Genomic DNA, 453,978 nt, shown 5'->3' on the forward strand with positions numbered 1-453,978 from the left:
CAAACGCCACGCGCCAGATGGCAAACCCGTCCATGACGTGAATTTTCGGGTCGCGCGGCGGCCGCCGCATAATATTTTTCTCACCGGCTTCAAACGCCAGACCAAACGACAGCGTGGCGGAGGTGGCCATGTTCATCCACAGGATCAGCACCGGCGTCAGCGGCAGCACGTTGCCTGCCAGCAGCGCGATCACGATCAGTAAACCCTGCGCAAGGTTGGTCGGCATGACAAAAAGAATGGTTTTCTTCAGGTTGTCATACACCCGGCGCCCCTCGCGGACCGCGCTGGCGATGGTGGCGAAGTTGTCGTCGGTCAACACCATATCGGCGGCTTCCTTGGTGACTTCGGTTCCCTTGATCCCCATCGCCACGCCGACGTCAGCCTGCTTCAGCGCCGGGGCATCGTTCACCCCGTCTCCGGTCATGCCGACAATCTCTTTCTTGCTCTGCAGAGCCTGCACCAGACGGAACTTATCTTCCGGGCTGGTGCGGGCGAAGATATCGAACTGCTGCGCGGCGACGCTCAGCTGCGCGTCGTCCATCACCTCCAGCTCGCGCCCGGTGATGGCGTTACCCGCATTGCCAATCCCCAACATTTTGCCGATGCTCATCGCCGTTTGCGGATGGTCGCCGGTGATCATCTTCACGCGAATCCCGGCCTGCAGGCAGTCGGCAATCGCCGTGATCGCTTCCGGACGTGGCGGATCCATCATCCCGGCAACCCCTAATAAAATGACCCCCTGCTGCAGATCCTGATGGGTCAGCTCGGTCTGGCCTGCGGCAGCTGGCTTCCAGGCCGCGGCCACCATGCGCAGCCCCTCCCGGGCGTACTCTTCAATTTTGCTTTCCCAGTACGGGAGATCCAGCGGCTGCAGTCCGTTGTCGCTCTGCTGATACTGGCACAGGCGGAACAGAACGTCAGGCGCGCCGGTGACCAGCACCACCTCCTCTTCGCCCAGCCGGTAAAGCGTCGACATGTATTTATATTGCGAATCAAAAGGAATTTTACTACGCAGCTCGCTGGGCTGCGGCGGCAGGGTTATCTTCGCCGCCAGCACCTTCAATGCCCCCTCGGTGGGGCCGCCGGTAATTTTCCACAGCCCGCCTTCCTCTTTGATAAGCTGGCTGTCGTTACACAGATCGATGGTGCGCAGATAGCGCTCAAGAAGCGATCCTGGCGCCACGGCGATCGGCGTCGGGTCGTCGATGGCATGGATTTTACCGACCGGCTCATAGCTGTCCCCTTCCACCCGATAGACGCTGTCCGCGGTGATCACCGCCTTCACCGTCATTTCGTTCATGGTCAGGGTCCCGGTTTTATCCGAGCAGATAACGGTCATCGCACCGAGGGTTTCCACCGTCGGCAGCTTGCGGATAATCGCTTTCTGACGGGCCATCGCCTGCACGCCAAGCGACAGAATAATGGAGATAATCGCCGGCAACCCTTCCGGGACCGACGCCACCGCGAGGCTAATTAACGACAGCATCAGTTCGGAGACCGGCATATCGCGGAACAGCAGGCTAAAGACGAACAGCGCCGCCATCATCACCAGAATGAGGATAAAAATGGCTTTGCCCAGCTTATCCATCTGCACCAGCAGCGGCGTGCGATGTTTCTCAATGCCCGCCATCATCTGGTTGATGTGGCCCAGCTCGGTATCGCCGCCGGTGGCCACCACGATCCCTTTCCCCGCCCCTGAGCTGACGGTGGTCCCGGAAAACACCAGGTTGCTGCGATCGCCGAGCGGCAAATCACCGCTTAGCGGCTCGGTGGTTTTTTCCACCACCGTCGACTCGCCGGTGAGGATTGCCTCTTCCACCCGCAGGTTGTGCGCCTCAATCACCCGTAAATCGGCGGGGATTCGGTCGCCGGCGCGGATCACCACGATATCGCCGGGTACCAGCGAGGTGGTGGGGATGGTTTCATGGTTGCCCTGGCGGATCACCACCGCCTCGCTGGAGAGCATATTACGGATACTCTGCAGCGATTTTTCCGCATTACTCTCCTGAATGAAGCCGATCAGCGCATTGACCACCGCCACCGCGAGGATCACTGACATGTCGATCCAGTGGCCCATTACCGCCTTGAGCAGCGCCGCCGCCAGCAGGACGTAGATCAGCACATCGTTAAAATGCACAATAAAACGCAGCCAGGCGGGTTTACCCGGCTTCTGCGGCAGGGCGTTTTCGCCATACTGCTGCAGGCGCGTGGCCGCCTCTGTTCCGCTAATCCCGTCCGGCGAACTCTGCACGCTGGCGAGCGTCTCCTCGACGGAGCGCTGATAGTAGGGCGCCCCCGGTTTATCTGTATTCATACTCTCTCCCTCGATTTATGAAGCGGAAGTCAGGACGACATCCCGCCGTCATCAGCGCACAACGAAAACCGGTACATGGGCATAGCGCACGATATTGGCCGCTTCCGAGCCCAGCAGGTGAGTCTGGATCCCCGGATTGCGTGAACCGACAATCACTACGTCCGCTTTTAGCTCATCGGCCAGGGCGATCACTTGATCGCGAACATTGCCACTGCGCACATAAAGATGGCTGGCGTCTTCCGCCAGGCCATTTTTTTTGACCAGCTCGGTCAGTTTTTCCTTAGCGGTAGTAATCAAATGGTCTTCCATCTTTCGGGCATCAGAGATAAATCCACGCGTTAACACCGGAGAGAATGCCGGAATGACATGGACAAGATGAATTTGCCCGGCAGAATGTTGGGCAAGGAATTTTGCATGAGAGAGCGCTTTGTCGGCCAGGCCTGCATCAAAAACGTCAACGGGAACAACGATATTTTTATACATGAGATAATCCTTTTATTACCAATACAATGCGTAGTGATGAATAACCCTATACTTGGGGAGGAACGAAATCTCAACAACAGAAGCGGCGAGCAGAATAGATGTTATTAAACGTAGCACAGGAAAATTAACATTAGAAAATGACGGATTAATAGACTGAAAAATATTATAAAAAGCTCTTATCACCTGCGAATCTCCTGCCCTTTCCCCAACGATGTCGCCAACGCTCGGGGTATTCACTTTTTTAACACTTCACCTTTTCTCCGACTATGCTGATTACAAGCAGGAGTGCCGCTCCGAATGTCCAGTGGTCACAGCGAGGGCCGAATTAAATGACATTTGCGGTTCGGGTGGGTGTTAAGGGAGAAAATCATGTTTGGTTATAGCCTGTTACGTCTGGGATTCTTTGTCGCGTTGGCCATTGTCGCCTGCACGCTGGTGGGACTATTCACCTATCTGGTTGTCGCCGCCCTCGCCGAATAAGCGTGCGCCGCGTAATAAAAATGTAAAATAAATCCTGAATCTGAGGGGAATACTGTGAACCGTTATTTTTCTCTCATCCCGGTTGTTATTTTATTGGCAACCGCTTGCGATCAGAAATCGCCGTCCGTCGAGTCCGCCCCGCGCATGGTCAAGGTGGCGCAGGTGACCGCCGTGGGCAATACCCAGCAGCGAACGTTTCCGGCACGTATCGAGTCTGGCGACTCCACCGAGCTGTCGTTTAAGCGGGGGGGCCAGGTGGAATCGCTGGATATTCGCCAGGGGGCGACCGTCGCCCAGGGACAAACGCTGGCGCGCCTGAATGCCCGCGAGGCCCAACAGCGGGTCAATGAGCGACAAACGGCGGCCACCCTCGCCCAGCGTCAGTTCGACCGCTTCCAGACCCTGGCGGGACGTCAGGCCATCTCCCAGGCGGAAATGGACGTGCAGCGCGCCAATCGCGATGCCGCCAACGCGGCCTTAAAAATCGCCCGTGAAGAGCTGGCGCAAATGAGCCTCACCGCGCCCTTCGGCGGGATTGCCGCCGGCGTGCATATCCGCAACCATCAGGTGGTCGCCGCCGGCCAGCCGGTGATCACCCTGACGCGGACCGACCTGCTGGATGTAGTCTTCAGCATTCCCGAAAATCTTTTCACCTCCCTGGATATCCGTAATACCGCCTACCGTCCCGTCGTCAGGATCAATACCCTGCCGGGCCGCGAATTTACGGCGGAATACAAAGAGCATACCGGCAGCAGCGATAACAGCACCCTCACCTGGCAGATCATTTTAACCATGCCGCGGCCGGATGATTTTCCCACCGTCGGCGGGGTTAGCGGCACCGTGACGGTCAACCTCGGCAATTTACCGGCCAGCGCCGGAAGGGAAACCCTCGTGGTGCCAGTGGAGGCGGTGTTTAACCCGGATAACCGGCCGAAGAATGAACCCATCGTCTGGGTGGTGAAAGGCGACAATGCGCATCGGTTTCTTGAAGAGCGCAAAGTCACCGTCGGCGAGGTGACCTCGCAGGGAGTGACCATCACCGACGGTCTCCACGCGGGTGAGCAGGTGGTCGCGGCGGGCGTGAGCGAGCTGCATGCCGGGCAGCCGGTGCGGATCTGGACGCGTGAACGAGGATTATAAATGGACATTTCCCGTCAGTTTATTAATAACCCGACCCGCGTCTGGTTAGCCATCCTGCTGCTGGGGGTGGGGGGGCTGTTCGCCCTGCTCAATATCGGCCGTCTGGAAGATCCTGCCTTCACCATTAAAACGGCGGTGATCGTCACCCACTACCCTGGCGCGTCCGCTCAGCAGGTGGAGGAGGAGGTGACCCTGCCGCTGGAAAATGCGATTCAGCAGCTTCCCTCACTGGATAACGTCAGCTCCATCTCCTCAAATGGCTTATCGCAAATTACGGTGAATATCGCTTCGCAGTACCATTCCAGCGAGCTGCCGCAAATCTGGGATGAGCTACGTCGCCGCGTCGGTGACGCCAGCCGACTTTTCCCGCCTGGCGTCGTGACCCCCTTCGTCAATGACGACTTTGGCGATGTGTTTGGCTTTTTCTTCGCCATCTCGGGCGACAGTTTTACCAACCCCGAACTGGTGCGCTATGCCGAACAGCTGCGTCGGGAGCTGGTGCTGGTTCCTGGGGTCGGTAAAGTCGCTATCGGCGGCGTCATTCCGCAACAGATCAATGTTGATATCTCGCTGGCGAAGATGGCGGCGCGCGGGATCACGCTCAACCAGCTCGCCGCTATCCTGACCCGGCTCAACGTGGTGTCCAGCGCCGGAGAGATCCGCGTTGGCAGCGAATCGATCCGCCTTCACCCCACCGGGGAGTTTCAGAGCATCGATGAGCTGGGGGATCTGCTGGTCAGCCCTCACGGCGCCAGCGCCACCACCCGACTGCGGGATATTGCCACACTGTCGCGCGGGCTGACCGACTCGCCGTCCAGTATCTATCATGCCAACGGCCGCCAGGCGGTGACCATGGGGGTCTCTTTTATTCCTGGCGTCAACGTCATTGACGTCGGGCACGCCCTTGAAGCCCGCCTCCAGCAGATGGCCGCCGACAAACCGGCGGGGATCGACATTGCCATTTTTTACGATCAAGCGGCAGAGGTCGCCCACTCGGTCAATGGCTTTATTACCAACTTCCTGATGGCCCTGGCGATCGTGGTCGGCGTGCTGTTGGTGTTCATGGGGGTGCGCAGCGGGATCATTATCGCCCTGTCGCTGGCGCTCAACGTTCTCGGCACCCTGCTTATCATGTATATCTGGGGGATAGAGTTACAGCGGATCTCCCTCGGGGCGCTGATCATCGCCCTGAGTATGCTGGTGGACAATGCCATCGTTATTGTCGAAGGGGTGCTGATCGCCCGCCAGCAAGGTTCGCCGCTGCTGGGCGCCATTAACTATGTGATCCGCCGCTCCGCCCTGCCGCTGCTCGGCGCCACGATCATCGCCATCCTCGCCTTCGCGCCGATTGGCCTCTCGCAGGACTCCACCGGGGAGTATTGCAAATCCCTGTTCCAGGTGCTGCTGATCTCGCTGATGCTAAGCTGGTTCTCCGCCCTGACCATCACGCCGGTACTCATTAAGTGGTGGTTGTTTAAACACGCCCCGTCGGCCGCCGCGTCGGCGGAAAAAGCCGATCCATACCGCGGCCGCTTTTATCGCGGCTATCAGCAGACGCTGCGAATACTGCTGCAGCAAAAGACCGTGACCCTGGTGCTGATGGGCGCCCTGCTGGCCGCGGCTATCTGGGGCTTCACCTTCGTTCGGCAGAATTTCTTTCCGTCATCGAATACGCCCATTTTCTTTGTCGACCTGTGGCTCCCCTACGGTACCGATATTAACGCCACCGAGCAGATGACCCGCGATATTGAGCGGTCGATCGCCGGCCAGCCGGGGGTAGTCACCACCGTCGCCACCATTGGCCAGGGCAGTATGCGTTTTATTCTTACCTACAGCGGCCAGCGGCAGTACAGCAACTACGCGCAAATTATGGTGCGGATGGACGACCAGCGCGGCATCGCCCCCGTCACCCGCCACGTGGAAGCCTGGATCGCCAGAAACTACCCGCAGGTGAACGCCAGCACTAAACGCATTATGTTCGGCCCCTCCGGGGATAGCGCAATTGAAGTGCGCATTAAGGGCCCTGACCCGGATACGCTGCGCGCGCTGGCCAGTCAGGTGAGCGATATTCTCGCCGAAGATCCGGCCACCGACAGCGTGCGTAACGACTGGCAGAACCGCAGCAAGGTGATCCGCCCGCAGTACTCCCCGGCGCTGGGGCGCGAGCTGGGGGTGGATAAACAGGACATTGATCATGCGCTGGAGATGAATTTCTCCGGCAGTCGCGCCGGGTTATATCGCGAGGGCGCCGATCTGCTGCCGGTGATCGTCCGGCCGCCGGCAACGGAGCGACAGGATGCCAACCACCTGAATAACGTGCTGGTCTGGAGCCAGAGCCGCCAGCAGTATATCCCGTTGAGTAACGTCATCCATGGCTTCTCACTGGAGTGGGAAGATCCATTGATTCTCCGCCGGGATCGCACCCGGGTGCTGACGGTCCAGACCGACCCCAGTCCGCCAAGCGGCCAAACCTCGGGTGATATTCTCGCCCGGGTGAAACCACGCATTGACGCATTGACGCTGCCGCATGGCTACCGTATCGAATGGGGCGGCGATGCGGAGAATTCCAGTGAGGCGCAGCAAGGGCTGTTCACGACCCTACCGCTTGGCTATCTGGTGATGTTTATCATTACGGTGCTGATGTTCAGTTCGCTAAAAAACGCCGTCGCCATCTGGCTGACCGTGCCGCTGGCGCTGATCGGCGTCACGCCCGGCTTTTTGCTGACCGGCATTCCCTTCGGCTTTATGGCCTTAATCGGCCTTCTCAGCCTCAGCGGCATGCTGATCCGCAACGGCATTGTGCTGGTGGAAGAGATAGAGCAACAAAAACAAGAGAAAGATCAACGACAAGCGATCATTGATGCGGCAACATCCCGTCTGCGGCCAATCCTGCTGACCGCCTTCACCACCGTGCTTGGCCTTGCCCCGCTGCTGCGCGATGTTTTTTTCCAGAGTATGGCGGTGGTGATTATGTTCGGTCTGGCCTTCGCCACCGTGCTGACGCTGCTGGTTCTGCCGGTGATTTACGCCTGCTTTCACCATAAGGATATGACGCCTCAACGATGAACAGTACCGGTCTGAGCATTATTAAGACACTCGGCTGTATGACAGCGGTGACTTTTTTCACCATCTATAACACCTGGGATCGCTTTGATTATGACTATCACTGGATCCTCGGGCTGCTGACCTTCGTCTCGACCATCGCCACGCCGCTGTTTTTTGTGGTAGCCGGCTATCTTGACGCGCAGACGCGCCACGACGCCAACTGGCAAATTGGCAAAATCAAAAGCGTGGTGATCGTCTTTCTGTTTTGGATGACGGTCTATTATGTCTGGGAGCCTTATCAGCGCGGCTACCTGATCCAGCCCTGGTTTATTTTCGCCCTGATCGTCATCTATACCTTCCATCCCCTGATTGCCTGGCTCAGTCAGCGGCGCGGCCTGTTTTTCACCGTGGTCCTGACGCTGCTGTGCTGCTCTTATGGTTACGACCTGCTCTCAGTGCTCTATCCGGAAAGACATCTTTTCAGCCTGGCGCCGCAGTATCGTCTGTGGACATGGCTACTTTTTTATTTAACCGGGCAGTTGTTTAACGATCCGCGAGTCACGGAGTGGATACGCGACCCGCGGGTCATTAAAGGGTCGATTATCGCCCTGCCCTTTGTCTATTTATTTACCTGGTTTTATGAGCGCCACTTTTTCTTCGCGCTGTTTAAAGCCGATCGCAATGCGTTCATTCTGACGGGGTCGCAGATTTATATTCTGATCGTCCTGCTGGTGATCGCCGCTAACGCCGTGCAGTTTAAAAAGAACCGCGAACTGAAGGAGGCGGTACTGGCGACGGTTAGCAAAGCGATGACCGGGGTCTATATTCTGCACTACTCCGTTTTTCACCTGCTGGTGATGCTGATCCCTATACACTCGTTAGCCACCAAGCTGGGAGTGATTGCGCTAACGTTTGTCCTGTCGGTGCTCATTTCCCTTGCCGCGCTCTCCAGTACGCTGCTCAAGAAGGTGATAACCCTGTAACCGACAACGCGGCGATTTAGCGGAAGCTCCACTGAATGCTGATCACAAACACGCTGGGAATAATGATGCCACTCTCAAGAGCGAAATAGTCGGTAAAGTTGTACTGGATAGCATGGTAAATATAGGGTGAAAAGCCGATCCCGGTGGCATCCTTAAAATCTTTATAGGAGCCATGATCGCCGCAATGCTCGAAGGCGTCGAAGAAGAATTCGCCGGTATAGCCGTAAACGCCTTTGAAGGTCCATCCGCTGCCGTTGTGGTACCAGTCTCTTCTCACGCCCAGCGCCAGGCAGCGATCGTCGAAGCTATTATTCATAGTGCCAATCAGCAGACTGTATTTCGAGTCTTCTGAGAATTTACGTTCCACTGAGAAAAAGTGGTTTTCGAAATTCTCAGTATATTGCCCATGGTTATTGGTCAAATGGTAAACATAGGAACCGGTATTCATCGAATAGAGGTTAATCTCTTTCGCCTGCGCGAGAGTCGCTAACCCGGCAAGGAGCATTACGGTTCTACCGCGCATTTTCCCTCCTCAGTCTTCAAGGCCTGTCCATGGACAGATAGCTTCTGCCATATTTATCCGTCGGGACAAGGGGAAAAGCCCGAGAGGGAAATGGGGGAAAGATAACGATGCCGAACCGCCACATCGGTATTAAAAAGCGTAGCACACCCCTTATCCGCCAACAAACTGAGCAAACCGACAACGAAATGACCGATGTGTTTCCCTTTACCTAATTGTGCAAAAAAAAGACAAAACCTCACCTGCTTTTCGTTATGATTAGCGTCCGACGCGGAAGAAAGCCACCTGTCGACGACAGAGTTGCTGTGTACCCCTTCCTGCGTCGGCGCTATTTCATCCAGCACGCCGGTCAAAACATCACCTTCTCATTATCGTCAGCCTCTTCCCGCCAGTTTTACAAAGGTATCTTGCACAAACCGGATTTTATGTACAAGTAATGCAAACAACAAAATTCTTTAAAATCAATCAATTAATACAAAATACAAAAATAAGTCGTTCCGTTGTACATATAGTCCTGAAAAAAGTTGTACATAGCAGAATCACCGTCTATAGTTTTGGAGTGTTAACTGCTTGTTGCGCAACGAAGCGGGGATGTTTAACGGTGGCGCGGCAAGTCAGGCGGTGGTTCCTGGTTTTGCATTTCCTGTTCGTGACTTAGCGCGTACCAATGGTACGTAGCGACTTTTATTGTCAGTTTGCGTTATACGTGGGAGAGTTCGAGCTATGCATATTAAAAATACCATTCCAGCAGAGTTTGTCTTCAATTCGGCCCTGATGAAGAATATTGAAAATACGCTCATTAAGCAGCACAGAACGATAAATAATGAGCGGATGATTACGGAAATCCAGCATCGCCTGCAAACGGAAAGTAATGAAATACTTTCCGACCTCTATTTGCAGGCGCTGGATATGCTGTCCAGCAAACCTCATCATTAATTAACCCCGCGGAGCTGGCAGCAGGCTCACCCCCGCGGTGCCGGCACGCCTGGGTCTCTATCGGCTAACTGAGGCAAATAAAATGTCACACCATAATACCTGCTATCGTACTGAACATTACGATCTGTGGTTTGATAATCGTTTTCTTCTCTACGGGATGTCGCTGATCCTGAATAGTCTGCCGGCATCTTACTTTCGCAAAAAACATGTTTTCTTTACCAGCGACAATTATTTCGCAGTACTGCAGCACAACTATAACCGTCGGGATACGTTATTTATTCTGTTAACCGAAGGCAACGATCTTAATTTTCTGAGTGAACTGCCTATGCTGCGCTTACCGGCCAATTCAACGCCGGAAGAGTTAAAGATATTTCTGCACCAGCCCACCCGCTACTATAAAACCCACCCGGCGCCGGGCGCCTCGGTGCAGTTTACCGAGCGGGAAAAGAAAGTGATTCAACTTATCAGCAATGGCGAAGCGGTCGCCAGCATTGGCCGGTCGCTGAATCTGCATATTAAAACCATTTATCAGATCCGGCTGAATCTGATTAAAAAGCTCGGCTGTAGCGGTAGGACCGATTTTTTTAATATCAGCCGCAGCGAAACCTTTAAATCCTGGAGCCAGATCCACCTGTAACCCGGCGCGTTAGCCCCGGTCTGCTTTGCGGATCGGGGCGATTAATTATTACCGTGAAAATGGATGCTGAAGCCCTGCTCTTGCCAGTGGCTGAGCAGCTCTTCCTGCAGAGGGGTGGCAGCGCGTCCGGTCCAGACGAAGATATGCTGGCCGGGAAACAGCTCGGGCCGCGGCGACTCCAGCGGTTCGGCGAGGACGTTGACGTGCCAGCCACGCTGGGAAAGACGCCATGCTTCCAGCCACAGACGGGTCCTGTCCTCATTGCTCCAGCCCACCAGCAGCGTCTCCCTGCCGTTCTTCTTACGCGCTTCGGCAAGAAACAGCGCCACGCAGTCAATCAACAGACCATCCAGCATACTGCTAATCACCAGCGAGGTATTCTGATCGAGCTTCAGACGCTGACGTACCGGCACTAACAGGCTATCGATGAGCGTGTCGACGGGGTGTTGATGGCTTAGCGCCATTAATTTGGCACGGATTCTGGCAGGCTGCATATAACGCAGAATGGACATCATCTCTTCCTGAAGATGCGCGGATTCGTCGCGCGCCGCCGGCAGGTTATCCTCCAGCAGCGCTTTAACTTTCCCTACTGATACACCACGCTCTATCCAGCGCTTGATCTCTTCAATGCGCAGGATATCTTCTTCATCAAATTGTCGATGCCCGCCTTCGCTACGCTGCGGCTTCAGTAGCCCGTAACGACGCTGCCAGGCGCGCAGGGTGACCGGATTGATTCCGCAACGTTCGGCGACTTCACCGATACTGTAAAACGCCATAGCAGCCTCACATCAACCTGATACTTTAATACCTAAACTAACGAATTCAGGCATCCTGTACAACTCTATTTTCTTGTACAGATAAAGATATCAGGTTGTGGCTCACAGCGCTTGGGAAAAAGATGAAAAAATAATTAGCTGATTTCGAGATGGATCATTTTTTCTCTGGCCAGGCGACGGCAGGCAAGCCCCCCAGGCGCGCGCTGGCGAACAAATTCCCCTGAAACTGTGAAATACCGGCTGATTCCAGCCACATCCACTCTTCAGCGCGCTCAACGCCGACGGCTGAGACCGCAATCTCCAGTGAAAAACAGCATTTGATAATCGCCTGTACAATCGACTGGCGCGGCCCATCCTGGTGGATATTGCGGATCAGCTCATGGTCGATTTTAATTCTGTCGGGCTGGTATTGCGCCAGCAGTGACAGCCCCGCAAACCCGGCGCCGAAGTGATCGATGGCGAGATTGATGCCCGCCCCCTTTAGCTTTCGCACCGCATCGGTAAAATCATCCATCCGCGAAATCACTTCCCGCTCGGTAAACTCGACAATAATCTGCTCAGGAATAAGATCATTACGCTGAATTTGATCGAGCAGGAAACCCACCGCGTTCGGCGCTTTAACCAGCGTCATCGGTAGTAGATTAATACTTAACGCCTTATTACGTAAGCCTAATTTCCCTGCCAGCGACAGCGCCACCCGTTTACTGTGCAGATCGGCGAGATAAATGTCGTCCCCGGAAAGCCCGGCAAAATAGGCGCCAGGCGACTGGCCGTCCGGTGCGCGTAACAGCGCTTCCCACGAAATAATTTCGCAGGCGAAAGGGTCGACGATCGGCTGGAAGGCAAAGGACCAGCTTTCCTTATTATCAATTATCGGGGTATCAGGATAGAAAGTATTCTGATCGGGGATGAATACCCAGCTGTCAGCGGAAGGAATCTCAAAATAGTTCGCTTTTTCCGTTGATTCGACGAAGGTGCGGAAAAATTGCAGTGCCCGGTCGTCATAGGTGAGCTGATATTTTGAGGTCCCGCGGTCCATCACCGTCTGCAGCACTTCCTCGCGATCATGTTCGCGTAAATCAAACAGTTCCATGCCGACATTACCGAAACGGCGGGACGGCGCATAGTCGCACAGAAGCTCCACCAGGTTATAGTGGCGGGGATCGCGGCAAATATGCTGATAAATATCCCGAACCTTTTCTTCAGGCCCCTCAATGAGTTGAAAAAAATGCGTCCCGTTAAAAAGTAAAATACCGGTGACGTCCGCCTGCCCATTTCTTTCGTTTGCCCTGGCGACCATGGCCTCGATCGATTTGAATGAGACATTGTCGCAGATATGGCTGCGATAAATGATGGTGGTTAGCATAGTGATTCCAGATGGGAGGGTAAGCATTCACAGTAGCAGTTATCAGGCTAATCGTCTTGTAAAACTAGGTTTTGTCTTAACAAAAAAGATACACTAAAAATCCCTTTTTTGTGCAAGGCTTTTTCATTTTTCTTTTCTTGTACAACATGCAACGCTAAACCCTACCTTCACAAGCCAGAAACACACTAAACATAAAAAATTAACCGATTATAAATCAAAATGTTAACACGTTTTGAATCATTTCTGTGCAACTTTGTGTGTACAGGTTAGTAAATATTGTATAAGTTTAATGGCAGTTAACAGATGAATGAAATGAAAGGAGCACATATGCAGCAGAATGGTTACATTCCAGATACAGCGAACGCAATTGCCCAGTATTTCAACAAAGCATCGTTACCTTCCCAGCAGGAAACGCTGGGTCAGATTGTGATGGATATTCTCAACGAAGGGCGTCATCTCAACCGCAAAGCGCTGTGCACCAAACTGTTGAGCCGCCTCGACCGCGCCCGTGCCCCCGAGGAAGAGAGTCACTATCAGACCTTAATTGGTCTGCTGTTTGCCGGTCAGGAATAACGTCATCGATCGTCGCCTGTTGCACCGCAGTAGCAGATGAGGGGCGATCGCATCCACAAACCTGCTGCTGACCTGAATGCCCGTTCGCAGGTTCAGGGAGAGAGTGGCATGCAGAGAGACGGTTATGAATAGCAGTGAAACTGAGGAAATCACCGATGAGATCATCGGCGAGGCGGTGCTCGCGCTTCTGAAAACGAATCGCCCGATTACCACCCCGACCCTGCTGGTTCGACTTCGGTTGATGCAGGCGACAGAGTCAGACCGACAGCGAAGAAAGGTCATCGCTGCTGTGATCGAAGAAATTTGCGCGAAGCTTGCCCGTCAGCGCAAGCAAGCGCCTTTGCAGGTAAAGAAAATCAATGGCCGTTGGGAAACCCGAGGTTCGCCGACACAAAGCGCCATGGCGCTGGAAGGTAAAAAGATCCACTGAGTCTCCCAACCATGGTGAATAACACAGAGTGAGAATGTGATGAGACAGACTATGCATCAGCAACCCGATATTTACGCAGGACTGCAGGACACCGCGCTCTCCGACTATTTCCGTAACGCCGGTGATAAGCTGGTTGATGAGTCCGCCGTGATGTCGCTGGCCATCAACAGTATTCTCCAGTCCGAGGGTCACCTGAACAATAAGGCCATTATTTTATGGTTGATTCAGGCGCTGGAAAGCACCGATGACGTGGTGACCGCAGACGTGATCCGTAAAACGCTGGAGATTGTCGTCGGCTACACCATGGACGATATCTAAAGCCATCACGCTTCAGGTCTACCAGGGCAACACCTTCCCTACAGAGCCTGTCCGCTCTGATCAAAAAAACCTCGCTCACGCGAGGTTTTTTCTTTTACCGCCTGACGGATCAGTGAGCGTTGACGACCACCCACATCGGTCCCTGCCCGACCGCATAGCGGCCTTTCTCCTGCAGCAGCCCCTGCTCGCCGGTAATTTCGTACACCGCGATATGGTGCGACTTCTGCCCGGCGGCAATCAGATACTTACCGCTGTGATCGAGATTGAAGCCGCGCGGCTGGGTCTCGGTCGGCTGATAGCCTTCCACCGCCAGCACGCTACCATCTTCCGACACGCTGAACACCGTGATGATGCTGGCGGTACGATCGCAGGCGTACAAATGACGCCCGTCCGGAGTGATATGAATATCCGCCGCCCAGCGCACGCCGGTGAAATCAGGCGGCATCATATCCAGAGTTTGTACACATTCGATGTTGCCATTCGGGTCTTTCAGCTCCCAAACGTCAATTGAGCTGTTCAGCTCATTGACGCAGTAACCATACTGCTGGTTCGGATGGAACACCATGTGGCGCGGACCCGCCCCCTCGACGGTGGTGACTTCCGCTGGCTCCTGGGCGGAGAGGAAACCATCTTCGCTGAGGGTAAACAGGCAGATGCGATCCTGCTTCAGCGCCGGCACCCACAGGGTACGGTTGTCCGGGGAGATATTGGCCGAGTGGCAGCCTTCCAGCCCTTCCACCACGGTGATAGTTTCACCCGGCAGGCCATCCTGCAGCGGGGTCACGCTGACGCAGCCCTGATTGTAGGAGGCGCTGAAGACAAAGCGGCCATGATGATCGGTAGAAATGTGGGTCGGGCTGCCCGGCAGCGCCGCTTCCCCCGCAAAGGTCAACGCCCCGTTATCCGGCGTGATGCGATAAGCTAACACGCGAAACTCCGGACGAACGCCAACGTACAGATACTCCTTATTGGGACTGACCACCATCGGCTGGACCTGACCCGGGGCATCAACCACCTGCACCAGCGTCAGTTTGCCGTCCGCTTCAAGACTCCAGACGTGGATTTGTTGGCTTTCCGGGCTGGCGGTATAAACGGTTTGTTTCATGACTACTCCTTCCCTCACTGCACGTGGATTTTTCATTTTCAGGATAACAGCACCCTGAAAATTATAAGACATCCGCCCATGATACTCGCATCGCCGACCGAATTACCGACGGAAGGCGGCACAAAGGGCATACAGACATTCACGGCAGATGTGGAAAAATTGGTCCTGACGCCACGGCGGTGTACCATCATGGCCAGGTACTTTTCAACATCAACCGGAAATAACACATGACAACACGCGTGATTGCCCTGGATTTAGACGGCACCCTGCTTACCAGCAAAAAAACCATCCTGCCCGCTTCGCTGGAAGCGCTGGCCCGCGCCAGAGAGGCGGGCTACCAGGTGATCGTCGTTACCGGACGTCATCACGTCGCTATTCATCCTTTTTATCAGGCACTGGCCCTCGATACACCTGCAATTTGTTGTAATGGCACTTATTTGTATGATTATCACGCAAAAAAGGTTTTGGCGGCCGATCCTATGTCGGTGGAACACGCGGTAAGCCTCACCGCCATGCTCGCCGAACAGCAGATCCACGGTCTGGCCTATGTGGATGACGCGATGCTTTACGAACAGCCCACCGGGCATGTGATCCGCACCCGCAACTGGGCGCAGGCGCTACCGGAGGATCAGCGCCCGGTCTTCAGCCAGGTCGACTCGCTGGCGCAGGCGGTCCGCGAGGTCAAAGCGGTATGGAAATTCGCCCTCACCGACGATGACATTCCCCGTCTGCAGCGCTTTGCGCAGGAGGTCGGCGAGACGCTGGGCCTGGCGTGCGAATGGTCGTGGCACGACCAGGTGGATATTGCCCGCGCCGGCAACAGCAAAGGCAAACGCCTGGCGCAGTGGGTCGCTGACCAGGGGCTGTCGATGCAGAATGTGGTGGCCTTCGGCGATAACTACAACGATCTGAGTATGCTGGAAGCAGCAGGTACCGGGGTGGCGATGGGCAATGCGGTGGACGAGGTCAAAGCCCGCGCCAACGTGGTCATCGGGGACAATGAGTCCGCCAGCATCGCCGAGTTTATCTACCGTCAGCTGCTGTGATCAGGCGGCGATCGACACGCTTTTGATCTGGGCAAACACCTGCTGGCCTGGCGCTATCGCCAGGTCATCCCGCGCCCACGGGCTGATTCGAGCCCACAGAGGATGGCCGCTCACCCTGAGCTGAACCTCGATCTGTCCGTTGACCTCCAGACACTGAACCACCTCGGCGCGCAAGATGTTGCGGATGCTGGTGGCGGACGGTTGGGCCAGCACCAGCGAAACATCCGACGCCTGAATGCGGATCCGCGCGGTATCACCTGCGGGACGTTCGAGCCGGTTGACCCACAGCATTTGATCCCCCAGCGTCAGCGCGGTCATCGCGTACTGCGGATGCTGCGCGGCGATGGTGGCGCTGAGGATCGTACTCTGCTGTTCCGCCGGCAACCAGGGGTGCATCACGCTGCTGCTCCAGACCTCCTCCAGCGGACCGAAAGCCTTCACCTTACCGGCCTCCAGCACCAGCACGCGATCGGCCAGATGCTGGATCTCGTCCAGCGAGTGGCTGACGTAAAGCATCGGAATATGGATCTCCTGTGCCAGTCGCTGCAAATAGGGCAACAGTTCGCGTTTGCGCGGAATATCCAGCGAGGCCAGCGGCTCGTCCAGCAGCAGCAGCTCCGGCGCGGTCAGCAAAGCGCGGCCGATGGCTACACGCTGCTTTTCGCCGCCGGATAACCGGCCAGGCAGGCGATCCAGCAAGGGAGCGATCCCCAGCAGCTCCACCAGCTTATCGAACTGGCTGACCATGGATTTCGCCATGCCGTACTGTAGATTGCCGCGCACTTTATAGTGGGGAAACAGGCGCGCATCCTGAAAGACATAGCCGATCCGCCGCTGCTCCGGCGCCAGGTAGATACGCTGCGCGGTGTCGTTCAGCACCCTGCCGTTGAGCACGATCCGCCCCGCCTGCGGCCGGGTCAGGCCGCTGATAGCGTTGATCAACGACGTTTTCCCGGCGCCGGAGACGCCAAAGATGGCGGTGATCCCGCTGCTGGGCAGCGTTTCACGGATCTGCAGACAGTGGCTGCCGAGGGTCTGGGTAAAGTCCAGCTCCAGCATCATTATCCTCCTATGCGCTGGCGGCTCACGCGGGCCAGCCATTCTGATATCAAGAGCGAGACCAGCGCCAGGCCGATAGCGATGAGGCACAGACGAGCCGCCGCCCCCTCCCCGCCCGGAGTCTGGATCAGGGTGTACATCGCCGAAGGCAGGGTACGCGTTTCGCCGGGAATATTGGAGACGAAGGTGATGGTCGCGCCAAATTCCCCTAACGAGCGGGCGAAGGCCAGCACCGTGCCAACAATAATTCCCGGCAGAGTCAGCGGCAGCGTAATGGTGCAAAATACCCGCCAGCGGCTGGCCCCGAGGGTTCTCGCCGCCTGCTCCAGTTTGATGTCCACCCCCTCCAGCGCCAGGCGGATGGCGCGCACCATCAGCGGGAAAGACATCACCGCCGCCGCCAGCACCGCCCCGCGCCAGCTGAAGGCAAAGCTGATGCCGAACCAGTCATACAGCCAGCTGCCAATAAACCCGCGCCGCCCCATGGCCACCAGCAGCAGATATCCCACCACCACCGGCGGCAGCACCAGCGGCAGATGGAGAAGGCTGTCGAGCAGCGCCTTGCCGGGGAAGGTGCGCCTGACCAGCAGCCAGGAAAAAAAGATGCCAAAGGGCAGGCTCAAGGCCACCGCCAGGGAGGAGACTTTCAGGCTCAGCAGCACCGCCTGCCATTCGGGTTCGCTCAGAAACATCAGCGGGTGGTAAATCCGTAACGTTGGAAAATCGCGGACGCTTCAGGCCCTTTCAGGTAGTCATAGAAAGCGCTCACGGCCGCATTGCGGTGGCCATCGACAATCGCCAGCGGGTATTCGACTTTCTGATGCGACGCCTCCGGGAAGGTGCCCACCACTTTCACCCCTTTGCTGGCCACGGCATCCGATCCGTAGACGATGCCCAACGGCGCTTCGCTACGCTCCACCAGCGCCAGCGCGCCGCGCACGTCTTCCGCCGGCGCAAGCTTCGGCGACAGGGTCTCCCAGGCGCCCAGTTTCTGCAGCGCTTCTTTGGCGTAGATCCCTGCCGGAACGTGCTGCGGATCGCCCACCGCCAGACGGCCCCCTTTCAGCAGGCTGGTCCAGTCGGTTTTCTCATTAATGGTAATTGCACCCTGCGCGCTGGCTTTCGGCGCCACCACCACCAGGCTGTTGCCAAGCAGGGTGGCGCGGGTCGCCGGATCGATGGCCTTTTTGTCAGCCGCGTAGTCCATCCACTTTTGATCGGCGGAGATAAACAGATCCGCCGGGGCGCCTGCTTCAATCTGCCGCGCCAGCGTCGACGACGAGGCAAACGACGAGACGACCTCGACGTTTTTCTCTTTCTTATACGCCTGGGCGATATCCTGCATCGCGTTGGTTAACGATGCGGCGGCGAAAACGGTCACTTTCCCCTCTGCCGCCAGCGCCTGACCCGCGACGCACAGCGTGAGTGATACCCCGATAACCCCGCGTAACCAAGAACCTGCCATCTGAATCTCCTGTCAATGCGTTATGTATTCGACAATATAACGATATGCAGAGCATTTTTATAGTGACACAGGACAATAAAACGAAGGGAAATGATACAGGAGGGAAATAGCACAGCGCCCGGTTAAACCGGGCGCCGGGAAATCAATGATTTTGCTGGCTGCGATCTTTGTGGCCTACGCCGGAGAAGAGGTTGAACACTTCGCCAAGACCGTAAATCAATCCCAGGATGACCGCCATCACCACCGGTACCATGATGACCGCAAAAACCAGACTTTTCAAAAGCTCTAACATGGTTCACTCCAGATAGTATGATTTGCTGATTGTAACGGTTTCAGCCGAAAAAACACGCCCCATTTGTGCGGTGGGTAATGACAAAACCGCGCACAGAGGTTTTGCAACTGGGTGACTATCGGTCACAATACGCTTTTTTGTCAGGAAACGATTATGCAGGCTGAAATTCTTCTCACCCTTAAGCTACAGCAGCGCCTGTTTGCCGACCCCCGGCGGATCGCCCTGCTCAAACAGATTGACCAGACCGGCTCGATAAGCCAGGGGGCGAAGCACGCGGGCATCAGCTATAAAAGCGCGTGGGATGCCATCAACGAGATGAACCAGCTCAGCGAACAGCCGCTGGTGGATCGCGCCACCGGCGGCAAAGGCGGCGGCGGCGCGGTGCTGACCCGCTACGGGCAGCGTCTGATCCAACTGTACGATCTGCTGGCGCAGATCCAGCAGAAAGCGTTTGATGTGCTCAGCGATGACGACGCCCTGCCACTGGACAGCCTGCTGGCGGCCATCTCGCGCTTTTCCCTGCAGACCAGCGCCCGCAACCAGTGGTTCGGCACCATTACCGGCCGCGATCGCCAGCAGGTGCAGCAGCACGTTGAGGTGCTGCTGGCCGACGGTCAGACCCGCCTGAACGTCGCCATTACCGCCCAGAGCGCTGAAAAGCTGGGGCTCGATGAGGGCCAGGAGGTGCTGGTTCTGTTGAAAGCGCCCTGGGTCGGCATCACCCTCGACCCGGCGGTGGCCCGCCAGGCCGAAAACCAGCTGTCGGGTCGTATCAGCCATATCGAATGCGGCTCCGGGCAGTGCGAAGTGCTGATGACCCTCGCGGACGGCCAGACCCTGTGCGCCACTCTGCCACAGGCGCAGACGTCTGGCCTGACGGAAGGGACGGAGGCGATCGCTTACTTCAACGCCGATCGCATCATTCTCGCTACGTTATGCTGACCCCATTGACATTGCGCGCCTGAAGTCGTATCCCTGATGCACATCGCTGCAAAAAATGGGATACATCATGTCATCATTGCAAATTTCGCAAGGCACGTTTCGCCTGAGCGATACAAAAACCTTAAAAATAGACCACCTGAGCGTGGCGGCGGGTGAAAGCTGGGCGTTCGTCGGCAGCAACGGCAGCGGCAAATCCGCCCTCGCGCGAGCCCTGGCCGGTGACCTGACCCTGCTCAGCGGTCAGCGCGAAAGCCACTTCTCCCGCGTAACACGTCTCTCCTTCGAACAGCTGCAGAAGCTGGTCAGCGACGAGTGGCAGCGCAATAACACCGACCTGCTCAGCCCCGGAGAAGAAGATACCGGCCGCACCACTGCGGAGATTATTCAGGACGAGGTGAAAGATCCTGCCCGCTGCGCGCAGCTTGCCGAACAGTTTGCCATCAGCGCCCTGTTGGACCGCCGCTTTAAGTATCTGTCCACTGGCGAAACGCGTAAGACCCTGCTGTGCCAGGCCCTGATGAGCGATCCGCAACTGCTGATCCTCGACGAGCCTTTCGACGGCCTCGACGTCAACTCCCGCCAGCAGTTGGCCGCGCTGCTGGCCGACCTGCATCGCGCCGGCCTCACCCTGGTGCTGGTGCTCAACCGCTTCGATGAGATCCCGGAGTTTGTGCAATACGCCGGCGTGCTGGCTGATTGCCTCCTCAGCGAGACCGGCGAGAAGCGCGCTCTTCTGCAGCAGGCGCTGGTCGCTCAGCTGGCGCACAGTGAAAAACTGGACGGCATCACCCTACCGGAGCCAGATGTACCACCAGCCCGTCATGCGCTGGCAGACTCGGCGCCGCGTATCGTGCTCAATGACGGCGTGGTCTCCTACAACGATCGTCCGGTCATCAACCATCTCTCATGGACCGTGAGCCCGGGCGAACACTGGCAGATCGTCGGCCCCAACGGCGCCGGTAAATCCACGCTGCTGAGCCTTATCACCGGCGATCATCCGCAGGGCTACAGCAACGATCTCACCCTCTTTGGCCGCCGCCGCGGCAGCGGCGAGACCATCTGGGATATTAAAAAGCATATCGGCTACGTCAGCAGCAGCCTGCATCTGGACTACCGGGTCAGCACCAACGTCCGCAACGTTATTCTGTCGGGCTATTTTGACTCGATCGGCATTTATCAGGCGGTGTCCGATAAACAGCATAAGCTGGTGCAGCAATGGCTGGATATTCTCGGCATCGATAAGCGCACCGCCGACGCGCCGTTTCACAGCCTGTCGTGGGGCCAGCAGCGGCTGGCGCTTATCGTTCGCGCGCTGGTCAAGCATCCAACCCTGCTGATCCTCGATGAACCTCTGCAGGGGCTGGATCCCCTCAATCGCCAGCTGGTACGCCGCTTTGTCGACGTCCTGATTGGCGAAGGCGCCACGCAGCTGCTGTTTGTCTCGCACCATGCGGAAGATGCCCCGGACTGTATTACCCATCGCCTGGCATTCGTTCCCAGTGGAGACGGTTACACTTATCAGCTCGGCCCCGTGGCCTGACGCCTCCTGCCGGGGATCGAAAGATCCCTGGTATTTTTCAGAAAAATAGCGCCAACCTAATATAACCAATTGTATATAAAACAAAATAAATTAAATGATGTCGTTTCACCCTCAAGTGTAAACGATTCCACTAACTTGTTCTGTGTCACACTTTTCACTTCTTTGATATGCTATCTTCCTCATACACGATAAGCCGAATGGAGCGAATCATGAAAGTTCTGGTTACAGGTGGTAGCGGTTACATTGGAAGTCATACCTGCGTTCAACTGCTGCTGCAGGGGCATGAGGTGGTGATCCTCGACAATCTCTGCAACAGCAAGCGCAGCGTACTGCCGGTGATTGAGCGTCTCGGCGGCAAAAAAGCCACCTTTATTGAAGGCGATATTCGTAATGAAGCGCTGATGACCGAGATCCTCCACGACCACGCCATTGAAGCGGTGATCCACTTCGCCGGGCTGAAGGCCGTCGGGGAGTCCGTCGCCAAACCGCTGGAATATTACGACAATAACGTCACCGGCACACTGAAATTAGTCTCCGCCATGCGCGCCGCGGGCGTGAAGAACTTCATCTTTAGCTCCTCCGCCACCGTCTACGGCGACCAGCCGAAAATCCCGTATGTCGAAAGCTTCCCGACTGGCACCCCGCAAAGCCCCTACGGTAAAAGCAAACTGATGGTGGAGCAGATCCTGACCGACCTGCAGAAAGCCCAGCCGGAGTGGAGCATTGCCCTGCTGCGCTACTTCAACCCGGTCGGCGCCCATCCGTCGGGCGACATGGGTGAAGACCCGCAGGGGATCCCGAATAACCTGATGCCCTACATCGCCCAGGTCGCCGTTGGCCGTCGCGAATCGCTGGCCGTGTTTGGTAACGACTACCCGACCGAAGATGGCACCGGCGTGCGCGATTATATCCACGTGATGGACCTCGCCGACGGTCACGTCGCGGCCATGGAAAAACTGGCTGACAAAGCCGGGGTCCATATCTACAACCTTGGCGCCGGCGTCGGCAGCAGCGTGCTCGACGTGGTCAATGCTTTCAGCAAGGCCTGCGGCAAACCGATTAACTACCATTTCGCGCCGCGCCGCGATGGCGACCTCCCGGCCTACTGGGCGGATGCCGCCAAGGCCGACCGCGAGCTGAACTGGCGCGTGACACGCAACCTGGACGAAATGGCGCAGGACACCTGGCACTGGCAGTCCCGCCATCCGCAGGGTTATCCAGACTAAGGAACCTTCATGAGCGTATTTAACCCCGTTGACCATCCGCATCGTCGTTATAACCCGTTAACCGGGCAGTGGATTCTGGTTTCTCCGCATCGCGCCAAGCGCCCCTGGCAGGGGGCGCAGGAAACGCCGGCAAAACAGACCTTGCCGGCCCACGATCCGGACTGTTTCCTGTGCCCGGGCAACACCCGGGTCACCGGCGACACCAACCCGAATTACACCGGTACCTACGTGTTTACCAACGACTTTGCGGCCCTGATGACCGACACCCCGGACGCCCCGGAGAGTGACGATCCGCTGATGCGCTGCCAGAGCGCGCGCGGCACCAGTCGGGTGATCTGCTTCTCGCCAGACCACAGCAAAACGCTGCCGGAGCTGAGCCTTGAAGCGCTGGAAGGCGTGGTTAAAGCGTGGCAGGAACAGAGCGCGGACCTCGGGAAAAGCTATCCGTGGGTACAGGTCTTTGAAAATAAAGGGGCAGCGATGGGCTGCTCCAACCCGCACCCGCACGGTCAGGTGTGGGCCAACAGCTTCCTGCCCAATGAAGCGGAACGGGAAGACCGTCTGCAGAAAGAATATTACGCCAGCCAGGGCCAGCCAATGCTGCTGGACTATGCCCGGCGCGAACTGGCCGACGGCAGCCGCACCGTGGTCGACACCGAGCACTGGCTGGCGGTCGTGCCCTACTGGGCCGCGTGGCCGTTTGAAACGCTGCTGCTGCCGAAAGCGCCCGTGCAGCGTATTACCGATCTCACCGACGCCCAGCGCAGCGATCTGGCGCTGGCGTTGAAAAAGCTGACCAGCCGTTACGACAACCTGTTCCAGTGCTCATTCCCCTACTCCATGGGCTGGCACGGCGCGCCGTTTAACGACGAAAACCATAACCACTGGCAGCTCCACGCCCACTTTTATCCGCCGCTGCTGCGATCCGCGACGGTCCGCAAGTTTATGGTTGGCTACGAAATGCTGGCCGAAACGCAGCGCGATCTGACCGCCGAGCAAGCTGCTGAACGACTGCGCGCCGTCAGCGACGTCCATTTTCGTGAATCCGGAGTGTAATGATGAGTCTGAAAGAGAAAACCCAAACCCTGTTTGCTGAGGCCTTCGGTTACCCGGCCAGCCATGTCATTCAGGCGCCAGGCCGCGTCAACCTGATCGGCGAGCATACCGATTACAACGACGGCTTTGTGCTGCCCTGCGCTATCGACTACCAGACGGTGATCAGCTGTGCGCCGCGCGACGATCGTACCGTGCGGGTGATTGCCGCCGATTACGACAATCAGAGCGATGAATTCTCTCTCGACGCGCCGATTATCAGCCACGACACCCAGCAGTGGTCGAACTATGTCCGCGGCGTGGTGAAGCATCTGCAGCAGCGGAACAGCCACTTCGGCGGCGCGGATCTGGTGATCAGCGGCAATGTGCCGCAGGGTGCGGGGTTAAGCTCCTCAGCCTCGCTGGAAGTCGCCGTCGGCACCGTGTTCCAGCAGCTGTATCATCTGCCGCTGGATGGCGCGCAAATCGCCCTCAACGGCCAGGAGGCGGAAAACCAGTTCGTCGGCTGCAACTGCGGCATCATGGATCAGCTGATTTCGGCGCTGGGCAAAAAAGACCATGCGCTGCTGATCGACTGCCGTTCTCTGGGCACCAAAGCCGTCTCGATGCCGAAAGGCGTGGCGGTGGTCATCATCAACAGCAACTTTAAGCGCACCCTCGTCGGCAGCGAGTACAACACCCGTCGTGAACAGTGCGAGACCGGCGCGCGCTTCTTCCAGCAGCCCGCTCTGCGCGATGTCACCCTTCAGCAATTCAACGCCGTCGCCCATGAGCTGGATCCGGTCGTCGCGAAGCGGGTACGCCATGTGCTGACGGAGAATGCCCGCACCGTGGAAGCCGCCAGCGCCCTCGAAAAAGGCGACCTGAAGCGGATGGGCGAGCTGATGGCCGAATCCCACGCCTCGATGCGCGATGATTTCGAGATCACCGTCCCGCAGATCGACACCCTGGTGGAGATCGTCAAGGCGACAATCGGCGATAAAGGCGGCGTGCGCATGACCGGCGGCGGCTTTGGCGGCTGCGTGGTAGCGCTGGTCCCGGAAGATCTGGTCGATACCGTGCAGCAGGCCGTTGCCAACGAGTATGAAGCGAAAACCGGAATTAAAGAGACGTTCTATGTCTGCAAACCGTCACAGGGGGCTGGCCAATGGTAACGCAAACCACCGCGCTGGCGCCGGACGGCCAGCCATGGCAGCAGGTAACCCTGCGCAATAAGGCGGGGATGACCGTCACCGTGGCGGACTGGGGCGCGACGCTGCTCAGCGCCGAGGTGCCGCTGGCCGATGGCAACCTGCGCCGCCCGCTGCTGGGCTGCGCCAGGCTGGAAGACTATACCCGCCAGGCCGCGTTTCTTGGCGCCTCGGTAGGCCGCTACGCCAACCGCATCGGCAATAGCCGCTTCCCGCTTGACGGCCAGCTCGTCAACGTTACGCCTTCAAACGACGCGGGCCACCAGCTCCACGGCGGCCCCGAAGGGTTTGATAAGCGCCGCTGGCGCATTGTCCGCGCCGACGAGCAGGAAGTGCTGTTCGCTCTGACCTCACCCGATGGCGATCAAGGCTTCCCCGGCACGCTGCAGGCCACCGCGCACTATCGTCTGACCGACGATAACCGCATCGCGATTACCTATCGCGCCACCGTGGACCAACCCTGCCCGGTGAACATGACCAATCACGTCTATTTCAACCTCGACGGTGACCAGGGCGACGTGCGCCAGCACCAGTTGCAGATCCTCGCCCAGAGGTATCTGCCGGTGGAAAGCGACGGTATCCCGGGTGGTGAACTCAAAGATGTTGCTAACACCAGCTTTGATTTCCGCCAGCCGAAAACCATCGCCGCCGACTTCCTCGCCGACGCCGATCAGCAAAAGGTGAAGGGATACGATCATGCCTTCCTGCTGGACGCCGGAGGCGACGCCAGCCAGCCTGCGGCGCAGGTCTGGTCGCAGGACGGTAAGCTGCAGATGACGGTCTATACCTCCGCTCCGGCGCTGCAGTTTTACTCCGGCAACTATCTCGGCGGCACCCCGTCGCAGACGACAGAGCCCTACGCCGACTGGCAGGGGCTGGCGCTGGAAAGCGAATTCCTCCCGGATTCGCCGAATCATCCGGAATGGCCGCAGCCGGACTGTGTGTTACGTCCGGGCCAGGAGTACGTCAGCCTGACGGAATATCAGTTTATCGCCCGATAATCGCCAGCGCCCTCCGCCGGGGGCGCTGCTTTTCGTCCCCGCCCTCCTCTCTGGCGCCTCTTTTTTCAGCAACCTGCTCTATTTTCCGTCACCAAAGGGCAAAAAAATAACCTGTGTTTTACAAGCACCTTACACTGAGCCACTATTTTCGCTATGGTTAGGGATAAGCATTGCCGTGAGCCAAATCACGGCAATATAATGAGAATAGTTATCAATCAATAACACATACACCAACATATTCAGCGCACCGTTCGCGGCGCGAGGGATGGCGTGTAGAGAGGAGTAAGAGAATGGCTGTAACTAAGCTGGTACTGGTTCGTCATGGCGAAAGCCAGTGGAACAACGAAAACCGCTTCACCGGTTGGTACGACGTTGATCTGTCCGAGAAAGGCGTTAGCGAAGCGAAAGCGGCAGGTAAACTGCTGAAGGCTGAAGGCTTCAGCTTTGATTTTGCTTATACCTCCGTGCTGAAACGTGCCATCCATACCCTGTGGAACGTACTGGACGAACTGGATCAGGCCTGGCTGCCGGTTGAGAAATCCTGGAAGCTGAACGAGCGTCATTACGGCGCGCTGCAGGGCCTGAACAAAGCGGAAACCGCTGAGAAATACGGTGACGAGCAGGTTAAACAGTGGCGTCGCGGCTTCGCTGTCACTCCGCCGGAGCTGACCAAAGACGACGAGCGCTACCCGGGCCACGATCCGCGCTATGCAAAACTGACCGACGCCGAACTGCCGACCACTGAAAGCCTGGCGCTGACCATCGACCGAGTCGTGCCTTACTGGAACGAAACCATTCTGCCGCGCCTGAAAAGCGGTGAGCGCGTGATCATCGCCGCTCACGGTAACTCCCTGCGCGCGCTGGTGAAATACCTCGACAACATGGGCGAAGACGAGATCCTCGAACTGAACATCCCGACCGGCGTACCGCTGGTGTATGAGTTCGATGAAAACTTCAAGCCGATCAAACATTACTATCTGGGCAATGCGGAAGAGATCGCGGCGAAAGCGGCTGCCGTCGCCAACCAGGGTAAAGCGAAGTAATTTCCCCCGGTCAAAACAAAAAAGCGTGGAAATCTCCACGCTTTTTTTTATGACCTGCGCTAACGCAGAGTAGCTTAGCCGCGACGGGTTTTCACTGCTTCCGCCAGCTGACGCAGGATCGTGTCGGTATCCTCCCAGCCGATGCAGGCGTCGGTGACGCTCTTGCCGTAGGTCAGCGGTTCACCGCTCTCGAGGCTCTGGTTGCCTTCCACCAGATGGCTTTCAATCATCACGCCCATAATGGCGCGCTCGCCGCCGGCAATCTGCTGGCATACGTCGGCGCCCACTTCCATCTGCTTCTTGAACTGCTTGCTGGAGTTGGCATGGCTGAAGTCGATCATCACCTGGGCCGGCAGGCCCGCTTTCGCCAGGCCGATCTTCACATCCGCCACGTGCTTCGCGCTGTAGTTCGGCTCTTTGCCGCCGCGCAGAATAATATGGCAGTCGCCGTTGCCGCTGGTATTAACGATAGCGGAGTGGCCCCACTTGGTGACCGACAGGAAACAGTGCGGCGCGCCGGCGGCGTTAATCGCGTCGATAGCCACCTTGATGGTGCCATCGGTACCATTCTTAAAGCCCACCGGGCAGGAGAGCCCCGAGGCGAGCTCGCGGTGAACCTGAGATTCGGTGGTACGCGCCCCAATGGCGCCCCAGCTCATCAGATCGGCAACATACTGCGGGGTGATCATATCGAGGAATTCCCCCGCCGCCGGCAGACCGCTGTCGTTAATGTCCAGCAGCAGTTTGCGCGCAATGCGCAACCCGTCGTTGATGCGGAAGCTGTTATCCATATGGGGATCGTTGATAAGCCCTTTCCAGCCGACGGTGGTGCGCGGTTTCTCAAAATAGACGCGCATGACGATCTCGAGCTCGCCCTTCAACGCCTCGCGCAGGGTCAGCAGACGGGAAGCGTACTCTTTCGCCGCCGCCGGGTCGTGAATAGAACAAGGCCCAATCACCACCAGCAGGCGGTCATCATCGCCTTTGAGGATCTGGTGGATCGCTTTGCGAGCATGTGCAACGGTGTTTGCAGCATTTTCGGTAGCAGGGAATTTTTCCAGGAGCGCAACGGGAGGTAATAATTCGTTGATCTCTTTAATGCGTAAATCGTCGTTCTGATAATTCATCTTCTTTCCAGCGTTGCCATACTTATTCAATGAAATGCAATCCCTCCAATCTATCTCTTCGCTGAAATAGTGTAAACGTGATTTTACAGTAGTGATGGAATAATCCTGGAAATAGGCAAAAATACGCCATAAAGTAGCGAAAGCAGGCTCATGAACTACAATATTTAACTGTTAAAGCTAATTAAGTCTTACGTTTCAGGATTATATAGTGACACTGCGATCGTCTGCGGAGTCTTAAACCATAGCGAGTCAGATCCCTGGCACACTTACCGCTGGAGGCGTTTTTTACCGCTTCCCGACCCAACAGGAGTATCCGATGAATATGAAAAAACTGACGACCCTTTTGCTCACCGCCACCTTAAGTCTTGCCAGCGGCGCGGCCCTGGCGGCAGACACCGGCGCCCAGTCCAACAATGGCCAGGCCAACTCTTCCGCTGATGCCGGCCAGGTGGCGCCGGATGCCCGTGAAAACGTGGCGCCGAATAACGTGGATAATAGCCAAATTAACTCTGGCTCTGGCGGCACCATGCTTCATCCTGACGGCTCGACGATGAGCCAGGACAATATGTCGAGCGATGAGGTACATAAAAACTCGATGTGTAAAGACGGCCGCTGTCCGGATACCGGTAAGAAACTGGACAACGGCGACAGCATGAACCATGACAACAGCAAAACCGACGGCACCACCCAGTAATTGATGCGGTGAGTGCAAACAGAGAAAAGGCGAGCTGGGCTCGCCTTTTCTCTGTTTGTTATCGTTCTCTGTTTATGCTGTCATAGCGTGATAATGATAACTATCAAGGGACGACACCATGGCGCATTCGCATTCGCACTCCCCTGCCCAGGCTCCGGATAACGGCAACGCTCGCCGGCTACTTTGGGCGTTCATCGTCACCGCCGGTTTTATGCTGATAGAAGCCATCGGCGGCGCGATCTCCGGCTCGCTGGCCCTGCTGGCGGATGCCGGCCATATGCTCACCGACTCCGCCGCCCTGCTGTTTGCGCTGCTGGCGGTTCGCTTCGCCAGCCGTCCCCCGAACGCCCGCCATACTTTTGGCTGGCTGCGTTTGACCACCCTGGCGGCGTTTCTCAATGCCATTGCTCTGGTGGTGATCACCATGCTGATTGTCTGGGAGGCCATTCAGCGCTTCCAGCATCCGCAGCCGGTTGCCGGGGTGACGATGATGGTCATTGCAGTCGCCGGTCTGCTAGCCAACGTGCTGGCGTTTTGGATCCTACATCGTGGCAGCGAAGAGCGGAATCTCAACGTGCGCGCCGCGGCGCTACACGTGCTCGGCGATCTGCTGGGTTCGGTTGGGGCGATTGTGGCCGCCGTGGTGATCCTCACCACTGGCTGGACGCCTGTCGATCCGATCCTTTCCGTGCTGGTTTCCTGCCTGGTGCTACGTAGCGCATGGCGGCTGCTGAAGGAGAGTCTGAATGAGCTGCTGGAAGGCGCACCGCGTTCGCTGGATGTAGCGGCCCTACAGCGGGATATCCGCCGCTCTATCCCGGAGGTGCGCGATGTTCACCACGTTCACGTCTGGCTGGTGGGGGAAAAACCGGTGATGACGCTGCATGTGCAGGTGGTCCCGCCGCACGATCATGATGCGTTACTCAACCGCATCCTGCATTTCCTGGAACATAAATATGAAATTGAGCATGCCACGGTGCAGATGGAGTACCAGCCCTGCAGCGGCCCGGAGTGCCATCTCAACACGATGCACGCCGGGCACGATCATCACCACCATCATTAGCCAGAAAACGCGTGAGAACCTCGCTCACGCGCGCTGTTTATCCACATTCGGCTGCCGTTCAGCGCAATGAACGTCAGCAAGAGATATTCCAGCGACATAGCATAGACGCCCTGACGGGCAAAAATCACCACGCTTATGACGTTGACGATGACCCACAGCAGCCAGTTCTCAACGTATTTGCGGGTCATTAAGATCATCGCCACTACCGACAGCACCGTCATACAGGAGTCCCAGAACGGGAAGGCATCCGGCTGCAGTTCCGGCATCGTGACCTGCAAACCAAGCGCTTGCATCAGGCTGACCGCGATTCGCGTCAGGAAGGCAAAAAACGGATTGATAAACAGGGTCAGCAAGCCGATCGCCACCACGCAGGCCGCCAGCCAGCCCAGGGCTTTACTGCGTGGTAGCCAGCGGATCTGCAGCTCGGCCACATGATTGCTGCTTTGCCGCGACCAGGCATACCAGCCGTAAACGTTAGCGGCAAAGAAGAACAGCTGCAGCAACAGGCTGGCGTACAGCTGGATCTGAAAGAAGATGATGGCGAACAGCGTGACGTTGACCAGACCGAATGCATAATTGCTGATCTTCTCCAGGCTCGCCAGCCAGATACACAGCAGCCCGGCGATGGTCCCCACGGCCTCTATCCAGGAGAGATCGTACCCCCCGGCGCCGATGGGTATATGTACTAAAATATTCTGCGTGCTAAAAAAATCCATTTCATCCCCTCAGCGTCTTGCGACGCGACAATACGTTATCCCCGTAGTGTAGCCGCAAAATCCAGCATCCGGTTAAGGGGAATTAATGCGCCGGTCCGCAGCGCTTCGTCGACGTGGATTTCATGTTCAGCGCCGCCCTGCTCGAGCCCCTCGGCAATGGCTTTCAGGCCGTTCATCGCCATCCACGGACAATGCGCGCAGCTGCGGCAGGTCGCCCCTTCACCAGCGGTGGGCGCTTCCAGCAGCGTTTTCTCCGGCACCGCCTGCTGCATTTTATAAAAGATACCGCGATCGGTCGCCACGATCAGCTGGCGCTGGGGCAGGCTTTTCGCCGCCGCGATCAGCTGACTGGTGGAACCTACGGCATCGGCCATCTCGACGATTGCCTGCGGCGACTCGGGATGGACCAGTACAGCAGCTTCAGGATAGAGGGCCTTCATACGCGTCAGTGCCTGGGTTTTAAACTCATCGTGCACGATGCACGCCCCCTGCCAGCAGATCACGTCTGCGCCGGTCTGACGCTGGACATAGCGGCCAAGATGGCGGTCCGGCGCCCAGAGGATCTTTTGACCAAGACTATCCAGATGGTCAATGAGTTCCACGGCGATGCTGGAGGTCACCACCCAGTCGGCGCGAGCCTTCACCGCGGCGGACGTATTGGCATAGACTACCACGGTGCGATCGGGATGGGCGTCGCAGAAGGCGTTGAATTCCTCAATCGGACAGCCCAGATCCAGCGAACACTCGGCGTTCAGGGTCGGCATCAGAATGGTCTTTTCCGGGCTAAGGATTTTGGCGGTTTCCCCCATAAAACGCACCCCGGCGACCAGCAGCGTGGAGGCCGAATGGCGGGCGCCAAAGCGCGCCATCTCCAGCGAGTCGGCTATACAGCCGCCGGTCTCTTCCGCCAGTTGTTGAATTTCAGGATCGGTGTAGTAATGCGCCACCATCACGGCATCGCGCTCGCGCAGCAGACGCTTGATTTTCTCGCGGTAAAACTGCTTTTCGTCGACGGTCAGCGGCTGCGGTTTCGGTGGGAAGGGATAAATCGCCGTTTCAGGATCAAACATTACGCTCATCATGCAATCTCGTTTTACTGGCTTAACTCTAAGACCGTCACTATGGCCTGTCTGCGCCTTAACACGGTCATGGTGTTTTATATGCTAAACAAGATAGCGGATTACGAGCAAAAAGTCGTGATGAATTTTGTACATGAGCACCTATTCCCCGGGGACGATGCTACGCATCTTCCCGGGCTACCGGTTCGTGCCTTATGGCGTCACGGTAAGCGGCGGCAGGGGGTCATGCTGAAGTAGGATTGTGGAGAATGACGCATAGCAAAAAGGCGCCTTTAGGGCGCCTTTTTACATTGGTGGGTCGTGCAGGATTCGAACCTGCGACCAATTGATTAAAAGTCAACTGCTCTACCAACTGAGCTAACGACCCCTTGCGGGATTTTGCTACTGTAATCATTCAGGATGGTGGGTCGTGCAGGATTCGAACCTGCGACCAATTGATTAAAAGTCAACTGCTCTACCAACTGAGCTAACGACCCGCTCTGGTACTACCTGAATAATTTCACTCGACACCAATATTAAAATTGGTGGGTCGTGCAGGATTCGAACCTGCGACCAATTGATTAAAAGTCAACTGCTCTACCAACTGAGCTAACGACCCGAGTGGTGGGTGATGACGGGATCGAACCGCCGACCCCCTCCTTGTAAGGGAGGTGCTCTCCCAGCTGAGCTAATCACCCGAAACTGCGCTGGATACTACTGATACTGCCTCCACCGACCCCATCATTATAATGGTGGGTCGTGCAGGATTCGAACCTGCGACCAATTGATTAAAAGTCAACTGCTCTACCAACTGAGCTAACGACCCGGTGGTGGGTGATGACGGGATCGAACCGCCGACCCCCTCCTTGTAAGGGAGGTGCTCTCCCAGCTGAGCTAATCACCCGATACTACGCTGGATACTGCTAATTGGTGGGTCGTGCAGGATGACTCGGCTTTGCCTCGCCCTATGGGCCGTTGCTGTCGCAACGTTATCCTTCACGTTTTACTATCGCGTTCCACCAGAACGATTGGTGGGTCGTGCAGGATTCGAACCTGCGACCAATTGATTAAAAGTCAACTGCTCTACCAACTGAGCTAACGACCCACTCTGGCGTCGCTTTGGGCTTGTTTGATATCCCTTGGCAACGGCGGCATATATTACTGATTTCAGAATTCAGCGCAACTAAAATTTCGATAAAGATCACTTAACTGCTGGCGATTCAGGCGACAAGACCAGAAATGACGCGATTTCTGGTCATGCCGTAATCAACCAAGGGCATTAAGTCGTTTTTGCGCTTGTTTCGCACCGTCGGTGCCGGGGAATTTGTTGATCACCTGCTGGTAAACCGCTTTCGCTTTCGCGGTATCACCTTTGTCCTGCATGATCACGCCGACCTTAAACATGGCGTCTGGCGCTTTTGGCGATTTCGGGTAGTTCTTCACCACCGAGGCGAAGTAAAACGCCGCATCGTCTTTTTTCCCCTTATTGTAGTTCAACTGTCCGAGCCAATAGTTGGCGTTCGGCTGATAAGTCGAATCCGGGTACTTTTTAACGAAGTTCTGGAACGCCGCCATGGCGTCATCCTGGCGTGAAGCATCCTTCACCAGGGCAATGGCCGCATTGTAATCGGTGTTCGCATCGCCGGTCATCGCCGGAGCGCCTGAAGAGGCCGCTGGCGCTGCGCTGGTAGCAGCCGCGCTCTGATCGCCGGAAGACGACGTCTGGGCGCCAGCCGCTGCTGCGCCACCCCCGCTCGTCAGCCCGTCAATCTGCAGCAGAATCTGCTTTTGACGCTCAACGATCTGATTCAGCTGATACTGGTTCTCCTGGATCTGACCACGGAGAGAATCAATGTCAGTCTGGTTATCAGAGAGTTGTTGCTGGAGTTGGGTTAAAAGCTGGCTGTGAGCATTGGAAATACGCTCAAGTTGAGTGACACGGTCTTCGACCGAGCCTGAGCCGACACTACTGATTGGCGCCTGAGCAAAAGCGGCCCAGGGGGCCGCTATGCCAACCAGTAACGACAGACTCAATAAATGATGTCTGAAGTTACTGCTCATGCAATTCTCTTAGTAAACCAGTACGGCGCGACGGTTTTTGGCATATGCCGCTTCGTCATGACCCAGTACTGCTGGTTTTTCTTTACCGTAAGAAACGATGGAGATCTGATCGGCAGAAACACCTTTGCCCTGCAGATACATCTTAACGGCGTTAGCACGACGCTCACCCAGCGCGATGTTGTATTCCGGCGTACCGCGCTCATCCGCGTGACCTTCTACAGTCACTTTGTAGGACGGGTTGCTGCGCAGGAAGTTAGCGTGCGCGTCCAGCATGGCAGCGAAGTCAGAACGGATATCGTACTTGTCCAGATCGAAGTAAACGATGTTGTTCTGCTGCAGCTGCTGCATCTGCAGACGAGCTTGCTCTTCAGAAGACATGTTGCCGCCGTTACCGTTAGCGTCCATACCAGTGCCGGCACCCAGCATGCCTTCACCGCTCTGGTCGTTGCTGGCGTTCTTGTTAGAAGAACATGCCGCGATTGCCATAACCGGCAGAGCGATCATCAGCCCTTTCAGCACTTTGTTCAGTTGCATTTCTTTGATTCCTTTAATAATCAATTATTTATTATCACAGATACGGCGACCAGGCAGGTGATTTTACCTGTCCATCAGTTGCCGGAAGACGCGCTTTGAAACGCCCATCTGTAGAAACCAGATTCAGCACGGATCCCATCCCCTGAGAAGAGCTGTAGATTACCATAGTGCCGTTAGGTGCCAGACTTGGCGTTTCGTCTAAAAACGTTGATGACAGAACCTGTACACCACCCGCTTCCAGATCTTGTTTGGCAATGTGCTGCTGGCCGCCGGCCGAGCTGACCATTACCATCGTTTTACCATCCGCGCTCACGTCAGCGTCCTGGTTCTGCGAACCTTCCCAGGTGATACGCTGCGGCGTGCCGCCATTAATATTGACTTTATACACCTGCGGACGACCTGCCTGATCAGAGGTGAAGGCCAGGTTCTGGCTGTCCGGGAACCAGCTTGGTTCGGTGTTGTTGCTGCGACCGTTGGTCACCTGACGAATCTGACCCGAGCCCAGATCCATCACGTACAGGTTCAGGCTACCGGTTTTCGACAGCGCGAAAGCCAGTTTAGAGCCATCCGGCGAGAACGCCGGCGCGCCGTTGTGCTGCGGGAAGGAGGCAATCTGACGCACTGCGCCGTTCGCCAGGGTCTGCACCACCAGCGCAGAACGACCGCTTTCGAAGGTTACGTAAGCCAGTTTTGAACCGTCCGGAGACCAGGCCGGGGACATCAGCGGCTGGGAGGAGCGGTGAACCACGAACTGGTTGTAGCCATCATAATCGGAGACACGCAGCTCATACGGGAACTGACCGCCGTTGGTCTGCACCACGTAGGCGATACGGGTACGGAAGGCGCCTTTAATACCAGTCAGCTTTTCAAATACCGCATCGCTGGCAGTGTGCGCTGCATAGCGCAGGTACTGCTTAGTGACTTTGAAAGAGCCTTGCGCCAGCGTTGTGCCCGGCGCACCGCCGGTATCCACCAGCTGATACGCGACCTGATAAGAACCATCCGGGTTTGACGTCACCTGACCGACGACCACGGCGTCAATACCCAGCGCAGACCAGGCTGCAGGCTGCACTTCCTGGGGACTGGTCGGCTGCTGCGGCAGACGCGAGCGATCCAGCGGGTTGAATTTACCGCTGTTGCGCAGGTCAGCTGCCACGATACCGCCAACATCTTCCGGCGCAGCGCCCTGGCCGGCCCACTGGAACGGTACCACCCCGATGGGGCGCGCCGAGTCCACCCCCTGGGTGATCTCGATACGTACTTCTGCGTGCAGCACCGCCGCCCACAGCATTAAAAAACCAAATGCTACTCGTAATGCCTGCTTCATCATATCTCCCTTATCCGGGCGGAAAGCCCACGATAATTTAGCAGAATGTTAACAAACTCAAATACACAAAACTACCAAAACCCATGACCGCCCTATTTTCTTTCCCCCCGCTAACGCGGGGAGAAAAAGCGCTTAAGGTTTGAAGTCCAGTGGCGCATTTTTGAACGTTTCATAAACAGCCTGCGACGGCGGTTTAGGGAATTTGCTCATCCGACTGGTAGCCGCCAGCATTTGCTGGCAGAAAGCCGGATCGCCGCCTTCCGATTTCACACTCAACAACGTTCCATCCTGAGCCAGGTTTACGCGCAACGTACATACTTTACCCTTGTACGTATCCCAGTCATAGAGATGTCCTTTAATCGCGGCCTGCACCTGCGAAATATAGCTGGCAATCTCCGCCTGAGATGCACCGCCCTGCCCCGGTTTACTTCCTTTAGCAGGTGAAGAGCCACCTGTGCTACCGCTGGTGCTACCTTTCGGCGCATTCTTACCAGAGCTCAGATCGCCGAGCAGGTCGTCAACGCCGTCCGCTTCTTTCGCTGCAGCCGCTTTCTTCGCTGCCGCGGCTTTTGCTGCTGCCGCTTTGGCCGCTTTATCAGCCGCCGCCTTCTCAGCAGCTGCCGCTTTGGCTGCCGCTGCTTTTTCAGCTGCGGCGGCTTTCTCGGCGGCGGCCTTCTCCGCGGCCGCTTTTTGCGCGGCCGCTTTCTCAGCTGCTTTTTCGGCGGCTTTTTCTGCAGCCGCTTTTTCAGCCGCTGCCTGTTTAGCCGCTTCCTGCTGGGCCTTCTTCTCCGCTTCCTGTTGCGCTTTTTTCGCCGCTGCCGCTTCTGCTTTCTTCTGCGCCTCTGCCGCGGCTTTCGCCGCTTCTGCTTCCGCCTGTTTCTTCGCATCGGCCGCTGCTTTCGCGGCGGCGGCTTCGGCCTGTTTCTTCGCGTCAGCAGCCGCTTTCGCTGCCGCCAGTTCAGCCGCTTTCGCCTGGGCATCCGCCTTCGCTTTCGCCTCGGCGGCCGCTTTGGCCGCTGCTTCCTGCGCTTCTTTAGCCTGCGCATCCGCTTTGGCTTTCGCCGCCGCGGCAGCCTTGGCTGCGGCTTCCTCAGCCTGCTTCTGTTGTTCCTTCGCTTCTTTCGCCGCTTCCTGCGCCTGCAGCCGCTCCTGTTCGAGCTGTTTCAGCCGTTCCTGTTCCGCCGCCTGCTTCTCACGTAACTCTTCCGCCTGCTGCTGCGCCTGTTTTTCGCGCTGTTCAGCGGCGCGACGTGCGCTGGCCTGCTGCTGTTGCTGACGGTTATAGTTATTTACCACCGCCCCCGGATCGACCATGACGGCATCAATCGACGATCCCCCGCCGCCGCCGGCAGAGGCATCCAGATGCTCGTCAAACGAACTCCAGATCAGCAGCGCGATCAGTATGATGTGCAGCGCGACTGAAATGATGATCGCTCGTTTAAGCTTGTCGTTTTGTTCGGTTGCCTTTGACACTATCGGTTCCCAAAAACTGTTCGCCTGTACCCGCGATGCGCACCGACGGCGAGCGATACTCGCCGCCGAACGCCGCGCGGACGCACCTACCTGAAGCGATTAAATAGGTTTGGTCATCAAGCCGACCGATTTAACCCCTGCACTATGCAACAGGTTCAGCGCTTTAATAATTTCATCGTAAGGGACGTCTTTCGCACCGCCGATCAGGAATACCGTTTTCTCATTGGCTTCAAGACGACGCTTCGCTTCGGCAATCACCTGCTCCGGCGGCAGCTGGGACAGCGTCTCCTGCCCCACTTTCACGCTGTACTGCCCTACCCCGGAGACTTCCACAATCACCGGCGGATCGTCATTGCTTTTCACCGCTTGCGATTCCGTGGCGTCCGGCAGATCGACTTCCACGCTCTGCGTAATGATCGGCGCCGTTGCCATAAAGATCAGCAACAGCACCAGCAGGACATCCAGCAGCGGAACGATGTTGATCTCGGACTTCAGTTCGCGACGTCCGCGTCCACGTGCTCTGGCCATGGCTTACCCCTTATTGCTTTCGCTGGTGGTAAAAGCCTGACGGTGCAGAATGGCGGTGAACTCTTCCATAAAGTTGTCGTAATTCAGTTCAAGCTTGTTCACGCGCTGGTTCAGGCGGTTATACGCCATGACCGCCGGGATAGCAGCGAACAGACCGATCGCAGTGGCGATCAGCGCTTCGGCGATACCCGGCGCCACCATCTGCAGGGTGGCCTGCTTCACCGCGCCAAGAGCGATAAAGGCGTGCATGATCCCCCAAACGGTACCGAACAGACCGATATACGGGCTGATGGAGCCTACGGTGCCGAGGAACGGAATATGGGTCTCCAGCGTTTCCAGCTCGCGGTTCATCGAAATACGCATCGCGCGCGATGCCCCTTCGACGATCGCCTCCGGCGCATGGCTGTTGGCCCGATGCAAGCGCGCAAACTCTTTGAAGCCGCTGTAGAAGATCTGCTCCGAACCGGTCAGATTATCGCGACGCCCCTGGCTTTCCTGATACAAACGGGACAGTTCAATCCCGGACCAGAATTTGTCCTCGAACGCTTCAGCTTCGCGCGCGGCCGAGTTAAGGATACGCGTTCTCTGAATAATGATAGCCCAGGAAGCGATAGAAAAACCAATCAAAATCAACATGATAAGTTTAACCAGAAGGCTCGCCTTCAGGAACAAATCAAGGATATTCATGTCAGTCACTGCTTAAACTCCGCGACAATAGACTTGGGAAGCGCACGTGGCTTCATTAAGAGTGGATCAACGCACACAATGAGAACCTCAGCTTCGTTTAACACTGTATTCTCGGCGTTGACGATTCGCTGCGTGAAAACCAAAGAGGTGCCGCGCATCGAGGTAATTTCCGTCTGGACTTCGAGCATGTCGTCGAGTCTGGCGGGGGCAAAATACTCCAGCGTCATTTTGCGAACCACGAAGGCAACGCGTTCAGCCAACAGAACCTGTTGACTAAAGTGATGGTGGCGCAGCATCTCTGTGCGTGCTCTTTCATAAAAAGCGACGTAACTGGCGTGGTAAACCACACCACCGGCGTCGGTATCTTCGTAGTAGACCCGAACCGGCCATCGAAACAGCGTTGTATTCACTTTACATCCCGGTAATGCAAAAAAAGGTTAGAGCTTTCAAACTTCGCTACTATACGCGCGGGAAAGGTGGTTTGGAATGGGGGAAAGTAAACGGGGCGTAAATTTTTATGGGCTTATGCAAGCCCATAGCATTAACAGAGATCTCTTATTCAAAAGAAGAAAAAGAAGAGACCTAAAGCGAGCACGATATCAGCGATAAGCGGACAAAAAATCCCCTGCCAGTGAACGGCACGCGGGCGGAAGCCCACGCCGTGAATAACGCCGCTGCAAACTGCCCACATCAGCAAGAAACCATGCCAGATTTCCAGCTCGCTGGTCTTCGCGGCAAAGCGCGACGGATCCCAGAAGATGCAGCCTGCCAGCAGCAGCGCCATCAATAAGGAAAGCGCCCGGAGCGGGCGCTTGTCCATTATCGCGTACAGAGTAGCGATAAATTTCATCAGATTTCTTCTTTCTTCCCGGCTTTGGTGGCTTCCACGTGCTCAAGCGCCAGCGCGGTAATCACCCCAAAGGCACAGGCAAGAAGCGTTCCCAAAATCCATGCGAAGTACCACATATATAGCTCCTTACCTTAGTACAGCGAGTGGGTGTTCTTTTCGATGTCTTCGCGCGTGATGCGGCCAAACATTTTCCAGTAACACCAGCTGGTGTAGCCCAGAATGATCGGCACGAAGACAATCGCCACGTAGGTCATCAGATTCAGCGTCCGCTGGCTGGAGGTCGCGTCCCACATCGTCAGGCTGGCGTTCAGCATAGTGCTGGACGGCATGATGAACGGGAACATCGCAATACCGGCAGTCAGAATGATGCAGGCCAGGGTCAGCGAGGAGAACAGGAATGCCCAGGCGCCTTTATCCGCTTTGGTCGAAACGACGGTCAGCAGCGGCAGCACCACGCCCAGGGCAGGGATCGCCCACAGCGCTGGCATATTGTTAAAGTTCACCATCCACGCGCCAGCTTCACGCACCACTTCTTTGGTCAGCGGATTAGACGGGCCGGTATGGTCAATCACCGATTTCACCACATAGCCGTCGATACCGTAGTAGACCCACACGCCCGCCAGCGCGAAGCAGACCAGCGTCACCAGCGCCGCCACCGTGGAGACGGTGCGGGTGCGCAGGTGCAGTTCGCCTACGGTACGCATCTGCAGGTAGGTCGCGCCCTGGGTCAGGATCATCGCCACGCTGACGATACCGGCCAGCAGACCAAACGGGTTCAGCAGCTGGAAGAAATTACCGGTATAGAAGAGACGCAGGTATTCGTCGACATGGAACGGCACGCCCTGCAGCAGGTTGCCGAAGGCCACGCCAATCACCAGCGGCGGCACGAAGCTGCCGATGAAGATGCCCCAGTCCCACATGTTGCGCCAGCGGGTGTCCTCGATCTTGGAACGGTAGTCGAAACCGACCGGACGGAAGAACAACGAGGCCAGCACCAGAATCATCGCCACATAGAAACCGGAGAACGCCGCGGCGTAGACCATCGGCCAGGCAGCGAACAGCGCGCCGCCGGCGGTGATCAGCCACACCTGGTTACCGTCCCAGTGCGGGGCGATGGCGTTGATCATAATCCGACGCTCGGTATCGTTACGGCCGAGGAAGCGGGTGAGCATGCCCACCCCCATGTCGAACCCGTCGGCGACGGCGAAGCCAATCAGCAGGATGCCAATCAGCAGCCACCAGATAAAACGCAATACTTCATAATCGATCATTTGACGACTCCTGTCTTAGCGTGCCGACTGAATAGCCGCAGAGGACTGTTCAAAGTGATAGCGGCCGGTTTTCAGGCTGCTAGGTCCTTTGCGGGCAAACTTGAACATCAGGAACAGTTCAGCCACCAGGAACAGCGTGTACAGGCCGCAGATCAGCAACATAGAGAAGATCAGATCGCCCGCGGTCAGCGACGAGTTGGCCACCGCCGTCGGCAGGACTTCACCAATCGCCCACGGCTGACGGCCGTATTCGGCAACAAACCAGCCTGACTCCACGGCAATCCACGGCAGCGGCAAGCCATAGAACGCGGCGCGCAGCAGCCATTTTTTCTCGCCGATACGGTTACGGATCACGCTCCAGAAGGAGGCGCCGATAATCAACAGCATCAGGATGCCGCACGCCACCATGATACGGAAGGCGAAGTACAGCGGTGCGACGCTTGGAATAGAGTCTTTGGTCGCTTTGGCGATCTGCTCTTCCGTGGCGTCAGCGACGTTCGGGGTATAGCGTTTCAGCAGCAGACCATAGCCAAGATCTTTCTTCACGTTATTGAACTGGTCGCGAACGGCCTGGTCGGTGGAACCGGCGCGCAGTTGCTCCAGCAGCGCATAGGCCTTCATGCCGTTACGGATACGCTCTTCGTGCTGAACCATCAGATCCTTCAGACCGATAACCGGCTTATCCACCGAGCGGGTGGCAATGATGCCCAGCGCGTAAGGGATCTGGATGGCGAAGTGGTTGGTTTGCGCATTCTGATCGGGAATACCAAACAGGGTAAAGGCCGCCGGCGCAGGCTGGGTTTCCCACTCTGCTTCGATAGCCGCCAGTTTGGTTTTCTGCACGTCGCCCATTTCGTAACCAGATTCGTCACCCAGCACAATAACGGAGAGGATCGCTGCCATACCGAAGCTGGCTGCGATGGCAAAGGAGCGCTTAGCAAAGGCAAAGTCACGGCCTTTCAGCATGTACCAGGAGCTGATAGCCAGGATGAACATCGCACCGGTGACATAGCCCGACGCCACGGTGTGAACAAATTTCACCTGAGCAACCGGGTTGAGCACCAGTTCGGAGAAGCTAACCATCTCCATACGCATGGTTTCAAAGTTGAAGTCCGATGCGATAGGGTTCTGCATCCAGCCGTTTGCGACGAGGATCCACAGCGCGGAGAGGTTGGAGCCCAGTGCGACCAGCCAGGTGACGGCCATGTGCTGAACTTTACCCAGACGATCCCAACCGAAGAAGAACAGACCTACAAAGGTGGATTCGAGGAAGAAGGCCATCAGACCTTCAATGGCCAGCGGCGCACCGAAGATATCCCCCACGTAGTGTGAGTAATACGACCAGTTAGTCCCGAACTGGAACTCCATGGTCAGACCGGTCGCCACACCCAGCGCGAAGTTGATACCAAACAACTTGCCCCAGAATTTGGTCATATCTTTATAAATCTGTTTGCCGGAAAGGACGTAGACCGTTTCCATGATGGCCAGCAGGAACGCCATACCGAGCGTCAGTGGCACAAACAGGAAGTGGTACATCGCGGTCAAGGCAAACTGTAAGCGCGACAGTTCGACTATATCTAACATCATGACTCCTTGCTCATCGCATGAAGACTCCGAAAATGAACCGAGAAGCTCTGGCTCATACGCATGCCCCAATACAAATTTTTATTTGTCGCCCGCCCGGAGCGGGTTTCAACCGAAAGTGAAACCACGCCAGGACAAGGTTACAAATACGTTAACGAAAAACCCAATTGATTCCCCAATATATTACGCCGCAATAACCTTACAATAAATATGTTTTTATTGTTCCAGTTTTACATTTTTCGACGGTGATCAATATATAGCGAAGATGGCCAGTTTAGGCCAATTTGACTTGAGACAATTTAACGTTTTTTGAAGGATTTTTCCAAGCATTAAGTATTGATATAAATCAATTTTTACTCTACGTGTTAATTATGTAGCCCAATAAAGAATATTGGTAAACTTAATGTTAATACCGTGTTTAAAGTATACTTTGATTGGTTACTAAAAAGGGAGAGATGAGAATCATAGGTAATATTATTTAACGCCGCAGGAAAAAAAAGAAAAAAAAGAGCCGATCCGATTAATGCTAGACCGCTCACAGTATTTTTTCCTGTTTTCTTATCCCCTCCCCCACTCTTTTTTTAGTGTCTGTTTTGCTTCCCTCCGGTACGGCCAGGGCATATTTTCCTTTCCGACAACCGCACGTCGAGAATATTTATGAAATAATTCTTAAAATCAATATGATAGATAAGGTTTTCGCCAAACGCGGGGTTTGCTGGCTCAGCGGCTTTCGGGAGAAGCGGATAACGGCCAAAAAAAGGCCACCTGACGGTGGCCAACCATGTCGAAATCGGACAGATTTCTGCTTGCGGACAAGCAGAGAGGGTTTACTTGATGATCGCTTTCAGCGCTTCGCCGATATCGGCCAGGCTGCGAACGGTTTTCACACCGGCTGCTTCCAGGGCTGCGAATTTCTCATCAGCAGTACCTTTACCGCCAGCGATGATGGCGCCCGCATGGCCCATACGCTTGCCTTTCGGCGCGGTCACGCCCGCGATGTAGCCGACAACCGGCTTGGTCACGTGCTCTTTGATGTAGGCAGCCGCTTCTTCTTCCGCGCTGCCGCCGATCTCACCGATCATGACGATAGCTTCGGTCTGCGGGTCTTCCTGGAACAGCTTCAGGATATCGATGAAGTTAGAGCCCGGGATCGGGTCGCCGCCGATACCGACGCAGGTAGACTGGCCGAAGCCGTAGTCGGTGGTTTGCTTAACCGCTTCATAGGTCAGGGTACCGGAACGGGAAACGATGCCCACTTTACCCGGCTTGTGAATGTGACCCGGCATGATGCCGATTTTGCATTCGCCCGGGGTGATCACGCCTGGGCAGTTCGGGCCGATCATGCGCACGCCCGCTTCGTCCAGTTTCACTTTCACGGTCAGCATATCCAGGGTCGGGATACCTTCGGTGATGGTGATGATAAGCTTAATGCCCGCGTCAATCGCTTCCAGAATGGAATCTTTGCAGAACGGCGCCGGAACGTAGATCACGGTCGCGGTAGCGCCGGTCGCTTCAACGGCTTCGCGCACGGTGTTGAACACCGGCAGGCCCAGGTGCGTGGTGCCGCCTTTGCCTGGCGTCACGCCGCCAACCATTTGCGTACCGTAAGCGATCGCTTGTTCAGAGTGGAAGGTCCCCTGGCTACCGGTGAAGCCCTGGCAGATAACCTTGGTATCTTTATTAATTAAAACTGACATTATTTCCCCTCCACTGCGGCAACAACCTGCTGTGCTGCGTCCGTCAGACTTTTCGCTGCAATAATATTCAGGCCGCTGTCAGCCAGTTTTTTCGCGCCCAGTTCGGCGTTGTTACCTTCCAGACGAACCACCACCGGAACGTTAACCCCAACTTCCGCTACCGCACCGATGATACCGTCAGCGATCAGGTCGCAGCGTACGATACCGCCGAAGATGTTAACCAGAACCGCTTTCACGTTGTCATCAGAGAGGATGATTTTGAACGCTTCGGTGACGCGCTCTTTGGTGGCGCCGCCGCCCACGTCGAGGAAGTTAGCCGGTTCGCCGCCGTGCAGTTTAACGATGTCCATGGTACCCATCGCCAGGCCCGCGCCGTTAACCATGCAACCAATGTTGCCGTCCAGCGCGACGTAGTTCAGTTCCCACTGCGCAGCCTGCGCTTCACGCGGATCTTCCTGAGACTGGTCGCGCATTTCGCGCAGATCCGGCTGGCGGAACAGCGCGTTGCCGTCAGCGCCCAGTTTGCCGTCCAGGCAGATCAGGTCGCCCTGCTTGGTGATCACCAGCGGGTTAATTTCGATCAGCGCGAGGTCGCGCTCCAGGAAAATGGTCGCCAGGCCCATGAAAATCTTAGTGAACTGCTGAACCTGCTTACCTTCCAGGCCCAGTTTGAACGCCAGTTCACGGCCCTGGTAAGGCATCGGGCCCGCCAGCGGATCGATGGCGATCTTGTGGATCAGGTGCGGAGTCTCTTCCGCCACTTTTTCGATTTCCACGCCGCCTTCAGTAGAGGCCATGAACACCACGCGACGGGAACTACGGTCAACGACCGCGCCCAGGTACAGCTCTTTGTCAATATCGGTCGCCGCTTCAACCAGGATCTGGTTAACCGGCTGGCCGTTCGCATCTGTTTGATAGGTCACCAGACGTTTGCCCAGCCAGTGCTCGGCAAATGCGCGGATCTCTTCTTTGCTCTTTACCACTTTCACACCGCCCGCTTTGCCGCGGCCACCAGCGTGAACCTGACATTTCACTACCCACGGACCCGCGCCGATTTTTGAAGCGGCTTCTTCTGCTTCACGCGGAGTAGTACAGGCATAACCCACCGGCGCCGGTAAGCCATAGCGGGCAAAAAGTTGTTTTGCCTGATATTCATGTAAGTTCATGTGTTCAGTCCATCCTTCAGGGTGTAATTATCTTTAAACCTGTAGGCCTGATAACGGCGCTAACGCGTGTTATCCGGCCTACGGTAGGTAATACGCTTGCTGACTACACGTCCAGCAGCAGACGGGTCGGATCTTCCAGCAGCTCTTTAATCGCCACCAGGAAGCCTACCGACTCACGTCCGTCGATCAGACGGTGGTCGTAGGAGAGCGCCAGGTACATCATCGGCAGGATCTCTACCTTGCCATTCACCGCCATCGGGCGGTCTTTAATGGCATGCATACCCAGGATGGCGCTCTGCGGTGGGTTGATGATCGGCGTGGACATCAGGGAGCCGAACACGCCGCCGTTGGTAATGGTGAAGTTACCGCCGGTCAGGTCATCTACGGTCAGCTTGCCGTCGCGGCCTTTCACTGCCAGCTCTTTAATATTCTTTTCGATATCCGCCATGCCCAGCAGGTCGACGTCACGCAGAACCGGGGTGACCAGGCCGCGCGGGGTGGATACGGCCATGCTGACGTCGAAGTAGTTGTGGTACACCACGTCGTCGCCATCGATGGAGGCGTTCACTTCCGGATAGCGTTTCAGCGCTTCCACTACCGCTTTCACGTAGAAGGACATAAAGCCCAGACGGATGCCGTGACGTTTTTCGAACGCCTCACCGTACTGCTTACGCAGATCCATGATGGGCTTCATGTTGACTTCGTTGAACGTGGTCAGCATGGCGGTGGAGTTTTTCGCTTCCAGCAGACGCTCGGCCACGCGTTTACGCAGGCGGGTCATCGGGACGCGTTTTTCAGAACGATTGCCCAGCTGCGGCGCCGGCGCGACTGCCGCGGCGGTGGCTGGCGCTTTGGCTTCTGCCGGCGCCGGGGCTTTCGCCAGATGTTTCTCAACATCTTCGCGGGTCAGACGGCCGCCGACGCCAGTGCCTTTGATGGCCGCTGCGTCGAGGTTGTGTTCAGCCAGCAGACGACGGATCGCCGGGCTCAGCGCGTCGTTGTTCTGCTCTTCCAGAGAAGCCTGCTGACGCTGCGCCGGCGTGGACGCCTTCGCATCGGCTTTTTCGCTGCTTTCTTTACCTGCGCTGTTACCTTCGCGCAGGCGGCCAAGGATCTGGCGAGACAGGACGGTAGCGCCCTCGTCTTCCAGCACTGCATCCAGAATGCCGTCCGCTGATGCCGGTACTTCCAGTACCACTTTGTCAGTTTCGATTTCGACCAGGACTTCGTCACGGACGACCGCGTCGCCCGGTTTTTTGTGCCAGGTGGCGACGGTTGCGTCAGCTACGGACTCAGGCAGGTCGGGAACCAGAATATCTACGCTACTCATTGTGTATCCTTTAATTAATCGACGTTCAGCGCGTCATTGACCAGATCTTGTTGCTGTTTCTGGTGAACGGACATATACCCTACCGCCGGAGAGGCGGAGGCCGGGCGGCCTGCATAACGCAGAGAGGCCCCAAACGGAATCACTTCACGGAAGTGATGCTGGCTGCAGTACCATGCGCCCTGGTTGAGCGGCTCTTCCTGGCACCAGACAAAATCATGCACGTGCGCATACGCTTTCAGCGCTTCCTGCACCGCCTGATGCGGGAACGGATAGAGCTGCTCGATACGAACGATAGCGACATCTTTTTGCTCGTTTTTGCGGCGCTGTTCCAGCAGGTCGTAGTAAACCTTACCAGAGCACAGCACAACGCGCTTCACAGCCTGCGGATCAAGTTGATCGATTTCACCGATGGCCGGCAGGAAAGTGCCGTTCGCCAGCTCATCCATGCTGGAGACTGCCAGCGGATGACGCAGCAGCGACTTCGGCGACATCACCACCAGCGGACGACGCATACCGCGCAGCGCCTGACGACGCAGCATGTGGTACACCTGCGCCGGTGTGGACGGTACGCAGACCTGCATGTTCTGCTCAGCGCACAGCTGCAGATAACGCTCCAGACGCGCGGAGGAGTGCTCCGGACCCTGGCCTTCATAGCCGTGCGGCAGGAGCATCACCAGGCCGCACATCCGGCCCCACTTCTGCTCACCGGAGGAGATGAACTGGTCGATCACCACCTGAGCGCCGTTGGCGAAGTCGCCAAACTGCGCTTCCCAGATGGTCAGGGTGCGCGGCTCAGCGGTGGCGTAACCATATTCAAACGCCAGTACGGCTTCTTCAGACAGCACCGAGTCCCAAACGCGGAACTGGCCCTGACCGTTATGGACATGCTGCAGCGGGGTGTAAGTTGAACCATTGGTCTGGTTATGGATCACCGCATGACGATGGAAGAAGGTGCCGCGACCGGAGTCTTCCCCGGACAGACGCACCGGAATACCTTCGTCAACCAGCGTGGCGTAGGCCAGGTTTTCGGCGCCGCCCCAGTCGAACAGCTTCTCACCTGCCGCCATCGCCTGGCGGTCGGCGTAAATTTTCGCTACGCGGGACTGCATTTCGATACCTTCCGGCACCGTGCTGATGCGTTTCGCCAGCTCCTGCAGACGCTTCGGCTCCACTTTATCCGGATAGCTCTCGTCCCACTCATGATTGAGGTACGGCGACCAGGTAAAGGAGTGCATGTTCATCGGACGCCATTCCTGCACCACGCATTCGCCGGCATCCAGCGCATCGCGGTAGAGGTTAACCTGCTCGGTCGCGTCTTCCAGAGTCGCCACCTTCTCCTGCTCCAGCTTGTCAGCATAGATTTTGCGCGGGGTCGGGTGCTTTTTGATCTTCTGATACATCAGCGGCTGAGTTGCGCTCGGCTCATCGGCTTCGTTATGGCCGTGACGGCGGTAGCACACCAGATCGATGAAGACATCGCGTTTGAAGGTATTGCGGAAATCCAGCGCCAGACGAGTGACGAACGCGACCGCTTCCGGATCGTCGGCATTGACGTGGAAAATCGGCGCCTGCACCATTTTACCGATGTCGGTGCAATACGGGGTCGAACGCGCATCCAGCGGGTTAGAGGTCGTGAAGCCCACCTGGTTGTTGATAACGATGCGCACGGTACCGCCCACTTCGTAACCGCGGGCTTTCGACATGTTCAGGGTTTCCTGAACCACGCCCTGACCGGTGACGGCGGCGTCGCCGTGGATAGTGATCGGCAGAACCTTGTTGCTGCTCGGCTCGTCCAGACGATCCAGACGGGCGCGTACGGAACCGATAACCACCGGGCTGACGATCTCGAGGTGCGACGGGTTAAACGCCAGCGCCAGGTGCACCAGACCGCCTTCGGTTTCCATATCGGATGAGAAGCCCATGTGGTACTTCACATCGCCGGTACCGAGATGTTCTTTATGTTTGCCGGCGAACTCGTCGAACAGATCCTGCGGTTTTTTACCCAGCACGTTGACCAGCACGTTGAGACGACCGCGGTGCGCCATGCCCAGCACCACTTCGCGGGTGCCGCTCTTGCCCGCATGGCGGATCATCTCTTTGAGCATCGGGATCAAGGCATCGCCACCCTCCAGCGAGAAGCGTTTCGCCCCCGGGAATTTGGCGCCAAGGTAGCGCTCCAGGCCTTCCGCGGCGGTCAGTTCGCTGAGGAAGCGTTTTTTCTCTTCCGCGGTAAAGCTCGCTTTGCCAGCTACCGATTCAATGCGCTGCTGGATCCAGCGTTTTTCTTCGGTAGAGGTGATATGCATGTATTCCGCGCCGATGGAGCCGCAGTAGGTTTGCTTGAGGGCAGCAATCAGCTCGCCCAGCTTCATCGTATCTTTACCGATGGCAAATGAACCTACGTTATAGCTTTCCTGGAAATCGGCCTCGGTCAGATCGTGGTAGGCCGGATCGAGATCCGCCACTCTCTCTTGCTTCCACAGCCCCAGCGGATCGAGATTCGCATGCTGGTGGCCACGGAAACGGTATGCGTTGATGAGCTGCAGGACTTTAACCTGCTTCACATTGGTGTCTGGGTCGGAAATCGAAGAAGTGTAACGTGAGGCATCCTTCGCCAGTCGACGGAAATAATCACGCGTTTTGGAATGAAATTGATCCGGTTTAACTCCGGTGCCAGGTAACTGCTGGAACATTGAACGCCAGTTGGCGTCAACAGAGTCAGGATCGGTTAAGAAGTCTTCATAGAGCTGTTCTATCCAGCTCTGGTTCGAACCAGAGAGGTAAGAAGAGTCCAGCCAGGCTTTCATTGCGCCGTTCTGCATCGTGATCCCTTAAGCATTCATATGCTTATTTCGCCGTAGAAACTACCACGCACACCGAGTGCACGTGCCGGGGTTCACTTGTTGCGGACGAGTTGTGGTTTCTATCCGCTAAGGAACCTTTAAAAACTGTCTAACTATCAGGGGCAGTTTTTAGAGGTTTCCTGCTATATCTATTGCCTGATGGCGCTTCGCTTATCAGGCCTACAAGATACGATCCTGTAGGCCGGATAAGACGTTTACGTCGCCATCCGGCAACGAAAACAACTTACGCGCTGCGCTGCAGCAGCATCGACTTAATATGGCCGATGGCGCGCGTCGGGTTCAGCCCCTTCGGACACACACTGACGCAGTTCATAATGCTGTGACAGCGGAATACGCTGAAAGCATCGCTCAGGCCGTCCAGACGCTCGCTGGTTTCGGTATCGCGACTGTCGATCAGGAAGCGATACGCGGCCAACAGGCCAGCCGGGCCAATGAACTTATCCGGGTTCCACCAGAACGACGGGCACGAGGTCGAACAACATGCGCAGAGAATACACTCGTACAGACCATCGAGTTTCTCACGCTGCTCAGGCATCTGCAGATGCTCGCGAGCCGGAGGATTTTGCCCATTATTCAACAAGTAAGGCTTAATCTTCTCATATTGTGCATAGAATTGCCCCATGTCCACCACCAAATCACGGATAACCGGTAATCCTGGCAGCGGACGGATAACAATCTTCTTGCCCGGCTGATTCAGCGCGGAGATCGGCGTGATGCACGCCAGACCGTTTTTCCCGTTCATATTCAGGCCATCGGAACCACAAACCCCTTCACGGCAGGAGCGGCGGAACGACAGCGACGGATCTTTTTCTTTCAGCTGGATCAGCGCATCCAGCAGCATCATGTCACGACCTTCTTCCGCTTCGAGGGTGTAATCCTGCATGTGCGGAGCGTCATCAACATCCGGGTTATAGCGATAAATTGAAAACTCGAGTTTCATTTTCCTGTCTCCGCATTAGTAAGTACGAATCTTCGGCGGGAATGCCGGACGCAGTTTCGGTTCCATGTTGACGCTACGACGCGTCATGGATTCCGACTCTGGCAGATACAGGGAATGGCACAGCCAGTTTTCATCATCACGATCCGGGAAGTCGAAGCGGCTGTGGGCGCCACGGCTCTCGGTACGGAAGTTAGCGGATACGGCGGTCGCGTACGCGGTTTCCATCAGGTTATCCAGCTCCAGGCACTCAACGCGCTGGGTGTTGAACTCGCTGGAGGTATCGTCGAGACGGGCGTTTTTCAGGCGCTCGCGGATCACTTTCAGCTGTTCCAGACCTTTGTGCATCGCATCGCCTTCGCGGAACACCGAGAAGTTATGCTGCATACATTCCTGCAGCGCTTTGCGGATCGCCACCGGATCTTCACCGGAACGGGTGTTGTTCCAGCGGTTGAGGCGGTCCAGCGAGCCTTCGATATCGGATTCGCTGGCGTCGCGCAGCGTGCCCTGCTCGGCGATGGATTCCTGCAGATGCAGGCCCGCCGCGCGGCCGAAGACCACCAGGTCGAGCAGCGAGTTGCCGCCAAGACGGTTAGCGCCGTGGACCGATACGCAGGCGATTTCGCCTACCGCGAACAGGCCCGGGATCACCACGTCTTCGCCCTTCTCATTGACGGTCAGCGCCTGGCCGGTCACTTTGGTCGGAATACCGCCCATCATGTAGTGGCAGGTTGGGATAACCGGGATCGGCTCTTTCACCGGATCGACGTGAGCAAAGGTACGGGACAGCTCGAGGATACCCGGCAGACGAGATTCCAGAACCTCTTTACCCAGGTGATCCAGCTTCAATTTCGCGTGCGGGCCCCACGGGCCATCGCAGCCGCGACCTTCGCGGATTTCGATCATGATGGAACGCGCCACCACGTCACGACCCGCCAGGTCTTTGGCGTTCGGGGCATAACGCTCCATAAAGCGTTCGCCGTGTTTATTGAGCAGATAACCGCCTTCGCCGCGGCAACCTTCGGTGACCAGAACCCCTGCCCCGGCGATGCCGGTCGGGTGGAACTGCCACATTTCCATATCCTGCACCGGCACGCCGGCACGAATGGCCATCCCGACGCCGTCACCGGTGTTGATGTGGGCGTTGGTGGTGGACTGATAGATACGGCCTGCGCCGCCGGTAGCCAGCACGGTGGCGCGGGCTTTAAAGTAGACCACTTCGCCGGTCTCGATGCACAGGGCAGTACAACCCACCACCGCGCCGTCCTGGTTTTTCACCAGATCGAGGGCATACCATTCGGAGAAAATAGTGGTGTGGTTTTTGAGGTTCTGCTGGTACAGGGTGTGCAGCAGGGCGTGGCCGGTACGGTCAGCCGCCGCCGCGGTGCGCGCCGCCTGCTCGCCGCCGAAGTTCTTCGACTGGCCGCCGAACGGGCGCTGATAAATACGGCCGTCGTCAAGACGGGAGAACGGCAGGCCCATGTGCTCCAGCTCGAGAATCGCTTCCGGGCCGGTCTTACACATATATTCGATGGCGTCCTGGTCACCGATATAGTCCGACCCTTTTACGGTGTCGTACATATGCCATTCCCAGTTATCTTCATGGGAGTTACCGAGCGCGACGGTGATACCCCCCTGCGCTGACACGGTATGGGAACGGGTCGGGAAGACTTTAGAGAGCAGCGCACAGGTCTGTCCGCTCTGGGAAATTTGCAGCGCCGCGCGCATACCTGCGCCGCCGGCACCGATGACAACAGCATCAAACTCTCTGACTGGCAATTTCATTACACACCCCACACCACAACAAATCCATAAAGAACGTAAGCCACCAGCGCCACAACGATAGCCAGCTGCAGAACCAGGCGCAGAGCCAGTGGTTTAACGTAGTCCGTTAACACCTGCCACATCCCGATCCAGGCATGGATAAGAATGGAAACGAGAGCCAGCAGAGTGAAGACTTTAGTGAAGCCGGAGGCAAAGAATCCGGTCCACACTTCCCATGAGATCTCACCGGTGGTAGCGAAGAAGCCAACCATGTAGATGATGTAGAGGGTCAGAACGATGGCGGTAGCACGGACCAGAATAAAGTCATGTACGCCGTTGCGTCCCAGTGCTGAGGCGTTGCTTACCATACGAGGACTCCTGCGAGAAGTGAAAGCACGACAGTAATAACAAAAGAAATCTTGGCGGAACGTTTCCCTGCTTCGAGGGTTTCGTCCAGGTAACCAAAGTCCATCATCAGATGGCGGATACCGACAACGACGTGATAGGCCAGCGCGGTGAGAATGCCCCACATGATGAACTTCACAAAGAAGCTATCCATGATCGAGGCCGCCGTCAGAAAACCTTCAGGGGAGGAGAGGCTGGTGCCCAGCAGCCAAAGCAGAATTCCGACCGCCACGAAGGTGATGACACCGGAAACGCGATGGAGAATGGACGCTATCGCCGTGATTGGGAACCGTATCGTTTGTAGATCCAGATTGACAGGTCTTTGTTTTTTCACATTTCTTACCATGAATAACGCCCACATGCTGTTCTTATTGTTTCCTTCCTCCGGTCTGCTTGCGGGTCAGACAGCGTCCTTTCTATAACCAGAAGTCATGTTAAAACGTCTTTTCAGGCATTAAAACATCACTAAACAACGCTGGGTGGCTCGGGATTGCAGGGTGTTCCGGAGACCTGGCCGCAGTATAGGCCGTTCACAAAATCATTACAATTAACCTACATATAGTTTGTTGGGTTTTCTCCGGAACAGTGATCAAGGTCACGATAACAACATTTTTTTAATTTTTAATCACCTGATTTGACAAATATTAAACATTCTTGTTACAACCATTACCAGTTAAATGCAATAATGCTCAAAAGTTATGGGGTCACTCTTTCACCTGAGAATAAGTTATGTAACAGTGTGTCAGTATTGACCGATGTAATCAGGACAGTTATTAGTGGTATACAGGTTTTAATATTCGGACTGCTAAAACGCTGATTTGCTGTTGTTTCACCGCAGCCCTGAAGAACGTGCCATCAAGCGCCGTTGCTCTGTACCCTGCCCTTTTCGCTGACGCAGAGCTGTGTGCAACATAACAAACTGGTAACGTATACGGGCGCGGGCCGAAAGCAAATCCACCACCCGGCAGTCTTAAGCAATAAAGGCGCTAAGGAGACCATAAATGTCTGATGCTAAAGCAAAAATCACCCTGGGTGGTGACACTGCTATTGAACTGGATGTGCTAAAAGGCACGCTCGGTCAGGATGTTATTGATATTCGTAGTCTTGGTTCAAAAGGCGTATTTACCTTTGACCCAGGTTTCACATCTACCGCTTCCTGTGAATCTAAAATTACGTTTATCGATGGTGACGAGGGGATCCTGCTGCACCGCGGCTTCCCGATCGACCAGTTAGCGACCGAATCAAACTATCTTGAAGTTTGTTACATTCTGCTGAACGGTGAAAAACCAACCCAGGCCGAATATGACGAATTCAAAACCACCGTGACCCGTCACACCATGATCCATGAGCAGATCACCCGTCTGTTCCATGCGTTCCGTCGCGATTCTCACCCGATGGCCGTTATGTGCGGGATCACCGGCGCCCTGGCGGCGTTCTATCACGACTCCCTCGACGTGAATAACCCGCGTCACCGTGAAATCGCCGCCTATCGCCTGCTGTCCAAAATGCCGACCATGGCAGCTATGTGTTACAAGTATTCTATCGGCCAGCCGTTTGTTTATCCGCGCAACGACCTCTCCTACGCCGGCAACTTCCTGCGCATGATGTTCGCCACGCCGTGCGAAGAGTACGAAGTCAATCCGGTGCTCGAGCGCGCCATGGACCGTATTCTGATCCTGCACGCCGATCACGAGCAGAACGCCTCGACCTCGACGGTACGTACCGCGGGCTCTTCCGGCGCTAACCCGTTCGCCTGTATCGCAGCCGGCATCGCCTCTCTGTGGGGACCGGCGCACGGCGGCGCCAACGAAGCGGCGCTGAAAATGCTGGAAGAGATCAGCTCCGTTGAACACATTCCGGAATTTGTTCGTCGTGCGAAAGACAAGAATGACTCTTTCCGCCTGATGGGCTTCGGCCATCGTGTTTACAAAAACTACGACCCGCGCGCCACCGTAATGCGTGAAACCTGCCATGAAGTGCTGAAAGAGCTGGGCACCAAAGACGACCTGCTGCAGGTGGCCATGGAGCTGGAGCATATCGCGCTGAACGACCCGTACTTCATCGAGAAGAAGCTCTACCCGAACGTCGACTTCTACTCCGGTATCATCCTGAAAGCGATGGGTATTCCGTCCTCCATGTTTACCGTTATCTTCGCCATGGCGCGTACCGTGGGCTGGATTGCGCACTGGAACGAAATGCACAGCGACGGCATGAAGATCGCCCGTCCGCGTCAGCTGTACACCGGCTACGCCAAACGCGACTTCCAGTCCGACATCAAGCGTTAATCTCGCTGTCCGGATGATAAAAACGCGCCTGCTGGCGCGTTTTTTATGCCTGACGATGAAGCCTGGCGCTGACACTGCCTGGCTGCCGGCTTAATGCTGGCAGTGCGGGCACCAGTAAAACGGCCGCGATGAGAGCATGGTCTTCTCAATCACGCCCCCGCAGCGCTCGCACTTTTCCCCATCGCGATGGAAGACCTTAAAGCGGAACAGCGAACCGTGGTGCTTGTTGTTATCGGGCTGGCCGCGAGTGCGATAAGAAAGCCGCGGGATATCGAGTAGCGCGTGCGCCAGCGCATCCAGCTGTGTTTCATTAAGCTCCGAGGCCTTATGCCCCCCGGTCAGCCCCACCTGCCAGAGGATTTCCACCCGCAGATAGTTACCCAGACCGGCAAGAAAAGCCTGATCCAGCAGCAGGCCGGAAAACTGACGATTGCGGAATTTGGCCGACAGCAGTCGCGCTTTCACCTGCTCCGCGGTTAACGTCATATCCAGCACGTCCGGACCGACGCGCAGCAAGAACGGATGGTTGGCCTCCTGCTCCGCCGTGAGCATCTCAATGTCCGACGCGCTGTAGAGCAAAATCGCCTTGCTGGCCGTCTGTAGCCTGACGCGCAGCACCCGGTTAGAGGCAGGCTGTTCGCCGGTCTCAACCACGCGCCAGACGCCGTACAGCTGATTATGGCTGTACAGGGTCAGGCCGCCGGAGAAGCGGGTCAGCAGGGCTTTGCCCCGGGTATCGATATGGGTAACCCGCTGACCAATCAGTTCGGTTTGATAGGGTTGCAACCGGGGAAAAGCGAACCAGACGTCGGTTAAGGGTTCGTCTTTGATTGCTGCCTCCAGTGTATCCGCCGCGCGGCGGATCTCCGGACCTTCCGGCATACTTTCATCCTTCTGTTAGTGGGTGGCGCCGCCGCCCAGTTTACTATCCACCGGCTGGTGCAGGGCTACGGCTATGGCCGTCTCCAGCGCTTCCCGCACGGTGGCGGTCGCCATACTCGGCTCGCCGGGATGGGCCGCCGCCTGCGCCGGTAGCCAGGGAATATGGATAAACCCGCCCCTCACCTCATTCTGTCCCTGCAGCTTGTGCAGCAGACCGTACATGACGTGATTGCAGACGAAGGTGCCGGCGGTTTGCGACACCGAGGCCGGGATCCCGCGATCGCGCAGCGCGCTGACGATCGCTTTGATCGGCAAGGTGCTGAACCACGCGGCCGGCCCGCCGTCGACGATCGGCGTGTCGATGGGTTGCTGGCCTTTGTTATCGGGGATACGCGCATCATCGACGTTAATCGCCACACGTTCGACGCTGATATCGACCCGGCCGCCGGCCTGTCCCACCGCGATAACCAGCTTCGGCTGCAGGTCTTCAATCGCCGCGTCCAGCGCCGACAGCGCCTCGCCAAACACGCAGGGAAGCTGCCTGGCAATCACCGGCTGACCAGCAATCATTGTACCGTCAAGCTGCTGCACCACTTCCCAGGAAGGGTTCACCGTCTCGCCGTCAAAGGGTTCAAAACCGGTGAGTAATACGCCCGCCATCGTCTTCTCCTTCGCGGTCCTTCAGATTGTCATATCTCAGCCTCTGGCTGAGCGCTGACCATAATATGGCGCCCGGCGAACGCCGCCCGCAAACGGCGGGCAAATTCGAGGGCATGCGGACCATCGCCATGCAGACATACCGTCTGCGCCACCACGTTCGCCCATTCGCCGCTGACGCTACGCACCCGGTGGTGTTGCACCATTTCGAGGGTTTGCGCCAGGGCCTGCTCTTCGCTGTCAATCAGCGCGCCAGGCTCGGTGCGCGGCACCAGGCTGCCGTCGGCCAGATAACCGCGATCGGCAAACACCTCCTGACGCGTCGTCAAGCCATAGCGTTGCCCGGCGCGGATCAGTTCGCTGCCCGCCAGACCCACCAGCACCAGCTGCGGGTTAACATCGCGGACCGCGCGGGCGATCGCGTCGGCCAGCGGCGGCGATTTGGCCGCCTGGTTGTAGAGCATGCCGTGCGGCTTTACGTGCTGCAACTCGCCGCCCTGAGCCTGAACGATCGCCGCCAGAGCGCCAATCTGATACAGCGTCTGGGCATAGACCGTTTCCGGCGGCAGATCCATCGCCGTGCGGCCAAAATTTTCCCGGTCGGGATATCCCGGATGGGCGCCCACCGCCACGCCGTACTTCAGCGCCTCGCGCACGCTCTGCACCATCAGCCCGGCGTCGCCGGCGTGAAAACCACAGGCGATATTCGCCGACGACACCAGCTGGAGCAGCGCGCTATCGTTCGCCCCGCCTTCCCCGAGATCGGCATTGAGATCAATCATCATCGTGAAGTCTCCAGGCCAGTTGTTCAAGATAACGCTGACGATCGGCCCGCGCCTTCAGCGCCTCCTCCAGCGAGCAGGCCACGAAATGGATCGGCTGCCCGAGCGGGATCTGCGCCAGCTGGTACATATCGGCATCGATGATGCAGGCGATCCGCGGATAGCCGCCGGTGGTTTGCGCGTCGTTCATCAGCACAATGGGCTGGCCGTTGTGCGGCACCTGCACCACGCCCGGCAGCAGGCCGTGCGACAGCATTTCGCGATCGGTGGTGCGTTTCAGCGGCTGCCCCTGCAGGCGGTACCCCATGCGGTTACTCTGCGGACTGAGCTTCCAGGGGGCGCGCCAGAATGACGCCTGCGAGGCCGCGTCAAATTCGTGGTACTCCGGCCCGGGCAGCGCACGAATGCGGTTGCCCAGCGGCAACTGCTTGACGCCGCGCGGGGTGGTGAAGCGGCGGGCGGCTTTCCCAAGCTTCAGCTTGTCGCCGTCCTGCAGGCGGCGTCCTTCCAGACCGCCAATCCCCGCCTTGAGATCCGTGCAGCGCGAGCCAAGGACCTCGGGTACCGCAATCCCGCCCGCCACCGCCAGATAGCTGCGAATGCCATGCTGCGGCGTTTTCAGCACCAGGCGCTGCCCGGGCCGGTAGGCGGTGCGCCAGCCCACCCAGACCGCTTTACCGTCCAGCGTCGCTTCGCAGGCGGCGCCGGTCAGCGCAAACCAGCCGCTGCGGGCAAATTCGATCTCCACCTGGCCGAGGGTAATCTCCAGCCCGGCGGCATTCGCCTCGTTGCCAACCAGCAGATTGGCAATCACCAGCGAGGGATAATCCAGAGCGCCGCAGCGGCTGATGCCAGACTGGCGCAGGCCTTCTCGTCCACCGTCCTGTACCGAGGTGTACAGGCCGGCGCGGATCAGAGTCAACATACCCCCTCCTTTTGCGGCACAAAGCGAATTTTATCGCCCACGCGCAGCAGCGCAGGCTCCTTCCGCGACGGGTCGAACAGCGTTAGCGAGGTCCGCCCCAGCAGCTGCCAGCCGCCGGGCGTCGCCAGCGGATAGATCCCGGTTTGCGCGCCGCCGATACCCACCGACCCGGCCGGGACGTGCACGCGCGGTTCGGCGCGACGCGGCGTCGCCAGCGCAGCTGGCAACCCGCCCAGGTAGGGAAATCCCGGCTGAAAACCAATAAACCAGACCAGATACTCCACCGAGGCGTGCAGCTCCACGACCTGCTTTTCACTGAGGCCGCTGTGCTGCGCCACCCCCCCGAGATCCGGTCCGGCCTCGCCGCCGTAGACGACCGGAATGGTCAGCGAGCGCGACTCCGGCTCGATCGCGAGGCTCTCCTCCCACCAGCGCTGCAGACGGTCTATCGCCTCCCACGCCACCTCCTGCGGGCGGCGGAGCACCACAGTGATATTGTTCATGCCGGGAATGGCGTCAATCACTTCCTCATGGTTCGCCAGACGCTGGGCTAAGCCCCAGATCCGCTGCTGGCTCTCAAGGGTGACCGGCGGCTCCAGCTCCAGCACGACGGCCGTTTCTCCTAACAGATAACAACGCGCTCGCTGCACTTTTCTCTCTCCCGTCAGGCAGGGTTGGGAATATCAATAAAGGTGACGTCCAGGTCAGTGGTTTCCGTCAGCCATTCGCTGAGGGCGCGAATACCGCCCCGCTCGGTGGCGTGGTGGCCGGCGGCATAAAAATGCAGGCCCTGCTCGCGGGCGGAATGGATGGTTTGTTCCGACACCTCGCCGGTGATAAACGCGTCCACGCCAAAGCGCGCCGCGGCGTCGATAAAGCTCTGGCCGCCGCCGGTACACCAGGCGACGCGGCTGACGGTGTCCGGCCCGGTATCGCCGCACCACAGCGGCTTACGCCCCAGCCGCGCTTCAATCCATGAGGCCAGTTCAAGGCCGGAAACCGGCATCGACAGTTCGCCCCAGGGCACCAGCGGTTCGATTTCCCCCAGCACGTTAATCCCCAGCAGATGCGCCAGTTGCGCGTTATTGCCCAGCTCGGGATGGGCATCCAGCGGCAGGTGCCAGCCGTAGAGATTGATATCATTGGCCAGCAGGGTTTTCAGGCGCCGGCGCTTCATACCGCGGATCACTGGCGATTCGTTTTTCCAGAAATAGCCGTGATGGACAATCACCGCATCCGCCTGAAGACGAACGGCCTCATCCAGCAGCGCCTGGCTGGCCGTCACTCCGGTGACGATCTTGTGCACCGTGTCGCGCCCTTCCACCTGCAGACCGTTAGGGGCGAAGTCACTGATGGCTGCACTATTGAGCTTGTCGTTTATCAGTTGTTCCAGTTCGCTATTTTTCATCGCCACTCCAGCAGATAATCAGGGTATACAAAGGCATAACATAACCAGATCCATTCGGGTCGTCGATAGTCCGCCTCCGACACTGACGATGACTTTTTACCGAATAGCGCAATTTGTCTATTCACCCCGCCGCGCATTCGTGTATATTTATGCACTAATAAAGCATATTAAATAATCAGAAAGCCCCTTAAGCCATGAATATGACTAATTAAACGCTATTCATGCAGAACGATCGACTTTCGCTTTAGGCCAGGAAACACACTTCTCATGAAGACAACATCATCGCAACCGCGGGCGATTTACTACGTCGTGGCGCTGCAAATCTGGGAATATTTTAGCTTCTACGGCATGCGCGCCCTGCTGATCCTCTATCTCACCAATCAGCTCAAATATGATGATAACCACGCTTACGCCCTGTTCAGCGCCTACTGTTCGCTGGTCTATGTGACGCCGATCCTCGGCGGCTATCTGGCCGATAAGCTGTTAGGCAACCGGATGGCGGTCATGCTCGGCGCGCTGCTGATGGCCATTGGCCATCTGGTGCTCGGGGCCAGCGAAACCGCCCCGGCCTTCCTCTACCTGTCGCTGGCGATCATCGTCTGCGGCTACGGGTTGTTTAAATCCAACGTCAGCTGTCTGCTGGGCGAACTGTACGAACCCGCCGATCCGCGTCGCGATGGCGGCTTCTCGCTGATGTATGCCGCGGGCAATATCGGCTCGATCATCGCGCCCATCGCCTGCGGCTACGTTCAGGAGGAGTATAGCTGGGCGATGGGCTTTGCCCTGGCGGCCATCGGCATGGTGGCGGGACTGGTGATTTTCCTCTGCGGCAACCGTCATTTCCAGCATACCGCCGGCGTGAACCGCCAGGCGCTGTGCGCCCGCCGCTTCCTGCTGCCGAACTGGGGCTGGCTGCTGGTGCTGCTGGTCATCGCGCCGCTGCTGATTGCCGTGCTGTTCTGGCAGGAGTGGTCGGTGTATGCCCTGATCGTGGCCACGGCCATTGGCCTCGCGGTGCTGGCGCGGATCTACCTGCGTGCCGAGACCGATAAACAGCGCAAGGATCTGCGCCTGATCGTCGTCCTGACCGCCTTCAGCCTGCTGTTCTGGGCCTTCGCCCAACAGGGCGGCAGCTCCATCAGCCTGTATATTGACCGCTTCGTTAACCGCCATATCATGAGCTACGAAGTCCCTACCGCTATGTTCCAGTCGATCAACGCCTTTGCGGTGATGCTCTGCGGCATGGTGCTGGCGTGGCTGGTGAAAGAGAGCGTCGGCGGTAACCGCACCGTGCGCATCTGGGGGAAATTTGCCCTCGGTCTGGGCCTGATGAGCGCCGGGTTCTGCATTTTGACCCTCAGCGCCCGCTGGTCGGCGGCCTATGGCCAGTCGTCCATGCCGCTGATGGTGCTGGGGCTGGCGGTGATGGGTTTTGCCGAACTGTTTATCGACCCGGTCGCGATGTCGCAAATCACCCGCATTGAGATCCCGGGGGTGACCGGGGTGCTGACCGGCATCTATATGCTGCTCTCCGGGGCCATCGCCAACTATCTGGCCGGCGTTATCGCCGACCAGACCTCGCAGGCGTCATTCGACGTCGCCGGGGCGGTGAACTATTCCATTGACGCCTACATCAACGTCTTCAGCCAGATCACCTGGGGCGCGCTGGCCTGCGTCGGCGTAGTGCTGGTTATCTGGCTGTATCACTCGCTGAAGGTCAGGACCCGCCGTCTGGCGGTGGAATAATCCCCTTTCTGGCGGCCTCCCAGGCCGCCAGCGTCTCCTGTCGCGCCTGCTTGTGATCGACTATCGGGCGCGGATAATCCAGCGTCACCCCCTGTTTATCCGCCCACACCCACGGCTGATGCAGCGCCTTCTCCGGCACCTTTGCCAGCTCCGGCAGCCAGCGACGCATAAACACCCCCTGCTTATCAAACTTCTCGCCCTGGGTAGTGGGATTAAATATGCGGAAATAGGGCGCGGCGTCGGTGCCCGTCGAAGCCGCCCATTGCCAGCCGCCGTTGTTCGCCGCCAGGTCGCCGTCAATCAGCTGGCTCATGAAATAGCGCTCCCCTGCCCGCCAGTCGAGGCGCAGATCTTTGGTCAGGAAGCTGGCGACAATCATGCGCAACCGGTTATGCATCCAGCCGGTGGCGTTAAGCTGGCGCATGGCGGCATCGACTATCGGAAAGCCGGTCTCCCCGCGCTGCCAGGCCTGCAGGGCGCCATCCTCTTCGCGCCAGGCGACCTTATCGGTCCAGGCGACAAACGGCCGACCTTTACAGAGTTTCGGATAGTAGACCATCAGATGGCGGTAAAACTCGCGCCAGATCAGCTCATTAAGCCAGGTGGCGCCTGCCCCGCCATCCAGTGCGGCGGGGTGTTCCGTCAGCAGCCGATGCAGGCACTGGCGCGGCGACAGCACCCCGATGGCCAGGCAGGGCGACAGGCGACTGGTCCCTTCCACGGCCGGGAAGTCGCGCTGCCCCTCATAATCCGCCGCCGGTTGCTGACAAAACGCGCGCAGCCGCGCCAGCGCCGTTTTTTCATCCGCGGCAAACAGCAGCCCATCGAACGGCGTTTGCGGATAGTTAAGCTCCGGCACCGGCGGCGCCAGGCGAGCGGGCGCCTGGCGCGGCTTTGGCGCGGCCACGCACGCCGGCAATCCTTCCCGCAGCCGGCGAATAAACGCGTTCTTAAACGGGGTGAAGACTTTATACATTTCGCCGCCGCCGGTCAGTACGCTGCCGGGCGGCAACAGGACGCTGTCGTCAAATCCCTGGCAAATCACTTCGCTCAAGGAGCTCTCAACGGCGGCATCGCGCTGGCGTTCATTGAATTCGTACTGATAGTTGTAGAACAGGTGACTGACCTGGTGCTGCTGGCAGAAATGGGCCAGCCGCTCGACGCTGGCGCTAAAATCGTCCGCCTCTTCTACCCACAGCGGTATGCCCCGCTCCGCCAGCGCGGCGTGCAGACTGCGCAAATGGCTGGCGATAAAAGCGGCCTGCCGCGGGGCCAGGTGATGTTCGCGCCACTGCCCCGGGGTGGCAATATACAGCGCCAGCACCTGCGCCTGCGGATCGCGGCAGGCGGCGGCCAGCGCCAGGTTATCGTGAATGCGTAAATCCGTGCGTAACCAGACCAGATGGGTGGCCATATCACTCCTCACTCTCCGTCAGCAAAACTCATCTTATGATCTAAGCCGGCAAAAATAGCGCGCCCAGGCAAAATAAGCACCTGCCAATTCCGCTGCGGCGCCTGAAAACGAGTGTAGACAAGCGACGAAAAAAAACCGCCGGGGGCAACCGGCGGTTAGTGGTTTTCCTCGCAGCAGGGCGAATTAGTAGAAGTCGTGCGCGGCTTTTTCCGCCTGCGCCATCCACACCGGCTGCTCGCTGGTTTTCGACCATACACGGTGCAGCCAGCTGTAATAGCGGGCGCGATCCTTCCAGAACAGCATCACCGGCAGCGCCGCGACGCCAGCCACGACGGCGAAAGCACGACGCAGCAAAATAATATGAGCAGGATAAGCTTTGTACAACGCCATCATTTCTCTCCCCTTTGTCAGGCCGGCAAGCAGCGCCGGAAAATTAATCATGTTTGTCTGAGCAAAATAATACCGCTCTGGTTGTAATTTTACTACTCATCCGACCACTAAAAAGCACGTATTTATACTTAATTTACATTCTCCACGTAAATTAGTTACAAAAAAGTTAAATTAATACTAACCATTAGTTAATTTATGCCTTTGTCATTTTTATACTTTTTTTACACCGCGCCCGCGGATTTTTGCGAAATCTTTGCGCCGTAATTTCTATTCTCCTGGTAAATCAAAAACACACCCGGAGGTGGATTGTGACTGCAGGCGTACTCACTGGCGTTGGGCTGGTGTTCCTGTTACTGGCTTATCTGGTTTATGCCTTGATACATGCGGAGGCATTCTGATGGCTGCCCAGGGATTTTTATTATTAGCCAGCTATCTGCTGGTATTGCTGGTGCTGGCGCGCCCGCTGGGGATGTGTCTGGCAAGAATGGTGAATGACATCCCGCTTCCCGGCCTGGCCGGGGTCGAGCGCGTCCTGTGGCGCGTGGCCGGGATCCGCGCCGAAGAGATGGGCTGGCTGCAGTATTTGCTGGCGCTCCTGCTGTTCAACGCCCTCGGCGGCCTGGCGCTGTTTGCCCTGCTGATGCTGCAGGGCGTGCTGCCGTTTAACCCGCAGCACCTGCCGGGGCTGACGTGGGATCTGGCGCTCAACACCGCGGTCAGCTTTGTCAGCAATACGAACTGGCAGGCCTACGCCGGCGAAAGCACCATGAGCTATCTCAGCCAGATGGTGGGGCTGACGGTGCAGAATTTCCTCTCCGCCGCTACCGGCATCGCCGTGGTCTTCGCCCTGACCCGCGCCTTCGCCCGGCAGAAAATGTCCACCCTCGGCAATGCCTGGGTCGACCTGACGCGCATTACCCTGTGGCTGCTGCTGCCGCTCTCTCTGCTGGTGGCCCTGTTCTTTATTCAGCAGGGCGTGCCGCAGAACCTGCAGGCCTACCAGCCCTTTACCACCCTCGAAGGGGCGCACCAGCTGCTGCCGATGGGGCCCGTCGCCTCACAGGAAGCGATTAAGCTGCTGGGCACCAACGGCGGCGGTTTCTTTAACGCCAACTCCGCCCATCCGTTTGAAAACCCGACGGCGCTGACCAATCTCGTGCAGATGCTGGCCATCTTCCTGATCCCGGCGGCGCTGTGCTTCGCCTTCGGCGAGGTGGTGAGCGATCGCCGCCAGGGGCGCGCCATCCTGTGGGCGATGACGCTGATCTTTATCCTCTGCGTCGCCGTGGTGATGTGGGCGGAAACCCGCGGCAACCCGCACCTGATGACGCTGGGCGCCGACAGCAGCCTGAATATGGAAGGTAAAGAGAGCCGCTTCGGTATTCTCGCCAGCAGTCTGTTCGCGGTGATCACCACCGCCGCCTCCTGCGGCGCGGTCAACGCCATGCATGACTCCTTCACCGCGCTGGGCGGGATGGTGCCGATGTGGCTGATGCAGATTGGCGAAGTGGTGTTCGGCGGCGTCGGCTCGGGTCTCTATGGCATGCTGCTGTTCGTTATGCTGGCGGTGTTTATCGCCGGCCTGATGGTCGGCCGCACCCCGGAGTACCTCGGAAAGAAAATCGATGTCCGGGAAATGAAAATGATCGCCCTGGCCATTCTGGTCACCCCGACGCTGGTGCTGCTCGGCACGGCGCTGGCGATGATGACCGAGGCCGGCCGCGCCGGGATGTTCAACCCCGGACCGCACGGCTTTAGCGAAGTGCTGTACGCCGTCACTTCGGCGGCCAATAACAACGGCAGCGCCTTCGCCGGCCTGGGCGCGGCGACGCCATTCTGGAACCTGCTGCTGGCGTTCTGCATGCTGGCTGGACGCTTCGCCGTCATCATTCCGGTGATGGCTATCGCCGGCTCGCTGGTGGCGAAGAAAATTCAACCGGCCAGCCCCGGCACCCTGGCCACCCACGACGCCCTGTTTATCGGTCTGCTGATCGGCACCGTGCTGCTGGTTGGCGCCCTGACCTTTATTCCTGCGCTGGCGCTTGGCCCGCTGGCCGAACACTTTTCCTTACTTTGAGCGATGCGGAGCACCCTGTTATGAGTCGCAAACAATTAGCCCTGCTGGAGCCGACGCTGGTGCGCCAGGCGCTGCTGGATGCCGTGAAAAAACTCAGCCCGATGGTGCAGTGGCGCAATCCGGTGATGTTTATCGTCTGGGTGGGCAGCCTGTTAACCACTCTGCTGGCCATCGCCATGGCTGACGGCGCCCTGACCGGCAGCGCCACTTTTACCGCCGCCATCAGTATCTGGCTATGGTTTACCGTGCTGTTCGCCAACTTTGCCGAAGCGATGGCGGAAGGCCGCAGCAAAGCCCAGGCCAATAGCCTGAAAGGGGTGAAAAAAACGGCCTTCGCCCGTAAGCTGCGCGCCCCGCAGCATGACGCGACGGTCGACCACGTGCCGGCGGAAGACCTGCGCAAAGGCGACGTGGTGCTGGTGGAAGCAGGGGATATTATCCCCTGCGATGGTGAAGTCATCGAAGGCGGCGCCTCGGTGGATGAAAGCGCCATTACCGGCGAGTCTGCTCCGGTGATCCGCGAATCCGGCGGTGATTTCGCCTCGGTGACCGGCGGGACGCGCATCCTCTCCGACTGGCTGGTGATCCGTTGCAGCGTTAACCCGGGAGAAACCTTCCTCGACCGGATGATCGCCATGGTGGAAGGCGCCCAGCGCCGTAAAACGCCGAACGAAATCGCCCTGACGATCCTGCTGATCGCCCTGACGCTGGTGTTCCTGCTGGCCACCGCCACCATCTGGCCATTCTCGGCGTGGAGCGGCAATGCGGTCAGCGTCACCGTACTGGTGGCGCTGCTGGTGTGCCTGATCCCGACCACCATCGGCGGTCTGCTGTCGGCCATCGGCGTCGCCGGGATGAGCCGTATGCTGGGCGCCAACGTGATCGCCACCAGCGGCCGCGCGGTGGAAGCGGCAGGCGACGTTGATGTGCTGTTGCTGGATAAAACCGGGACCATTACGCTCGGCAACCGCCAGGCCTCCGCTTTCCTGCCGGCGCGCGGTGTGGAAGAGCGAACCCTCGCCGATGCCGCCCAGCTCTCCTCGCTGGCGGACGAAACCCCTGAAGGACGCAGCATCGTGGTGCTGGCGAAACAGCGCTTTAACCTGCGCGAACGCGATCTGCAGTCGCTGCACGCCACCTTTGTCCCCTTTACCGCGCAAACGCGGATGAGCGGCATCAATATCGATCAGCGCATGATCCGCAAAGGGTCGGTGGACGCCATTCGCCGCCACGTAGAGGCCAACGGTGGCCACTTCCCTGCCGATGTCGAGAAGCAGGTGGAAGAGGTCGCCCGCCAGGGGGCCACGCCGCTGGTGGTCGCCGAAGGGGAAAAGGTGCTGGGGATTATTTCACTCAAAGATATCGTCAAAGGCGGCATCAAAGAACGTTTCGCCCAGCTGCGCAAAATGGGCATTAAAACGGTGATGATCACCGGCGATAACCGCCTGACCGCTGCGGCGATCGCCGCCGAGGCCGGCGTCGACGATTTCCTCGCCGAAGCGACGCCGGAAGCCAAGCTGGCGCTGATCCGCCAGTATCAGTCGGAAGGTCGGCTGGTGGCGATGACCGGCGACGGCACCAACGACGCGCCCGCGCTGGCTCAGGCCGACGTGGCGGTAGCCATGAACTCAGGCACCCAGGCGGCGAAAGAGGCGGGCAACATGGTCGATCTGGATTCCAACCCCACCAAGCTGATTGAGGTGGTCCATATCGGCAAACAGATGCTGATGACGCGCGGCTCGCTGACCACCTTCAGTATTGCCAACGACGTGGCGAAATATTTCGCCATTATTCCGGCGGCGTTTGCCGCGGTCTATCCCCAGCTGGCCATGCTGAACGTGATGGGCCTGCATTCGCCATCGTCGGCGATCCTCAGCGCCGTTATCTTCAACGCGCTGATCATCGTCTTCCTGATCCCGCTGGCCCTGAAAGGGGTGAGCTATCGCCCGCTCTCCGCCTCGGCGATGCTGCGCCGCAATCTGTGGATCTACGGCCTCGGCGGTCTGCTGGTGCCTTTTATCGGTATTAAAGCCATCGACCTGCTGCTGACCCTGAGCGGTCTGGTGTGAGGAACAAACTATGTCATTGATTCGTCCAGCACTTGTGCTATTTATTCTGTTAACCCTGCTCACCGGCGGCGTTTATCCTCTGCTGACCACCAGCCTGGGGCAGTGGTGGTTTAACTCACAGGCCAACGGCTCGCTGATCCGCATGAACGGCGAGGTGCGCGGCTCGGCGCTGATTGGCCAGAACTTTACCGCCGCAGGCTATTTCCAGGGTCGCCCGTCAGCCACCGCGGAGACAGCGGATAACCCGATGGCCTCTGGCGGCAGCAACCTCGCCGCCAGCAACCCGGCGCTGGATAAGGCGGTGAGCGAGCGGGTGCAGGCCTTGCGCGCCGCAAACCCGGATGCCGACCCGCGTGTGCCGGTCGAACTGGTCACCACCTCGGCGAGCGGTCTCGATAACAACCTGACCCCGGCCGCCGCGCTGTGGCAGGCGCCGCGGGTGGCCAAAGCGCGCCAGCTGAGCGTCGACCAGGTGACCGCGCTGGTTAACCAGGCCACACAAAAGCCGCTGCTGAGCTTCCTTGGCCAGCCGGTGGTCAATATACTGCAACTCAATATGGCGCTGGATGCCCTGAAGGATAAGTAAATGAGTGACGAGCCGCTGCGTCCGGACCCTGACCGCCTGCTGCAGCACACCGCCGCCCCGCATCGCGGCAAACTAAAAGTGTTCTTCGGCGCCTGCGCCGGGGTGGGGAAAACCTGGGCGATGCTGGCGGAAGCGCAGCGGCTCCGGGCGCAGGGGTTGGATATTCTGATTGGCGTGGCGGAGACCCACGGCCGGAAAGAGACCGCCGCGATGCTGCAGGGCCTGAGCACCCTGCCGCCTCGGCGGCTCGCCCACCGCGGGCGCTACGTGTATGAGTTCGATCTCGACGCCGCCCTCGCCCGCCGTCCGGCGCTGATTCTGGTGGATGAGCTGGCGCACAGTAATGCCCCCGGCTCCCGCCATCCAAAGCGCTGGCAGGATGTGGACGAACTGCTGGAGGCCGGGATTGACGTCTTCACCACCGTTAACGTCCAGCATCTGGAAAGTCTGAATGACGTCGTCAGCGGGATCACCGGCGTGCAGGTGCGAGAGACCGTCCCCGATCCCTTCTTTGACGCCGCGGACGACGTGGTGCTGGTGGATCTGCCCCCTGACGATCTGCGCCAGCGGCTCAATGAGGGCAAAGTCTATATCGGCGGCCAGGCCGAGCGCGCTATCGAGAACTTTTTCCGCAAAGGGAACCTGATTGCGCTGCGTGAACTGGCCCTGCGCCGCACCGCCGATCGCGTCGATGAGCAGATGCGCGCCTGGCGCGACCGCCAGGGCCAGGAGAAAGTCTGGCACACCCGCGACGCGATCCTGCTCTGTATCGGGCACAACACCGGCAGCGAAAAGCTGGTGCGTACCGCCGCCCGCCTCGCCGCCCGTCTGGGCAGCGTCTGGCATGCGGTGTATGTCGAAACGCCTTCCCTGCACCGCCTGCCGGAAGCCCGGCGACGGGCCATCCTCGCCGCGCTGCGTCTGGCCCAGGAGCTGGGCGCCGAAACCGCCACCCTCTCCGACCCGTCAGAAGAGAAAGCGGTTCTCCATTACGCCCGCGAACACAACCTTGGGAAAATTGTCATCGGCCGCCAGAGCAAGCGCCGCTGGTGGGATCGTAGCGGTTTTGCCGACCGTCTGGCTCGCCACGCGCCGGACCTCGATCTGGTGGTCATCGCTCTGGATGAAAAGCCCTTCCCCCTTCAGGCGCGCGCCAGCGACAGCCGTCCGGCGCTGGAGAAATGGCGGCTACAGCTGCAGGGCTGCGCGATGGCGGTGGCGCTATGCGCCATCATTACCCTGGTGGCCATGCAGTGGCTGATGGCCTTCGAAGCCGCCAACCTGGTGATGCTCTATCTGCTGGGGGTGGTGATCATCGCTCTGCTCTACGGCCGCTGGCCGTCGGTCCTGGCGACGGTGATCAACGTTATCAGCTTCGATCTCTTTTTTGTCGCCCCGCGCGGCACGCTGGCGGTGTCCGATGTCCAGTATCTGCTCACCTTCGGCGTGATGCTCACCGTGGGCCTGCTTATCGGTAACCTCACCGCCGGCGTGCGCTACCAGGCGCGGGTGGCGCGCTACCGTGAGCGGCGTACCCGCCATCTGTATGAGATGTCCAAAGCGCTGGCGGTGGGTCGTAGCCAGCAGGATATCGCCACCACCAGCGAGCGGTTTATCGCCTCCACCTTTCAGGCCCGCAGCCAGCTGCTGCTCCCGGACGCCCAGGGGAAACTGCTGCCCTTAACCCACCAGCCCGGGCTGACGCCGTGGGATGACGCCATCGCCCGCTGGAGCTTTGATAAGGGTCAACCCGCCGGCGCCGGCACCGATACCCTGCCCGGCGTGCCGTATCAGATCCTGCCCCTGAAGAGCGCCGCCCGCACCTGGGGCCTGCTGGTGGTGGAGCCGGCGAATCTGCGCCAGCTGATGATCCCGGAGCAACAGCGGCTGCTGGAGACCTTCACCCTGTTGGTGGCCAGCGCCCTGGAGCGTCTCACCCTGACCGCCAGCGAAGAGCAGGCCCGACTGACCAGCGAGCGCGAAAGCCTGCGTAACTCGCTGCTCGCCGCCCTGTCGCACGATCTGCGTACCCCGCTGACCGTGCTGTTTGGCCAGGCGGAAATCCTGACCCTCGATCTGGCCAGCGAGGGCTCGAAGCATGCCCCGCAGGCCAACGAAATCCGCCAGCATGTGCTCAACACCACCCGGCTGGTGAACAACCTGCTGGATATGGCGCGGATCCAGTCCGGCGGCTTTAACCTCCACAAGGAGTGGCTGACGCTGGAGGAGGTGGTCGGCAGCGCGCTGCGCATGCTCGAACCGAGCCTCGGCGGCCAGCACGTTCAACTGGATTTACCCGATCCGCTGCAGCTGGTGCATGTTGACGGGCCGCTGTTCGAGCGGGTGCTGATCAATCTGCTGGAGAATGCCCATAAGTATGCCGGCGCCCGGGCGGACATCGGTATTCGCGCCGAAGCGGACGCCCGGCAGCTGTCGCTGGAGGTATGGGATAATGGTCCAGGGATCCCGGCGGGCCAGGAACAGGCTATCTTTGATAAATTCGCCCGCGGCAACAAAGAATCGGCGATCCCCGGCGTCGGGCTGGGCCTTGCCATCTGTCAGGCCATCGTCGACGTCCACGGCGGGACCATCTCCGCCAGCAACCGGCCAGAGGGCGGCGCCTCATTCCGTGTTACACTGCCGGGAGAAACGCCCCCTGAACTGGAAGAGCTATCTGAGGAATTGTGATTAACGTTCTGATTATCGAAGACGAACACGCTATCCGTCGCTTTCTGCGCACCGCGCTGGAAGCCGACGGCATGCGCGTATTTGAAGCGGAAACCCTGCAGCGCGGGCTGATCGAAGCCGCCACCCGTAAGCCCGACCTCGCGATCCTCGATCTCGGCCTGCCGGATGGTGACGGCATTGATTTTATTCGCGACCTGCGCCAGTGGAGTCAGATGCCGATTATCGTCCTGTCAGCGCGTAGCGAAGAGCATGACAAAATTGCCGCCCTGGATGCCGGCGCCGATGACTACTTAAGTAAACCCTTTGGCATCGGCGAGCTGCAGGCCCGCCTGCGCGTCGCGCTGCGTCGCCACGGCGCGGCGCAGGCCGACGAGCCGGTGGTGCGCTTCGCCGACCTGGAGGTCAATATCCCCGCCCGCCGCATCCTGCGCGGCAGCGAAGAGATCCACCTGACGCCCATCGAGTTTCGCCTGCTGGCGGCGCTATTGAATAATCCCGGCAAAGTGCTTACCCAGCGCCAGCTGCTGAATCAAGTGTGGGGACCTAACGCCGTGGAGCACAGCCATTATCTGCGGATCTATATGGGTCACCTGCGGCAAAAGCTGGAGGCCGATCCGGCGCGCCCTCAGCATCTGCTGACCGAAACCGGGATTGGCTATCGCTTTATGCCCTGAGCCCCGCCTCTGCAGTACCAGAGGCTGGTGATTTTCAGCCCTTCAGAGAGTAGCAGGAAGCCTGCCAGGATCGCTAAATGCCTGACGCCGGCGGCCTGAATCAGCCACAGACCCAAAGAAAGCGAAGGCTGCATAAACACCAGCCTGAGCGGCGCCTGCCCCCAGGCCAGCCACAGCCCATAGCGGCTCTGACGGAAAAAGAGGATCATCGACAACGGGATGCTGATAATCAGCAGCACATTTAGCGGATAGAGCCAGACCGCCGCAGAGCCCCAGGTGTGCAGCAGCTGGAGATAAGCCAGCAGGTCGTCGTAAAAAGGGAGTCGGCGGTGGGCAATATTCCACCATAAGAATTGCAGGACGAAAAAGAGATCCATCCACGCCCAGAACAAAAACAGGGACTTCCGTTGTATTTTCATCGCTATCCTTGCGAAAAAAATCAGGCCCGCAAGGGGCCTGATGATCGTGCGCCGTTAAGCGTTCTTCAGCACTTCACTGACAATCTCTACCGCTTCTTTTTCAATCAGCTTGCGATGTTCTTCGCCGAGGAAGCTTTCGCAGTAGATCTTGTAGGCGTCTTCGGTGCCTGACGGGCGTGCCGCAAACCAGCCGTTGTCGGTCATCACTTTCAGGCCGCCAATCGCCGCCCCGTTGCCCGGCGCCGCGGTCAGACGAGCGGTGATCGGATCCCCCGCCAGGGTGTCAGCGCTGACCATTTCCGGTGACAGCTTAGACAGCGCCGCTTTCTGCGCGGAGGTCGCGGAAGCCTGCAGACGGTTGTAGCTCGGCGCGCCGAAGCGTTCCGCCAGCTCGTTATAGTGCTCCTGCGGGTTTTTCCCGGTCACTGCGGTGATTTCCGCCGCCAGCAGGCACATGATGATGCCGTCTTTATCGGTGGACCACGGCGTGCCGTCGAAGCGCAGGAAGGAGGCCCCGGCGCTCTCTTCGCCGCCGAAGCCGAAGCTGCCGTCGAACAGGCCGTCAACGAACCACTTAAAGCCCACCGGCACTTCCACCAGCTTGCGGCCCAGATCGTTCACCACGCGGTCAATCATCGCCGAGGAGACCAGGGTTTTACCGACCGCCACCTCTTTGCCCCACTGCGGACGATGCTGGAACAGGTAGTTAATCGCCACCGCCAGGTAGTGGTTCGGATTCATCAGCCCGGCAGGGGTGACAATCCCGTGACGGTCGTAATCCGGGTCATTGGCAAATGCCAGATCGAACTTATCGCGCAGCGCCAGCAGGCCCGCCATCGCACATTCCGAGGAACAGTCCATGCGGATGGCGCCGTCTTTATCGAGGTGCATAAAGCGGAAGGTCTGGTCCACCTGGTCGTTCACAATGGTCAGATTGAGCTTGTAGTGCTCGCCAATGCGCTTCCAGTATTCGATACCGGACCCGCCCAGCGGATCGACGCCCAGCGTCAGGCCCGCTTTCTGGATCGCCGCCATGTCGACGATGTCCGCCAGGCCTTCAATGAACGGCTGCACCAGATCCTGCTCTTTGACGTGGCCGGAAGCCAGCGCCGCGTCCAGAGAAATGCGTTTCACACCCTGCAGGCCAGCGGCCAGCAGTTCGTTGGCACGGTTTTCCACCACTTTGGTGACGTTGGTATCAGCCGGACCGCCGTTTGGCGGGTTGTACTTGATACCGCCATCTTCCGGCGGGTTGTGTGACGGGGTGATCACAATGCCGTCCGCCAGCGGACCGCCTTTTTTGTTATGCACCAGAATCGCGTTGGAGACCGCCGGCGTCGGGGTGAAGCCGTTGTTTTCCTGAACGATAACGTCAACGCCGTTGGCGGTTAACACTTCCAGCACCGAAATAAACGCCGGCTCGGACAGGGCGTGGGTATCTTTACCGACATAGCACGGACCGGTGATCCCGTTCTTCGCACGATCTTCCGCAATAGCCTGGGCGATGGCCAGGATATGCGGTTCGTTGAAGTTGTGACGCGCCGCGCTGCCGCGATGGCCGGAGGTGCCGAATTTGACCGCATGCTCCGCATTACCGACTTCAGGCTTCAGCACGTAGTACTGAGCAGTCAGTTGGGCGACGTTAATCAAATCACTCTGTTGCGCAGGCTGCCCCGCACGTTTATCGATTGCCATTGCCTGATCCTTCTGGTGCAAATGTTAAAAAGCTAGATCGTGCCGCAAACCTTTTCAATCAGCTCCGCAGGGAACTGCATCGACTGCATGATGTGCTCAATCATGCTGCATTTACGGCCGGTATTGGTATTGGTGATCACCCACCACGGTGTACCAGGAACCTGTTTCGGTTTGGTCTGATTACCGCTTTTCAGCAGCGTACGCGCATCTTCCGCGAAGTAAACGCGCGTGCGGCCGTGCAGAGACTCAGTGGCCTCGGCAAATGCTTTACTGTCCAGGGAATAGAGGGTGGTCAACACCAGCATAAAACGGTTCACCGCGCGCTTCTGCTCGGCGTATTCATCAGATAACAGCATCTCGCGCATGGCGCGGACTTTATCTTTCACCGGGTTAGCGGGTTTCACCTCAGCGGCAGGCGTGGGCGCCAGCGTCGGCGCGGCTTTGCTGACCGGTGTAGCCGGTTGGGAAACGGCGGAAAATTTCAGCATACGCCGTAAAATGTCGGATGCGCTCTCGCCGATATGCAGAGTGTGGCTGGCAATATAGCGGTAGAGTTCATCATCAACTTCAATTGTTTTCATCTTAATCCAGTGCGATATCTTTTCTGAATACAAATCGTTGGGATTATAAGTACAAATCCCAACCGCGGATAGCGTCAAACCAGGATGGCGGTAAAACTCAGAAAACTTCTGGGTCTTGCAGCCGGATGGCAGAATGTCCAACATAATACCCTAACCCGACGGAGCGAAAAAAAGAACTTTGCCATGAAATTAAATAGCCGAGCGCAATCTGCACAGAATCCGCACAACCACTCCCCGATCGTGCTGGTCCATGGTCTGTTTGGCAGCCTGGACAACCTGGGCATCCTCGCCCGCGACCTGATCGCCGACCACGATATTCTGCAGGTCGATATGCGCAACCACGGTTTGTCGCCGCGGTCGCCAGAGATGACCTACCCCGCGATGGCGCAGGATCTGCTCGACACGCTCGACGCGCATCAGATCGAACGGGCCACCTTTATCGGCCATTCGATGGGCGGCAAAGCGGTGATGGCGTTGACCGCCCTGGCCCCGGAGCGCATCAGCGGTCTGGTGGCTATTGATATCGCGCCGGTGGATTATCACGTTCGCCGCCATGATGAGATCTTCGCCGCTATTCGCGCCGTCAGCGTATCCGCCGCCAGCACTCGCCAGCAGGCGGCGCAGGTGATGCGCGAGCATCTGCAGGAAGAGGGCGTGATTCAGTTCCTGCTGAAATCTTTCGTCGACGGCGACTGGCGCTTCAACGTCCCGGTGCTGTGGGACCAGTACCCGCATATCGTCGGCTGGGAAACCATCCCGGCCTGGCCGCACCCAACGCAGTTTATTCCCGGCGGCAACTCCCCCTATGTGACCGACGCCTACCGCGACCCGCTGCTGGCCCAGTTCCCGCAGGCTCGGGCCCACGTCATCGCCGGCGCCGGCCACTGGGTTCATGCCGAGAAACCCGAGGCGGTGTTGCGCGCGATCCGCCGCTATCTGACGAGCATAGCCGCCTGATTGGCTAAAATATGCCCGACCGCGCCGCAGAATGCCCGCGGTCGTTGGCGCAGCCGTTCGCCTGATGTATGATGGCGCGCTATCTGCGCCGGCTAGAGCCCGGCAGCTTGTTTCCCCGAAGTCACTCAGAATCATGGCAAAAGAACAAACGGACCGTACGACATTAGATTTGTTCGCAAACGAGCGTCGCCCGGGAAGACCGAAAACCAATCCGCTGTCGCGCGATGAACAACTGCGCATCAACAAACGTAATCAGCTGAAACGCGATAAAGTGCGCGGGCTGAAGCGCGTGGAGCTAAAGCTCAACGCCGACGCGGTCGATGCGCTTAACGAACTGGCGGAAGCGCGTAATATGAGCCGCAGCGATCTCATTGAAGAGATGCTGATGACGCAATTAACCGCCCTGCGCAGCCAGGGAAAACTCTAACTTTCCGCGAAAAATCCGCATTCATGTAGCAGAGTGTGCAGTCGGGCGTGATTGCTGTTTCCGCGCCCTTGCCTGTTCTGCTATGATTGCCGTTATCTGTGGGCATCGCGTCCCTACCACATCATTTAAGTTTCAAGAGGTTATTTTACTCATGGCAATCATCGGCATCTTTTTTGGCAGCGACACCGGCAACACCGAAAATATTGCAAAAATGATTCAAAAGCAGCTTGGTAAAGATGTTGCTGATGTTCACGACATTGCCAAAAGCAGCAAAGAAGATCTGGAAGCCCACGACATCCTGCTGCTCGGCATCCCGACCTGGTACTACGGTGAAGCGCAGTGTGACTGGGACGACTTCTTCCCGACGCTGGAAGAGATCGACTTTAACGGCAAACTGGTGGCGCTGTTCGGCTGCGGCGACCAGGAAGACTACGCCGAGTACTTCTGCGATGCGCTGGGCACCATCCGCGACATCATTGAGCCACGCGGCGCGACCATCGTTGGCCACTGGCCGACTGCCGGCTATCACTTCGAGGCCTCTAAAGGCCTGGCGGATGACGACCACTTCGTCGGCCTCGCCATTGATGAAGACCGCCAGCCGGAGCTGACCAACGAGCGCGTTGAGAAGTGGGTGAAGCAGGTGGCCGAAGAGCTGCACCTCGAAGAAATCAAAAACGCCTGATGATTAAGCGGCGCAATCATTGAGTTGCGTCGCATTAATAGACAAAAGCAATCAAACTAATAGCTACAAGTTTTTAACTTTTAATCACATATCTGTACAATGTCCTCTGATTCTACGAGGCACGTGACGCAGTTTGTAGCTGGTGCCTCGTTTTTGACAGCAAACCAGGCCCGATACTTGCAGTTTTCATTTACCAGTGGCAGTTCTATAATGAGACGCATTACGTCGGGTTAATTTCTGTATGACTTCCGTTGAAGGAAGTAGATCGTTTAGCAACAGGACAGATTCCGCATGACTGACAACAATACCGCATTAAAGAAGGCTGGCCTGAAAGTCACACTTCCTCGACTGAAAATCCTTGAAGTGCTGCAGGAACCGGATAACCATCATGTCAGTGCGGAAGACTTATATAAACGCCTGATCGACATGGGCGAAGAGATTGGTCTGGCGACCGTTTACCGCGTCCTCAACCAGTTTGATGACGCCGGTATCGTGACTCGTCATAATTTTGAAGGCGGTAAATCCGTTTTCGAACTGACTCAGCAGCATCACCACGATCACCTGATCTGCCTCGACTGCGGCAAAGTGATCGAATTCAGTGATGACTCTATCGAAGCGCGCCAGCGTGAAATCGCGTCCCGTCACGGCATCCGCCTGACCAACCACAGTTTGTATCTGTACGGTCACTGTGCGGAAGGTGATTGCCGCGAGGACGAACACGCCCACGACGCGGTGGAAAAGTAATTCCCCGCTTCGCCTGCTCTGAAAAGCCAACCTGCCGGTTGGCTTTTTTATGGGCGCTTCTGCCGCGCTTCCCGCTCACGTCCCGGCGGCGCCCCTCGCGAGTCCCCGCTTTGTCCGGAGAGTTGATATGGAACTTCGCCAGCTACGCTATTTTACGCGCATTGTTGAAACCGGCAGCATGGGCCGCGCCGCGCTCGATCTGAATATCGGCGTCTCGGCGCTCAGCCAGCAGATCGCGCGTCTGGAAAATGAGCTGGCCATTCGCCTCCTGCAGCGGACCTCCCGCGGCGTGACGCCCACCAGCGCGGGCCTCGCTTTCTACTCACAGGCGCAGCTGGCGCTGCGTCATGCCGATGATGCCATCCTCGCCGCCCGCGAGGCGCGGCTGTCGGGCCACGTCAGCGTCGGCATGGCCCCCAGTACCGCCTCCGTTCTTGGCGTTCCGTTCATCAACGCGATGCGCGAGAGCTACCCCGACGTCCGCCTGCACCTGGTGGAAAGCCTCTCCGGGAATCTGGAGCGAATGATCAACACCCGCCAGCTGGATTTAGCCATCGTCTTCCAGCAGGAGAAGATCCTGCGCTGGAGCGCCAGACCGGTGCTCGAAGAGCGCCTGTTCCTGATTGGCACCCATGCGCTGTTGGCCTCGCTGCCGGATGACCCTGTTTCCCCTGACCAGCTCACCACCCTGCCGCTGATTATGCCAAGCCAGGGCCACGGCCTGCGCGGCAGGCTGGAGGCGGTTTGCCAGCAGCACAACCTCAGCGTTGAGGTGGTGGCGGACATTGACGGTCTGGCCCTGCTGATGCAGGCCGTGCGCAGCGGGCTGGGCGCTACCCTGCAGCCCGGGGCCGCCATTTCCCATCTCGACCATCAGGCGCTGAGGGTGATCGGCATCGCTAATCCGGTCCTCAGCCGTCCCAACTTTCTGGTCAGCCTGTCGGATGATGAGCTCACCCCGGCAGGCCTTGCGGCAAGGGTAATACTGAGCAAAGTCATGCGCCAGCTGGTGGAGTCCGATCGCTGGCCAGGTGCTACCCTTTACGTTAACTAAACCCCTCTTTAGCGCTACGCCATAGCGCCCTGCCGCCGTTACCGCCTACATTCCCATTACAAATTTAACAATGAATTAAATTACAAGGGAACCGATAATGGTGGATGTACTGGTCATTGGCGGCGGCAATGCCGCGCTATGCGCCGCCTTAACCGCCCGGGAAGCCGGCGCCTCGGTGCTGCTGCTGGAGGCGGCGCCGCGGGAGTGGCGAGGCGGCAACTCGCAGCACACGCGTAACCTGCGCTGTATGCACGATGCGCCACAGGACGTGCTGGTCGACAGCTACCCGGAAGAGGAGTACTGGCAGGATCTGCTGCGCGTCACCGAAGGGAACACCAACGAAGCGCTGGCCCGGCTGGTGATCCGCACCTCATCCCAGTGCCGGGACTGGATGCGCCAGCACGGGGTTAACTTTCAGCCGCCGCTCTCCGGCGCCCTGCACGTGGCCCGCACCAACGCCTTTTTTATGGGCGGCGGCAAAGCGCTGGTCAATGCCTATTACCGCAGCGCAGAGCAGATGGGGGTTCAGATCCGCTACAACACGCCGGTGCAGGCCCTGGAGCTGCGCAACGGTGAATTTGTCGCCGCGCTGGCGGGCGAGGAACGGATTGTCGCGAAAAGCTGCGTTCTCGCCGCCGGCGGATTTGAATCCAACCGCGAGTGGCTGCGCGAGGCCTGGGGGCAAAATGACCGCGGCGAATGGCCCGCCGATAACTTTCTCATCCGCGGCACGCGCTTCAACCAGGGGGTGCTGCTCAAGTTTATGATCGACGCCGGGGCCGATATCATCGGCGATCCTTCTCAGTCCCACTGCGTCGCCATTGACGCCCGGGCGCCGCTCTATGACGGCGGGATCTGCACCCGTGTCGACTGCGTTTCGCTGGGGGTGGTGGTCAACCGCGATGCCGTGCGCTTTTATGATGAAGGGGAAGATTTCTGGCCTAAACGCTACGCCATCTGGGGCCGACTGGTCGCCCACCAGCCCGGACAGATCGGCTACTCGATCATCGACAGCAAAGCCATCGGCCACTTTATGCCCCCGGTCTTTCCCGGCGCTCAGGCCAATACCATCGCGGAACTGGCCCGCCAGCTGGGGCTTGACGGCGAACGCTTAGCGCAAACCATCGCCGACTATAATGCCGCCTGCGCGCCGGGCCAGTTCGATCACACCCGCCTGGATAACTGCGCGACCTCTGGCCTCACCCCGGCGAAAACTCACTGGGCGCGCCCCATCGATACGCCGCCTTACTACGGCTACGCCATGCGTCCGGGGATCACCTTCACCTACCTCGGGCTCTACGTCGACGACACCGCCGCCGTCCATTTCGCCGGTCAACCCAGCCGTAATCTGTTCGTCGCCGGGGAAATGATGGCTGGCAACGTGCTGGGCAAGGGCTACACCGCCGGCGTTGGGATGTCGATCGGCACCACCTTCGGCCGTATCGCCGGCCAGCAAGCCGCCCGGGCGGCGCAGCAGGAGAAACACCATGAAGTCGCTTGAAAAGCTGATCATTGACGCGCAGATCATCACCGAACCGGAAGCGGAAGTCGAACGGGTGATGCAGGTGTGTAACGCCTGCCGCTACTGCGAAGGGTTTTGCGCCGTCTTCCCGGCGATGACCCAGCGCCTGGCCTTTGGCAAGGCGGATATCAACTATCTGGCTAACCTGTGCCATAACTGCGGCGCTTGCCTGCACGCCTGCCAGTACGCGCCACCGCACGAGTTTGCCATTAACGTGCCGAAGGCGATGGCCGAAGTCCGGCTCGAGACCTATCAACACTACGCCCAGCCCGTCGCCTTTGGCAGCCTGTACCGCCGGGCCGGCATGACCACCGTGCTGGCGCTGGTCGGCGGCCTGATTATCTTTCTGCTGCTGGCGATGGGGCTCAAAGGCTCGCTGCTTCATCCGCCGCTGGCAGGCGACTTCTACCAGATATTCCCCCATAACCTGCTGGCGTGGATGTTTGGCTCGGTCTTTGTGCTGGCGATTGGCTTACTGATGACCGGGGTGATCCGCTTCTGGCGCGAGATCTCCCCTGGCCAGCCGCAACCGATTGATATCGCAAAGGCATCCCATGATGCGCTGACGCTGAAATATCTCGACGGCGGGCACGGGAAAGGCTGCAACGAAGCCGATGACGCCTTCACCCTGCTGCGCCGCCGATTCCACCACTGCACCTTCTACGGTTTTATGCTCTGCTTCGCCGCCACCGTGGTGGCCACGGGCTATCACTATATCGCCGGCCGGGAAGCCCCCTACCCGTTCTTCAGCCTGCCGGTGCTGCTCGGCACCCTCGGCGGCATCGGCCTGCTGGTCGGCCCGGCGGGCCTGCTGTGGCTGAACCTGCGCCGCTCGCCGCTGCACGGCGACGCGCGGCAGAAGCCGATGGATCGCGGATTTATTCTGCTGCTGCTGCTGACCAGCTTCACTGGCCTGGCGCTGCTGGCGGGGCGGGATACCTCGTGGATGGGCATCCTGCTCGCCATCCACCTCGGGGTAGTGATGGCCCTGTTCTTAACCCTGCCGTATGGAAAATTCGCCCACGGATTTTATCGCTGTGCGGCGTTACTCAAGTGGGCGATTGAGAAACGCCGCGGAAAACAGGTGGGCGTCGCCGGCGACTGACCTACCCCCTCTGCACCCGATAACAACAAGATAAAGACAATGGAGAGCACCCCCTATGACCCAACAACCCACCCGCGCCGGCACCGTCGGCGCTATCCTCCGCGTGACCAGCGGTAATTTTCTCGAACAGTTCGACTTCTTCCTGTTTGGCTTTTACGCCACCTATATCGCCCGCACCTTCTTTCCGGCGGAGAGCGAGTTCGCGGCGCTGATGCTCACCTTTGCGGTATTTGGCTCGGGCTTCCTGATGCGTCCCATCGGCGCGGTGGTGCTCGGCGCCTATATCGACAGAATCGGTCGCCGCAAAGGGCTGATGGTCACCCTGGCGATCATGGGCTGCGGGACGCTACTCATCGCCCTGGTCCCTGGCTATCAGACTATCGGCGTGCTGGCGCCGATCCTCGTGTTAGTGGGCCGTCTGCTGCAGGGGTTCTCGGCGGGCGTCGAGCTTGGCGGAGTGTCGGTCTATCTCTCTGAAATCGCCACGCCGGGCAATAAAGGCTTCTATACCAGCTGGCAGTCCGCCAGCCAGCAGGTGGCTATCATCATGGCGGCGCTGATCGGCTATGCGCTGAACGCCACGCTGGAACATGAGGAGATCGCCGCCTGGGGCTGGCGCATCCCCTTCTTTATTGGCTGCCTGATCATTCCGCTGATTTTCGTGCTGCGCCGCTCACTGCAGGAAACCGAGGAATTCCTGCAGCGTAAACATCGCCCGGATACCAAAGAGATCCTGACCACCATCGCCAGGAACTGGCGCATTATTACCGCGGGGACCCTGCTGGTGGCGATGACCACCACCACGTTTTACTTTATTACCGTCTATACGCCAACCTACGGCAGAGCGGTGTTGCACCTCAGCGCCCGCGACAGCCTGCTGGTAACCATGCTGGTGGGCATCTCCAACTTTATCTGGTTGCCGATTGGCGGAGCCATCTCTGACCGGATCGGTCGTCGCCCGGTGCTGATGGGAATTACCGTGCTGGCGCTGCTCACCACCTGGCCGGTGATGCACTGGCTCACCGCCGCGCCGGATTTCACCCGCATGACGCTGGTCCTGCTGTGGTTCTCATTCTTCTTTGGCATGTATAACGGCGCGATGGTGGCGGCGCTCACCGAAGTGATGCCGGTTTACGTCCGCACCGTGGGCTTTTCGCTTGCCTTCAGCCTCGCCACCGCCATCTTCGGCGGCCTGACGCCGGCTATCTCCACTGCCCTGGTCGAGCTTACCGGCGATAAAAGCGCGCCGGGATGGTGGCTAATGTGCGCTGCGCTGTGCGGGTTCATCGCCACCGCGCTGCTGTTTGTGCGCCTGAGTCGCGGCTATCAGCCGGCGGAGAGTCAGCGCTAAAAAAGCAAACGGGCGGAGATATGCTCCGCCCGTTTGCCGCTGCCGTCTGGCTTAATGGGTCGAATTATTGCTGCGGATCTCTTTCCAGATCTGGTCGCAGCGCGCTTTTACCGCCTGATCGTTGCCGGTGCGGGTAGCCTGGATACACTGTTGGTAATCCAGCACCCGGACGCTCTCCTGGTTAGCAAACTGCTGGTGCTGTTTATCCTCTTTCAGGACATTCAGTACGCTCTGGCAGGCTTCAATCTTGTCCGGATTGCCTTCCGCCGTATTAATACAGGCGCTATAGGCATCTTTCAGTTTGGTGTCTTCTTTCGGGGCCGGGGACGTGGTGCAGGCCACCAGAGCCGATGCCATTATGGCAATAAGCAGCATTTTTTTCATAGTCGTTCTCCCAGAGGTGCGGCAGGCTCACGCCCGCCGCGCAGGCATCAGAAAATGGTGAACGGGGCGATAACCATGAACTTCACGTCGCGCTCATCCTGGAAGATGTTGCCGTAGCCGCCGCTCCAGCTCGGAATATCGGAATGGTTGTCGTACTGGGTAAAGTGCAGTTTAAACAGCGTGCCCTTCGCCCGGCCTTCCTGCACGGTATACATAGCATCGAGGCTATAGGCCGACTCTTTCAGGCGATAGTCAGGGTCATAGTACGCATCCGGAGAAGCCATTTTGCCAGGCTTCGCATCCCAGGCGTACACATAAGACGCGCCAAACGCCCAGCCCGGCATATCCCAGTTTTTCATGTCATACATCGCGCCGAAGAAGACTGCTTTTTCACCGTTGGCGTTGAAGTCGGAGCGGTTATCCCACCAGATATCGAGACGACCGTTGGAGGAGGCGTAGGTCGGGGTCATACGCTGCAGGAAGTAGCCCTGCTGGCCATCGGCCTTCACCCAGGTCCCTTCCAGACGCAGATCCAGCACATCCGCTACTTTATAGCCAAAGGTTAACGCCTGCAGCCATGCGGTGCCGTCATAGATGTCGTTGACCCCGCCGTTGCTGACCTTATCGCGAGTGCCGTAGAACTGGTAGCTAGTGCTCAACGGCGCGCCGGCGACGTCAAATTTGTAGCTGGCTTTAGCAAAGTACTGATCGATATAGCCCTGAGCCTGACCAAATGCCGCCTCCAGCACCAGGTCGTTTTTGAAATCATATTTGGCGCCGATGGAGTGAAGATAATCAACTTTGGTCTTCTTATCGTTCTGATAGAAATCATCCATTTCGATATGCCATGGCGCTTTATACTCGTTCGTCCACATGTAGGAAAAACTTAACGCGCCCGCGGTGCCATAGTCGAAGTTGGCCCCGGCTTCCGCCCCCTGATAGGTCCCCGGCATGAAGCTCCAGTGCGGCGCCAGCAGGGTCTGACCGGTTGGCTGGATGTAGCCCGCGCGCGCCCACGCCGGACCGTATTTGAATTTCGCGGCGGCTTTATACAGGCTGATGCCGCTCTTATCGCCGGAGTAGTCTTCGTCATAGGCTTTGTTGCGCGACGAGAAGGCGATTTCGTTCGGGTGGCCGCTGTCGCCGTTCTCCGCCATTTCAATCGCGGTAAACGCCGCAATATCAAGGCCAAACATATCGGCGGCATAGCCGGACTGGAAGTCCAGGTTGGCGTTCCAGGTGGAGTGGGAAAGGTTGGTTTTGTATTTGTCGCCGTCGGTCACATCTTTACGGTCACGCTCACGCTGCCAGTAATAGATACCGCCGGTTAAAGTAGAATCATCGATAAAGCCTGCTGCGCTGGCCTGCGGAATCACAACCCAGCCCGACATCGCGGTGACGGCGGCAATAGCCAGCGCCAGCGTACTACGTTTGCCACTAAACGTACGCATGTGCATATCCTCTTTGACGTTTTAAAAGGCGAAGACCAGGGGTCATTCGCTAAAAAAATAAATAAAACTGAAAAATGTGGGGCGGCGAAAAAGGCCGCGAAACCACTGTAGATAGACTATTTTTCGTGACGCGAATTATCAATGTTTTTCGTGAGGCAAAGCTTAAGATTATGACAAAGCGCACATAATTTATGTCGTTTTGTTACAGTCTTATCTCTGATGATTTTGTCATGGAAGTCATTGCTAAATCAGGGAAAAACTCGAAGACTGAAAGCGATTACATTGGTTTTTTATATGAGACAGGAAACATGAGAAGCGTTGTTTATTTCCGGAGCGAAACAGAATTAATTCGCTTCGCGAAAATTAAAAGAGTAATTGGCTGATTCTGAAACAAAAAAAAGCGCCGCAGAGAGCGGCGCTTTGACGGTAGGGAAAATGTTATTCGCCCGCTTTCGCCCAGGTATCGCGCAGACCGACGGTGCGGTTAAACACCAGACTGGTTGCGGTTGCATAGCGGCTGTCGAGGCAGAAGTAACCTTCACGCTCAAACTGGTAAGCTTTACCGGCTTCCGCCTGCGCCAGGCTCGGCTCCGCGTAACCCTGTTTGATCACCAGCGATTCCGGATTGATCACCGCGAGGAAATCCTCCGCTGCGCCCGGGTTTGGTACGCTGAACAGGCGATCGTAGAGACGGATCTCTACCGGCAGCGCATGCGCCGCGCTCACCCAGTGGATTACGCCTTTGACCTTGCGGCCGTCAGCCGGATCTTTGCTCAGGGTGTCGGCATCGTAGGTGCAGAAGATAGTAGTGATATTGCCTTCGGCATCTTTCTCCACGCGTTCCGCTTTGATGACGTAGGCGTTGCGCAGACGTACTTCTTTGCCCAGCACCAGACGCTTGTACTGCTTGTTGGCTTCTTCACGGAAGTCCGCGCGGTCGATCCAGATTTCCGCGCTGAACGGCACTTCGCGGCTGCCCATCTCCGGCTTGTTCGGATGGTTCGGCATCGCCACCATTTCGCTTTCGCCCTGCGGATAGTTCTCAATAACCAGTTTCACCGGATCGATCACCGCCATCGCGCGCGGCGCGTTTTCATTGAGATCTTCGCGAATGCAGGACTCCAGCGACGCCATCTCAATGGTGTTGTCCTGCTTGGTCACGCCGATACGCTTGCAGAATTCGCGGATGGATTCGGCGGTGTAGCCGCGACGACGCAGACCGGAGATGGTCGGCATCCGCGGATCGTCCCAGCCTTCCACGTGCTTCTCAGTCACCAGCTGGTTCAGCTTACGCTTGGACATCACGGTGTATTCGAGATTCAGGCGCGAGAATTCGTACTGGCGCGGGTGCACCGGGATGCTGATGTTGTCCAGCACCCAGTCGTACAGACGACGGTTGTCCTGGAACTCCAGGGTACACAGCGAGTGGGTAATGCCTTCCAGCGCATCGCTGATGCAGTGGGTGAAGTCGTACATCGGGTAGATGCACCACTTGTTGCCGGTCTGATGATGCTCAGCGAACTTAATGCGGTACAGCACCGGATCGCGCATCACGATGAACGGCGACGCCATATCGATCTTCGCGCGCAGGCAGGCCTTGCCCTCTTCGAAGCCGCCGCTGCGCATTTTTTCGAACAGCGCCAGGTTTTCTTCCACGCTGCGGTCGCGATACGGGCTGTTTTTACCCGGCGCTTTCAGGGTGCCGCGGTATTCGCGGATCTCATCAGGAGAGAGTTCATCAACGTAGGCCAGGCCTTTGTTGATCAGCTCAACCGCATACTGATGCAGCTGATCAAAGTAATCAGACGAGTAGCAAACGTCCCCGGACCAGTGGAAACCTAACCACTGCACGTCGTTTTTAATCGACTCCACGTATTCGATATCTTCTTTCACCGGGTTGGTGTCATCGAAACGCAGGTTGCATTGGCCCTGATAATCCTGGGCGATGCCGAAGTTCAGGCAGATGGATTTCGCATGGCCAATGTGCAGATAACCGTTCGGCTCCGGCGGGAAGCGGGTGTGAACGGTGGTGTGCTTACCGGTAGCCAGATCTTCATCAATGATCTGACGGATAAAGTTAGTCGGGCGGGCTTCTGCCTCACTCATCACGGGTTCCTCAAAGCGTAAACAACGTATAACGGCACATGATCTTACAAGCAGGGCGTAGTGACAACTATTAGTTACGTAAAATAGGTATCAGAAGAGGATTATGGGGCCGATTGCTGGAAAAAAAAGCGGCGAAGGTTTCCCTTCGCCGCTGAGGCATAAACTCGACTCAGGAGCCTTACTTGCCTTTAATCTCATACAGCGGCGTCTGGCCGGCTACGACCTTACCGCTCGCCAGTATCACCAGCGCGCTGTAGTCATCGCTATTGCTGCAGACTACCGGGCTAATCATCGAGCGCGCGTTGGCGTTGAGGAAGTCCAGATCCATTTCCAGAATCGGCTCGCCCGCCTTCACGTCCGTGCCCTCTTCAACCAGACGTTTGAAGCCCTTGCCTTCCAGCGCCACGGTGTCGATACCCATGTGGACGACGATTTCCGCACCGTTGTTGGTTTCGAGGCAGAACGCATGGTTAGTGTTGAAAATTTTCACCACGGTACCGGCGGCCGGGGCCACCACGATGTTGCTGGTCGGTTTCACCGCGATACCGTCGCCGACGGCTTTGCTGGCGAAGGCTTCGTCCGGCACCTGCTCGAGGGCCACCACGTCACCGGTAATCGGCGAAACCAGCGACTCAACGGTCTTCGCGTTCGCTACCGCCTGCGGTTTAGCCGCTGGCGCTGCGGTGGCGACGTTGCCAGCCGGTGCGGTTGCCGCTGCCGCTACCGGGCCGCGGGTAACCACTTTTTTCATCTCATCGCCGATAGACTCTGCCTTCGCGCCGACGATAACCTGGATGGTTTGCTTATTCAGCTTCACCACCCCGGATGCGCCGAGACGTTTACAGGCGGCGTCGTTCACTTTCGCCGAATCGCCCACGGTCAGACGCAGACGGGTAATACAGGCGTCAATCGCTTTCAGGTTGTCCGTTCCGCCCACCGCGGCGATATAGCTGGTCGCCAGCTGGGTCAGGCCTTCTTCAGTGTTGCTGTTGGCTTCTTCCGTTACCACGTCAGCGGCTTTGTCTTCACGACCCGGTGTTTTCAGGTTGAACATGCGGATCACCGCGCTGAACAGCAGGAAGTAGACGAAGAAGAAGACCACGCCCATCACCAGCAGCATCCAGACGTTTTTGCTGGCGGCCGGCAGGCTGTACATCAGCACGTAGTCAATGGCGCCGGCGGAGAAGGAGAAGCCCGCATGAATGCCCAGCGCCGTTGCGATGAACAGACTGATACCGGTCAGTACCGCGTGCAGGAGGTACAGCAGCGGAGCCAGGAACATGAACAGGAATTCCAGCGGCTCGGTTACCCCGGTCAGGAACGCGGTGATGGCAACAGACAACAGCATACCGCCCACCATTGGACGACGCGCTTTCGGAGCGGCCAGATACATCGCCAGCGCCGCGCCCGGCAGACCAAACATCATGATTGGGAAGAAGCCGGACATGAACATCCCCGCGGTGCCGTCGCCGGCGTAGAAGCGGTTGATGTCGCCGTGGAACACGGCGCCTGCGGCGTTAGTAAACTCACCAATCTGGAACCAGGCGATGGTGTTCAGCACCTGATGCAGGCCGGTCGGGATCAGCAGACGGTTGATAAAACCGAAGATACCGGAACCCAATGCCCCTGCGGAAACGATCCACTCGCCGCCCGCATGGATAGCGTGCTGCACCGGCGGCCAGACGTAGCCGAAGATCGCCGCGAGAATCAGACAGAAGAAGCCGGTGGCGATCGGCACGAAGCGTTTGCCGCCGAAGAAGCTCAGGAAGTCCGGCAGCTTGATGCCGGCCCAGCGGTTGTACACCGCCCCTGCTACCAGACCGGTAATGATACCGGCCAGTACGCCCATGTTAATTTCCGGATTGATGGTGACCATCGCTTTGGTCATCACGAAATAACCTACTGCCCCGGCCAGCGCCGCAGAACCGGCGTTATCCTTGGACCAGCTTGACGCCACACCGATAGCAAAGATCAGCGCCAGGTTGTCGAAGATAGCCCCACCCGCTTGCGCGATGAAGGGTACATTCAACAGGTCTGGTTGCCCGAAACGCAGCAGCAATGCTGCGACCGGCAGCACTGCGATAGGGAGCTGTAACGCCCTACCCAGCCGCTGAAAGAAACCTAAAATATTCATCTTATTCCCCCTATGAGACCCCGATGAGGCTCATTTTCAAAGCCACTTTTTTATTGTGTAACAAGGTCGGTTTTATCACTTACCGGCAAAGTGTGTGAAAAATTAATTCGTATCGCAAATTAAACGGGTATTTTTTGTGATAATTATCACCAAATATCGTATTCCCCCCTCCCTTACACTGGCTAACATCGAAAACTTATTTTATCATTCAAAAAATCAACACGGATTGACCCCGGTCGGCGCAGTTGCTGCAATACTCTCCTCAGAGTGCTGGCGCCAATCCGCCAGAATCTACTTTAACTATAGAGGTGAAGAATGAGACTGATCCCCCTGGTAACCGCTGAGCAGGTCGGTAAATGGGCTGCCCGCCATATCGTTAACCGCATTAATGCATTTAAACCAACCGCGGACCGTCCGTTCGTCCTGGGACTGCCGACCGGCGGCACCCCACTCACCGCCTACAAGGCGCTGGTTGAAATGCATAAAGCAGGCCAGGTTAGCTTCAAACACGTCGTCACCTTCAACATGGATGAATACGTTGGCCTGCCGAAAGAGCATCCGGAAAGCTATCATAGCTTCATGCACCGTAATTTCTTTGACCACGTTGATATTCCGGCAGAAAATATCAACTTGCTGAATGGTAACGCGCCGGACATCGATGCGGAATGCCGTCGCTATGAAGAAAAAATTCGTTCCTACGGTAAAATCCACCTGTTCATGGGCGGCGTGGGCAACGATGGTCACATCGCGTTTAACGAACCGGCCTCCTCTTTGGCGTCTCGTACCCGTATTAAGACCCTGACCCATGAAACCCGCGTGGCGAACTCCCGCTTCTTCGACGGCGACGTGGATCTGGTGCCGAAATATGCGCTAACCGTCGGCGTGGGCACCCTGCTGGACGCAGAAGAGGTAATGATTCTGGTGCTGGGCCATCAGAAAGCGCTGGCGCTGCAGGCGGCGGTAGAAGGTAACGTCAACCACATGTGGACCATTACCTGTCTGCAGCTGCATCCGAAGGCGGTGATCGTCTGTGACGAACCGTCTACCATGGAGCTGAAAGTGAAGACACTGAAATATTTCAACGAATTAGAAGCTGAAAATATTAAAGGTCTGTAATGTAGTCGTGTCCCGCGATTTGCGCGGGACCATCTTTTTCTTTGTATGCATCATCATGCCGGCGGCAAACGAACGTACCCGGGCCTGATGAGGCGTATATACCGGGGGTCGTAATGTATGCATTAACCCAGGGCCGGGTTTATACCGGTCATGAAATTCTTGATGACCATGCGGTTGTTATCGCTAATGGCCTTATCGAACGTCTTTGTCCGCTGGCAGATTTGCCGTCTGACATCGAGCAGCGCTCAGTCAACGGCGCCATCCTCGCCCCCGGTTTTATCGACGTCCAGCTCAACGGCTGCGGCGGCGTACAGTTTAACGACAGCCCTGACGCGGTCACTGTCGACACGCTGGAGATCATGCAGAAGGCCAACGAACGCTCAGGCTGCACCAGCTTCCTGCCGACGCTGATTACCTCCAGCGACGATCTGATGAAGCAAGGCGTGCGCGTGATGCGCGAATACCTGCAAAAGCACCCGAACCAGGCGCTGGGTCTGCATCTTGAAGGACCGTGGCTGAATATCGTCAAGAAAGGCACCCACAACCCGGACTATGTGCGTAAACCGGACGCGGCGCTGGTCGATTTCCTGTGCGACAACGCCGATGTGATCACCAAAGTAACCCTCGCCCCTGAGCGCGTTGAGCCGGAAGTGATCCGCAAACTGGTCGCCGCCGGGATCGTCGTCTCCGCGGGCCACTCCAACGCCACGCTGAAAGAGGCGAAAGTGGGCTTCCGCGCAGGCATTACCTTCGCCACCCACCTGTATAATGCAATGCCGTACATTACTGGCCGCGAACCGGGTCTGGCCGGGGCGATTTTTGACGAGCCGGATGTCTACTGCGGTATTATTGTCGACGGGATGCACGTCGATTACGCCAACGTGCGCAACGCCAAGCGCCTGAAAGGCGACAAACTGTGCCTGGTCACCGACGCCACCGCGCCGGCGGGGGCGAATATTGACCAGTTCATTTTTGCCGGGAAAACAATATACTACCGCAACGGGCTGTGCGTAGATGAAAACGGCACCCTCAGCGGATCTTCCCTGACCATGATTGAAGGGGTGCGTAATCTGGTTGAGCATTGCGGTGTGGCGCTGGACGAAGTATTGCGCATGGCGACGCTCTATCCCGCGCGCGCCATTGGTGTGGACAAGCAGCTCGGCAGTATTGCGCCGGGTATGGTCGCTAACCTGACCGCCTTTACACGCGATTATAAAATCACCAAGACCATCGTTAATGGTAACGAGGTCGTCACTGAGTAAGTAAAAGTATGACAGCAGGCGGACAAGCTCAAATTGGTAACGTTGACCTCGTAAAACAACTGAACAGCGCGGCCGTGTACCGCCTGATTGACCAGCATGGGCCTATCTCGCGCATTCAGATCGCGGAACAAAGCCAGCTTGCCCCTGCCAGCGTGACCAAAATCACGCGTCAGCTTATTGAGCGCGGCCTGATCAAAGAAGTCGATCAGCAGGCCTCCACCGGGGGGCGCCGCGCCATCTCCATCATTGCGGAGACGCGCAACTTCAACGCCATTGGCGTGCGCCTTGGCCGCTATGACGCCACTCTCACCCTCTATGATTTAAGCAGCAAGACCCTGGAAGAGGAGCATTTCCCGCTGCCCGAGCGCACCCAGGAAACGCTGGAACACGCCCTGCTGAATATCATCGCCACTTTTATTGAAAACTGTCAGCGCAAAATTCGCGAGCTGATCGCCATCTCGGTGATCCTGCCGGGGCTGGTGGATCCGGAAAGCGGGGTGATCCGCTATATGCCGCACATTGCGGTGGAAAACTGGGGCCTGGTCGGGGCGCTGGAAAAACGCTTCAACGTTACCTGCTTTGTCGGACACGATATCCGCAGCCTGGCGCTGGCCGAGCACTATTTTGGCGCAAGCCAGGATTGCGAAGACTCCATTCTGGTGCGCGTGCACCGCGGCACCGGGGCAGGGATCATCTCCAACGGACGCATTTTTATCGGCCGTAACGGCAACGTCGGCGAAATCGGCCATATTCAGGTCGACCCGCTGGGCGAGCGCTGCCACTGCGGCAACTTTGGCTGTCTGGAGACCGTCGCAGCTAATGCCGCCATCGAACATCGCGTTCGCCACCTGCTGGAGCAGGGCTATCAGAGCCGTCTGACCCTCGATGACTGCACCATCAAAACCATCTGCAAAGCGGCCAACAAAGGCGATGCCCTGGCCTGCGAAGTGGTCGAGTACGTAGGGCGTCACCTCGGAAAAACGATCGCCATCGCCATCAACCTGTTCAATCCACAAAAAATCGTCATCGCCGGCGAAATTGTGGAAGCCGAGAAAGTGCTGCTCCCGGCCATTGAGGGCTGCATTAACGCCCAGGCGCTGAAGGCGTTTCGTAAGAACCTGCCTGTGGTGCGCTCCACCCTCGATCATCGCTCAGCGATTGGCGCCTTCGCGCTGGTCAAACGCGCCATGCTCAATGGCACGCTGCTGCAGCGCTTGCTTGAGAGCTAACCGCCCCCCTTTATTGATAAGCGCGTCGCTCTGTCGTTGGCGGGCATCGCCCGTCAGAGGTGTGAAACCTCATCAATGACGCGTATAGTTTCGTCTTTGATAATGATTCTGGACCCACCATGACCATTCAAAACATAATTTGTGATATTGACGGTGTGCTGATGCACGATAACGTCGCCGTTCCCGGCGCTGCCGAGTTTATCAAGCGCATCCTCGAGAAAGGCATGCCGCTGGTGATGCTGACCAACTACCCGTCGCAAACCGGCCAGGATCTGGCGAACCGTTTCGCCACCGCCGGGATTGAGGTTCCGGATAGCGCCTTCTACACCTCGGCGATGGCGACGGCCGATTTTCTGCGCCGCCAGGAAGGTAAGAAAGCCTATGTGGTGGGTGAAGGGGCGCTGATCCACGAGCTGTACAAAGCCGGCTTTACCATTACCGACGTCAACCCGGATTTTGTCATCGTCGGGGAAACCCGCTCCTTTAACTGGGAGATGATGCATAAGGCGGCCTTCTTTGTCGCCAATGGCGCCCGCTTCATTGCCACTAACCCGGATACTCACGGTCGCGGCTTCTACCCGGCCTGCGGCGCCCTGTGCGCCGGGATCGAGAAGATCTCCGGCCGTAAGCCGTTTTACGTCGGTAAACCCAGCCCGTGGATCATCCGCTCAGCGCTGAACAAAATGCAGGCCCACTCCGAACAGACGGTGATTGTCGGCGACAATCTGCGTACCGACATTCTGGCTGGCTTCCAGGCGGGGCTGGAGACCATTTTGGTGCTCTCCGGAGTCTCGACCCTCGACGACATCGACAGCATGCCGTTCCGCCCGTCGTGGATCTACCCCTCCGTCGCGGAAATCGATATTTTCTAATGTCAGCCACGTCTCAGGACGTGGTTGTTCATTTTTGACGCCTGCCAAAAGTACCATATCTAATAAAAACGGCTTAAAATTGCGTATTCTTCAATGAAGCCGTTCAAAAGATACTCTTTTTTTACTATTCAACAATCGCAGTTGCGTTTTTTCTTTTTCCAGCCGTAAAACCCTTGCGCCTGCTCCCCCTTTACGGCATTTTCTTAAGCACGCACTCAGGCTTCGCCACGAGACGAAGCCAGCACAACATCAAACACGACAGGGTAATGGAGAAGGCTATGTGTTCTATTTTTGGCGTACTGGATATTAAAACTGACGCAGGTGAGCTGCGTAAAAAGGCGCTGGAGCTTTCCCGCCTGATGCGCCATCGCGGTCCGGACTGGTCTGGCGTGTATGCCAGCGACAAAGCGATTCTGGCGCACGAGCGCCTGTCGATTGTCGATGTCAACGCCGGCGCTCAGCCGCTGTACAACGCCGAAAAAACCCATGCGCTGGCCGTTAACGGCGAAATCTACAACCATCAGGCGCTGCGCGCGGAATATGGCGACCGCTATCATTTCCAGACCGGCTCCGACTGCGAAGTGATCCTCGCGCTGTATCAGGAAAAAGGCCCGGCGTTCCTCGACGACCTGCAGGGGATGTTCGCCTTCGCCCTGTACGACAGCGAAAAAGACGCGTACTTAATTGGCCGCGACCATATCGGCATTATTCCGCTGTATATGGGCCATGACGAACACGGCAACTTCTATGTCGCTTCCGAAATGAAAGCCCTGGTGCCGGTGTGCCGCACCATTAAAGAGTTCCCGGCGGGGAGCTACCTGTGGAGCAAAGACGGTGAAATTCGCCAGTACTATCAGCGCGACTGGTTCGATTACGACGCGGTAAAAGACAACGTTACCGATAAGAACGAGCTGCGCCAGGCGCTGGAAGAGTCGGTGAAAAGCCATCTGATGTCCGACGTCCCCTACGGCGTGCTGCTCTCCGGCGGCCTTGATTCTTCGGTCATCTCCGCCATCACCAAGAAATTTGCCGCCCGTCGCGTCGAAGATCAGGAGCGTAGCGAAGCCTGGTGGCCGCAGCTGCACTCCTTCGCGGTCGGTCTGGAAGGCTCTCCTGACCTGAAAGCGGCGCAGGAAGTGGCTAACCACCTCGGCACCGTGCACCATGAAATTCACTTTACCGTCCAGGAAGGGCTGGATGCGATCCGCGACGTTATCTATCACATCGAAACCTACGATGTGACCACTATTCGCGCTTCGACGCCGATGTACCTGATGTCGCGGAAAATTAAAGCCATGGGCATCAAAATGGTGCTTTCCGGCGAAGGCTCGGACGAAGTGTTCGGCGGCTACCTCTACTTCCATAAGGCGCCGAACGCCAAAGAACTGCACGAAGAGACGGTACGTAAGCTGCAGGCGCTGCATATGTTTGACTGCGCCCGCGCCAACAAAGCGATGTCCGCCTGGGGCGTGGAAGCCCGCGTGCCGTTCCTTGACAAGAAGTTCCTCGACGTGGCGATGCGCATCAACCCGCAGGATAAGATGTGCGGCAACGGCAAAATGGAAAAACACGTGCTGCGCGAATGCTTTGAATCCTATCTGCCGGCCAGCGTTGCCTGGCGGCAGAAAGAGCAGTTCTCTGACGGCGTCGGCTACAGCTGGATCGATACGCTGAAAGAAGTGGCCGCGAAACAGATCAGCGACCAGCAGCTGGAAACCGCAAGCTTCCGCTTCCCGTACAACACGCCGACCTCCAAAGAAGGCTATCTGTACCGCGAGATCTTCGAAGAGCTGTTCCCGCTGCCAAGCGCGGCGGAGTGTGTCCCTGGCGGTCCGTCGGTGGCCTGCTCTTCTGCTAAAGCCATTGAGTGGGATGAAGCATTCAAAACCATGAACGATCCGTCAGGCCGCGCGGTAGGCGTCCACCAGTCGGCCTATAAATAAGCCCTGACAGGCGTTGATACGCGAAACGGACCCTCCGGGGTCCGTTTTCTTTTTGCGGGAATTATGCCGCTGAAAAACGATAAATAACCAATAATTGCCGATTATTGCAGCGAGCTGTTCGCAACCTAACCAAACAGTCACATTACAACGATTTTCCTTGAAAAAGAGGTTGACGCTCGCAGGCCCAATACGCATAATGCGCCCCGCAACGCCGATAAGGTTACGCGAAAAAAAGATGGCTACGTAGCTCAGCTGGTTAGAGCACATCACTCATAATGATGGGGTCACAGGTTCGAATCCCGTCGTAGCCACCATCTTTTTTTGCGGGAGTGGCGAAATTGGTAGACGCACCAGATTTAGGTTCTGGCGCCGCAAGGTGTGCGAGTTCAAGTCTCGCCTCCCGCACCATTCACCAGTCAGCGTTGTACGGATGGGGTATCGCCAAGCGGTAAGGCACCGGTTTTTGATACCGGCATTCCCTGGTTCGAATCCAGGTACCCCAGCCATATTTCTTCGATATTTGCGGGTCACCGCGACGGTATTGGGGTATCGCCAAGCGGTAAGGCACCGGTTTTTGATACCGGCATTCCCTGGTTCGAATCCAGGTACCCCAGCCATCGAAGAAACAGTAAGACAATTTGGCTACGTAGCTCAGCTGGTTAGAGCACATCACTCATAATGATGGGGTCACAGGTTCGAATCCCGTCGTAGCCACCATATTCGGGACGTATCGATACACATCGATAAATCCGCAAACAATTTGTTGGGGTATCGCCAAGCGGTAAGGCACCGGATTCTGATTCCGGCATTCCGAGGTTCGAATCCTCGTACCCCAGCCAAATTAAAAAGTCGTTCAGCAATGAACGCACTGTTGCTCTTAAACCGTGATAATGACGGTCAGGCGCAACAGACAATTGGGGTATCGCCAAGCGGTAAGGCACCGGATTCTGATTCCGGCATTCCGAGGTTCGAATCCTCGTACCCCAGCCACTTAAATGCAAAAAAGCCCACCTCGGTGGGCTTTTTTGCTATTGGCGTATAGCCATCCTGGCGCGTCACTGACTGCCGGGCAGGCGCTTTCCACTACGCCCCCGCCCGGGAAGCCGGAGTTACAAGCCTAACGCATACTTCAGCGCCTGACGCTTCAGCACCCCGGCGCGTTCGGCCGCCATCAGGCCAATATTACGCAGCATCCGCACCGGCGCCAGGTCATTGCTGAATCCGGCGTAAAACAGATCCATCCCCGACTGCATAATAAAATTATCCGCCCGCCGCCGCGCCTGGTAGCGCTTGAGCACCGGCAGGCTGGCCCACTCTTCGCCTCGGCCGCGCGCTTGCGCCAGGATCTCCAGCAGGGCGTCGACATCGCGATAGCCAAGGTTAACCCCCTGCCCCGCCAGCGGATGAATGGTGTGCGCCGCATCGCCCACCAGCGCCAGACCGGGCTGAACATACTGCAGCGCATGACGCCGGGTGAGCGGGAAGGCGCCGGCCGCCCGCGGCGTCACCCGTCCGAGACGCGCCGGGAAATGGCGGGCGATCTCCTGCTGAAGCTGGGGCATGGACATGCCCTGTAGCTGACGGATCCGCGCCGGGGCGTCATACCACACCAGCGAGGCCCAGTTGTCGAACAGCGGCAGGAAGGCGCGCGGTCCGCTGGGGGTAAACTGCTGCCAGGTGCTGTCGCCGGGATCGTCGGCGCATTCGACGCTGATCAGCATACAGGACTGCTGATATTGCCAGGCATGCACGCCGATGCCGGCCATCTCCCGCACCTGAGAGCTGGCGCCGTCGGCGCCGATAACCAGCCGGGCGTGGATCGTCTCCCCCTCGCGTAAACGCAGCGCCGTCTGCGCCTCGCCGCGCTGCATCGCCTCCAGTTCGCCGCCAACGCGGAGGGTAACCCCTTCGTGCGCCGCCAGCGCTTGCCACAGGCCCCACTGCAGGACCTTGTTCTCAACCATATAGCCCAGCTCTGGCAGCTTGAGCTCTGCGGCGTCAAAGGCGACGTGCGCGCTCTCCCACTCCCAGGTCTCCAGACGACGGTAAGCGTGGACGCGCATCGCCCGCACGGCATCCCAGACGTCAAGGCTTTTCAGCAGGCCGACCGAGGCCGCGCTGATCGCCGAGATCCGCACATCCGGGGCGGATGCCGGATCGAAAGCCGGGGGCGCCGTTTTCTCAAGCACCGTCACGGTAAATCCCTGTTGCGCCAGCCCTAACGCCAGGGCGCCGCCGACCATGCCGCCGCCCACGATGGCGACATCTGTTGCGTGAATTGTCATGGCTATTATCCTTAAAGCAGAATCCGTTAAGTTTACCGGATTTTTCGCCCTCTTGCGGTGATAACGCTCGCACTGGTCAGGGGGCGACCAAAGCATTACAATACGCGCCCTGGAATGCGAAATTCACCCTGTATATATCCCCGCGTTTTGGATATCTATTACTGAGCATGAGCAAGTCAATGACAAAAAAACTCCATATTAAAACCTGGGGCTGTCAGATGAACGAGTATGATTCATCAAAGATGGCCGATCTGCTGGATGCGACACATGGGTATCAACTGACCGAAGTGGCGGAAGAAGCAGATGTGCTGTTGCTCAATACCTGCTCAATTCGTGAGAAGGCCCAGGAAAAAGTTTTCCATCAGCTTGGACGCTGGAAGCTGCTGAAAGAGAAGAACCCGGACCTGATTATTGGCGTTGGCGGCTGCGTGGCCTCCCAGGAAGGCGACCATATTCGTCAGCGCGCGCACTATGTCGATATTATTTTCGGGCCGCAAACCCTGCACCGCCTGCCGGAGATGATTAACTCTGTGCGCGGCAACCGCAGCCCGGTGGTTGATATCAGCTTCCCGGAAATTGAAAAATTCGATCGCCTGCCAGAACCGCGCGCCGAAGGCCCGACCGCCTTTGTCTCGATTATGGAAGGCTGCAACAAATACTGCACCTACTGCGTGGTGCCCTACACCCGCGGTGAAGAAGTCAGCCGCCCGTGCGACGATATCCTGTTTGAAATCGCCCAACTGGCGGCGCAGGGCGTGCGTGAAGTCAACCTGCTGGGCCAGAACGTGAACGCCTGGCGCGGTGAGAACTACGACGGCACCACCGGCAGCTTTGCCGATCTGCTGCGCCTGGTGGCCGCTATCGACGGCATCGACCGCATTCGCTTCACCACCAGCCATCCGATCGAATTTACCGACGACATCATCGACGTCTATCGCGATACGCCGGAGCTGGTGAGCTTCCTGCACTTGCCGGTGCAGAGCGGTTCCGACCGCGTGCTGAACCTGATGGGACGGACCCATACCGCGCTGGAGTATAAAGCGATTATTCGTAAGCTGCGTGAAGCGCGTCCGGATATTCAGATAAGCTCAGACTTTATCGTCGGCTTCCCCGGCGAAACCACGGAAGATTTCGAAAAGACGATGAAGCTTATCGCCGACGTCAATTTCGATATGAGCTACAGCTTTATCTTCTCCGCCCGTCCGGGCACCCCGGCGGCCGATATGGTCGACGACGTGCCGGATGCAGACAAGAAACAGCGTCTGTATATTCTGCAGGAGCGCATCAACCAGCAGGCGATGGCCTGGAGCCGTCGCATGCTCGGCACGGTACAGCGCATCCTGGTGGAAGGCACATCGCGCAAGAACATCATGGAGCTCTCCGGGCGTACGGAGAACAACCGGGTGGTCAATTTCGAAGGCACCCCGGACCTCGTCGGCAAGTTTGTCGATGTCGAAATCGTCGATGTTTACACCAACTCGCTGCGCGGCAAAATCGTGCGCACCGAAGCGGAGATGGGTCTGCGTATCGCTGAATCCCCCGAATCAGTGATTGCCCGCACCCGTAAAGAGAACGATCTTGGCGTGGGTATCTATCAGCCGTGATCCCTTCAGGCCTGTCGGTTCCGGCAGGCCTTGTAATTCCTCTCTCCGTCCCTATATCTACAGCAATGCTTGCGCCATTTTCCTGTGACGTAAATAATTTCCTGATTAGCCGGCCACGCGCCGCGTCCGGCCACCTGCGTAAAGAGGAACAGTTTGAACATAGACACTCGTGAAATTACCCTGGAGCCAGCGGATAACGCACGCCTGTTAGCCCTGTGCGGCCCGTTTGACGACAACATCAAACAGCTGGAGCGTCGGTTAGGCATTGAGATCAACCGCCGTGACAATCACTTTAAGCTGACCGGACGCGCCCTTTGCGTACACGCCGCCGCCGATATTCTGCGCAGCCTGTATGTCGACACGGCGCCGATGCGCGGTCAGATTCAGGATATTGAACCAGAGCAGATCCATCTGGCGATCAAAGAGGCGCGCGTGCTTGAGCAAAGCGCCGAGAGCGTGCCGGAGTACGGAAAAGCCGTCAATATCAAGACCAAGCGCGGGGTGATCAAACCGCGTACGCCGAACCAGGCGCAGTACATCGCCAATATCCTCGATCACGACATCACCTTCGGCGTGGGTCCGGCGGGTACCGGGAAAACCTATCTGGCGGTGGCGGCGGCGGTTGATGCGCTGGAGCGTCAGGAGATCCGCCGCATTCTGCTGACCCGTCCGGCCGTCGAAGCGGGTGAAAAGCTCGGCTTCCTGCCCGGCGATCTGAGCCAGAAGGTCGACCCGTATCTGCGCCCGCTGTACGACGCGCTGTTCGAGATGCTCGGCTTTGAGAAGGTGGAAAAGCTGATTGAGCGTAACGTCATCGAAGTGGCCCCGCTGGCCTATATGCGCGGACGGACGCTGAATGACGCCTTTATCATTCTTGATGAAAGCCAGAACACCACCATCGAGCAGATGAAAATGTTCCTGACCCGCATCGGCTTTAACTCCAAGGCGGTGATCACCGGCGATATCACGCAGATTGACCTGCCGCGCAGCACCAAATCCGGTCTGCGCCACGCCATCGAAGTGCTGGCGGAAGTCGATGAGATCAGCTTTAACTTCTTCCATAGCGAAGACGTGGTCCGCCATCCGGTGGTCGCCCGCATCGTGAACGCCTATGAGGCATGGGAAGCCGCAGACCAGAAACGTAAAGCAGAACTGGCCGCCGAGCGCAAACGCGAAGCCCAGGAACAGGAGCAAAAATGAGTCAGGTGATCCTCGATTTACAGCTGGCCTGCGAAGAGACCAGCGGCCTGCCGGACGAAGCCCTTTTTCAACGCTGGGTCGACGCCGTCATTCCGCCGTTTCAGGAGGAGTCAGAGTTAACGATTCGTCTGGTCGACGTTGCAGAAAGCCATGAGCTGAACCTGACCTATCGCGGCAAGGATAAGCCGACCAACGTCCTCTCTTTCCCGTTTGAAGCGCCGCCGGGGATTGAAATGCCGCTGCTCGGCGATCTGATCATTTGCCGTCAGGTGGTGGAGCAGGAAGCCAGCGAGCAAGGTAAACCGCTGGAGGCGCACTGGGCGCATATGGTGGTGCACGGCAGCCTGCATCTGCTGGGCTACGATCACATCGAAGATGACGAAGCGGAAGAGATGGAAGGCCTCGAAACAGAGATAATGCTTGCTCTGGGCTATGAGGACCCGTACATTTCCGAGAAGATTGCTGAATAGCCCCCTGCCGGATCGTGGCGCTTGCGCCTCATCCGGCCGCTGTTCATGCATTTTACCCGCCTGAACGTCAGGCAACCCATGCCGTCCGGCGCTGAGTTTACGCGCGACGAGCGACATTAAATCAACATGAGAACCCAAACGACGCCATGAGCGACGACAATTCACACAGTAGTGACACAGTAAACAGCAAAAAGGGATTTTTCTCCCTGTTACTCAGCCAGCTCTTTCACGGGGAACCGAAAAACCGCGATGAACTGCTGGCGCTGATCCGTGATTCCGGGCAGAACGACCTTATCGATGAAGATACTCGTGACATGCTCGAAGGGGTAATGGATATCGCCGACCAGCGGGTCCGCGACATTATGATCCCCCGTTCACAAATGATTACCCTGAAACGCAATCAGACGCTGGACGAGTGCCTCGATGTCATCATCGAATCCGCTCACTCGCGCTTCCCGGTCATCAGTGAAGATAAAGATCACATCGAAGGGATTCTGATGGCCAAGGATCTGCTGCCGTTTATGCGCAGCGACGCCGAAGCCTTCAGCATGGAAAAAGTGTTACGGCCGGCGGTTGTCGTTCCGGAAAGCAAGCGGGTCGACCGCATGCTGAAAGAGTTTCGCTCACAGCGCTACCATATGGCGATCGTTATTGACGAATTCGGCGGCGTCTCCGGTCTGGTGACCATCGAGGATATCCTTGAGCTCATCGTCGGGGAAATTGAAGACGAGTACGACGAAGAAGAAGATATCGATTTCCGCCAGCTGAGCCGCCATACCTGGACGGTACGCGCCCTGGCCTCCATCGAAGACTTCAACGACGCCTTCGACACGCACTTCAGCGATGAAGAAGTGGATACCATTGGCGGGCTGGTAATGCAGGCCTTTGGCCACCTGCCGGCTCGCGGCGAATCTATCGACATTGATGGTTACCAATTCAAGGTAGCAATGGCAGATAGTCGTCGTATCATTCAGGTGCATGTTAAGCTGCCGGATGATGCTCCCCAGCCGAAGCTGGAAGAGTAAGCGGCGGCGCTGAAGGTCACGGCCAGCCGGGAGACAGACCGTGGCGATACTCGGTTGTCCCCTCCCCCGGCTGGCAAACAGCATAGCCTGTGGCAACAGGCGTTAATTTACGGGACGATTAGCCTAAATGGTATTTGCCTCTCTTCTTGAACGCCAGCGCGTACGTCTGCTGCTGGCGCTGCTATTCGGAGCCAGCGGAACGCTGGCTTTTTCACCTTACGACTTCTGGCCCACAGCGATTATTTCACTGGTCGGTCTGCAGGCGTTAACCCTCAACCGCCGCCCGCTGCAAAGCGCCGGCATCGGCTATTTCTGGGGACTTGGCCTGTTCGGCACGGGAATCAACTGGGTTTATGTCAGTATCGCGCAGTTTGGCGGTATGCCGGGTCCGGTTAACGTCTTCCTCGTCGTTTTGCTGGCGGCCTATCTGTCGCTCTACACCGGCCTGTTTGCCGGCCTGCTCGCCCGGCTTTGGCCCAAAACCAGCTGGCTACGGATGGCGATCGCCGCCCCCGTCGTCTGGCAGATCACCGAGTTCCTGCGCGGTTGGGTGCTGACCGGCTTTCCGTGGCTGCAGTTCGGCTATAGCCAGATCGACGGCCCGCTGAAAGGCCTGGCGCCGGTGATGGGTGTTGAGGCGATCAACTTCCTGCTGATGATGGTTAGCGGCCTGCTGGCTCTGGCCCTCGTGCAGCGCAACGGGAAGGCGCTGGTGATCGCCGCGGTGCTGTTTGCCCTGCCTTTCCCGCTGCGCTATATCCAGTGGTATCAGCTGCTGCCGGAGCGCGCGACGCAGGTCTCGCTGGTGCAAGGCGATATCCCACAGGCCATGAAGTGGGACGAGAAACAGCTGGTTAATACCCTGAAAACCTACCTGGCGCTGACCCAGCCGCATATCGGCCACTCACAGCTGATTATCTGGCCTGAATCGGCGATCCCGGATCTGGAGATCAACCAGCAGCAGTTCCTCAGCATGATGGACGATCTGCTGCGCGCAAAAGACAGCTCGCTGATCACCGGCATCGTCGACGCGCGTCTTAATAAGCAGAATCGCTACGACACCTACAACACCATCATTACCCTCGGCAAAGATAACCCGTACCGCTACGACTCGACCAACCGCTACAACAAGAACCATCTGGTGCCGTTCGGCGAGTTTGTACCGCTGGAGTCGATTCTGCGTCCGCTGGCGCCATTCTTCGACCTGCCGATGTCCTCCTTCAGCCGCGGTCCCTACGTGCAGCCGCAGCTGATGGCGCATAACCTGAAGCTGACCGCGGCCATCTGCTACGAGATCATCCTCGGGGAACAGGTGCGGGATAACTTCCGTCCGGATACCGACTTCCTGCTGACCATCTCTAACGACGCCTGGTTCGGCAAGTCCATCGGCCCGTGGCAACACTTCCAGATGGCGCGGATGCGCGCCCTGGAGCTGGCCCGCCCCCTGCTGCGCAGTACCAACAACGGCATTACCGCCGTGATCGGCCCGCGCGGCGAGATCCAGAAGATGATCCCGCAGTTTACCCGTGAGGTGTTGACCACCACCGTGACGCCCACCAGCGGCATGACCCCTTACGCTCGCACTGGCAACTGGCCGCTGTGGGCGCTGACGGCGCTGCTCGGCTTCGGTGCGCTGCTGATGAGCCTGCGTCAGCGTCGCCGATAAGTTCTCTACCGGCGACGCCCGTCGCCGGCTTTTTTCTTCCCGTCATTTGCCACCCTGGCACAGTCATTGCTTTATTTAATCGGGTAGCGCCGTCCTCCGGCCCAGTGCAACCGGGTTGCACCATAAACGATCGGTGGTCGCGCTATTTTGGTGCAATGGAAGATATTTGCCTCCCATTGGTGCGGAGCGCTTCGCAAAAATAAACAATAAAGCAGCAAAATATTTACATTAAGCCAAACTAAATGCTAACAAACACATACAAATGCGGCACGTGGATGCGTGCCCCTAATAACAACACACACAATCACAATGGGTATCAATAGCGTCGGTGACGCTGCGGATAAGGAGTTGGATATGCAATTACGTAAACTGGCCACGGCAATGCTGGTAATGGGAATGACCGCTGGTCTGGCGCAGGCGGAAGATGCTGCCCCGGCGGCTGGCCAGAGCACTCTGGATAAGATCGCGAAAAATGGCGTTATCGTTGTCGGCCATCGCGAATCTTCCGTCCCTTTCTCTTACTACGATAACCAACAGAAGGTTGTGGGTTACTCTCAGGACTACTCCAACGCCATCGTCGATGCCATCAAGAAAAAACTGAACAAACCCGATCTGCAGGTCAAACTGATCCCGGTCACCTCGCAGAATCGTATTCCGCTGCTGCAGAATGGCACCTTTGATTTCGAGTGCGGCTCTACCACCAACAACCTCGAGCGCCAGAAACAGGCGGCCTTCTCCGATACTATCTTCGTCGTCGGCACCCGTCTGCTGGTGAAGAAAGGCGGCCCGATCAAAGATTTCCCGGACCTGAAGGATAAAGCGGTCGTCGTCACCTCCGGGACCACCTCTGAGATCCTGCTGCATAAGCTGAACGATGAGAAAAAAATGAATATGCGCATCATCAGCGCCAAAGATCATGGCGACTCTTTCCGTACTCTGGAAAGCGGACGCGCGGTGGCCTTTATGATGGATGACGCTTTGCTGGCCGGCGAACGCGCCAAGGCGAAGAAACCGGATAACTGGGAAATCGTCGGCACCGCGCAGTCGAAAGAAGCCTATGGCTGCATGCTGCGTAAGGACGATCCGACCTTCAAGGCATTGGTCGATGAAACCGTTGCCCAGGCCCAGACCTCTGGCGAAGCGGCGAAGTGGTTCGACAAATGGTTCAAAAACCCGATTCCGCCAAAAAATCTTAACCTGAACTTCGAGCTGTCGGACGACATGAAAGCGCTGTTCAAATCACCTAATGACAAAGCACTGAACTAATTATAACAACCAGGGGCGGGATATCCTGCCCTCCCGATGATTGTCACAGCACGGACAGACTATACGGCGGCTGGTCGTTCCCCAGCCGCCGCGAATACCGAAACAAGCTGGACAACCGTCTTCGAGGGTAGCAATGGCTACCCTTTTTTTTCCAGGAGTCATGTATGTCAATAGACTGGAACTGGGGGATATTCCTGCAACAGGCCCCCTTCGGCAACACTACCTACCTGGGCTGGCTGTGGAGCGGTTTTCAGATCACCGTCGCCCTCTCCATCTCGGCCTGGATCATCGCTTTTCTCGTCGGCTCGCTGTTCGGCATTTTACGCACGGTCCCCAATCGCTTCCTCTCGGGCATTGGCACCTGCTATGTCGAACTGTTTCGCAACGTGCCGCTGATCGTGCAGTTCTTTACCTGGTACCTGGTGGTGCCGGAATTCCTGCCGGAAAATATCGGCATGTGGTTTAAATCGGAGCTGGACCCAAACATTCAGTTCTTTGTCTCCTCCATGCTGTGCCTGGGGCTGTTTACCGCCGCTCGCGTCTGCGAGCAGGTACGCGCCGCTATCCAGTCGCTGCCGCGCGGGCAAAAGAACGCCGGTCTGGCGATGGGGTTGACCCTGCCGCAAACCTACCGCTACGTGCTGCTGCCGAACGCCTATCGCGTTATCGTGCCGCCGATGACCTCGGAGATGATGAACCTGGTGAAAAACTCGGCCATCGCCTCCACCATCGGTCTGGCCGATATGGCCGCGCAGGCGGGCAAACTGCTGGACTACTCCGCTCATGCCTGGGAGTCTTTTACCGCCATCACCCTGGCCTATGTTTTCATCAACGCGGTGATTATGCTGATTATGTATGTGGTCGAGCGTAAGGTTCGCCTGCCTGGCAATATGGGAGGCAAATAATGTACGATTTTGACTGGAGTTCGATCGTTCCCTCCATGCCCTACCTGCTGGCAGGGCTGGTGATCACCCTGAAGATTACGGTGATCGCCATCGTGGTCGGCATCGTCTGGGGCACCCTGCTGGCGGTCATGCGCCTGTCCAGCTTTCTGCCGCTGGCCTGGTTTGCTAAATCCTACGTTAACGTGTTCCGTTCTATCCCGCTGGTGATGGTTCTGCTGTGGTTCTACCTGATTGTCCCGGGCTTCCTGCAGAACGTGCTGGGACTGTCGCCGAAAACGGATATTCGCCTGATCTCGGCGATGGTGGCCTTTTCGATGTTCGAGGCCGCCTACTATTCAGAGATTATCCGCGCCGGTATCCAGAGCATCTCCCGCGGCCAGTCAAGCGCCGCGCTGGCGCTGGGAATGACCCACTGGCAGTCGATGCGGCTGGTGATCCTGCCGCAGGCCTTCCGCGCCATGGTGCCGCTGCTGTTAACCCAGGGGATCGTCTTGTTCCAGGATACCTCGCTGGTGTATGTATTGAGCCTCGCCGACTTCTTCCGTACCGCCTCCACGATTGGCGAGCGTGACGGGACCCAGGTCGAAATGATCCTGTTCGCGGGCGGCGTCTATTTTGTGATTAGCCTCAGCGCCTCGCTGTTGGTCAGCTGGTTGAAGAAAAGGACTGTGTAATGATTACCCTGAAAAACGTTTCAAAATGGTATGGTCACTTTCAGGTGCTGACCGATTGCTCCACGGAAGTGAAAAAAGGCGAAGTCGTGGTGGTCTGCGGGCCGTCAGGCTCCGGTAAATCCACGCTGATTAAAACCGTAAACGGCCTTGAGCCGGTGCAGCAGGGGCAGATTATCGTCGATGGCACCGTGGTTAACGATAAAAAGACCAATCTTGCCAAACTGCGCTCGCACGTCGGAATGGTGTTTCAGCATTTTGAACTGTTCCCGCACCTGTCGATTATCGACAACCTGACGCTGGCGCAGGTTAAGGTTCTCAATCGTGACAAAGCGTCGTCGCGCAAGAAGGGTCTCAAGCTGCTGGAGCGCGTTGGCCTGGCGGCGCACGCGGAAAAATATCCGGCGCAGCTCTCCGGTGGCCAGCAGCAGCGCGTGGCCATTGCCCGAGCCCTGTGTATGGACCCGATCGCTATGCTGTTTGATGAGCCCACCTCAGCGCTCGACCCGGAGATGATCAACGAGGTACTGGACGTCATGGTGGAACTGGCCAACGAAGGGATGACGATGATGGTGGTTACCCACGAAATGGGCTTCGCCCGCAAGGTGGCCAACCGGGTGATCTTTATGGATGAAGGAAAGATAGTCGAAGATGCCGATAAAGAGGCCTTCTTCGCCAATCCACAATCCGATCGCGCTAAAGATTTCCTCGCCAAAATTCTGCATTAATCGTTATTCGCTGCGCATACCACCCGGTATGCGCAGTTTATCTTTCCCGCCATATTATTCGCCAATATTATTTGTGCGCGCCATTACCGCCAATATCATTTACATAATAAATACATTTCAGCGAGACAAGCTGAACTTATTTATTAAATCGATCAATTCATAAAAAAATCACTAATGAATTCGTGGACCGGTATTTCCACCACCGCTAGCATATAACGCCTCGTAACAGGTTCGTCGCATGATTATGGTATTGATTAAATATAATATTCTTGCCTGACCTTGCCTGCGCCGAAATAAAGGCCATCAATCATTTTGCCAGAGGTAATGGTATTGATGCGTCGCCGAACCAATGAAACAAATGGATATTGCTTCATGTTAATTCGATCTCGCTCGCTCACCGGGCTGCTGTTTATAACGCTGGCTGGCGCCTCTGCCGTCAGTGCTGCGCAATTGACCACCTCAGCTCATCAGACCGAGCAGGATAAAGCTCGCCAGGAGGCGCTGACCCCGCAGCAACAGGAGTTTCAGTCCTCACAACAGCGCGGGGCGCCGCAGGGTATCCACTTTCCTGTGGAAGCACATTGCAGATTAATCAATAAAGTCGACATCGATTCCGATAACCAGGCGCTCACCCGGAAATTACTGGCGAAAACCGCGCAGCAGGCACAGGGCCGCTGTCTGGGTAGCGAGGGTATACGCCTGCTGGCGTATAGGCTTCAAAACGAACTGATCGTGCAAGGCTATATCACCTCTCTGATTGATGTTCCCTCCCAGTCGCTGGAGCAAGGCATCCTCCGGCTGACACTGAAGTATGGCAAAGTGGGCGCTATCGACTATGCCGGCGGATCAGACATCACCCGTCTGTGGAATTCACTGCCCCTGTCTCCCGGCGCTATCCTGCGTTTAAGCGACCTTGAGCAGGGTATGGCCAATCTGCAGCGCCTGCCGGGTTCTACGGCGCACATGAAACTGCTGCCTGGCCAGCGCGAGGGGGAAAGCGATCTTCAGATCGCCCGCAGCCTGGAGAAAAAATGGCAGCTTGGCGCCTGGCTTGACGACGCCGGCAGCAAAGCCAGCGGCCGCTATCAGGCCGGTGGCGCCCTCTATCTCTATGATCTGACCACTCTTAACGACATTCTGTATATTTCCGGCGGGGGCGATATTGAATTCAACCAACACAATGACGGCAACCATAACGGTAGCCTGTACTACTCCATCCCCTTTGGCTACTGGTCACTAAGCGCCTACGGGGCATATAGCCAGTATCGCCAGCAGTTCAACGGCAACTGGTCAACGATGGATTATAAGAGCAAGAATCGTTACTACAGCGCCACGCTGAGCCGACTGCTCTCCCATACCCGCCAGCAAAAAACCACCGCCGACCTGCGAATTGCCAAGAGCACCTCGCACTATTACTTCGGCGGCAGCGAACTGCAGGTCATGCGCAAGCAAACGCCATCATGGGAGCTTACCCTCAACCATCAGCACTATTTTAATAAAAAAATCGTCGACGCCAGCATTGGCATCCAGCGCAGCCTGCCGTGGCTCAGCTCAACGGCAACGCCGGAGGAGAAAGCCGGGATGTACAGCCCGCTGTCGCGGATCGTCCATGCGAACCTGCAGGCGATGATGAAATTTGACGCGGCTGGCGACGCATTTACCTGGGCGCCCCGATTGAGCGCGCAGTTCAGCCCGGACCCACTCTCCTCGGATAATAAATTCAATATTGGCAGCCGCTGGACCGTGCGCGGGTTCGACGGGGAAAACAGCCTGTCCGGCAATCAGGGATGGTACTGGCGCAATGATTTTATCTGGGATATCCCGACGCCTGACCGCCAATTTTATTTTGGTGTAGATATAGGTCGTATAACAGGAAACGAGCAAAACCAGAGGGGAAAAACGCTTTCTGGCGCAGTAAGCGGTATTCGTGGCTCGCTGCTCGCCACGCAGTATGACTTTTTCATGAGTACCCCTTTAATCAAACCCGTTCGTTTCCATAGCGATGCTCTTAACCTGGGCTTCTCATTACAATGGAGGTATTAACTTCAAAAATAACAAAAAACATAAGGCTTAAATTTCTTAACCACTCTTAATTAAAGGAATAAATATGATGTTCAAATTTAATTTAACTTATGTCGCACTCGCGGCAGCCCTTAGCTCATCGTTTGTCTATGCCGACCCAAACACATGGACGCACTCATCAGGCACAACCGTTGTTGATATTGAAAAACCTAACGCGGCTGGCGTATCTCACAATATGTACCGTGATTTTAACGTCGGCAGCAACGGGGTGATTTTGAACAACAGCGGCGACGATCTTACCCATGACAAATTTGGCAATATTGCCAGGAATAATAATTTAACCAACGGCAGCGCATCCGTTATTCTCAATGAAGTGACCTCAAATAAGTCCAGTTCCCTCAACGGATTTATAGAAGTCGCGGGTCAAAAAGCCGATGTTATTATCGCTAACCCGAACGGTATCTCCTGCTCAGGCTGCAGCTTCATTAATACCAATTCAGCAGTATTAACGACCGGGCAGGTGAAACTTAACGATAACGGAGGGATCGGGTCCTATACCGTCAGTAAAGGCAAGATCACTATCGGCAACAAAGGTATGGATGCCTCGAACAACTATGCCCTGCTGCTGGCGGAAACCATTGCTATCAATGGCTCGCTCAGCGCTGCCAACACCTCATTAGGCGCGGGAAGCTTTACCTTTGATAACACGACAGGACAGATGACTTCCGCAGGTAAAACCCCAAGCTTATTGCAGATGCTATTTCCTGAATACAGTATCGACATCAGCAGTCTTGGCGGAATTAAAGCCAATAGCATCAGTATGATGGGTAACGATTATGGTTTGGGCGTGCGCAATAAAGGCAGTATTGTTTCTAACAGCATGTTGTCGATGGTCAGCAGCGGAGAATTGGTCAACGAAGGTTCGATCACCGGCAATGGTATGCTCACGCAGATCGTTTCGGCGGGGAACTTTAATAACTCGGGTAGCATATCAACAACCAGTGCGACTGCAATTAATAGCTTACAGGCCCTGACTAACAACGGGACTATCACAGGCACCAGGCAGCTGGTGGTTAACGCCTCGGGAAATCTGGAAAATAACGGCACCATCTCAAGCAAAACGGCGTTAAGCGTAACCACTAACGGCAATTTGAAAACTTCCTACGGTTCCAATCTGCTTTCAGACAACCAATTAGTGGTAGGCGCCCTCGGGAATATCGATAACGGCGGTTCTACTCGTGCAAAAAACACTACTGTCTCTTTTAGCGGCAGCTCGCTCAATGTGACGGGAAACATCCACGGAACCGAAACCCTCACCATTCAATCGATTAAAGACAAAGAGATTTCGTCTGGCGCGATCGGCAGCTCAGGGACCATCAAAGGAGGTAATATCGCCATCAAGACAAAGGGGAATGTCATATTAAATAAAGGTAGCCAACTTCTTGTCACAGATAACCTAACGGCAGAGAGTAAGAGTTTTAATAATAAAGGCGGTACCATTCGTGGCGATAATGCAGTCATGAACTTTACCCACAGTGGCATACAAAATAGCGGAGAAATTATTGGCGGGACTATCAACATCAGCACTAAATCAGATTTTCTTAATGAATGGCTGATTCAATCTTTTGGCGATATGACCATTGACACCAACAATAATGGCAATATTATCAATCGTGGTCTTATCCACGCTGACGGAACCATGACGTTAAATGCCAAAAAGATTGTTAATGGCGGTTATAAATGCGGATTTCTGGGTCTGATGACCTGTGAAAAAGGAACGCTCAGCGGCAATAAATTGGTCGTGAACGCTTATCATAACTACGCGAGCGAAATCGGTGGAAGTCAGTACTTTAAATCGACAGAAATTAACACGCTCAAGTAAGTGTTAAACAACTAAAATGACATCTACTGCTGGCGTCGACTGCACCAGCAGTAGATTCCCGGGCTAAGCGTTTACTCATTATGGCTCAAAGGGCCGCCTTTGGAACTGGTCGTGACCGCATTTTGGGCAACGCGGCAGTACGTCAGGCGTATACACCGGAAGATGATAATGGCATTTCTCACACACCAGGTTACCCAACCCCACCACTTCGCCGCTGTGATAGACACCGTGATGGTTGAGATCCTGAAACACCTCGCGCCATTCAAGCTGAGTTTTATCGGTAATATCCGCCAGTTCCTGCCAGAGACTCTCTTTGATCACCCGCATAAAGACGCTGTCAGTCAGCTCGTCCTGACTCTCTTCATAACTGAGGGCGAACTCTTCCAGATCGCGTCGAACAGCGCGGATCACATTGTTGATTTCGCTCTGCGTTAACTCGCCGGACTGGCTAATCTTGACCCTGGCCTGCTCCACCAGCGCATCAATATCACGTTCTCCATTGCGTAACCGCTCGCTGAGCGTCGACACCAGCTCTCGGTAGAACTGAGCAACCTTGTTCATCTTTTCGCCTCCGGTGTGGTTAACTTCTTCTTATGATAGCCGTTATCTGCGGATAGCTCTGCCAGCCAAGCCACAGAGTCGCGAAATATTCTCCACCGCTTTCCTCTCTGTAAATGTGTGAAAGGCTGTTTTGACGTTAGCGTTTGGGCTATGCTATGCCGATCTGAAATAACACATCCATTGGCTACATTTTGTAGCTGTATTGAAAACAGGACCACTGGCTGCCATGCAAGAGCAATACCGCCCGGAAGAGATAGAATCGAAAGTCCAGCTTCACTGGGACGAAAATCGTACATTTGAAGTAACTGAAGACGAGAGCAAAGAGAAGTATTACTGCCTGTCGATGCTTCCTTATCCTTCTGGTCGACTACACATGGGTCACGTGCGTAACTACACCATCGGCGACGTGATTGCCCGCTATCAGCGCATGCTGGGTAAAAACGTCCTGCAGCCAATTGGCTGGGATGCGTTCGGTCTGCCGGCGGAAGGGGCGGCGGTAAAAAACAACACCGCGCCAGCGCCGTGGACCTACGACAACATCGCCTACATGAAAAACCAGCTCAAAATGCTGGGCTTCGGCTATGACTGGAGCCGCGAGCTGGCAACCTGCACCCCGGAATACTACCGCTGGGAGCAGAAGTTCTTCACTGAGCTGTATAAAAAAGGCCTGGTGTACAAAAAAACCTCCGCAGTGAACTGGTGCCCGAACGACCAGACCGTGCTGGCCAACGAGCAGGTTATCGACGGCTGCTGCTGGCGCTGCGACACCAAAGTCGAGCGTAAAGAGATCCCGCAGTGGTTTATTAAAATCACCGCCTACGCCGATGAGCTGCTGAACGATCTGGATAAGCTGGACCACTGGCCGGACACCGTGAAGACCATGCAGCGCAACTGGATCGGCCGTTCTGAAGGGGTGGAAATCTCCTTTGACGTCAATAACTACGCCGACAAGCTGACCGTCTATACCACCCGCCCGGACACCTTTATGGGCTGTACCTACCTGGCGGTCGCTGCGGGTCACCCGCTGGCGCAGCAGGCTGCGGCGAACAATCCGGCGCTGGCCACCTTCATCGACGAATGCCGCAACACCAAAGTGGCGGAAGCCGACATGGCGACGATGGAGAAAAAAGGCGTCGATACCGGCTTTAAAGCTATCCACCCGCTGACCGGTGAAGAAATTCCGGTATGGGCGGCTAACTTTGTGCTGATGGAGTACGGCACCGGCGCGGTGATGGCCGTTCCGGGCCACGACCAGCGCGACTACGAGTTCGCCAGCAAATACGGGCTGAACATCAAGCCGGTGATCCTCGCCGCCGACGGCTCCGAGCCGGATCTTTCCCAGCAGGCGCTGACCGAGAAAGGCGTCCTGTTTAACTCCGGCGAATTCAGCGGCCTCGATTATGAAGCGGGCTTCAACGCTATTGCTGACAAACTGGCTGCCATGGGCGTAGGTGAGCGTAAAATTAACTACCGCCTGCGTGACTGGGGCGTATCCCGTCAGCGCTACTGGGGCGCGCCGATCCCGATGGTTACCCTGGAAGACGGCACCGTGCTGCCGACCCCGGAAGATCAGCTGCCGGTGATCCTGCCGGAAGACGTAGTCATGGACGGTATCACCAGCCCGATCAAAGCCGATCCTGAATGGGCCAAAACCACGGTTAACGGCCAGCCGGCGCTGCGCGAAACCGACACCTTTGACACCTTTATGGAATCCTCCTGGTACTATGCGCGCTACACCTGCCCGCAGTATCAGGAAGGGATGCTGGATTCGCAAGCGGCCAACTACTGGCTGCCGGTCGATATCTACATCGGCGGCATCGAACACGCGATCATGCACCTGCTCTACTTCCGCTTCTTCCACAAGCTGATGCGCGACGCGGGGATGGTCAACTCCGATGAGCCGGCGAAACAGCTGCTGTGCCAGGGCATGGTGCTGGCTGACGCCTTCTACTACGTAGGCGAAAACGGCGAACGTAACTGGGTCTCCCCGGTTGACGCCATCGTCGAACGTGACGAAAAAGGCCGCATCGTGAAAGCGAAAGACGCGGCGGGTCACGAGCTGGTTTACACCGGCATGAGCAAGATGTCCAAGTCGAAAAACAACGGCATCGATCCGCAGGTCATGGTTGAGCGCTACGGCGCGGATACTGTCCGTCTGTTCATGATGTTCGCATCCCCGGCGGATATGACCCTCGAGTGGCAGGAATCTGGCGTCGAAGGGGCGAACCGCTTCCTGAAACGCGTCTGGAAGCTGGTCTACGAACACACCACCAAAGGGGACGTTGCGGCCCTGAACGTGGCGGCGCTGAGTGAAGATCAGAAAGCGCTGCGTCGCGATATCCACAAAACTATCGCCAAAGTGACCGATGACATCGGCCGTCGTCAGACCTTCAACACCGCCATCGCGGCGATCATGGAGCTGATGAACAAGCTGGCGAAAGCGCCGCAAGAAGATGAGCAGGATCGCGCCCTGATGCAGGAAGCCCTGCTGGCGGTAGTGCGTATGCTCAACCCGTTCACCCCGCACGTCAGCTTCACCCTGTGGCGTGAGCTGAACGGCGAAGGTGATATCGACAACGCGCCGTGGCCGGTGGCGGATGAAAGCGCGATGGTGGAAGACAGCACCCTCGTCGTCGTCCAGGTCAACGGCAAAGTTCGTGGTAAAATTACCGTTGCGGTAGACGCAACTGAAGAGCAGGTCCGCGAGCGCGCCGGCCAGGAGCATCTGGTGGCGAAGTATCTCGACGGCAAAACCGTGCGTAAAGTGATTTACGTCCCGGGTAAACTGCTCAATCTGGTCGTTGGCTAAGCGCGGGAGGAAGCGTGCGATATCTGGTAACAATGTTGTTATCTCTGGCGGTGCTTGCCACCGCCGGCTGTGGCTGGCATCTGCGTAGCACTACCAAGGTGCCCACCACCATGAAAACCATGATTTTCCAGTCGAGCGATCCGAATGGCCCATTAAGCCGCGCGGTGCGCAATCAGCTGCGTCTTAACGGCGTGGAACTGATCGACGCCAGCACGCTGCGTAAAGATGTCCCTTCTCTGCGCCTCGATGGTTCGTCGATTCAGAAAGATACGGCCTCGGTGTTCCAGGACGGTCGTACGGCGGAATATCAGATGGTCATGACCGTCCATGCCAGCGTTCTGATCCCGGGTCACGATATCTATCCGATAACCACTAAGGTCTATCGTTCGTTCTTTGATAACCCGCAGGCGGCGTTAGCCAAAGACGCCGAGCAGGATATGATTATCCAGGAAATGTACGATAAAGCGGCGGAACAGCTGATTCGTAAACTACCAAGCGTTCAGGTAGCGGATGTTGAAGCCACCCAGCAGGAAGAAAAACCGGTCGCGGGCAGCACCGCGCCGGCGTCCTCGGGTAACCGCGTCTCCACCACGCTGGGTCAATGATGATTCGGTTGTACCCGGAACAGCTCCGCGCGCAGCTCACTGAAGGGCTGCGCGCGGCCTATCTGCTGCTTGGCAACGATCCTTTGCTATTGCAGGAAAGCCAGGACGCTATTCGCGAAGCCGCTGCCGCACAAGGCTTTACCGAACACCATACCTTTTCTATCGACAACAGCACCGACTGGCAGGCGCTTTTCGCCTTAAGCCAGGCGATGAGCCTGTTTGCCAGCCGGCAAACCCTGTTGCTAATCCTGCCAGAGAATGGCCCCAACGCGGCGATCAACGAACAGCTGGCGACGCTGGTCGGTCTGCTGCACGACGACCTGCTGCTGATAGTTCGCGGTAGTAAGTTGACCAAAGCCCAGGAGAATGCCGCGTGGCTCACCGCGCTGGCGCAGCGCGCCGTCCAGGTCAGCTGCCAGACGCCGGAATACGCGCAGCTGCCGCGCTGGCTTGCCGCCCGGGCCAAACAACATCAGCTGCAGCTCGACGACGCGGCCAGCCAGCTGCTGTGCTACTGTTACGAAGGCAATCTGCTGGCGCTGGCGCAGGCGCTGGAGCGTCTGGCGCTACTCTGGCCGGACGGTAAGCTGACGCTGCCCCGCGTTGAGCAGGCGGTGAACGATGCCGCGCACTTTACCCCTTACCATTGGGTCGATGCCCTACTGGCAGGCAAAAGTAAGCGCGTGCTGCATGTCCTGCAGCAGCTCCGTCTTGAAGGCTGCGAGCCGGCGATCCTGCTGCGTACGCTACAGCGGGAGCTGCTGCTGCTGGTGACCCTCAAGCGCCAGTCGGCACAGACGCCGCTGCGTTCGCTGTTTGATAAACATCGGGTCTGGCAAAACCGCCGTCAGCTGCTCAGCGACGCCCTCGCCCGACTGAGCGGCGAACAGCTTCGCCAGGCGGTGACTCTTCTGACCCGCGCGGAACTGACCTTTAAACAGGATTACGGGTACGACGTCTGGCCCGAACTGGAAAGTCTTTCGTTGTTGCTCTGCCACAAAGCCCTGGCGGACGTTTTTATTGATGGTTGATATGACTCACTTACAGGCAATCTATGGCGGCACCTTCGATCCGGTGCATTATGGTCACCTCAAGCCGGTCGAGATCCTGGCGAATCAGATTGGCCTGAGCAAGGTCATCATCATGCCTAATAACGTCCCGCCGCACCGTCCACAACCGGAAGCCACCAGCGCCCAGCGCGTGCACATGCTGAAGCTGGCGATTGCCGATAAGCCGCTGTTCACGCTCGATGAACGCGAACTGCAGCGCGATACCCCCTCCTGGACGGCGCAAACGCTGCAGGAGTGGCGCCAGGAGCAGGGGCCGCACAAGCCGCTGGCGTTTATCATTGGCCAGGATTCGCTGCTCACCTTTCCCACCTGGCACCGCTATGAAACCATCCTCGACAATGTCCACCTGATTGTCTGCCGCCGGCCGGGTTACCCACTGACCATGGCCCATGAGGCCGATCAGCGCTGGCTGGATCGCCATTTAACCCACGATGTGGAATCTCTGCATCGCCGCCCTTCCGGCGTGATCTACCTGGCTGAGACACCGTGGTTCGATATTTCGGCGACGATCATTCGCCAGCGCCTCGAGCGCGGCGAGTCCTGCGCCGAGATGCTGCCGGCCGCGGTGCTGGACTACATCCGCGAGCAGGGTCTCTATTGCTGACCCCGCGCTGGGCCTGACGCGAAAAAAGCGCTATGGTAACGCCACCTCTCCATCGCCCGTCAGAGCCTGTTCATGAAATTATGGTTAGTTCGCCATGGCGAAACCGAAGCCAACGTTGCCGGATTATACAGCGGCCATGCCCCAACGCCCCTGACGCCGCGAGGCGTCGCTCAGGCGCGAGCGCTCGGCGAACGGCTGCGCGCGGTGCCTTTCGATAAAGTCTTCTGTAGCGAGCTGGCGCGGACCGGGACAACGGCCGATCTGCTGCTTGGCGATCGCGCTATCCCGCGCGAATGCCATGCCGCGCTCAATGAGATGTTTTTCGGCGACTGGGAGATGCGTCATCATCGCGACCTTCAACGAGAAGATGCGCAAAACTATGCCGCGTGGTGTGCTGACTGGCAGCACGCGGCCCCCACTAACGGCGAAAGCTTTCAGCGTTTTGCCCGCCGCGTCAGCGAGTTTATCCCCACGCTGACCGACTGCCGCCATCTTGACCATCTGCTGATCGTCGGCCATCAGGGCGTTCTGAGCCTGCTGACCGCCCTGCTGTTGCAGATGCCCGCCGCGGCGATGTGGCACTTTCCGATAGCCCATGGCGCCTGGAGCCTGCTCGAAATCCGCGACGATTTCACCACCCTGCGGGTATTAAATAGCCAGGCCGTCTGGCAGTCGGAAGAAGAATTCCCGCCGAACCATTGACAGGCCAGAGCAGGCTGCTATTCTCCGCTGCCAGGCAGCATCCGCCAAAGCCGCTTTGCAGAAAATTGTTTTACAAAAATGGCGATGCAATCCTCGGCGAGGGATGGGATGATACCCCGCCGCGAACGCCTGCCGACAGACATTTCACCCGACTTTTTCATCAGTTCAGGTATACTGTCAGGCTCTTTATGATTATCAATCTTCACGCACCCAGGGGGAACACTTGCAGGGTAAAGCACTCCAGGATTTTGTTATCGACAAAATTGATGACCTGAAAGGTCAGGACATCGTTGCCATTGATGTACATGGCAAATCCAGCATCACCGATTGCATGATTATCTGCACCGGCACCTCCACGCGTCATGTGATGTCCATCGCCGACCACGTGGTTCAGGAATCCCGCGCCGCCGGCATGCTGCCGCTGGGCGTTGAAGGGGAAGCCGCCGCCGACTGGATCGTCGTCGACCTCGGCGACGTGATGGTTCACGTCATGCAGGAAGAGAGCCGTCGTTTGTACGAGCTGGAAAAACTCTGGAGTTAATGCGTGAAGTTGCAGCTGGTGGCCGTTGGCACCAAAATGCCGGACTGGGTACAGACCGGCTTTAGCGAGTATCTGCGCCGTTTTCCCAAAGATATGCCGTTCGAACTGGTGGAGATCCCAGCCGGTAAGCGCGGCAAGAACGCTGATATCAAGCGCATCCTCGAAAAAGAGGGCGAGATGATGTTAGCCGCTGCCGGTAAAAACCGCATCGTGACCCTGGATATTCCGGGTAAACCATGGGATACGCCGCAGCTGGCGCGCGAACTGGAACGCTGGAAACAGGACGGGCGCGACGTCAGTTTGCTGGTCGGCGGCCCGGAAGGCCTCTCTCCAGCCTGTAAAGCAGCGGCGGAACAGAGTTGGTCGCTCTCCACCCTCACCTTACCTCACCCGCTGGTGCGCGTACTGGTGGCCGAGAGCCTGTATCGGGCGTGGAGCATTACCACCAACCATCCGTACCACCGTGAGTAATGATGATCAGGGTAGACTGAGCAGCGAATGAAATTACAGAATTCTTTCCGCGACTATACGGCTGAATCCTCGCTGTTCGTGCGCCGGGCGCTGGTCGCTTTTTTGGGGATTTTGCTGCTTACCGGCGTTCTGATCGCCAACCTGTACAATGTGCAAATCGTTCGCTTCGACGACTATCAGACGCGTTCGAACGAAAACCGCATCAAGCTGGTGCCGATCCCGCCGAGCCGCGGCATTATTTACGATCGTAACGGCACTCCGCTGGCGCTTAACCGCACCATTTATCAGCTGGAGATGATGCCGGAGAAAGTCGATAACGTGCAGCAAACGCTGGATGCGCTGCGCGACGTCGTCGATTTAACCGACGATGATATCGCCGGCTTCAAAAAGGAGCGCGCCCGCTCCCATCGCTTTACCTCGATTCCGGTAAAGGTCAACCTCAGCGAAGTGCAGGTGGCCCGCTTTGCCGTCAACCAGTACCGCTTTCCCGGCGTGGAAGTCAAAGGCTACAAGCGCCGTTACTATCCCTATAACTCGGCGCTGACGCACGTCATCGGCTACGTTTCGAAAATTAACGATAAAGACGTCGACCGCCTCGATAAAGAGGGCAAACTGGCCAACTACGCCTCGACCCACGACATCGGTAAGCTGGGTATTGAGCGTTATTACGAGGACGTCCTGCACGGTCAGACCGGCTACGAAGAGGTTGAAGTGAACAACCGCGGCCGCGTGATTCGTCAGCTCAAAGAGGTGCCGCCGCAGGCCGGACGCGACATCTACCTCACCCTTGACCTCAAGCTGCAGCAGTATATCGAAACGCTGCTGGCTGGTAGCCGCGCCGCAGTGGTGGTCACCGACCCGCGTACCGGCGCCATTCTGGCGCTGGTTTCGACGCCGAGCTACGACCCGAACCTGTTCGTCGACGGCATCTCCAGTAAAGATTACTCCGGCCTGCTCAACGATCCGAACACGCCGCTGGTCAACCGTGCGACGCAAGGGGTCTATCCGCCGGCATCGACGGTCAAACCGTACGTCGCCGTCTCGGCGCTGAGCGCCGGGGTGATCACCCGCAATACCAGCCTGTTTGACCCGGGCTGGTGGCAGCTGCCCGGCTCGGAAAAACGCTATCGTGACTGGAAAAAATGGGGCCACGGCCACCTGAACGTCACCAAAGCGCTTGAGGAGTCCGCGGATACCTATTTCTATCAGGTCGCCTATGACATGGGCATCGATCGCCTCGCGGAGTGGATGAGCAAGTTCGGCTACGGCCACTATACCGGTATCGACCTCGCCGAAGAGCGCTCGGGCAACATGCCGACCCGCGAATGGAAGCTCAAACGCTTTAAGAAACCCTGGTACCAGGGGGACACTATTCCGGTGGGCATCGGCCAGGGTTACTGGACTGCCACGCCGATCCAGATGAACAAAGCGCTGATGATCCTGATTAACGACGGGGTGGTGAAAGTGCCGCACCTGCTGCAAAGCACCGTGGAAGACGGCAAGCCCGTTCCGTGGGTCCAGCCTCATGAGCCGCCGGTAGGCGACATTCATTCCGGCTACTGGGAAATCGCCAAAGACGGCATGTTCGGCGTGGCCAACCGCGGCAACGGCACCGCGCACAAGTATTTCGCCAGCGCGCCGTATAAAATCGCGGCCAAGTCCGGTACCGCCCAGGTGTTTGGCCTGAAGGCCAACGAAACCTATAACGCGCACCGAATCTCTGAGCGTCTGCGTGACCATAAACTGATGACGGCGTTTGCGCCTTATAACAACCCGCAGGTTGCCGTGGCGATGATCCTGGAAAACGGCGGTGCCGGCCCGGCGGTCGGTACGATTATGCGCCAAATCCTCGATCACATCATGCTGGGCGATAACAACACCACGCTACCAAGCGAAAACCCGGCGGTGACCGCAGGGGAGGATCAATAATGACGGATAATCCGAACAAAAAATCGCTGTGGGATAAGATCCATCTTGACCCCACCATGGTGCTGATCCTGCTGGCGCTGCTGACCTACAGCGCGCTGGTTATCTGGAGCGCCAGCGGTCAGGACGTCGGCATGATGGAGCGTAAAATCGGCCAGATCGCCATGGGCGTGGTGATCATGATCGTCATGGCGCAGATCCCGCCGCGGGTCTATGAAGGCTGGGCGCCCTACCTCTATATTTTCTGTATTATTCTGCTGGTGGCCGTCGACGCCTTCGGCGCCATCTCCAAAGGGGCGCAGCGCTGGCTGGATCTCGGTATCGTCCGCTTTCAGCCGTCGGAGATTGCAAAAATTGCCGTGCCGCTGATGGTGGCGCGCTTTATTAACCGCGACGTCTGCCCCCCTTCGCTGAAGAACACCGGTATTGCCCTGGTGCTGATCTTTCTGCCGACGCTGCTGGTGGCGGCGCAGCCTGACCTCGGGACCTCGATTCTGATCGCCCTCTCCGGTCTGTTTGTGCTGTTCCTCTCCGGCCTCAGCTGGCGACTGATCGGCATTGCGGTGGTGCTGGTCGCCGCCTTTATCCCGATTTTGTGGTTCTTCCTGATGCACGACTATCAGCGCCAGCGCGTGATGATGCTGCTCGATCCGGAAACCGACCCGCTGGGCGCGGGGTATCATATTATTCAGTCTAAAATTGCCATTGGCTCTGGCGGTCTGCGCGGCAAAGGCTGGCTGCACGGCACCCAGTCGCAGCTGGAGTTCCTGCCGGAACGCCATACCGACTTTATCTTCGCCGTTCTCGCCGAAGAGCTGGGCCTGATTGGCGTGCTGATCCTGCTGGCGCTCTATATTCTGCTGATCATGCGCGGACTGTGGATCGCCGCCCAGGCGCAGACCACCTTTGGCCGGGTCATGGCCGGTGGTTTAATGTTGATTTTATTCGTTTATGTCTTCGTAAATATTGGTATGGTGAGTGGTATTTTACCGGTGGTGGGCGTACCGTTGCCGCTGGTGAGCTACGGGGGCTCCGCCCTGATCGTATTGATGGCCGGGTTTGGTATCGTGATGTCGATCCATACCCACAGAAAAATGTTGTCGAAAAGCGTTTAAAGGGGTTCGCAATGCGTAAGCAATGGCTGGGGATCTGCATAGCAGCGGGGCTGCTGGCGGCATGTTCGAGTGATGACGTGCAACAAAAGACGGTCAGTACTCCACAGCCGGCCGTCTGTAATGGCCCGACGGTTGAGATCAGCGGCGCCGATCCGCAGTATGAAACGCCGAACGCGACGGCGAATCAGGATTATGAGCGCGACGGTAAGCGCTACAAAATCGTCCAGGATCCGGCAAACTTTACTCAGGCCGGTTTCGCGGCGATCTATGACGCGGAACCCAACAGCAACCTGACCGCCAGCGGTGAAACCTTCGACCCGACGCAGTTGACCGCGGCGCACCCGACGCTGCCGATCCCGAGCTATGCGCGGATCACCAACCTCGCCAACGGGCGCATGATCGTCGTGCGGATTAACGATCGCGGTCCCTACGGCAACGATCGGGTTATCTCGCTCTCGCGCGCGTCCGCCGACCGCCTGAACACCTCGAACAACACCAAAGTGCGTATCGACCCCATCATCGTCGCGCCTGACGGTTCGCTTTCCGGCCCGGGAATGGCTTGTACCACCGTCGCCAAACAGACTTACGCTCTGCCCGCCCGTCCGAATCTGGACGGCGGTGACGCTGCTGGCATGAACCAGCCTGCGCCAACTGACGTTCGCCCGATCAGCAACAGCACGCTGAAGCCGGAAGATAGCGTTGGCGCTCCGGTGAACAGCGGCGGTTTCCTCGGCGCCCCGACGCCGCTGAACAGCGGCGTGCTGGAGAGCAGCGAACCCGCGGCCGCCACCGCGACCGCACCTGCCGCCGGCGCCACGCCAGCAGCGCCGGTGACCGCCCCCGGCTCCATCCAGGGTAGCGTCGCGCCCGCAGCGGCCGCAGCCGCCGGCGCCGTTGCCGCTTCCTCTTCCGCCACCTCCAGCGCCAGCGGTAACTTTGTCGTCCAGGTGGGCGCAGTGAGCGACCAGGCGCGGGCGCAGCAGTATCAGCAGCGTCTGAGCCAGCAGTTCTCTGTGCCAGGCCGCGTCATGCAAAACGGCGCGGTGTGGCGTATTCAGCTGGGACCATTTGCCGACAAGGCGCAGGCCAGCGCCGTTCAGCAGCGCCTGCAAAGCGAAGCGCAGCTGCAGTCCTTTATTACTCGCGCCAACTAAAGGCCGCGGGCAGCCCGTTCACCTTGCGCATGTAAAAGTCATTAACAAACTCATGCGCAATGTCGGATGCTGGCCCGCAGAGCATTTGCTATAGTAAGGCACTTTTTTTAACTCCATCACGGATGCCGTTGTTCTGACCATGAAGACCTCTTTCACCGCTCGTTTACTCATCACGGCGCTCTCCGTTGCAGCGCTCTCCTCCGCTGCCCGCGCCGATGACCTGAATATCAAAACGATGATCCCAGGCGCCCCGCAGATTGACGCCGAATCCTGGATCCTTATCGATTACAATTCTGGCAAGGTGCTGGCTGAAAACAACGCCGACTCCCGCCGCGACCCGGCCAGTCTGACCAAAATGATGACCAGCTATGTTATTGGTCAGGCGATGAAAGCGGGCAAATTCAAAGAGTCCGATCTGGTCACCGTCGGCAACGACGCCTGGGCCACCGGCAACCCGGTATTCAAAGGCTCTTCCCTGATGTTCCTCAAACCGGGGATGCAGGTGCCGGTTTCCCAGCTGATCCGCGGTATCAACCTGCAGTCCGGTAACGATGCCTGCGTGGCGATGGCCGACTATGTCGCCGGCAGCCAGGATGCCTTCGTCAGCCTGATGAACAACTACGTCAACGCCCTCGGCCTGAAAAACACCCATTTCCAGACCGTTCACGGCCTCGACGCTGACGGCCAGTACAGCTCGGCGCGCGACATGGCGCTGATTGGCCAGGCGCTGATCCGCGATGTGCCGAACGAATACTCGATCTATCGTGAGAAAGAGTTCACTTTCAACGGCATCCGCCAGCTGAACCGTAATGGCCTGCTGTGGGATAACAGCCTGAACGTCGACGGCATCAAAACCGGCCACACCGACAAAGCAGGCTACAACCTCGTCGCTTCCGCCACCGAAGGCCAGATGCGTCTGATCTCGGCGGTAATGGGCGGCCGGACGTTCAAAGGGCGTGAGTCGGAAAGCAAAAAACTACTGACCTGGGGCTTCCGCTTCTTCGAAACCGTCAACCCGATTAAAGCCGGCAAAGAGTTTGCATCCGAACCAGCCTGGTTCGGCGACAGCGATCGCGCTTCGCTGGGGGTGGATAAAGACGTCTACCTGACCATCCCGCGCGGCCGGATGAAAGATCTGAAAGCCAGCTACGTGCTGAATAACACTGAGCTGCATGCCCCGCTGCAGAAAAACCAGGTCGTCGGCACCATTAACTTCCAGCTGGATGGTAAAACCATTGACCAGCGCCCGCTGGTGGTGCTGCAGGAAATTCCGGAAGGTAATTTCTTCGGTAAAATTATTGATTACATTAAATTAATGTTCCACCACTGGTTTGGTTAAAAATCGAACGCTTGAAAGTGTGATTTCCATCCCCATATACTATTCATCCAAGTAACCTGATAACTCCCGCCCTTGGTGGGAGTTATTATTTTGTCGTAACACCGGAGCTGACATGAAAACCAAACTTAACGAACTGCTTGAATTCCCTACGCCATTTACTTACAAAGTAATGGGGCAGGCGTTGCCTGAGCTGGTTGATCAGGTGGTGGAAGTGGTACAGCGCCATGCGCCTGGTGATTACTCGCCGTCAGTAAAACCGAGCAGCAAAGGTAACTACCACTCGGTCTCCATCACCATCAACGCCACCCACATTGAACAAGTGGAAACGCTGTACGAAGAGTTAGGCAATATCGATATCGTTCGGATGGTGCTGTAACCCTTTCCCTGACCCGGCCGCCGTGCCGGGTCTTCTCATTCCCTTTCACACGGCTGTGATATACTCCCCGACCTGAATTCTCTCTTCCCGGCGGAGATGTTGTTTTGCAGCACAATAAAATTCTAATCCGGCAGCTTGGCCTGCAACCTTACGAACCCGTCTCGCAGGCGATGCATGAATTTACCGACGCCCGTGATGAAGATACCCTCGATGAGATCTGGCTGGTAGAACATCACCCGGTCTTCACCCAGGGTCAGGCCGGCAAAGCGGAACACCTGCTGGTGCCCGGTGATATTCCGGTGATCCAAAGCGATCGCGGCGGCCAGGTAACCTATCACGGCCCGGGACAGCAGGTAATGTACGTCCTGTTGAACCTCAAGCGCCGCAAGCTGGGGGTGCGTGAACTGGTGACGCTGCTGGAGCAAACGGTCGTCAATACCCTTACCGAATATGGGATTGAGTCGCACCCCCGCGCCGATGCCCCTGGCGTCTACGTCGGCGATCGCAAAATCTGCTCTCTGGGATTGCGGATCCGTAAAGGCTGCTCTTTCCACGGCCTGGCGCTCAATATCGCGATGGATCTGACGCCGTTTCTGCGTATCAACCCCTGCGGCTATGCCGGTATGGAGATGACGCAAATGCGTCAGTGGCTACCGGAAGCCACCCCGGAGACTGTCGCTCCGCGGCTGGTCGCCAATCTGCTGGCGCTGTTGAACCATCCCCCGCACGAATACCTGCCTCAGGGTTAAGCGGCAGATCAGCGCCCCGCTTACGGCGGGGGGCTGAACAAGTAACACATTATTTTTGCAATCAATTGTCACGCACGGCAACGCCGCGGGCCGCTATACTTGGCCTATCATTCCCAACCGGACTCATCGCGTGCCAGAGAATACGCCGCCGTCAGAATCTCCTGACAGACAGGACGAACGTTACGACCGTCAGATGTTTCGCATCCTGCGTAATATTGACCTCAATCTGTTGACCATCTTCGAAGCCGTGTATGTACACAAAGGTATCGTCAATGCCGCGAAGATACTCAATATCACGCCGTCGGCCATTAGCCAGTCAATTAACAAACTGCGGGCGCTGTTCCCCGATCCGCTGTTTATCCGCAAAGGCCAGGGCGTGACGCCCACCGCCTATGCCACCCACCTTCACCAGTACATCAGCCGCGGTATGGAGGCTTTCCTTAGCGCGCTGGATATCACCGGCAGCCCGGACCAGCAGCGGGTGATCACTATCGCCACTACGCCAGCCATGGGGGCGCTGCTGATGCCTTGCCTGGCCAGCGCGCTGAAGCCGGCCTTTCCGCAGATCCTGCTGCACAACATCGCCCTTACCGACGCCGCGCGGCAGCTCGACCAGCGCCAGGTGGATCTGTTAATCGACACCCATCTGCACAGCGGTCAGGCGCTAAGCCATCACGTGCTGTATCAGGATCGGGTGCAGATGTACTGCCGCGCTGGGCATCCTGCGCTGGACGGTCCACAAGATGAATCCGCCCTCGCGCAATACGAGTTTGCGCTGCTGCTGCCTGAAGGCCAGCGCTACCCTACGCTGCATCGTCGACTGCAGGAGGAGATGGGCGAGCGCCGCTGCGGTTTCAGCACCTTCAACCTGCTGACCCAGGCGGCAATGATCGCCGAGAGCGATATGCTGGGGCTAACCACCGAGCGCCTGTTCGCCATGGTATCCCGTCTCTGGCCGCTGCAAACCCTGGATGTTCCCTCCCTGCGGGAAGAACAGATTGATGTTGCGCTGCATTTCAATAAGCAGAGCGGGAAAGAGCCATTGCTGAAAGAGATCATTGAGACCGTGATCCAGGCGTTTAAGGCGTAGCGCACGGAAGGGAAAAGGATAAAACAACAACTATTTTACAATTTGCCGGGCAGGCAGGCTGCTTTCTGCCCCTTTTCAATGGTATACTGCCTGCTCTTGATTCAAAAATAGTTGATAATTGCAACATTTCATTGAATTAATTCGCTTTCCTTCGTGACTCGCAACTGGAACACGCACGCTATGAGTAAACCCATTGTGATGGAACGCGGTGTTAAGTACCGCGACGCCGATAAAATGGCCCTTATCCCGGTGAAGAACGTGGCAACTGAGCGTGAAGCTCTGCTCAGAAAACCGGAATGGATGAAAATCAAACTTCCGGCAGACTCGTCCCGTATCCAGGGAATCAAAGCAGCGATGCGTAAGAACGGCCTGCACTCCGTATGCGAAGAGGCCTCCTGCCCGAACCTTGCAGAATGCTTCAACCACGGTACCGCGACCTTTATGATCCTCGGTGCGATCTGTACCCGCCGTTGCCCATTCTGCGACGTCGCGCATGGCCGCCCGGTCGCGCCAGATGCGAACGAGCCACAGAAGCTGGCGCAAACTATCGCCGATATGGGGCTGCGCTACGTGGTGGTCACCTCGGTGGACCGTGACGACCTGCGCGATGGCGGCGCACAGCATTTTGCCGACTGCATCAGCGCCATTCGCGAGAAAAACCCGACGATTAAAATCGAAACGCTGGTCCCGGATTTCCGCGGCCGCATGGATCGCGCCCTGGAGATTCTGACGGTGACCCCGCCGGACGTCTTCAACCACAACCTCGAAAACGTACCGCGCCTCTATCGTCAGGTGCGTCCGGGCGCGGATTACAACTGGTCGCTGAAGCTGCTGGAGCGTTTTAAAGAAGCGCACCCGGAGATCCCGACAAAATCCGGCCTGATGGTGGGCTTGGGCGAAACCAACGACGAGATCATCGAAGTTATGCGCGACCTGCGCCGTCATGGCGTCACCATGCTGACGTTAGGCCAGTATCTGCAGCCGAGCCGTCACCACCTGCCAGTGCAGCGTTACGTTAGCCCGGAAGAGTTTGAAGAGATGAAAGCAGAAGCCATGGCGATGGGCTTCACCCACGCCGCCTGCGGCCCCTTCGTTCGCTCTTCCTATCATGCCGACCTGCAGGCTAAAGGGATGGAAGTTAAATAACCTGCCGCTTCTCCCGCTGCGTCACTTCCCGGCGCAGCGGCGCTCTCCGCTTCGCCTTCCCGTAACAATTAGTTGCATCTTTCCTGAGCGGCGTCGATAAAAACGACAAAGGCCGCAACGTAAACGTCGCGGCCTCTTCGCCGAACCTTCCGCATCCCGCCAGGGGACGCAGCCGGAGAATTACTCTTTATGAGAGAGCTTCTGCGCCGGTACTTCGTCTTCAGCGGTGGTTTTCTTCGCGCTATCGTCATCTTCGTTCATGGCCTTTTTAAAGCCCTTGATAGCCGAACCCAGGTCGCCGCCCAGCGTACGTAATTTCTTGGTACCAAACACTAAGATAATCAGTGCTGCAACTACCAGCAGTTTGGTAATACTAATCTCACCCATAGCTAACCTTCTTCTCTATACAAGCTGCGAATACGCCATCATACACGTATTTATCCGTCATATTGTAATCCACCTGTGCGCGGGCCGCGTGATTCAGCCCGAGGCCTCCCCTCCGGGAGTGAGCGCTGGGGTGTCCGTCCTGACGTGCACAGCGAATTATTGGGATAAACAATACGGGTATTTGGCGCGCGGACACAATAGCAATCTGTAACAAGGTGAATCAAGCCTTGTTTAAAAAAACGTCACAATAATTGCGGTGGCGCAAACCGTCGGTTCTGCAGCACCGGCAAACGCTCGCGAACCCGCGTAAGGTAGTCTGCGGAAATATCGGCATAGATCAGCTGCGGCTCGCTCCCCGCGCCCGCCACGGTGGTCCCCAGCGGATCGATGATGCGGCTCTGCCCGATGTTACGCGTCCCGCATTCGCCTGCCGCCACGACGTAGCAGGTCGTGTCCAGCGCGCGCGCCGCCAGCAGCGTCGCCCAGTGATGCTCTTTTTGCGGCCCTTTCACCCATGCGGTGGGCAGCACCAGCAGCTGCGCACCGTTCAGCGCCAGCGACAGCGCCAGTTCCGGAAAACGCAGATCGTAACAGGTCATCAGGCCAACGCGAAATCCCGCCACGTCAATCACCGGGGGAATTTGCCTGCCGGGATCCACCCGCCGGGACTCCTGCATTGCGAAGGCGTCGTATAAATGAAGTTTGTGATAATGGGCAATGATTTTCCCTTCACGCAATACCACCAGCGTGTTGGTTGCTCTTCCCTCCCCCGACGGCACATGCAGCGTCAGGATCGTCGTCAGGCCGTTACGCGCGCTCTCGGCCAGCAGCAGCTGCAAAAACGCCCCATCCAGCGTTTGGGCCGATTTTACCGACAGATCCGGGTCGTTGTCATCACGTGCCAGCAACGCCTCCGGCAGCACCAGCAGCGCCGCCCCTTCACGCGCCGCCTGCTGCATCATCGCCACACAAGTGTGCGCATTCGTCTGCCATACTGGCGTGACGATAAACTGCCCTGCCGCTACCCGCATGTTTTTCTCCCGTCAGGTTATGAATAGCCAATTGCGCCCGTTGCGCGCTACACTTGACACTCTCTTACATCAAATAGCAGGAAACGACCGTGTTTCAACTTCTTTGCGCCGTTTTTATTGGCGGCGGCACCGGCAGCGTTTTGCGCTGGTGGCTCGGCATGAAGCTTAATCCTGTGCACCATGCTATCCCTATTGGAACGCTGACCGCCAACCTGTTAGGCGCCTTTGTGATCGGCGCCGGGCTGGCGTGGTTTAATCGACTGACCGGCATTGACCCGATGTGGAAGCTACTGATCACCACGGGTTTCTGCGGCGGGTTGACCACCTTTTCCACCTTCTCTGCGGAAGTGGTGTTTCTTCTGCAGCAGGGGCGAGTGAGCTGGGCGCTCCTCAACGTTGCGGTGAACTTGCTGGGTTCGTTTGCCATGACGGCTGTCGCCTTCTGGCTCTTCTCGCAGGCCGCCAGCCGCTAAAGGCGTAATCAACAGGCAAAAAAAAACCCGCTGTTTAGCGGGTTTTTATATTCTACTGACGCGTTGCTTACAGAGCGATTACGTTTGCAGCAGAAGGGCCTTTGGCACCGTTAGTGATTTCGAACTCTACGCGCTGACCTTCAGCCAGAGTTTTGAAACCGTTGGACTGGATTGCAGAGAAGTGTACGAATACATCTTTGCTGCCATCTTCCGGAGTAATGAAACCGAATCCTTTGGACTCATTAAACCACTTAACGTTACCTTTAATCTTAGACATCAAAATTACCTTTATATGAAAAATCGACACTAATGCTGTGTCGGGTATCAGTACACCAATTGTGGTACCTTTTGTCCAGTGCAACTTTGCTAAAAAGTGATAAAAGTCGCTATCTTTTTTAGTGGGTAACGCTTTAGTCCTTGTTTTTCCACAAGACGCGTCACTTATCTCATTTATTGCTAAGACTTAGCGAATTAAAACTGTATGCGAGCCCAGGCGAAGTAAACGTTACCGTTATTGTAGGTGCCGGGAATGTAGGTCATCTGGAACGTTGCCGGACCGTAACCTATTGACGCTAATGGCAAGATCACCGGAATCGGAATGTAGTTCCAGTTATCGCGCGCCGTCACCCCAAGGGTATAGCCGAGACCGAGGCGGAAGTTCTGATCCGTCAGCGGGCGCCAGGTTTTCTCCCAGCCGTAGCCGCCAATGGGCTCCCACTTATTGAAAGAGTCTTTAAACGCCATCAGGTACAGACCGTGCCAGTTCCCTTTCTCATCCCAGCGGGAGACGCCGAAACCGGCCCCCCACGGACGTTCGTTATACTTATCCGTCTTTTCCTTATCGTAGGCAAAGCGCGCGTGCCAGGTGATGGCTGGAACGTACAGATCATAGTGCTCTGGCTCGTTCCAGGTCTGCGCAACGTTATTACTTAAGGTATGGTAACCTTCGCTAAGGGTCGATGAAAACGACGCGCTGGCGTTTCCGGACACCAATAACCATCCTAAAAAACCAAGAGAAAACAATGAAAAACGACGTAACATCAACACTTTTCTATTACCACTTTCATTTAAAAGCCACCTAAAATAGCAAAGATAGTCTCAATACAGGTTGAACGAAATAAGGCAAACTCCTGATTTTCTCCCGCTGACCATCAGAACCACTTAACTATCCATCTGGTGATTATATCCAGGCGTAACGGGGACGCGTAGTTCTTGTCGCTTTATTGATTTGCATCAGCGAGTTTCGTCCGTTTTTTCGGCACATTCGCACATTAAAATTTGGTGTGACGCTTTTTCACTACATATTCTTTGGGCTTAGGGGTAATAAATGCTGACGTTTATTGAGATCCTGATCGGGATCGTGGTCATTGTGGGCGTCGCCCGCTATATCATCAAAGGCTACTCGGCCACCGGGGTGCTGTTCGTCGGGGGCTTAATCTTATTGATCGTCAGCGCCCTGCTGGGACATAAAGTCTTACCAGGCAATACCGCGGGCACCGGTTACTCCGCCACTGACATTATTGAATACATTAAGATTCTCCTCATGAGCCGTGGCGGCGATCTGGGTATGATGATCATGATGCTGTGCGGCTTTGCCACTTATATGACTCATATTGGCGCCAATGATATGGTGGTGAAATTAGCCTCAAAGCCATTGCGCTATATCAATTCGCCCTATCTGCTGATGATTGCCGCCTACTTTGTCGCCTGCCTGATGTCACTGGCCGTCTCCTCCGCGACCGGCCTCGGCGTGCTGCTGATGGCGACCCTGTTCCCGGTGATGGTAAACGTCGGTATCAGCCGCGGGGCGGCGGCGGCCATCTGCGCCTCGCCGGCGGCGATTATCCTTTCGCCCACCTCGGGCGACGTCGTGCTGGCGGCCAAAGCGGCCGAAATGCCGCTGATCGACTTTGCCTTTAAGACCACGCTGCCGATCTCCATCGCCGCTATCATCTGCATGGCGATCGCCCACTTCTTCTGGCAGCGCTACCTGGATAAAAAAGAGAACATTTCCCACGAAATGCTCGACGTCAACGAGATCACCACCAACGCTCCGGCGCTGTACGCCATCCTGCCGTTTACGCCTATTATTGGCGTGCTGATCTTCGATGGCAAATGGGGACCGGAACTGCACATTATTACCATCCTCGTCGGCTGCATGCTGCTGGCGGCGATCCTCGAATTCCTGCGCGGGTTCAACACCAAAAACGTCTTCAGCGGACTGGAAGTCGCCTACCGCGGGATGGCTGACGCCTTCGCCGGCGTGGTGATGCTGCTGGTCGCCGCCGGCGTTTTTGCTCAGGGATTAAGCACCATCGGCTTCATCAATGGTCTGATCTCCATCGCTACCTCCTTCGGCTCGGCCAGTATTATTCTGATGCTGGTGCTGGTGATCCTGACCATGCTGGCGGCGATGACCACCGGCTCCGGCAATGCCCCGTTCTACGCCTTTGTCGAGATGATCCCCAAGCTGGCGCACTCCTCCGGCATCAATCCGGCCTATCTGTCGATCCCGATGCTGCAGGCTTCAAACCTTGGCCGCACAATATCGCCAGTCTCTGGCGTGGTGGTGGCCGTCGCCGGGATGGCGAAGATTTCCCCGTTCGAAGTGGTCAAACGCACCACGGTGCCGGTGATGGTTGGCCTGCTGGTGGTGATCGTCGCGACCGAGATCCTCGTCCCCGGCAGCGCGGTCCACTAATGGTCTAACCACGTGAAAAGGCGCCAGCAGGCGCCTTTTTTATGCTTTAATAACCCCCCGTTATCTTTTGCCATCCACAATCAGGAATAAACATGTTCAGGAAGGAATTCGCCGCGCTTGCCCTTGTGCTTACCGCCACTCAGGCCGGCGCTGAACCGCTCACCGCGACGCGATACGCTGATTTTGACCGCTATGTCCTGGCCCTCTCCTGGCAAACCGGATTCTGTCAGAGCATGTATGACCGTAACCGCAACGAACCGGAAGAGTGTCGCCTGCAGCAGGAAACCGCGAATAAAGCCGATTTTCTGACCGTGCATGGCCTGTGGCCCGGGCTGCCAAAGTCCATTGCCGCGCGCGGAGTGGATGAACGACGCTGGATGCGCTACGGCTGCGCCACGCGCCCGGTGCCCGACATGCCGGAGGTGAAAGCGAACCGAAAATGTCAGGCGGCGGAGACCGGGTTGTCGCTGGAGATGGCCAACAAACTGAATAGCGTGATGCCGGGCGCGGGCGGCGCCTCCTGCCTCGAACGTTACGAATACGCCAAACATGGCGTCTGCTTCGGCTTCGATCCCGACAGCTATTTTGGCGCCATGGTGCGCCTGAATGGAGAAATTAAGCGCAGCCCGGTAGGCGATTTCCTTGCCAAACACTATGGCCAAACCGTTAGCCGCGCCGACTTCGACGCCGCTGTGGCCCGCGCCTGGGGTCCGCAGAGCGTGAAGGCGTTTAAATTAACCTGTAACGGTAATCCGGCCTATTTGACCGAGATGCAAATCTCGCTCAACGCCGCGACCATCAATGCCCCGCTGGCCACTTCCGCCTTTTTGCCTCAGCCTCACCCAGGTAACTGCGGCGCGCAGTTTATCCTCGATAAGGTTGGCCACTAGCGCGACGCGGCGTGCTGACCAGAAAACGTCGTTCGCCGGGGGTCGTTGCGCGCTGATTGTGCGTTTCATCACTTCAAACTGCCGGCAACTCTCAGTATGATGGGAGAACCTTAACCCTTGCCTTTTTCGGCGAGGGTTTTCTTTTACGGACAGGTTCCTGGATAACATGGAGTATGCAATGACCAGACCCGCAATCATCATTAACGAACTGGATGCCGAACGTATCGACAGGCTGCTGGAGCAGCCAGCTTTCGCCAGCTCGCCGGTTGCCGATGCCCTGAACGACGAGCTCGACCGCGCGCAAATGCTGGCGCCAGAAGCGATGCCGCACGATGTCGTCACCATGAACAGTACGGTTAAATTCCGCGATTTAACCAGCGGCGAAGAGCGCGTGCGGACGCTGGTGTTTCCGTCGCAGGTGACCGACAGCGCCAGCCAGCTCTCGGTCCTCGCGCCGGTGGGCGCCGCTCTGCTCGGCCTCAAGGTCGGCAGCACCATTCACTGGGAGCTGCCGGGCGGGGCGTCGACGCACCTGGAAGTGCTGGCGCTGCTGTACCAGCCGGAAGCCGCTGGCGAATTCCACCGCTAATCTCCGCTGCCTGAGGCGTATCGCGCTTTATTCAGAGGATGTCCACACATCCTCTTTCTGCTGTCTTGCCCCCCGCTAACCTTTTTTTACGCTTTGCGCCTGCCTGACTGACAGTTTTGCGACCTGAATGACACAATATCCGCATATAATATGTTGATATAGACGCAAACGAACAAGGAGGATTGCATATGTATAAGACTATCATTATGCCGGTTGATGTCTTTGAGATGGCGCTGAGCGATAAAGCCGTCCGGCACGCGGAGTTTCTGGCCCAGCAGGACGGGGTGATCCATCTGCTCCACGTATTACCCGGTTCAGCGAGCTTCACCATGAGCCGGTTTACCGCCGACCTGCGGCGTTTTGAGGAGCATCTGCAGCATGAGGCGGAAACCCGCCTGCAGACCATGGTCAGCCATTTCAGCATTGACCCCTCACGTATCAAGCTGCATGTGCGTTTCGGCAGCGTGCGCGACATGGTCAACGAACTGGCCAGTGAAATAAACGCCGACGTGGTGGTGATTGGCTCACGCAATCCCTCCATCAGTACCCACCTGCTGGGATCCAACGCCTCGAGCGTCATCCGTCATGCCCATATCCCGGTGATGGTCGTCAGGTAAGGGTGAAGAAAAAGAGCATAAAAAAAGAGGCTACCCCAGGGTAGCCTCTTGGTTATGCAGGTCTATTGTCTGACTTGTTATGCGGTTTTCGTGCGGATCAGGTAGTCAAAGGCGCTCAGCGACGCTTTCGCCCCCTCCCCTGCCGCGATAATAATCTGCTTGTACGGCACAGTGGTGCAGTCACCGGCGGCGAATACGCCTTTGACGTTGGTTTCGCACTTCGCATCGATGACGATCTCACCCATACGGTTACGCTCAACCGCGCCTTCCAGCCAGGTGGTGTTAGGCAGCAGGCCGATCTGCACGAAAATACCCGCCAGCGCGACATGATGCTCATCGCCGCTCACCCGGTCACGGTACTGCAGACCGGTGACCTTACTGCCGTCGCCTTTCACTTCCGTAGTCTGCGCATTGAGAATGATATCGACATTCTTCAGACTGCGGACTTTATCCTGCAGCACCTGGTCGGCCTTCATCTCCGGTGCGAATTCCAGCAGGGTCACGTGCTCCACGACGCCCGCCAGGTCGATAGCCGCTTCCACGCCGGAGTTACCGCCGCCAATTACCGCCACGCGTTTGCCCTTAAACAGCGGACCGTCGCAGTGTGGGCAGTAGGTTACGCCCTTGGTGCGATACTGATCTTCGCCAGGCACGTTCATATTGCGCCATTTCGCCCCGGTGGCAATGATGACGCTGCGCGCCTTCAGCACCGCGCCGGAGGCGGTTTCGATCTGGTGCAGGCCGCCCTCTGTCGCCGCCGGCGTCAGTTTGGTCGCGCTCTGGGAGTCGATCACATCGACGTTATAGTCGCTAACGTGCGCTTTCAGGGCCCCGGCCAGCTTCTGGCCTTCGGTTTTCGGCACCGAAATGTAGTTTTCGATATCCACGGTATCCAGCACCTGGCCGCCGAAGCGTTCGCCCATCAGGCCGGTACGAATCCCTTTACGCGCAGAGTAAACCGCGGCCGCCGCGCCGGACGGGCCGGAACCGACGATCAGCACATCGTAAGCGTCACGCTGATTCAGCTCTTCCGCTGCGCGTTTTTCCGCACCGGTATCCACTTTGGCGACGATTTCCGTCAGCGTCATCCGTCCCTGACCAAACTCCTGGCCGTTCATGAACACCGCCGGCACGCCCATCACGTTGCGCTCGGTGATCTCATTCTGGAACGTCCCGCCGTCAATCGCCGTATGTTTGATACGCGGGTTGAGCACCGCCATCAGGTTCAGCGCCTGGACTACGTCCGGGCAGTTATGGCAGGAGAGCGAGTAGTAGGTTTCAAACTCAAAGTCGCCATCGATATCGCGGATCTGCTCCAGCAGAGACTGGGCCTCTTTCGACGGATGACCGCCGGTCCACAGCAGCGCCAGCACCAGCGAGGTAAACTCGTGGCCCAGCGGGGAGCCCGCAAAGCGTGGGCCCTGGTCGGAACCTGGGTTAGTAATCAGGAACGATGGCTTGCGTACCGCCAGCGTGTTGTCTTCTTTAAAGGTGACTTTGTCTGACAGTTCAGCAATTTCAGCCAGCAGTTCCCTGATTTCTGCCGATTTAGCGCTGTCATCCAGCGTGGCAATCAGCTCAACAGGCTTAGTCAGCTTCTCAAGATAGGCCTTGAGCTGGGTTTTCATGTTGGTGTCGAGCATTGTTATCTCCTGGGCTTAAAACATCATCATGCAAGCGGCCTTGTCAGGCTGCCTGAATGCGCTTGCATCATGATGTTGGAATAAAATGGGCGCCAAAGCGCCCTGATAATCTACGCAATTTCCTGAGCATTTCGCGCCAGAGCAAGGCGGCTAGCCTGACAATCCCCGGGAGCTTACACCTGTAAGTGATCGGGGTGAGCAGGCAACGCCAACGCCGCTATAGCGTGAAAGGCGACGGAAATTTAGATTTTACCGACCAGGTCCAGAGATGGAGCCAGCGTCGCTTCGCCTTCTTTCCATTTCGCCGGGCACACTTCGCCTGGGTGGGAAGCAACATACTGCGCCGCTTTGATTTTACGCAGCAGGTCAGACGCATCACGGCCGATACCTTCAGCGGTAACTTCGATTGCCTGGATGATACCCTGCGGGTCAACCACGAAGGTGGCGCGGTCAGCCAGACCTTCATCTTCACGCATGTTGTCGAAGTTACGGGTCAGGGCGCCAGTCGGGTCGCCAATCATCGCGTATTTGATTTTCGCGATGGTTTCAGAGCTGCTGTGCCACGCTTTGTGGGTGAAGTGGGTATCGGTAGAAACAGAGTAAACGTCTACGCCCAGCTTCTGCAGTTCTTCGTAATGGTCAGCCACGTCGCCCAGTTCGGTCGGGCAGACGAAGGTGAAGTCAGCCGGATAGAAGAAGAAGACGCTCCAGCGGCCTTCGGTGTCTTTCTCGGTGACTTCGATGAATTCACCATTTTTGAATGCCTGGTTTTTGAACGGTTTGATTTTGGTGTTAATTAAGGACATCTATACTTCCTCCGTGTTTTCGTTGAGGTCTAAGTTAACGAATTTTTCCTGACCCGACCAATGCGTTTACATTATCGAATCAATAAGCGTTATCTAACAACCGGAACAAGACAACTTTGTGAACCTGGCGACGCGTTCAGCGCTGTTCGCTGTTTTTCGCATCATTTGCCGCGACAAAAGTAAAAAGGCCACCTTTTCAGGCGGCCCCGTTACCTGAAATACCCGAAGGTAGGTTCAGCGCCAGTCAGACTGGCTATGTGTTGCGCTCTACATTACCTTAATGTAACAGCATCCAGGATTACATCACCCACGCCAGGAAAGGGCAATCCGTCGTTCTGCTGATCCTGCCTATAACTGTAATAGGTTTGGCAATCTTTCTTCCTTTCCTGCTGATTTTACAAGGAATACTCATGTTAAAACGTCTGCTGTTGCTCAGCCTTTTGCCTTTTTGCAGCTATGCGGAAGAACTACCCGCCCCGGTAAAAGCTATTGAAAAACAAGGCATTACTATCATCAAACCCTTTGACGCGCCGGGGGGAATGAAAGGCTGGCTGGGTAAATACCAGGATATGGGCGTCGCCATCTACCTCACGCCAGACGGCAAACATGCCATTTCCGGCTATATGTATGACGAGAACGGCAACAACCTCAGCGAGCAGTTGTTTCAAAAAGAGCTCTACACGCCGGCGGGACAAGAGATGTGGAAGAAGATGGCCAGCGCCCACTGGCTGCAGGATGGCAACAAAGACGCCCCCATCGTGCTATATGTCTTTGCCGATCCCTTCTGCCCTTACTGCAAACAGTTCTGGCAGCAGTCCCGTCCCTGGGTGGACGCCGGTAAAGTGCAGATCCGCACCCTGCTGGTGGGCGTGATCAAGCCGGAGAGCCCGGTCACTGCCGCAGCGATTCTCGCCAGTAAAGATCCGGCGAAAACCTGGCACGATTACGAGCAATCGAACGGCAAAATGGCCCTGACGATACCGAAGGCTATCCCGCCCGAGAAAATGAAAATGCTCAACGTCAATCAGCAGCTGATGGACGATCTGGGGGCCAACGTCACGCCAGCCATTTATTATATGAATAAGGACAATATGCTGCAGCAGGTGGTCGGCCTGCCGGATAAAGAGAAGCTACAAATTATGATGGGTGAAAAGAAATAATCTTATTGTGGAGTGGCGCCAGACAACAACCACCGCTGGCGCCGCTATCGACAATAAGATATATTAAGCAAAGCTTAATATTACTGGCCAAAAATAAATTCACACCACGCATATTAAGCCATTCAACATTCTTATTATGAATATTTCAATTCGCACTGATAATACACAGGACTGCATTAATGGCAAATCTTTACGACCTGAAAAAGTTCGATTTAAACCTATTGGTTATTTTTGAGTGTATATATCAACATTTAAGCATCAGCAAAGCGGCGGCGACGTTATTTATCACCCCGTCGGCGGTGAGTCAGTCATTGCAGCGTCTGCGCCAACAATTAAATGATCCGCTATTTGTTCGGGTCGGGAAAGGCATGACGCCCACCACCGCCTCCGTCAATCTTCATTATCATCTGCAACAAAACCTTGAACAACTGGAAAAAACAATCAATCTCAATAAACGCACCGAACTGCGAAAGCGTATTGTGATATATGGCCCGCCGCTGTTCTGTTCAGTAAACAGCCATTTTATGATTAACCAGCTCTGTCATCAGGCTAATTTACAGATTGAGCACCATAACCTGACCACCACGGAATCGGCGGAGGAGTTGCTGGCGTATCGCCAGGCGGATCTGGTATTCACCCGAATGCCCATCAACAACCGCGCTACTATTTGTCAGCCCTATAAGACGGTGCAGACGCTGGCGTTGTGCCGGAGGGACCATCCGCGGCGTGAGGAACTCACATCGGTTGAAGCGCTGGCGCAGGAGTTTTTTACCCACTTCATCACCAACGATCCCGTGATTCAGCGCGTTCAGCAGAGCAGCATGCCGTGGCTGAACCCGAACAATATCGCCTTTCGCAGTGACTCGTTTATGACCATTCTTAATATGATCAGTAAAACCGACTTAATTGGCTTCGTTCCTTCCTATTTATTTGATTTTATTTCACCCACTATGCAGCTTCACGTCATTAATATAGACAATCTCTTCCCGGATATCACAATATACATTAACCACCATCATTCATCTTCGCAGAATCATTTCTTATCTGAATTAATCAGCATTCTAATGGATGATAGAGTAGCATCACAACCACAAATTAATAACAATGGATAACATATCCACTATTTACCCCACATTGTCCGAATAAAAAAACGACCATTAAACTCCCGGCCCTCATCGTTTATACTGACCAAATGGGAATATCTCGTATTAAAGGATTAATGGTCATGTCGTTTATTAAATATCCCTTACCGGAGTCGGTGCTGCAGGCGACGGAACAGCGGATCCAATGGGTTCTGGATAATTTTTCACGCGTTTGCGTCTCTTTCTCTGGCGGAAAAGACTCCACCGTTATGCTGCATTTAACCGCGCAGGCAGCTCGGTTACAGGGCAAGAAAATCAGCGTACTGTTTATTGACTGGGAAGCACAGTTCTCTTGCACCATCGCCCACTGTGAAAAACTGCGCGCCCTGTATCAGGATGTCATCGACACCTTTTACTGGGTCGCCCTGCCGCTCACGACCCAAAATGCCCTGACGCAGTATAAGCCGCAATGGCAATGCTGGGAGCCCGGAGCCCGCTGGGTCCGCCAGCCGCCGCCAGGGGCGATCGCCCACCCGGATTATTTCCCCTTCTACCAACCCGGAATGAGCTTTGAGGCTTTCGTCAGCCATTTTGCCGAGTGGTTTTCCCAGCGGCGGCCCGCCGCCGTGCTGGTGGGCATTCGGGCTGATGAGTCGCTGAATCGCTTTATGACCATCTCTTCCCAGCGCAAACAACGCTTCGCTGACGATAAACCGTGGACCACCTCGGCGCCGGGGGGACACGCCTGGTACATCTACCCGCTCTATGACTGGAAAACCGCCGATATCTGGACCTGGTTTGCCAGAAGCGGCCAGCCCTATAACCCGCTGTACGATCTGATGTATCAGGCCGGGGTGCCGCTGCGCTACATGCGCATCTGCGAACCCTTCGGTCCGGAGCAGCGCCAGGGGCTGTGGCTGTACCATGTGCTGGAGCCGGAACGCTGGGCCGCGATGTGTCAGCGGGTCAGCGGCGCGCACAGCGGCGGCGTCTATGCCGGGCATGACAATCAGTTCTACGGTCACCGAAAAATCGACAAACCCGACCATTTGACATGGAAAAGCTATGCTCTTTTCCTGCTCGACAGCATGCCGGAAACCACCGCCGAGCACTATCGCAATAAAATCGCCGTCTACCTGCGCTGGTATCAGAAAAAAGGGATGGAAGATATTCCCGACACCCAGCCCGGGGACATTGGCACAAAGGATATCCCCTCCTGGCGACGAGTCTGCAAAGTGCTGCTCAATAACGACTACTGGTGCCGTCAGCTCTCGTTCAGTCCGACCAAAAGCAGTCACTATCAGCGCTACCGAAAACGTATGGAAAAACATCGTCAACAATGGGGGATATTATGCAACAACAACTAACGCAGGCGCTGGACGCTTTCCTGCAAACGCTGGATGATGAAGCGCGCATCGAGGCTATCAACGCGTTTCGCCAGGTGCTCCACCAGCGCAGCCCCTTCCGCTCCCAGCCGGTTGACTGCGTGCTGTGGGTCAAACAGGAGCAAGTCGCCCCCAATGACTACAATCCGAACAACGTGGCGCCGCCGGAAAAACGTCTGCTGCAGACCTCGCTGGAAGCCGATGGCTTTACCCAGCCGGTGGTGGTCATCCGCCAGGGTCCGCAGGCGTATACCATTGTCGATGGTTTTCACCGTCATGAACTGGCCTGCAGCAAAGCGTCATTGAAAAATGCCCTGCATGGCTATCTGCCGGTGACCTGTCTGCCGAATGAAACCGCCTCCCGCGATGGGCTGATGGCGGCAACCATACGCCACAACCGGGCGCGGGGACGTCACCAAATCCACGCCATGTCGGAGATTGTGCGCGAGCTGACCCGGCTCGGCTGGACACCGCAAAAGATCGGCAAAGAGTTGGGGATGGATGCCGATGAGGTACTGCGTCTGAAGCAAATCAGCGGCCTGACGGAAATGTTCGCCGGCCGCCAGTTCTCTCAGGCATGGACCATTAAATAACTATAGCTGGCACAAACGCGCCGCCGCGGCCAGCAGGGTCTCCGGTTGTTTAGCGAAGCACAAACGGATCAGCTTGTGCGGGAACGGGTCGGCGCAGAAGACGGAGAGCGGGATCGCCGCCACCCCAACCTCTGTCGTCAGCCAGCGGCAGAAGCTCACGTCGTCAAGATCGGAGAGGGCGCTGTAGTCCGCCAGCAGGAAGTAGGTGCCCTCACAGGGCAGGAGTTCCAGCCGGCTGGGGCGCAGCGCCTCAATAAACAGATCGCGGCGTTCACGATAAAACGCCGGCAGCTCGAGATAGTGCTCTGGCGCCTCGCGCAGCATATCGGCGATCGCCAGCTGCGCCGGGGTATTCACCGAGAAGGTCAGATACTGATGAACCTTACGCAACTCCGCGCTGATGGCCGCCGGGGCCACGCAGTAGCCAACCTTCCAGCCGGTCATATGAAAGGTTTTGCCAAACGAAGAGACTGCCACCGCCCGCTCGCGCAGCTGCGGATGCGCCAGCACGCTGGCGTGGCCGTCTTCGGCAAAGTTGATATGCTCATAGACCTCGTCGCTGAGAACATAGATCTCACGTTCGGCTATCGCCTGCCACAGGGCGGCAAAATCCTCGCGTTGCCAGACCGTGGCCGAGGGGTTGTGCGGGGTATTGAGGATCACCAGCCGGGTTTTGTCGCTCAGCGTCGCGGCAAACTGCTGCCAGTCGACGCGAAAATGCGGCGGCTGGAGCGCAATACGGTGTAATTCGCCGCCGGCCAGCGCCACCGCGGGGGCATAGCTGTCGTAGCTGGGATCGAAACAGACCACCTCATCCCCACGGCGCACCAGGGCGGTGATCGCCGCGTACAGGGCCTCCGTCGCCCCGGCGGTGACCGTGATATCGCTGTTGACGTCGGGTCGATATCCATACCGCTCCGCCGTCTTGTCAGCGATCGCCTCGCGCAGCGCCGGCACGCCGGTCATCGGGGCATACTGGTTCGCCCCCTGCGCCACGTGGTACGCCAGACGCTCCTGAAGATAGCGCGGGCCGTCAAAATCGGGAAAGCCCTGAGACAGGTTGATGGCCTGATGCTGCTGGGCCAGGGCGCTCATCTGGGTAAAAATGGTGGTGCCAAGTGACGGGAGTTTACTCTCTGGAATCAACGGGTTATTACTCATTCTTGTTTTACCGATTGTAATGCTGTTGTTGAAGCCACTATAACACGATGTTAATATTTGGCAATCAAGACGCTTAGACGTCTAAATGCTAATGTTATTCCACGCTACGCCCACTCTGGAGAAACCATGATCCGCGCCATCGTGACCGACATCGAAGGCACTACCAGCGATATCCGCTTCGTGCATAACGTGCTGTTCCCCTACGCCCGCGAACGACTGGCCGGCTTTGTGACCGCTCAACAGCACGCTGAGCCGGTGAGAACGATTCTCGACAACTTGCGCCGAGAGACAGACTCCCCCGCCGCCAGCACCGCCGACCTGATTGCTACCCTCTTCGCCTTTATGGACGAAGACCGTAAATCCACTGCGCTGAAGGCACTCCAGGGGATCATCTGGCGCGATGGCTACCTCAACGGCGACTTTACCGGCCATCTCTACCCGGACGTGCTGCCGGCGCTGGAGAAGTGGAAAGCACAGGGCATTGATTTGTATGTATATTCTTCTGGCTCCGTGGCAGCGCAGAAATTGTTATTTGGCTACAGCGATGAAGGTGATATTACTCATCTGTTTACGGGCTATTTCGATACCCTGGTAGGCGCTAAACGCGAAGCGCAGTCCTACCGCAACATTGCTGAACACCTGGGCCACGCCCCCGGGGCCATCCTGTTCCTGTCGGATATCCATCAGGAACTCGACGCCGCCGAAGCCGCGGGGTTGCGCACTGTCCAGTTGGTACGCGGCGATCGCGACCCGGCAAGCCACCACCCTCAGGTTCAGCGTTTTGACGACATTCATCCGGAGCAGATCCCAGCATGAGCGCATTAACCCTATTTTCTGTGACCGATCCGCAAACGCCGGTCTGGCACAGCACCGACGCCAAAGCGATTCAGGAGCAGCTTAACGCCAAAGGCGTCCGTTTCGAACGCTGGCAGGCCGACCGCGACCTCGGCGCAGACCCCAGCGCAGAAACGGTGATTGCCGCCTATCAGCATGCGATTGACAAACTGGTCGCCGAAAAGGGCTATCAGAGCTGGGACGTCATCAGCCTGCGCGCCGATAACCCGCAGAAAGAGGCGCTGCGGGAAAAATTCCTGAATGAGCACACCCATGGCGAAGACGAGGTCAGGTTTTTTGTCGAGGGCGCCGGTCTGTTCTGCCTGCACATTGGCGACGAGGTGTTCCAGGTGCTGTGCGAAAAGAACGATCTGATTTCGGTTCCCGCCCACACTCCGCACTGGTTTGATATGGGATCAGAACCGAACTTCACCGCCATTCGCATTTTTGATAACCCGGAAGGCTGGATCGCCCAGTTTACCGGCGACGATATCGCCAGCGCCTACCCACGGCTGGCGTAACGTCGTCCTGTCATCCATTACCGCCTGGTCAGGAGCCTTAAACTGCCTGGACCGCGCTTTCCCGGAGGCGGCGCATACTGCGCCTTCTCCGGGCTACCCGCCCCGCCGCCGGCGATCCTCCCACGCTTAAACCGCAATAAACTTCGGCGGGTCAAAGGCGGTGATCGGCGGCAGTTCCTCTCGCCACGGGGCGATTTCCACCCAACAACTCTGGGCGCTACAGCCCTGCCCCAGGCGCGAACTGCCGCGATCCGCGGTTAACACGTTGGGATTACCGTGCTTATCGAGGGTTCCTTTTTCATTCGGATCCAGAGGGTCATACCAGGCGCCGGTGGACATCTGTACCACCCCCGGCAAAATCTGTTCACTCAAATGCACGCCCGCCAGAATCGCCCCGCGGTCGTTATACACCTTCACCACGCTGCCTTCGTGGATGTCTCTTGCCTGCGCGTCCCGCGGATGCATCCACAGCGGCTCGCGTCCCTGAATTTTCGTCGCCCGACTGACGCTGCCGTGATCATACTGGCTGTGCAGGCGGGCGCGTGGCTGACTGGAGAGCAGATGAAGCGGCCAGCGCGCCGCCTCCAGTCGTTGCCGGGCAGCCTCTTCCTCATCCCACCAGGGATGGCCAGGGCATTCGCGATAGCCAAACCCGGCGACGGTAGAGGAAAAGAGTTCAATCTTGCCGGAGGGCGTGGAAAGCGGATAGCGCTGCGGATCGGCGCGAAAATCGGCGAGAAAGACCTGCGGCCGCTCCGGCGCACTGTATTCCAGCACCCCTTGCTGCCAGAAATCCTCGAACGAGGGCAGCGCAATGCCCTCCTCCTGCGCCCGCGGCCTTGACTCCTCATAGAGATGGCGCAGCCACTGCCCGGCGTCCCGCCCCTCGCTGAACAGTTCGCCGAAGCCCAGCCGCCCGGCAAGATCGAGGAAAATAGCGTAATCATCACGCGCCTCGCCCACCGGCGGGATCTGCGCGCTCATGGCAATCATAAATCCGTCATGACCGCCGCTGCCGATATCCTCTCGCTCCAGCGAGGTGGTAGCCGGCAGGACGATGTCAGAGAATTTGGCCTGCGCGGTCCAGTACTGCTCATGCACCACCACCGTCTCCGGACGGCGCCAGGCCTCGCACAGTCGGTTAATATCCTGGTGATGGTGAAACGCATTGCCTCCCGCCCAGTAGACCAGACGGATGTCGGGATAATGCAGCAGCTGACCGTCGAACTCATAGGCTTCTCCCGGGTGCAGCAGCATATCGGACAGCCGCGCCACCGGGATAACGCTGTCCACCGCATTTTCGCCGGCGGGCAAGCGCGGGCCGGAAAACGCTTTTCGCACCGCCCCCGCCAGGTTGGTACAGGCATAGCCAAACCCGAGGCCGCCGCCCGGCGTGCCGATCTGTCCCAGCAGCGCGGTCAGGGCCACCGTCGCCCAGTAGGCCTGCTCCCCCTGACGGGCGCGCTGGATGGACCAGGAGATATTCACCATCGTCCGGTGGCGGGCCATCTCCCGCGCCAGCTCGGCGATGCGCTGGGCGTCAAGGCCGGTAATTGCCGCCGCCCACGCCGGTGTTTTCGCTATGCCGTCATGCTCGCCCAACAGATACGCGCGGTAAGGGGCAAACCCGACGGTATGGCTGGCGATAAACGCCTGGTCGTAGAGGGACTCAGCGATCAGCACATAGCTCAGCGCCAGCAGCAGTGCGGTATCGGTGCCCGGCCGAATGGCCAGCCACTCGGCGTCGGGCACCGCGCTGAGGTCATTGCGCACCGGACTGATATTAATAAACCGCGTGCCGTTGGCCTGCATCTTATCCAGCCAGTACGGCAACATATGGTCATTGGCGCCGCCGCCGTTGACCTGGGCATTGCGCAGCGGCAGGCCGCCAATCGCGACAAACAGCTGACACTCCCGCGCCAGCTCGGAAAAATGGGTATGCTGACGATGCAGCGGGCTCAGCGGCCCAAGGATATGCGGCAGAATACGCTCGCCCGCGGCGCTGCTATAGGTATTGGTGCTGGCGGTATACCCGCCAAAGCCCTTAAGAAAACGGTGCAGCTGGCTCTGCGCATGGTGAAAGCGCCCGGCGCTGGCCCAGCCGTAGGAGCCGCCGTAAATCGCCTCATTGCCGCAGCGCGCCTTGACCGAGCGCAGCTCGCGAGCCACCAGGTCCAGGGCCACCTCCCAGCTGACTTCGACAAAGGGCTCCTTGCCTCGCCCTTCTCGTGACGCCGGCCCGTGCTGCAGATAGCCGGCGCGTACCGCCGGGCGACGAATGCGCGTTTGGCTGGTCACCGCGTCGGGGAGCGACTGACCGATGCGTGAAGGGTTTTTATCCCAGGGCACCGGCTTAACCGCCACGATCTCGCCCTCGCGGCTCTCCACCTGCCAGGTTCCCCAGTGCATCACCGTATAATTATGCTGTTTCTTCATAGCGCCCGCGTTCTTCTCAGCCTCAGGTTCGTTAAAATAAAGCGGGGAAATGCGGTAATATTGCTTACCCGGCCAGACATTGCGCTGCTAAAAAAAGCTTTAGCCCGCGCAATCTTCTCTTTTTCTCTGTAGATGCCGTATTTCCCATACACTCATAATAAACAGAAAATTGTCTTTATCTGCTAAATAAACACGGAATAAGCCAAAAATAAAACCACAAAATAAAAAGGCCTATCCGCCATCATGAAATATTTTCAGGTTCTTCATGACAAAATAAACTTTTTCTCTGGCGTTTCCGCGATATAACATTGCCGGCATAACTTAGACTTATTTTGTATTTGAGGTGGCGAGGTGCTTCTTGTCATGCTACCGGTCCGCAACCACCTTCATCACAGGATCATAATAACAATGTCGCAGAAGAGAAAATTATTGCCTGCCGCGCTGGGACTGCTTTCCCTTGCCTCGCTGAGCGTCACTGCCGCTGATACCCTCTCCTTACAGGGAAAAACCATTGGCGTTGCCGTAGTAGGCACCCAGCATTTCTGGGATCGCGAAGCTTTTAAAGGCGCGACAGAGGAAGTGGAGAAACTGGGAGGCAAAGTCATTGGCGTCGATGGCGGCCGGGATAATCAGGTTCATGCCAATAATCACGATATTTTACTGTCACGCAAGGTGGATGCGGTAATTAGTATTCTCGGCGACAGCGCCGTCGAACCCAAATTTAAAGCATTACGTGATGCTGGTATCCCGGTATTCACCGTGGATCATGTTTCACAATATTCGGTCAATAATACCACCTCCGATAACTACACTCTGGGCTCCACCATCGGTCGCTACATGGCGGACGAATTAGGTGGTAAAGGCAACGTCGCTGTATTTAATGCGTTCTCCAGCGCGCTGCGTATTTGCGGAATTCGTTACGATCAGTGGAAATATGTCCTTAAGGATTACCCGGATATTCATATTATCCAGCCCGAGCTCGCGGAACAGTTCGCCAACTCGCCGGAAGACGCGCGGAAGAAAACCCTCGAATTACTCAGCCAGTATCCGAAAGGCAAACTGGACGCCATCCATGTCGCCTGCTGGGATCAACCGGCCATCGGTATCGTCCAGGCGCTGGAAGAGACCGGCCGTGATAAGGACGTGAAAGTGACGGCCATCGACGCCGGTCCGGAAACGCTGGAGATCATGGCGGAGCCCGGCAGCCCCTTCGTGGCTAACGTCGCGCAGCAGCCGCATCTGATCGGCCAGACCTCCGCCGACAATGTGGCCCGCTACTTTGCCGGTCAGAAACTGCCGGTGCAAACCTTTATCCCGGTGATACCGGTGAAAGGTCCGCAGGAAGCGAAAGCGGTGTATAAACAGTTGGGATACGGCGAACTGCAGTGATAAATCAACACCCTGGCGGGGAGCGCCCCGCCGCGGGTCTGGTCATGGACCAGATCGGCAAACGTTTTGCCAGCGTAATGGCGCTTAATGCGGTTACCCTGCGCCTCAATCCGGGGGAGATTCATGGCCTGATTGGCGAGAACGGCGCCGGTAAATCGACGCTGATCAAGATCCTCGCCGGCGTTTATCAGGCCGACAGCGGCAGCGCGACCCTCGACGGTCGCCCGCTGCCCCTCGGCAACCCGGCAGCCATCGAAGCCGCCGGCATCCGCGTTATCCACCAGGAGCTCAACCTGATCCCGCACTTTACCGTCGCGGAATCGGTGTTTCTGGGCCAGGAGTATCGCACCCGCTGGGGGGCGCTGGATCGCCGACGGATGAAGGCCGCCACGGCGCAATTTTTCCAGCAAAACTGGCAGTTGGCGATCGACCCCGAACGTCTGGTGCGAGACCTGAGCCTGGCCGAGCGCAAGCTGGTGCAGATTGCCCGCGCGCTGATCGACGGCGCGGCGCGGCTGGTGGTGTTCGACGAGCCCACCGCCCCCCTCGAGGCCCAGGAGGCCAGTCTGGTCACCTCCGCCATCCTGCGCCTGCGCGACCAGGGCATTGCCATTCTGTATATTTCCCACTATCTCAATGAGATAGCCAGCCTCTGCGACCGTGGCACTGTGCTGCGCAACGGGGAAGTGGTCGGTTATCCCGACCGCGACCTGCTGCAGAATACCGAGGCGCTGATCGCCATGATGGTCGGCCGGGAAATCGACCAGCTGTATACTCCGCGCCAGCGCCCGGCGGCAGACAACGGGGAGGCTCCGCTGCTCTCGGTGCGCCAGCTGAGCGACGGACGGCAGCTGCAGGATCTCTCTTTTGATATTCACCCGGGGGAGATCGTCGGCGTCGCCGGCCTGCTCGGCGCCGGGCGCGATGTGCTGGTGGACTTACTCTACGGCTTGCGTCCGGCGGAGCGCGGCACTATCCATCTCGACGGCCTGCCGCGACGAATCCGTACGCCAAAGCAGGCGATCCGCGCCGGAATGGCGCTGGTCCCGCGCGATCGCCGCCATCAGGGGCTGATCCTGTCCTTCACCACCGCCGACAATATTAATCTCGCCTCGCTGCCGGAGACCGCCACCTTTGGCTGGGAGCGGCGGGGGATCGCCGAGAGGAAAGCGCGCGACTGGATAGAACAGCTGGCGATCCGCCCGGGTCGCCCGGCGCTGCCGGTACGCTACATGAGCGGCGGCAACCAGCAAAAAGCGATCCTCGCCCGCTGGCTCGGCACCGATGCCCGGCTGTTTATTCTCGATGAACCCACCCTCGGGGTTGATATCGGCGCCCGCCGCGATATTTATCAACGTACGCGCCAGCTGGCCGATAAAGGACGGGCGGTGCTGGTCTCCTCCAGCGACGCCACCGAACTGCTCGGACTATGCGACCGGATCCTCGTCCTCTGGCGCGGCGCGCTGGCGGCCAATCTGCCCACCCGCGGGCTGACCCTCGACGCCCTGCTGGTGGCGATCAACGGCGGACAGGAGCCTTCACCATGAATACCGCTATCCAGCGTCGCGGCCGTCCGGGCCTGGCGACGCTTGTTGAAAAATTCCCCCTGATCCTGTTTCTGGCGCTGCTGGTGTGGCTGAGCGTGCAGTCGCCCTACTTCCTCAGCTGGCAAAATATCAGCCTGATGCTGGTCCAGAGCGTTCCGCTGGCGATCCTCTGTTTCGGCCTGGTCTGCGTCATCGCCGTTGGCGGAGATGACGTGGTCTCCGGCGGCATCGACCTCTCCCTGCCGGCGACGGCGGTGCTCGGCGTCGCGCTGCTCAGCCTCGGGCTGGCCGAATGGCACACGCCGTATCTCCTGCTGCTGGCGCTGCTGGCGGCGGTTTGCCTGCTCTGCGGGGCGATCAACGGCTTCCTGGTGCTGGCGGCCGGCCTGCCGCCGCTGCTGGCTACCCTCTCGACCTCCGTGGCGTTTACCGGCCTGACGGACCTGCTGACCGGCCAGCGGCGCATCGCGGTCAGCGATCCGCTGATGGTCGCCTTTCGCGATAACAGCCTCCTCGGCCTGCCCTGGCCGCTGGTCTATCTGCTGGGGGTATTTATCCTGTTCCAGTTCCTGCTCCATCACTCCCGCTTCGGTCAGCATGTGCAGGCGGTGGGCGGCAATCGCGATATGGCGCAAATGAGCGGCCTGAACGTGCGCCGCTTAACCCTGCAGGTCTGGCTGTTAGCCGGCATCGCCGCCGGGCTGGCTATTCTGCCGCTGCTCAGCCAGGGCTCCGGCAGCTCCAGCGGAACGGCCACGCCGCTGCTGCTGGAAACCGTGCTCGCGACCTTTATCGGCGCCGCCTTCTCCCGCCGTCGGGTAGTCACCATCTGGGGCACGCTGCTGGGGGCGATTCTGGTTAACGCCCTCTCTAACGGACTCGGCCTGCTGGGGGTCAATATCTTCTGGATGGGCGCCATTAAAGGCGGCCTGATCCTGGTGGTACTGGCGGCCTCGGCGGTCAGACACAAAGGAGGCGAGGCATGAGCCAAATCACTCTGAAAACCCCAGCTCCTGCGGAACAGACGGCCAGCAGCCCGCTGGCCTGGCTGTCGCGGGCCGGATTCGGCATCATCACCCTGCTGGCCATCGCCCTGTTCGGCTGGGCGAATCCAGTATTTTTAACCGTGGATAACTGGGCCAACCTGCTGCAGGGCAGCGCGATCCTGCTGATTGTGGCGATGGCGATGACCCTGATTGTCAGCGCCGGGGCGATTGACCTGTCGGTGGGCGTCGCGCTCGATTTCGGCGCCGCCTTCGCCCTCGTCGCCCTGAAAACCTGGCATCTGCCGTGGCAGGCGGCGGTGGGCTGCGCCCTGCTCGGCGGGGTGCTGATTGGCCTGCTCAATGCCTTTCTGATCCTCATCTGCCGGATCCGCCCCTTCCTCGCCACCCTCGGCACCTGGTTTATCGCCAGCAGCGCCGAACGTATCTATACCGATGGCGGCGGCGCGATAGCCTATCGGCGAATGGCTCCCGAGTATCACGACCTGGCGGTGGGTAACCTTGGCGGGATCCCCACGCCGGTAGCGATCGTGCTGGCGCTGTGGCTGGCGGCCTGGCTGGTCACCGAGCGCACCCTGTGGGGCAAATATATCCGCGCCATCGGTCAGAACAGCGAAGCGGCGCGCATCGCCGGGATCCGCGATCGCCTGACCATGCTCGGCGTGCTGGTGGCCGCCTCAGCCCTCTGCGCCGTCGGCGGGGTGATCCTCTCCGCCAACCTGCGGCAATTTACCCCGCTGGCCGGGCAGTCTTACCTGATGGACGCCATTGCGGCGGTGTTTATCGGTACCGCCTTTAACCGTCTGGGCCGGGTTAGCATCGCCGGCACCCTCGGCGGCGTGCTGTTCCTCGCCATTATTGATAATGGTCTGAACCTGATGGGCCTCAATTATCTGGTGAAGGACGCGCTGGTCGGCGTGATTCTGGTGGTGGCCCTCGCCCTATCCTTCTGGCAGGCGCGTCTGCGCCAAACGCATCGCTAAACGGGAGAACGATGGCAACCTTTGACGCCGTATTTGTCGGCCTGACTATTCTGGATATCGCCGGGCGCCCGGTGGTGGCGATCCCGCCGCGCGGTGGCGTCGCTTTTATTGAGCAAATTCGCCTCAACCCCGCCGGCACCGCTGCGGGGGCTAATATTAACGCCGCGAAGCTCGGGATCCGCACCGCGGCGGTGGCCTGCCTGGGCGAAGATGAAAAGGCCGACTTTATCCTCGCCAGCTATGCCCGGCTGGGCATTGACTGCTCGCTTATCCAGCGCACCGCGCTGAAGGAGACCTCGGCGACGATCCTGCCGATTCGCCCCAACGGCGAACGTCCGGCCCTGCACTGCCGGGGCGCGTCTGACGCCCTGTTCGTCAGTGAAGCGGAATTTGACGCCGTCCTTGACTGTCGCTTCCTGCATCACGGCGGGAGCGGACTGCTGGCGGCAATGGACCAGGGACAGAGCGCACGGCTGCTGCAGGCGGCCAAAGCGCGTGGAATCACCACCAGCTTTGACCTTATCGCGCCGAATGAACACACCCTGGAACTGCTGCGGCCCCTGCTGCCGTCGGTGGATTATTTTATGCCTTCGCTGGAGGAAGCCGCCTTTCTCTCCGGGGAGACGCAGCCGGAGGCCATCGCCCGCTTCTTCTTTGCGCTGGGCGTGGGCACCTGCATTCTGAAAGACGGCGAGAACGGCTCCTGGCTTATCGGCCGCGATGGCGCGCTGGAGCATATTGCGCCGTGGCCCGTCGAGGCGGTGGATACCACCGGCTGCGGCGACAGCTACTGCGGCGGGTTTATTGCCGCGATGGCGCGCGGGCTCAGCGTGAAAGCGGCGTGCGACGTCGCCTCGGCGGTGGCCGCGCTGGTGGCGACCGGGATGGGCTCGGATGCCGGGGTGGTAGACTGGGAACAGACCCAGGCTTTTATGGCGGCCCATCGCCCCTGACGTTGGACCCACGCCGCTGCAGGACGCGGCGGCGCAAGCGGCTTAACGCCACTGGTACAGCAGCGGCTCCCCGGCGACATAGCGCTGAAGATCGGCAGCGATCATCGCCGTGTGTTTGGCGATACTCTCCCGGGTGGCCCCGGCGATATGCGGCGTGATAATCACGTTATCGAACTCGGTGACAAAAGGGTGATCGCGCCACAGCGGTTCGCGATGATACACGTCCAGCGCCGCGCCGCCCAACGGGCCGTGACGCAGAGCCTCAATCAGAGCCGCTTCGTCGACCACCGCCGCGCGGGAGGTATTGATCAGCAGCGCGCCAGGCTTCATGCTGTTTAGCAGCGCCGCATTCACCAGCCCGTCGCTGTGCGGCCCGCTGCTCAGATGCAGGCTGACGATATCCGCCTCACGGAACAGCGCCTGCAGGGTGGTTTTCTGTAGCCCTGGCTCATTGATATCCTCTGCGGCGACGAACGGATCCACCACCCGCACCGCCATACCGAACGCCCGGGCGATACGCGCCACCCGGCGGCCAATGTTGCCATACCCCACCAGGCCCAGCGTTTTATTGCGCAGTTCACTGCCCTTAAACACTTCATAGGGGCTTTCCGGACTCACGTCCCAGACCACATCCCGGCGCAGCCCCTGCTGGGTGGCGGCGGCGGCATTGTCAGCCTGCGTGAATTCCCCCCGCTTCAGCGCCGCATGGGATTGCGGAATATGGCGCGCCAGGCTGAGCATCAGGCCAAGCGTCAGCTCCGCGGCGGCATCGGCATTGCGCCCCGGGGTGTAGAGTACCCGGATGCCGCGCGCCTGCGCGGCCTGGGTATCAATATTCACCGGATTCGCGCGGGTACAGGCGATAACCTGCAGGCGCGGACAGGCGGCCATCACCGCATCCGTCACCTCATCATAGCTGGTCACCAGCACCTCAGCGTCGTGGGCCAGCTCAATCAGCTGACCGGCGCTGAGTTTCGGTTTGCCCAGCGCCCACCCCTCCACCAGCAGCTCGCCCAGCTGGTGGAAGGCGCTAAGGTCGCCAGCATGCTCGGCGGTAAAAACGATTTTCATGGTTGTACTTCCTGAGAAAGACGTTGAAGAGCGGCCTGCCTGGCCTGCCATACCGGCAGCATCTGCTCACGCAGCAGGCGATAAACGGGATACAGCGCCGCGTAGCGGGCATGCGCCTGAGGGCGCGGCTGATAGCGGGTCTGCGCCAGCGGAGGCGTCTCGGCCAGCGCCGCGACGCTGCGGGCCGCCAGAATCGCCGCACCGCGCGCGCTTAGTTCATTAAAGGCGCTGGAGACCACCGTGCGCCCGGTACAGTCGGCGATAATCTGCAGCCAGGTGGCCGAGGCTGCGCCGCCGCCGGTCAGATACAGCTCGCCGCCCTGGGGATAACCCTGCAGCGCATCGACAATGGCGAAGGCCAGGCCTTCAAACACCGCGCGCTGTAGTTCGGCGCGGGTGGTATGCGGGCTAATGCCGATAAAGCCGGCCCGCGCGTCAGGGCTGTAAAACGGCGCGCGTTCGCCATTGAGATACGGCTGCCAGAAGACGCCGCCGCTGCCTGGCTCCACCTCCGCGATCGCCTGCTCCAGCCGACCCAGATCGGCGTCCAGCGAAATATGCTGCTGCAGCCAGTCAATGTTTGGCGTACCGGCCTGCATCGGAAACAGCGAGATCACCTGCCCGGCTTCGGTGTGAGTGACGAAGCGCGTCGCCTCGTTCACCGTCTGCGGACCGCGGCAAACGATTCCGGTACAGCAGGTGGTGCCGAGGATCGTGTAGATATCCCCTTCGTTGACCGCGCCGCAGCCCAGCGCGGCGCTACAGACATCCAGCGCCCCGGCGGCCACTGGCGTCGCGGCGGGCAGTCCGGTCAGCGCCGCCACCGCGTCGCTCAGCGTACCGGCCGGAGCGTCCGGGGCCAGCAGAGGGGGAAACAGCGGCAGCAGTTCGTCCAGCCCCATCTCGTTCATCACCACCGAGGACCAGCTGCCGCTCTGCTGATTGAGTAATGAGCTGCTGGCGTCCGTCAGCTCCAGCGCCGCCACGCCGGTCAGGCGAAAGCGGATCCAGTCCTTGGCGAAAAACAGATAGCGCGCGGCCGCCAGCCGCTCCGGCTGATACTGTTTCAGCCAGTACAGCTGCAGGCTGGTATTGCAGGGCTGCAGGTGGGTGCCGGTATCGGCGAAATAGCGGCGGTCAAAACCGGGCCGGCGCAGCAGTTCGCTCATCAGCTCGTGGCTGCGGGTATCGCTCCACAGGATCCCCGGCCCCACCGGTTCGCCCTGCGCATCGCTGAGCCAGACCCCCTCCCCTTGCCCGGCGAGGCCGATGGCCCGCAGCCGCCCCTCCTGCAGCGCCGGGTGGCGGGCAATCTGGCGCAGAATAGCCAGCACCGAATGCCACAGCTGGGTCATATCCTGTTCCGCGTAGCCATTGGCCGACAGGCGGGGGGAGGTGTTTTCCGCAGCGCTGGCGCGCGCGGTGAAATGCTGATCAAACAGCACCGCTTTCACCCGGGAGGTGCCGATATCGATACCAAGATAAAAATCCATACCTGCTCCGGTTCAGGGCTCGTAGCGGCGGCGCATCAGCTCGCACTCGAACAGGAACTCCAGCCCCTCCAGTTGCCGGCGGGCCTCCTGAATATCTTTCCCCCAGCAGGTCAGGCCATGTCCGCGCAGCAGAAAGCCGTAACGCAGCGGGCGGGTTTGCGCATAATCGGCAATCCGCGCCGCCAGGGCGTCAATATCCTGATCGTTATCGAAGATGGCGACCGGAACGGTATCGAGATGGCTGTGCTGCCCGCTGAGGGTTTTCTGCATTTCATACCCCTGCAGCGCCAGCGTGTCGCTTTTTTCGATGCGCGACAGCACGGTGGCATTGACGGTATGCACATGCAGCACCACGTTGGCCTCTGGGAACAGGCGGTAGACCAGGGTGTGCAGGCCGGTCTCCGCCGACGGTTTCCGTCCGGAAGGGGCCTGATTGGTGGCGATCTCCACCTGCAGAAAATCCTCGGTCGTCAGGCTGCCTTTATCGCGGCCCGACTCGCTTAGCCAGCACCAGGTATCATCCTGACGCACCGACATATTGCCGCCGGTCGCCGGCGCCCAGCCTTTCGCGCCGATCCAATGACAGGTGGTGACCAGTTGCGCGAGTCTTTCTTGCCACATAGCAGTTCCTTAGGTTAGCGATGATTTGTTTAGCCGTCTAAATGGCTATTTATCCGATACTAACACCGCTAACCGGAGGGAACAATATTTCAGGAAACACACATAAGACAAATGGTTATATCATAAATGCATATTAAATAACCTTTATTCACAGCAATTTAACCAACCGCAGTGAATCCGCTACGATCCCCTGCTGCCTGGCGCCACAACGCTGGCGGATTGTGCTGGCTGAAATTCTCCTTCTGCGCCAGGCATGCCGTCGCCGCCCTCCTCTGCCCCGGACTGGTGCAAAACATGGCAGGGTGCACACTAAAATGGCATTACTCCTCCTGAACCCCTCAATAACCGTGCACATTGCACACTATGCGCTATTCCTCATGCCCGGTTTTTCCTGGCACATCTCTTGCTACTTCCGGCTATCACCGCCCATCTAACCCAGCCAGAGGTTCCAGGATGTCAAACAGCAATGATTTTCCCCTCGTCGAAGCGCCCACCGCCGGACGCAAAGGCGTATTTTCCATCGCCATGGTGTTATTCAGCTTTACCTTTTTCACCGGCACGATGTTTGCCGGCGGCAAACTCGGCGTCTCCTTTTCCATCGTTAATCTGCTGTGGATAGCCGTCATCGGCAACGCCTTGCTGGCTCTCTATGCCGCATCGCTGGGCTGGATTGCCGCGCGCAGCGGCCTGAATACGGTGCTGATGGGCCGGTTCTGCTTCGGGGAGATCGGCAGCAAGCTGGCCGATTTTATCCTTGGCTTTGCCGAGCTGGGCTGGTACGCCTGGGGGACCGCCACGGTCGCTATCTCGCTGGTGAAGATCCTCGCCCTGCCCGAGGCGCTGACCCAGCCGCTGATGGTGCTGTTTGGCATTCTGTTCTGCGTCACCGCGCTGGTGGGCTACAAGGGGCTGGACGCGCTGTCGCGCCTGTCGGTGCCGCTGATGTTCGTGCTGCTGGTGGTCTCCATGTATCTGGCGCTGCACCACGCCGGCGGCTGGCAGGCGATGACCCGCATTGCGCCGAGCGACACCATGACCTGGTCGGCGGCCATCACCATGGTCTTTGGCACTTTCGCCAGCGGCGCCACCCAGGCGACAAACTGGACCCGGCTGGCCAACTCCAGCCGGACCGCCATTCTCGCCAGCATGGGCAGCTTCCTCATCGGCAACGGGCTGATGATCGTCGCCGGCGCCTGGTGCGCCATCGTTTATCAACAGGCCGATATCGTCGAAGTGCTGATCCTGCAGGGGCTATCAGTCGCCGCGGTGATCATGCTGTGTCTCAACCTGCTGACCATCCAGGGCCCCACCATCTATAACGTCTCCGCCGCCGCCTGCCATCTGCTGCGCAGCGAACGCCGCCGCACGCTGACCCTCGCCGCCGCCGGGGTGGGCATTGTGCTGGCCATTGGCGGAATGTACGAAATGCTGATCCCGTTCCTTGTGCTGCTGGGCAGCATTATCCCGCCCATCGGCGGGGTGATTCTCGCCGACTACTGGTTCGCCCGCGGCGGGCGCTATCCCCTGCTGCAGAACGCCTGCCTGCCGCGTTTTAACTGGCCGGGACTCGGCGCCTACGCCGCCGGCGCGGTGGTGGCTTATCTGTCACCGTGGATCGCGCCGCTGGTGGGGATCACCGTCTCCGCGCTGGTCTATATCGCCCTGACCATGGTCAGCAAACGTCAGCCTGCCGCCGTCGCGGAGCAAGAGCCATGAGCCTGACGGTCAGCGAACTGCTGGCCCTTGAGGGACTCTCCGCCCTGCGTTTGCGGGCGGGAAAGCAAGGGCTGCAGCGGGCGGTACGCTGGTACTACGTGGCGGAAAATGAGCATATCGCCGAGTGGATCATGGGCGGCGAGCTGGTCTTTATCACCGGCATCAACCATCCCCGGGATGAAGCCAACCTGATCCAGCTGCTGATGGAGGGCAAACAGCGCGGCATCGCCGGGATGGTGATCCTCACCGGCGAGGCCTATATCCACGCCATTCCCGCCACGCTGATCGCCCTCGCCGACGAGCTGGGCATTCCGCTGATCGAGCAGCCCTACCTGCTGAAGATGGTGATTGTCACCGAGCGGGTCGGCACCGCGCTGGTCCGCAGCGAAAACGCCCTGCAGTCGCAGCGCGACATCCTGATGCAGCTGGTCACCGGCGACTATCCGGACCTGCAGATGCTTCACCAGCGCGCCCTCCACCAGCAGCTCGATTTTACCCGCCCGCTGCGGCTGGCGGCGCTGCGCCTGGAGGGGCTGTCCCGCCTGTTTCGCCAGTTCCCGCCCGAACAGGCCGAAGCCTGGCTGCAGCAGGCCCACCGCAGCGTGCGCCAGCAGCTGCAGCAGCAGCTCAACCAGCAGGGCAACCCCTTCCCGCTTCTGGAACGCAGCAACATGTTCCTTTTCCTGTTGCCGGATGAGGAGGGGGAAGACTTTCAGCAGAAAAAGTGGCTGCAGCAGTGGCTGCAGACGCTGGCGGAGGGGGAAGAGCGTTTGTCACTGCTCTGCGGCCTCTCGGCACCGGTCAGGCAGCTGCAGGGCTACCCGCGGGCGTTGTCGCAGGCGCGCCAGGCGCTGGATCTGTGCGAAACCCTGCGGCCGACCCAGCGCATCAGCGACTATCAGCAGTTGGGGTTTATCAAACTGCTGTCCGCGGTCAGCGACCCGGCGCTGCTCAACGATTTTATGCACGACACCCTGGGCTGCCTGATCGAGCCGGGCCGTAAAGCGCCGTGGCTGCTGCTGGAGACCCTCGAGACGCTGCTGCAGGAGAACGGCAACGTTGTGCGAGCCGCCGACCGGCTGGGTCTCCATCGCAACACCCTGCATCAGCGCATCCAGCGTATTGAAAAACTGACCGGCTACCCGGTCAGCCACCCTCAGTTTCATCTCAACGCCTCGGTCGCGCTGGTGATCTGGCGTTTATCGCAAAACCATTTACAGGACCAACCATGAAAATTGTTAACGCCCGCCTGCGCCGCCAGGAGGCGCTGTTTACCCTTGAGCTGCAGGACGGCATCATTCGCGGCATGACCGCCCAAACCGCGATGCGGACCGCCGACACCGGGGATATCGACGCCCAGGGTCGGCTGGCGATCCCGCCCTTCGTCGAGCCGCATATCCATCTTGACGCCACCCTAACCGCGGGCGAGCCGGAGTGGAACCGCAGCGGCACCCTGTTTGAAGGCATCACCCGCTGGAGCCAGCGCAAAGCGAGCATTACCCCGGAGGACACCCGCCAGCGGGCGCTGAAAACCATCGGCATGCTGCGCGATTTTGGCGTTCAGCACGTCCGGACCCATGTGGATGTCACCGACCCGTCGCTGGCGGCCCTGCAGGCGCTGCTGGCGGTGAAACAAGAGGCCGCCGATCTCATCGATCTGCAGATTGTCGCCTTTCCGCAGGAGGGGATCGAATCGTATCCCAACGGCCGGGAGCTGATGACGCGCGCCATCGAGATGGGCGCCGACGTGGTGGGCGGCATTCCGCACTATGAGAATACCCGCGACAAAGGGGTCAGCTCGGTGATGTTTTTGATGGACCTCGCCCAGCGCTACGGCCGCCTGGTGGATGTCCACTGCGATGAAATCGACGATCCGCAGTCGCGTTTCCTCGAAGTGCTGGCGGAAGAGGCCCGGGTGCGCGGTATGGGGGCGCAGGTCACCGCCAGCCACACCTGCGCGATGGGCTCTTATGACAACGCCTACTGTTCGAAGCTGTTTCGCCTGCTGAAAGCCTCGGGGATCAACTTTATCTCCTGCCCGACCGAAAGCATTCATCTGCAGGGCCGGTTTGACAGCTGGCCGAAACGGCGCGGCGTCACCCGGGTGGCGGAGCTGGATCGCGCCGGCATCAACGTCTGCTTTGCTCAGGACTCGATTCAGGATCCGTGGTATCCGCTGGGGAATGGCAATATCCTGCGCATTCTGGATGCCGGACTGCACATCTGCCATATGCTCGGCTATGACGATCTGCAGCGCTGTCTCGACTTCGTCACCGACAACAGCGCCCGGGCGCTTTGTCTGGGCGATAACTACGGCCTCGCCGAAGGCCGCCCGGCTAACCTGTTGATCCTCGATGCGGAAAACGACTACGAGGCCGTCCGCCGCCAGGCGCGGGTGCTGACCTCCATTCGCCACGGCAAGGTGATTTTGCAGCGTGAGGTGGAGCACATCCGCTATCCGGCATAAGGCGCAAGGCGCTGCGCGTCGGCGCCTTTCTGTGATACCTTTTCAGGCAGTGTGCGTGACCGACGCCCGTCCGGGCGTCGGCTTCCTGGAAAACAGACGGCGCGAAACGACGATGAGCGATAAAAAATGGATTAAGGCCGAGGACGTGGCCAGACTGGCCGGGGTCTCGCGCTCGGCGGTCTCCCGCACCTTCACCCCCGGCGCCTCGGTGTCGGAGAAGACCCGGCAGAAGGTGCTGAACGCCGCGGAAGCTCTGGGCTATCAGGTGAATATCATCGCCCGGACGATGATCACCGGCAGCAGTAATTTTATCGGCATCGTCACCGCCGGTTTCGACAACCCGTTTCGCAGCAAACTGCTGGCGCCGCTGGTCCATCAGCTGGCGCTCAACGGCTTTATGCCGCTGCTGATGAACGCTGACGATCCGCAGCAGCTCGCCCCTTCGCTTAAGCAGCTGCTGAGCTACCACGTCGCCGGGGTGATCATCACTTCCGGCGCGCCGCCGCTGTCGCTGGCGGAAGAGTATCTGGCGCGCAAGATCCCCGTCACCCTGATCAACCGTCATGCGGATCTCGCCGGCTGCGACCGGGTGTGCAGCGATAACGCCCAGGGGGCGAAGCTGGTGGCGGGCTTGTTCAGTCGTCGAGGCTGGCGGCAGGTTGGCTTTATAGGCGAAAATCGCGAGAACTTCAGCACCCGCCAGCGTTATGACGCTTTCATCGCGCAGACGTCGGGCATGACGGTGACCAGCCGCTTCTGCGACGGCGGCGGCTATCAGGCTGGCTACCAGGCTGCCAGAGAATTCGTTGCTGAAAACCCCGGGGTGCAAGCGCTGTTTTGCGCTACCGATATGCTGGCGCTGGGCGCCCAGGACGGCCTGCGGGACGCCGCTGCCCCGCTGCCGGCCATCGTCGGCTTTGACGATATCCCGCAGGCGGACTGGCAACCCTACCAGCTTACCACCGTTCAGCAGAATACCGCCCTGCTGGCCCACCACGCGGTGGATCTGTTAATGACGCGGATCGCCCGCTTCAGCCTGCCCTCGCGCCATCGCGAAGTGCCGGTGAAATTAATTATTCGTCAAAGTGCGAAATGAAAAAATCATTTTATGCTGGAGCGATCACAGAATCTTCTGCGAAACCCGGCCACACTCATTCGGCCCTTCGGGGCTGTTTTTTTCACGTAAAATGCACACGTGTGCAAAATAGGGAGTCAATATGCAATCTCAGGAATCAGAAGCGCTACAGGCCCGCTACCGCCTGGCCTGCGAGCTGGCGAAAGCAGGGGCTGAGCTGGCGTTTGAATACTATCAGCAACGCGAAGCGCTGACCGTCGACCATAAAGGCGACGACCTGCAGGACGTGGTCAGCGTGGCCGATAAGCGGGTGGAGGCCTTTGTGAAACAGCGTATTCAGAGCGCGTTTCCGGAGGATGGCTTTCTCGGCGAAGAGAGCGGCGCCCGCCTGCCCGACGCGCAAGTGCTGTGGGTGGTCGACCCCATCGATGGCACCAGCTGTTTCCTCAACGGCCTGCACACCTGGTGCCTGTCGCTGGCGATCGTCGCCGACGGCGAACCGGTCATCGGCGTGGTCTACGACCCCAACCATCGCGAGCTGTTTCACGCCCTGCGGGGTCATGGCGCCTGGCTCAATGACGCCCCGATCCGTCCGCACCCCGCGGCGACGGTCAGGGAGGGAGTGATGGGCGTCGGCACCTCGCATCGCGTCACCCCGGCGGACTTTCTGCCGTTTCTGCAGGCGCTGCTCAGCGACGGGGGCATGTTTATCCGCAACGGCTCCGGCGCGCTGATGAGCGCCTGGGCGGCGGCAGGCCGGTTGATTGGCTACTACGAGCCGCACATGAACCCGTGGGACGCCCTGCCGGGGCTGGTGCTGATGCGCGAAGCGGGCGGCGCCAGCAACGATTTTCTGGCGCAGGAGGGGATCCAGCGCGGCAACCCGCTGCTGCTGGCCAGCTCAACGCTCTACCCGCAGCTGAAAAAGATGATCCCACAACCATTACATTAACCCTTACGGGTCAGGCTATTTCTGATTATGTACTCTACACAGTAACGATAACTTCATTCACGGACGAACCACATCAATCAGTCAGGCCTCCGACCTGCGGAGAACCACCTATGTCTGGAATTATCGCTTTTTTCCGGGCGTCGCCGCCGAAAGCGGGCGCCGCGTTTGATGAACAGCGTTTTCGCCGGGTGCGCTGGCAAACCTTTATCGCCATGACCCTGGCCTACGTCACCTTTTACGTCTGCCGGTTATCCTTCACCGTCGCCAAAAGCGCGCTGGTGGAGTTGGGGATCACCCCGACGGAGCTCGGCATGATCGGCTCCACTCTGTTCTTCAGCTACGCCATCGGCAAGCTGGTCAATGGCTTTATCGCCGATCACGCCAACGTGGTGCGCTATATGAGCCTCGGTTTATTGCTCAGCGCCGGGATGAACCTGATGATGGGGATGACCACCAACGCCCTGCTGCTGGCCATCTTCTGGGGGATCAACGGCTGGGCGCAGTCGATGGGCGTCGGCCCCTGCGCGGTCTCGCTGGCGCGCTGGTACGGCGTTAAAGAGCGCGGCACCTTCTATGGCATCTGGTCGACGGCACATAATATCGGCGAGGCCGTCACCTATATGGTGATCGCCGCGGTGATCGCCGGGTTTGGCTGGCAGATGGGCTACCTGTCCACCGCCGCGCTCGGCGCCGCAGGCGTGGTGCTGCTGGTGCTGTTCATGCACGATTCGCCGCAGAGCAGCGGCTTCCCGTCCATCAACGTCATCCGCGATGAACCGCAGGAGGAGGTCGAAGCCCGCGGCTCTGTGTTTAAAAACCAGCTGCTGGCGCTGCGCAACCCGGCGCTGTGGACCCTCGCCCTCGCCTCCGCCTTTATGTACATCGACCGCTACGCCGTTAACTCCTGGGGGATCTTCTTCCTCGAGCAGGATAAAGCCTATTCCACGCTGGAGGCATCCGGGATTATCGGCGTCAACGCCATCGCCGGCATCGCCGGGACCATCATTGCCGGCATGCTCTCCGACCGCTTTTTCCCGCGCAACCGCAGCGTGATGGCCGGGTTTATCAGCCTGCTGAACACCGCCGGCTTCGCCCTGATGCTCTGGTCGCCGCACAATTATTACACTGATATTCTGGCGATGATTATCTTCGGGGCCACCATTGGCGCTCTGACCTGCTTCCTCGGCGGGCTGATCGCCGTCGATATCTCCTCGCGCAAAGCGGCGGGGGCCGCGCTCGGCACCATCGGCATCGCCAGCTACGCCGGCGCCGGCCTGGGCGAGTTTCTCACCGGGATCATTATTGATAAAACAGCTATCCTTGAGAACGGCAAAACGCTGTATGATTTCAGCACGTTGGCGCTGTTCTGGGTGGGTACCGGTCTGGGTTCCGCGCTACTCTGTTTTACCACTGCCGCCATCGTCGCCCGGCGCCATGCCGTCGAACGGCAGACCTCGTTCTCCTCATAACCGATTAACGAATTAAGGAAGAAGATATGATGCCTGCAAGACATCAGGGGCTGTTACGCCTGTTTATCGCCTGCGCGCTGCCGCTGCTGGCGCTGCAATCAGCCGCCGCCGCAGACTGGCAGCTGGAGAAAGTGGTGGAGCTTAGCCGCCACGGCATTCGTCCGCCGACGGCCGGCAACCGGGAAGCCATCGAGGCCGCCACCGGACGCCCATGGACCGAGTGGACCACCCATGACGGCGAGCTCACCGGTCATGGCTATGCCGCCGTGGTCAACAAAGGGCGTGAGGAAGGCCAGCACTATCGCCAGCTTGGCCTGCTGCAGGCGGGATGCCCGACGGCGGAGTCGATTTACGTGCGCGCCAGCCCGCTGCAGCGGACGCGGGCGACCGCCCAGGCGCTGGTGGATGGCGCCTTCCCCGGCTGTGGCGTCGCTATCCATTACGTCAACGGGGATGCCGATCCGCTGTTTCAGACCGACAAGTTCGCCGCCACGCAAACCGACCCCGCCCGCCAGCTAGCGGCGGTGAAAGAGAAGGCCGGGGATCTGGCGCAGCGTCGGCAGGCGCTGGCGCCGACTATCCAGCTATTGAAACAGGCGGTTTGCCAGGCCGATAAGCCCTGCCCGATCTTCGATACCCCATGGCAGGTCGAGCAGAGCAAAAGCGGGAAGACCACTATTAGCGGACTGAGCGTGATGGCCAATATGGTGGAAACGCTGCGTCTCGGCTGGAGTGAAAACCTGCCTCTCAGCCAGCTGGCGTGGGGCAAGATCGCCCAGGCCAGTCAGATCACGGCCCTGCTGCCGCTGTTAACGGAAAACTACGATCTGAGTAACGACGTGCTGTATACCGCGCAAAAACGCGGGTCGGTGCTGCTCAACGCCATGCTCGACGGCGTCAAACCAGAGGCGAGACCGAACGTACGCTGGCTGCTGCTGGTGGCGCATGACACCAACATCGCCATGGTGCGCACGCTGATGAACTTTAGCTGGCAGCTGCCGGGCTACAGCCGGGGGAATATCCCGCCGGGCAGTAGCCTGGTGCTGGAGCGCTGGCGCGACGCGAAGAGCGGGGAACGCTATCTGCGGGTCTATTTCCAGGCGCAAGGCCTCGACGACCTGCGTCGTCTGCAGACGCCGGACGCGCAGCACCCGATGCTGCGTCAGGAGTGGCGTCAGCCGGGCTGCCGTCAGACCGACGTCGGTACGCTGTGCCCCTTCCAGGCGGCCATCACCGCGCTGGGTCAGCGTATCGATCGGCCCTCCGCCCCGACGGTAGCGATGGTCCTGCCGTAGCGGCGTTTGCCGGGCCCGGGAAAGCCGTTTTTTCCAGGCCCGGCACGGAGTCCGTTATCCGTTATCCGGCGCAAACGCCCCGGCGGAGACCTGCGCCGGGGTGACCACCCCGCTGTCCAGCACCCAGCCGCTTATCAGCCCAGCAGGCGTGACATCGAACGCCGGATTGTACACGGCGGCCCCGGTCGGCGCCCACTGTACCGCGCCAAAGCTGCCCGCCACTCCGGTCACTTCGGCCGCGGCGCGCTGCTCAATGGGAATGGCCGCCCCGTTCGGGCAATGGCGGTCGAGGGTCGTCTGCGGCGCAGCGACGTAAAACGGGATCTGGTGGTAATGGGCCAATACCGCCAGGGAATAGGTGCCGATTTTATTCGCCACGTCGCCGTTGGCGGCGATGCGGTCGGCGCCGACCCACACCGCATCCACCTTCCCTTGCGCCATCAGGCTGGCGGCCATTGAATCGGCGATCAGCTGATAGGGCACGCCCAGCTCGCCCAGCTCCCAGGCGGTTAAACGACCGCCCTGCAGCAGCGGCCGGGTTTCATCGACCCACACGCTGGCCACTTTTCCCTGCTGATGCGCCAGCGCAATGACCCCCAGGGCGGTACCTACCCCGGCGGTCGCCAGGCCACCGGTGTTGCAGTGGGTCAGCAATCGACTGTCGGGCTTCACCAGCGCACTGCCCGCCTCAGCGATGCGGTCGCACAGCTGTTTATCTTCTTCGACCAGACGCAAGGCTTCCGCTTCCAGCGCCTGCGGATAATCCTCCCGGGCCAGCGCCTGCTTCATGCGATCCAGATTATTCATCAGGTTGACCGCCGTCGGCCGCGCCGCGCGCAGCGTCTCCAGCGCCTGCTGGAGTTCATCCCGGCTCAGGCCGCGCTGGGCCAGCAGGGCCAGCAGCAGGCTGGCGGACAGGCCAATCAACGGCGCGCCGCGCACCCGCAGGGCGTGAATATGGTCCACCAGCAGCGCAACGTTATCCGCCGCCAGCCAGCGTTTTTCCTGCGGCAAGGCCTGCTGGTCGAGAATAAAAAGCTGATTTTCACTCACCCGCAGGCTGGTGGTCTGTAATGTCTGCATGTCGTTAAATCCCTGTTGCGTTGTTGTATCACATTGTGTCAGGATGGAATCCAGAAGTATAGACGTCTGAACGGCTTAATCAGAATTCGAGGATCGAGGCAATGTCGCAATACCATACCTTCACCGCCCATGACGCCGTGGCTTACGCGCAGCAGTTCGCCGGCATCGACAACCCATCTGAGCTGGTCAGCGCGCAGGAAGTGGGCGATGGCAACCTCAATCTGGTGTTTAAAGTGTTCGATCGCCAGGGCGTCAGCCGGGCGATCGTCAAACAGGCCCTGCCCTACGTGCGCTGCGTCGGCGAATCCTGGCCGCTGACCCTCGACCGCGCCCGTCTCGAAGCGCAGACCCTGGTCGCCCACTATCAGCACAGCCCGCAGCACACGGTAAAAATCCATCACTTTGATCCCGAGCTGGCGGTGATGGTGATGGAAGATCTTTCCGACCACCGCATCTGGCGCGGGGAGCTTATCGCTAACGTCTACTACCCTCAGGCGGCCCGCCAGCTTGGCGACTATCTGGCGCAGGTGCTGTTTCACACCAGCGATTTCTATCTTCATCCCCACGAGAAAAAAGCGCAGGTAGCGCAGTTTATTAACCCGGCGATGTGCGAGATCACCGAGGATCTGTTCTTTAACGACCCGTATCAGATCCACGAGCGCAATAACTACCCGGCGGAGCTGGAGGCCGATGTCGCCGCCCTGCGCGACGACGCCCAGCTTAAGCTGGCGGTGGCGGCGCTGAAGCACCGTTTCTTTGCCCATGCGGAAGCGCTGCTGCACGGCGATATCCACAGCGGGTCGATCTTCGTTGCCGAAGGCAGCCTGAAGGCCATCGACGCCGAGTTCGGCTACTTCGGCCCCATCGGCTTCGATATCGGCACCGCCATCGGCAACCTGCTGCTGAACTACTGCGGCCTGCCGGGCCAGCTCGGCATTCGCGATGCCGCCGCCGCGCGCGAGCAGCGGCTGAACGACATCCACCAACTGTGGACCACCTTTGCCGAGCGCTTCCAGGCGCTGGCGGCGGAGAAAACCCGCGAGGCGGCGCTGGCTTACCCCGGCTATGCCTCCGCCTTTCTGAAAAAGGTGTGGGCGGACGCGGTCGGCTTCTGCGGCAGCGAACTGATCCGCCGCAGCGTCGGACTGTCGCACGTCGCGGATATCGACACTATCCAGGACGACGCCATGCGTCATGAGTGCCTGCGCCACGCCATTACCCTCGGCAGAGCGCTGATCGTGCTGGCCGAGCGTATCGACAGCGTCGACGAGCTGCTGGCGCGGGTGCGCCAGTACAGCTGAGTGCGGCCTGTTTTCCCTCACCCCGGCCCTCTCCCACAGGGAGAGGGAGCAAGCCCTAAAAAAGTGCAATTTTCTGGGATTGCCCGGCGGCGCTGCGCTTGCGCGGGCCTACAGATAACCGCATAACGGTTTGATGTTGCAGTCTTTCGTAGGCCGGGTAAGGCGAAAGCCGCCACCCGGCAGAAATGCGGGCACAATTTTGCGTTGACCTTGCCCTCACCCCAGATACTCAATCACCGACAGCCCGCCGTTGTAATCGGTGCTGTAGATAATTCCCTGGGCATCGACAAACACATCGCAGGACTGAATTACCCGCGGGCGGCCGGGACGGGTATCCATCATTCTCTCAGGAGCAGCCGGCACCAGCGCCCCGGTCTCCACCGGGCGATAAGGATTAGAAATGTCGTACGCCCGCACGCCGGCATTCTGATACGTGGCGAAGATAAGCGTTGAGCTGACAAAGCTCCCCGGCCGGTTCTCATGCAGATTGTGCGGGCCAAAATGCGCCCCTTTCGCCACATAGTCGATTTCATCCGGCTGTGGGAAAGTCGAGATACTCACCGGGTTCGCCGGCTCGCGGATATCAAACAGCCAGATCAGCTTCTCGCCGTCCTCCTGGTTGTCGAGCACCGCTTCATCCAGCACCACCAGCAGATCGCGATCCGGCAGCGGCAGCGCGGTATGCGTTCCGCCGCCGAACGGCGGGCTCCAGTTGCGATGGCTAATCAGCGTCGGCTGGGTTCTGTCTTTGACGTCCAGCAGCGTCAGGCCGCCGTCGCGCCAGCTGCCGTAGGCGGTATCCCCGGCAATAATGGCGTGGTGCAGCGCATAGCGTTTGCCCTGCGGCCAGTCCGGTGTTTCGCCGCCTGCCTGGTGCATCCCCGGCAGCCACCAGCGCCCGGCAACCTGCGGTTTACGCGGATCGGCCAGATCGATGGTCAGGAAGATGTAGTCGGTAAAACCGTCGATAAGCGCGGACACGTACGCCCAGCGGCCGCCGACGTACCAGATGCGGTGAATACCGATGCCATTAAGCGACAGAAAGCCAATTTCACGCGGCTTATCCGGCGTGGAGATATCAAACACGCGCAGCCCGGCGCTCCAGCCTTTGTCCTGCACATCGCTGACTGTGTCACCCACCGATCGGGTGTAGTACACCTTCTCATCAGCAAAACGGGCGTCGGCAAACAGGTCCCGGGCGTTGATCACCAGCAGCAGATCGTCATGCGCCTGGAGGTGCACGTTCCAGGTGCCCGAGGGCGCGGCAATATAGTTGACCGTAGTGGGCCGGGTCGGATCGCGAACATCGACCACGGAAAAACCCTGCGACACCATATGGCCGATATAGGCGAATCCGCGGTGCACCATCAGTTGCACGCCGTCCGGACGACCGCCCTGGTCGCTATGGCCAATCAGCCGCATATTGCGGCTGTATTCGGGGGAAGGTAATGCTGACATAGTGGATTCCTTACGCCCGGTGGCGCTACGCTTACCGGGCCTACGGGTGCAGTTGGTGTTCCCCCTCTCCCTGCGGGAGAGGGCCGGGGTGAGGGCACCAGACCGCCCCACCGCCATCCGGCTTCGTTTTATTTGTTTTTCGCTTCCAGCGTCGCGAACCACGGGGCGATAAAGTCTTCCGTCTGGCCCCAGCCCGGAATGATTTTCCCCAGCGAGGCCACGTTCACCGCCCCCGGCTGGGCCGCCAGCAGCGCCTGCGGGATAGCCGCCGCCTTGAAGTCGTAGGTGGCTGGCGTCGGCTCGCCGGCAATCTTATTAGCGATCAGCCGCACGTTGGTCGCGCCGATAAGCTTCGGATCCACCGCCACGCTCACTTTCCACGGGCTGCCAGCTTCGCGCATCAGCTGCAGATCCTGGTTGGAAATATCAATGCTGTAGAGTTTGATCTCGGTGCGGCCGTTCTCTTTCAGCGCTTTATAGGCCCCCTGGCTAAAGGCATCCCAGGTGCCCCAGATAGCGTCGATTTTCCCTTTCGGATACTTGGCGAGGATCGCCCCCACCTTGTTAGCGGTGTCGCCCTGCACATCGGATGAAACGGCGCCGATCGACTCCAGCTCTTTAATTCCCGGATTTTGCTTCAGCAGTGTCTGGTAAGCCGCCTGACGGCGCTCCATCGGCGGGAAGCCCGCCACCCACAGCTTGACGATGTTGGCCTTGCCGTTGAAGTCTTTCACCAGCTGGCCAAAGGAGAGCTCGGTCAGTGAGGCGTCATCCTGCTGGCTGACCGTCACTCCCGGGATCTCACCGCTCACTGCAGTATCGAACACCGCCACTTTAATCCCGGCGTCCACCGCCTTCTTCACCAGGGCCGTCGAATAGGGGTCACGCCCCTGGGAGAGAATAATGCCGTCATATTTCTGGCTGATCGCCTGGTTGACGAAGTCCTGGAACTTGGCGTCATCGCCGTTGCTCAGGAAGGTGCTGATTTTGAAACCGAGCTTTTTGCCTTCCTGCAGCGCCCCGGCGACAAACTGGGTGGTGTTATCGTCAGACCCCAGGTTGCGGATCACGGCAATGCGGATCGGGCCGTTGTGTTCGGCAATGGCCGCCGGCACCGGCGTCGGGGCGGTGGCCAGCGCCGCCGTCGACTGCAGCAGACCCAGCGTAATGAGAGAGAGTGCGATCTTTTTCATGCGGTTTACCCTGTAAAATGTTAAGTACGGCGCTGAAAATAGGTCAGTGCCAGCGCGCCAGCCAGTACCAGCCCTTTAATAATGTCCATCGCGTAATACGGCACCGAGAGCATCACCAGGCCGTTGGAGAGCACGCCGAGGATCACCGCCCCCACCAGCGTCCCCAGGGCGTTCGGTTTCCCGGAACCGGCCAGCGAAAAGCCGATCCAGGCCGCCGCCACCGCGTCCATCAGATAGCCGCCGCCGGCATTAACCTGCGAGGATCCGATGCGCGAGGCCAGCAGAATGCCGCCCAGCCCGGCCAGCAGCGAAGCAATCACATACGCCGCCACTTTATAACGCGTGATCCGCAGGCCGGAGAGCCGCGCCGCCTCCGGGTTGCCGCCGATGGCGTACATCCGCCGGCCGTGGGTGGTGAACGACAGCGCCAGCTGGGCGACCAGCGTTACCACCAGCATGATGATGACGATAGTCGGCACCTGGCCCAGCGCGCCAAACGCCGCCGGGATGGTGCCTTCCGCCATCTCGCCGCTCGGCAGCACCATGTTTTCGGTAATCGACCCGCCGTAGCTGTAGGTCATCGCCACCCCCTGAATCACAAACAGGCTGGCGAGGGTGGCGAGCATGTCGGGGATGCGCAGCACCACGATCAGAAAGGCGTTAAACAGCCCTACCAGAGTGCAGAGCACGAGGGTGATCAGGATTGCTTCGGTGGTCCCCAGGCCATGCCAGACGAACAGGGAGATCACCAGAGCGTTGGCCAGCGATGCCGTCGATCCGACGGACAGATCGAAGCCGCCGATGGTGAGGGAAATCGACACCCCAATGGCAATCACCGTCACGATGGCAATCGAGCGCAGAATGTTGATGATGTTGAACGGGTCAAGGAAATTGTCCGAGGCGAGGCCAAAGACCGCCACCAGCAGCACCACGGTCAGCAACATGCCCCACTTATAGAGAAAATCAAAAAATCGCTGACGGCCCGATACCGTCGCGTTCACTGCCAGGGCCTTGCTCACGCTGCCGCTCCTCCGGTTGAATAATAAAGCAGTGTCTCTTCCCGGGCTTCCGCGCCGGGGATCTCCGCCACGATCCGTCCGTCCCACAGTACGCAGATGCGGTCGCATAAACCGACCAGCTCGGCGAATTCACCCGAGGCATAAATCACCCCTTTGCCTTCCCGCGCCAGACCATCGATCAGCATGAACAGATCGGTTTTCGCTTTCACATCGACCCCTTTGGTCGGTTCGTCAAAAATCAAAACATTGGCATGACTGCGCAGCCATTTGCCAATGGCCACCTTCTGCTGATTGCCGCCGGAAAGACGGCGCAGCGCCTGACCGGGACCGGTGGCGCGCACGCCGAGGCGGGCAATCACCTCCTCCGCCCAGCGCCAGGCCTGCCGATGGCCGAACAGGCTCCAGCGCGAAAAGTGGTTATCGGCGCTGACCGCCAGGTTCATCGCGATCGGCTCTTCGATGAAAATGCCCTCTTTGCGCCGCTCCTCCGGGACCAGCGCCAGGCCGCGCCCTACCGAATCGGCCGGATCGCGCGGCCGCCACGGCTGGCCGTTCAGCTCGCCGCGCTGTACCCGGCTTTTGCTGGCGCCGAACAGCGCTTTGCACAGCTCAGTTTTGCCCGCGCCGGCCAGCCCAGCGATACCAAGAATTTCCCCCTTGCGCAGGCGCAGCGAGATATCCTGCAGCAGCGCCTCATCGTGCAGCCCTTCTACCTGCAGCAGCACTTCTTCACCGTGCGGCGGTCGCGGCGGCGGGAAGATATCGCTCAGCTCGTGGCCCAGCATCTTTTCGACAATCTGTTCTCCGCTCAGCGGCGCCATCGGGCCGCTCTCAATCAACCGCCCGTCACGCAGCACCGTCAGGGTGTCGCAGATCGCCTTCAGCTCGTGAATACGGTGCGAAATAAACACCACCCCGATCCCCTGCTGCTGCAGACGGCGCACCACCGCAAACAGGCGTTCGCTTTCATGCTGATCCAGCGGCGCGGTGGGTTCATCCAGAATCAAAAAGCGGCAATGGTGCGACAGGGCGCGGGCCAGCAGGATCTGCTGTTTTTCAGCAAGGGTGCAGCTATCAATAGAGCGCCTGACGTCCAGCGCCACGTCCAGCTGCGCCAGCGCCTCGCGCGCCAGCTGCCGAACCCGCGCCCAGCGGAAGGTCGTCCCCGGATCAGCCAGCCTGTCCAGCATGATGTTTTCGGCAATGCTCAGGCCCGGCACCAGCGCCACGTCCACCTCCTGCTGCACCAGGTGGATCCCCAGCTGTTTGGCATCCCGCGGCGAACGAATGGTGACCGGCTGGTTGTTGATCGTCACCTCGCCTTCATAGTGGGCGTGGGTGCCGCACAACACGGCCATCAGCGTCGACTTACCCGCGCCGTTGGCGCCGGTCAGGGCATGCACCGACCCGCCATAAAGGGTGAAGGCCACCTTGTTCAGCGCCTGAAAGCCGGAGAAGGCCAGGCTAATGTTATGCATCTCAAGGCGATTCGCGCTCATCACTGCTCCCGTGCGGCAATTAATCTTCTGATTTAACGAATTTTTCATAGCCGCCGCTGGCTGACAACTGCGTAAAAAGCATAAGATACAACGAAATAATATTAGCCATCTGGATGTCCAGACATAACATCAGGTTAGCCCAACACCAATAAGGACAGCACCCATGAGCAACAGCGATATCCGCGTCGTGCCCGGCCCGGCCAACTATTTCTCCCATTCTGGCAGCCTTGAGCGGCTGAGCGATTTTTTTAACGCCGACCAGTTGTCGCGGGCGGTGTGGGTCTATGGCGAGCGCGCCCTGGCCGGCGCCGAGCCTTTTCTGCCGGCGGCCTTCCACTTGCCGGAAGCGAAAAAGATCCGCTTTACCGGCCACTGCAGCGAACGCGACGTGGCGGGGCTGGTGCAGGCCTCAGGTGACGATCGAGCGGTAGTGATTGGCGTCGGCGGCGGCGCGCTGCTCGACAGCGCAAAAGTGCTGGCCCGCCGCCTGGGGGTTCCGCTGGTGGCCATCCCGACCATCGCCGCCACCTGCGCGGCGTGGACGCCGCTGTCGGTGTGGTACAGCGACGCCGGACAGGCGCTGAATTTTGAGATGTTCGATGACGCGAATTTCCTGGTGCTGGTCGAGCCGCGCATCATTCTCAACGCCCCGGCGGAGTACCTGCTGGCGGGCATTGGCGACACCTTAGCCAAATGGTATGAGGCCGTGGTACTGGCGCCGCAGCCGGAGGCTCTGCCGCTCACCGTGCGGCTGGGGATTAACGGCGCGCTGGCGATCCGCGACGTGCTGCTGGACAGCAGCGAAACGGCGCTGGCGGACCAGCGCCGCGGCGAGCTGACCCAGGCGTTTCGCGATGTGGTGGATGCAGTTATCGCCGGCGGCGGGATGGTTGGCGGGCTGGGGGAACGCTACACCCGGGTCGCCGCCGCCCATGCGGTGCACAACGGGCTGACGGTGCTGCCGCAGACGGATAAATTCCTCCATGGCACCAAGGTGGCCTACGGCATTCTGGTGCAAAGCGCCCTGCTCGGTCAGGATGAGGTATTGGCGCAGCTGGTGCAGGCCTGGCAGCGCTTTAACCTGCCGGCGACGCTGGCGGCGCTGGAGGTTGATATCAATAACCGCGCAGAGCTTGACCGGGTCATTGCCCATACCCTGCGCCCGGGCGAGTCGATTCATTATTTACCGGTGACCTTAACCCCTGGGGTTCTGCTCGCGGCGTTTGAGAAGGTGGAATACTTCAGCCGTTAATCACCCCGACCGTCTATACCTAATGATGATGCTCACCACTCTCGCAACGAGGTCATCATGCAGATCGATTTAACAGGTAAGAAGGCGCTGGTTACCGGCGCCAGCCGTGGATTGGGGCGCGCTATCGCGCTGTCGCTGGCGCGCGCAGGCGCCGATGTGGTTATAACGTATGAAAAATCGGCCGATAAAGCCCAGGCGGTCGCCGAGGAAATAAAGGCGCTGGGTAGGCACGGTGAAGCGGTGCAGGCCGACAGCGCCAGCGCGCAGGCGATACAGGATGCTGTGACCCATGCGGCGCGGTCCCTCGGCGGGCTGGATATTCTGGTCAACAACGCCGGGATCGCGCGCGGCGGCCCGCTGGAGTCCATGACGCTGGCGGACATTGACGCGCTTATTAACGTCAATATTCGTGGGGTGGTTATCGCTATCCAGGAGGCGCTGGTGCATATGTCCGACGGCGGCCGCATCATCAACATCGGCAGCTGTCTGGCTAACCGCGTGGCGCAGCCGGGCATCGCGGTTTACTCAATGACCAAGTCCGCTCTCAACTCCCTGACCCGCGGCCTGGCGCGCGATTTAGGCCCCCGCGGTATCACCGTTAACCTCGTCCATCCCGGTCCGACCAACAGCGATATGAACCCGGAAGACGGCGAGCAGGCCGATGCTCAGCGTCAACTTATTGCGTTAGGCCACTACGGCCAGCCGGAAGACATCGCCGCGGCGGTCACCTTCCTCGCCAGCCCGGCCGCCGGGCAGATCTCCGGCACCGGTCTCGATGTGGACGGTGGTTTGAACGCCTGATCGCACATTTCCTGCAAGCCTCTGTCGTCCGGCAGAGGCCTTCCCGAGCACCCTCGACGGTTCCCGTTTTGCCGCTTTCTCCCGGTTTTTCTCCGCTCTACAGTAACCCATTAGAAATTCGGAATTTATCTAATAGTCTTATTATTTCCTTATATTCTGTGTGGGCGTACAGTGGAGGTACGGATGAAGATTGTCTGGTCAAAAATAGCAGAGAAGCAATTTTCTAAAATCGATACGCGATATCATAACCGCATTAAATTCAGGCTGGAGAAGATGGATGATAAAACATCACCTGTCGCGGATATCAAGAAATTATCTTCTCCCGAAAACCACTACAGGTTGCGATTAGGTGATTACAGGGTCATTTACACCTTCGGAGACCCGCCGGGTGATACCTGTTACGTAGTGGCGGTAAAACGCCGGACAACCACCACCTACCTTCATGAGGAGCATACGGAATATGACTATTCAGTTCATCAAGGATGAAGAAGGAAAAAAACAGTATGTTGTCATTCCCTACGGTGAATATTTTCGCATGCGTTTAGCCATGCTTGAGTATGATGACGATGATGAAAACGACTGGGAAGACATCCCTTACGAATCAGATATCTACGATAACGTAGGTTTACCGGGTGAAGTGTGCGACATCATGCATAGCGAGAACGTCAGCCTGCAGGCCGCGTGGCGTATCCTGCGTGGGTTATCCCAGCAGGAGGTGGCCGACAAACTGGGCATCAGCCAGTCCGCCGTGTCACAGCTGGAAGCGCTGGACTCCCGGCCGCAGAAGCGCACCCGCGAAAAGCTGGCGGCGCTCTACGGCTGTAAGCAGGAGCAGATCAGCCTCTATCTGCCGAAAGAGGGTTAACAGCACTTTGCCCCGCCCTTGCCGCCGTAGCGAGCGTCCTGGCGTTCGCGGAAAAATTCTTCCCAGGTCATTGGCGTCTGATCCGGATGGTTGACGCGCATGTGCTCGACGTAGTTGTCGTAATCCGGCACGCCGATCATCATTTTGGCGGCCTGGCCCAGGTACTTACCTGCTTTGGAAAGGGTGTCAAACATAAGTCATTTCTCTTTTGTTTCCCTCACCCCGAGCCTCTGCCAAAGGGAGAGGGAGGATCAGAAAGACAGGCCGGGTAAGGCGAAGCCGCCACCCGGCACACAGGTTAATGCGCCCCTTTCGCCTGGGTCACCATCGCGTCCAGGTTTTCAGGCATTGGCTCATAGGGTGTCTCTTTCGCCGTCGGTTTATTCTCCTTCAGCGCCGCCAGCGCGGTTTTAATCGAGAACAGCGCCAGCACCACCACCACGATCATAAAGAAGATGGTCAGCCCGGCATCGAGACGGTTGTTAAACACCAGCTGCGACAGCTGCGACTCGGTGTACTGCGCCGGAATTTTGCCGCTGTCGATCATCGCCTGGAACTTGTTGGCAATCGCCAGGAAGCCCACTTTATTGTCCGGGCTGAAGGCTTTCTGCCAGCCGGCGGTGAGGGTACAGATCAGCAGCCAGGCCGTCGGCACCAGCGCCACCCACGCATAGCGCTGACGTTTCATCTTGAACAGCACCACTGCGCAGAGCATCAGCGCCATCCCCGCCAGCATCTGGTTGGCGATACCGAACAGCGGCCACAGGGTGTTAATACCGCCCAGCGGATCGACCACCCCCTGATGCAGGAAGTAGCCCCACGCCAGCACGCACAGCGCCGTCGCCAGCAGATTAGCCGGTAACGAATCAGTACGCTTCAGGTTCGGGGAGATCACACCCAGCAGATCCTGCAGCATAAAGCGCGCCGCACGGGTGCCGGCATCCACCGCCGTCAGGATAAACAGCGCTTCAAACAGAATGGCAAAGTGGTACCAGAACGAGACGTCCATCAGCCCGCCCAGCGCGCCGTGGAGAATGTAGGCCATGCCCACCGCCAGCGTAGGCGCCCCGCCGGCGCGGGAGATGATGGACTGCTCGCCCACCTCATTAGCGATATGCGTCAACGTTTCCGGGGTAATCGCAAAGCCCCAACCGCTCACCACCTGCGCCGCCGACGCCACCACATCGGTGGTTCCCGCCGGCGCCAGCACCGCCATCGGGCTGTTCATCGCGAAGTAGACGCCCGGGTCAATGATACAGGCGGCGACCAGCGCCATAATCGCCACGAAGGATTCCATCAGCATGCCGCCGTAGCCGATAAAGCAGGCCTGATTTTCATTCGCCAGCATCTTCGGCGTGGTACCGGAGGCAATCAGGGCGTGGAAGCCCGACACCGCGCCGCAAGCGATAGTGATAAACAGGAACGGGAACAGGTTGCCAGTCCATACCGGGCCAGTACCGTCAATAAATTTGGTCAGCGCCGGCATGGTCAGGGTCGGACGCATAATCAGAATGCCGATCGCCAGACCGACGATAGTGCCGATTTTGAGGAAGGTGGAGAGGTAGTCGCGCGGGGCCAGCAGCAGCCAGACCGGCAGCACCGCGGCGACAAAGCCATAGCCCACCAGCATCCAGGTGAGCTGGACGCCGGTAAAGTCAAAGAACGGCGCCCAGGTCGGGCTTTCCGCTACCCAGCCGCCGGAGATAATGGCGAACACCAGGAATATCAGGCCAATCACCGACACTTCGCCAATGCGCCCCGGGCGCAGATAGCGAATATAGATCCCCATAAACAGCGCCAGCGGAATGGTAAAGGCCACGGTATAGGTTCCCCACGGGCTGTGGGTCAGCGCTTTCACCACAATCATCGCCAGCACCGCGAGGATGATCACCATGATCATAAAGGTCGCCACCAGGGCAATCACCCCGGCGGTCGCCCCCATCTCCTCTTTCACCAGTTCGCCCAGCGAACGGCCGTCGCGACGGGTGGAAACGAACAGCACCATAAAGTCCTGCACCGCCCCGGCCAGCACCACGCCGGCGAGGATCCAGATCATCCCCGGCAGATAGCCCATCTGCGCGGCAAGCACGGGGCCCACCAGCGGCCCCGCGCCGGCGATGGCGGCAAAATGGTGTCCGAACAGCACTTTTTTGTCAGTCGGGACATAGTCGAGGCCATCGTTATGCCGCACCGCGGGCGTCATGCGCGTCGAATCGACGCCGAGCACGGTTTTGGCGATATACAGGCCGTAAAAACGATACGCGATCAGATAAACGCAGACTGCCGCGACGACAATCCACAGCGCGTTGATCTGCTCACCCCGGTTTAAAGCAATGTAGCCGAGGGCAAAGGCTCCGATCACGGAGAGCAGTGCCCAGATAAGGTATTTCCCTGAATTATTCATTGTTGTGGTCCACCGGTAGGGTAATCAGGATGTTACATTTTGTTTCTAGATCACAACGCAGAATTTAACAACATCGAAACAGCGCAGATGCCGTCCACCCACAGAGATTTGTCTCACATTGCTAGCGAGATCACTTAAGGCAGGAAAATGAATGAAAGGATTATGCGGGTTGCCAGTCGATGACCGAATCGGTCCAGTTACGCCGTGATTTTGCCGGGTGGCGCTGCGCTGACCCGGCCTACAACGGCATCGATGCTGACTGAAACTGCCGGTGTTGGCGGTCTCAACATCGCTGAGACATTCCCGGAAGGCCGGGGCAGACCGTAGGCCCGCGCAAGCGCAGCGCCGCCGGGCGTCAAAACCGTAGCCCGGCTAAGCGTAGCGCGAGCCGGGGAAACAGCGGCTCCTTAGCCCAGCACCGCGGTGCCCAGACGACAGGTGCAGCAGCGCCGCCCCTTCTCGTCATACACCACAATCTCCCAGCTCTGGCTCTGCCGGCCAAGATGCAGCGGGCGGCACTCGCCGCGCACTTTCCCGCTGGAGACCGCCCGGTGATGGGTGGCGTTCAGCTCGGTGCCCACCACGCACTGCCCCTCTTCGGTCATCAGCCAGCCGGCCATCGACCCCAGCGTCTCCGCCAGCGCCGCTGAGGCCCCGCCGTGCAGCAGGCCAAACGGCTGATGGGTGCGGGCATCCACCGGCATTTCCGCCTCCAGCAGCCCAGCTTCCAGCCGGGTGTAGACGATCCCCAGATGCGCCACCAGGGTGTTTTCGCTACTGGCGTTCAGCGCCGCCAGCGTGAGCGCTCGTTTCCAGGTCATTTACGCCCCCAGCGTCGAGCCGCCGTCTACCACGATATCCTGCAGGGTGATATGGCTGGCGTGAGAAGAGGCGAGGAACAAAATGGTATTGGCGATCTCCTGTGGGCGGGCAATCTTGCCCAGCGGGATGCCGAGCTTAAACTGCTCGCCGAAACCGCGGATCCGCTGCTGCTCCGCATCGTCGCTGACCCACAGCGTGCGCTGCATATCGGTATCGGTAGAGCCCGGCGACACCAGATTACAGCGCACCCCGCTGCCCGCCAGCTCAAGGCCGACGGTTAGCGCCAGGCTTTTCAGCGCCGCTTTCGAGGCGCCATAGGCGCTCATGCCGATACGCGGCGTATGCGCGGCATCGGAAGCGACGGTGACGATGGCCCCGCCCCGCTGGCGACGGAACTGGGCCATCGTCTGCTGAAACAGATTAAACGCCCCGCCGACGTTGACCGCGAAGGTCTGCCGCCACTCTTCCGCGCTCAGCTGGTCGGTGGCGCCCATGCGCAGGATCCCGGCGGCGTTCACCAGCACGTCTAATCGCTCGGTGTTCGCCAACAGGCGGCTGCACACTTCGCGTACCCGGTCGGCATCGGCGACGTCCAGCGTTTCGGTGGCAAACGGGTAGCGTTCGCCGTCAAAGGCGAGGTCGAAACCGGTGACGTTGGCCCCGGCCTCCACAAAAGCCAGTGCGGTGGCATAGCCAATGCCTTTACCGGCACCAGTCACCCACACGGTCTGGCCGCGAAAATCCAGCGCCGCCATTATTGCACCTCGCGGGAAAGCAGCGCCCACCAGGCGTCGATGGTCGGGTTTTTCGCCAGCATCACGAAGTCGATATCGCCGTGCACTTTGCGCCAGCGGGCGGCGAGGGCCATCATCCGCACCGAATCCAGACCGTAGTCGATCAGGTTTTCATCATCCAGCGGTTCGTCGGATTCGTCGAGCAGCGGCAGGATCAGCGCGCGCAGCGCCGCTTTGCTGGCCGGCAGCGGCAACAGCTCTTCGGTCATCACCACGCGGCCGGAACGGCCGGCGACGTATTTCAGCGCCATCAGGTGCTCTTCGCGGCTGAAGTCCGCCAGCGCGTCGGCGACAAAGAACGGTTTGATATCGCGCATAAAGGCGTCGGTGGCGGTGGTCATGCAGCCGATATGGGCGTAAACGCCGGTGATGATCAGCTGGTCGCGGCCGCTCTCTTTCAGCATCTCTTCAAGCGGCGAGCGATGAAACGCGCTGTAGCGCCATTTCACCAGCACGGTGTCGTCTTCGTCCGGCGCCAGGGCGGCAATCACCTGCTGCTGCTCCGGCGAACGGGTCAGCCCCGGCCCCCACATATCATTCAGCAGGGCGCGGTCTTCATCGCTCTGCTCTTTCGGCTGGGCGGTGTAGTACACCGGAATGCCGTTCTGTTTGCAGAAGTCGCGCAGGGCGGCGATATTGGCCACCACTGTCTCCATCATCGCGCTGTTTTCGCCCCAGAAATTGAGAAAGTATTCCTGCATATCATGGATCAGCAGCGCGGCGCGGGAAGGTTCAAAGGCCCAGCTGACTTTGTTCGCCGGAATATCGCTGGCTTCCGGCAGCGCGTAAGCCTGTAATTTAGGGATTGCCATTTTCTGTTCTCCTTCAGCCCAGCTTGCCTTCGGCCAGCCACTGACGTAATTGTTTCTTATCGACTTTGCCCACCGGCGTCAGCGGCAGAGCGGCTACGCACTCCACGCGGTCCGGCAGTTTAAATTCAGCCACCCCCTGCTCGCGCAGGAAGCGGCGCACCGCGACGGCGCGCAGCGGCGAGGTCGCCACGAGGTAAGCGCAGCTCTTCTCGCCCAGCAGATTGTCTTCAATGCTGACCAGCGCGGCGTGGATCACCGCCTCATGGCGCAGCAGCAGGTTTTCGATCTCTTCGGCGGCGATCTTCTCGCCGCCGCGGTTGATCTGATCTTTTTCCCGGCCCTGAACGGTGATATACCCGTCTTCATCGATCGAAATCAGATCGCCGGAGCAGTAGAAACCCTCGGCGTCGAAGGCCTCCGCGTTATGCTGCGGGCTGTTGTAGTAGCCGCGGAAGGTGTAGGGCCCGCGGGTCATCAGGCGGCCCACTTCGCCGCGTGGCAGCGGGTTGCCCTCGGCATCTGCCACCCACACTTCATCGTCCGGGCACATCGGGCAGCCCTGGGTATGGATGATCCGCTCAGGACTGTCGTTAAGGCGGGTGTAATTCACCAGCCCCTCCGCCATGCCGAACACCTGCTGCAGCTGGCAGCCGATTTCCGCCGGAATGCGCGCGGCGAGGGTCGCCGACAGGCGCGCGCCGCCGACCTGCAATAGCTGCAGCGATTGCAGTTGCGCGTTGCTGCCCCATTCGTGAATGGCCTGCAGCCACAGGCTGACCGCCGGCGGCACCAGCGAGGCAACGTTGATCTGATGTTTTTCAATCAGCGGGAAACAGAGGGTGGCGCTCGGGTCGGCGGCGAGGATCACCCGCCCGCCGGCGAGGAAAACGCCGAGCGAACCCGGGGAACTCATCGCATAGTTATGCGCCGCCGGCAGCGCGTTGAGGTAGCGTGTCTCAGCGTTAATCCCGCAGATCTCGTTGCTGCGGCGGATACTGTAGTCGTAATCGTTATGGGTGCGCGGGATCAGCTTCGGCGTCCCGGTGCTGCCACCGGAGAGCTGGAAAAAGGCCACTTCGTCGGCAGGGGTTGGGTTGGCGATAAAGTTATCCGCCGGGCGGTTAATCTCCGTCGCCAGATCGCGCTCGCCGCCGTCGTTACGCAGCAGCGCCACGCGCAGGGAAGCATGTTCAGCAATAAACGCATGGAGGAAGCTATCGTCGGCAAACAGCGCGTGCTCGCGGTCGGCGATCAGCAGCGCCGGCTTAATCTGCGCGGCGTAGGCGTTAAGCTCGCTGCGCTGGTGGCTGAACAACGCGTTCACCGGCGCGACGCCGATGCGCAGCAGCGCGAAGAAGGTGATGTAAAACTCGGCGACGTTGCCCAGTTGCACCAGCGCGGTTTCTCCGCGCTTCAGTCCCTGACGCTGCAGAGAGCAGGCAAGGTTGTCCACCCGCTGGTTAAACTGGCGGTAGCTAATGTGTCGATCGCCATCGATAATCGCCACGGCGTCGTTTTCTGCGTGACGGGTGATCAGATTGGTTAACGGCAGATCCTGCCAGTAGCCTTTTTGACGATAGCGGGCCGCGAACTCATCCGGCCAACGGGTAAATGCAATCATCCTTGCCTCTTAATTCAAGCCAAATACGTTAAGCATGGTGGTCAGTTTGACGCCGGTTTCGCGCCATTCGCCCAGCGGCGAGGAGGCCGGAACAATGCCCGCGCCGGCAAACAGGCGCAGCGTACGCTGCTGCAGACGCGCGCAGCGGATGGTCACCACCCATTCGCCGTTGCCTTCATCGTCACACCAGCCGACGATGCCGCCGAACAGCTGACGGTCGAAGGGTTCCAGTTCGGCAATCAGGCGCTTCGCCGCCTGGTGCGGGAAGCCGCTCAGCGCCGGAGTCGGGTGCAGCAGGCAGGCCAGCGACATGGCGTTTTCTTCCGCCAGCGCCGTGCCTTCGATCGGCGTCGCCAGATGCCAGAGCGTCGGGGTGGTGATCAGCTGCGGCGATGACGGCAGCGACAGCTGGCTGCTGCGCGGGCCCAGCACGCTCTTCATCGCCTGGGTCACCAGATCGTGCTCATGGCGATCTTTGCCGGACGCCAGCAGCCTGTTGCCCGCTTCGCGGTCCAGCACATCGTCAGGCTGGCGGCGGGCGGAGCCGGCCAGCGGCAGTGAGCTGAAGTGCGCCCCTTCTTTACGCAGCAGTAGCTCCGGGCTGGCGCCCAGCAGCACGCCGCCGTCGGCGAGCGGCACATGGAAGTTAAAGCTGGCGGGGTTCTGAGCGATCAGGCGCTCCATCAGGGCGCCGCTATCGACAGGATCGCGGGTGGTGATATCGATTAGTCGTGATAGCACCACTTTGTCGACTTCCGGGGTGGCGGTCAGCGCGGCGGCGCGTTCCACCATGGCTAGAAACGCGTCCTGCTCCGGGATCTCCCGGCGCTCCACCACCGCCATCACCTCCAGCGGCGCGGCATAGCGGGCGGAACGCTGTTTTTCCGGTCGCGAGAACGCTTCCCAGCGCTCGGGGATATAAAGCTCGGAAGGCTGACAGGTGTCGAACGGGATGGCCCCGACCATCACCGGCTTGCGGATCCCCGCCGCCCGGGCCTCGGCAAAGGCGGCGGCCATCTGCTGCTGGAACTCGCCGTTCAGCGCATCGCCGCCGACGGCGGGCGCTGAGAGGCGGCGGAAGCAGCCTGAGGTGCTAAAACTGCGGTACGGCGACATAAAGAAGAAGCTGTCCGGCGACAAGGTCCGGGTAGGTTTCTGTACATCCTCAGCCAGTGACGTTTCCATATCATCCTCCAAAAACGATAAATATATTACGAATAATTATCATTTGTATTTTGGTTGGCTAACCTAAAAGGTATTGCCCGCCATGTCAACCGCGTTACGTCATCGCGCCGCCACTTTGGCTTGCATCCTGTCAACGCAAAGTTGAAAATGAGACGCATTTATTACCCTTCAAATCAGGATGCGATGACGTGAACTTCTCTTCTTTTTGCCGCCGCGGTGCGCTGACCGGCATGCTGTTGTTTTTAGGAATTACCTCAGCCCAGGCGGCGGACTGGCCGCGCCAGGTCACCGACAGCTACGGGACACACACCCTGCCGAGCCAGCCGTTGCGCATTGTCTCCACCAGCGTGACCCTCACCGGCTCGCTGCTGGCGATCGACGCGCCGGTGGTCGCCAGCGGCGCCACCACCCCGAACAACCGCGTGGCCGATAGCCAGGGCTTTCTGCGCCAGTGGAGCGAGGTCGCCAAAGCCCGCAAGCTGGCGCGGTTGTATATCGGCGAACCGAGCGCGGAAGCGGTGGCCGCCCAGATGCCGGATCTGATCCTGGTGAGCGCCACCGGCGGCGACTCCGCCCTGCCGCTGTACGATCAGCTCAAAACGATCGCCCCGACGCTGGTCATCAACTATGACGATAAAAGCTGGCAAACGCTGCTCACCCAGCTGGGGCAGATCACCGGCCATGAGCAGCAGGCCAGCGCGCGCATCGCCGACTTCAATAAACAGCTCGTTTCGTTAAAAGAAAAAATGAAGCTACCGCCGCAGCCGGTCACCGCCCTCGTCTATACCGCGGCCGCGCACAGCGCCAATATCTGGACGCCGGAATCGGCCCAGGGGCAGATGCTCCAGCAGTTGGGCTTTAGTCTGGCGACGCTGCCAGGCGGCCTGCCCGCCAGCCACAGCCAGGGCAAACGCCACGATATCGTGCAGCTGGGCGGGGAGAACCTGGCGGCCGGGCTGAACGGCCAGAGCCTGTTCCTGTTCGCTGGCGACCAGAAAGATGTCGATGCCATCTACGCCAACCCGCTGCTGGCGCATCTCCCGGCGGTCGAAGGGAAACGCGTCTACCCGCTGGGCACCGAGACCTTCCGTCTTGACTACTACAGCGCCCTGCTGGTGCTCCAGCGTCTCTCCAGCCTGTTCGGCTAGCGCGGGCTGCGCCATCAGGACGGGAACCCAGCCTGAACGCTTTGCCGGGCGGCGCTGCGCTTGCCCGGCCTACAATGCCCGCCCCCCCAGGCCCGGTAAGGCGCAGCCGCCACCGGGCAATCGCCCCCTACTTAACTTTCGTTGACGATTTCCGGGCGCTGGAAGCGGCGCAGCTCGCGTAGCAGTCCCACCAGCAGCACGCCGACGAGGGCCAGCGCCCAGCCGCTGGCGCTGGCAGAAGCGACCGGCGTCATCACCGCCCCTAACCCGCCGAGCAGCGCCGCGCCGATGGCGTCGCCGGTGACGTTCTGGGCGGTCCACAGACCGTTAATCCGCCCGAGCATATGTTCCGGCGTCTGGGTCTGGATCAGGGTGTACTGCAGCAGCGAGCTAATAGCGCTCAGCCAGCCAAACAGCGCCAGGCACAGCGCACCCAACGCCCAGTGCGGCATCAGGCTGAACAGCGCAATGGCGACAAAGGAGCACACCGTCGTCGCCAGCATCAGCGCGCCCGGCCGCACGGTCTGGGCCAGCTGCCCGCTGGTCAACGCCCCCAGCGCCGCGCCGAGCGGAATCGCGGCGTACAGCAGGCCAATCTGTCCGGCCGACATCTGCCAGCTCCCGGCCAGCGCCGGATAGAGCACCCGCACCGCGCTGGCCATGGTCAGCAGGCCGCCGAGCAGCGCAATCCCGCCGATAAGCGGGCTCTGACAGAGGAAGGTCAGCCCCGCCAGCAGGGCACTCAGCGGATGCTCACGCGGCTGCGGAGGCGGCGGCAGCTGCGGCAGACGCAGCAGGGTTAAGGTGGTGATAAACGTCCCCGCCGCCGCCAGGCCGAAGTTCCACGCCACGCCGCCGGAGGCCAGCAGCAGGCCGCCGATCATGGGCGAAATCACCGAGCCCAGGCGCACCGTCAGCATAGTGATGGCCCCGGCCTGCATCAGATTTTCCCGCCCCACCAGCGCCGGGGTCGCCGCCAGCAGCGCGGTCACACCTAAAGAAGCGAAGAAACCGTCCCAGATCCCCAGCAGATAAATCGCCGCCAGCGACGGCTCCGGCAGCAGGGCGTTCAGACACAGGCCGACAAAGCCCACGCCGCAGGTGCCGCGCGCCAGCAGGATCAGGCGTTTGCGCTCATAGCGGTCAGCCAGTACGCCCCCCACCATCAGGCCAATAAACATCGACGCGCCGGTCAAGGTCACCGACAACCCGACCTGCCAGGTCGAATGGGTCATCATCTGGATCTGCACCGGAATGGCCACGCCCAGCAGACCAAGCGACAGAATAGAGATAAAGCGAGCGATAAAAACGGCGCGAAACGCCGGGTGAGTTTTCAGCAGGCTGAGGTTAAGCAGCCAGGATTGTCGGTTCATTACAGCGCCTTGTCGTTATTTTTAATACCCTTTTTCCTGTGGGTCATGCTACCATAGCTGAATAAAATCGATAACGATAATTACTATCATTATCATATCAGGGATGTCAGTTATGTCGTTTTCTACGACCGCGGTACGCTCTGTCGCCGTGCCCGGATTGTTGCTACTACTCGCCTTAGCCGCCGCGCTTAGCCTGACCATCGGCGCCAAATCGTTGCCGATCGGCACGGTATTCACCGCCTTTAGCGGAACCTGTCAAAGCGCCGACTGCACCATCGTGCTGGATGCGCGCCTGCCGCGCACCCTGGCCGGTCTGCTGGCGGGCATTGCCCTCGGTCTCGCCGGCGCGCTGATGCAGACGCTCACCCGTAACCCGCTGGCCGACCCCGGCCTGCTGGGGGTCAACTCCGGCGCCAGCTTCGCCATCGTCCTCGGCGCGGCGCTGTTCGGGATCACCTCTCCACAGGAGCAGCTGCTGCTGGCGTTTTGCGGCGCGCTCTGTGCCTCGCTGCTGGTGGCCTTCACCGGCAGCCAGGGCGGCGGCCAGCTGAGCCCGGTGCGCCTCACCCTTGCCGGGGTCGCCCTTGCGGCGGTGCTGGAAGGGCTGTCCAACGGCATCGCCCTGCTCAACCCCGACGTCTACGATCAGCTGCGCTTCTGGCAGGCCGGTTCGCTGGATATCCGCACCCTGCAGACGCTGAAAATTGTCCTGCTGCCGGTGGTGGTGGCGGGGATCGCCGCCCTGCTGCTGAGCCGGGCGCTTAACAGCCTGAGCCTCGGCAACGATACCGCCACCGCCCTCGGCAGCCGCGTCGCCCGCACCCAGTTGATCGGCCTGATCGTTATCACCGTCCTGTGCGGCAGCGCCACCGCCGTCGTCGGCCCTATCGCCTTTATCGGTCTGATGATGCCGCATATGGCGCGCTGGCTGGTGGGGGCCGATCATCGCTGGTCGCTGCCGGTCACCCTGCTCGCCACCCCGGCGCTGCTGCTGTTTGCCGACGTGATTGGCCGCCTGCTGGTGCCCGGCGAACTGCGGGTATCGGTGGTGAGCGCCTTTCTCGGCGCGCCGGTGCTGATCTGGCTGGTGCGCCGCCAGCCGCGGGGAGGTGGCCTGTGATTGCCCCGTCCCGCCGCCTGATAGCCAGCTGTCTGCTGCTGATGGCCGCCAGCCTGCTGATTTCCCTGCTCGGGCTGGCGCAAGGCCCGGTGCCGCTAACGATTGGCCAGGTGTTCTCGGCGCTGTTCGGCGACGCGCCGCGCAACGTCACGATGGTGGTAAACGAATGGCGGCTGCCGCGGGTGTTAATGGCGCTGCTCATCGGCGCCGCGCTCGGCGTCAGCGGCGCCATTTTCCAGTCGCTGACCCGTAACCCGCTCGGCAGCCCGGACGTGATGGGCTTTAACACCGGCGCCTGGAGCGGCGTGCTGGTGGCGATGGTGCTCTTCGGCCAGAACCTGACGGCGATCGCCCTGGCGGCGATGGCCGGCGGGGTGCTGACCTCGCTGGTGGTCTGGCTGCTGGCCTGGCGCAACGGGATCGAGACCTTCCGCCTGATCATTATCGGCATCGGCGTGCGCGCCATGCTGGTGGCATTCAACACCTGGCTGCTGCTGCGCGCCTCGCTGGAGACCGCCCTTTCTGCGGGCCTGTGGAACGCCGGATCGCTTAACGGCCTGACGTGGGGTAAAACCTGGCCGTCAGCGCCGCTGATCCTGTTGATGCTGGTGGGCAGCGCCCTGCTGGTTCGCCGGATGCGGCTGCTGGAGATGGGCGACGATACCGCCTGCGCGCTGGGGGTGCAGGTCGAACGCTCGCGCCTGCTGCTGATGCTGGTGGCAGTGGTGCTCACCGCCGCCTCGACGGCGCTGGCCGGGCCAATCTCATTTATCGCGCTGGTGGCGCCGCATATCGCCCGCCGCCTGAGCGGCACGGCCCGCTGGGGATTAACCCAGTCTGCCCTGTGCGGCGCGCTGCTGCTGGCGCTGGCCGATTACGGCGCCCAGCGGCTGTTTATGCCCTGGCAACTGCCGGTGGGCGTGCTAACCGTCAGCCTCGGCGGTATTTACCTTATTGCTTTGTTGATTCAGGAGTCCCGCAAAAAATGAGTGCTGTCCCCTCCCGTTTGCGCGGCGAGCAGTTAACCCTGGCCTACGGGAACAAGACCATCGCCGAGTCGCTGAACGTGACCATCCCTGACGGCCACTTCACCGCCATTATCGGCCCCAACGGCTGCGGCAAATCGACGCTGCTGCGCACCCTCAGCCGCCTGATGGCGCCGGCCAGCGGCCATGTCTGGCTCGACGGCGCGCAGATCCAGCAATATGCCACGAAAGAGGTTGCCCGCCGCATCGGACTGCTGGCGCAGAATGCCACCACTCCTGGCGATATCACGGTGCAGGAGCTGGTGGCCCGCGGGCGCTACCCGCACCAGCCGCTGTTCACCCGTTGGCGCAAAGAAGATGAAGCGGCGGTAAACAACGCGATGCGGGCGACCGGAATCAGCGACCTGGCGCTGCAGAGCGTCGATACGCTCTCCGGCGGCCAGCGCCAGCGGGCGTGGATTGCGATGGTGCTGGCCCAGGAGACAGAGATTATGCTGCTGGATGAGCCGACCACCTGGCTGGACATCAGCCATCAGATCGACCTGCTGGAGCTGTTGAGCGAGCTGAATCGCGAGAAGGGCTATACCCTGGCGGCGGTGCTGCACGATCTTAACCAGGCCTGCCGCTACGCTACCCACCTGATCGCCCTGCGCGACGGCAAGATCGTCGCCGAGGGGGCGCCGAAGGAAATCGTCACGGCGGAACTGATTGAACGGATTTACGGCCTGCGCTGCACGATCATTGAGGATCCGGTGGCGCATACGCCGCTGGTGGTGCCGCTGGGCCGCCGGTAATTCTCCCTTTCCCCGGCTTGCGCTACCCTGAGTCGGGCTACCTGCTGTAACCCGAACTCAACCGTTATCCCAGAATCTCCTTGACCACCGGACCGATGGCTTCAAAGGCCTGCGGGGAGATAATGTCGACGTGGGCGCAGTTCTGGCTGAACACCTCCAGCTCGCCCACCCATGGGCCCCATACAACCTGCGGATCCATCCCCGCCTGCCGCGTCTTCTCCGCCACGAACAGCGTCGCCTTGCCGTCAAACTTCGCGCTGTGCGCGGTGGTTAACAGCCGTACCGCATCGGCATAGTTGGCTTCGATGGCGCAGAACAGCTCGCCGGAGGCTTGCCCCTGCTGGGCGGCAAGAAACGTTTCGCGCTCGCGGGCAATCTCCGCCAGCACAGCCGGATCCAGCCCGTTAGCCTCTTTCTCCGCCCAGTTTTGCGTCTCCGGCGGCCAGGTATCCAGCAGGCCGAGGAAGGCCACCGCTTCGCCGCGCTGGCGCAAGCGGGCGGCAATGCCCTGGGCTAAGGTGCCGCCCAGCGAATACCCGAACAGGTAATAAGGGCCGTGCGGCTGCTGCGCCAACAGCGTTTGCAGATGATGCTCGCAGACCTCGTCGAGGCTGGCGGCGCTGGCCATCGGCCCCTGCGGGCGCGGCGACTGAATACCGGTAATCGACCAGCGCGGGCTGAGATAGCGCGCCAGCACGCTGAACTGCCAGGCGAAGCCGGAGGCCGGATGGAAGCAGAACAGCGTCGGACCGTCGCTCTCGCGCAGCGGCAGAAGCGTATCCAGTCCCAAGCGCTGAGCCTGCTCATCGCTGAGATCGGCCGCCAGCAGCGCGCTCAGTTTGCCCACTGTCGAGGCCACCATCACCTGCCCCGGGGTCACCTGTCGCGCCAGCTGGCGGCTAAGCTGTGCCGCCAGGCGCATCGCCAGCAGCGAATGGCCGCCGAGGGCAAAGAAATCAGCGTCGATATCATTCACCTCGCAGCCCAGCAGCTGACTGAAGGCGGCGGCGACAAGAGTTTCCATGCCGGGCTCCGGCGGCCGGCCGCTGCGCTCGCCGCCGAGGGTCGGCAGCGGCAGCGCTTTGCGATCCAGTTTGCCATTAGCGCTGAGCGGTAGGTCAGCGAGCTGCATCAGCACCACCGGCACCATATGCGGCGGCAGCTGTTCCGCCAGCCGCGCTTTCAGCGCCGCGGTATCCAGCGGCAGGCCGGAGTCAGAGACCAGATAGCCCACCAGCTGCCGGGCATCGCCGCCGGTCGCCGCCGCCTGGTTGAAGACGCAGGCGTGACTCACCGCCTGCGCCACGTCCGGCAGGGCCGACATCGCCCGGTCAATCTCGCCAAGCTCGATGCGCTGCCCGCGGATCTTCAGCTGATCGTCGCTGCGGCCAAGATACTCCACCGCGCCGTTCGCCAGCCAGCGCGCCACGTCGCCGGTACGATACATCCGCTCGCCGGGGGCAAACGGGTCGGCGATAAAGCGACTGGCGGTGAGGTCCGGACGCCCCAGGTAGCCCTGCGCCAGCTGAATGCCGGTGAGATAAAGATCCCCCGCCACCCCCGGCGGCACCGGGCGCATCGCGGCATCCAGAATGCGCAGCCCGGTGTTCCATACCGGCCAGCCAATCGGCACGCTGCTGCCGGTCACCGCCGCCAGCTCAGGCCCGCAGGCCGGATACCAGCTGACGTCCACCGCCGCTTCCGTCGGGCCGTACAGGTTATGCAGCGGCGCGCCGGTCAAGCGCTCCCACTCGCGGCACAATTCCGTCGGCAGCGCTTCGCCGCTGCAGAATACCCGCCGCAGCGTGCGGCAGGCGGCGACGCTGTCGGCATCCAGCGAGGCGACAAACGCCGCCAGCATCGACGGCACAAAGTGGGTGGTGGTCACGCCGTAGCGGGCGAAGAACTGCTGCATCGCCTGCGGGTCGCGGTGCGCCTCCGGCTCGGCCATCACCAGCCGCGCGCCGGCGATAAACGGCCACCAGAACTCCCACACCGAAACGTCAAAACTGCACGGTGTTTTCTGCGCCACCACGTCGTCGGCAGATAACGGATAGCGATCCTGCATCCACAGCAGGCGGTTGACGATGGCGGTCTGGCCGACCATCACCCCTTTCGGCCGTCCGGTGGAGCCCGAGGTAAAGATGATGTAGGCGGTATGGTCCGGTTTTGACAGCGCCAGCGGCGCGTCATCCGCAACGGCCAGCGGCTGCTGGTAGCAGAGGCTCTCCAGCCCGGGGATATCGCTGAAGCGGGCCAGCTGATCCTCCGAGGCGATCAGCAGCGACGGCCGGGCGTCTTCCAGCATCATCCGCAGACGGTCGTCCGGGTAGCCGGTGTCCAGCGGCAGCCAGGCGGCCCCCGCTTCGACAATGCCGTGCAGCGCCAGGGTCAGGAACACCGAGCGCGGCAGGGCCACCGCCACGCTGTCGCCCGGCTTCACGCCGCGTTGACGCAGCAGCTGCGCGAGCGCCACCACCTGCTGACGCATCTCGCGATAGCTGAACTGCCAGTTTGCATCCGCCAGCGCTGGGGCATCAGGAGTCTTCCGCGCCTGGTCGGCCACCAGCGCGCTGAGGGTGGTGGCAGGCAGCGGCATAGCGGTATCGTTGACCGCCGCCAGCCGGGTCAGCTCGTCGGCGGAGAGCATCTCCGCGTCGCCGCAGCGCAGCGTCGGATCGGCGGCAAACTGCGCCAGCAGCGCGGTCAGTCGCGCCATGTGGCGACGCAGCTCGGCTTCATCATACCGGGCCTTGTTGGCGAGGATCTCCAGCGACAGGCCGCCGGTCTCATCGGGGAACAGCGCCAGCTCAAGATCGTTGACCGGGCCGGTGGCGAGAGTATGGGTCACCGCCTCGACGCCGTCGATATCCAGTTGGTAATCAAAGAGTTTGACGTTCAGCACCGGGCCAAACAGCGGTTCGTCCCCTGCCGCTTTGCCGCTGTCGCGGACGATCTGCTCGGCGTCATAGCGCTGATGGCGGCGCATCTTTTTCAGCTGAGCGGCGAGGCGCATCGCCAGGTCCGCCAGCGTCTCCTGGGCGTCAATATGCACCGCCAGAGGCAGGACATTGAGCACCGGCCCCGTCGAGGTCAGCGCCGCTGAGCCCATCCGGCGCATAAAGATAAAGCCCGCCGCGTAGTCCATCCGGTTGCACAGGCGGCCCAGCCACAGCGTGGTGAGCGCCAGCGCCAGATCAGCAGGCTGACACTGCGGCACATGGCTGGCCAGGCGGCGGAAGGCGTCGGCGTTCATCTCCAGCTTCATCCGCCAGATATCGCTCCCGGCGGCGCGTCCGCCCAGCGGCGCGGCAGAGAGTGAGGCGGGAGCCGGTAACGCCTGACGCTGGGCCTGCCAGAAAGCTTTATCCCGCTGCCAGGCCTCGCTGCCGGCGTAGCGCTGGTACTCGTCCACCACCTCGGCGAAGGAGGTGAAAGGCGACTCAGGAGTGGCTTCCCCGCGCTGCCAGGCGCGGTAGATGGCGGCGATCTGCCGGGTTATCGCCGGGAAGCTAAAGCCATCCACCAGCAAATGGTGATAACGCTGATACCAGTACCAGCGGTCGTCGCCGACGCGCAGCAGCTGATGGCACACCAGCGGGTTACCGCCGTCGACGCGCAGATCCTGCGCCAGATCTGCCTGCATCCGCTCCGTGGCGGCACGATGCGGATCCGGCGTCGTACGCAGGTCAATGATGGGCGGTTCGGCAAAGGTGCGCTCCGCCGCTACCCACTGCCAGACTTCCCCCTCCTGTTCCTCAAAGCGCAGGCTGAGGGTGTCTGCCTGCTGCAGACCGGCGACAATCGCCTTACCCAGCAGCGCCGGGTCGAGCGCGCCCCGCAGTTCAACATAGTGGGCCACGCTCCAGGCGCCTGGCAGAGTGGAGAGGCGCTCGGCCATCCAGATCCCCGGCTGCGCGGCAACCAGCGGTAAACGAGTGGTCATTGTCAGCTCCTTATGCCGCATGATGGGCGGGGGTCAGTGTCGGCCAGTTGGCCGCCAGCCAGGCGTTGCAGGCCTCGGCCGACTGCGGGGGGCACACTACCGTCCATCCGGCAGGCAGCGCGCAGTGCCCCGGCCACAGGCTGTACTGCTGCTGATCATTGCGCAGAATGTAAAACTGCCCTTGCGGATTGTCGAAGGGGTTACTGAATTGCATATCAAACTCCTGTCGTAAAGCGCTGTGCTAAGGGGGCGACAGCAGAGGCTGCCAGAGCTGGATAAGCCCTGCCGTCAGCCCGCCTCGCCAGCAGAGCGCATCATGCCCGCCGTCAACCTGACGCCAGAAAATTGTCTGCTGCGTGGTGGTGAGTTGCGCCAGCAGCGCCTGGTTGGCGCGAAAAATAATCGGTTCACGCTGGCCCGCCTCCAGCCAGATGCGCAGCCCGGCCGCGGACGCCTCGCCCTGGCGCAGACGTTCGCCGATAAAGCCCTCCCCGCGGCCATCGCGATGCGGCCACCAGTAGGAGCCTGACTGGCTGAGCACGCAGCCAAATCGCTGCGGCCAGTTGAGGGCGGCGAACATCGCCGCCAGGCCGCCGAAGCTTTGCCCGGCCACCACCGTCCGATCCGGGCGGTCGCTGAACGGGGCATGGCCGCGGACCAGGGGCAGGAGCTCCTCCTGCACCGCCAGCCAGAAATCGCGATGACAGGGCAGCTCAACCCCGCGGCGCTGGTTATCGATCGCGTCGATCAGCAGGTAGACCGCCGGCGGCAGTCTCCCCTCGCGGGTCAGCGCGGCCAGTGGCGACCACACCGGCATGCTTTCGGCCCAGAACTGGCCGTCAAGCAGGATCGCCAGCGGCCGTGTTTGCGGATCGACGGCCTCGCCGGGGGTGTAGATCCAGACCCGGCGATGGTTGCCCAGACGCGCGCTGCGCCACTCAAGGCAACGAGCGGGAGGATGCGCTGCATTAAGCTGGTCCCAGCCGGGCTGCGCCGGCGCCTGCGGCATCTCCAGAGCCGAGACCCCATGGCCGCGTCCGCCCCGCCAGCTGTGCGGGTTCAGCGGATCGGCTATCGCCCGCGGCAGCAGTTTGCGCCAGCCTTCGCGCAGCAGCGCGCGGTCCGGCTTATCAGCGCTGAACACCTCAGGGGAAAAATCATCGTCACGGTCGGAAGGAATAAAGCAGTAGCTGCCGCGCCAGGTCGGCGACAGCGTGGTTCGCCAGCACCAGGCGTCGGTCCCGGGCAGACGTTGCAGCGATTGCGGCCGCGCATTTTGATGGTGGTCGGTCACGCCGGTGATATAGAGCCATACCCGACGGCGTGGAGAACGCGTTTCATCCCCTGCCGGATCCCGCCACCAGAACGTCACCTCGATGGCGTCATCCACCGCCCGGGACTGCGGACCCTGCAGGGTTCGCCACCACTCCTCGCTTCCTGTCGTTAACATTCTGTCATTAACCCTATGTATCGCGTGACTTTTTTAATTAATTGTCATTCTTTATTGATAATATTATTGATAACTATTTGCATTTGCAATAGCGTATTAGCGCGCCGTGGGAAGCGCGTCTTTCACAACACATGTCGAAGAGAGCTTATTCAGCTAGCGACGGAGTGCCTTTGCCCTCTTCCGGCAACATTTATGCCGCCTCCCCTCCCGGTGGGAAGGGGCGTTTGGGGAACGTGGCGACAAAAAAGCAGGAATAACAATGAATAACAGGATCAAATCCCTGGCCTTGCTGGTCAATCTGGGAATTTACGGGGTTGCTTTTCCGTTAAGCGCAGCGGAAACCGCCACCGACGATAAAAACAGCGCCGCGGAAGAGACCATGGTGGTCACCGCCGCCGAGCAGAACCTGCAGGCGCCGGGCGTCTCCACCATCACCGCCGATGAGATCCGCAAGCGTCCGCCGGCGCGCGACGTCTCGGAGATCATTCGCACCATGCCGGGGGTCAACCTGACCGGCAACTCCACCAGCGGCCAGCGCGGCAATAACCGCCAGATTGATATCCGCGGCATGGGCCCGGAAAACACCCTGATCCTGATCGACGGCAAGCCGGTCACCAGCCGCAACTCTGTGCGTCTCGGCTGGCGCGGCGAGCGCGACACCCGCGGCGACACCAGCTGGGTGCCGCCGGAGATGATCGAACGCATCGAAGTGATTCGCGGCCCGGCCGCCGCCCGCTACGGTAACGGCGCCGCCGGCGGCGTGGTGAATATCATCACCAAAAAAACCGGCGATGAGTGGCACGGCTCCTGGAACACCTATATGAACGCCCCGGAGCACAAAGACGAAGGCTCCACCAAGCGCACCAACTTCAGCCTCAGCGGCCCGCTGGGCGGCGATTTCAGCTTCCGCCTGTTCGGTAACCTCGACAAAACGCAGGCCGACGCCTGGGACATCAACCAGGGTCATCAGTCCGAACGCACCGGGATCTATGCCGACACCCTGCCGGCCGGGCGCGAAGGGGTAAAAAATAAAAACATCGATGGTCTGGTGCGCTGGGAATTCGCTCCGATGCAGTCGCTGGAGTTTGAGGCCGGCTACAGCCGCCAGGGGAACCTCTATGCCGGCGACACTCAGAACACCAACTCCAACGACCTGGTGAAAGAGAACTACGGCAAAGAGACCAACCGTTTGTACCGCAACACCTACTCGGTCACCTGGAACGGCGCCTGGGACAACGGCGTGACCACCAGCAACTGGGCGCAGTACGAACGCACCCGCAACTCGCGCAAAGGCGAAGGTCTGGCCGGGGGTACCGAGGGGATCTTCAACAGCAACCAGTTCACCGATATCGATCTGGCGGATGTGATGCTGCACAGCGAAGTCAGCATCCCGTTCGACTATCTGGTTAATCAGAACCTGACGCTGGGCAGCGAGTGGAACCAGCAGCGGATGAAGGATAATGCCTCCAACACCCAGGCGCTGTCGGGAGGAGAAATTCCGGGCTACGACAGCACCGGCCGCAGCCCGTACTCGCAGGCGGAGATCTTCTCCCTGTTCGCTGAGAACAACATGGAGCTGACCGACACCACCATGCTGACCCCGGCGCTGCGTTTCGATCACCACAGCATCGTCGGCAACAACTGGAGTCCGTCCCTTAACCTGTCCCAAGGGCTGTGGGACGACTTCACGCTGAAGATGGGCATCGCCCGCGCCTATAAAGCGCCGAGCCTGTATCAGACCAACCCGAACTACATTCTCTACAGCAAAGGCCAGGGCTGCTACGCCAGCAAAGACGGCTGCTATCTGCAGGGGAATGAAGATTTAAAAGCCGAGACCAGCATCAACAAAGAGATTGGCCTTGAGTTTAAACGCGACGGCTGGCTGGCGGGCGTGACCTGGTTCCGCAACGATTACCGCAACAAGATTGAGGCAGGCTATGCTCCGGTCTATCAAAACGGTAAAGGTACCGATCTCTACCAGTGGGAAAACGTGCCGAAAGCGGTAGTGGAAGGCCTGGAAGGCACGCTCAACGTCCCGGTGAGCGAGACCGTCAACTGGACCAACAACATCACCTATATGCTGCAGAGTAAGAACAAAGAGACCGGCGATCGTCTGTCGATTATCCCGGAATACACGCTAAACTCCACGCTGAGCTGGCAGGTACGCGATGATGTTTCGCTGCAATCGACCTTTACCTGGTACGGCAAACAGGAGCCGAAGAAGTACAACTATAAGGGTCAACCGGTTACCGGCAGCGAGAAGAACGAGGTCAGCCCCTACAGCATCCTCGGCCTGAGCGCGACCTGGGACGTCACCAAATACGTTAGTCTGACCGGCGGCGTGGATAACGTCTTCGACAAGCGCCACTGGCGCGCGGGCAACGCCCAGACCACCGGGGGTGCCACCGGCACGATGTACGGCGCCGGCGCCGAGACCTACAACGAATCGGGCCGCACCTGGTACCTGAGCGTCAACACCCACTTCTGATAGCGGGTTCTCCCTGCCCCGCCCTTGCAAGACAAAGGGCGGGGACAACCACGGTATTCTTGCCCTATGCGCATCCATCACGCCACCCTGCCGCTGGCCGGCTATACGCTGCAGCAGATCGATTTCGACCCGGCGACTTTCCAGCCTGAAGATCTGTTGTGGCTGCCCTACCACGCCAGCCTGAGCGGCTGGGGCCGCAAGCGGCAGGCGGAGCACCTGGCCGGGCGCATCGCCGCGGTGTACGCCCTGCGCGAGGTCGGGGAAAAACAGCCTCCCGCCATCGGCGATCGGCGCGAGCCGCTGTGGCCCGCGCCCTGGTTCGGCAGCATCAGCCACTGCGGCCAGCGCGCGCTGGCGGTAGTGACTGACCGGCCGGTGGGGGTCGATATCGAGCGCCGGTTTACGCCACCGCTGGCGGCGGAGCTGGAGAGCAGCATTATCAACGAGGTGGAAAAAAAGGTGCTGTTACACAGCGGCCTGCCCTTCCCGCTGGCGCTGACGCTGGCGTTTTCGGCGAAAGAGAGTGGGTTTAAGGCGACGCCGACGGCAAGCCAGCGCGCGCTGGGGTTCGACGACTTTCAGATCGTGGAGGTAACGGCAAGCACCGTAGCGCTGCGGTTTGCGGGGCAATGCTATCCGCTGCACTGGACCGCGTCGGAGGAGCAGGTCATCACGCTTTGCGCATTGCAGCAGTAAACGCCCGCGCGCTTCACGCGACGGGCGTTCAGGCCATCAGCCCCTGTTTTGCACCCGGGCGACGATGGCGGCGGCATCAAACCCGTGGTACTGGCGCATCCAGCCGCGATCGGCGGCGGCGGCGTACTCCCCGTCCGGGATCCCCAAGCGCTGTAGAGTAATGCCCACGCCTGCTTCCGCCAGCACCTCCGCCACCAGGCTGCCCAGACCGCCGTTGACGTTATGCTCTTCCACGGTGATCACCGAGCCGCACGGCCGAAGCGCCGCCAGCAGCGCCGCGGTATCGCAGGGGCGGATCGACGGCACGCTGACCACTTTCGCCTGAACGCCGAGGTCGGCAAGCCGCTGCGCTGCCTCCACCACCTCATGCACCGTCGAACCGGTGGCCACCAGCGCGACGTCCTCGCCTTCGCGCAGGGTCAGCACGGCGCCGGGAACAAAGCGATACGACTCGTCAAGCAGCTCCGGCAGCGCCTTGCCATCGAGGCGAATATAGACCGGGCCCTGATAAGCAAGGGCATAGTCGATAATCTGCCGACATTCGCGCGGCGTGGAGGGGGCGAAGATCTGGATATTGCCGAAGCCGCGCATCACCGCCAGATCGTCAATCGCATGGTGGGTGCTGGCCAGCGGACCGTAGCTGGCCCCGGCGTTAAGGCCAAATAGCTTCACGTTGGTGTTGTTGTAACAGACATCCACTTTGATTTGCTCATTAGCCCGCGAAATGAGAAACGGCGCGGCGTTACAGGTCACCGCCACTTTGCCGCCCAGCGCCAGACCAGCGGCGGTGCCGACCATACTCTGCTCAGCGATGCCGACGTTCACCAGCCGGCCGGGAAACTGCTTAATAAAGGGGGCGATTTTGGCCGTCGACGTGGAGTCGGCCACCACCGGCACCAGATCGACACCGCTTTCCACGGCGGCGATAAAGGCCTCGACCATGACGTTAGCCAGGTGTTCTGCATTACTCATCTTTCAGTTCCTCCAGCGCCAGAGCGATCTCTTCACCTTTCGGCACCCGGTGGTGCCACTCCGGGCGCCCCTGGATAAAGGAGATCCCCGCGCCTTTCGTGGTGTTGGCAATAATGACGTTTGGTTTACCCTTCTGCTGCAGCCCCTCGATGGCCGCGACCACCGAGGCCATGTCGTTCCCCTGGCATTCGCTGACCGCCATGCCGAAGGCGCGCCATTTGTCGGCCAGCGGATCGGTATTCATGATTTCGCGCGTCGGCCCGGCCAGCTGGAGATTGTTCTTATCATTAATAATGACCAGGTTATCCAGACCGTAATGCGCCGCTGCCAGAGCGGCTTCCCAGTTGCTGCCTTCCGCCAGTTCGCCGTCGCCAGTGATCAAAAAAATGCGGCGGGTGCTGTTGCTTTTCTTCGCGGCCAGCGCCAGCCCCACCGCAACAGGCAAACCGTGGCCCAGCGCGCCGGTGTTCAGCTCAATACCCGGCGTTTTCTGCCGCACCGGGTGGCCCGGGAGATGAGAATTAGCATGCTGGTAGGTCTCCAGCCACTCGACCGGGAAGAAGCCGGCCTCCGCCAGGACGCAGTAGTAGCAGCCCACCGCGTGGCCTTTCGACTGGATATAGATATCGCGCTGCGGGTCGTCGAGCCGATCCGGTGCGACGTTAAGGACGCGGAAATAGAGTGCGGTTAACAATTCGACCTGCGAGAGGTCGGCCCCGGTGTGGCCGCCGGCCGGACTATTGGCGTTTAAGCGCACAATGTGGCGCCGCACCGCGCGGGCTTTACGCTCCAGCGTCTGAATATCAAATCTGTAGGGATTCATTTCACACCTCTGAATTTATTTTCAGCATGGAATATTTATTCCAGCAAGAACTAAAAAAACCAGATATCCCTATGCCGGGTGGTAAGCCTTCTGCCACAGCGCCCTACTCAGGAACATTCTGCCTCCCGCTCCGGACTTAGCCCGGAGAAACACGTTGACTTGAAATCGCCTTGAATATATATTCAATGATGATTCTTTATTCGATTATGACCTGGCTGTTTTGTTTTTGTCCATAGTCGATTTTGAGGATTGGCAAAAGTTAGATGCCTGTCACACTTAAGTGTGATTTTTTTTCGCGTATGATAGAAGCCTCTATACCCTAAATAAAATGGCTGTCGCTAAGCGTCTGAACACAGGCGATAAATGATTTTCGAGGATTAATATGGCTAAGCAGGATGAACAACGGCTATTGGTTAAGATTGCCACGCTTTACTACCTGGAAGGACGAAAGCAGTCTGATATCGCCCAACTTCTCTCGCTCTCACAGTCATTTGTCTCCCGCGCCATTACCCGCTGCCAGAAAGAGGGCGTCGTCAAAATCAGCGTCGTACAGCCGTCAAACATTTTTCTGAAGCTCGAAAAAGGGCTTGAGGATCGCTACGGTCTTAAGCAGGCCGTGGTGGTGGATACCGAGGAAGAGGCCAGCGATCACACCATTAAGCGGGCGATTGGCTCCGCCGCCGCCCACTACCTGGAAACCCGTCTACGGCCAAAAGATCTGATTGGCGTCTCCTCCTGGAGCTCAACCATTCGCGCGATGGTCGATGAAGTTCATGCGCAGAACCTGAAGGCCAGCGGCGTGATCCAGCTGCTCGGCGGCGTCGGGCCCAACGGTAACGTGCAGGCGACGATTCTTACCCAGACCCTCGCCCAGCGCCTGAACTGCGACGCCTGGCTGCTGCCGTCGCAGAGCATTGAGGGATCCATGGAGGAGCGCAACCGACTGCTGGCCAGCAAGGACGTCGCGGACGTAGTGTCGCGCTTTGACGAGGTGGATATCGCCATCGTCGGCATCGGCATTCTCGAACCCTCCCAGCTGCTGAAAACCTCCGGGAACTACTATCACGAAGATATGCTGCAGGTGCTGGCGGCGCGCGGCGCGGTGGGCGATATCTGCTTGCACTACTACGACAAAAACGGCCATCCGGTGTTACGCGATGATGAAGATCCGGTGATCGGCATGGCGCTGGAGAAGGTCAAAAAATGCCCGAACGTGGTCGCGCTGGCCGGCGGCACTGACAAAGTCGCGGCCATCAAAGGCGCCCTCACCGGCGGCTACATTGACGTTTTAATCACCGATTATCCTACCGCCCGCATGCTGGTCAGCGACTAACCTGCCGCGCTGTTTTTCCTCTCTGCCGCCCTGACGCGCTTTTTTAGCCTCAGGGCTGCCTCAGTTATTGCATTCAAATTCAATCAGTTAATCTACCACCCCAGCCGCCTGCCACCGCTTTCGCCGATCGGCGAAATGTGATTGCCAGCACAATTGATGATTTTTCCGGTAGCCCGTCACCGGGTTTGTGGCTTAAGGTATCAAATAAATAATCACTATCGAATATATATTCAGTGATTAAGAAGATGATAACGAAATGTCACATCATGGCCTGCGTAAACGCATGAGACGGTGGAAGATATCCCGTCTCCGCTGTTCCAGGACACCGGGTGACCGAGGAGAGCACGATGCAGGCGACAGCAAAAGAGTTCATCATCGCCCTGGATGAAGGCACCACCAACGCCAAAGCGGTGGTGCTGGATAGCCGGGGCAAGGTTATCGTCAAATTCTCGCAGCCGCTGGCGCTCCAAACGCCGCGCGACGGCTGGGTGGAGCAGTCGGGCGAGGCGCTGGTGGCCGCCTCGCTGGCGGTGATCGCCAGCGCGGTGGCCCACGTCGGCGCGGAAAACGTCGCCGCGCTGGCCATCAGCAACCAGCGGGAAACCGCCATCGGCTGGTATCGCGACAGCGGCGAACCGATTAACGCAGCCATTACCTGGCAATGCACCCGCAGCGCCGCGTTCTGCGACACGCTGCGTCACGATCGTCAGGAACAGCGTATTAAACAGGCCACCGGCCTGCCGATCGCCCCGCTATTCTCGGCCTCCAAAATGCGCTGGTTGCTGGATGCGACTGCCGATGGCCGCCTGCGCGCCGAACGCGGCGAGATTTGCCTCGGCACTATCGACAGCTGGCTGCTGTGGAATCTGACCGCCGGAGAAGCCTTCTGCTGCGACTACTCCAATGCCGCCCGCACCCAGTTGTTGAATCTGCACCGCGGCGAGTGGGACGACGAGATGCTGGCGCTATTCGGTATTCCGCGCGCGGCGTTGCCGGACATTAAACCGTCGAGCGGCCTCTTCGGCCATACCAAAGGGCTGGCCGCTATTCCAGACGGTATTCCCATTATGGCGATGATCGGCGACTCCCACGCGGCGCTGTTCGGCCACGCGCTCGGCGAAGCGGGCTGCGTGAAAGCCACCTACGGCACCGGCTCATCGGTGATGGCGCCGGTCAAATCGGCGCAGTGCGATATCGAGGCGCTGGCGACCACTGTCGCCTGGCACGATGGCGATCAGCTGGTGTGGGGGCTGGAAGGTAATATTCCCCACACCGGCGATGCCGTCGCCTGGATGGCGGACAGCACCGGTCTGAGCGAGCTCTCTGCCGCCGAGCTGGCCCATGAGCTGAACACCCTTCCCGCCTCCGTCGACTCGACCCTCGGGGTGTACTTCGTGCCGGCGCTGACCGGTCTCGGCGCCCCCTGGTGGGACGATAGCGCCCGCGGCGTGATCTGCGGCCTGAGTCGCGGGGTGAAACGCGCGCATCTGATCCGTGCGGCGCTGGAGTCCATCACCTATCAGATTGCCGACGTGGTGGTGGCGATGCGTCAGCATGAGGAGTTCACCCTGACGGCGCTGATGGTGGACGGCGGGCCGACCAACAATGACTGGCTGATGCAATACCAGGCCGATCTGCTCGGCTGCCCGGTGATGCGCAGCGACGTGCCGGAGCTGTCCGCCATCGGCGCGGCGTTGCTTGCGCGTAAAGCGCTCCATCCCGGGTCGACCGCCGACCTGCAGGCCTTCTTAACCGAACACAGCGCCTTTCAGCCCGACATGGCCCGCCACCAGCGCTTGCAAACGCGCTGGCAGGAGTGGCGCCATGCGGTCGACCGAACATTATGGAAACCGGACTCGCCAGCCTGAACGCCAGACTGCGCGACGACACGCATTCACTTATCACAGGAGAAACCCGGCCCATAACGATATCGCTATCCCCGAATGTATTCAGGGGAAATTTCAGACCGTAAAAGCCTGCCCGCTCAGGGGCTCATTTGTTCGAATATAAAAATACAGGAACAGAGTCATGAAATTACGTATAACCCTTTTAACCGCTGCTACCCTGACCGCCTTCTCCTTTGCCGCGCACGCCGCGGAGAAAGGCACCATTATGATCATGGTCAACTCGCTGGATAACCCGTATTACGCCTCGGAAGCCAAAGGCGCCAGCGAAAAAGCCCAGGCGCTCGGCTATAAAACCACCGTGCTGTCCCATGGCGAAGATGTCAAAAAGCAGAATGAGCTTATCGACACCGCCATTGGTAAAAAGGTGCAGGGCATTATTCTTGATAACGCCGACTCCACCGCCAGCGTCGCCGCCATTGAAAAGGCCAAAAAAGCCGGCATTCCGGTGGTCTTAATTAACCGTGAAATTCCGGTTGATGATGTGGCGCTGGAACAAATTACCCACAATAACTTCCAGGCCGGCTCCGAGGTCGCCAACGTCTTCGTCGAGAAGATGGCGGAGAAAGGCAAATACGCCGAGCTGACCTGCAACCTCGCCGATAATAACTGCGTCACCCGTTCTAAATCTTTCCATCAGGTCATTGACCAGTATCCGGATATGGTCAGCGTGGCGAAACAGGATGCCAAAGGCACCCTGATCGACGGCAAGCGCATCATGGACAGCATTCTGCAGGCTCACCCGGACGTGAAAGGCGTGATCTGCGGCAACGGGCCGGTCGCCCTCGGCGCGATTGCAGCGCTGAAAGCGGCCAACCGTAGCGATGTGATCGTCGTCGGCATCGACGGCAGCAACGATGAGCGCGACGCCGTGAAAGCCGGCACCCTGCAGGCGACCGTGATGCTGCAAGCGCAGGCCATCGCCGCTCAGGGCGTCACCGATCTGGATAATTACCTGCAAAAAGGCGAAAAGCCGGCCAAACAGCGCGTGATGTTCCGCGGCATTCTGATTACCCAGGATAACGCCGATAAAGTCCAGGATTTCAACATTAAGTCCTGAGTTCGGGTGGTTGCGCCCCCGCGGGGGCGCAGAGGAGAGCATTATGTTTAAGAAAACCTGTCTGACGCTAGCCGTACTGGCGCTTGGGGGCTGTCGCATCGTCTCGCAGCAGGAGCTGGCAGATCTGAAATCGCCGCCCAACCCGCATATGGCGAACATGGATAAAACCTGGCAGCAGAGCATCGTACCCCAGGTGGTGGCGAAAGCGCGCCCGGCGGCGGAACTGATGAGCGCGCTCAAGGCGGCAAAAGATATCGATAGCGCCTGCAAAGCCCTTGGCTACCGCGCGCAGGACGAAAACCCCTGCATCTTCTACGTCAAGGTTTCAGGTACTGTCAGCAAGCTCGATACCGCCTCGCGCAGCGGCAAGATGACCCTGTCCGACGCCAGCGTCGGCAATGTGACGGTGCAAATTGGCCCCACCCTGCGCGGCACCCAGCTGCGCGACGGCTACAGCGGCGCCAGCTATCAGGACTTTAACGACCAGGTGCTGTTCGGCGAGTACAGCAAGAATATCAACAGCCAGGCGGTCAAAATGATTCAGACCGCCAACCTCAAAACCGGCGACAGCGTGGACGTGTACGGCGTCTTCTCGGCGTGGGATATTCCGCCAACCCTCCCGGAAATTACCCCGGCGAAAATCGTTCACGCGGGGGGGCAATAATATGGCGCCGCACGATCTCGTCGCTCCCCAGCCCGTTGAGTCTGAAGTGATTATCGAAACTCGCGGCCTGTCGCGCGTCTATCCCGGCGTGACCGCCCTGGATAATGTCAATTACCGGGTCTATCGAAATAAGGTCAACGTGCTGATCGGAGAAAATGGTGCGGGTAAATCCACCATGATGAAAATGCTTGCCGGTGTGGAAACGCCCTCCTCCGGGCAAATTATTCTCGATGGCGAGGCGGTGACTTTAAACTCTACCCATCAGGCAGAGAAATTCGGCATCAGCATTATTTTCCAGGAACTGAATTTATTTCCCAATATGAATGTGATGGACAACATCTTCATGGCAAATGAATTCTTTCAGAAAGGACGCATCAACGAAAAATATCAGTACGCGCTGGCCAAATCGCTGCTGGAGCGACTGGAGCTGGATGTCGATCCCTACACCCCGCTGGGCGAACTCGGTATCGGCCACCAGCAATTAGTCGAGATTGCCCGCGCGCTGTCGAAAGACACCCGGGTGCTGATCATGGACGAACCCACCTCGGCGCTGAGCCAGTCTGAGGTGAAAGTGCTGTTCAAGGTGATCGCGCAGCTTAAGCGCCGCGGCGTGACCATTATCTATATCTCGCATCGCCTCGAAGAGCTGATGGAGATCGGCGACCACATCACCATTTTCCGCGACGGCCGCTTTATCAGCGAGCGTCACGTCAGCGACGCCAGCGTGCCGTGGATCATCGAGCAGATGGTCGGCGATAAGAAAAAACATTTCGATTATCAACCGGCGCCAAAAGGCAACGCGGTGCTTGACGTCAAGGGACTGACCGCGCTGCATCCCAGCGGCGGCTACAAGCTCAATGACGTCACCTTCACCCTCAGCAAAGGCGAAGTGATCGGTATTTACGGCCTGCTGGGGGCCGGACGCACCGAGCTGTTCAAAGGCCTGGTAGGCCTGATGCCCTGCCAGCGCGGCGAGGTGCACCTCAATGGCGAAAGCATCGGCAAAGCACGCTTTCAGCAGCGTCTGAAAAAAGGGCTGGCGCTGGTGCCGGAGGACCGCCAGGGCGAAGGCGTGGTGCAGATGATGTCGATTCAGGCCAACATGACGCTCTCTGATTTCAGCCTGCAGGGTTTTCGCCGCGCCTGGCGCTGGTTGAATCCGCAAAAAGAAGAGACCTGCGTGAAAGCGATGATCCAGCAGCTGGCGATCAAGGTCAGCGACGCCAATTTGCCCATCACCTCGCTGAGCGGCGGCAATCAACAAAAAGTGGTGCTGGGTAAAGCGCTGATGACCCAGCCGCAGGTGGTGTTCCTCGACGAACCGACGCGCGGCATCGACGTCGGTGCGAAAACCGACGTCTATCACCTGATCGGCAAAATGGCCCAGCAGGGGCTGGCGGTGATGTTTTCATCTTCTGAACTGGATGAGGTGATGGCCCTGGCCGACCGCATCCTGGTGATGGCCGATGGCCGCATTACCGCCGATCTACCGCGCCATGCGGTGACCCGCGAACAGTTAATCGCGGCTTCAACACCTCAAGATTAATCAGGCTGGAATCCATCATGAACCAGAAATATATGATTTATATGTACCTGCTGAAGGCCCGCACCTTTATCGCCCTGCTGCTGGTGATCGCATTCTTCAGCGTGATGGTACCCAACTTCCTGACCGCCTCTAACCTGCTGATCATGACCCAGCACGTGGCGATCACCGGTCTGCTGGCCATCGGCATGACGCTGGTCATTCTCACCGGCGGCATTGATTTGTCCGTCGGCGCGGTGGCGGGGATCTGCGGCATGGTGGCAGGCGCGCTGCTGACCAACGGCCTGCCGCTGTGGAACGGCGACATCCTCTTCTTTAACGTCCCGGAAGTGATCCTCTGCGTGGCGATCTTCGGCGTGCTGGTCGGTCTGGTCAACGGCGCGGTGATCACCCGCTTCGGCGTGGCGCCGTTTATCTGCACCTTAGGCATGATGTACGTCGCCCGCGGCTCCGCGCTGCTGTTTAACGACGGGAGCACCTACCCGAATCTCAACGGCATGGAAGCGCTGGGCAACACCGGTTTCGCCACCCTCGGCTCCGGCACCCTGCTCGGCGTCTATCTGCCCATCTGGCTGATGATCGGCTTCCTGGTGCTGGGCTACTGGCTGACCACCAAAACGCCGCTTGGCCGCTACATCTACGCCATCGGCGGCAACGAGTCCGCCGCCCGCCTCGCCGGCGTGCCGATTGTGAAAGCGAAAATATTCGTCTATGCCTTCTCCGGCCTGTGCGCGGCCTTTGTCGGCCTGATCGTCGCATCACAGCTGCAAACCGCGCACCCGATGACCGGCAACATGTTTGAGATGGACGCCATCGGCGCCACCGTGCTCGGCGGCACTGCGCTGGCCGGCGGCCGTGGTCGGGTAACCGGCTCGATTATCGGCGCCTTCGTCATCGTCTTCCTTGCCGACGGCATGGTGATGATGGGCGTCAGCGATTTCTGGCAAATGGTGATTAAAGGCGTGGTGATCGTCACCGCCGTGGTCGTCGACCAGTTCCAGCAGAAGCTGCAGAGCAAGGTCATCCTGATGCGTCGCCATGAGGAGAAACTGGCCGCCATCCCCCCCAACGGCGCCACCTCCAGCTAACCGGCAACGATTCATATCTTCCGCCGGGCCTGGTGCCCGGCTCAGCGAAAGGGAACAACATATGCAACGAGATTTCCAGAACAAAACGGTGGTGATCACCGGCGCCTGCCGCGGCATCGGCGCGGGTATTGCCGAGCGCTTCGCCCGCGACGGCGCGAACCTGGTAATGGTTTCCAACGCCGAACGGGTTCATGAGACCGCCGAAACCCTGCGTCAGCGCTATCAGGCGGACATTTTATCGCTGCAGGTCGATGTGACCGACGAAGCGCAGGTGCAGGGGCTGTATGAGCAGGCCGCCGCCCGCTTCGGCACCATTGACGTCTCGATTCAGAACGCCGGGGTGATCACCATCGATTACTACGACCGGATGCCAAAAGCCGATTTCGAAAAAGTGCTGGCGGTCAACACCACCGGCGTCTGGTTGTGCTGCCGCGAGGCGGCCAAATATATGGTGAAACAGAATCACGGCAGCCTGATCAACACCTCATCCGGTCAGGGGCGCCAGGGCTTCATCTATACCCCGCACTATGCCGCCAGCAAAATGGGCGTGATCGGCATTACCCAAAGCCTGGCTCATGAGCTGGCGCCGTGGAATATCACCGTCAACGCCTTCTGTCCGGGCATTATTGAAAGCGAAATGTGGGATTACAACGACCGCGTGTGGGGCGAAATTCTCAGCACCGAGCAGAAGCGCTACGGCAAAGGCGAGCTGATGGCGGAGTGGGTCGAAGGCATTCCGATGAAGCGCGCCGGCAAGCCGGAAGACGTCGCCGGGCTGGTGGCGTTTCTCGCCTCCGACGACGCCCGCTATCTCACCGGACAGACCATTAACATCGATGGCGGTTTGATTATGTCCTGAGCACGGTAGCCCGGATAAGGCGCGCCGCCAACCGGGAAGCCTGGCTCCCGATGTTCGACACTATATTGAAGAGAATAATCATTATGATCGGTAAAGACTTTGCACAACAGCTGTTTAGCCTGCGGGATCGCGTCGCCTTTGTCACCGGCGCCGGCAGCGGCATTGGCCAGACCATCGCCTGCAGTCTCGCCAGCGCCGGCGCGCGGGTGGTCTGTTTTGATCTTCGCGACGACGGTGGGCTGGCGGAAACGGTCAGTCATATTGAATCCATTGGTGGCCAGGCCTGCGCCTACACCGGCGATGTCCGCCAGCTGGCCGACCTGCGCGCCGCCGTCGCGCTGGCCAAAAGCCGCTTTGGCCGCCTCGACATCGCCGTTAACGCCGCCGGGATCGCCAACGCCAATCCGGCGCTGGAGATGGAGAGCGAGCAATGGCAGCGGGTGATCGATATCAATCTCACCGGGGTGTGGAACTCCTGCAAAGCGGAAGCGGAGCTGATGCTGGAGTCCGGCGGCGGGTCGATTATCAATATCGCCTCGATGTCGGGGATTATCGTTAACCGCGGCCTCGACCAGGCGCATTACAACTGCTCCAAAGCCGGCGTGATCCATCTGTCGAAAAGCCTGGCGATGGAGTGGGTGGCCAAAGGGATCCGCGTCAATTCCATCAGCCCGGGATATACCGCCACGCCGATGAATACCCGCCCGGAGATGGTGCACCAAACCCGCGAGTTTGAAAGCCAGACGCCGATGCAGCGGATGGCGAAGGTGGAAGAGATGGCCGGCCCGGCGCTGTTCCTCGCCAGCGACGCCGCCTCGTTCTGCACCGGCGTAGACCTGGTGGTCGACGGCGGGTTTGTCTGCTGGTGATCCTTTCCTGCTTCAGGGCGCCACGCTGCGGCGCCCCTCTCCATCCCCGCCGTTAAGCCAGAGGATACTGTTGAAACGCCGGCAGCGCCTCCCCCTTCTGCGCCAGCGCGCGAATATGCGCAAACTCCGCTGCCGGCACCACCGCCGGGATCATCAACTGGATAAAGGACCAGACCACCGTGCTGGTGACCATCACCTGGTCCGGATGCGCGGCGACAGCGCGGTCTGCCAGCCGGGCGTCCCATTCCCGACAGGCGGCGAGCAGCTGGCCGGTCACCCGGGCTATCCACGGCTGATGCTGCTTCTCTTCCGGCCGCAGACGGTGCTCATAAACATGCTGGACCGCTTTTTCACTGGCGGCGAGGATCACCCCCAGCAGGTGCAGGTCGTGGGCCAGCGCCTCGGGATGAGCGGGAAGCAGCCGACGCCCGGCGGGGTTGGCCGTTTCGAAATAATGGAGGATCAGCGTGGAGTCCATCAGCTGCGTCCCGTTATCAAGAATCACCGTCGGCGCCTTGACCACCGGATTAATACGGGAGAATTCGTCAAAGCCGCTAAAGACCGATAGCGGCAGGCTCTCAAATTCCACGCCATAGCGCGCCAGAGAAACCGCCACGCGTCTTACATAAGGTGAATCCATCATACCAATGAGTTTCATCGTCACTCCTGCCTGCGATAAAGGGGTTGCTGGCTTACCTTACTGCAAAACCCGCCCCGCGAATATCAGGGGATGCTTACCGCAATGGTTAGGAAAACTAACAAACTGGCGCCACGGGGTAGTCCGCCGGTCTCCCCTGTGCTATACCGAATGAGACAGCCTGCATCCCCTCGACAGCCTGTTCACGGCGGCTATAAAACCCGCTAACCCGGTAGTAACGTTAACGTATCGACTCACAGACTGAGAGATCACCATGGCAGATTTTCCCCCTGTCGCCAGCCTGCGCAGCTTTGAGGCGGTGGCGCGCCTCGGCAGCGTGACGCAGGCCGCCCACGAAATGAGCGTGACCCATTCGGCGGTCAGCCAGCACATCAAACAGCTGGAAGCCCTGGTCGGCGTCTCACTGTTTGTCCGCCACGGCCGCGGGGTGCGCATCACGGAAGAGGGGCGGCTCTATGCCCTGCAAATCCGCGAGGCGTTACAGCACATCGCCGACGCCACGCGGATGGTGCAGATCAAACCCCGCACCATGGAACTGACCCTGGCGACCCTCCCCTCCTTTGGCTGCCACTGGCTGCTGCCGCGGCTGGCGCGCTTTCAGGCGCGACATCCGCAGATCGCGGTGCGCCTGCTGACCAGCCTGGCGGTAGTCAACCTGCAGCAGGAGGGTATCGATCTGGCCATTCGCATGGGGCAAGGCGACTGGGAGGGGATGGAAAGCCGGCATCTGTTTGCCGATGAACAGCTGGTGGTGGCCGCGCCGCACTATCGCGGCGGCGACCTGCCGACCACCCCGCAGGCGATCGCCGCCAGCGATATCGTTTTTTCCATGGAGTCGTGGCACGCCTGGTGCAGCCAGGCGGGACTGGAAAAGACCATCGTCCCCGCGTGCCTGCGCCTGAACGACTCCAACCTGGTGCTGGAGGCGGTTCGCCTGGGGGCCGGCGTGGCGCTGGAGCGGCGCTCGCTGGTGGCGGGAGCCATAGCCCGCGGCGAGCTGGTGCAGCTCACCGCCGTCACCGTCCCCTACCCCTGGCACTACTGGCTGACCGTCTCCCCGCAGGCGGAGAACCGGCCGGAAATCGCCCGGTTCATCGCCTGGCTGGAAGAGGAGATCGCCCTCTGGCGCCAGCAGATCAGCGCTTAGCCTTCGGCCGATGGCGGCAGGCCCGCCCGGGCGGCGTGCTCCTGGGAGAGACGCCAGAAATCGTGCCCGGCGGGATACTGATAGAGGCGCAGGGAGAACTGCCCGGCCACCGCGGTAATGTACTCAAATATCGCCGACTGGGTGTTTTCGTAGTCTTTCCACAGCGTCGAGGAGGTGAAGCAGTAAATCTCCAGTGGGATACCCGACGGCGACGGTTTCAGCGTTCTCGCCACAATGTACATCTCCTTAATAATATCCGGCCGCTCGGCGAGATAGTGCATCAGGTAGTGGCGAAACAGAGTCAGGTTGGTCAGGCCGTTATCGACAAACCAGCGGTCCGCCACGCCGCCGGGATCCCGGCCGTCAAGCAACGTGGTCAAAGGCTCATTCACCCCGCGGATGGCCAGCATCGAGGAGAGCATCTCCTGGTCGAGAAAACGCACCGAGTGCTGATCGATGGCGATACTGCGCATGATCCGCCGCGCCCCGGAGGAGAACATCGCCTGCCAGTTGGTATAGGTCTCGGTGAGGAAATTCTTGGTGGGAATACGGGAGATGGTATTGTCCCAGTTGCGGATGGTAATGGTGTGCAGCGCGATATCCGTCACCTCGCCGCTGAGGTTCTTGTCAGGCATTTCAATCCAGTCCCCCAGCTGGAGCACGTCGTTGGACGACAGCTGAACGTTCGCCACCAGCGACAGCAGGGTATGCTGGAACACGATCATCAGCACCGCCGCCACCGCCCCCAAACTGGAGATAATAATAATCGGCGATTTATTCGACATCACGGCGAGGATCATAATCGCCGCCAGGATGTGAACTAAGATTTTGCCTATCTGGATATAGCCCTTAATGGAATGATTTTTACGTTTGGTTTTTCGCAGATAAGAGCTGTTAACAATATCCAGCATCTCGTTGAAAAACACCGACATAAAAATAAAAAACAAGATCCCGCAGACGGTATTAATCGCCGTCACCAGCGATGCCGGCATCGCCGGCATAAACTGCAGAACGTAATAGACGATAATAACCGGAATGAAATTGGACAGCTTTTCGGCGATGCGTCGATCCTTCTCCAGCGGCACGTCCTGTTTATGGCTACCAAAGAAGACCTTACGCACCACTTTAATCAGCAAGAACTTGCATAAAAGGTGGGCAAATATGCCGGAGAACAGCAGCAGAATAAGGTTAAATCCCACCGCCAGCGCCGGATTACTCTCAATAAACGTCAGTAGATGATTCACATACGCCATGCTTTATCGCCTGAATAACTATGCCATTTCGCTAACTGCTTTATCACAAGGGCATATATTGGAAAAAGTTAATCAATCCGCATCATGGCATATCGCTTAGCGTAACGTCCATGCGCGCACCGCCGCTAATCATTCACGGGATATATGTCAAAGTTTGCATTAATCATTATCTACGCTCACTATAAAGAGGCTTGTTATCAGGACGGAATAAGTCCAGGAGGAAACATGTTTAAAACGCTTACCGCTATTATCGCCTTAGCCGCCTCCGCCAGCGTTATGGCGCAAGGCGACGTCACGCTGAACAGTCTGGCCCACGATAGCGCCACCCGGGCGTCGTTTAACCAGATGGTCAAAGGCCATCAGCTGCCCGCCTGGGTGACCACCGGCGGCACCGGTTCGCCGGCGCAGACGGTGAAGCTGGGCAGCGAATCCTGGCAGGTGTTAAGCGCCTGCAAACCCCACGACTGCGGCCACGAGCGTATCGCGGTGATCTGGTCGGAGAAAAGCAAACAGATGTCAGGCGTTTACTCGGTGGTCGATGAAAAAACCGACCAGGAGAAGCTGACCTGGCTTAACGTCAGCGACGCCCTGTCCATCGATGGCAAAACCGTGCTGTTTGCCGCCCTCAGCGGTAGCCTCGACAACCATCCGGACGCCTTTAACTACCAGTAACCGCCCGTCGCCCCCGTCAGTCTTTCGCCGACGGGGGCTCCCTGGCTAGCCATCCGGGAACATCACGCTGTTCCCCGGCGCTTCCCTGTGCAAATGGATAAAGTTCAGGTGCCGCTCGTACTGGTCGAGAATATCGGTGATCACCTGCTCTTTGCTGTAGTCCATCAGGTCGTTACCCTGGCTGCCCTCCAGCAGGAAGGTCTCCAGCCGGTAATAGGTGGATTTCCCGCTGCGCGCCCGATAGGTAAAGCCCGGCACCGAGTACTGCTGCGGCCAGATCTTGTAGATAAAGTTCTGCTCGTCGCCCATGTGCACCAGCAGGTCGAGGTGGCCAAGGTTCTCGCCCTCTTCCGGCGGCAGGCTCTTCAGTTCCACCGCGGCGCCGCGCAGCCGCAGCTCCTGGGCCACTTCCTCCATCGCCGGGTAGCACACCGTCTCCATCATCTGTTTGGTATAGCGTGTGCCCGGGTAATTCATCAGCCGCGACAGGCGCTTCTTCCAGCTCAGCCGGTCCTGCAAGCCCATCGGGCGCGGGGCGGTGTCGCGGCTGGCGCTGACCCGGCGGTAATCTTCCACTTTCAGGGATTTATACAGTCCGGCCATCACGAAGAAAATCACAAAGCTGAACGGCAGCCCCATGATCACCGTGGTGTTCTGCAGCGCCGAGATGCCGTTGGTCATCAGCATCCCGAGGGTTAGCAGGCCGATAGCTACCGACCAGAAGATGCGCAGCCAGTTCGGGGCGTCGCTGTTAATGTCCTTCAGCTTCGAGGTGAAATTCCCCAGCACCAGCGCGCCGGAGTCGGCGGAGGTGACGTAGAACAGCAGACCGGTAATGGTCGCCACCGAGGCGCTAAAGGTAAACGCCGGATACTGCGCCAGCAGGCTGTAGAAGCCGCGCTCCGGGTGGAGCATCGCCTCCTCGGCAAAGGCCGCGTCGCCGTGGATGATCTCATACAGCGCGCTGTTGCCGAACACCGACAGCCACAGCAGGGTAAAGGTGAACGGAATGATCAGGGTGCCCATCACAAACTGGCGGATGGTGCGCCCGCGCGAAATGCGCGCCAGGAACAGGCCAACGAACGGCGACCAGGCCACCCACCACGCCCAGAAAAAGAGCGTCCAGTTGTTCATCCACTCTACCGGGCGGTCGAAGGCGAAGCTGTTCAACGTCATGCCCATAAAGCGGTTGACGTAGTCGCCGACGTTGAGCACTAACGCATTGAGCAGGAAGGAGGTATCGCCCATGAACAGCACGAACAGGATCAGCCCCAGCGCGAGGGCGACGTTCAGTTCAGAGAGCACGCGGATGCCCTTGTCCACCCCGGAGGTGACCGAGATGGTGGCGATGATCACCGACAGCGCAATCAGGGCCGCTTTCGCCGCCAGCGAGTCCGGAATATCGAACAGCACGCTCAGACCGTAGTTGAGCTGCACCACGCCGATGCCGAGGGTGGTGGCGATGCCGAAGATGGTGCCGATCACCGCCGCGATATCGACGCTGTGACCGATGGGCCCATTGATCCGTTTGCCGAAAATCGGGTACAGCGCCGAGCGGATGGTCAGCGGCAAATTATAACGATAGCTAAAGTATCCCAGCGCCATGCCCATCAGGGCATACATCGACCAGCCGGTTAAGCCATAGTGAAACAGGGTCCACACCATCGCCTGGCGCGCCGCCTCGATGGTCTGCCCCGCCCCTTCCGGCGGCTGCATATATTGCGTCACCGGCTCGGCCACGGAGAAGAACATCAGGTCGATGCCGATCCCGGCGGCGAACAGCATCGCCGCCCAGCTCAGCAAGCTGAACTCGGGCTTGGACTGCTCCGGCCCGAGCTTCACCGATCCGAAGCGCGAGCAGGCAATGCAGACGACGAAGACGATATACAGCGTCGCCGCCAGCAGATAGTACCAGCCGAAGGTTTTCGACACCCAGCCCAGGGTGCGCCCAATCCACTCGGCAGAAAAATCGCGAAAAAAGATCGTCATCAGGGAAAACAACAAAATCAGTCCGGCAGAGGTGTAAAAAACCACCGGATTGATTTTGTCCTTTTCTCTGTTTTGCGAAAGATCTGTCATCCAGTATCCCCACTGTTTTTGTAACTATTAAAATTCAATCACGTAACAATTAAGACACATTTTATATTGAACGTCCAATCAAAAACCGCTTTAATAGTTAACCAACGCTGATGAATGGAGTGGCAAAAATGCCCAAACTGGGGATGCAGCCAATCCGGCGCAGGCAACTGATCGACGCCACGCTGGACGCAATAAATGAAGTCGGAATGCACGACGCGACCATCGCGCAGATCGCCCGGCGGGCGGGCGTGTCGACGGGGATCATCAGTCACTATTTCAAAGACAAAAATGGTCTGCTGGAGGCGACCATGCGCGACATCACCAGCCAGCTACGCGACGCGGTGCTCAACCGTCTGCACGCTCTGCCGGACGGCAGCGCCGGAGAGCGCCTGCAGGCGATAGTCGGCGGCAACTTTGATGAGACGCAGATCAGCAGCGCGGCGATGAAGGCCTGGCTGGCCTTCTGGGCCAGCAGCATGCACCAGCCGATGCTCTACCGCCTGCAGCAGGTGAGCAGCCGCCGCCTGCTGTCGAACCTGGTGTACGAGTTCCGCCGCGAGCTGCCGCGCCAGCAGGCCCAGGAGGCCGGCTACGGGCTGGCGGCGCTGATAGACGGCCTGTGGCTGCGCGCCGCCCTGAGCGGCAAACCGCTGGATAAGACGCTGGCGCAGTCGCTGACCAGCCACTTCATCAGCCAGCATTTACCGACCGAATAACCGAGGAGAATTTATGTCCCGAATGGCAGAACAGCAGCTTTATATCCATGGTGGTTATACATCCGCCACCAGCGGTCGCACCTTCGAGACCATTAACCCGGCCAACGGTGAAGTCCTGGCAAGCGTACAGGCTGCCGGACGCGAGGATGTCGACCGCGCCGTCGAGAGCGCGCGGCGTGGGCAAAAAATCTGGGCGGCGATGACCGCCATGGAACGCTCGCGCATCCTGCGTCGCGCCGTCGATATCCTGCGCGAACGGAACGACGAGCTGGCAAAGCTGGAAACCCTCGACACCGGTAAAGCGTATTCCGAAACCTCAACCGTGGATATCGTCACCGGCGCGGACGTGCTGGAGTATTACGCGGGGCTGATCCCGGCGCTGGAAGGCAGTCAGATCCCCCTGCGCGAGACGTCGTTCGTCTACACCCGCCGCGAACCGCTGGGTGTGGTGGCCGGGATTGGCGCATGGAACTACCCGATCCAGATCGCTCTGTGGAAATCCGCCCCGGCGCTGGCCGCCGGCAATGCGATGATCTTCAAGCCGAGCGAAGTGACCCCGCTCACCGCCCTGAAACTTGCCGAAATCTATACCGAAGCGGGTCTGCCGGACGGCGTGTTTAACGTCCTGCCGGGTGTGGGCGCGGAGACCGGCCAGTACCTGACCGAGCATCCGGGTATCGCTAAGGTCTCCTTTACCGGCGGCGTCGCCAGCGGCAAAAAGGTGATGGCCAACGCGGCGGGCTCGTCCCTGAAAGAGGTGACGATGGAGCTGGGCGGCAAATCGCCGCTGATTATTTTCGACGATGCGGATCTCGATCTCGCCGCCGACATCGCCATGATGGCCAACTTCTTCAGCTCCGGACAGGTGTGCACCAACGGCACCCGGGTGTTCGTCCCCGCGAAGGTTAAGGCGGCGTTTGAGCAGAAAATCGTTGAGCGCGTGGGCCGCATCCGTGCGGGCGATCTGTTCGATGAACGCACCAACTTTGGCCCGCTGGTCAGCTTCCCGCACCGTGACAATGTGCTGCGCTACATCGCCAAAGGCAAAGCAGAAGGCGCGAACCTGCTGTGCGGCGGCGACGTGCTGAAGGGCGAAGGCTTTGACAACGGCGCGTGGGTGGCCCCGACCGTGTTTACCGACTGCAGCGATGAGATGACCATCGTGCGCGAGGAGATCTTCGGCCCGGTGATGTCCATCCTCACCTATGACACCGATGAAGAAGCGATCCGCCGCGCCAACGATACCGACTACGGTCTGGCGGCGGGTATCGTCACGGCCGACCTGAACCGCGCCCACAGCGCCATTCATCAGCTCGAAGCGGGTATCTGCTGGATCAACACCTGGGGGGAATCCCCGGCGGAGATGCCGGTCGGCGGCTATAAGCACTCCGGCATTGGCCGCGAGAACGGCGTGATGACCCTGCAGAGTTACACCCAGGTGAAGTCCATCCAGGTTGAGATGGGTAAATTCCAGTCCATATTTTAACCGGGAGGTTTTTTTGCAATTTGACTACATCATTATTGGCGCCGGCTCCGCCGGCAACGTTCTGGCGACACGACTGACTGAAGATCCAAACACCACCGTCCTGCTGCTGGAAGCCGGCGGCCCGGACTACCGGTTCGATTTCCGCACCCAGATGCCCGCCGCGCTGGCTTATCCGCTGCAGGGCAAGCGCTACAACTGGGCCTACGAGACCGAACCTGAGCCGTACATGAACAATCGCCGCATGGAGTGCGGACGCGGCAAAGGGCTCGGCGGCTCGTCGCTGATCAACGGCATGTGCTACATACGCGGCAACGCCCTGGACCTCGATAACTGGGCCGCCGCGCCAGGGCTGGAACACTGGAGCTATCTCGACTGCCTGCCCTACTACCGGAAAGCGGAAACCCGTGATATCGGGCCCAACGACTACCACGGTGGCGATGGCCCGGTGAGCGTCACCACGCCGAAGCCGGGCAATAATCCGCTCTTCGAGGCGATGGTTGAAGCCGGGGTGCAGGCGGGTTATCCGCGCACCGACGATCTTAACGGTTACCAACAGGAAGGCTTTGGTCCGATGGACCGCACCGTGACGCCGCAGGGCCGTCGCGCCAGCACCGCCCGCGGCTATCTCGACCAGGCGCGCGGTCGCCCCAACCTGACCATCCGCACCCATGCGCTGACCGATCATATTATTTTTGCCGGCAAGCGCGCGGTGGGCGTCGAGTGGCTGGAGGGGGAAAGCACTATCCCGTCAAAAGCGACGGCCAACAAAGAGGTACTGCTGTGCGCCGGGGCGATTGCCTCGCCGCAGATCCTGCAGCGCTCCGGCGTCGGCAATCCCGAGCTGCTCAGGCAGTTCGATATCCCGGTGGTGCACGATCTGCCCGGCGTGGGGGAAAACCTGCAGGACCATCTGGAGATGTATCTACAATATGAATGCAAAGAGCCGGTGTCGCTCTACCCGGCGCTGCAGTGGTGGAACCAGCCGAAGATCGGCGCCGAGTGGCTGTTCGGCGGCACCGGGATCGGCGCCAGTAACCAGTTCGAAGCGGGCGGTTTTATCCGCAGCCGCGCCGAGTTCGCCTGGCCGAACATTCAGTACCACTTCCTGCCGGTGGCGATTAACTACAATGGCTCCAACGCGGTGAAAGAGCATGGCTTCCAGTGCCACGTCGGTTCGATGCGTTCTCCCAGCCGCGGCCACGTGCGCCTGAAGTCGCGCGACCCGCACGCCCACCCGGCGATCCTGTTTAACTATATGTCCCATGAGCAGGACTGGCAGGAGTTCCGCGACGCCATTCGCATTACCCGGGAGATCATGAACCAGCCGGCGCTGGATAAGTATCGCGGCCGCGAAATCAGCCCGGGTATTGACTGCCAGAGCGATGCCGAGCTGGATGAGTTTGTGCGCAACCACGCCGAGACCGCATTCCACCCATGCGGGACCTGTAAGATGGGTTACGACGAGATGGCGGTGGTCGATGGCGAAGGCCGGGTCCACGGTCTGGAAGGCGTGCGGGTGATCGATGCGTCGATTATGCCGCAGATCATCACCGGCAACCTGAACGCCACCACCATTATGATCGGCGAGAAGATGGCTGACGCCATTCGCGGCCGCCAGCCGCTGCCGCGCAGCACCGCGGCGTATTATGTCGCTGGCGACGCGCCGGTTCGCCGCTAACCGTTTAGGCCACGCTTGTCCTTTCCCGTGCGGAAAGGACACTCCTCACCTTTCCTGCATCCCTTAGCGATCAAGACACGGCTGAATAATACTATCAACAGCAGCATTCACCTGTTTTGCACCGGATATCAGGGTGATACTTATCGTCCTCGCCCCAGCCACCTGATACATATCAATCTGGGCGACTCGTGTGCCGTGCTGCGAAATATCAAAGAAGTTTGGCGCATTCTGCTCGGGGATGATGCGCTCAACCTCATAGCCTTGCGGCTTCAGGGCGCTGCGTATGCAGTCATAGCGCCAGTGCAGCCCCAGCCGATCGGATACCGAATAAGTCTGATAGATGGTTTTGTCGCCGAAGGGGTGAATGACTCCGCAGGCCACCAGCAGAACGGCAATGACTATCAAGCCAAAAATTCTCATTATATTTCCATAACATAAAGACGCACCCGACATGAGCGCTGACGCTTTGCGCAGCGGAATTTACGCTGCCAGCGCTAAAAATTCAACTTTTTGTTGATAATTAAACATTGTGCGTATAACTTAATCCTGTCAGCGTATCTCCCATGGTAAAATGGCGTTCCGGGGTCGCTTCCTGACCACGATTCCAGCAGAGGATCATCCATGACATCAGAGTACACACAGCAGGTTGCACAGATCGCCGGGCCGCTTGAAGCAGCCATGGACGCCATGGCGGGAACGTTATCAGCGAATCAGGAGGTGGTGTTGCATAATCTCACTACCCCTGAACATTCCATTATCAAAATTATTAACGGTCATGTTAGCGGCAGGGGTAGTGGCGATCATTTATTAGCCGGCCCGGAAAAAGATACCGGTTTTGCGCTGCTTCTGCAGAAGACGAATAACAACAAGCCGAGAACCATAAGCGACTATAAAACCGTCACCGCTTCAGGAAAAACGCTCAATAGCGCATCGACAATTTATTACAGCGAAGAGGGATATCCGCTTATCGCCTTCTGTATTAATGTCGACCCCTCGCCTTTTGAGCAAATACGCAAGAGCCTTGACGCGCTGCTGCCATCGCCGGCGGAGGCCGCAGAGGCGGTCGATCTTAATTTAGGCGGATTGATCGATCAGTCAATCCAGGAAATCATTGATAAATATTCAGTGCCGGGTAAAAAAATACAAAAAGCGCAGCGTTTGAAAATTGTCGCTGAAATGCATACGAAAGGTATTTTTAAAATGCGCGGGGGCGTGCAGCAGGCGGCTCAGGCCCTGGGGGTAACACGATATACGGTTTATAATGACCTTGAGGTGATGAATGAAAAATAATTCACAGCAGCGCATTCGCTTTTATCAGGTCGATGCTTTCTCAAAAGGCCCCTTTACCGGCAATCCCGCCGCGGTTTGTTTGCTGGAGGCGTGGCCTGAAGATAGCGTGCTGCAGCGCATTGCGACGGAAAACAACCTGTCGGAAACGGCCTTTGTTGTCAGGCAGCCTGACGGTTTCGGATTGCGATGGTTTACCCCAGCCGTCGAGGTCGATCTCTGCGGTCATGCCACGCTGGCTGCGGCCAGCGTGCTGCTCAATCAACAAGCGCGCGATCGGGTGCGTTTTTTCACCCGCAGCGGCGCGCTGGACGTCACGTTGCATGACGGAAAATATACCCTGGATTTTCCGCTGGTTGTTCCGTCACCCATCACCGCGCCGCAAGGATTGTTCAAGGCGCTGGGACTGGCTGAAGACGCAGGTGAAACCTGGCAAGCCTCCGATATTATTGTCGTCATTGATGACGAAGCGCTGTTGGACGCGCTTAAACCCGACTTTAACGCCTTGAATGCCTTCAACACCCGTGGCGTGGTGGTCACCGCCGCATCACGGACCTTCGATTTTCGTTCTCGCTGGTTCGGTCCGCAGGTGGGAGTCAACGAAGATCCGGTCACCGGTTCGGCACATACTTTTCTGGCGCCGCTGTGGAGTGAGAAACTGGCGAAAAAAACGCTTCATGCCCAGCAAGGTGGTAACCGTAAGGGAGAACTCTTCTGCCACATCAAAGATAACGGACGTGTTGAACTCTCAGGCGAAGCCTGTCTGGTTATTGAAGGTACCTTTATTTTGTAAACCGACGAATCTATAGTTTATTTGCAAAATTATATTAGCTTAATGGCGAATTGTGATTCTCATCATCTTAAATAGGCCTCTTTAATATTTTGGTGAGAATCATTTAATAACGTCATCCAGGGTTTGCCGTTTCCAGCCCCGGAGCATTGATAATAACAGCTATTTTTATCCGTTACGTGCGAAAAGATAATAAGCGTGCTGCCTGCGCAACAGAGTCTGCGGCAGGCATAGCCAGCTTCAGCCATAAAAATGAGATTTTTAATGTTGTGTTAGCCAAAAATGCCTGAACGGGTCTTTGAATGGTTATCACTGGAATCGTTACTTTAACTCTGGGTATTAAATAACAACTAGCAAGTCGTTCATCCCGACAATATTGCCGAGAACTCACCTCTGCCGGTGTCGGAATCGGGAGCACTGACAGGGCTAACAGAGAGAATATTATGTTAACAAAACCAGATGATGAATCTAAGAAAAAGGCCACGCCCCTTGAGCGTCGTATTGTGGTTATTACGTTAGTCGCCATGTTAATACTTTATTCGGTATTAATTATGACCCACTTTCGATAACTGGTTAGTCTGTCATATTCTGCGGCCCACCGTGGCTTTCTTACAACAGGTAGCACAATGAAAAAGTTCGTTGCAGTATTCGGTTTGGCATTATTAACGTTCACCGTTGCGGGGTGTTCCAGCGATTATGTATTAGAGAAAAAAAATGGTGAGATGATTATCACCCACGGAAAACCGGAGGTCGATGACGATACTGGGTTAATCACCTATGAGGATATCGCGGGAAATGAACATGCCATTAACCGGGATCAAATTATTCAGATGATCGAGAAATAGCCTTTGTATGGGCAGGGCTGGCGTGATGCGCTCTGCCCATTCACTTTGCAGAGTTAGCGAAACGCCTCCAGGCGTTTGATCTGCTGCCCGTCGGCAGTAAAGTTTTCCGCCGCCAGCCACGCCCGCAGCGCCGCATCGCGCGCAGGCCACTCGCCGTCGATGATGGACAGCATATCGCTGTCGCGCGTCCGCCCTTTACGCACCAGCCTCTGCCGCAGACGTCCTTCCCAGCTAAAGCCCAGCCGTTCGGCGGCGCGGCGCGAGGCGACATTCATCGAATCGCATTTCCACTCCAGCCGACGATAGCCATGGTCAAAGCCGTTCTTCAGCAGCAGCCAGACCGCTTCGGTACCCAGCGGGGTGTTTTTCATCCGTCGCGACCAGGTGACATGGCCGATCTCAACCGTGCCCATTTCCCGTTCGATCGCCATATAGCTGACGATGCCTACCGCCTGCTCGCTGCGCAGGTCAATCACCGCATACGGCACCAGGGCATCATCATTCACCTTGCCCGCGATCCAGTGGGCGGTCGCTGCCACGCTCTCCGGCCGCGTAGACGCCAGCCACGTCCAGTCGCTGTTGTCACCGAGCGCATAGGCGGCAAACAGATCCGCCGCATGACGGTCAACGTCCAGCGGCTCCAGTCGACAAAAACGGCCATTTAACGCCGTCCGTCGCAAGACTCGCGCCCCCTGCCAGCCTGGGACAAGGTCGTTCACCTGCTGGCCAAACTCATTGATTTCCGGCACACCCACCTCCTCGCAATAGACAATGCGTTATAGCAAGAAGCCCGCAGCGGAGAAAGGCGCTTCTGCGCGACCGGCAATAACCTGTCGTTCTTGATTATGCGTTTTTAGCATAAGAATATCCTTATTTTGACTTTACGCCTTTTGGCAAGCGGCCTAACGTAGCGAGGCATAAAAAATTAAAATAACCATTTTTCAGGGATTGCACATGACCAAAAAACTGTTGCCTTTACTGGTACTGACGGCGCTCTCCACCGCCGCGCATGCCGCCACGCCGCCCAACACGCTGGTAGTCGCCCAGGGTCTCGACGATATCGTCAGCCTCGACCCGGCGGAAGCGAACGAACTCTCCAGCATTCAGACGGTCCCCAGCCTCTACCAGCGTCTGGTGCAGCCGGACCGCAACAACCCTGAAAAAATCGTACCGATTCTCGCCGAAAGCTGGCAGGCCGATCCGGCGGCGAAAACCCTGACCATTAAACTGAAGCCGGATGCCAAATTCGCCTCCGGTAATCCGCTGCGCCCGGAAGATGTGATTTTCTCATACACCCGCGCGGTGACGCTGAATAAATCGCCAGCGTTTATTCTCAACGTGCTCGGCTGGCAGCCGGACAACATCGCCAGCCAGCTGAAAAAAGTTGACGATCATACCCTGACGCTGCACTGGACCGCCGACGTCAGCCCGGCGGTGGCGCTGAATATTCTCTCCACCCCCATCGCCTCCATCGTTGATGAAAAACAGGTGGCGCCGAACGCGAAAAATAACGACTTCGGCAACGACTGGCTGAAGATGCACTCGGCGGGCAGCGGGGCCTATAAAATGCGCGCCTACCAGCCGCATCAGGCCATCGTGCTGGAGGCCAACGCCAGCTCCCCCACCGGCGCGCCAAAGATCAAAAGCATTATTATTAAAAACGTCCCCGACCCGGCTTCCCGCCGCCTGCTGATCCAGCAGGGGGATGCCGACGTGGCCCGCGACCTCGGCGCTGACCAGATAGCCGCCCTGCAGGATAAACCCGGCGTGAAGGTGCTGAGCATCCCGTCCGCCGAGCAAAACTACCTGGTGTTTAATACCGCCAACAGCGCCAACCCGCTGCTGAATAATCCGGCCTTCTGGGAGGCGGCGCGCTGGCTGGTCGATTATGAAGGCATCACCAAAAATCTGCTGAAAGGACAGTACTTTATTCATCAAAGCTTCCTGCCGGCCGGACTGCCGGGGGCGCTGGAGACCAATCCTTTCACCTTCAACCCGCAAAAAGCTAAGGCTATCCTCGATAAAGCGGGCATTAAGGATGCCCACTTCACCCTCGACGTGGAGAACAAACCGCCGTTTATCACCATCGCCCAGTCGCTGCAGGCCAGCTTTGCCCAGGGTGGGGTGAAGGTGGATCTGCTACCCGCCGCCGGCAGCCAGGTCTATGCCCGGGTGCGCGCGAAGCAGCATCAGGCGGCGATCCGCCTGTGGATCCCGGACTACTTTGATGCCCATTCCAACGCCAGCGCCTTTGCATGGAACGATGGTAAATCCAGCACCGTGGCCGGGCTCAACGGCTGGCAGATCCCTGAGCTGAATAAAGCCACCCTCGCCGCGGTGGCGGAGCCGGACCCGGCGAAACGCCTCGACCTGTACAAAACGATGCAGGAAACCCTGCTGCAGCATTCGCCATACGTCTTTATAGACCAGGGGAAAACCCAGATCGTGGTGCGCGACAACGTGAAGGGCTATCAGCAGGGGCTGAACGCCGATATGGTCTGGTACGATAACGTCACCAAGTAAGCGGGTTATGTCACCGGGCATGGCGGCCTCGCCCTGCCCGGATGACCGTTTCGCCACCCGGGTCCGGTGGGCGTCGCGCCGCCGGGAACCATGTTGATATACCAGGAATTTCCATTTTCCATGCCATCGTTTTCCACTCATCTTACCCGCCTGCTGCAGGGGCTGTTTACCCTGCTGCTGACGCTGTTCGGGCTGCTGCTGGTCACCTTCGCGCTCTCCGCGCTGTCGCCGGTCGACCGCGTGCTGCAGATCGTCGGCGACCATGCCAGTCAGTCGACTTACGACCAGGTTCGCCATCAGTTGGGTCTCGACCAACCGCTGCCGGTCCAGTTCTGGCACTACCTGGTCAACCTGTCCCATGGCGATCTTGGCATCGCCAGCGCCACCGGCCAGCCGGTGCTTCACGACCTGCTGGCGGTCTTTCCGGCAACCCTTGAGCTGGCGACCCTGGCGCTGATCGTCGGCGCGGTACTGGGCATCGTCGCCGGGGTACTGTGCGCCCGTTACGCCGGTTCGCCGTGGGATTTGGCGGTGCGCACCTTTACCCTGTTGGGCAACTCGGTGCCCATTTTCTGGCTCGGCCTGCTGATGCTGGCCCTGTTTTACGCCCGGCTGCAGTGGGCGCCGGGCCCGGGTCGACTCGACGATATTTATCAGTACACCGTCGAGCCGCGCAGCGGTTTTGCGCTGATCGACACCTGGCTCTCCGGCGATACCGCCGCATTTAAAAATGCCATCGGCCATCTGGCGCTGCCGGTGCTGGTGCTGGCCTATTACTCGCTGGCGAGCATCACCCGCCTGACCCGCTCCGCCTGCCTGAGCGAGATGAACAAAGAGTACATTCTGCTGGCGCGGGCCAAAGGGGCTGGTGAGATGACAATTCTGCTGCGCCACGTCCTGCCCAATATCCGCGGCACTCTGCTGACGGTGACCGCCCTCGCCTGGACCTCGATGCTCGAAGGGGCGGTGCTCACCGAAACCGTCTTCTCGTGGCCGGGGATCGGCCGCTATCTCACCACCGCGCTGTTCGCCGGGGATACCACGGCGATCATGGGCGGCACGCTGCTGATTGGCGTGAGCTTTGTGCTGATCAATAACCTGACCGACCTGCTGGTGCGGTTAACCGACCCGAGGGTGCGCTGATGCCGACTTATCTGTTTTTACGCCGTCTGCGCCGATCACCCGCCGCCTTCAGCGGCCTGGCCCTGGTGATCCTGCTGGTGCTGACCGCGCTGTTCGCCCCGTGGCTGGCGCCGCACGATCCCAACTGGCAGGATGCCGCCGCCCGCCTGCAGGGACCTGGCGCGGGGCACTGGCTCGGCACCGACAGCTACGGCCGTGACCTGCTGTCGCGCCTGCTCTACGGCGCCCGTCCGGCGCTGGGTCTGGTGGCGCTGGTAACCGCCATTACCCTGCCCGTCGGGCTGCTGGTGGGTATCCTCTCCGGCTACTATGGCGGGTGGCTGGAGCGAATACTGATGCGGTTTACCGACGTGGTGATGTCGATGCCGCGGTTGATCCTCGCCTTCGCGTTCGTGGCGATGCTCGGCCCGGGGCTGGTCAACGGCGCGCTGGCGTTAGCCCTGACTACCTGGCCGGCCTACGCCCGTCAGGCGCGCAGCGAAATTCAGCGCCTGCGTCATAGCGACTATCTCGCCGCGGCGGAGATGCTGGGCATCCGCGGCGGGCGGCTGCTGGTCGGCCATATTCTGCCGCTATGTCTGCCGTCGGCAATTGTCCGGCTGGCGCTCGATCTGGCGGGTATTATTCTCGCCGCCGCCGGGCTCGGCTTTCTCGGCCTTGGAGCTCGCCCGCCGATGGCGGAGTGGGGAGCGATGATTGCCGACGGGATGCAGGTGATTTTCGACCAGTGGTGGATCGCTGCCATCCCCGGCGCGGCGATCCTGCTCGCCAGCCTGGCGTTTAACCTGCTGGGCGATGGCCTGCGCGATATTCTGGAGCCGCAACATGACTGACATCCGACTGACCGTGCAGGGACTCGCTGTCGACTACCCCACCGCCCGGGTGGTGGACAACGTCAGCTTCACCCTCGGCAACGAGCGGCTGGCGCTGGTGGGCGAATCCGGCTCCGGCAAATCAATGACCGCCCGGGCGCTGATGGGCCTGGTGCGCAAGCCCGGGATAGTGAGCGCCGAACGGCTGGAGGTGCTGGGGCGTGATGTGCTGACCCTTAGCGCCCGCGGCTGGCGCGAGCTGCGCGGCAACGATATCGCTATGGTGCTGCAGGACCCGCGCTATGCGCTGAATCCGGTGCAATCCATTCAGACGCAGCTGGAAGAGGCGTTAACCCTGCATCAGCGTCTCAGCCGCCGCGGGCGCGCCGAGGCGGTCAAAGACGCTATCGCCGCTGTCGGTCTGGATCTCCCGGTCCTCAGCCGCTATCCCGGCGAACTCTCCGGCGGGATGGGGCAGCGGGTAATGATCGCCCTCGCGCTGCTCAATAACCCGAAGGTGCTGATAGCCGACGAGCCGACCTCGGCCCTTGACGCCCGCCTGCGCAACCAGATCCTCGAGCTGCTGGTGGAGCAGTGCGCGCAGCGGCAGATGGCCATGTTACTGATCAGCCACGATCTGCCGTTAGTGGCCGCGCATTGCGATCGCGTGCTGGTGATGTACCAGGGGAGACAGGTCGACGAGATGCCAGCGCGGGCGCTACCGACGGCGACGCACCCTTATACCCGCACCCTGTGGACCTGCCGGCCGAATGCGCATACTTACGGCCAGATGCTGCCGACCCTCGACAGAACTCAGGACTTTACGGAGACGGCCCATGGCGATCGTTAATCTTCAGGATTTACAGGTAACATTCGGCGCGAAGACGGCGGTCTCCGCCGCCAGTTTCCGTGTCGACGCCGGGGAAACCTTCAGCCTGATCGGCGCCTCGGGCTGCGGTAAATCGACGATTTTGCGCGTGCTCGCCGGATTACAGCGCGAATGGCGCGGCAGCGTGGATCTGCTCGGCCAGGCCATTACGCCGGGCGCCCGCTTTCAGGGCGAGCTGCGGCGCAACGTGCAGATGGTGTTTCAGGATCCGTATGCTTCGCTGCATCCCAACCATACCCTGTGGCGCACCCTGGCGGAGCCGCTGCAGATCCACGGCATCCGCGACGTTGCCCCGCGGGTGACCACCGCCCTTGAGCAAGTGGGTCTGGCCGCCGACGCCGCGCGCCGCTATCCGCATCAGCTCTCCGGCGGTCAACGGCAGCGCGTGGCCATTGCCCGCGCCCTGCTGCTGCGCCCGCAGCTCCTGCTGCTGGATGAGCCGACCTCGGCACTGGATATGTCGGTACAGGCGGAAATCCTCAATCTGCTTAACCGCCTGAAACAGGAGCACGGCATGACCTATCTGCTGGTCAGCCATGATGCCGACGTCATCGCCCATATGTCCGATCGGGCAGCGTTTATGGCGGAGGGCGTGATCCAGCGCTTTTTCGATCGCGACGCGCTGGTCAACGGGGAACACCGAATGAGGTGAAGGCAGCGGATGCGCGGTTGTTTTGTCGGGTGGCGCTTCGCTTACCCGACCTACGATTCGTGCGACCTGCCGTTAATTTACCCACTTGCGGCGACTGAAACTGCCAGTTTTCCCCCTATCCCTATGTATGAAGGGCCGGAGTGAGGCTCGGTTTTCCCCCTCTCCCTGTGGGAGAGGGCCGGGGTGAGGGCAACAGAGCGCACCCTGTCCCCGCTTGCCCGGCGCCTTAGCCCGATGCGCCGTTGCTTTGTCGGGTGGCGCTTCGCTTACCCGACCTACGATTCGTGCGACCTGCCGTTAATTTATTCACCAGCCTTGCTGAAACTGCCGGTGCTGGCGGCCTCAAAATCGCTGAGACGTTCCCGGAAGGCCGGGGCAGCCCGCATGGATGCGGGCTGAGGGCCGTGTTTTGCAGGGACGCTGCCTCGGCCCGACCCGAAGCCTGCAGGGAAAAGTCGAAGGTACCGCGCAGCGGCGATTTTGCTGGCCGGAGCCCGGGGGTACAGGGGGCGGCGGCGACTGGCCGCCCCCTGTGCGCTCCTTGCGCCATGAATGACATAACGCAGACGATTAGCCGGGAGCGCAAACTACGCTGAAGCCACCGATAACATAAACAACCACACTGCAGTGCTTCCCCTCACCCTGGCCCTCTCCCGGAGGGAGAAGGAACCGTCCGGCTGGCGTTTAGGCCCGCGCATGCGCAGCGCCGCCAGGCAAGATATCAGGCACGGTACCCGTGATTTTGCCGGGTGGCGGCTGCGCCTTACCCGGCCTACGGGATCCACACACAGGCTCATACCCCGTAGGCCCGTGCAAACGCAGCGCCGCCGGGCAACAGTATCCGGCCCCCTCCCCTACTTCGCCAGGCTGGCAAAGCGGGCGAATACCGCATCAAAAATCGCCAGCCCCTGCGCCACCTGCTCAGCAGTAATGGTGCACGGCGGCACCACGTGAATACGGTTTTCCACCACAAAGGCCAACAGTCCGGCCTCGGTTAAGGCCCCTTTGATCGCGGCCATGTCGGCGGCGGTCAACGGCGCTTTTTGTTTACGGCTGCTCACCAGCTCCAGCGCCTGGAACAGGCCGCGACCGCGCACCTCGCCGATAATGGCGTGCTTCTCCGCCAGCGCCTCGAGGCCGGGTCGCAGCACCTCGTTGCCGATATAGGCCGCGTTCTCAACCACCTTCTCCTCTTTCATCGCGTCGATGGTGGCGACAATCGCCGCCATCGCCAGCGGATGGCCGGAGTAGGTCAGCCCCCCGGCAAAGAAGTGGTCGTCAAAGTAGCGGGCAATCGGCTCGCTAATCAGCACCCCGCCCGCCGGCACGTAGCCGGCGTTAACCCCCTTGGCAAAGGTCACCAGATCCGGCACCACGCCATCCTGTTCGAAGGCGAACCAGCTGCCGGTGCGGCCAAAGCCGGCCATCACCTCATCGAGGATCAGCATGATGCCAAATTCGTCGGCCAGAGCGCGCACGCCCTGCATATAGCCTGCCGGCGGCACGAGGATCCCGGCGGTGCCGGGGATGGACTCCAGCAGGATCGCCGCGATGGCCGTCGGCCCCTCGCATTCAATGATCCGCCGCAGATGCGCCAGCGCGCGCTGGCACTCCTCTTCCTCGGTCGCGGCGTTGAACTCGCTGCGGTAAAGGTAGGGGTTGAAGAAGTGTATATGGCCGCGGGAGAACTCATTCGGCACCCGGCGCCAGTCGCCGGTGGCGGCGATCGCGCTGCCGGTGTTGCCATGGTAGGAACGATAGGCCGAGAGCACCTTGTCGCGCCCGGTATAGAGCCGCGCCATGCGAATCGCGTTCTCATTGGCATCCGCCCCGGCGTTAGTGAAGAACACCTTGCTGAAGCCCGCCGGCGCCAGGTCGACGATGCGCTTCGCCGCTTCGCCGCGGGCAAGGTTGGCGGTGGCGGGCGCGATGGTGACCAGGGTCTCCAGCTGAGCTTTCATGGCCGCCAGCACCCGGGGATGTTGATAGCCAATGTTGACGTTCACCAGCTGGCTGCTGAAGTCGAGCCAGGTATTCCCCTCATAATCCCACAGCTCGCAGCCTTGCGCCCCGGCGATGACCAGCGGGTTGAGATTGCCCTGCATCGACCATGAATGAAACACATAGGCGCGATCCAATTGCCGAACTTCGTCATTGCTTACCGCGACCTCGTTGTGAATTGCCAGCTTCATACCTTGCCCTCTCTCATGTCGTAGTGGTTGGCTTCATCATTGGCCGCGGCCGCGCAAATCGGATAGAGCCAGTGCGCGCAAAACGATGTGACACGGTGTCACATCCCCGCCCGTCGTCTGGCCCTGTGCCTTGCCGTCCGGCGTTTTTATAGTGAAGGGACAACCGCACAGGAGAATGAGATGGCAACGAGCAACGTAGTGTTTATCACCGGGGCGACCTCGGGTTTTGGCGAAGCGGCAGCGCAGGTGTTTGCCGACGCGGGCTGGTCGCTGGTGTTGAGCGGGCGCCGCTATCCGCGACTGAAGGCCTTACAGGACAGCCTCGCCGCTAAGGTGCCGGTGCATATTATTGAGCTTGACGTTCGTGACAGCGAGGCAGTGGCTGCCGCCGTGGCGTCGCTGCCCGCCGATTTCGCCGATGTCACCACCTTGATCAACAACGCCGGGCTGGCGCTGTCGCCGCTGCCGGCGCAGGAGGTGGCGCTGGAGGACTGGAAAACGATGATCGACACCAATGTCACCGGTCTGGTGACGGTCACCCACGCCCTGCTGCCGACGCTGATTCGCCATGGCACCGGAGCGAGCATTATCAATATCGGCTCGATCGCCGGACAGTGGCCCTATCCCGGCAGCCATGTCTATGGCGCCAGCAAGGCCTTCGTGAAACAGTTCAGCTATAACCTGCGCTGCGATCTGCTTGGCACCGGCGTGCGAGTCACCGATCTGGCGCCGGGGATTGCCGAGACCGAATTTACCCTGGTGCGCACTAAGGGCGACCAGGCGGCATCGGATAAACTCTATCGCGGCACCACGCCGCTGAGCGCGCGCGATATCGCCGAGCAGATGTTTTATATCGCCACGCTGCCGGCGCATATGAACATTAACCGGGTAGAGGTGATGCCGGTGCGTCAGGCGTGGCAGCCGTTCGCCATCGATCGGGATTAAGCGAAGCCCGACGCTTCCCCTGCCGGCGCTGCCGGCAGGGGGGACAGGCCGGTCTAGCGGCTGCTTTGCAGAAACTGCCTGACGCGCTCGGAGTCAGGTTGGGTGAAGAACTTCTCCGGCGGCGCCTTCTCAATCAGCAGCCCCTTCTCCAGAAACACCACCTCATTGGACACCTGGCGGGCAAAATCCATCTCGTGGGTCACCACCACCATGGTGTAGCCCTCGGCGGCAAGGGCTTTCATCACTCCTAACACCTCGTTCACCAGCTCCGGATCCAGCGCCGAGGTCGGTTCATCGAAGAGGATAACTTCTGGCGACATCGCCAGTGAACGGGCGATCGCCACCCGCTGCTTCTGCCCGCCGGAGAGGGTGATCGGGTAGACATCGGCTTTGTGCGCCATGCCGACTTTCTCCAGTTGCTGCATGGCCATGGCCTTCGCCTCGTCCCGCTTCATGCCCTTAACGCGCAGCAGCGCCTCACTGACGTTTTGCTGCACGGTCAGATGCGGCCACAGGTTAAAACTCTGAAACACCATCCCCACCCGCTCGCGGATTTTGGCCAGCTGGCGGTGCGACATCGCCCGGCCGCGCTGTTCATCAATCCCCAGCCGCTGACCGCCGATATGAATTTCACCGCGGTCCGGCTGTTCCAGCCAGTTCATACAGCGCAGCAGGGTGGATTTTCCCGACCCGGACGAACCGAGAATACTCACCACGGTCCCCTTCTCCACCGTCAGGTTAATATCCCGCAGGACTTCCACATTATCGAACTGCTTGGAGACGTTTTTGACGCTTACGGCAATAGACTCAGGCATGGCTCATTCCTCGTTTGGCTCCCCAGGCGGTCAGGCGCTTAATCAGCAGTTCCAGCAGAATGCTGATCGCCCAGTAAAGCCCAATGGCGACGATAAAGGCGTTAAACGGAATAAAATAGGTCGCCTGGACGCTGTTGGCGGCGGCGGTGATCTCCTGAACGGTAATAATGCTCAGGAAAGCGGTGTCCTTCAGGCAGATAATCAGCTGATTGCCGATCAGCGGTAAGGCGGAAGAGACGATATTGGGTAAAATAATCCGCCGAAAAATGGCATAGCGAGAAAAGCCCTGAGCAATCGCCGCTTCAATATACCCGCCAGAAAATACCCGCCGCTGGCTGCGCAATATTTCAAAGAAGTAGGCGCCATGATAAATAATCAGGGCCAGTAAACCGGCGGTCCACGGCTCCATGCTAATACCGAGCTGCGGCAGTCCGTAATACAGCAGATAGGCGAGGATCAAAAAAGGGATCGCGCGCATCAGGCTGACAAAGCCAATGATAACCCGGTTAAGGACTTTCTTTTGATATTCACTCAAATAGCACAGCGCAATACCGATAATAAGGGCCGCCAGGGCGGCGGTAATAAACAGTTCGAGGGTCGCGAATAACCCGGCAATAAAGCTATCGCGTACCGACCAGATAACGCCCCACTGATTCATAATACCTCCCGTTGCTAGCGCGCCAGGCGCCTGGCTTTCCGTTCCGCGATCCCCTGCAGCTTCAACAAACAGCCGATGATCGCCACATACAGCAGGCCGGCGGCGAGGATCGGCGACAGCGGCTCGTAGGTGACCGAGGAGATACGGTTGGTCACCCGGGTAAGATCCACCACGCCAATCACGGCGATCGCCGGGCTACCTTTGATCAAAAACGACATCTCATTGACCAGCGCCGGCAGGCTTTCGATCCACATCTGCGGCAGCATGATGTAGCGGAAGTAGGTCCAGCGGCGCATCCCCACCGACTCTGCCGCCTCCCGCTGTTCGCGCGGAAAGGTGCGGAAGGCGTTGCGCCAGATCTCAGCGTTAAACGCCGACGTGTTAAGCGTCAGCGCCACGATGGCGGCCACGTTCTTGTCGAGGTTAATACCCATCGTGGGCAGCGAAAGAAACAGAAACAGCACCAGCGTCACCAGCGGCGTCGCGCGGGCCAGGCTGATATAGACCACCAGCAGCTGGTCGATAACCGGCAGACGCAACATCCGCACCAGGGCGATCAGCAGCCCCGCCACCACCCCGAAGGCGATAGCGATGGCCGAAATCCAGAGGGTCGTCCATGCGCCTTCGATTAATAACTGCCAGGAAATTGCATCCATGAGGCCCTCCTTCTCAGCAACAGGCGGCGGTCGCCCGCCGCGGAACATTACAGACCGGCAAGCTTATGAAACTGTTCCGGGCTGGTGATCGCCTCGGTGGGCAGGTTGTCATAGGTTTCGCCGAACCATTTTTTCTGCAGCTCGGCGAGCTTGCCGGTCTCCTTCATGTGGTTCATAAACTTGGTCATATAGGCCAGCAGCTGCGGCGAGTTTTTCGGGATCGGCCACGCCATATAGCCCGGTCCGGAGACGGCCAGCCCTTTGGCGAAGACCTTCGGTTTGGCTTTCGCCAGGTCGTTTACCGAGATAACCACGTTAATCACGTAATCCAGCCGCTTATTCGCCAGGTCGGCGTAGGCTTCCGGATAGGAGGGGTACTCCACCACCGGTCCCAGCTTGCCGCCGGTCTTCTCCAGCATCGCCTTCAGCTCCGGCAAACGCGCCAGCAGCGCGCTGCCTGCCTGCACGCCCACTTTTTTGCCGCTGAGATCGGCAATGGTATTTAGCGAGGTATCGCCAGCGCGTTTGACGAAATAGTGCTGCGCGGAGGCCCATGGTGGGGTGAAATCAAAGACTTTCAGCCGCTCATCGGTAATAACCGCCCCGGTTAAGGCCATATCGTATTGTCCGGTGGAGACAGCCGCTAATAATCCGGTCCACGGTAATATGCTCTGGTCGACATGAAATTTGGCGTATTTACGTAACTCCTCAAGCATATCTTTGTTAAAGCCATCGGCCTGGCCATTATTCATAAAGTTAAACGGCGCATAATCATCTTCCGTCGCCACTTTCAGGGTGCCGGATTTTTCTATTTCCGGCAGATCGGCCGCGACGGCGTGATAAGAAAAAGCAACCGTTAATACAGCGCTCAGACATATTGATGCCAATGATTTTTTCATTATTTCACCCCTGATGGATTGGCCAGACGGGTTCATTCCAGAACGCGAAAAGGTTTATGCAAAATAGAGGCCGGGAGGTTCCGGTCCACGGCGGCTGAATGCGTTTTTAATGTGGGAGCGTTTTGCAATTCCGTATAGAGCCAGATGGGCCGCATCGCTGTGTCAGATGGCGGAAGGGTGGTATGGAATTTGCTGAGCTTAGCGGGTGGTCGCGATGCGTTATTGCCAGAGGAGCCCCGTATGATCCGTCACCTGTTACACGTTGATTTTGAGCCTGGCCGCGGTTTGCAGGAACAGGTGCGAGAGACGCTGGTGAATGCCATTCTCAGCGGGATCTTCGCCGCCGACACCCCGCTCCCCTCCTGCCGCCAGCTGGCCAGCCAGCTGCGCGTCTCGCGCAACACCACCGCCCTGGTGTTCGAAAGCCTGGTCAACGAGGGCTACCTGATTAGCCGCCCGCGAAGTGGTTACTACCTGCACCCCGACTATCACGATGCTTCGCCGCCCGCGGTCGAGAGTGCACCGCAGCGCGAAGCGGCTGCACCACGCTGGGGCGACCGGCTGCAGATGACCCCCAGCCAGCAGGAGTCGATCCTCAAACCGGCGGGCTGGATGCACTACCGCTACCCGTTTATCTACGGCCAGCCCGATACCCGGCAGTTCCCGCTGGCCACCTGGCGCTCGGCGGCGAACTGGCTGCACGGCGGGGTGCGCGACCCGGCGTGGGTCATCGACCATATTGACCAGGATGTGCCGATGCTCATCGAGCAGATCCGCACCCGGGTGCTGCCCAAGCGCGGCATTGTCGCCGCCCCGGACGAAATTCTCATTACCCTGGGCTCGCAAAACGCCCTCTACCTGCTGACACGGCTGCTGCTCTCTTCCACCACCCGCATTGGCGTCGAAAACCCCTGCTTTCGCGAAGCCATCAACACCTTTCTGCTCGCCGACGCCGAGGTAGCGCCGCACCCGGTGGATGAAGAGGGGATCGTGCTTAATGAGCGTCCCTGCGATTACTACTATGTCACCCCCGGCCACCAGGTGCCCACCGGGGTGGCAATGAGCAGCGCGCGGCGTCGCCAGCTGCTGGAGCATGCCGCCCGCCATGACGCGGTGATCATTGAAGATGATTATGACTCGGAGAGTAACTTTACCCTCAACCCGCTGCCGGCGCTGAAGGCCAGCGACCGCAGCGGCCGGGTGGTGTATGTCAGCAGCCTGTCAAAGGCGCTGTCGCCGGGGCTGCGGCTGGGATTTATGGTCGCCGCCCCGGACCTGATCGACGAGGCGCGCGCCCTGCGCCGGTTGGTCTATCGCCATCCGCCGACCAACATTCAGTACCAGATGGCCCATTTCCTCGCCCAGGGACATTATGAAACCCATCTGCGGCGCTACCACTACGACTCCGCCCAGCGCTGGGAGCGCCTGCACGCCGCCCTGCAGCGCTATCTGCCGTCCTGTCGCGCGCTGGCGGGGAGCGAACACGCTAACGCCTTCTGGCTGCAGACCCCGGCGCAGATCAACACCCAGCAGCTCACCTGGCGCGCCGCCCACGCCGGCGTGCTGATTGAGCCCGGGGCGCGCCATTTTCTCAGCGCCGCGCCGCCGGATAACTACTTTCGCATGGGATTCCACGCCATTAACCCCGACGCCATCGCCCAGGGGGTGGAGGTCCTGCGCGGCCAGCTGGAGCAGCTGGGTTAGCGAAATTGTTCGTACTCAACGGCATCGCGCACGCTGAGCAGCGCCGGGCGCAGACTGTCGAAAGGCACCGATCCGAGCGCAACGCGCAGCGCCTGTGGAATCGTGGCGGAGACGCAGAACGGCTCGGCGGTCGACACCGAAATACGCCGTTCCATCAGCGCGTTCGCCAGCCGATCGGCCCGACTCTCTTCCCCCAGAGGCAGCCAGACGAAGTACGAATCGGGATGACTGACAACGGGAAGCCCACAAAGCACCTCGCGGGCCACCTGCTGCCGCTGTCGCGCATCCTGGCGTTTCTGTGTTTCAAAGCGGGCCACCGTGCCATCTTCAATCCAGGCGCAAATCAGCGAACTTATCAGCGTCGGCGTATTCCACGTCGTGGCCCGGATGGCGCGCTCAATCTCCGGCCGATAGCGCGGCGGAGAAATCACCACCCCCACGCGCAGCCCGGTGGCGATATTTTTCGAAAATCCGGTGACATACACCGTTCTTTCCGGCGCATAGCTGACCACCGGCGGCGGCGGGCGGCTCACCAGCCGGGCGTAAGCCGCATCTTCAATAATCAGCAGATCGTGCTGGCGCGCGAGGTCGGCCAGCGCCTGCCGCTGCCCGGCGTTGAGCACCCAGCCCAGCGGATTGTGCAGCGTCGGCATGGTATACACCGCCCGCACTCGCCGCTGCTGGCACAGCGCATGAAGCGCCTGCAGGTCCGGCCCCTCGGCCCCACAGGGGATGGCCGCCAGCTCCAGATGATAGAGCGCCGCCAGAACCTTGAAGCCCGAATAGGTCAGAGCATCAACCGCCACCACATCGCCCGGACGTAACAGCCCCATAACGGTCACCGCCAGCCCGTGCTGTGCGCCGTTAACGATCAGGACATTTTCCGCGGCCGGCGCAAAGTGTCGGCAGGTCAAATGGCGGGCGATAATGTCCCGCTCGGCGAGCCGCCCGGCGTGAGGCTGATAGCGCAGATGCGAATCAATATCGCCCGCCATCGCCAGCTGCCTGAGCGCCTCGCGCAGCGCATCGCCCTGCGCCGGCAGCGAAGGGTAGTTGAAGTTAAGATCCACGACGTCAGCGGCCACCACCTGCTGATCGACCCCATGCCCCGGCGGCAGCGCGAGGTCGCGCACGAAGGTGCCGCGGCCGGTTTCGCCGCTAACCAGCCCCATCTCTTCCAGTTCACGGTAGACGCGGGTGGCGGTGGCCAGCGAGAGGCGTTCATCGGCGGCAAGGGTACGGTGAGTTGGCAGACGGCTGCCGGCGGGCAGCTGCCCGCTGCGGATCGCCTGCGCGTATCGGTCGACAACGGCTTTGTATCGAGCTTTCATCGTGAAATGTATCTATTACAATAATTTGATTGTATCAGATTGGCCACATTACCATCGCCACTGACGATGCTCAAGCGGGCGCAGCCCAATCAGATAACGCGAGGTTAACGTGGTAGATTCAATATTGGATAAATCGGCGCCCGGTCCCTGGTCCGGATGGTTTCATGGTTTACTGGGGGTGATTATTTTTAGCGGTTCCCTGCCCGCGACGCGGCTGGCGGTGCAGGATATGGATCCGTTGTTATTGACCTTTCTGCGCGCCTCCATCGCCGGGCTGCTTGCCGTCGCCCTGCTGGTCGGCTTTCGCCAGAAACGCCCGCGCCTGGTGCAGCTTGTCCCCCTGATCATCATCTCATCAGGGGTGGTGATCGGCTTTCCCCTGCTCACGGCGCTGGCCCTGCAGCGCATCACCTCGGCGCATTCGATTGTGTTTATTGGTCTGCTGCCGCTGATGACCGCTATTTTTGGCGTGCTGCGCGGCGGCGAGCGTCCGCAGCGCGCTTTCTGGATCTTTTCGCTGCTGGGCAGTCTGCTGGTGATGGGATTCGCCCTGACGCAAAGCGCGGCGACGTCGCTCAGCGGCGATCTGCTGATGCTGGCGGCGGTTATCGCCTGCGGCCTCGGCTATGCGGAAGGGGCGAAGCTGACGCGGGAGCTCGGCGGCTGGCAGGTGATCTGCTGGGCGCTGGTGATTGCCCTGCCGTTGATGCTCCCCGCCTCGCTGATGGTTCAGCCTGCGTCCTGGCATGCCATATCGGCCTTATCCTGGGCCGCACTCGGCTATGTGTCGCTCTTCAGTATGCTGATCGGTTTTATCTTCTGGTACAAAGGGCTGGCCGCGGGCGGGATCGCCGCCGTCGGCCAGCTCCAGCTATTGCAGCCGTTCTTCGGGCTTGGCCTGTCGGCGGCGCTGTTGCACGAAACCGTCAGCCCCTTGATGCTGGCGGTTACCCTCGGCGTGGTGCTGTGCGTGGTGGGCTCGCGCAAATGTGGCCGCCGGCGGGTTAGCGCAGAGAGCAGGAGCAGTGATTGACCGCCCCTACATCCGCCGTCCCGGGTTTCGGCGGCGTAACCGCTGACCCGGGCTACCACATGACAAACGGCTGGAAACAGGTCGCCCCGCCGGGGATGGCGACCGCCTACAGCGGCCGCGCGTACTGGAGCATCACCTGCAGCAGCACGTTGGCGCCGGCGGCGACGTGCTCCGGCGAGGCATACTCCATTTCGTTATGGCTGATCCCATCCTTGCAGGGGATAAAAATCATCCCGGTCGGCGCCAGGTAGCTCATATACACTGCGTCATGCCCGGCGCCGGAGACGATCGGCCGCGCCGGGTAGCCCAGCCGCTGCGCGGCATCGGCAATGGCCTGTTGGCATTCGCCATCGAAGGGCGCCGCCGGATAGTGGCTCACCTGCTTCAGGGCCACCTGCAGACCGCTTTCCCGCTCAACCTCCGCGATAAACGCCCGCAGCTGGCGATCCATTTCATCCACCAGCGCATCGCTGAGATTGCGCATATCAATGGAGAAGGTGACCTCTCCGGGCACCACGTTGCGGCTGTTGGGCCACACCTGCACGCTGCCGACGGTGCCGCGTCCCTCTTCGCTGCGTCCGGCAATCGCTACCACCTCCTGCATAATGCGGGTCGCCACCTGCAGGGCATCCTGACGCAGGCGCATCGGCGTGGGCCCGGCATGCGACGCCTGACCGGTCACCACGCAGTCGTACCAGCGGATCCCCAGCACGCCCTGCACGATACCGATGGTTTTCGCTTCATCTTCGAGAATCGGCCCCTGCTCAATGTGCGCCTCAAAATAGGCGCCGACGGGATGCTCTCCCGGGGTCTGCTCGCCGATATAGCCGATCTGCGCCAGCGCCTCGCCGACGCTGACGCCCTCTTTATCCGTGACGGCCCAGGTCTCCTCCAGCGGGAAGACCCCGGCAAAGACCCCGGAGCCCATCATCACCGGCACAAAGCGCGACCCCTCTTCGTTGGTCCAGAACACCACCTCAATCGGCGCCTCGGTGGCAATCTGCAGATCGTTGAGCGTGCGCACCACCTCCAGCGCCGCCAGCACGCCGTAGTTGCCGTCAAATTTGCCGCCGGTGGGCTGGGTGTCGATATGGCTGCCGGAGACGATGGGCGGCAGGCTGGGGTTGCGCCCTTCCCGACGCATAAACACATTGCCGATTTTATCGATGGTGACGCTCATCCCGGCCTCCCGCGCCCAGCCAATCACCCGGTCCCGCCCCTGACGGTCGAGGTCGGTGAGGGTCAGACGGCGGCAGCCGCCCTTCGGCGTGGCGCCGATCTGCGCGAGATCCATTAACGACGCCCACAGGCGGTCGCCATTGATGCGCCAGCCGGTGGTGTCGGTGGCGGGGGTAAAAAGTACATCACAGCTCATGGTGGTCTCCTGACATCAAGGTCGCCGCCAGCGCAACCGGCGGTGGGAAAAAAGGCATCAGCGCCTGGTCTTCATCGTGGTGTGTTGCCGCCGGTCAGACGGCCAGGGCCTGCGCGTTGGCGTCAATCGCCAGCTCGCGCCAGCGGTGGCAACTCACCGCGTGGCGCTCCGCGACGGATTCCGTCGGCGGCAGGCTCTGCTCGCAGACCGGGCGACGGTGCGGGCAGCGCTCGGCAAAGGCGCAGCCGGGCGGCAAGCGCGCCAGATCCGGCGGCGCGCCGGGAATGCAGTGCAGGGCATCGCCTTTCTTAAGCCCCTCTTTCGGCCGGCTGCCCAGCAGCACCCGGGTATAAGGATGGCGTGGGTGGCGCAGGATCTCACTCATAGAAGCCTCCTCGACGATCCGCCCGGCGTACATCACCGCCACCCGGTCGGCGATCTCCACCGCGGCGCCGATGTCGTGGGTCACAAACACGATCGACAGCCCGCGCTGCTTTTGCTGCTCGCGCAGCAGGATCAGGATCTGGATTTGCACCGTGGCGTCGAGGGCGGTGGTCGGCTCATCCGCCAGCAGCAGCTGCGGGTTACAGGAGAGCGCGAGGGCGATCATCGCCCGCTGGCGCATCCCGCCGGACATCTCGTGCGGGTAAGCGTCCAGCCGCCGCTCGGGGCTGGGAATGCGCACCTGGCGCAGGGCCTCCAGTGCCCTGTCCCGGGCCGCCTGGCGCGACAGCCCTTCGTGGCGACGCAGCCCTTCAATAATCTGCTGCCCAACGGTGTAGACCGGGTCGAAGGCCAGTAGCGGCTCCTGAAAAATCATCGCGCAGCGCCCGCCGCGGTAGCGCCGCAGCTGGCTGGCGCTCATCGTCAGCACCGCGTCGTCCCCCACCCGCAGGGTGCCGGAGAGCTCACTGCTCCCCGGCGGGTGCAGGCGCATCAGCGCCCGCAGGGTCACGCTCTTGCCGGAACCCGACTCGCCAATCAGCGCCATCACCTCCCCCTTTTGTACGTCAAAGGAGACCCCGTTGACCGCGTTGATGGTCTGCCCGTCGCGGCGAAAGACGACCCGCAGGTCGCGCACATGGACAAAGGCGTTATCCGACATGGCTGACCTCCTTAAGGGGGATGCTCTGATGCCAGAGCGAGGCCGGCTGCGCCATCAGGCAGGCGCTCTGGTGCCCCTCCCCGACCGCCTCCAGCCGCGGTTTCACTTCGGCGCAGACCGCCTTCGCATGCGGGCAGCGGGTGTGAAAGCGACAGCCGCTCGGCGGCGCGATGGGGCTGGGGGGATCGCCGCTCAGCGGCGAGGTCAGGGTGCGGTGTTCCGGGTCCATGGAGGGCATGGAGCTTAACAGCGCCCGGGTATAGGGGTGGGCGGAGGCGGTAAACAGCTGCTCCGCCGGGCCGATCTCTACCACTTCGCCAAGGTACATAACGAGGATCCGATCCGACAGCCAGCGAACCACGTGCAGATCGTGGCTGATAAACACATAGGTCAGCTCGAGGGTGCGTTTTAGCTCCTGCAGCAGCTGCAGCACCTGGGCTTCCACCGATTTATCCAGCGCCGACACCGCCTCATCAAGAATGACCAGCCGCGGCTTCATCGCCAGCGCGCGGGCGATATTCACCCGCTGCCGCTGGCCGCCGGAGAGCGCATGCGGGTAGCGGTCGGCAAAGCGCGCCGGTTCAAGGCCGACGTGCGCCAGCAGATAGCGGGCGTATTCGCTGGCCTCTCTGGCGCTGACGCCGTGGACGCGCTGGCCGAAGGCGATACTCTCCTCCATGGTCATGCGCGGATTGAGCGAGGCATAGCTATCCTGGAAAACCATCTGCACCTGGCGACGGTAGGCTTTCATGGGCAGACGCGACGAGCCAACCTCCAGCCCGTCGAAGATCAGTTCGCCGCTGTCCTGGGTGAGCAGCTGCATCAGCAGTCGGGCGGTGGTCGATTTGCCGCAGCCCGACTCGCCGACCACCCCCAGGGTTTCGCCTTTCATCACCGTGAAGCTGATATCGTCCACCGCCTGGACCACCTCCCGGCCTTTGCCGCCGCGGAAGTACTTCAGCAGGTGATTGACCTTCAGCAGCGGCTGCGCCGGCCCGCCGAGATCGATATTGATAAAGGGTTGCATCGCTTACTCCTTAATCGCCATTGCCGCACGCAGGCGGTCCGCGAGGATATTGAACGAAATGGAGGTGATAAAAATCATCAGGCCCGGCAGGGCGGCCACCCACGGCTGGGTATAGATTGCCGTGCGCAGGGTATTGAGCATCAGCCCCCACTCGGGCTCCGGCGGCCGCACGCCGAGGCCGAGAAACGACAGGCCGGAGGCGAGGATCATGCACACCGAAATCAGCCCGGTGGAGAAGACGAAGATCGGCCCGAGCACGTTACCCAGCACCTGGACGCGGATAATGGTCAATGCGCTGGCGCCGGTGGCCCGGGCGGCGTCGATATAGTCCATATGCCGTACCTGGGCGGTCACGCTCTCGGCAATCCGCGCCACCTGCGGGACAAACACCAGGGTCAGCGACAGCAGCGCATTGCCGATGCCCGCCCCCAGCGCCCCCGACAGCGCAATCGCCAGCAGGACCGAGGGAAAGGCATAGAACACATCCACGGTGCGCATAATCACGGTATTGATTTTGCCGCCCATGTAGCCGGCGATGATCCCGATGGCGCCGCCGATAAAAAAGGCGAACACCACCGGGACAATCCCCATAAACAGCGACAGCCGGGTGCCGAGGATCAGTCGCGACAGCATGTCGCGCCCCAGCTCATCAGAGCCCAGCGGGAAGCCGTCGCTGCCGATGGGCTTCAGGCGCAGGAACATCGACGTTTGATAGGGGTCTTTGACGATAAGCCATGGCCCTAACAGCGCCAGGGCCAGCAGCAGGAGGATCACTACCCCCACCACCACGCCGCCGGGATCGCGCAGTAAGCGGCGCAGCACGCCGCGCCAGTAACCTTGCCGGGAAGCGTTGGCCGGCGCGGCCGGGACCGTTTTCGTCGTTGCCGTATCCACCATGGTCAGCTCCTCTTAATGCGCGGGTCGAGGGTGGCCTGCAGAATATCCACCAACAGGTTGAGCAACACGAAAAACAGCGCCAGCACCCAGATAGTGCCCTGCAGCAGGGGCAAGTCGCGCTGAAAGATGGCGGTGTTGAGCAGCAGCCCGGTCCCCGGCCAGGAGAAGACGGTCTCCACGAGGATCGAGCCGCCCATCAGATAGCCCACCTGCAGCCCCATCACCGCCAGCGCGGTTGGCGCGGCATTTTTCATGACGTGGACAAAGATGCGCGATTCGTTAAGGCCGCGGGCGCGCAGGCCAACGATAAACTCCTGGCTGAGGATATCGGCTACCTGCGAGCGCACGGTGCGGGCGATAATCCCGGTCGGGATCACCGACAGCGTGATGGCCGGCAGCAGCATGAACTGCAGGTGCGCCCAGTCCCATTGCCAGCCCACCTCGCCTATCGGCCCGCCGCCGGTGGCCGGCAGCAGCGCGAACTTGACGCTGCAGAGGATCACCAACAGCATCCCCAGCCAGTAATGTGGCACGCTGACGCCAAACACCGACAACACCGAGGCCAGACGGTCAATGACGCTGTTGCGAAAATAGCCGGCGACAAAGCCAAACAGGCTGCCGAGGACGAAGCCGATCGCCGTCGCCAGCAGCGCCAGGCGCAGGGAGTAAGCCACTGCGGTCATCACCTCGTCTATCACCGGGCGGCCGGTGGCGACCGACATACCGAGGTCGCCGTGCAGTGCCCGCCACAGCCAGTGGATAAACTGCAGAGGCAGCGGCTTATCAAAGCCGTAGGCCTGCATCAGCGTCTGGCGCAGCGCCTCCGAGGCGTCCGGCGGCATCACCGACACCAGCGGGTCGCCCGGCGCGATCTGCACCAGCATGAAACAGATCACCGCCACCCCAAGCATGGTGGGGATAGCCAGTAGAATGCGGTATAGCAGCGTATTGATCATCGGTTGCCCCTTTCGCGATTACTCTTTTTTGCTCACCAGGCTGAGGTCGATAAACCAGCTCTGCGGTTGCACCACTCCGGTCACCGCGGGCGAAATCGCGCGCGGCCCGACGTCGTGGGCGACAAACAGGAACGGCACCTGATCCACCAGCGCGGCGTGCAGATCGCCGGCGGCTTTATTCATCGCTTCCGGGGTAAAGGCGTGCTTGACGGCGGCGGCGAGTTTTTCCGTCTCTGGGGTGGCGAAGTAGCCCCAGTTGGTCGCCACCGGCGGAAACGCTTTGGCGGTCGAGAAGCGGATCAGGCCAAAATAGGGATCATTGACCGCGGCGCTGACGTTGATCGCGTCGATCCCTTTTGCCGAGGGATCCCGGGCGCCCAGGCGCCAGTTGGTGAACAGGGTGTTCCATTCCACCACTTTAATATCCACATTGAAGAAGCAGCTCTTCAGGCTCTGCTGGATATACTCGTTCATCGGCAAAGGCTGCATCTGCCCGGAGCCGGAGGCCGAGGTGGCCACCGTGACGTGCAGCGGCTTGCCGGCGCTGTATCCAGCCTCGGTCATCAGCTGACGGGCGGCGTCCGGGTCATATTTGATCTGGAAGGTGGGTTTGCCATGCCACGGGCTGTCGGCCTCGTAGACCCCGGTGGCCTCGGTCATGTAGCCGCCGAGGTAGCTCTTCAGCTCGGCGCGGTTCAGACACAGGTTGGCCGCTTTGCGCACCCGAATGTCCTGCCACGGCGATCCTTTTTCAAAGGAGAACTGCCAGGGCCACAGGTGCGGCTGGGTGTTGGCGTAAAGGTGAAAACCCTGAGACTTGATCTGATCGATGGCGTCCGGCGCCGGGGCTTCAATCCAGTCCACCTGCTTCGACAGCAGCGCCGCGGTGCGGGCGTTGGCCTCCGGCAAAGGGATCAGCACCACCTTATCCACCCGGGGAATGCGATCTTTGTTCCAGTAGTCGGGGTTTTTCGCGAGGATCAGCTGCTGACGCGGCACCAGCTTCTCCAGTTTGAACGGGCCGCTGCCCACCGCATGGGCGGCGAAGGCGGTCCATGCCTGTTTGCTGCGCGCGGCGCTATCCCCCGCGCTGGCCGGCACCGCGTCATACTGCTTCTGCCACGCCGTGGGCGAGACAATAAACAGGTTGGTGATGTTGTACGGCAGCAGCGCGTCCGGTTCCGAGGTGGTCAGCGCCACGGTGTGGTCGTCAATTTTCTCCGCGCCGGTGAGGGTCGGCATCCGCGACAGGGTGTTGCCGATCTGCCCCGGGGCGTACTGCGGCGCCGCTTTATTCAGCACCTTATCCACGTTCCACACGATGGCGTCGGCGTTCACCTCCGTCCCATCATGGAACCTGACGCCCGGACGCAAGGTGAAAATCCAGCGGCTGGTGTTCTGCGGATCGATGTGCCACTCGGTCGCCAGCCCCGGCACCAGACCGCTGGGCTTTTCACCTTGCGACAGATCCCACTCCACCAGCGCGTCGTACAGCGGGATGCCGGTAAAGCGGTTGCCCTCATAGCCCTGATCCGGCTGGCCGAGGGTTAACGGAATATCCGCGGCGGTCATGGCGATCCGCAGCGTGGAGGCGTTGGCAGGTAAGGCGGCGCCCGCCAGGGCCAGTGCGCCGCTCACCGCCACGGCGAAACGACCGGCACGCGAAAATAACGTCTTTTTGTGCATCACATGATCCCTGTTAAATAAAGTGTCACGGATTAACAGGCAAAATGCGTACCAGCTCTTACGCGGGCGATAATAGGCCAAAACCGACCGGTAAAATAAGAGGGACTTATATTATCACCATGATAATTATGGGAAAATAATTGCACCTTATTCCGTCGCACCGCCAGCGGGAAATATGTTGCAGAATTGCACCAGCCGCTATATGGCAAATTTCAAATAATCACTCTGCGTCACTTTTTTATTCATCCCCGTCCTCCGCCGCCGCGTATTCTCCCTCGGGATCAATCCCTTCTATACTTCAGGGAACACATCGACCGGGAGAGACTATGCCTTTAGCCGATTTTCACCGCTCCGATCCTTTTACCCTCGGTATCGAACTGGAGCTGCAGGTGGTGAACCCGCCGGGTTACGACCTCAGCCAGGATGCCTCGACGCTGATTGCCGACGTCCAGCATGAGCTGACCGTGGGAGAAGCCAAGCACGATATCACCGAGAGCATGCTGGAGATCGCCACCGGGGTGTGCCGCGACATCAGCCATGCGCAAATCCAGCTCAGCGCCATCCAGCAGGCGGTCCAGCGCGCGGCGCTGCATCATCATCTGCAGATCTGCGGCGGGGGTTCCCACCCCTTTCATGCCTGGCAGCGCCAGCAGATCAGCGACAATCCGCGCTATGTCAAAACCGTCGAGCATTTTGGCTATCTGGCGCAGCAGGCGACGGTCTTTGGCCAGCATGTGCACGTCGGCTGTCAGAGCGGCGACGACGCCATCTATCTGCTGCACGGCTTGTCGCGCTTTGTGCCGCACTTCATCGCCCTCAACGCCGCCTCGCCGTGGTTCGACAGCACCGACAGCCGCTTCGCCTGTTCGCGCCTCAACCGCTTCTCCTCTTATCCCGACAACGGTCCGATGCCGTGGGTGGCCGACTGGCAGGGGTTTCGTCGCCTGTTCCGCCAGCTGAGCTACACCAGCATGATCGACAGCATGAAGGATCTGCACTGGGATATTCGCCCCAGCCCGCAGTTTGGGACCGTCGAGGTGCGGGTGATGGACACTCCTCTGACCCTCGCCCAGGCGATCCATATCGCCGGCTTTATACAGACCCTGGCCTGCTGGCTGTTGACGGAGCGCCCCTTTAAGCACCAGCCTGATGATTATCTGCTGTACCCTTTTAACCGCTATCAGGCCTGCCGCTACGGGCTGGACGGGACCCTTACCGACGTGCGCAGCGGGGAGCAGCGCAGCATCCGCCAGGAGATCCTGCAGCTCGCCGACCGGCTGGCTCCTTTCGCCCATCAGCTGAAGGCGACGGCGGCGCTGGAGGCGGTGGTTCGCCAGGCGAAATCGCCGCACAGCGAGGCGCAGCAGATGCGCGAGTTTATCGCCAACGGCGGTTCGCTTTCCGGGCTGGTGCAAAAACACTGTGAGATTTGGGCGGCATAAGACAGCGAGGCGGGTATACTCGGCGCAGACCATAGAAAGGATTGCCCATGTTATTACGCTGCCTGCTCCCCCTGGCGCTGCTGCCCCTGGCCGCCGTCGCCAGCGCCGCCTGTACCCTCACCGACCCGACGCTAACCCTGCAGAGCTATCGGGTGGATGCGCAGAAAGAGCGCATTGCAATGTACTGGCTGGATCGGCACGGTAAAGCCTGGGGTTCCCTGCGTTCGCTGCTGGCGGGTATCGATGGCGATGGCCGGGTGCAGATGGCGATGAACGGCGGCATTTACGATAAGGCCTACGCGCCGCTGGGGCTGTATATCGAAGACGGCAAACGCCTGACGCCGGTAAACCGCTCCGCCGGCGGCGGGAACTTCTTTATCCGCCCCGGCGGCGTATTCCTGGTGGAGAACGGTCGGGCGAAAATCGTGCCGCTGCCGGCGTACAAACGCTCTCCCGCCATCCGCTATGCGGTGCAGTCCGGCCCGATGCTGATTGAGAATGGCGTCATCAACTGGCGGCTGAAGCCCTCCGCCAGCTCGCGCAAACTGCGCAACGGGGTTGGCATCGATAAGCAAGGCCGGGTGGTGTTCATGCTCAGCGATCGCGAGACCAACTTCTATGATTTTGCCTGCTATGCGCAGTCAAAGCTTGGGGTGCGGCAGATGCTTTATCTCGACGGCACCCTGTCGAAGATGTACCGCAAAGGCGGCAGCGTGCCGTGGCAATATCATCCGTTCGTGACCATGATAACGGTGGAGAGGAAATAGCCGGCTCGTTTGGGGGCGGCCATTCCAGCCAGGAGAGTGAATAAATTAACGACAGGCCGGGCAAGGTATTGCCGCCGTGCCCGATGTCCTTGCCCGGTGGCGCTGCGCTTACCGGGCCTACAGAGTCTGTTCGCTATGGTATGGCCACTGAAATCTACGGGCGTGCAGCAGGGCCGATTCCCGCTGAAATCGGCTAACCGGAGGTCGGCAGATAAGGCGGGGCTCACGCCCAAACGCAACGTGAACGCAAAACCCCCCCTCACCCTCCCCCTCTCCCTAAGGGAGAGGGGACCGCCCGGTAGTCGTTGCAGCCTGGAGTATCCCCGTTACCGACCGGTAGCGCCGCGCTTACCCCCGCCGATGCGCCCACTCGCGCATACGCTGAAACAGCACATACAGCGAAGGAATAAACAGGATGCCAACCATCGTCGCCACCAGCATTCCGCTGAACACCGTGGTGCCGATGATCCGCCGGCTCTGCGCCCCGGCGCCGGTGGCGAGCATCATCGGCATGATGCCGATAATAAACGACACCGCGGTCATCATCACCGCGCGGAAGCGGCGGGTGGCGCCCTCGCGCGCGGCGTCGACTATCGACAATCCCTCTTCGCGCCGGCTGCGGGCAAACTCAACGATCAGAATCGCATTCTTCGCCGCCAGGGCGATCAGCAGCACCAGTCCTATCTGGACATACACATCGTTGGCATAGCCCGCCGTCCACAGCCAGAGCAGTGCTCCGCCGATGGCGAACAGCACCGAAAGCATGACGCTCGCCGGCAGCGTCCAGCTCTCATACTGCGCCACCAGGAACAGCCACGCCATCGCCACCGCCGCCAGCACGATCCACACCGCCTGATTGCCGGTCTGCTGCTCCTGCCAGGAGATGCCGCTCCAGGCGTAGTCATACCCCGGCGGTAGATGGGCCTGCAGAATCTGCTCCATGGCCGCCATCGCCGTACGGCTGCTGACCCCCTCGGCCGCTGAACCGCTCACCGACACGGACGGGAACTGGTTGTACTGCTGAATAAACGGCGCCCCCACCGTCGGCGTAATGGTGACCAGATTGCTCAGCCGCACCCGCTCGCCGTCGCGGCTGCGGACGTACAGCTCGCTAATCTGCTCAGCCCGCTCGCGCCACTGCATCTCATTTTGCATCACCACATGATAGACACGGTTGTTAAGGCTGAAATCGCCGGCGCGCGTGCCGCCGAACGCCGTCTGCAGGCTGCTGAAGATCTGCGCCACCGGCACATCCAGCAGCGCCGCCCGGTCGCGGTCGACCGTCAGGGTCAGCTGCGGCACGTTGCTGCTCCAGGTGGTAAACACCCGGCTCAGCTGCGGATGCTGGTTCGCCAGTTGAAGGATCTCCCGCGTCACCTGCTCCAGCTCCGCCGACGACTGACCGGCCTGCGCCAGGATGCGCAGGTCAAATCCCGAGGCATTGCCCAGGCCCGGCAGGGTCGGCGGCGCGAAGGTCATGATCGTCGCCTCCGGCAGCGACAGCAGCTGGCGCTGGATATCCGCCATCACCGTATCCAGCGGCGGCCGCTGATGCCAGTCCTTGAGCATCACCGAGATAAACCCGCCGTTAGCGGCGCTGGTGCCGTTGAGAATGTTAAAGCCGGACACCTGAATCACATCCTCCACCGCCGGGTTAGCCATCAGCAGCTTGCGCGCCTGGGCCATCACCGCTTCGGTACGCTCCAGCGACGCCGCCTCCGGCAGCTGCACGCTGGCAAACAGGTAACCCTGATCTTCCTGCGGCAGGAAGCCTTTCGGCATTGAGCTAAAGCTGAACGCCACCAGCGCGCCCGCCGCGACCGTCGCCGCCAGCGCCAGCCAGGGGCGGCGGTTCATCCAGCCAACCAGCCGGCCATAGCCGTCGCGGGTGCCGTCGAGGAGACGGTTAAACGCCCGCCACACCGCCGCCGGCCGGGCGGGACGCGGGCGCAGCAGTAGCGCGCAGAGGGCTGGGGTTAGGGTTAACGCCACCAGGCTCGACAGGGCCACCGCGGTGGAGAGCGTCACGGCAAACTGCCGGTACAGCTCGCCGACGATCCCCGGGAGCAGCGCCACCGGCACAAACACCGCCAGCAGCACCAGGGTCGTAGCGATCACCGGCCCGGCGATCTGCCGCAGCGCCTGGGCGGTGGCCTGCAGGCGATCCAGCCCTTCCGCCATTTTGGTTTCCACATTCTCCACCACCACAATGGCGTCATCCACCACCATCGTCAGGGCGAGAATGATCGCGAACAGGCTGAGGGTGTTGGCGCTGTAGCCCAGCAGATAGAGCACCGCAAAGGTGCCGATCAGTGACACAGGGATTGCCAGCACTACGATCAGCGTCGCCCGCCAGCTCTGCAGGAACAGCGACACCACCACGACCACCGCCAGCAGGGTCAGCGCCAGCGAGACGCCGATCTCTTTGATCGTCGCCGCCACAAAGCGGGTGGTATCGAACTTCACCTCCCAGGTGAGATCCGCCGGAAAGCGGGTGTGCAGGCGGTTAAGCTCAGCGCGCACTGCGCTGGCGACCTGCAGGGCATTGGCGGTGGGCGTCGGGTAGATACCCAGATAGGCCGACGCTTTACCGTTCAGCTGCGCGCCGGAGCTGTAGCTGCGGGCGCCCAGCTCAATGGTCGCCACGTCAGCGAGGCGAACCAACTGCCCCTGCGCGCCGCGGCGGAGGATAATCTCGCCAAAGCTGGCCGCCTCGTTCAGACGCCCCAGCCCGTTGATGGTCAGCGTCTGCTGCTGACCGTTGAATACCGGCGGGGTGCCCACCTGCCCCGCCGCGCCCTGCACATTCTGCTCGCGCAGCGCCTGGGCAACGTCATCCGTGGTGATGTTGAGGGCGTTCATGCGGTCCGGACGCAGCCAGATGCGCATACTGTAATCCCGGGCGCCAAACATCTGCACCTCGCCGACGCCGGGCAGGCGCGCCAGCGCCTCGCGTACCTGGGTGCTGGCGTAGTTACTGACAAACAGCGGCGACAGCGTGCCCAGCGGCGAATAAAGGCTTACCCCCATCAGCAGGTTGCTGGCGCGCTTGCGTACCTGGACCCCATTCTGCTGCACCTCCGCCGGGAGCTGCGCCAGCGCCTGCGACACCCGGTTTTGCACGTCGATCGCCGCCAGGTCGGCATCGGTGCCCGCCGCGAAGGTAATACTCAGGCGGTACGTTCCCTCATCCGAGCTGGTGGACTCCATATACAGCATATGATCGACGCCGTTGAGCTGGGTCTCCAGCGGGGCGGCGATAGCCTCCGCCACGTCTGACGCGCTGGCGCCTGGCCAGCTGGCGGTAACGTTCACCACCGGAGGCGTGATCGCCGGGTACTGCTCCACCGGGATCAGCTTCAGCGACACCGCGCCGACAAAGGTCAGCAGCAGCGCGATCACCATGGCAAATCGCGGACGACGGATAAAAAAGGTCAGCATCCCTTCTCCTTACTTAGTTCAGCACCTGTACCGCGGCGCCTTCGCGCAACCGCTGCGCGCCGTCGGTGATCACCTGCTCGCCCGCCTGCAGCCCTTTCTCAACCGCAAACTGCTGCCCCTGCTGCCCCGCGAGGGTCAGACGACGCTGCCCGGCGGTATGGTCCGGCTTCAGCACCCAGCTGAAAAAGCCCTGCGGATCCTGCTGCACGGCGGCGGCCGGGATCATCACCCGTGACTGCAGCTCCTGCGGACGGAACAGGATTGTTACGCTGCCGCCCGGCAGCAGACGGTGCTGCGGATTGGCGAACTCCGCCCGCACCGCTACGCTGCCGGTGCGGGCGTCGATCCGGTTATCGATGGAGGTCAGCACCCCGTCGCGCCGTTTGCCATCCACGTCAATCTGCGCCAGCCACGCCTGTTTCAGAGCGTGGATGTCGGCATGCTGGCCGGTTTTGCTGAAAAACGCGGCTTCGTCGAGGGCGAACGAGACCCGCACCGGATCCAGCTGCACAATGTCCACTAACACTCCGCTGGATGGGTTAATCAGCGTCCCGACGTGAAAGGCGCTGTGACCCACCCGTCCGGTCACCGGCGCCGCAATCCGGGTATAACTGAGCACAATCTGCTGGGCCTCGACGCGGGCTTTCGCCTGCTGCACGGCAGCGGCGGCGACGTCGCGCTGCATCCGAGCTGTGTCGACGTCGTTGCGGCTGATGGAGTGGTTGTTGATGAGTCGCTCGTAGCGAGTGAGCAGCTGTTGCGACTGGCGTAATGAGGCCTCTGCGCTTTTCAGCTCGGCCTGCGCCAGGGCCAGCGCCGCGCGGGGCTGTGCGTCGTCGAGGGTAAACAGCAGGTCGCCCTCGGTCACATACTGCCCGTCCTGGAAGTGGCGCTGAACAATCACCCCTTCGGTGCGCGCGCGAATGTCGACGGCGCGGATTGCCTCGACCCGTCCGGGGATGGCGCGTTCTTCAGCATGAGGAGCCAGTTCGGCCGTGGCGACGCGGACCGGCACCGCCGGCGCGGCGGTGGCCGTCAGGGCGCTGCTGGCCAGGGCGCTAGCCAGCAGCGCAAAGCGGAAGGTTTTAATCATAGGGGATCCTTGCGACAGTAACGCGCGCCTGCGGCGAGGCGCGCGAGATCGATCAGGCCGTTTTGCGGAACCGGCGCGTCAGACGCTTCTCGATTTCCACCACCAGGAACATGGCGATGCCGATGACCAGGGTGACAAACCAGTAGCGCAGCGGCAGCGCTTCCGTGCCAAACATGTTCTGCATCAGCGGGACATAGATAATCACCAGCTGCATCAGCAGCAGGACACCGGTCACCAGCCAGATGCCTTTGTTGCGCAGCAGGCCCATGCTCAGGGAGAAGCTGTCGCTGCTGCGGCAGTTGATCATGTAGACCCACTGCGCCGTCACCAGCATCTGCAGCAGCACGGTGCGGATAAACTCCGGACTGTGACCGCGCGGTGCCAGCCAGGCCTCAAGGATAAAGGCGGCAATAGCAATCATAGACCCGACGAAAGCCACCCGCCACACGGCGAAACCATCCATCACGTGCTGGCCGGTTTTACGCGGCGGGCGGTTCATCACGTTGCGCTCCGCGGCCTCAAAGGCCAGGCCGAAGGAGAGCGTCGCCGACGTCGCCATGTTCATCCACAGGATCAGCACCGGGGTCAGCGGAATCATGTTCCCCGCCAGCAGGGCGATGATGATCAGCAGTCCCTGCGCCAGGTTGGTCGGCATGATGAAGAGGATGGTCTTCTTCAGGTTGTCATAGACCCGGCGCCCCTCTTTCACCGAGCTGGCGATGGTCGCGAAGTTGTCATCGGTCAACACCATATCGGCCGCCTCTTTGGTGACCTCGGTCCCTTTGATACCCATCGCGATACCCACGTCGGCCTGGCGCAGCGCCGGCGCGTCGTTGACGCCGTCGCCGGTCATGCCGACCACTTCGCCGTTATCCTGCAGGGCTTTCACCAGGCGCAGCTTATGCTCCGGACTGGTGCGGGCAAAGATGTCGTACTCCACCGCCGCCTTCGCCAGCGCCGCATCGTCCATGTGCTCCAGCTGGTAGCCGGTCATGGCCTGGCTGCTGTTGGTGATCCCCAGCATCTGGCCGATGCTCATCGCCGTCTGCGGGTGGTCGCCGGTGATCATCTTCACGCGGATGCCGGCGGTCTGGCAGGCGTGGATAGCGTCAATAGCTTCCGGACGCGGCGGATCCATCATTCCGGCGATGCCGAGGAAAATCAGTCCCTCCTGCAGATCCTCATGGTTCAACGTGGTAGCATCAAGGCTGGCCGGCTTACAGGCCGCCGCCACCATGCGCAGCCCCTGACGGGCGAAGCGCGCCATCTCCTCTTCCCAGTACTGCGCCTCGAACGGCACCGCGCCCTGGCGGCTCATCTGCTCACGGCACATGCCGAAGATGACGTCCGGCGCACCGGTGATTAACACCCGGGCATCGCCATCGATGTGCTGCAGCGTGGACATATATTTGTACTGCGAGTCAAAGGGGATCTTGGCCACCAGACGGGCCTCCACCGCCGGGAGCTGCGCTTTCGCCGCCAGCACCTTCAGCGCCCCTTCGGTTGGCCCGCCGGTGATCCCCCACAGGCCGCGCTCATCCTGGATAAGCTGGCTGTCGTTGCACAGGTCGATGGTGCGCAGCCAGGTCTCCAGCACGGTACCCGGCTGAACCTGCACGGGCTCATCGCTCCCCTCAAGGAAGATCCGCCCCTGCGGCTCATAGCTGTCGCCTTCCACCCGGTAGCAGCAGTCGGCGGTGATGATCGCCTTGACGGTCATTTCGTTCATCGTCAGGGTGCCGGTTTTATCCGAGCAGACCACGGTCATGGCGCCGAGGGTTTCCACGGTCGGCAGCTTACGGATAATCGCCCGCTTGCGCGCCATCGTCTGCACGCCGAGCGACAGAATAATTGAGATGATCGCCGGCAGTCCTTCCGGTACCGCGGCCACCGCCAGGCTAATCAGCGACAGCAGCAGCTCGCCCATCGCGATATCCCGCAGCGCGAGGCTGAAGATAAACAGCGCCACCATCATGGCGAGGATAATGACGAAAATCGCTTTGCCGAGCTTATCCATTTGCACCAGCAGCGGGGTGCGGTGCTTCTCAATGCCCGCCATCATCTGGTTAATGTGGCCGAGTTCGGTCTGCGCGCCGGTGGCGGTCACCACGCCGACGCCGCCGCCGGCGCTGACGGTGGTCCCGGAGAAGACCATGTTCACCCGGTCGCCCAACGGCAGGTCGCCTTCCAGCGCGTCGGTGATTTTATCCACCACCGTCGACTCGCCGGTGAGGATCGCCTCTTCCACCCGCAGGTTGTGCGTTTCAATCAGCCGCATGTCCGCCGGCACGCGGTCGCCGGCGCGCAGGATAACGATATCTCCCGGAACCAGGTCGCGCGTCGGGATAGTCTCATGTTTGCCGTTACGCTGGACGCGGGCATCGCTGGAGAGCATGTTGCGGATCCCCTGCAGGGACTTTTCGGCGTTGCTCTCCTGGATATGGCCGATCAGGGCGTTAATCACCGTCACGCCGAGGATCACCAGGGTATCGACCCAGTGCCCCATGATGGCGGTCAGCGCCGCGGCGGCCAGCAGCACGTAAATCAGTACGTCGTTAAAGTGGGCAAGAAAGCGCAGCCAGGCCGGTTTCCCTTTCTTTTCCGGCAGCGCGTTCGGCCCACAGCTATTCAGGCGCTCGGCGGCGTCTGCGGAACTTAACCCAGCGGCCTGGCTTTTGGTCTGCGCCAGCACTGCGTCAACGGTCTGCTGCCAGACCTGCCGTGGCGCGGTGTCGCCCGAGGGCGTCGTAAACTTTGGGTTATTCATCTTGGTCAAATTACATTTTCCTTATAAATTCCGTGAGTCGGAAAGCCTGAAATCATTCCTGGCCAATGCAGTAAAAGGTGGCGAAAAAGCCGATAAAAATGTGAACCAATACAAGCCTAAATTTTTCGCAAAATAAAAAATATGTGGTAAGTTAATTCCACGAGCCAACTATTACAGAATATTAATAAACCAAAACTAAACGAGGTTAAATATGTTTGGAATCTACCGCGGACGCCGTCTGGCGCTGTACATCCTGCTGGCCATCATCGCTGCCACGCTGGTGGGATATAGCACTTATAGTTTTGTAAAAGCGCTGGCATAATAATGACAGTAATTTACAGGAGACTGATTTTAATTTAATTACAAATTATTTCAGATTAATTAACATGGGAATAAAAGGCAGGCCATAATATTAAACAGAGGCGCATTAAGGCGAGTAAAATACAAAGCATATTGCGTTAGGGATTATTTTGCCGGACAATATGTTTTTTAACTGATGATTAACATGACATGAAACATCCGCTGGAAACGCTCCTCTCCGCCGCCGGGATCCTGCTCCTGGCTCTGCTCTCCTGTCTGCTGTTGCCCGCGCCGTCGCTGGGCCTGACGCTGGCGCAAAAGCTGGTTGAGACATTCCATATGATGGATCTCAACCAGCTTTATACGGTGTTGTTTTGTTTGTGGTTCTTAGCACTGGGCGCCATTGAGTATCTGGTGCTGCGCTGGGTGTGGCGTCGCTGGTTTTCGCTCGAACGCTAAACCAGGAAGGGCGCGCCTCAGTGGGCGCGACTGTGGTTCTCTTTACGGTAGGCGCCCGGCGGCAGATTGAAGGTCCGGGTGAAGACGCGGGTAAAGGTCTGTTGCGAATCGAAGCCATACTTCAGGCAGATATCGTAGACCCGCTGATCGGTGTCACGCAGATCGCGGGCGGCCAGCAGCAGCTTCCTTTCGCGAATATAGCGCCCCAGGCTCTCCCCTTTATACTGTAAAAACAGCCGTTGCAGATGCCATTTCGAATACCCGGCATGGCGAGCGATATCATCAATACGCAGCGGTTGATGCAGGTTATCATCAATCCACTCGACGATAGTATCAATCACCTGAGCGGAAATCGTCATATGCTCTCTCCTCTGATACTGCACTGGCGCTTAGCGCCACCAGGCGTTAAATGATTGCGTCTTATCGGCGACCCACACCGGCTCGCCCTGCACAGGCGTCAGCAGACGCCAGGCCCTTCCTTCGCTGGCAGCCGCCAGCCGTTGATACGGTTCATCCCAGCTGTGTTTCGCCAAAACGAATCGTCCTGCATGCCCAGGCAGCACCGCGCGAGCGCGCAGGTCGTCGGCGGCCTGAGCTGTTTCATCCGGCATCATGTGAATATATTTCCAGTCCTGGTCATACTGCCCGTTCTCCATGATCGCCAGATCGACCGGACCAAATTCATCGCCTATCGCTTTAAAGTGCGGCCCATAGCCGCTGTCGCCGCTGTAATAAATCTTTTGCTGCGGGGTAACGAACAGAAAACTGGCCCACAGCGTCTGGTTGCGCTTCAGCCCACGGCCGGAAAAGTGCCGCGCCGGCAGGACGTGGACGATGAGCTCGTCGTTAACCGGAATCGCCTGCTGCCAGTCCGCTTCGGTAATCAGCGCCCCGTCCATCCCCCAGTAACGCAGATGCGAGCCAACCCCCAGCGGCGTAATGACCCGCTTAATTTTCGGCAGCAGAGCGCGGATGGTGGCGTAATCCAGATGGTCGTAATGATCGTGGGAGATGATCAGCAGATCGATCTCCGGCATCCCTTCCGCCCGCCACGGATAGTCGCCGGGGAAAGCTTTATTAATAAAGGAGAACGGCGCCGCGTAATCGCTGAACACCGGGTCGATCAGGATGCGTTTTCCCGCCAGCTGCAGATACCAGGAGGAGTGGCCGAGCCAGACCATCACGTCCTGCCCGAGGGGCAGCGTCGCCAGATCGGTCTTCACCAGCGGCAGCGGCTGCGCGGGACGGGCGTTTTCCCGTTTGGTCATCAGGAAATCCCACCATGCCGCCAGCATATTTTTTTGCCCGGTGAACCCCGGCGTGGGCAGCTGGTTATGGAACTGGCCATCCCGGTAGTGGGGGGACGCTTCCACCTGGCTAAGCTGTGCCCCCTGCGGCGCCTTACCAAAACCGGCATTGAGGACAAACGGCAATGTCGTTGCTGCTGCGAGTAACATGATGGCGACCACGCTGAAAGTGACACGGTTCATATCCTGACCAGACAAAAGCCCCCATCCCGGAGGCTTTATGATATAACTTGATTATGAGTGAGTACGCACTCATTATTAGGAATGTGATGAAAGTCGTCAAGACGATTTTCAATTTTTGCGTTCCGCCGTTGCAGCAACCAGGTCAGACGTGCAAAGATCGGCGGTTTGTTTAAACCTGCGTGAGGAAAAAAGTAGTGGCTCGTCCAAAGAGTGAAGATAAAAAGCAAGCGTTACTGGAAGCTGCCACCGCGGCTTTCGCCCAGTCCGGCATCGCCGCCTCGACGTCGGCCATCGCCCGCAGCGCCGGTGTGGCCGAGGGGACGCTGTTTCGCTATTTCGCTACCAAGGATGAGTTGCTCAACGAACTGTACCTCGCCATTAAGCTGCGCCTGGTGCGCACCATGATCGCCGGGCTGGATCCGGACGAGAAGCGCCCGAAAGAGAATGCGCGCAATATCTGGAACAGCTATATCGACTGGGGCGTGCGCAACCCGATGGAGCACAAGGCGATCCGCCGTATGGCGCTCAGCGAGCGCATCACTGACGAAACCCGCCGCCAGGTGAAAGAGAGCTTTCCGGAGCTCAACGAAATGTGCCAGCTGTCGGTGAAAGAGATATTCCTCAGCGAGGCGTATCGCGCCTTTGGCGACGCCCTGTTTTTGTCGCTGGCGGAAACCACCATCGAATTCGCCAGCCACGATCCGCAGCGCGCCCGGGAGATTATCGCCCTCGGTTTTGAAGCCATGTGGAACGCCCTGCATGAGGCGGACGCCTAATGACGCCGGAAACACTGCATCCCTGCGCTCACCGTATCGCCCTGACCTACCCGTTTACCGAACACTGCTGGCCCTTTGGGCCGGAGTACGATGTGTTTAAGGTCGACGGCCGCATCTTTATGATCACCATGACCATTCGCGGGCGGGCGCTGGTCAACCTGAAGGCCGAGCCGCAGAAGTCGCTGCTCAATCAGGAAATTTATCGCAGTATCGAACCCGGCTACCATATGAACAAGAAACACTGGATCACGGTGGTGCCGGGCGACGACATCAGCGAGGATCTGCTGGCCGAGCTGATTGACGATTCGTGGCACCAGGTGGTGAACAAGCTGAGCAAAAAGGCGCAGCAGCGCCTGCGTCCGCGCTGATTTTCAGCCAAACGCGATAAGTGTTATCGCATTTTTCACCCTTATCATTTTGCGATCTTCGCTGTACTCTTCCTCTCCTGAACGCACCGGTAAGGTGCTGTAAACTGTGAGGAAGAGTTATGGATATCGTATCGGTCGCTTTGAAGCGCTATTCCACCAAGGCCTTTGACGCCACGAAAAAGCTGACTGCCGGGGAAGCGGAACAGCTGAAAACGCTGCTGCAGTACAGCCCGTCAAGCACCAACTCCCAGCCGTGGCACTTTATCGTTGCCAGCACCGATGAAGGCAAAGCCCGCGTGGCGAAAGCCGCCAGCGGTACCTACGTGTTCAACGAACGTAAAATTCTTGACGCCTCGCACGTGGTGGTGTTCTGCGCGAAAACCGCGATGGACGACGCCTGGCTGCAGCGCGTCGTGGATCAGGAAGAGGCCGATGGCCGTTTCGCCACTCCTGACGCAAAAGCCGCTAACCACAAGGGTCGCACCTTCTTTGCCGATATGCACCGCAAAGAGCTGAAAGATGACGATCAGTGGATGGCGAAGCAGGTGTATCTCAACGTGGGCAATTTCCTGCTGGGCGTAGCGGCGATGGGCCTCGACGCCGTGCCGATCGAAGGGGTTGATTTTGCGATCCTCGATGAGGAGTTTGACCTGAAAGCCAAGGGCTACACCAGCCTGGTGGTGGTCCCGGTTGGCCACCATAGCGTGGAGGATTTCAACGCTACCCTGCCGAAGTCGCGTCTGCCGCAGTCGACGACCATTACCGAGATTTAATTCCCTTCTGCCGGGAACGCCCGGGCCATGGCGCAGCAGCGTCTCGCCCGGGACTTTCTTCCCCCACTCTTTCCCCTCTTTTTCTGCCGTTTGTGCCAGGTTTCTGGCGCTAATGAGCCCGCTTGTGCCAGGAATAACGCCTTTAGTGTGAACCAGCTGGTTTAATTAATTGATAAATAATATTTTTTATTTCTGGCACGCCCTTTGCTCTTAACAGATACCGCTATCTGGATGAAGGAGAAACCGGGTGAAACATATCTATGTGGCCAGCCACGGCCATTTTGCTCGCGGACTGGTGAACAGTTTGTCGCTGCTGATTGGCGATGAACACGGCGTTATCCCGGTCTGCGCCTATGACGAAGATATCGTGACCACCGAACAGCTGGAGCAAACCCTGGAGCATCTCATCGTCCAGGCGAATGGTGATGAAGTGGTGATCTTCACCGACCTGCTTGGCGGCAGTATTAACAATAGCGCCGTGAGCGTCTTGATGCGGCATCGCAACGTTTTCGTGGTCGCCGGCATCAATCTGACTCTGCTGCTGGAGTTTCTGCTGTGCGAAGAAGCCACTACCGAGGCCGCGATTATCTACGCCACCAGCGCGGCGCGTGAATCCATTGTTTTCATCAATCCTCTAATAACACAACCATCCTCTGACCCACAGGGAGAATCTCATGATTAAACTCGTGCGCATTGATTATCGGCTGCTGCACGGCCAGGTGGTTTTTGCCTGGACCCGAGCGCTGGATATCGACCATATCATCGTCGCCAACGCCAAAGCCGCGGCGGATGCCTTCATTACGATGTCGCTTAACCTGGCAAAGCCAGCGGGCGTCACGCTGGACATCGCCACCGTTGAACAAGCGGCGGAAAAGCTTAACAGCGGCAAGTTGGATCATAAAAAAGTCATGGTGGTCCTTGGCAATACTGCGGAAACCCTCGCGCTAGTGGAAAAAATCCCGGAAATTAGCGCAATTAATTACGGTGGTCTGCCACAGAAGGAAGGGGCAAGACAATTCGGCAAGGCCATCTATCTGACCGACGAGGAAATCGCCCATAGCAGAGCGCTAAAAGAAAAAGGCATTCGGCTGGAGATGCGTCAGGTACCCGCCCACTCGGCTGAACTCCTTAACGACCAACTTTAACTTCGGAGGTCACTATGTTGCTCACCGCAACGTTACTCGGCCTGATCGCCGCTCTGGGGATACTTGATGGCCGCCTGCTTGGGGTATCAATGATCGATCGACCGCTGGTGATGTGCGCCCTCACCGGTCTGGTCTGCGGTAATTTGCATGAGGGGATTCTGATTGGCGCTACGCTGGAGCTTATTTTCCTCGGCAACGTCGCCATCGGCGCCGCGCACCCGCCAGATATCGTGACCGGCTCCGTATTGGCCACCGCGTTTTCGATCATGTCCGGCCGCGGTCCGGAGGCTGCGCTCACCATCGCCATCCCTGTCTCAATGCTGGCGCAGACGCTGGGCATCCTGGTGCGCGTGGTGAACGCCCGCTTTGGTCATCTGGCGGATCGCTATGCGGCACAGGGTAATACCCGAATGGTCGGCCTGATGCACCTCGCCGGTCCGACGCTACTCTATTTTTTAAACGGATTTCTACCGGTTTTTTTTGCCATTCTGCTTGGTTCTTCGGCGGTAAGCTGGTTCCTGGAGGCCATTCCACCGGTGATAACCAACGGATTGATCGTCGCCAGTAAGATCCTGCCAGCGCTCGGCTTCGCCCTGCTGATCAGCATGATGCTCAGCAGCAAACTGATGCCGTATCTCGGTCTGGGATTTCTGATAGCGGCATATACCAAACTGGATATCATCGCCATTGCGCTGTTCGCTGTGGTGTTGGCATTTATCATCAGCCAGTTCCTTAATCTTAAGCAGCAGGAGAGCTAATCATGAGCGAAATGACGCAAACTGTGACTGGCGCTAACCAGCCGCAAAGCGATGACGCAAGCCGCATCACCGCCCGCGATTTACGCAGCGTGTTCTGGCGCTCCTTTACGCTACAGGGCTCGTGGAACTACGAGCGCCAGCAGCATATGGGCTACGCCTTTGCCATGTCGCCAGCCCTGAAGCGTATCTATCAGGACCCAACGGAGCTGGGGCGCGCCCTGCAGCGTCATCTGGTGCTGTTTAACACCACGCCCCATCTCTCGACCTTTATCTTCGGCCTGTCGATTGCCATGGAAGAAGAGAACCAGCGTAACCCCGAATTTAATGAGGAGTCGATAAACGCGATTAAAACCAGCCTGATGGGACCGCTGGCGGGCATCGGCGACTCCATTTTCTGGGGATCATTAAAGGTTATCGCCGCCGGGATGGGTATCTATTTCGCCCAGCAGGGCAGCCTGCTGGGACCGATACTGGCGCTGTTAGTTTATAACCTGCCGCATCTTTTGTGCCGCTGGTATGGCCTGAAGCTCGGCTACCGGGCGGGTACGACCTGGCTGATGAGAATTTACCAAAGCGGCCTTATGGACCGGGTGACCTATATCGCATCAATTGTTGGCCTCATGGTCGTCGGCGCGATGACCGCCAGCATGATAGATATCACCACCCCGCTCAGCTTTACCGCCGGGCAGACCACCATGAAGGCGCAGGAGTTTATTGACAAAATTCTTCCTTCGCTGCTGCCGCTGCTTTTCACCCTCGGGATGTACAAGTTGATCCGTAAGGGAGTCAATATTAACTGGATCCTGCTAGGAACCGTCGCGTTTGGCATGGCGGCCAGCGCGCTAGGCCTGCTTTAAGAAGAGGAATATCACCCATGCACGTAGAAGACTATATGAATGAAACACCCGCCCGTTTGCTCGCTATGCTGACGCAGACGCGGGAAGATCTCTGGCAGGCGGCGAAAGCGCTAACGGAGCGCGGCATCACGCGTATTATCCTGACCGGCTCCGGTACCTCTTATCACGGCGCGCTGACCGCCCGCTCGTTTATGCAGCAGTGGTGCGGGCTACCCGTTGATGTCTACTGGCCTTTTCTGCTGGATGATTCGGCGCTGACCCTCAGCGACAAAGCGCTGGTCATCGGCATTTCTCAGGGAGGCGGCAGCCTCTCTACCCTCGCCGCAATGGAACGCGCCCGGGCAGCCGGGCATCTCACCGCTTCCATGGCCGGGGAAGCGCCAGCCGTTATCGACCGGGCGGCAGATTTGGTCTTAACAGTACCCTGTGGAGAAGAGCGGGCTGGCGCTAAAACCAAAGGGTATCACTGCACCATACTTAATCTGATGCTGCTGGCGCTTGCTGTCGCCAGTCGCCAGCGGCGCCTGAGCGATGAGGAGCGCAAAGCGCTACTCATCCGCATGGATAACACGTTTAATCATTTGCCGACGCTCATTGCGGCCTCGCAGGCGTGGGTTCTCAATCATGCCCGACCGCTTATCGACAGCGCGGACATTCGCCTGACCGGTCCGGCAAGGCTGTTTGGCACCGTTCAGGAAGGTGCGCTAAAGATGCTTGAAACGCTACGCTGTCCGGTTGCCGGTTACGAATTTGAGGAGTTCATCCACGGGATCTATAACGCCTTCGACGAGCGCTCTACCCTGATCATGCTCGATCCGTTTCCCGATGAACGTCAGGATCGCCTGGCGGAAATACTTGGCGGCTGGACTCAGCATATTTATCGCATTGGTCCACAAGTCGAAAATAACGGCAAAAATATGCCCTTCGCATTTATTAACGATCCAGACTTTGCGGTCTTTGAATATATCATTCCGTTACAAATGGTTTGTGCCCGACTGCCACCAGTGAAGGGCATCGATCCCGCGATACCGAAGGATCCGCAGTTCCACCAGAAAATGAAAAGTAAACAACCCAATTAATTGACGCATAGTAAAAGTTATCCGCTATTCAGCGGAGGACCCGTTACATCTCAAGGAGACCAATATGTCTATAGCTCATAAAAACGCACATACTATTATTCGCGATATTTTATCTAAGCAGTACATTGAGCGCGTATGGTTTGTTGGCTGCGGTGGTTCATTAACCGGTTTCTGGCCGGGGAAATATTTTCTCGATTGTGAAGCTAAAAAGCTGGCCGTCGGCTATGTTACCAGTAATGAATTTGTCCACGCGACGCCGAACGCGTTAGGTAAAAACAGCGTAGTGATCCTCGCCTCGCAGCAGGGCAACACCGCTGAAACGGTGGAAGCCGCCCGCATCGCGCGTCAGAAAGGCGCCGCCACTATTGGACTGGTATATACCCCCGGCACGCCGCTGTGCGAACACAGCGATTACACTATTGAATACTGCTGGGCGCGCTATCCCGAAACCGTCGATCCGACGCAGCAAAAAGCGGCATACAGCCTGTGGCTGGCGCTGGAAGTGCTTGCGCAAACTGAGGGATACGCCCATTACGATGAGATGGTCAGCGCCTTTGCCAGTTTTGAATCCGTGGTACGCGGCGCTCAGCAGCAGGTTCAGGCGGATGCGCGCCATTTTGCCGAAGCCTGGAAGAGCGAAAAGGTCATCTACATGATGGGCAGCGGCCCCTCATTCGGCGCCGCGCATCAGGAATCCATCTGTATTCTGCTGGAGATGCAGTGGATTAACTCCGCGTGCATCCATAGCGGCGAGTATTTCCACGGTCCCTTTGAGATTACCGAAGCGGGAACGCCGTTTATTTTATTAAAAAGCAGCGGCCGCACACGCCCGCTGGATGACCGCGCGATCCGCTTTATCGAACGTTACCAGGGAAAACTGCAGATTATTGACGTGGAAAAGGTGGGAATCGACACACTGCACGCCAGCGTGCGCGAATATTTCTGCGGCCTGCTGCACAACTGCGTACTGGATGTTTACAACCTGGCGCTGGCCACAGCCCGCAACCACCCGCTGACCACCCGCCGCTATATGTGGAAAGTCGAATATTGATTCGCTAACCGCCTGCCAGCCCCGGCGTAATTCTCCGGGGCTGCGTTGAGAATTACCAGCTAAAATCTTCAATACGTAATTCAAAAATATCGTGAATATAGCCAATTTCCGCTACCGGTAGCGCCACGTTATAGAGTATTTTCAGGCGCTGGAACGAGTGATTCACCATGGCAATAAATTCGCCATGCTGGCGGGTAAATTGCTCAAGATCTTTATAATGGCTAATTTCATTACGCATTACCAGACGCTCAATCATACAGCTGAGATGCACATATAAACTGATAATTAAGTTATTATTAAAATGAAAACCAAGCGTATTTTGCCACTCAGCGATAATGGTTTCGATATGCCCCATGGTTTTTCCGGCATTCAGTATCGTCAGAGAGTTGACAACGTTATGCAGCGAAAACTCACGAACCATATTTTTATTAATCAGCGCAATTTGCTTTTCATTAAGATAGCCACTTAAGAGCTGACTCAGATGTCGATGCCCCTGCTCGCCAAGTAGTTCCTCAATGCCAACCCAGGGCACTCCGGCCAGCTGCGGGTCGTGGGTACCCACGACCGCAATAACTTCATACTGGTGGAGCAACGATACCGCCGTACGACTGTTTTTTAAGCGCGTATACTCGCAGGCGATGATGTTAATATCAAAATCGTTGAGCAGGCTCTTCTCCATCAGATTTTTAAATTTAAATGCGGTACCGATACCTGTAATACAGGTCACCAGCAGCGCACGCTCTTTTTTTTCTGCGGGCCAGAACACATCCCAACGCGACTGATTAAGCGGCACGATCTCTTCGGCGATTTGTTCGATGTTTTTTCCCAGCGCGATCTCGCTGGCAACGTTCAGCGCCATGCGGGTCGTGACGTTATCCACCACCACCAGCGGGCCGTGAATCACCGACAAAAGCGCATCGGCAATCTCCTTGGTGTAGCCCATATCAATAAGCACCATCACACCCGCACGCGTGTCCGTATGCTGGAGATAATCAACCACGGCGCGACTGACATCGTTAAACGCCACCTCCATCGGCATATCCATGGCCTGGTAGATCTTTTCGCCAATCAGGCGGTTGGCAACGCCGGCAATGCTGCTGGCGGTCGAATAACCGTGGGCGATTATCAGCGCTTTCACTTTTCCGCCGCTGGTCGCATCAATCGCATTGCTGACGATAGCGGCAACCGCCAGGCGGTCAAGCGTATCGATGAGCAGATCGTATTTATTATTGACGACATCCAGTAGTTTCTCCGCGATACGCTGCGCCAGCCCCGCCGAGGAGTCCAGCCAGCGCTGCATCACCAGACGCACGGGCTCAGCAACGCTACGCGGCGCCAGAGGGAGGCTGGTGAGGTAGCGGCCGGTAAGATAAGCGAATTCGACATTTAGCTGAAGGTCATAATTGACAGCGATTGCTTTGCCCACATCTTCAATAAAGCGCAGCCGTTTGTCCTGCAGAGAGACCGTACTCTCCTGATTCATCAGCGCATCAAGATAGAGCGTCACGTTCTGATAAATAAGCTTTTCAAAGGTCCGCACGCTAATATTATCCTGAGCCAACTCCTCGCACAGGCTACAAATATTTTCCGTTAGCCGTTGGTATTCATGGTGACGACCAGAAAAAAGAGGCTGCGCGTCGCCATCGCGGTAAATCATAACCCGCTCGCTATTTTGCTGAAGGGAAAAAGGCGCATCCGCCAGTAATCGGTCGGGCAGCAAACCCGCTTTTATGTGTAAAAGACCGCTATCACGTTCGCCAAATGTCCAGGCGCTGGCGCAAATATTGCGAATCAAATTTTCCAGCCCACCGACATTTCCTTCAAGCGTTTCACGCATGAGCTGGCTGACGATTTCGCCATCCAGCGCCAGATCGTGGTTCAAACGCTGGGCTTCACGGCGGAAAAAGTGGTGGATAAACGCCAGCCGCTCGAATTGGCCGCGTTCAGCGATCGGCAGAATTTTTACAATGACCGGAATACGGCGAATAAAGGTCGCCAGGAAATGTTTTTCCAGATCCTCGGTTGAAGCAAAAATTAGCCGCACCGTGGCGCTGCGCTCATCGGTGCTCTCCCCCAGCCGGCGCCAGCTACCGTTATCCATAAAATGAAACAGCTTTTCCTGACCTTCGGGCGGCAGCCGATGAACCTCATCGATAAACAACACCCCACCGTTGCTGGTCTCGATAAGACCAGGAACGGCTTTATCGGCGCCGGTAAAGGCCCCCTTCGCATGACCAAATAACTTCGAGGTCAGTAGTTCTGGATTATTCGCGTACTCGGCGCAGTTAAATACGGTAAAAGGCGCATCGGCAGGTAAAATGCCTTCATCTATTGCGTAGTGCCAGAGCTGGCGAGCTAGAAAACTTTTCCCAGTGCCAGTAGGGCCCCGCAGCAGCAGCGGCAGACCTGCGCCAGGGTAGCTGATGGCAGCCTTGCACTGGCGCAATGCTTCCTGCAGGCTGCCCTGCGCGCCAATCAGCTGCGCCAGACTATCCTGACGCTCCGCGCACAGCGCCTGAATGGAGGCGTATTCGCCGTGCCGAACCGCCAGGCGGTGATGATCGCGCAGAACGGTAACGGGTAAAAACAGCACCGGGCGACCATTCACTTTGACCACCCGCTGCTCGCGATGGAGATTATTCAGATGATGGCTGATGATGCTGCGTTTTTGCTTCAAGCTATCGGCAATGGCCATAGCGTTAAACTCGCCCAGCGCTTCCGCCGTCAGCGCTCGCCCGGCGATCCGTTGTTCTAGCTGGCGAAAAATCGACTCCTTGTTCATCTCGCTCCCCTGTCAAAAGCGTAAAATTCGCTTATACGACAATTCGCGCAGGACGTCGCTGCCGTCAGCCACACTTCTTTAAAAGCGCTTAATTTTTCATGGCTTAACGTTCCCCGCGTGCCAGATGCGCTCGGCATAACGGCCAATCACCGCCAGCGAGACGGCAAGGATCAGGAAAAACAGCACCTTGTGCATCCCGTTCCAGAAAAACTCAAAGAAGCGGGTATAGAGATTGATCGCCAGGAAGGTTAACCCAAAGCCGCGCAGCATGGCGTCATCGGTTTTCAGGCTGATAAAAATGCAGACGCCGGCCGCCGCGGCAAACAGCAGCCCCCACGGCAGGAGTCGCGCCTGGCTTACGTTGTACCAGCTGTCAGCGTCGTAATTGCCGAAAATCGACAGGATCCACAGCGCAATAAACAGGTACGTGAGGCCCATCGCCTTGCTGACGGTAAACAGCTGACGCTGGCGAAGCAAGGACTGCGCGCCGTAGCAGAGCGCCAGCAGCGCGCCGCCGAACAGGACGAAGCGAATCGGGTAGTTCATGCCCAGCCAGTAGGCGCCCCACCCCGAGACATAGCCGGTTTCTGCGCCAAACCAGTTGCCCAGCGCCAGCAGAAAAAAAAGCCACACCAGCCCGGAGCGGGCTACATAGCCGATAGCGCCGTAAATCATGCATCCGGCCAGAAACAGCGGCGCGATATGGCCGCTGCCGTTATCCAGCCGTTCACCCAACTGCCATAGCGCCAACGCGGTAAAGACGACGCCCAGAAACAAAATCGCCTCGGTGCTGTAGTGCCACTGCGTCTCCCGCTGCTGGCGGCGAAAACCCCAGCCGTAGCAGGCGACTGCCAGCAGTGCAGGCAGCAGGATCCGCGTCAGCGCCGAGTGGCTGAACAGGCTCAGCAGCCACGCCACCAGTTCGCTGTCGGCAAACAGACTGCCCAGAGCAATCAGCACGCAGGCCAGCGCGGTCCAGAAGGCATAGCGGCTCAGGCGCCGCCAGTCGAAGGGGGAGACGCGCAGCGTGTGCGCCAGCCGCTGACTGTCCGCCGGGGTTAACTCCCCGCTGGCCTGCCAGGCATTCAGCGCGCGCTGAATAATGCGCTGCTCTTTTCGGGTTACGTTCATAGGCATTCCTTGAGACTGATGACAAACCTGTTTTCGCTAATATGCTCGCCTTTTTGCCGGGTGGCGGCGTACGCCTTACCCGGCCTACAAACCCAAATCACCGCGGGTCCTGGGGCTGCTGAAACTGCCGGTGCTGGCGGCCTCAACATCGTTGAGACGTTCCCGGCAGGCCGGGGCAGCCCGCATGGATGCGGGCTGAGGGCCGTGTTTTGCATGGACGCTGCCTCGGCCCGACCCGAAGCCTGCAGGGATAAGTCGAAGGCACCACGAAGTGGCGATGTTGCTGGCCGGAGCCCGGGGGTACAGGGGGCGGCGGCGACTGGCCGCCCCCTGTGCGCTCCCTGCGTCATGAGAGATATAACGCAGAAGACTAACCGGGAGCGCAATGTGCGCTGAAGTCGCAGATAACATAAAAGACTTCCCTGCAGTGCTTTCCCTCACCCTGCCCCTCTCCCGGAGGGAGAGGGAACCGTCCAGCAGCCCGGCCGGGCAATACCCGAAGATGGCACATTCTCAACCATCTGAGTCCTTGTCATGAATGTTGGTCCAGCCACGTCAGCGCCTGCTCGCCCGCCTCGTCCATCGGCAGGTAGACCAGCAGACGCGAACCATTGCGCGGCGCCGAATACCAGTACATCTGCTGCAGGCTGAATCGCCCGAGCTGCGGGTGGTTAAAATGTTTAATCTGGTTTTCCACGCCGCGCACCTCGTAGCGCTGATGCCACAGCGCTTCAAACTCCGACGAGGCGGCGAAAAAGCGCGCCAGTTTGTTTTCCCATGCCGGATCGCCACGGTGCCCGGCCATCGCGGCGCGGAAATAGGAGACAAAAGTCGGCAGCACATCGCGATTTTCAATCCGGCTGCGCCAGGTCTCATGGGTCAGATACAGATAAATGCAGTTGCGATCTTCTTCCGCAAGGGTGGCGAAATCGACACCCATCAGGCGGCAGAAGCTGTCGTTCCAGGCCACAATATCAAAGTTCGGTTTTTGAATGCTGGCCGGCTGCGGCATCAGGCTGTCCAGCATGCGGCGGGTGCCGGGGCTGATGCCTTCGCACGCCGTCACCTGGGTGGCTTCCGGCGGGGTCAGCCCGGCGAGCACGAACAGATGCCGGGTCTCCAGCGGACTGCACTGCAGGGCATTCGCCACCCCCACCAGCACTGCCTCCGACGGATTCACCTCCCGCCCCTGCTCCAGCCAGGTGTACCAGGTAACGCCGACGTCGGCGAGCATCGCCACCTCTTCCCGGCGCAGACCCGGCGTGCGTCGGCGGCCCACCCGGGGTAACCCCAGGCGCTGCGGATCGAGGCTTTCACGGCGGGCGCGCAGAAACGCCCCCAGCTGTTTGCGCCGATCGTCCGGCACGGCGAACGTCGACTCCCGTTGCGGCATCGTGGTCATCACCCCTCCAGCATGGTAGTTCCAGTACCAGTATAGACAGGAACTGGTACCCGTTTAATTTATCGGTAATGCTACGTCGGTCTGCTGAATGACGCAATGGAGATTCCCATGAAAACGTCTGCTGTTTCACCCGGCCGCGCCGGTCTGTTGCTGCTGCTGGGCGGCCAGATGCTGCCGCTTATTGATACCTCGATCACCAATGTGGCGCTGGACGCCATCACCCATACCCTGGCGGCCAGCGCCACGCAGCTGGAACTTATCGTCGCGCTCTACGGTGTCGCCTTTGCCGTCTGCCTGGCGATGGGCAGTAAGCTTGGCGATAACTATGGCCGCCGGCGCCTGTTTATGTGGGGCGTCGCGCTCTTTGGCATTGCTTCCCTGCTGTGCGGCATAGCAAACAGCATCAGCGCCCTGCTGGCCGCCCGCACTCTGCAGGGCGCCGGGGCGGCGCTGATTGTGCCGCAGATCCTCGCCACCCTGCACGTCACCCTCAAAGGCCCGGCCCACGCCCGGGCTATCAGCCTGTACGGCGGGATCGGCGGGATCGCCTTTATTGTCGGACAGATGGGCGGCGGCTGGCTGGTATCGGCGGACATCGCCGGACTGGGCTGGCGCAACGCCTTTTTTATCAATGTGCCGATCTGCCTGCTGGTGCTGGCCCTGAGCCGCCGCTATGTGCCGGAAACCCGTCGTGAGACGCCGTCGCGGATTGACTGGCAGGGCACGCTGTACCTCGCCCTCATCCTCTGCTGCCTGCTGTTCCCGATGGCCCTCGGTCCGGAGCTGCGCTGGCCGCTGTGGCTGCAGCTGATGCTGGTGGCGGTCCTGCCGCTGCTGTTCGCCATGCGTCAGAGCGCCCTGCGCCAGCAGCAGCGTGGCGATCATCCCCTGCTGCCGCCGCGTCTGCTGCAGTTGACCAGCATCCGCTTCGGGATGGCCATCGCCCTGCTGTTTTTCAGCGCCTGGTCCGGCTTTATGTTCTGCATGGCGCTGACCATGCAGGAGGGGCTGGGGATGGCGCCGTGGCAGTCCGGCAATAGCTTTATCGCCCTCGGCGTGGCCTATTTTATTTCGGCGCTGTATGCCCCGCGGCTTATCGCCCGCTACAGCATGGGGCGGATCCTGCTGACCGGTCTGGCGGTGCAGATCGCCGGTCTACTGCTGCTGTGCGCCACCTTCTCCCGCTTCGGGATCGCCACCACCGCCCTGACGCTGGTCCCCGCCACGGCGCTGATCGGCTACGGCCAGGCGCTGATCGTCAACAGCTTTTACCGGATTGGCATGCGCGATATCAGCGCCAGCGACGCCGGGGCCGGGAGCGCCATCCTCAGTACCCTGCAGCAGGCGACTCTCGGCCTTGGGCCGGCTATCCTCGGCTCGCTGTTCCTGGCGCTGGCCCGTCGCGGCGGCGGAAACTATCCGCAGGCGCTGATTGATTTTCTGCTGGTCGAGGTGGCTATGATGCTATTGCTGGGGGCCATCGCGCTGTGGCTGCGTCATCATCTCAACCGACAGCCGGCGACGGTAGCGTCGTAATACCGGCGGCGGTGATTTGCATAATCGTTATCCAGCGGTCATCATACCCGCTGGATATTCAGGAGACGTTATGCAGGAATTAATATCGCAAATTGCCGCCTTAGGAATCGAAATAACTCCCACCCGCTCGCTGATGATTATCTTCGGCATTATCTTGTTCACCGCCGTCGTCGTGCATCTGATATTGCACAAAGTGGTGCTGCGCGCTTTTGAAAAACGGGCATTGGCCAGCAGCCACCTGTGGCTGCAAATCATCACGCAGAATAAACTCTTTCACCGACTGGCCTTTACCCTGCAGGGGATCATCGTCAACGTGCAGGCGGTGCTGTGGCTGCAAAAAGGCAGCGAGGCCGCAGAAATATTAACCACCGTGGCTCAGCTATGGGTGATGATATATGCCATGCTGTCCTTCTTCTCGCTGCTGGATGTGATCTTAAAGCTGGCGCAGAAATTTCCCGCCGCCTCTCAGCTGCCGCTGAAGGGGATATTCCAGGGAATTAAGCTGGTGACGGCGATTATTATCGGCATCCTGATTATTTCCCTGCTGATAGGCCAGTCGCCAGCGATCCTGATTAGCGGGCTCGGCGCCATGGCCGCGGTGCTCATGCTGGTATTTAAAGATCCGATCCTTGGCCTGGTGGCCGGTATCCAGCTCTCGGCCAACGATATGCTCAAGCTTGGCGACTGGCTGGAGATGCCGAAATACGGCGCCGACGGCGCGGTGATCGATATCGGCCTCACTACGGTCAAGGTACGTAACTGGGATAATACCATCACCACCATTCCGACCTGGTCGCTGGTCTCCGACTCGTTTAAAAACTGGAGCGGCATGTCGGCCTCCGGCGGCCGCCGCATTAAGCGCAGCCTCAACATCGACACCACCAGCATTCATTTCCTCGATGAACAGGAGCAGCAGCGCTTGATCCGGGCGAAGTTGCTTAAACCCTATATGGATTCGCGCCACGAGGAGATTAGCGCCTGGAACCAGCAGTATGCCGGGGAACAGTCGGTTCTCAATGAGCGGCGAATGACCAATGTCGGCACCTTCCGCGCCTATCTGCAGGAGTATTTACGTCATCATCCGCGCATCCGCCAGGATATGACCCTGATGGTGCGCCAGCTGGCGCCGGATGCCAACGGCTTGCCGATCGAGATCTATTGCTTCACCAACACCGTGGTGTGGGCGGAATATGAGGGGATCCAGGCGGATATTTTCGATCATGTCTTCGCCGTGGTGGAGGAGTTTGGCTTACGCATTCATCAGACGCCCACCGGCAACGACATTCGCGCGCTGGCGGGCGCCTTCTCCCGCTGACCTCAGGCGCTGGCGCGGGCTATCACGCGCCAGTCCATCATCACCCGCTCAACGGCAGCGTCGGGATCGTCGATGCGTTTCATTAACAGATCCACCGCCGTGCGGCCGATTGCCCGGGAGGGCTGTTCGACGGTGGTCAGCTGCGGGGAGACCACTTCCGCCAGCTCGGTGCCGTCGAAGCCGATCACCGCGATATCCTCCGGCACCCGTAGTCCAGCCTGGTCAATTGCCCGCAGCGCCCCGGCGGCAAGGGAGTCCGAAACGGCAAACACCGCGTCGGGCTTTTCGTCTTGCGACAGCAGCTGCTCCATCGCCCGTTTACCGGCCGCCGCGCTAAGATCCTGCGCGTAGGTCACCTGCTGATACGCCAGGCCGTGCACGTGCAGCACGCTTTTATAGCCGCGCTCGCGCAGGCGGGCGTAGCGATAGCTGAGGTCGTGATTAATGAGCGCGATGCGACGGCGGCCGCCGTCGGCCAGCCGGGACACCGCCCCCTGGGCCGCCTCGACGTCGTTAATCCCGACGCAGGAGATGCTGCCGGTGTCGGCATACTCCGCGCACTGCACCCAGGGCGCATCACCAATCATGGTGGTCAGTTCCGGCAGGCTGGAGAGCGCGTTCATGGTAATAATGCCGTCGACCATTTTGCCGGAGAGCAGCTGCAGGCCCGAGGTCGAGCGGGCCAGATCCGACCCGGAATTACACAGCAAAATGCGGTAGCCGTTCTTCTCCGCCTCTTCTTCTATCCCTTTCACCACCTCGGCGCAAAAAGGGTTAGCGATATTGGAGACCATCACCAGGATCATATTGCTGCGGGCGGTTCGCAGCTGACGCGCCAGCAGGTTCGGCTGATAGTTGCTCTCTTTGATCGCCTGCAGCACGCGCTCACGGTTTTTGGCTTTTACCGTATCGCTGTTGTTCAGCACCCGCGACACCGTGGCCACCGAGACGCCGGCCAGACGAGCAATTTTCTGAATAGACATAAACCCTGCACTTCCTGCGATAGAGGTGGATCCTGCAGGCTATCATAAATGAGCTCTGGTTGGCCTGCCAGCCTGGCGCGAAAGCGTGGCTCAGTGAGACAGCGTCTCGGGACACTATTAATAATCAGGGCTTCTCTCCCGCCCCGATAACGCGCATCCTTTTGCCGTTTCATATTCTCATTAGCGCAGGAGGCGCAACAGACCGCCTGCGCCCCATTTGTTCTTTTATGATTAAGGATGATATCCCCATGAGGCTCTCCACCGCGATTCTCGCCCTCAGCTGTGCCCTGGCAACGATCACCGGCTGCACCTCGTCAAAATCGTCACCGGAACGCCACGCCTACGCGTTCGTCGCCCACCGCTCCGATTTTGTCGGCGGCAACTTCACCGTCAACCGTCAGGAAAATTACCGTTTAAACCTGCCGACCTTCACGGCGATGTACGCCCGCGGCCAGCAGGATAAAGCCGCTGGCATGAGCGAAAGCGACGCCCGCCGCACCGCGGAGGCCATCAAACAGCAGGCGGCGCAGGGCACCCGCACCGAGCACGCCTTTACCGGCAACGCCAGCGACAAATGGGATAATGCAATGGAAAATAAAGATGCCGTCCTGTTCGGCAACGAACTCTCCGGTGCCTATCTCGACGGCTATCTTGGGGTGAAATAATCCTTCGCTCCCCCGCCCTCAGCGTTCGACGCTCACCCAGCGCTGCTGCTGATGGCTTTTGACGATCGCCTCGATGATGTACATCACATCGGCGCCGTCGTCGAAAGCGGCGAAGCGCCGGGCCCCGGCCTCCGGCATCTTCCCGGCGCGCACCGCCTGATAAAAATGCTCCATCATATTCTTAAAGGCGTCCGGCCAGCCCTCAATATGGCCGCCAGGGTAATGGGCGCTGTCAGCGATCTCCGGCCGCAGCAGGCTGGGGTCGTCGCTGAGCCGCCGATCCGGCTGCTCGCGGTGGCCGATCCACAGCCGCTGGGGCACTTCCTGATCCCAGGCCAGAGAACAGCGGCTGCCGTTAACCTCCACCGCCAGACGGTTTTTCCGCCCGGCGCTCACCTGAGAAACCATAAAGCTGCCTTTGCTGCCATCGTCAAAACGCAACAGCACCGAGCCAAAGTCCTCGGTATCGACAGGCCGGGTTTCATATCCCTGCGCCTCGTGAACGGCGCTGAAGGTCGCTTTGCCATTGACCGGCGCTTTACGCGTCGGCCAGACGATAGACAGATCCGCCATCACCTCGACAATCCGCCGACCGGTCATAAACTGCACGGTATCGCACCAGTGGGAGCCGATGTCAGCCACCGTCCGCGATGCGCCGCCCTGCGCCGAATCAACCCGCCAGTTGTAATCGGTCTCCAGCAGCATCCAGTCCTGTAAATAGCCGCCGTGCGCCGCGAAGATCCTGCCGACCTCGCCATGGCGGATCATCGCCGCCGCCTGCTGGACCATGGCGAACTGGCGATAGACGAAGCTGACGCCATGCACCACGCCGGCCCGGGCGGCAAGCGTCACCAGCTCCCGCGCCTCCTCCGCCGTCATACACAGCGGTTTTTCGGAGAAGACGTGCAGCCCGGCGGCGAGGATCTGCCGGTTAATCTGGGCATGCAGATGGTTCGGCGTACAGTTATGCACCACCTGTAGCCCCGGATGGGTCAGCAGCGCTGCCACGCTGTCGTAGGCATGGGCAATATTCAACGCTTGCGCCTTGCGCTGCGCCGACTCAAGGCTGCTGTCGCACAGCGCCACCACCTCGATATCCCCCAGCCGCCGCAGCGCCTCCAGATGCGCCGGGCCAATAAACCCAGCCCCAATAATCGCAACCTGAATCATGTTATTCCCTCCCACCGGCGGCAAAGTCATCGAAGGCCCGTCCGGCAACGGGAATGATATGGCGACGAATAAACTCGCTGCCCTCGCGCGCGCCGGTCTCGGCATCCTTCAGGCAGCACTCCCACTCCAGCACCGCCCAGCCGTCAAAATCATATTCGGTCAGCTTACTGAACACCCCTTTGAAGTCGATCTGCCCGTCGCCGGGAGAGCGGAAACGGCCAGCCCGCTGCTGCCAGGGCTGATAGCCGCCGTAGACGCCATTGCGCCCGTTGCGGCGAAATTCGGCGTCCTTGACGTGAAACGCTTTAATACGCGCATGATAGATATCGATATAGGTCAGGTAATCCATTTGCTGCAGATGCAGGTGGCTCGGGTCATAGAGCATATTGCAGCGCGGATGGTTATCCACCCGCGCGAGAAAACGCTCAAAGGTCACGCCATCGTGCAGGTCTTCGCCGGGGTGGATCTCGTAGCAGACATCGACCCCCTGCTCGTCGAAGAGGTCCAGCAGCGGCCGCCAGCGCCGGGCCAGCTCGGCAAAGGCCTCATCCAGAAGCGACTGATTATGCGGTGGCCACGGATAAAAAAAGGGCCATGCCAGCGCCCCGGAAAAGGTCGCATGCGCCTGCAGCCCCAGGCGGCCGGAGGCCACCGCCGCCTGGCGCACTTTCTCCACCGCCCAGCGCTGGCGCGCCTGCGGATCGCCGTGCAGCGCCGCCGGGGCGAAGGCGTCAAACGCCGCGTCATACGCCGGATGCACCGCCACCAGCTGTCCTTCAAGATGAGTGGACAGCTCGCTGATGACCAGCCCATGCTCCGCCAGGGTGCCGCGGACCTCGTCGCAGTAGGTCTGGCTCGCCGCCGCCCGCTCGACATCGAAAATCGCCGGGTGGTTGCAGGGGATCTGCAATGCCTTGTACCCCAGGCCGGCGGCCCACTGCGCCATCCCCGCCAGGGTGTTGAACGGCGCCTGCGGGCCGATAAACTGCGCCAGAAAAATGCCCGGTCCCTTGATCGTTTTCATACCCCCTCCTGTAAAATTAGTGCGGCTCTTTCTCGTTGTACTGGAAAGAGAAAAGGAAAATCAGCGCGATAACCGCGGCGGCCACCGCCGGGATCCACCAGAAGGTCACCCAGGCCTGCGGCACGCTCTGGCCGGCCACCAGATGGTTATACAGCGCGCCGGAGATCTGCGAGCCCAGCAGCATGCCGATCCCGTAGGTGAACATCACAATCATGCTCTGCGCCTGGCCTTTGACCTTCTCGCCCGCCACGCGGTCGGTGTAGATAAAGCCGACGACAAAGAAAAAGTCATAGCACACGCCGTGCAGCAAAATACCCAGATAGAGCAGGAAGCGCCCCTCTTCGCTGACCCCGAGGGCGAAAAAGGCATAGCGAACAAACCACGCCGCCATGCCGATAAGCAGCATGTATTTCACCCCGAGGCGACGGAACAGCAGCGGGATCACCAGCATAAAGACGATCTCTGACATCTGGCCGAAGGACATCGCGGTGCTGACATCCTTAACGCCGGCATCCGCCAGATACGACGCGGTATAGGCGTAATAGGTGCCTAACGGCACGGAAATTAAGGTGGCGCAGAGGGAGAAAATCAGGAAATGGCGGGTTTTCAGCAGCGCGAAGGCGTCCGCGCACAGCAGATCGCGAAACTGAACCGGCATGCCTTTGGCCGGCGCCGGGGTGTGGGGCAGCGTCAGGCTGTAGATCGCCAGCGCCACCGAACAGAGCGCCGCCACGGTGAAGATGCCGGTGGTGTCAGAGATGCCGGTCACCCCGATGCAGATCCCGGCGATAATCCAGCCGATGGTGCCGAACACGCGGACCACCGGAAAGGTTTTATCGACGTTAGCCAGGCTGTGGAAGGCGATGTTGTTGGTCAGCGCCAGGGTCGGCATATAGCACAGCGTATAGCCGAACAGCAGGCCAATCAGCAGCGCGCCGTTCTGCGCCACCAGCGCCTGGGGGACAAACCACAGGATCGCCGCCCCGGCCAGGTGCATCACCGCCATCACCTTCTGCGAGGCGAAAAAGCGATCCACCAGCATCCCTAGCACAAAGGGGGACAGGATGGAGGCGATCGGCCCGGCGGAGAACGCATCGCCGATCAGCAATGACATCTCATAGCGGGTCATCACCAGCCCCAGGGTCACCGACCAGCTGCCCCAGATAAAGAACTGCATAAACATCATTAACGACAGCCGCGGCACCAGAAAACGGTGGCTCACGCGGACACTTTCCCGACCTTCTGTTGTTGTGACCATGTTGCTCGCCCTCAGAAAAGTAATCGATTACAAAATCGCTCCAAACAAAAGTAATCGATTACAAAAAGAAGATCGCCAGGCAAATGCCCCACCTGCGAAGAGGATCACAATAAAAAGCCAGGCAGCCCCGCCGGACGGCGGGGCATCTCGCTTACGCCGGGCGGCGCAGCAGTTTGAAGGCGATAAACAGGAACAGGATCCACACCGGCAGCAGGATCGCCGACAGGCGCATCCCGTCGATAGTGCACATCAGCGCCAGAATCAGCCCAAGGAAAGCAATGCAGAAGTAGTTGCTGGCGGGCGCCAGCAGCGCTTTAAACTTCGATTCACGCCCTTTGCGGCGCTGGGCGGCGCGGAACTTCAGGTGCGCCATACAGATCATGATCCAGTTCAGCAGCAGCGTCGCCACCACCAGGGCCATCAGCAGTCCCAGCGCTTCATGCGGCAGCAGGTAGTTCAGCACCACCACCAGTGAGGTGATAATCCCCGAGAGCAGCAGAGAGTTCACCGGCACGCCGCGCTTGCTGACGCGGGCGAGGAACGTCGGCGCATTGCCCTGCACCGACAAGCCGAACAGCATCCGGCTGTTGGAGTACACGCCGCTGTTATACACCGACAGCGAGGCCACCAGAATGACGAAGTTCAGCGCGGAGGCCACCAGGTTGCTGTCGAGATGATGGAAAATCATCACGAACGGGCTACTGTCGGATTTGACCTCCACCCACGGGTAGAGCGCCAGCAGCACCACCAGCGAACCGATATAGAACAGCAGGATACGATAAACCACCTGGTTGACCGCTTTTGGAATGCTCTTTTCCGGGTTTTGCGCTTCAGCGGCGGTGATGCCGATAAGCTCCAGCCCGCCGAAGGAGAACATGATCACCGCCAGCGACAGGATAAGACCGTGCCAGCCGGTGGCGAGGAAGCCGCCGTGTTTCCACAGGTTGTCGAACCCGGCTTTGCTGCCGCCGTGGCCGCCAAACAGCATCCACAGGCCAAAGGCAATCATGCCGATAATCGCCAGCACTTTTATCAGCGCAAACCAGAACTCCGCTTCGCCATACAGGCGCACGTTGACGAGATTGACGGCGTTAATAATAAGGAAGAAGGCCGCCGCCCAGATCCAGGTCGGGACGTCGGGCAGCCAGTACTGCATGTAGATCCCGGCGGCGGTCAGCTCCGCCATTCCCACCAGCACGAACATCACCCAGTAGTTCCAGCCGGAAAGGAAGCCAGCGAACGGGCCCCAGTATTTGTAGGCAAAGTGGGCAAAGGAGCCGGATACCGGCTCTTCCACCACCATTTCGCCCAGCTGGCGCATGATCAGAAAAGCGACAATCCCGGCGACGGCGTAACCCAGTAATACCGCCGGACCGGCCATCTGGATAGCGGGACCAATGCCGAGAAACAGCCCGGTGCCAATCGCGCCGCCAAGGGCGATAAGTTGAATGTGTCGGTTCTGTAAACCGCGATGAAGCGTCGGGCCGCTCTCTTCTACGGCATCCGACGACGTTGACGCGTCTTTCACGTCGTTCCCCTGTGTGTTTTTGCGAAGGGGCACCTTTTATCACTTAGGGGGGATTGTCGCAAGTTGCGAGGGGTTATGGCGGCGGCGACATTAACCTTCGCTTGCACGGACTCAGGCCGTGCAAGGCGCCGTCGTCGCCTGGCACATTCGCGGCTGTCCATCCGCTGTCCTTGCCCGGAGGCGCTGCGCTTACCGGGCCTACGCAGACGCCTGAAGCCCGGTTAAGGCTACCTCCACCGACAAAACTTAATAGCGCACCATCACCGACTTCAGCTCCGTGTAGTCATCGATAAACGCGCTGCCGAATTCGCGCCCGATGCCCGAGCCCTTCATGCCGCCGAACGGTACCGCCGGGTCGAGGAAAGTATGCATATTGACCCACACGATGCCGGCCTCAATCGCCTCCGAGTAGCGTAGCGCCAGGCGAATATTATCCGACCAGACGCTGGCCGCCAGGCCATACGGCGAGGCATTGATCCGCGCCAGCGCCTCGTCTTCACTGTGATAACCGATAAAACTGCACACCGGGCCGAAGGTCTCCTCGCGCATCAGGGTGCTCTCTTCGCTGCGCACTTTGACCGCCGTCGGCTGCAGGAAATAGCCCTCCCCCGGCAGGGCTTCGCCGCCGCAGACGATGGTATCGCCCTCGTCGCGCGCGGTCTGAATGAGCCGCAACACTTTGTCATACTGCTGGCGGTTGGCCAGCGGCCCCATCAGCGTGCGCTCATCCAGCGGCGATCCCGGCGCGAAGGCGCTGAGCTTATCTTTCAGCAGCGCCAGCACCGCATCCAGTTTACCCTGCGGCAGATAAAAGCGCTCCGCGGCGGCGCAAATCTGCCCCTGGTTCAGGTAGCCGGCTTCCAGAATGCCGTTGACCATCGCCTCCGGCGTCAGATCATCCAGGAACAGCGCGGCGTTTTTGCCCCCCAGCTCAAGGGTCACCCGTTTACCTGACGCACTGGCCGACCGCTGGACTTTCTCGCCAGTGGCCACCGAGCCAGTGAAGCTCACCTTGGCGCAGGCCGGATGGGTAATCAGCCGCTGAGCAATCTCGCCGCCGGCGCCGTTGACCACGTTAATCACCCCGTCCGGAATACCCACCGCTTTCGCCAGCTCCGCCACGCGCAGCAGCGTCAGCGGCGTATACTCGCTCGGCTTGAGAACAATGGTGCAGCCGCAGACCAGGGCCGCCGCCAGCTTCCAGACGGCAATCATGATGGAGAAGTTCCACGGCACGATGCCCACCACTACCCCCAGCGGCTGACGGCGAGTGAAGGCGGTATATTTCTCCCCGGCCATCGACGGCAGCGACACATTCAGGGTTTCGCCGGTGACTTTCCCCGCCCAGCCGGCGAAGTAGCGCAGGAAAGCGACCGATTGATCCAGCTCGAGCATGCGCGCCAGCGTGATGGTCTTGCCGGAGCAGAGACTTTCCAGCTGCGCCAGCGCTTCGCGATGCTCAGCCAGGGCATCCGCCAGCTTCAGCAGCAAGGTTCCGCGCGCCAGCGTCGGCATTTCGCGCCACTGATTAAACGCCTGGCGGGCACTCTCTACCGCGCGATCCGCCTGGTCGCTATCCGCCGCGGTGACCTCGGCGATCGCCCGCCCGGTGGCAGGGTTGATCACCGCAAACGGCGCGCCGCGGCCCGCCTCTCGCTCACCGGCGATAAACTGCCCGTGCGGCTGGCGTAAAAAGGCGGTCACTTCCGCCAGTAAGGTTATCTCGCTCATCGTCAGTACCCGTTTTTTCAGCAACGTTGGCCCATCACAGCACGGCTTCCCGCCGCCGCCTATCGTTCTAAAGAACGTCATTCTTCCGGACGATATTCAACGCCCGCGCGGCGTGCTGTGATGAGGCACTTGAGCGAGGCAAGACCACAGGGTAACGCGATGAACATCAAAATCGATGCGCTGAACTACTACGGCGCGACGAAGAAATACCACCTCCATTTTCCGGCGCTGCGGGAAGATATTGAAGCCGACGTGGTGATTATCGGCGGCGGCTTCTCCGGTATTAACACCGCCCTTGAGCTGGCGGAACAGGGCATCACCAACGTGGTGGTGCTGGAAGCGCGCCATCTCGGCTATGGCGGCACCGGGCGCAATGGCGGCCAGGTGATGGCCGGTATCGGTCACGACATCGAAGCGGTGAAAAAGCACGTCGGCAAAGAAGGGCTGGAAACGCTGTTTAAAATAGCCAACCTTGGCGCGGGCATCATTCGCGAACGCATCCGCAAATATAATATCGACGCCGATTTCGTCCCCGGCTATGGCTATCTCGCTTATAACCAGCGGCAACTGAAAACGCTGCGCCAGTGGGAGAAGGAGTTTAAGGCTGCCACCCCGGATGAAGAGATCGAGCTGTATACCGGGAAAGAGGTGCAGCAGGTGGTGGGCTCCGAGGTCTACTGCGGCGCGCTGAAACATATGGGCGGCGGCCAGATCCATTCGCTCAATATGCTCCTCGGCTCGGCGGAGGCCGCCCATTCGCTGGGAGTGAAGATCTTCGAATCCTCGCCGGTGGTGGAGGTGAATTACGGCAAACAGGTGCGGGTACGTACCGCGATGGGCAGCGTCAAAGCCGCCAAACTGCTGTGGGCCTGCGACAGCTTCCTCAACAATATGGAGCCGGAGATCTACAACAAAACGCTGGTCACCTACTCCTATCAGGTATCGACCGAGCCGCTCTCCGATGAACTGATCGAGCGCATCAGCCCGCTGCGCGGCGCCTTCAGCGATATTCGCCCGGTGATTAACTACTACCGCGTCACCCGGGAAAACCGCCTGCTGTTCGGCAGCGCCACCCGCTTTGTGGAGTATACGCCGAACGATTTCGCCGCCTGGAACCGCACCCTGCTGGCGGAGGTCTTCCCCTATTTGAAGGATGTGAAGATCGATTTCGCCTGGGGCGGGCCAATGGCCTGTAGCGCCAACCTGTTTCCACAGATCGGCACGCTACGCGATCACAACAACGTCTTTTACGTCCAGGGGTACTCCGGCTTCGGCGTCACCCCATCGCACATCGTGTGCAAAATCCTCGCCGAAGGGATCAACGGCGGTTCAGACCGCTATCGTCTGCTGAGCAGCATCCCCCACGCGACCATCCACGGCCGTGACAGCCTGCGCCTGCTGCTGGTCACCGCCGGAAAATTGATGCATCAAACCGCCGGTTTCTGGAAAGGCCGGAGTTAACCAGGAGAACGCTATGCACGCTTTTAAACTTAAACACCCGGTGCCCGACCTGCAGCCAATCGGCAGCGTCAGCCTGCTCGGCGCGACGCCGACCGCCGGCGACCCGCAGGTGGCCGGGGCGATGATCTACGGCGAGCCGCAGGATGCCTTTACCTGCGGACTGTTTTCGTCCACTGAGGGGAGCTTTACCATGACCTATCCGTTTACCGAACACGCCACCGTGCTGGAAGGCGAAGTGGAGTTGACCGTCGCCGGCGGTGAACCGCAGCGCTTTGCGCCGGGCGATAGCTGGTTTGTTAAACAGGGCACCGAAGTGGAGTGGAAAATCCTGACGCCGCGCTTTGTGAAGCACTACCTGGCGAACGTCGAGACGCGCTAACGCGCTGATACTGCCCGGCGGCGCAGGGGGGGGCCCCGGAGGCGGCGCATTGCGCCTTCTCCGGGCTACCAAATCGCACAGCGCTGTAGCCCCGGTAAGCGGCAGCGTCACCGGGGGTTTTGAGGCCGCCAACACCGGCAGTTTCAGTCAGCATGGTGAATACATTAAAGGCAGGCCGCGCGGACCGTAGGCCGGGTAAGGCGCTAGCCGCCACCCGGCAGAAACAGGCGCAACGTGGCAAGGCGGATGGCCCCGGTTTTCGGGGTCATCTTGTTTATCCACCCTCACATTCATGGACTGCGTCACAGAATCATGCGCCACCCTCCACCTTCCGGACGATATTCGTTGAGCAGGATGCCCGCCTAAATTATGACTATCCGGGAGTGGCGCTGGCTATTCCCTGCCCTACCCCATTATTGTGCAGAGGTTGACTATGTTTAGTAACAGACTTGCCAGCCATCTTGAGCGCGGCGTCGTCGGCTTCCCGACCACCCTCGCCAGCTCCGTCGGGCTGATTATGGCCAGCCCGGTGATCCTGACGGTGACCAGCGGCTTCGGCATGGGCGGCGATACCTTCGCGCTGGCGGTGCTGCTGGCCTTTATTATGATGCAGGCGCAGGTCACCACCTTTGCCGAGGCGGCGACGCTCATTCCCACCACCGGTTCGGTGTACGACTATATCTCCTGCGGCATGGGCCGCTTTTTCGCTATCACCGGCGCGCTGTGCGCCTATCTGATCGTCCATATTTTCGCCGGGACGGCGGAGACGATCCTGGCGGGCATTATGGCGCTGGTGAACTTCGAATCGATCAACGCCCAGATGGCCGCTCACCAAAACACCTGGATGGTGGGCGTCGGCATGGTGGTGATTTTCGGCCTGCTGAACGCCATCGGCGTGGAAATCTTCGGCAAGGTCGAAGTGGTGCTGACCTTCGGCATGTGGACCACGCTGACCATTTTCGGCCTGTGCGGCATTTTTATGGCGCCGGTGACTCATCTTTCCGGCTGGTTCGGCACGCCGCTGAACGTTAGCGATATCAACGGCCTGTTCGGCTATATCGGCATGGCGATGTTTATGTTCGTCGGTTGCGAACTGGTGACGCCGATGGCGCCGGAGATCAAACAGGCCCACCGCACCATACCGCGGGCGATGGCGCTGGGCCTGCTGGGGGTCGCCAGCTGCATGTTTATCTACGGTGCGGCGATCAACCGCCAGGTGGAGAATACCGTGCTCGACGCGGCCAACAACGTCCATCTGCTGGATACGCCGATGGCGATCCCGGCCTTCGCCGAGCGGGTGATGGGCCACGCCGGCCAGTACTGGCTGGGGGTCGGGCTGCTGCTGGCGGGCTGCGCCACCATCAATACGCTGATGGCCGCCGTGCCGCGCATTATCTACGGTATGGCGCTGGACGGCGCGCTGCCCCGCTTCCTGACCTGGCTGCATCCGCGCTTTAAAACGCCGGTAATCGCCATCGCCATCGGGGTGGCGATCCCCTGCCTGCACGCCTGGTATCTGAACGGCGATCTGGACCGCATCGTGCCGCTGATCCTCGCCGCGGTCTGCGCCTGGGGCGTCGCCTATCTGCTGGTGACGCTGTCGGTGGTGATGCTGCGCATTCGCCGCCCGGACCTGCCGCGCGCCTACCGCTCGCCGTGGTTCCCACTGCCGCAGATTATCTCCAGCGTCGGCATTATCATCGCTATCGTCAATATCACCCCGCCGGGGATGGACAGTCGCCAGGTGCTGGTGCCGTTCGGCATTATGCTCGGCCTGACCGCCGCCTACGCCCTGTTCTGGACGGTGTGCGTGCAGCGCGTCAATCCGTTCAAGCCGCTGGTGGTGGAAGAGGTAGTGGAGCGCGCCATCAACAACTACGAAAAACAGACCCGCGGGGAGATGACGCCAGATGTCCTCCGTCCCCTGGTTTGAAACGCCGTTAATGAACGCGGTGCAGCGCGATCTGGCCGGCTGGCCCTGCGAAAAGCTGAGCGAGCGCAGCGCGCTGCTGCGCTTGAACAACGCCACCGCCGTGACCTTCAGCGTGCGTCAGAAGCGGCTGTTTATGGCCAGCATTCACAGCTGCGAGTTTGTCGTCGAGGGGCCGGTGACCCGGCCCGTGCGCGGTAACATTCGCGCCCATCAATCCGGCTGGTGGAAACGCCAGCCGATCCGCTTTATCGGTGGCAAAGGCAGCGAGGCACTCGCCGGCTATCTCAATGGTTTCCCTAATCTCCAGCAGACCTTAAGCGAGCTGGACTACCGCCGCTTTTCGCTGACCTTTGACGGTCGCGGCTGGCGCTGCAGCATTGAACCCTGGGCCGCCAGCGAAGTGGTCTGTAAAATGCCGCCGCTGCGCCGTTATCTGCGGCTGGAAGCGCAGCAGCGGATGCTGCTGCTCAGCGTGCTGGCGATGACCGATCAGGCAGTAAGTCAGTGGATGCGCGGTGAAATCGTAGAAGAGAAAGCATTGACTTCCCCGCCATCACCGCGGGGAAGCTGGGGCGTTTTATAGCAGGCCAAACTGCTGCGCCAGCCGATCGAGAGCCTGCCTCTGGAACTGCGCAAACTCCGCCCGCGGCTGTTGTTGTTGAATAAATTCCCGCAGCGGATCCTGGACCTCGGTGCGGATGCCGCTCAGAGCCTCCATCACCGCCAGGCCGCAGAACGGCACGTAGGATTCGGCGTAGCCGCCTTCGTGCACCATCACCAGTTTCCCGCCGCACAGGCGATCCGCCGCCTGCTGGACCTGTTCAGTCATCGCCCGGAAGCTGTCGCTGTGCAGTTGCATGCGCGCCAGCGGATCCATGGCGTTGGCATCATAGCCGCAGGCGATGATAATCAGCTCCGGCTCAAAGCGCGCCAGCGCCGGAATAACGATGGTTTCCAGCGCATAGCGCCAGCTGTCATCCCCCGCGCCGGCCAGCAGCGGAATATTGATGTTGTAACCCTCCCCCGCCCCCACGCCGCGATCGTCCTCACCAGAGTAGCCCGGCGGGAAGCAGCCGTCCTGATGCAAGGAGATAGTCAGCACGTCATCGCGCTGCAGGTAGATATGCTGGGTGCCGTTGCCGTGATGAACGTCCCAGTCAATGATCGCCACCTTGCCGAGCCCGAGCAGCGCTTTCGCTCGCTCCACGGCAATGGGGATATTGGCGAGAAAACAGAAGCCCATCGACTGGTCCGGCAGGCAGTGGTGTCCGGGCGGACGCGACAGCGAATAGGCGTTATCCAGTTCTCCCTTCAGCACCGCTTCCACCGCCGCGCAGGCCAGCCCGGCGGAAAGACAGGCGATTTCATAACTGCCCGGCCCCAGCGGCGCCTCTTTGCCGAGCATGCCGCCGCCGTTATCGCTTATCGCCTTGAAGCGCTCCAGATAACTGTCGGGATGGATCCGCCGCAGGTCCGCAAGGCTCGCCGGCGCCGCGCTGCGCAGCGCCAGCTGCGGCGTCAGCCCGGAGACATCCATCAGGTTTTTCATCCGCCGTTTGGTCTCCGGCGATTCGGCATGACCGCCGCCGGCGGGTGGCTGTACCCACCCGCCCACCGGCAGCGTCACTGCGTGCAGCCCGGTACTGTGCCAGAAACAACGTTCATCAAAGAAGAAACCGGTTTTTCTTTTCACTCTATCCTCCCGTGGGCTAACCCTTCCCGGCGGCGGAAGCCGCCACAATTAAAATCAGTGACAGCAGCGCGCAGACGCCTGCCGCCGCCAGCAGCGGGTCGGCGCTGGCGAAGTGTTGCAGTAAGGCCCCCGCGAGCGCCGGGCCTGCCGCCATGCCGCCGCCGATCACCAGATTGATGCTGTTCATCAGCCGACCGCTGTTATCGAGCCCGGCGACGCGGGCGAGAATAAAGGGCAGCACGAAGGTCCAGGTGAACTTAAACAGCAGCGCCGCGATGGCGTAGCGCGCCAGCAGCGGCTGGCCAACCAGCAGCCCGACGCTGACGATCAGCAGGCCGTAGCCCAGCCACACCGGTAAGCGATCGGCGCGCCGGGTGCCGCGCAGGGCCGCGCCGCCGGCGCCGATAATGCCGCAAACCGTCGCCGCCGCCAGCACCAGCCCCACCTGCGTCGGGCTCAGCCCCGCCGTGCTGCCGATGGTGCCGATAAAGGTCCACACTGCGCTGAGGCTGATATAGAAAGTGAGCACCGCCAGCACCGCCAGCGCCTGACGCCACAGCGCCGTCGACGGCTGCTGGCGGGAGGCAGAGAGCGGTTGAAAGCGCGGCGGGAAAGCGGACACCAGCGGCAGGCAGCAGAGCATGATGGCGGCGAGGATCAGATACACCACCTTCAGGCCAAAGGTCGCGAACAGGCCGGGCAGCGCCAGCAGGCCAAGCATCCCCAACAGCAGTTGCCCGAGCACCCAAAAGGCGTAGACCCGCGACGGGTTCGGCGTTCCCGCCGCGCAGCTGATGCACAGAATCATCAGCGTGCCGCCCGCCAGTGAGGCGATAAAGCGCGCCGCCAGCAGCGTCTCATACTGGGTGACCACCGCCGAGGCGAGGTTGGCGGTCAGAAACACCGCCCCGGCCATCAGGGCGACCCGCCGCCAGTCGAGGCGACTCATCCACCACCACGCCGGGAGCGTCGCCAGGCTCATCGCCCCCAGCTCCGCTGAGAACAGCCAGCCTACCTGCCTGGGTTTTAGCTGCCATTCGCTGGCCAGCTGCGCCGCCACCGCCGGCGCGGTCATCAGAATACCCGGCGCAATAGCGGCAAAAATCACAATCGCCGCCAGCAAACGCAGGGACACCACCAGCCCGGCGGGCCGGGAAAGCGCATTATCAGTGACAGGTGTACTCGACATCGTAGGGCGTGCTCCGGTCAAAAAAGCCTCCCCCCGGAGGATCCTCCAGGGAGTGATACCCACAGGCATCAGGAAAACGCCGTGTTGCCACGGCGCGCGCGGGATGTGAAAGTCAGATCACAGATTCAGCGAACGCTGAGCAGCCGGCATCCAGGTTCGGGAAACCAGTTCGGTACGATTGACCACTTCGGTCTTGGCGAAGATATTGCGCAGGTGCGTTTTCACCGTCGAGAGCGAGATATCCAGCTGGCGGGCAATCAGCTTATTACTGGCCCCTTCGCGCACCATGCCGACGATTTCCCGCTCTTTGGCGGTCAGGATAGCGGGCAGGTCATCTTCTTCCTGCAGGCAGTCGCGGATCGCCAGCTCCACCAGCGGCAGCACCGCCTGGGCCCGATGACGCTCTTCGCTGGAGAAAGGCACGTCGCGCATCAGCGAGATACCGGCGATGATCCGCCGCTCGCGGCGGATAAAGATCTCGGTCATGTCACGCACGTTATTCGGCAACATAAATTCATGATAATAATGCCGGTTGCGATCGCAGAGCCGCGGCGTCATCGCCGCCACGGTGGTGTTCTGGTGGCTAAAGTGCGCCGGTAAATGCGGATCCAGCGGCTGGAAGTTTTCCAGATATTGTTGGTGCGTATTATCGGAAATATTATGCAATATATAGTTTTCGGGTTTTAACCGGTTATTTACTCGATAAAACACCGCTGAAGTCAGTGGAATTAACTGAGAAATAGTCTGTAAACAACGGGCTATTATCGCATCATTACGGCTGGCTTTTAACAAAGCAGACATGATAGGGCCTCCCCGTCGAGATGATGGTGCATGACACATGGATGACTACCGATAATTGAAGCATACATTTCACATTTAAGTAACACAATCATTAACATATTAACAATGTGATAGCCGTTACAAAATTTTCAGCAATGCATTGTTATATAAAGCATTTAAAAAACACACTCGCCATGCCTTACGATAGCGGCGTTAAAACATAAACAAAAAAGATTAATACCCGGCGTACCTGCCTCTGGTGATAAAAAAACCCTATCCCGGACGCGTCTCTCTCATCCTTAAGAACGATGGATTTCTGTTTTTTTTCACTTATACCCTTAACAGGATGCCATTAATTTTCGCCGCGGCTTAATCATGTGATTACGCCTGACCCGCTGTTGCCAAAATAATAGCAACAGCGCCGGTCATTAACCGAGGATAAGCCGATGCTGAATATCGCCGCCCTGCGCCAGCAGCAAATTCCGCTGGCCGCTGAGCCGCGCTCACCGGTGCCGTTTCATATTCTGATGAAGCCGATTGGCCCCGCCTGCAATCTCGCCTGCCGCTACTGCTATTACCCCCAGGATGAAACGCCGGTCAACAAGTTGGACGAGGCGCGGCTGGAGCAGTTTATCCGCCGCTACATCGCGGCCCAGCCCGTCGGCGCGCGGGAAATCAACTTTGTCTGGCAGGGCGGTGAGCCGCTGCTGGCCGGCCTGAGCTTTTACAAAAAAGCGCTCGCCCTGCAGGCGCGTTATGCCCCCGACGGCGTCACCATCAGCAACAGTCTGCAGACCAATGGCACGCTGATCAACGACGCCTGGTGCCGGCTGTTCCGCGAGCATCGCTTTATTATCGGCTTGAGCCTCGAAGGCAGCGAAGCGCTACAGGACCAGCATCGTCCGGATAAACGCGGCCGGGCCAGCTGGCCGGCGGCACTGCGCGGCATCGGCTTTCTCCACCAGCATCAGGTGGATTTTAACCTGCTGGTGGTGGTGCATAACGAGATGGCGGCCCACGCGGCGGCGATTTATGACCGGCTGGTCAGCCTCGGCGCGCGCTATCTACAGTTTCAGCCGCTGATGAGCGAAGGCGCAGCGTTGCGCGAGGGCTATCAGCTGAGTGCCGATAACTGGGGGCGTTTTATGGTCGGCATCTGGCGGCAGTGGCAGAAGCGCTGCGACAAGGGGCGGGTGTTCGTCATCAATATCGAGCAGGCGTGGGCGCAGTACTTCACTCACACCAGCGGCAGCTGCGTGCACAGCGCCCGCTGCGGCAGCAATCTGGTGATGGAGCCCGACGGAGAGCTCTACGCCTGCGACCATCTGATCAACGCCGAACATCGGCTGGGCCGCCTTGACGACATGACGCTGGCGCACGCGGTTGACGCCTCGGTGCAGCTGCCTTTCGGTCAGCAGAAAAGCCTGCGCCGCGAATGCCAGACCTGCGCGGTCAAAATGGTCTGCCAGGGCGGCTGCCCGGCGCATCTGAACGCCGCGGGCAACAACCGCCTCTGCGGCGGCTACTACCGCTTCTTTAGCGAAATTCTGGCGCCCGTGCGCCCCTTTTCCCGCGACCTTCAAGGGCTACAAGCCTGGCGGGCCGCGTTTGTCGGGGCCGCGCATCCGGCGTAGCCCATTGCTCTGAAAGTGATACCCGCAGAAACAGGAGAATCCGTTGTGAATAAAACAGCCATGGCCGCGGCGGTCAGTGTGATCCTCGCCGGTGGCGCGCACGCCGCCCAGCAAGAGCGTCCGAACGTCATCGTGATTATCGCCGATGATATGGGCTACTCTGACATCAGCCCCTTCGGCGGCGAAATCCCCACCCCCAACCTGCAGGCGATGGCCGAGCAGGGGATGCGCATGAGCCAGTATTACACCTCGCCGATGTCGGCCCCGGCGCGTTCGATGCTGCTCACCGGTAACAGCAACCAGCAGGCCGGGATGGGCGGTATGTGGTGGTACGACAGCACCATTGGCAAGGAGGGCTACGAGCTGCGGCTGACCGACCGCGTCACCACCATGGCCGAGCGTTTTAAAGACGCGGGCTATAACACCCTGATGGCCGGCAAGTGGCACCTCGGTTTTGTTCCCGGCGCCACGCCGAAGGACCGCGGCTTTAACCACGCCTTCGCCTTTATGGGCGGCGGCACCAGCCATTTTAACGACGCCGTCCCGCTCGGGACCGTTGAAGCCTTCCACACCTACTACACCCGCGACGGCGAGCGCGTCTCCCTACCGGATGATTTTTACTCCAGCGAAGCCTACGCCCGGCAGATGAACAGCTGGATTAAAGATACGCCGCCGGAACAACCGGTCTTCGCCTGGCTGGCCTTCACCGCCCCGCACGACCCGCTGCAGGCCCCCGACGAGTGGATTAAGCGCTTCAAAGGCCAGTATGAGCAGGGTTACGCCGAGGTCTATCGCCAGCGCATCGCCCGCCTGAAAGCGCTGGGAATTATCCATGACGATACCCCGCTGCCGCATCTGGAGCTGGATAAAGAGTGGGAGGCGCTGACCCCGGAGCAGCAGAAATATACGGCGAAAGTGATGCAGGTGTATGCGGCGATGATCGCCAATATGGACGCGCAAATCGGCACCCTGATGGAGACGCTGAAACAAACCGGGCGCGATAAAAATACCCTGCTGGTCTTTTTAACCGATAACGGCGCCAACCCGGCGCAGGGTTTCTACTACGAATCTACCCCGGAATTCTGGAAGCAGTTCGATAACCGCTATGACAACATCGGCCGCAAAGGCTCGTTTGTCTCCTACGGCCCCCACTGGGCCAACGTCAGCAACGCCCCCTACGCCAACTACCATAAGACCACCAGCGCCCAGGGCGGGATTAACACCGACTTTATGATCGCCGGTCCCGGGATCACCCGCCACGTTCACATCGACGCCTCGACGATGGCGGTGTACGACGTAGCGCCGACCCTGTATGAATTCGCCGGTATCGATCCGAACAAATCGCTGGCGAAGAAGCCGGTGTTGCCGATGATCGGCGTCAGCTTTAAGCGCTATCTCACCGGCGAAGTACAGGCGCCGCCGCGCGGGAAATACGGCGTTGAGCTGCACCATCAGGCGGCGTGGGTCGATGGTGAATGGAAGCTGCGGCGGCTGGTGCCGCGGGGCCTCACCGCCGGTGACGCGCCGTGGCAGCTGTTTAATCTGCACGACGACCCGCTGGAGACCCATGACGTCGCGGCCCAACATCCCGATCGGGTCAAAGCGATGAGCGAGGCCTACGAGGCGTTCGCCAGACGCACCATGGTCACCAGGGCGCAGGGCAAGATGATCGATTACGTCGGTATCGACAGCAAAACCGGACGCTATCTGGCGGTCGATCCCGCCACCATGAAGCCGGTTCCGGCGCCGCAGGCGATCCCGGTGAGCGAGATCCATTAACCCCGCGGCTATCGTTCTTCCGGGCGATAGCCGGGAGCTGACGCGCTTTTTAAGGTAATCGGAAACCCCATTACAGGAGAGAGCGAATGGCGAGAGTCGTGGTGATCACCGGCGGCGGTACCGGAATTGGCGCCGCCTGCGCGCGGCTGATGCGCGCCGCGGGCGACCGGGTGTTTATTACCGGACGGCGCGAGGCGCCGCTGCAGGCTGTCGCCGATGAGACCGGCGCCACGGCGCTGATGGGCGATGCCGCCGACGGCGAGGTGTGGCGCCAGCGGCTGTTGCCGGCCATTCTCGACCAGAGCGGCGGTGTTGATGTCCTCATCTGCAGCGCCGGCGGGATGGGCAACAGCCCCGCCGCCGAGACCAGCGACCGCCAGTGGCGCGAGGCGCTGGACGGCAATCTCACCAGCGCCTTCGCCAGCGTTCGCGCCTGCCTGCCCTCGCTGATTACCCGCCGTGGCAACGTGCTGTTTGTCGCCTCCATCGCCTCGCTGGCCGCCGGTCCGCAGGCCTGCGGCTACGTCACCGCCAAACACGCCTTAATCGGCCTGATGCGCTCCGTCGCCCGCGATTACGGTCCCCAGGGGGTGCGCGCCAACGCCGTCTGCCCCGGCTGGGTCACCACGCCGATGGCGGATGAAGAGATGCTCCCGCTGATGCAGGCGGAAGGGCTATCGTTGACTGAGGCTTATCAGCGAGTCTGTCGCGACGTTCCGCTGCGCCGCCCCGCCAGCCCCGAGGAGATAGCCGAGGCTTGTCAGTTTCTCTGTTCGCCGCAGGCCGCCATCATCAGCGGCGCCACGCTGGTCGCCGACGGCGGCGCCAGTATCGTCGATGTTCCCACTCTGGCGTTTGCCTAACGCCCTACTCTGTTCAGGAGCCCCTATGACTTCAGAAGCCGTATTTATCCAGGTCGGCGCGCTGGCCGATGGTTTTGCGCCACACGGTAATTTACTCGCCACCGCCAGCCTGCCCGCAGGCGAGCGCTTTACCTTTTATGTCGCCGGAAGTGAGCCGCAGCAGCTGATCATCGAAGATGAGCAGACGCTAAGCTGGAACGGCAAGCGCGCCCCCTGGCGGGCGACCGCCCTGCGCCCGGATATTCTGTTTATCGACTTCCTTGACCCGGAGCGGGATAACGCCAGCGTCAGCGCGGTATGCAACCTGACGCAGCGCAACGCCACCCTGGTCTACGGCCAGCTGCCGGACGAAGCCGCCGCGCGGCTGGACGCTTTCAGCCGGGTGGAGCGAGGCCTGCCGCTGACCGCGGTAGAAGCGCGCTTTGTCTTCGCCCGCCTGGATGCGCAGCCGGGGCCGCTGCCGGGCTTTACCGATGCGCTGGTCGGCATGCGCAATCAGTACACCTACAGCCCGACTGAGCGCTATGAGCACATCTATCTCAACGATAATTTTTACGCCTGGCAATGTCTGGACGGCGTGGAAAAGGGGCTGGCGGATGTCGATCGCTGCCACTATGTGCAGGTGGCGGAGGATCTCTATCTGTTTGTCTGGCGCGAGAAAATCATTCCCACGCTGGGGGTGATCCTCATCGATCTTCAGCAGATGCGCACCGACGGCAAGATCATGGGCTATCAGGGCAGCGACTTCGGCGCCCTCAGCAATTTCCCGGTCGGCGCCAGCGCGAAGATCCTCAACCTCACCCGCCATCAGGAATAAAGGGGCGCCGCCGGGCACGCTTTCAGGCGCCCTGCCCGTCATGTTGCCGGGTGGCGGCTACGCCTTACTCGGCCTACGGGGTCCTCTCACTGGCTGACACATCGTAGGCCCGGTAAGCGCAGCGCCACCGGGCGATGACAGCGGGTACGGAGCCGCTTTATGCCGGGTGGCGGCTGCGCCTGACCCGGCCTACAGGGTTCGTGCGACCTGTCCTTGATTTACCCACTTGCACGACTGAAACTGCCGGTGCTGACGGCCTCAAAATCGCTGAGACGTTCCCGGAAGGCCGGGGCAGCCCGCATGGATGCGGGCTGAGGGCCGTGTTTTGCAGGGACGCTGCCTCGGCCCGACCCGAAGCCTGCAGGGATAAGTCGAAGGGACCGCGCAGCGGCGATTTTGCTGGCCGGAGCCCGGGGGTACAGGGGGCGGCGGCGACTGGCCGCCCCCTGTGCGCTCCCAGCGCCATAAGAGACATAGCGCAGAAGACATATCGGGAGCGCAATCTGTCCGGAAATCACATAGAAGTTGTAGCCCTGCCAGGCGCATTGCAAACAGGGAAATTGACGATTGTGCCGTTATTTCGCCGGGTGGCGGCTGCGCCTTACCCGGCCTGCGGTCCGCGTCATTTGTCCACCCTCTCCCCGCCGGGAAGAGGGCGTGACTCAGGCGCTGGCGCTGTCCAGTCGCGCCACCTGCTCCGCGCTCAGGCTCAGCGCCGCCGCGCGGGCAAAACTTTCCACCTGGGCCACGCTGGTGGCGCTGGCGATCGGCGCGGTCACCCCTTCGCGGCCGATCAGCCACGCGAGGGCCACTTCCGCCGGCTTCGCCCCCTGCTCATCCGCGACCGCCACCAGGGTATCGATAATCCGCATCCCGCGCGGATTCAGGTACTTACCAATCCCTCCTCCGCGCTGGCTCTGCGCCAGGTCCGACGGCTGACGGTACTTACCGGTTAAGAATCCCGAGGCCAGGCTGTAGTAGGTCACCACCCCGATATCGCGGCTGACGCAGAGATCGCACAGCGCGCCTTCAAACGCGGAGCGGTGGTAGAGGTTATATTCCGGCTGCAGCACCTGCCAGGCAGGCAAGCCGCCCTTGCGCGCTACCTCCAGCGCCCCCGCCAGCTGCATTGCATCGAGGTTAGAGGCCCCCATCGCGCGAATTTTCCCCGCCTGTTGCAGGCTGTGGAAAGCCTCCAGCGTTTCCGCTACCGGGGTTTGCGGATCCGGCCAGTGGGAAAAGTAGAGATCGATGTAGTCGGTATTGAGGCGGCGCAGGGAGTCGTCTACCGCCTGCTGGATCCAGGCTTTGCTGAGTCCCTTATGGCCGGGAAGGCCGAGATCGGAGCCGACTTTGGTGAAGATTTTGACCTTATCGCGCATGCCGGGACGCGCCTGCAGCCAGCGGCCAATAATGGTTTCGGATTCGCCGCCCTGGTTGCCCTCTGCCCAGCGGGAATAAACATCCGCCGTATCGATAGCGTCAAAGCCGTGGTCAACAAAAGCATCAAGAAGGGCAAAACTGGTTTTTTCATCAATGGTCCAGCCAAAGACGTTACCGCCAAACACTAACGGGGCGATGGAAAATCCGGTTTTGCCCAAGGGACGTGTCATCATGCCGAGTACTCCTTAGCTTATATTCTGCTTCCCTCAGGTAACCACAGGGGTCAGGAGAGGAGGTCGATTGGATAATCAGAAAAGGAATCTTACGGCGGGCGATCCATGCCCGCGGGTACACTCAGACATTATGTCCCGGAATAAACATCAAAGCTAAAATATTTGCTGGCTAATTTTTTATAGGTGCCGTCGGCAAGGATCTTAGCAATCGCGCCGTTTATTTCCTGACGCAGCGCCTCATCGTCTTTACGTAAGCCGATAGCCGCCCCGGCGCCAAACAGCGTATCATCCTGCAGATGGCCGCCGACAAAGGCGAATTCCTTACCCTGCGGCTGCTGCAGGAAGCTGTAGTCGGCCATCATGCCGGAGAGTACCGCGCCGTCGATGCGCCCGGACTCCAGATCGCGCACCACGCTATCGGCCCCCTGGTAGGCCACAATGTTGATCCCCTGCGGACGCCAGTGCTGATTAACGTAAGTCTCCTGCGCCGAGCCCTGCTCGACGCCAATGGTTTTGCCCTTCAGCTGCTCCGGCGTATTGCCTTTCAGGGTATTTTTACGCGCCACGAGGAACACCGGCCCGTTATACAGCTTGTCGCTAAAGGCAATCTGCGCTTTACGCTTCTCGGTCATGTACATCCCGGAAAGGATGGCGTCGAATTTCCGCGCCTTCAGCGCCGGGATAATGCCGTCGAAATTGCTTTCCACCCACACGCATTTCGCCTGCAGCTGCTGGCAAATGGCGTTGCCTAAATCGATATCAAACCCCGCCAGCTTGCCCTGCGGATCCTTCCATTCAAACGGCGCGAAGGTCGGGTCGACGCCAAAGCGGATCGCCTTTCCCCCTTCGGCCAGCGCCGACGTCGACGCCATTAACGCCAGCCATAGCAGTAGTGATTTTTTCATTCCAGTTCTTCTCCAGAGGTTAACGGCAGTGCTTTTCCACCAGACGGGCGAACAGCGTCGCGCCGGTGGTGATAATGTCATCGTTGAAGTCGTAGCCGGGGTTATGCACCATGCAGCCGCCTTTCTCCCCCTTCTCGCCGTTGCCCAGCAGGAAGTAGCAGCCCGGACGTTCGCGCAGCATAAAAGCGAAATCCTCACTGGCGTTCATCGGCGAGACCGACTCCAGCACCCCTTCGTGGCCAAACACCTCCAGAGCCAGCGCTCGGGCGAAGTCAGTCTCTTCAGGGCTGTTGGTTAATACCGGGTAGGAGTCGTAAACCTCCACCGCGCTGCTGGCGCCATAGCTTTTAGCGGTAAATTCGCTGAGCTCGTGAATACGTTTGATCAGCAGGTCGCGGATTTCCGGCTTCATCGCCCGCACGCTGAGCTCCATCACCGCGCTCTCCGGAATGACGTTGGAGGCGATACCGGCCTGGAAGGTGCCGACGCTGACCACCGCCGTTTCGCCCGGCGGCACGTTGCGCGCCACGATGCTCTGCAGGGCCATCACCAGCGCCGCGCCGGCGACGATCGGGTCGACGGTGCGCTCCGGATGGGCGCCGTGACCGCCGTACCCGGTAAGGGTGATTTTGACGGTATCCGCCGAGGCCATAAAGTTGCCGGCGTAGAAGCCCAGCTTGCCCACCGGCAACCCCGGCATGTTGTGCAGACCGAAAATGCGTTCGCAGGGGAACTGCTCAAACAGGCCGTCTTTAATCATTAAATCGGCGCCGCCGATAGCCTCTTCCGCCGGCTGAAAAATCAGATGCACCGTGCCATTGAACTGACAGGCCGGCGAGGCGATGTATTTCGCCGCCGCCAGCAGAATGGTGGTATGGCCGTCATGACCGCAGGCGTGCATTTTCCCCGACACCGTACTGGCCCAGGGTAAACCGGTGGTTTCCTCGATCGGCAGTGCGTCCATATCGGCGCGCAGGCCGATGGTGCGCGGCGAATCGCCTTTGCTCAGGCTGCCGACCACCCCGGTCTTGCCGAGGCCGCGCGTCACCTGATAGCCCCACTCGGTCAGCTTGCTGGCGACCAGTTCGCTGGTATTAAACTCTTCCAGACTCAATTCCGGATTGGCATGTAAATAATGACGCAGAGAAATCATTTCCGCTTCCGTCGCTTTAATTTCTGGAATTACATAATCACTCATGCCGCTCTCCGGGAAATATCGTAAGGACTTAACACGGTATCGTGGTGAAAACTTTATGCAAGCAGGATTTCTAATATCGGAAATGACGGCATCTTATTTAATAATGCGTTCGCGGCAGTGTAAAAAGCATTCGAAACGGTGAAATTTAAAAATAAATGTTTATTTTATGGAGGATTAACCGTTATTTACCCTACTATTTCCGGCCGTATTCAGATTTAAATAAAAAGACTTCTATGAGATTACAGACGCTTTTCCTCGTCGCCATGACCGCGCTGGCGGGCTGCAGCGCGCAGGGGGATACCGCCAGCCAGCAGCGGGCCAGTATTCAGAAGATGCGCAACGAAACCCTCAATAAACTTTACACCGTGCAGCCCGAGGCCCGCAGCGATATTCAGCATGCGAAGGGTTATGCGGTCTTCGCCAACAACAGCAGCAAGATCCTGCTGTTCGGATTTGGCAGCGGCTACGGCGTGGTGCGGGATAAGGCCACCGGGAAGGACACCTATATGAAAATGGCCCAGGGCGGCGCCGGCCTGGGGATGGGGATTAAACAGCAACGCACGGTGCTGGTTTTCCATGATAAAGCGGCCCTGGAGACCTTTATCCGCCAGGGATATATGGTCGGCGCCGATGCGAACGCCGCGGCGAAATATGATGACAAAGGCATCGCGCCGATCGCCGCCTCCGCGAACGGCGTAGCGAAGGACACCTCCTCGCTGCCGTCAAAAGTGAACGTCTATGAAATCACCGACAAGGGGCTGGCCGCCCAGGCGATGGTCAATGGCTATAAATACTGGCCGGATGACGAACTGAACCCGTAGCCCCGGCGGTGATCCATCGCCGAGTCAGGTGTTCCCTGCCCGGCGTTGGGAGACGTGCATTTAGTGGCCGAGGGCGCCGCTCACCAGAATCGAGGTGATGATCCCGGTCGCCGCGGCGATCAGCACATAGTTACCGTCGATATAGGACCAGTGATGGCCCTCCGGCGGGGGCGGCAGGCCGCGGTCGCTCCAGTCACGGACGCGATACTCATCGCCACGGAACGGCGCCGGAGCCGGGTGGCCTTTGCGGAAATCGTTACCGCGCCAGGCGAAATGGTCCTGCTCATGCCGTGCCTGATCGCGCTTGTCATGCCCGTCACGATCCGGGCCACGCTGGTCATGGTCACCCTGACGATGCGCGTCAGGTCCGCCCTGCGGCGCATGCCCATGATGATCCGAACCGTTCTGCCACACCGTTGGCTGCCCCGGACGATGGCCGTCGTTTGGGCCATCGGCAAAGGCCTGGACGCTCAGCACAGTGGATAATATTACCGCCAGAGAAATCATCTTTTTCATCGTACACCTCCTGATTGAAGTTCTTTGTAACGGGAAAATGTGAAGAAAGAGTGAGTATCCGCTTAACCAGGACGATTCCTGGCATCTGGGGTTTCTGCTGTCGGGGAAGGCATTATGGGGGAGTACGAGCAATAAAAAAGGCCGCTCTCGCGACCTTTATTCAGACTGATATCAGGACTTACTCAGTCACTTTATTTTTTAACTCTTCAGCGCCGGTTTTGGTTTTATCCCAGCCCTTTTCTGCGCCGGATTTGGTGGCGTTCCAGCCTTTTTCGCTGACCTCTTTGGTCTTATCCCAACCTTTCTCAGTCCCTTCTTTGGTCTTGTTCCAGGTCTTCTGCGCGCCTTCGCTCACCTGGCTGCCGACGCTATCCTGTTTGCCTTCGGCCGCATGTTTCGCCTTCAGCTGCTGCTCTTCACCTTCGTGCTGGGCCTGATGCAGCTTCTCTTTGGCGGTGTTGGCGTTGGCATTGGCCGCCGCGACGGTATCATCTGTTGCATGTGTTGTCGCAGCAAAAACCGGAGCCGCAACCAGAATAGCCGATAACGCAATCATTGCTTTTTTCATAATATCCTCTCTCACGTGTCGTGTTATGAGTCGTATTCAGGATGGCACAACGAACCGGGGATGACATTAGGAATTAGCCTGAAAAACGTCTTCGACCTGCAACCATGGCAGAAAATGCTGCCGCTGCGCACCCTGTCGGCGTTGGCATAATTTCCATCATGTTTGTTACATTTCGTGAAATTTGCGCTTGATATACTTGCCGTTGACGTTTACTCGAGAATAATTCTCAGAATCATTATATTTATAAATTGGCAAACGGAACTCATTTTATGGCAAGAAAATCAGTAAGATCGCTGTTGCTTACTGCGCTGATCGCGACTCCCTTCCTCAGCTATGCGACCCAATATCCTCTGACGGTTACCGACCTTGACGGCCGGCAGGTCACCCTGGCTAAAGAGCCGCAGCGTATTATTTTGCAGGATGGCCGCGACATTATGACCCTCGCCCTGCTGGACCGGGACAATCCGTTTAAGCGGCTGGTGGCATGGAATAATCTGGCGAAAAAGCAGGACGTTGCCACCTGGCAGATGCTGAAAACGACGTGGCCGCAGTCGGCCACGATCCTTGACATGGGCTTCAGCGACAAGGGGAATGTCGATCTTGAAAGCGTCATCGCCCGCCAGCCGGATCTGATGATCGCCCAGCTGCGCGCCAGGCCAGCGCTGATGGAGAGCGGCGTCATCGACAAGCTCAGCGCCCTGCACGTTCCGGTGCTGTTTGTCGACTATGAGATCGACCCGGCGAAAGATACCGCTCCCAGCATCGACCTGCTGGGCAAAGTCCTCAACCGCGAGAGCCAGGCCAAAGCCTTTACCGATTACTATCGTCAGCAGCTGCAGTCGATTCGCCAGAAAACCGCGACCATCACGCCGAAGGCCAACGTCTTCGTGGAAGCGCTGGCCGGCAACAGCGACGCCTGCTGCTTTACTCACGGCCACAGCGGCTGGGGGGGGCTGGTGGAGGCGGTCGGGGCGAACAATATCGGTTCGCAGCTGCTGCCGGGCGCCTCCGGGTTCGTCTCGCTGGAGAAAATCATCAGCATGAAGCCCGACGCCTGGATAATGACCGGCTCGAAGCGCGGAAACAGCCAGGTGCTGCCCCTCGGCTATGAGGTTAAGCCGGAGGCGGTGAAAGCCCAGGCGCAGACGCTGCTGGCGCGACCGGGGGTCAGCCAGATCCCGGCGGTGCAGGAAAAGCGGGCCTATGGCGTCTATCACCACTTCTATAACCATCCGTGGAATATTGTCGGCATGGAATATCTGGCGAAAGATATCTATCCGCAGGCCTTCCGCGATCTCAACCCCGATGAGACTTACCATTATATCGTGCGTCACTTCACCGACCTGCCGGACCAGCCGTTCGTCTTTTCCTGGCAGCAGAGCGAGTAATCCGGCATGCGTTTAACCTCCGACTCCGTGCTCGACGAGCTGCCCGCCGGGACCTCTGGCGTGATGGATCATTATCGCCATATCGTGCGTCGCCGCCTGCTGCTGTTGCTGCTGCTGGCGCTGTTGATTGTCGCTTCACTGCTGTTCGATTTTATGCTCGGCCCTTCCGGACTGCCGCTGCAGAGCCTGTGGCAGACGTTAACCGATCCGGCCAGCGCCGATCCGGGCATTCGCGCCATCGTCTGGGATATCCGCCTACCCTATGCGGTGATGGCGATTATCGTCGGTCTGGCGCTGGGACTGGCTGGTGCCGAAATGCAGACCATCCTCAATAACCCGCTGGCCAGCCCGTTTACCCTGGGCGTCTCCTCGGCTGCGGCGTTTGGCGCCGCGCTGGCGATTGTGCTGGGTATTGGTCTGCCCGGTATTCCCGGCCAGTGGTTTATCTCGGCCAACGCCTTTATCTTCGCCCTGCTGGCGGCCCTGCTGCTGGATGGCATTACCCGCTGGACCCAGGTGGCTACCTCCGGCGTCATTCTGTTCGGCATCGCGCTGGTCTTTACCTTTAACGCCCTGGTCTCGATGCTGCAGTTCATCGCCAATGAAGACACTCTGCAGGGGCTGGTGTTCTGGACCATGGGCAGCATCGACCGCGCCTCCTGGAGCAAAGTCGCCATCCTGCTGGTCGCCCTGGCGCTGGTGATGCCCCTGTCGCTGCGCAGCGCGTGGGCGCTGACCGCCCTAAGGCTGGGCGAGGACCGGGCCATCAGCTTTGGCATTAACGTTCGCCGTCTGCGCCTGACCACGCTGCTGCGGATCAGCATTCTGTCGGCGCTTTCGGTGGCCTTTGTCGGGCCAATCGGCTTTATCGGCCTGGTGGCGCCGCATATTGCGCGGATGCTCTTCGGCGAAGATCATCGCTTTTACCTGCCCGCCAGCGCGCTGATCGGCGCCCTGGTGCTCTCCCTGGCCTCCATCGCCTCGAAGAACCTGATACCGGGGGCCATTATTCCGGTGGGGATCGTCACTTCCCTGGTAGGGGTCCCGTTCTTTTTGAGCATTATTTTACGTCACCGGGGGCAAGTATGAGCGACCAGACGTTATCCGGGCTGTCGCTGTCTCACTTCAGCGCTGGCTACCCCAGACGTAAGGTGATCGAGAACCTGACGGTTCCCCATCTGCCGCGGGGGAAAATCACCGCGCTGCTGGGGCCAAACGGCAGCGGTAAATCGACGTTAATGCGAGCGATGGCGGGACTGGGCCCCTGCCGCGGCGAGCTGCGCCTGGAGGGAGAAAATCTGCTGACGCAGCCGTTCTCACGTCGCGCAGAACAGGTGGTCTATCTTCCGCAGACGCTGCCCGCCGGCGTGCATCTGCATGTGCTGGAGTCGATTATCGTGGCCCAGCGCGCCGCCGGGGGACGCCACAGCGCCCAGCAGCAGGAAGAGGTGATGGCGCTGCTGCGACAGCTGGGAATTGCCCACCTGGCGATGAGCTACCTCGATCAGCTCTCCGGCGGGCAAAAACAGTTGGTGGGTCTCGCCCAGTCGCTGATTCGCCAGCCGCGCCTGCTACTACTCGATGAACCGCTCAGCGCGCTTGACCTCAACTACCAGTTTCACGTGATGGATCTGGTGCGCCGGGAGACCCGGCGGCGCAACATCGTGACTCTGGTGGTGGTGCACGACATCAATATTGCCCTGCGTCACGCCGACCACGTGCTGATGCTCAAAGCGGGCCAGCTGCTCGGCGACGGCACCCCGGCCACGGTCATCACCCCTGAGACCCTGGCGGCCGTCTATGGCGTGCGCGGCCGTATTGAACCCTGTTCGCAGGGGGTGCGGCAGGTGATTATTGACGGGCTGGTGGACCGCGAGGCCTGACCGCGGCGCGGGGATGGTTGGTCCTCCCCGCGCCCGCCGGCTTAGTGATCGAGATAGATGTAGTTTTCCCAGCTCTTCATGCGGATCAGGATCTTCCTGATCAGCGACAGCTCTTTCAGGTGATCTGAGTAGACCGCCGCCTCGAGGGTAGCACCCTGCGGCAGAGCGTATTCGGCAAAACGTGGATCGGTCACCTTTAGTACCACCAGCGCCCGGCCATGGGTATTGAGCGCGTCCGTAGTCAGCAGTTTGCCCTGGCCCTGAAACTGACTCTCGCCAATCGCCGGCAGCACATCGGCCACTTCCCCGCGGAAGACGGTGCCCGGGATGGCCGGAAACATCAGCTCCGCGGGCTCGCCTTTGTACAGACGCTGCAGGGCGTTCTGGCGAAATGCCGCGACATACTCCCGCGAGGCGTCGCCCTCCACCGGCACAAAGGTCATCAGCGGCAGCATTCCCAGCGCGGTGGACATGGTACCAGGGCGTAAGCCGACGGTGCTGACATAGCCGTCTTCCGGGGCGCGGACGACGGTGTTATCCAGCTGAAACTGCGCCTTCTGCAACTGCGCCAGCAGGGAGGCCACGGTGGTATTTTTGCCCTTCACCACCGAGTCCAGCGCGTTACGCGCCTGAACCACTTTCGCCTGAGCCGCGCTGACGCTGGCTTCATCGGCTTTCCACGTCTGCAGACGGGTATCGACCATTTGATCGGAGAAGGCGCCCTGGGCATGCCCCTCCCGAAAGCGGGCATACTCCCGCCGCGACTGGTCGCGCTGAGCCACCGCTCTGCTCAGCTCGGCCTCCGCCTGGCTTAACGCGGCGTTGAGGGAGAGCGCATCCTGGCTGGCCGCTTTAATCTGCGCCTGCAGATCGTCCACCTTTGCCTGGAACGGCGTCGGGTCGAGAGTAAACAGCACATCGCCCTTATGCAGCCTCTGGTTAGGCCTCACCGGTACGCTCTGCACCCGACCGCGCACCTGCGACACAATCGGTACGGTGCGAAACACCTGATTGCCGACGTCGGTATAGGGGAAGTTGTAATTCATCCCGAAGATCACCGCGCCAATCAGGGCGATACCGCCGAGCACCGCCGTCGGCACGGTCCACTTATTGAGCGGGATGCGGAAGACTTTAAACACCACGATGCATAGCGCGGCGTAGGTCAGCAACATTAACGTTTCCATTATTTTGCCTCCTTCGCTTTCAGAAGGTCCACTTCGCGCTGCACCTGCTCCAGCCGCTGGACCACCGTTTCCAGACGCTGATGCAGCACCTGCTGGTCGTCGGCGATGCGGCGCATCCCCCATCCGCGGTCTTCGCGCCACAGCGTCGCCCAGATCCACAACAAGGGCCACAGGGCATGCAGGGTAAATAAGCTGACCCAGCCGGCATAATGAATCGCATCCTGATGAGGATGGCGCCGCTCTTTGGCGATTTCATAAGGAATATCGTGAATAACAATCACGCCATAAAAAAGTATTAAGGCCACGGCGATCAGAATCGCCAGCGCCACATAGTCCAGGGTCATAAAATAACTCCAGAGTGCAAGGTTAAATAAATAAAACGGCCAGATTCAGGCGTAGCAGGGCCGGGAGAAAACGCGCGCTTAGCGCTTTCCCCGGGCGGGTTTTAGCGACGTTATGTCGGGGAACCGACGAATCTGAATCAGAATTTCTCAGGAATAGGGCGGTCGATGGAAATCAGTTTGCCTTTTTTCACCGTGATATATCCCCCCTCGCGCAGGGCGGCCAGCACCTGATAAACATAGCTGCGCGAGAGATTGGTCCGTTTAATAATAAATGCCGACAGACTTTCATGTTGCCCACCATCGATTTCACCGCGATATAAATAGCGCGACAGCATCGACTTAATAGTCTGAAAGCTAGTCTGGCTGCCGCGTTCATAGTGGGCATCAAGGGCAAATATACCCATATAGGCCAGGATCGTGGTCAGCTCTTGCATATAGCCCGGCGACGAATGAAAGAATATCCGTTCAAAATCGCTGGCGGATATTTTCGCCAGCTGGCATTCGCCCAGACACTGATAATAGAGCGCCACCGACGGACAATAATGTTCCAGCAACCCTAACGGCATATGCGCGATAACAATCCCGATCAGGTTCTGCTCGTCACTAAAGGCCAGCGTCATTTGCCCCTGCAGCAAAAAATAGAGATAGCCCGGCTGCGGCAGAAACGGCTGGTCTTTACTCAGGCTCAGGGTTTCACTGCAGGCGATCACCGCCGGCAGGTGCGTGGTCAGCGTCAGCTTCTGGTACCGATCGTAAATATCGCCAAAACTGGGGTTCATCGCGCTACGCACTCCTTCACCTTTTATCACCGCGGCGGGGCTAACCGCGGCCTGTGGAACTATACCTAAGCGGGTCAGGAAGGAAAAGTCCAGATCTGGAGTGGCGAAATATTCCGCCTGGCTCACATTTTTCACCCTCGCCCCGCCCTTTCGTCCGCCAATCGTTCCGCTTGCCGCCAGGCTGTGCTTTAATTAGCTAAAACGGTTTAACAAAGTTTAGCTAAGAGGAACTAGTCCTATGAATGGTAAAATCTGGGTACTCGGCGATGCGGTCGTCGATCTCCTGCCCGACGGAGAGGGCCGCCTGCTGCAATGCCCCGGCGGCGCGCCGGCCAACGTCGCGGTCGGCGTGGCGCGGCTCGGCGGCGATAGCGGGTTTATCGGCCGCGTCGGCGACGATCCCTTCGGCCGCTTTATGCGTCACACCCTGGCGCAGGAGAAGGTGGATGTGAACTATATGCGCCTCGATGCGGCGCAGCGCACCTCCACGGTGGTGGTCGATCTCGATCGCCACGGGGAGCGCACCTTTACCTTTATGGTCCGCCCGAGCGCCGACCTGTTTCTTGCGCCTGAGGATCTTCCGCCGTTTGCCGCCGGTCAGTGGCTGCACGTTTGCTCTATCGCTCTCAGCGCGGAGCCGAGCCGCAGCACGGCATTCGCGGCGATGGAGGCGATAAAGCGCGCCGGGGGCTATGTCAGCTTCGACCCCAATATCCGCAGCGACCTGTGGCAGGATCCGCAGGAACTGCGCGACTGTCTCGACCGGGCGCTGGCCCTCGCCGACGCCATAAAACTCTCGGAAGAGGAGCTGGCTTTTATCAGCGGCAGCGACGACATCGTCAGCGGCATCGCCCGGCTGAACGCCCGCTTCCAGCCGACGCTGTTGCTGGTGACCCAGGGCAAAGCGGGGGTTCAGGCCGCGCTGCGCGGGCAGATTAGCCACTTCCCTGCCCGCCCGGTGGTCGCCGTCGATACCACCGGCGCCGGCGATGCCTTTGTCGCCGGGCTGCTCGCCGGACTCGCCGCCCATGGTATCCCTGACAACCTCGCCGCCCTGGCTCCCGACCTCACGCTGGCGCAAATCTGCGGCGCGCTGGCCACCACCGCCAAAGGCGCCATGACCGCCCTGCCCTACAGGGACGATCTTCAGCGCTCGCTGTGATCCCGTTGGGCCGGCTAACGGCCCACTTTGCTGGCGACATCACAATTCTTAAACCGGTTTAGCAATTTTTATTTTCACCGCATTACCGACATGTTTACCATATTAACTAAACCGGTTTAGCAAACGTTAGCACACTCACTGATTTACCTTTGGATGTCACCAACATGTATAAAAAACGGAAGTTAGCCATTCTTATTGCTTTGCTAACCGGCGCCGCCGCCGCCCATGGGCAGACAGACCTGAACAGCATTGAAGCGCGTCTCGCCGCCCTGGAAAAACGTCTGCAGGATGCCGAGACTCGCGCCAGCACTGCCGAAAGCCGCGCCGCCTCGGCGGAGCAGAAAGTTCAGCAGCTAACCCAGCAGCAGCAACAAACCCAGGCCACCACCCAGCAGGTGGCCAAGCGCACCACCCAACTGGAAGAAAAAGCCGAACGGCCCGGCGGCTTTGAGTTCCACGGCTACGCCCGCTCCGGGGTGATCATGAACGACTCCGCCGCCAGCACGAAATCCGGGGCCTATATGACCCCCGCCGGAGAAACCGGCGGCGCCATTGGTCGTCTGGGCAACCAGGCCGACACCTATGTGGAAATGAACCTCGAACATAAGCAGACCCTGGACAACGGGGCGACCACCCGGTTCAAAGTGATGGTGGCCGACGGGCAAACCACCTATAACGACTGGACGGCGAGCAGCAGCGACCTGAACGTGCGCCAGGCGTTCGTCGAGCTGGGCAACCTGCCGACCTTCGAGGGTCCGTTCAAAGGCTCGACCCTGTGGGCCGGGAAGCGCTTTGACCGCGACAACTTCGATATCCACTGGATTGACTCGGATGTGGTGTTCCTCGCCGGGACCGGCGGCGGGATCTACGACGTGAAGTGGAACGACAGCCTGCGCAGCAACTTCTCGTTATACGGCCGCAACTTTGGCGATATCGCCGACAGCAGCAACAGCGTGCAGAACTATATCGTCAGCATGAATAACTTTGCCGGCCCGGTGCAGATGATGGTCAGCGGGATGCGGGCGAAAGATAATGACGACCGCCAGGACGCGAACGGCAATCTGGTGAAAGGCGATGCCGCTAACACCGGGGTTCATGCCCTGCTGGGTCTGCACAATGAGAGCTTCTATGGCCTGCGCGACGGGACCAGCAAAACGGCCCTGCTGTACGGTCACGGCCTGGGCGCCGAGGTCAAAGGCATCGGCTCCGACGGCGCGCTGCGTCCGGGAGCCAACACCTGGCGTTTCGCCAGCTACGGCACCACCCCGCTGAGCGATCGCTGGTTTATTGCCCCGGCCGTGCTGGCGCAGAGCAGTAAAGATCGCTATGTCGATGGCGACAGCTATCAGTGGGCCACTCTCAACCTGCGTCTGATTCAGGAAGTGACGCAGAACTTCGCCCTCGCCTGGGAGGGCAGCTATCAGTACATGGATCTGCAGCCTGAAGGCTACAACGATCGCCATGCGGTCAATGGCAGCTTCTACAAGCTGACCTTCGCCCCGACCTTCAAGGTCGGCAGCATCGGCGACTTCTTCTCGCGCCCGGAGATCCGCTTCTATACATCGTGGATGGACTGGAGCAAAAAGCTGGATAACTACGCCAACGACGACGCGTTAGGCAGCAACGGGTTCAAATCGGGCGGCGAATGGTCGTTCGGTATGCAAATGGAGACCTGGTTCTGACGTGAACCCGGGCGACAGGGTAAGTAAAACATAAATATAAGGTTCGCGGTGCCAGCCATGGCCGGCGCCGCCCACGCCATATCATCATGCATTAAGAGGGTACTATGGATTTTGAACAGATTTCCCGCTCACTGCTTCCCCTGCTGGGCGGCAAGGAAAATATCGCCAGCGCCGCGCACTGCGCCACCCGGCTGCGGCTGGTGCTGGTCGACGACGCGCTCGCCGACCAGCAGGCGATTGGCAAAATCGACGGCGTGAAAGGCTGCTTTCGTAATGCCGGACAGATGCAGATCATCTTCGGCACCGGGGTGGTCAATAAAGTCTATGCTGCCTTTATCCAGGCGGCGGGTATCAGCGAATCGAGCAAATCCGAAGCCGCCGACCTGGCGGCGAAAAAGCTGAACCCGTTCCAGCGCATTGCCCGCCTGCTGTCCAACATCTTTGTGCCGATTATTCCCGCCATCGTCGCCTCCGGCCTGCTGATGGGCCTGCTGGGGATGGTGAAAACCTACGGCTGGGTCGACCCGGGCAACGCTATCTATATCATGCTGGATATGTGCAGCTCGGCGGCGTTTATTATTCTGCCGATCCTGATCGGCTTTACCGCCGCCCGCGAATTTGGCGGTAACCCTTATCTGGGCGCGACCCTCGGCGGGATCCTCACCCACCCGGCGTTGACCAACGCCTGGGGCGTCGCCGCCGGCTTCCACACCATGAATTTCTTCGGCATCGAAGTGGCGATGATCGGCTATCAGGGCACGGTCTTCCCGGTGCTGCTGGCGGTGTGGTTTATGAGCCTTGTCGAAAAACGGCTGCGCCGCGTTATTCCTGACGCGCTGGATCTGATCCTCACGCCGTTCCTGACGGTGATTATCTCTGGCTTTATCGCCCTGCTGCTGATCGGCCCGGCCGGCCGCGCGCTCGGCGACGGCATTTCGTTTATCCTCAGCACGCTTATCAGCCATGCCGGCTGGCTGGCGGGCCTGCTGTTCGGCGGCCTCTATTCGGTGATCGTCATTACCGGTATCCACCACAGCTTCCATGCCATTGAGGCGGGTCTGCTCGGCAATCCGTCGATCGGCGTCAACTTCCTGCTGCCTATCTGGGCGATGGCCAACGTCGCTCAGGGCGGCGCCTGCTTTGCCGTGTGGTTTAAAACCAAAGATGCCAAAATCAAAGCCATTACCTTGCCGTCGGCGTTTTCGGCGATGCTGGGGATCACCGAGGCGGCGATCTTCGGGATTAACCTGCGCTTTGTGAAACCGTTCATCGCCGCGCTGGTGGGCGGTGCCGCCGGCGGCGCCTGGGTGGTGTCGATGCACGTCTACATGACCGCGGTGGGCCTGACGGCGATCCCGGGAATGGCCATCGTGCAGGCCAGTTCGCTGCTGAACTACATTATCGGGATGGCGATCGCCTTCGCCGTGGCATTCGTACTCTCTCTGACGCTGAAATACAAAACGGACGCTGAATAATGTCATTACCGTCACGCCTGCCTGCGATCCTGCAGGCCGTTATGCAGGGCCAGCCGCAGGCGCTGGCCGACGACCATTACCCGCAATGGCATCTGGCGCCGGTCAGCGGACTGCTGAACGATCCCAACGGCTTTTGCCAGGTCGCCGGGCGTTATCACCTGTTTTATCAGTGGAACCCGCTCGCCTGCGACCACACCTATAAGTGCTGGGGACACTGGAGCTCAGCCGACCTGCTGCACTGGCGGCATGAACCTATCGCCCTGATGCCGGATGAAGAGTATGACCGCAACGGCTGCTACTCCGGCAGCGCAGTCGAGTTCGAGGGTACCCTGACCCTGTGCTACACCGGCAACGTGAAGTTCCCCGACGGCGGGCGCACCGCCTGGCAATGTCTGGCGACGGAAAATGCCGATGGCACCTTCAGCAAGCTGGGGCCGGTACTGCCGCTGCCGGAAGGCTATACCGGCCATGTACGCGACCCTAAGGTGTGGCGCCAGGACGGGCGCTGGTACATGGTCCTCGGGGCGCAGGATGTGCAACAGCGCGGCAAAGTGCTGCTGTTTACCGCCAGCGACCTGCGGGATTGGCGCCTGGTGGGCGAGATAGCCGGGCATGACGTTAACGGCCTGGCGAACGGTGGCTACATGTGGGAGTGCCCGGACCTGTTTCCGCTGGCGGACACCCACCTGCTGATCTGCTGCCCGCAGGGGCTGGCCCGCGAAGCTCAGCGTTTTCTCAATACCTATCCTGCGGTGTGGATGGCAGGCCGTTTCGACGCCGAACGCGGCGCCTTCGACCATGGCCCGCTGCACGAGCTGGACAGCGGATTTGAGTTCTACGCGCCGCAGACCATGCTGGCCGAAGATGGCCGCCGCCTGCTGGTCGGCTGGATGGGCGTCCCGGACGGGGAAGAGATGCATCAGCCCACACGCGCGCAGGGATGGATCCACCAGATGACCTGCGTGCGCGAACTGGCGTGGCAGTCGGGTGCCCTGTATCAGCGTCCGCTGCGCGAACTGACCGCCCTGCGCGGGGAAGCCCAGGGCTGGCGCGGGCAGACTCTGCCCCTCGCCCCGATGGAGCTGGCCTTTGACATCGCCCCCAACAGCACGCTGGGGCTGGATTTTGCCGGCGCCCTGCAGCTCACCGTCAACCGCGACGGCCTGCGCCTGTCGCGCCGCGGCCTGCAGACGGCGGAGATGCATCATCGCTACTGGCGCGGCGAGGCGCGGCGGCTGCAGATCTTTATCGACCGCTCCAGTGTGGAAATTTTCATCAACGATGGCGAAGGGGTAATGAGCAGCCGCTTCTTCCCGGGCTATCCGGGGCAGCTCATCTTCAGCGGTGCGACGCCGGTGGCATTCTGCCGCTGGCTGCTGCGGCCATGCATGGTAGAATAAGCGTTTTGCTTTCAGGCTCCCGGGTGCTGATGAAAACCAAACGCGTAACTATCAAAGATATCGCCGAACTGGCGGGCGTCTCCAAAGCGACCGCCAGCCTGGTACTCAACGGTCGTGGCAAAGAGCTGCGCGTGGCGCAGGAGACGCGCGAGCGCGTGCTGGCGATCGCCCGCGAGCAGCACTATCAGCCGAGCATTCACGCGCGCTCGCTGCGTGATAACCGCAGCCATACCATTGGCCTGGTGGTGCCGGAAATCACCAACTACGGGTTTGCCGTTTTCTCCCATGAACTTGAGACGCTCTGCCGGGAAGCCGGCGTGCAGCTGCTTATCTCCTGCACCGACGAAAACCCCGGCCAGGAGAGCGTGGTGGTCAATAACATGATTGCCCGCCAGGTCGACGGCCTGATCGTCGCCTCGTGCATGCACAGCGATGCCGACTACCTGAAGCTCAGCGAACAGCTGCCGGTGGTGCTGTTTGACCGCTCCCCCAGCGACAGCGCCCTGCCGCTGGTGATGACTGACTCGGTCACCCCAACGGCCGAACTGATCTCCCGCATCGCCCCTCAGCATGCGGACGAGTTCTGGTTTCTCGGCGGCCAGCCGCGGCTATCGCCTTCGCGCGACCGGCTGGCGGGATTCACCCAGGGCCTGGCTCAGGCGGGGGTTACGCTGCGTCCCGAATGGGTGATCAACGGCAACTATCACCCCAGCTCCGGCTACGAGATGTTCGCCGCGCTCTGCGCGCGGCTGGGACGGCCGCCGAAGGCGCTGTTCACCGCGGCCTGCGGCCTGCTGGAAGGGGTCCTGCGCTATATGAGCCAGCACCATCTGTTGGACTCCAATATTCATCTCGCCAGCTTCGACGATCACTATCTGTACGATTCACTTTCCCTGCGCATTGATACCGTGCAGCAGGATAATCGCCAGCTGGCCTGGCACTGCTACGATCTGCTCAGCCAGCTGATCGACGGCCAGGCGCCGGAGCCGCTCCAGCGCTATCTGCCCGCTACCCTGCAGTTTCGCCATGCCTGACGGCGCCGGCGGCGATTAGCGTTTTCGCCGGGCGCGCGACGCCTGCCTCAGCGTCAGCAGCACGCTGGCGAGCACCACGCCGAGGCCAATTGTTACCTGCCAGCGGTAAGCCATCAGCAGCGAGGGCAATCCGCCGTCCGGCGCCAGCATCACGAGATTCCAGCCCGCCAGGCCGGCATTGCCGTTCAGCGCCCGGCTTAACATCCGCTGATGCGGGGCGAAGGGCTGAATGGTCTGGTAATGGCTGCCGAACAGCGGCGGCTGCATCTCCCGCGGGAACTGTGCCTGCACCTGGGCCAGCACGCTGGCCGGCAGCGCATGCGATGCCGCCAGCAGATGCCCGTCGCCATTCACCAGCAGTAGCCGATAATGCCGCTGCCGGGCCAGGGTATGCAGATCGGCGCGCATCACCGCCAGCGGCCAGGTCGCTTCCCGCTGCGGAGCGGGGGTGTTCATCCGCTGTTCAAGGCGTTCCGCCACCCACCGCGCATCCTCCTCCAGCTGCCGGGTATGCATCTCACGGTAAACCTCTCTGGCCGGCAGGTTCACGCCCCGACTGAGGATCAGGATCGCCAGTCCCGCCAGCAGGCTGACGATAATGCCCCTTCTCCCCGGTCGCGAGAGCGGCGAGGATTTGATTAAGGATGGTGTATTCATACGACTCCAGAAACAGGGGGCAAGGCGTGGCCCCCTGGCGAATGGACAACAAAAGTCGCGAAACTGTACAGGATGCGCAGCGCGGGAAAAACAGACAGCCGGCGCCTGGCGGGACGTATTTTGTTTATTTCTGGACAGGGCTGGCGGCAACGACGCGCTTCGCCGTTGCCGCCAGTTGATAAGATTAGCGTTTTTTCCGGTTGCGGCGCATGTCGATGGTCACCGCCGCGACGATAATGATCCCTTTAATAATATCCTGCACGTAGGCATCGACGCCGACAAAGGTAAAGCCGCTCTTGATCAGGCCAAGGATCATCGCGCCAATCAGGGTGCCGGTAATGCGCCCCACCCCACCCATTAAGCTGCTGCCGCCGATCACCGCCGCGGCAATCGCGTCCAGCTCGTAGGACATCCCCATGCTCGACTGGCCACTGCTGACGCGCGCCGCCAGCACTACCCCAGCCAGCCCGGAGAGCGCCCCGGCGATGGTGTAGACGATCACCAGGTATTTATTCACGTTGATGCCGGACACTTTGGCCGAGGTCATGTTGCCGCCGATGGCATACACATATTTGCCATACCGGGTATGCTTCAGCGCAATGTGAAACACTGCGGCAATCACGAAGAAGATGATCACCGGCATCGCCCCCTGGCCTATCGCCGTAAAACTGTCGGAGAGGAAGCTTATCGGATTGCCCTGGGTGTAATACTGCGCCAGACCGCGCGCCGAGACCATCATCCCGAGGGTGGCGATAAATGGCGGGATGCCGGTTCGCGTCACCAGGAAACCGTTGGTCAGCCCGCACAGCAGGCCGACGCCGATCCCCGCGCAAATCGGGATCACCGCCGGCAGGTTGACCAGCGCCGGGAACATTGGCGACAGGCTGTCGGAGGTTTGCGCCAGGCTCGCCGCCACCACCGCCGCGAGGGCGATAACCGAGCCGGAGGAGAGGTCAATCCCGGTGGTGATGATCACCTGGGTGACGCCGACGGCGATGATGCCGATGATCGCCACCTGCAGCACAATCAGCACCAGGCGGTTGGTATTGAGCAGGAACGACTGGTCGCGAACATACCAGCCGGCGATTTCAAAGGTCAGGGCAATCACCAGCATCACCACAAAGATGCCGGTATCTTTCGGCATTTTATGCCGCAAATTAGCGAAGAAGGAGGAACCCTCGCTGGCCGGAGCCGCCGTTAATTTCATATTACTCATTCTCTGTGCCTCAATGGGATGCCAACGACAAAATGGTTTCCTGGTCGGCTTCGTCTTTTTCCAGGATGCCGGTGATACGGCCTTCATGCATCACCATGACCCGGTCACTCATGCCAAGGATTTCCGGCAGCTCAGAGGAGACCATAATGACCGCCACCCCCCGGTTCGCCAGTTCACTGATAAGATGATAAATTTCCGCCTTCGCCCCGACGTCGATGCCGCGGGTCGGCTCATCGAGAATTAAGATTTTCGGTTGCGCTAACAGCCAGCGCGCAATCAGAACTTTTTGCTGATTCCCCCCGCTGAGGTTATTAATAATTTGATCCATCGTCGGCGTTTTAATATTGAGCCGACGGATTTGCTCCATGCAGTCTTCGGCCATTTTCACGTGCTGGACAAAACCGCTCTTGCCGATATATTCCGGCATTTTGACGATACTCATATTTTCCAGCACCGACAGCACCAGAAACAGGCCCGACTTTTTACGGTCTTCGGTTAATAACGCCATTCCCTTTTCAATCGCCACGGAGGGGGAATCAATGGTCACCGGCGCCCCGTCGATCAGCACTTCGCCGCTGTCGAAGCGTTCCATGCCAAACAGGCTTTCCATCACCTCGCTGCGCCCGGCGCCCACCAGCCCGGCCACGCCAAGGATCTCGCCGCGACGCACGGTAAAGCTGACATCATGGAACACGCCCTGGCGCGTCAGATTGCGCACCGTCAGCACCTCTTCGCCGATGGTGTTATTAAATTTCGGGAACAGCTGGGTTAATTCGCGGCCCACCATCTGGGTAATCAGCGACTGGCGGGTAAATTCGGTGGTGTTTTTGCTCCCCACCCAGGTCCCATCGCGAAAGACGCTGATCTCATCGGTGATAGCGAAGATCTCATCCATTTTATGGCTGATATAGATGATCGCTTTGCCCTGGGCCCGCAGGTCGCGGATGATGGTGAACAGGTGAGCTACCTCGCCTTCGGTCAGCGCCGAAGTGGGCTCATCCATGATCACAATATCCGCGTTCCATGAGACCGCTTTGGCAATCTCCACCATCTGCTGGGCGGCGATGCTCAGGTCGCCCACCAGCCGGTCGGCGGTTAAGCGAATATTCAGCTTATCCAGCAGCGCCTGGGTCTGGCGGGTCAGCTGGCCGTGGTCGACAAAGCCGTACTTCATCGGCTCGCGCCCCAGCCAGATATTCTCCGCCACCGTCATATGCGGCACCAGATTCAGCTCCTGGTGGATCATCGATATCCCCGAGCGCAGCGCATCCATGGTGTCGGTAAACTCAACCGGCTCTCCTTTCACGCGAATCGATCCTTTATCCGGGCGATAGATACCGATCAGGCACTTCATCAGCGTGGATTTACCGGCGCCGTTCTCACCCATCAGGGCGTGCACCGTTCCCGGGCGCACGCGTAATGAGACATTATCGAGCGCCTTCACGCCGGGGAAGAACTTACTGATACCTTCGGCTTCAAGGGCAAAAGCGTTCATACATCCACCTCCGTACAGCGGGTTGGCCAGGATTATTTCTGATTACGATTGGTAAATTCAGCCATGTTCTCTTTGGTGATCAGCTGATACGGCACGTCGATGATTTTCTCCACTTTCTCACCGTTCGCCAGCTTGATGGCCGCGTCTACGGCGCCCTCGCCCTGGCCTTTCGCATCCTGGAAGATGGTGGCGATCATCTTGCCGCTCTTCAGCATCTGCAGCGCATCCGGGGTGCCATCCACGCCGGCGATGAGAATATGGTTCGGATTTTTACCCAGCGCCTGCAGGGCGCCGATCGCCATTTCATCGTTGTTGGAGGCGATGGCCTGGATATCCTCGCCGCTGGTCATCCAGTTGCTGACCACGTCCACGGCGTCATTGCGGGTGAATTTCGCGGTCTGCTTCTGCACGATTTTGATGTTCGGGTATTTGGCGACGACCTCTTCCACCCCTTTGGTGCGGTCGCGAGTAGATTCATTCGCCAGGTCGCCGAGCAGGATCGCCACATTGCCCTTACCGTTCATCGCCTTCGCCAGCGCTTCCATCTGCAGACGGCCGGCGAGAATCGAGTCCGACCCCACATAGGCCATCTTGTCGGTCAGCTCCGCCTGCGGGCGACGGTTCACAAATACCAGCGGGATCCCGGCCTTGGTGGCCTGATCCATGATCGGTTTCACCGCATTGGTATCCACCGGGTTAACGATAATGGCGTCCACCCCCTGGCCGATAAAGTTCTGCACCTGCTGCAGCTGCTGGGAGACATCCCCTTTCGCGTCCTCGATCTGCGATTTCACCCCATCTTTTTTCATCTCTTTTTGCATCGAGGTACGCAGGATCGTCAGGAAGTTATCGTCAAACAGCGCCATCGAGACGCCAATGGAGACATCTTTTGCCATAACCACCGCAGGCAGCATGCAGGCTAACAAAGAGGCAACAATCGTTTTCTTAATATTCATAGTTGATCCTTGATTTTGTAGGTACGCCGGTGAATGAAACAAAATGAAAAATTAATTTCAGTCAGGTTGCGACAAATGTCTGTTGTAACGGCGACGGCGCTGCGGGGTTTTCCGCATTTCGTCGTGATCGGAATCACAAATAATGGCTGTTTTATCATCACTTTTTTGAAACATCAGTCCATTTATGCCACACCGTGAATTCCAGACCATTTATTTCATTAACAAGACATTTGAAACTTTTATAAGTAAATAACTGAAATGAAAATTTTAAAACTATGCAGTAACAGAATTTTGACAGACATCTAACATTGCTGCATAAATGAGCGAAAAATGAGAGGCAGACAACGCTTTAAAGCGATCGCCCCCGGCGGGGTTGGCATTTACCCGCCGGGGAAATCCGTGTTGTCAGGAAGGGAGGCGCCGCACGCCTTAGTCCACGTTCTCGGCGCTGTAGAGGATAAAGTCGACTTTCCCGTCGGCATAGGTTTGCGGCTGATAGCCGGACTCCAGATGGCGCAGCATCAGGTCGATCGCCAGCTGGGCGTGCTGGCGGGTGTTCTGATCGAGCGTTAACGCCAGGCTGCCCCGGGCCAGCTGCTGGCGGGTGGTATTGTAGCGCTCATGGGTGATCCAACAGACGTCGCTTTCGCGGCGGTGGCGAGCCAGCGCCTCGGCAATCTGAGTATTGCCAAGCCCGGTGTTATAGATCCCGACAATATGCCGGCTGCGGCACAGAGCCTGCTCCAGCAGGCGGGTGATCTGCTCCCGCCGCTCCTCGCCCGCCAGCACCTCATTAAGCTGCAGGTGGGGAAAGCGCTGGCTCAGCACCTCGCGAAACCCCTGGATGCGCAGGCGATGCGCGCTGTAATCCTCCCGGCCGCTCACCATCAGCACCTCCCCGGGCCGCGGCGTCATTCTCCCCATCATTAACCCCGCGGTGCGGCCAGCCTGCAGCTGATTGATCCCGACGTGGCAGAGCCGGTCGGCGCCGGGCAGATCCGTCGCCAGGGTGATGACGGGGACGCCCGCTTCCCGGCAGCGGCGCAGCGCGTCATGCACCACAGGGTGGTCATTGCCGAAGACGATGATCCCCTGACGCTGCTGGCAGCTGCGCATAATGCGCCGGGCCAGGGTCGCCGGCTGCGACTCCGGGACAAAGGTGCGGTGCAGGGTCAGACGGCGATAGCCGAGGCTATCCGCGACGGCGGCGAAATCCTGCGCCAGCTGCGGAAAAAAGAACGAGTCATTGCTGCTGAGAAAGAGCTCAATCTGCCAGGGAAAGCGGTGCTCCTCCGGCAGGATCCGCTTCAGCCCCGCCTCCCGCGCCGCCTGCAGCACTTTGCGCGTGGTCTGCGGCGATACGCCGCCGCGTTCGTTCAGCACCCGGTCCACAGTGGCCACGCCGACGCCAATCTGTCTGGCCAGCATCGCCAGTGACATGTTTTTCATCGCCCCTCTCTTCAATGATGGAAATACATCAAAACGGCAGTGTCAGTGAGTTTAGCAAACCGATTATGGTGGCACCGTCCCTTCGCCATTCTGGAGAAAAATAATGAATTGCAAACGTTTTGCCCTGGTAGGCAGTGGTTTTATCGGTCAGGTTCATGCCGCCAGCCTCGCCCGTCATGACGGGAGCGAGTTGACGATGGTAGCCGATGTCGCGCCGGAGCGCGCCCAGGCGCTGGCCGCCCGCTATGGCGCCCGGGCGGTGACGGTGAGCGAGGCTCTCCGTAGCGACGCCATCGACGCTGTGCTGATCGCCAGCTCGACCCCGTCGCATGCCGAACTGCTGGAAGCCGCCGCCCGGGCGGGCAAGGCAGTCTATTGCGAAAAACCGATCGACCTCTCCCTGGCGCGCGCCCGCGAGGTGGTGGAGCGGGTGCTTCCCCTGAACGTGCCGGTCACCGTCGGCTTTAACCGGCGCTTCGACAGCAGCCATCAGCAGCTCCGCCGCCAGCTGGAGCAGGGCGCGATCGGTCGGGTGGAGCTGGTGCAGATGGTCTGCCGCGCCTCCAGCATGCCGCCGCTCGACTATCTGCGCAGCTCCGGCGGTCAGATGCGCGATCAGGCGATTCACTTCTTCGACCTTCTGCGCTTTCTCACCGGCGATGAAGTGCATACCGTGGCGGCGATGGGCGCGGCGCTGGCCCTGCCGGAAATCGCCGAATTTGGCGATGTTGACACCTCCATCCTGATGATGCAGATGCGCGGCGGCGCGCTGGCGCAGCTGGACAACACCCGCCGCACCAGCCACGGGTATGATGAACGGATCACCCTGCTGGGCGCAGAGGGCGCGCTGGAGTCCGGTAGCCAGTCGCCGGTGGGCCCTACCCTGTGGCGCGGCAATCAGCGCATTGAGCCAGGCCTGTGGCCGGACTGGTTCAGCCGGGTGCAAGGATCTTATTACCAGCATCTTGACGCCTTTATCCGCGCTCTGAATGGTGAAACCGTGGCCGACCTGCCCGGCCTGGTGGACGGCCTGCAGGCGCAGGCGATTGCCGAAGCGGCCGTTCAGTCTCTGCAGCGCGGCCAGTTTGTCGCCGTCGACGACTGTCGATGAGGGGTTGCGTGGCACCAGCTATCAGGCTCTGAACCTGCCTTTATGCCGGGCGGCGGCAACGCCTTGCCCGGCCTACATAACACAGGCATTAATCTGCTTTAATATCAAATGGTTGCATAGATATCCCAGGCCCGCGCAAGCGCAGCGCCGCCGGGCAAGGACGGCGGGCACCGTGCGCGCCCCGGTGCCGGGCAATGGCGGACACGCTCGCGCTGCCTGCAACCCAAAGCCCGGCCGGCCCCTTAGCGTTCTTCGTTAAACACCGCGCCCACCTGGCGCCGCACCTCATCCATCACCTGCAGATTCTGCAGCACCCGACTGAGCGGCCGCAGCGGCGAGTCCCGCAGCCCCTGACCGATGCACCAGGCAAAATGCTCCGCCTGCCAGAACAGCTGGTCGTAGCGATTGCGCGGCTCTTCCCAGCGCAGCGCCTGCCCGCCCTGGCTGGCAGCGAGGGTGAACCCGCCGGGGGCGTAAAACTGACCGTCGATCGTCAGGGTCGCCTGGCGTCCGGCCACCACCGCCCCACCCGGCGTGTTGCTGAACAACGTCGTGTTTAACAGCCCCTGCATCCCGTTCCGCCAGCTGAACAGCATCGACGTCTGACCGTTAAGCCCCTCTGCCGTCGCGCTGCCGCGGGCGACTATCTCCTGCGGCATACCGCCCACCATTAGCGCAAACGAGGTCAGATAGCTGCCGAGATCCATCATCGGCCCGCCGGCAAGGTCGGCATTAAAGATGCGGTGGTCAGTAGTAAAATACTCGCCGTGATCGGCCAGCAGGGTATGCAGGTCGCCGAGTACCCCATCCTCCAGCAGCTGGCGGATCACATCATACTTCGGCGCGTAATCGCACCACATCGCCTCCAGCGCCAGTTTTCCCTGGCGGGCGGCTTCGGCCTGCAGTTCACGTCCTTCGCCAAGGTTGAGCGCGAAGGGCTTCTCAATCAGCACGTGTTTGCCCGCCTTCAGCGCCTGCATGCCGTCGGGAAAGTGATGGTTGTGCGGCGTCGCAATATACACCGCATCAATATCCGGACGCGCCAGCATCTCCGCCACATGGCCGTAAGCCTGGGGGATCCCCCATTCCGCGGCTACCCGGTCGGCCTTCGCCTGGCTGCGGGAGGCAACGGCCACCACCTGCTGCCGGCTCTGGGTTTTCAATGAGTGCACAAAACGCTCGGCGATCCAGCCTGGACCGATAATGCCCCAGCGCAGGGAGGGAATGCTCTGCGCCGCCGGGCGGCGCGGGGTCGGTAATTGTGAGGGAAACATAGCGGCTCCTTAATCCTTAACCACGTTAACCCAGCGACGGCTGACCATTGAGGCTTCAATCGCCGACAGCACACGCTGATTCTGTAAACCAAATTCAAAGCTGGGATAGCAGTCGTCGTCCCCGCAAATCCCCTGCACCAGGTCATGCACTTCAATCACCTTGACGTCAAAATAGCCCAGCCCGCCGCCGCCAAAATCGAAGCCGAAGAAGCCGGCATAGGCCGGGATCTGGCTCCCGGCATACAGCGTTTTAAAGCCGCGGTCGTGTTTGTCATCGCGGAAGCGATAGACCTGCAGTTCGTTAAAGCGCTCCCCGTCCATATACAGCGTGCCTTCGGTGCCGGAGACCTCCCAGAACACGCCGAAGATGCGCCCGGCGGCGATGCGCGAGGCCTCAATCACCCCCGCGGCGCCGCTGTCGAAATTGACCAGACACTGAACCTGATCGTCATTTTCCACTTCCCGCCACTCGGCATCGGCCGCGACCCGGCTGGCATACCCGGCATCGGTCTGCGGTACCGGACGCTGGCGCAGACAGGTTTGCGCGCTGGCGGTCACTTCACGGATCCCGCCCATCAAAAACTGGGCGACGGACAGGGTATGGGCGCCGAGGTCGCCAAGCGCCCCGCTGCCGCCGAGGGTTTTCGAGCAGCGCCAGGACCAGGGCAGGTTCGGGTCGTTATAAAACCCCTGATCAAAGGTGCCGCGAAAGCGCACCGGTTCGCCAATATCGCCCCGGGCGATAATCTGCTTTGCCAGCAGCGCCGCCGGGGTTTTGATGTTGTTAAAGGCCACCATGGTCTTCACCCCCGCGCGCCGGGCCGCCTGCGCCATCTCCTGCGCCTGCTGCTCGTTAACCGCCAGCGGCTTCTCGCAATAGACATGTTTACCCGCCGCGATCGCAGCCATCGCCATCGTGTAGTGCAGATGGTTCGGCGAGGTAATATCCACCACGTCCACCAGCGGATCGTTCACCAGTTCGCGCCAGTCACCGTAAGCCTTCTCCGCCCCCAGCTTCACCGCATGACGTTCGGCCAGCGCCTGATCCTGATCCGCCAGCGCGTAAAGATAGGGGCGCTTCGGCAGATCGGGATAGAACATGGCCGCGCGACGGTAAGCGTCGGCGTGCGCCTGGCCCATAAAACCGGAGCCGATGAGACCAATATTTAACCGCGCGCTCATGATGCGTGCTCCTCTGATGATGAAGGGGACGAGAAATGGTGCGCCAGCCAGGCGAAGGCGCGGCGGGCGGTGGCCAACGGCGGCGCCATCGCCGGGTCCTGCTCGGCTTCGATAATCAGCCAGCCGCGGTAGTCGCTGTCGCGGGCAAAGTCGAGGATCGGCGCATAGTCGATGCAGCCGTCGCCAGGGATGGTAAACAGCCCGGCGCGCACCGCCTCGTTAAAGCTCAGGTTTTCGCGATACAGGCGCCCCAGCACCTGCGGACGGACGTCTTTCAGATGCAGATGGCGGATACGGTGACCATATTTTTCCAGCACGCGCGGGATATCGACCCCGGCGACGAAAGCGTGTCCGGTATCAAACGCCAGCCCGACGTTGTCATGGGTCTGTGACAGAAACCGCTCCAGCTCGTCGTCGTGCTCCACCAGCATCATCAGGTGATGGTGATAGGCCAGCCGCAGACCGTAGTCCCGCAGCAGCAGGTCGGCAAAGGTATTCAGCTTATGGCAATACGCCGTCAGACTGACGCGGCTTAACGGCGGTGAGAGCGAGATCGGCTCATCAAGCGGCGTTTCACCGGGCAGTTGCCCGCACTCGCCATAGACCATGACCCTGGCGCCGAGCTGCTGGAGGAGCTGCGCGTGGCCCCGCACCGCCTCCAGCTCTGCTTCCACGCTGCGGTCAGCCAGTAAGCCGCTGTACCAGCCGGACGCCAGCCGCAGGTCAGCCGCCGCCAGCAGAGGCCCCAGCGTCTCCGCCTGGCGGGGAAACTTGCGCCCTAACTCAATGCCCTGAAACCCCGCCTCCCGCGCCTCGCGCAGACAGGTGTCGAGAGGGATATCGCCACCTAAATCCTCCAGCACATCGTTGGTCCAGCACAGGGGGCTAATGCCCCACTGCAGGTGCTCTGTCGCCATGTTTATCTCCTTTTCAGCCAGTCGTCTGGTGTGCCGTCACTATAAGCAGGCGACGACCAGCGATGAAAACGGAGAAATGATGGAAATCCATCATTGCCGCGGGCGGAATATCCGTTGTCGCCAGTAGCCCTGAAAAATTAATGGAAATAATGCTTGCCGCAGGCTTATTTTGCAGATAAAAATTACTGGCTTAATAACCCGTTTCAGAGGTTATCCCTTTCATTCGAAATATGATGATAGCAATATGAAAAAAACTCAATACCGCACCAGCGCGGGCTTTAGCCCTGCGCCCAGGCCTGGCCTGCTGTTATTTGCGTAAGTGACAAATAATCGCTTTTAAAACATCAATTACTTAACATTCTCTCTGCAATAATATGACAAGCAGCGGAAAGATACGGTAATAAATAAAATCAGGGTAATGATGTTTTTACAAATAAATAACCCTTCGCCTTTCTGCTCATTATTTATCAGAAATGGCTGCGGTTATATTTATTCTGACGCCCCCGGAGAATACACCAATGTGTATCAACCTTTATGACAATGCGCGCCGCTATCGCTATGAGAAACAATAAGATGAATAAGACCTGGCTTTTCACCACCCTCACCCTGGCGCTGGTCGCCGCCGCGCCGGCCCACGCCATTAGCGCGAAATACCGGGAGCAGCTTGAACGCTCCGGCTGTACGCAGATGACCGACGGGACCACCTGCGATATTCATAAAACCAAAGCCGAGAATGCCGCCGCCGCGCAGCAGGCCAGCAGCGGCTTCGGCCCCTGGCTGGGCACCTGGTATGTTTATACTGAATATGGCGATAAAATTGATGAGATTACCGTCACCGCTAAAACGGTGAAAACTCATGGTCATCTGGTGGAGGACGCGAAAGCGAGCCAGGGTAAGCTGACTTTCCGGGTGAAAAACTCAACCTTTACTCTCAACGACGCCTTTAACGGCAACTGGACAAACGGCAGCCAGCGCGGCACGTTGCAAAAAATAGAGTAAACTCCCTGCTCCCCGGCGGGGGCACACCATGCCGATAGACTGCGGTGACCGGTTCATCCGGCCAGGCAAGCAATGTGATGTGACTCATGCGGGGAGACCTCCCGGCGCGGGCCGGGAGGGAGTGCAACAGATTACTTCTGCGGACGCATGGCCGGGAAGAGGATTACGTCGCGGATGGTATGGCTGTTGGTAAACAGCATCACCATGCGGTCGATACCGATGCCCAGACCGGCGGTCGGCGGCAGGCCGTACTCCAGCGCGGTGACGTAGTCTTCGTCATAGAACATCGCTTCGTCATCGCCCGCCGCTTTGGCGTTGACCTGATCCTGGAAACGCTGCGCCTGATCTTCCGCATCGTTCAGCTCGCTGAAACCGTTACCGATTTCGCGGCCGCCGATGAAGAACTCGAAGCGGTCGGTGATTTCCGGGTTCACGTCGTTGCGGCGCGCCAGCGGGGAGACTTCTGCCGGATATTCAGTGATGAAGGTCGGCTGGATGAGGTGCGCTTCCGCCACTTCATCGAAGATTTCGGTGACGATGCGCCCCAGACCCCAGCTTTTCTCTACCTGAATGCCGAGAGATTCCGCCAGCGCTTTCGCCGCGTCGAAGTTATCCAGATCCGCCATGTTGGTTTCCGGACGATGTTTTTTGATCGCCTCGCGCATGGTCAGTTTTTCAAACGGCTTGCCGAAGTCAAAAACCTGGTCGCCATACGGCACCTCGGTTTTGCCCAGAACCGTCTGCGCCAGGGTGCGGAACAGCGACTCGGTCAGTTCGATCAGGTCTTTGTAGTCCGCGTACGCCATGTACAGTTCCATCATGGTGAACTCTGGGTTATGACGTACCGAGATCCCTTCGTTGCGGAAGTTACGGTTGATTTCAAACACGCGTTCGAAACCGCCGACCACCAGACGTTTCAGATACAGTTCCGGCGCGATGCGCAGGTACATATCGAGATCGAGCGCGTTGTGATGAGTGATAAACGGACGGGCGGACGCGCCGCCGGGGATCACCTGCATCATCGGGGTTTCCACTTCCATAAAGCCGCGGGCCACCATGAACTGACGCATGGTCGCGAGGATCTGCGAGCGGATGCGGAACGTATGGCGCGACTCTTCGTTAGCGATCAGATCCAGATAGCGCTGGCGATAGCGGACTTCCTGATCCTGCAGGCCGTGGAATTTATCCGGCAGCGGGCGCAGGGCTTTGGTCAGCAGGCGCAGCTCGGTGCAGTGGATGGAGAGTTCGCCGGTTTGCGTTTTGAACAGCTTGCCGCGGGCGGCGATGATGTCGCCGAGATCCCATTTCTTAAACTGTTCGTTGTAGACGCCTTCCGGTAGGTCATCGCGGGCCACGTACAGCTGGATACGGCCGCCGACGTCCTGGAGGGTGACGAAGGAGGCTTTGCCCATCACGCGGCGGGTCATCATCCGGCCGGCCACCGCAACTTCAACGTTCAGGGAAGCGAGTTCATCGTTATCCTTCGCATCGAATTCAGCGTGCAATTGGTCAGAGGTATGATCGCGACGGAAATCGTTGGGGAAAGCTACGCCCTGCTCACGCAGCGCAGCCAGTTTTTCGCGACGAGTTTTCAGTTCATTATTAAGGTCAATGGCCTCATCGGCACCTTGTGCTTGTTGTTCAGACATATGGGTTCCTCATAACCTTGCTTTCAAACTAGCTTCGATAAATTGAACCAGGTCACCCTTCCGCGCGGCCTGTCTCCGGCTTTACACCGAAGAACAAGAGTAACGAATCTGGCTTCACTTCAAGCTGATCTCACTCAGCTATGCCTTCACTAACGGTATTTTTTATCGTTGGCTTCCGCGCCTGCCAGAATATCCTCCTCCTGTTCACTACGCTGTGCAAGGAGCGGCTTTGCGCTCCGCTGTTGATGGGATACCCCCGGTCGCGCTGCGCTTACCGGGGCGATAAATCGCGCTGGCCGATAGCCCGCCGGGACGCGCATCAGGCGCCGCCGCCGGGAAGTTCGCCAGCCGCCGCGCGGCGTTTGCCGACGCTACAGGCTGCGGCAAAGGCGATAATCACCATCACCGCCACGCAGCCGAGGGTCCATTCGCCCATCTGCGAGAAGAAATGCTGATAGGCGGCAATCGCCGTATCGCTGATTTGCGATTCGGTGGTCTGCTGGGCGACCACGCCCGCCAGCCAGTTGGCCACCGCGCCGGTGGCCAGCATGTAGATCCCGGTCAACACCCCGGTGACGCCGGGCATGTTCAGGCGGGTGATTTGCGCCATCGCCACCGGGTCGATAAACAGTTCGGCAAAGCCCATCATCGCCAGCCCGGCGACCATCATGCCCATCGAGGCCTGACCGTCAGCGGCGCCGTGGCGGGCATTAAGCGCCAGCAGCATAAAGCCGCCGCCCATCAGCAGCAGGCCGAAAGCGAATTTCAACCAGACGCGCAGCACCGAACGTACGCTGCCTTCCGGGCGCATCAGCCACGCCAGTACCACGCCGGCCGCCATCACCGCCACCGCATTAACCGACTGGAACAGCGCCGTCGGCACCTCCCAGTTCAGCAGGCGGCGGTTAACAAAGTGGTCGATAAACAGGCTAATCGAGCTCCCGCCTTGCTGAGCCAGCACCCAGAACAGCGTCCCGGCAAGCATCAGCAGGACGATCTGCCATAGCGCGCGACGATGCTCGGGCGCTTTGATCATGATCCGCGCCACCATCTGGGCGGCAAACAAGCAGACGATCGCCAGCAGATAGCCGGACCAGTTGTTTTGCAGTAGCAGTGTGAAGAACACCGGCGCAAGGCACAGCATCACCAGCAGCCAGCCCCAGGTCGGCAGCACGAATTTCACCGCCCGCAGCGCCGGTTTATCGACGCCGCGGGTATGCCGGAAATGGCGGCTGCCGCTTAAGAAAATCATCAGTCCGATGAACATACCGATTCCCGCCAGGGCGAAGCCGATATGCCAGCCGTACCACTGGGCCGCCAGCCCGCAGGCGATGGGCGCGGCGATGGAGCCGACATTGCCGGCGGCGTACAGCAGCGAAAAGCCGCCGTCGCGACGCGGATCGTCGTGGGCGTAGAGTTCGCCAAGCAGGCAGCTGATATTGGATTTGAACAGGCCATAGCCGCAGATAATGATCGCCAGCGCGACGTACAGGCTCCATGCGGAGGTCGACTCAACGCCCAGCACCACGTGGCCGAGAGTCATCAACAGCGCCCCGGCAATCACCGCCGTGCGGTTGCCGAGCAGGCGGTCGGCAAGCCAGCCGCCGAGAATAGGGGTAACGTAAACCAGAGATGCGTAAGCGCTGAACAGGCTGATGGCGTGGCTGTCGTCGAAGCCAAGCTGGTGGGTGAGGTAGAGGATGAGTAAGGCGCGCATGCCGTAAAAGCTGAAGTACTCCCAGATCTGGATCGCAACGATGTAGTAAATCGCGCGCGGCTGTGAGGGTGTTTTCATGTGTTCTCCTTGCAGCGTGAAAAAGGGAAGTGGCAAGCCACTTCCCTGGTGTGCGTCTATTACTTGTTATTCTCTTCTTTCAGCACTTTAACGGTGTAACGACCATCCGCCTGACGATAGGCGCCGTGGATATCGGTTTCGAAGCCCGGGTAGTGGGCGCCGATTTCGCACAGCATCTGCAGGAACTCCAGCACCGGACGGCTCTCTTCGGTGATCATTTCACCCGGCATCACCAGCGGCACTCCCGGAGGATACGGCAGGATCATGTTGGCGTTGACGCGGCCGACCATCTCTTCGAGGTACACTTCTTCCGTCTGACCGTGCAGCTCTTTCTGGAACGCGGCATACGGGGTCATCACCATCGATGGCAGCACTTCGAAGGCGCGGAACATCAGATCCGGCAGGTTGTGGTGCTCAATCAGTTTGTGAATGTTCTGCGCCAGGTCCTGAATACGCATGTTCTCATAGAATTCAGGATCTTCACGGTACAGCGACGGCAGCATGTTTTTCACCCGCAGGTTCAGGTCGAACGCGCGTTTGAAGTCGGTCAACGCACGCAGCAGGCTCAGCGCTTTGGTTTTGTCGATACCGATGCTGAACAGGAACAGCAGGTTGTACGGACCGGTTTTCTCCACCACGATGCCGTGTTCGTCGAGATATTTCGCCACGATGCTTGCCGGAATACCGAAGTCATCCATGGTGCCGTCTTTCTTCATCCCCGGGGTCAGCAGCGTGACTTTGATCGGGTCGAGGTACATGTGTTCGTTATCGATGTTTTTGAAACCGTGCCATGCGCTGTCGGAGCGCAGCGGCCAGCATTCAGGGCCGTCGATATGTTCCGGCTGCCATACGTCGAAGAACCAGCCGTCAGACTCGCCTTTCAGACGTTTGATCTCTTTACGGAACTTGATGGAACGTTCGATAGAGCCGTCGATCAGGCGCTTACCGGCGTTGCCTTTCATCATCGCTGCCGCGGTTTCGGTGGACGCCACGATCCCGTAGTGCGGAGAGGTGGTGGTGTGCATCATGTAGGCTTCGTTAAAGGTCTCTTCGTTAACGTCGCCTTTCACGTGGATCATCGACGCCTGAGAGAACGCCGCCAGCAGTTTGTGCGTGGACTGGGTTTCGTAAATCACTTTCCCTTCGACGCGGCCGCCGCTCATCCCGCATTTGCCTTCATAGATCGGCGAGAAGTTGGTGTAAGGCACCCACGCGGAGTCAAAGTGGATGGATTTCACATCCAGGGTTTTCTTGATGAAGTCAGTGTTGTACAGCAGACCATCGTAAGTCGAGTTGGTGATCACCGCATGTACCGGCCAGGTCGCGTTCGGCGTCTCTTTCACACGCTTGGCGATAGTCGCGTGCTGGAATTCGCTCTGCGGGATACCGCCGAGGATGCCGTAGGCGTTACGGGTCGGACGGAAGTAGATCGGCGTAATGTCGCTCATCATCATCAGGTGAGTCAGCGATTTGTGGCAGTTACGGTCAATCAACACGGTGCTGCCGGCCGGCGCGGAGTACATACCGACGATTTTGTTGGCGGTAGAGGTGCCGTTGGTCACCATATAGCTGCGTTCAGCGTTGAATACGCGAGCGATATACTCTTCCGCTTCTTTGTGCGGGCCGCTGTGGTCCAGCAGGGAACCCAGTTCAGAAACCGAAATCGAGATATCGGATTTCATGGTGTTGGAGCCAAAGAAATCGTAGAAGATGCTGCCTACCGGGCTTTTCTGGAAGGCGGTACCGCCCATGTGGCCCGGGGTACAGAAGGTGTATTTGCCTTCACGCACATATTTGAACAGCGCTTTGGTCAGCGGCGGCAGAATGGTGTCGATATATTCGTCAGTGTTCTGTTTGATTTTGTTCGCGATATCTTCCGCAGCGCCCAGCGCATATTCGAAGAAGCGAACCTGCATGCGCAGATCGTTCAGGCTAACGTCCAGCGTGGAGTAGGTGTTAGCGAACGCATACAGCGGCATGTACTCGTTCATTTTGCTGATTTCTTCGCACAGCTCGAGATTGTATTTATCCCAGTCGAAGATCACGCCGCACAGACGAGAGTTGTTTTCGATCAGTTTTAATAAGTCGTCACGGTCGTTCGGGTAGACAATGCGGAAGTCCAGGCGTTCGAGAGCACGATGCAGTTCACGGATGGGTTCTTCTTTGAAGTAAACCCCCATGTGATTCATGATTGCAATAACGTTCATAGTCAAATCTCCAGATGTAGAAAGCCCCTCCCGTCGCGCTATGACAGGTGATGGAAGGAGCCTCAGGAAAAAGGGTTACTGATTAGTGCGCGTTAGCGGGGCTGTTGCTATCCGATGTGTTGTTCTGGCGCTGGTGCATTTTGCGACCGTAGAACATCAGGATAATCAGGCTAACGATAAAGGTGCCGGCCAGTTCGAAGGAGCTTGCGCCCATCAGCGCGATGAAGCAGAACACGCAACCCAGTACCGAACAAATCAGGCTGACAAAGTTACGGATGTTGATGCCTTCGAAACGAATCAGGTCAACACAGGAGTAGAAGTAAGGCAGCATGGTCAGCAGTACCGCGATACCGGTCAGTTCGCCGAACAGGTCAGAGGCTTTACCACCGGCGGAGTTCATCAGGGTAATCAGCACCATCAGCGCGGTCATTTTCACTGCGGCCAGCAGCAGGCCTTTTTTCGGGATACCGTTGCTATCAACTTCGCCATACACTTTCGGGAAGTTACCGTCGTTGGCGGCGCGGACACCGGCCTGGCCAACCAGCATCATCCACGAGCCCAGAGAAGTCAGGCAGGCAAAGGCGGTGAAAGCGGATACCATCGGCGCAGCCCAGCCGCCGAGAATAGTAGAGGCGCTAATCGCGAACGGCGCACCCGACGCGGCCATCTGAGAAGCAGGATACATACCGGCGATAACCTGAGTCGCGGCGATATAGACGATACCGGCCATCGCAGTACCCAGCATGGTAGCCAGCGGTACGGTACGTTTCGGGTTTTTCACCATCCCGGTACTCACGGCGGCGGATTCTACGCCAACGAAGGCCCACAGGCAGAGCAGGATACTTTTAATGACCGCGTGGCTATCGGTGGTGCTGGAGGTGTTCCAGTTCGCCTGATAGGTAGCGACATCAAACCAGTGCCAGCCGACGACCGCGGTCATCACCACTGGAATAAGCACCAGCACCAGACCAATAGTGGTCAGACGGCTGACCCAGGTCCCGCCGAGCATATTAACGAAAGTAAAGATCCACACGATGGCAATACAGGCAATCCCTGCTGGCACCGGGTTATTTAAAATGGGGAAGAACGTAGACAGATAAGAAACCGCGGTAATCCCGATAGCCAGGTTACCAATCCAGTTTGCATGATAATAAAGCACACCGGTCTGGAAACCGAATGCCGGAGATATTTCCCCTGCGTAAGCAATTGGGCCACCCTGCTGCGGGTTTTTAGTGGCCAGTCGGGCATAAACATAAGCCAGAGACATCGCACCAATAATTGAAATCACCCAGCCCCAAATGGCAATACCACCGATGCTGGCCAGGTTCGCAGGTAATAATGCAATACCGCTCCCCATCATATTACCGGCGACAACACCGGTACAGGCAAATAGCCCGATCTTCTTGGCAGAACTCATGGTTGTTTTTCTCCTAAGTTTATTTGGGAGGTACAGATCATGATACAGAACCATTAATTGACCCGACCAACTGCCAACAAGATTACTGATTTGTACGAGATAAGTCCTAAAGATAAAGTGAAATAACAACAAACATCAGACAAATGATATTTTGACCTTTTTCGCTTAACATATAAACATGACAACAGGGTGTCATAAAAAGATAAACATTGTTGTTTTACATGCACTTAAACCAGATTCAGTGTGTTGCCGAACTGTTATTTAAAGCCTCCTGAATGCTAAATATAAATAACAACAAGAGGCTTCATGAGAAACATAAATTTAACCTCACCATGCCCAAAACCTTGTACACGATGAGGGTTTACTTATTCTGAAGAGAGGAAATTATCGAGATACGGAACCACCCGGTTGACCGACGTCTGGAAAACCCCGTTTTCAATCCAGTACAATGTGTCTCCCCCGGGGCGTAAATTAAACGCCGTAATGTAAGAATCTGCTGCCAGCCGGTTCTCACCTTTCATCTCATAGACTTTGCCTAACAGCACATAATTCAGCCACGACATCTCTAAATCGATCGCACTGTTAATCGCGGTATTCGCTTCATCGACTTTGCCCTTCCCCAGCAAATCCACCGCTTTTATTTGATAATAAATCGCCATGTCTTTAATACCTGGCATCTCCCCTACCCGTTCAACTTCGCTATAGAGGGCTGCCAGCTGTTTATCATCCAGCGGCTGTTGTGAATGACGTAATACATCCACCAGCGTCTTTTCGGCATACGCGTAAATAAAATCAGGCGCCCGTTTAATCACATCATCCAGCAGGCTGCTGGCTTTGCTTAATGAGTCAACATCGCCCTTCATTAACAGCTGATGCGACTGGTAGAAATAGGTTAACGCCACGCTTTGCGACGGCTGATACTGCCTGAGCATCGCCTGCATCCGCGCCGGCCACGGCTGCGTCAGGGCATCCGACAGGCTGTTCATCAGATCGTTCTGGATGGTGAGCTGGTTGTCATTGGTCACAAAGTAGCGCTTATCGAGCATCGTCGAGCTGTCGGCATTATCCACCAACTGGACCGACATAAAGCACTGCTGCGCCCGGTAGTGGCGCTGATTGACGAACTCAATGGTTAGCGTTTTACCGGAACTGCTCGGCTCATTGATGTTGTAGTCCGTTTTGTCATGCACCATAAAGGTCGAGAAGGTGTTCAGCGAGGTGGTGATCAGGCTGGCCAGGCCGACCGCGTAGGAGTGCTGCGACGACCAGTTGGTGCAGGAGTTACCATTCACCAGGTGGATATCGATATCGCGCGGATTAAGCAACAGGCGCGCCTTGTTGACCGGCGGCCGCGATTCCATGCTCGACAGCGCCACCAGCGCCACGCAGGTGCCCAGCGCCAACAGGAACAGTCCCCACACCAGGGCGGTGGTGAGCCGTTTACGCACTGACGGCGCGCTGGCCACTGTCGGAGCGGGAGCTGGCACGGCGGGATCGGCGGCGGAGACGGGCGCATCGGGCGGCGCACCGGCAGCCGGCGGCGCGGTCGCGGCGACCGAAGGCGAAGGCGTCAGCGCCTCCATCTGTGGGGCGAGTTCCTCCCCTTCTTCGGTGCACCAGATCACCGGCACCGTGAGCTTATACCCCCGTTTGGGTACCGTCGCGATGTACTCAAGGCTAACGTCGTCGCCGTCTTTGAGCGACTTGCGCAGTTCAGAAATACTCTGCGTGACGACGTGGCTGGTCACAACGTTCCGGGTCCAGACGTTTTCGATAAGCTCGTCCCGACTAAGCACTTCCCCCGGATGGCGAGCGAAAAAGACCAGAAGGTCGATTAAACGCGGTTCAAGGGTAAGCTGGCGCCCCTTCCTGCTGATTTGGTTTACAGAGGGGGTTACCAGCCATTCACCGACGCGAACAACAGGTTGTAGCATACAAGAAAGCCCCAGACAAAAAGGGAAAGGCGCGATGATAACACATTTGTCCTACCTATTTTTGCCAGGGGTCACTCCCTCAGGCATTAGGTTGGAATTCGCCTTTTAGCGACAATAAAAAGCAATATTTCATTAACATCGTGATCATCAAATTGATATATAGCGATAAAAAACGTTTTCGCTTCCGCTTAGCCGTCGGAACGTGGGCAGCGGAAAAAAATAAGCCCGGAGGCGTAATGCGCTCCAGGCTCAGTCAGTGGCGTGCCGTTATGGCACGCGGAAGAATCGATTATTTATACACTTCCGCTGTGGCTTCAAAGTTAGGACCATGCTCACGCGCAGCAGTAATCACGTAGTACTTTCCGCCTTTCTCATCGGCCAGCTTGGAGAGCTGATCGTGCAGATCGGAAGGTGAAGAGAACTGCCCACCTGACGGCCCCACCGAGATCGGTCCGACCTTGGTCAGTTTAAAGTGTTTAGCTTCTTCTTTGGTGATCAACTGCGCGGCGGACGCGCCAAACGCAACGGCGGAAAGGGCTAACGCGACTATCACTTTTTTCATCCTGCAATCTCCTTGGAATGGGCCTTAGATCAGGCTCTTTCAGTATAGACGGCGATTTAATAAGCGTGCTACCGGTGCGCTGATTTTTTGGCCGCAGCGTTCAGTAACGCGGCGGCACCCCTTCCGGGCGGGTCTTAAAGCGCCGGTGCAGCCACATATATTGTTCAGGCGCCATCAGGATGCACTGTTCGATAATCTGGTTCATCCACGCCGCGGTAACCTCGGCGCTGGCCAGCGGCGGCGTGCGCTCCGGCGTCAGGGAGATCAGCTCATATCCCATACCGTTAGGCTTGCGTCGCGGAACAAACGGCACAATCGTCGCCCCGGACATCTTCGCCAGCATCCAGGTGCCGGTGGTGGTCGCCGCCTGCTCGACAGCAAACAGCGGCGCAAAAACGCTGCTGGCCGGCCCGTAGTCATGATCCGGCGCGTACCAGAGGATCTCTCCCTCTTTCAGCGCCCTGACCATGCCTTTCAGATTTTTTCGATCCAGCATGGTCTTGTTCGAGCGCAAGCGTCCCCAGGTCTGCAGCCAGTCAATCAGTGGGTTATCATTGGGCCGGTAGACGCCGATCCCCGGGGTAAACATGCCATACATTCGCGCCCCCATTTCGAGGGTCAGAAAATGGATACCGATCAGTAAGATGCCCTGCTTTTGTTCCAGAAGTTCGACCACCTCGTTTACGCCGCTGGTCTCGGTCCAGCGCGCCACCCGGTGCGTCGGCCAGAACCAGGCCATGCCGGTCTCCATCAGCCCCATGCCCAGCGATTCAAAGTTTTTCACCAGCAGTGCCTCACGCTCGGCGACGCTCATCGCGGGAAAGCAGAGTTCGAGATTACGTCTGGCAATCCGTGCGCGGCTTTTCATCACCCGCATTGCCAGCCGCCCGAGCGCAGTGCCCAGTCGGTAGATCACCGGATACGGTAATTGCACCAGCAGCCATAAGAGGCCAATTCCCAGCCATAACAGCCAGTAACGCGGGTGCAACAGCGCGCGGGAAAATTTGGGTAAATTTGACATAGTAATCCTGTTAATTCACTCAATAATAGCTGAGCAAAAACCGCGAAATAAAGTAGCGGATCCTGCCGGTTGTATTTTTCCAATTCGTGCGGTAACACTAAGACACAAAGCACGATATTATACGTTGTTCAATCACTAATTTCAGTCTTGCGATTGCGGCTACTCTATTATTAGCCACATCGCGTAAAACTTCCTTTTTTACGCATAAAAAAATAAACCAGACCTCTACAGCGCGACTGGTTGCCCAAAAAACAAACAGCATATTTTCTCATCGCCTGTTGCATTGGCCCCTTGGTTGCTCTGCAGCACGGAGATAACGTGCTGCGCGGCGGGATGTTCAACGTCATTTGTGACGCCTTCATGCGGTTATTTGTGACTCGGGCAAAGGTTAAGCATCGACATTGCGGATCCTTTTCCCAGATATGCTACGTTTACAGCGCTCATTCGACGCAAGTGCCTTTGCCGACGTCGTCGCTTTCAGAAGCCATAGTGAGAAGGAACTATGACAATGAATTATCAATTAGTGAAGCAAGTCAGAGAAAATAACATATTAAGAAAAAGCTTCATTGACCTTGCCGTTAAGACTTTCGACCTGTCTTTTGAAGAGTGGTATCAGCAAGGTTACTGGACCGACGCCTATATCCCCTACGCCTTTGTCGAACGTAATAAAATTATCGCTAACGCCTCGGCCAACATCATCGATCTGCGCTGGCAGGGCGAGCCCCGGCGGTATATTCAGATTGGTACCGTGATGACCGAACCGGACCACCGCAATAAGGGATTAGCCGGCCAGCTTATCCACCATATTCTGCAGGACTGGCAGCAGGAGGCGGACGCCTTCTTTTTATTTGCCAATCCCACCACGGTGGATTTTTACCCCAAATTTGGTTTCACCCGCAGCGAAGAGCATCAATATATTATGCCGGTCGCTCCGCGCGCTGGTGATTTTCGCAAACTGGATATGGACAGCGCTGACGATGTCGCCCTGCTCCGCCATTACTATGAAAAATCCAACCCGTTCTCACCGCTGCGGGTGGAGCACAACTTTGGCCTGCTGATGTTTTACTGCTCAGCCTTTATGAAGCATTTCGTTTACTATTCGGCAAAAAATGAGGCGGTGGTTATCGCCATGCAAAACGGTCCGGTGCTGATCTGCTTTGACCTGTTCTGCGATGCGGGCAAAAGCCTGTCGACGCTGGTCAACGAGCTGGCCGATGACCATGTTTACCAGGCTATCCTCGGCTTTACCCCCAATGAAGACCGGCTCGGCGAGTACGAGAAGATTGAAGGAGAAGATATCCTCTTTGTCTATGACCAGAAGGAAAACTTGTTTAAAGACAGGAAGTTGATGTTTCCTTTACTGGCGCATGCCTGACGGCGCCGCGCCGTCAGGCCGATCAGTTATAGATCACCACGAAGGTCGCGCTGGCGTTCGCCTCACCCGCTGTCACCGCGATCCGGTCGGCTGCTCGCTTCGTCGTGAGACGTAATCCCGATACTCCTCGCCAACGTAAATCTGCCGTGGCCGGTAGATGGTCAACGGCGCCTGGTGCATCTCGTTCCAGTGCGCCACCCAGCCGACCGTCCGGCCGACCGCGGTGACCACCGCAAACATCGACGAAGGCAGATTCATCGCCTTGAGGATCACCGCGGTATAAAAATCCACGCTCGGCGACAGGCCATTTTCCACAAAGTAGGGATCGGTCAGCGCCACGTCCTCAAGGGCCATCGCCACCTGCAGCAGACGGTCAGACATGCCTACCTCCGCCAGGACCCGATGGCTGGTTTCACGCAGGATATCGGCGCGCGGGTCACGGTGACGGTAGCGTGAGTTGCCAAAACCGAGGCGGCGAAATGCCTGCGGATCGCGCTTCGCCTGGCGCAGAAACGCCGGAACCTGATCGACGCTTTCAATCTCCTCCAGCATCCGCATGCTCGATTCATTGGCGCCACCGTGCATTGGCCCCCACAGCGACGCCAGCCCGGCGGCGACGCAGGCGAATAAGTTCGCTCCGGAGGAGCCCGCCGCGCGCACCGTAGTGGTCGAGGCGCACTGCCCGTGATCGGCATGCAGGACCAGGATCTGGTTCATCGCCTGCTCGATAACCGGATTGAGAACGTACTTTTCGGCCGGGATAGCAAACAGCATCTGCAGGAAATTACCGGCATAGGAGAGATCGTTGCGCGGATAGGCGGCGGGTTGCTCAATGGTGTACTTGTAGCTCATGGCGGCGATAGTGGGCATTTTCGACAGCAGCCGCGTGGCGGCCAGCGCCCGATGCTGCGGATTTTCCACGTCCAGAACATCATGATAGAACGCCGCCAGCGCCCCCACCAGAGCACACATCAGCGCCATCGGGTGCGAATCGCGGCGAAAGCCGCTGCACATGCGGGCTATCTGCTCGTGCACCAGGGTATGGCGGGTGATGGTCTCGCGAAACGTTTGATAGCTGGCCTCATCCGGCGCGTCGCCCCGCAGCATGATGTACGCCACCTCGAGAAAATCACACTGGCGAGCCAGCTGATCCACCGGATAGCCGCGGTGCAGCAGCACGCTGTTTTCCGTATCGATCCACGAGATCGCCGACTGGCATCCGGCGGTGTTGGCGAAGCCGGGGTCGTAGCTGCAGAATCCGGAGTGATTCAGCTCGCGTATGTCGACTCCCACATGGCCCCGGGTTCCCGGCACCTGCGGCAGGGTGATGGGCGTCGGTTGCCCGGCAATAGAAAGCGTTAACGGTGTGGTGCTCATCCTGTCAGTTCCCCCAGCAGCTTATCAGCGACCTGAAGTCATTCTTCAGGCGGAAAGACCAACATAACCAATGTGATGCAGCTTATTCATTGATGTCATCACTATGACTCTGACAAAGAGGATATTTTGCTGGCCTTTCCGGGGAAACAGGCCATCTTTCCCCACCCCATCGTCGGATAGCGGCACAAATCGCCAAGGATAAAGGCGATCAGCGCTGTCAAAATTTACGCTGAGTACAGAAAGGATGAAGAGGAGCTACCATGAATTTTGTGCTGTCGATGACGCTTATCTGCATCGCCATCGCCTGGCTGATGATGAGCCTCCTGCCGGTCTAACCGCCCCACAGTGGCCTGGATAACGCCCCCCTTCCGCCGTGGTCTTCACCGCTGAGGTTTCACCAGAGCCAGACAAGAAGCACTGGTTGCATATCAGGCTGTTGCGTTTTTCCGCCCAGGGGTAGGCTAAAGGCCCACTGTTAAGGAGGTGATATGTCTGGACTGATCAACCCACATGCGGCCCCGGAAGAAGCAGCCTATGCGCTGCTGATTGAGCTGGTTCGCGCCCAGCGCGTGCCGCAATATGAAGGCGATATTTCCGGCCTGCTGGCGTTATACGACGAAGCAGTTAAACACTTTAAAGAGAAAGAGCCCGAGCGTTAGGCATGGAGGTCGTTGTGCGGGGAAAGGGTGACGCCTGCGGGAGACGCGCAGGCGTTGGCTGGATAGCGGCTTGGGTCATCAGCTGCCGCGGTAGGTAGAGTATCCGTACTGACTGAGCAGCAGCGGGATATGCAGTTTTTGATTTTGCTTTGTGACATTGAAAATAACCGGAATCACCGGGAAGAACGTATTCATGTTTTGGCTTTTAAAATAGTCACCGGTTTTAAACGTCACTTTATAAACCCCCGGCTCCATATTCTCTGCCTGCGGATAGAGCGATTTAATCCGCCCATCGGCATCCGTTTTGCCGGTGGCGATATGCTGCCAGCTCTCCCCTTGCTGCTTATCCAGCTCAATCTGCACACCCGGCGAAGGGAGCCCGGTTTGCTGATTAAGAATGTGTACGCTGAGCGTGCCCTCTGGCGCCGCCAGCGCGCTGAAGCTGAGAAGGGAAATTACGGAGGCGATAACTAATTTCATAATCGTGACCTTTTGGGCAAGTGAAAGTGCCCTAACTATAGTCAGGGCGGCGGGGAAAAAAATTAAACTTTTTGTTATCAGATTGAGTTGATGGGTACTGTCCCCACACACAACACGCTGAACCGGTTTTGTCGTGAGAAGAGGGAGTGTCTGATGTGTGAGTAACCCCGTGCTCTTCGTAACAGGATACGTGGCACTTAATCCGTCAGAGAGGGAAAAGATTAACTAGGGTCAAATATCAAAAGGTTAAATAATATATGCCGTGGCCTCTGCCGCCTCTAACAGAACAGTGCTTACTGCAAATGGCCTGCCGTATTCGAAATAATCATTTAATATTATTTAACCTACTATTCCAGTGTAAGTAATCACCTGGTTCAGATAATGATTATTATCATTGATTCTCTTGTCGCCACGCCTTCACCATCTCCTTTGTTACCTCTTTCTTGTAGCAAATAGGTGAGTACCCACCAGCTTTGCTCCAGGCGCTGCGGCCACCGCACGAGCTGCCGTTCCGGGCGGTATTGAAGGGACAGGCACAGGTACCGGGATAGGATGCGACAGAGTCATCAATAATTCTTTGCCTGACCTGATCATCGCTTAAGGAATTCGATTTGGCGATGGAAATATCTGATGCAAAGACACACACAACAGCGAATACGGAGATGACGACGAATTTGATGTTCATTTGGATCTTTCCAGGCAGTGGATGAACATCGAGGGTATGCTTTCAAATAGTGTTCAATATTGATCTTTAACAACTGTACTTCACGCCAGCTTAAAATGCGATACTTAACCCAGTCAGACATAACCTAAAGCTATAATGACTATTAGCCTGTTACCGGCAACATATTTTCACATTCCTGCAGAGCGCTTATTCTGCACTCAGCTATAACCAGCATTAACCATTCTGTTCGATATTACAGAGCCGTAATGCCGCCAGTCTGGCTATTACTATATTCATACCTTTTTCCATCGTCCGGGTTTCAGGCTCGGACGCCAGGCGGGCGTATCCTGGAAATTGAGCTGTCATCAGTGTGATTTTCTCTTCATATGCCCCGTTCCAAATCCAATGCTGGTTTAAAAAGTCGTTTGTTGCCTCAATGATGGTTCATTATCCAAATATGAATCCTGATGAAACAAGACACAGATAACTGCTGAGGCAACGGAACCAACACCTAAACGACTCACCTGGTAGAATGCTGTACTCTGACTGGCCATCGTCTGGCAAATACTGCAGGACATAAGAAGCATCGAGATGGTTCGTCGTGAGGACAAAATTTGTCTATGGTCGTGGGGTAAGTCCAACTATAGTGTAGAATCGTCTACCGGGCTGGGTCAGTCCAAACATCTACCGCGCCTGGCTAACAATGCTCAAAAGCTATCGATGGCGCTACAATCAAAAACTGTTTCGGAGGGTTGATCATGGAAGAAATAACTAGACGCTCCAGCAAAAATGCTGGCGATGCGGGTGAATATTACGTTGCCTATATGCTTTCTCGACTGGGTATCAGCGCAGCACTAACCACCAGCGGAACAAGTGCTGTCGATATAATTGCGACGATCAACGGCTCAAAAAGCATTAGCATTCAGGTTAAAGGCTCTTGGGCAAGGAGTCAGCCGCGGCAATGGATGGTAGGCAAGCATATGCCTGTAGTATCGTCTGATTTATTTTACGTTTTCTGTAATATATCAGAAGACATCAACATGGAGAGTACGCCTGAGGTATTCATCGTTCCTAGCGAAATAGTGAAAGCCGTTTCTACCTGGCAACATAGCGTACCGTTGTTCAAAATAGCGAAAGGCCAAGATAAAGAATTTCTTAATCGCTGGGATTATATTATAGACGCACTCACAGCAATGTAATGCTGTGGCCTTGACGTTTTTGCTACGGAGACTCATTTATCAGTTCGACTATCTTAACCTCTGCGATTTTTGCCACTGGTGGCTGGTACTACCATCCTGTGCCGGTGACGTTCTTTGACCTGGAGAGTCTGTGCCAGTCCGTTGCGGATGGTGTAACGAGCGTTCCTCGCTACTCAACTAGCAGTGAACGAATGACAACACCTTCCCTCTGGACTGGCATAAGAAAAGCCTTAGCTCTTATGGCCAACTATGTCTCCACATGCAATGAATAAATAGATCTTTTACAAATGATTCTGGTCTATTATCATTGGCATAGCTCAAGCTGGATCAATGCCATGCTTGTTTCTATCGAAAGATAACTATGGATTTGATTGAAAGTCCTCAATTATTTTTTGATTGTAATCATCCAGATATTTTTGCAGTTCATTCCTGTCGATCAAACGAACTCGCGCAGACTCAGCTAATTCCATTGCTGACTTGGTATAATAAGAGTTAGTGACCACCATCGCTTCATCACAACCATAAAATGCTTTAGCGGAGATCGCTTGCTGCACAGCCGAATTACCTACAGAACCAGAATAATTCTTTGCCTGAATGACCATATTTTTACCAAATCGTGTAACAAATAAATCCGCTCCTTGGTCCTGAGTTTTCTTAGTTTCCCTAACGTCGTACCCCAGAGTTTGGAATATTTCGACGAGGAAATTTTCAAACTGGTATCCATCCATTGCATCGATAAGATACATAGTTACAAACTTACTCGGATTAAAATATTCAAGGCGCGTAGCCAATCTTTCCACTAGAATATCGAAATAAATACCCTCACATATAGACAAATACTTTTTAATATTTTCAAATGAAACCAATGGTAATCCTGGGGTATTTTTTGCATTATCATTGAATTCTATTTCTGAAAAAGTAAATTTATTATCCCAAAGGTGAAACAAGAACAAAGAAAGATCTGCTCGAAAGGTTGTCCCGGCTTCTTCTATCCATGATTTAAACGATTCGCTAACTGTTGGTTTAATATGCCTTTTGACCTCTTTAGCAAAACCATAATATAGAGCGTTAAAAGATGTTGTGAGTAGTAGCTTATCTAACAAGATGGGCAATTGTTCTAGTTCGCTAAAACCTTTTCGTACAAGCACTTCTCTGAACAATCTGGCATCTGAATAAACTCCATTATATTCTGAATACTCAACTTCGGTAGTTTGATTGTTAGAAAACCTGGATGTATATATGAAGTTTGTAAAATAAGGATCTTTAAATTTAGAGTACTTTTCCAGAACATTTTCAAGCAATTGGTTTAGTTGCGATTGCTCTTTCTTTTTCCCAAATAAATCTTTTAACATACCCTTTGACTGGTACTGAAACTCCGGGTAGAAGGATGGATCCAGGGGAATCATCTCTTGTAAATCAGATGATTTAGCAGATGAGCTTCTGCTGCCCCAGGGTGAGGATGTTATTGGTATGGTACCTGAACACCACGGGCATATAATTTCGAAAGATGTCTTATTACATGAATAACATTGGTAAATCATCAAAATCCCCCTTATGCTTCATTGAAGTTTTTTATGGTAACCTTGCTGTAATATTGTTGGTTTGTTGTGTGCGTATTCCGCCCCAAACCAATCGTTGATTCCGATTTGTTCCAGTCAAATCTCGCCATCCGTCGGAATCCACGCCCCGGGCTCCGGACTCATAAGGATAGGCCCTTCAAGATCATGAGTGGTTTCTTACTCTGCTACTTTCAAACTGAATCCGCAGCTTAAAAATGCGACGAGTATGGTTTGTGAGATCGGAGTCGAAATCCTGGCTAGATATAACATAGAAGTTTGGAATGTGAGATGCTTCCCTTCAGAACTTTTGGTGCGTGGCGATTGCGCCTTTTGACGACCCGTGCGGAGGTGGATTGAGTAGACTTCAGGAGACGTTAAGAGAAGTGAGTATGGCCCCCTACAGGATTCGATATAAACACATAACAAACTGATTTTATTTAACTATGTAGGTTAGAAAAATCACACATACCCCCAAATGTACCACCATATATTTTTCTGTGGGTGAGAATTGACTATTTATCGTACAATTTGGGGCTCACGGCACCTTCTCACATGTCGGTAATATCCACCGGTACAAAATCACGCCCAAATTTATGTGCGGAAAAATTTCTCTATATACATGCAAAATGTGTTGGTTCGGTTGGTTCAGTTGCCTCAAAACGTAAAGTCCATTGTTTTATTTGGATATTTAGCAAAAAAGTGAACCAACACCACCAGATTTTGAACCAACATTTACCGCACTGAGCCAACATTGCATCCAAACCATAGAGAGAATCCAATGAAAATGTATCTTATGGACCTGAAACAGGTATGTGAAGCTACCGGGTTTCGAAAGACTGCTATCTACGACTGGATGAAAAAAGGTACTTTCCCTCACCCAGTTAAGATAGGTCGTAGCGTTCGCTGGCCATCTGGCGAAATTGAGGAATGGATAAATGGGCATATTTCTCATCGAGATAATGGTGCCGACTAAGCTGGTTTTACCTGCCCGTTGTGTAGCGTGGGTAGGTAAATGTCGGCCATGATTTATCTTCCCGGGATTGGCAGCGAGTTATGCACGACGATCGCGTTATCCTGGTCGCCGTCTTTAAGCATATCAATTTCCCGCTTGAGTTTCTCGTTTTGCAGCTCAAGACGCTCAATATCAAGTTGAGCCTGGCGCTCACTGGTCGACCGCAAAAGGATAAGGCGAGCAAGCTCTTTCCGGGCGCTATCCTTATCCGCCGTCAGGATTTCTATCCCGAACTTGCCCAGCTTCACACCCTGCAGCAGATAGCGAGCGTCACCTTCAAGATCGCGAGTGTCAGCAAAGAAAGGCTCTCCTACCCCTTCGCCATTACAGCGAGGGCACTCTGGATTTGGATCGGCGTTGTCGACAAAGCCAATTCCGCCGGATGTATCTGGCGGCGCAGCGCCATCCGATTCAGCCTTGCGCTCAGCGGATAGCTGCTCGGCGATATCTCGCCATTGATACTTGTGATCGCTTCCCCAGCAGTACCGGCAGTTAACGCGACGGTATTGAGATATCTCGTTTAGGTCAGCGTTAATGATTGCGGTCAACTGACCGATCACATCATCGAGTTCTGCCGCATATCGTTTTTGGCGCTCATTTCGTATGGCGTGAATAAGCGCCTGACCTGTATATTTCTGTATATCTGACTGGCAGCAAAGTAAGCGTTCTCGCCTTCGCATTTGTACCCAGCCAGACGATATGCATCTACGCGTGTTTTCCCATCAACGACGTGCTGTGCAAATATCATCTGCTGGTCGGAAAGCCCGAAATCACTAGGAAATCTTAGTAGGCCAGGTTGACACCTTACCTCAAATACCTGGCATTTCTAAGCATCGGATTGACACTTTCACGATGAGGTGAAAATCGAACAAACCCCGTAACAGCGGTGCTTACAGCAATATTCATTGAGAACAGTGTAAGGCTATCGGTTTCGTGTCTGACAGTTTTCCGCTAAAAGTGTCAACCTGCCGCGTTTCGTTTCTCGATTTATCACATCGCTGGTGGACACCATACAGCAACCTGTATGTTTCACCTCGCCCACTCGGCCAGCGCTTCCACTCCCTCCTCGCTCCATTCATCCTCATCATCGGGACTCTCAGAGGCGCCATAACAGATATCACGACGAAGGAGTCCAATCGCAATATCTGCGTTCTGAATGAGATCGTATTGTGTAAGGTAAAACTCCGTATCGCCATCACACATGTAAATTCCACCATCTTCGAGAAACTCAACTTCCCAGTTCAGCTCATTCGCAGCACGCAATACACGCCGCTCTACCTCTTCATTGCTGTAAGGTCTCGTTTTTTTGCCGTCCAATGCCTTAACTGCCGCCCAGCATTGCCCCCACGTCATTCTCAGTACACGGGGAGCGCATTCATTCGGTTTTTTTTGTTCCTTTTGCAAACTGCGTGCGGTTGCTTCTACGTCGATTTTATTACCAGACAACACAACCTCACCTTTCGCCACCCAGTCATATACCGTCTGACGGCTTACCCCGCGATGACGTGCATACTCGGCTTTACTCATTAACATAGATATCTCCATAAAGCCGCTGGTGGCCTTTATTTGAAAAGTTAAACGGGGGCGCTCAACGCCGGGGAAAAGGTCACCATCACCGGGCACCAAGCTGAGCAGCAGACACTATCGCATTACCACCAGTATTGTTGTAAATCTGAATAACAGCGCTCTCTGTCACCCTGCTGCCGGCTCCTTCTTTAGATGCCATCGCCGAAATAAGTTTTGCCAGTACTTTCGGGTCGTTAAGGTTAAGTTGCTGACGTTCATTAAACCCGGTAGTTCTTACGACATGACGGATATATTCTTGAGTGTCGTTTTCCTTTGACGGAGCCCAGCGTTTGGAAATTTCATCAATCGTATTGATACCGCGGGCACCATAAATCTGAAGCTGCTTAGTCGCCGCTAACACGCCCTCATCCAGCGTAGGGAAAACGGCAAACTTACCGCTTTTGGTATTATGAGTATCGTACCCATAAGCCGAACGCAAATTACCGGGATTATTGAACCGATCGGCGATAGTGCGAGATTTATCCGCGATGTCGGCAGGAGCTGAAAAAATGGGGTTTAATTGTCCAGAAACAAACACCGATTTAATCGTGCTCCATGATGGAGCTAAGAACTCTTTCATCGCTGGGCCAACACTTCTCGGATCAAATCCAGTCTTATCCTTTACCCATTCGGCAGCGGAGTTTGCACTACCCTCCGATTTATTCATCCAGTCATTAAATGTTTCACCCTTAAGAAACTTAATGACGTTATCGACAGTTACGCCCATTTCCCTGATATTTGTCATAAACTGGTTAACATCGTTAGTGAAATCCGGGGATGCGAGATAATTACTGAACTTCTCTATACCACCAGCAAGCCCATCAATCCACTTCCCGAGATCAGGTGATTTAAGAACCGTATCGATCGCGCCGGATAACGCATCTGACAATTTACTCAGTTGCGGCGCCATAGGACCAAGGCCGATTACAAAGGCCCTGTTAATGCTTCTTTCGCTTAGCTCAATCTGATTAATGAACTCCGTCCATTTTCTGTTTTGCTCATCAGTAATGTTTAATCTTTCAGCATCCTTCTTCGCCCTTCGCTCCATCGCATCAATTTCTTCATTGCTCATATTTTTGAAGCGGTTCAGGTCGTCCAGAGTAAAGAAGTTTGTCAGGCCGTGCGCCTGCGCACCCTGCAGTGTGCTGCCGTTCTGCACGAAGATATCGCGCGCGTTGCGGATCATCTGCGGGAGCAGTTTTGCCGGGTCCTGGTCGGGATTGTTAATCCCCATCGCCTGAAACGTCCAGCGCTTAGACAGGTCCATTTGTGAATCGCGGATAGCGCCCAGCGTACCTGCAGGATTCCCAATTGCCCTCCTGTAGTTGGCTTCTATGGCACTCAGTCTCCCTGCCGACGTACCGATCCCCAGGGACATAAATCTCTGCTGAGCTGCCCCCGCTCCCAGGGTATTGATACCAAACAGGCTACCTACGCCGAGAGCGCCGGTAAACAAGCCAACAATGCTACCCCATGACAGAAGACTAGCTGTCGCTTCACTGATGTGCCCTGCCAGCGATTTAGCGTCTTTCGTCGCATCGCTGATGAAGCCCTTCGCAGAGCGAGTGCTTTTGTTGAATTCATCCTGCTTTTTCTTCGAGTCTTCCAGGTTGGTATTTAGCCGATCGATACCGCTGTTGATGGTCAGAATGGCCTCGGCCACGGCATTAAACTCCGCGCCTAACCCCTTCGCCTCACCTTTGGCTTTTTCGGTCTGCTTGCTGCTTTCGCCAATACCAACAGCAGCTACCCGCCAGGCTTCCGGTAAATCATCCAGCGCGCTCTGGTACTCGCGAAACCTTTCCATAAACGCGACAAACTTGTCGTCATTTACGTCAATGTCGACGATCGACTTAGCTACCATTAAATTCACCTCAATTCAGTAATGAGAAAGATTAAGAACAAACGCCGCCAGGCATGCCCCCATCAGAAAGGGACGCTAGTGCTTTATCCACCAGCCCCCTTGCGATTTCATGGATAGTTGGCGCAACGCCGATACCTGATTGCTGACGCTGCTGCTCCTGAATTTTTCGGATCGCCTGAATCTGTGCCTCGTTGAGTAACACTGGTTTGATGGACTGTTTCGACATAACCACCTCCTGATATTTATACAGTTATTATAATTTCATAAAATGAAATGATCATCAAAATCATTGCAATTAGTGAAAGAATAAATTCGATCGTTATCAGAAAGGAAATTGATTGTTTTATAGACTTTTGAGGAGTACTTAACGAAGATTGCGTAATGACTTGCTGCTGCTGAGCCTCAACCTAGAGCTTATCTCAATATGACTTTATTCCAGACGGTTCCAGTACCCGACGAAAGCGATTCATCCAGCTATGAGTCCTATCGACGATCTAACGATAGGCTTTGAAACCCTTGTGTCCCTCATTAAGGGACTGGATATACGGCTCGACGCGGCGACTCAGCCGGCCTGCTTCGTAATCTTTTCCAGGCAGAGTCTGAGTTTTTGTCCCGTATGACCCGTCTGGAGGGTTTTGAATGTATCCGCAACCAGTTTGATGTCATGCGTGTTCGCTGCGGCGACGACCAGCTACAGAGGAAGCCCGTTGGCATCTGTCATCAAACTGCGCTTTAGTTACCCTTATACATAAGTAACTATTTATGAAAAAGTTACTAATGAAGGGATAGGGAGCGCAGTGAACTCATTAGTATTTTTTTTGGAAAAAGTTACTAATGATGAGTTAGTCCCATTAGTAACTTCTCTAAGAAAAGTTACTAATGGGACTAAAAGCCTATCCCAACAAGATTTTATTCCAGACAATAATTGCTGCAGAAAAACTTTGATGCCAATCCGTCCGACCTCATCTGCTGGCCTAATGAATGGTTCCACAATGAAGACATGCTCCATGTAGATTTGACGCCTGAAGAAATCGCCGGATACCTTATGGCAAGATCTGGCCGGCTTCTAAACGATACGCCATAAATCGAGTTCAAATACCCGATTCCGTCAAATTCTACAAGCTAAAGCCATGGACCGCTAAGTCCAACTTATTGACTTTTACTCAACGCTGGAATTTGCCCTGAAAGCCATGCTAAACCACCTGATAGAAAAGAAGAAGTACTGTGCACTGCCGTACCATACTGCCAGGCTGCAAAGGCTAGAAAAGCGACGCTAACGATGATAATAACGCGCAAAATCTTTCGGTCAGAATGTAGCAGTATTGCTGCTAAAGTCAGGAGCAGAATCAAGGATACTGGCCAGCAGGAAACGACCGCAACATAAGTCATAAACAGGTAGCCCATTATCATGGCTTCACCTCATCTATATAAATGTTGCCATCGGTTCACTGAGTATAAAGTGGGCTTCCCCGGGCAAAACATTACCGATAAAGATGTGGAAGTCCCACGTCGTATCAAGCGTTAATGTGATGCCAGGTAGGTTAACTGGCCCAAACTGGTTAATAACAAGATTAAACGTCTTTTTAGTGGCTTTGAAAATACGATCGATTCTGATTTACACATTTGTCATCAAACCGAAGCGCTATCTTCACGTCTCTGAGTTTATAACAACTTACAATGCTGGCCGCCTTTCCAGGTCTCGCCGGCGTTCTGTCTCCTCTGCAGACCTATAACAAAGCACAGCCTCTGAGGATAATTCACAAAAGGTACAGGTATTTAGAGGCAGAACACACCACTTCTGCCATACATAGCCAGAACACGTCACTTCTGCCTATAAATAAGATATGGGCATTTTCATAGGGCGGTATGGTTTTACATGTAGCGTTCAAACTGCCACGCAGCGATTGCCACCAGCATGAACAGAACGACGAGGACTACCCCAGCACCCTACGCCTCATATAGAATGCCACTCCTGCAGAGAGACCAAGTAACGCCAGTGTGGCTGGCCTGGCTGCAATAGCTGTAAGGTAGGCTACGATCAGGTAGTCCTTTATCACGGAGATCTCCTCTCGTTTGTTTTCTTCCCGTTATAGGGTGATCGAAACGCTAATCCATAGAGTGGGGATAACTACCCCACCTTTTTTAGTAGGTATGCTAATGGGAAAAACTGAAGAGTAGCAGAAAAGCGTTGTTCGGTGGGTTGCCACGAAAGCCCTGATAAATACCCAGGTATACCTGTTCCTTTTTCCGATCTAAGATTTCAATGGTTTGGTCGATAAGAAACACTAACTCAATGGAATTGAGACTATTTAACAAACTTTAGTGGAAAACTGACACCGCAGCTAATAAATAAGGTGATAAATGGAAGGAAGAGCGAATTATTTAATTGACCCCATTGAAGAAATAGGTAACGGTGGGTATGGTGTTGTTGAGAAAATAAAGTTATTCAACACATCACATCATCTATGCGGACTTTATGCAAGAAAACTACTAACTTCTGGGAATAGTGATAAGGATGTATATCAAAGATTTATAAGGGAAATAAAAGCTCAATGCGATTGTCTACATAATAATATTGTTCAAATTTTCATAACCAACCTCGAAGCACAGAAACCTTGGTTTATTATGGAGCTAGCAAAGCACAGTCTAGACGATGAAATAAAATCAGGCACAATGACTACAGAAGACAAAATTAAGGTCCTCAAAGATGTTTTAAATGGTTTATTATTTATCCATAATAAAGGTTATTTACATCGGGACATAAAACCACAAAATATATTAAAATTTAACGATGGGACATACAAACTATCAGATTTCGGGTTGGCAAAAAGTATGACACCATCAAAAAGCCAGTTTGTAACAAGAGTTGGTGAATTCTACGGCTCCCCTGAATTTTTTGACTATGGCGTAATGGCACATGGCTACTCTAAACAATCAGACATTTATTCAATTGGAGTGCTTATTGAACATTTAAACATTGACGAAACCGAAAGTATAATAATAAAATGCAAACATAAACAGCTTAACAAACGGTATATAAATGTTGAGCAAGTCATAAGCCAAATTTCTTTGCTTGAGGAAGGATTATAATGACAACTATTTATTCATGTTCATCATTCTCTTTTCCCAAGAGCTTAGATACCATCAGCCAGGATAGCATCCTGCTTCCCAAGAAGCTAGATGGTGGATATATTTTCTCTGTTGCTGATGGAGTTGGTGGATACAATGGAGGAAAAGAAGCATCCAATCTAGCCATCAAAGAAATATCAAAACTACAACATAAAGTAAAACCATCTGATATTGATCGCATTTTTAACTCCATCAAGGACTCGATATCAGCTTTTTCGGAAAACAATGAAGAATATTCATCAGCCGCTACGACACTTACCTTTGGTTATGTTAGTGATGAAGGTTTATTGATAGGCCATTCTGGAGATTGCCGTTTATATATAAAAGAAGGTTCAAAACTTAAACAGTATACAAAAGATCACACTCAGCACCAGATACTTATTGACAAAGGTCTATTTACAGCTCGACAACTCAGAAAACTTCAAGGGGGAAATGTCCTGACTACCGCAATATCATCAAAAGTTACTCTGGAATTTCAGTCAATATTTATAAAAAAAGAAGACCTACCTATAGAAAATAATTTATTAACAATATACCTTATGTCTGATGGTGCACATTATTACTGGGAAGACCGCCCTAGATTTTCCTTAAATACGCTAAATAACGTCAATCGTTTTTCTGCTAGCTTAATGAGGAGAATAGAGAGTAAAGGTCCACATGATGATTATTCATTAATTGGATTAAATATCCATTTTGAAAATGAGAGCACTATTAGTCCTGATGCTCATTAGAAATCATAGAAATGAGTTGGATTCTGGACTCACTTTTCATATTGCCTGGTGAGCTATTGTTTGCGATGGGCTCTGCGCAGGGCGTCAGTAGCTGTCTCTGCTGCCCTGTTCACCAGTTGTCGGCCAACACTTATAGCCCTGCTGTGCGGTGCCATCCTGCTCCGTCCACTGGTTGAGCTGCATATTGCCCGCCACACGGACCAGGTCGCCTTTACGGTGTTTGGCCACCGCATTGTATAGGTGGTCCATAGCCTTGCAAGTACCGCTTGTTCGTGGTTCTGATTTGAGGATCGGACACCAGCCGGCATATGCTGAAATTTGAGCTGTCATAGCTGGAATTCTCTATGATGTTCTGTCTCTGATTTAGCCATTTCATTGATTCCGGGTATAAAAACACCCGCGGACGCGGGCGTTTTTGAAGAATTAATAAGTATTATGATACCGCCGATAATTCTTTATCGTTCGCTATTTCTTCGCCAATTTCTAGTGAGCGGTAATATTGTAAGGCCGCAGGGTCCGCAACATATTCAACCTTGCCGTGATGTTCCTCCACACATTGGATTATCTTACTCAAGTCTGTCTTAAAGAATTCTTTGCGCAGATTCACCTTATTCATGCGTTCACTGCTAAGTTTGTTATGCAAAGCGTACTCAAGAGCTGGCGCATCATCACAGCTAATCATTGCATGCACATCGAACTCAAACGGCACACTTGCACCGCTCAATTCGCTAACACGATCTAGCGGTTCAAGTCGGCGAGTCATACCTATCTTATAGACATTTTCACCAAATGAACCAATGTTAGAAATAACATAAACATGCCCCTGCTTGGTCATCTGTGCCATTGATTTTGCCCGTTCATACTGCTTATGGACATCTTCAATCTCTTGCTCTAACTGACGGCGGGTTTCTTCAAGCTCCTGGCGATGCTCTTCATCTGCGGCCAACAGGGCCTCTTCGACGGCTTTTCGCCGAGCCTCGAGCTCTTGTTCTTTGGCTTCAGCCTCTTGCTGTTGCCTTTCCAGTTCTTCTGCGCGCTGGCGTTCTTCACGCATTTGTCGTTTTATTTCATTCTGAGCATCGCGCTCATCCTGAGCGGCTTGAAGCTCCAGCACTTTATCTCGAAATTCTTTTTCCACTTCCTTCCAATCAGAACGATCGCGCAATTGGAAAAAATCATATTTAGCTATCAGTGTCTGATATATCTCTTTTTCTCTTCTGATATCTTCAAGCTTTTTCTCAAAATTCTTCAGCGTCACAGAAGCAAGAAGAGTCTTACGCTTATAGCGATAGGTATCATCGAGAACCTTCTGTATTTCCTCCTCAGCTGATTGATGTTGCTCACGAAATATGGTCTCAAAATCAAAAGCAAAATCAACGGCTTTACCGAGGATTTCTTTACTTTTCATTCTATTTAATTCGATAATCTGTCTGAGCTCCTTTTTCAGATTATCGTGTTCAATTTCACGAGCAATATCTCTATTTTTATACTTTTCAATCGCATCTTCTTTTTCCTCAATCTCAGCCGCAAGAGATTTCTGACTTCTCAACTCAAGATACTCAACAACTTTTTTATGCTTATTAATCAGATACCTATATGTTATATAAGCACCAATGGCGCCCCCCACACCTAAGACGATCAATATTGGATATAGCGCTTCCATCTCCCTTCCCCCCCCAGAGTCAGCAATTAGAATAATCTGAAATATACAAGATCTCGAATCCGAAGTTCCACATCAACCACCCATTTGCAGTAAATTTGCAATCTGGGTAGATGGAAGGAGCAATCACCTCATAAACCAAGCTCCAGGACATCTAAAAACTGTCTCAGTGTCGGTTCAAAATGCCAGTTTGTTGCCTCAGCGTTGGTTCATTCTTCAAACATGAAACCTTATTAAACAGATAGATATAACTACTGAGGCAACTGAACCAACTGAACCAACACCTAAACTACACACATGGAAGAATGCTTTTACTCTGGCTGGTCGTCGTCCGGCAGATACTGCAGGACATAAACCCGAATCTGTCGCCCATCAATGCGTGGCGACTTTCTCTGGAATCCCCGGCCTGAAGTCGGTGGCGTCAGCATGCCAGCTTTCTTCAATACCTCCGCAAACTGACGGGAGTTAAAGCCGCGGGCGATCTCCCCTTCGAAGGCTGCCGGGAAGGTGTAGAACACTATCGGGTCAGTCTCGTGCCCGCCTTTCTGCCGGTATCCCGCCATGTTGGAGATAGGGAGGCTAGTCGGGTCATATGGGAACGGTGCAAAACGGCTCATCCCGTAGGCGTTCAGGAATGCCTCTGTCTGCTCGATAATTTGCTGGTGTTCTTTATTGCCGGTACCAAACTCGCGCAGCCAGGCGTTATAGCTGTACTGAATGGCATCCCGACACGTCTGTTCATCCCAACCGGTTATCACCTTACCCAAAAGCAATGCGGCTTCCAGAATTGCGAACCGGGCACCGACACGATGGACCTGCTCCCCGTAATCTGATGGGATCAGGCTACGCCAGCGTTCTTCCGCGGCCCTGACAGCGCTAACCGCCTCGTGCTGGTGGTCAGCAAGCCATTTCACCCACTCACGCCCGGACACTCCGTGGTTATGCTGGTATGCATCTTTGAGAGCATCGGCATGGTGTTTGCCGTTGGCATGCTCATGGAAACGAACAGCCCGGCGCATCGGGATATTCAGCAGGCGAACCAGCTGGCCTGCTTTAGCCTTGCGACCGGCGCTCGCGATGAAGGTTTCCAGATCCATCTCACCGGTACTGATGGCCACAGTACGCCAGCGCTTCAGGTCACGGTTTCCGCCTTCCTTCGCTCCCTGCAGCTTACCCGTGCCGTTAAACAGTGCGTATGCCGATTTGTAGACCTCCACCGGGTCAGCACCCTGGCCAATTTCGTCAAGCGGCATCAGCGCATCGTTATGTGCGGCGGCTTCGTTCGCCAGCCCCAGCGCAGTACCGTACCAGGTGAGGCGTAGCACATCCGGATTGCCATAGAGACTGGAGGCCACATTGGCAGTGGTGGTCTTACCCGCGCTCGACTGCTCATAGAGATGGATACCAAAACCATCAGCGCCGGCAAGGCCAATCAAAGGAGCTGCCAGCGCTGCGGCCACGCCAGTCATCATCGAGTAGTTGCCAAAGGCCAGACGTCCAACACTCTCTCGCCAGCTCTCAACAGTACCGCTGGTGGTATAACCGGATGCGGCAGAACTTCGTCCGCTAAACAGCACCGGTTGATCTGGAGTACCGATGATCTCGCCATCAGGCATGATATAGGCGCCACACTGCCAGCCCGTAGCATGCGCAATGCGCCATACCTCACCATTGGCACAGCTCTGCAGCCAGTCGGCCAACGTTGCACGTAAACCACTTTTGGTTGTGACGTTCAACCCACCAGCCTTGAGCGTTCGCCAGCCTTCACGTTCACCAATATCAGCAAATGGTATTGCCTGGACAGTATCCCCCTTCGAACCGAATGGGCGCCAGCGCAGGATCAGATACCGGGTTTTACTGTCATCTATGCCAGTCCCTATGACCTCCAGAGCAGAACACAGCCAGCTTTCACGGGTAGTTATTTCCCCGGTATCTTTGTCTGATTTGGGTTCAACCCAAAAAATACCGTCAGCTCGGCTTTCAACATGTGGCTTCAGGTTGTCACTATTCGCAGATTTATTGGCTTTCAGAATTGATGTCGTTGTGTGCTCGCCCTGTTCTCTGAGCCTGGCCAGATATTGCCTCCAGTTTTCCGGTTTTTGGTCAGGAATTCCCTTATATAATTTCGCTTCCAGTACACCTGCCTGAGCAAGTTTTTCCCCAATGGCATTAATCATTATTGGCTCAATGCTTCCAGCCAGATAAACACGAGCACTGCGACGCCCTTTATCAATAATTTGCAGGTTCTCCAGTTCCGCCAGCTGCTTCGGTCCAAGATAAATGGGAGGTGTTCTGTCCTCAGCGACTTGTTTACCCATGCCCTCTTCCCATCCTTTTGCATGTGCATACGCATCGGTTCCAGCAAAAATAACTGCTTCAGTAAATTTTTCTTTTGGCAAATGTTTCAGGTTAGGTGCCAGTTTCATTGACGCTTCTCCCGATGTGCACGCAAGACGTAATCAGCAAGTTCTTCATCCGCCGTTTTAATCGTTTCTGGTACATCCTGGAGTAGCGAGATCAGAGCACAAATTAACTGCATATCCCGTTCAGCTGCTTTCGTGCCCTCTAACCATATTGAGAGCAGTGCCTGTGCTTGTTCAACACGACATTGGGCATCAATAAGCTGCATATCGCTCATACCCTGACCTCCGCATCAATTCTGACCATATCGACAATCGCCAGGACTTTATCCAGCCAGCAATGCACAACGACTGCTTGCTCAACGTCGAGGTATGGTGATATATCGGTCATTACATGAACTAACCCATTACGAGCGCGGGCCATACGTTCTGCGGTACGCTCTGCCAGAGTAAAATCTTCCGGATAAGGCTGCACACGGGATAGCGTCGCCTCGGCCTCAAGTTCGGCAGGATGGCGGTATATAGCGTTTATATTCATTTGCCCGCCCTCATTTTTGATTCTTTGACGCAGTCAGAACGACACACACCCGCATTCGCTACGGTATCGTTAAGCGCCAGCACCACCTCACCAACCGTACCCAGCATTGCGCCTATTTTGCGCATGTCTCCCTTTGCGGTCTCCTCGGTGTAGTTGTTATTGTCCGTGGCCCAGAACATCAGACTTCCAATGGCACTAATGCCGAGCAACAAATCACTCACAGCCTCATCCATGCGGTTCTGAATGCCTTCCAGCTCATCAACGGTGGCGCCTTTGCCGAATTCGTGGCGAACTAAATCGTTATACAGGCTCATGCTGCCACCTCCTGTACGCGTGTAATGCGAACGTGGCTGAGACCTTCACGCTGCGCCTGAAGCACTGCGTGGGCCATTGCTGTTTTAGTGTCGCTGGATGTGAGTTGATAGCCGATGCCAACGGTTAAACCGCGCTTATTAACGGCGTAGCCGGTGATGCGGAAATTGTTACGCATGAGCCACCTCCAGACGGATGCGACCAGCGAAAAAGCAGACATGATCGCGAGCCAGTGAACGGCGGGCGTCACGTTCAGACGGTGCGGCGATATGGTGAATTTGGGCTTTAATTGTCGTCATATCGCGGCGAACAGCGGCGATAATCCAGATAAACTGCGGATTTTGGGTAGGGGTAGTAGCCACAATGGCAGCCTCCTTGTACTGGGGATTAATCCCACCACCGGAAACGCCAATTTCACTGGTGGTGAGCTGAACAGGGTTGGCGTAACCGGCGTACAAGGTAACCGGCGCGGATTTCTCCGCCCCCATCCAACTCACCATAACTCTGCAAGCGGCACGGATTATAACCGCAGCGCTGAAAAAAGGGTGAGCGAATGTGAGGACACAAAAAAAGACGCTAGGCGCGTCATGTGTCGCCTTGTACTTTTCCAGGACGCCAATCCCGGCACCAGATTTTGCTGGTGCGTTATAACCATAGCCCGGGATGATGTAGAACATCAAGTCCTTTTTTATGGACTCCGAAAACACATTACTGCAGGTGTGATGACCATCGCGCGTACTGGTCACGAAACTCCGCCAGGCATTTTGTACGCCACTATCAGTGGCCCGCAATGTGACAGGTTTTGACAGGTTCACGCGGTGACACACCACCAGCAAAGCTTTAGCTTTTGCATTCATCAGGCCAGCCAGAGAGAGGCTTTTACCATGGGCGGTGAAAATCATTGCTTCACCTCCGTGTACTCCTTCATGAAGCGCTCAATGGGCTGCACGCATGGGAACTGATAGCCCTCGCGATAGAACGTCACGCGGTTATGCGCTACAGCGGTTACGCTCACCATCTGGCCGTGAGCGTCGCGATAGGAGTGGTTTGGCAGCGGTGTGCTGGTGGGCTTATTCATCGTTAGCCCCCAGACGTTTAGCCAGCCAACGCTGAGAGAGGCGGGTTAATTCCGCTTTACGCTGGCCGTACTCCATGCCCATATCGATCAGCGTGATGTTTGTACCCTCCAGGTAGCTGAGGTGTTCCAGTTGGGCGGCGCTCATGCTATCGCGCGGTTCGCCGTCGATACCGTTCACCTGCGCCCACTGCTTAGCGGTCATGCCACCCAGCACAATACGGGCGATCATGTTGCTTTCATTGCTGTAGTGCCGGGCTTGCGTCTCTTTCCCCTGTTCTGCCCGGGCAGCATCCAGAGCGGCGCACATCGGCTTGAAGAGGTTGGCAGCACCAATGCGGGCTTTGAGGTGCCGGCGATACTTCGCGGCGATTTCCGGCGCACTCAGCTGTAGCGCTTCCTCGCACTGGATGAAATAGCGGCGGACGGCGCGCCCCTGTTCATTGCGCTCAACCATTGCCACTTCTTTAGCCATATCCAGCGAGAGAAGGTAATCATGCTCGATTTGCTGGCGAAATTTTGCGCTCGCCCGTTTTGGTGAGCTCAAATTTTCAACACGGATATAGTCAGTCCCGGCCACAAATCCGTACTGGTCGATGCGGCCTTTAATCCAGTTGGTAAAGTCGCGGCCCACACCCAGCGCTTTATGCAAATCTCTGGCGCTCGCAATATTGGTTTCGCGCCCGCCAATTTGGCCGGGAATAACGGGAACGATGGCGGCAAAGTCATTGCCGTTAATTACGCCCGGGTTAACGTTGGGTTGAGGGGCGGCCTCAGAATTGAATCTGCTTTTTTCGATTTTCATTTTTTCGGCTCCGTTATGCGGCGGTGAAGTTGTCCGGGTAGAGGTTCAGAATGTCGGCGATATCCTGCTTTGAAAGCCCGTAATGTTGGTTGACTGCGGCCATGCGGTTAACGAACTGAATCACCTTCAGCACGTCACCACGGCACGCAAACCGGTAACGCATGTGCGCACCGATACCATCAGGGTTTTTCTCTTCCAGGCGTTCCAGGCAAATATCAAGCTCGCGCTCAAGTTCGCTCGCATAGTTGCGGCCAGATGAGAGGCGGCAATTGCGCAGGATGTCGTTTTCTGTCCACCCACCAGCCCCACAACGCAGCATGTAGGTGCGAGCACGGTGTTTCTTCGGAATGCGCTTTGAGGCTTGAACGGTGTAGGCTAGTGGCGTAACATCAGATTCGCGAGTATCTATGTTAGCCGCCTGTAATGGGCGGTTTTCTTTTTGCATTAGGCCACCTCACCACGAGATTCAGTAATGCGCTGATTAATCCAATCGTCAATTTCACTTTCAATAAAGGCGATCGAACGGGAGCCAATTTTAATTGCGGCGGGAAAACGCTGTTCACTCATAAGACGATACAACCACGCCTTACTGTAGCCAGTGCGTTTCTGAACCTCAGAGAATCGGATTAATGATTTGGACATATTTACCTCGTAAAGTCTATTGCGGTTTACGTGGCATATGATTACACGAATAAATGCTATTTCTTCATACCATTAGGCCTAATGGCTAGTGAAGAATGAATAACCCTAAGGGTAAGGGTTATTAAAGGTAAACTAGCAGTTAGCTTACCCTGAGGGTAGCTATATTAAACCCTTAGGGTAAGACTTTTCGACTAGATACAACCCTAAGGGCTGGGGTGATTAGCCACGCTTGATGGGGCATGCAACCATTTCTATTGCTTTTGCTTGGGCATTGGAAAACCCTTTACCTTCAAGGTCTTGAATAATTGCCACCTGATTCCCTCTGGTAGCTCTGTCATTATCAGGATCGTACATGTTCCATTCAGTGTTTCTTATCTGTATCGCCAGAAGGAGGGGATCATCTTTTCTGTATTTGCCCAAAAGAGTAGGTCTTTCACTATTTAACTTTTTGATTTTCTCTTTTAAGAGAGAAATCTCGCTTCTGAGGACGCTTATATCCTCTTCCGAAAATGTTTCTGGCTTCCTATTTTCTCCTGATGTAACAATATCCTCGATTGGAATATCAAGATTAACCCCTAATTTGTCAGCAATAGCCTTTAAGTCAGAACGACGGAAACCATATTTATCAAATTGAGTTGCTGACCAGTGTTCTTCTTTACTTTGCCCCCATCCACTCATTATCCGCTCTCCTATTGTTTATATTTATCAAAAAGGAATATCATCATCAAAATCCATAGGTGCTTCCGATGGAACAATCCTAGTCACGGCGGACGAAGTAAGCGCTGGAGGTAAAACCTCAGGCATCTCATCAAACTCATGAATTACATTCAAAAGGGAATGTAATGATGTATCAGATTCCATGTGGTTATCATCAACCCAAGTAGTTTCTATTGAACCAGCAACGCCCTTTTTAACCCACTCAGGCAGTCCTCCATTGGAGTCCTCAATATAAAGGAAATCGGCAATGTCCTTAAGGCTAACATGAGGCTGATAGAGATGAATTCTTGTTATGAACTCTCGAAGACTGATAAATTCTTTTTTCCGAGCCTTTAGCAACTCAGCAATGTCCAGCATTCCGCCACCTCGCGCCCCCTGATTTTGGCGGCTATGTCAGCCCGCAGAGGTGTACGGGTTTTCGGGGATCAGCCTAGACATAGCCTATTCTTTGTTCGTCTACCTAAGTCTACTATCGTCTGTATATACTGTCTATGCATCCAGTCAGGCGCGTTTCCCGAACGAGCCATGGACCACATTTTCACCATTCTCCAGCGCCTGCATATAGTCGGCATACCACTGGAGCATTTCCCGACGGCCATCCAGATACTGAGCATGGTTATATGTCCCGCGTATTGAGTTCTTATCGACGTGGGCCAACTGCGTTTCAATCCAGGCTGTGTTATATCCCTGTTCATGGAGGATGGTACTCATGGTGTGGCGGAAGCCGTGCCCGGTCGCTTTACCGTCATAACCGATTCGTTTAATCACCTGGTTGATGCTGGCCTCACTCATTGGCTTACCGGCATCATTCCGCCCCGGGAAAACATACTTCCCTCGCCCGGTAAGCTGGTGGATTTCTTCAAGCAGTTCGCGAACCTGAGTTGAGATAGGAACGAGATGTGGCCGCCGCATCTTCATTCGCTCTGCAGGGATATTCCAGATCCCCTTATCGAAGTCGATATCATCCCATTCAGAAGCACGGAGCTCAATTGTCCTGAGCCCAGTAAGCATAAGCAGGCGGGTAGCATTTCGAGTCACCACGCTGCCGCTATAGTCATTCAGAGCTCGCAGAAAGTCAGGTATTTGTTCAACCGATAAATGAGGGAAGTGTTTTTGCTTTGGTGCTTTTAGAGTACTGGCGAGATCGACCACGGGATTATGCTCTGCTCTGCCGGTGATGACCGCATAGGTGAAGATCTGCCGGCAGGCTTGACGTGTCTTTTTGAGCTTATCAAGTACTCCACGTTGTTCCATCTTGCGAAGAACAGCCAACATATCAACGGGCTTAATATCAGTGATCGACCGGGAGCCAATATAAGGAAAAATATCTTTCCTCAGATACTCCAGGATGTCGCTGGCATAGCCTGCTGACCAGTTCATCGATTTATGCTCATGCCATTCCAGCGCCAGTCTCTCAAAGCTATTTGATACGGCCATCGCCTTAGCATGTTTTTTTTCCTGTTTTTCCTGTCCCGGGTCACCACCAGCAGCCAGTACTTTTTTAGCCTCTGCTCGTTTTTGACGTGCATCGGCCAGCGAGACGTCAGGGTATACACCTAAAGCCAACGACTTTTCTTTACCTGCGACCCGGTACTTCAGCCGCCAGTATCGAGAGCCGTTGGGATTCACCAACAGGTAAAGGCCACCGCCATCAGACAGTTTATAGGGTTTGTCCTTAGCTTTAGATGTTTCGACCTGGCGGGCTGTGAGCTTCACTTGGGGGTATCTCATTTCATTGAACAGGAATCTACCCCCAAATGTACCCCCACATGAATGTGGATTTCAATAGACCATAGTAGACGTTGAGATAATAAAATATTGGAGAATGTCACGTATATGCTGGGTTGAGTAGACTTCAGGAGACGTTAAGAGAAGTGAGTATGGCACGCCCTACAGGATTCGAACCTGTGACCTACGGCTTAGAAGGCCGTTGCTCTATCCAGCTGAGCTAAGGGCGCCCTGAGAAGCGAGTGCTTCGCGGAGTGAAACGCCTGGAATTATACGGTCCACGTCGGTTGAGTCAATCCATTTTGCCAGGAAACTGCGGGGCTTATACGACGCTGGCGAAATATCCTCCACCAACTGTACAAGAAGCATACCGCCGGGCCTAATGCGCGCGTAAATCGACTCAGTGGCCAGGCGCAACGCACCTATAACCATGTAATAACCAGGGTCATAACAGGCTAAATTCGCCCCGGACAGGATAAAACAGCAAACGAGGACTGACAGCGAGGCCGGCTTCTGACAAAATATCCTCATCCCCCTTTCGTAAAGATACAGATGGAATCCTCTCTCTGATGGCAGCAAAAATTATTGACGGTAAAACGATTGCGCAGCAGGTACGCTCTGAGGTTGCGGAAAAAGTGAAGGCTCGCGTTGCGGCCGGAAAACGCGCCCCTGGGCTGGCCGTCGTGCTGGTCGGCAGCAACCCGGCCTCGCAGATTTATGTCGGCAGCAAGCGCAAAGCATGTGAAGAAGTGGGCTTCGTCTCCCGCTCTTACGATCTCCCGGAAACCACCAGCGAAGCCGAGCTGCTGGAGCTTATCGACACCCTGAATGCCGATAAGACCATCGACGGTATTCTGGTTCAGCTGCCCCTGCCTGCAGGGATAGATAACGTCAAAGTTCTTGAGCGCATCGCGCCGGATAAAGACGTTGACGGCTTCCATCCTTACAACGTTGGCCGCCTGTGCCAGCGGGCGCCGCGCCTGCGTCCGTGCACCCCACGCGGTATCGTGACGCTGCTGGAACGCTACAATATCGACACCTACGGCCTGAATGCGGTGGTCATTGGCGCCTCCAATATCGTCGGCCGCCCGATGAGCATGGAGCTGCTGCTGGCCGGCTGCACCACCACCGTCACCCACCGCTTTACCAAAAACCTGCGCCATCATGTCGAAAACGCCGACCTGCTGATCGTCGCGGTGGGTAAACCGGGCTTTATTCCTGGCGAATGGATCAAAGAAGGGGCGATTGTGGTCGATGTCGGCATTAACCGTCTGGAAAGCGGCAAAGTGGTCGGCGACGTGGTGTATGAAGATGCCGCTGAACGCGCGTCCTACATCACCCCGGTTCCCGGCGGCGTTGGCCCGATGACCGTCGCCACTCTGATTCAGAACACGCTGCAGGCGTGCGAAGAGTACCACGACGTTGAGGAGGCCTGAGATGGCGACATTTTCCTTAGGAAAACACCCGCACGTTGAGCTGTGCGATCTGCTGAAACTCGAAGGCTGGAGCGAAAGCGGCGCCCAGGCGAAGATCGCCATCGCCGACGGGCTGGTAAAAGTCGACGGTGCGGTGGAAACTCGCAAACGCTGCAAAATCGTCGCCGGTCAGACGGTGAGCTTTGAAGGCCAGAGCGTGACCGTCACGGCCTGACCGCGAAAAGGAAAACGCCCGCTTAAGCGGGCGTTTTTTTATGGCTTACTTCCGGCGCCAGGTGGTGCCCTGCGGGCCATCTTCCAGCACGATACCCATCTCGTTAAGACGATCGCGCGCCGCATCCGCCGCCGCCCAGTCTTTCGCTTTACGCGCGTCCAGACGCTGCTGGATAAGCGATTCAATTTCCGCCACTTCCGCGTCGTCAGCCTGCGCACCGCTCTGCAGGAAGGCGTCCGGCTCCTGCTCCAGCAGCCCCAGCACCGACGCAAGCTTACGCAGGTGGGCCGCCATGGCGTTCGCCGCGGCCGCGTCCTCGGTTTTCAGACGGTTCACTTCGCGAGCCATATCGAACAGCACCGAGTAGGCTTCCGGGGTGTTGAAGTCATCGTCCATCGCCTCGATAAAGCGTGCTTCGAAGGCTTCGCCGCCCGCCGCATCGACGGATTTGTCGGTACCGCGCAGCGCAGTATACAGACGCTCCAGCGCCGAACGCGCCTGCTTGAGGTTCTCTTCGCTATAGTTCAGCTGGCTGCGATAGTGGCCGGACATCAGGAAGTAGCGAATGGTCTCGGCATCGTAATACTTCAGCACGTCGCGGACGGTAAAGAAGTTGCCCAGCGATTTCGACATCTTCTCGCGGTCGACCATCACCATGCCGGAGTGCATCCAGTAGTTAACGTACTCGCCGTCATGGGCGCAGGTGGACTGAGCGATTTCGTTTTCGTGATGCGGGAACATCAGATCGGAACCGCCGCCGTGAATGTCAAAATGGTTGCCCAGCTGTTTGCAGTTCATCGCCGAGCACTCGATATGCCATCCCGGACGGCCTGCGCCCCACGGCGACGGCCAGCTTGGCTCGCCCTCTTTCGACATCTTCCACAGGACGAAGTCCATCGGATTACGCTTGACGTCAACCACGTCGACGCGCGCCCCCGCCTGCAGCTGATCGAGATCCTGACGCGACAGCAAACCGTAGTTCGGGTCTGTCGGCACATCGAACATTACGTCGCCGTTATCCGCCACATAGGCATGGCCTTTGGCGATCAGTTGCTCGGTAATCTCTATGATCTCCGCAATATGATGCGTCGCGCGCGGCTCGCTGTCGGGACGCAAAATATTCAGGGCGTCAAAATCCTTGTGCATTTCGGCGATCATCCGATCGACCAGCGCGACAAAGCTTTCGCCGTTTTCATTAGCGCGCTTAATGATTTTGTCGTCGATATCGGTGATATTGCGCACGTACTTCAGCTTATAGCCGAGAAAACGCAGATAACGCGCCACAACGTCAAAAGAGACGAAGGTACGCCCATGGCCGATGTGACAGAGATCGTAAACGGTAATACCACACACGTACATGCCGACTTCCCCGGCATGGATAGGTTTAAATTCCTCTTTCTGGCGCGTCAGTGTATTAAAAATTTTTAACATCGAAGATTCCGTGTAGACGTGTGTGGGTAATGAAGCCTCTATAATACCCATAATTCAGACAGGACGCAGCACACATTGCAAGGTGCATCGACCCCCGCGGTTATGCTATAACACCCCCCTATATCTCACCCGACACCGGGTGCTGGCACCACACTCATCGGAACAGGATGCAAAAATGGTTACTTTCCACACCAATCATGGCGATATCGTAATCAAAACGTTTGACGACAAAGCGCCGGAAACAGTTAAAAACTTCCTGGACTACTGCCGCGAAGGTTTCTACGACAACACCATTTTCCACCGTGTTATCAACGGCTTCATGATTCAGGGCGGCGGTTTTGAACCTGGCATGAAACAAAAAGCGACCAAATCTCCGATTCAGAACGAAGCAAACAACGGTCTGAAAAACACCCGCGGCACGCTGGCGATGGCCCGTACTCAGGCGCCGCACTCTGCCACCGCGCAGTTCTTCATCAACGTGGTTGACAACGACTTCCTGAACTTCTCCGGCGAAAGCCTGCAGGGCTGGGGCTACTGCGTCTTCGCGGAAGTGGTTGAAGGCATGGACGTGGTTGACAAAATCAAAGCGGTTGCCACCGGCCGCAGCGGCATGCACCAGGATGTGCCGAAAGACGATGTGATCATCAAAAGCGTCACCGTCAGCGAGTAATTCGTGGCGACACTTTTTATTGCAGATTTGCACCTGCAAACAGAAGAACCGGCGATCACCGCCGGTTTTCTGCGTTTTTTACAGGGGGAAGCCCGTCAGGCGGACGCCCTGTATATCCTTGGCGATCTGTTTGAGGCGTGGATCGGCGATGACGATCCCAACCCGTTGCATCAGCAAATCGCTACGGCAATCAAAGCCGTCGTCGACGCCGGCGTGCCCTGCTACTTCATTCACGGCAACCGCGATTTTCTCGTCGGCCAGCGCTTCGCCCGTCAGAGCGGGATGATCCTGCTCGCCGAAGAAGAGCGACTGGACCTCTATGGCCGTGACGTCTTGATTATGCATGGCGACACGCTGTGCACCGATGACCAAGGCTATCTGGCGTTTCGCGCGAAAGTCCACACCCCGTGGATCCAGCGTCTGTTCCTGGCTCTGCCGCTGTTTGTCCGCCGCCGCATCGCCGCCCGCATGCGCGCCGACAGCAAAGCCGCCAACAGCAGCAAATCAATGGAAATTATGGATGTGAATCCACAGGCGGTGGTTAACGCCATGGAGCGGCATCACGTGCAGTGGCTGATCCACGGCCATACCCATCGCCCGGCGGTCCATGACCTGCAGGCCAACGGCCAGCCCGCATGGCGCGTGGTACTCGGCGCCTGGCACAGCGAAGGTTCGATGGTGAAGGTGACGCCGGACGACGTCGAACTGATCCATTTCCCGTTCTAATTCCTGCGCGAGCACAATTCTGAAATCCCCTCTTGCCTGGACGGAGGTATGCTCCTGCCGGCATTGCGCATGCTAGTCTTCCACAACATCACTCTCAAGGAACGAGCATGAGCAGGAAAAAGTGGAGCCAGCCGCTGATCTGGGGAATGATCATCGCGATCCTCAATCCGTTAGGGATAAGTTATATCGCCTTAATCGGCGTCGCTCTCGGCAACACGCTGACGTTTGTCTGGTGTGCGATGCTGGCGTGGGCTATTTATTTCTATGCCATTTATTTGCTCTGTACTCGCCCTCACGAGAGCCGACTGGTACAAATCTATTTATTGATGATGGGTACCCTGATGCTCCCCTGGGGGTTAGTACTGCTTATCACTTGTTGCATGAATGAGATCAAGGCCAATAAGCCGCGATCGTCGTCATCGCAGAGCGAGACAAAAGACGGCTAACCATGCACACGCAACCGTTTTCCTTGCCGGCAGTTCATGCTATTCTCTGTGGCCTCTAAAGCAGTGTGAAACACACCCACAGGAGTTTTAAGACGTATGTCTTCCCGCAATAATTCGGCGCGTATCGCCATCGTGATGGGGTCCAAAAGCGACTGGGCTACCATGCAATTTACCGCAGAAATTCTTGATGCCCTGAACGTTCCGTACCATGTCGAAGTGGTCTCCGCCCATCGCACGCCCGATAAGCTGTTCAGCTTCGCTGAAAGCGCCGAAAGCAATGGCTATCAGGTGATTATTGCTGGGGCAGGCGGCGCGGCGCATCTGCCGGGCATGATTGCGGCGAAAACCCTGGTGCCAGTGCTCGGCGTACCGGTTCAGAGCGCAGCCTTAAGCGGTGTCGACAGCCTTTACTCCATTGTTCAGATGCCGCGCGGTATTCCGGTCGGCACACTGGCCATCGGCAAAGCCGGCGCCGCGAACGCCGGTCTGCTTGCCGCGCAGATCCTCGCCCAGCATGATGCTGAACTCCACCAGCGCCTGAGCGCCTGGCGCCAGGCGCAAACCGATGAAGTGCTGGATAACCCGGACCCGCGGGGTGCGGCATGAAACAGGTATGCGTACTCGGCAACGGCCAGTTAGGCCGTATGCTGCGCCAGGCCGGCGAGCCGCTGGGTATCGCCGTCTGGCCGGTGGGGCTGGAAGCCGATCCGGAAGCGGTGCCATTCCAGCAGAGCGTCATCACGGCAGAAATTGAACGCTGGCCGGAAACCGCCCTCACCCGCGAGCTGGCCCGCCACCCGGCGTTCGTCAACCGCGACGTCTTCCCAATTATCGCCGATCGCCTGACGCAAAAGCAGCTGTTTGACAAGCTTGGTCTCGCCACTGCCCCGTGGCAGCTGCTGGCGGATAAAAGCGAGTGGCCGGCGGTGTTTGCCCGCCTTGGCGAACTGGCGATCGTTAAGCGTCGCGTTGGCGGTTACGACGGCCGCGGCCAGTGGCGTCTGCGGGAAAACGAGATCGATCAGCTACCGGCCGATAACTACGGCGAGTGCATCGTCGAGCAGGGGATTAACTTCTCCGGCGAAGTGTCGCTGGTGGGTGCCCGCGCCCATGACGGCAGCACCGTCTTCTACCCGCTGACCCGCAACCTGCATCAGGACGGTATTCTGCGCGCCAGCGTCGCCTTCCCACAGGCCAATGTCCGCCAGCAGGAGCAAGCGGAAAGCATGCTGACGGCGATCATGAACGAGCTGAACTACGTCGGCGTGATGGCGATGGAGTGCTTCGTCACTGCCGAGGGACTGCTGATCAACGAGCTGGCGCCGCGCGTGCACAACAGCGGCCACTGGACGCAAAATGGCGCCTCCATCAGCCAGTTTGAGCTGCATCTGCGAGCGATTACCGGCCTGCCGCTGCCGCCGCCAGTGGTTAACAGCCCGTCGGTAATGATCAACCTGATCGGCACCGATCTCAATTACGACTGGCTGAAGCTGCCGCTGGTCCACCTGCACTGGTACGATAAAGAGGTGCGCCCGGGTCGTAAAGTCGGCCACCTGAACCTGACCGACAGCGATACTGACCGTCTGAGCGCGACGCTGGAAGCGATCAAGCCGCTGCTGCCAGCGGAGTACACCAGCGGTCTGTTCTGGGCGCAATCGCAACTGGCGTAACGCCTCACCTTTGTCTTGCCGGGCGGCGGCTGACGCTTGCCCGGCCGATAAAAGCCCAGCTATTCAGAACTCGTCGCCCTGGCAACGCGTCGCCGTCCCGGGGCAGAATGCACGATATTCAGGCATCCTCACCGACAGTAGTCCCCCGTCAGGGCTTGATACAGGTTCCCGCCCGACCGGCGAGAGTCTCCTCAATGCGTGATAACGCGCCAATCCACGCCCGCTTGCCCCTGCGGCGAACATAGCTGCTGACTGCCGAAATTTTCGGCCCCATCGCGCCATCGTCGCGAGCAAAAGGCGCCAGCGCCTCCGGGGTCGCTTCACGGATCGGTCGCTGCATTGGGGTGCCCCAGTGTTCATATACCGCATCCGCATCGGTGAGGATCACCAGACCATCGGCATCAATCTGTTCCGCCAGTAGCGCTGCGGCCAAATCTTTATCGATAACCGCCTCTGCGCCCTGCCCGCTCTCGAGCACCGGAATGCCTCCGCCGCCACAGCAGATCACGACATGTCCCTCATTCAGCAGACGCTCAATCGAGTCGCTCTCCTCAATTCTCACCGGCCTTGGCGAGGCGACAACCCGACGCAAGTATTTGCCGTCGCGCTTCATCGTCCAGCCGTACTCCTCTTCCAGCTGCTGCTGCAACTCAGGGTCATAGACCGGACCGATAAATTTCTCCGGCGCCGAAAAGGCCGGATCGTTCGATGCCACAGTAATACGCGTCATCACTGTCGATACCGGCGGTACCGACGATTCCTGCGCCAGGCATTGGGCCAGCATATAGCCAATCATGCCCTGGCTCTCCGCCACCAGCACGTCCAGCGGGTAAGGTTCGACGTCGCTATAGGCCAGATTTTGCAGCGCCAGCAGGCCTACCTGCGGCCCGTTGCCGTGCACAATGGCCAAACGGTAATGCTGCGCCAGACGCGCCAGCGCGGGAACGGCACTGTGAATATTGCGATATTGATTTTCTACCGTCAGCGCTTCTCCGCGCTGTAATAAAGCGTTACCCCCGAGGGCAACAACCAGCGTTTTCATAAAAGTCCTTACATTATTTGTTGCGCCAGCCAGAACCCCAGAAGCGTGTCGGCACCAGAGGTGTGCCCCATCGCCAGCAGGGCTTCGACGGCAGGTTCAATTCGTCGTCCGCACTGAAGCGCGTTAACAACATGCAGTAGCGGTGAAGCGAAGCATCCCTTACTGGCGTAGCGTAAATAGTTGACGCTGACCTGCGTTGTGGCGGCATGCAGATCGCCGGAGGCACGAAAGAAATGGTTTCCGCTGTTGCGCGACATCAGTCCAAAACACCACGCGGACAGCATCATGCCGATCAGCATATCGTCCATGCTCGGCGTCAGGCCTGGCCCCTTCCCCAGCCACAGCCGCCAGTCAACGGCGCTCCCGGCCAACGCAGAAGCAAAACAGTGGCGTAATTGCCGCAACTCAGGATGATGTGGCAGATGGATAGCCTGTGACAGCGGCCCGAACAGGCCCGTCTCTTCCGGGCGCTTCATGAGCGCTGTCGGTAGATAAGGGCCACCAGGCTGATATCGAGGCCGCAGGGAGCAGCGCCTTCGCGGTGGTAACAGCAACAGGTTATCGACCTGAATGCCGTCATCCCGTGCTATCGGCAGCCCCCCCGCCTTCAGCGCCGCGTGTAAACGGATAAAATCATGGTGACGTAATACCCATCCGCCGGGGCTCACGCCTTGTCCCCGATGATGCAGCGTCAGCAGCGCGCCGTCTGCAACATAGAGATTGATGGTGCGCTGCCAGAGGCCGCCGGTTCGCCATGGCTGGCGATGGTCCGGCGCGTCAATGCTGCCTGTTAACGGACGGATCTTATCCATTGTGTGCCTCAGCTCACGCCCAGCTCGTCCGCCAGCGCTTCCAGCGCCAGTTCAAAGCAGGCCAGTGGGGCTCTGACGGTTCCGGCGCCAATCTGGCCGATCCCCGCCTCTTTATGCGCGATACCAGTGTTGATAAGCGGTGTAATGCCAGTTTCAACCACCCGGCGAATATCCAACCCCAGACAGGCGCCCTGGAAATCCCAGCCCGGAATTTGCAGTTGCATATTGCGTTCAAGGAAGATTTCCGCCATCTCCTCGGAGACCGATTTCGCCGCCTCCATCCCACCCGCGCCGACAAAGCGAGTCACGCCCGGGGCCGCGATCATCGCCGCCCCGCCGATGCCGAAAGTTTCAGTAATGGCGCTATCGCCCATATCCGGGTTGGCCTGCTCCTGCGAGAAGCCAGTGAAAAACAGCCCCTGCGGCGTATTGACCGGCGCGGTAAACCAACGGTCGCCCAGCCCGCTGACGCGAATACCGAACATATCGCCGTTGCGGGTCATCGCGGTGACGATACTGCCCGCGCGGATCTGCGCCCCGGCATCCATCGCCGATTTACAGTAGGCCATCGCCAGGTTGAGGAAGAACTGGTCGGTAATGGCGAGGAAATCCATCACTTCAGCTATCTGCTGTTTGTCGTGATTTAGGCGCGCCAAATGCGGTGCCAGCGTGCGCATTAGCAGCGCGGAGGTGGCGATATTACGCTGGTGAAACTCATCCCCCATGGTGATGCCCTGCGCCATCATCGCCGTCAAATCGATACCGCGCTCCATCTGTTTCAGCGCTGCGCTAAGCACCGGCATCAGCACATCGCGCATCCAGCGCAGGCGCTGCTGCACATCTTCACCGTAAGCGCCGAAACGCATCACCTTGCCAATTCCTTCGTTCAGGTTGCAATAGGCGCGGTTGCCTTCAGCGATGTTTTCCACCACCAGCATCGGCATGTTCGGCGAAGTAATGCCGCCCATTGGCCCCACGGCGTTAACGTGATGGCATGGGATAAAGGTAATTTCGCCGCTTTCCAGCATCGCATGGGCGGTTTTTTCATCCTGCGCCCAGCCTTCGAACAGGCATGCGCCAATGCAGGCCCCTTTCATTGGGCCGGTCATCGCCTGCCAGCGCATCGGCGGCCCGGCGTGGAGCAACGTTTTGTTCTGATTCAGCGCCCCGATTAGCGCACCTGCCGGCTTCACATCCAGCCAGTGCGGACGTGCATTCCGAATTCGTTCAATTACTGCCTCATTGGCCTGCGCCACTGATGTAAACATAGGGACCTCTTATTGCAAACGCTCTAATAAACGAGCCAGTTTTTTATTTCCTCCGGCAATCGGCGCCCACTGATAGTGAACAACCGGCGTTCCGGCGGACTGTAAATCGATCGCAAAACTGCGCAGACCGGCATTAATTACCGCCACCCCGTCCAGCAGACTGGAACGCGGTGCGGGCTCCGCCATCCGCTGAGGGCTAATCAGCGCAACAGCAAGCAGCGCGGCTTCCGGGAGGCTATCGACCACCACCACGCCGGCATCTTCCAGCTCGGCAATCTGTCGGGAACGACACTGCGGGTCATTTTCGGTACCGGTCACGGTCGCGATAACGTGCAGCGGATGGCTTTCACTCCTCAATGCCCAGGCCCGCCGGCATGCTTCCACCAGCGATCCCGCCGGGTCGGCGGTGGCGCCATAGCCAATCACCACATCCAGCAGCAATACACCCACCTGCGTTTGCTCGCCGAGTTCAGCAATCAGTTGGTTACGCAGGGAGGGATCAATCATCGGGTGTGGACGACCGACGGTGTAGAAATCATCGCCGAGGTCGACGACCTGGTGGCCCAGGGCGTTGAGCATCATGCCCTGCGGGTGATGCTCATCGGGAGTGATGTTCAGGCGCTCAGCCAGCAGCCCGGCGGATTCCGCCGCCAGCGTGCCGCCGGTGTATAAACCGCGAATATGCTTACCCGCGACTGCGGTCAGATTTTCCTGATGGCGTACCACTCGCGCTAACAGACACGCCAGCCGACCGGCCTCGTCCAGCGTGCGGGCAAACCAGACGTTTTCATCACGGTTGACTGGCGAGACATAGCCAAGAAATAGCGCCACCACCGGTTTAGCACTGCGTTTCATTGCGTTAATTATCTTCAGGCGCACCGCCTCAGCAGGTGGCTTGGAAACAAAGGCCAGTACCTGGCTCTGTGCATCCTGGGTTAGCATTTCCAGCGCCGTTTGCGCACTAAGCCCCCCCACTTCCGCGCTCAGGTCACGGCCGCCGAGACCAATAGCATGGCTGATCCCTTCGCCGCCGAGGGCAATTTGCGAGACCAGTTCCTGGATACCGGTACCGGAAGCGCCAATCACGCCGATGTTGCCCTCCGGTGTGACGTTGGCGAAGGCCAGCGGGGTGCCGGCGATCATGGCGGTGCCGCAGTCCGGCCCCATCACCAACAATCCTTTGTCACGGGCGCGGGTTTTGAGGGCAATTTCATCTTCCAGGGTGACGTTGTCGGAGAAGATCATCACGCTTTTCTCGCTACTGAGCGCCTGATGGGCCAGCTCCGCGGCATATTCTCCGGCAACGGAAATTAAGGTTATATTGGCCTGCGGCAGTTTTTGCATCGCACTTTGCCAGCGGCGAACCACGTTCAGACTCTGACTTTGTCCGCTTCCCTGCGCCAGGGCGGATAAGGCGTCATCCAGACGGGCGATAATCATTTCCGTCACCGACGCATCTGCGCAATCGGTACGGATCGCCACGCAAATATCATTCGGCGTCGCCGTGGCAAAATCGTCATGCCAAAAACCGGTAGTTTCCAGCAGCGCTTTATTTGCCGGCGTGCCCATCATGACCGAAACATCGTCGACATTTTCTGACTCACTCAGCTTGCGTGAAATAATCATTAAACTGACTGAATCCTGAAAACAGCCCTTTTTAATAAAGGCATGGATCATAATAACTCCCCAATAATTGCACCCATTGCAATTGAATGAGCATGGTTAATCTGCCATCAGGCTAACGAGATGAAATTCTTAATGGCGTGACCAAAATCACATGAGGATTATTACCACAGGCTTTCAAACAAACCACCTGACATTAGCAGTGATTTTTTAATAAATCGATTACACGGCCATTTATGATAAATCCGTTACGATTATCAAATAAAATCTAACACTGGTCATTTAACTATACAGATCACAATTTCAGTTTCTTTTCCCCGTATTTTAATCAGCAGTCAGGCTCTACACCGTCGTTAAAAGGAAGACAGATGAAAGTCAGTCGGGAAACACTTCATCAGCTTATTGCTAATAAGCTGAACGCAGCAGGACTTACTCATAATCACGCGGATATTATTGCCGATGTGTTGGTTTATGCTGATGCCAGAGGCATTCATTCGCACGGCGCGGTTCGTGTTGAATATTATGCTGAACGAATTTCAAAAGGCGGCACCAATCGTCATCCCACCTTTAGCTTTGAAAAAACCGGCCCCTGCAGCGGCATTTTGCATGCCGATAACGCCGCCGGCCAGGTCGCCGCCAAAATGGGCATGGAACATGCCATTGAGATCGCCCGGCAAAATGGCGTAGCCGTAGTGGGTATCCGCCGCATGGGACACAGCGGGGCCATCTCGTACTTCACACAGCAGGCGGCTCGCGCCGGGCTGATTGGCCTCTCGCTGTGTCAGTCAGACCCGATGGTCGTCCCTTTTGGCGGGGCGGAGATCTACTACGGCACAAACCCGCTGGCCTTCGCCGCCCCCGGCGAGGGCGACGATATCATCACCTTCGATATGGCCACCACCGTCCAGGCGTGGGGAAAGATCCTTGATGCTCGTTCTCGCCATGAAAGCATTCCCGATAGCTGGGCGGTGGACAAAAACGGCGCCCCAACCACGGATCCCTTTGCCGTCCATGCTCTGCTTCCTGCCGCCGGCCCGAAAGGTTACGGGCTGATGATGATGATTGACGTCCTATCCGGCATTTTGCTCAACCTTCCTTTTGGTCGCCAGGTCAGCTCGATGTACGACAACCTGAGCCAGGGGCGTGAGTTAGGACAATTGCATATTGTGATTAATCCTGACTTTTTCTCCTCCAGCGCCTTATTTCGCCAGCACATTAGCGACACCATGCGCGAATTAAGCGCCATTACGCCAGCGCCTGGATTTAGTCAGGTTTATTACCCGGGGCAGAATCTGGATATCAATGAGAAAAACAGCGCGGTCAACGGGATCGAAATCGTTGATGAGATTTATGACTATCTGGTTTCAGACGCTTTATATAACCGCTCTTATGAAACCAATTCCCCTTTTGCTCAATAAAATAAGTAACAGGAGTTATGTATGACTCATTCTTTTCGACAGGCAATTGAAGAAACATTGCCCTGGCTTTCATCCTTCGGCGCCGATCCTACCGGCGGACTCACCCGCTTGCTTTATTCGCCGGAGTGGCTGCAGGCGCAGCAGGCGTTTAAACAAAAGATGAGCGACAGCGGGCTGGAAACACGCTTCGATGAAGTGGGTAACCTTTATGGCCGCCTGCCCGGTAGCCGTTTTCCCGACGACGTTATCCTCAGCGGCTCGCATATTGATAGCGTCGTCAACGGCGGTAATCTTGACGGTCAGTTTGGCGCGCTGGCGGCCTGGCTGGCGGTCCGCTGGCTAAAAGAGACCTACGGGGCGCCGCTGCGTACCGTGGAGGTGCTGGCGTTAGCGGAAGAAGAAGGCAGCCGCTTCCCTTACGTCTTCTGGGGCAGCAAAAATATCGTCGGCATCGCTAACCCGGCGGACGTGCGTGAGATTAAAGACGCCAAAGGCGTGGCGTTTGTCGATGCGATGAAGCAGTGCGGTTTCAGCCTGCCCGCCGCCCCGCTGGCGCCGCGCCGGGATATTAAAGCCTTCGTTGAACTGCATATCGAACAGGGCCGCGTGCTGGAAACCAACAAGCAGTCCATCGGTGTGGTCAACGCCATCGTCGGTCAGCGCCGCTACACCATTACCCTCAACGGCGAGTCTAACCATGCCGGCACCACCCCAATGGGCTACCGCCGCGACACCGTCCATGCTTTCAGCCGCATCTGCTGCGAATCTATCGCCAAAGCGAAAGCCCACGGCGACCCGCTGGTGCTCACTTTCGGTAAAGTCGACCCGCAGCCGAATACGGTCAACGTGGTGCCGGGTAAAACGGTCTTTACCATGGATTGCCGCCACACCGATGCCCTTGCATTAACGGCATTTACTGAAGTGATCGAAGGCGATATGCGGCGGATCTGCAAGGAAATGGATATTGGCATTGAAATCGACCTGTGGATGGATGAAGCTCCGGTTCCCATGGACAAGAGGCTGGTCGCCCAGCTCACTGCCCTGTGCGAAAAGGAGAAGGTGAATTTCCGCGTGATGCACAGCGGCGCGGGGCACGACGCGCAAATTTTCGCCCCCTGCTTCCCGACCTGCATGATCTTTATGCCGAGCATTAAAGGTATTAGCCATAACCCGGCGGAGAGTACGCATATCGACGATTTGGCGGAAGGCGTAAAAACGCTCGCCTTAATGCTGCACCAACTGGCCTGGACTGAATAAGGAAAAGATAATGGGATATTTAAATAATGTCGTGGGTTATCGCGATGATTTACTGGCCAGCCGTTCCATCGTGCGCCACGGTAATTATGCCCTGCTGACGCCGGACGGTCTGGTCAAAAATATTATTCCGGGTTTTGCTAACTGTGATGTGACTATTCTGTCGACGCCGAAATTAGGCGCATCCTTCGTTGATTATCTGGTGACGCTGCATGAAAACGGCGGCAATCAAAGCGGGTTTGGCGGCGAAGGCATTGAAACCTTCCTGTATGTCATAAAGGGGGAAATCACCGCCGGGGCGCAGGGTAAAACCTTTGCGCTGACCGAAGGCGGCTATCTTTACTGCCCACCGGGTGAACGGATGACGTTCAGTAATAGCCATTCAGCCGACAGTCAGCTATTTCTCTATAAGCGCCGCTATATTCCGACAGAGGGCCATGCGCCTTATCTGGTCACCGGCAACGTCAGCCAGCTGGAGCGTATTCATTATGAAGGAATGGAAGACGTTATTCTGATCGACTTCCTGCCAAAAGAGCTGGGCTTCGATATGAATATGCATATCCTCTCTTTCGAGCCGGGCGCCAGCCACGGCTATATCGAAACTCATGTGCAGGAGCACGGCGCCTATATTCTTTCCGGCCAGGGCGTGTATAACCTCGATAACAACTGGGTTCCGGTGAAGAAAGGCGACTATATCTTTATGGGCGCTTATTCCCTACAGGCGGGATACGGCGTTGGGCGCGAGGCGTTCAGCTATATCTACTCGAAAGATTGCAACCGTGACGTTGAGATCTGATTGCTAACAATCTGCGCTCGTTGGTATTGCCCGGCGGCGCTTTGCTTGCGTGTTCCTACGGGTACATCTCGCCGCTTTCGTCGGCCGGGTAAGGCGTCATCCGCCACCCGGTGAAATGCGGACACAACGGTAAAGGCGGATTTGTTACCCATCGCATAACATTCTTTTTTGTTTAGCTATGTTGGATTTTGCCACGGTGAGAACCGTGGCATTTTTTATTCAGGCGGGAATGTTCTGGCCGAGCTTGATAGCACAGGCAATATTGCGCGCGCAGGCATACAGATTTTGCTCACCGCGATCCAGCACTTCGGCAAGCGGCGCCAGCGCGGGCAGAATGCTGAATACCGCATCAATGCCATGCTGATGCACCGCTTCCACGCCGTCCCCCAGAACGCCAGCGATACCGATCACCGGGATGCCATGCTTTTTCGCAAGCCGCGCCACGCCAATCGGCGCTTTGCCGCCGACGGTTTGCGAATCCATTCGCCCTTCACCGGTAATCACCAGATCCGCGTCGCGCAGCGCCTCCTCCAGTTGCATCGCCTCAATCACGATATCGATGCCCGGCTTCAGCGCCGCGTTAAGGAATACGCAGGCCGCCACGCCCATTCCGCCCGCCGCGCCGCCGCCGACAATCTTCGTCACCTCCGCACCCGTTGCCATGAGCAGCACCTGCGCGTAATTTTGCAAACCGCGCTCGAGGGCAGCGACCATCTCTGCGCTGGCTCCTTTTTGCGGGCCAAAGACCGCCGCCGCGCCGCGTTCGCCGAGCAGTGGATTATCCACATCGCAGGCCACATCAATCCGGCATTTGCGCAGGCGCGGATCGAGGTCGCGTAAGTCAATGCTCGCCAACCGAGCCAGCGCGCCGCCACCGAATCCTACGCTCTCGCCGCGCTCGTCAAGAAAACGTGCCCCCAGGGCCTGCGCCATGCCCATTCCACCATCTACCGTGGCGCTGCCGCCTATACCGAGGATAATATGGCGAACGCCGGCGTCCAGCGCGTGGCGAATCAACTCCCCGGTCCCGAAGCTGGTGGCCCGCAAGGGATCGCGTCTCCCGGCGGGAACCAGCATCAGCCCGCTGGCTGCCGCCATTTCAATAAACGCGGTTTGCCCGTCGCCGCTCAGGCCATAGAAGGCGCCTACCACCTCCCCCAGCGGCCCCATCGCCGGCAGCATCACCATTTTGCCGTCGGTTGCCTCAACCATTGCCTCAACCGTCCCCTCGCCGCCGTCGGCGATCGGCAGGCAGATGCACTCCGCCTGAGGGAAAATGGAGACGAAGCCCGCCTTAATCGCCTGAGCGCAGCGACTGGCGCTGACGCTTTCTTTGAACGAGTCTGGTGCAATAATAATTTTCATTGTTCATCCTTTTAATGTCATGACTTAATACGATCCCAGGGAATGAGATTCTCCATGGCTACCGCCAGCAGCACCCCGATTAGTAAGCCGTTACCTACGAGGGGTCTGATTGTCAGAGGCAACGTCTGGAGATAAACCGGCGGTAGTCCCATCAAAAAAATGCCGACAAATAACGGTAGAGCCAGCCGATAGATATTTCGCGCGGTAAAGGTAATTTGCTTACTGAAAGATAAACTGGAATATAACAACGGCAGATAAGAGACCAGCATAACCGCACTGCTGATCGGTAAAGGCAGGGTGGTAAAAAAGTGGGTCAGCGGCGTAAATAATCCAACCAGCAGACAGCACAAGCAGCCGATAATAAATGGCCGGCGCGAGGTGTCGCCCGTTTGAGTTAATAAAGCTGTCGACGAAACAAACGGGGAAAATGGCACCACGTTGAGCGGAACCGTTATTAATGTTATCAAACCGGAGATCATAAAGCTGCGTCGATAGCGGGTATTACTGGCCCCCTGTTGGGGGTAAAAAACATCGGTGCTGCGAATGGCGCCATAGGTATTGGTAATATTAACCAGTCCCGCCAGCAGGGCGGTTAAAATGATGCCGGGTCGTAGCTGGCCGCCATAACCCAGCGGGAACCACTGCCAGTGAATGGGGCCTGAGGCTACCGTAGCGGGAGGTATGCGAAACAGCAGATACCAGCCTGCCCAGCCCGCCAGAGTGCCGATCAGCAGGGCGTAGCGAGCGATACCATCCGGGAGAAAAATGATCATTCCCAGCACCAGAATCATCACCGACAGCGCCAGGCAAAATGGCGCCAGCTGAATACCCGGATTAACCTGCGTCGAACTAAAGGGCAGCCCAAGCATGCCTTTAAAAAAGATGGTAGTCAGCTGCGCGCCCAGCAGCAGCATGAAAAAGACCATTACCGTTGGGCTGAAGAGCTTAGCCAGGCGATGGCCAATGCCGCTTACGCCAATGATGATGGTGAGCACCGCCGAGAAAAATATGCCGACAGCCAGGCTGGAGGCGATGCTGTCGAACGGCGTCCCCCGTGCGGCTTCGCCCACGGTGACCGTCAGAATGGTGCTCCACCACAGGCCCGTCGGTCCTTCCATAATCGCCCGACGATGTCCCAGTAACGCCTGTGCCAGACAGGCCAACCCGGTGGTGATAAACCCGTACTGGGTAAGCGTAATTAACGCGCTGGCAGGGATCTGAAAAGCAGACTGTAATGTTGGCGGTACCACAACGGTGTTGCAGAAAATAAAGAAGAACCATTGAAACCCCGCCAGGGTGTTACGTTTATTTAGCGGCAATACCACCATGATGAAATCCTGAAAAAGCGCCTGCCGTTAAACAGGCGCTAAATATGGAATGGGGCGAGAAACGGTCCCCTCTCCCTTTTGGGAAGAGGGATAGGGTGAGGCGAAATGTACCCACCTATGCCCTCACCCCGGCCCTCTCCCAAAGAGAGAGGGAGAAAACCATCCCAACTGTTTATTCACCCGTTACTGCTGATGCTTAAGGATAAATTTCCCCTTCGGTGCGCGCGGGAAGCCCTGTTCGATGTCATAGATCACCTCGCCGCGCAGGATGGTTTTAGCAATCCGAGCGCCAATCTTGCGACCAACGTAAGGGCTGACTTTATGGCGATATTCGAGGTCTTCTGCTCGTAAGACGTAGCTGCTGTTCGGCTGAATAAACACCAGGTCGGCATCTTTACCCGGGGCAATGCGGCCCTTATGCTTCAGGCCGAAAATATCGGCGGCGTTGGTCGCCATCAGACGGGCAAACTGCGGCAGAGACATACCGCGTTTCTGCACCGCTTCATCAAACATCACGTCCATGCAGTTTTGCAGACCGGCAATCCCGCCCCAGGCCTGCATGATATTGCCAGCCTTCATCTCCGGTGGGCACGGCGAATGGTCGGAGACCAGGCAGTCGATTTCTCCGTTGAACAGCTTTTCCCACATGCCTTTCTGGTTTTCCGCATCGCGGATCGGCGGAGAGCACTTCGCCAGGGTACCAATCTCTTCGAACTGATCGGTATCGAGCACAAAGTAGTGCGGGCAGGATTCACAGGTGACGTCCTGCCCTTCCTGACGGGCGCGGGTCACTTCGGCGACCCCTTCCGGGCTGCTGACATGACACACGTGCAAGCGGCAACCGGCGACTTTCGCCAGATACAGAACGCGGCGAATGGCTTCCACTTCGGTGAAGACCGGCCGAGAGGCGACGTAATCATGCGCCGTCACGCGGCCTTCCCTTTTCGCCTCTTCGCCCAACTCGTCGCAGATCAGCGCGTTTTCGCAGTGCACCAGCACGGTCTGCTTCATTTCGGCCAGCTTTTGTATGCCTTTGAAGAACTGCCAGTCGTTGACGTCGCGGAAGTCGTTATCGATCCCGCGGTCTCCGCAGGTGGCGACGAAGCATTTGAATCCCACTACCCCCACTTCATCCAGCTCATGCAGTCGGTCGAGGTTATAAGAGACCAGGCCGCCAAGCTGCGCAGCATCGATGGTCAATTTGCCTTTCGCCGCGTCGAATTTCAGCTCAATGGTCTGCCGGTCGACGGTGGCCGGTAGCTGATTCAGCGGCATTTCGATCATCGTGGTGATGCCGCCTTTTGCCGCAGCGCGGGTCCCGGTTTCGTAACCTTCCCAGTGGGTACGGCCAGGTTCAGAGATATGCGTATGCGCATCGACCATGCCCGGCGAAACGATCAGGCCCGTGGCATCCATGACCTGCTTCGCCTCGCCCAGGTGTTCACCGATAGCGGCGATTTTGCCGTCGTTCACCGCGATATCGACTACCCGGGATTCGTTTTCCAGAATAACAGTGCCGTTTTTAATGATTAAATCAAAAGACATAATAACTCCTTGTATGTGTACAGATGGGTCAGCCGCCATACTTCTGCTGCGACATTGCGTGCCGCAATAACAATGGCTTTGGCCGGTAATGCTTCATCCATGAAATAAACTTTCCTGGTTAAAATTAACTTAACTAACCGTATTTGGCCGTGTCAGATTATTGGGTTGCGCCCGTTTCTTCAGCAACGCGTACGCAACAAAAGCGACAATAACACCGACAAACCATGACACACGGGAGAAGGGTTCCAGCAAAGGAATAAACTTTCCACCGAGCGACAAAATGACCGCCACAATGGTTACCAGGAATGCGGTAACATTAAAACCATTATCAAAATATTTATAATCTCCTGGCGCGGTATAAAGTTCATCAAGATTTATTTGCCCACGCATAACGATGAAATAGTGCGCCATCATTACACCAATAACCGGCCCTAACATCCCGCCAATAATATCGAGGAAGAGATAAATACTGTCTTGATTCTCCATTAATTTCCATGGACAAATCAGCAAGCTAATAATACTGGCGATAAGCACGCCATTTTTATAGGTCAGTTTGGCTGGGGCGATCGCCGCGATCTGATAACCTGCCGGTATAATATTACCGGTAGCATTGGTGGAGATCGTGGTCATCAATATCACCAACACCGCAAAGAACGAGGCAAACAGGCTGTCCCATTTCTGCACAATATCCAGCACGTTCCAGGTATCCATACCATAGTGGATACTTGCCCCGGCGATAATACAGACGCCGGCGACCGCAAACAGAATATAGGCCACCACGAGTCCAAGCGTCTGACCAATAGCCTGCTCGCGAAATGAGCGCGCGTTCTGGGTGAAATCCGAGGCACTGACAGCCGGAGCGGCCCAGACGGCCACCACCGCGTTGATCACCACCAGGAACAAGAAACCGGTATGTTCCGCTTTTGCCACCCCGGTAGGCAGGTAGTCGAGGATCGGGCCGAATCCTACCAGCGAAATGGCCCAGATAGCCATGCCGCCGAAGACAATATAGATGCAGGGGTTGAGGATTGCGGTAAATTTATTCAGCACTTTTCCGCCACCAAAGCCAATCCCGACGTTAATCAACCAGAACACCAGAAAGGCGATCAACCCCGGCAACGACAGCCCCAGCAGCTTAAAATCACCGCCAAGCGTCAGAAACGCAGGCCATAATTTGCCTAATAAGATCAGAAATGCCAGCGATCCGGCGTAGCATTGCAAGCCAAACCACATAATCGCCGCGATACCGCCTCTGAGCAGTCCGGGCAATAATGCACCGCGTACTCCATATGAGGCTCTTAATATCATCGCGAAGGGTACGCCATATTTACTTCCGGCAGCACCATTAAACACCATGACCAGGGCAATAATAAAGGCACTTAATATTATCGCCATCATGATGCTAAAAGTGGAAAGTCCAAGGATAAAAAAACCACCCACCATCACATAATTTGGTACGTTGTGTACAGAACCCATCCACAACGTGAAATAATTGAATGTTTTCCAGTTACGCTGAGTGTCTGATTTCGGCAATAGATCATCACTATAGCCCCTGGTTTTGTATAGGTCTTGAGTTTGTTCCATAATTCCCTCTTAATACGCATCGGATTACGTTTGTAGGTTTAGCTATGTGGAACAACAATTTTTATTATTTATTTTTATTATACGGTGATGGTCTTTGACGGTATTTTATTCTTGCGCAAGGTGATCAGAGCAAAAAGTATCGTCCCGGTAACAACCAATCCGGCAGACATCACAAAACTAATTTCTTTCGATCCGGTCAGGTCGGAAATAAAGCCGGTGAGCGTCGGTGCAACTACCGCAGAACTCATACCAAAGAAATTAAATAAGCTGAAGGCGCGGCCTAACGTTTTCGCTGACGCCTGCTCGGAGACGAACGAGATAAGAATCGGATCAACGGCCATTTTGCCCAGCAGCCCGTACAGTACCAGGCTAATCATCAGCATGGTGGTATTCGGCGACAGAACGGTAAACATCAACATGGCCGCTGCGACTATCTCCAGCCCGAGAATAACTTTGACTTTACTGTCACGGAATTTATCCGAGAGATGGCTAAAGAACAGCGCGCCCGGTACCCCGACCACCGCCACCAGCGCGGAAGCAAAACCAATCGCCCCACCGTCAAACCCGCGTTCGGTCTGAAGATAAGAGGGCAGCCAGGTTACAATCAGATAGTAGCCGTAGCAGGTACAGAAATAGAGAAAGTACACGCTGCACAGTAATGGCGAGAACAGCGGCGCCGATTTCTCTTCCGCAACCGGCGCTGACGCCGCTGCGCTCGTTTTATTTTCCGCCGTGGCGGGTTCTTTCAGTTTGCGGCGAATGACCAGGGTAAACACGCAGAGCATCACCAGTAAAATCGCAGCGACGATAAACAACACATTTTGCCAGGCCATGTGCATGCTCTTGACCAGAATACTTGAGCCAATCAGGCCAATCCCCATGCCAATGGCAGAGCCGCTGTTGATGATGGCATTCGCCAGCGCCCGGCGTTCCTGCGGCACGTTGGCCGAGGAGAGCGAATAGGCGGAACTAAAGAAGGAGGCACAACCGGCGCCGGCCAGTAGCGAGCCGATATAAATCAGCGTCAGATTTCCGGCATTAGCGATACTCAGGGTACCGATAATAAATAGCGAAAAACCGCACATCAGCATAATTTTCTGGCCCAGTTTATCCACCAGAATGCCGCAGGGGATCTGCATGCCGCAGTAGGCCAGAAAATAGAAGCTGGCAATCGCGCCAATTTCAGCATTACTGACGTTACCCAATGACGCCTGAATCTCCGGATAAATCGGCGTTAACACGGTACGATAGATCCAAATTGCCACCCAGCCCAGACTCATTACCACGACTATTTGTTTCCAATAGTCGACACCTTTTTTATTGATCGTATCCATAAAGTCACCTGTGAGGTTCAAATAAAGCTGCCGATTTCGGCAGCTTTACGCTTATTATGCTATTTGATGATTTGCCATTAATTCCAGAGCCTGAATCAGAGACGAGTGATCTAATTCGCTGCCGCCATTCGCGGCACAGGTATTAAATAGCTCCTGACAGGTAGCTGTATTCGGCAGATTAAGCGCCAGGGCTTTAGCGCTCTGCAGAGCCAGATTGAGATCCTTCTGGTGCAGAGAAATTTTAAAGCCTGGATTAAAGGTGCGGTTAAGCATTCTTTCACCATGCACTTCCAGAATACGTGAGGAAGCGAAACCGCCCATCAACGCCTGACGAACCCGAGCGGGGTCCGCCCCGGCTTTAGAGGCAAAAACCAGCGCTTCGGACACCGCTTCAATATTCAGCGCGACGATAATCTGATTGGCGACTTTACAGGTCTGACCGTCGCCGTTTCCTCCGACGAGGGTGATATTTTTACCCAAAATCTCAAACAGCGGTTTTACGCGGGCAAAGATGTTTTCATCGCCGCCAACCATAATGGAGAGGGTGCCTTCACGTGCGCCAATTTCGCCGCCGGAGACCGGGGCATCAAGGTAATCGGCGCCCAGATCCCGCACCTGCTGCGCAAAACGTTTGGTTTCTATCGGTGAGATAGAGCTCATATCCACGATAATTTTGCCCTTCAGCGCCGCTTTAGCACAACCATGTTCGCCAAACAGCACCTCGGCAACCTGCGGGGTATCGGGTACCATAATAAAAATAATGTCTGACTGCTCCGCCACCTGTTCCGCGCAGGCCAGATGTTGTGCCCCGTGCTTGAGTAATTCATCAGCAACAGGCCCAATGGTGGTAACGTGCAGTGCGTGCCCTGCTTTAGCAAGACGGAGCGCCATCGGGGTGCCCATAATCCCCAAACCAATAAATCCCAGCTTCATAAGTGTCCTCTCACGATGTGTATTTCGATTTATCTGGGCAATAGCTATCCCTTCCTGTTGTCAGGAAATAAAATCCCTGAGTCTGGAATAATAAATACTGCCCAACGATAAATTTAAAATTAGCGGTAGCGATTAAACCAAGTCAGTCCCGCTTCGGTGGTGGTCAATGGTTTATATTCACAACCTACCCAACCGTCATAGTTTGATTTATCGATGAAATTAAAAAGATACTCATAATTAATTTCACCGGTCCCGGGCTCGCCGCGATTCGGATTATCGGCGATCTGTAAGTGACCAATACGATTAGCATATGTTTGCATCGTATGGGTTAATTCCCCCTCCATACGTTGCATATGGTAAATATCGTACTGAATTTTCAGATTATCATTACCCACTTCATCAATCAGCGCCAACGCCTGATGCGTGGTATTCAGATAAAAGCCCGGCATGTCGAAGTAATTGATTGGCTCAATTAGCAGTAGAATACCTTCCTGGGCCAGCGCGGCGGCAGCAAAACGTAAATTCGCCACCAGCGTTGAGCGAATATGTTCTTCGCGATAGCCCACCGGAGTTTTGCCGACCAGACAGTTAATTTTACGATTGCCCAGCGCTTTGGCGTAGCGGATTGCGGCGTCGACACCTTCGCGAAACTCCGCTTCGCGGCCTGGAATACAGGCGATGCCGCGTTCCCCTGCCGCCCAGTCGCCAGCGGGTAAATTGTGTAAAGTATGCTCCAGCTGGTTGTCGCTCAGCTTTTGCTTTAATAGCTCAGGCGCATAGTCGTAGGGAAACATAAATTCAACAGCGCGAAAACCACAGGCCGCCGCTTTCTCAAAACGATCCAGAAAATCATATTCCTGAAATAACATGGAAAGGTTGGCAGAAAAGCGCAACATAATGTCACCTCATTTATTCATATTTCATGAAACAAGTTTCGGTTGGTGCGTCAATGGCGCTATCGGCAACGTCTTCGAACTCCATAACGTTATCCAGTTCGCTGCCCATGGAGATATTGGTTACGCGCTCGAGGATCACTTCCACAACGACCGGCACGCGATAGGCTTTCATCCAGGCTTTGGCCTGCTCAAACGCTGGGGCAATATCCTCAGGCCTGAAGACGCGAATTGCTTTACAACCGAGTCCCTCCGCGACCTTCACATGATCGACGCCGTAGCCGTTTACTTCGCTGGAGTTAATATTTTCAAACGCCAGCTGAACGCAGTAGTCCATGTCAAAGGCACGTTGCGACTGGCGGATCAAGCCGAGATAGGCGTTGTTCACCAGGACATGGATATAGGGAATATTGAACTGGGCGCCTACCGCCAGCTCTTCAATCAGAAACTGGAAGTCGAAGTCGCCGGAAATCGCGACCACGTTGCGCTCAGGATCGGCAGCGCAAACGCCCAGCGCGGCGGGAAGCGTCCAGCCCAGCGGCCCCGCCTGACCGCAGTTGATCCAGTGGCGGTCTTTGAACACATGCAGCATCTGCGCGGCGGCGATTTGCGACAGGCCAATGGTGGTGACATAGCATACGTCCCGGCCAAACGCTTTGTTCATCTCTTCATAGACGCGCTGCGGTTTAACCGGCACGTTATCGAAGTGGGTTTTACGCAGCAGCGTACGCTTGCGCGCCTGGCACTCGCTAACCCAGCTCTCGCGACGTGGCAGGCGACCCTCTTTTTGCATCTGCTGCGCAATGTCTACCAGCTGAATTAACGCCGCTTTGGCATCGGAGACAATGCCTAAGTCCGGGCACAGTACACGGCCAATCTGCGTCGGTTCAATGTCGATATGAATAATTTTGCGGCCTGCGGTGTACTTCTCGACCGAGCTGGTATGACGATTAGCAAAGCGGTTGCCAATCCCGAACACCAGATCTGAGGCCAACAGCGTGGCGTTGCCGTAGCGATGCGCGGTTTGTAAGCCGACCATTCCGGCCATCAATTCATGGTCGTCCGGTATACAGCCCCAGCCCATCAGGGTCGGGATCACCGGGACATGGGTGATTTCCGCAAATTGTTGCAGCAGCGCGGCGGCATCGGCGTTAATCACCCCGCCACCGGCAACAATCACCGGGCGTTCCGCCTGGACTAACAGCGCCAGTGCCTTTTCAATTTGCGGACGCGTGGCGACCGGTTTATAAGCCGGCAGCGGCGAGTAAAGCTCAGGGTCGAATTCGATTTCTGCCACCTGGACATCATAAGGCAGATCGATGAGCACCGGTCCCGGTCTGCCGGAGCGCATCAGATGGAAAGCCTGCTGCAGCACGCCCGGAACCAGCGCCGCCTCACGCACCGTCACCGCCATCTTGGTGACCGGTTTAGCAATGGATTCAATATCCACCGCCTGAAAGTCCTCTTTGTGCAGACGCGCGCGCGGCGCCTGGCCGGTGATGCACAGAATGGGAATCGAGTCCGCGGAGGCAGAATACAGAGCGGTGATCATATCCGTACCGGCCGGGCCGGAGGTCCCCAGACAGACACCGATATTACCGGCAGTCGCGCGGGTATAGCCTTCAGCCATATGAGACGCGCCTTCAACATGGCGGGCAAGAATATGGCGGATCCCGCCGTGCTTACGCATCGCAGAATAGAACGGGTTAATAGCCGCGCCAGGCACGCCAAATGCTGTGTTAACCCCTTCTTTTTCCAGAACATACATTGCCGCGTCAACGGCTCTCATTTTTGCCATTTTTACAACCTCACTGTATTGGAAAATTTTTCCAAATTTAAACATAACCAAAAAAGTCCCGCTCAAGAGAGCGGGTTGGATCGGCGATCAGTCGGCCTGGGGTTTAAGGCCCAGTGCGGTACTGATATTCCTTGCCGTCTCCCTTACCAGCTCGCCCTGGCTGACAAAACGGTCCGGGGTTAGCCTGGACGCAGGTCCGGAAATCGAAATTGCCGCTACCACAGAGCCCACATCATCGTAAACCGCTGAAGCAATACAGTTTAATCCTGTCACATGCTCCTCCTGGTCAATGCTGTAGCCGCAGGCTCGCGCCTCATCCAGATTTCGCTGCAGGACCGGCAAATCCACAATCGTCGTCGGCGTAAACCGCTGCAGGCCGGTCTTCACAATCACATCCACCAGCTCTTCCGCAGGGAGCGGATACAACAGCGCTTTCCCGGCGCCTGAAGCATGGAGCGGGAGTCGACTGCCGAGCGGCGCGCACATTCGCACCATCGACTTACACTCCTGCTGACCAATCAGCACCGCTTCGTTGCCGTTGCGAATCGCCACGTTGACTGTCTCCCCCGACATCAGCATCAGCCGCCGCATAAAGGGCCCGCCGACGGATAAAACGTCCCGGTTATGGATGTAGGCCGAGCCGATATTGAACGCGCCAAGACCGATATGCCACCAACCTAACTGGCTGTCCTGATAGACAAAATCCGCGCCTTCCAGCACTTTTAGCAGGCGAAAGGTGGTCGATAACGGTAAGTCCAGATTCAGGGAAATATCGCTAACCGACGAGCTGCCGCCGCTCTTTTCCAGGTATTGCAATATCGCGATCCCTCTCTCCAGCGCCTGTGCGCCTTTTTGCGCGGAAGGCTCCTGCTGGCCAGGCCTTCCACGCCTTCTCACTTCTGTCATACCTCGATTATCTCCGGCTCAAAACCTGAGCATAAATAGTGTGTAAGCGCCCACATGTTATGCAAGATAATCGACAGCGTCACGTGTAACCTCACGCAAAGCTCAGCTCTACGGTCGGGATCTTTACGACATCGCAGTTGTCTTTTCCGCCGCGATCGACGGTTAAAAAATCGGTTTCCGTCTGCCAGGCAAACAGCGGATGGTGCCAGACATTACGGTGGTAATTCACCCCCTGACGGCCATTTGAGATAAACGCACGCAGCGTGTTCATGTCCGGCTCATCGCCGCCTGCCGCGACCACCACGACAAAGGCCTCCCCCCGCATCGGCACAAACGCCTGGGTACCCAGCGGATGGCGCTCCAGTTCGGTGACAATAATCGGCAGCGCGGCGGGTTGCGCACGATTAATGCTGATGAGCGTACGATCCTGCTGTAACGTCTCCACCATCGCCAGATCGTGAAAACGCTGTACTTTTCCATCATTGATGTGAAAAAAATCCTGTCCTTCCGTTTCGATAACATCCCCATACGGGCGGAATGCATCTCGCGTCAGGGGCAATACTTCAAGCTTCATGAGCTGTTCCTTATTCATTTAAAACCGTTCCCCTTCCTAACGTTGAAGGGGGTAGAGAAGCTGCACAATCCACAGCCATCTAAGCGTGACAACACTATAAGTTGGAATAATTTTCCAAAATCTGATTTAACCCACATTATTGAAAAGGTTATTATGAAAAAATACTTAAAAATCATGGGTGAATTATTAAATAACGAGGAATATGGCGATGCTCGATCCCGAAACATTACGCACCTTTGTCAGCGTCGCTGAGACCGGCAGCTTCTCAAGAGCAGCGGAAAAACTTTATAAAACAACCGCCACCATCAGCTATCGCATCAAATTACTGGAGGACAACACAGGTGTCGCACTCTTTTCCCGCACAACGCGCAGCGTACTGTTGACGCCGGCCGGGATGCACCTGCTGGCGCAAGCCAGAGAGTGGCTGGGGTGGATTGATAGTATGCCCGGTGAGCTTCAGCAGATAAACGACGGGGTAGAGCGCCAGGTCAATATTGTGGTGAATAACCTGATGTACGACCCGCAGGCCATTGCCCGGCTGCTGGCCTGGCTCACCCAGCGCTACCCTTTTACGCAATTTCATTTTTCACGACAAATCTATATGGGCGTCTGGGATACGCTGCTACATGACGACTTCTCCCTGGCGATTGGCGTGACCGGCACCGAACCGTTAGCGGAAAACATGGCCGTCTACCCACTGGGTGAGGTGACCTGGCTCTTCGTGATGTCGCCGCATCACCCGCTAAGCCAGCAACCCGACCCGCTATCAGAGGCGCAATTGCGGCGCTATCCGGCGGTGAATATTGAGGACAGCGCCCGACGGCTGACGAAGCGCGTCGCCTGGCGTCTGCCCGGGCAAAAAGAGATAGTGGTTCCCGATATCGAAACCAAAGTTGCCGCCCATCTCGCCGGCGTCGGCATCGGCTTTTTACCGGAACCGCTCTGCCTGCCGCTTATCGCTCAGGGCAAGCTGATCGCCCGACACATTCCGACCATGCGTCCCCCTTCGCCATTGAGTCTCGCCTGGCGCAAAGATCATCATGGTAAAGCGGTGCAGGATATCGCCTCGCTGTTCAGCCATTCTGCGCCGGAAATAACGGGGTTCCTGACTCTATTCAGCAATACACCGTGAAAAATCAATCCTCCCGGGCGCTCACCGCGTACAATAGGAGAATTATCGCGTCGAGCGACGCGTCTGGATTGCCTAACGGTTTAAATGATGGAATCAGTACTAAAAAATATTCTGCAGATCCTCGCCAGCGATACGCCACTGATTGACGTACGCGCCCCGGTGGAGTTTAGCCAAAGCGCGATGCCGGCGGCAATCAACCTGCCGCTGATGAATGATGAAGAACGCGCCGCGGTCGGCACCTGCTATAAGCGCCAGGGGCCAGAAGCGGCGCTGGCGCTCGGCCATAAGCTGGTTCAGGGCGATCTGCGCGCCAGCCGGATCCGGTCATGGCTGGAAGCATGCGCCCGTTACCCGCACGGTTACCTGTGCTGCGCCCGCGGCGGCCAGCGCTCGCATATTGTCCAGCAGTGGCTGAAAGAAGCTGGCGTGGATTACCCCCTGATCGTCGGCGGCTATAAAGCGCTGCGCCAGGCGGCGATCCAGGCTACCGACGCGCTGGTACAGCGGCCGATCGTGCTGATTGGCGGCTGCACCGGCAACGGCAAAACCCAGCTGGTTTGCTCGCGACCGGACGGTATCGATTTGGAGGGCCATGCCCACCACCGCGGCTCTTCGTTTGGCCGCACGCTACAGCCGCAGCATCCGCAAGCCACCTTTGAAAACCACCTGGCGGTCAGCCTGCTCAAAAAAGCCGAACAGCAGACGCGCTGGGTGCTGGAAGATGAAGGCCATATGATCGGCGCCAACCATCTGCCGGAGTGCCTGCGCATCCGCATGGCGCAATCGCCGCTGGCGGTGGTGGAAGATCCGTTTGACGTTCGCCTCGAACGGCTGCGCGAGGAGTATTTCGATCGCATGTATCGCGACTTTATCGCCGCCTATGGCGAAGAGAAAGGCTGGCAGGCATACGGCGAGTATCTGCATCACGGCCTGTTTGCCATCCGCCGTCGCCTGGGGCTGCAGCGTTTTGCCCAGCTCACTGAACGCCTCGATGAGGCGCTGGCGCAGCAGCAGCGCACCGCCAGCACCGAGGCGCACTTCGCCTGGCTGGTGCCGCTACTGGAAGAATACTACGACCCGATGTATCGCTATCAGTTGGGGAAAAAAGCCGGGAAGATTATTTTTCGCGGCAGCTGGCAGGAGGTCGCCGCCTGGCTGGAGAAGTAATCGCATGCTCGATTGTCCCGGCTTGCGGCGTAAACGCCTTAGCCGGGCTACCGGTCGGCATGATTTGTAGCCCCGGTGAGCGCATCGCGACCGGGGAGATGTGACCGCTTAGAAGTCGTAGCGCAGACGCACCAGGTTCATATCGCCCAGATTGTCGGTGCTGGAGGTAAACACGTGCTCGTAGTCAACGCGGAAACCGTAATCCAGCTGGAAGCTAATCCCCAGACCGTTATCGATACGCTGGTAGTTGCGGCCATTCACGTACTGCAGGCGGTCGCCCATAAAGTACGGCTGAATAGATTTAACAGCGTATTGATTGATCGGGAATTTATAGCCCGCAAAATATTCAATCCCCCAGGCGTCGCCGGCGAAGTAATTATGCACATCGGTTTTTTTGGTGGTGAGGAAGTTCTGATACCAGCCGCCGCCGAAGGAGAAGGTCCAGTTATCCGGGGTCCAGCTCAGCGCGGTACCGACGATGTTCTGGTCATAGGTTTTGCTGTCGGCGCTTGACGGGTCGCGCATTTCGGCGCGGGTGTAGTTCCACGCGGTCCCCCAGGTCAGATCCTTCATGATGTGGTAGTCCGCGCCAACAGAACCGCCGCCTTTACGTTTATAGCGTAGACCGTTACCCGGCAGGTATTCGCTGTCTTCGAACAGATAAGAGCCGTAAAGATCGACATCGCCAACGGTTTTCTTATATTTCAGCATATTACGTGAACGATAAGAACCATCGTAATCGCCGTTAATACCGTTGCCCGGGGCCTGGCCGATCATGTCGTAGTCCCAGATATCGGTTTTCACCCCCACCACATCATAGTAAATGCTGTTCTGCTGCCCGTAGGTTAACGTCCCCCAGGTATCGCTTTTCAGGCCGGTATACAGCATGCGGCGGGTAGTATTGTTCGCCCCTTCTGCGTAGTGGTTATCCCAGTCAAACAGCGCCGGAATGTTCACCCCCAGTTCGTAGTAGCTGATCCAGCTAATATCATCGAACAGGTAGTAATCCGCCGCGAAGCGGAAACGAGTGCCGCCGTCGAAACCGTTACGCTTATAGGAGCCTTTATCGCCATCGCCGGTCATCATGTTGAATTGCGGACGAATACTCCCGCCGACGGTAAAGTTAAGCCGGCTTAACGGATCGCCCGCCTGCGGATCTTGTTTCAGCAGCGTGATCTCCGCGTGAGAAGCAAATGAAGCGAACACCAGTGTTGCGCCGATCGAGATCGCCAGCGCTTTTATTTTATGTGCCATAGTTTTTCCTTGATTAATAAGCAACCTTATATTTACCAGCTGAATATTAACCGCGAATCAGTACAGCGTGTTGTCGGTTTTTTAATGTTTTGTGCGCTTAAAAATCAACGAGTTATCAATTTGTGCGCTTAAAATAAAAGCGCCGCCAAAAACGGCGGCGCATCATCAAAATGCAATAATCTTACTGGTTAAACTGACGGAACAACGCTTTCCCTTTTAACAAACGCAGCCCCAGCCCGCCGCCGCACAGGGATAACAACACCGCCCCCGTCAGCGGCAGCATCACCCACAGCCGCCAGTCCGGCGTCCAGGGGAAATCAAAGACTTTCGTCTGCAGCATCGCCAGCGCCACTTCGGCGCCTATCGCCGCCACCAGGCCGGAGACCAGCCCCAGCAGGGCAAACTCCGCCCACAGCGTGGCGCGCAGCAGCGATTTTCCGGCCCCCAGCGTGCGCCAGACCACCAGCTCCTGATGCCGCTGGCGCATACCGACCTGGACCTGCGCCAGCAACAGCAGCACGCCGCAGGCCGTGACCAGGCCCACCATCACCTCCAGCGCCCGGCTGACCTGGGAGAGCACCTGGCCGACCTGACGCAGGATGGCGCCGATATCCAGCAGGCTGACTGTAGGAAACTCGCGGTTCAACTGGGTCAACATCGCGGGACCGTTATCCCAGCGGAAGCTGGTGAGCCAGCTCTGCGGCTGCCCGTCCAGCGCCCCGGAGGGGAAAATAAAGAAGAAGTTGGGCCGCAGGCTCTCCCAGTCAACTTTGCGCACGCTGCTCACCTTCGCGCTGAAGTCCTGAGTATCGCCGGTAAAGGTCACCGTATCGCCGATCTTCACCCCCAGCCGCTGCGCCAGCCCCTCCTCAATCGATACCTCGCCCGGCTTCGGCGGCCAGCTGCCGGCCACCAGCGGATTATGATCCGGACGCTGTTCGCTCCAGGTGAGATTAAGCTCGCGATTCAGCGCTTCGTCTTTGTTCCCGTCCGTGGAGTGGCCGTTGATCTGCGTCAGACGAGCCCGGACGATCGGATAAAATTCCGCCGCCCGCGTCTGGTGTTCGGCGAGGAAAGTCTTCACCGGCATTATCTGCTCAGGGGCGATATTGATCAGAAAGTAGTTTGGGCTCTCCGGGGGCAGCTGCTGCTGCCAGCGGTCGAGCAGATCGCCGCGCAGCACCAGCAGGAGCGCCAGCAGCATAAACGACAGGGAAAACGCCGCCAGCTGGCTGAGGGTCGACCACGGCTGGCGCAGCAGGCGGTTCACCGCCAGACGCAGCGGCAAGGCGCTGAGCGTCAGGCGTTTGAGCAGCCACAGCAATCCCCAGCCCACCAGGCCGCACAGCAGCGCCAGCACCACCGCCCCGGCCAGCACCGACCACAGCAGGGGGCTGCCGCCCATCAGCCACGCCAGCAGGCCCACCACCACGGCGCTGACCGTCGGGATCCAGATTTTCAGCGGCCAGACGTTAGCCACCACGTCCTGGCGCAGCACCCGCAGCGGCAGGGTCGCCAGCAGCAGCCGATAGGGGCGCAGGCCCACCAGCAGGGAAATCACGCCGGTCGCGCCCACCGCCCACAGCCACGGCCAGCCGCTGGCCGGCGGGAGCGCGGCGGGCAGAACCGGTTTGAGCACCAGCAGTAGCAGACGCTCCAGCGCTAGCCCTGCTGCCCCGCCGGTTATCAGCGACAGCGTCAACAGCAGCAGCCATTGGCCGACAATCAGCTTGCGCAGCTGCGCCCGTCCGGCGCCCAGCGTCTTGAGTATGGCGACCAGATCGTAGCGGCTGCGGCAGTAGTGGCCCATCGCCACGGCCACCGCCGCGACGGCCAGCAGCAGCGTCAGCAGCGCGGATAACAACAGGAATTGCTGCGAGCGTTCGAGGGATTTGCCCAGCGCGCTGTCGTCCTGGTCAAGACCAATCCAGCGATGCTCCGGGCCGAGTTTCGGCAGCAGCCACTGCTCATAATTGGCCAGCTGTTCAGCGTCGCCGGCGAACTTATAGCGCCATGCGACGCGACTCCCGGGCTGCACGGCGCCGGTCTTTGCCACGTCGGCCATATTCATCATCAGCCGCGGCGCCATCTGGAAGGGGTTGAACCCCGCATCCGGCTCCTGAATCACTTCCCCGGCAATGCGCAGCGTGGCGTCGCCAACGTCAATCGTATCGCCGGTTTTCAGGTTCAGCAGCGCCATCAACCTTGGCGCCAGCAGCACGCTGCCCGCCTGGGGCTTCAGCCCCGGCGGCTGCGTCTCGAGAGTGCCATACAGCGGATAGCGGTCATCCACCGCCTTGACGTCCGCCAGCTGCGGCGTATCGCCCGCAAAGGTCATGGTGGCGAAGCTCAGCTGTTCGCTGACGCTCAGCCCTGACTGGCGCGCATGCGCGATCCACTCAGCGGGCACCTCGCGCGAACTGCGCAGCGTGCGGTCGCCTGCCATAAACTCACGGCTTTGCTGGCTGAGGCCTTTCTCCATCCGATCGCTTATCGACCCCAGGGCCAGCACGCAGGCCACGGCGAGGCTTAACGCCAGCCAGACGATCAGCAGCGACGGCGAGCGCCATTCGCGCCAGAACCAGCGGGCGATCATGCTTCCTCCCGCAGCTGGCCATCCACCAGGCGCAGACGACGGTCGCAGCGCGCCGCCAGCAGCGGATCGTGAGTGACGAGGATCAGGGTGGTGCCGTGTTCGCGATTAAGCGAGAACAGCAGATCGGCAATTTTATCCCCGGTCTGGCGATCGAGGTTGCCGGTGGGCTCATCGGCGAACAGAATGGCCGGACGACCATTGAAGGCCCGGGCCAGCGCGACCCGCTGCTGTTCACCGCCGGAGAGCTGTGCCGGCAGGTGGTGCAGGCGTTTGCCAAGCCCCAGCTGCTCAAGCAGCGCGCGGGCATCGCCCCGGCTCTGGCTGTCGCTGGCGCCACGCAGCAGCGCCGGCAGCTCGACGTTCTCCAGGGCGTTGAGCGTCGGGATCAGCATAAACGACTGAAAGACAAAACCGACGTGCTGCGCCCGCAGCGCCGCCCGCGCCTCCTCATCCATCCGATGCAGCGGTTTGCCCAGCATCGATACTTCCCCACTGCTGCCATCGTCCAGGCCGGCGAGGATCGCCAACAGGGTCGATTTACCGGAGCCCGACTCGCCGATCAGGGCGATGGTCTGCCGCGGTTTGACAACCAGCTCAACTCCGGTAAGGATGGAGAGCTGATGCTCCCCCTGACCGACGGACTTCTTAAGATGATGAACTTCAAGTATGTTTTCCGCTGGCATGTGCCTTTCCTGTTTTTGTTCCTGTTTACCTGCCGCGCGATGGCGGCGGATACGCTGCTGATCCTCGGCGACAGCCTGAGCGCTGGCTATCGGATGGCGGCCAACGCCGCGTGGCCTGCGCTGCTCAATGAGAAGTGGCAGGCGAAAACGCCAGTGGTGAACGCCAGCATCAGCGGCGATACCTCCCAGCAAGGGCTGGCCCGTCTGCCTGCGCTGCTTAAACAGCATCAGCCGCGCTGGGTGCTGGTTGAGCTCGGCGGCAATGACGGGCTACGCGGCTTTCCGCCGCAGCAGACCGAGCAGACGCTGCGCACCATTATTAAGGATATCAAAGCGGCCAACGCCGAGCCGCTGCTGATGCAAATTCACCTGCCGGCGAACTATGGCCGCCGCTATAATGAAGCCTTCGGCGCGATTTACCCGGCCCTGGCCAAAGAGTTCGCTATCCCTCTCCTGCCATTTTTTATGGAGGAGGTGTATCTGAAACCCCAGTGGATGCAGGACGACGGCATTCACCCGAATCGCGACGCGCAGCCGTTTATCGCCGAGTGGATGGCGAACCGGCTGGCTCCCTTAGTTAATCATGACTCCTGAACGCCAGGGGTCGCTGACAGGTAAAGTTATGCAAAAAACGGTTTTAGTGACAGGCTGTTCCAGCGGGATTGGTCTGGAAAGCGCACTGGATTTAACCCGCCAGGGCTTTCGCGTGCTGGCGGCCTGCCGCAAGGCAGAGGACGTGGCGCGGATGCAGGAGCTGGGGCTAACCGGTATTTTGCTCGATCTGGACGACCCGCAGAGCGTGGAGCGCGCGGCGGCGGAGGTGCTTGCGCTGACCGATAATCGTCTCTACGGCCTGTTCAATAACGCCGGATACGGCGTCTATGGCCCGCTGAACACCATCAGCCGCCAGCAGATGGAACAGCAGTTTTCCGCTAACTTTTTCGGCGTCCATCAGCTCACCATGCTGCTGCTGCCAGCGATGACGCCGCACGGCGAAGGTCGCATCGTGATGACCTCGTCGGTGATGGGGCTTATCGCCAGCCCCGGCCGCGGCGCCTACGCCGCCAGTAAATACGCCCTCGAGGCATGGTCCGACGCACTGCGCATGGAGCTGCGTCACAGCGGTATCAAGGTCAGCCTGATTGAGCCGGGCCCGATCCGCACCCGCTTTACCGATAACGTCAACCAGACGCAAAGCGACAAGCCCGTTGAAAACCCGGGCATCGCCGCCCGTTTTACCCTCGGGCCGGAGGCGGTAGTGGAAAAAGTGCGCCACGCTTTTATCAGCGATAAGCCGAAGCTGCGCTACCCGGTCACCCTGGTCACCCACGCGGTGGCGCTGCTCAAACGCCTGCTGCCAGCCCGCGCGATGGACAAAATTATCCACGGCTGAGTTGAAGCGCGGCATGCCGCCCCCATGTAAAACAGAAATCGACTAACGAGAAATGCCCATGTCCGAACAGAATATTGTCAACATTAGCGAAGCGAACCTGCAGCAGACGCTACAGCAGTCCATGAACGTCCCGGTGCTGTTTTACTTCTGGTCTGCCCGCAGCCAGCACTGCGAACAGCTGACCCCGGTTCTTGAGCGCCTGGCCGCTCAATACAACGGCCAGTTTACGCTGGCGAAGGTCGATTGCGACGCCGAGCAGATGCTCGCTTCACAGTTTGGTCTGCGCGCCATCCCTACGGTTTATCTGTTCCAGAACGGCCAACCAGTGGACGGTTTTGAAGGCCCGCAGCCGGAAGAAGCGATCCGCGCCCTGCTGGATAAAGTCCTGCCTCGCGAAGAGGAGCTGAAAGCGCAGCAGGCCCTGGCCCTGATGCAGGAAGAAAAATACGCCGATGCCCTGCCGCTGCTGAAGGAGGCCTGGCAGCTGTCGAATCAGGACAGCCAGATTGGCCTGCTGTTGGCGGAAACGCTGATTGCTCTGCACCGTTCCGATGAAGCGGAAAACGTACTGAAGACTATTCCGCTGCAGGATCAGGATACCCACTATCAGGGTCTGGTGGCGCAGATTGAGCTACTCAAACAGGCCGCCGACACGCCGGAAATCCAGCAGCTGCAGCAGCAGGTGGAACAGAATCCGGAGGACGCGCAGCTGGCCTCCCAGCTGGCGCTACAGCTGCATCAGGTCGGGCGTAACGAAGAAGCGCTGGCGCTGCTGTTCAGCCATCTGCAGAAGGATTTAGGCGCTGGCGACGGCCAGGCGCGCAAGATGCTGCAGGAGATCCTCGCCGCCCTCGGTACCGGCGATGCGCTGGCCGCCAAATACCGCCGTCAGCTCTATTCGCTGCTGTACTAATCCGTTGCCAGCCCCGGATAGCGCTGCGCTTATCCGGGCTACGCGAACGATGCGGAACCTAGCCTTAGTCGCCCGGGTGAGGCGTGAACGCCGCAACCCGGGATCGTTCACGGGCGCTTTTTCAGCTGCGTCACCACCAGCTGATGGCGGGCGTTGAAGAACTTCCGGTAGGTCAGATAGCCGGCGATAATCGTCGACAGACTGGCGGTCGACAGCAGCATAAAGGTCACCATGATCTGGTACTTAATCGCCTTTACCGGGTCAATACCGGCAAAAATTAGCCCCGACATCATCCCTGGCAAGCTCACCAGGCCGACCGTTTTCGCTGAATCGACGGTGGGTATCAATGACGCGCGAATGCTGTCGCGAATCAGCCGCGCCGAGGCCATTTTCGGCGTCGCGCCGAGGCTCAGCTTCTCCTGAATCTGCTGCTGCTCGCTGCTGAAGCGCTGGCCCATATTGTTGTAGCACAGTCCCACCGCTACCATGGCGTTCCCGGCCACCATCCCGGCAATCGGGATCACCTGCATCGGGACAAAGGCTATCGAGCCAGAGAACACCAGCACCGCCAGCGTCAGCCCGGCGCCGGTGGTGATGGCGATAAATGACGAGACAAAAGCCTTATCGATATACTTGCTGCGCTTTTTGGCATTCCACGCCGCGTTAAAGCAGATAAACAGCACCATCAACAGCGTCAGAACCGCATGATTGACGTTAAAGATATATTTCAATACATAGCCGACGATAATCAGCTGCACGATCGCCCGGCAGATGCTCCAGAGAATATCTTTTTCCAGCGCCAGCTTTTCCCGATAGCTCACCAGAATAGCGATCAGCACCAGCACCATCGACAGCGCCAGCGATTCGTTCGTAATGTTATGCCCGTTCATGCCGTACCTCCTGCATGTTTCCGCCGGCAGGCTGCAAGGTAATCACTTCATCGGCATGCGAAATTTCGTTGCGATCGTGGGTGACCCACAGAACAGCGACCTGCTTTTCCGTCGCATAGCCATGAATAATGTCATTCACATTCTGTTTATTACTGTCATCCAGCGCGCTGGTAATTTCGTCCAGCAGCAGCACGCGCGGCAGAAATTGTAAATTGCGGATCAGCGAGACGCGCTGCTTTTCCCCGCCGGATAGTTCATTAATCGATTTTTCCAGCATATTTTCGCCAAGACCAAAGCGCTGCAGGTCGGCCACCAGCGCCTGCGGATCCGGTTGTTTATTGCGGATCTGCCACGGAAAAATCAGGTTATCGTAAACCGAATCCCCGAACAGCGCCGGCGTCTGCGCACAGTAAGAGACCTGCTGGCGATACCTTTCCGGCGACAGCGTCGCGACATCGGCATTGTCGAAAAACAGGCGTCCGGAGGTCGGACTGAGCAGCGAGGCGATAATTTTCAGCAAGGTGCTTTTCCCGCAGCCGGAAGGCCCGGTAATCAACTTAAATTCCCCGGGTCTGAGCTCAAGATTGATATTGTGTAAAATAACTGCGTCGTCGGTCTTAAATCCCACACCCTCGAGACGCAAAAGCGCGTTATTTTCCTTCATGAGGCTTCCTGATTATTTTCTGAAACACCGCTAGTTTACCGCACTTTCCTTTCTCCCGGTGGTGGAGAAAGATATACTCAGTTTAAACACGCGCTATTTCTTTGTAGCGCTTCACCAGGCAACAAGACAGGAGGTTTTTGATGCTGATTTTTATTCCTATCCTTATTTTCGTCGCGCTGGTCATTGTGGCCGCGGCGGTGAAAATCGTCCCGCAGGGCTACCAGTGGACGGTGGAGCGCTTCGGGCGTTTTACCCAGACGCTGCAGCCGGGATTAAGCTTAGTCGTGCCGTTTATGGACCGCATCGGCCGCAAAGTGAACATGATGGAGCAGGTGCTCGACATCCCCTCACAGGAGGTTATCTCCAGAGATAACGCCAACGTCACCATCGACGCCGTTTGCTTTATTCAGGTGGTTGACGCGCCAAAGGCCGCCTACGAGGTCAGCAATCTTGAGCAGGCGATCGTCAACCTGACGATGACCAACATTCGTACCGTGCTCGGCTCGATGGAGCTGGACGAAATGCTCTCCCAGCGCGACAGCATTAACACCCGCCTGCTGCATATCGTTGACGACGCCACCAACCCGTGGGGGGTGAAAATCACCCGCGTCGAAATTCGCGACGTTCGCCCACCGGCGGAGCTTATCGCCTCGATGAACGCCCAGATGAAAGCCGAACGTACCAAACGCGCCTATATCCTTGAGGCCGAAGGGGTGCGTCAGGCGGAAATTCTGAAAGCGGAAGGGGAAAAGCAGTCGCAGATCCTCAAGGCGGAGGGCGAGCGGCAGTCCGCCTTCCTGCAGGCGGAGGCCCGCGAGCGTTCCGCTGAAGCGGAAGCCCGCGCCACCCAGATGGTCTCCTCAGCGATCGCCTCAGGCGATATTCAGGCGATCAACTACTTCGTGGCGCAGAAATACACCGATGCGCTGCAGCAGATTGGCGCCGCCAACAACAGTAAAGTGGTGCTGATGCCGCTGGATGCCAGCAGCCTGATGGGATCGATCGCCGGGATCAGCGAGCTGATCAAAGAAGGCGCTGGCGATCGGAAAAAATCATGATCGACATGATCCTCGCCCACCCTCATCTGTTCTGGCTAAGCCTCGGCGGGCTGCTGCTGGCGGCCGAGATGCTGGGCGGCAGCGGATACCTGCTGTGGAGCGGCGTCGCCGGCGTGGTGACCGGCGCCCTGACCTGGCTCCTGCCGCTGAGCTGGGAATGGCAAGGCACGCTGTTTGCCGTCCTCACTCTGCTGGCGGCGTGGCTGTGGTCGAAGTGGCTGCGCAAGCGCGTCAAACTGCAGCGTCCTGCCGATGCTCAACTCAACCAGCGCGGGCAGCAGCTGATAGGCCGCCGTTTGACGCTGGATGCCCCGCTGGTAAACGGCCGCGGCCACGTGCGCGTGGGCGACAGCTCATGGCCGGTGATGGCTGACGAGGACCTCGCCCCAGGCAGTCAAGTCGAAGTGGTCGCCGTGGAAGGGATTACGCTACGGATCAGACCCGTCGTTCGTTAAGCCTGCGCCTTGCGATGACAGCAGCCGGAAAGATTATCGATAATCGGGCATTCCGCGCTGTCGTCGCCGGGACAGGATTCGGCCAGCGCCAGCAGGTGCGCGCGCATATTTTGTAGCTCGCGGATGTGGTTCTCAATATCCGCCACTTTCTCCAGCGTGCGTTTTTTCACATCAGCGCTGTGGCGTGACGGGTCGTTGAATAACGCCACCAGCTCGCGGCACTCTTCCAGATTAAACCCCACCTGCCGCGCCTGGCGCAGCAGCGTCAGTTCATCGAGATGCTGCTGACCGTAGGTGCGGTAGCCGTTTTCGCTGCGCAACGGCGGCGTCACCAGCCCCTTTTCTTCGTAAAAACGAATCGCTTTGCTGGTTAAGCCGGTTTTTTTCGCCACATCGCTGATATTCATTTTTTCTCCTTGACCTTCCCCTTGCTGGAAGGTTTAACCTTCTTAATACTCGATGAAAGAGTGGTTCTGGTCAATCGTTGACCGGAAAATTATTCAGGAGTTATTTATGTCTAACACTATCGACCTGACGCTGGATGGCCTCTCCTGCGGCCACTGCGTCAAACGCGTGAAAGAGAGTCTGGAGCAGCGTCCTGACGTTGAGCAAGCGGAAGTCACCCTCACTGAAGCCCATGTGACGGGCAGCGCCAGCGCTCAAGCGCTGATTGAAACCGTTAAACAAGCCGGATACGGCGCGGAGCTCAGCCACCCAAAGGCTAAACCGCTGGCAGAATCATCAATCCCGTCGGAAGCACTGACAGCGGCCACTCCTGAGCTTCCGGCAGCCCATGACGAAGATGACAGTCAACAGCTGCTGATCAACGGCATGAGCTGCGCCAGCTGCGTCTCCCGGGTACAGAACGCGCTTGCCGCGGTTCCGGGCGTCTCACAGGCGCGGGTTAACCTGGCGGAACGCACGGCGCTGGTGATGGGCAGTGCGTCCGCCGCAGAATTAGTGCAGGCGGTGGAGAAAGCGGGCTACGGCGCGGAGGCGATCGAGGACGATCTGGAACGCCGCGAACGTCAGCAGGAAACCGCCATCGCCACCATGAAACGTTTTCGCTGGCAGGCGATTTTCGCCCTGCTGGTCGGCGTGCCGGTGATGGTCTGGGGCATGATCGGCGATAACATGATGGTCAGCGACGACAACCGTTCGCTGTGGCTGGTCATCGGCCTCGTCACCCTTGCGGTGATGGTCTTCGCCGGCGGGCACTTCTACCGCAGTGCGTGGAAAAGCCTGAAAAACGGCACCGCCACCATGGATACGCTGGTGGCGCTCGGTACCGGCGTCGCCTGGCTGTACTCGATGAGCGTCAACCTGTGGCCACAGTGGTTCCCGATGGAAGCCCGCCATCTCTATTACGAAGCCAGCGCAATGATTATCGGTCTGATTAACCTCGGCCATATGCTGGAGGCCCGCGCCCGCCAGCGCTCCTCAAAAGCGCTGGAAAAACTGCTCGACCTGACGCCGCCTTCAGCCCGCGTGGTGACCCCTGAGGGAGAAAAGGATATGCCGCTCGCTGAAGTTCAGGCCGGCATGACGCTGCGCCTGACCACTGGCGATCGCGTTCCGGTTGACGGCGTGATAAGCCAGGGCGAAGCCTGGTTTGATGAAGCGATGCTCACCGGCGAACCGGTACCACAGCAAAAAGGCGATGGCGATGCCATTCACGCCGGCACCGTGGTGCAGGACGGCAGCGTGCTGTTCACCGCCAGCGCCGTCGGCAGCCAGACCACGCTGGCACGTATTATCCGCATGGTGCGCCAGGCGCAGAGCAGCAAGCCGGAGATCGGCCAGCTGGCGGATAAAATCTCCGCGGTGTTTGTCCCGGCGGTGGTCGCCATTGCGCTGATTAGCGCGGCGATCTGGTACTTCTTCGGCCCGGCGCCGCAGATCGTCTATACCCTGGTGATCGCCACCACGGTGCTGATTATCGCCTGTCCGTGCGCCTTAGGGCTGGCGACGCCAATGTCGATCATTTCCGGCGTTGGCCGGGCGGCGGAATACGGCGTACTGGTGCGCGACGCCGATGCGCTGCAGCGCGCCAGTGAACTCGACACCCTGGTGTTCGATAAAACCGGCACCCTGACCGAAGGCAAGCCGCAGGTGTTGGCGGTGAAAACTTTCACTGGCGTTGATGAGATTACCGCGCTGCGTCTTGCCGCCGCGCTCGAGCAGGGCTCAAGCCATCCGCTGGCGCGAGCGATCCTCGATAAAGCCGGAGACAGCCCGTTGCCGGAAGTGAGCGGCTTCCGCACCCTGCGCGGCCTTGGTGTCAGCGGTGAGGCGGAAGGTCATCGCCTGCTGCTCGGCAACCAGGCGCTGCTCAACGAGCAGCATATCGCCACCAGCGATATAGAAAGCGAGATGATGGCGCAGGCCTCGCGCGGCGCTACGCCGGTGCTGCTGGCGGTGGATGGTCAGGCGGCCGCGCTGTTCGCCATCCGTGACCCACTGCGCGAAGACAGCGTCGACGCCCTGGCGCGCCTGCATCGTCAGGGCTACCGCCTGGTGATGCTCACCGGGGATAACCCCACTACCGCGAATGCCATCGCCAAAGAAGCCGGCATTGATGAAGTGATTGCCGGCGTGCTGCCGGACGGTAAAGCCGACGCCATTAAGCGTCTGCAGAGCCAGGGGCACAAAGTGGCGATGGTTGGCGATGGGATTAACGATGCCCCCGCGCTGGCGCAGGCGGATGTCGGGATCGCCATGGGCGGCGGCAGCGATGTCGCTATTGAAACCGCGGCGATCACCCTGATGCGCCATAGTCTTCACGGCGTGGCCGATGCGCTGGCGATTTCGAAGGCGACCTTACGCAATATGAAGCAGAACCTGCTGGGGGCCTTTGTCTACAACTCGCTGGGCATCCCGATTGCCGCCGGGATCCTCTGGCCGCTGACCGGCACGCTGCTCAATCCGGTGGTCGCCGGCGCGGCGATGGCGCTATCGTCGATCACCGTGGTGAGTAACGCTAACCGCCTGTTGCGCTTTAAACCAAAAGAGTAAACGCTGCTGCAGGAAAGCGGACGCTGACAGGATCGGCGCCCGCTTTTTTTCCGGGACAAGAAAAGCCCGCCGGAAGGGTGACGTGTATCACCATATGCGCTAGCATGAATGCCTCACACTTCGGAGCGCGTATGGGCCTGTTAAACCGGATAAAAATGCTGTGGCGAGCCGCCGTCGGCTCGTCTTATTCCTGGCCTGCGATGGATATCGTCCTGCCCGGCGAACGCTATCTGCACCTCGTCGGCAGCATCCATATGGGCACCCGCGACATGGCGCCGCCGCCAGCGAAACTGCTGAAAAAAATACGTCAGGCCGATGCGTTAATCGTCGAGGCCGATATCAGCGGCAATGAAACCCCGTTTAGCAATCTCCCCGCTTATCCGCCGCTGGCGGAGCGCCTGAGCGACGCGCAGCTGAGCGAGCTACAAGCGCGAGCCGGCGAGCTGGGCCTGTCGGTCGAGCTGTTCGACAGCCAGCCGCTGTGGCAGGTGGCGATGGTTCTGCAGGCCACCCAGGCGCAGAAGCTGGGGCTGCGGCCGGATTACGGTATCGATTATCAGTTGCTGATGGCCGCCCGCGAGAGCAACATAGCGGTGATGGAGCTGGAAGGCGCCGACAGCCAGATCGCGCTGCTGCGCGACCTGCCCGATGGCGGAATGGCGCTGCTGGAAGATACGCTGACCCACTGGCGCACCAACGCCCGTTTACTGCAGGTCATGATCGGCTGGTGGCTGGAGCAACCGCCGTCGCGCGGTGCGGTATCGCTGCCGACGACCTTCAGCCAGTCTTTATATGATGTGCTGATGCATCAGCGCAATCTCGCCTGGCGCGAGACGCTGCTGGCCTTGCCGCCGGGGCGCTACGTGGTCGCCGTCGGCGCGCTGCATCTGTATGGCGAAGGGAATCTGCCGGATATGCTGACATAAAAAAATGGCCAATATTGCTATTGGCCCGTCAAAGAGGAATTTCATCATTATTATTATCCCGGGATTTGTATCCCGGATCGTCTGATTGTCGCTCAAAGTGACCATCACTGCCAACACTATTGCGCAAGATGGTACTATTTTTTAGACAACCTGCGGGCGTATTCTGACGTCACGCAAAACCGGTTGGTAAGAAGGATAGCTATGACTCCCGCCGTTAAATTACTCGAAAAAAACAAAATTCCCTTTCAGATCCACAGTTACGATCACGATCCCAATGAGACCAACTTCGGTGATGAAGTGGTGCGCAAGCTCGGCCTCAATGCCGATCAGGTTTACAAGACCCTGCTGGTCGCCGTTAATGGCGATATGAAGCATCTGGCGGTCGCCGTCACCCCGGTCGCCGGGCAACTGGATTTGAAGAAAGTGGCGAAAGCGCTGGGCGCCAAGAAAGTCGACATGGCCGACCCGATGGTGGCGCAGCGTATCACCGGCTATCTGGTGGGCGGTATCAGTCCGCTGGGGCAGAAGAAGCGCCTGCCGACGGTGATTGACGCCCCGGCGCAGGAATTTGCCACTATCTATATTTCCGGCGGCAAACGCGGGCTGGATATTGAGCTGGCGGCCAGCGATCTGGCGCAGCTTCTGGATGCGAAGTTCGCCGATATCGCCCGCCGCGATTGATAACACTATCCCGGATAACGGCGCACGCGCCTTATCCGGGCTCCCCAACTCATAGCCACGGTAAGCGTAGCGCCACCGTGGAAATAGCTCACCCGAAACCCAGGCTTACTGCCAGCTCACCTCGCCTTTCGGCTCATAGGCGGCAGCATCCAGCGGCGAGTTCTTCTCGATATACTCTTTCAGCACTTCGGCATCGATAAAGCCGGTATTCACATACCCGGGTTTATCGGCGATGTTCGGGTAACCATCGCCGCCGGTGGCGTTAAAGCTCAGCGTCGCCATCCGATAGGTCTTCGACGGATCCACCGGTTCGCCTTTGATTTTCAGATCGTTCAACTTGCCGTCTTTGGCCACAAAGCTGACGTTGGCAAACTGCGGATAGGCGCCGGAATCTGGCTTCATCTGCGCGACGGCGGTCAGGTAATCCACCACCTCCTTGCCGCTCATATCGACATAGGTCAGCACATTGCCAAACGGCTGGACCTTCATCACATCCTTGTAGGTGATATCGCCCGCCTCAATGGAGTCGCGGATCCCGCCGCCGCTCATCACCGCGAAATCCGCATTACTGCGCGCCATCTGCGCCGCCAGCAGCAGGTGGCCCATATTGGTCTGCACGAAACGCACTTTACTGCGATCGCCCTCCAGATGACCATTCACGCTGCCGATCTTGACCTGCAGTTGCGCCTTACCTTTGTTCTGGAACGGCGTCAGCAGCGACATCATCTGCGGGTTCTCCGCGATCTGCGGCGTATACAGCACCCGCTCGCTTTGGCCGTTATCGTAAGTCACTTTTTTCTTCAGGTTGACCGGGATCAGCTGATAGTGCACCAGCTTCATCTCGCCGTTGCGGAACTCAAAATCGGCGCGGCCGACGTATTTGCCCCACTCATGCGCCTGGACGATCCAGATGCCGTTCTGACGATCCGGGGCGCACGGCGTCCCTGGCACATAGTCGACCTGCTTTTTATTTTCCGACGCCATGCACACCGGATCCTGCGAGTGACCGCCGACGATCATCGCCAGCGAGCCCGCGGGTAAACTCCGCGCCATCTCGACATCCCCCGGCGCGTTAGAGCCGTGGTTGCCGTTGTCATAGTGGCCCATATGGGTGGTGGCCAGGATCACGTCCGGCTTTTCATTCTGCTGCAGCTCCTGGATCACCAGCTTCGCCTCTTCCGCCGGTTTGCGGAATTCGATATCGGTGAAATATTCTGGATTGCCAATCTTGGCCGTATCGTCAGTGGTTAAGCCAATCACCGCGATTTTTAACCCGCCGCGCTTAAACAGCGCCCAGGGTTTGAACAGCCGTTCGCCGGTGCTTTTCTGATAAATATTGGCCGACAGGAACGGGAACTTCGCCCACTTTTCCTGCTGGCGCAGCACGCTCAGCGGATTATCAAACTCGTGGTTCCCCACCGCCATCGCGTCGTAGCCGATCAGGTTCATGCCGCGAAAATCGGGCTCTGCATCCTGTAAATCAGACTCCGGCACCCCGGTATTGATATCCCCGCCGGACAGCAGCAGAACGCTACCGCCTTCAGCCGCCACCTCTTTACGAATACCGTCCACCAGCGTTTTCTGCGCCGCGAGGCCATATTCGCCGTAGTCATTGCGCCAGAAATGGCCGTGGTGATCGTTGGTGTGCAGGATGGTAATTTTATAGGTTTTATCCTGCTCATAGGCCTGCGCGGACAGGCTGCCCAGCGATAACGCGGCGAATAACGCCAGCGCCACGCTGTGTTTTAAACAATGCATGCTTCACTCCCTGACTTAATCCCAAGTGCCGAAAGTATAGCGAGTTAGTCGCATTGACAAATATGTTTTCAGAATTGCGACTTCCTTCAAACCTTGTCAGCAGGTATGTTAGTTGGATAATAATTCCACCTGCATCCTCTATACGCCTTCGCGTTGTATGGCAGTGCGTTAGCCCGTTCGTCATATTTCCCATGCAGTAGCCGGGAAAATCAGGGCAGTCGCATGGCGTACAAATAACGAAAGCTATATAAAAAAGTGACGTGAACCTATGGCAATCAATCAGACCGCTCAACCCGTGTCCGGCCCCGCTGCGCCGCCGCAAAAAGCGCGCACCTCGTTTGGCATCTTAGGCGCGATCAGCCTGTCCCATTTGCTTAACGATATGATCCAGTCGCTCATTCTCGCGATCTACCCGCTGCTGCAGGCCGAGTTCTCCCTTACCTTTGTGCAGATCGGGATGATCACCCTCACCTTCCAGCTCACCTCATCGCTGTTCCAGCCGGTGATTGGCTATATTACCGATAAACGATCGATGCCGTGGTCGCTGCCGGTGGGCATGTGCTTTACCCTCTGCGGTTTGATCCTCCTGGCGCTGGCCGGTAGCTTCGGTATGGTGCTGCTGGCCGCCGCGCTGGTGGGTACCGGCTCCTCGGTTTTCCATCCGGAATCGTCCCGCGTGGCGCGGATGGCCTCCGGCGGCCGTCACGGCCTGGCCCAGTCGCTGTTCCAGGTCGGCGGCAACTTCGGCAGTTCGCTTGGTCCGCTGCTGGCGGCGGTGATCATCGCCCCGTATGGTAAAGGCAACGTCGCCTGGTTCGTACTGGCCGCCCTGCTGGCTATCGTCGTGCTGTCGCAAATCAGCCGCTGGTACGCCGCACAGCACCGGATGAATAAGGGCAAACCGAAGCCGGCGATCGTCAATCCGCTGCCGCGCAATAAGGTGATTCTGGCGGTAGGTATTCTGCTGATGCTGATTTTCTCGAAATATTTCTATATGGCGAGCATCAGCAGCTATTACACATTTTATCTGATGCATAAGTTCGGCTTATCGGTGCAAAATGCCCAGCTGCATCTGTTTGCCTTCCTGTTCGCGGTGGCCGCCGGGACGGTGATTGGCGGGCCCGTTGGCGATAAGATTGGGCGAAAATATGTTATTTGGGGCTCTATCCTCGGCGTGGCGCCCTTCACCCTTGTTTTACCCTATGCCAGCCTTGAATGGACCGGGATTTTAACGGTGATCATTGGTTTTATCCTCGCCTCGGCCTTCTCCGCTATCCTGGTCTATGCCCAGGAGCTGCTGCCGGGACGTATCGGTATGGTTTCTGGTCTGTTTTTCGGCTTCGCCTTTGGCATGGGCGGCCTTGGCGCCGCGGTGCTGGGCCTGCTGGCGGACCATACCAGTATCGACCTGGTGTATAAAATCTGCGCCTTCCTGCCGCTGCTGGGATTCCTGACGATATTTCTTCCTGATAACCGGCAAAAAGCCTGATTATCCGGCGGCCAAAGTGTAACGCTGGCCGCCGTTACCCCTTGCGCCATCGGCCTGATGCGCGCATTCCTCCCTCGATTTTCCCTTCTGTGCCTTTTCATCCCCTAATTGCATTTTTTTGCACAATTCAAGAATTATTCATAAACAAAGTGAACGTTTTTGTCATAAACTATTACGCGGACAGGGTAGCAAAATGGACCGATTCACCACTGGAAAGGAGACGGAATGCACCACGCAACACCGCTAATCACCACCATTGTCGGCGGCCTCGTGCTCGCCTTTATTCTCGGCATGATTGCCAATAAGCTACGTATTTCTCCTCTGGTGGGATATCTCTTAGCGGGCGTGCTGGCCGGACCTTTCACCCCTGGCTTTGTTGCTGACACCAAACTGGCTCCGGAACTGGCGGAACTCGGCGTGATCCTGCTGATGTTCGGCGTCGGGCTGCATTTTTCCCTCAAGGATCTGATGGCGGTAAAGTCGATCGCCATTCCCGGGGCCATCGCCCAGATAGCTGTGGCGACGCTGTTGGGTATGGCGCTCTCCGCCGCCCTTGGCTGGTCGCTGATGACCGGCATCGTCTTTGGCCTGTGTCTCTCCACCGCCAGTACCGTGGTGCTGCTGCGCGCCCTGGAGGAACGACAGCTGATTGACAGTCAGCGCGGGCAGATCGCCATCGGCTGGCTGATTGTGGAAGACCTGGTGATGGTCCTGACGCTGGTCCTGCTGCCGGCAGTGGCCGGTATGGCGGAGAAAGGCAACGTTGGCTTCGCTTCCCTCGCCCTCGACCTCGGGATCACCATTGGCAAAGTGGTGGCCTTTATCGCCATCATGATGCTGGTCGGCCGTCGGCTGGTGCCGTGGATCATGTCCCGCAGCGCGGCCACCGGCTCGCGCGAGCTGTTCACCCTGTCGGTGCTGGCCCTGGCGCTGGGCATCGCCTTCGGCGCCGTGGAGCTGTTTGATGTCTCCTTCGCCCTCGGCGCCTTCTTTGCCGGCATGGTGCTTAATGAATCCGAGCTGAGCCACCGCGCCGCCCATGACACCCTGCCGCTGCGCGACGCCTTCGCGGTGCTGTTCTTTGTCTCCGTCGGCATGCTGTTTGACCCAATGGTGCTGGTCCAGCAGCCGCTGGCGGTGCTGGCGACGCTGGCGATCATTATCTTTGGTAAATCCGCAGCCGCCTTTTTCCTCGTGCGTATGTTTGGCCACTCGCCGCGTACCGCACTGACGATTGCCGCCAGCCTGGCGCAGATTGGTGAATTTGCCTTTATTCTCGCCGGCCTGGGGATGGCGCTTAACCTGCTGCCGCAGGCCGGGCAAAACCTGGTGCTGGCCGGGGCGATCATCTCGATTATGCTCAACCCGGTGCTGTTTACCCTGCTGGAAAAATATCTCGATAAAACCGAAACCCTCGACGAGCAGACCCTGGAAGAGGTGCTGGAAGACGAGAAGCAGGTGCCGGTCGATATCTGCAACCACGCGCTGCTGGTCGGCTTCGGCCGCGTCGGCAGCCTGCTGGGCGAGAAGCTGATGGCCCAGGGGATCCCGCTGGTGGTGGTTGAAACCTCGCGCACCCGCGTGGATGAGCTACGCGAGCGCGGGATCAGCGCGGTGCTGGGCAATGCCGCCAATGAAGAGATCATGGAGCTGGCGCATCTCGACTGCGCTCGCTGGCTGCTGCTGACCATTCCCAACGGCTATGAGGCCGGCGAGATTGTCGCCTCCGCACGGGAAAAATGTCCGAATATCGAGATTATCGCCCGCGCCCATTACGATGATGAAGTGGATTACATTATCGACCGTGGGGCCAATCAGGTGGTGATGGGCGAGCGGGAAATTGCCCGCGCCATGCTGCAGCTTCTGGAAACGCCACCCGCCGGTGAAGTGGTCACTGGCTGATGTACAGCCCTCTCCCGTCGGGAGAGGGACTCGCTTATCGATCCCAGTACGCCTCTTCCAGGCTGTCCTCACGTTCCGGCAGGCCGCGGGTTAAACGCGGCGAGTGCTGGTTCAGCACCTGATAGCTCACGCGGTTGGCATATTTACACACCTGCGCCAGCGAGGAGTAGGTCAGCCATTTGCATTTGTGTTTGCTGGAGTTGGGTACGTTATTGCGATGGTAGTTATTGGCGGTGATGTCATGCAGCAGCGCCGCCAGCGCGCCGTCGCCTGCGCCGTTGGTGTTCATGATCTTCTCAGGGCCGCCCATATACGGCGCGATGTGCGAATAAATTCGCAGCGGATTGACGCAGTCCTGGTGACGCATCGCGCGACTGAATTCAAACTGGTTAAATTCCGGGATCGCCCCCGGCAGCAGCGGATGCTGGGTTTTACGCTTCGCCTCTTCTTCGGTGAAGCCCGCCATATATAGCCCCGCCGGTCCGGCGGTGCACAGCACCAGGTCGACCCAGTCCAGCGCTTTGTCCGCCGCCGACAGCGGATCGGCAAAACCGGTCAGCGCTTCCCCTTCCTCTTCATTCATCGCCAGAATCGAGACATGATCCTGCAGGAACTGCTGCCACCACGCCGGGTTATCGGCAATCACGTATTTGGTACCAAGAGTTAACACCACCGGCACATCATGCTTTTTGGCATACTCGATGGCTTTCATCGTCGCGTCCGGCATCGGCTCGCCCGGCTTGCAGCGTACCAGGTAGGAGGTCAGCACCAGCGCCGAGGCGCCAGCGATCACCGCTTCCGGAATGCTTTCCGGGCGCAGCTTGTTCATATGACCCGGGCTAATGGCGAAGGTGCGCTCGCCGCTATCGCCGATCAGGGTGAAGCAGCGGCCAATGGCGCCGTCAACGCCCTGCAGATAGTTCAGATCGGTACGGCTGGAGGTATTGCACAGGTAGCGATAGGCATAGCCGCCGATTTCGATATTGCTGCACATGACGCCAAGCAGCACCGAGCGATCGTCCGCCAGCACCGAGTAGTTGTGCATGGTATTGCCGATCGTGCCGCCGGCAAACTGATGAGTAATAAGATTATTGCGCACCAGCTCCTGGTACAGCGCCTCGGCGACATCATCTTCAATCACCAGAGAGTGGCCCGCGCTCAGGCCGTAGCGCACGATAAACGCCTCATCCACTTTCGCTTCGATATCCACCAGCGTCTGGTCGATACCCACCACCCAGGAGACGCTGGATTCATTCTCCGGCTGAATTTGCTGTAGCAGCGGGTCGCGGGCGTTAACGGGAAAATAGTGTTTGGATTTGCGTTTACCGGGAAATTTCATAGTGGCGCTTAAATAACAGGGAACAAGCGGGAAATAGTAGCATATTCCCCGCCCTGCGCGCGATCAGCGATAAGGCGCGGTCAGGTTGACCATCATCTCAATATGCGCGGCGTCCGCGTTAAGCGCCGGAATGTATTCATATTGCTTGCCACCCGCTTCGAGGAAGATTTCCCGGTTCTGGACGGCGATCTCTTCCAGCGTTTCGAGACAGTCGGCGGCAAAGCCCGGGCACAGCACCTGAATATGCTTCGTCCCTTTCTCGCCGAGCATCTTCAGCGTCTCATCGGTGTACGGCGTCAGCCAGGGTTCCCGGCCAAAGCGCGACTGGAAGGTCATCATCACCCGCTCCGGTGGCAGCCCCAGCGCGGAGACCAGTTCCCGCGTGGTATCACGACAGCGCTGAGGATAATCATCTCCCTGGTTGGCATAGCGCTGCGGGATCCCATGATAGGAAAGCAGCAGCAGATCCGGTTCCCCATGAACGGCAAACGAGGCGCGCACGCTGGCCGCCAGAGCATGGATATAGTCCGGGTGCCCGGCGTAATCGCGAATAAACGAGATACCGGGAATGGCGCGTTTTTTCGCGAGGATCCGCGCCAGCTCATCCCAGACGGCAGCCACCGTCGAGCAGGAATATTGCGGATACAGCGGCAGCACCACGATGTGCCCCACCCCTTGCGCCAGTAAATCATCCACCGCGCTGGCCAGCGACGGCGTTCCATAGCTCATGCCCAGCGCCACCGGGGTATCCGGCAGTCTGGCAGCCAGCGCCTGCTGCTGGCGACGGCTGTATACCATCAGCGGCGACCCCTCTTCCATCCAGACGGACTGATAGAGTTTAGCCACGCGGGGAGAGCGAATCGGCAGTATGACGCCGCGCAGCAGCGGCCACCATAGCAGACGAGACGTATCCACCACCCGTTTGTCGCTGAGGAATTGTCGCAGATAACGCTTCACCGCACCGGGGGTGGGCGCATCGGGAGTGCCTAAATTGGCCAGCAAGATACCTGTTTTCGTCTGATGCATTACCGCCTCTTAACCATTTGAATCGCAGCCAATTGTAGCTGAAATGGCGCTAAACGGAACCAATCATAGCAAAAGGTAGGAATGAGAGGAGTTCTCATCCTGCCGCAGCAGGATGAGAAAAGGCTTTATCAGCCGAGGATTTTTTCCAGTTCGGCGCGCACGTCAGCCACCGCTTTGGTGCCGTCGACTTTGGCGTATTTGGTGTTGCCCGCCTGCGCTTCTTTGGTGTAGTAGCCGATCAGCGGCGCCGTCATCTGATGATATTCCACCAGACGCTTACGCACGGTCTCTTCCTGGTCGTCTTTACGGGTGGTCAGCTCTTCGCCGGTCACGTCGTCTTTGCCTTCCACCTTCGGCGGATTGAATTTGATGTGGTATACGCGACCGGATGCCGCGTGAACGCGACGGCCAACGATACGGTCGACGATCAGTTCGTCCGGCACGTCGAATTCCAGCACGTAATCAACGGTAATGCCCGCTTCTTTCATGGCGTCAGCCTGCGGAATAGTGCGCGGGAAACCGTCCAGCAGGAAGCCGTTACGGCAATCTTCCTGGGCGATACGCTCTTTAACCAGCGCGATAACCAGCTCATCGGTCACCAGCTTGCCGGCGTCCATGATGTCTTTCGCCTGCTTACCGAGCTCAGAGCCGGATTTTACCGCAGCGCGCAGCATATCGCCGGTGGAGATTTGCGGAATACCGTATTTCTCCATGATGAACTGAGCCTGAGTTCCTTTACCCGCGCCCGGAGCGCCAAGCAGAATAATACGCATTACGAAAATCCCCTCAAAAGTCGATTCAATTTTTCAAAAACGCTAAACCATACCACCAGAACGGCGATGGCTCAAGGAAGGCGGTGCGGCTGAAACGGTTAATGGTGAGATATTTTATGCAATCCAATGTGAAATGCCCCGTCTGAGCAAATCGCTCAGACGGGGCATTTATCCCGTTCCCGGCGTCGCGTCGCTCGGCCGGGCTACTCGTTCAGGTTCGCGTCAGGAAGCCAGCAGCTGGTTCATACGGCGGATAAACTGGTTCGGATCTTCCAGCGTGCCGCGCTCGGCCAGCAGCGCCTGATCCAGCAGCAGTTCCACCCATTCGCCGAACTGCGCGTCATCCTGGGTATCGGCTGCGCGTTTCACCAGCTGATGCGCCGGGTTCAGTTCGAAGATGTATTTCACTTCCGGCGCCGCCTGGCCCGCAGCCGCGAAAAGCTTCGCCATCTGGGTGCTCATCTCGTCGGCATCGGTGGTGACAATCGCCGGGGTATCGGTCAGACGATGGGTCAGACGCACCTCTTTGACCCGGTCGCCAAGCAGGTTTTTCACACGCTCAACGAACGGCTCCAGCGCTTTTTCGGCTTCTTTGGTGGACTCGTCCACTTCATCCGCCAGCTTGTCCAGCGACTCGTCGGCTTTAGCGACAGACTGGAACGCTTTGCCGTCGAACTCGGTCAGGTAGCTCATCATCCACTCGTCGATGCGATCGGAGAGCAGCAGCACTTCGATCCCTTTCTTACGCAGCAGCTCGAGGTGCGGGCTGCTCTTCGCCGCCGCATAGCTGTCGGCAGTGATGTAGTAGATCTTCTCCTGACCTTCTTTCATGCGTGAGACGTACTCTTCCAGCGACACGGTCTGCGCGGAGGAGTCAGTATGGGTGGTCGCGAAGCGCAGCAGTTTGGCGATCGCCTCCTGGTTGCTCGGATCTTCCGCCGGCCCCTCTTTCAGCACCAGGCCGAATTGTTTCCAGAAGGTCTGATATTTTTCGGCGTCGTCTTTCGCCAGCTTATCCAGCATCTGCAGTGCGCGTTTGGTCAGCGCGGTGCGCAGGTTGCGGGTCACGCTGCTGTCCTGCAGAATTTCACGGGAGACGTTCAGCGGCAGATCGTTGGAGTCTATCAGGCCGCGTACGAAGCGCAGGTAGTTCGGCATAAACTGCTCGGCGTCGTCCATGATGAACACACGCTGGACGTACAGCTTCAGGCCGTGTTTATGATCGCGGTTCCACATATCCCACGGCGCCTGCGACGGGATATACAGCAGGCTGGTGTACTCCTGCTTACCTTCCACGCGGTTGTGGCTCCAGGTCAGCGGGTCGCTGTAGTCATGGGCAATGTGCTTGTAGAATTCTTTGTATTCGTCGTCGTTAACTTCAGACTTGCTGCGAGTCCACAGGGCCTGCGCCTTGTTGATTTTTTCCCAACTGATAACGGTTTCGCCGTCTTTCTCTTCCCGTTTCTCAATCTCAACCGGCAGCGCGATATGGTCGGAATACTTGCTGATGATGGAGCGCACGCGCCAGTCGTTGAGGAAATCGTCCTCACCTTCGCGCAGATGCAGGGTGATTTCGGTCCCGCGATCGGCTTTGGTGATGTCAGCCACGGTATATTCCCCTTCGCCGGCGGATTCCCAGAACACGCCGTTCTCAGGTTTATCGCCTGCCGCACGGGTACGGACGGTCACTTTATCCGCCACGATGAAGGCCGAATAGAAGCCGACACCGAACTGGCCAATCAGCTGGCTATCTTTTGCCTGGTCGGAACCCATCGATTCGAGGAACGCTTTGGTGCCGGATTTGGCGATGGTGCCGAGATGGTCGATAACCTCTTCCCGGTTCATACCGATCCCGTTATCGGCAATGGTCAGGGTACGGTTGTCTTTATCAAACGAAACCCGCACGCGCAGCTCGCCGTCTCCCTCATACAAATCCGGCTGCGACAGCGCGCGGAAACGCAGCTTATCGGCCGCATCAGAGGCGTTGGAAATCAGCTCACGCAGAAAGATTTCTTTGTTGGAATAGAGGGAATGGATCATCAGGTGCAGAAGCTGTTTTACTTCTGACTGAAAACCACGAGTTTCTTGTCCTTTCATCTGATTCAACCTCAACAATGCCATTTTAAATGGGTAAAAAACCGTTGAGTGGGAGATGGGGACAGTGGGGAAATTTTTCAAGCGGAGGCGGCGATAGCCGCCTCCATTTGTTCAGAAAGTAATCTTGTGGCGACCGGCCAGCGAGTGGGACAGCGTGGTGCCGTCGACCATCTCCAGCTCGCCGCCCACCGGCACGCCGTGGGCGATTCGGCTGGCGTCGACGCCATACTGCGCGCACAGCTCCGCGATATAGTTGGCTGTCGCCTCGCCCTCAACGGTCGGGTTGGTGGCAAGGATCACCTCGGTGATCGACTCCGCCTCCAGCCGTTGCTCCAGGCGATCGAGCCCGATGTCATCAGGCCCGATGCCGTCGAGCGGCGACAGGTGCCCCATCAGCACGAAGTAGCGGCCGGAATACTGCCCGGTCTGCTCAATGGCGTAGATGTCCGCCGGACTCTCCACCACGCAGATCTGGCCGTTTTCCTGGCGACGCGGGTTGCTGCAGATATTGCACACCTCCTGCTCGGTGAAGGTGCGGCAATCGGCACAGTGGCCGATCTCCGACATCGCGCGCGTCAGCGCCTGCGCCAGACGCATCCCGCCGCTGCGATCGCGCTGCAGCAGGGTAAACGCCATGCGCTGCGCCGACTTCGGGCCGACGCCCGGCAGACAGCGCAGTGCTTCCATAAGCTGAGTTAACAGCGGGCTGGTTTGCATCAGAACGGCATCTTGAAGCCTGGCGGCAGCTGCATACCGGCAGAGACGGAAGCCATCTTCTCTTTCTGGGTCTCTTCGATACGGCGCGCAGCGTCGTTGAACGCGGCAGCCACCAGATCTTCCAGCATCTCTTTGTCATCTTCCAGCAGGCTTGGGTCGATCTCCACGCGGCGGCAGTTGTGCGCGCCGTTAATGGTCACTTTCACCAGACCCGCGCCGGATTCGCCGGTCACTTCCAGCTGAGCGATCTCTTCCTGCATCTTCTGCATTTTTTCTTGCATCTGCTGGGCCTGCTTCATCAGGTTACCCAGGCCGCCTTTTCCACCAAACATAGGCTTCTCTCTCAGTCAGTCATCATTAAAGGTACTGACTGCAAGTCAAACTTGCAGTCAAATGGGGCGGATACTCTCTTCATCCAGATCGGCGTCAAAGAAACGACGCAGGGTCTGAATGTTATTATCCGCAATAATCGCTTCGCGCGCCTGCGCGAGCTTCTCTTCATAAATAGCCTGCCGCCACTCCAGCGGCGTGCGCATCGCGGGATTATCGTCTTCCACGATGGTCAATTCAACGGGCGTACCGTACAACACCCCCAGCGCTTCAGCCAGCTTTTGCTGTGCGCCGGCGGAATTGAGGTGGCGCTGGCTGGAGCGCAGATGCAGACAGACGCGATTGCCCTCCTGCTCTTTCCACGCGTTGAGCGCCACCTGCTCGACCAGCTTCGGTACTGCCAACTGGCTCACTTCTGCCGCCCAGCTGTCGCGCTCGACCGCTTCAACGGCAAGCTTGGCCGCCAGCTCAGGCGTTTTTTCATGCTCCAGCGCTTTTTTCAGCGCTTTAGGCGTGGCGACTTCGACTTTGGTCTCTTCAACCACCGTCGTCGCCTTCCAGCGATAAGCCTCTTTCTTCGCCGGGGCCTGCTCCAGCGCCGCCGCGGCCGGACGAGCCTGGACGCGCTCGGTAATCGAACTCAGTCGCTCCAGCGCAGCGTTATTCACCGGCCGCGCGCGGGAAGCGGCTGCCGGTTCACTCTTTTTTGAGGTGGTTGCTCCCTGGCTGCGCTGCAGGTGGCTGCGGGCCGCCAGCACCTGGCTGGTGGTCGGCGGCAAACTCTGCGGCGGCTGTGGCGGCGGCGCTGCGGGGGAAACCGGCTGGCGCGGCGCGGGCGCGGCGGCCTGCGCCGGCTGCACCTCGGGCTCCGGCAGCGGCTTACGCGGATGAAACGCCAGGGCGCGCAGCAGCGTCATTTCGACGCCCATCCGCCGGTCCGGGGCATAGGGTAGCTCTTTGCGGCCAATCAGCAGCGTTTGGTAGTAGAGCTGAACGTCGCCCGGCGGTACGGTGCGCGCCAGTTCGCGCATCCGCACTTCGACCGCGGCCATGTCGGCGCCCAGCGCCGAAGGGGACAGCTGAACCATGGCGATGCGGTGCAGCAGGCTCTGCATCTCCACCAGCAGCGCCTCCCATTCAACGCCGCGCGCGGCGGCGTCATTGACGCCCGCCATGACTCGCTCACCATCGGCAGCGACCAGGGCTTCAATCAACGACAGTGCCTGATCGTCATCGAGGGTGCCGAGCATGGTGCTCACCGACGCCGCCGTCAGTTGCCCTTCTCCACTCGCAATAGCCTGATCGGTCAGGCTTAAGGCATCGCGCAGGCTGCCGTCGGCGGCGCGCGACAACAGCTGCAGCGCGCGGGGCTCGAAGGCAATCTGCTCTTCGCCAAGAATATGCTCCAGCTGATGGCGGATCTGTTCAACGTCCAGCGCCTTCAGGTGGAACTGCAGGCAGCGGGATAAGATCGTCACCGGCAGCTTCTGCGGATCCGTCGTCGCCAGCAGGAATTTGACGTGCGCCGGCGGCTCCTCCAGCGTCTTTAATAACGCATTGAAGCTGTGGCGCGACAGCATATGAACTTCGTCGATGAGATAGACCTTGAAGCGGCCGCGGGCCGGCGCGTACTGGACGTTATCCAGCAGGTCGCGGGTATCTTCGACTTTGGTGCGTGAGGCGGCGTCAATCTCAATCAGATCGACAAAGCGCCCCTGTTCAATTTCCCGGCAGTTATCGCACACGCCGCAGGGGGTGGCGGTGATGCCGGTTTCACAGTTTAACCCTTTCGCCAGCAGGCGGGCGATGGAGGTCTTACCGACTCCGCGGGTACCGGAAAAGAGATAAGCGTGATGAATGCGCCCTAACGACAAGCCGTTCGCCAGTGCGGTCAGCACATGTTCCTGGCCGACGACGTCAGCAAAGGTTTGTGGGCGCCATTTACGGGCTAAGACCTGATAACTCATGGGCTGGCTCTGAAACGCTGGAAGGTGAAATCACGAAGGGGTCATGCTATCACAGCCCCGCCCGATCGGCGAGGCTATGTGGAGGGATTTGCTTAGTGGCCCGGGAACGGCACCAGACTGAAGCAGTGGATCCCCAGCTTCTCCAGGCGCTGTTCGCCGCCCAGATCGAAGAGATTGATAATGAAAGCGGCATCCTGCACTTCGCCGCCGAGACGGCGGATCAGTTTGACCGTCGCGTCGATGGTTCCGCCGGTCGCCAGCAGATCGTCCACCACCAGCACTTTGTCGCCCGGTTTGATGGCGTCAACGTGGATCTCCAGCTGATCGGTGCCGTACTCCAGCTCATAGCTCTCAGCGATGGTTTCACGCGGCAACTTACGCGGCTTGCGTACCGGAACAAAGCCCACGCCCAGCGCCAACGCAACCGGTGCGCCGAAAAGGAAGCCACGCGCCTCAGTCCCTACCACTTTGGTAATTCCCGCGTCTTTGTAGCGCTCGGTCAGCAGTTCAATGCTGAGCGCGTAAGCTTTCGGGTCTTCCAGTAAACTGGTGACATCGCGGAAAAGAATGCCCGGTTTTGGATAATCCTCGATACTCTGGATGCTGTTCTTCAGATATTCAAGCTGCTGTGCAGTTGCGGTCATAAGTGTATGCCTGATTGAAACGGTGTTACCCACGGGCGTGCAAAAGGGGCCAAAGAAACATTTGTTTAACCTTTGACCAGGCTTACCCGCGCTCGAAAACGCCAGAATTTACTGGCTGTCAGCAACAATTGCAACAGGCATTATTGCGCATCAGTGCTTTTGTTGCTTTGCGTCAACCACCGGAATGCGCCACATAAAGATCAGCAGACAGGCCAGAATGACCAACAGCATGATGCGCACCCACGTAAGCTTAACCAGCCACAGCGAAATAGCAAAAGTCGCCACGATCATGGCAATGGCGCGCGGTTTGGCGCCGCGAGGCATGGCGCGGTACTGTTGCCAGTGGCGAAGATAGCCGCCGAACCATGAGCGATACAGCAGCCACTGGTGAAAGCGCGGCGATGAGCGGGCAAAGCACCAGGCAGCAAGCAGAATAAACGGCGTCGTCGGCAGCAACGGTAAGAAGACGCCCAGCGTACCCAGCGCTACCGCCAGCCAGCCGATAATGGTTAAAATAACAGGTGGCATAATGCGAATCGTTATCAAACAGATACGGCTACTGTAGCACAGTTGGCTGATGGAGAATGGAGGGGGTTGGTGAAAACAGCTCAACTTTTACAAACGCTGAACAATCAGCTCAGCGAGCTGGCCGCGCAGGTGGCGCCGCTGGCGGAGCACGCGACCCTCAGCCCGCGCTTTGACCGCCAGCTCTTTCACACCCGCAGCACGCTGATGCAGGCCTATCTGGCGGAAGCCCAACACAACTTTCTCCAGCTCCGCCAGGCCGTCGAGCGCCAGCAGTTGCCGCAGGTAGCCTGGATCGCCGAGCGTCTGGCGGCGCAAATCGCTGCGCTGCGTCGCGAAACCGCCACCTGGTCGCTGCGCAGTTGGGACCATGCCTCGCCAACGCTGAGCCGCTGGCAGCGCCGTCGCCTACAGCATCAGGAGTATGAGCGCCGCCTGCTGGCGATGCGCGACCAACGCCAGCGCCAGCTGACGCAGGCTACCAGCCTCGACGAGCAGCAGCGGCTGGCCAGGGAAGTCGAGGTCTACAGTGGACGGCTGGCGCGCTGCCGACAGGCGCTGGATAAGATTGAAAACGTACTGGCGCGGCTGACGCGCTAACAGGAGAGTCCGATGTCGCTGGAAAATGCCCCCGATGAGGTCAAACTGGCCGTCGATTTAATCATGTTGCTGGAATCACATCAGATCCCGGCGCAAACCGTGCTGGACGCGCTGGAAATTGTCAGGCGGGATTATGCAAACAAGTTAAAAAACGCGGAAAGCGCCTCGCAAACGCCGCAGAAGTAAGATGTTGCCCACGGCGGAGTGCTGGCAGAGTGGTCCTCTGCGCATGACGCCGATGGAGGCAATATTGATGGAAAAGGTCAGTCAAACCCCGCAAGATGCGATTTTTCGCCAGATGCTGATGCATCAGGCGGTGGCGAAGGATTTCCTGCAGCTGTATCTGCCCGCGCCGTTTCTGGCAATCTGCGAGCTGGATTCGCTGCAGCTGGTCTCCGGTAGCTTTGTTGAAGAGGACCTGCGCGCCAGCTATTCCGATATCCTTTACTCACTGCGCACCCGCCACGGACCGGGCTATGTTTACGCGCTGATTGAGCACCAGAGTACCCCGGACAAGCTGATGGCGTTTCGCCTGCTGCGCTACGCGCTGGCCGCCATGCAGCGTCATCTGGACGCTGGCCACGACACGCTGCCGCTGGTGGTGCCGATTCTGTTTTATCACGGCAAGGTCAGCCCCTGGCCCTGGCCCCGCAACTGGCAACAGCTATTCGCCGAACCGGCGCTGGCGAAGGCGCTCTATAGCGGTGATTTTCCGCTGGTGGACCTCACCGTTATGCCAGATAATCAGATAGTCCGTCATCGGCGAATGGCCATGCTGGAGCTGTTGCAAAAGCATATCCGCCATCGCGATCTGGCCGAGCTGCAGGTGCCGCTGATCGCGCTGATGACGCAAGGCTATCTGACAGAAGCGCAGTTGAATACGCTGCTGCGCTATATGTTGCAGGCGGGTACAACGGAACATCCGGGGGCGCTGATCCGCGCGCTGGCGGCGCAGTCGCCCAGGCATAAGGAGCTGATGATGACCATTGCCGAATGGCTGGAAGAGAAAGGCCGTAAACAGGGACAGCAGGAGGGCGAGCAGGAAGGTCGAGAAGCCGCCACTCGCAGCATCGCCGCCAGAATGCTGGCGCGCGGCCTCGAACGACAAATCGTGCGGGAACTCACCGGGCTTAGCGACGAGGAGCTCGCCGCGCTGGCGCCCTGATGCAGCAGGGGCGGCGTTGCGCCGCCCCTCTTCAGTTAAGACGCGACGGACGGAGCTAAATCGTCGCCCTTTCCATCCCGCTTCACTTCCGTGACTTCATCACCCTTTTCATTTCGCAGATGGACTTCCAGCTGGTTAAAGGCAATGTTGATGTCATTCTCCCGGCACAGACGGTCGATGGCGCGGTTGAGCTCATCCACCGTGTAGCTGCGATCGCGCAGTTCACGGACATACAGACGTAGTTCATGATCCAGCGTACTGGGGCCGAAGGTGGTGAAGAAGACCGCCGGCGCTGGCTCCTGCATCACTTTCGGATGATCGTGCGCCACCTTCAGCAGCACCTCCTTCACCTTATCCAGGTCGGAACCATAGGCGACGCCGAGGCGGATCACCACGCGGGTCACGGTGTCGGAGAGCGACCAGTTGATCAAGCGCTCGGTAACGAACGCCTTGTTCGGGATGATCACCTCTTTGCGATCGAAGTCGGTAATGGTGGTGGCGCGAATACGGATTTTGCTTACCGTACCGGAGAAGGTGCCGATAGTCACCGTATCCCCGATGCGCACCGGACGTTCGAACAGAATAATCAGGCCGGAGACGAAGTTACCGAAGATCTCCTGCAGACCAAAACCCAAACCAACCGACAGCGCGGCCGCCAGCCATTGCAGTTTGTCCCAGGAGACGCCCAGCGATCCGAATACCGTCATCGCCCCAATGGCGATAATCGCATAGTTAAGAATGGTGGTGATGGCGTAGGAAGTCCCCTGGCGCATATTGAGCCGCGACAGGACCAGCACCTCCAGCAGCCCCGGCAGGTTGCGGATTAGCGCCCAGGCAACCATCGACGCCACAATGGCAAACAGCAGGCTGCCCATCGTCACGCTGCGCACCACGCTGGCCCCCGCCTCGGTGCCGTTGTAATGCCAGAGGGTGATGCTGTCAAGATAGGCGAAAACGGTGATCAAATCCGACCAAATCGCCCAGAACATGACCGCGAACAGCGCGATCATCACCAGCATGGTGATGCGCAACGTCTGCTGGTTAACCTGCTCGAGGGCGATAGTCGGCTCCTCCTGCGGCTCGGCGCCTTCCGCGCCCTCCTTCACCAGATGCTGACGGCGCGCCAGCGCCCGGCGCCAGGCGATACGCCGCGCCGCCACGCTCAGGCCACGCAGCACGGTCTGGTACAGCAGGTTCCAGAGCATTACCAGATAAACCGTCTCGATCCAGCGTCCCGCCAGGCGCAGCGTGGTGTAGAAGTAGCCGGTCGCCGTCAGCACCATCAGGGCCACCGGAACGATAGACAGCACCGTGATCGTCAGCAGGCGCAGGCTGTGCGACTCTTTATCGCGCCAGCTTTCCCGGCACATCGGCCAGACCAGCACCGCGATCAGCAGTAAGTTGAAGAAAATCACCAGCTGCCCCAGCACATCGTCCATCAGGTTCAGCGGCGACAGCTCGGAAATCACCGACCAGAAATTCAGCGGCAGCAGCGCCAGGCTGACGCGGACAATCTGCCGCCGCCAGTGGCTGGTCAACTGCGCCGGCATATTAAAGTGGCTGACCGCCACGCCGTTCTTTTCCAGCACTTTCCAGCACAGGCCAAACACCAGCCAGAACATCGCCAGTTTTTTACTGTACGCCCACAGCAGTCCGCTGATATTTAACTGCATGGTGAGTAAGATCAGGCCAATCGCCAGAATCACCAGCACCACCGGTAAGGCGCGGATCAGGTCGATAAAGATCGCCTTCGGCGTATGCAGTTGGGTATCATTGCGTAGTTGGCCTACCTGAGAAGCCAGCTTCGCCTGATAATCCTTGAGCCACTGCAAACGCCAGCGGATCAGGCCGGCAATTAGCAGCAGCGGTAATCCGGCGAGGAAAGCGATAAATACCGCCGGCCACGCTTTTTCCCAGTTCACGGTGATTTTCATCGCCTTAAACTGACCTTTCAGCGCTTCCGGGAAGGCCTTAATCCACTCCCAGTCCATCGGTTTATTGCTGTTCACCCAGAAAATTTGCTGGGTCAGGATTTCTTTCAGGCTGCTGGAGACGCTCATCAGCTGCTGCTGGTTGATCTGCAGGTTGATGGCCATCATCAGCTGGTTCCCCAGCTGTTTATTGAACTGGTCAAGCAGCTCGCGACGCATGTCGATCACTTCCAGCAGCGCGGCGTGCACTTCATCGGTTACTTCAGCGCTGTGCCCCTCTTCCAGCTTAGCGACATAGGCATCGCTCTGGAACAGGGCGTCGCGCTGCTGGTTAACTTCAAACTGTTCAAGCCGCAGGTCGGCTATGCGATTAGTCATATCCTGCAGCTCATCCGCCGACGGCAGCGTCTGCTGCTGCTGATAAAGAATGCGCGACAGCAGCAGGCTGCCCTTGAGCACGGAAATTTGCTCTTTAATATCCCGCTCAGACTGCAGGGCGCGGTCGAGCCAGTTCTTTACCTGGATATTGCGCTGCACCAGCTGGTTGCCATTCTCCGTCGCCTGGATCAGCTTCTCGCTCAACTGGTGGTTAACATCCAGCTCCTGCTTGACCAGCGGGTTGGCCTGAATACGCGTGGTTTCATCCGGCGTGACCGCCTCCTGGGCGGTTTTCTCAGTCAGCGTCAGCCGCTTGCTGTTCACCGCCTCCTGCAGCAGCTGCAGCTGATGCTCCAGCCGGTTGCTCCAGGCGGTCACATAGTCACGCTGCTTCTGCAGGGTATCCTGCAGGATAGTGTTGCCTTCGAGGCTCTTACGCTGCTGCTCGATCTGCGCGTTGAGCAACGCCTGCTGGGCCTGCAGCAACACCTGCTGGGTCGGACGCAGAGTCTCATCGCCCACCGAGGTGCCATTCAGACGATTACGGATCTGCTGCAGCTGCTGGGAGGCGTTGTACATCGCATTTTGCACCCGTTCCGGCTGCGTTTGCAGGGAAACCAGCTGGCTGTTGTAGGTTGCCAGATCGTTTTGCGCATTCTGCAGATCGTCCAGCGTTTGGGTGACGCGTGATTCCAGCTGACGCAGGGAGAGCGTGCTCAGCGTCTTGCGCGTCGCGTCGTCGTTCGGGACATCGCTCAGGTTGTTAAGGTTATCCACCGCCTGGCGCAGCTTCGACGGGGCTTGCTCGACCTGCTGGCGGAGCTGCGTCGTCTCGCTCTTGATGCGATCGATTTTATCCAGCGTTTCCAGGGTCTGGGTCAAATCCTGCTGGACCAGTTTATCCTGCGGAGTCAGTTCCTTTTGCTTGTTTAATGTGTTGAGCTGACTCTGTACCTCCGCCCGGTCAGGGAGGTCTGCGGCGCGGCCCTGAACTGGACTGAAAAGGCCAATAAAACAGAGCAGCATAATGGTAAAGATGAACGTGGCGCGTTGCCTGGAGATCGTGTGCAGCATAGTTAATATGAATGAATGCAAATGCCGGAGAATACCGGGGGTCGTCGCAAGCGCGCAGAATAGCACTTCTCATCGCTGGCGAATAGCGGCGGACCGCGCTAAAAATTCACGCTCATCCGCACGCTTCGTTAAGCTGGCAGGCTCTCCGGGCCGCGAAGCGTGGGGCAGAATTGATACATCTCCAGCAGGATGGCGACGTAGTCACGCGCTTCCGCATGCAGGTCGAACGAGTCGGGAGCAAACAGCCAGTTCTCCATCAGGCCTGAAAGGTAGCTGCGCATTAAAATCGCCGCTCGCCGGGTGAGTAAATTGGCAGGCAACAGCTTCGCCGCGATACACTCTTTTAAGGTTTGCTCGATACGCTCGTAGCTCGCCAGGGAGAGCTGCCGCTGGGCCTGCTGCACTACGGTCATTTCTCCGACGAATTCACACTTATGGAAGATAATCTCCATCATCAACCGACGACGCTCTTCTGTCACTGTCGCTTCAAGAACATAGACTAATATCTCCCTGATAACTGAGAGTGGATCGTTGGGGAATTTTGCCCGATACTCAATTTCGAGATCGCTAATACTGGCGTCTGACAGCTCCCAAATTTCGTTGAATAAATCTGATTTATTCTTGAAATGCCAGTAGATAGCCCCCCTCGTTACACCCGCAGCTTTTGCAATTGTTGCCAACGAGGTAGATGATACGCCTTGCTGCGAAAACAGACGCAGAGCAACATCCAGAATCAGTTGCCGGGTTTCACGTGCCTGTTGTTTGGTTTTTCGTGCCATAGGTTAATGACTTTACAGAGGTTACGTTTACATACATTTGTGAATGTATGTACCATAGCACGACCATAATAGAAAGACTGTAGTGGGTTTGTGGTTGTTTGAGCCACTGAACATTTTGAAATTGGACACTCGAGGTTTACATATGAACAAAAACAGAGGGTTAACGCCTCTGGCGGTCGTTCTGATGCTCTCAGGCAGCTTAGCGCTAACAGGATGTGACGATAAACCGGCTCAACAAGGAGCCCAGCACATGCCGGAAGTCGGTATTGTGACGCTCAAATCCGCACCTCTACAAATAACCACCGAACTGCCAGGCCGCACCAGCGCCTATCGCATTGCGGAAGTTCGTCCTCAGGTCAGTGGCATTATTTTAAAACGTAACTTCGTGGAAGGTAGCGATATCCAGGCCGGCGTTTCCCTGTATCAGATCGATCCAGCCACCTATCAGGCCAGCTATGACAGCGCCAAAGGCGACCTGGCAAAAGCCCAGGCGGCGGCAAACATGGATCAACTGACGGTCAAGCGTTATCAGAAACTGTTAGGCACTAAATATATCAGTCAACAAGACTACGATACCGCCGTCGCGACGGCGCAGCAGAGCAATGCGGCCGTGGTCGCGGCGAAAGCAGCCGTTGAAACCGCGCGCATCAATCTGGCCTACACCAAAGTCACCTCGCCGATTAGCGGTCGCATTGGTAAATCCGCGGTAACCGAAGGGGCGCTGGTGCAAAATGGTCAAACAACCGCCCTGGCAACCGTTCAGCAGCTGGATCCGATCTATGTCGACGTCACCCAGTCGAGCAATGATTTCCTGCGCCTGAAACAGGAGCTGGCCGATGGCCGCCTGAAACAGGAAAACGGGAAAGCGAAAGTGGAGCTGGTGACTAACGACGGTCTTAAGTATCCGCAGGCCGGCACGCTGGAATTCTCGGATGTCACCGTCGATCAGACCACCGGCTCTATCACGCTGCGCGCTATTTTCCCTAACCCGGATCACACCCTGCTACCGGGGATGTTTGTCCGTGCCCGTCTGGAAGAAGGGGTTAACCCTGACGCCCTGCTGGTGCCGCAACAGGGTGTCACCCGTACGCCGCGCGGCGATGCCAGCGTCATGGTAGTGGGTGAAGGCGATAAGGTCGAAGTCCGCCAGGTCACTGCTTCTCAAGCGATTGGCGATAAATGGCTGGTCACTGACGGTCTGAAATCCGGCGATCGCGTTATCGTCACTGGCCTGCAAAAAATCAAACCAGGCGTGCAGGTAAAAGCGCAGGAAGTAGCTTCTGATGATAAACAGCAAGCCGCAGGCAACGCGCCATCAGAACAAACCAAGTCTTAACTTAAACAGGAGCCGTTAAGACATGCCTAATTTCTTTATCGATCGCCCCATATTTGCATGGGTGATCGCCATCATCATCATGCTGGCTGGGGGATTATCGATCCTCAAATTGCCGGTGGCGCAATATCCGACGATTGCGCCGCCAGCAATTTCCATTACCGCCATGTACCCCGGTGCTGACGCCGAAACCGTGCAGAACACCGTGACTCAGGTTATCGAACAGAATATGAACGGTATCGATCACCTGATGTACATGTCCTCGAATGGCGACTCCACCGGTACGGCGACCATCACCCTGACCTTCGAATCCGGTACCGATCCGGACATCGCCCAGGTTCAGGTTCAGAACAAGCTGGCCCTGGCCACCCCTCTGCTGCCGCAAGAAGTACAGCAGCAAGGGATCAGCGTTGAGAAAGCGTCCAGCAGCTTCCTGATGGTTGTCGGCGTTATTAACACCAACGGCACCATGAACCAGGACGATATTTCGGACTACGTGGCGGCCAACATGAAGGACCCGATCAGCCGTACCAGCGGCGTCGGCGACGTTCAGCTTTTCGGTTCCCAGTACGCGATGCGTATCTGGATGGATCCGAATAAACTGAATAACTTCCAGCTCACGCCGGTGGACGTGATCAGCGCTCTGAAAGCGCAGAACGCCCAGGTAGCCGCTGGTCAGTTAGGCGGTACGCCGCCGGTGAAAGGCCAGCAGCTCAACGCGTCCATCGTCGCACAAACGCGTCTGACCAATACGGAAGAGTTTGGCAACATCCTGCTGAAGGTGAACCAGGATGGTTCCCAGGTTCGTCTGCGTGATGTCGCCAAAATTGAGCTTGGTGGCGAAAGCTATGACGTGGTGGCGAAGTATAACGGCCAGCCAGCGTCCGGTCTGGGTATTAAACTGGCTACCGGCGCGAACGCGCTGGATACCGCCAACGCGATCCGCGCTGAACTGGCGAAGATGGAGCCGTTTTTCCCGTCGGGGATGAAAATTGTTTACCCGTATGACACCACCCCGTTCGTGAAAATCTCTATTCACGAAGTGGTTAAAACGCTGGTGGAAGCGATCATCCTGGTCTTCCTGGTGATGTATCTGTTCCTGCAGAACTTCCGCGCTACGCTGATCCCGACCATCGCGGTGCCGGTGGTCCTGTTAGGGACCTTCGCGGTGCTGGCGGCGTTTGGCTTCTCGATAAACACCCTGACGATGTTCGGGATGGTGCTCGCCATCGGCCTGCTGGTGGATGACGCCATCGTGGTGGTCGAGAACGTCGAGCGCGTCATGGCCGAAGAAGGCCTGCCGCCGAAAGAAGCGACGCGTAAATCGATGGGGCAGATTCAGGGCGCGCTGGTAGGTATCGCCATGGTGCTGTCGGCGGTATTTATCCCGATGGCATTCTTCGGCGGTTCAACCGGCGCCATTTATCGCCAGTTCTCCATCACCATCGTTTCCGCAATGGCGCTATCGGTACTGGTCGCGCTGATCCTGACGCCGGCGCTGTGCGCCACGATGCTGAAGCCTATCCAGAAAGGCAGCCACGGCGCGACCACCGGTTTCTTCGGCTGGTTTAACCGCATGTTCGATAAGAGCACGCACCATTACACCGACAGCGTAGGCAACATTCTGCGCAGCACCGGTCGCTATCTGGTGTTGTATCTGATCATCGTGGTGGGCATGGCGTGGCTGTTCGTTCGTCTGCCGAGCTCGTTCCTGCCGGACGAAGACCAGGGGGTATTCCTGAGTATGGCCCAGCTGCCTGCCGGCGCCACCCAGGAGCGCACGCAGAAAGTGCTGGATGAGATGACGAATTACTATCTCACCAAAGAGAAGGACAACGTGGAATCCGTGTTTGCGGTTAACGGCTTCGGCTTCGCCGGCCGCGGCCAGAACACCGGTATCGCGTTCGTCTCGCTGAAAGACTGGAGCCAACGTCCGGGCGACGAAAACAAAGTTGAAGCGATCACCGGTCGGGCGATGGGCTACTTCTCGCAGATTAAAGACGCGATGGTCTTCGCCTTTAACCTGCCGGCTATCGTTGAACTGGGTACCGCGACCGGCTTTGACTTCCAGCTGATTGATCAGGGCGGCCTGGGACACGAAAAACTGACCCAGGCACGTAATCAGCTGTTTGGTATGGTGGCGCAGCATCCTGACGTGCTGACCGGCGTGCGTCCTAACGGTCTGGAAGATACACCGCAGTTCAAAGTCGATATCGATCAGGAAAAAGCCCAGGCGCTGGGCGTCTCCATCAGCGACATTAACACCACGCTGGGCGCTGCCTGGGGCGGAAGCTATGTCAACGACTTTATCGACCGCGGCCGCGTGAAGAAAGTGTACATCATGTCCGAAGCGAAATACCGTATGCTGCCGGAAGACATCGGCAAGTGGTATGTTCGCGGCAGTGATGGCCAGATGGTGCCATTCTCCGCCTTCTCCACCTCGCGTTGGGAATACGGTTCGCCGCGTCTGGAACGCTACAACGGTCTGCCATCGATGGAAATTCTTGGCCAGGCAGCGCCAGGCAAGAGTACCGGTGAGGCGATGAGCCTGATGGAAGAGCTGGCGGGTAAACTGCCGTCGGGTATCGGCTACGACTGGACCGGGATGTCTTATCAGGAGCGGCTGTCCGGTAACCAGGCCCCTGCCCTGTATGCCATCTCGCTGATTGTCGTCTTCCTGTGTCTGGCAGCGCTGTATGAGAGCTGGTCGATTCCGTTCTCGGTCATGCTGGTCGTACCGTTAGGTGTGGTCGGCGCGCTGTTAGCCGCCACCCTCCGCGGTTTAACCAATGACGTTTACTTCCAGGTTGGCCTGTTGACCACCATCGGCCTGTCGGCGAAGAACGCGATACTGATCGTTGAATTCGCCAAAGACCTGATGGAGAAAGAGGGCAAAGGGCTGATTGAGGCGACGCTTGAAGCGGTGCGTATGCGTCTGCGTCCGATCCTGATGACCTCTCTGGCGTTTATCCTTGGGGTTATGCCGCTGGTTATCAGCTCCGGTGCTGGCTCCGGTGCGCAGAACGCCGTCGGTACAGGCGTAATGGGCGGGATGGTGACCGCGACGATCCTGGCTATCTTCTTCGTGCCGGTGTTCTTTGTGGTGGTTCGTCGCCGCTTTAGTAAGAAAACGGAAGATATTGAGCACAGCCATCAGGTTGAGCATCATTAATCTGCACTACTGAACAAAGGGCCGCCACCGCGGCCCTTTTTTTGTTCATTACCGACAGGGCACATATTGCCATTGTTTATTTTTCGCGCTGCATTTAATATCTATTGATGTGTTGCAGACTATATCTATCGCGCTGTTTAGCCCTTAGGATCTTCTTACGCTCATTTACCAGGAATAATCCTAATATCATCATTCACGGCCGGCGGTTTCTGAACGCGACGACTGCCTGTCTTAAACCAATGATTGATAAGACATCTCTATTTTTCAGGCTGCGCGCCCGGGCCGCAGAAATTAATTCGTCTATTTTTAAGATAATTTCTCTCTGATAATTGTAATTTTTCGTAATAGCACGATGAAATCTCCTGGAGAGTGGATTATAGTTAAATCAGCAGGATTACTCAGTTAGTGTCAGGTCAGTTAGTCGTGTTCATCCCACAACGGTGTTTGTTAGTCGTCGTTTAAACCACTCAAAAGGGGATGCGTTATGGACGAATACTCGCCAAAAAGACATGATATCGCACAACTACGCTTTCTCTGCGAAACGCTGTATCATGACTGCCTTGCAAACCTGGAAGAGAGCAACCATGGCTGGGTCAACGACCCGACATCGGCTGTCAATCTCCAGTTAAATGAACTGATCGAGCACATTGCCACATTCGCCCTTAATTATAAAATTAAGTACGCTGAGGATAATAAGCTGATCGCTCAGGTTGACGAATATCTGGACGACACATTTACGTTGTTCAGTAACTACGGCATTAACGCTACGGATTTGCAAAAGTGGAAAAAATCCGGTAATCGGTTATTTCGTTGTTTTGTCAACGCCAGCCGGGAAAATCCGGCCAGTCTTTCGTGTTAGGATTATTACAATCAAAAGGTGGAATTATGTCTGATAAGCCATTAACTAAAACAGACTATTTGATGCGCTTACGTCGTTGCCAGACAATTGACACGCTGGAGCGCGTCATTGAAAAAAACAAATATGAACTTTCTGATAATGAGCTGGCGGTATTTTACTCAGCCGCCGATCATCGTCTGGCTGAACTGACTATGAATAAGCTGTACGATAAAATCCCGACGTCCGTCTGGAAATTTATCCGCTAATTAGTGCGCCCGACGCGGTCTGCTGACCGGATGGTAATCGCCAGCCTCAGCAGGACATCTTTGTGATAGTCATCACAGCATTCAGCCAACAGCAAACTTGTAACCGGTTTCTTTTTTATACTGTTGCGACCCTCTAACGTCAGGTATAAGGAAGACCAATGAGTGAAGAAAAACGCAAAATGATCGCCGGTGAGCTCTATTTATCTGGCGACCCAACGCTTCGCGCCGATCGCTTACGCGCCAGACAGCTGCTGCACCGTTATAATCATTCCGCCCCGAATGCCCAGGAAGAACGTCAGCATATTCTGGCCGAGCTGTTCGGTCGCGCTGGCGATGCGTATATCGAGCCAAGCTTTCGCTGCGACTACGGCTACAATATCTTTCTCGGCGCCGGTTTTTACGCCAATTTCGACTGTGTGATGCTGGACGTCTGCCCTATCCATATTGGCGATAACTGCATGCTGGCGCCGGGCGTCCATATCTATACCGCCACCCATCCGCTGGATGCTGAGGCCCGAAACAGCGGCCAGGAATATGGCAAACCGGTGACCATTGGCCACAATGTGTGGATTGGTGGTCGGGCGGTGATCAATCCCGGGGTGACCATTGGCGATAATGCGGTCATCGCCTCCGGAGCGGTGGTCACTAAAGACGTTCCCGCCAGTACCGTTGTCGGCGGCAACCCGGCGCAGATCATCAAGCGCCTTCCGCCGCCGAATGCGTAACTGTTATGCTTTTCTGTAACTGATCTGTTACTTTCTCCGCAGAATACTGCAACATAAAATAACCTTCAGGCTGAGCCTGCCGCACCTGATCCATCGGGCGCACGGGGCGGGCTTATTGCAGAATTCGGGGACCAAGATGACAGAAATACAACGCCTGCTGACTCACACCATTGACGAACTTAACGTGCAGGAAAAACGCGATAATCGCCCGCGTTTTAGCATCAGTTTTATCCGCAACCATCCGGGCCTGTTTGTTGCCATGTATGCTGCGTTTCTGGCGACGCTGGTGGTCATGCTGCGCTCTGAAACGCTGGTGGATTCGGTCTGGTTGTTGGTGGTGCTGTTCATCCTGTTCAACGCTTTTTTCTTCTTTGACGTCTATCCACGCTATCGTTACGAAGATATCGATGTCCTCGACTTTCGCGTGTGTTACAACGGCGAATGGTACAACACCCGCTTTGTCCCCCGACAGCTGATCGACCGTATCCTGCAGTCGCCGGACGTCGATAGCGAGCAGAAGGCACAGCTTAAAAAAATGGTCGACACCAAAGGCGAGCTCTCCTTTTACGATGTCTTTACGCTGACCCGCGCCGGTACTGCGCAATAAGACGATTCAGCGTCCGCAGCGCCAGCGGATAGCGGGAAGCCGAAGTATTGCCATACCCCAGCACCAGCCCGCTCCGCCCCCGCCGCGGGTCGAGATAGAAATGACTTAGCGCAGCGGGCGCCAGCTGAAACTGACGCGCCTGCTGCGCAATCGTTCGATCGTCGATCCCCTCTATGGCCAACGTCAGATGGAGTCCCCCTTCCCCACCGAGGACTTCGCACGGCACGGTAATCTCTTGCGCCAGCGCCTCGCGCAGCTGTTGCTGACGTTTGCGGTACAGACGACGCATCGCTGCCAGATGACGCGCATAGTGTCCCTTCTCGATAAAGCTGGCCAGCGCACGCTGTTCAGCGCGGTGCCCGCCGCGCAGCAGCGCGCCAATGGCCTCCTGAGCGGCATCCGCCAGCGCGGACGGCATGACCATAAAACCGATACGCAGCGCCGGAAACAGGGTTTTGCTGAAGGTGCCGAGATAGACCACCGGGGCATCCGGGACCATCCCCAGCATCGCCGGGATCGGCTCTCCGCTGTGGCGAAACTCGCTGTCGTAGTCATCCTCCACAATCCACGCGCCGTGCCGATGGGCATACTCCACCAGCGCCAGACGTCGCGCGGCGCTCATGACGCTCCCAAGGGGATACTGATGAGAGGGAGAGGTGAAAATCAGCCGGGGTGGCTCTGCCACGCCGTTGTCGATACACATCCCTTCACCATCGACGGCCATCCCACAGACCCGCAGCCCCGCTCGCTGGAAACCACTCCTGGCACCCAGGTACCCCGGCTCTTCCAGCCACACGCTGTCGCCCGGGTTGGTCAACAGCGAGGCGCATAAGTTGACCCCTTCCAGCGCCCCCTCGGTGATGACGATCTGCCGGATATCGCACCGGATGCCCCGGGAGAGCGCCAGATGGCGGGCGATAGCCTCCCGCAGTTGGGGATCGCCCGCGGCCTCACCGTAGCCCAGCAGCGTGCTGCCTTCGTCGCGCAATGCCTTATCGATTAACCGCCGCCACAGCGGCAGCGGGAAATAGTTCACCGCCGGCATGCCAGGCGTAAACGGCAGCGCCGGCGAGTCACGGCGCATAGCGGCTGGCAGCCCCTGCAGCCGCTCAGACAGCACAACGGGTGGCGCGATTACCTCCTGCCGACGGCTGGCGGCGAGCGGCACCACCTGCGTCCCCTGACGGCTTCGCGTCAGGTATCCCTCCAGCGTCAGCTGCTCCAGTGCGGCATTCACCGTATTACGCGACAGATGCAGTCGACCGGCAATCACGCGCGATCCTGGCAAACGGCAGCTGGCCGCCAGGGTTCCCTGCAGGATGGCATGGCGCAAAGTGTGGTAAAGGGCACGCTGCAGGGTTTCGTCCGTTCGCTGCCGCATCCCCTGCGTCACCAACCCATAAAACGCATCGTCCGGTATATTCATGTCACCTCCTCGTGGATCCATAAAAACATACTGTAATGGCACTTTTTATGGAACCAGCCAGCGCGTACGCTGCCTGTACATCCCCAATAAGGAAACCGCAATGTGTGAATACAATCAGTTTGGACAGGCGCTCGGCGCCGCGCTGCCCGACTGGCAACCCCGCCCCTGGCCGACCCGGCAGGTACTTCAGGGCAGCCGCTGTCGGCTCGAACCACTCACCCTCGCCCACGCCAGCGATCTGTTTGCTGCCCATCAGCTGGCGCCCGACGCCCGCAGCTGGACGTGGCTGCTGCGCGAACCGGAAACCAGCCTGGCTGAATTTAGCGCCTGGGTGGCGCAGGTTGCGACGCTGGCCGATCCGATCCATTTCGCCGTCGTTGACCAGCAGCGTGGAACGGCGGTCGGCTCGCTGGCGTTAATGCGCATCGATGCCACCCATGGCGTGGTCGAGGTGGGGCATGTCCATTTCTCTCCGCTGCTAAGCCGAACGGCTATGGCCACCGAAGCGCACTGGCTGTTGATGCAGTATGTGTTCGAGACGCTCGGCTACCGTCGCTATGAATGGAAATGCAATAGCCTCAATACGCCGTCAGGCCGTGCGGCAAGGCGACTGGGATTTCAGTACGAAGGACGTTTTCGTCAGGCGCTGGTGAGCAAAGGACACAACCGGGACACGGACTGGTTTTCAGTGATTGATGGCGAATGGCCGCAGCTGGATAGCGCCATGCGCCAATGGCTGGCCGCCGACAATTTTACCGCCGACGGCCAGCAGCGCCGTCCCCTGGAAAGCTTCCGTTAACGACGTTTTTTGCGCCCCTGCACTGCTTTGAAGCGGGGGTTGCTCTTGCAGATCACGTACAGCCGCCCTTTGCGTTTGACCAGCTGGCAATCCGGGTGGCGCTGTTTGGCGCTGCGTAATGAGTTAACGACCTGCATCATGCCTTCCTTTTTGCATCAATGAAGCCGCCAAAGCGCTGGCGGAAACGGGCCGCGCTACCCTCGCTGGCGAACGTTTTTTGTTTGCCGGTGTAGTACGGATGCGATTTCGAGGAGACGTCGATCGTCACATACGGATACGTCTCACCGTCGAGCTCAATCACGCGTTCGGTGCGGATGGTTGAGCCAACTTTAAAATATTCATTGGCGCTGGTGTCGTGAAACACCACCGTGCGATAGGGAGGATGGATATGGGCTTTCATGATGACCTCATCATTATGTTATAACATAACAATTAAGATACGCCGTTCCACGACAAAGATCAACCATGGTCATATCAGGGGTAATAACAAAGAGGCGAGTTTCCTCGCCTTTGGCTTCAGGGCGCCAGACGGTGGGCGATAGCGCGAAGTTGCTCCGCGATGGCCTGAAGATCTTTCCCCTGCTCGACTCTGGCGCCGCTGGAATGGCGAATCACCAGGCGCGCCGGCAGGATGGATGAGGTATGCGCCGCGCCGCTGGTACTGGCGAGGATCCGCCGCACCGCCTCTTTCCCCTGCAGGTCGAGGTCCAGCGAGACCGTACTCAATGCCGGATAGAAAAAGGAGCTTTCGTAGGTATCGTCATAGCCAATCACCGACTTCTCTCCCGGCACCGCCACCTGATGCTGATGGAAGGCGCTGAGCACCCCCAGCGCCATCTGGTCATTGCCCACCAGCACGGCGCTGAAATTAGGCGTTTCCCGCAGCATCTGCAGCGCGCCGGCGTAACCGCTCTGCGCATCCCAGTTGCCGCGCAGGACGGTCACCGGCTTCAGACCGTAGCCATCCAGGGTCTCGAGCCAGCTTTTCAGCCGCAGTTTCGCCGATACGGAGCTGTCCGGGCCTGCCAGCAACGCAATCTCCCGATGCCCCATCTCATAGAGATATTTGACGCTGGCCCGGGTGCCGTCCGCCGGGTTAAACGAAACGTTAAACACGGAGCTGTAGGGATCAACGTCGAGAAACAGGCAGACGATATCATCATTGTCAGCGGCGATTTTCTGCGCCTGTTCGGTCTCCAGCGGCACGTTGATAATGACCTTATCCACCCGCTGAGACTTCAGCTCATTGATGGAATCCTGGATGCTTTGGTTGACGCTCTCATCAATCATTGAAATCAGGACCTGGTAACCTTCCAGATTAGCATAGCGTTTTACCGCCGCCGCCACCTGGGAGGGGGCATGCCAGGCCAGCGAAATCGTCACCAGTCCGACCGTCTGGCTCTCCTTCCCCACCAGCTGCTGCGCCAGCCGGTTTGGCACATAGCGCAGAGCCTCTATCGATTTCTCCACCTTGCGGCGCGTCGCTTCGGATACATTGGCAGATTTGTTGAGTACCCTGGACACGGTCTGGTAAGAGACGCCCGCATGACGAGCGACGTCTTCCAGAGTAGCGCTTTTAGACTTCATGGTCCGGTTCCTTATGTTGTTATCCCATGATTGTAACAGGGGCCATTTGAAAAAACGCTCACCGCTACCTCTCATCGCAAAATTACACCACAAAAAGTATTACGTTCACAACCAGGTTAATTGTGAAACACTTCACTCATCACAACAAAAACCAGCGTTATTATTTGCACTTAGTCACACAATAATCATATCTCATTTGCCTGAAGTTACATTTAGGCATTTTATGACATCAGTTATGTGAACGTAATACAAAACAATAAGAGGATAGAGATGAATACGACACTGCGCGTCCTTTCCACAGCATTAGCCGCTGCGCTAATCACCCCTTCCGCCTTTGCGGCTACCGCTGCGATCCCGACCGTTGATTTTCATGGCTATTTGCGTGCCGGGGTTGGGGTCTCCGGCGACGGTAGCGAAGCGGAATGGCAAAAGAACAAGCTGGGCCGGTTGGGGAACGAATCGGATACCTATGGCGAGCTGGAGTTAGGCTCCGAGGTCTACAAAAAAGATGATGTCAGTTTCTATCTCGACAGCATGGTCAGCATGGTCTCCGATGGCTCTAACGATAATGAAACCACGCTGAACGATGACGCGCAGTTCGGCTTACGTCAGCTGAACCTGCAGATCAAAGGGCTGATCCCGGGCGATCCGAATGCGGTGATCTGGGGCGGCAAACGTTACTACCAGCGTCACGACCTGCACATCATCGATACTAAATACTGGAACATTTCCGGCTCCGGGGCCGGGGTGGAAAACTACACCCTTGGCCCGGGCGCCGTCTCGCTGGCGTGGATCCGCGGCGATGCCAACGACGTTGACTATCGCGTCGATGGCGACAGCAACGTCAATATCAACTATATCGATTTACGCTACGCGGGATGGAAGCCGTGGTCCGGGTCGTGGACCGAATTCGGCATCGACTACGCCATGCCGAACACCACCAAAAAACAGGACAGCTACGGCGGACTGTACGATGCCGAAAATGGCGTGATGCTGACCGGTGAAATCAGTCAGGATATGCTGGGCGGCTATAACAAAACCGTGCTGCAGTATGCCAACAAAGGTCTGGCGCAGAATATGGTCTCCCAGGGCGGCGGCTGGTACGATATGTGGAACTACGTGAACGACGCCACCGGCTATCGCGTGATTAACACCGGTCTGATCCCCATTACCGAGAAGTTCTCCATCAACCACGTTCTGACCTGGGGCTCGGCGGATGACATTACCGACTATACCGATAAAACGCGGATGCTGTCGCTGGTCGCCCGCGGGCAGTATCAGTTCACCGACTACGTGCGCCTGATTGGCGAAGTCGGCGGTTTCTATCAGAAAGACAGCTATAACAATGGCACCAGCTACAAACAGGCCGGTGAGAAATATACCATTGCGCTGGGCCTGGCGGACGGGCCGGACTTTATGTCACGCCCGGAATTACGTATTTTCGCGTCGTATCTGAATGATTCCGAAGATGGTAAACCGTTTGAAGACCAGACGGCGAATAATACCTGGAATTTCGGCGTACAGGTTGAAGCCTGGTGGTAATATCGCGCTGGTAAGACAAATACGTTATTGATATCTCCAACTGTAAGGTCATTAATTTCCCTCCGGTAATCATTAATGCCACTGCTGTCTTTGTCTTATTTTCGGGATAACCTGTTTTCAGGTTATCCCGTTTTATTTATTTCCGCGCGGCATAATGGTCATCCAGCAATTGACGTAGCGCATCGGACTGCTTACCGAAAATAGCATGAACCTGCTGGCCAAGAATAATGACACCCAGCGCGCCCTGCTGCTGTAATGCGTCCGAGTCCACGGCTGCCAGATGACGAACCGTTACCCGCAGACGGGTAATACAGGCGTCCACTTGGGTAATATTCGCTTCACCGCCGAAGGCCTGAACCAACGCCTCGATTTGCTGTTTTTCCGCTTCGCTTAACGGCTGTGCCGGACGTGCAGGAGAGAAATAGTGCAGGAAAGATTTTAAACTCACCATCATAAACTCCAGGGTAATAGATACAAAAAAGCCTGCTCGGCAGAGCAGGCGTGGAGAAAAAAGGATTAGGCGTGGCGACGGAGAATACGGCAATCCCATGCTGACAGGGTCAGCGGGTCCGACACCGCCGCGTCGGTCAGGCAATCCCGATACCCTGACGGCAGGCTCAGGGTATGGCTTTGCGCGCTGTAGTTCTGCAGGAAGACAAACGTGCTCTCACCGTCGGTGCGCGCAGTAGCCACCACGCCGGGCGGTAAATCCGCCGCGATCGCCCGCGGTAGCGCCAGCTCCTTGCTCAGGGCGGCAAAGAAGTCGCGCTGGAAGGCCAAATCGTTGCGGGAGGCCACATGCCAGGCTTTACCTTTCCCGAAGCCGTTCACCGTCACCGCTGGCCTTCCGGCATAAAAATCATCCCGGTAGGTGGCCAGCGTCTGCGCGCTTTCGGTATGGATCAGTTCACAGAGATGGCGCACCTGATACGGGCCCTGCAGACCGCACTGATTCCCGGCCAGGCCCTGCACCAGATTAAACTCGCCGTCATTCAGGCAGTCGATCTCTTCCGCCCAGATGCCCAGCAGATTGCGCAGCGGGCCCGGGAAGCCGCCGAGATAGCAGAGATCGGATTCGTTGACGATGCCGGTCCAGTAAGTGGTCACCAGATGGCCGCCGCTGGCGACAAACGCCTCCGCCCGCGCGGCAAAGCCGTCGCGCACCATGTATAACATCGGGGCAATGACCAGCCGGTACGGCGTTAAATCAGCGTCGGCGTCAATCACATCGACGGCGATGCCCTGCTCCCAGAACGGACGGTAGTGCTCATTGACCGTCTTCTCATACTCCATCCCCAGATTGCGCGGTCCCTGGGCGTCATCGAGCGCCCAGCGGTTCTGCTGGTCGAAGATAATCGCCACTTTCGCCTCGGTGCGACAGCCCCGGACCTCCGGTAGCTTGCTCAGTATCTCACCGAGTTTGCTGACTTCACGGCCAATACGGGTATCGATGTGCCCGACATGGTCGACCACCGCGCCGTGAAATTTCTCAACCGAACCGCGACTTTTCCGCCACTGGAAATACTGCACCGAGTCGGCGCCATGCGCCACCGCCTGCAGCGAGGAGAGAATATGCATGCCCGGTTTCTTCAGTTTGCTGGTCGGCTGCCAGTTAGTCGCGCCCGGCGTGGACTCCATCAGCACAAACGGCTGGCCGCCCTTCAGGCTGCGCATCATGTCGTGATACATCGCGGTGTAGCAGGCCAGCGCGGTTTCGTCTTTATCGCGGTGCCACATCGGATAGCTGTCCCACGAGATAAAGTCCAGCACCTCCGCCAGCTGCCAGTAGTCGTAATCGTAGAAATACTCCATAAAGTTGGTGGTCACCGGCAGGGCGGCATTCGCCGCCTTCAGCGGGGCGATTTCATGGCGGCAGAAATCGGTCACCTGGGCGGTATTAAAGCGATGCCAGTCCAGATTCAGACCGTGGATCGACACCTCGCCCTGCGGCGCAGGCGATTCAATCTGCGACCAGTCGCTATAGGTATGGCTCCAGAAGGTGCTCCACCAGGCCTGGTTGAGGTTCTCCAGGGTCTGATACCGCGCCTTCAGCCAGCCGCGAAAGCGGGCCTGGCAGAGATCGCAATGGCATTCGCCGCCATATTCATTGGAAATATGCCAGCCCAGCACCGCCGGGTGCGCAGCATAGCGCTCCGCCAGCAGGCTATTAATTTTCAGGGTCTTCTCACGATAGATCGGCGATGACATACAGTGGTTGTGACGGCCGCCGTGCAGGGCCGGCACCCTATCGCGCCCCACCCGCAGAACCTGCGGATAGCGTTGAGACATCCACGCTGGACGCGCGCCGCTCGGCGTGGCCAGAAATACATGAATGCCGGCGGCATACAGTTTATCGAGAATAGTATCCAGCCAGGCGAAATCAAATACCCCTTCGCGCGGCTCAAGTTTCGCCCAGCTAAATATGCCCACCGACATCACATTGCATTTTGCCTGCTGCATCATGGCAATGTCTTTATCAATAATGTCGGGGGCATTCTCCCATTGTTCCGGATTATAATCCGCGCCATGCAGCAGCGTATTAACCTTTGGATGTAAAGGTGCAAATTTATTCATAATAAACTTCCTGAAAAGAACGACAAATAATTAATTAAATACTTTTACCGACGGCAATACTTTTCCCTGGCAGTCAAATAGCGCCTGATTTTCCCGCGCATTACCCTCTTTCCATTCGTCATGGATATATTTCATCCCCGCCGGGGTGGCCCAGGTATTTCCCGGCACAGCAATCCACGTCGGCTCCCAGTAAAAAATACCTTTGCCGCGCTGGTCAGGAACATCTATTACGGCCTGCATCAGATCGTGAATATAGCGATATTGCCCCTGCACGGTGGCGGGATAGCCTCCGTCCTTTTCCTCTTTGGCCTGAAAACTGTTTTCCGCGTTATCGCAGTTAGCCAGGGTATAGGCATAGGCCGCCTCGACGACAATGACATCTTTGTTATAGCGTTTGCTGATGTCATCCATATTGGCCTTCAGGGCGCTGATCGGCCCGTTCCAGTAGGTGTACATCGACAAACCAATCACGTCATAGGGCACATGACGTTTCTCTATTTCGTCAAACCACCAGCGGAAGGTATCGTTCTTGGTCCCTTCAGCCAGATGCAGCATGATTTTCACCTGCTCGCCATTGCGCAGATTCGCCTTCAGACCATCAATGGCCGCGTTCAGCAGCCCGGCCAGCCGGTCAAACTCGCCGCCCCCCTGCCCCCAGCTTTTCCCTTCCGGCCACAGCATACCGCCGTTAATCTCATTGCCGATCTGCACCATATCCGGCAGGACGCCCGCCTGCTTAAAGCGGGCGATGGTATCCCGGGTATAGTCATGAATCGCCGTTTTCAGCTGCGGATAATCCATCTTTTCCCAGGCCTTCGGTTTGAACTGCTTGCCGGGATCGGTCCAAAAATCGCTGTAATGGAAGTCGAGCAGCAGCTTCATTCCCTGGGCTTTCGCCCGTTTCGCCAGCGCCAGGGTAGTGGCCAGATCGTTATTCCCGCCGCCATAGCCCTCGCCGCTTGCCGATTGCGGATCCACCCACAGGCGGAGGCGAACATAGTTGACGCCGTTCTCTTTCAGAATGGCGATCGGATCCTTACGCTGGTTATTCTGGTCGTAGAAAATTGCCCCGTGCTTTTCGGCATCCAGCAGCGTGGAGATATCCGCGCCTTTAATAAAGTCCGCCGGCATACCCTGAAAGGCGCGGGTTTCAAGCGCGTCCGCTGCCAGCGAAGGGAGGGAAAAACTGCATGCCAGACAAACCGCAAGCCATGCGGGTGTAAATCTTTTCATGTGCTTATCCTTTAGTACTGCCCGAGGTCAGGCCGGAGACGAAGTATTTTTGTAACGCCAGATAGAGGATCGCGACCGGCACGGCAATCAGCACCGCCCCCGCCGCGTAGGTGGTGTAGCTGGCCCCCATTTTTTGCGCCACCAGGTTATACAGACCGATAGGCAACGTGTATTTATCCGGGGTACGCAGGATGGTGCTGGAGAGGATGAAATCCCCCAGCGGGCCGGTGAAGGAGAACAGCGCCACCACCGCGAGGATCGGCCTCGACAACGGCATGATGATCTCAATAAAGATGCGAAAGCTACTGGCGCCGTCCATGCGGGCGGACTCATCCAGATCTTTAGGGATCGCGTCGAGATACCCCTTCATCAGCCAGGTGTTCATCGGGATCATTCCCCCGACGTAGATCAGCACCAGCGCCAGATGGCTGTTTATCAGGCCAAGCAGTTGCGACAGCACAAAGATGGCAATCAGCGCGGAAAACTGCGGGATCATCTGCAGCAGCAGGAACAGCATCAGCCCGTTCTGCCGCCCTTTAAAGCGGAAGCGGGAGAAGGCGTAAGCGGTAAAGCTGACGCTAATCAGGGTCAGCACCATGGTCAGAAAGCTGATTTTCATCGAGTTCCAGTACCAGGTGAGGTAATTCACATTGCCATTGAACAGATCGGCATAGTGCTGGAACGACAGGTTTTCCGGAATGATCGAGGTACTGAGCAGGCTATTGCCGGCGTTCAGCGACGCCCCGACGGTCCAGACCAGCGGGTAGATAATCACCACCGAGACCAGGATAACCACCAGCCAGGTGAGAGAGAGTCGGATCCACTTTTCGCGTTTAATACTGGGTGATTGAGCCATGTTGCTTCCCTTACGCCATGTCGTCATTTTTGAAGGATTTGGTGGCGCGGAACTGCCACAGCGCCAGGCCGACGACGAAGATCGACAGCAGGATAGTGATGGTCGCCGCGATGGCGTACTGCGACGAGGACATCGTCAGCTTATAGATCCACGACACCAGAATATCCGTCCCGCCGGCGTTAGATCCCGCCACCGCAGGGCCGCCGTTGTTAAACAGATAAATAATGTTGAAATTATTAAAGTTGAAGGTGTACTGGGTGATGATGATCGGCGCGATCGCGTACAGCACCAGCGGCAGGGTGATGGTGCGCAGGCGGGTAAAGGCGCTGGCGCCGTCCATCGTCGCCGCTTCATACAGATCGTCCGGGATCGCCTGCAGCACGCCGGTGGTCATGGCAAAGACAAACGGAAAGCCAAGCCAGGTCTGCATCATGATCAGCGCGGTTTTGGTCCAGAACGGGTCGGTTAGCCATGCCTTCGGGCTGATGCCGAAGAATGACAGGATCGCGTTGTTAATCACCCCGAAGGAGTCATTGAACATCCCGGCAAAGACGAGGATAGTGACAAACCCCGGCACCGCCCACGGCAAAATAAAGATGGTGCGGATCAGCGGCTTAAAGCGCAGATCTTTTTGGTTCACCAGAATCGCCAACAGCACGCCCACCGTACACTGCAGGGTGGTCGCCAGCAGCGTCCACACCACGGTCCACTGCAGCACATCCAGAAAGGTGGAGCGCCAGATGGAGAGGGTGAAAATATTGACGAAGTTTTTCAGCCCCACCCAGTCCACCAGCTTCGCCGGCGGCGTGTGGTACAGGTTGTAGTTGGTGAAGGCGATGGCGAAACCAAACAGAATGGGAAAGATCACCACAAAGACCAGCAGAATAAAGCCCGGGGTGATCATCAGGTACGGGAAGCCGTCGCTCAGCAGCATCTGGTACTGCTTACGCACGCTGTTCAGCGCGACCCCTTCATCGCGTTTTTTGCCGTTCAGCCACGCGTCCCGCAGCGAGAGAAAATAGATCAGCACGCCAAAAGCGACGATCAGCACGCTGATAATCCCCTCCGCTAACAGGAAGATAGAGTTATCCCGGGGCACCTCTTCACCCAGGGTATAGAGCCCCCACAGCCCCTCGCGCAGGAAATCGTAAAAAATACCCAAAAAGCTGCTCAGCAGCACCAGGAAGACCAGCCCCTTCAGCCACTGGCGATGATAAAACTGGCCGAAACCCGGCACGATTGCCAGCAACAGGCCGCACCACGCATGGCGCCCGGGCCCGCGCGCGTCGCTAAAATTTTCGCTGGAATGGATGCTCACACTCGACTCCTTCTACAAACGGGAGGTCCCCCTCCCGCTCGGTGACTTCACGTGACGGTAAATTACTGATTGCTGGCCTGCATCGCTTCAATCTGCATCTTGATCTGTTTCACCGCATTATCGAGCGCGGCCTGCGGCGCCTGCTTGCCGGTGAGGCTCAGTTCAAGCGCGGCATTAGCCGGCCCCCACACTTCCCCCATCTCCGGAATGCCCGGCATAGCCATCGCCCGAGCCGACTGAACGGCGACGGCGCTGGCCTTTTCGTCATTTTTAATCACCGGGTCGTCAATCATCGCCTTCAGCGGCGGGATTTCGCCGGTGGCGACATAGCGGGCTTTTACATACTGCGGCTGGTTGATGAACTCGATAAACTGTTGCGCCAGCGCCTTGTCTTTACTCCAGGTCGATACCACGTAGCCCTTAACGCCGAGGAAGGAGCTCATTGGCTTGCCGTCCGGCAGGGTCGGCAGCGGCACCACGCCATAGTTGATACCGGCGGCTTCATACGGCTGGAAGGCCCAGGGGCCGTTGATCACCGCCGCCGCTTTTTTCTCGGTAAACAGCGAATCAATGGCGTTCAGCCCGTTATCGCCGAGGATCCCTGCGGGGAAGGCCTTCTCGGCATAGAATTTTTTCAGGAAGGTCACGGCTTCCACGGCGCCGGGCGTATTGAGCCCCACCTGCTGCGGATTAAAACCGCCGCCGTCGTTCTTCGCGAAGATATAGCCGCCCATCGGGCCAATCGCCCCCCAGCTGTAGTAGATCTGATCAAACTTGGCCAGCAGGCCGTATTTGTTCTGCTCGCGCTGGGTCTTCGAGTAGTCCAGCCAGGCCTGCAGACTGTCCAGCGGCTTGTCGATCAGGTCCTTGTTGTAGATAAGCACCAGGGTTTCCACCGCTTTCGGGATCCCATACAGCGCGTTGTCCATGCGGAAGGCGTTGATAGAGGCTGGCGTAAAGGCATCCTGTTTCGCCTGCTCAACGTTGAGCGGCGAGAGAAGTCCCTGAACGACGGCGCCGCCGAGCTGGTCATTCGGGATCACCAGCACGTCCGGCCCAATGCCCGCCGGGCCATCGAGGCGCAGCTTTTCCAGCTGCTGGGCATAAGGCATCTCCTGCAGATTGACCTTCACGTTGTACTGCTTCTCAAAATCGCTGACCGCGGTTTTGATGCCAGTGGATTTTTTAATGTCTTCCCAAACGTTGAGCTGCCCGGCGGCATGCGCCTGCAGGCTGGTAAGTTGCCCCGCCGCGAGGGTGGTAAGGATCAGTGCAGCAAGCGTGTTCTTTTTCATTATCAACCTCATGTGAAGGTATAACAATTTAATGGTTTTTTATTTGACTTACGTCTGCCAGTTAGAAAAAAAATCATTTCAAACTGCCTTGTTACATAGAAAACAGACTCTGGTTCGCTTTTGTTATACGCTACGCTTTGATTGGGGATAAAACTACCATAAGCTGCCAGTTGTGTGATCATCCTTGCAGAAATGAAACGCCGCTGTATGGCGCAAAAACCGCGGAAGTTATAGTCAGGACATGATTTTAGCGCTGTTGAATATTGTCACGCTGATTTGTTACACGTAATACAAACACACTCAAATCAACGACACGCCAACGGCAAACAACGGCTACTCACTTCGGGGAATGTGGATGTCCAATATACGACTGAGGAATGTCACCAAAAGGTTCGGCAGCACGGTGACGCTGCACCAGGTCAATCTCGATATTGAAGATGGCGAGTTTGCGGTCTTCGTCGGCCCTTCCGGCTGTGGAAAATCGACGCTGTTACGTATGATTGCCGGGCTGGAAGAGGTCAGTGACGGGGAAGTGCTGATTGGCGATGAGGTGATGAACGATGTGGTCCCCGCCCGCCGCGGCGTGGCGATGGTTTTTCAGTCCTATGCGCTCTATCCGCACATGACGGTGGCGGAGAATATGGGCTATGGGCTGAAAGTCAATAAAGTGCCGAAAGCGGAGATCCGTCGCCAGGTGGAAATGGTGGCCAAAACGCTGCAGCTCTCTCACCTGCTGGATCGTAAACCGAAGCAGCTCTCCGGCGGCCAGCGGCAGCGTGTGGCCATTGGCCGCGCTATCGTGCGTAATCCCCGGGTGTTTATGTTCGATGAGCCGCTTTCTAACCTCGATGCCGAGCTGCGCGTCGATATGCGCCTGCATATCGCCCGACTGCACCAGGAGCTGAAGACCACCATGGTGTATGTCACGCACGATCAGGTGGAGGCGATGACGCTCGCCGATAAAATCGTAGTCATGAACTACGGGAAGGTCGAACAAATGGGTTCGCCGATGGCGCTGTACTACAATCCGGTCAACAAGTTCGTCGCCGGTTTTATCGGCTCGCCAAAGATGAACTTTTTGCCGGCCACCGTCAGCGACTGGCAGGCAGAGCGCTTAACGGTCACCCTCGCCCAGGACCATCAGCTCACCCTGAACGTTGCCACCCAACCGCTGAAGCCCGGCGCCGCGGTCACGCTGGGGATCCGGCCAGAGCACCTCACGCCGGAAGTCTCCACCGGTACCGTGGTGGAGTTTCAATGTGAAGTGGTGGAGCGTCTGGGCAACAATACCTACCTGTTCGGCCAGTGCTACGGTCACGATAACGTCAAGGTTCTGCTGCCCGGCGACGTCCATTTCCGCCCGTGGCAGAAGATTAATCTGGCCTTCGATGACCGCTTCTGCATGGTGTTTGATGAGAACGATCTGCGCATCAGCGCCGATATCACGGCGCCGGACGCCCACTAAGCCAACATATTGCTGTCATCTGCGCAGCGTATGCTGCGACTGAATGCCGGAATACATCCTGCCCGGCATTCACACCCTCATTTTTATTCTGCTGCATCGGAATCATCCTTCTCTCCCGGCATCGCAGGTTATTGTGATGCCGGTTTTTTTGCCCACGCAGCGCGATTTCTCCCGCTGCGCCCGGTTTATCTTTCGCATATACTGATGACACCCGGCGAACGATAAGGATACAGGCATGAGGACCCGGCATCTGATGGCGCTGTTTACAGGAGTGCTGATACTGGCCATCATCCTGCCTATCTCGCTCAGCATCTGGCAGGCGGCGCGGCAGGCCAAAATGCAGTTCTATCGTGAGCTGGATGATTATTCCAACCGTATTGTCGTCCGCACGCTGCAGGTCGCCGATCAGGCCCGGGAAGCACTGCGGGAGGCCGACTCACACTCTGCCGCTTCCTGTAGCCCGGAGCATCTGCTCGCCCTCCGCCGGATCGCCTATACCCATCGCTACGTGCAGGAAGTGCTCTGGCTGGAAGATTCCGTACCGCAATGCTCCTCCCTGGAAGACCATAGCGTTGCGGTGACCTTCCCGCCACCGGATCACATTGCCCCCGACGGCTATCGCACCTGGCTGACCTCGATTAACGATCTTGGCCTTAATCACCAGATGACGGCCATGGCCAGCCGGCAGCATATGGTAATGATCGATCCCATCTCCTTCATTGATGTGGTGCCCGCCAGCGAGGAGAAGATCCATACCATGCTGTTTGGTTTGGACCATCTGAAAATGGTGATCAGCAGCCAGCCGCTGCCGGCGAAGGTCTGGCAACGGATTAAAGATCCGCACCTGAATATGCTGACCCTGGATAATACGGTCTACCGGATCCAGCGCATTCCCGAGCTGGGATCCGGCATTGTGACCTGGTCATCCACCCTGCCGCTACAGCAGCGTATTCGCCAGCAGCTGATCTTCTGGCTCCCTGTCGGCATCTTCACCAGCCTGCTTGCCACCTGGCTGCTGCTGCGCCTGCTGAGACACCTGCGTTCACCGCGCAACAGTATGCTGGACGCCCTCAATTCCCAGGCGATTCAGGTTCACTATCAGCCGATTATTTCATTGCAGGACGGAAAAATCGCCGGGGCCGAAGCGCTGGCGCGCTGGCAGCAACCCGACGGCACCTTTTTATCGCCGGATATCTTCATTCCCCTGGCCGAGCAAACCGGACTGATCACCCAGCTGACGGAAGATATCGTCAGGAAAATTTTTGCCGACCTGGGTCCCTGGCTGAGGCAGCGGCCGGAAGTGCATATCTCCATCAACCTGTCGGTGGATGACTTACGCTCTCCCACCCTACCCAAGCTATTACACGATCAGCTGCAGCACTGGGGGATCGCCGCGGAACAGATTATCCTTGAGATCACCGAGCGCGGGTTTGTTGACCCGGAGACCACCATGCCGGTGATCGCACACTACCGCGAGGCCGGGCACCGTATTTCGATTGACGATTTCGGTACCGGCTACTCCAGCCTGAGCTATCTGCAGAAGCTGGACGTCGACACGCTGAAAATCGATAAATCCTTTGTCGATACGCTCGAGTACCGGCCGCTGACGCCGCACATTATTGAAATGGCCAAGGCGCTCAATTTGGCCACCGTCGCCGAAGGGGTGGAAACCGTAAGCCAGCGCGACTGGCTGAGACAGCATGGCGTTCAGTACGCCCAGGGCTGGCTGTACAGCAAAGCGCTGCCAAAAGAGTCGTTTATTCTGTGGGCGGAAGAGAACCTCCATGCGCATTAAGCGGCAGGCGGCCTGCGCAGAAGGTCAGCGGGCGCGGCCTCTTCGCCGCCCTCTGCCGGAGGCTACTTCAGATAGGATTTAATCACCTGCATCACCGTCTCCAGATCCGCCTCACGCTGCGTCTCGTCTGGCTCTTTCACCACATGGTCGGTGAGATGTCCCTGGATAACCTGCAGCATCATGCCATTGACCGCGCCGCGGATCGCCGCCAGCTGCTGTAGCACCTCAGCGCACTCATGCTCGCGATTAAGCATTTTCTCTAATGCGGTACTCTGCCCCTGAATTTTCTTCAGCCGGGTCAGTAACTTCTTTTTGTCTCTCACTGTGTGTGACATTACGCGATCCACCGTTTTTTTCTGTCCGGGATTACCGACCTGCGTGGTCAGCAACGCCTGCCAGCATACCATGATCCTTTTTATTAGCCGCCTTATCTACTGGGGGGTAGTATTTTACTACTGGGGGGGAGTAGGATAAAGGCACTTTTGGCAAGGATCCCGATATGAACGATTTCACTTCCCTTCTGCAGCAGGGCAATGCCTGGCTGTTTATTCCCAGCGCAATACTGCTCGGCGCGCTGCACGGCCTCGAACCCGGGCACTCAAAAACAATGATGGCCGCCTTTATCGTGGCGGTGCGAGGAACCTTAAAACAGGCGGTACTGCTGGGGCTGGCGGCCACGGTTTCGCATACGGCGGTGGTCTGGCTGATCGCCATGGCCGGTCTGTGGTTTGGCCGCGGCTGGAACGCCCAAACCTCTGAACCCTGGTTTCAGCTGGTCTCAGGGATTGTCATTGTGCTGATTGCCTGCTGGATGCTCTGGCGCACCTGGCGCGAATCGCAGCCCCACACGCACCATGATCACCACCATGAACATGAGCACCACCACGAACATGATCATCACCACGAACATGATCACCACCATGACCATCACCATGCGTCCTCATCCGCCGCGCCGCTGGTGGCGGAGGAGTGGCAGGACGCGCATCAGCGGGCCCATGCCCAGGAGATCAACCGGCGCTTTGATGGCCGTCAGGTGACGACCGGGCAGATCGTGCTGTTTGGCCTGACCGGCGGGCTGATCCCCTGCCCGGCGTCCATTACCGTGCTGCTTATCTGTTTACAGCTGAAGAAATTCTCGCTGGGCGCCACGCTGGTGCTGGGCTTTAGCGTCGGTCTGGCGCTGACGCTGGTGGCTTCAGGGGCTATCGCCGCCCTGAGCCTTAAACATGCCGCCCGCCGCTGGCCGTGGCTTAACGACCTCTCGCGCAAGGCGCCCTGGTTTTCAGGCTTACTGATTATTGTGGTGGGGATCTACATGATGCTTCATGGCCTGAGCGGCCTGTAAGCGATGAAAGGCCCTCTCCGTGATGAAGAGGGCGATGGGTTAATTCAGGAGACTATTTCCCGGGGAGGGCTGACCGCGTTGCGGTTGACGGGCTGACTGAACCACGGCAGGCACAGCTGGATAAGCGGTCCAATCGACAGCGCGTAAATGACGGTTCCGACGCCAAACTTGCCCCCCAGCAGACAGCCAATCAGCAGCACGGAAAGCTCGATCGCCGTCCGGATACCGCGCAATGACCAGCCGGTGCGAGCGTGCAGGCCGGTCATCAGGCCATCGCGCGGACCCGGGCCAAACCCCGCGCCAATGTACATCCCGGTGGCGATAGCGTTCAGCACAATCGCCACCACCAGCAGCGCACTGCGCGCCACCAGCGATTCCAGCGGCGGCAGGACGGCCAGCGTGGCGTCCGCCGCCAGCCCCAGCACGATCACATTGCTCACCGTGCCGAGCCCCGGCATCTGCCGGATCGGGATCCATAGCAGCAGCACCGCGGCGCCGGTCAGAATAATCACGGTCCCGAAACTGATCCCCAGCTGTTTAGCCACTCCAAGATGAAAGACGTCCCACGGATCGGCGCCGAGATTAGCATGCACGAAGAGCGCCGTGGACACGCCGTAGAGCACCAGACCGATATATAACTGCAGCAGGCGACGAAGCATATTTTTTCCTCAACATCATTGCGAATGCCCTCATCATCAGCAAAAATGGACTGATAATTAATGGCCAGTTTTGGAAAAGTGGATCGCTATGTCAGCCCGACGCTTTGGAACACAGTCCCTGGTACGCCTGCTCGGCAACTGGCAGGAGTCCAGTTCACGCACACCGCTATGGCGCCAGCTGGCGGAAGCGCTCCGCCTGCTGATCCTCGATGGCCGTCTGACGCTACAGACGCGCCTGCCCGGCGAGCGCGAGCTGGCGGCGGCCCTCAACGTCAGCCGGACGACCATCGCCAGCGCCCTCGGCCAGCTGCGGGAGGAGGGATTTCTCCAAAGCCGCCAGGGGAGCGGGTCGCGCATTGTTTTGCCGGAACGCCCTGCCGACCTGCCGTCGCCCTCTGCGACTCCCTCGACGATCAATCTCTCTACCGCCGCCCTCAGCGCCGGTCCGGAGGTCCATCAGGCCTTCCAGCATGCCATGACCCTGTTGCCGCCCTATCTCGCCCAGACCGGTTACGATCAGCAGGGGCTCCCGGTGCTACGGGAAGCGATTGCCCGGCGCTACAGCGAACGTGGCCTGCCGACGCGGCCCGATGAAGTGATGGTGGTCAACGGCGCGCTCAGCGCCTTCGCGCTGATCCTGCGTCTGTTCACCGGCCCCGGTGACCGGGTGGTCATTGATGCCCCGACCTATCCAATGGCCATCAGCGCCATTCAGGGCGCCTCCTGCCGGCCCATTGGGGTCGCACTCCCACAGCAGGGGTGGGACTGCGATGGATTCGCGGCGATCATTGCGCAGACCGCGCCGCGTCTGGCATGGCTGATGCCGGATTTTCACAACCCCACCGGGCGCTGTATGGATGCCCTCACCCGCCAGCGGGTCGCGGACATCGCGGCCAGGACGCGAACAACGCTGGTGATCGATGAGACCATGGTCGACCTTTGGTATAACGCCCCGCCCCCGCCGCCGCTGGCCTGCTTTAATCCCGACGCCGCGGTGATCACCATCGGTTCGGCCGGGAAAAGTTTCTGGGGGGGACTGCGCATCGGCTGGATCCGCGCCAGCACGCGAACAATCGCCTCGCTTATTCAGGCCCGCGACTCTCTGGACTTGGGTACGCCGCTGCTGGAGCAGCTGGCCTGCAGCTGGCTGCTGGCAAACGCCGCCACGCTGCTGCCGCCGCGACGGGAGATGCTGAAGGCGCGCCGGGACATGTGCGAAGAGCTGATGAAAGAGTATTTTCCCCGCTGGCGCTTTACGCCACCGGAAGGCGGGCTCTCTTTTTGGGTGGAACTCCCTGACATGCTAGCCACTTTGTTCTCTGCGCGTGCGGAAAGCCAGGGGATCCATATCGGCACCGGCACGCGGTTTGGTCTGGAGGGCGCGTTCGATCGCTATTTACGTCTGCCGTTTACGCTGCCGGATGAAGCATTGCGCCAGGCCTTCTCCACGCTACAACCATTGTGGCACAGCCTTGCAGAACAGCGGGAAAGTGCGCGTTTGCGGAAAATAATATAAGAAAATATCGACGGGCTGGCTTCAGCCCGTCAAAAGTCCGTCATCCATGAGGTATATGAGATGTTTTTATAAAATTGCCTGGGTATCCTGCCATCTGGTTATGGCAACCCGGTGACGGAAATAAGGCAATTTCATTAATGCTGGCGCGGAATAGGAAACCCTTTCAAGGAAATAATAAAGCCATCTTCATCTTTTTTAATTTTAGCGCCGGTGTCACACCAGTCGGAGGCAATGCGAAAGAACTCATCACTACCGATATTCCAGTTCAGGCGAACGTGTTTCACGTATCCTGAGCGCAACATATCGCAGGCTTCGCTGTAGTTGCTGGCTGTAGAGAATTGTTGTTTCATTTTTTCTTCTTCAGAAGTTTTCTTAATGCTTTGATTTCTTTAGGGGTTAATGGCGTCGCTTCCTCTTCGGTATGCTGGCTGTCAATGTCCTCTTCCGTCACCCCCGCCTCATCTGCTGACGCCTCCAGCTGAAAAGCCAGCTGCAGCAGCTTTTCCGTTGCCGTACCCAGGTTCTCGTTATTCACTTCCGCATAATGACGCAACTTCTCTTTTAACTCAGCGTCAATTTTTACATTCAAAACCACTGTGGTCATAGCTACGCTTCCCGTGCAATAAAATCATCATAATTAATACACGAAGTTAACATGCTGATCCAGAGATATATTTTATAGCATGGATCTGGCAACAAATTCCCACCAATAAGATGCGCTTTATTTATGACACGCAAATGACATTAATATTTCAGTAGCATTTCAGATTTATGACAAGTAAATATTATGGAATAAGTAGAGGGTGTTTTAGCAACTAAAAATAATATGTGATCTGTATTAGGAATAAATTCTGGCCAGCAGAGAAGACCGCACAAATACAAGGGGAAAATTACGAAGGCCGAAATGGGTGGGGGCCCTGCCAGCTACATCCCGGCACACACGTCGTCTGCTCTGGCTGCTTCCTTCCGGACCTGACCTGGTAAACAGAGTAGCGTTGCGGGAGAACCAACAGAGCCCCCATTGAGAGCGTTGTTACCCAACGCGCTGGCGCATTATCCCTGCTGACCTGGTGAATTGCAAGCACGCCCCGACTGCCTGCTGGTTTATTGCGCAATAATGCGAATAAAACCAGTCACTCACGCTCAACCTGTGAGATTGCGAGCGCGCACTCAGCACACAGTCGGGATATCCACCATACTTAGCCATCTTGCGTCCCCTTTTATCATCAGCACCTTGTCTCGACGGTAATCGAATGACTGACTCATCACCACAGACCATCACTCTGCCTTTACCCGCCATTGAAGGGATGACCATCGCCTTTCAGGGGGTGAATTATCTGCGCCCTGAAAAAATGCTCGACTTCGTGACCATCAGTCAGGCGCCGGTGCGGGCGGTCACGCCGCTGGCGCTGCTCTATTCCACCGTCGGCGTCCTGCGCCAGGTGGAACTGCGCAAGCTACCGGTCTACATCAGCGGTCGGGTGGTATACCCCATATCGTCGCTGACCATGCCGGGCCTGCGCGCGAAGCTGATCATCAACGCGACCTCGCAGCGGTTAAAATTCCTTGAGAGCCTCATCGCCAGTTCACCTTCCGACAATGTCCATGGCATGCAGATCCTCGGCCTCGCTCTGACGTTCACCGTCGAACAGCCCGCCTGATCGGGCAGGCTGTACAGCCTGAAGATCAGCGCTTATGCTGGCGTTTTTCGGGTAACAGGACTGAATATGGATCCGCACGATACATTTCCCCAACGTGTCTGGCACATTGTGGCGTCGATACCGGAAGGGTATGTCACGACCTATGGCGATGTCGCCAGGCTGGCTGGTTCGCCGCGCGCGGCGCGCCAGGTGGGCGGTGTGCTGAAGCGTCTGCCGGAAGGGTCCACTCTGCCCTGGCATCGGGTAGTCAATCGCCATGGCGATATCTCCCTCACCGGCCCCGATCTGCAGCGGCAGCGTCAGGCGCTGCTGGCCGAAGGGGTGCAGGTCTCCGGCGGCGGCCATATCGATCTCCAGCGCTATCGCTGGGTTTACTGAAGACCAAAAAAAAGCCCCCATTCGGGGGCTTAGCGAGCTTACTGTGCGACAGGCACGGCGGTCTGCTGAACCGGAACCAGCGTCAGGTCGGCATGGGTGCCCCCCTGGTTGATCACCGTCTGCACGGTATCGGTAATGAACATCAGCTGGCCGTTAACCGTAATCGCTGCGCTCAACAGAATGCGGGCGTTCGGTTGAATATCTGCCGGGTTGTAAGGCAGTGCAAAGTTGAATGGCGCCTGCTTGCCTTCGGTACGCACCGCTTTTTGCGACAATACGCGGGCTGGCGCATCGGCCAGAGAAGCATCCGACAGGGTCACCGTCAGCACCGCATCCGGCGGCAAAGCGATTCTCTGGCGGATATTAATCGTCCCCGTGACGCTCGGCTGCTGCTGCGCCACGCTCAGCGTCGCAATACCGTAAGGGTCGGGTGCAGCCGCCTGCGTCGAAGAATTGTTCGAGTGGTGATTAGCACAGGCGGTCAGCGTCGCGGCGACGGCTAAGGCACTAAACATATAGGCAAATTTCATGATGTTCTCCTTATCATCCCTTAATACCCAGGAGGATGTTCCGCCGCTTCGCCGGCAGGAACTTTCGTGTCGTCAATAAGTGTGGCACAGATCGCAGATTTCTTCCTGTTGATCGGTTGTTATTCAGATTATTACACCCATCGGACCACTTGCGATTCCAGGTTATACTTTGCCACATTACGCGCGCGGCGCCGCCATTGTTAACTGAGGAAAAGTATGAGTCAGGCACTCTCTAACCTGCTGGCATTATTAGATTTGGAAAAAATTGAGGAAGGGTTGTTCCGTGGACAGAGCGAAGACCTGGGATTGCGCCAGGTTTTTGGCGGCCAGGTGGTGGGCCAGGCGCTGTATGCAGCAAAAGAGACCGTGCCCGTTGAACGTCTGGTGCATTCGTTTCACAGCTACTTTCTGCGCCCCGGCGACAGTCAAAAACCGATCGTCTACGATGTGGAGGTGCTGCGCGACGGCAACAGCTTTAGCGCCCGCCGGGTCGCCGCCATCCAGAACGGGAAGCCGATCTTCTATATGACCGCCTCCTTCCAGGCGCCAGAGCACGGCTATGAACATCAGAAAGCGATGCCGGCCGCCCCCTCCCCTGATGGGCTGCCTTCGGAAACCGACATTGCCCGCAAGCTGGCGCATCTCCTGCCGCCGCAGGTGAAAGACAAATTCCTCTGCGATAAGCCGCTGGAGATCCGCCCGGTGGAGTTTCATAACCCGATGAAAGGCCATATCGCCGAGCCGGTGCGTCAGGTGTGGCTGCGCGCCAACGGCGCCGTTCCCGACGATCTGCGCATTCATCAGTATCTGCTGGGCTATGCCTCGGACTTTAACTTCCTGCCGGTGGCGCTGCAGCCGCACGGCGTTGGTTTCCTTGAGCCCGGCATGCAGGTCGCCACTATCGATCACTCGATGTGGTTCCATCGGCCGTTTAATATCAATGAGTGGCTGCTGTACAGCGTCGAAAGCACCTCGGCCTCCAGCGCCCGCGGCTTCGTCCGCGGCGAGTTCTACACCCAGGATGGCACGCTGGTTGCCTCAACGGTGCAGGAAGGGGTGATGCGCAACCGCAACGCATAAAAAAAGCCTCCCCTACGGGAGGCTTTTTGCTACATGGAGAAGGGTTTTCTGTCAGGCGTTGTAAGCGTTTTCGCCATGGCTGTTGACGTCCAGCCCTTCGCGCTCCTGCTCTTCCGGCACGCGCAGCCCTACGGTCATATCCGCTACTTTGTAGCCGATAAAAGCGACGACGCCGGACCAGACCACGGTAATGCCGATACTTTCCAGTTGCACCAGCAGCTGATGGCCCATGGTGACGCCTTCCGCATAACCGACGCCGCCCAGAGAAGTCGCCGCGAAGATACCGGTCAGAATACAGCCGACGATGCCGCAGACGCCGTGAACGCCGAAGACGTCGCAAGGGTCATCCACACGCAGCCAGCGTTTCAGCGCAGTCACGCCCCAGATACCCGCCAGGCCAGAGGCGATACCGACGATCAGCGCGCCGCCGACACCGATATAACCACACGCCGGCGTAACGCCAACCAGACCGGCAATTGCCCCGGAGCAGGCGCCCAGCAGTGAAGGTTTGCCGCGCAGAGCCCATTCGCCAAAGGTCCACGCCAGGATAGCAGCGGCGGTCGCCACGACGGTGTTAACGAACGCCAGGGCCGCGATTTCATTCGCTGCGCTGGCAGACCCGGCGTTGAAACCGAACCAACCCACGTAGAGGATAGCGGTGCCGGTGAACACCATCGGCAGGTTATGCGGTTTGAACGCTTCTTTGCCGAAGCCCACGCGTTTGCCCATCATATACGCGCCCACCAGCCCGGCGACCGCGGCGTTGATGTGCACAACGGTGCCGCCGGCGAAATCCAGCGCGCCATGCGTCGCCAGCAGACCGCCGCCCCAGACCATATGCGCAATCGGCACGTAGGAGAGCGTCATCCACACCACCACGAAAATCAGCACGGCGGAGAAACGGATACGTTCAGCCAGCGCCCCGACGATCAGCCCGACGGTGATGCAGGCGAACGAGCCCTGGAAGGCGACGTGGATATACTGATAGAAGGTGCCCATCAGCGCTTTCAGTTCAATATTTTTCAGCATCACCCAGTCAAAGCTGCCGAAGAAGCTGCCGCCGGTGCCGAAGGCCAGGGTATAGCCATAAATGACCCACAGTACGCAGACCAGGCCAAAGGTGACAATCACCTGCGTCAGCATGGAAAGAACGTTCTTACCGCGGATCAGGCCGCCGTAAAACAGCGCAATCCCCGGGATAGTCATAAACAGAACCAGCGCGGTGCAAATCATCATAAACGCGTTATCGGCTTTGTCCGCCACCGCAGGCGCGGCCATCGCCAGCCCCGGAAGAAGGGCTAATGCCCCCAGACCCGATTTCATTGTTGCCATTTTCATTGTTTCGTTCCCCATCACTGTGTGGTCTGGAAATTACAGTGCCGCTTCGTCAGCTTCGCCGGTACGGATGCGAATGACGCGCTGCAATTCAGCGACAAAAATTTTGCCGTCGCCAATTTTTCCGGTGTAAGCCGCTTTGCTGATGACATCGATAACTTCATCCAGCTGATCGTCGGCGATCGCCACATCAATCTTCACTTTTGGCAGAAAGTTGACGCTATACTCGGCGCCGCGGTAGAGCTCCGCATGTCCTTTCTGACGGCCAAATCCTTTGACTTCAGTGACCGTCAGGCCCTGAATGCCGATGGAAGACAAGGCTTCACGCACGTCTTCCAGTTTGAATGGTTTGATTACCACGGTAACCAGCTTCATAAGTCCCCTCCAGTCAGTATTCGGTAATGGCCGCAGCTAACACGATGGATATAAAGCAAGGGCTATGCCAGAAATGAAAAAAGGCCGCTGAGCGGCCCTTTGATGGCAAAAAACAGGCGAGAGGTCAGGCATTAGCCGGCGTAAAGGAATTTAACGGGCAAAAATGCACCACAGCGGTGCATTTGATGTAACGTTTTTGCACCACGACAGGCCGCCCAGCCTTCGCTGCCTGCTGGTGGTGCATCAGGCGCTGAGCGACTCTTCTCTGGCGCTGGCCGCCAGCTCTTCACCAGCCAGCTGTAGCTGATACATCTGCCAGTAGCGGCCTTTCGCCGCCAGCAGCTGCTGGTGGTTGCCCCGCTCGACGGCCTGACCACGATGCAGAACCAGAATGGTATCCGCCTCGACGATGGTCGACAGCCGATGGGCGATAACCACCAGGGTGGTATGCTGGCGAACCTTCGCCAGCGCCTGCTGGATCGCCTGCTCGGTACCGGAGTCGATGTTTGCCGTCGCCTCATCCAGAATCAGTACCTGCGGGGTGTCCACCAGCACGCGCGCCAGCGCCAGCAGTTGCTTCTGTCCGACGGAGAGATTATTGCCCTGCTCGCCCAGTTGGGTGTACAGGCCGTCGCTCATGCTGCGCGCCACCGCCGCCAGCTGCACCGCCTCCAGCGCTTCCCAGACCTGGGTTTCGCTGATGTCCCGGCCCAGTGCGACGTTGGCATAGAAGGTATCCGCCAGCACCACCGGATCCTGTTGCACCATCGCGATGCCCCGACGCAACGCGCTGTGGCTAAGAGAAGCGAGCGGCCGGCCATCGATGCGGATCTCCCCGTGGGTTAACGGATAATAGCCCATCATCAGACTGGCGAGGGTACTCTTCCCGCTGCCGGTATGCCCGACCAGCGCCACAAAGCTGCGGGAAGGGATATCCAGCGTGATATCCTGGAGGACCAGACGATCCCCGCGGTAGGCGAAGGAGAGATGGTCGATTTCCACCCGACCGCTGCTCAGCGGCGCGTCATCGGCGCCCCACGCCTGGCGCGGACGGTCCATCAGTTCGAAAACGCGTTCGCCGGCGACCACCGCCTGCTGCAGCATCGACTGCTGGGTGGTCAGCTCAATGAGCGGCTCGTTAAGGCGCCCGAGATAGCTGATAAACGCATACAGGACCCCGACCTCAATCGTGCCCGCCGCGCTAAAGCCGAACAGCATCAGCAGCCCGCACAGCACCAGCGAGGAAAAAAGACTCAGCAGCGGACGCAGCAGAAAACCGTCGAGGCGTAGCGTCTGCATCCGCGCCAGGTAGTGGGCGTAGCTGGCCTCACGCATCCGTTCGCCAAAACGCGCCTGCTGGCGGAACTGCTGAATGACCCCCATGCCGTTGATCACTTCGTTAAAGCCATCGTTGATGTCGGCAAGCCAGGCGCGCACCCGGCGCACGATCGGCGTGCTATAGCGCTGATAAATGATCATCACGATCAGCACCGCCGGGAAAATCGCGATCGCCACCAGCGCCATCCGCCAGTCGAGGCTAAACATCGCCACCAGCATCGCGCCGATCAGCGCCGCGCTACGCAGCACCGTCGCCACTACCGTCACGTACAGGTCGCGAATGACTTCCGTATCGTTGGTTACCCGGGAGATAAGCTGCCCGACCGGCTGAGTATCAAACTCGCTGAGCGGCTGATGCAGGGCGGCATCCATCACATCGCTGCGTAACTGCTGGACCACGCCAACCGCGGCGCGGTTAAACAGCAGCGACTGGCTATAGTGCAGTAACGCCGCCAGCAGCTGCAGACCGATATAGGCTGCCGCCAGGCCTGCCACCAGCTTCAGCGGCAGAGTATGTTTCGCCACCATATTGTCGATGAAATAACTGATAAGCAGCGGACCGCTCACCTCTGCCGCCGCCGCGATCCACATCATCGCCACCGCGATGGCCAGCGGCTTACGCCACGGTGAACCATAGGCCAGCAGGCGTTTAAGCGTCGGCCAGAGTTCGGTAAAGCTACGCATCCAGGACCTCCTCTTGCTCCTGGGGAACCTCGTCGAGCGCGGCCTCCAGCTGCTGATAGCGATACATGTCGCGATACCAGCCTGGCTGCACGGCCAGCGCCTCATGGCGGCCGCGCTGGGCAATATGTCCGTGCTGCAGCACCAGAATTTCACTGGCCTCGGTCAGCGCCGACAGCCGGTGGGCGCTGATGATCACCGTCCGGCCCTCTCCCCACTGGCGCAGGTTATGCAGGATCTGGTGTTCGGTGCGACCATCCACCGCCGATAAGGCATCATCCAGGATCAGAATTTCGGCCTCCAGCAGCAGGGCGCGGGCAATAGAGATACGCTGTTTCTGGCCGCCGGAGAGCATCACGCCGCGCTCGCCCACTTCGGTATCGTACCCCTGGGGCAGACGCAGAATGTCGTCATGCACGCTGGCCAGCCGCGCCACCCGCTCAATCTGTTCCGGCGTCGCGTCCGGTTTTCCCAGCGCGATATTATTGGCGACGGTATCGGAGAATAAAAACGGCGTCTGATTGACCACCGCCAGCCGTTCGCGCCAGCTGTCGAGCTGCAGACGCGGTAGCGGCAGATCGTGAAAGCGGATCTCGCCGCTGGTGACGTCAAAATGGCGCTGCAGCAGGGCCAGAATGGTGCTTTTGCCGGCGCCCGTCGGCCCGCAGATGCCCACCATTTGCCCCGGCTGAAGGGTAAAATTAACCTGTTCCAGTGAAGGTTTGCTCGCCTGCGGATAGATGAAATCGCGGATAGCGACCTGCAGGACGCCGCGGCCTGCCGGCACCGTTTCGGTCCCGTCGTCCACCGCCGGCGCCTCTTCGAGCAGGGTGCGGATACGACCATAGGCCGCGCTACCGCGCTCCACGATGTTAAACATCCACGCCAGCGCCAGCATCGGCCAGATCATCAGGCCAAGGTACATCACGAAGCTGGTCAGCTGCCCCAGCGTCAGGCTGCCGTGGATAACCATCCAGCTGCCGCCGCCGATGGCCAGCAGGTTCGCCGCCCCGATGGCGATATAGATGGTGGGGTCGAAGCGCGCGTCAATTCGCGCCACGCGCATATTTTTCGCTCCGGTATCGGCCGCATCGGCGGCAAACTGCGCCGACTGGCGATCCTCCAGCCCGAACGCCTTAATCATGCGGATGCTGGTCAGGCTCTCCTGCGTGCGATCGTTGAGGCTGGAAAAGGCCGCCTGGGCGACGCGAAAACGTTCGTGAAGGGCATCGCCGTTGCGTTTGATCGCCAGGGCCATCAGCGGCATCGGCAGCAGCGCCAGCAGGGTGAGCTGCCAGCTAATCTGCGTCGACATCACAATCAACACCGCACAGCCCATCACCAGGGAATCCACCAGGGTTAACACCCCTTCACCAGCGGCAAACACCACCCGGTCCACGTCATTGGTGGCGCGGGCGATAAGATCCCCGGTGCGATGGCGCAAATAGAACGCCGGATGCTGGCGGCTCAGCTGCCGGTAAAAGTCTTCCCGCAGTTCGACCGCCAGCTGGTAAGAAGCGCCGAACAGCAGCACGCGCCAGACATAGCGCAGCAGGTAGACCATCACCGCGATCAGCACCAGCGCGCCGATCCACATCCACACCTTCTCCGCGGTGTAATGTTGTTGCGTCACGCCGTCGACCACAATGCCCACCACCTTCGGCGGAACAAGCTGCAGGACGGCAATAATGGCCAGCAGGGCAATTGCGCCAAGATAGCGGCGCCACTCCCGGCGGAAATACCAGCTGAGTTGTGCAAATAATCGCAAGCAGTAAAATCCTGATTTGTTATGGGTTACGGCGCAATACCGTTATTCGAC

419 protein-coding genes, 15 tRNA genes, 1 other RNA gene, 4 pseudogenes and 1 other annotated feature (2 of these 440 cut by a window edge) are annotated in these 453,978 nt (G+C 58.2%); of the genes and pseudogenes, 213 read left to right on the forward strand and 226 right to left on the reverse strand.

Features of this window, described 5'->3' with window-relative positions:
• On the reverse strand, positions 1-2,314 hold the 5' portion of the coding sequence (locus ACQUTI_RS10295) for a cation-transporting P-type ATPase (protein ID WP_049116087.1). Its footprint begins 374 nt before the window's first position; only the first 2,314 of its 2,688 coding nucleotides appear in the window; it begins with the start codon at positions 2,312-2,314; the stop codon falls past the left edge of the window.
• A gap of 51 nt (positions 2,315-2,365) precedes the next feature.
• Positions 2,366-2,797 carry a universal stress protein gene (locus ACQUTI_RS10300; protein WP_004886076.1) on the reverse strand — a complete coding sequence of 144 codons (432 nt, stop codon included), beginning with the start codon at positions 2,795-2,797 and terminating at the stop codon, positions 2,366-2,368.
• A gap of 534 nt (positions 2,798-3,331) precedes the next feature.
• Between ACQUTI_RS10300 and ACQUTI_RS10305 the strand changes: the two genes are divergently transcribed.
• From ACQUTI_RS10305 to ACQUTI_RS10315, 3 genes are read left to right on the forward strand one after another with little or no spacing between them, the layout of a single operon-like run.
• The gene (locus tag ACQUTI_RS10305) at positions 3,332-4,417 is read left to right on the forward strand and encodes an efflux RND transporter periplasmic adaptor subunit (protein WP_094311247.1); all 1,086 of its coding nucleotides are present in this window, start codon (positions 3,332-3,334) and stop codon (positions 4,415-4,417) included.
• Positions 4,418-7,483: an efflux RND transporter permease subunit gene (locus ACQUTI_RS10310; RefSeq protein WP_049093526.1), complete on the forward strand. Its 3,066-nt coding sequence runs from the start codon at positions 4,418-4,420 to the stop codon at positions 7,481-7,483.
• 38 nt (positions 7,484-7,521) lie between these two features.
• Positions 7,522-8,445, forward strand: a complete 924-nt coding sequence (locus ACQUTI_RS10315; protein WP_074186554.1) for an acyltransferase — start codon at positions 7,522-7,524, stop codon at positions 8,443-8,445.
• 16 nt (positions 8,446-8,461) lie between these two features.
• Here the strand turns inward: ACQUTI_RS10315 and ACQUTI_RS10320 are convergent, their stop codons facing one another.
• Positions 8,462-8,968, reverse strand: a complete 507-nt coding sequence (locus tag ACQUTI_RS10320; protein WP_004886059.1) for a hypothetical protein — start codon at positions 8,966-8,968, stop codon at positions 8,462-8,464.
• Between the two features lie 53 nt (positions 8,969-9,021).
• Positions 9,022-9,318, reverse strand: coding sequence for a hypothetical protein (locus ACQUTI_RS10325; RefSeq protein WP_162304088.1), 297 nt, complete (start codon positions 9,316-9,318; stop codon positions 9,022-9,024).
• A gap of 370 nt (positions 9,319-9,688) precedes the next feature.
• On the opposite strand from ACQUTI_RS10325, the gene ACQUTI_RS10330 reads away from it, so the two are divergent.
• On the forward strand, positions 9,689-9,901 hold the full coding sequence (locus ACQUTI_RS10330) for a biofilm development regulator YmgB/AriR family protein (RefSeq protein WP_004886058.1): 213 nt from the start codon (positions 9,689-9,691) through the stop codon (positions 9,899-9,901).
• 82 nt (positions 9,902-9,983) lie between these two features.
• Positions 9,984-10,538: a helix-turn-helix transcriptional regulator gene (locus tag ACQUTI_RS10335; protein WP_017899620.1), complete on the forward strand. Its 555-nt coding sequence runs from the start codon at positions 9,984-9,986 to the stop codon at positions 10,536-10,538.
• 41 nt (positions 10,539-10,579) lie between these two features.
• Here the strand turns inward: ACQUTI_RS10335 and ACQUTI_RS10340 are convergent, their stop codons facing one another.
• Together ACQUTI_RS10340 and ACQUTI_RS10345 are read right to left on the reverse strand one after the other, a co-directional pair.
• Positions 10,580-11,314, reverse strand: a complete 735-nt coding sequence (locus tag ACQUTI_RS10340) for a MerR family transcriptional regulator (protein WP_017899619.1) — start codon at positions 11,312-11,314, stop codon at positions 10,580-10,582.
• Between the two features lie 154 nt (positions 11,315-11,468).
• On the reverse strand, positions 11,469-12,680 hold the full coding sequence (locus ACQUTI_RS10345) for a diguanylate phosphodiesterase (RefSeq protein ID WP_004886055.1): 1,212 nt from the start codon (positions 12,678-12,680) through the stop codon (positions 11,469-11,471).
• Positions 12,681-13,007: 327 nt separating this feature from the next.
• Between ACQUTI_RS10345 and ycgZ the strand changes: the two genes are divergently transcribed.
• From ycgZ to ACQUTI_RS10360, 3 genes are all read left to right on the forward strand, one after another.
• Positions 13,008-13,253 (forward strand): regulatory protein YcgZ, encoded by a 246-nt coding sequence (ycgZ, locus tag ACQUTI_RS10350; RefSeq protein WP_004151693.1) that lies wholly within the window; start codon positions 13,008-13,010, stop codon positions 13,251-13,253.
• 124 nt (positions 13,254-13,377) lie between these two features.
• On the forward strand, positions 13,378-13,683 hold the full coding sequence (locus ACQUTI_RS10355; RefSeq protein WP_023320000.1) for a hypothetical protein: 306 nt from the start codon (positions 13,378-13,380) through the stop codon (positions 13,681-13,683).
• A 51-nt stretch (positions 13,684-13,734) separates the two neighbouring features.
• Positions 13,735-14,001: a biofilm development regulator YmgB/AriR family protein gene (locus ACQUTI_RS10360; protein ID WP_004886050.1), complete on the forward strand. Its 267-nt coding sequence runs from the start codon at positions 13,735-13,737 to the stop codon at positions 13,999-14,001.
• A 109-nt stretch (positions 14,002-14,110) separates the two neighbouring features.
• Here ACQUTI_RS10360 and pgl read toward each other — a convergent pair whose 3' ends face one another.
• Complete coding sequence (gene pgl, locus ACQUTI_RS10365; RefSeq protein ID WP_004886043.1) at positions 14,111-15,106, reverse strand: 6-phosphogluconolactonase; 996 nt, start codon at positions 15,104-15,106, stop codon at positions 14,111-14,113.
• A 227-nt stretch (positions 15,107-15,333) separates the two neighbouring features.
• Between pgl and ACQUTI_RS10370 the strand changes: the two genes are divergently transcribed.
• The gene (locus ACQUTI_RS10370; protein ID WP_004886041.1) at positions 15,334-16,152 is read left to right on the forward strand and encodes a pyridoxal phosphatase; all 819 of its coding nucleotides are present in this window, start codon (positions 15,334-15,336) and stop codon (positions 16,150-16,152) included.
• Here the strand turns inward: ACQUTI_RS10370 and modC are convergent, their stop codons facing one another.
• The 4 genes from modC to ACQUTI_RS10390 all read right to left on the reverse strand — a co-directional run bounded on the left by modC (position 16,153) and on the right by ACQUTI_RS10390 (position 18,968).
• Positions 16,153-17,211, reverse strand: coding sequence for a molybdenum ABC transporter ATP-binding protein ModC (modC, locus tag ACQUTI_RS10375; RefSeq protein WP_080837405.1), 1,059 nt, complete (start codon positions 17,209-17,211; stop codon positions 16,153-16,155).
• 2 nt (positions 17,212-17,213) lie between these two features.
• Positions 17,214-17,903, reverse strand: coding sequence for a molybdate ABC transporter permease subunit (gene modB / locus ACQUTI_RS10380; protein WP_080837401.1), 690 nt, complete (start codon positions 17,901-17,903; stop codon positions 17,214-17,216).
• Entirely contained in the window at positions 17,903-18,676 is a 774-nt protein-coding gene (gene modA, locus ACQUTI_RS10385; RefSeq protein ID WP_114505808.1) for a molybdate ABC transporter substrate-binding protein, read from the reverse strand. Before modA ends, modB begins: the two co-directional genes overlap by 1 nt.
• 142 nt (positions 18,677-18,818) lie before the next feature.
• Positions 18,819-18,968 carry an AcrZ family multidrug efflux pump-associated protein gene (locus ACQUTI_RS10390; RefSeq protein ID WP_002895156.1) on the reverse strand — a complete coding sequence of 50 codons (150 nt, stop codon included), beginning with the start codon at positions 18,966-18,968 and terminating at the stop codon, positions 18,819-18,821.
• Between the two features lie 153 nt (positions 18,969-19,121).
• Between ACQUTI_RS10390 and modE the strand changes: the two genes are divergently transcribed.
• The 7 genes from modE to gpmA all read left to right on the forward strand — a co-directional run bounded on the left by modE (position 19,122) and on the right by gpmA (position 26,963).
• Positions 19,122-19,910, forward strand: a complete 789-nt coding sequence (gene modE, locus ACQUTI_RS10395; protein WP_004886029.1) for a molybdenum-dependent transcriptional regulator — start codon at positions 19,122-19,124, stop codon at positions 19,908-19,910.
• Between the two features lie 67 nt (positions 19,911-19,977).
• Positions 19,978-21,450, forward strand: coding sequence for a molybdate ABC transporter ATP-binding protein ModF (gene modF, locus ACQUTI_RS10400; RefSeq protein ID WP_048323445.1), 1,473 nt, complete (start codon positions 19,978-19,980; stop codon positions 21,448-21,450).
• A 209-nt stretch (positions 21,451-21,659) separates the two neighbouring features.
• On the forward strand, positions 21,660-22,676 hold the full coding sequence (gene galE / locus ACQUTI_RS10405; RefSeq protein WP_017899610.1) for a UDP-glucose 4-epimerase GalE: 1,017 nt from the start codon (positions 21,660-21,662) through the stop codon (positions 22,674-22,676).
• Positions 22,677-22,685: 9 nt separating this feature from the next.
• Positions 22,686-23,732 (forward strand): galactose-1-phosphate uridylyltransferase, encoded by a 1,047-nt coding sequence (gene galT / locus ACQUTI_RS10410; protein ID WP_064178085.1) that lies wholly within the window; start codon positions 22,686-22,688, stop codon positions 23,730-23,732.
• Positions 23,733-23,734: 2 nt separating this feature from the next.
• Complete coding sequence (gene galK, locus ACQUTI_RS10415; RefSeq protein ID WP_065696729.1) at positions 23,735-24,883, forward strand: galactokinase; 1,149 nt, start codon at positions 23,735-23,737, stop codon at positions 24,881-24,883.
• Positions 24,877-25,920, forward strand: coding sequence for a galactose-1-epimerase (gene galM / locus ACQUTI_RS10420; RefSeq protein WP_065696728.1), 1,044 nt, complete (start codon positions 24,877-24,879; stop codon positions 25,918-25,920). The genes galK and galM overlap by 7 nt, the downstream gene beginning before the upstream one ends.
• 290 nt (positions 25,921-26,210) lie before the next feature.
• Positions 26,211-26,963: a 2,3-diphosphoglycerate-dependent phosphoglycerate mutase gene (gene gpmA, locus ACQUTI_RS10425; RefSeq protein WP_002895089.1), complete on the forward strand. Its 753-nt coding sequence runs from the start codon at positions 26,211-26,213 to the stop codon at positions 26,961-26,963.
• Positions 26,964-27,037: 74 nt separating this feature from the next.
• Here gpmA and aroG read toward each other — a convergent pair whose 3' ends face one another.
• Positions 27,038-28,090 carry a 3-deoxy-7-phosphoheptulonate synthase AroG gene (aroG, locus tag ACQUTI_RS10430; RefSeq protein ID WP_049004307.1) on the reverse strand — a complete coding sequence of 351 codons (1,053 nt, stop codon included), beginning with the start codon at positions 28,088-28,090 and terminating at the stop codon, positions 27,038-27,040.
• Positions 28,091-28,406: 316 nt separating this feature from the next.
• On the opposite strand from aroG, the gene ACQUTI_RS10435 reads away from it, so the two are divergent.
• Complete coding sequence (locus ACQUTI_RS10435; protein WP_017899606.1) at positions 28,407-28,784, forward strand: YbgS-like family protein; 378 nt, start codon at positions 28,407-28,409, stop codon at positions 28,782-28,784.
• A gap of 118 nt (positions 28,785-28,902) precedes the next feature.
• A complete protein-coding gene (gene zitB / locus ACQUTI_RS10440; protein ID WP_004886012.1) occupies positions 28,903-29,847 on the forward strand; it encodes a CDF family zinc transporter ZitB in 945 nt (314 codons plus the stop codon).
• Here the strand turns inward: zitB and pnuC are convergent.
• Positions 29,844-30,563, reverse strand: a complete 720-nt coding sequence (pnuC, locus tag ACQUTI_RS10445) for a nicotinamide riboside transporter PnuC (protein WP_065696727.1) — start codon at positions 30,561-30,563, stop codon at positions 29,844-29,846. The genes zitB and pnuC overlap by 4 nt on opposite strands.
• Positions 30,564-30,598: 35 nt before the next feature.
• Positions 30,599-31,642, reverse strand: a complete 1,044-nt coding sequence (gene nadA, locus ACQUTI_RS10450) for a quinolinate synthase NadA (RefSeq protein ID WP_017899604.1) — start codon at positions 31,640-31,642, stop codon at positions 30,599-30,601.
• A gap of 69 nt (positions 31,643-31,711) precedes the next feature.
• On the opposite strand from nadA, the pseudogene ACQUTI_RS10455 reads away from it, so the two are divergent.
• A pseudogene (locus ACQUTI_RS10455) lies at positions 31,712-31,874 on the forward strand (hypothetical protein).
• 59 nt (positions 31,875-31,933) lie between these two features.
• Here the strand turns inward: ACQUTI_RS10455 and ACQUTI_RS10460 are convergent.
• From ACQUTI_RS10460 to sdhC, 26 genes are all read right to left on the reverse strand, one after another.
• Positions 31,934-32,009, reverse strand: a tRNA-Lys gene (locus tag ACQUTI_RS10460).
• A 33-nt stretch (positions 32,010-32,042) separates the two neighbouring features.
• A tRNA-Lys gene (locus tag ACQUTI_RS10465) sits at positions 32,043-32,118 on the reverse strand.
• A 46-nt stretch (positions 32,119-32,164) separates the two neighbouring features.
• Positions 32,165-32,240 (reverse strand) — tRNA-Lys (locus ACQUTI_RS10470).
• 3 nt (positions 32,241-32,243) lie between these two features.
• Positions 32,244-32,319 (reverse strand) — tRNA-Val (locus ACQUTI_RS10475).
• A 52-nt stretch (positions 32,320-32,371) separates the two neighbouring features.
• A tRNA-Lys gene (locus tag ACQUTI_RS10480) sits at positions 32,372-32,447 on the reverse strand.
• Positions 32,448-32,449: 2 nt separating this feature from the next.
• Positions 32,450-32,525, reverse strand: a tRNA-Val gene (locus ACQUTI_RS10485).
• Positions 32,526-32,650: 125 nt separating this feature from the next.
• Positions 32,651-32,726: transfer RNA gene (locus ACQUTI_RS10490), tRNA-Lys, on the reverse strand.
• Between the two features lie 161 nt (positions 32,727-32,887).
• Positions 32,888-33,682 (reverse strand): cell division protein CpoB, encoded by a 795-nt coding sequence (gene cpoB / locus ACQUTI_RS10495; protein WP_004886003.1) that lies wholly within the window; start codon positions 33,680-33,682, stop codon positions 32,888-32,890.
• A gap of 9 nt (positions 33,683-33,691) precedes the next feature.
• Positions 33,692-34,216, reverse strand: coding sequence for a peptidoglycan-associated lipoprotein Pal (gene pal, locus ACQUTI_RS10500; protein WP_002895068.1), 525 nt, complete (start codon positions 34,214-34,216; stop codon positions 33,692-33,694).
• A 34-nt stretch (positions 34,217-34,250) separates the two neighbouring features.
• Positions 34,251-35,543: a Tol-Pal system beta propeller repeat protein TolB gene (tolB, locus tag ACQUTI_RS10505; RefSeq protein ID WP_004885999.1), complete on the reverse strand. Its 1,293-nt coding sequence runs from the start codon at positions 35,541-35,543 to the stop codon at positions 34,251-34,253.
• A gap of 132 nt (positions 35,544-35,675) precedes the next feature.
• Positions 35,676-37,016 carry a cell envelope integrity protein TolA gene (gene tolA / locus ACQUTI_RS10510; protein ID WP_004885996.1) on the reverse strand — a complete coding sequence of 447 codons (1,341 nt, stop codon included), beginning with the start codon at positions 37,014-37,016 and terminating at the stop codon, positions 35,676-35,678.
• A gap of 99 nt (positions 37,017-37,115) precedes the next feature.
• Entirely contained in the window at positions 37,116-37,544 is a 429-nt protein-coding gene (tolR, locus tag ACQUTI_RS10515) for a colicin uptake protein TolR (protein WP_002895061.1), read from the reverse strand.
• Between the two features lie 3 nt (positions 37,545-37,547).
• Positions 37,548-38,240 (reverse strand): Tol-Pal system protein TolQ, encoded by a 693-nt coding sequence (tolQ, locus tag ACQUTI_RS10520; protein WP_004152221.1) that lies wholly within the window; start codon positions 38,238-38,240, stop codon positions 37,548-37,550.
• On the reverse strand, positions 38,237-38,641 hold the full coding sequence (gene ybgC, locus ACQUTI_RS10525; RefSeq protein WP_002895056.1) for a tol-pal system-associated acyl-CoA thioesterase: 405 nt from the start codon (positions 38,639-38,641) through the stop codon (positions 38,237-38,239). The genes tolQ and ybgC overlap by 4 nt, the downstream gene beginning before the upstream one ends.
• 149 nt (positions 38,642-38,790) lie before the next feature.
• Positions 38,791-39,081 (reverse strand): cyd operon protein YbgE, encoded by a 291-nt coding sequence (gene ybgE / locus ACQUTI_RS10530; protein ID WP_002895053.1) that lies wholly within the window; start codon positions 39,079-39,081, stop codon positions 38,791-38,793.
• Complete coding sequence (gene cydX, locus ACQUTI_RS10535; protein ID WP_002895051.1) at positions 39,081-39,197, reverse strand: cytochrome bd-I oxidase subunit CydX; 117 nt, start codon at positions 39,195-39,197, stop codon at positions 39,081-39,083. Before cydX ends, ybgE begins: the two co-directional genes overlap by 1 nt.
• 15 nt (positions 39,198-39,212) lie before the next feature.
• Positions 39,213-40,352: a cytochrome d ubiquinol oxidase subunit II gene (gene cydB / locus ACQUTI_RS10540; RefSeq protein ID WP_004885993.1), complete on the reverse strand. Its 1,140-nt coding sequence runs from the start codon at positions 40,350-40,352 to the stop codon at positions 39,213-39,215.
• 15 nt (positions 40,353-40,367) lie between these two features.
• Complete coding sequence (gene cydA / locus ACQUTI_RS10545) at positions 40,368-41,936, reverse strand: cytochrome ubiquinol oxidase subunit I (protein WP_002895047.1); 1,569 nt, start codon at positions 41,934-41,936, stop codon at positions 40,368-40,370.
• Positions 41,937-42,763: 827 nt separating this feature from the next.
• Positions 42,764-43,633 carry a succinate--CoA ligase subunit alpha gene (gene sucD, locus ACQUTI_RS10550; RefSeq protein WP_004885990.1) on the reverse strand — a complete coding sequence of 290 codons (870 nt, stop codon included), beginning with the start codon at positions 43,631-43,633 and terminating at the stop codon, positions 42,764-42,766.
• Complete coding sequence (gene sucC / locus ACQUTI_RS10555) at positions 43,633-44,799, reverse strand: ADP-forming succinate--CoA ligase subunit beta (protein ID WP_002895039.1); 1,167 nt, start codon at positions 44,797-44,799, stop codon at positions 43,633-43,635. The genes sucD and sucC overlap by 1 nt, the downstream gene beginning before the upstream one ends.
• 103 nt (positions 44,800-44,902) lie before the next feature.
• Positions 44,903-46,129: a 2-oxoglutarate dehydrogenase complex dihydrolipoyllysine-residue succinyltransferase gene (gene odhB / locus ACQUTI_RS10560; RefSeq protein ID WP_049092099.1), complete on the reverse strand. Its 1,227-nt coding sequence runs from the start codon at positions 46,127-46,129 to the stop codon at positions 44,903-44,905.
• A gap of 14 nt (positions 46,130-46,143) precedes the next feature.
• Positions 46,144-48,951, reverse strand: a complete 2,808-nt coding sequence (gene sucA / locus ACQUTI_RS10565; protein WP_004147623.1) for a 2-oxoglutarate dehydrogenase E1 component — start codon at positions 48,949-48,951, stop codon at positions 46,144-46,146.
• A 265-nt stretch (positions 48,952-49,216) separates the two neighbouring features.
• Positions 49,217-49,933 carry a succinate dehydrogenase iron-sulfur subunit SdhB gene (gene sdhB, locus ACQUTI_RS10570; RefSeq protein ID WP_002894954.1) on the reverse strand — a complete coding sequence of 239 codons (717 nt, stop codon included), beginning with the start codon at positions 49,931-49,933 and terminating at the stop codon, positions 49,217-49,219.
• A gap of 15 nt (positions 49,934-49,948) precedes the next feature.
• Positions 49,949-51,715 (reverse strand): succinate dehydrogenase flavoprotein subunit, encoded by a 1,767-nt coding sequence (gene sdhA, locus ACQUTI_RS10575; RefSeq protein ID WP_004179067.1) that lies wholly within the window; start codon positions 51,713-51,715, stop codon positions 49,949-49,951.
• Entirely contained in the window at positions 51,715-52,062 is a 348-nt protein-coding gene (gene sdhD, locus ACQUTI_RS10580; protein ID WP_002894949.1) for a succinate dehydrogenase membrane anchor subunit, read from the reverse strand. The genes sdhA and sdhD overlap by 1 nt, the downstream gene beginning before the upstream one ends.
• Positions 52,056-52,460, reverse strand: a complete 405-nt coding sequence (gene sdhC, locus ACQUTI_RS10585) for a succinate dehydrogenase cytochrome b556 subunit (protein ID WP_004142216.1) — start codon at positions 52,458-52,460, stop codon at positions 52,056-52,058. The genes sdhD and sdhC overlap by 7 nt, the downstream gene beginning before the upstream one ends.
• Before the next feature lie 324 nt (positions 52,461-52,784).
• On the opposite strand from sdhC, the gene ACQUTI_RS10590 reads away from it, so the two are divergent.
• Entirely contained in the window at positions 52,785-52,916 is a 132-nt protein-coding gene (locus tag ACQUTI_RS10590; protein ID WP_418268517.1) for a hypothetical protein, read from the forward strand.
• Positions 52,917-53,100: 184 nt separating this feature from the next.
• On the forward strand, positions 53,101-54,384 hold the full coding sequence (gene gltA, locus ACQUTI_RS10595; protein ID WP_004885983.1) for a citrate synthase: 1,284 nt from the start codon (positions 53,101-53,103) through the stop codon (positions 54,382-54,384).
• A 90-nt stretch (positions 54,385-54,474) separates the two neighbouring features.
• On the opposite strand, the gene nei is transcribed toward gltA, so the two are convergent.
• Genes nei through ACQUTI_RS10625 form a run of 6 tightly spaced genes read right to left on the reverse strand, consistent with a single transcriptional unit; the run spans position 54,475 to position 59,038 of the window.
• Positions 54,475-55,266 carry an endonuclease VIII gene (nei, locus tag ACQUTI_RS10600; protein ID WP_048294393.1) on the reverse strand — a complete coding sequence of 264 codons (792 nt, stop codon included), beginning with the start codon at positions 55,264-55,266 and terminating at the stop codon, positions 54,475-54,477.
• A 15-nt stretch (positions 55,267-55,281) separates the two neighbouring features.
• Positions 55,282-55,926: a pyroglutamyl-peptidase I gene (pcp, locus tag ACQUTI_RS10605; protein WP_004885979.1), complete on the reverse strand. Its 645-nt coding sequence runs from the start codon at positions 55,924-55,926 to the stop codon at positions 55,282-55,284.
• Positions 55,927-55,955: 29 nt separating this feature from the next.
• Complete coding sequence (gene pxpA / locus ACQUTI_RS10610; protein WP_032455730.1) at positions 55,956-56,708, reverse strand: 5-oxoprolinase subunit PxpA; 753 nt, start codon at positions 56,706-56,708, stop codon at positions 55,956-55,958.
• Entirely contained in the window at positions 56,698-57,630 is a 933-nt protein-coding gene (gene pxpC, locus ACQUTI_RS10615; protein ID WP_004885976.1) for a 5-oxoprolinase subunit PxpC, read from the reverse strand. Before pxpC ends, pxpA begins: the two co-directional genes overlap by 11 nt.
• On the reverse strand, positions 57,624-58,280 hold the full coding sequence (gene pxpB / locus ACQUTI_RS10620) for a 5-oxoprolinase subunit PxpB (RefSeq protein ID WP_106939318.1): 657 nt from the start codon (positions 58,278-58,280) through the stop codon (positions 57,624-57,626). Before pxpB ends, pxpC begins: the two co-directional genes overlap by 7 nt.
• 14 nt (positions 58,281-58,294) lie before the next feature.
• On the reverse strand, positions 58,295-59,038 hold the full coding sequence (locus ACQUTI_RS10625; RefSeq protein ID WP_004885970.1) for a type 2 GTP cyclohydrolase I: 744 nt from the start codon (positions 59,036-59,038) through the stop codon (positions 58,295-58,297).
• A 267-nt stretch (positions 59,039-59,305) separates the two neighbouring features.
• On the opposite strand from ACQUTI_RS10625, the gene ACQUTI_RS10630 reads away from it, so the two are divergent.
• The gene (locus tag ACQUTI_RS10630) at positions 59,306-60,784 is read left to right on the forward strand and encodes an MFS transporter (protein WP_004885969.1); all 1,479 of its coding nucleotides are present in this window, start codon (positions 59,306-59,308) and stop codon (positions 60,782-60,784) included.
• Here the strand turns inward: ACQUTI_RS10630 and phrB are convergent.
• Together phrB and ACQUTI_RS10640 are read right to left on the reverse strand one after the other, a co-directional pair.
• On the reverse strand, positions 60,756-62,198 hold the full coding sequence (phrB, locus tag ACQUTI_RS10635; RefSeq protein ID WP_094309561.1) for a deoxyribodipyrimidine photo-lyase: 1,443 nt from the start codon (positions 62,196-62,198) through the stop codon (positions 60,756-60,758). The genes ACQUTI_RS10630 and phrB overlap by 29 nt on opposite strands.
• A gap of 183 nt (positions 62,199-62,381) precedes the next feature.
• The gene (locus tag ACQUTI_RS10640; protein ID WP_004142243.1) at positions 62,382-62,591 is read right to left on the reverse strand and encodes a DUF2517 family protein; all 210 of its coding nucleotides are present in this window, start codon (positions 62,589-62,591) and stop codon (positions 62,382-62,384) included.
• 305 nt (positions 62,592-62,896) lie between these two features.
• Here ACQUTI_RS10640 and kdpF point away from each other — a divergent pair, with 305 nt between their 5' ends.
• The 6 genes from kdpF to kdpE are packed head-to-tail and all read left to right on the forward strand — an operon-like array spanning position 62,897 to position 70,682.
• The gene (kdpF, locus tag ACQUTI_RS10645) at positions 62,897-62,986 is read left to right on the forward strand and encodes a K(+)-transporting ATPase subunit F (protein WP_020323459.1); all 90 of its coding nucleotides are present in this window, start codon (positions 62,897-62,899) and stop codon (positions 62,984-62,986) included.
• A complete protein-coding gene (kdpA, locus tag ACQUTI_RS10650) occupies positions 62,986-64,665 on the forward strand; it encodes a potassium-transporting ATPase subunit KdpA (RefSeq protein WP_017901418.1) in 1,680 nt (559 codons plus the stop codon). Before kdpF ends, kdpA begins: the two co-directional genes overlap by 1 nt.
• A gap of 20 nt (positions 64,666-64,685) precedes the next feature.
• Positions 64,686-66,734, forward strand: coding sequence for a potassium-transporting ATPase subunit KdpB (kdpB, locus tag ACQUTI_RS10655; protein WP_428923259.1), 2,049 nt, complete (start codon positions 64,686-64,688; stop codon positions 66,732-66,734).
• A gap of 10 nt (positions 66,735-66,744) precedes the next feature.
• Positions 66,745-67,320, forward strand: coding sequence for a potassium-transporting ATPase subunit KdpC (gene kdpC, locus ACQUTI_RS10660; protein ID WP_004885963.1), 576 nt, complete (start codon positions 66,745-66,747; stop codon positions 67,318-67,320).
• The gene (kdpD, locus tag ACQUTI_RS10665) at positions 67,321-70,008 is read left to right on the forward strand and encodes a two-component system sensor histidine kinase KdpD (protein ID WP_180241746.1); all 2,688 of its coding nucleotides are present in this window, start codon (positions 67,321-67,323) and stop codon (positions 70,006-70,008) included.
• Positions 70,005-70,682 (forward strand): two-component system response regulator KdpE, encoded by a 678-nt coding sequence (gene kdpE, locus ACQUTI_RS10670; RefSeq protein ID WP_002894776.1) that lies wholly within the window; start codon positions 70,005-70,007, stop codon positions 70,680-70,682. The genes kdpD and kdpE overlap by 4 nt, the downstream gene beginning before the upstream one ends.
• Here the strand turns inward: kdpE and ACQUTI_RS10675 are convergent.
• Genes ACQUTI_RS10675 through seqA form a run of 3 tightly spaced genes read right to left on the reverse strand, consistent with a single transcriptional unit; the run spans position 70,664 to position 73,377 of the window.
• Positions 70,664-71,101, reverse strand: coding sequence for a hypothetical protein (locus tag ACQUTI_RS10675; RefSeq protein ID WP_004885958.1), 438 nt, complete (start codon positions 71,099-71,101; stop codon positions 70,664-70,666). The genes kdpE and ACQUTI_RS10675 overlap by 19 nt on opposite strands.
• A gap of 54 nt (positions 71,102-71,155) precedes the next feature.
• Positions 71,156-72,796 carry a phosphoglucomutase (alpha-D-glucose-1,6-bisphosphate-dependent) gene (pgm, locus tag ACQUTI_RS10680; protein ID WP_002894773.1) on the reverse strand — a complete coding sequence of 547 codons (1,641 nt, stop codon included), beginning with the start codon at positions 72,794-72,796 and terminating at the stop codon, positions 71,156-71,158.
• 32 nt (positions 72,797-72,828) lie between these two features.
• Positions 72,829-73,377: a replication initiation negative regulator SeqA gene (gene seqA, locus ACQUTI_RS10685; protein WP_017901421.1), complete on the reverse strand. Its 549-nt coding sequence runs from the start codon at positions 73,375-73,377 to the stop codon at positions 72,829-72,831.
• Positions 73,378-73,560: 183 nt separating this feature from the next.
• On the opposite strand from seqA, the gene ybfF reads away from it, so the two are divergent.
• The 8 genes from ybfF (at position 73,561) to ACQUTI_RS10725 (ending at position 81,219) form a co-directional block, all read left to right on the forward strand.
• Positions 73,561-74,334 (forward strand): esterase, encoded by a 774-nt coding sequence (gene ybfF / locus ACQUTI_RS10690; protein WP_064187589.1) that lies wholly within the window; start codon positions 73,561-73,563, stop codon positions 74,332-74,334.
• Positions 74,335-74,467: 133 nt separating this feature from the next.
• The gene (ybfE, locus tag ACQUTI_RS10695) at positions 74,468-74,761 is read left to right on the forward strand and encodes a LexA regulated protein (RefSeq protein ID WP_004885954.1); all 294 of its coding nucleotides are present in this window, start codon (positions 74,468-74,470) and stop codon (positions 74,759-74,761) included.
• Positions 74,762-74,912: 151 nt separating this feature from the next.
• Positions 74,913-75,443, forward strand: a complete 531-nt coding sequence (gene fldA, locus ACQUTI_RS10700) for a flavodoxin FldA (protein WP_002894765.1) — start codon at positions 74,913-74,915, stop codon at positions 75,441-75,443.
• Positions 75,444-75,734: 291 nt separating this feature from the next.
• Positions 75,735-76,187 (forward strand): ferric iron uptake transcriptional regulator, encoded by a 453-nt coding sequence (gene fur / locus ACQUTI_RS10705; protein WP_004885952.1) that lies wholly within the window; start codon positions 75,735-75,737, stop codon positions 76,185-76,187.
• A gap of 127 nt (positions 76,188-76,314) precedes the next feature.
• Positions 76,315-77,241, forward strand: coding sequence for a tricarballylate utilization LysR family transcriptional regulator TcuR (gene tcuR, locus ACQUTI_RS10710; RefSeq protein WP_004885949.1), 927 nt, complete (start codon positions 76,315-76,317; stop codon positions 77,239-77,241).
• Between the two features lie 97 nt (positions 77,242-77,338).
• A complete protein-coding gene (gene tcuA, locus ACQUTI_RS10715; RefSeq protein ID WP_043521606.1) occupies positions 77,339-78,742 on the forward strand; it encodes an FAD-dependent tricarballylate dehydrogenase TcuA in 1,404 nt (467 codons plus the stop codon).
• Positions 78,729-79,868: a tricarballylate utilization 4Fe-4S protein TcuB gene (gene tcuB / locus ACQUTI_RS10720; protein WP_254465475.1), complete on the forward strand. Its 1,140-nt coding sequence runs from the start codon at positions 78,729-78,731 to the stop codon at positions 79,866-79,868. The genes tcuA and tcuB overlap by 14 nt, the downstream gene beginning before the upstream one ends.
• Before the next feature lie 55 nt (positions 79,869-79,923).
• The gene (locus ACQUTI_RS10725; RefSeq protein ID WP_004885943.1) at positions 79,924-81,219 is read left to right on the forward strand and encodes an MFS transporter; all 1,296 of its coding nucleotides are present in this window, start codon (positions 79,924-79,926) and stop codon (positions 81,217-81,219) included.
• A 51-nt stretch (positions 81,220-81,270) separates the two neighbouring features.
• On the opposite strand, the gene chiQ is transcribed toward ACQUTI_RS10725, so the two are convergent.
• The 4 genes from chiQ to nagE all read right to left on the reverse strand — a co-directional run bounded on the left by chiQ (position 81,271) and on the right by nagE (position 87,294).
• Positions 81,271-81,603 (reverse strand): ChiQ/YbfN family lipoprotein, encoded by a 333-nt coding sequence (gene chiQ / locus ACQUTI_RS10730; RefSeq protein WP_004885941.1) that lies wholly within the window; start codon positions 81,601-81,603, stop codon positions 81,271-81,273.
• Positions 81,604-81,650: 47 nt separating this feature from the next.
• Positions 81,651-83,054, reverse strand: a complete 1,404-nt coding sequence (gene chiP / locus ACQUTI_RS10735) for a chitoporin ChiP (RefSeq protein ID WP_049003863.1) — start codon at positions 83,052-83,054, stop codon at positions 81,651-81,653.
• A 438-nt stretch (positions 83,055-83,492) separates the two neighbouring features.
• Positions 83,493-85,160 carry a glutamine--tRNA ligase gene (gene glnS, locus ACQUTI_RS10740; RefSeq protein WP_004885933.1) on the reverse strand — a complete coding sequence of 556 codons (1,668 nt, stop codon included), beginning with the start codon at positions 85,158-85,160 and terminating at the stop codon, positions 83,493-83,495.
• Between the two features lie 178 nt (positions 85,161-85,338).
• The gene (nagE, locus tag ACQUTI_RS10745; RefSeq protein ID WP_017901426.1) at positions 85,339-87,294 is read right to left on the reverse strand and encodes a PTS N-acetyl glucosamine transporter subunit IIABC; all 1,956 of its coding nucleotides are present in this window, start codon (positions 87,292-87,294) and stop codon (positions 85,339-85,341) included.
• A gap of 315 nt (positions 87,295-87,609) precedes the next feature.
• On the opposite strand from nagE, the gene nagB reads away from it, so the two are divergent.
• The 12 genes from nagB to ACQUTI_RS10805 all read left to right on the forward strand — a co-directional run bounded on the left by nagB (position 87,610) and on the right by ACQUTI_RS10805 (position 94,706).
• Entirely contained in the window at positions 87,610-88,410 is an 801-nt protein-coding gene (nagB, locus tag ACQUTI_RS10750) for a glucosamine-6-phosphate deaminase (protein WP_002894749.1), read from the forward strand.
• 113 nt (positions 88,411-88,523) lie between these two features.
• On the forward strand, positions 88,524-89,672 hold the full coding sequence (gene nagA, locus ACQUTI_RS10755) for an N-acetylglucosamine-6-phosphate deacetylase (protein ID WP_004885928.1): 1,149 nt from the start codon (positions 88,524-88,526) through the stop codon (positions 89,670-89,672).
• Positions 89,673-89,680: 8 nt separating this feature from the next.
• Positions 89,681-90,901 carry a DNA-binding transcriptional regulator NagC gene (nagC, locus tag ACQUTI_RS10760; RefSeq protein WP_004885919.1) on the forward strand — a complete coding sequence of 407 codons (1,221 nt, stop codon included), beginning with the start codon at positions 89,681-89,683 and terminating at the stop codon, positions 90,899-90,901.
• A gap of 119 nt (positions 90,902-91,020) precedes the next feature.
• Entirely contained in the window at positions 91,021-91,773 is a 753-nt protein-coding gene (locus ACQUTI_RS10765; RefSeq protein WP_004885918.1) for an HAD-IIA family hydrolase, read from the forward strand.
• A 278-nt stretch (positions 91,774-92,051) separates the two neighbouring features.
• Positions 92,052-93,716, forward strand: coding sequence for an asparagine synthase B (asnB, locus tag ACQUTI_RS10770; RefSeq protein WP_049092056.1), 1,665 nt, complete (start codon positions 92,052-92,054; stop codon positions 93,714-93,716).
• A gap of 237 nt (positions 93,717-93,953) precedes the next feature.
• Positions 93,954-94,030: transfer RNA gene (locus ACQUTI_RS10775), tRNA-Met, on the forward strand.
• A gap of 9 nt (positions 94,031-94,039) precedes the next feature.
• Positions 94,040-94,124: transfer RNA gene (locus ACQUTI_RS10780), tRNA-Leu, on the forward strand.
• Between the two features lie 23 nt (positions 94,125-94,147).
• Positions 94,148-94,222, forward strand: a tRNA-Gln gene (locus ACQUTI_RS10785).
• 36 nt (positions 94,223-94,258) lie between these two features.
• Positions 94,259-94,333 (forward strand) — tRNA-Gln (locus ACQUTI_RS10790).
• A gap of 23 nt (positions 94,334-94,356) precedes the next feature.
• Positions 94,357-94,433 (forward strand) — tRNA-Met (locus ACQUTI_RS10795).
• Positions 94,434-94,480: 47 nt separating this feature from the next.
• Positions 94,481-94,555 (forward strand) — tRNA-Gln (locus tag ACQUTI_RS10800).
• Between the two features lie 76 nt (positions 94,556-94,631).
• A tRNA-Gln gene (locus tag ACQUTI_RS10805) sits at positions 94,632-94,706 on the forward strand.
• Positions 94,707-94,825: 119 nt separating this feature from the next.
• Here ACQUTI_RS10805 and ubiF read toward each other — a convergent pair.
• The gene (gene ubiF / locus ACQUTI_RS10810) at positions 94,826-96,001 is read right to left on the reverse strand and encodes a 3-demethoxyubiquinol 3-hydroxylase (protein WP_211774301.1); all 1,176 of its coding nucleotides are present in this window, start codon (positions 95,999-96,001) and stop codon (positions 94,826-94,828) included.
• Between the two features lie 179 nt (positions 96,002-96,180).
• On the opposite strand from ubiF, the gene miaB reads away from it, so the two are divergent.
• The 11 genes from miaB to ACQUTI_RS10865 all read left to right on the forward strand — a co-directional run bounded on the left by miaB (position 96,181) and on the right by ACQUTI_RS10865 (position 109,440).
• Positions 96,181-97,605, forward strand: a complete 1,425-nt coding sequence (gene miaB, locus ACQUTI_RS10815) for a tRNA (N6-isopentenyl adenosine(37)-C2)-methylthiotransferase MiaB (RefSeq protein WP_004885906.1) — start codon at positions 96,181-96,183, stop codon at positions 97,603-97,605.
• A gap of 153 nt (positions 97,606-97,758) precedes the next feature.
• A complete protein-coding gene (locus tag ACQUTI_RS10820) occupies positions 97,759-98,805 on the forward strand; it encodes a PhoH family protein (protein ID WP_004176871.1) in 1,047 nt (348 codons plus the stop codon).
• The gene (ybeY, locus tag ACQUTI_RS10825; RefSeq protein WP_002894722.1) at positions 98,802-99,275 is read left to right on the forward strand and encodes an rRNA maturation RNase YbeY; all 474 of its coding nucleotides are present in this window, start codon (positions 98,802-98,804) and stop codon (positions 99,273-99,275) included. The genes ACQUTI_RS10820 and ybeY overlap by 4 nt, the downstream gene beginning before the upstream one ends.
• A 146-nt stretch (positions 99,276-99,421) precedes the next feature.
• A complete protein-coding gene (corC, locus tag ACQUTI_RS10830) occupies positions 99,422-100,300 on the forward strand; it encodes a CNNM family magnesium/cobalt transport protein CorC (RefSeq protein ID WP_004197606.1) in 879 nt (292 codons plus the stop codon).
• 127 nt (positions 100,301-100,427) lie between these two features.
• Positions 100,428-101,966, forward strand: coding sequence for an apolipoprotein N-acyltransferase (lnt, locus tag ACQUTI_RS10835; RefSeq protein WP_049115695.1), 1,539 nt, complete (start codon positions 100,428-100,430; stop codon positions 101,964-101,966).
• Between the two features lie 354 nt (positions 101,967-102,320).
• Entirely contained in the window at positions 102,321-103,232 is a 912-nt protein-coding gene (locus ACQUTI_RS10840) for an amino acid ABC transporter substrate-binding protein (RefSeq protein WP_004885900.1), read from the forward strand.
• Positions 103,233-103,396: 164 nt separating this feature from the next.
• The gene (locus tag ACQUTI_RS10845; RefSeq protein WP_002894709.1) at positions 103,397-104,137 is read left to right on the forward strand and encodes an amino acid ABC transporter permease; all 741 of its coding nucleotides are present in this window, start codon (positions 103,397-103,399) and stop codon (positions 104,135-104,137) included.
• The gene (gene gltK, locus ACQUTI_RS10850) at positions 104,137-104,811 is read left to right on the forward strand and encodes a glutamate/aspartate ABC transporter permease GltK (RefSeq protein ID WP_002894707.1); all 675 of its coding nucleotides are present in this window, start codon (positions 104,137-104,139) and stop codon (positions 104,809-104,811) included. The genes ACQUTI_RS10845 and gltK overlap by 1 nt, the downstream gene beginning before the upstream one ends.
• Positions 104,811-105,536, forward strand: coding sequence for an amino acid ABC transporter ATP-binding protein (locus tag ACQUTI_RS10855; RefSeq protein WP_004885898.1), 726 nt, complete (start codon positions 104,811-104,813; stop codon positions 105,534-105,536). The genes gltK and ACQUTI_RS10855 overlap by 1 nt, the downstream gene beginning before the upstream one ends.
• A 372-nt stretch (positions 105,537-105,908) precedes the next feature.
• A complete protein-coding gene (locus tag ACQUTI_RS10860) occupies positions 105,909-107,579 on the forward strand; it encodes a ShlB/FhaC/HecB family hemolysin secretion/activation protein (protein ID WP_048323401.1) in 1,671 nt (556 codons plus the stop codon).
• A gap of 67 nt (positions 107,580-107,646) precedes the next feature.
• Positions 107,647-109,440, forward strand: coding sequence for a filamentous hemagglutinin N-terminal domain-containing protein (locus ACQUTI_RS10865; RefSeq protein ID WP_062914536.1), 1,794 nt, complete (start codon positions 107,647-107,649; stop codon positions 109,438-109,440).
• Between the two features lie 78 nt (positions 109,441-109,518).
• On the opposite strand, the gene ACQUTI_RS10870 is transcribed toward ACQUTI_RS10865, so the two are convergent.
• Positions 109,519-110,001 carry a zinc ribbon-containing protein gene (locus tag ACQUTI_RS10870; RefSeq protein WP_004885892.1) on the reverse strand — a complete coding sequence of 161 codons (483 nt, stop codon included), beginning with the start codon at positions 109,999-110,001 and terminating at the stop codon, positions 109,519-109,521.
• Positions 110,002-110,227: 226 nt separating this feature from the next.
• Here ACQUTI_RS10870 and leuS point away from each other — a divergent pair, with 226 nt between their 5' ends.
• The 15 genes from leuS to lipA all read left to right on the forward strand — a co-directional run bounded on the left by leuS (position 110,228) and on the right by lipA (position 125,698).
• Positions 110,228-112,810, forward strand: a complete 2,583-nt coding sequence (gene leuS / locus ACQUTI_RS10875; protein WP_017899092.1) for a leucine--tRNA ligase — start codon at positions 110,228-110,230, stop codon at positions 112,808-112,810.
• A 14-nt stretch (positions 112,811-112,824) separates the two neighbouring features.
• Positions 112,825-113,415, forward strand: coding sequence for an LPS assembly lipoprotein LptE (gene lptE, locus ACQUTI_RS10880; protein WP_004885890.1), 591 nt, complete (start codon positions 112,825-112,827; stop codon positions 113,413-113,415).
• Positions 113,415-114,446, forward strand: a complete 1,032-nt coding sequence (gene holA, locus ACQUTI_RS10885; protein WP_004885888.1) for a DNA polymerase III subunit delta — start codon at positions 113,415-113,417, stop codon at positions 114,444-114,446. Before lptE ends, holA begins: the two co-directional genes overlap by 1 nt.
• Positions 114,439-115,089, forward strand: coding sequence for a nicotinate-nucleotide adenylyltransferase (gene nadD / locus ACQUTI_RS10890; protein ID WP_023319968.1), 651 nt, complete (start codon positions 114,439-114,441; stop codon positions 115,087-115,089). Before holA ends, nadD begins: the two co-directional genes overlap by 8 nt.
• Positions 115,090-115,161: 72 nt before the next feature.
• Positions 115,162-115,791, forward strand: coding sequence for an adenosylcobalamin/alpha-ribazole phosphatase (locus tag ACQUTI_RS10895; RefSeq protein ID WP_048323398.1), 630 nt, complete (start codon positions 115,162-115,164; stop codon positions 115,789-115,791).
• 223 nt (positions 115,792-116,014) lie between these two features.
• The gene (gene rsfS, locus ACQUTI_RS10900) at positions 116,015-116,332 is read left to right on the forward strand and encodes a ribosome silencing factor (protein WP_002894623.1); all 318 of its coding nucleotides are present in this window, start codon (positions 116,015-116,017) and stop codon (positions 116,330-116,332) included.
• A gap of 3 nt (positions 116,333-116,335) precedes the next feature.
• The gene (gene rlmH / locus ACQUTI_RS10905) at positions 116,336-116,803 is read left to right on the forward strand and encodes a 23S rRNA (pseudouridine(1915)-N(3))-methyltransferase RlmH (RefSeq protein ID WP_002894620.1); all 468 of its coding nucleotides are present in this window, start codon (positions 116,336-116,338) and stop codon (positions 116,801-116,803) included.
• A gap of 27 nt (positions 116,804-116,830) precedes the next feature.
• Complete coding sequence (gene mrdA / locus ACQUTI_RS10910) at positions 116,831-118,732, forward strand: peptidoglycan DD-transpeptidase MrdA (protein WP_004885880.1); 1,902 nt, start codon at positions 116,831-116,833, stop codon at positions 118,730-118,732.
• A complete protein-coding gene (mrdB, locus tag ACQUTI_RS10915; RefSeq protein WP_004885876.1) occupies positions 118,732-119,844 on the forward strand; it encodes a peptidoglycan glycosyltransferase MrdB in 1,113 nt (370 codons plus the stop codon). Before mrdA ends, mrdB begins: the two co-directional genes overlap by 1 nt.
• A gap of 11 nt (positions 119,845-119,855) precedes the next feature.
• The gene (rlpA, locus tag ACQUTI_RS10920; protein WP_004885873.1) at positions 119,856-120,998 is read left to right on the forward strand and encodes an endolytic peptidoglycan transglycosylase RlpA; all 1,143 of its coding nucleotides are present in this window, start codon (positions 119,856-119,858) and stop codon (positions 120,996-120,998) included.
• Positions 120,999-121,137: 139 nt separating this feature from the next.
• Positions 121,138-122,337 (forward strand): D-alanyl-D-alanine carboxypeptidase DacA, encoded by a 1,200-nt coding sequence (dacA, locus tag ACQUTI_RS10925; RefSeq protein ID WP_002894539.1) that lies wholly within the window; start codon positions 121,138-121,140, stop codon positions 122,335-122,337.
• Between the two features lie 112 nt (positions 122,338-122,449).
• Complete coding sequence (gene ybeD, locus ACQUTI_RS10930) at positions 122,450-122,713, forward strand: DUF493 family protein YbeD (RefSeq protein ID WP_002894474.1); 264 nt, start codon at positions 122,450-122,452, stop codon at positions 122,711-122,713.
• Between the two features lie 104 nt (positions 122,714-122,817).
• Entirely contained in the window at positions 122,818-123,462 is a 645-nt protein-coding gene (gene lipB, locus ACQUTI_RS10935) for a lipoyl(octanoyl) transferase LipB (RefSeq protein WP_004885871.1), read from the forward strand.
• A gap of 130 nt (positions 123,463-123,592) precedes the next feature.
• On the forward strand, positions 123,593-124,552 hold the full coding sequence (locus ACQUTI_RS10940; protein ID WP_017899088.1) for a YbeF family transcriptional regulator: 960 nt from the start codon (positions 123,593-123,595) through the stop codon (positions 124,550-124,552).
• 180 nt (positions 124,553-124,732) lie between these two features.
• On the forward strand, positions 124,733-125,698 hold the full coding sequence (gene lipA, locus ACQUTI_RS10945; protein ID WP_004885864.1) for a lipoyl synthase: 966 nt from the start codon (positions 124,733-124,735) through the stop codon (positions 125,696-125,698).
• Between the two features lie 180 nt (positions 125,699-125,878).
• Here lipA and tatE read toward each other — a convergent pair whose 3' ends face one another.
• Positions 125,879-126,085, reverse strand: a complete 207-nt coding sequence (gene tatE, locus ACQUTI_RS10950; protein ID WP_004885862.1) for a twin-arginine translocase subunit TatE — start codon at positions 126,083-126,085, stop codon at positions 125,879-125,881.
• Between the two features lie 242 nt (positions 126,086-126,327).
• The gene (locus ACQUTI_RS10955; RefSeq protein ID WP_043521639.1) at positions 126,328-127,116 is read right to left on the reverse strand and encodes a deaminated glutathione amidase; all 789 of its coding nucleotides are present in this window, start codon (positions 127,114-127,116) and stop codon (positions 126,328-126,330) included.
• Between the two features lie 89 nt (positions 127,117-127,205).
• Between ACQUTI_RS10955 and crcB the strand changes: the two genes are divergently transcribed.
• Complete coding sequence (gene crcB / locus ACQUTI_RS10960) at positions 127,206-127,589, forward strand: fluoride efflux transporter CrcB (RefSeq protein ID WP_002894459.1); 384 nt, start codon at positions 127,206-127,208, stop codon at positions 127,587-127,589.
• 67 nt (positions 127,590-127,656) lie between these two features.
• Here the strand turns inward: crcB and cspE are convergent, their stop codons facing one another.
• The gene (cspE, locus tag ACQUTI_RS10965) at positions 127,657-127,866 is read right to left on the reverse strand and encodes a transcription antiterminator/RNA stability regulator CspE (RefSeq protein WP_002439184.1); all 210 of its coding nucleotides are present in this window, start codon (positions 127,864-127,866) and stop codon (positions 127,657-127,659) included.
• A gap of 194 nt (positions 127,867-128,060) precedes the next feature.
• Positions 128,061-128,579 (reverse strand): lipid IV(A) palmitoyltransferase PagP, encoded by a 519-nt coding sequence (pagP, locus tag ACQUTI_RS10970; RefSeq protein ID WP_004885852.1) that lies wholly within the window; start codon positions 128,577-128,579, stop codon positions 128,061-128,063.
• A gap of 337 nt (positions 128,580-128,916) precedes the next feature.
• Between pagP and dcuC the strand changes: the two genes are divergently transcribed.
• The 4 genes from dcuC (at position 128,917) to uspG (ending at position 132,386) form a co-directional block, all read left to right on the forward strand.
• Complete coding sequence (gene dcuC / locus ACQUTI_RS10975) at positions 128,917-130,290, forward strand: anaerobic C4-dicarboxylate transporter DcuC (RefSeq protein ID WP_108450605.1); 1,374 nt, start codon at positions 128,917-128,919, stop codon at positions 130,288-130,290.
• Positions 130,291-130,382: 92 nt separating this feature from the next.
• The gene (gene rna, locus ACQUTI_RS10980) at positions 130,383-131,180 is read left to right on the forward strand and encodes a ribonuclease I (RefSeq protein WP_048323383.1); all 798 of its coding nucleotides are present in this window, start codon (positions 130,383-130,385) and stop codon (positions 131,178-131,180) included.
• A 178-nt stretch (positions 131,181-131,358) separates the two neighbouring features.
• On the forward strand, positions 131,359-131,769 hold the full coding sequence (rnk, locus tag ACQUTI_RS10985) for a nucleoside diphosphate kinase regulator (protein ID WP_004885849.1): 411 nt from the start codon (positions 131,359-131,361) through the stop codon (positions 131,767-131,769).
• 188 nt (positions 131,770-131,957) lie between these two features.
• On the forward strand, positions 131,958-132,386 hold the full coding sequence (gene uspG, locus ACQUTI_RS10990) for a universal stress protein UspG (RefSeq protein WP_002894401.1): 429 nt from the start codon (positions 131,958-131,960) through the stop codon (positions 132,384-132,386).
• A gap of 77 nt (positions 132,387-132,463) precedes the next feature.
• Here uspG and ahpF read toward each other — a convergent pair whose 3' ends face one another.
• On the reverse strand, positions 132,464-134,029 hold the full coding sequence (ahpF, locus tag ACQUTI_RS10995) for an alkyl hydroperoxide reductase subunit F (RefSeq protein WP_428923260.1): 1,566 nt from the start codon (positions 134,027-134,029) through the stop codon (positions 132,464-132,466).
• A 242-nt stretch (positions 134,030-134,271) separates the two neighbouring features.
• On the reverse strand, positions 134,272-134,835 hold the full coding sequence (gene ahpC, locus ACQUTI_RS11000) for an alkyl hydroperoxide reductase subunit C (RefSeq protein WP_002894394.1): 564 nt from the start codon (positions 134,833-134,835) through the stop codon (positions 134,272-134,274).
• Positions 134,836-135,245: 410 nt separating this feature from the next.
• On the opposite strand from ahpC, the gene dsbG reads away from it, so the two are divergent.
• The 4 genes from dsbG (at position 135,246) to ACQUTI_RS11020 (ending at position 139,055) form a co-directional block, all read left to right on the forward strand.
• On the forward strand, positions 135,246-135,995 hold the full coding sequence (gene dsbG / locus ACQUTI_RS11005) for a thiol:disulfide interchange protein DsbG (protein ID WP_004885845.1): 750 nt from the start codon (positions 135,246-135,248) through the stop codon (positions 135,993-135,995).
• A 179-nt stretch (positions 135,996-136,174) separates the two neighbouring features.
• Positions 136,175-137,107: a DNA-binding transcriptional repressor CitR gene (gene citR, locus ACQUTI_RS11010; RefSeq protein WP_049004684.1), complete on the forward strand. Its 933-nt coding sequence runs from the start codon at positions 136,175-136,177 to the stop codon at positions 137,105-137,107.
• A gap of 113 nt (positions 137,108-137,220) precedes the next feature.
• A complete protein-coding gene (locus tag ACQUTI_RS11015) occupies positions 137,221-138,444 on the forward strand; it encodes a phosphoadenosine phosphosulfate reductase (RefSeq protein ID WP_004885837.1) in 1,224 nt (407 codons plus the stop codon).
• Positions 138,429-139,055, forward strand: a complete 627-nt coding sequence (locus ACQUTI_RS11020; protein ID WP_048323374.1) for an IbrB-like domain-containing protein — start codon at positions 138,429-138,431, stop codon at positions 139,053-139,055. Before ACQUTI_RS11015 ends, ACQUTI_RS11020 begins: the two co-directional genes overlap by 16 nt.
• On the opposite strand, the gene ACQUTI_RS11025 is transcribed toward ACQUTI_RS11020, so the two are convergent.
• A complete protein-coding gene (locus ACQUTI_RS11025; protein ID WP_254465480.1) occupies positions 139,056-140,201 on the reverse strand; it encodes a pyridoxal phosphate-dependent aminotransferase in 1,146 nt (381 codons plus the stop codon).
• 141 nt (positions 140,202-140,342) lie between these two features.
• Between ACQUTI_RS11025 and mtnC the strand changes: the two genes are divergently transcribed.
• On the forward strand, positions 140,343-141,032 hold the full coding sequence (gene mtnC, locus ACQUTI_RS11030; RefSeq protein ID WP_004885828.1) for an acireductone synthase: 690 nt from the start codon (positions 140,343-140,345) through the stop codon (positions 141,030-141,032).
• The gene (locus ACQUTI_RS11035) at positions 141,029-141,571 is read left to right on the forward strand and encodes a 1,2-dihydroxy-3-keto-5-methylthiopentene dioxygenase (protein ID WP_004885825.1); all 543 of its coding nucleotides are present in this window, start codon (positions 141,029-141,031) and stop codon (positions 141,569-141,571) included. The genes mtnC and ACQUTI_RS11035 overlap by 4 nt, the downstream gene beginning before the upstream one ends.
• Before the next feature lie 126 nt (positions 141,572-141,697).
• On the opposite strand, the gene ACQUTI_RS11040 is transcribed toward ACQUTI_RS11035, so the two are convergent.
• Entirely contained in the window at positions 141,698-144,007 is a 2,310-nt protein-coding gene (locus ACQUTI_RS11040; protein ID WP_180404818.1) for a molybdopterin-dependent oxidoreductase, read from the reverse strand.
• A gap of 408 nt (positions 144,008-144,415) precedes the next feature.
• Here ACQUTI_RS11040 and ACQUTI_RS11045 point away from each other — a divergent pair, with 408 nt between their 5' ends.
• The 5 genes from ACQUTI_RS11045 to ACQUTI_RS11065 are packed head-to-tail and all read left to right on the forward strand — an operon-like array spanning position 144,416 to position 149,883.
• Positions 144,416-145,396 carry a sugar ABC transporter substrate-binding protein gene (locus tag ACQUTI_RS11045; protein ID WP_004885820.1) on the forward strand — a complete coding sequence of 327 codons (981 nt, stop codon included), beginning with the start codon at positions 144,416-144,418 and terminating at the stop codon, positions 145,394-145,396.
• Positions 145,397-145,440: 44 nt separating this feature from the next.
• Positions 145,441-146,943: a sugar ABC transporter ATP-binding protein gene (locus tag ACQUTI_RS11050; protein ID WP_025999138.1), complete on the forward strand. Its 1,503-nt coding sequence runs from the start codon at positions 145,441-145,443 to the stop codon at positions 146,941-146,943.
• Entirely contained in the window at positions 146,940-147,929 is a 990-nt protein-coding gene (locus ACQUTI_RS11055; RefSeq protein WP_214456084.1) for an ABC transporter permease, read from the forward strand. The genes ACQUTI_RS11050 and ACQUTI_RS11055 overlap by 4 nt, the downstream gene beginning before the upstream one ends.
• Positions 147,926-148,930 (forward strand): ABC transporter permease, encoded by a 1,005-nt coding sequence (locus tag ACQUTI_RS11060; protein ID WP_017899077.1) that lies wholly within the window; start codon positions 147,926-147,928, stop codon positions 148,928-148,930. Before ACQUTI_RS11055 ends, ACQUTI_RS11060 begins: the two co-directional genes overlap by 4 nt.
• Positions 148,931-148,941: 11 nt before the next feature.
• Entirely contained in the window at positions 148,942-149,883 is a 942-nt protein-coding gene (locus ACQUTI_RS11065; protein WP_017899076.1) for a carbohydrate kinase family protein, read from the forward strand.
• A 42-nt stretch (positions 149,884-149,925) separates the two neighbouring features.
• Here the strand turns inward: ACQUTI_RS11065 and ACQUTI_RS11070 are convergent, their stop codons facing one another.
• From ACQUTI_RS11070 to ACQUTI_RS11080, 3 genes are read right to left on the reverse strand one after another with little or no spacing between them, the layout of a single operon-like run.
• Positions 149,926-150,954 (reverse strand): 2-hydroxyacid dehydrogenase, encoded by a 1,029-nt coding sequence (locus ACQUTI_RS11070; RefSeq protein ID WP_017899075.1) that lies wholly within the window; start codon positions 150,952-150,954, stop codon positions 149,926-149,928.
• On the reverse strand, positions 150,951-152,447 hold the full coding sequence (locus ACQUTI_RS11075) for an FGGY-family carbohydrate kinase (protein ID WP_004885807.1): 1,497 nt from the start codon (positions 152,445-152,447) through the stop codon (positions 150,951-150,953). Before ACQUTI_RS11075 ends, ACQUTI_RS11070 begins: the two co-directional genes overlap by 4 nt.
• 12 nt (positions 152,448-152,459) lie before the next feature.
• A complete protein-coding gene (locus ACQUTI_RS11080) occupies positions 152,460-153,068 on the reverse strand; it encodes a methylthioribulose 1-phosphate dehydratase (protein WP_008805607.1) in 609 nt (202 codons plus the stop codon).
• Between the two features lie 453 nt (positions 153,069-153,521).
• On the opposite strand from ACQUTI_RS11080, the gene codB reads away from it, so the two are divergent.
• The 7 genes from codB (at position 153,522) to ACQUTI_RS11115 (ending at position 162,042) form a co-directional block, all read left to right on the forward strand.
• Entirely contained in the window at positions 153,522-154,784 is a 1,263-nt protein-coding gene (gene codB / locus ACQUTI_RS11085) for a cytosine permease (protein WP_049093804.1), read from the forward strand.
• The gene (locus tag ACQUTI_RS11090; protein WP_049093803.1) at positions 154,781-156,016 is read left to right on the forward strand and encodes a PucR family transcriptional regulator; all 1,236 of its coding nucleotides are present in this window, start codon (positions 154,781-154,783) and stop codon (positions 156,014-156,016) included. Before codB ends, ACQUTI_RS11090 begins: the two co-directional genes overlap by 4 nt.
• The gene (gene codA / locus ACQUTI_RS11095; protein ID WP_032455710.1) at positions 156,013-157,251 is read left to right on the forward strand and encodes a cytosine deaminase; all 1,239 of its coding nucleotides are present in this window, start codon (positions 156,013-156,015) and stop codon (positions 157,249-157,251) included. The genes ACQUTI_RS11090 and codA overlap by 4 nt, the downstream gene beginning before the upstream one ends.
• 145 nt (positions 157,252-157,396) lie before the next feature.
• Positions 157,397-158,347 (forward strand): LacI family DNA-binding transcriptional regulator, encoded by a 951-nt coding sequence (locus tag ACQUTI_RS11100; RefSeq protein ID WP_072140537.1) that lies wholly within the window; start codon positions 157,397-157,399, stop codon positions 158,345-158,347.
• 121 nt (positions 158,348-158,468) lie between these two features.
• On the forward strand, positions 158,469-159,278 hold the full coding sequence (locus ACQUTI_RS11105) for an inositol monophosphatase family protein (RefSeq protein ID WP_017899069.1): 810 nt from the start codon (positions 158,469-158,471) through the stop codon (positions 159,276-159,278).
• A gap of 110 nt (positions 159,279-159,388) precedes the next feature.
• The gene (locus ACQUTI_RS11110) at positions 159,389-160,747 is read left to right on the forward strand and encodes an MFS transporter (protein ID WP_023319949.1); all 1,359 of its coding nucleotides are present in this window, start codon (positions 159,389-159,391) and stop codon (positions 160,745-160,747) included.
• 26 nt (positions 160,748-160,773) lie between these two features.
• On the forward strand, positions 160,774-162,042 hold the full coding sequence (locus tag ACQUTI_RS11115; protein ID WP_428923261.1) for a histidine phosphatase family protein: 1,269 nt from the start codon (positions 160,774-160,776) through the stop codon (positions 162,040-162,042).
• Positions 162,043-162,096: 54 nt separating this feature from the next.
• On the opposite strand, the gene mtnA is transcribed toward ACQUTI_RS11115, so the two are convergent.
• Positions 162,097-163,125: an S-methyl-5-thioribose-1-phosphate isomerase gene (gene mtnA, locus ACQUTI_RS11120; RefSeq protein ID WP_023319948.1), complete on the reverse strand. Its 1,029-nt coding sequence runs from the start codon at positions 163,123-163,125 to the stop codon at positions 162,097-162,099.
• A 101-nt stretch (positions 163,126-163,226) separates the two neighbouring features.
• On the opposite strand from mtnA, the gene mtnK reads away from it, so the two are divergent.
• Positions 163,227-164,426, forward strand: coding sequence for an S-methyl-5-thioribose kinase (mtnK, locus tag ACQUTI_RS11125; RefSeq protein ID WP_096833599.1), 1,200 nt, complete (start codon positions 163,227-163,229; stop codon positions 164,424-164,426).
• A 216-nt stretch (positions 164,427-164,642) separates the two neighbouring features.
• On the opposite strand, the gene ACQUTI_RS11130 is transcribed toward mtnK, so the two are convergent.
• The 4 genes from ACQUTI_RS11130 to ACQUTI_RS11145 form a co-directional block, all read right to left on the reverse strand.
• The gene (locus ACQUTI_RS11130) at positions 164,643-165,884 is read right to left on the reverse strand and encodes an LVIVD repeat-containing protein (RefSeq protein ID WP_017899065.1); all 1,242 of its coding nucleotides are present in this window, start codon (positions 165,882-165,884) and stop codon (positions 164,643-164,645) included.
• A 128-nt stretch (positions 165,885-166,012) separates the two neighbouring features.
• On the reverse strand, positions 166,013-167,077 hold the full coding sequence (locus tag ACQUTI_RS11135) for a sugar ABC transporter substrate-binding protein (protein ID WP_004885784.1): 1,065 nt from the start codon (positions 167,075-167,077) through the stop codon (positions 166,013-166,015).
• Between the two features lie 20 nt (positions 167,078-167,097).
• Entirely contained in the window at positions 167,098-168,096 is a 999-nt protein-coding gene (locus ACQUTI_RS11140) for an ABC transporter permease (protein WP_004885781.1), read from the reverse strand.
• Complete coding sequence (locus ACQUTI_RS11145; protein ID WP_428923262.1) at positions 168,093-169,595, reverse strand: sugar ABC transporter ATP-binding protein; 1,503 nt, start codon at positions 169,593-169,595, stop codon at positions 168,093-168,095. The genes ACQUTI_RS11140 and ACQUTI_RS11145 overlap by 4 nt, the downstream gene beginning before the upstream one ends.
• 163 nt (positions 169,596-169,758) lie before the next feature.
• Between ACQUTI_RS11145 and ACQUTI_RS11150 the strand changes: the two genes are divergently transcribed.
• The 4 genes from ACQUTI_RS11150 (at position 169,759) to ACQUTI_RS11165 (ending at position 172,513) form a co-directional block, all read left to right on the forward strand.
• A complete protein-coding gene (locus ACQUTI_RS11150; protein ID WP_428923263.1) occupies positions 169,759-170,847 on the forward strand; it encodes an oxidoreductase in 1,089 nt (362 codons plus the stop codon).
• Positions 170,848-170,904: 57 nt separating this feature from the next.
• Entirely contained in the window at positions 170,905-171,648 is a 744-nt protein-coding gene (locus tag ACQUTI_RS11155; protein WP_004885764.1) for an SDR family NAD(P)-dependent oxidoreductase, read from the forward strand.
• Between the two features lie 183 nt (positions 171,649-171,831).
• Positions 171,832-172,134 carry a type II toxin-antitoxin system RelE family toxin gene (locus ACQUTI_RS11160; RefSeq protein ID WP_428923264.1) on the forward strand — a complete coding sequence of 101 codons (303 nt, stop codon included), beginning with the start codon at positions 171,832-171,834 and terminating at the stop codon, positions 172,132-172,134.
• Positions 172,109-172,513, forward strand: a complete 405-nt coding sequence (locus ACQUTI_RS11165; RefSeq protein WP_004885761.1) for a helix-turn-helix domain-containing protein — start codon at positions 172,109-172,111, stop codon at positions 172,511-172,513. Before ACQUTI_RS11160 ends, ACQUTI_RS11165 begins: the two co-directional genes overlap by 26 nt.
• Here the strand turns inward: ACQUTI_RS11165 and ACQUTI_RS11170 are convergent.
• From ACQUTI_RS11170 to entC, 7 genes are all read right to left on the reverse strand, one after another.
• Positions 172,510-172,707: a YbdD/YjiX family protein gene (locus tag ACQUTI_RS11170; protein WP_004885759.1), complete on the reverse strand. Its 198-nt coding sequence runs from the start codon at positions 172,705-172,707 to the stop codon at positions 172,510-172,512. The genes ACQUTI_RS11165 and ACQUTI_RS11170 overlap by 4 nt on opposite strands.
• Before the next feature lie 104 nt (positions 172,708-172,811).
• Entirely contained in the window at positions 172,812-174,917 is a 2,106-nt protein-coding gene (gene cstA / locus ACQUTI_RS11175) for a pyruvate/proton symporter CstA (RefSeq protein WP_004885757.1), read from the reverse strand.
• Between the two features lie 407 nt (positions 174,918-175,324).
• The gene (gene entH, locus ACQUTI_RS11180; protein ID WP_017899059.1) at positions 175,325-175,738 is read right to left on the reverse strand and encodes a proofreading thioesterase EntH; all 414 of its coding nucleotides are present in this window, start codon (positions 175,736-175,738) and stop codon (positions 175,325-175,327) included.
• Positions 175,739-176,485, reverse strand: coding sequence for a 2,3-dihydro-2,3-dihydroxybenzoate dehydrogenase EntA (gene entA / locus ACQUTI_RS11185; protein ID WP_094311510.1), 747 nt, complete (start codon positions 176,483-176,485; stop codon positions 175,739-175,741).
• 8 nt (positions 176,486-176,493) lie between these two features.
• Positions 176,494-177,345, reverse strand: a complete 852-nt coding sequence (entB, locus tag ACQUTI_RS11190) for an enterobactin biosynthesis bifunctional isochorismatase/aryl carrier protein EntB (RefSeq protein WP_017899057.1) — start codon at positions 177,343-177,345, stop codon at positions 176,494-176,496.
• A gap of 13 nt (positions 177,346-177,358) precedes the next feature.
• Positions 177,359-178,966: a (2,3-dihydroxybenzoyl)adenylate synthase EntE gene (gene entE, locus ACQUTI_RS11195; protein WP_182947998.1), complete on the reverse strand. Its 1,608-nt coding sequence runs from the start codon at positions 178,964-178,966 to the stop codon at positions 177,359-177,361.
• 9 nt (positions 178,967-178,975) lie between these two features.
• A complete protein-coding gene (entC, locus tag ACQUTI_RS11200) occupies positions 178,976-180,151 on the reverse strand; it encodes an isochorismate synthase EntC (protein ID WP_310903780.1) in 1,176 nt (391 codons plus the stop codon).
• A 188-nt stretch (positions 180,152-180,339) separates the two neighbouring features.
• On the opposite strand from entC, the gene fepB reads away from it, so the two are divergent.
• A complete protein-coding gene (fepB, locus tag ACQUTI_RS11205; RefSeq protein ID WP_004885740.1) occupies positions 180,340-181,299 on the forward strand; it encodes a Fe2+-enterobactin ABC transporter substrate-binding protein in 960 nt (319 codons plus the stop codon).
• A 131-nt stretch (positions 181,300-181,430) separates the two neighbouring features.
• On the opposite strand, the gene entS is transcribed toward fepB, so the two are convergent.
• Positions 181,431-182,672, reverse strand: coding sequence for an enterobactin transporter EntS (gene entS, locus ACQUTI_RS11210; RefSeq protein ID WP_243813529.1), 1,242 nt, complete (start codon positions 182,670-182,672; stop codon positions 181,431-181,433).
• Positions 182,673-182,784: 112 nt separating this feature from the next.
• Between entS and fepD the strand changes: the two genes are divergently transcribed.
• The 3 genes from fepD to fepC are packed head-to-tail and all read left to right on the forward strand — an operon-like array spanning position 182,785 to position 185,572.
• The gene (gene fepD / locus ACQUTI_RS11215) at positions 182,785-183,792 is read left to right on the forward strand and encodes a Fe(3+)-siderophore ABC transporter permease (RefSeq protein ID WP_004885733.1); all 1,008 of its coding nucleotides are present in this window, start codon (positions 182,785-182,787) and stop codon (positions 183,790-183,792) included.
• Entirely contained in the window at positions 183,789-184,781 is a 993-nt protein-coding gene (gene fepG, locus ACQUTI_RS11220) for an iron-enterobactin ABC transporter permease (RefSeq protein WP_428923265.1), read from the forward strand. The genes fepD and fepG overlap by 4 nt, the downstream gene beginning before the upstream one ends.
• The gene (gene fepC, locus ACQUTI_RS11225; RefSeq protein WP_065878914.1) at positions 184,778-185,572 is read left to right on the forward strand and encodes an iron-enterobactin ABC transporter ATP-binding protein; all 795 of its coding nucleotides are present in this window, start codon (positions 184,778-184,780) and stop codon (positions 185,570-185,572) included. The genes fepG and fepC overlap by 4 nt, the downstream gene beginning before the upstream one ends.
• Before the next feature lie 64 nt (positions 185,573-185,636).
• Here fepC and entF read toward each other — a convergent pair whose 3' ends face one another.
• The 3 genes from entF to fes are packed head-to-tail and all read right to left on the reverse strand — an operon-like array spanning position 185,637 to position 190,968.
• A complete protein-coding gene (entF, locus tag ACQUTI_RS11230) occupies positions 185,637-189,518 on the reverse strand; it encodes an enterobactin non-ribosomal peptide synthetase EntF (RefSeq protein ID WP_428923266.1) in 3,882 nt (1,293 codons plus the stop codon).
• Positions 189,519-189,528: 10 nt separating this feature from the next.
• Entirely contained in the window at positions 189,529-189,732 is a 204-nt protein-coding gene (locus tag ACQUTI_RS11235; RefSeq protein WP_428923267.1) for an MbtH family protein, read from the reverse strand.
• Positions 189,733-189,759: 27 nt separating this feature from the next.
• Positions 189,760-190,968: an enterochelin esterase gene (gene fes / locus ACQUTI_RS11240; RefSeq protein ID WP_048294363.1), complete on the reverse strand. Its 1,209-nt coding sequence runs from the start codon at positions 190,966-190,968 to the stop codon at positions 189,760-189,762.
• 259 nt (positions 190,969-191,227) lie between these two features.
• On the opposite strand from fes, the gene fepA reads away from it, so the two are divergent.
• Positions 191,228-193,456, forward strand: coding sequence for a siderophore enterobactin receptor FepA (gene fepA / locus ACQUTI_RS11245; RefSeq protein ID WP_017899050.1), 2,229 nt, complete (start codon positions 191,228-191,230; stop codon positions 193,454-193,456).
• A 66-nt stretch (positions 193,457-193,522) separates the two neighbouring features.
• Positions 193,523-194,152: an enterobactin synthase subunit EntD gene (gene entD, locus ACQUTI_RS11250; protein WP_065878907.1), complete on the forward strand. Its 630-nt coding sequence runs from the start codon at positions 193,523-193,525 to the stop codon at positions 194,150-194,152.
• Between the two features lie 36 nt (positions 194,153-194,188).
• Here the strand turns inward: entD and ACQUTI_RS11255 are convergent, their stop codons facing one another.
• Positions 194,189-195,124, reverse strand: a complete 936-nt coding sequence (locus ACQUTI_RS11255) for a transketolase family protein (RefSeq protein WP_064189901.1) — start codon at positions 195,122-195,124, stop codon at positions 194,189-194,191.
• Positions 195,117-195,947, reverse strand: coding sequence for a transketolase (locus ACQUTI_RS11260; protein ID WP_017899047.1), 831 nt, complete (start codon positions 195,945-195,947; stop codon positions 195,117-195,119). The genes ACQUTI_RS11255 and ACQUTI_RS11260 overlap by 8 nt, the downstream gene beginning before the upstream one ends.
• Positions 195,948-196,329: 382 nt before the next feature.
• Between ACQUTI_RS11260 and ACQUTI_RS11265 the strand changes: the two genes are divergently transcribed.
• The 8 genes from ACQUTI_RS11265 to ACQUTI_RS11300 all read left to right on the forward strand — a co-directional run bounded on the left by ACQUTI_RS11265 (position 196,330) and on the right by ACQUTI_RS11300 (position 205,267).
• Positions 196,330-197,280: a sugar-binding transcriptional regulator gene (locus ACQUTI_RS11265; protein ID WP_002893602.1), complete on the forward strand. Its 951-nt coding sequence runs from the start codon at positions 196,330-196,332 to the stop codon at positions 197,278-197,280.
• A 347-nt stretch (positions 197,281-197,627) separates the two neighbouring features.
• Positions 197,628-199,148, forward strand: coding sequence for an FGGY family carbohydrate kinase (locus ACQUTI_RS11270; protein WP_023319934.1), 1,521 nt, complete (start codon positions 197,628-197,630; stop codon positions 199,146-199,148).
• Between the two features lie 160 nt (positions 199,149-199,308).
• On the forward strand, positions 199,309-200,244 hold the full coding sequence (locus tag ACQUTI_RS11275; protein ID WP_004176926.1) for a D-ribose ABC transporter substrate-binding protein: 936 nt from the start codon (positions 199,309-199,311) through the stop codon (positions 200,242-200,244).
• 43 nt (positions 200,245-200,287) lie between these two features.
• Entirely contained in the window at positions 200,288-200,908 is a 621-nt protein-coding gene (locus tag ACQUTI_RS11280; protein WP_043521717.1) for a DUF2291 family protein, read from the forward strand.
• Between the two features lies 1 nt (position 200,909).
• Entirely contained in the window at positions 200,910-202,454 is a 1,545-nt protein-coding gene (locus tag ACQUTI_RS11285) for a sugar ABC transporter ATP-binding protein (protein ID WP_017899044.1), read from the forward strand.
• Positions 202,455-202,471: 17 nt separating this feature from the next.
• On the forward strand, positions 202,472-203,539 hold the full coding sequence (locus tag ACQUTI_RS11290; protein WP_002893591.1) for an ABC transporter permease: 1,068 nt from the start codon (positions 202,472-202,474) through the stop codon (positions 203,537-203,539).
• A gap of 61 nt (positions 203,540-203,600) precedes the next feature.
• Positions 203,601-204,398 (forward strand): SDR family oxidoreductase, encoded by a 798-nt coding sequence (locus ACQUTI_RS11295; RefSeq protein ID WP_002893589.1) that lies wholly within the window; start codon positions 203,601-203,603, stop codon positions 204,396-204,398.
• Between the two features lie 83 nt (positions 204,399-204,481).
• The gene (locus ACQUTI_RS11300; protein WP_053810664.1) at positions 204,482-205,267 is read left to right on the forward strand and encodes an SDR family oxidoreductase; all 786 of its coding nucleotides are present in this window, start codon (positions 204,482-204,484) and stop codon (positions 205,265-205,267) included.
• Positions 205,268-205,319: 52 nt separating this feature from the next.
• On the opposite strand, the gene ACQUTI_RS11305 is transcribed toward ACQUTI_RS11300, so the two are convergent.
• Entirely contained in the window at positions 205,320-205,925 is a 606-nt protein-coding gene (locus tag ACQUTI_RS11305) for a glutathione S-transferase (protein ID WP_428923268.1), read from the reverse strand.
• Between the two features lie 253 nt (positions 205,926-206,178).
• Here ACQUTI_RS11305 and ACQUTI_RS11310 point away from each other — a divergent pair, with 253 nt between their 5' ends.
• Positions 206,179-207,072: a LysR substrate-binding domain-containing protein gene (locus ACQUTI_RS11310; protein ID WP_065878898.1), complete on the forward strand. Its 894-nt coding sequence runs from the start codon at positions 206,179-206,181 to the stop codon at positions 207,070-207,072.
• Here ACQUTI_RS11310 and ACQUTI_RS11315 read toward each other — a convergent pair.
• A complete protein-coding gene (locus tag ACQUTI_RS11315; RefSeq protein ID WP_049116389.1) occupies positions 207,069-208,325 on the reverse strand; it encodes a mechanosensitive ion channel family protein in 1,257 nt (418 codons plus the stop codon). The genes ACQUTI_RS11310 and ACQUTI_RS11315 overlap by 4 nt on opposite strands.
• 225 nt (positions 208,326-208,550) lie before the next feature.
• On the opposite strand from ACQUTI_RS11315, the gene ivy reads away from it, so the two are divergent.
• The gene (ivy, locus tag ACQUTI_RS11320) at positions 208,551-208,997 is read left to right on the forward strand and encodes an Ivy family C-type lysozyme inhibitor (RefSeq protein ID WP_017899040.1); all 447 of its coding nucleotides are present in this window, start codon (positions 208,551-208,553) and stop codon (positions 208,995-208,997) included.
• Between the two features lie 45 nt (positions 208,998-209,042).
• On the opposite strand, the gene betT is transcribed toward ivy, so the two are convergent.
• A complete protein-coding gene (gene betT, locus ACQUTI_RS11325) occupies positions 209,043-211,076 on the reverse strand; it encodes a choline BCCT transporter BetT (RefSeq protein ID WP_004885674.1) in 2,034 nt (677 codons plus the stop codon).
• Between the two features lie 128 nt (positions 211,077-211,204).
• Here betT and betI point away from each other — a divergent pair, with 128 nt between their 5' ends.
• Genes betI through betA form a run of 3 tightly spaced genes read left to right on the forward strand, consistent with a single transcriptional unit; the run spans position 211,205 to position 214,956 of the window.
• On the forward strand, positions 211,205-211,792 hold the full coding sequence (gene betI / locus ACQUTI_RS11330) for a transcriptional regulator BetI (RefSeq protein WP_017899038.1): 588 nt from the start codon (positions 211,205-211,207) through the stop codon (positions 211,790-211,792).
• Positions 211,793-211,805: 13 nt separating this feature from the next.
• Positions 211,806-213,278, forward strand: coding sequence for a betaine-aldehyde dehydrogenase (gene betB, locus ACQUTI_RS11335; RefSeq protein WP_004885669.1), 1,473 nt, complete (start codon positions 211,806-211,808; stop codon positions 213,276-213,278).
• A 13-nt stretch (positions 213,279-213,291) separates the two neighbouring features.
• Positions 213,292-214,956 (forward strand): choline dehydrogenase, encoded by a 1,665-nt coding sequence (gene betA / locus ACQUTI_RS11340; protein WP_017899036.1) that lies wholly within the window; start codon positions 213,292-213,294, stop codon positions 214,954-214,956.
• Positions 214,957-215,019: 63 nt separating this feature from the next.
• Here betA and ACQUTI_RS11345 read toward each other — a convergent pair whose 3' ends face one another.
• A complete protein-coding gene (locus ACQUTI_RS11345) occupies positions 215,020-215,376 on the reverse strand; it encodes a hypothetical protein (protein WP_023319928.1) in 357 nt (118 codons plus the stop codon).
• 201 nt (positions 215,377-215,577) lie between these two features.
• On the opposite strand from ACQUTI_RS11345, the gene ACQUTI_RS11350 reads away from it, so the two are divergent.
• The 3 genes from ACQUTI_RS11350 (at position 215,578) to ACQUTI_RS11360 (ending at position 217,878) form a co-directional block, all read left to right on the forward strand.
• Entirely contained in the window at positions 215,578-216,246 is a 669-nt protein-coding gene (locus tag ACQUTI_RS11350) for a helix-turn-helix transcriptional regulator (RefSeq protein WP_057213881.1), read from the forward strand.
• The gene (locus ACQUTI_RS11355) at positions 216,236-217,036 is read left to right on the forward strand and encodes a PhzF family phenazine biosynthesis protein (protein WP_122542609.1); all 801 of its coding nucleotides are present in this window, start codon (positions 216,236-216,238) and stop codon (positions 217,034-217,036) included. The genes ACQUTI_RS11350 and ACQUTI_RS11355 overlap by 11 nt, the downstream gene beginning before the upstream one ends.
• A gap of 623 nt (positions 217,037-217,659) precedes the next feature.
• Positions 217,660-217,878, forward strand: coding sequence for a YgdI/YgdR family lipoprotein (locus ACQUTI_RS11360; protein ID WP_004885657.1), 219 nt, complete (start codon positions 217,660-217,662; stop codon positions 217,876-217,878).
• 53 nt (positions 217,879-217,931) lie between these two features.
• On the opposite strand, the gene ACQUTI_RS11365 is transcribed toward ACQUTI_RS11360, so the two are convergent.
• Complete coding sequence (locus ACQUTI_RS11365) at positions 217,932-218,627, reverse strand: GNAT family N-acetyltransferase (protein ID WP_049004473.1); 696 nt, start codon at positions 218,625-218,627, stop codon at positions 217,932-217,934.
• 205 nt (positions 218,628-218,832) lie between these two features.
• On the opposite strand from ACQUTI_RS11365, the gene ACQUTI_RS11370 reads away from it, so the two are divergent.
• The 5 genes from ACQUTI_RS11370 to ACQUTI_RS11390 all read left to right on the forward strand — a co-directional run bounded on the left by ACQUTI_RS11370 (position 218,833) and on the right by ACQUTI_RS11390 (position 223,897).
• A complete protein-coding gene (locus tag ACQUTI_RS11370; protein WP_216555855.1) occupies positions 218,833-220,401 on the forward strand; it encodes an ABC transporter substrate-binding protein in 1,569 nt (522 codons plus the stop codon).
• Between the two features lie 120 nt (positions 220,402-220,521).
• Positions 220,522-221,544, forward strand: a complete 1,023-nt coding sequence (locus ACQUTI_RS11375; protein ID WP_004885648.1) for an ABC transporter permease — start codon at positions 220,522-220,524, stop codon at positions 221,542-221,544.
• Positions 221,544-222,377 (forward strand): ABC transporter permease, encoded by an 834-nt coding sequence (locus ACQUTI_RS11380; protein WP_004885647.1) that lies wholly within the window; start codon positions 221,544-221,546, stop codon positions 222,375-222,377. The genes ACQUTI_RS11375 and ACQUTI_RS11380 overlap by 1 nt, the downstream gene beginning before the upstream one ends.
• Positions 222,370-223,206, forward strand: coding sequence for an ABC transporter ATP-binding protein (locus ACQUTI_RS11385; protein WP_023319923.1), 837 nt, complete (start codon positions 222,370-222,372; stop codon positions 223,204-223,206). Before ACQUTI_RS11380 ends, ACQUTI_RS11385 begins: the two co-directional genes overlap by 8 nt.
• Complete coding sequence (locus ACQUTI_RS11390) at positions 223,193-223,897, forward strand: ABC transporter ATP-binding protein (RefSeq protein ID WP_049116395.1); 705 nt, start codon at positions 223,193-223,195, stop codon at positions 223,895-223,897. The genes ACQUTI_RS11385 and ACQUTI_RS11390 overlap by 14 nt, the downstream gene beginning before the upstream one ends.
• 854 nt (positions 223,898-224,751) lie before the next feature.
• On the opposite strand, the gene ACQUTI_RS11395 is transcribed toward ACQUTI_RS11390, so the two are convergent.
• Positions 224,752-226,089: an aspartate aminotransferase family protein gene (locus ACQUTI_RS11395; protein WP_428923269.1), complete on the reverse strand. Its 1,338-nt coding sequence runs from the start codon at positions 226,087-226,089 to the stop codon at positions 224,752-224,754.
• A 180-nt stretch (positions 226,090-226,269) separates the two neighbouring features.
• Between ACQUTI_RS11395 and ACQUTI_RS11400 the strand changes: the two genes are divergently transcribed.
• Positions 226,270-227,034 (forward strand): SDR family NAD(P)-dependent oxidoreductase, encoded by a 765-nt coding sequence (locus ACQUTI_RS11400; protein ID WP_048323300.1) that lies wholly within the window; start codon positions 226,270-226,272, stop codon positions 227,032-227,034.
• Positions 227,035-227,087: 53 nt separating this feature from the next.
• Here the strand turns inward: ACQUTI_RS11400 and ACQUTI_RS11405 are convergent, their stop codons facing one another.
• Genes ACQUTI_RS11405 through ACQUTI_RS11420 form a run of 4 tightly spaced genes read right to left on the reverse strand, consistent with a single transcriptional unit; the run spans position 227,088 to position 230,062 of the window.
• Positions 227,088-227,849, reverse strand: a complete 762-nt coding sequence (locus ACQUTI_RS11405) for an amino acid ABC transporter ATP-binding protein (RefSeq protein WP_004151676.1) — start codon at positions 227,847-227,849, stop codon at positions 227,088-227,090.
• Positions 227,842-228,507, reverse strand: a complete 666-nt coding sequence (locus tag ACQUTI_RS11410; RefSeq protein ID WP_004885631.1) for an amino acid ABC transporter permease — start codon at positions 228,505-228,507, stop codon at positions 227,842-227,844. Before ACQUTI_RS11410 ends, ACQUTI_RS11405 begins: the two co-directional genes overlap by 8 nt.
• Before the next feature lie 14 nt (positions 228,508-228,521).
• On the reverse strand, positions 228,522-229,163 hold the full coding sequence (locus ACQUTI_RS11415; RefSeq protein ID WP_002893187.1) for an amino acid ABC transporter permease: 642 nt from the start codon (positions 229,161-229,163) through the stop codon (positions 228,522-228,524).
• A gap of 47 nt (positions 229,164-229,210) precedes the next feature.
• Positions 229,211-230,062, reverse strand: coding sequence for a transporter substrate-binding domain-containing protein (locus ACQUTI_RS11420; protein ID WP_023319919.1), 852 nt, complete (start codon positions 230,060-230,062; stop codon positions 229,211-229,213).
• A gap of 240 nt (positions 230,063-230,302) precedes the next feature.
• Here ACQUTI_RS11420 and ACQUTI_RS11425 point away from each other — a divergent pair, with 240 nt between their 5' ends.
• Complete coding sequence (locus ACQUTI_RS11425; protein WP_216555856.1) at positions 230,303-231,766, forward strand: PLP-dependent aminotransferase family protein; 1,464 nt, start codon at positions 230,303-230,305, stop codon at positions 231,764-231,766.
• Here the strand turns inward: ACQUTI_RS11425 and ACQUTI_RS11430 are convergent.
• Positions 231,763-233,097: a PLP-dependent aminotransferase family protein gene (locus tag ACQUTI_RS11430; RefSeq protein ID WP_049116888.1), complete on the reverse strand. Its 1,335-nt coding sequence runs from the start codon at positions 233,095-233,097 to the stop codon at positions 231,763-231,765. The genes ACQUTI_RS11425 and ACQUTI_RS11430 overlap by 4 nt on opposite strands.
• Positions 233,098-233,221: 124 nt before the next feature.
• Here ACQUTI_RS11430 and ACQUTI_RS11435 point away from each other — a divergent pair, with 124 nt between their 5' ends.
• The gene (locus tag ACQUTI_RS11435; protein ID WP_053810672.1) at positions 233,222-234,130 is read left to right on the forward strand and encodes a DMT family transporter; all 909 of its coding nucleotides are present in this window, start codon (positions 233,222-233,224) and stop codon (positions 234,128-234,130) included.
• A gap of 106 nt (positions 234,131-234,236) precedes the next feature.
• Here the strand turns inward: ACQUTI_RS11435 and ACQUTI_RS11440 are convergent, their stop codons facing one another.
• From ACQUTI_RS11440 to ACQUTI_RS11465, 6 genes are all read right to left on the reverse strand, one after another.
• The gene (locus tag ACQUTI_RS11440; protein WP_032455679.1) at positions 234,237-235,505 is read right to left on the reverse strand and encodes a Zn-dependent hydrolase; all 1,269 of its coding nucleotides are present in this window, start codon (positions 235,503-235,505) and stop codon (positions 234,237-234,239) included.
• 94 nt (positions 235,506-235,599) lie between these two features.
• A complete protein-coding gene (locus tag ACQUTI_RS11445; protein WP_017899022.1) occupies positions 235,600-236,610 on the reverse strand; it encodes an ABC transporter ATP-binding protein in 1,011 nt (336 codons plus the stop codon).
• Positions 236,600-237,637: an ABC transporter ATP-binding protein gene (locus ACQUTI_RS11450; RefSeq protein ID WP_017899021.1), complete on the reverse strand. Its 1,038-nt coding sequence runs from the start codon at positions 237,635-237,637 to the stop codon at positions 236,600-236,602. Before ACQUTI_RS11450 ends, ACQUTI_RS11445 begins: the two co-directional genes overlap by 11 nt.
• A 3-nt stretch (positions 237,638-237,640) precedes the next feature.
• On the reverse strand, positions 237,641-238,534 hold the full coding sequence (locus tag ACQUTI_RS11455; protein ID WP_114507957.1) for an ABC transporter permease: 894 nt from the start codon (positions 238,532-238,534) through the stop codon (positions 237,641-237,643).
• 2 nt (positions 238,535-238,536) lie between these two features.
• The gene (locus ACQUTI_RS11460; RefSeq protein WP_017899019.1) at positions 238,537-239,490 is read right to left on the reverse strand and encodes an ABC transporter permease; all 954 of its coding nucleotides are present in this window, start codon (positions 239,488-239,490) and stop codon (positions 238,537-238,539) included.
• A gap of 18 nt (positions 239,491-239,508) precedes the next feature.
• On the reverse strand, positions 239,509-241,176 hold the full coding sequence (locus ACQUTI_RS11465; RefSeq protein WP_043521137.1) for an ABC transporter substrate-binding protein: 1,668 nt from the start codon (positions 241,174-241,176) through the stop codon (positions 239,509-239,511).
• Positions 241,177-241,502: 326 nt separating this feature from the next.
• Between ACQUTI_RS11465 and ACQUTI_RS11470 the strand changes: the two genes are divergently transcribed.
• Positions 241,503-242,618 (forward strand): YbdK family carboxylate-amine ligase, encoded by a 1,116-nt coding sequence (locus ACQUTI_RS11470; RefSeq protein ID WP_004202501.1) that lies wholly within the window; start codon positions 241,503-241,505, stop codon positions 242,616-242,618.
• Positions 242,619-242,665: 47 nt separating this feature from the next.
• Positions 242,666-243,385: a phosphodiester glycosidase family protein gene (locus ACQUTI_RS11475; protein ID WP_004202500.1), complete on the forward strand. Its 720-nt coding sequence runs from the start codon at positions 242,666-242,668 to the stop codon at positions 243,383-243,385.
• A gap of 348 nt (positions 243,386-243,733) precedes the next feature.
• On the opposite strand, the gene ACQUTI_RS11480 is transcribed toward ACQUTI_RS11475, so the two are convergent.
• From ACQUTI_RS11480 to ACQUTI_RS11490, 3 genes are read right to left on the reverse strand one after another with little or no spacing between them, the layout of a single operon-like run.
• Entirely contained in the window at positions 243,734-246,826 is a 3,093-nt protein-coding gene (locus tag ACQUTI_RS11480) for an efflux RND transporter permease subunit (RefSeq protein ID WP_017899016.1), read from the reverse strand.
• Between the two features lie 13 nt (positions 246,827-246,839).
• Complete coding sequence (locus ACQUTI_RS11485; RefSeq protein WP_004202498.1) at positions 246,840-247,919, reverse strand: efflux RND transporter periplasmic adaptor subunit; 1,080 nt, start codon at positions 247,917-247,919, stop codon at positions 246,840-246,842.
• Positions 247,920-247,971: 52 nt separating this feature from the next.
• Positions 247,972-250,695: a cation-transporting P-type ATPase gene (locus tag ACQUTI_RS11490; RefSeq protein WP_162994623.1), complete on the reverse strand. Its 2,724-nt coding sequence runs from the start codon at positions 250,693-250,695 to the stop codon at positions 247,972-247,974.
• A gap of 501 nt (positions 250,696-251,196) precedes the next feature.
• Here ACQUTI_RS11490 and ACQUTI_RS11495 point away from each other — a divergent pair.
• Positions 251,197-251,445, forward strand: a complete 249-nt coding sequence (locus ACQUTI_RS11495) for a DUF1158 domain-containing protein (protein ID WP_002893037.1) — start codon at positions 251,197-251,199, stop codon at positions 251,443-251,445.
• Positions 251,446-251,462: 17 nt separating this feature from the next.
• On the opposite strand, the gene ACQUTI_RS11500 is transcribed toward ACQUTI_RS11495, so the two are convergent.
• On the reverse strand, positions 251,463-251,804 hold the full coding sequence (locus tag ACQUTI_RS11500) for a RamA family antibiotic efflux transcriptional regulator (RefSeq protein ID WP_004202492.1): 342 nt from the start codon (positions 251,802-251,804) through the stop codon (positions 251,463-251,465).
• A gap of 30 nt (positions 251,805-251,834) precedes the next feature.
• Positions 251,835-252,950 carry an MBL fold metallo-hydrolase gene (locus ACQUTI_RS11505; protein WP_074440955.1) on the reverse strand — a complete coding sequence of 372 codons (1,116 nt, stop codon included), beginning with the start codon at positions 252,948-252,950 and terminating at the stop codon, positions 251,835-251,837.
• Between the two features lie 179 nt (positions 252,951-253,129).
• Between ACQUTI_RS11505 and ACQUTI_RS11510 the strand changes: the two genes are divergently transcribed.
• The 9 genes from ACQUTI_RS11510 (at position 253,130) to ACQUTI_RS11550 (ending at position 259,742) form a co-directional block, all read left to right on the forward strand.
• A complete protein-coding gene (locus tag ACQUTI_RS11510) occupies positions 253,130-253,711 on the forward strand; it encodes a TetR/AcrR family transcriptional regulator (protein WP_017899014.1) in 582 nt (193 codons plus the stop codon).
• On the forward strand, positions 253,711-254,079 hold the full coding sequence (locus ACQUTI_RS11515; protein ID WP_004202487.1) for an MmcQ/YjbR family DNA-binding protein: 369 nt from the start codon (positions 253,711-253,713) through the stop codon (positions 254,077-254,079). Before ACQUTI_RS11510 ends, ACQUTI_RS11515 begins: the two co-directional genes overlap by 1 nt.
• A 119-nt stretch (positions 254,080-254,198) precedes the next feature.
• Positions 254,199-254,852, forward strand: coding sequence for an oxygen-insensitive NAD(P)H nitroreductase (gene nfsB, locus ACQUTI_RS11520; protein WP_004202485.1), 654 nt, complete (start codon positions 254,199-254,201; stop codon positions 254,850-254,852).
• Positions 254,853-255,099: 247 nt separating this feature from the next.
• Positions 255,100-255,534 carry a PTS sugar transporter subunit IIA gene (locus ACQUTI_RS11525; protein ID WP_002893017.1) on the forward strand — a complete coding sequence of 145 codons (435 nt, stop codon included), beginning with the start codon at positions 255,100-255,102 and terminating at the stop codon, positions 255,532-255,534.
• Positions 255,527-255,997, forward strand: a complete 471-nt coding sequence (locus ACQUTI_RS11530; protein WP_004202482.1) for a PTS sugar transporter subunit IIB — start codon at positions 255,527-255,529, stop codon at positions 255,995-255,997. The genes ACQUTI_RS11525 and ACQUTI_RS11530 overlap by 8 nt, the downstream gene beginning before the upstream one ends.
• A 14-nt stretch (positions 255,998-256,011) precedes the next feature.
• Positions 256,012-256,755, forward strand: coding sequence for a PTS mannose/fructose/sorbose/N-acetylgalactosamine transporter subunit IIC (locus ACQUTI_RS11535; protein ID WP_004183295.1), 744 nt, complete (start codon positions 256,012-256,014; stop codon positions 256,753-256,755).
• Between the two features lie 2 nt (positions 256,756-256,757).
• A complete protein-coding gene (locus tag ACQUTI_RS11540) occupies positions 256,758-257,612 on the forward strand; it encodes a PTS system mannose/fructose/sorbose family transporter subunit IID (protein ID WP_064188085.1) in 855 nt (284 codons plus the stop codon).
• 17 nt (positions 257,613-257,629) lie between these two features.
• Positions 257,630-258,691, forward strand: a complete 1,062-nt coding sequence (locus ACQUTI_RS11545; RefSeq protein ID WP_065878482.1) for a glutamine--fructose-6-phosphate aminotransferase — start codon at positions 257,630-257,632, stop codon at positions 258,689-258,691.
• A gap of 64 nt (positions 258,692-258,755) precedes the next feature.
• Positions 258,756-259,742, forward strand: coding sequence for an SIS domain-containing protein (locus ACQUTI_RS11550; RefSeq protein WP_065878480.1), 987 nt, complete (start codon positions 258,756-258,758; stop codon positions 259,740-259,742).
• 52 nt (positions 259,743-259,794) lie between these two features.
• On the opposite strand, the gene ACQUTI_RS11555 is transcribed toward ACQUTI_RS11550, so the two are convergent.
• From ACQUTI_RS11555 to ACQUTI_RS11565, 3 genes are all read right to left on the reverse strand, one after another.
• Positions 259,795-262,524 carry a sigma 54-interacting transcriptional regulator gene (locus tag ACQUTI_RS11555; protein WP_008805532.1) on the reverse strand — a complete coding sequence of 910 codons (2,730 nt, stop codon included), beginning with the start codon at positions 262,522-262,524 and terminating at the stop codon, positions 259,795-259,797.
• A gap of 96 nt (positions 262,525-262,620) precedes the next feature.
• Positions 262,621-263,655, reverse strand: coding sequence for a hypothetical protein (locus tag ACQUTI_RS11560; protein WP_049004319.1), 1,035 nt, complete (start codon positions 263,653-263,655; stop codon positions 262,621-262,623).
• Between the two features lie 532 nt (positions 263,656-264,187).
• Positions 264,188-265,057 carry a helix-turn-helix transcriptional regulator gene (locus ACQUTI_RS11565; RefSeq protein ID WP_122542593.1) on the reverse strand — a complete coding sequence of 290 codons (870 nt, stop codon included), beginning with the start codon at positions 265,055-265,057 and terminating at the stop codon, positions 264,188-264,190.
• Positions 265,058-265,165: 108 nt separating this feature from the next.
• Here ACQUTI_RS11565 and ACQUTI_RS11570 point away from each other — a divergent pair, with 108 nt between their 5' ends.
• Together ACQUTI_RS11570 and ACQUTI_RS11575 are read left to right on the forward strand one after the other, a co-directional pair.
• A complete protein-coding gene (locus ACQUTI_RS11570; RefSeq protein WP_004202473.1) occupies positions 265,166-266,593 on the forward strand; it encodes an MFS transporter in 1,428 nt (475 codons plus the stop codon).
• Positions 266,594-266,663: 70 nt separating this feature from the next.
• Positions 266,664-267,908: a mechanosensitive ion channel family protein gene (locus tag ACQUTI_RS11575; protein WP_004202471.1), complete on the forward strand. Its 1,245-nt coding sequence runs from the start codon at positions 266,664-266,666 to the stop codon at positions 267,906-267,908.
• A gap of 2 nt (positions 267,909-267,910) precedes the next feature.
• Here the strand turns inward: ACQUTI_RS11575 and ACQUTI_RS11580 are convergent, their stop codons facing one another.
• Positions 267,911-268,891: a LacI family DNA-binding transcriptional regulator gene (locus tag ACQUTI_RS11580; protein WP_017900840.1), complete on the reverse strand. Its 981-nt coding sequence runs from the start codon at positions 268,889-268,891 to the stop codon at positions 267,911-267,913.
• Between the two features lie 248 nt (positions 268,892-269,139).
• Between ACQUTI_RS11580 and ACQUTI_RS11585 the strand changes: the two genes are divergently transcribed.
• On the forward strand, positions 269,140-269,556 hold the full coding sequence (locus ACQUTI_RS11585) for an Exc2 family lipoprotein (RefSeq protein WP_004202462.1): 417 nt from the start codon (positions 269,140-269,142) through the stop codon (positions 269,554-269,556).
• A gap of 18 nt (positions 269,557-269,574) precedes the next feature.
• Here ACQUTI_RS11585 and ACQUTI_RS11590 read toward each other — a convergent pair whose 3' ends face one another.
• The 5 genes from ACQUTI_RS11590 to ACQUTI_RS11610 form a co-directional block, all read right to left on the reverse strand.
• The gene (locus ACQUTI_RS11590) at positions 269,575-270,726 is read right to left on the reverse strand and encodes a Gfo/Idh/MocA family protein (protein ID WP_048294351.1); all 1,152 of its coding nucleotides are present in this window, start codon (positions 270,724-270,726) and stop codon (positions 269,575-269,577) included.
• A 1-nt stretch (position 270,727) separates the two neighbouring features.
• Complete coding sequence (locus ACQUTI_RS11595; protein ID WP_004202459.1) at positions 270,728-271,750, reverse strand: sugar phosphate isomerase/epimerase family protein; 1,023 nt, start codon at positions 271,748-271,750, stop codon at positions 270,728-270,730.
• 16 nt (positions 271,751-271,766) lie between these two features.
• Positions 271,767-272,972: an MFS transporter gene (locus ACQUTI_RS11600; protein ID WP_025999301.1), complete on the reverse strand. Its 1,206-nt coding sequence runs from the start codon at positions 272,970-272,972 to the stop codon at positions 271,767-271,769.
• Positions 272,973-273,159: 187 nt separating this feature from the next.
• The gene (gene pheP, locus ACQUTI_RS11605) at positions 273,160-274,536 is read right to left on the reverse strand and encodes a phenylalanine transporter (protein WP_032455670.1); all 1,377 of its coding nucleotides are present in this window, start codon (positions 274,534-274,536) and stop codon (positions 273,160-273,162) included.
• Positions 274,537-274,782: 246 nt separating this feature from the next.
• A complete protein-coding gene (locus ACQUTI_RS11610; protein ID WP_049004398.1) occupies positions 274,783-276,267 on the reverse strand; it encodes an aldehyde dehydrogenase family protein in 1,485 nt (494 codons plus the stop codon).
• Positions 276,268-276,426: 159 nt separating this feature from the next.
• On the opposite strand from ACQUTI_RS11610, the gene ACQUTI_RS11615 reads away from it, so the two are divergent.
• The 4 genes from ACQUTI_RS11615 (at position 276,427) to ACQUTI_RS11630 (ending at position 280,623) form a co-directional block, all read left to right on the forward strand.
• Positions 276,427-277,728 (forward strand): NAD(P)/FAD-dependent oxidoreductase, encoded by a 1,302-nt coding sequence (locus ACQUTI_RS11615; RefSeq protein WP_065802293.1) that lies wholly within the window; start codon positions 276,427-276,429, stop codon positions 277,726-277,728.
• A gap of 13 nt (positions 277,729-277,741) precedes the next feature.
• Positions 277,742-278,107: a cupin domain-containing protein gene (locus ACQUTI_RS11620; RefSeq protein ID WP_002892824.1), complete on the forward strand. Its 366-nt coding sequence runs from the start codon at positions 277,742-277,744 to the stop codon at positions 278,105-278,107.
• 433 nt (positions 278,108-278,540) lie between these two features.
• Positions 278,541-280,040 carry an APC family permease gene (locus ACQUTI_RS11625; RefSeq protein ID WP_002892820.1) on the forward strand — a complete coding sequence of 500 codons (1,500 nt, stop codon included), beginning with the start codon at positions 278,541-278,543 and terminating at the stop codon, positions 280,038-280,040.
• A complete protein-coding gene (locus ACQUTI_RS11630) occupies positions 280,018-280,623 on the forward strand; it encodes a DUF3156 family protein (RefSeq protein ID WP_080847315.1) in 606 nt (201 codons plus the stop codon). The genes ACQUTI_RS11625 and ACQUTI_RS11630 overlap by 23 nt, the downstream gene beginning before the upstream one ends.
• Here the strand turns inward: ACQUTI_RS11630 and ACQUTI_RS11635 are convergent.
• The 3 genes from ACQUTI_RS11635 to ACQUTI_RS11645 form a co-directional block, all read right to left on the reverse strand.
• Positions 280,618-281,733 (reverse strand): class II histone deacetylase, encoded by a 1,116-nt coding sequence (locus ACQUTI_RS11635; RefSeq protein ID WP_032455666.1) that lies wholly within the window; start codon positions 281,731-281,733, stop codon positions 280,618-280,620. The genes ACQUTI_RS11630 and ACQUTI_RS11635 overlap by 6 nt on opposite strands.
• Before the next feature lie 16 nt (positions 281,734-281,749).
• Positions 281,750-282,922, reverse strand: coding sequence for an MFS transporter (locus tag ACQUTI_RS11640; protein ID WP_064150547.1), 1,173 nt, complete (start codon positions 282,920-282,922; stop codon positions 281,750-281,752).
• 117 nt (positions 282,923-283,039) lie between these two features.
• Complete coding sequence (locus ACQUTI_RS11645; RefSeq protein WP_043519408.1) at positions 283,040-283,723, reverse strand: response regulator transcription factor; 684 nt, start codon at positions 283,721-283,723, stop codon at positions 283,040-283,042.
• Between the two features lie 425 nt (positions 283,724-284,148).
• Here ACQUTI_RS11645 and ACQUTI_RS11650 point away from each other — a divergent pair, with 425 nt between their 5' ends.
• The 4 genes from ACQUTI_RS11650 (at position 284,149) to ACQUTI_RS11665 (ending at position 288,795) form a co-directional block, all read left to right on the forward strand.
• Positions 284,149-285,336, forward strand: a complete 1,188-nt coding sequence (locus tag ACQUTI_RS11650; RefSeq protein ID WP_087771442.1) for an anaerobic sulfatase maturase — start codon at positions 284,149-284,151, stop codon at positions 285,334-285,336.
• Between the two features lie 45 nt (positions 285,337-285,381).
• On the forward strand, positions 285,382-287,115 hold the full coding sequence (locus ACQUTI_RS11655; RefSeq protein ID WP_138100150.1) for an arylsulfatase: 1,734 nt from the start codon (positions 285,382-285,384) through the stop codon (positions 287,113-287,115).
• Positions 287,116-287,201: 86 nt separating this feature from the next.
• Positions 287,202-287,978, forward strand: a complete 777-nt coding sequence (locus tag ACQUTI_RS11660) for an SDR family NAD(P)-dependent oxidoreductase (RefSeq protein ID WP_004202438.1) — start codon at positions 287,202-287,204, stop codon at positions 287,976-287,978.
• Positions 287,979-288,003: 25 nt separating this feature from the next.
• Positions 288,004-288,795, forward strand: coding sequence for a MoaF C-terminal domain-containing protein (locus tag ACQUTI_RS11665; protein ID WP_004202437.1), 792 nt, complete (start codon positions 288,004-288,006; stop codon positions 288,793-288,795).
• 662 nt (positions 288,796-289,457) lie between these two features.
• On the opposite strand, the gene ACQUTI_RS11670 is transcribed toward ACQUTI_RS11665, so the two are convergent.
• From ACQUTI_RS11670 to ACQUTI_RS11680, 3 genes are all read right to left on the reverse strand, one after another.
• On the reverse strand, positions 289,458-290,411 hold the full coding sequence (locus ACQUTI_RS11670; protein WP_008805510.1) for an aldo/keto reductase: 954 nt from the start codon (positions 290,409-290,411) through the stop codon (positions 289,458-289,460).
• A gap of 128 nt (positions 290,412-290,539) precedes the next feature.
• Positions 290,540-291,316, reverse strand: a complete 777-nt coding sequence (locus tag ACQUTI_RS11675) for an ABC transporter substrate-binding protein (RefSeq protein ID WP_004202434.1) — start codon at positions 291,314-291,316, stop codon at positions 290,540-290,542.
• A 19-nt stretch (positions 291,317-291,335) separates the two neighbouring features.
• Positions 291,336-292,514 (reverse strand): M20 aminoacylase family protein, encoded by a 1,179-nt coding sequence (locus ACQUTI_RS11680; protein WP_043519414.1) that lies wholly within the window; start codon positions 292,512-292,514, stop codon positions 291,336-291,338.
• 233 nt (positions 292,515-292,747) lie between these two features.
• Here ACQUTI_RS11680 and ACQUTI_RS11685 point away from each other — a divergent pair, with 233 nt between their 5' ends.
• The gene (locus ACQUTI_RS11685) at positions 292,748-293,335 is read left to right on the forward strand and encodes a YSC84-related protein (protein ID WP_048294343.1); all 588 of its coding nucleotides are present in this window, start codon (positions 292,748-292,750) and stop codon (positions 293,333-293,335) included.
• Positions 293,336-293,395: 60 nt separating this feature from the next.
• Here the strand turns inward: ACQUTI_RS11685 and ACQUTI_RS11690 are convergent, their stop codons facing one another.
• Positions 293,396-293,851, reverse strand: coding sequence for an RcnB family protein (locus ACQUTI_RS11690; protein WP_048294342.1), 456 nt, complete (start codon positions 293,849-293,851; stop codon positions 293,396-293,398).
• A 178-nt stretch (positions 293,852-294,029) separates the two neighbouring features.
• Complete coding sequence (locus ACQUTI_RS11695; RefSeq protein ID WP_002892699.1) at positions 294,030-294,419, reverse strand: hypothetical protein; 390 nt, start codon at positions 294,417-294,419, stop codon at positions 294,030-294,032.
• A 269-nt stretch (positions 294,420-294,688) separates the two neighbouring features.
• Here ACQUTI_RS11695 and ACQUTI_RS11700 point away from each other — a divergent pair, with 269 nt between their 5' ends.
• The 3 genes from ACQUTI_RS11700 to ACQUTI_RS11710 are packed head-to-tail and all read left to right on the forward strand — an operon-like array spanning position 294,689 to position 297,690.
• The gene (locus ACQUTI_RS11700) at positions 294,689-295,807 is read left to right on the forward strand and encodes an ABC transporter substrate-binding protein (protein WP_032455661.1); all 1,119 of its coding nucleotides are present in this window, start codon (positions 294,689-294,691) and stop codon (positions 295,805-295,807) included.
• 60 nt (positions 295,808-295,867) lie between these two features.
• Positions 295,868-296,896, forward strand: coding sequence for a FecCD family ABC transporter permease (locus tag ACQUTI_RS11705; RefSeq protein WP_072140534.1), 1,029 nt, complete (start codon positions 295,868-295,870; stop codon positions 296,894-296,896).
• Entirely contained in the window at positions 296,893-297,690 is a 798-nt protein-coding gene (locus tag ACQUTI_RS11710; RefSeq protein ID WP_017898796.1) for an ABC transporter ATP-binding protein, read from the forward strand. The genes ACQUTI_RS11705 and ACQUTI_RS11710 overlap by 4 nt, the downstream gene beginning before the upstream one ends.
• Positions 297,691-297,731: 41 nt before the next feature.
• Here ACQUTI_RS11710 and ACQUTI_RS11715 read toward each other — a convergent pair whose 3' ends face one another.
• The 3 genes from ACQUTI_RS11715 to ACQUTI_RS11725 all read right to left on the reverse strand — a co-directional run bounded on the left by ACQUTI_RS11715 (position 297,732) and on the right by ACQUTI_RS11725 (position 299,997).
• Complete coding sequence (locus tag ACQUTI_RS11715; protein WP_017898797.1) at positions 297,732-298,874, reverse strand: HlyD family secretion protein; 1,143 nt, start codon at positions 298,872-298,874, stop codon at positions 297,732-297,734.
• The gene (locus ACQUTI_RS11720) at positions 298,874-299,218 is read right to left on the reverse strand and encodes a DUF3302 domain-containing protein (protein WP_004202413.1); all 345 of its coding nucleotides are present in this window, start codon (positions 299,216-299,218) and stop codon (positions 298,874-298,876) included. The genes ACQUTI_RS11715 and ACQUTI_RS11720 overlap by 1 nt, the downstream gene beginning before the upstream one ends.
• 137 nt (positions 299,219-299,355) lie before the next feature.
• Positions 299,356-299,997 carry a helix-turn-helix domain-containing protein gene (locus ACQUTI_RS11725; protein ID WP_428923270.1) on the reverse strand — a complete coding sequence of 214 codons (642 nt, stop codon included), beginning with the start codon at positions 299,995-299,997 and terminating at the stop codon, positions 299,356-299,358.
• Between the two features lie 238 nt (positions 299,998-300,235).
• On the opposite strand from ACQUTI_RS11725, the gene ACQUTI_RS11730 reads away from it, so the two are divergent.
• From ACQUTI_RS11730 to ACQUTI_RS11750, 5 genes are all read left to right on the forward strand, one after another.
• A complete protein-coding gene (locus tag ACQUTI_RS11730; protein WP_053810692.1) occupies positions 300,236-301,159 on the forward strand; it encodes an aminoimidazole riboside kinase in 924 nt (307 codons plus the stop codon).
• A gap of 164 nt (positions 301,160-301,323) precedes the next feature.
• Positions 301,324-302,841 carry a carbohydrate porin gene (locus tag ACQUTI_RS11735; RefSeq protein WP_004202408.1) on the forward strand — a complete coding sequence of 506 codons (1,518 nt, stop codon included), beginning with the start codon at positions 301,324-301,326 and terminating at the stop codon, positions 302,839-302,841.
• Positions 302,842-302,945: 104 nt separating this feature from the next.
• The gene (locus tag ACQUTI_RS11740; protein WP_004202407.1) at positions 302,946-304,316 is read left to right on the forward strand and encodes a sucrose-specific PTS transporter subunit IIBC; all 1,371 of its coding nucleotides are present in this window, start codon (positions 302,946-302,948) and stop codon (positions 304,314-304,316) included.
• On the forward strand, positions 304,316-305,716 hold the full coding sequence (locus tag ACQUTI_RS11745) for a sucrose-6-phosphate hydrolase (protein ID WP_049117075.1): 1,401 nt from the start codon (positions 304,316-304,318) through the stop codon (positions 305,714-305,716). The genes ACQUTI_RS11740 and ACQUTI_RS11745 overlap by 1 nt, the downstream gene beginning before the upstream one ends.
• Positions 305,717-305,739: 23 nt before the next feature.
• The gene (locus tag ACQUTI_RS11750; RefSeq protein ID WP_017898803.1) at positions 305,740-306,750 is read left to right on the forward strand and encodes a LacI family DNA-binding transcriptional regulator; all 1,011 of its coding nucleotides are present in this window, start codon (positions 305,740-305,742) and stop codon (positions 306,748-306,750) included.
• Between the two features lie 53 nt (positions 306,751-306,803).
• Here ACQUTI_RS11750 and ACQUTI_RS11755 read toward each other — a convergent pair.
• The 5 genes and pseudogenes from ACQUTI_RS11755 to ACQUTI_RS11775 all read right to left on the reverse strand — a co-directional run bounded on the left by ACQUTI_RS11755 (position 306,804) and on the right by ACQUTI_RS11775 (position 312,523).
• Positions 306,804-307,407, reverse strand: a pseudogene (locus ACQUTI_RS11755) (hypothetical protein).
• A 184-nt stretch (positions 307,408-307,591) separates the two neighbouring features.
• A complete protein-coding gene (locus ACQUTI_RS11760) occupies positions 307,592-308,614 on the reverse strand; it encodes an ABC transporter permease (RefSeq protein ID WP_025999105.1) in 1,023 nt (340 codons plus the stop codon).
• Between the two features lie 19 nt (positions 308,615-308,633).
• Positions 308,634-310,118 carry a sugar ABC transporter ATP-binding protein gene (locus ACQUTI_RS11765; protein ID WP_004202401.1) on the reverse strand — a complete coding sequence of 495 codons (1,485 nt, stop codon included), beginning with the start codon at positions 310,116-310,118 and terminating at the stop codon, positions 308,634-308,636.
• A 32-nt stretch (positions 310,119-310,150) separates the two neighbouring features.
• On the reverse strand, positions 310,151-311,074 hold the full coding sequence (locus tag ACQUTI_RS11770; protein WP_002892597.1) for a sugar ABC transporter substrate-binding protein: 924 nt from the start codon (positions 311,072-311,074) through the stop codon (positions 310,151-310,153).
• Positions 311,075-311,503: 429 nt separating this feature from the next.
• Positions 311,504-312,523 (reverse strand): LacI family DNA-binding transcriptional regulator, encoded by a 1,020-nt coding sequence (locus ACQUTI_RS11775; RefSeq protein WP_004202400.1) that lies wholly within the window; start codon positions 312,521-312,523, stop codon positions 311,504-311,506.
• Positions 312,524-312,626: 103 nt separating this feature from the next.
• On the opposite strand from ACQUTI_RS11775, the gene ACQUTI_RS11780 reads away from it, so the two are divergent.
• The gene (locus tag ACQUTI_RS11780; RefSeq protein WP_117130175.1) at positions 312,627-313,634 is read left to right on the forward strand and encodes a Gfo/Idh/MocA family oxidoreductase; all 1,008 of its coding nucleotides are present in this window, start codon (positions 312,627-312,629) and stop codon (positions 313,632-313,634) included.
• Between the two features lie 242 nt (positions 313,635-313,876).
• Here ACQUTI_RS11780 and ACQUTI_RS11785 read toward each other — a convergent pair whose 3' ends face one another.
• From ACQUTI_RS11785 to iolE, 3 genes are read right to left on the reverse strand one after another with little or no spacing between them, the layout of a single operon-like run.
• Positions 313,877-314,908: a Gfo/Idh/MocA family protein gene (locus ACQUTI_RS11785; RefSeq protein WP_060656279.1), complete on the reverse strand. Its 1,032-nt coding sequence runs from the start codon at positions 314,906-314,908 to the stop codon at positions 313,877-313,879.
• Between the two features lie 9 nt (positions 314,909-314,917).
• Complete coding sequence (locus ACQUTI_RS11790; RefSeq protein WP_004202397.1) at positions 314,918-316,090, reverse strand: Gfo/Idh/MocA family protein; 1,173 nt, start codon at positions 316,088-316,090, stop codon at positions 314,918-314,920.
• Complete coding sequence (iolE, locus tag ACQUTI_RS11795) at positions 316,087-317,007, reverse strand: myo-inosose-2 dehydratase (RefSeq protein WP_023319878.1); 921 nt, start codon at positions 317,005-317,007, stop codon at positions 316,087-316,089. Before iolE ends, ACQUTI_RS11790 begins: the two co-directional genes overlap by 4 nt.
• Before the next feature lie 573 nt (positions 317,008-317,580).
• Here iolE and ACQUTI_RS11800 point away from each other — a divergent pair.
• Positions 317,581-318,006, forward strand: a complete 426-nt coding sequence (locus ACQUTI_RS11800; protein WP_025999107.1) for a hypothetical protein — start codon at positions 317,581-317,583, stop codon at positions 318,004-318,006.
• Between the two features lie 131 nt (positions 318,007-318,137).
• Here the strand turns inward: ACQUTI_RS11800 and lysS are convergent, their stop codons facing one another.
• The 7 genes from lysS to ACQUTI_RS11835 form a co-directional block, all read right to left on the reverse strand.
• On the reverse strand, positions 318,138-319,655 hold the full coding sequence (gene lysS, locus ACQUTI_RS11805) for a lysine--tRNA ligase (protein WP_004202393.1): 1,518 nt from the start codon (positions 319,653-319,655) through the stop codon (positions 318,138-318,140).
• A gap of 319 nt (positions 319,656-319,974) precedes the next feature.
• Positions 319,975-321,450 carry a dipeptide permease DtpD gene (gene dtpD, locus ACQUTI_RS11810; RefSeq protein ID WP_004202391.1) on the reverse strand — a complete coding sequence of 492 codons (1,476 nt, stop codon included), beginning with the start codon at positions 321,448-321,450 and terminating at the stop codon, positions 319,975-319,977.
• 59 nt (positions 321,451-321,509) lie between these two features.
• Positions 321,510-323,657 carry a lysine decarboxylase CadA gene (cadA, locus tag ACQUTI_RS11815; protein WP_002892486.1) on the reverse strand — a complete coding sequence of 716 codons (2,148 nt, stop codon included), beginning with the start codon at positions 323,655-323,657 and terminating at the stop codon, positions 321,510-321,512.
• A gap of 82 nt (positions 323,658-323,739) precedes the next feature.
• The gene (gene cadB, locus ACQUTI_RS11820; RefSeq protein WP_004202389.1) at positions 323,740-325,074 is read right to left on the reverse strand and encodes a cadaverine/lysine antiporter; all 1,335 of its coding nucleotides are present in this window, start codon (positions 325,072-325,074) and stop codon (positions 323,740-323,742) included.
• A gap of 365 nt (positions 325,075-325,439) precedes the next feature.
• Positions 325,440-327,008 (reverse strand): lysine decarboxylation/transport transcriptional activator CadC, encoded by a 1,569-nt coding sequence (cadC, locus tag ACQUTI_RS11825; RefSeq protein ID WP_017898812.1) that lies wholly within the window; start codon positions 327,006-327,008, stop codon positions 325,440-325,442.
• Positions 327,009-327,297: 289 nt separating this feature from the next.
• A complete protein-coding gene (locus ACQUTI_RS11830; RefSeq protein ID WP_004202387.1) occupies positions 327,298-327,570 on the reverse strand; it encodes a DUF1471 domain-containing protein in 273 nt (90 codons plus the stop codon).
• A gap of 100 nt (positions 327,571-327,670) precedes the next feature.
• Complete coding sequence (locus tag ACQUTI_RS11835; RefSeq protein ID WP_017898813.1) at positions 327,671-328,591, reverse strand: Kdo(2)-lipid IV(A) acyltransferase; 921 nt, start codon at positions 328,589-328,591, stop codon at positions 327,671-327,673.
• A gap of 508 nt (positions 328,592-329,099) precedes the next feature.
• Between ACQUTI_RS11835 and ACQUTI_RS11840 the strand changes: the two genes are divergently transcribed.
• Positions 329,100-329,966, forward strand: coding sequence for a GNAT family N-acetyltransferase (locus ACQUTI_RS11840; RefSeq protein ID WP_004202384.1), 867 nt, complete (start codon positions 329,100-329,102; stop codon positions 329,964-329,966).
• A gap of 72 nt (positions 329,967-330,038) precedes the next feature.
• Here ACQUTI_RS11840 and ACQUTI_RS11845 read toward each other — a convergent pair whose 3' ends face one another.
• Both ACQUTI_RS11845 and ACQUTI_RS11850 read right to left on the reverse strand, forming a co-directional pair.
• Positions 330,039-331,343: a citrate synthase gene (locus tag ACQUTI_RS11845; RefSeq protein WP_023319875.1), complete on the reverse strand. Its 1,305-nt coding sequence runs from the start codon at positions 331,341-331,343 to the stop codon at positions 330,039-330,041.
• Between the two features lie 45 nt (positions 331,344-331,388).
• Positions 331,389-331,529, reverse strand: coding sequence for a hypothetical protein (locus ACQUTI_RS11850; RefSeq protein WP_053087926.1), 141 nt, complete (start codon positions 331,527-331,529; stop codon positions 331,389-331,391).
• A gap of 302 nt (positions 331,530-331,831) precedes the next feature.
• Here ACQUTI_RS11850 and ACQUTI_RS11855 point away from each other — a divergent pair, with 302 nt between their 5' ends.
• Positions 331,832-332,002: an ATP-NAD kinase gene (locus ACQUTI_RS11855; RefSeq protein ID WP_254465468.1), complete on the forward strand. Its 171-nt coding sequence runs from the start codon at positions 331,832-331,834 to the stop codon at positions 332,000-332,002.
• Positions 332,003-332,080: 78 nt separating this feature from the next.
• Here ACQUTI_RS11855 and uraH read toward each other — a convergent pair whose 3' ends face one another.
• Both uraH and ACQUTI_RS11865 read right to left on the reverse strand, forming a co-directional pair.
• Positions 332,081-332,482, reverse strand: coding sequence for a hydroxyisourate hydrolase (uraH, locus tag ACQUTI_RS11860; protein ID WP_002892366.1), 402 nt, complete (start codon positions 332,480-332,482; stop codon positions 332,081-332,083).
• Between the two features lie 391 nt (positions 332,483-332,873).
• Positions 332,874-333,167 (reverse strand): hypothetical protein, encoded by a 294-nt coding sequence (locus tag ACQUTI_RS11865; protein WP_049092949.1) that lies wholly within the window; start codon positions 333,165-333,167, stop codon positions 332,874-332,876.
• Positions 333,168-333,904: 737 nt separating this feature from the next.
• On the opposite strand from ACQUTI_RS11865, the gene ACQUTI_RS11870 reads away from it, so the two are divergent.
• Positions 333,905-334,345, forward strand: coding sequence for a hypothetical protein (locus ACQUTI_RS11870; protein WP_049092948.1), 441 nt, complete (start codon positions 333,905-333,907; stop codon positions 334,343-334,345).
• Positions 334,346-334,704: 359 nt separating this feature from the next.
• On the opposite strand, the gene ACQUTI_RS11875 is transcribed toward ACQUTI_RS11870, so the two are convergent.
• Positions 334,705-335,886: a restriction endonuclease gene (locus ACQUTI_RS11875; RefSeq protein ID WP_122543306.1), complete on the reverse strand. Its 1,182-nt coding sequence runs from the start codon at positions 335,884-335,886 to the stop codon at positions 334,705-334,707.
• Between the two features lie 811 nt (positions 335,887-336,697).
• Between ACQUTI_RS11875 and ACQUTI_RS11880 the strand changes: the two genes are divergently transcribed.
• Positions 336,698-336,877 carry a helix-turn-helix transcriptional regulator gene (locus tag ACQUTI_RS11880; protein ID WP_308340022.1) on the forward strand — a complete coding sequence of 60 codons (180 nt, stop codon included), beginning with the start codon at positions 336,698-336,700 and terminating at the stop codon, positions 336,875-336,877.
• A 53-nt stretch (positions 336,878-336,930) separates the two neighbouring features.
• Here ACQUTI_RS11880 and ACQUTI_RS11885 read toward each other — a convergent pair whose 3' ends face one another.
• The 7 genes and pseudogenes from ACQUTI_RS11885 to ACQUTI_RS11915 all read right to left on the reverse strand — a co-directional run bounded on the left by ACQUTI_RS11885 (position 336,931) and on the right by ACQUTI_RS11915 (position 342,403).
• A complete protein-coding gene (locus ACQUTI_RS11885) occupies positions 336,931-337,596 on the reverse strand; it encodes a hypothetical protein (RefSeq protein WP_423131554.1) in 666 nt (221 codons plus the stop codon).
• A gap of 349 nt (positions 337,597-337,945) precedes the next feature.
• Positions 337,946-338,449, reverse strand: coding sequence for a hypothetical protein (locus ACQUTI_RS11890; RefSeq protein ID WP_065803238.1), 504 nt, complete (start codon positions 338,447-338,449; stop codon positions 337,946-337,948).
• Positions 338,450-338,528: 79 nt separating this feature from the next.
• Entirely contained in the window at positions 338,529-340,346 is a 1,818-nt protein-coding gene (locus tag ACQUTI_RS11895; RefSeq protein ID WP_428923271.1) for a hypothetical protein, read from the reverse strand.
• Positions 340,347-340,377: 31 nt separating this feature from the next.
• Entirely contained in the window at positions 340,378-340,572 is a 195-nt protein-coding gene (locus ACQUTI_RS11900; RefSeq protein ID WP_428923272.1) for a hypothetical protein, read from the reverse strand.
• A 271-nt stretch (positions 340,573-340,843) separates the two neighbouring features.
• Positions 340,844-341,082 (reverse strand): annotated as a pseudogene (locus tag ACQUTI_RS11905) (hypothetical protein); the annotation flags it as partial.
• Positions 341,083-341,495: 413 nt separating this feature from the next.
• Complete coding sequence (locus ACQUTI_RS11910) at positions 341,496-341,756, reverse strand: hypothetical protein (RefSeq protein WP_139788340.1); 261 nt, start codon at positions 341,754-341,756, stop codon at positions 341,496-341,498.
• 524 nt (positions 341,757-342,280) lie between these two features.
• Positions 342,281-342,403 carry a PEP-CTERM sorting domain-containing protein gene (locus ACQUTI_RS11915; protein ID WP_281122374.1) on the reverse strand — a complete coding sequence of 41 codons (123 nt, stop codon included), beginning with the start codon at positions 342,401-342,403 and terminating at the stop codon, positions 342,281-342,283.
• A 304-nt stretch (positions 342,404-342,707) separates the two neighbouring features.
• On the opposite strand from ACQUTI_RS11915, the gene ACQUTI_RS11920 reads away from it, so the two are divergent.
• A complete protein-coding gene (locus ACQUTI_RS11920) occupies positions 342,708-343,436 on the forward strand; it encodes a protein kinase domain-containing protein (protein ID WP_049088964.1) in 729 nt (242 codons plus the stop codon).
• Positions 343,436-344,206 carry a PP2C family protein-serine/threonine phosphatase gene (locus ACQUTI_RS11925; protein ID WP_073972308.1) on the forward strand — a complete coding sequence of 257 codons (771 nt, stop codon included), beginning with the start codon at positions 343,436-343,438 and terminating at the stop codon, positions 344,204-344,206. The genes ACQUTI_RS11920 and ACQUTI_RS11925 overlap by 1 nt, the downstream gene beginning before the upstream one ends.
• Before the next feature lie 53 nt (positions 344,207-344,259).
• On the opposite strand, the pseudogene ACQUTI_RS11930 reads toward ACQUTI_RS11925, so the two are convergent.
• From ACQUTI_RS11930 to ACQUTI_RS12005, 16 genes and pseudogenes are all read right to left on the reverse strand, one after another.
• Positions 344,260-344,536, reverse strand: a pseudogene (locus tag ACQUTI_RS11930) (hypothetical protein).
• Positions 344,537-344,639: 103 nt separating this feature from the next.
• Positions 344,640-345,869 (reverse strand): GIY-YIG nuclease family protein, encoded by a 1,230-nt coding sequence (locus ACQUTI_RS11935; protein WP_281121755.1) that lies wholly within the window; start codon positions 345,867-345,869, stop codon positions 344,640-344,642.
• Positions 345,870-346,177: 308 nt separating this feature from the next.
• On the reverse strand, positions 346,178-348,292 hold the full coding sequence (locus tag ACQUTI_RS11940) for a DUF927 domain-containing protein (protein WP_281121754.1): 2,115 nt from the start codon (positions 348,290-348,292) through the stop codon (positions 346,178-346,180).
• The gene (locus ACQUTI_RS11945; protein ID WP_048330751.1) at positions 348,289-348,504 is read right to left on the reverse strand and encodes a hypothetical protein; all 216 of its coding nucleotides are present in this window, start codon (positions 348,502-348,504) and stop codon (positions 348,289-348,291) included. The genes ACQUTI_RS11940 and ACQUTI_RS11945 overlap by 4 nt, the downstream gene beginning before the upstream one ends.
• Positions 348,501-348,764: a nicotinic acetylcholine receptor subunit beta gene (locus ACQUTI_RS11950; protein WP_281121753.1), complete on the reverse strand. Its 264-nt coding sequence runs from the start codon at positions 348,762-348,764 to the stop codon at positions 348,501-348,503. The genes ACQUTI_RS11945 and ACQUTI_RS11950 overlap by 4 nt, the downstream gene beginning before the upstream one ends.
• Complete coding sequence (locus ACQUTI_RS11955) at positions 348,761-349,078, reverse strand: hypothetical protein (RefSeq protein WP_004177032.1); 318 nt, start codon at positions 349,076-349,078, stop codon at positions 348,761-348,763. The genes ACQUTI_RS11950 and ACQUTI_RS11955 overlap by 4 nt, the downstream gene beginning before the upstream one ends.
• Positions 349,075-349,254, reverse strand: coding sequence for a hypothetical protein (locus ACQUTI_RS11960; RefSeq protein WP_004177033.1), 180 nt, complete (start codon positions 349,252-349,254; stop codon positions 349,075-349,077). The genes ACQUTI_RS11955 and ACQUTI_RS11960 overlap by 4 nt, the downstream gene beginning before the upstream one ends.
• The gene (locus tag ACQUTI_RS11965; RefSeq protein ID WP_281121752.1) at positions 349,247-349,978 is read right to left on the reverse strand and encodes a host cell division inhibitor Icd-like protein; all 732 of its coding nucleotides are present in this window, start codon (positions 349,976-349,978) and stop codon (positions 349,247-349,249) included. The genes ACQUTI_RS11960 and ACQUTI_RS11965 overlap by 8 nt, the downstream gene beginning before the upstream one ends.
• Complete coding sequence (locus ACQUTI_RS11970) at positions 349,975-350,154, reverse strand: DUF4222 domain-containing protein (RefSeq protein WP_004202343.1); 180 nt, start codon at positions 350,152-350,154, stop codon at positions 349,975-349,977. The genes ACQUTI_RS11965 and ACQUTI_RS11970 overlap by 4 nt, the downstream gene beginning before the upstream one ends.
• Entirely contained in the window at positions 350,147-350,956 is an 810-nt protein-coding gene (locus ACQUTI_RS11975) for an antA/AntB antirepressor family protein (protein WP_032730932.1), read from the reverse strand. The genes ACQUTI_RS11970 and ACQUTI_RS11975 overlap by 8 nt, the downstream gene beginning before the upstream one ends.
• 13 nt (positions 350,957-350,969) lie before the next feature.
• Positions 350,970-351,401, reverse strand: coding sequence for a hypothetical protein (locus ACQUTI_RS11980; protein WP_032730933.1), 432 nt, complete (start codon positions 351,399-351,401; stop codon positions 350,970-350,972).
• Positions 351,401-351,598, reverse strand: a complete 198-nt coding sequence (locus ACQUTI_RS11985; RefSeq protein WP_049014658.1) for a helix-turn-helix transcriptional regulator — start codon at positions 351,596-351,598, stop codon at positions 351,401-351,403. The genes ACQUTI_RS11980 and ACQUTI_RS11985 overlap by 1 nt, the downstream gene beginning before the upstream one ends.
• Before the next feature lie 219 nt (positions 351,599-351,817).
• Positions 351,818-352,276 (reverse strand): hypothetical protein, encoded by a 459-nt coding sequence (locus ACQUTI_RS11990; RefSeq protein WP_049014656.1) that lies wholly within the window; start codon positions 352,274-352,276, stop codon positions 351,818-351,820.
• Between the two features lie 27 nt (positions 352,277-352,303).
• Complete coding sequence (locus tag ACQUTI_RS11995; RefSeq protein WP_065809273.1) at positions 352,304-352,672, reverse strand: hypothetical protein; 369 nt, start codon at positions 352,670-352,672, stop codon at positions 352,304-352,306.
• Positions 352,673-352,816: 144 nt separating this feature from the next.
• Entirely contained in the window at positions 352,817-354,031 is a 1,215-nt protein-coding gene (locus ACQUTI_RS12000) for a tyrosine-type recombinase/integrase (RefSeq protein ID WP_057222244.1), read from the reverse strand.
• Positions 354,032-354,196: 165 nt separating this feature from the next.
• Positions 354,197-354,273, reverse strand: a tRNA-Arg gene (locus tag ACQUTI_RS12005).
• A 339-nt stretch (positions 354,274-354,612) separates the two neighbouring features.
• Here ACQUTI_RS12005 and folD point away from each other — a divergent pair.
• A complete protein-coding gene (folD, locus tag ACQUTI_RS12010; protein ID WP_004143017.1) occupies positions 354,613-355,479 on the forward strand; it encodes a bifunctional methylenetetrahydrofolate dehydrogenase/methenyltetrahydrofolate cyclohydrolase FolD in 867 nt (288 codons plus the stop codon).
• A gap of 1 nt (position 355,480) precedes the next feature.
• The gene (ybcJ, locus tag ACQUTI_RS12015) at positions 355,481-355,693 is read left to right on the forward strand and encodes a ribosome-associated protein YbcJ (protein WP_004143016.1); all 213 of its coding nucleotides are present in this window, start codon (positions 355,481-355,483) and stop codon (positions 355,691-355,693) included.
• Between the two features lie 45 nt (positions 355,694-355,738).
• Here the strand turns inward: ybcJ and cysS are convergent, their stop codons facing one another.
• Positions 355,739-357,124, reverse strand: a complete 1,386-nt coding sequence (gene cysS, locus ACQUTI_RS12020; RefSeq protein WP_004204706.1) for a cysteine--tRNA ligase — start codon at positions 357,122-357,124, stop codon at positions 355,739-355,741.
• Between the two features lie 175 nt (positions 357,125-357,299).
• On the opposite strand from cysS, the gene ppiB reads away from it, so the two are divergent.
• The 5 genes from ppiB (at position 357,300) to purK (ending at position 360,636) form a co-directional block, all read left to right on the forward strand.
• Positions 357,300-357,794, forward strand: coding sequence for a peptidylprolyl isomerase B (gene ppiB, locus ACQUTI_RS12025; RefSeq protein WP_004151319.1), 495 nt, complete (start codon positions 357,300-357,302; stop codon positions 357,792-357,794).
• 3 nt (positions 357,795-357,797) lie between these two features.
• Positions 357,798-358,520: a UDP-2,3-diacylglucosamine diphosphatase gene (lpxH, locus tag ACQUTI_RS12030; RefSeq protein ID WP_004204708.1), complete on the forward strand. Its 723-nt coding sequence runs from the start codon at positions 357,798-357,800 to the stop codon at positions 358,518-358,520.
• A 107-nt stretch (positions 358,521-358,627) separates the two neighbouring features.
• Positions 358,628-358,966, forward strand: a complete 339-nt coding sequence (locus ACQUTI_RS12035) for a hypothetical protein (protein WP_049117071.1) — start codon at positions 358,628-358,630, stop codon at positions 358,964-358,966.
• Positions 358,967-359,062: 96 nt separating this feature from the next.
• Complete coding sequence (gene purE / locus ACQUTI_RS12040) at positions 359,063-359,572, forward strand: 5-(carboxyamino)imidazole ribonucleotide mutase (protein WP_004204711.1); 510 nt, start codon at positions 359,063-359,065, stop codon at positions 359,570-359,572.
• A complete protein-coding gene (gene purK, locus ACQUTI_RS12045) occupies positions 359,569-360,636 on the forward strand; it encodes a 5-(carboxyamino)imidazole ribonucleotide synthase (RefSeq protein WP_057213751.1) in 1,068 nt (355 codons plus the stop codon). The genes purE and purK overlap by 4 nt, the downstream gene beginning before the upstream one ends.
• A gap of 148 nt (positions 360,637-360,784) precedes the next feature.
• Here purK and ACQUTI_RS12050 read toward each other — a convergent pair whose 3' ends face one another.
• The 4 genes from ACQUTI_RS12050 to ACQUTI_RS12065 are packed head-to-tail and all read right to left on the reverse strand — an operon-like array spanning position 360,785 to position 365,435.
• On the reverse strand, positions 360,785-361,678 hold the full coding sequence (locus tag ACQUTI_RS12050) for a carbamate kinase (RefSeq protein WP_043521418.1): 894 nt from the start codon (positions 361,676-361,678) through the stop codon (positions 360,785-360,787).
• A gap of 8 nt (positions 361,679-361,686) precedes the next feature.
• Entirely contained in the window at positions 361,687-362,490 is an 804-nt protein-coding gene (locus tag ACQUTI_RS12055) for a DUF2877 domain-containing protein (RefSeq protein ID WP_064178025.1), read from the reverse strand.
• Positions 362,491-362,498: 8 nt separating this feature from the next.
• Positions 362,499-363,758 carry a DUF1116 domain-containing protein gene (locus ACQUTI_RS12060; protein WP_057213745.1) on the reverse strand — a complete coding sequence of 420 codons (1,260 nt, stop codon included), beginning with the start codon at positions 363,756-363,758 and terminating at the stop codon, positions 362,499-362,501.
• Between the two features lie 9 nt (positions 363,759-363,767).
• Positions 363,768-365,435, reverse strand: a complete 1,668-nt coding sequence (locus tag ACQUTI_RS12065) for an acyl-CoA synthetase FdrA (RefSeq protein ID WP_064178024.1) — start codon at positions 365,433-365,435, stop codon at positions 363,768-363,770.
• A gap of 314 nt (positions 365,436-365,749) precedes the next feature.
• On the opposite strand from ACQUTI_RS12065, the gene allD reads away from it, so the two are divergent.
• From allD to allE, 3 genes are read left to right on the forward strand one after another with little or no spacing between them, the layout of a single operon-like run.
• Positions 365,750-366,799 carry an ureidoglycolate dehydrogenase gene (allD, locus tag ACQUTI_RS12070; protein WP_043521422.1) on the forward strand — a complete coding sequence of 350 codons (1,050 nt, stop codon included), beginning with the start codon at positions 365,750-365,752 and terminating at the stop codon, positions 366,797-366,799.
• 21 nt (positions 366,800-366,820) lie between these two features.
• Positions 366,821-368,056, forward strand: coding sequence for an allantoate deiminase (gene allC, locus ACQUTI_RS12075; RefSeq protein ID WP_062914527.1), 1,236 nt, complete (start codon positions 366,821-366,823; stop codon positions 368,054-368,056).
• A 10-nt stretch (positions 368,057-368,066) separates the two neighbouring features.
• The gene (allE, locus tag ACQUTI_RS12080; protein ID WP_025714221.1) at positions 368,067-368,849 is read left to right on the forward strand and encodes a (S)-ureidoglycine aminohydrolase; all 783 of its coding nucleotides are present in this window, start codon (positions 368,067-368,069) and stop codon (positions 368,847-368,849) included.
• A 219-nt stretch (positions 368,850-369,068) separates the two neighbouring features.
• On the opposite strand, the gene glxK is transcribed toward allE, so the two are convergent.
• The 10 genes from glxK to allA all read right to left on the reverse strand — a co-directional run bounded on the left by glxK (position 369,069) and on the right by allA (position 381,109).
• Complete coding sequence (glxK, locus tag ACQUTI_RS12085) at positions 369,069-370,214, reverse strand: glycerate 3-kinase (RefSeq protein WP_043521425.1); 1,146 nt, start codon at positions 370,212-370,214, stop codon at positions 369,069-369,071.
• A gap of 17 nt (positions 370,215-370,231) precedes the next feature.
• The gene (locus ACQUTI_RS12090) at positions 370,232-371,542 is read right to left on the reverse strand and encodes a uracil/xanthine transporter (RefSeq protein WP_064178023.1); all 1,311 of its coding nucleotides are present in this window, start codon (positions 371,540-371,542) and stop codon (positions 370,232-370,234) included.
• 183 nt (positions 371,543-371,725) lie between these two features.
• Complete coding sequence (gene allB, locus ACQUTI_RS12095) at positions 371,726-373,087, reverse strand: allantoinase AllB (RefSeq protein ID WP_043521427.1); 1,362 nt, start codon at positions 373,085-373,087, stop codon at positions 371,726-371,728.
• Positions 373,088-373,216: 129 nt separating this feature from the next.
• Entirely contained in the window at positions 373,217-374,671 is a 1,455-nt protein-coding gene (locus tag ACQUTI_RS12100) for an allantoin transporter (protein WP_025714216.1), read from the reverse strand.
• Positions 374,672-374,748: 77 nt separating this feature from the next.
• A complete protein-coding gene (locus ACQUTI_RS12105; protein ID WP_048267517.1) occupies positions 374,749-376,005 on the reverse strand; it encodes an MFS transporter in 1,257 nt (418 codons plus the stop codon).
• 54 nt (positions 376,006-376,059) lie between these two features.
• Positions 376,060-376,938 (reverse strand): 2-hydroxy-3-oxopropionate reductase, encoded by an 879-nt coding sequence (glxR, locus tag ACQUTI_RS12110; protein ID WP_025714214.1) that lies wholly within the window; start codon positions 376,936-376,938, stop codon positions 376,060-376,062.
• A 119-nt stretch (positions 376,939-377,057) separates the two neighbouring features.
• Positions 377,058-377,834: a hydroxypyruvate isomerase gene (hyi, locus tag ACQUTI_RS12115; protein WP_043521429.1), complete on the reverse strand. Its 777-nt coding sequence runs from the start codon at positions 377,832-377,834 to the stop codon at positions 377,058-377,060.
• 13 nt (positions 377,835-377,847) lie between these two features.
• On the reverse strand, positions 377,848-379,629 hold the full coding sequence (gene gcl, locus ACQUTI_RS12120; protein ID WP_428923273.1) for a glyoxylate carboligase: 1,782 nt from the start codon (positions 379,627-379,629) through the stop codon (positions 377,848-377,850).
• A gap of 87 nt (positions 379,630-379,716) precedes the next feature.
• A complete protein-coding gene (gene allR, locus ACQUTI_RS12125; protein ID WP_012737529.1) occupies positions 379,717-380,535 on the reverse strand; it encodes an HTH-type transcriptional repressor AllR in 819 nt (272 codons plus the stop codon).
• 91 nt (positions 380,536-380,626) lie between these two features.
• Positions 380,627-381,109: an ureidoglycolate lyase gene (gene allA / locus ACQUTI_RS12130; RefSeq protein ID WP_025714052.1), complete on the reverse strand. Its 483-nt coding sequence runs from the start codon at positions 381,107-381,109 to the stop codon at positions 380,627-380,629.
• A 208-nt stretch (positions 381,110-381,317) separates the two neighbouring features.
• Here allA and allS point away from each other — a divergent pair, with 208 nt between their 5' ends.
• Together allS and mnmH are read left to right on the forward strand one after the other, a co-directional pair.
• Positions 381,318-382,241, forward strand: a complete 924-nt coding sequence (gene allS, locus ACQUTI_RS12135) for an HTH-type transcriptional activator AllS (RefSeq protein WP_043521430.1) — start codon at positions 381,318-381,320, stop codon at positions 382,239-382,241.
• A gap of 87 nt (positions 382,242-382,328) precedes the next feature.
• The gene (gene mnmH / locus ACQUTI_RS12140) at positions 382,329-383,408 is read left to right on the forward strand and encodes a tRNA 2-selenouridine(34) synthase MnmH (protein WP_064178158.1); all 1,080 of its coding nucleotides are present in this window, start codon (positions 382,329-382,331) and stop codon (positions 383,406-383,408) included.
• Between the two features lie 108 nt (positions 383,409-383,516).
• Here the strand turns inward: mnmH and ACQUTI_RS12145 are convergent, their stop codons facing one another.
• Positions 383,517-384,662: a porin gene (locus tag ACQUTI_RS12145; RefSeq protein ID WP_064166466.1), complete on the reverse strand. Its 1,146-nt coding sequence runs from the start codon at positions 384,660-384,662 to the stop codon at positions 383,517-383,519.
• A 91-nt stretch (positions 384,663-384,753) separates the two neighbouring features.
• Here ACQUTI_RS12145 and ACQUTI_RS12150 point away from each other — a divergent pair, with 91 nt between their 5' ends.
• Entirely contained in the window at positions 384,754-384,882 is a 129-nt protein-coding gene (locus tag ACQUTI_RS12150; RefSeq protein ID WP_032431199.1) for a hypothetical protein, read from the forward strand.
• Here the strand turns inward: ACQUTI_RS12150 and ybbP are convergent.
• Together ybbP and ybbA are read right to left on the reverse strand one after the other, a co-directional pair.
• Positions 384,844-387,258 (reverse strand): putative ABC transporter permease subunit YbbP, encoded by a 2,415-nt coding sequence (gene ybbP / locus ACQUTI_RS12155; protein ID WP_064189738.1) that lies wholly within the window; start codon positions 387,256-387,258, stop codon positions 384,844-384,846. The genes ACQUTI_RS12150 and ybbP overlap by 39 nt on opposite strands.
• Positions 387,255-387,941 (reverse strand): putative ABC transporter ATP-binding protein YbbA, encoded by a 687-nt coding sequence (gene ybbA, locus ACQUTI_RS12160; protein ID WP_004146399.1) that lies wholly within the window; start codon positions 387,939-387,941, stop codon positions 387,255-387,257. The genes ybbP and ybbA overlap by 4 nt, the downstream gene beginning before the upstream one ends.
• Here ybbA and tesA point away from each other — a divergent pair.
• Genes tesA through ACQUTI_RS12175 form a run of 3 tightly spaced genes read left to right on the forward strand, consistent with a single transcriptional unit; the run spans position 387,912 to position 390,247 of the window.
• Positions 387,912-388,535: a multifunctional acyl-CoA thioesterase I/protease I/lysophospholipase L1 gene (gene tesA / locus ACQUTI_RS12165; protein ID WP_025999119.1), complete on the forward strand. Its 624-nt coding sequence runs from the start codon at positions 387,912-387,914 to the stop codon at positions 388,533-388,535. The two genes, ybbA and tesA, sit on opposite strands and share 30 nt — an antisense overlap.
• Positions 388,525-389,334, forward strand: coding sequence for an SDR family oxidoreductase (locus ACQUTI_RS12170; RefSeq protein ID WP_072140396.1), 810 nt, complete (start codon positions 388,525-388,527; stop codon positions 389,332-389,334). Before tesA ends, ACQUTI_RS12170 begins: the two co-directional genes overlap by 11 nt.
• A 58-nt stretch (positions 389,335-389,392) precedes the next feature.
• Complete coding sequence (locus ACQUTI_RS12175; RefSeq protein WP_004204720.1) at positions 389,393-390,247, forward strand: co-chaperone YbbN; 855 nt, start codon at positions 389,393-389,395, stop codon at positions 390,245-390,247.
• A gap of 107 nt (positions 390,248-390,354) precedes the next feature.
• Here the strand turns inward: ACQUTI_RS12175 and fetB are convergent, their stop codons facing one another.
• Positions 390,355-391,137, reverse strand: coding sequence for an iron efflux ABC transporter permease subunit FetB (gene fetB, locus ACQUTI_RS12180; protein WP_004204721.1), 783 nt, complete (start codon positions 391,135-391,137; stop codon positions 390,355-390,357).
• Positions 391,124-391,801, reverse strand: coding sequence for an iron efflux ABC transporter ATP-binding subunit FetA (gene fetA, locus ACQUTI_RS12185; RefSeq protein WP_004204722.1), 678 nt, complete (start codon positions 391,799-391,801; stop codon positions 391,124-391,126). Before fetA ends, fetB begins: the two co-directional genes overlap by 14 nt.
• A 140-nt stretch (positions 391,802-391,941) precedes the next feature.
• On the opposite strand from fetA, the gene ACQUTI_RS12190 reads away from it, so the two are divergent.
• On the forward strand, positions 391,942-392,859 hold the full coding sequence (locus ACQUTI_RS12190; RefSeq protein WP_004204723.1) for an SPFH domain-containing protein: 918 nt from the start codon (positions 391,942-391,944) through the stop codon (positions 392,857-392,859).
• On the forward strand, positions 392,856-393,314 hold the full coding sequence (locus tag ACQUTI_RS12195) for an NfeD family protein (protein ID WP_017898886.1): 459 nt from the start codon (positions 392,856-392,858) through the stop codon (positions 393,312-393,314). The genes ACQUTI_RS12190 and ACQUTI_RS12195 overlap by 4 nt, the downstream gene beginning before the upstream one ends.
• Here the strand turns inward: ACQUTI_RS12195 and cueR are convergent.
• Positions 393,311-393,721, reverse strand: a complete 411-nt coding sequence (cueR, locus tag ACQUTI_RS12200) for a Cu(I)-responsive transcriptional regulator (RefSeq protein WP_004204725.1) — start codon at positions 393,719-393,721, stop codon at positions 393,311-393,313. The two genes, ACQUTI_RS12195 and cueR, sit on opposite strands and share 4 nt — an antisense overlap.
• Positions 393,722-393,827: 106 nt before the next feature.
• Between cueR and copA the strand changes: the two genes are divergently transcribed.
• The 3 genes from copA to ybaK all read left to right on the forward strand — a co-directional run bounded on the left by copA (position 393,828) and on the right by ybaK (position 397,936).
• Entirely contained in the window at positions 393,828-396,329 is a 2,502-nt protein-coding gene (copA, locus tag ACQUTI_RS12205) for a copper-exporting P-type ATPase CopA (protein WP_428923274.1), read from the forward strand.
• 131 nt (positions 396,330-396,460) lie between these two features.
• Complete coding sequence (locus ACQUTI_RS12210; protein ID WP_023319864.1) at positions 396,461-397,255, forward strand: TraB/GumN family protein; 795 nt, start codon at positions 396,461-396,463, stop codon at positions 397,253-397,255.
• 201 nt (positions 397,256-397,456) lie between these two features.
• Complete coding sequence (gene ybaK, locus ACQUTI_RS12215; protein WP_004204728.1) at positions 397,457-397,936, forward strand: Cys-tRNA(Pro)/Cys-tRNA(Cys) deacylase YbaK; 480 nt, start codon at positions 397,457-397,459, stop codon at positions 397,934-397,936.
• A 105-nt stretch (positions 397,937-398,041) separates the two neighbouring features.
• Here ybaK and ushA read toward each other — a convergent pair whose 3' ends face one another.
• Positions 398,042-399,694: a bifunctional UDP-sugar hydrolase/5'-nucleotidase UshA gene (ushA, locus tag ACQUTI_RS12220; RefSeq protein WP_004204729.1), complete on the reverse strand. Its 1,653-nt coding sequence runs from the start codon at positions 399,692-399,694 to the stop codon at positions 398,042-398,044.
• Positions 399,695-399,962: 268 nt separating this feature from the next.
• Between ushA and ACQUTI_RS12225 the strand changes: the two genes are divergently transcribed.
• Both ACQUTI_RS12225 and ybaL read left to right on the forward strand, forming a co-directional pair.
• Positions 399,963-401,183, forward strand: a complete 1,221-nt coding sequence (locus tag ACQUTI_RS12225; RefSeq protein WP_004204731.1) for an MFS transporter — start codon at positions 399,963-399,965, stop codon at positions 401,181-401,183.
• Between the two features lie 225 nt (positions 401,184-401,408).
• Complete coding sequence (gene ybaL / locus ACQUTI_RS12230; RefSeq protein WP_004204732.1) at positions 401,409-403,085, forward strand: YbaL family putative K(+) efflux transporter; 1,677 nt, start codon at positions 401,409-401,411, stop codon at positions 403,083-403,085.
• Between the two features lie 34 nt (positions 403,086-403,119).
• Here ybaL and ACQUTI_RS12235 read toward each other — a convergent pair whose 3' ends face one another.
• The 9 genes from ACQUTI_RS12235 to ACQUTI_RS12275 all read right to left on the reverse strand — a co-directional run bounded on the left by ACQUTI_RS12235 (position 403,120) and on the right by ACQUTI_RS12275 (position 412,506).
• Positions 403,120-404,424, reverse strand: a complete 1,305-nt coding sequence (locus tag ACQUTI_RS12235) for an inosine/guanosine kinase (RefSeq protein ID WP_004204733.1) — start codon at positions 404,422-404,424, stop codon at positions 403,120-403,122.
• A gap of 63 nt (positions 404,425-404,487) precedes the next feature.
• Complete coding sequence (hemH, locus tag ACQUTI_RS12240; protein ID WP_017898889.1) at positions 404,488-405,450, reverse strand: ferrochelatase; 963 nt, start codon at positions 405,448-405,450, stop codon at positions 404,488-404,490.
• Positions 405,451-405,578: 128 nt separating this feature from the next.
• On the reverse strand, positions 405,579-406,223 hold the full coding sequence (gene adk, locus ACQUTI_RS12245) for an adenylate kinase (RefSeq protein ID WP_002892184.1): 645 nt from the start codon (positions 406,221-406,223) through the stop codon (positions 405,579-405,581).
• A 222-nt stretch (positions 406,224-406,445) separates the two neighbouring features.
• A complete protein-coding gene (gene htpG / locus ACQUTI_RS12250) occupies positions 406,446-408,320 on the reverse strand; it encodes a molecular chaperone HtpG (protein ID WP_004177228.1) in 1,875 nt (624 codons plus the stop codon).
• A gap of 111 nt (positions 408,321-408,431) precedes the next feature.
• Positions 408,432-409,037, reverse strand: coding sequence for a recombination mediator RecR (gene recR / locus ACQUTI_RS12255; protein ID WP_002892177.1), 606 nt, complete (start codon positions 409,035-409,037; stop codon positions 408,432-408,434).
• Entirely contained in the window at positions 409,037-409,369 is a 333-nt protein-coding gene (locus ACQUTI_RS12260; RefSeq protein ID WP_002892173.1) for a YbaB/EbfC family nucleoid-associated protein, read from the reverse strand. Before ACQUTI_RS12260 ends, recR begins: the two co-directional genes overlap by 1 nt.
• Positions 409,370-409,426: 57 nt before the next feature.
• Positions 409,427-411,334 carry a DNA polymerase III subunit gamma/tau gene (dnaX, locus tag ACQUTI_RS12265; RefSeq protein ID WP_138100148.1) on the reverse strand — a complete coding sequence of 636 codons (1,908 nt, stop codon included), beginning with the start codon at positions 411,332-411,334 and terminating at the stop codon, positions 409,427-409,429.
• Positions 410,030-410,094 (reverse strand) — a sequence feature (DnaX frameshifting element). Its footprint overlaps the gene before it by 65 nt.
• Positions 411,335-411,426: 92 nt before the next feature.
• Positions 411,427-411,978, reverse strand: a complete 552-nt coding sequence (gene apt / locus ACQUTI_RS12270) for an adenine phosphoribosyltransferase (protein WP_004204738.1) — start codon at positions 411,976-411,978, stop codon at positions 411,427-411,429.
• A gap of 150 nt (positions 411,979-412,128) precedes the next feature.
• A complete protein-coding gene (locus tag ACQUTI_RS12275; protein ID WP_004204740.1) occupies positions 412,129-412,506 on the reverse strand; it encodes a DUF454 family protein in 378 nt (125 codons plus the stop codon).
• 69 nt (positions 412,507-412,575) lie between these two features.
• On the opposite strand from ACQUTI_RS12275, the gene priC reads away from it, so the two are divergent.
• From priC to ACQUTI_RS12290, 3 genes are all read left to right on the forward strand, one after another.
• On the forward strand, positions 412,576-413,103 hold the full coding sequence (gene priC, locus ACQUTI_RS12280; protein ID WP_048294269.1) for a primosomal replication protein N'': 528 nt from the start codon (positions 412,576-412,578) through the stop codon (positions 413,101-413,103).
• A gap of 12 nt (positions 413,104-413,115) precedes the next feature.
• Positions 413,116-413,289: a pleiotropic regulatory protein RsmS gene (gene rsmS, locus ACQUTI_RS12285; protein ID WP_004204742.1), complete on the forward strand. Its 174-nt coding sequence runs from the start codon at positions 413,116-413,118 to the stop codon at positions 413,287-413,289.
• 67 nt (positions 413,290-413,356) lie between these two features.
• A complete protein-coding gene (locus tag ACQUTI_RS12290) occupies positions 413,357-414,268 on the forward strand; it encodes an Rpn family recombination-promoting nuclease/putative transposase (RefSeq protein WP_122543505.1) in 912 nt (303 codons plus the stop codon).
• A gap of 35 nt (positions 414,269-414,303) precedes the next feature.
• Here ACQUTI_RS12290 and mscK read toward each other — a convergent pair whose 3' ends face one another.
• Complete coding sequence (mscK, locus tag ACQUTI_RS12295; protein ID WP_087771462.1) at positions 414,304-417,651, reverse strand: mechanosensitive channel MscK; 3,348 nt, start codon at positions 417,649-417,651, stop codon at positions 414,304-414,306.
• A gap of 128 nt (positions 417,652-417,779) precedes the next feature.
• Positions 417,780-418,430 (reverse strand): multidrug efflux transporter transcriptional repressor AcrR, encoded by a 651-nt coding sequence (gene acrR / locus ACQUTI_RS12300; RefSeq protein WP_004204746.1) that lies wholly within the window; start codon positions 418,428-418,430, stop codon positions 417,780-417,782.
• Positions 418,431-418,572: 142 nt separating this feature from the next.
• Between acrR and acrA the strand changes: the two genes are divergently transcribed.
• The 5 genes from acrA (at position 418,573) to maa (ending at position 424,764) form a co-directional block, all read left to right on the forward strand.
• Entirely contained in the window at positions 418,573-419,766 is a 1,194-nt protein-coding gene (acrA, locus tag ACQUTI_RS12305; RefSeq protein WP_004204747.1) for a multidrug efflux RND transporter periplasmic adaptor subunit AcrA, read from the forward strand.
• A gap of 22 nt (positions 419,767-419,788) precedes the next feature.
• The gene (gene acrB / locus ACQUTI_RS12310; protein ID WP_017898892.1) at positions 419,789-422,935 is read left to right on the forward strand and encodes a multidrug efflux RND transporter permease subunit AcrB; all 3,147 of its coding nucleotides are present in this window, start codon (positions 419,789-419,791) and stop codon (positions 422,933-422,935) included.
• Positions 422,936-423,419: 484 nt separating this feature from the next.
• On the forward strand, positions 423,420-423,794 hold the full coding sequence (gene tomB, locus ACQUTI_RS12315) for an Hha toxicity modulator TomB (RefSeq protein ID WP_428923275.1): 375 nt from the start codon (positions 423,420-423,422) through the stop codon (positions 423,792-423,794).
• A 26-nt stretch (positions 423,795-423,820) separates the two neighbouring features.
• Positions 423,821-424,039, forward strand: a complete 219-nt coding sequence (locus tag ACQUTI_RS12320; RefSeq protein ID WP_002892050.1) for an HHA domain-containing protein — start codon at positions 423,821-423,823, stop codon at positions 424,037-424,039.
• Between the two features lie 158 nt (positions 424,040-424,197).
• Positions 424,198-424,764 carry a maltose O-acetyltransferase gene (gene maa / locus ACQUTI_RS12325; RefSeq protein ID WP_004204750.1) on the forward strand — a complete coding sequence of 189 codons (567 nt, stop codon included), beginning with the start codon at positions 424,198-424,200 and terminating at the stop codon, positions 424,762-424,764.
• On the opposite strand, the gene ACQUTI_RS12330 is transcribed toward maa, so the two are convergent.
• Positions 424,736-424,858 carry a hypothetical protein gene (locus ACQUTI_RS12330; RefSeq protein ID WP_032426076.1) on the reverse strand — a complete coding sequence of 41 codons (123 nt, stop codon included), beginning with the start codon at positions 424,856-424,858 and terminating at the stop codon, positions 424,736-424,738. The genes maa and ACQUTI_RS12330 overlap by 29 nt on opposite strands.
• A gap of 42 nt (positions 424,859-424,900) precedes the next feature.
• Between ACQUTI_RS12330 and ACQUTI_RS12335 the strand changes: the two genes are divergently transcribed.
• A complete protein-coding gene (locus ACQUTI_RS12335) occupies positions 424,901-425,371 on the forward strand; it encodes a YlaC family protein (RefSeq protein WP_004204751.1) in 471 nt (156 codons plus the stop codon).
• Here the strand turns inward: ACQUTI_RS12335 and ACQUTI_RS12340 are convergent.
• On the reverse strand, positions 425,340-426,797 hold the full coding sequence (locus ACQUTI_RS12340) for a PLP-dependent aminotransferase family protein (RefSeq protein WP_004204752.1): 1,458 nt from the start codon (positions 426,795-426,797) through the stop codon (positions 425,340-425,342). The two genes, ACQUTI_RS12335 and ACQUTI_RS12340, sit on opposite strands and share 32 nt — an antisense overlap.
• A 100-nt stretch (positions 426,798-426,897) precedes the next feature.
• Here ACQUTI_RS12340 and ACQUTI_RS12345 point away from each other — a divergent pair, with 100 nt between their 5' ends.
• Positions 426,898-427,596, forward strand: coding sequence for a GNAT family N-acetyltransferase (locus ACQUTI_RS12345; RefSeq protein WP_004204753.1), 699 nt, complete (start codon positions 426,898-426,900; stop codon positions 427,594-427,596).
• Here ACQUTI_RS12345 and ykgO read toward each other — a convergent pair.
• The 3 genes from ykgO to ACQUTI_RS12360 all read right to left on the reverse strand — a co-directional run bounded on the left by ykgO (position 427,593) and on the right by ACQUTI_RS12360 (position 429,183).
• Entirely contained in the window at positions 427,593-427,733 is a 141-nt protein-coding gene (gene ykgO, locus ACQUTI_RS12350) for a type B 50S ribosomal protein L36 (RefSeq protein ID WP_002892018.1), read from the reverse strand. The two genes, ACQUTI_RS12345 and ykgO, sit on opposite strands and share 4 nt — an antisense overlap.
• A complete protein-coding gene (locus tag ACQUTI_RS12355) occupies positions 427,733-427,996 on the reverse strand; it encodes a type B 50S ribosomal protein L31 (RefSeq protein WP_004204754.1) in 264 nt (87 codons plus the stop codon). Before ACQUTI_RS12355 ends, ykgO begins: the two co-directional genes overlap by 1 nt.
• Before the next feature lie 116 nt (positions 427,997-428,112).
• The gene (locus ACQUTI_RS12360) at positions 428,113-429,183 is read right to left on the reverse strand and encodes a LacI family DNA-binding transcriptional regulator (RefSeq protein ID WP_004204755.1); all 1,071 of its coding nucleotides are present in this window, start codon (positions 429,181-429,183) and stop codon (positions 428,113-428,115) included.
• Positions 429,184-429,453: 270 nt separating this feature from the next.
• Between ACQUTI_RS12360 and ACQUTI_RS12365 the strand changes: the two genes are divergently transcribed.
• Positions 429,454-430,725 (forward strand): maltoporin, encoded by a 1,272-nt coding sequence (locus tag ACQUTI_RS12365; protein WP_064183745.1) that lies wholly within the window; start codon positions 429,454-429,456, stop codon positions 430,723-430,725.
• A 136-nt stretch (positions 430,726-430,861) separates the two neighbouring features.
• Here ACQUTI_RS12365 and ACQUTI_RS12370 read toward each other — a convergent pair whose 3' ends face one another.
• The 6 genes from ACQUTI_RS12370 to ACQUTI_RS12395 all read right to left on the reverse strand — a co-directional run bounded on the left by ACQUTI_RS12370 (position 430,862) and on the right by ACQUTI_RS12395 (position 438,001).
• Positions 430,862-431,176: a glucose PTS transporter subunit EIIB gene (locus tag ACQUTI_RS12370; protein ID WP_428923282.1), complete on the reverse strand. Its 315-nt coding sequence runs from the start codon at positions 431,174-431,176 to the stop codon at positions 430,862-430,864.
• A 65-nt stretch (positions 431,177-431,241) separates the two neighbouring features.
• Positions 431,242-433,299, reverse strand: a complete 2,058-nt coding sequence (locus ACQUTI_RS12375) for a beta-galactosidase (protein WP_122543501.1) — start codon at positions 433,297-433,299, stop codon at positions 431,242-431,244.
• Positions 433,300-433,329: 30 nt separating this feature from the next.
• Positions 433,330-434,532, reverse strand: coding sequence for a glycoside hydrolase family 53 protein (locus ACQUTI_RS12380; protein WP_004204760.1), 1,203 nt, complete (start codon positions 434,530-434,532; stop codon positions 433,330-433,332).
• 4 nt (positions 434,533-434,536) lie between these two features.
• Positions 434,537-435,388, reverse strand: a complete 852-nt coding sequence (locus ACQUTI_RS12385) for a sugar ABC transporter permease (protein WP_004204761.1) — start codon at positions 435,386-435,388, stop codon at positions 434,537-434,539.
• 10 nt (positions 435,389-435,398) lie between these two features.
• Positions 435,399-436,706 carry a carbohydrate ABC transporter permease gene (locus ACQUTI_RS12390; protein ID WP_017898898.1) on the reverse strand — a complete coding sequence of 436 codons (1,308 nt, stop codon included), beginning with the start codon at positions 436,704-436,706 and terminating at the stop codon, positions 435,399-435,401.
• A gap of 62 nt (positions 436,707-436,768) precedes the next feature.
• Entirely contained in the window at positions 436,769-438,001 is a 1,233-nt protein-coding gene (locus ACQUTI_RS12395; RefSeq protein ID WP_017898899.1) for a maltodextrin ABC transporter substrate-binding protein, read from the reverse strand.
• Positions 438,002-438,356: 355 nt separating this feature from the next.
• Between ACQUTI_RS12395 and ACQUTI_RS12400 the strand changes: the two genes are divergently transcribed.
• Together ACQUTI_RS12400 and ACQUTI_RS12405 are read left to right on the forward strand one after the other, a co-directional pair.
• Positions 438,357-439,466 carry an ABC transporter ATP-binding protein gene (locus tag ACQUTI_RS12400; RefSeq protein ID WP_043521496.1) on the forward strand — a complete coding sequence of 370 codons (1,110 nt, stop codon included), beginning with the start codon at positions 438,357-438,359 and terminating at the stop codon, positions 439,464-439,466.
• A gap of 235 nt (positions 439,467-439,701) precedes the next feature.
• A complete protein-coding gene (locus tag ACQUTI_RS12405) occupies positions 439,702-441,261 on the forward strand; it encodes an EAL domain-containing protein (protein ID WP_004204766.1) in 1,560 nt (519 codons plus the stop codon).
• 62 nt (positions 441,262-441,323) lie between these two features.
• On the opposite strand, the gene ACQUTI_RS12410 is transcribed toward ACQUTI_RS12405, so the two are convergent.
• On the reverse strand, positions 441,324-441,596 hold the full coding sequence (locus ACQUTI_RS12410) for a metal-sensing transcriptional repressor (RefSeq protein ID WP_004204767.1): 273 nt from the start codon (positions 441,594-441,596) through the stop codon (positions 441,324-441,326).
• A 164-nt stretch (positions 441,597-441,760) separates the two neighbouring features.
• On the opposite strand from ACQUTI_RS12410, the gene ACQUTI_RS12415 reads away from it, so the two are divergent.
• Complete coding sequence (locus ACQUTI_RS12415) at positions 441,761-442,606, forward strand: nickel/cobalt efflux protein RcnA (protein ID WP_109938155.1); 846 nt, start codon at positions 441,761-441,763, stop codon at positions 442,604-442,606.
• 44 nt (positions 442,607-442,650) lie between these two features.
• Here ACQUTI_RS12415 and ACQUTI_RS12420 read toward each other — a convergent pair whose 3' ends face one another.
• Positions 442,651-443,265: a YczE/YyaS/YitT family protein gene (locus ACQUTI_RS12420; RefSeq protein ID WP_017898903.1), complete on the reverse strand. Its 615-nt coding sequence runs from the start codon at positions 443,263-443,265 to the stop codon at positions 442,651-442,653.
• An 88-nt stretch (positions 443,266-443,353) separates the two neighbouring features.
• Between ACQUTI_RS12420 and ACQUTI_RS12425 the strand changes: the two genes are divergently transcribed.
• Positions 443,354-444,781, forward strand: coding sequence for a PLP-dependent aminotransferase family protein (locus tag ACQUTI_RS12425; protein WP_114507937.1), 1,428 nt, complete (start codon positions 443,354-443,356; stop codon positions 444,779-444,781).
• Between the two features lie 134 nt (positions 444,782-444,915).
• Here ACQUTI_RS12425 and ACQUTI_RS12430 read toward each other — a convergent pair whose 3' ends face one another.
• The 3 genes from ACQUTI_RS12430 to ffs all read right to left on the reverse strand — a co-directional run bounded on the left by ACQUTI_RS12430 (position 444,916) and on the right by ffs (position 445,793).
• The gene (locus ACQUTI_RS12430) at positions 444,916-445,131 is read right to left on the reverse strand and encodes a hypothetical protein (protein ID WP_004142688.1); all 216 of its coding nucleotides are present in this window, start codon (positions 445,129-445,131) and stop codon (positions 444,916-444,918) included.
• Positions 445,128-445,385 carry a hypothetical protein gene (locus ACQUTI_RS12435; RefSeq protein ID WP_004204776.1) on the reverse strand — a complete coding sequence of 86 codons (258 nt, stop codon included), beginning with the start codon at positions 445,383-445,385 and terminating at the stop codon, positions 445,128-445,130. The genes ACQUTI_RS12430 and ACQUTI_RS12435 overlap by 4 nt, the downstream gene beginning before the upstream one ends.
• A gap of 311 nt (positions 445,386-445,696) precedes the next feature.
• Positions 445,697-445,793: signal recognition particle sRNA small type (ffs, locus tag ACQUTI_RS12440), an RNA gene on the reverse strand.
• Positions 445,794-446,034: 241 nt separating this feature from the next.
• Here ffs and ACQUTI_RS12445 point away from each other — a divergent pair.
• Positions 446,035-446,442: a hypothetical protein gene (locus ACQUTI_RS12445; RefSeq protein ID WP_017898905.1), complete on the forward strand. Its 408-nt coding sequence runs from the start codon at positions 446,035-446,037 to the stop codon at positions 446,440-446,442.
• 66 nt (positions 446,443-446,508) lie between these two features.
• Positions 446,509-446,820 (forward strand): MGMT family protein, encoded by a 312-nt coding sequence (locus tag ACQUTI_RS12450; RefSeq protein ID WP_004204778.1) that lies wholly within the window; start codon positions 446,509-446,511, stop codon positions 446,818-446,820.
• Positions 446,821-446,858: 38 nt separating this feature from the next.
• Here the strand turns inward: ACQUTI_RS12450 and ACQUTI_RS12455 are convergent, their stop codons facing one another.
• Positions 446,859-447,350 carry a YbaY family lipoprotein gene (locus tag ACQUTI_RS12455; protein ID WP_002891903.1) on the reverse strand — a complete coding sequence of 164 codons (492 nt, stop codon included), beginning with the start codon at positions 447,348-447,350 and terminating at the stop codon, positions 446,859-446,861.
• Between the two features lie 216 nt (positions 447,351-447,566).
• Between ACQUTI_RS12455 and tesB the strand changes: the two genes are divergently transcribed.
• The gene (tesB, locus tag ACQUTI_RS12460; RefSeq protein WP_004204779.1) at positions 447,567-448,430 is read left to right on the forward strand and encodes an acyl-CoA thioesterase II; all 864 of its coding nucleotides are present in this window, start codon (positions 447,567-447,569) and stop codon (positions 448,428-448,430) included.
• A 51-nt stretch (positions 448,431-448,481) separates the two neighbouring features.
• Here tesB and amtB read toward each other — a convergent pair whose 3' ends face one another.
• The 5 genes from amtB to ACQUTI_RS12485 form a co-directional block, all read right to left on the reverse strand.
• The gene (gene amtB, locus ACQUTI_RS12465) at positions 448,482-449,768 is read right to left on the reverse strand and encodes an ammonium transporter AmtB (RefSeq protein WP_004204781.1); all 1,287 of its coding nucleotides are present in this window, start codon (positions 449,766-449,768) and stop codon (positions 448,482-448,484) included.
• 33 nt (positions 449,769-449,801) lie between these two features.
• A complete protein-coding gene (gene glnK, locus ACQUTI_RS12470) occupies positions 449,802-450,140 on the reverse strand; it encodes a P-II family nitrogen regulator (protein WP_002891893.1) in 339 nt (112 codons plus the stop codon).
• A gap of 243 nt (positions 450,141-450,383) precedes the next feature.
• Positions 450,384-452,162, reverse strand: a complete 1,779-nt coding sequence (locus ACQUTI_RS12475) for a SmdB family multidrug efflux ABC transporter permease/ATP-binding protein (protein ID WP_004204783.1) — start codon at positions 452,160-452,162, stop codon at positions 450,384-450,386.
• Positions 452,155-453,927, reverse strand: coding sequence for a SmdA family multidrug ABC transporter permease/ATP-binding protein (locus tag ACQUTI_RS12480; protein WP_080841331.1), 1,773 nt, complete (start codon positions 453,925-453,927; stop codon positions 452,155-452,157). Before ACQUTI_RS12480 ends, ACQUTI_RS12475 begins: the two co-directional genes overlap by 8 nt.
• Positions 453,928-453,969: 42 nt before the next feature.
• Positions 453,970-453,978, reverse strand: the 3' portion of a protein-coding gene (locus ACQUTI_RS12485; protein ID WP_004204786.1) for an Lrp/AsnC family transcriptional regulator. 450 nt of this gene lie beyond the right edge of the window; 9 of the gene's 459 nt are visible here — the last part of the coding sequence; its start codon lies off the right edge, out of view — the gene reads right to left on this strand; its stop codon occupies positions 453,970-453,972.

The organism is Klebsiella sp. 7-CIP_Kleb. (assembly GCF_050378655.1).
In the GTDB taxonomy this organism is placed as follows: Bacteria; Pseudomonadota; Gammaproteobacteria; order Enterobacterales; family Enterobacteriaceae; genus Klebsiella; species Klebsiella quasipneumoniae.

Excerpts from the sequence above, each read along its gene's own strand:
- ACQUTI_RS11115 (WP_428923261.1), top strand. The coding sequence starts at position 160,774 with ATGATGCCTGCAAGACATCAGGGGCTGTTACGCCTGTTTATCGCCTGC.
- pal (WP_002895068.1), bottom strand. The coding sequence starts at position 34,216 with ATGCAACTGAACAAAGTGCTGAAAGGGCTGATGATCGCTCTGCCGGTT.
- entH (WP_017899059.1), bottom strand. The coding sequence starts at position 175,738 with ATGACCTGGAAACGAGCGCTCACGCTGGCGGCGCTGAACGCCAGTAGC.
- chiP (WP_049003863.1), bottom strand. The coding sequence starts at position 83,054 with ATGCGTACGTTTAGTGGCAAACGTAGTACGCTGGCGCTGGCTATTGCC.
- ACQUTI_RS12100 (WP_025714216.1), bottom strand. The coding sequence starts at position 374,671 with ATGGAACAAACTCAAGACCTATACAAAACCAGGGGCTATAGTGATGAT.
- mnmH (WP_064178158.1), top strand. The coding sequence starts at position 382,329 with ATGGAATCAGTACTAAAAAATATTCTGCAGATCCTCGCCAGCGATACG.
- rlpA (WP_004885873.1), top strand. The coding sequence starts at position 119,856 with ATGCGTAAGCAATGGCTGGGGATCTGCATAGCAGCGGGGCTGCTGGCG.
- ACQUTI_RS11680 (WP_043519414.1), bottom strand. The coding sequence starts at position 292,514 with ATGAGTGATTATGTAATTCCAGAAATTAAAGCGACGGAAGCGGAAATG.
- ACQUTI_RS11745 (WP_049117075.1), top strand. The coding sequence starts at position 304,316 with ATGTCATTACCGTCACGCCTGCCTGCGATCCTGCAGGCCGTTATGCAG.
- ACQUTI_RS11260 (WP_017899047.1), bottom strand. The coding sequence starts at position 195,947 with ATGAATCCCTACAGATTTGATATTCAGACGCTGGAGCGTAAAGCCCGC.
- ACQUTI_RS10855 (WP_004885898.1), top strand. The coding sequence starts at position 104,811 with ATGATTACCCTGAAAAACGTTTCAAAATGGTATGGTCACTTTCAGGTG.
- ACQUTI_RS12035 (WP_049117071.1), top strand. The coding sequence starts at position 358,628 with ATGAGCAGGAAAAAGTGGAGCCAGCCGCTGATCTGGGGAATGATCATC.
- ACQUTI_RS10630 (WP_004885969.1), top strand. The coding sequence starts at position 59,306 with ATGAAGACAACATCATCGCAACCGCGGGCGATTTACTACGTCGTGGCG.
- zitB (WP_004886012.1), top strand. The coding sequence starts at position 28,903 with ATGGCGCATTCGCATTCGCACTCCCCTGCCCAGGCTCCGGATAACGGC.
- seqA (WP_017901421.1), bottom strand. The coding sequence starts at position 73,377 with ATGAAAACAATTGAAGTTGATGATGAACTCTACCGCTATATTGCCAGC.
- ACQUTI_RS10435 (WP_017899606.1), top strand. The coding sequence starts at position 28,407 with ATGAATATGAAAAAACTGACGACCCTTTTGCTCACCGCCACCTTAAGT.
- ACQUTI_RS11630 (WP_080847315.1), top strand. The coding sequence starts at position 280,018 with ATGTCCTCCGTCCCCTGGTTTGAAACGCCGTTAATGAACGCGGTGCAG.
- ACQUTI_RS10355 (WP_023320000.1), top strand. The coding sequence starts at position 13,378 with ATGAATAGCAGTGAAACTGAGGAAATCACCGATGAGATCATCGGCGAG.
- rsmS (WP_004204742.1), top strand. The coding sequence starts at position 413,116 with ATGTCGCTGGAAAATGCCCCCGATGAGGTCAAACTGGCCGTCGATTTA.
- ACQUTI_RS12395 (WP_017898899.1), bottom strand. The coding sequence starts at position 438,001 with ATGAAAAAGAACACGCTTGCTGCACTGATCCTTACCACCCTCGCGGCG.
- ybaK (WP_004204728.1), top strand. The coding sequence starts at position 397,457 with ATGACTCCCGCCGTTAAATTACTCGAAAAAAACAAAATTCCCTTTCAG.
- ACQUTI_RS12360 (WP_004204755.1), bottom strand. The coding sequence starts at position 429,183 with ATGAAGTCTAAAAGCGCTACTCTGGAAGACGTCGCTCGTCATGCGGGC.
- ACQUTI_RS11685 (WP_048294343.1), top strand. The coding sequence starts at position 292,748 with ATGAGATTACAGACGCTTTTCCTCGTCGCCATGACCGCGCTGGCGGGC.
- fldA (WP_002894765.1), top strand. The coding sequence starts at position 74,913 with ATGGCAATCATCGGCATCTTTTTTGGCAGCGACACCGGCAACACCGAA.
- pcp (WP_004885979.1), bottom strand. The coding sequence starts at position 55,926 with ATGGCGGGCGTATTACTCACCGGTTTTGAACCCTTTGACGGCGAGACG.
- ACQUTI_RS11515 (WP_004202487.1), top strand. The coding sequence starts at position 253,711 with ATGACGCCGGAAACACTGCATCCCTGCGCTCACCGTATCGCCCTGACC.
- ykgO (WP_002892018.1), bottom strand. The coding sequence starts at position 427,733 with ATGCAGGTCGTTAACTCATTACGCAGCGCCAAACAGCGCCACCCGGAT.
- ACQUTI_RS11650 (WP_087771442.1), top strand. The coding sequence starts at position 284,149 with ATGCTGAATATCGCCGCCCTGCGCCAGCAGCAAATTCCGCTGGCCGCT.
- ACQUTI_RS11690 (WP_048294342.1), bottom strand. The coding sequence starts at position 293,851 with ATGAAAAAGATGATTTCTCTGGCGGTAATATTATCCACTGTGCTGAGC.
- ACQUTI_RS11385 (WP_023319923.1), top strand. The coding sequence starts at position 222,370 with ATGACTGACATCCGACTGACCGTGCAGGGACTCGCTGTCGACTACCCC.
- pxpA (WP_032455730.1), bottom strand. The coding sequence starts at position 56,708 with ATGATGATTGATCTCAATGCCGATCTCGGGGAAGGCGGGGCGAACGAT.
- ACQUTI_RS11285 (WP_017899044.1), top strand. The coding sequence starts at position 200,910 with ATGGCGCCGCACGATCTCGTCGCTCCCCAGCCCGTTGAGTCTGAAGTG.
- aroG (WP_049004307.1), bottom strand. The coding sequence starts at position 28,090 with ATGAATTATCAGAACGACGATTTACGCATTAAAGAGATCAACGAATTA.
- ACQUTI_RS11615 (WP_065802293.1), top strand. The coding sequence starts at position 276,427 with ATGAACATCAAAATCGATGCGCTGAACTACTACGGCGCGACGAAGAAA.
- tesA (WP_025999119.1), top strand. The coding sequence starts at position 387,912 with ATGAACTTCAAGTATGTTTTCCGCTGGCATGTGCCTTTCCTGTTTTTG.
- cydA (WP_002895047.1), bottom strand. The coding sequence starts at position 41,936 with ATGTTAGATATAGTCGAACTGTCGCGCTTACAGTTTGCCTTGACCGCG.
- ACQUTI_RS12105 (WP_048267517.1), bottom strand. The coding sequence starts at position 376,005 with ATGGATACGATCAATAAAAAAGGTGTCGACTATTGGAAACAAATAGTC.
- ACQUTI_RS11410 (WP_004885631.1), bottom strand. The coding sequence starts at position 228,507 with ATGAATCAGTGGGGCGTTATCTGGTCGGTACGCGATAGCTTTATTGCC.
- nagB (WP_002894749.1), top strand. The coding sequence starts at position 87,610 with ATGAGACTGATCCCCCTGGTAACCGCTGAGCAGGTCGGTAAATGGGCT.
- ACQUTI_RS11145 (WP_428923262.1), bottom strand. The coding sequence starts at position 169,595 with ATGAGCGCGAATCGCCTTGAGATGCATAACATTAGCCTGGCCTTCTCC.
- ACQUTI_RS11415 (WP_002893187.1), bottom strand. The coding sequence starts at position 229,163 with ATGGATGCAATTTCCTGGCAGTTATTAATCGAAGGCGCATGGACGACC.
- ACQUTI_RS11350 (WP_057213881.1), top strand. The coding sequence starts at position 215,578 with ATGACATCAGAGTACACACAGCAGGTTGCACAGATCGCCGGGCCGCTT.
- ACQUTI_RS10360 (WP_004886050.1), top strand. The coding sequence starts at position 13,735 with ATGCATCAGCAACCCGATATTTACGCAGGACTGCAGGACACCGCGCTC.
- ACQUTI_RS11470 (WP_004202501.1), top strand. The coding sequence starts at position 241,503 with ATGCCTTTAGCCGATTTTCACCGCTCCGATCCTTTTACCCTCGGTATC.
- ACQUTI_RS12455 (WP_002891903.1), bottom strand. The coding sequence starts at position 447,350 with ATGAAATTTGCCTATATGTTTAGTGCCTTAGCCGTCGCCGCGACGCTG.
- ACQUTI_RS12370 (WP_428923282.1), bottom strand. The coding sequence starts at position 431,176 with ATGGTGAGTTTAAAATCTTTCCTGCACTATTTCTCTCCTGCACGTCCG.
- ACQUTI_RS11570 (WP_004202473.1), top strand. The coding sequence starts at position 265,166 with ATGAAAACGTCTGCTGTTTCACCCGGCCGCGCCGGTCTGTTGCTGCTG.
- ACQUTI_RS12090 (WP_064178023.1), bottom strand. The coding sequence starts at position 371,542 with ATGGTGGTATTGCCGCTAAATAAACGTAACACCCTGGCGGGGTTTCAA.
- ACQUTI_RS11665 (WP_004202437.1), top strand. The coding sequence starts at position 288,004 with ATGACTTCAGAAGCCGTATTTATCCAGGTCGGCGCGCTGGCCGATGGT.
- apt (WP_004204738.1), bottom strand. The coding sequence starts at position 411,978 with ATGACCGCAACTGCACAGCAGCTTGAATATCTGAAGAACAGCATCCAG.
- ACQUTI_RS11920 (WP_049088964.1), top strand. The coding sequence starts at position 342,708 with ATGGAAGGAAGAGCGAATTATTTAATTGACCCCATTGAAGAAATAGGT.
- mrdB (WP_004885876.1), top strand. The coding sequence starts at position 118,732 with ATGACGGATAATCCGAACAAAAAATCGCTGTGGGATAAGATCCATCTT.
- nei (WP_048294393.1), bottom strand. The coding sequence starts at position 55,266 with ATGCCGGAAGGTCCGGAGATCCGCCGCGCGGCGGATACACTGGAGGCA.
- cueR (WP_004204725.1), bottom strand. The coding sequence starts at position 393,721 with ATGAATATCAGCGATGTGGCGAAAAAAACCGGCTTAACCAGCAAAGCG.
- dsbG (WP_004885845.1), top strand. The coding sequence starts at position 135,246 with ATGTTAAAACGTCTGCTGTTGCTCAGCCTTTTGCCTTTTTGCAGCTAT.
- ivy (WP_017899040.1), top strand. The coding sequence starts at position 208,551 with ATGTTTAAAACGCTTACCGCTATTATCGCCTTAGCCGCCTCCGCCAGC.
- ACQUTI_RS11785 (WP_060656279.1), bottom strand. The coding sequence starts at position 314,908 with ATGTTTCCCTCACAATTACCGACCCCGCGCCGCCCGGCGGCGCAGAGC.
- ACQUTI_RS11380 (WP_004885647.1), top strand. The coding sequence starts at position 221,544 with ATGCCGACTTATCTGTTTTTACGCCGTCTGCGCCGATCACCCGCCGCC.
- ACQUTI_RS12050 (WP_043521418.1), bottom strand. The coding sequence starts at position 361,678 with ATGAAAACGCTGGTTGTTGCCCTCGGGGGTAACGCTTTATTACAGCGC.
- sucD (WP_004885990.1), bottom strand. The coding sequence starts at position 43,633 with ATGTCAGTTTTAATTAATAAAGATACCAAGGTTATCTGCCAGGGCTTC.
- ACQUTI_RS11305 (WP_428923268.1), bottom strand. The coding sequence starts at position 205,925 with ATGAAACTCATTGGTATGATGGATTCACCTTATGTAAGACGCGTGGCG.
- ACQUTI_RS11020 (WP_048323374.1), top strand. The coding sequence starts at position 138,429 with ATGCAACAACAACTAACGCAGGCGCTGGACGCTTTCCTGCAAACGCTG.
- ACQUTI_RS11430 (WP_049116888.1), bottom strand. The coding sequence starts at position 233,097 with ATGAAAGCTCGATACAAAGCCGTTGTCGACCGATACGCGCAGGCGATC.
- ACQUTI_RS10300 (WP_004886076.1), bottom strand. The coding sequence starts at position 2,797 with ATGTATAAAAATATCGTTGTTCCCGTTGACGTTTTTGATGCAGGCCTG.
- ACQUTI_RS11715 (WP_017898797.1), bottom strand. The coding sequence starts at position 298,874 with ATGGAAACGTTAATGTTGCTGACCTACGCCGCGCTATGCATCGTGGTG.
- ACQUTI_RS11080 (WP_008805607.1), bottom strand. The coding sequence starts at position 153,068 with ATGTGGCAAGAAAGACTCGCGCAACTGGTCACCACCTGTCATTGGATC.
- ACQUTI_RS11405 (WP_004151676.1), bottom strand. The coding sequence starts at position 227,849 with ATGCCTGAGTCTATTGCCGTAAGCGTCAAAAACGTCTCCAAGCAGTTC.
- ACQUTI_RS11910 (WP_139788340.1), bottom strand. The coding sequence starts at position 341,756 with ATGATAATGGGCTACCTGTTTATGACTTATGTTGCGGTCGTTTCCTGC.
- mtnK (WP_096833599.1), top strand. The coding sequence starts at position 163,227 with ATGTCGCAATACCATACCTTCACCGCCCATGACGCCGTGGCTTACGCG.
- ybeD (WP_002894474.1), top strand. The coding sequence starts at position 122,450 with ATGAAAACCAAACTTAACGAACTGCTTGAATTCCCTACGCCATTTACT.
- ACQUTI_RS11090 (WP_049093803.1), top strand. The coding sequence starts at position 154,781 with ATGAGCCTGACGGTCAGCGAACTGCTGGCCCTTGAGGGACTCTCCGCC.
- modA (WP_114505808.1), bottom strand. The coding sequence starts at position 18,676 with ATGGCAGGTTCTTGGTTACGCGGGGTTATCGGGGTATCACTCACGCTG.
- ACQUTI_RS11165 (WP_004885761.1), top strand. The coding sequence starts at position 172,109 with ATGACTATTCAGTTCATCAAGGATGAAGAAGGAAAAAAACAGTATGTT.
- ACQUTI_RS10870 (WP_004885892.1), bottom strand. The coding sequence starts at position 110,001 with ATGAACAAGGTTGCTCAGTTCTACCGAGAGCTGGTGTCGACGCTCAGC.
- ACQUTI_RS11425 (WP_216555856.1), top strand. The coding sequence starts at position 230,303 with ATGATCCGTCACCTGTTACACGTTGATTTTGAGCCTGGCCGCGGTTTG.
- ACQUTI_RS11980 (WP_032730933.1), bottom strand. The coding sequence starts at position 351,401 with ATGCAAAAAGAAAACCGCCCATTACAGGCGGCTAACATAGATACTCGC.
- ACQUTI_RS11855 (WP_254465468.1), top strand. The coding sequence starts at position 331,832 with ATGTCTGGACTGATCAACCCACATGCGGCCCCGGAAGAAGCAGCCTAT.
- allA (WP_025714052.1), bottom strand. The coding sequence starts at position 381,109 with ATGAAGCTTGAAGTATTGCCCCTGACGCGAGATGCATTCCGCCCGTAT.
- ybbA (WP_004146399.1), bottom strand. The coding sequence starts at position 387,941 with ATGCCAGCGGAAAACATACTTGAAGTTCATCATCTTAAGAAGTCCGTC.
- ppiB (WP_004151319.1), top strand. The coding sequence starts at position 357,300 with ATGGTTACTTTCCACACCAATCATGGCGATATCGTAATCAAAACGTTT.
- ACQUTI_RS11880 (WP_308340022.1), top strand. The coding sequence starts at position 336,698 with ATGGACCTGAAACAGGTATGTGAAGCTACCGGGTTTCGAAAGACTGCT.
- rna (WP_048323383.1), top strand. The coding sequence starts at position 130,383 with ATGTTCAGGAAGGAATTCGCCGCGCTTGCCCTTGTGCTTACCGCCACT.
- glxK (WP_043521425.1), bottom strand. The coding sequence starts at position 370,214 with ATGAAAATTATTATTGCACCAGACTCGTTCAAAGAAAGCGTCAGCGCC.
- adk (WP_002892184.1), bottom strand. The coding sequence starts at position 406,223 with ATGCGTATTATTCTGCTTGGCGCTCCGGGCGCGGGTAAAGGAACTCAG.
- ACQUTI_RS11590 (WP_048294351.1), bottom strand. The coding sequence starts at position 270,726 with ATGATTCAGGTTGCGATTATTGGGGCTGGGTTTATTGGCCCGGCGCAT.
- ACQUTI_RS10865 (WP_062914536.1), top strand. The coding sequence starts at position 107,647 with ATGTTCAAATTTAATTTAACTTATGTCGCACTCGCGGCAGCCCTTAGC.
- purK (WP_057213751.1), top strand. The coding sequence starts at position 359,569 with ATGAAACAGGTATGCGTACTCGGCAACGGCCAGTTAGGCCGTATGCTG.
- gpmA (WP_002895089.1), top strand. The coding sequence starts at position 26,211 with ATGGCTGTAACTAAGCTGGTACTGGTTCGTCATGGCGAAAGCCAGTGG.
- ACQUTI_RS11275 (WP_004176926.1), top strand. The coding sequence starts at position 199,309 with ATGAAATTACGTATAACCCTTTTAACCGCTGCTACCCTGACCGCCTTC.
- ACQUTI_RS11420 (WP_023319919.1), bottom strand. The coding sequence starts at position 230,062 with ATGAAAAAATCATTGGCATCAATATGTCTGAGCGCTGTATTAACGGTT.
- dacA (WP_002894539.1), top strand. The coding sequence starts at position 121,138 with ATGAAGACCTCTTTCACCGCTCGTTTACTCATCACGGCGCTCTCCGTT.
- ACQUTI_RS12420 (WP_017898903.1), bottom strand. The coding sequence starts at position 443,265 with ATGCTTCGTCGCCTGCTGCAGTTATATATCGGTCTGGTGCTCTACGGC.
- ACQUTI_RS11550 (WP_065878480.1), top strand. The coding sequence starts at position 258,756 with ATGTCTATAGCTCATAAAAACGCACATACTATTATTCGCGATATTTTA.
- ACQUTI_RS11740 (WP_004202407.1), top strand. The coding sequence starts at position 302,946 with ATGGATTTTGAACAGATTTCCCGCTCACTGCTTCCCCTGCTGGGCGGC.
- ACQUTI_RS12410 (WP_004204767.1), bottom strand. The coding sequence starts at position 441,596 with ATGTCACACACAGTGAGAGACAAAAAGAAGTTACTGACCCGGCTGAAG.
- ACQUTI_RS11985 (WP_049014658.1), bottom strand. The coding sequence starts at position 351,598 with ATGTCCAAATCATTAATCCGATTCTCTGAGGTTCAGAAACGCACTGGC.
- ACQUTI_RS11830 (WP_004202387.1), bottom strand. The coding sequence starts at position 327,570 with ATGAAAAAAGTGATAGTCGCGTTAGCCCTTTCCGCCGTTGCGTTTGGC.
- ACQUTI_RS11235 (WP_428923267.1), bottom strand. The coding sequence starts at position 189,732 with ATGCAATTCAGTAACCCCTTCGACAATCCGCAAGGGCAGTTTTACATT.
- ACQUTI_RS11480 (WP_017899016.1), bottom strand. The coding sequence starts at position 246,826 with ATGCTGACCTTTTTTATCCGTCGTCCGCGATTTGCCATGGTGATCGCG.
- ACQUTI_RS11670 (WP_008805510.1), bottom strand. The coding sequence starts at position 290,411 with ATGATGACACGTCCCTTGGGCAAAACCGGATTTTCCATCGCCCCGTTA.
- ACQUTI_RS11780 (WP_117130175.1), top strand. The coding sequence starts at position 312,627 with ATGAATTGCAAACGTTTTGCCCTGGTAGGCAGTGGTTTTATCGGTCAG.
- mscK (WP_087771462.1), bottom strand. The coding sequence starts at position 417,651 with ATGCTGCACACGATCTCCAGGCAACGCGCCACGTTCATCTTTACCATT.
- tomB (WP_428923275.1), top strand. The coding sequence starts at position 423,420 with ATGGACGAATACTCGCCAAAAAGACATGATATCGCACAACTACGCTTT.
- nadA (WP_017899604.1), bottom strand. The coding sequence starts at position 31,642 with ATGAGCGTAATGTTTGATCCTGAAACGGCGATTTATCCCTTCCCACCG.
- pgm (WP_002894773.1), bottom strand. The coding sequence starts at position 72,796 with ATGGCAATCGATAAACGTGCGGGGCAGCCTGCGCAACAGAGTGATTTG.
- ybfF (WP_064187589.1), top strand. The coding sequence starts at position 73,561 with ATGAAATTAAATAGCCGAGCGCAATCTGCACAGAATCCGCACAACCAC.
- ACQUTI_RS11495 (WP_002893037.1), top strand. The coding sequence starts at position 251,197 with ATGAAACATCCGCTGGAAACGCTCCTCTCCGCCGCCGGGATCCTGCTC.
- tcuA (WP_043521606.1), top strand. The coding sequence starts at position 77,339 with ATGGTGGATGTACTGGTCATTGGCGGCGGCAATGCCGCGCTATGCGCC.
- ACQUTI_RS12335 (WP_004204751.1), top strand. The coding sequence starts at position 424,901 with ATGACAGAAATACAACGCCTGCTGACTCACACCATTGACGAACTTAAC.
- ybeY (WP_002894722.1), top strand. The coding sequence starts at position 98,802 with ATGAGTCAGGTGATCCTCGATTTACAGCTGGCCTGCGAAGAGACCAGC.
- ACQUTI_RS12290 (WP_122543505.1), top strand. The coding sequence starts at position 413,357 with ATGGAAAAGGTCAGTCAAACCCCGCAAGATGCGATTTTTCGCCAGATG.
- ACQUTI_RS11700 (WP_032455661.1), top strand. The coding sequence starts at position 294,689 with ATGGCAAGAAAATCAGTAAGATCGCTGTTGCTTACTGCGCTGATCGCG.
- ACQUTI_RS10725 (WP_004885943.1), top strand. The coding sequence starts at position 79,924 with ATGACCCAACAACCCACCCGCGCCGGCACCGTCGGCGCTATCCTCCGC.
- ACQUTI_RS11775 (WP_004202400.1), bottom strand. The coding sequence starts at position 312,523 with ATGAAAAACATGTCACTGGCGATGCTGGCCAGACAGATTGGCGTCGGC.
- ACQUTI_RS11735 (WP_004202408.1), top strand. The coding sequence starts at position 301,324 with ATGTATAAAAAACGGAAGTTAGCCATTCTTATTGCTTTGCTAACCGGC.
- ACQUTI_RS11300 (WP_053810664.1), top strand. The coding sequence starts at position 204,482 with ATGATCGGTAAAGACTTTGCACAACAGCTGTTTAGCCTGCGGGATCGC.
- ACQUTI_RS11730 (WP_053810692.1), top strand. The coding sequence starts at position 300,236 with ATGAATGGTAAAATCTGGGTACTCGGCGATGCGGTCGTCGATCTCCTG.
- acrA (WP_004204747.1), top strand. The coding sequence starts at position 418,573 with ATGAACAAAAACAGAGGGTTAACGCCTCTGGCGGTCGTTCTGATGCTC.
- ACQUTI_RS11560 (WP_049004319.1), bottom strand. The coding sequence starts at position 263,655 with ATGAACGTAACCCGAAAAGAGCAGCGCATTATTCAGCGCGCGCTGAAT.
- ACQUTI_RS11960 (WP_004177033.1), bottom strand. The coding sequence starts at position 349,254 with ATGCGTAACAATTTCCGCATCACCGGCTACGCCGTTAATAAGCGCGGT.
- ACQUTI_RS12275 (WP_004204740.1), bottom strand. The coding sequence starts at position 412,506 with ATGCCACCTGTTATTTTAACCATTATCGGCTGGCTGGCGGTAGCGCTG.
- ACQUTI_RS11270 (WP_023319934.1), top strand. The coding sequence starts at position 197,628 with ATGCAGGCGACAGCAAAAGAGTTCATCATCGCCCTGGATGAAGGCACC.
- codA (WP_032455710.1), top strand. The coding sequence starts at position 156,013 with ATGAAAATTGTTAACGCCCGCCTGCGCCGCCAGGAGGCGCTGTTTACC.
- ACQUTI_RS11555 (WP_008805532.1), bottom strand. The coding sequence starts at position 262,524 with ATGAACAAGGAGTCGATTTTTCGCCAGCTAGAACAACGGATCGCCGGG.
- ACQUTI_RS12340 (WP_004204752.1), bottom strand. The coding sequence starts at position 426,797 with ATGAATATACCGGACGATGCGTTTTATGGGTTGGTGACGCAGGGGATG.
- kdpA (WP_017901418.1), top strand. The coding sequence starts at position 62,986 with ATGGCTGCCCAGGGATTTTTATTATTAGCCAGCTATCTGCTGGTATTG.
- betI (WP_017899038.1), top strand. The coding sequence starts at position 211,205 with ATGCCCAAACTGGGGATGCAGCCAATCCGGCGCAGGCAACTGATCGAC.
- ACQUTI_RS11280 (WP_043521717.1), top strand. The coding sequence starts at position 200,288 with ATGTTTAAGAAAACCTGTCTGACGCTAGCCGTACTGGCGCTTGGGGGC.
- sdhA (WP_004179067.1), bottom strand. The coding sequence starts at position 51,715 with ATGAAATTGCCAGTCAGAGAGTTTGATGCTGTTGTCATCGGTGCCGGC.
- ACQUTI_RS10860 (WP_048323401.1), top strand. The coding sequence starts at position 105,909 with ATGTTAATTCGATCTCGCTCGCTCACCGGGCTGCTGTTTATAACGCTG.
- ACQUTI_RS10315 (WP_074186554.1), top strand. The coding sequence starts at position 7,522 with ATGACAGCGGTGACTTTTTTCACCATCTATAACACCTGGGATCGCTTT.
- dnaX (WP_138100148.1), bottom strand. The coding sequence starts at position 411,334 with ATGAGTTATCAGGTCTTAGCCCGTAAATGGCGCCCACAAACCTTTGCT.
- ACQUTI_RS11660 (WP_004202438.1), top strand. The coding sequence starts at position 287,202 with ATGGCGAGAGTCGTGGTGATCACCGGCGGCGGTACCGGAATTGGCGCC.
- ACQUTI_RS11440 (WP_032455679.1), bottom strand. The coding sequence starts at position 235,505 with ATGAGCTGTGATGTACTTTTTACCCCCGCCACCGACACCACCGGCTGG.
- chiQ (WP_004885941.1), bottom strand. The coding sequence starts at position 81,603 with ATGAAAAAAATGCTGCTTATTGCCATAATGGCATCGGCTCTGGTGGCC.
- nfsB (WP_004202485.1), top strand. The coding sequence starts at position 254,199 with ATGGATATCGTATCGGTCGCTTTGAAGCGCTATTCCACCAAGGCCTTT.
- ACQUTI_RS11975 (WP_032730932.1), bottom strand. The coding sequence starts at position 350,956 with ATGAAAATCGAAAAAAGCAGATTCAATTCTGAGGCCGCCCCTCAACCC.
- purE (WP_004204711.1), top strand. The coding sequence starts at position 359,063 with ATGTCTTCCCGCAATAATTCGGCGCGTATCGCCATCGTGATGGGGTCC.
- sucC (WP_002895039.1), bottom strand. The coding sequence starts at position 44,799 with ATGAACTTACATGAATATCAGGCAAAACAACTTTTTGCCCGCTATGGC.
- ACQUTI_RS11290 (WP_002893591.1), top strand. The coding sequence starts at position 202,472 with ATGAACCAGAAATATATGATTTATATGTACCTGCTGAAGGCCCGCACC.
- ybbP (WP_064189738.1), bottom strand. The coding sequence starts at position 387,258 with ATGATCGCCCGCTGGTTCTGGCGCGAATGGCGCTCGCCGTCGCTGCTG.
- entB (WP_017899057.1), bottom strand. The coding sequence starts at position 177,345 with ATGGCAATCCCTAAATTACAGGCTTACGCGCTGCCGGAAGCCAGCGAT.
- allC (WP_062914527.1), top strand. The coding sequence starts at position 366,821 with ATGACTCATTCTTTTCGACAGGCAATTGAAGAAACATTGCCCTGGCTT.
- ACQUTI_RS11540 (WP_064188085.1), top strand. The coding sequence starts at position 256,758 with ATGAGCGAAATGACGCAAACTGTGACTGGCGCTAACCAGCCGCAAAGC.
- ACQUTI_RS11955 (WP_004177032.1), bottom strand. The coding sequence starts at position 349,078 with ATGAGCCTGTATAACGATTTAGTTCGCCACGAATTCGGCAAAGGCGCC.
- ACQUTI_RS11465 (WP_043521137.1), bottom strand. The coding sequence starts at position 241,176 with ATGCACAAAAAGACGTTATTTTCGCGTGCCGGTCGTTTCGCCGTGGCG.
- ACQUTI_RS11940 (WP_281121754.1), bottom strand. The coding sequence starts at position 348,292 with ATGAAACTGGCACCTAACCTGAAACATTTGCCAAAAGAAAAATTTACT.
- ACQUTI_RS10845 (WP_002894709.1), top strand. The coding sequence starts at position 103,397 with ATGTCAATAGACTGGAACTGGGGGATATTCCTGCAACAGGCCCCCTTC.
- ACQUTI_RS11315 (WP_049116389.1), bottom strand. The coding sequence starts at position 208,325 with ATGGCGTATGTGAATCATCTACTGACGTTTATTGAGAGTAATCCGGCG.
- phrB (WP_094309561.1), bottom strand. The coding sequence starts at position 62,198 with ATGGCCACCCATCTGGTCTGGTTACGCACGGATTTACGCATTCACGAT.
- maa (WP_004204750.1), top strand. The coding sequence starts at position 424,198 with ATGAGTGAAGAAAAACGCAAAATGATCGCCGGTGAGCTCTATTTATCT.
- ACQUTI_RS12450 (WP_004204778.1), top strand. The coding sequence starts at position 446,509 with ATGGATCCGCACGATACATTTCCCCAACGTGTCTGGCACATTGTGGCG.
- ACQUTI_RS11150 (WP_428923263.1), top strand. The coding sequence starts at position 169,759 with ATGAGCAACAGCGATATCCGCGTCGTGCCCGGCCCGGCCAACTATTTC.
- fepC (WP_065878914.1), top strand. The coding sequence starts at position 184,778 with ATGAGTGCTGTCCCCTCCCGTTTGCGCGGCGAGCAGTTAACCCTGGCC.
- fepA (WP_017899050.1), top strand. The coding sequence starts at position 191,228 with ATGAATAACAGGATCAAATCCCTGGCCTTGCTGGTCAATCTGGGAATT.
- modB (WP_080837401.1), bottom strand. The coding sequence starts at position 17,903 with ATGTTTCTGAGCGAACCCGAATGGCAGGCGGTGCTGCTGAGCCTGAAA.
- folD (WP_004143017.1), top strand. The coding sequence starts at position 354,613 with ATGGCAGCAAAAATTATTGACGGTAAAACGATTGCGCAGCAGGTACGC.
- ACQUTI_RS11725 (WP_428923270.1), bottom strand. The coding sequence starts at position 299,997 with ATGAACCCCAGTTTTGGCGATATTTACGATCGGTACCAGAAGCTGACG.
- ACQUTI_RS11580 (WP_017900840.1), bottom strand. The coding sequence starts at position 268,891 with ATGTCTATTCAGAAAATTGCTCGTCTGGCCGGCGTCTCGGTGGCCACG.
- ACQUTI_RS12235 (WP_004204733.1), bottom strand. The coding sequence starts at position 404,424 with ATGAAATTTCCCGGTAAACGCAAATCCAAACACTATTTTCCCGTTAAC.
- lipA (WP_004885864.1), top strand. The coding sequence starts at position 124,733 with ATGAGTAAACCCATTGTGATGGAACGCGGTGTTAAGTACCGCGACGCC.
- ACQUTI_RS10675 (WP_004885958.1), bottom strand. The coding sequence starts at position 71,101 with ATGAAAATACAACGGAAGTCCCTGTTTTTGTTCTGGGCGTGGATGGAT.
- kdpB (WP_428923259.1), top strand. The coding sequence starts at position 64,686 with ATGAGTCGCAAACAATTAGCCCTGCTGGAGCCGACGCTGGTGCGCCAG.
- corC (WP_004197606.1), top strand. The coding sequence starts at position 99,422 with ATGAGCGACGACAATTCACACAGTAGTGACACAGTAAACAGCAAAAAG.
- ACQUTI_RS12320 (WP_002892050.1), top strand. The coding sequence starts at position 423,821 with ATGTCTGATAAGCCATTAACTAAAACAGACTATTTGATGCGCTTACGT.
- ACQUTI_RS11395 (WP_428923269.1), bottom strand. The coding sequence starts at position 226,089 with ATGAAGCTGGCAATTCACAACGAGGTCGCGGTAAGCAATGACGAAGTT.
- ACQUTI_RS11055 (WP_214456084.1), top strand. The coding sequence starts at position 146,940 with ATGAATACCGCTATCCAGCGTCGCGGCCGTCCGGGCCTGGCGACGCTT.
- fur (WP_004885952.1), top strand. The coding sequence starts at position 75,735 with ATGACTGACAACAATACCGCATTAAAGAAGGCTGGCCTGAAAGTCACA.
- nagA (WP_004885928.1), top strand. The coding sequence starts at position 88,524 with ATGTATGCATTAACCCAGGGCCGGGTTTATACCGGTCATGAAATTCTT.
- ACQUTI_RS11585 (WP_004202462.1), top strand. The coding sequence starts at position 269,140 with ATGAGGCTCTCCACCGCGATTCTCGCCCTCAGCTGTGCCCTGGCAACG.
- ACQUTI_RS12345 (WP_004204753.1), top strand. The coding sequence starts at position 426,898 with ATGTGTGAATACAATCAGTTTGGACAGGCGCTCGGCGCCGCGCTGCCC.
- uspG (WP_002894401.1), top strand. The coding sequence starts at position 131,958 with ATGTATAAGACTATCATTATGCCGGTTGATGTCTTTGAGATGGCGCTG.
- ACQUTI_RS12475 (WP_004204783.1), bottom strand. The coding sequence starts at position 452,162 with ATGCGTAGCTTTACCGAACTCTGGCCGACGCTTAAACGCCTGCTGGCC.
- kdpC (WP_004885963.1), top strand. The coding sequence starts at position 66,745 with ATGTCATTGATTCGTCCAGCACTTGTGCTATTTATTCTGTTAACCCTG.
- ACQUTI_RS11875 (WP_122543306.1), bottom strand. The coding sequence starts at position 335,886 with ATGATTTACCAATGTTATTCATGTAATAAGACATCTTTCGAAATTATA.
- ACQUTI_RS11765 (WP_004202401.1), bottom strand. The coding sequence starts at position 310,118 with ATGAACGCTTTTGCCCTTGAAGCCGAAGGTATCAGTAAGTTCTTCCCC.
- galE (WP_017899610.1), top strand. The coding sequence starts at position 21,660 with ATGAAAGTTCTGGTTACAGGTGGTAGCGGTTACATTGGAAGTCATACC.
- ACQUTI_RS12375 (WP_122543501.1), bottom strand. The coding sequence starts at position 433,299 with ATGAATAAATTTGCACCTTTACATCCAAAGGTTAATACGCTGCTGCAT.
- dcuC (WP_108450605.1), top strand. The coding sequence starts at position 128,917 with ATGCTGACGTTTATTGAGATCCTGATCGGGATCGTGGTCATTGTGGGC.
- ACQUTI_RS10390 (WP_002895156.1), bottom strand. The coding sequence starts at position 18,968 with ATGTTAGAGCTTTTGAAAAGTCTGGTTTTTGCGGTCATCATGGTACCG.
- ACQUTI_RS11265 (WP_002893602.1), top strand. The coding sequence starts at position 196,330 with ATGGCTAAGCAGGATGAACAACGGCTATTGGTTAAGATTGCCACGCTT.
- ACQUTI_RS11455 (WP_114507957.1), bottom strand. The coding sequence starts at position 238,534 with ATGGTGGATACGGCAACGACGAAAACGGTCCCGGCCGCGCCGGCCAAC.
- ACQUTI_RS12055 (WP_064178025.1), bottom strand. The coding sequence starts at position 362,490 with ATGGATAAGATCCGTCCGTTAACAGGCAGCATTGACGCGCCGGACCAT.
- entE (WP_182947998.1), bottom strand. The coding sequence starts at position 178,966 with ATGATTGCATTTACCCGTTGGCCGGATGAGTTCGCGGCCCGCTATCGT.
- modC (WP_080837405.1), bottom strand. The coding sequence starts at position 17,211 with ATGCTGGAGCTGGACTTTACCCAGACCCTCGGCAGCCACTGTCTGCAG.
- ybfE (WP_004885954.1), top strand. The coding sequence starts at position 74,468 with ATGGCAAAAGAACAAACGGACCGTACGACATTAGATTTGTTCGCAAAC.
- mtnA (WP_023319948.1), bottom strand. The coding sequence starts at position 163,125 with ATGCAGACATTACAGACCACCAGCCTGCGGGTGAGTGAAAATCAGCTT.
- ACQUTI_RS11070 (WP_017899075.1), bottom strand. The coding sequence starts at position 150,954 with ATGAAAATCGTTTTTACCGCCGAGCATGCTGGCGACCTTAGCGCCTTC.
- ACQUTI_RS10625 (WP_004885970.1), bottom strand. The coding sequence starts at position 59,038 with ATGAAAAATAGCGAACTGGAACAACTGATAAACGACAAGCTCAATAGT.
- ACQUTI_RS11640 (WP_064150547.1), bottom strand. The coding sequence starts at position 282,922 with ATGTCGAGTACACCTGTCACTGATAATGCGCTTTCCCGGCCCGCCGGG.
- ACQUTI_RS11995 (WP_065809273.1), bottom strand. The coding sequence starts at position 352,672 with ATGCTGGACATTGCTGAGTTGCTAAAGGCTCGGAAAAAAGAATTTATC.
- ubiF (WP_211774301.1), bottom strand. The coding sequence starts at position 96,001 with ATGACAATTCACGCAACAGATGTCGCCATCGTGGGCGGCGGCATGGTC.
- cadB (WP_004202389.1), bottom strand. The coding sequence starts at position 325,074 with ATGAGTTCTGCCAAGAAGATCGGGCTATTTGCCTGTACCGGTGTTGTC.
- ACQUTI_RS11060 (WP_017899077.1), top strand. The coding sequence starts at position 147,926 with ATGAGCCAAATCACTCTGAAAACCCCAGCTCCTGCGGAACAGACGGCC.
- ACQUTI_RS11865 (WP_049092949.1), bottom strand. The coding sequence starts at position 333,167 with ATGAACATCAAATTCGTCGTCATCTCCGTATTCGCTGTTGTGTGTGTC.
- ACQUTI_RS11575 (WP_004202471.1), top strand. The coding sequence starts at position 266,664 with ATGCAGGAATTAATATCGCAAATTGCCGCCTTAGGAATCGAAATAACT.
- ACQUTI_RS11050 (WP_025999138.1), top strand. The coding sequence starts at position 145,441 with ATGGACCAGATCGGCAAACGTTTTGCCAGCGTAATGGCGCTTAATGCG.
- ACQUTI_RS11900 (WP_428923272.1), bottom strand. The coding sequence starts at position 340,572 with ATGTCGAAACAGTCCATCAAACCAGTGTTACTCAACGAGGCACAGATT.
- amtB (WP_004204781.1), bottom strand. The coding sequence starts at position 449,768 with ATGAAAATGGCAACAATGAAATCGGGTCTGGGGGCATTAGCCCTTCTT.
- kdpD (WP_180241746.1), top strand. The coding sequence starts at position 67,321 with ATGAGTGACGAGCCGCTGCGTCCGGACCCTGACCGCCTGCTGCAGCAC.
- iolE (WP_023319878.1), bottom strand. The coding sequence starts at position 317,007 with ATGGCGACAGAGCACCTGCAGTGGGGCATTAGCCCCCTGTGCTGGACC.
- ACQUTI_RS11110 (WP_023319949.1), top strand. The coding sequence starts at position 159,389 with ATGTCTGGAATTATCGCTTTTTTCCGGGCGTCGCCGCCGAAAGCGGGC.
- sdhB (WP_002894954.1), bottom strand. The coding sequence starts at position 49,933 with ATGAAACTCGAGTTTTCAATTTATCGCTATAACCCGGATGTTGATGAC.
- ACQUTI_RS11720 (WP_004202413.1), bottom strand. The coding sequence starts at position 299,218 with ATGACCCTGGACTATGTGGCGCTGGCGATTCTGATCGCCGTGGCCTTA.
- ACQUTI_RS11935 (WP_281121755.1), bottom strand. The coding sequence starts at position 345,869 with ATGGAAGCGCTATATCCAATATTGATCGTCTTAGGTGTGGGGGGCGCC.
- ACQUTI_RS11450 (WP_017899021.1), bottom strand. The coding sequence starts at position 237,637 with ATGCAACCCTTTATCAATATCGATCTCGGCGGGCCGGCGCAGCCGCTG.
- entF (WP_428923266.1), bottom strand. The coding sequence starts at position 189,518 with ATGACCACTCGTTTACCGCTGGTTGCCGCGCAGCCGGGGATCTGGATG.
- nadD (WP_023319968.1), top strand. The coding sequence starts at position 114,439 with ATGGTTGATATGACTCACTTACAGGCAATCTATGGCGGCACCTTCGAT.
- acrR (WP_004204746.1), bottom strand. The coding sequence starts at position 418,430 with ATGGCACGAAAAACCAAACAACAGGCACGTGAAACCCGGCAACTGATT.
- htpG (WP_004177228.1), bottom strand. The coding sequence starts at position 408,320 with ATGAAAGGACAAGAAACTCGTGGTTTTCAGTCAGAAGTAAAACAGCTT.
- tesB (WP_004204779.1), top strand. The coding sequence starts at position 447,567 with ATGAGTCAGGCACTCTCTAACCTGCTGGCATTATTAGATTTGGAAAAA.
- glnS (WP_004885933.1), bottom strand. The coding sequence starts at position 85,160 with ATGAGTGAGGCAGAAGCCCGCCCGACTAACTTTATCCGTCAGATCATT.
- sdhD (WP_002894949.1), bottom strand. The coding sequence starts at position 52,062 with ATGGTAAGCAACGCCTCAGCACTGGGACGCAACGGCGTACATGACTTT.
- modE (WP_004886029.1), top strand. The coding sequence starts at position 19,122 with ATGCAGGCTGAAATTCTTCTCACCCTTAAGCTACAGCAGCGCCTGTTT.
- fetA (WP_004204722.1), bottom strand. The coding sequence starts at position 391,801 with ATGAAGGAAAATAACGCGCTTTTGCGTCTCGAGGGTGTGGGATTTAAG.
- ACQUTI_RS12330 (WP_032426076.1), bottom strand. The coding sequence starts at position 424,858 with ATGGATCAGGTGCGGCAGGCTCAGCCTGAAGGTTATTTTATGTTGCAG.
- entD (WP_065878907.1), top strand. The coding sequence starts at position 193,523 with ATGCGCATCCATCACGCCACCCTGCCGCTGGCCGGCTATACGCTGCAG.
- acrB (WP_017898892.1), top strand. The coding sequence starts at position 419,789 with ATGCCTAATTTCTTTATCGATCGCCCCATATTTGCATGGGTGATCGCC.
- lnt (WP_049115695.1), top strand. The coding sequence starts at position 100,428 with ATGGTATTTGCCTCTCTTCTTGAACGCCAGCGCGTACGTCTGCTGCTG.
- betT (WP_004885674.1), bottom strand. The coding sequence starts at position 211,076 with ATGACAGATCTTTCGCAAAACAGAGAAAAGGACAAAATCAATCCGGTG.
- cydB (WP_004885993.1), bottom strand. The coding sequence starts at position 40,352 with ATGATCGATTATGAAGTATTGCGTTTTATCTGGTGGCTGCTGATTGGC.
- ACQUTI_RS12225 (WP_004204731.1), top strand. The coding sequence starts at position 399,963 with ATGGCAATCAATCAGACCGCTCAACCCGTGTCCGGCCCCGCTGCGCCG.
- pgl (WP_004886043.1), bottom strand. The coding sequence starts at position 15,106 with ATGAAACAAACCGTTTATACCGCCAGCCCGGAAAGCCAACAAATCCAC.
- ACQUTI_RS10340 (WP_017899619.1), bottom strand. The coding sequence starts at position 11,314 with ATGGCGTTTTACAGTATCGGTGAAGTCGCCGAACGTTGCGGAATCAAT.
- ACQUTI_RS11645 (WP_043519408.1), bottom strand. The coding sequence starts at position 283,723 with ATGTCTGCTTTGTTAAAAGCCAGCCGTAATGATGCGATAATAGCCCGT.
- ACQUTI_RS10330 (WP_004886058.1), top strand. The coding sequence starts at position 9,689 with ATGCATATTAAAAATACCATTCCAGCAGAGTTTGTCTTCAATTCGGCC.
- ACQUTI_RS12430 (WP_004142688.1), bottom strand. The coding sequence starts at position 445,131 with ATGAAACAACAATTCTCTACAGCCAGCAACTACAGCGAAGCCTGCGAT.
- ACQUTI_RS11545 (WP_065878482.1), top strand. The coding sequence starts at position 257,630 with ATGCACGTAGAAGACTATATGAATGAAACACCCGCCCGTTTGCTCGCT.
- dtpD (WP_004202391.1), bottom strand. The coding sequence starts at position 321,450 with ATGAAAACACCCTCACAGCCGCGCGCGATTTACTACATCGTTGCGATC.
- ybcJ (WP_004143016.1), top strand. The coding sequence starts at position 355,481 with ATGGCGACATTTTCCTTAGGAAAACACCCGCACGTTGAGCTGTGCGAT.
- ACQUTI_RS12210 (WP_023319864.1), top strand. The coding sequence starts at position 396,461 with ATGGGCCTGTTAAACCGGATAAAAATGCTGTGGCGAGCCGCCGTCGGC.
- ACQUTI_RS10320 (WP_004886059.1), bottom strand. The coding sequence starts at position 8,968 with ATGCGCGGTAGAACCGTAATGCTCCTTGCCGGGTTAGCGACTCTCGCG.
- entC (WP_310903780.1), bottom strand. The coding sequence starts at position 180,151 with ATGGAAACGTCACTGGCTGAGGATGTACAGAAACCTACCCGGACCTTG.
- hemH (WP_017898889.1), bottom strand. The coding sequence starts at position 405,450 with ATGCATCAGACGAAAACAGGTATCTTGCTGGCCAATTTAGGCACTCCC.
- modF (WP_048323445.1), top strand. The coding sequence starts at position 19,978 with ATGTCATCATTGCAAATTTCGCAAGGCACGTTTCGCCTGAGCGATACA.
- holA (WP_004885888.1), top strand. The coding sequence starts at position 113,415 with ATGATTCGGTTGTACCCGGAACAGCTCCGCGCGCAGCTCACTGAAGGG.
- ACQUTI_RS11045 (WP_004885820.1), top strand. The coding sequence starts at position 144,416 with ATGTCGCAGAAGAGAAAATTATTGCCTGCCGCGCTGGGACTGCTTTCC.
- ACQUTI_RS11360 (WP_004885657.1), top strand. The coding sequence starts at position 217,660 with ATGAAAAAGTTCGTTGCAGTATTCGGTTTGGCATTATTAACGTTCACC.
- ACQUTI_RS11370 (WP_216555855.1), top strand. The coding sequence starts at position 218,833 with ATGACCAAAAAACTGTTGCCTTTACTGGTACTGACGGCGCTCTCCACC.
- ACQUTI_RS11870 (WP_049092948.1), top strand. The coding sequence starts at position 333,905 with ATGGAAGAAATAACTAGACGCTCCAGCAAAAATGCTGGCGATGCGGGT.
- ACQUTI_RS10640 (WP_004142243.1), bottom strand. The coding sequence starts at position 62,591 with ATGATGGCGTTGTACAAAGCTTATCCTGCTCATATTATTTTGCTGCGT.
- citR (WP_049004684.1), top strand. The coding sequence starts at position 136,175 with ATGGCAAATCTTTACGACCTGAAAAAGTTCGATTTAAACCTATTGGTT.
- ACQUTI_RS11965 (WP_281121752.1), bottom strand. The coding sequence starts at position 349,978 with ATGATTTTCACCGCCCATGGTAAAAGCCTCTCTCTGGCTGGCCTGATG.
- ACQUTI_RS11800 (WP_025999107.1), top strand. The coding sequence starts at position 317,581 with ATGAATAAGACCTGGCTTTTCACCACCCTCACCCTGGCGCTGGTCGCC.
- ACQUTI_RS11485 (WP_004202498.1), bottom strand. The coding sequence starts at position 247,919 with ATGATTAAAACCTTCCGCTTTGCGCTGCTGGCTAGCGCCCTGGCCAGC.
- mrdA (WP_004885880.1), top strand. The coding sequence starts at position 116,831 with ATGAAATTACAGAATTCTTTCCGCGACTATACGGCTGAATCCTCGCTG.
- cpoB (WP_004886003.1), bottom strand. The coding sequence starts at position 33,682 with ATGAGCAGTAACTTCAGACATCATTTATTGAGTCTGTCGTTACTGGTT.
- ACQUTI_RS10310 (WP_049093526.1), top strand. The coding sequence starts at position 4,418 with ATGGACATTTCCCGTCAGTTTATTAATAACCCGACCCGCGTCTGGTTA.
- ACQUTI_RS12260 (WP_002892173.1), bottom strand. The coding sequence starts at position 409,369 with ATGTTTGGTGGAAAAGGCGGCCTGGGTAACCTGATGAAGCAGGCCCAG.
- cydX (WP_002895051.1), bottom strand. The coding sequence starts at position 39,197 with ATGTGGTACTTCGCATGGATTTTGGGAACGCTTCTTGCCTGTGCCTTT.
- tolB (WP_004885999.1), bottom strand. The coding sequence starts at position 35,543 with ATGAAGCAGGCATTACGAGTAGCATTTGGTTTTTTAATGCTGTGGGCG.
- odhB (WP_049092099.1), bottom strand. The coding sequence starts at position 46,129 with ATGAGTAGCGTAGATATTCTGGTTCCCGACCTGCCTGAGTCCGTAGCT.
- ACQUTI_RS11835 (WP_017898813.1), bottom strand. The coding sequence starts at position 328,591 with ATGTCAAATTTACCCAAATTTTCCCGCGCGCTGTTGCACCCGCGTTAC.
- ACQUTI_RS10590 (WP_418268517.1), top strand. The coding sequence starts at position 52,785 with ATGCTCAAAAGTTATGGGGTCACTCTTTCACCTGAGAATAAGTTATGT.
- ACQUTI_RS11945 (WP_048330751.1), bottom strand. The coding sequence starts at position 348,504 with ATGAGCGATATGCAGCTTATTGATGCCCAATGTCGTGTTGAACAAGCA.
- betB (WP_004885669.1), top strand. The coding sequence starts at position 211,806 with ATGTCCCGAATGGCAGAACAGCAGCTTTATATCCATGGTGGTTATACA.
- ACQUTI_RS11105 (WP_017899069.1), top strand. The coding sequence starts at position 158,469 with ATGCAATCTCAGGAATCAGAAGCGCTACAGGCCCGCTACCGCCTGGCC.
- ACQUTI_RS11710 (WP_017898796.1), top strand. The coding sequence starts at position 296,893 with ATGAGCGACCAGACGTTATCCGGGCTGTCGCTGTCTCACTTCAGCGCT.
- cadC (WP_017898812.1), bottom strand. The coding sequence starts at position 327,008 with ATGCTACAACCTGTTGTTCGCGTCGGTGAATGGCTGGTAACCCCCTCT.
- ACQUTI_RS11620 (WP_002892824.1), top strand. The coding sequence starts at position 277,742 with ATGCACGCTTTTAAACTTAAACACCCGGTGCCCGACCTGCAGCCAATC.
- ACQUTI_RS11970 (WP_004202343.1), bottom strand. The coding sequence starts at position 350,154 with ATGAATAAGCCCACCAGCACACCGCTGCCAAACCACTCCTATCGCGAC.
- ACQUTI_RS11535 (WP_004183295.1), top strand. The coding sequence starts at position 256,012 with ATGTTGCTCACCGCAACGTTACTCGGCCTGATCGCCGCTCTGGGGATA.
- ACQUTI_RS11035 (WP_004885825.1), top strand. The coding sequence starts at position 141,029 with ATGAGCGCATTAACCCTATTTTCTGTGACCGATCCGCAAACGCCGGTC.
- ACQUTI_RS11155 (WP_004885764.1), top strand. The coding sequence starts at position 170,905 with ATGCAGATCGATTTAACAGGTAAGAAGGCGCTGGTTACCGGCGCCAGC.
- allR (WP_012737529.1), bottom strand. The coding sequence starts at position 380,535 with ATGACAGAAGTGAGAAGGCGTGGAAGGCCTGGCCAGCAGGAGCCTTCC.
- ACQUTI_RS11885 (WP_423131554.1), bottom strand. The coding sequence starts at position 337,596 with ATGCGAAGGCGAGAACGCTTACTTTGCTGCCAGTCAGATATACAGAAA.
- ACQUTI_RS11500 (WP_004202492.1), bottom strand. The coding sequence starts at position 251,804 with ATGACGATTTCCGCTCAGGTGATTGATACTATCGTCGAGTGGATTGAT.
- ACQUTI_RS11990 (WP_049014656.1), bottom strand. The coding sequence starts at position 352,276 with ATGAGTGGATGGGGGCAAAGTAAAGAAGAACACTGGTCAGCAACTCAA.
- ACQUTI_RS11040 (WP_180404818.1), bottom strand. The coding sequence starts at position 144,007 with ATGAAGAAACAGCATAATTATACGGTGATGCACTGGGGAACCTGGCAG.
- allD (WP_043521422.1), top strand. The coding sequence starts at position 365,750 with ATGAAAGTCAGTCGGGAAACACTTCATCAGCTTATTGCTAATAAGCTG.
- asnB (WP_049092056.1), top strand. The coding sequence starts at position 92,052 with ATGTGTTCTATTTTTGGCGTACTGGATATTAAAACTGACGCAGGTGAG.
- ACQUTI_RS11695 (WP_002892699.1), bottom strand. The coding sequence starts at position 294,419 with ATGAAAAAAGCAATGATTGCGTTATCGGCTATTCTGGTTGCGGCTCCG.
- ACQUTI_RS10345 (WP_004886055.1), bottom strand. The coding sequence starts at position 12,680 with ATGCTAACCACCATCATTTATCGCAGCCATATCTGCGACAATGTCTCA.
- lysS (WP_004202393.1), bottom strand. The coding sequence starts at position 319,655 with ATGTCTGAACAACAAGCACAAGGTGCCGATGAGGCCATTGACCTTAAT.
- tolR (WP_002895061.1), bottom strand. The coding sequence starts at position 37,544 with ATGGCCAGAGCACGTGGACGCGGACGTCGCGAACTGAAGTCCGAGATC.
- ACQUTI_RS11475 (WP_004202500.1), top strand. The coding sequence starts at position 242,666 with ATGTTATTACGCTGCCTGCTCCCCCTGGCGCTGCTGCCCCTGGCCGCC.
- ACQUTI_RS11760 (WP_025999105.1), bottom strand. The coding sequence starts at position 308,614 with ATGAAATTAACGGCGGCTCCGGCCAGCGAGGGTTCCTCCTTCTTCGCT.
- ACQUTI_RS11075 (WP_004885807.1), bottom strand. The coding sequence starts at position 152,447 with ATGGATTTTTATCTTGGTATCGATATCGGCACCTCCCGGGTGAAAGCG.
- ACQUTI_RS11135 (WP_004885784.1), bottom strand. The coding sequence starts at position 167,077 with ATGAAAAAGATCGCACTCTCTCTCATTACGCTGGGTCTGCTGCAGTCG.
- ACQUTI_RS12445 (WP_017898905.1), top strand. The coding sequence starts at position 446,035 with ATGACTGACTCATCACCACAGACCATCACTCTGCCTTTACCCGCCATT.
- ACQUTI_RS10840 (WP_004885900.1), top strand. The coding sequence starts at position 102,321 with ATGCAATTACGTAAACTGGCCACGGCAATGCTGGTAATGGGAATGACC.
- ACQUTI_RS10765 (WP_004885918.1), top strand. The coding sequence starts at position 91,021 with ATGACCATTCAAAACATAATTTGTGATATTGACGGTGTGCTGATGCAC.
- ACQUTI_RS12175 (WP_004204720.1), top strand. The coding sequence starts at position 389,393 with ATGTCCGAACAGAATATTGTCAACATTAGCGAAGCGAACCTGCAGCAG.
- ACQUTI_RS12065 (WP_064178024.1), bottom strand. The coding sequence starts at position 365,435 with ATGATCCATGCCTTTATTAAAAAGGGCTGTTTTCAGGATTCAGTCAGT.
- tcuR (WP_004885949.1), top strand. The coding sequence starts at position 76,315 with ATGGAACTTCGCCAGCTACGCTATTTTACGCGCATTGTTGAAACCGGC.
- pnuC (WP_065696727.1), bottom strand. The coding sequence starts at position 30,563 with ATGGATTTTTTTAGCACGCAGAATATTTTAGTACATATACCCATCGGC.
- ACQUTI_RS12425 (WP_114507937.1), top strand. The coding sequence starts at position 443,354 with ATGTCAGCCCGACGCTTTGGAACACAGTCCCTGGTACGCCTGCTCGGC.
- ybgE (WP_002895053.1), bottom strand. The coding sequence starts at position 39,081 with ATGAAATTTATCGCTACTCTGTACGCGATAATGGACAAGCGCCCGCTC.
- ACQUTI_RS11895 (WP_428923271.1), bottom strand. The coding sequence starts at position 340,346 with ATGGTAGCTAAGTCGATCGTCGACATTGACGTAAATGACGACAAGTTT.
- fetB (WP_004204721.1), bottom strand. The coding sequence starts at position 391,137 with ATGAACGGGCATAACATTACGAACGAATCGCTGGCGCTGTCGATGGTG.
- ACQUTI_RS12170 (WP_072140396.1), top strand. The coding sequence starts at position 388,525 with ATGACTCCTGAACGCCAGGGGTCGCTGACAGGTAAAGTTATGCAAAAA.
- ACQUTI_RS12365 (WP_064183745.1), top strand. The coding sequence starts at position 429,454 with ATGAATACGACACTGCGCGTCCTTTCCACAGCATTAGCCGCTGCGCTA.
- nagC (WP_004885919.1), top strand. The coding sequence starts at position 89,681 with ATGACAGCAGGCGGACAAGCTCAAATTGGTAACGTTGACCTCGTAAAA.
- nagE (WP_017901426.1), bottom strand. The coding sequence starts at position 87,294 with ATGAATATTTTAGGTTTCTTTCAGCGGCTGGGTAGGGCGTTACAGCTC.
- ahpC (WP_002894394.1), bottom strand. The coding sequence starts at position 134,835 with ATGTCCTTAATTAACACCAAAATCAAACCGTTCAAAAACCAGGCATTC.
- ACQUTI_RS12190 (WP_004204723.1), top strand. The coding sequence starts at position 391,942 with ATGCTGATTTTTATTCCTATCCTTATTTTCGTCGCGCTGGTCATTGTG.
- ACQUTI_RS12400 (WP_043521496.1), top strand. The coding sequence starts at position 438,357 with ATGTCCAATATACGACTGAGGAATGTCACCAAAAGGTTCGGCAGCACG.
- ACQUTI_RS11065 (WP_017899076.1), top strand. The coding sequence starts at position 148,942 with ATGGCAACCTTTGACGCCGTATTTGTCGGCCTGACTATTCTGGATATC.
- ACQUTI_RS11255 (WP_064189901.1), bottom strand. The coding sequence starts at position 195,124 with ATGAGTAATGCAGAACACCTGGCTAACGTCATGGTCGAGGCCTTTATC.
- ACQUTI_RS11790 (WP_004202397.1), bottom strand. The coding sequence starts at position 316,090 with ATGAGCGCGCGGTTAAATATTGGTCTCATCGGCTCCGGTTTTATGGGC.
- ACQUTI_RS12380 (WP_004204760.1), bottom strand. The coding sequence starts at position 434,532 with ATGAAAAGATTTACACCCGCATGGCTTGCGGTTTGTCTGGCATGCAGT.
- ACQUTI_RS12195 (WP_017898886.1), top strand. The coding sequence starts at position 392,856 with ATGATCGACATGATCCTCGCCCACCCTCATCTGTTCTGGCTAAGCCTC.
- sdhC (WP_004142216.1), bottom strand. The coding sequence starts at position 52,460 with ATGTGGGCGTTATTCATGGTAAGAAATGTGAAAAAACAAAGACCTGTC.
- ACQUTI_RS11770 (WP_002892597.1), bottom strand. The coding sequence starts at position 311,074 with ATGAATATTAAGAAAACGATTGTTGCCTCTTTGTTAGCCTGCATGCTG.
- ACQUTI_RS11890 (WP_065803238.1), bottom strand. The coding sequence starts at position 338,449 with ATGTTAATGAGTAAAGCCGAGTATGCACGTCATCGCGGGGTAAGCCGT.
- ACQUTI_RS11460 (WP_017899019.1), bottom strand. The coding sequence starts at position 239,490 with ATGATCAATACGCTGCTATACCGCATTCTACTGGCTATCCCCACCATG.
- ACQUTI_RS11295 (WP_002893589.1), top strand. The coding sequence starts at position 203,601 with ATGCAACGAGATTTCCAGAACAAAACGGTGGTGATCACCGGCGCCTGC.
- glnK (WP_002891893.1), bottom strand. The coding sequence starts at position 450,140 with ATGAAGCTGGTTACCGTGGTAATCAAACCATTCAAACTGGAAGACGTG.
- sucA (WP_004147623.1), bottom strand. The coding sequence starts at position 48,951 with ATGCAGAACGGCGCAATGAAAGCCTGGCTGGACTCTTCTTACCTCTCT.
- galK (WP_065696729.1), top strand. The coding sequence starts at position 23,735 with ATGAGTCTGAAAGAGAAAACCCAAACCCTGTTTGCTGAGGCCTTCGGT.
- ACQUTI_RS12435 (WP_004204776.1), bottom strand. The coding sequence starts at position 445,385 with ATGACCACAGTGGTTTTGAATGTAAAAATTGACGCTGAGTTAAAAGAG.
- gltA (WP_004885983.1), top strand. The coding sequence starts at position 53,101 with ATGTCTGATGCTAAAGCAAAAATCACCCTGGGTGGTGACACTGCTATT.
- ACQUTI_RS11625 (WP_002892820.1), top strand. The coding sequence starts at position 278,541 with ATGTTTAGTAACAGACTTGCCAGCCATCTTGAGCGCGGCGTCGTCGGC.
- ACQUTI_RS10335 (WP_017899620.1), top strand. The coding sequence starts at position 9,984 with ATGTCACACCATAATACCTGCTATCGTACTGAACATTACGATCTGTGG.
- cysS (WP_004204706.1), bottom strand. The coding sequence starts at position 357,124 with ATGTTAAAAATTTTTAATACACTGACGCGCCAGAAAGAGGAATTTAAA.
- ACQUTI_RS11400 (WP_048323300.1), top strand. The coding sequence starts at position 226,270 with ATGGCAACGAGCAACGTAGTGTTTATCACCGGGGCGACCTCGGGTTTT.
- cspE (WP_002439184.1), bottom strand. The coding sequence starts at position 127,866 with ATGTCTAAGATTAAAGGTAACGTTAAGTGGTTTAATGAGTCCAAAGGA.
- allE (WP_025714221.1), top strand. The coding sequence starts at position 368,067 with ATGGGATATTTAAATAATGTCGTGGGTTATCGCGATGATTTACTGGCC.
- ybaL (WP_004204732.1), top strand. The coding sequence starts at position 401,409 with ATGCACCACGCAACACCGCTAATCACCACCATTGTCGGCGGCCTCGTG.
- rnk (WP_004885849.1), top strand. The coding sequence starts at position 131,359 with ATGACCAGACCCGCAATCATCATTAACGAACTGGATGCCGAACGTATC.
- galT (WP_064178085.1), top strand. The coding sequence starts at position 22,686 with ATGAGCGTATTTAACCCCGTTGACCATCCGCATCGTCGTTATAACCCG.
- ACQUTI_RS11610 (WP_049004398.1), bottom strand. The coding sequence starts at position 276,267 with ATGAGCGAGATAACCTTACTGGCGGAAGTGACCGCCTTTTTACGCCAG.
- ACQUTI_RS11565 (WP_122542593.1), bottom strand. The coding sequence starts at position 265,057 with ATGACCACGATGCCGCAACGGGAGTCGACGTTCGCCGTGCCGGACGAT.
- gcl (WP_428923273.1), bottom strand. The coding sequence starts at position 379,629 with ATGGCAAAAATGAGAGCCGTTGACGCGGCAATGTATGTTCTGGAAAAA.
- ACQUTI_RS11015 (WP_004885837.1), top strand. The coding sequence starts at position 137,221 with ATGTCGTTTATTAAATATCCCTTACCGGAGTCGGTGCTGCAGGCGACG.
- ahpF (WP_428923260.1), bottom strand. The coding sequence starts at position 134,029 with ATGCTCGACACCAACATGAAAACCCAGCTCAAGGCCTATCTTGAGAAG.
- ACQUTI_RS11530 (WP_004202482.1), top strand. The coding sequence starts at position 255,527 with ATGATTAAACTCGTGCGCATTGATTATCGGCTGCTGCACGGCCAGGTG.
- ACQUTI_RS12355 (WP_004204754.1), bottom strand. The coding sequence starts at position 427,996 with ATGAAAGCCCATATCCATCCTCCCTATCGCACGGTGGTGTTTCACGAC.
- ACQUTI_RS10895 (WP_048323398.1), top strand. The coding sequence starts at position 115,162 with ATGAAATTATGGTTAGTTCGCCATGGCGAAACCGAAGCCAACGTTGCC.
- ACQUTI_RS11595 (WP_004202459.1), bottom strand. The coding sequence starts at position 271,750 with ATGAAAACGATCAAGGGACCGGGCATTTTTCTGGCGCAGTTTATCGGC.
- tcuB (WP_254465475.1), top strand. The coding sequence starts at position 78,729 with ATGAAGTCGCTTGAAAAGCTGATCATTGACGCGCAGATCATCACCGAA.
- copA (WP_428923274.1), top strand. The coding sequence starts at position 393,828 with ATGTCTAACACTATCGACCTGACGCTGGATGGCCTCTCCTGCGGCCAC.
- ACQUTI_RS12415 (WP_109938155.1), top strand. The coding sequence starts at position 441,761 with ATGAACGATTTCACTTCCCTTCTGCAGCAGGGCAATGCCTGGCTGTTT.
- codB (WP_049093804.1), top strand. The coding sequence starts at position 153,522 with ATGTCAAACAGCAATGATTTTCCCCTCGTCGAAGCGCCCACCGCCGGA.
- ACQUTI_RS12145 (WP_064166466.1), bottom strand. The coding sequence starts at position 384,662 with ATGGCACATAAAATAAAAGCGCTGGCGATCTCGATCGGCGCAACACTG.
- cstA (WP_004885757.1), bottom strand. The coding sequence starts at position 174,917 with ATGAATAATTCAGGGAAATACCTTATCTGGGCACTGCTCTCCGTGATC.
- ACQUTI_RS11950 (WP_281121753.1), bottom strand. The coding sequence starts at position 348,764 with ATGAATATAAACGCTATATACCGCCATCCTGCCGAACTTGAGGCCGAG.
- ycgZ (WP_004151693.1), top strand. The coding sequence starts at position 13,008 with ATGCAGCAGAATGGTTACATTCCAGATACAGCGAACGCAATTGCCCAG.
- ACQUTI_RS10955 (WP_043521639.1), bottom strand. The coding sequence starts at position 127,116 with ATGCGGGTAGCGGCAGGGCAGTTTATCGTCACGCCAGTATGGCAGACG.
- uraH (WP_002892366.1), bottom strand. The coding sequence starts at position 332,482 with ATGAAATTAGTTATCGCCTCCGTAATTTCCCTTCTCAGCTTCAGCGCG.
- ACQUTI_RS11390 (WP_049116395.1), top strand. The coding sequence starts at position 223,193 with ATGGCGATCGTTAATCTTCAGGATTTACAGGTAACATTCGGCGCGAAG.
- gltK (WP_002894707.1), top strand. The coding sequence starts at position 104,137 with ATGTACGATTTTGACTGGAGTTCGATCGTTCCCTCCATGCCCTACCTG.
- hyi (WP_043521429.1), bottom strand. The coding sequence starts at position 377,834 with ATGTTGCGCTTTTCTGCCAACCTTTCCATGTTATTTCAGGAATATGAT.
- ACQUTI_RS11310 (WP_065878898.1), top strand. The coding sequence starts at position 206,179 with ATGGCAGATTTTCCCCCTGTCGCCAGCCTGCGCAGCTTTGAGGCGGTG.
- ACQUTI_RS12385 (WP_004204761.1), bottom strand. The coding sequence starts at position 435,388 with ATGGCTCAATCACCCAGTATTAAACGCGAAAAGTGGATCCGACTCTCT.
- tatE (WP_004885862.1), bottom strand. The coding sequence starts at position 126,085 with ATGGGTGAGATTAGTATTACCAAACTGCTGGTAGTTGCAGCACTGATT.
- allS (WP_043521430.1), top strand. The coding sequence starts at position 381,318 with ATGCTCGATCCCGAAACATTACGCACCTTTGTCAGCGTCGCTGAGACC.
- ACQUTI_RS11170 (WP_004885759.1), bottom strand. The coding sequence starts at position 172,707 with ATGTTTGACACCCTTTCCAAAGCAGGTAAGTACCTGGGCCAGGCCGCC.
- ACQUTI_RS11375 (WP_004885648.1), top strand. The coding sequence starts at position 220,522 with ATGCCATCGTTTTCCACTCATCTTACCCGCCTGCTGCAGGGGCTGTTT.
- ACQUTI_RS11925 (WP_073972308.1), top strand. The coding sequence starts at position 343,436 with ATGACAACTATTTATTCATGTTCATCATTCTCTTTTCCCAAGAGCTTA.
- ACQUTI_RS10370 (WP_004886041.1), top strand. The coding sequence starts at position 15,334 with ATGACAACACGCGTGATTGCCCTGGATTTAGACGGCACCCTGCTTACC.
- miaB (WP_004885906.1), top strand. The coding sequence starts at position 96,181 with ATGACAAAAAAACTCCATATTAAAACCTGGGGCTGTCAGATGAACGAG.
- ACQUTI_RS11345 (WP_023319928.1), bottom strand. The coding sequence starts at position 215,376 with ATGAGAATTTTTGGCTTGATAGTCATTGCCGTTCTGCTGGTGGCCTGC.
- allB (WP_043521427.1), bottom strand. The coding sequence starts at position 373,087 with ATGTCTTTTGATTTAATCATTAAAAACGGCACTGTTATTCTGGAAAAC.
- galM (WP_065696728.1), top strand. The coding sequence starts at position 24,877 with ATGGTAACGCAAACCACCGCGCTGGCGCCGGACGGCCAGCCATGGCAG.
- leuS (WP_017899092.1), top strand. The coding sequence starts at position 110,228 with ATGCAAGAGCAATACCGCCCGGAAGAGATAGAATCGAAAGTCCAGCTT.
- cadA (WP_002892486.1), bottom strand. The coding sequence starts at position 323,657 with ATGAACGTTATTGCAATCATGAATCACATGGGGGTTTACTTCAAAGAA.
- pxpC (WP_004885976.1), bottom strand. The coding sequence starts at position 57,630 with ATGTTGACTCTGATCCGCGCCGGCCTGTACACCTCGGTACAGGACGGT.
- ACQUTI_RS11675 (WP_004202434.1), bottom strand. The coding sequence starts at position 291,316 with ATGAAAAAATCACTACTGCTATGGCTGGCGTTAATGGCGTCGACGTCG.
- recR (WP_002892177.1), bottom strand. The coding sequence starts at position 409,037 with ATGCAAACCAGCCCGCTGTTAACTCAGCTTATGGAAGCACTGCGCTGT.
- ACQUTI_RS11840 (WP_004202384.1), top strand. The coding sequence starts at position 329,100 with ATGAATTATCAATTAGTGAAGCAAGTCAGAGAAAATAACATATTAAGA.
- fes (WP_048294363.1), bottom strand. The coding sequence starts at position 190,968 with ATGTTAACGACAGGAAGCGAGGAGTGGTGGCGAACCCTGCAGGGTCCG.
- ushA (WP_004204729.1), bottom strand. The coding sequence starts at position 399,694 with ATGCATTGTTTAAAACACAGCGTGGCGCTGGCGTTATTCGCCGCGTTA.
- mtnC (WP_004885828.1), top strand. The coding sequence starts at position 140,343 with ATGATCCGCGCCATCGTGACCGACATCGAAGGCACTACCAGCGATATC.
- glxR (WP_025714214.1), bottom strand. The coding sequence starts at position 376,938 with ATGAAGCTGGGATTTATTGGTTTGGGGATTATGGGCACCCCGATGGCG.
- ACQUTI_RS11845 (WP_023319875.1), bottom strand. The coding sequence starts at position 331,343 with ATGAGCACCACACCGTTAACGCTTTCTATTGCCGGGCAACCGACGCCC.
- ACQUTI_RS11445 (WP_017899022.1), bottom strand. The coding sequence starts at position 236,610 with ATGTCGGATAACGCCTTTGTCCATGTGCGCGACCTGCGGGTCGTCTTT.
- entS (WP_243813529.1), bottom strand. The coding sequence starts at position 182,672 with ATGAACCGACAATCCTGGCTGCTTAACCTCAGCCTGCTGAAAACTCAC.
- ACQUTI_RS12060 (WP_057213745.1), bottom strand. The coding sequence starts at position 363,758 with ATGTTTACATCAGTGGCGCAGGCCAATGAGGCAGTAATTGAACGAATT.
- ACQUTI_RS11355 (WP_122542609.1), top strand. The coding sequence starts at position 216,236 with ATGAAAAATAATTCACAGCAGCGCATTCGCTTTTATCAGGTCGATGCT.
- ACQUTI_RS11130 (WP_017899065.1), bottom strand. The coding sequence starts at position 165,884 with ATGTCAGCATTACCTTCCCCCGAATACAGCCGCAATATGCGGCTGATT.
- ACQUTI_RS11160 (WP_428923264.1), top strand. The coding sequence starts at position 171,832 with ATGAAGATTGTCTGGTCAAAAATAGCAGAGAAGCAATTTTCTAAAATC.
- fepD (WP_004885733.1), top strand. The coding sequence starts at position 182,785 with ATGTCGTTTTCTACGACCGCGGTACGCTCTGTCGCCGTGCCCGGATTG.
- ACQUTI_RS12405 (WP_004204766.1), top strand. The coding sequence starts at position 439,702 with ATGAGGACCCGGCATCTGATGGCGCTGTTTACAGGAGTGCTGATACTG.